406 protein-coding genes, 3 tRNA genes, 1 pseudogene and 2 riboswitches (2 of these 412 running past the window's edge) are annotated in these 452,433 nt (G+C 66.6%); of the genes and pseudogenes, 225 read left to right on the top strand and 185 right to left on the bottom strand.

Annotation, left to right across the window (positions count from 1 at the left end; all coding sequences use genetic code 11):
• From Q368_RS0102535 to Q368_RS0102500, 8 genes are all read right to left on the bottom strand, one after another.
• A protein-coding gene (locus tag Q368_RS0102535) for a TolC family protein (RefSeq protein WP_029457162.1) crosses the window boundary here: on the bottom strand, positions 1-1,427 show its 5' portion. The gene continues 247 nt to the left of window position 1, outside the view; only the first 1,427 of its 1,674 coding nucleotides appear in the window; its start codon is at positions 1,425-1,427; the stop codon falls past the left edge of the window.
• A 20-nt stretch (positions 1,428-1,447) separates the two neighbouring features.
• The gene (locus tag Q368_RS0102530; protein WP_029457161.1) at positions 1,448-2,152 is read right to left on the bottom strand and encodes an ABC transporter ATP-binding protein; all 705 of its coding nucleotides are present in this window, start codon (positions 2,150-2,152) and stop codon (positions 1,448-1,450) included.
• Positions 2,145-3,398 carry an ABC transporter permease gene (locus Q368_RS0102525; RefSeq protein WP_029457160.1) on the bottom strand — a complete coding sequence of 418 codons (1,254 nt, stop codon included), beginning with the start codon at positions 3,396-3,398 and terminating at the stop codon, positions 2,145-2,147. Before Q368_RS0102525 ends, Q368_RS0102530 begins: the two co-directional genes overlap by 8 nt.
• A gap of 61 nt (positions 3,399-3,459) precedes the next feature.
• Positions 3,460-4,737, bottom strand: a complete 1,278-nt coding sequence (locus Q368_RS0102520) for an aminotransferase class I/II-fold pyridoxal phosphate-dependent enzyme (protein ID WP_029457159.1) — start codon at positions 4,735-4,737, stop codon at positions 3,460-3,462.
• 127 nt (positions 4,738-4,864) lie between these two features.
• A complete protein-coding gene (locus Q368_RS0102515; protein ID WP_029457158.1) occupies positions 4,865-5,392 on the bottom strand; it encodes a hypothetical protein in 528 nt (175 codons plus the stop codon).
• Positions 5,389-5,829 (bottom strand): hypothetical protein, encoded by a 441-nt coding sequence (locus Q368_RS0102510; protein ID WP_029457157.1) that lies wholly within the window; start codon positions 5,827-5,829, stop codon positions 5,389-5,391. The genes Q368_RS0102515 and Q368_RS0102510 overlap by 4 nt, the downstream gene beginning before the upstream one ends.
• Positions 5,826-7,484: a glycosyltransferase family 39 protein gene (locus tag Q368_RS0102505; protein ID WP_029457156.1), complete on the bottom strand. Its 1,659-nt coding sequence runs from the start codon at positions 7,482-7,484 to the stop codon at positions 5,826-5,828. Before Q368_RS0102505 ends, Q368_RS0102510 begins: the two co-directional genes overlap by 4 nt.
• Positions 7,485-7,525: 41 nt before the next feature.
• Positions 7,526-9,208 carry a sensor domain-containing diguanylate cyclase gene (locus Q368_RS0102500; RefSeq protein ID WP_029457155.1) on the bottom strand — a complete coding sequence of 561 codons (1,683 nt, stop codon included), beginning with the start codon at positions 9,206-9,208 and terminating at the stop codon, positions 7,526-7,528.
• A 485-nt stretch (positions 9,209-9,693) separates the two neighbouring features.
• Between Q368_RS0102500 and Q368_RS22870 the strand changes: the two are divergent.
• A pseudogene (locus tag Q368_RS22870) lies at positions 9,694-10,968 on the top strand (glycosyltransferase family 2 protein); the annotation flags it as partial.
• 129 nt (positions 10,969-11,097) lie between these two features.
• Here Q368_RS22870 and Q368_RS0102490 read toward each other — a convergent pair.
• Positions 11,098-12,060 carry a lysophospholipid acyltransferase family protein gene (locus Q368_RS0102490; protein WP_084158660.1) on the bottom strand — a complete coding sequence of 321 codons (963 nt, stop codon included), beginning with the start codon at positions 12,058-12,060 and terminating at the stop codon, positions 11,098-11,100.
• Between the two features lie 117 nt (positions 12,061-12,177).
• Here Q368_RS0102490 and Q368_RS0102485 point away from each other — a divergent pair, with 117 nt between their 5' ends.
• The 4 genes from Q368_RS0102485 to Q368_RS0102465 all read left to right on the top strand — a co-directional run bounded on the left by Q368_RS0102485 (position 12,178) and on the right by Q368_RS0102465 (position 17,480).
• Complete coding sequence (locus tag Q368_RS0102485; protein WP_029457152.1) at positions 12,178-13,119, top strand: NAD-dependent epimerase/dehydratase family protein; 942 nt, start codon at positions 12,178-12,180, stop codon at positions 13,117-13,119.
• Between the two features lie 58 nt (positions 13,120-13,177).
• Entirely contained in the window at positions 13,178-13,627 is a 450-nt protein-coding gene (locus Q368_RS0102480) for a hypothetical protein (protein ID WP_029457151.1), read from the top strand.
• 163 nt (positions 13,628-13,790) lie between these two features.
• Positions 13,791-15,407, top strand: coding sequence for an O-antigen ligase family protein (locus Q368_RS24330; RefSeq protein ID WP_084158645.1), 1,617 nt, complete (start codon positions 13,791-13,793; stop codon positions 15,405-15,407).
• Positions 15,408-17,192: 1,785 nt separating this feature from the next.
• A complete protein-coding gene (locus Q368_RS0102465) occupies positions 17,193-17,480 on the top strand; it encodes a hypothetical protein (protein ID WP_029457148.1) in 288 nt (95 codons plus the stop codon).
• Positions 17,481-17,495: 15 nt separating this feature from the next.
• On the opposite strand, the gene Q368_RS0102460 is transcribed toward Q368_RS0102465, so the two are convergent.
• Both Q368_RS0102460 and Q368_RS0102455 read right to left on the bottom strand, forming a co-directional pair.
• Entirely contained in the window at positions 17,496-19,730 is a 2,235-nt protein-coding gene (locus Q368_RS0102460; protein ID WP_029457147.1) for a GumC family protein, read from the bottom strand.
• Positions 19,730-20,605 (bottom strand): polysaccharide biosynthesis/export family protein, encoded by an 876-nt coding sequence (locus tag Q368_RS0102455; RefSeq protein WP_029457146.1) that lies wholly within the window; start codon positions 20,603-20,605, stop codon positions 19,730-19,732. The genes Q368_RS0102460 and Q368_RS0102455 overlap by 1 nt, the downstream gene beginning before the upstream one ends.
• A gap of 175 nt (positions 20,606-20,780) precedes the next feature.
• Between Q368_RS0102455 and Q368_RS0102450 the strand changes: the two genes are divergently transcribed.
• From Q368_RS0102450 to Q368_RS0102420, 7 genes are all read left to right on the top strand, one after another.
• Positions 20,781-21,824, top strand: coding sequence for an efflux RND transporter periplasmic adaptor subunit (locus Q368_RS0102450; protein ID WP_029457145.1), 1,044 nt, complete (start codon positions 20,781-20,783; stop codon positions 21,822-21,824).
• Positions 21,825-21,861: 37 nt separating this feature from the next.
• Complete coding sequence (locus Q368_RS0102445) at positions 21,862-23,319, top strand: oligosaccharide flippase family protein (RefSeq protein ID WP_029457144.1); 1,458 nt, start codon at positions 21,862-21,864, stop codon at positions 23,317-23,319.
• A complete protein-coding gene (locus tag Q368_RS0102440; RefSeq protein ID WP_029457143.1) occupies positions 23,316-24,944 on the top strand; it encodes an alkaline phosphatase family protein in 1,629 nt (542 codons plus the stop codon). The genes Q368_RS0102445 and Q368_RS0102440 overlap by 4 nt, the downstream gene beginning before the upstream one ends.
• Before the next feature lie 78 nt (positions 24,945-25,022).
• Positions 25,023-26,645 carry a chemotaxis protein CheA gene (locus tag Q368_RS0102435; protein WP_029457142.1) on the top strand — a complete coding sequence of 541 codons (1,623 nt, stop codon included), beginning with the start codon at positions 25,023-25,025 and terminating at the stop codon, positions 26,643-26,645.
• 28 nt (positions 26,646-26,673) lie between these two features.
• Positions 26,674-27,123 (top strand): response regulator, encoded by a 450-nt coding sequence (locus Q368_RS0102430; RefSeq protein ID WP_029457141.1) that lies wholly within the window; start codon positions 26,674-26,676, stop codon positions 27,121-27,123.
• Positions 27,108-27,632, top strand: a complete 525-nt coding sequence (locus Q368_RS0102425) for a chemotaxis protein CheD (RefSeq protein WP_029457140.1) — start codon at positions 27,108-27,110, stop codon at positions 27,630-27,632. Before Q368_RS0102430 ends, Q368_RS0102425 begins: the two co-directional genes overlap by 16 nt.
• Before the next feature lie 169 nt (positions 27,633-27,801).
• Positions 27,802-28,614: a glycosyltransferase family 2 protein gene (locus Q368_RS0102420; RefSeq protein ID WP_029457139.1), complete on the top strand. Its 813-nt coding sequence runs from the start codon at positions 27,802-27,804 to the stop codon at positions 28,612-28,614.
• On the opposite strand, the gene Q368_RS0102415 is transcribed toward Q368_RS0102420, so the two are convergent.
• A complete protein-coding gene (locus Q368_RS0102415; RefSeq protein ID WP_029457138.1) occupies positions 28,556-29,563 on the bottom strand; it encodes a polysaccharide deacetylase family protein in 1,008 nt (335 codons plus the stop codon). The genes Q368_RS0102420 and Q368_RS0102415 overlap by 59 nt on opposite strands.
• Positions 29,564-29,785: 222 nt before the next feature.
• Here Q368_RS0102415 and Q368_RS0102410 point away from each other — a divergent pair, with 222 nt between their 5' ends.
• Positions 29,786-31,057, top strand: a complete 1,272-nt coding sequence (locus Q368_RS0102410) for an HDOD domain-containing protein (RefSeq protein ID WP_029457137.1) — start codon at positions 29,786-29,788, stop codon at positions 31,055-31,057.
• A gap of 2 nt (positions 31,058-31,059) precedes the next feature.
• Here Q368_RS0102410 and Q368_RS0102405 read toward each other — a convergent pair whose 3' ends face one another.
• Positions 31,060-32,532: a glycosyltransferase family protein gene (locus Q368_RS0102405; RefSeq protein WP_043784882.1), complete on the bottom strand. Its 1,473-nt coding sequence runs from the start codon at positions 32,530-32,532 to the stop codon at positions 31,060-31,062.
• A 32-nt stretch (positions 32,533-32,564) separates the two neighbouring features.
• Positions 32,565-33,029 (bottom strand): methyltransferase family protein, encoded by a 465-nt coding sequence (locus Q368_RS0102400; protein ID WP_029457135.1) that lies wholly within the window; start codon positions 33,027-33,029, stop codon positions 32,565-32,567.
• Between the two features lie 63 nt (positions 33,030-33,092).
• Here Q368_RS0102400 and Q368_RS0102395 point away from each other — a divergent pair, with 63 nt between their 5' ends.
• Entirely contained in the window at positions 33,093-33,605 is a 513-nt protein-coding gene (locus Q368_RS0102395) for a hypothetical protein (protein ID WP_211249757.1), read from the top strand.
• A gap of 335 nt (positions 33,606-33,940) precedes the next feature.
• Positions 33,941-35,815, top strand: a complete 1,875-nt coding sequence (locus Q368_RS0102390) for a methyl-accepting chemotaxis protein (protein ID WP_052359981.1) — start codon at positions 33,941-33,943, stop codon at positions 35,813-35,815.
• Positions 35,816-35,883: 68 nt separating this feature from the next.
• On the opposite strand, the gene Q368_RS26890 is transcribed toward Q368_RS0102390, so the two are convergent.
• Positions 35,884-36,102, bottom strand: coding sequence for an aldehyde dehydrogenase family protein (locus Q368_RS26890; RefSeq protein WP_245611262.1), 219 nt, complete (start codon positions 36,100-36,102; stop codon positions 35,884-35,886).
• Positions 36,103-36,509: 407 nt separating this feature from the next.
• Between Q368_RS26890 and Q368_RS22865 the strand changes: the two genes are divergently transcribed.
• Positions 36,510-36,995 carry an MBL fold metallo-hydrolase gene (locus Q368_RS22865; protein ID WP_084158643.1) on the top strand — a complete coding sequence of 162 codons (486 nt, stop codon included), beginning with the start codon at positions 36,510-36,512 and terminating at the stop codon, positions 36,993-36,995.
• 93 nt (positions 36,996-37,088) lie between these two features.
• Positions 37,089-38,222, top strand: coding sequence for a DUF362 domain-containing protein (locus Q368_RS0102375; protein WP_029457131.1), 1,134 nt, complete (start codon positions 37,089-37,091; stop codon positions 38,220-38,222).
• 453 nt (positions 38,223-38,675) lie between these two features.
• On the opposite strand, the gene Q368_RS0102370 is transcribed toward Q368_RS0102375, so the two are convergent.
• Complete coding sequence (locus Q368_RS0102370) at positions 38,676-39,887, bottom strand: alpha/beta hydrolase family protein (RefSeq protein WP_029457130.1); 1,212 nt, start codon at positions 39,885-39,887, stop codon at positions 38,676-38,678.
• A 453-nt stretch (positions 39,888-40,340) separates the two neighbouring features.
• Here Q368_RS0102370 and Q368_RS0102365 point away from each other — a divergent pair, with 453 nt between their 5' ends.
• Together Q368_RS0102365 and Q368_RS0102360 are read left to right on the top strand one after the other, a co-directional pair.
• Positions 40,341-41,078: an SDR family oxidoreductase gene (locus tag Q368_RS0102365; RefSeq protein WP_029457129.1), complete on the top strand. Its 738-nt coding sequence runs from the start codon at positions 40,341-40,343 to the stop codon at positions 41,076-41,078.
• A gap of 31 nt (positions 41,079-41,109) precedes the next feature.
• Positions 41,110-41,883 carry an SDR family NAD(P)-dependent oxidoreductase gene (locus Q368_RS0102360; protein ID WP_029457128.1) on the top strand — a complete coding sequence of 258 codons (774 nt, stop codon included), beginning with the start codon at positions 41,110-41,112 and terminating at the stop codon, positions 41,881-41,883.
• 254 nt (positions 41,884-42,137) lie between these two features.
• On the opposite strand, the gene Q368_RS0102350 is transcribed toward Q368_RS0102360, so the two are convergent.
• Positions 42,138-43,049, bottom strand: a complete 912-nt coding sequence (locus tag Q368_RS0102350) for a LysR family transcriptional regulator (RefSeq protein WP_029457127.1) — start codon at positions 43,047-43,049, stop codon at positions 42,138-42,140.
• Positions 43,050-43,187: 138 nt separating this feature from the next.
• Here Q368_RS0102350 and Q368_RS0102345 point away from each other — a divergent pair, with 138 nt between their 5' ends.
• A complete protein-coding gene (locus Q368_RS0102345) occupies positions 43,188-44,414 on the top strand; it encodes an MFS transporter (RefSeq protein WP_052359979.1) in 1,227 nt (408 codons plus the stop codon).
• A 523-nt stretch (positions 44,415-44,937) separates the two neighbouring features.
• Here the strand turns inward: Q368_RS0102345 and Q368_RS0102330 are convergent.
• A complete protein-coding gene (locus tag Q368_RS0102330; RefSeq protein WP_052359978.1) occupies positions 44,938-46,887 on the bottom strand; it encodes a sigma-54-dependent Fis family transcriptional regulator in 1,950 nt (649 codons plus the stop codon).
• Positions 46,888-48,100: 1,213 nt separating this feature from the next.
• Between Q368_RS0102330 and Q368_RS0102325 the strand changes: the two genes are divergently transcribed.
• From Q368_RS0102325 to Q368_RS24320, 5 genes are all read left to right on the top strand, one after another.
• A complete protein-coding gene (locus tag Q368_RS0102325; RefSeq protein ID WP_029457124.1) occupies positions 48,101-49,195 on the top strand; it encodes an NAD(P)-dependent alcohol dehydrogenase in 1,095 nt (364 codons plus the stop codon).
• A gap of 142 nt (positions 49,196-49,337) precedes the next feature.
• The gene (locus tag Q368_RS0102320; protein ID WP_029457123.1) at positions 49,338-50,183 is read left to right on the top strand and encodes a transporter; all 846 of its coding nucleotides are present in this window, start codon (positions 49,338-49,340) and stop codon (positions 50,181-50,183) included.
• 128 nt (positions 50,184-50,311) lie between these two features.
• Positions 50,312-53,158, top strand: coding sequence for a molybdopterin-dependent aldehyde oxidoreductase (locus tag Q368_RS0102315; protein ID WP_029457122.1), 2,847 nt, complete (start codon positions 50,312-50,314; stop codon positions 53,156-53,158).
• Positions 53,159-53,244: 86 nt separating this feature from the next.
• Positions 53,245-55,503 carry a pyridine nucleotide-disulfide oxidoreductase/dicluster-binding protein gene (locus Q368_RS0102310; protein ID WP_029457121.1) on the top strand — a complete coding sequence of 753 codons (2,259 nt, stop codon included), beginning with the start codon at positions 53,245-53,247 and terminating at the stop codon, positions 55,501-55,503.
• Positions 55,500-55,715: a DVU_1557 family redox protein gene (locus Q368_RS24320; RefSeq protein ID WP_084158641.1), complete on the top strand. Its 216-nt coding sequence runs from the start codon at positions 55,500-55,502 to the stop codon at positions 55,713-55,715. Before Q368_RS0102310 ends, Q368_RS24320 begins: the two co-directional genes overlap by 4 nt.
• Positions 55,716-56,283: 568 nt before the next feature.
• Here the strand turns inward: Q368_RS24320 and Q368_RS25475 are convergent.
• Positions 56,284-56,478, bottom strand: coding sequence for a hypothetical protein (locus tag Q368_RS25475; RefSeq protein ID WP_052359977.1), 195 nt, complete (start codon positions 56,476-56,478; stop codon positions 56,284-56,286).
• A gap of 391 nt (positions 56,479-56,869) precedes the next feature.
• Between Q368_RS25475 and Q368_RS23670 the strand changes: the two genes are divergently transcribed.
• The 5 genes from Q368_RS23670 (at position 56,870) to Q368_RS0102275 (ending at position 59,821) form a co-directional block, all read left to right on the top strand.
• Positions 56,870-57,775: a helix-turn-helix transcriptional regulator gene (locus Q368_RS23670; protein ID WP_052359976.1), complete on the top strand. Its 906-nt coding sequence runs from the start codon at positions 56,870-56,872 to the stop codon at positions 57,773-57,775.
• A gap of 163 nt (positions 57,776-57,938) precedes the next feature.
• Positions 57,939-58,529 (top strand): ABC transporter transmembrane domain-containing protein, encoded by a 591-nt coding sequence (locus Q368_RS0102290; protein ID WP_029457118.1) that lies wholly within the window; start codon positions 57,939-57,941, stop codon positions 58,527-58,529.
• Between the two features lie 130 nt (positions 58,530-58,659).
• Positions 58,660-58,836: a hypothetical protein gene (locus Q368_RS26420; RefSeq protein WP_162179623.1), complete on the top strand. Its 177-nt coding sequence runs from the start codon at positions 58,660-58,662 to the stop codon at positions 58,834-58,836.
• 5 nt (positions 58,837-58,841) lie between these two features.
• A complete protein-coding gene (locus Q368_RS0102280) occupies positions 58,842-59,246 on the top strand; it encodes an ABC transporter transmembrane domain-containing protein (RefSeq protein ID WP_043784708.1) in 405 nt (134 codons plus the stop codon).
• On the top strand, positions 59,243-59,821 hold the full coding sequence (locus Q368_RS0102275; protein ID WP_029457116.1) for an ABC transporter transmembrane domain-containing protein: 579 nt from the start codon (positions 59,243-59,245) through the stop codon (positions 59,819-59,821). Before Q368_RS0102280 ends, Q368_RS0102275 begins: the two co-directional genes overlap by 4 nt.
• A gap of 363 nt (positions 59,822-60,184) precedes the next feature.
• Here the strand turns inward: Q368_RS0102275 and Q368_RS26885 are convergent, their stop codons facing one another.
• The gene (locus Q368_RS26885; protein ID WP_029457115.1) at positions 60,185-60,721 is read right to left on the bottom strand and encodes a hypothetical protein; all 537 of its coding nucleotides are present in this window, start codon (positions 60,719-60,721) and stop codon (positions 60,185-60,187) included.
• A gap of 83 nt (positions 60,722-60,804) precedes the next feature.
• Here Q368_RS26885 and Q368_RS0102265 point away from each other — a divergent pair, with 83 nt between their 5' ends.
• The 4 genes from Q368_RS0102265 to Q368_RS27250 all read left to right on the top strand — a co-directional run bounded on the left by Q368_RS0102265 (position 60,805) and on the right by Q368_RS27250 (position 64,899).
• Positions 60,805-61,758, top strand: coding sequence for an FAD binding domain-containing protein (locus Q368_RS0102265; protein WP_052359975.1), 954 nt, complete (start codon positions 60,805-60,807; stop codon positions 61,756-61,758).
• Positions 61,755-62,297 (top strand): (2Fe-2S)-binding protein, encoded by a 543-nt coding sequence (locus Q368_RS0102260; RefSeq protein WP_084158638.1) that lies wholly within the window; start codon positions 61,755-61,757, stop codon positions 62,295-62,297. The genes Q368_RS0102265 and Q368_RS0102260 overlap by 4 nt, the downstream gene beginning before the upstream one ends.
• A 25-nt stretch (positions 62,298-62,322) precedes the next feature.
• Entirely contained in the window at positions 62,323-64,695 is a 2,373-nt protein-coding gene (locus tag Q368_RS0102255) for a xanthine dehydrogenase family protein molybdopterin-binding subunit (RefSeq protein WP_029457112.1), read from the top strand.
• A 69-nt stretch (positions 64,696-64,764) separates the two neighbouring features.
• Entirely contained in the window at positions 64,765-64,899 is a 135-nt protein-coding gene (locus Q368_RS27250) for a hypothetical protein (RefSeq protein ID WP_281174581.1), read from the top strand.
• 417 nt (positions 64,900-65,316) lie between these two features.
• Here the strand turns inward: Q368_RS27250 and Q368_RS25465 are convergent, their stop codons facing one another.
• Together Q368_RS25465 and Q368_RS0102250 are read right to left on the bottom strand one after the other, a co-directional pair.
• Positions 65,317-65,706 carry a hypothetical protein gene (locus Q368_RS25465; protein ID WP_156955619.1) on the bottom strand — a complete coding sequence of 130 codons (390 nt, stop codon included), beginning with the start codon at positions 65,704-65,706 and terminating at the stop codon, positions 65,317-65,319.
• Between the two features lie 282 nt (positions 65,707-65,988).
• A tRNA-Ala gene (locus Q368_RS0102250) sits at positions 65,989-66,064 on the bottom strand.
• A gap of 152 nt (positions 66,065-66,216) precedes the next feature.
• On the opposite strand from Q368_RS0102250, the gene Q368_RS0102245 reads away from it, so the two are divergent.
• The 16 genes from Q368_RS0102245 to hisG all read left to right on the top strand — a co-directional run bounded on the left by Q368_RS0102245 (position 66,217) and on the right by hisG (position 84,802).
• Positions 66,217-67,215 (top strand): ABC transporter permease, encoded by a 999-nt coding sequence (locus Q368_RS0102245; protein ID WP_029457111.1) that lies wholly within the window; start codon positions 66,217-66,219, stop codon positions 67,213-67,215.
• Positions 67,216-67,258: 43 nt separating this feature from the next.
• Positions 67,259-68,053: an ABC transporter permease gene (locus tag Q368_RS0102240; protein ID WP_052360003.1), complete on the top strand. Its 795-nt coding sequence runs from the start codon at positions 67,259-67,261 to the stop codon at positions 68,051-68,053.
• A 9-nt stretch (positions 68,054-68,062) separates the two neighbouring features.
• On the top strand, positions 68,063-69,685 hold the full coding sequence (locus tag Q368_RS0102235; protein WP_029457109.1) for a DNA repair protein RecN: 1,623 nt from the start codon (positions 68,063-68,065) through the stop codon (positions 69,683-69,685).
• 173 nt (positions 69,686-69,858) lie between these two features.
• Complete coding sequence (locus tag Q368_RS22850; RefSeq protein ID WP_043784707.1) at positions 69,859-72,084, top strand: toxin-antitoxin system YwqK family antitoxin; 2,226 nt, start codon at positions 69,859-69,861, stop codon at positions 72,082-72,084.
• Between the two features lie 97 nt (positions 72,085-72,181).
• On the top strand, positions 72,182-72,835 hold the full coding sequence (locus tag Q368_RS0102225; protein ID WP_043784704.1) for a cell division ATP-binding protein FtsE: 654 nt from the start codon (positions 72,182-72,184) through the stop codon (positions 72,833-72,835).
• Entirely contained in the window at positions 72,832-73,704 is an 873-nt protein-coding gene (locus tag Q368_RS0102220; RefSeq protein WP_029457107.1) for a cell division protein FtsX, read from the top strand. Before Q368_RS0102225 ends, Q368_RS0102220 begins: the two co-directional genes overlap by 4 nt.
• Complete coding sequence (locus Q368_RS0102215) at positions 73,704-74,510, top strand: sirohydrochlorin cobaltochelatase (protein ID WP_029457106.1); 807 nt, start codon at positions 73,704-73,706, stop codon at positions 74,508-74,510. The genes Q368_RS0102220 and Q368_RS0102215 overlap by 1 nt, the downstream gene beginning before the upstream one ends.
• A 172-nt stretch (positions 74,511-74,682) precedes the next feature.
• Entirely contained in the window at positions 74,683-75,621 is a 939-nt protein-coding gene (locus tag Q368_RS0102210) for an aspartate carbamoyltransferase catalytic subunit (RefSeq protein WP_029457105.1), read from the top strand.
• The gene (locus tag Q368_RS0102205) at positions 75,618-76,913 is read left to right on the top strand and encodes a dihydroorotase (protein ID WP_029457104.1); all 1,296 of its coding nucleotides are present in this window, start codon (positions 75,618-75,620) and stop codon (positions 76,911-76,913) included. The genes Q368_RS0102210 and Q368_RS0102205 overlap by 4 nt, the downstream gene beginning before the upstream one ends.
• A gap of 43 nt (positions 76,914-76,956) precedes the next feature.
• Positions 76,957-78,279, top strand: a complete 1,323-nt coding sequence (locus Q368_RS0102200; RefSeq protein ID WP_029457103.1) for an HD domain-containing protein — start codon at positions 76,957-76,959, stop codon at positions 78,277-78,279.
• Between the two features lie 270 nt (positions 78,280-78,549).
• Positions 78,550-79,557 (top strand): glycosyltransferase family 2 protein, encoded by a 1,008-nt coding sequence (locus Q368_RS24310; protein ID WP_084158659.1) that lies wholly within the window; start codon positions 78,550-78,552, stop codon positions 79,555-79,557.
• The gene (locus Q368_RS24305) at positions 79,538-80,272 is read left to right on the top strand and encodes a class I SAM-dependent methyltransferase (RefSeq protein WP_084158637.1); all 735 of its coding nucleotides are present in this window, start codon (positions 79,538-79,540) and stop codon (positions 80,270-80,272) included. The genes Q368_RS24310 and Q368_RS24305 overlap by 20 nt, the downstream gene beginning before the upstream one ends.
• Positions 80,273-80,317: 45 nt before the next feature.
• Entirely contained in the window at positions 80,318-82,342 is a 2,025-nt protein-coding gene (locus Q368_RS25460) for a hypothetical protein (protein ID WP_156955618.1), read from the top strand.
• A gap of 43 nt (positions 82,343-82,385) precedes the next feature.
• The gene (gene rlmN, locus Q368_RS0102190) at positions 82,386-83,438 is read left to right on the top strand and encodes a dual-specificity RNA methyltransferase RlmN (RefSeq protein WP_029457101.1); all 1,053 of its coding nucleotides are present in this window, start codon (positions 82,386-82,388) and stop codon (positions 83,436-83,438) included.
• 95 nt (positions 83,439-83,533) lie between these two features.
• Positions 83,534-83,911 carry a phosphoribosyl-AMP cyclohydrolase gene (hisI, locus tag Q368_RS0102185; RefSeq protein WP_029457100.1) on the top strand — a complete coding sequence of 126 codons (378 nt, stop codon included), beginning with the start codon at positions 83,534-83,536 and terminating at the stop codon, positions 83,909-83,911.
• 24 nt (positions 83,912-83,935) lie between these two features.
• The gene (hisG, locus tag Q368_RS0102180) at positions 83,936-84,802 is read left to right on the top strand and encodes an ATP phosphoribosyltransferase (protein WP_425423668.1); all 867 of its coding nucleotides are present in this window, start codon (positions 83,936-83,938) and stop codon (positions 84,800-84,802) included.
• Between the two features lie 135 nt (positions 84,803-84,937).
• On the opposite strand, the gene Q368_RS0102175 is transcribed toward hisG, so the two are convergent.
• From Q368_RS0102175 to Q368_RS0102160, 4 genes are all read right to left on the bottom strand, one after another.
• Positions 84,938-85,963, bottom strand: a complete 1,026-nt coding sequence (locus tag Q368_RS0102175; RefSeq protein WP_029457098.1) for an electron transfer flavoprotein subunit alpha/FixB family protein — start codon at positions 85,961-85,963, stop codon at positions 84,938-84,940.
• 18 nt (positions 85,964-85,981) lie between these two features.
• Complete coding sequence (locus tag Q368_RS0102170) at positions 85,982-86,782, bottom strand: electron transfer flavoprotein subunit beta/FixA family protein (RefSeq protein ID WP_029457097.1); 801 nt, start codon at positions 86,780-86,782, stop codon at positions 85,982-85,984.
• A gap of 290 nt (positions 86,783-87,072) precedes the next feature.
• Positions 87,073-88,920 (bottom strand): 4Fe-4S ferredoxin, encoded by a 1,848-nt coding sequence (locus tag Q368_RS0102165; RefSeq protein ID WP_029457096.1) that lies wholly within the window; start codon positions 88,918-88,920, stop codon positions 87,073-87,075.
• A gap of 276 nt (positions 88,921-89,196) precedes the next feature.
• A complete protein-coding gene (locus Q368_RS0102160; RefSeq protein ID WP_029457095.1) occupies positions 89,197-91,245 on the bottom strand; it encodes an acyl-CoA dehydrogenase family protein in 2,049 nt (682 codons plus the stop codon).
• A gap of 252 nt (positions 91,246-91,497) precedes the next feature.
• Between Q368_RS0102160 and Q368_RS0102155 the strand changes: the two genes are divergently transcribed.
• Positions 91,498-92,610 (top strand): FapA family protein, encoded by a 1,113-nt coding sequence (locus Q368_RS0102155; protein WP_029457094.1) that lies wholly within the window; start codon positions 91,498-91,500, stop codon positions 92,608-92,610.
• A gap of 5 nt (positions 92,611-92,615) precedes the next feature.
• Here Q368_RS0102155 and Q368_RS0102150 read toward each other — a convergent pair whose 3' ends face one another.
• A complete protein-coding gene (locus Q368_RS0102150; RefSeq protein ID WP_029457093.1) occupies positions 92,616-93,143 on the bottom strand; it encodes a cyclic nucleotide-binding domain-containing protein in 528 nt (175 codons plus the stop codon).
• Positions 93,144-94,340, bottom strand: coding sequence for a potassium channel family protein (locus tag Q368_RS0102145; RefSeq protein ID WP_052359974.1), 1,197 nt, complete (start codon positions 94,338-94,340; stop codon positions 93,144-93,146).
• Between the two features lie 149 nt (positions 94,341-94,489).
• On the opposite strand from Q368_RS0102145, the gene Q368_RS0102140 reads away from it, so the two are divergent.
• Positions 94,490-96,706, top strand: coding sequence for a C13 family peptidase (locus Q368_RS0102140; protein WP_029457091.1), 2,217 nt, complete (start codon positions 94,490-94,492; stop codon positions 96,704-96,706).
• A gap of 86 nt (positions 96,707-96,792) precedes the next feature.
• Here the strand turns inward: Q368_RS0102140 and Q368_RS0102135 are convergent, their stop codons facing one another.
• Positions 96,793-97,563, bottom strand: a complete 771-nt coding sequence (locus Q368_RS0102135; RefSeq protein ID WP_029457090.1) for a hypothetical protein — start codon at positions 97,561-97,563, stop codon at positions 96,793-96,795.
• Between the two features lie 4 nt (positions 97,564-97,567).
• On the bottom strand, positions 97,568-99,985 hold the full coding sequence (locus tag Q368_RS0102130) for a Lon protease family protein (RefSeq protein ID WP_029457089.1): 2,418 nt from the start codon (positions 99,983-99,985) through the stop codon (positions 97,568-97,570).
• Positions 99,986-100,130: 145 nt separating this feature from the next.
• On the opposite strand from Q368_RS0102130, the gene Q368_RS0102125 reads away from it, so the two are divergent.
• Positions 100,131-101,282, top strand: a complete 1,152-nt coding sequence (locus tag Q368_RS0102125; RefSeq protein WP_029457088.1) for an acyltransferase family protein — start codon at positions 100,131-100,133, stop codon at positions 101,280-101,282.
• Positions 101,283-101,515: 233 nt separating this feature from the next.
• Positions 101,516-103,576: a glycogen debranching protein gene (locus Q368_RS0102120; protein ID WP_029457087.1), complete on the top strand. Its 2,061-nt coding sequence runs from the start codon at positions 101,516-101,518 to the stop codon at positions 103,574-103,576.
• Positions 103,577-103,613: 37 nt separating this feature from the next.
• Here the strand turns inward: Q368_RS0102120 and sfsA are convergent, their stop codons facing one another.
• Complete coding sequence (sfsA, locus tag Q368_RS0102115; RefSeq protein ID WP_029457086.1) at positions 103,614-104,357, bottom strand: DNA/RNA nuclease SfsA; 744 nt, start codon at positions 104,355-104,357, stop codon at positions 103,614-103,616.
• A 90-nt stretch (positions 104,358-104,447) separates the two neighbouring features.
• Between sfsA and Q368_RS0102110 the strand changes: the two genes are divergently transcribed.
• From Q368_RS0102110 to Q368_RS26720, 4 genes are all read left to right on the top strand, one after another.
• A complete protein-coding gene (locus Q368_RS0102110; protein ID WP_029457085.1) occupies positions 104,448-105,623 on the top strand; it encodes a pyridoxal phosphate-dependent aminotransferase in 1,176 nt (391 codons plus the stop codon).
• Between the two features lie 34 nt (positions 105,624-105,657).
• Positions 105,658-107,100 (top strand): sensor histidine kinase, encoded by a 1,443-nt coding sequence (locus Q368_RS0102105; protein ID WP_029457084.1) that lies wholly within the window; start codon positions 105,658-105,660, stop codon positions 107,098-107,100.
• Positions 107,101-107,182: 82 nt separating this feature from the next.
• Entirely contained in the window at positions 107,183-108,556 is a 1,374-nt protein-coding gene (locus tag Q368_RS0102100) for a sigma-54-dependent transcriptional regulator (protein ID WP_029457083.1), read from the top strand.
• A 331-nt stretch (positions 108,557-108,887) separates the two neighbouring features.
• A complete protein-coding gene (locus Q368_RS26720; RefSeq protein ID WP_052359973.1) occupies positions 108,888-110,114 on the top strand; it encodes an NHL repeat-containing protein in 1,227 nt (408 codons plus the stop codon).
• 60 nt (positions 110,115-110,174) lie between these two features.
• Here the strand turns inward: Q368_RS26720 and Q368_RS0102090 are convergent, their stop codons facing one another.
• Complete coding sequence (locus Q368_RS0102090) at positions 110,175-111,257, bottom strand: GGDEF domain-containing protein (protein WP_245611261.1); 1,083 nt, start codon at positions 111,255-111,257, stop codon at positions 110,175-110,177.
• 702 nt (positions 111,258-111,959) lie between these two features.
• Between Q368_RS0102090 and Q368_RS0102085 the strand changes: the two genes are divergently transcribed.
• The 4 genes from Q368_RS0102085 (at position 111,960) to Q368_RS0102070 (ending at position 117,650) form a co-directional block, all read left to right on the top strand.
• Positions 111,960-114,914, top strand: a complete 2,955-nt coding sequence (locus Q368_RS0102085; protein ID WP_043784869.1) for a DEAD/DEAH box helicase — start codon at positions 111,960-111,962, stop codon at positions 114,912-114,914.
• A 179-nt stretch (positions 114,915-115,093) separates the two neighbouring features.
• Positions 115,094-115,852, top strand: coding sequence for an ABC transporter ATP-binding protein (locus Q368_RS0102080; RefSeq protein WP_029457079.1), 759 nt, complete (start codon positions 115,094-115,096; stop codon positions 115,850-115,852).
• Between the two features lie 64 nt (positions 115,853-115,916).
• Complete coding sequence (locus Q368_RS22845) at positions 115,917-116,771, top strand: ABC transporter permease (RefSeq protein ID WP_156955617.1); 855 nt, start codon at positions 115,917-115,919, stop codon at positions 116,769-116,771.
• A gap of 117 nt (positions 116,772-116,888) precedes the next feature.
• The gene (locus Q368_RS0102070) at positions 116,889-117,650 is read left to right on the top strand and encodes an ABC transporter permease (RefSeq protein ID WP_029457077.1); all 762 of its coding nucleotides are present in this window, start codon (positions 116,889-116,891) and stop codon (positions 117,648-117,650) included.
• A 21-nt stretch (positions 117,651-117,671) separates the two neighbouring features.
• Here Q368_RS0102070 and Q368_RS0102065 read toward each other — a convergent pair whose 3' ends face one another.
• Positions 117,672-119,039, bottom strand: coding sequence for a hypothetical protein (locus Q368_RS0102065; protein ID WP_029457076.1), 1,368 nt, complete (start codon positions 119,037-119,039; stop codon positions 117,672-117,674).
• Between the two features lie 341 nt (positions 119,040-119,380).
• On the opposite strand from Q368_RS0102065, the gene Q368_RS0102060 reads away from it, so the two are divergent.
• The 4 genes from Q368_RS0102060 to Q368_RS0102045 all read left to right on the top strand — a co-directional run bounded on the left by Q368_RS0102060 (position 119,381) and on the right by Q368_RS0102045 (position 125,824).
• Positions 119,381-120,322, top strand: coding sequence for an ABC transporter substrate-binding protein (locus Q368_RS0102060; RefSeq protein WP_029457075.1), 942 nt, complete (start codon positions 119,381-119,383; stop codon positions 120,320-120,322).
• Positions 120,323-120,715: 393 nt separating this feature from the next.
• A complete protein-coding gene (locus tag Q368_RS0102055) occupies positions 120,716-121,846 on the top strand; it encodes a class II glutamine amidotransferase domain-containing protein (protein WP_029457074.1) in 1,131 nt (376 codons plus the stop codon).
• Entirely contained in the window at positions 121,810-123,444 is a 1,635-nt protein-coding gene (locus Q368_RS0102050; RefSeq protein ID WP_029457073.1) for a glutamate synthase-related protein, read from the top strand. Before Q368_RS0102055 ends, Q368_RS0102050 begins: the two co-directional genes overlap by 37 nt.
• A 49-nt stretch (positions 123,445-123,493) precedes the next feature.
• Complete coding sequence (locus tag Q368_RS0102045; protein WP_029457072.1) at positions 123,494-125,824, top strand: FAD-dependent oxidoreductase; 2,331 nt, start codon at positions 123,494-123,496, stop codon at positions 125,822-125,824.
• A 924-nt stretch (positions 125,825-126,748) separates the two neighbouring features.
• Here the strand turns inward: Q368_RS0102045 and bla are convergent.
• Positions 126,749-127,642 carry a class A beta-lactamase gene (gene bla / locus Q368_RS0102040; RefSeq protein WP_029457071.1) on the bottom strand — a complete coding sequence of 298 codons (894 nt, stop codon included), beginning with the start codon at positions 127,640-127,642 and terminating at the stop codon, positions 126,749-126,751.
• A 209-nt stretch (positions 127,643-127,851) separates the two neighbouring features.
• Positions 127,852-130,422, bottom strand: coding sequence for an alpha-glucan family phosphorylase (glgP, locus tag Q368_RS0102035; RefSeq protein WP_029457070.1), 2,571 nt, complete (start codon positions 130,420-130,422; stop codon positions 127,852-127,854).
• Between the two features lie 227 nt (positions 130,423-130,649).
• Here glgP and dut point away from each other — a divergent pair, with 227 nt between their 5' ends.
• Together dut and Q368_RS0102025 are read left to right on the top strand one after the other, a co-directional pair.
• A complete protein-coding gene (gene dut, locus Q368_RS0102030; protein WP_029457069.1) occupies positions 130,650-131,114 on the top strand; it encodes a dUTP diphosphatase in 465 nt (154 codons plus the stop codon).
• A gap of 195 nt (positions 131,115-131,309) precedes the next feature.
• Positions 131,310-132,509, top strand: coding sequence for an aspartate aminotransferase family protein (locus tag Q368_RS0102025; RefSeq protein WP_029457068.1), 1,200 nt, complete (start codon positions 131,310-131,312; stop codon positions 132,507-132,509).
• A 72-nt stretch (positions 132,510-132,581) separates the two neighbouring features.
• On the opposite strand, the gene Q368_RS0102020 is transcribed toward Q368_RS0102025, so the two are convergent.
• The 3 genes from Q368_RS0102020 to Q368_RS0102010 all read right to left on the bottom strand — a co-directional run bounded on the left by Q368_RS0102020 (position 132,582) and on the right by Q368_RS0102010 (position 137,524).
• A complete protein-coding gene (locus Q368_RS0102020; RefSeq protein WP_029457067.1) occupies positions 132,582-134,069 on the bottom strand; it encodes a B12-binding domain-containing radical SAM protein in 1,488 nt (495 codons plus the stop codon).
• Between the two features lie 78 nt (positions 134,070-134,147).
• Complete coding sequence (locus Q368_RS0102015; protein ID WP_029457066.1) at positions 134,148-134,891, bottom strand: MBL fold metallo-hydrolase; 744 nt, start codon at positions 134,889-134,891, stop codon at positions 134,148-134,150.
• 161 nt (positions 134,892-135,052) lie between these two features.
• Positions 135,053-137,524 (bottom strand): sigma 54-interacting transcriptional regulator, encoded by a 2,472-nt coding sequence (locus Q368_RS0102010; protein ID WP_029457065.1) that lies wholly within the window; start codon positions 137,522-137,524, stop codon positions 135,053-135,055.
• Positions 137,525-137,747: 223 nt separating this feature from the next.
• Here Q368_RS0102010 and Q368_RS0102005 point away from each other — a divergent pair, with 223 nt between their 5' ends.
• From Q368_RS0102005 to Q368_RS0101980, 6 genes are all read left to right on the top strand, one after another.
• Positions 137,748-138,164, top strand: coding sequence for a universal stress protein (locus tag Q368_RS0102005; protein ID WP_029457064.1), 417 nt, complete (start codon positions 137,748-137,750; stop codon positions 138,162-138,164).
• A gap of 18 nt (positions 138,165-138,182) precedes the next feature.
• Positions 138,183-138,479, top strand: a complete 297-nt coding sequence (locus tag Q368_RS0102000; protein WP_029457063.1) for a DVU0150 family protein — start codon at positions 138,183-138,185, stop codon at positions 138,477-138,479.
• Positions 138,480-138,508: 29 nt separating this feature from the next.
• Positions 138,509-139,564 carry a sulfite exporter TauE/SafE family protein gene (locus tag Q368_RS0101995; RefSeq protein WP_029457062.1) on the top strand — a complete coding sequence of 352 codons (1,056 nt, stop codon included), beginning with the start codon at positions 138,509-138,511 and terminating at the stop codon, positions 139,562-139,564.
• A 29-nt stretch (positions 139,565-139,593) separates the two neighbouring features.
• Positions 139,594-140,199 (top strand): DUF4881 domain-containing protein, encoded by a 606-nt coding sequence (locus Q368_RS0101990; protein WP_029457061.1) that lies wholly within the window; start codon positions 139,594-139,596, stop codon positions 140,197-140,199.
• 74 nt (positions 140,200-140,273) lie between these two features.
• Positions 140,274-140,534 (top strand): hypothetical protein, encoded by a 261-nt coding sequence (locus Q368_RS22835; RefSeq protein ID WP_029457060.1) that lies wholly within the window; start codon positions 140,274-140,276, stop codon positions 140,532-140,534.
• On the top strand, positions 140,531-141,328 hold the full coding sequence (locus Q368_RS0101980; protein ID WP_029457059.1) for a hypothetical protein: 798 nt from the start codon (positions 140,531-140,533) through the stop codon (positions 141,326-141,328). Before Q368_RS22835 ends, Q368_RS0101980 begins: the two co-directional genes overlap by 4 nt.
• 513 nt (positions 141,329-141,841) lie before the next feature.
• Here Q368_RS0101980 and Q368_RS0101975 read toward each other — a convergent pair.
• From Q368_RS0101975 to Q368_RS0101940, 8 genes are all read right to left on the bottom strand, one after another.
• Entirely contained in the window at positions 141,842-142,549 is a 708-nt protein-coding gene (locus Q368_RS0101975) for a superoxide dismutase (protein ID WP_029457058.1), read from the bottom strand.
• Between the two features lie 129 nt (positions 142,550-142,678).
• Positions 142,679-143,332 carry a hypothetical protein gene (locus tag Q368_RS23660; RefSeq protein WP_052359972.1) on the bottom strand — a complete coding sequence of 218 codons (654 nt, stop codon included), beginning with the start codon at positions 143,330-143,332 and terminating at the stop codon, positions 142,679-142,681.
• Between the two features lie 9 nt (positions 143,333-143,341).
• Complete coding sequence (locus Q368_RS0101965) at positions 143,342-143,650, bottom strand: hypothetical protein (RefSeq protein ID WP_029457056.1); 309 nt, start codon at positions 143,648-143,650, stop codon at positions 143,342-143,344.
• Positions 143,651-143,660: 10 nt separating this feature from the next.
• Positions 143,661-144,251 carry an RNA polymerase sigma factor gene (locus tag Q368_RS0101960; protein WP_029457055.1) on the bottom strand — a complete coding sequence of 197 codons (591 nt, stop codon included), beginning with the start codon at positions 144,249-144,251 and terminating at the stop codon, positions 143,661-143,663.
• Between the two features lie 13 nt (positions 144,252-144,264).
• Positions 144,265-144,765, bottom strand: coding sequence for a Spy/CpxP family protein refolding chaperone (locus Q368_RS0101955; protein ID WP_029457054.1), 501 nt, complete (start codon positions 144,763-144,765; stop codon positions 144,265-144,267).
• 134 nt (positions 144,766-144,899) lie between these two features.
• Positions 144,900-145,952, bottom strand: a complete 1,053-nt coding sequence (locus Q368_RS0101950) for a class I fructose-bisphosphate aldolase (protein WP_029457053.1) — start codon at positions 145,950-145,952, stop codon at positions 144,900-144,902.
• 118 nt (positions 145,953-146,070) lie between these two features.
• On the bottom strand, positions 146,071-147,036 hold the full coding sequence (locus Q368_RS0101945; RefSeq protein ID WP_052359971.1) for a bile acid:sodium symporter family protein: 966 nt from the start codon (positions 147,034-147,036) through the stop codon (positions 146,071-146,073).
• A gap of 78 nt (positions 147,037-147,114) precedes the next feature.
• Complete coding sequence (locus Q368_RS0101940) at positions 147,115-148,329, bottom strand: zinc-dependent alcohol dehydrogenase (protein ID WP_029457051.1); 1,215 nt, start codon at positions 148,327-148,329, stop codon at positions 147,115-147,117.
• 149 nt (positions 148,330-148,478) lie between these two features.
• On the opposite strand from Q368_RS0101940, the gene Q368_RS0101935 reads away from it, so the two are divergent.
• The 6 genes from Q368_RS0101935 (at position 148,479) to Q368_RS0101910 (ending at position 153,561) form a co-directional block, all read left to right on the top strand.
• The gene (locus Q368_RS0101935; RefSeq protein WP_029457050.1) at positions 148,479-149,141 is read left to right on the top strand and encodes a CBS and ACT domain-containing protein; all 663 of its coding nucleotides are present in this window, start codon (positions 148,479-148,481) and stop codon (positions 149,139-149,141) included.
• A 141-nt stretch (positions 149,142-149,282) separates the two neighbouring features.
• Positions 149,283-149,516 carry a hypothetical protein gene (locus Q368_RS0101930; RefSeq protein ID WP_029457049.1) on the top strand — a complete coding sequence of 78 codons (234 nt, stop codon included), beginning with the start codon at positions 149,283-149,285 and terminating at the stop codon, positions 149,514-149,516.
• 180 nt (positions 149,517-149,696) lie between these two features.
• Positions 149,697-150,059 carry an STAS domain-containing protein gene (locus Q368_RS0101925; protein WP_029457048.1) on the top strand — a complete coding sequence of 121 codons (363 nt, stop codon included), beginning with the start codon at positions 149,697-149,699 and terminating at the stop codon, positions 150,057-150,059.
• A 105-nt stretch (positions 150,060-150,164) separates the two neighbouring features.
• Positions 150,165-150,431: a hypothetical protein gene (locus Q368_RS0101920; protein ID WP_029457047.1), complete on the top strand. Its 267-nt coding sequence runs from the start codon at positions 150,165-150,167 to the stop codon at positions 150,429-150,431.
• Positions 150,432-150,622: 191 nt separating this feature from the next.
• Complete coding sequence (locus Q368_RS0101915; RefSeq protein ID WP_052359970.1) at positions 150,623-152,770, top strand: putative bifunctional diguanylate cyclase/phosphodiesterase; 2,148 nt, start codon at positions 150,623-150,625, stop codon at positions 152,768-152,770.
• Between the two features lie 47 nt (positions 152,771-152,817).
• Positions 152,818-153,561: a septal ring lytic transglycosylase RlpA family protein gene (locus Q368_RS0101910; protein WP_029457045.1), complete on the top strand. Its 744-nt coding sequence runs from the start codon at positions 152,818-152,820 to the stop codon at positions 153,559-153,561.
• Between the two features lie 136 nt (positions 153,562-153,697).
• On the opposite strand, the gene Q368_RS0101905 is transcribed toward Q368_RS0101910, so the two are convergent.
• A complete protein-coding gene (locus tag Q368_RS0101905; protein ID WP_005997200.1) occupies positions 153,698-154,000 on the bottom strand; it encodes an integration host factor subunit alpha in 303 nt (100 codons plus the stop codon).
• A gap of 70 nt (positions 154,001-154,070) precedes the next feature.
• Positions 154,071-154,499: an HIT family protein gene (locus Q368_RS0101900; protein WP_029457044.1), complete on the bottom strand. Its 429-nt coding sequence runs from the start codon at positions 154,497-154,499 to the stop codon at positions 154,071-154,073.
• A gap of 135 nt (positions 154,500-154,634) precedes the next feature.
• Here Q368_RS0101900 and Q368_RS0101895 point away from each other — a divergent pair, with 135 nt between their 5' ends.
• From Q368_RS0101895 to Q368_RS0101880, 4 genes are all read left to right on the top strand, one after another.
• Positions 154,635-155,735, top strand: coding sequence for a radical SAM protein (locus tag Q368_RS0101895; protein ID WP_425423663.1), 1,101 nt, complete (start codon positions 154,635-154,637; stop codon positions 155,733-155,735).
• A 64-nt stretch (positions 155,736-155,799) separates the two neighbouring features.
• Positions 155,800-156,309, top strand: coding sequence for a hypothetical protein (locus Q368_RS0101890; RefSeq protein ID WP_029457042.1), 510 nt, complete (start codon positions 155,800-155,802; stop codon positions 156,307-156,309).
• A 42-nt stretch (positions 156,310-156,351) separates the two neighbouring features.
• On the top strand, positions 156,352-157,476 hold the full coding sequence (locus Q368_RS0101885; protein ID WP_052360001.1) for an amidohydrolase family protein: 1,125 nt from the start codon (positions 156,352-156,354) through the stop codon (positions 157,474-157,476).
• Between the two features lie 151 nt (positions 157,477-157,627).
• Positions 157,628-158,881, top strand: a complete 1,254-nt coding sequence (locus Q368_RS0101880) for an EAL and HDOD domain-containing protein (protein WP_029457040.1) — start codon at positions 157,628-157,630, stop codon at positions 158,879-158,881.
• A gap of 3 nt (positions 158,882-158,884) precedes the next feature.
• On the opposite strand, the gene Q368_RS0101875 is transcribed toward Q368_RS0101880, so the two are convergent.
• A complete protein-coding gene (locus tag Q368_RS0101875; protein ID WP_029457039.1) occupies positions 158,885-159,337 on the bottom strand; it encodes an RrF2 family transcriptional regulator in 453 nt (150 codons plus the stop codon).
• Positions 159,338-159,532: 195 nt separating this feature from the next.
• On the opposite strand from Q368_RS0101875, the gene Q368_RS0101870 reads away from it, so the two are divergent.
• Positions 159,533-160,093 (top strand): cysteine hydrolase family protein, encoded by a 561-nt coding sequence (locus tag Q368_RS0101870; RefSeq protein ID WP_029457038.1) that lies wholly within the window; start codon positions 159,533-159,535, stop codon positions 160,091-160,093.
• A gap of 12 nt (positions 160,094-160,105) precedes the next feature.
• Here the strand turns inward: Q368_RS0101870 and Q368_RS0101865 are convergent, their stop codons facing one another.
• Positions 160,106-160,873, bottom strand: a complete 768-nt coding sequence (locus Q368_RS0101865; RefSeq protein ID WP_029457037.1) for a CBS domain-containing protein — start codon at positions 160,871-160,873, stop codon at positions 160,106-160,108.
• A 153-nt stretch (positions 160,874-161,026) separates the two neighbouring features.
• Between Q368_RS0101865 and Q368_RS0101860 the strand changes: the two genes are divergently transcribed.
• From Q368_RS0101860 to Q368_RS0101845, 4 genes are all read left to right on the top strand, one after another.
• Positions 161,027-162,019 carry an HDOD domain-containing protein gene (locus Q368_RS0101860; RefSeq protein ID WP_029457036.1) on the top strand — a complete coding sequence of 331 codons (993 nt, stop codon included), beginning with the start codon at positions 161,027-161,029 and terminating at the stop codon, positions 162,017-162,019.
• A 71-nt stretch (positions 162,020-162,090) separates the two neighbouring features.
• Positions 162,091-162,288, top strand: coding sequence for a hypothetical protein (locus tag Q368_RS0101855; RefSeq protein ID WP_029457035.1), 198 nt, complete (start codon positions 162,091-162,093; stop codon positions 162,286-162,288).
• A gap of 78 nt (positions 162,289-162,366) precedes the next feature.
• Positions 162,367-162,942: a hypothetical protein gene (locus Q368_RS0101850; RefSeq protein WP_029457034.1), complete on the top strand. Its 576-nt coding sequence runs from the start codon at positions 162,367-162,369 to the stop codon at positions 162,940-162,942.
• Complete coding sequence (locus tag Q368_RS0101845) at positions 162,939-163,349, top strand: hypothetical protein (protein WP_029457033.1); 411 nt, start codon at positions 162,939-162,941, stop codon at positions 163,347-163,349. Before Q368_RS0101850 ends, Q368_RS0101845 begins: the two co-directional genes overlap by 4 nt.
• 157 nt (positions 163,350-163,506) lie before the next feature.
• Here Q368_RS0101845 and topA read toward each other — a convergent pair whose 3' ends face one another.
• Positions 163,507-165,771: a type I DNA topoisomerase gene (gene topA, locus Q368_RS0101840; protein WP_029457032.1), complete on the bottom strand. Its 2,265-nt coding sequence runs from the start codon at positions 165,769-165,771 to the stop codon at positions 163,507-163,509.
• Positions 165,772-165,919: 148 nt separating this feature from the next.
• Here topA and era point away from each other — a divergent pair, with 148 nt between their 5' ends.
• The 7 genes from era (at position 165,920) to fliQ (ending at position 170,181) form a co-directional block, all read left to right on the top strand.
• Positions 165,920-166,837 carry a GTPase Era gene (gene era, locus Q368_RS0101835; RefSeq protein ID WP_029457031.1) on the top strand — a complete coding sequence of 306 codons (918 nt, stop codon included), beginning with the start codon at positions 165,920-165,922 and terminating at the stop codon, positions 166,835-166,837.
• A gap of 23 nt (positions 166,838-166,860) precedes the next feature.
• A complete protein-coding gene (locus Q368_RS0101830; protein ID WP_425423661.1) occupies positions 166,861-167,565 on the top strand; it encodes a YggS family pyridoxal phosphate-dependent enzyme in 705 nt (234 codons plus the stop codon).
• Between the two features lie 24 nt (positions 167,566-167,589).
• Positions 167,590-168,177, top strand: coding sequence for a flagellar basal body-associated FliL family protein (locus Q368_RS0101825; protein WP_029457029.1), 588 nt, complete (start codon positions 167,590-167,592; stop codon positions 168,175-168,177).
• Positions 168,178-168,201: 24 nt separating this feature from the next.
• On the top strand, positions 168,202-168,642 hold the full coding sequence (gene fliN, locus Q368_RS0101820) for a flagellar motor switch protein FliN (protein WP_084158633.1): 441 nt from the start codon (positions 168,202-168,204) through the stop codon (positions 168,640-168,642).
• Positions 168,635-169,039: a flagellar biosynthetic protein FliO gene (fliO, locus tag Q368_RS0101815; RefSeq protein WP_029457027.1), complete on the top strand. Its 405-nt coding sequence runs from the start codon at positions 168,635-168,637 to the stop codon at positions 169,037-169,039. Before fliN ends, fliO begins: the two co-directional genes overlap by 8 nt.
• Positions 169,040-169,091: 52 nt before the next feature.
• The gene (fliP, locus tag Q368_RS0101810; RefSeq protein WP_425423666.1) at positions 169,092-169,781 is read left to right on the top strand and encodes a flagellar type III secretion system pore protein FliP; all 690 of its coding nucleotides are present in this window, start codon (positions 169,092-169,094) and stop codon (positions 169,779-169,781) included.
• A gap of 130 nt (positions 169,782-169,911) precedes the next feature.
• The gene (fliQ, locus tag Q368_RS0101805; RefSeq protein WP_029457025.1) at positions 169,912-170,181 is read left to right on the top strand and encodes a flagellar biosynthesis protein FliQ; all 270 of its coding nucleotides are present in this window, start codon (positions 169,912-169,914) and stop codon (positions 170,179-170,181) included.
• A gap of 171 nt (positions 170,182-170,352) precedes the next feature.
• On the opposite strand, the gene Q368_RS0101800 is transcribed toward fliQ, so the two are convergent.
• From Q368_RS0101800 to Q368_RS0101765, 7 genes are all read right to left on the bottom strand, one after another.
• On the bottom strand, positions 170,353-171,171 hold the full coding sequence (locus tag Q368_RS0101800; RefSeq protein WP_029457024.1) for a sugar phosphate isomerase/epimerase family protein: 819 nt from the start codon (positions 171,169-171,171) through the stop codon (positions 170,353-170,355).
• A gap of 8 nt (positions 171,172-171,179) precedes the next feature.
• Positions 171,180-171,923, bottom strand: a complete 744-nt coding sequence (locus Q368_RS0101795; RefSeq protein ID WP_029457023.1) for a hypothetical protein — start codon at positions 171,921-171,923, stop codon at positions 171,180-171,182.
• On the bottom strand, positions 171,924-174,086 hold the full coding sequence (locus tag Q368_RS0101790; RefSeq protein WP_029457022.1) for a L,D-transpeptidase Cds6 family protein: 2,163 nt from the start codon (positions 174,084-174,086) through the stop codon (positions 171,924-171,926).
• A gap of 11 nt (positions 174,087-174,097) precedes the next feature.
• Positions 174,098-174,694, bottom strand: coding sequence for an orotate phosphoribosyltransferase (gene pyrE, locus Q368_RS0101785; RefSeq protein ID WP_043784694.1), 597 nt, complete (start codon positions 174,692-174,694; stop codon positions 174,098-174,100).
• Between the two features lie 146 nt (positions 174,695-174,840).
• Positions 174,841-176,142 carry an adenylosuccinate lyase gene (gene purB / locus Q368_RS0101780; protein WP_029457020.1) on the bottom strand — a complete coding sequence of 434 codons (1,302 nt, stop codon included), beginning with the start codon at positions 176,140-176,142 and terminating at the stop codon, positions 174,841-174,843.
• Positions 176,139-176,459, bottom strand: a complete 321-nt coding sequence (locus tag Q368_RS0101775) for an FmdB family zinc ribbon protein (protein ID WP_029457019.1) — start codon at positions 176,457-176,459, stop codon at positions 176,139-176,141. Before Q368_RS0101775 ends, purB begins: the two co-directional genes overlap by 4 nt.
• 473 nt (positions 176,460-176,932) lie before the next feature.
• Entirely contained in the window at positions 176,933-178,099 is a 1,167-nt protein-coding gene (locus Q368_RS0101765; protein ID WP_029457018.1) for a homocysteine biosynthesis protein, read from the bottom strand.
• A gap of 209 nt (positions 178,100-178,308) precedes the next feature.
• On the opposite strand from Q368_RS0101765, the gene Q368_RS0101760 reads away from it, so the two are divergent.
• From Q368_RS0101760 to Q368_RS0101700, 13 genes are all read left to right on the top strand, one after another.
• Positions 178,309-179,643: a DnaA/Hda family protein gene (locus Q368_RS0101760; RefSeq protein ID WP_029457017.1), complete on the top strand. Its 1,335-nt coding sequence runs from the start codon at positions 178,309-178,311 to the stop codon at positions 179,641-179,643.
• A gap of 279 nt (positions 179,644-179,922) precedes the next feature.
• Positions 179,923-181,113, top strand: coding sequence for a DNA polymerase III subunit beta (dnaN, locus tag Q368_RS0101755; RefSeq protein WP_029457016.1), 1,191 nt, complete (start codon positions 179,923-179,925; stop codon positions 181,111-181,113).
• Complete coding sequence (gene gyrB, locus Q368_RS0101750; protein WP_029457015.1) at positions 181,110-183,515, top strand: DNA topoisomerase (ATP-hydrolyzing) subunit B; 2,406 nt, start codon at positions 181,110-181,112, stop codon at positions 183,513-183,515. Before dnaN ends, gyrB begins: the two co-directional genes overlap by 4 nt.
• A gap of 179 nt (positions 183,516-183,694) precedes the next feature.
• Entirely contained in the window at positions 183,695-186,151 is a 2,457-nt protein-coding gene (gene gyrA, locus Q368_RS0101745) for a DNA gyrase subunit A (RefSeq protein ID WP_029457014.1), read from the top strand.
• Complete coding sequence (locus Q368_RS0101740; protein WP_052359969.1) at positions 186,127-186,939, top strand: tetratricopeptide repeat protein; 813 nt, start codon at positions 186,127-186,129, stop codon at positions 186,937-186,939. Before gyrA ends, Q368_RS0101740 begins: the two co-directional genes overlap by 25 nt.
• A gap of 406 nt (positions 186,940-187,345) precedes the next feature.
• Positions 187,346-188,227, top strand: a complete 882-nt coding sequence (locus Q368_RS0101735) for a PilZ domain-containing protein (RefSeq protein WP_029457012.1) — start codon at positions 187,346-187,348, stop codon at positions 188,225-188,227.
• A 26-nt stretch (positions 188,228-188,253) separates the two neighbouring features.
• Positions 188,254-189,474, top strand: coding sequence for a bifunctional phosphopantothenoylcysteine decarboxylase/phosphopantothenate--cysteine ligase CoaBC (coaBC, locus tag Q368_RS0101730; protein WP_029457011.1), 1,221 nt, complete (start codon positions 188,254-188,256; stop codon positions 189,472-189,474).
• Positions 189,450-190,088, top strand: a complete 639-nt coding sequence (locus Q368_RS0101725) for a hypothetical protein (protein WP_029457010.1) — start codon at positions 189,450-189,452, stop codon at positions 190,086-190,088. Before coaBC ends, Q368_RS0101725 begins: the two co-directional genes overlap by 25 nt.
• Complete coding sequence (locus Q368_RS0101720; protein ID WP_052359968.1) at positions 190,060-191,400, top strand: NfeD family protein; 1,341 nt, start codon at positions 190,060-190,062, stop codon at positions 191,398-191,400. The genes Q368_RS0101725 and Q368_RS0101720 overlap by 29 nt, the downstream gene beginning before the upstream one ends.
• Positions 191,401-191,427: 27 nt before the next feature.
• On the top strand, positions 191,428-192,282 hold the full coding sequence (locus Q368_RS0101715; protein WP_169740585.1) for a slipin family protein: 855 nt from the start codon (positions 191,428-191,430) through the stop codon (positions 192,280-192,282).
• 62 nt (positions 192,283-192,344) lie between these two features.
• Positions 192,345-193,352: an NAD-dependent epimerase gene (locus Q368_RS0101710; RefSeq protein WP_029457007.1), complete on the top strand. Its 1,008-nt coding sequence runs from the start codon at positions 192,345-192,347 to the stop codon at positions 193,350-193,352.
• A 75-nt stretch (positions 193,353-193,427) separates the two neighbouring features.
• Positions 193,428-193,718, top strand: coding sequence for a GAK system XXXCH domain-containing protein (locus tag Q368_RS0101705; RefSeq protein ID WP_029457006.1), 291 nt, complete (start codon positions 193,428-193,430; stop codon positions 193,716-193,718).
• Positions 193,719-193,794: 76 nt separating this feature from the next.
• Positions 193,795-194,568 carry a ParA family protein gene (locus tag Q368_RS0101700; protein ID WP_029457005.1) on the top strand — a complete coding sequence of 258 codons (774 nt, stop codon included), beginning with the start codon at positions 193,795-193,797 and terminating at the stop codon, positions 194,566-194,568.
• Positions 194,569-194,636: 68 nt separating this feature from the next.
• On the opposite strand, the gene Q368_RS0101695 is transcribed toward Q368_RS0101700, so the two are convergent.
• A complete protein-coding gene (locus Q368_RS0101695) occupies positions 194,637-195,068 on the bottom strand; it encodes a hypothetical protein (RefSeq protein ID WP_029457004.1) in 432 nt (143 codons plus the stop codon).
• Positions 195,069-195,378: 310 nt separating this feature from the next.
• Between Q368_RS0101695 and Q368_RS0101690 the strand changes: the two genes are divergently transcribed.
• The 7 genes from Q368_RS0101690 (at position 195,379) to Q368_RS0101660 (ending at position 200,377) form a co-directional block, all read left to right on the top strand.
• Entirely contained in the window at positions 195,379-196,314 is a 936-nt protein-coding gene (locus tag Q368_RS0101690; RefSeq protein WP_029457003.1) for a ParB/RepB/Spo0J family partition protein, read from the top strand.
• A gap of 103 nt (positions 196,315-196,417) precedes the next feature.
• On the top strand, positions 196,418-196,756 hold the full coding sequence (locus Q368_RS0101685; RefSeq protein ID WP_029457002.1) for an STAS domain-containing protein: 339 nt from the start codon (positions 196,418-196,420) through the stop codon (positions 196,754-196,756).
• A gap of 11 nt (positions 196,757-196,767) precedes the next feature.
• The gene (locus Q368_RS0101680) at positions 196,768-197,538 is read left to right on the top strand and encodes an ABC transporter permease (RefSeq protein WP_029457001.1); all 771 of its coding nucleotides are present in this window, start codon (positions 196,768-196,770) and stop codon (positions 197,536-197,538) included.
• Positions 197,539-197,553: 15 nt separating this feature from the next.
• The gene (locus tag Q368_RS0101675) at positions 197,554-198,402 is read left to right on the top strand and encodes an ABC transporter ATP-binding protein (protein WP_029457000.1); all 849 of its coding nucleotides are present in this window, start codon (positions 197,554-197,556) and stop codon (positions 198,400-198,402) included.
• Positions 198,396-199,301: an MlaD family protein gene (locus tag Q368_RS0101670; protein WP_029456999.1), complete on the top strand. Its 906-nt coding sequence runs from the start codon at positions 198,396-198,398 to the stop codon at positions 199,299-199,301. Before Q368_RS0101675 ends, Q368_RS0101670 begins: the two co-directional genes overlap by 7 nt.
• A gap of 2 nt (positions 199,302-199,303) precedes the next feature.
• Complete coding sequence (locus tag Q368_RS0101665; protein WP_029456998.1) at positions 199,304-199,936, top strand: hypothetical protein; 633 nt, start codon at positions 199,304-199,306, stop codon at positions 199,934-199,936.
• A 12-nt stretch (positions 199,937-199,948) separates the two neighbouring features.
• Positions 199,949-200,377, top strand: coding sequence for a DnaJ family domain-containing protein (locus Q368_RS0101660; RefSeq protein WP_052359967.1), 429 nt, complete (start codon positions 199,949-199,951; stop codon positions 200,375-200,377).
• Here Q368_RS0101660 and Q368_RS0101655 read toward each other — a convergent pair.
• Positions 200,316-200,951 carry a TetR/AcrR family transcriptional regulator gene (locus Q368_RS0101655; RefSeq protein WP_043784688.1) on the bottom strand — a complete coding sequence of 212 codons (636 nt, stop codon included), beginning with the start codon at positions 200,949-200,951 and terminating at the stop codon, positions 200,316-200,318. The genes Q368_RS0101660 and Q368_RS0101655 overlap by 62 nt on opposite strands.
• A 91-nt stretch (positions 200,952-201,042) precedes the next feature.
• Here Q368_RS0101655 and Q368_RS0101650 point away from each other — a divergent pair, with 91 nt between their 5' ends.
• Positions 201,043-202,311, top strand: a complete 1,269-nt coding sequence (locus tag Q368_RS0101650; RefSeq protein WP_029456995.1) for an NAD(P)H-dependent oxidoreductase — start codon at positions 201,043-201,045, stop codon at positions 202,309-202,311.
• Positions 202,312-202,315: 4 nt separating this feature from the next.
• Here the strand turns inward: Q368_RS0101650 and Q368_RS0101645 are convergent, their stop codons facing one another.
• On the bottom strand, positions 202,316-203,314 hold the full coding sequence (locus Q368_RS0101645; RefSeq protein ID WP_245611273.1) for a glycosyltransferase family protein: 999 nt from the start codon (positions 203,312-203,314) through the stop codon (positions 202,316-202,318).
• Positions 203,315-203,451: 137 nt separating this feature from the next.
• Between Q368_RS0101645 and ilvD the strand changes: the two genes are divergently transcribed.
• Positions 203,452-205,128: a dihydroxy-acid dehydratase gene (gene ilvD / locus Q368_RS0101640; RefSeq protein WP_029456993.1), complete on the top strand. Its 1,677-nt coding sequence runs from the start codon at positions 203,452-203,454 to the stop codon at positions 205,126-205,128.
• Positions 205,129-205,267: 139 nt separating this feature from the next.
• On the opposite strand, the gene Q368_RS0101635 is transcribed toward ilvD, so the two are convergent.
• The 6 genes from Q368_RS0101635 to Q368_RS0101610 form a co-directional block, all read right to left on the bottom strand.
• Positions 205,268-205,888, bottom strand: coding sequence for a tetratricopeptide repeat protein (locus Q368_RS0101635; protein WP_029456992.1), 621 nt, complete (start codon positions 205,886-205,888; stop codon positions 205,268-205,270).
• Between the two features lie 158 nt (positions 205,889-206,046).
• On the bottom strand, positions 206,047-208,098 hold the full coding sequence (locus Q368_RS0101630) for a S8 family serine peptidase (RefSeq protein WP_029456991.1): 2,052 nt from the start codon (positions 208,096-208,098) through the stop codon (positions 206,047-206,049).
• 261 nt (positions 208,099-208,359) lie between these two features.
• Positions 208,360-208,659, bottom strand: a complete 300-nt coding sequence (locus tag Q368_RS0101625) for an SHOCT domain-containing protein (protein ID WP_052359966.1) — start codon at positions 208,657-208,659, stop codon at positions 208,360-208,362.
• A gap of 79 nt (positions 208,660-208,738) precedes the next feature.
• Entirely contained in the window at positions 208,739-209,200 is a 462-nt protein-coding gene (locus Q368_RS0101620; protein ID WP_029456989.1) for a periplasmic heavy metal sensor, read from the bottom strand.
• A 281-nt stretch (positions 209,201-209,481) separates the two neighbouring features.
• On the bottom strand, positions 209,482-209,700 hold the full coding sequence (locus Q368_RS22825) for a hypothetical protein (protein WP_043784684.1): 219 nt from the start codon (positions 209,698-209,700) through the stop codon (positions 209,482-209,484).
• Positions 209,697-211,160, bottom strand: a complete 1,464-nt coding sequence (locus Q368_RS0101610) for a terminase large subunit domain-containing protein (protein ID WP_029456988.1) — start codon at positions 211,158-211,160, stop codon at positions 209,697-209,699. Before Q368_RS0101610 ends, Q368_RS22825 begins: the two co-directional genes overlap by 4 nt.
• A gap of 117 nt (positions 211,161-211,277) precedes the next feature.
• Here Q368_RS0101610 and Q368_RS0101605 point away from each other — a divergent pair, with 117 nt between their 5' ends.
• On the top strand, positions 211,278-211,604 hold the full coding sequence (locus Q368_RS0101605; RefSeq protein WP_029456987.1) for a hypothetical protein: 327 nt from the start codon (positions 211,278-211,280) through the stop codon (positions 211,602-211,604).
• On the opposite strand, the gene Q368_RS0101600 is transcribed toward Q368_RS0101605, so the two are convergent.
• Genes Q368_RS0101600 through Q368_RS0101580 form a run of 5 tightly spaced genes read right to left on the bottom strand, consistent with a single transcriptional unit; the run spans position 211,601 to position 213,128 of the window.
• Positions 211,601-212,185, bottom strand: a complete 585-nt coding sequence (locus Q368_RS0101600) for a terminase small subunit (RefSeq protein ID WP_052359965.1) — start codon at positions 212,183-212,185, stop codon at positions 211,601-211,603. The genes Q368_RS0101605 and Q368_RS0101600 overlap by 4 nt on opposite strands.
• A 35-nt stretch (positions 212,186-212,220) precedes the next feature.
• Positions 212,221-212,343 (bottom strand): hypothetical protein, encoded by a 123-nt coding sequence (locus tag Q368_RS27245; RefSeq protein WP_281174577.1) that lies wholly within the window; start codon positions 212,341-212,343, stop codon positions 212,221-212,223.
• A gap of 41 nt (positions 212,344-212,384) precedes the next feature.
• A complete protein-coding gene (locus tag Q368_RS0101590) occupies positions 212,385-212,654 on the bottom strand; it encodes a hypothetical protein (protein ID WP_029456985.1) in 270 nt (89 codons plus the stop codon).
• On the bottom strand, positions 212,644-212,886 hold the full coding sequence (locus Q368_RS0101585; protein ID WP_029456984.1) for a hypothetical protein: 243 nt from the start codon (positions 212,884-212,886) through the stop codon (positions 212,644-212,646). Before Q368_RS0101585 ends, Q368_RS0101590 begins: the two co-directional genes overlap by 11 nt.
• On the bottom strand, positions 212,883-213,128 hold the full coding sequence (locus Q368_RS0101580) for a hypothetical protein (protein WP_043784677.1): 246 nt from the start codon (positions 213,126-213,128) through the stop codon (positions 212,883-212,885). Before Q368_RS0101580 ends, Q368_RS0101585 begins: the two co-directional genes overlap by 4 nt.
• 167 nt (positions 213,129-213,295) lie before the next feature.
• On the opposite strand from Q368_RS0101580, the gene Q368_RS0101575 reads away from it, so the two are divergent.
• Both Q368_RS0101575 and Q368_RS26875 read left to right on the top strand, forming a co-directional pair.
• Entirely contained in the window at positions 213,296-213,649 is a 354-nt protein-coding gene (locus Q368_RS0101575; protein ID WP_029456982.1) for a hypothetical protein, read from the top strand.
• Between the two features lie 49 nt (positions 213,650-213,698).
• On the top strand, positions 213,699-214,484 hold the full coding sequence (locus tag Q368_RS26875; protein ID WP_029456981.1) for a response regulator: 786 nt from the start codon (positions 213,699-213,701) through the stop codon (positions 214,482-214,484).
• A 14-nt stretch (positions 214,485-214,498) separates the two neighbouring features.
• Here the strand turns inward: Q368_RS26875 and Q368_RS0101565 are convergent, their stop codons facing one another.
• Entirely contained in the window at positions 214,499-214,753 is a 255-nt protein-coding gene (locus Q368_RS0101565) for a Mor transcription activator family protein (protein WP_029456980.1), read from the bottom strand.
• 138 nt (positions 214,754-214,891) lie between these two features.
• Here Q368_RS0101565 and Q368_RS0101560 point away from each other — a divergent pair, with 138 nt between their 5' ends.
• Complete coding sequence (locus tag Q368_RS0101560) at positions 214,892-215,716, top strand: XRE family transcriptional regulator (RefSeq protein ID WP_029456979.1); 825 nt, start codon at positions 214,892-214,894, stop codon at positions 215,714-215,716.
• 168 nt (positions 215,717-215,884) lie between these two features.
• Here the strand turns inward: Q368_RS0101560 and Q368_RS0101555 are convergent, their stop codons facing one another.
• Complete coding sequence (locus tag Q368_RS0101555) at positions 215,885-217,924, bottom strand: methyl-accepting chemotaxis protein (protein ID WP_029456978.1); 2,040 nt, start codon at positions 217,922-217,924, stop codon at positions 215,885-215,887.
• Between the two features lie 315 nt (positions 217,925-218,239).
• Between Q368_RS0101555 and Q368_RS0101550 the strand changes: the two genes are divergently transcribed.
• From Q368_RS0101550 to Q368_RS0101535, 4 genes are all read left to right on the top strand, one after another.
• A complete protein-coding gene (locus tag Q368_RS0101550) occupies positions 218,240-219,553 on the top strand; it encodes a diguanylate cyclase (protein ID WP_245611259.1) in 1,314 nt (437 codons plus the stop codon).
• Between the two features lie 63 nt (positions 219,554-219,616).
• Complete coding sequence (locus Q368_RS0101545; RefSeq protein WP_029456976.1) at positions 219,617-220,444, top strand: hypothetical protein; 828 nt, start codon at positions 219,617-219,619, stop codon at positions 220,442-220,444.
• A gap of 40 nt (positions 220,445-220,484) precedes the next feature.
• Positions 220,485-220,808 (top strand): DMT family transporter, encoded by a 324-nt coding sequence (locus Q368_RS0101540; protein ID WP_425423660.1) that lies wholly within the window; start codon positions 220,485-220,487, stop codon positions 220,806-220,808.
• Between the two features lie 206 nt (positions 220,809-221,014).
• Positions 221,015-223,102 carry a methyl-accepting chemotaxis protein gene (locus Q368_RS0101535; RefSeq protein ID WP_052359964.1) on the top strand — a complete coding sequence of 696 codons (2,088 nt, stop codon included), beginning with the start codon at positions 221,015-221,017 and terminating at the stop codon, positions 223,100-223,102.
• A 137-nt stretch (positions 223,103-223,239) separates the two neighbouring features.
• Here Q368_RS0101535 and Q368_RS0101530 read toward each other — a convergent pair whose 3' ends face one another.
• The 9 genes from Q368_RS0101530 to Q368_RS22820 all read right to left on the bottom strand — a co-directional run bounded on the left by Q368_RS0101530 (position 223,240) and on the right by Q368_RS22820 (position 232,414).
• Positions 223,240-224,607, bottom strand: a complete 1,368-nt coding sequence (locus Q368_RS0101530) for a transcription antitermination factor NusB (protein ID WP_029456973.1) — start codon at positions 224,605-224,607, stop codon at positions 223,240-223,242.
• Positions 224,604-225,449, bottom strand: a complete 846-nt coding sequence (locus tag Q368_RS0101525) for a DUF116 domain-containing protein (RefSeq protein WP_029456972.1) — start codon at positions 225,447-225,449, stop codon at positions 224,604-224,606. Before Q368_RS0101525 ends, Q368_RS0101530 begins: the two co-directional genes overlap by 4 nt.
• Positions 225,450-225,475: 26 nt before the next feature.
• Positions 225,476-226,450, bottom strand: a complete 975-nt coding sequence (gene fmt / locus Q368_RS0101520; RefSeq protein WP_029456971.1) for a methionyl-tRNA formyltransferase — start codon at positions 226,448-226,450, stop codon at positions 225,476-225,478.
• Positions 226,451-226,458: 8 nt separating this feature from the next.
• Positions 226,459-226,989: a peptide deformylase gene (gene def / locus Q368_RS0101515; protein ID WP_029456970.1), complete on the bottom strand. Its 531-nt coding sequence runs from the start codon at positions 226,987-226,989 to the stop codon at positions 226,459-226,461.
• Between the two features lie 3 nt (positions 226,990-226,992).
• Positions 226,993-228,798 (bottom strand): aspartate--tRNA ligase, encoded by a 1,806-nt coding sequence (gene aspS / locus Q368_RS0101510; RefSeq protein WP_029456969.1) that lies wholly within the window; start codon positions 228,796-228,798, stop codon positions 226,993-226,995.
• A gap of 174 nt (positions 228,799-228,972) precedes the next feature.
• Positions 228,973-230,238, bottom strand: a complete 1,266-nt coding sequence (gene hisS, locus Q368_RS0101505) for a histidine--tRNA ligase (RefSeq protein WP_029456968.1) — start codon at positions 230,236-230,238, stop codon at positions 228,973-228,975.
• Positions 230,239-230,339: 101 nt separating this feature from the next.
• A complete protein-coding gene (locus Q368_RS0101500) occupies positions 230,340-231,071 on the bottom strand; it encodes a class I SAM-dependent methyltransferase (protein WP_029456967.1) in 732 nt (243 codons plus the stop codon).
• Between the two features lie 121 nt (positions 231,072-231,192).
• Positions 231,193-231,597 carry a hypothetical protein gene (locus tag Q368_RS0101495; protein ID WP_029456966.1) on the bottom strand — a complete coding sequence of 135 codons (405 nt, stop codon included), beginning with the start codon at positions 231,595-231,597 and terminating at the stop codon, positions 231,193-231,195.
• A gap of 106 nt (positions 231,598-231,703) precedes the next feature.
• Positions 231,704-232,414, bottom strand: a complete 711-nt coding sequence (locus Q368_RS22820; RefSeq protein WP_029456965.1) for a hypothetical protein — start codon at positions 232,412-232,414, stop codon at positions 231,704-231,706.
• Positions 232,415-232,563: 149 nt separating this feature from the next.
• Between Q368_RS22820 and Q368_RS0101485 the strand changes: the two genes are divergently transcribed.
• From Q368_RS0101485 to Q368_RS0101470, 4 genes are all read left to right on the top strand, one after another.
• The gene (locus Q368_RS0101485) at positions 232,564-233,847 is read left to right on the top strand and encodes a GGDEF domain-containing protein (protein ID WP_029456964.1); all 1,284 of its coding nucleotides are present in this window, start codon (positions 232,564-232,566) and stop codon (positions 233,845-233,847) included.
• A 12-nt stretch (positions 233,848-233,859) separates the two neighbouring features.
• Positions 233,860-234,312, top strand: a complete 453-nt coding sequence (gene ahbA, locus Q368_RS0101480) for a siroheme decarboxylase subunit alpha (RefSeq protein WP_029456963.1) — start codon at positions 233,860-233,862, stop codon at positions 234,310-234,312.
• Between the two features lie 112 nt (positions 234,313-234,424).
• Positions 234,425-234,859 carry a thioredoxin family protein gene (locus tag Q368_RS0101475; protein ID WP_029456962.1) on the top strand — a complete coding sequence of 145 codons (435 nt, stop codon included), beginning with the start codon at positions 234,425-234,427 and terminating at the stop codon, positions 234,857-234,859.
• A 176-nt stretch (positions 234,860-235,035) separates the two neighbouring features.
• Positions 235,036-235,854: a nitroreductase family protein gene (locus tag Q368_RS0101470; protein ID WP_029456961.1), complete on the top strand. Its 819-nt coding sequence runs from the start codon at positions 235,036-235,038 to the stop codon at positions 235,852-235,854.
• Here Q368_RS0101470 and Q368_RS0101465 read toward each other — a convergent pair.
• Positions 235,817-236,707: a C45 family autoproteolytic acyltransferase/hydrolase gene (locus Q368_RS0101465; RefSeq protein ID WP_029456960.1), complete on the bottom strand. Its 891-nt coding sequence runs from the start codon at positions 236,705-236,707 to the stop codon at positions 235,817-235,819. The genes Q368_RS0101470 and Q368_RS0101465 overlap by 38 nt on opposite strands.
• Positions 236,677-236,841 carry a FeoB-associated Cys-rich membrane protein gene (locus tag Q368_RS24290; RefSeq protein ID WP_084158631.1) on the bottom strand — a complete coding sequence of 55 codons (165 nt, stop codon included), beginning with the start codon at positions 236,839-236,841 and terminating at the stop codon, positions 236,677-236,679. Before Q368_RS24290 ends, Q368_RS0101465 begins: the two co-directional genes overlap by 31 nt.
• Positions 236,842-236,983: 142 nt before the next feature.
• On the opposite strand from Q368_RS24290, the gene Q368_RS0101455 reads away from it, so the two are divergent.
• From Q368_RS0101455 to Q368_RS0101415, 9 genes are all read left to right on the top strand, one after another.
• Positions 236,984-237,853 carry a universal stress protein gene (locus Q368_RS0101455; RefSeq protein WP_029456959.1) on the top strand — a complete coding sequence of 290 codons (870 nt, stop codon included), beginning with the start codon at positions 236,984-236,986 and terminating at the stop codon, positions 237,851-237,853.
• An 18-nt stretch (positions 237,854-237,871) separates the two neighbouring features.
• Complete coding sequence (locus tag Q368_RS0101450) at positions 237,872-238,135, top strand: hypothetical protein (protein WP_029456958.1); 264 nt, start codon at positions 237,872-237,874, stop codon at positions 238,133-238,135.
• 285 nt (positions 238,136-238,420) lie between these two features.
• A complete protein-coding gene (locus Q368_RS0101445) occupies positions 238,421-238,696 on the top strand; it encodes a CD3324 family protein (protein WP_043784665.1) in 276 nt (91 codons plus the stop codon).
• Positions 238,697-238,957: 261 nt separating this feature from the next.
• Positions 238,958-239,665: an SAM-dependent methyltransferase gene (locus tag Q368_RS0101440; protein ID WP_029456956.1), complete on the top strand. Its 708-nt coding sequence runs from the start codon at positions 238,958-238,960 to the stop codon at positions 239,663-239,665.
• Between the two features lie 299 nt (positions 239,666-239,964).
• The gene (locus Q368_RS0101435; RefSeq protein ID WP_029456955.1) at positions 239,965-241,188 is read left to right on the top strand and encodes a sodium:proton exchanger; all 1,224 of its coding nucleotides are present in this window, start codon (positions 239,965-239,967) and stop codon (positions 241,186-241,188) included.
• A gap of 81 nt (positions 241,189-241,269) precedes the next feature.
• Positions 241,270-241,935, top strand: coding sequence for a trimeric intracellular cation channel family protein (locus Q368_RS0101430; protein ID WP_029456954.1), 666 nt, complete (start codon positions 241,270-241,272; stop codon positions 241,933-241,935).
• 64 nt (positions 241,936-241,999) lie between these two features.
• A complete protein-coding gene (locus tag Q368_RS0101425) occupies positions 242,000-242,641 on the top strand; it encodes an HAD family hydrolase (RefSeq protein ID WP_029456953.1) in 642 nt (213 codons plus the stop codon).
• A gap of 66 nt (positions 242,642-242,707) precedes the next feature.
• Positions 242,708-243,079, top strand: coding sequence for a NifB/NifX family molybdenum-iron cluster-binding protein (locus tag Q368_RS0101420; RefSeq protein ID WP_029456952.1), 372 nt, complete (start codon positions 242,708-242,710; stop codon positions 243,077-243,079).
• Between the two features lie 193 nt (positions 243,080-243,272).
• Positions 243,273-243,869 (top strand): hypothetical protein, encoded by a 597-nt coding sequence (locus Q368_RS0101415; RefSeq protein ID WP_029456951.1) that lies wholly within the window; start codon positions 243,273-243,275, stop codon positions 243,867-243,869.
• Positions 243,870-243,883: 14 nt separating this feature from the next.
• On the opposite strand, the gene Q368_RS0101410 is transcribed toward Q368_RS0101415, so the two are convergent.
• The 5 genes from Q368_RS0101410 to Q368_RS0101390 form a co-directional block, all read right to left on the bottom strand.
• Positions 243,884-245,017: a sulfotransferase family protein gene (locus Q368_RS0101410; protein ID WP_029456950.1), complete on the bottom strand. Its 1,134-nt coding sequence runs from the start codon at positions 245,015-245,017 to the stop codon at positions 243,884-243,886.
• Positions 245,014-246,198 carry a C40 family peptidase gene (locus tag Q368_RS0101405; protein ID WP_029456949.1) on the bottom strand — a complete coding sequence of 395 codons (1,185 nt, stop codon included), beginning with the start codon at positions 246,196-246,198 and terminating at the stop codon, positions 245,014-245,016. Before Q368_RS0101405 ends, Q368_RS0101410 begins: the two co-directional genes overlap by 4 nt.
• Positions 246,195-248,360, bottom strand: coding sequence for a sensor histidine kinase (locus tag Q368_RS0101400; RefSeq protein WP_156955615.1), 2,166 nt, complete (start codon positions 248,358-248,360; stop codon positions 246,195-246,197). Before Q368_RS0101400 ends, Q368_RS0101405 begins: the two co-directional genes overlap by 4 nt.
• A gap of 142 nt (positions 248,361-248,502) precedes the next feature.
• Positions 248,503-248,820 (bottom strand): flagellar protein FlaG, encoded by a 318-nt coding sequence (locus Q368_RS23655; RefSeq protein ID WP_052359962.1) that lies wholly within the window; start codon positions 248,818-248,820, stop codon positions 248,503-248,505.
• Between the two features lie 70 nt (positions 248,821-248,890).
• Positions 248,891-249,790: a DMT family transporter gene (locus Q368_RS0101390; protein WP_029456946.1), complete on the bottom strand. Its 900-nt coding sequence runs from the start codon at positions 249,788-249,790 to the stop codon at positions 248,891-248,893.
• 176 nt (positions 249,791-249,966) lie between these two features.
• On the opposite strand from Q368_RS0101390, the gene Q368_RS0101385 reads away from it, so the two are divergent.
• The 7 genes from Q368_RS0101385 to Q368_RS0101355 all read left to right on the top strand — a co-directional run bounded on the left by Q368_RS0101385 (position 249,967) and on the right by Q368_RS0101355 (position 258,404).
• On the top strand, positions 249,967-250,413 hold the full coding sequence (locus Q368_RS0101385) for a hypothetical protein (protein ID WP_029456945.1): 447 nt from the start codon (positions 249,967-249,969) through the stop codon (positions 250,411-250,413).
• Positions 250,414-250,510: 97 nt separating this feature from the next.
• Positions 250,511-251,785, top strand: coding sequence for a class II fructose-bisphosphate aldolase (locus Q368_RS0101380; RefSeq protein ID WP_029456944.1), 1,275 nt, complete (start codon positions 250,511-250,513; stop codon positions 251,783-251,785).
• A 67-nt stretch (positions 251,786-251,852) separates the two neighbouring features.
• Complete coding sequence (locus Q368_RS0101375; RefSeq protein WP_029456943.1) at positions 251,853-252,314, top strand: YbhB/YbcL family Raf kinase inhibitor-like protein; 462 nt, start codon at positions 251,853-251,855, stop codon at positions 252,312-252,314.
• Positions 252,315-252,392: 78 nt separating this feature from the next.
• Complete coding sequence (locus tag Q368_RS0101370; protein ID WP_029456942.1) at positions 252,393-253,172, top strand: sulfite exporter TauE/SafE family protein; 780 nt, start codon at positions 252,393-252,395, stop codon at positions 253,170-253,172.
• A gap of 37 nt (positions 253,173-253,209) precedes the next feature.
• The gene (locus tag Q368_RS0101365) at positions 253,210-255,348 is read left to right on the top strand and encodes an FUSC family protein (RefSeq protein ID WP_029456941.1); all 2,139 of its coding nucleotides are present in this window, start codon (positions 253,210-253,212) and stop codon (positions 255,346-255,348) included.
• Positions 255,349-255,411: 63 nt separating this feature from the next.
• Positions 255,412-257,094 (top strand): hydantoinase/oxoprolinase family protein, encoded by a 1,683-nt coding sequence (locus tag Q368_RS0101360; RefSeq protein ID WP_029456940.1) that lies wholly within the window; start codon positions 255,412-255,414, stop codon positions 257,092-257,094.
• On the top strand, positions 257,088-258,404 hold the full coding sequence (locus Q368_RS0101355; protein ID WP_029456939.1) for a histone deacetylase family protein: 1,317 nt from the start codon (positions 257,088-257,090) through the stop codon (positions 258,402-258,404). Before Q368_RS0101360 ends, Q368_RS0101355 begins: the two co-directional genes overlap by 7 nt.
• A gap of 66 nt (positions 258,405-258,470) precedes the next feature.
• Here the strand turns inward: Q368_RS0101355 and Q368_RS0101350 are convergent, their stop codons facing one another.
• The 5 genes from Q368_RS0101350 to Q368_RS0101330 form a co-directional block, all read right to left on the bottom strand.
• Positions 258,471-259,067, bottom strand: a complete 597-nt coding sequence (locus tag Q368_RS0101350) for a hypothetical protein (RefSeq protein WP_029456938.1) — start codon at positions 259,065-259,067, stop codon at positions 258,471-258,473.
• Between the two features lie 53 nt (positions 259,068-259,120).
• Positions 259,121-259,420 (bottom strand): hypothetical protein, encoded by a 300-nt coding sequence (locus Q368_RS0101345; RefSeq protein WP_029456937.1) that lies wholly within the window; start codon positions 259,418-259,420, stop codon positions 259,121-259,123.
• A gap of 20 nt (positions 259,421-259,440) precedes the next feature.
• Entirely contained in the window at positions 259,441-260,814 is a 1,374-nt protein-coding gene (locus Q368_RS0101340; protein ID WP_029456936.1) for an HlyD family type I secretion periplasmic adaptor subunit, read from the bottom strand.
• Positions 260,815-260,893: 79 nt separating this feature from the next.
• The gene (gene hemL / locus Q368_RS0101335; protein WP_029456935.1) at positions 260,894-262,159 is read right to left on the bottom strand and encodes a glutamate-1-semialdehyde 2,1-aminomutase; all 1,266 of its coding nucleotides are present in this window, start codon (positions 262,157-262,159) and stop codon (positions 260,894-260,896) included.
• 24 nt (positions 262,160-262,183) lie between these two features.
• Entirely contained in the window at positions 262,184-262,603 is a 420-nt protein-coding gene (locus Q368_RS0101330) for a VOC family protein (protein ID WP_029456934.1), read from the bottom strand.
• A 540-nt stretch (positions 262,604-263,143) separates the two neighbouring features.
• Between Q368_RS0101330 and Q368_RS0101325 the strand changes: the two genes are divergently transcribed.
• On the top strand, positions 263,144-263,494 hold the full coding sequence (locus Q368_RS0101325) for a 3D domain-containing protein (protein WP_245611258.1): 351 nt from the start codon (positions 263,144-263,146) through the stop codon (positions 263,492-263,494).
• Positions 263,495-263,552: 58 nt separating this feature from the next.
• Here the strand turns inward: Q368_RS0101325 and Q368_RS0101320 are convergent, their stop codons facing one another.
• Positions 263,553-265,706 (bottom strand): SpoIIE family protein phosphatase, encoded by a 2,154-nt coding sequence (locus Q368_RS0101320; RefSeq protein WP_029456932.1) that lies wholly within the window; start codon positions 265,704-265,706, stop codon positions 263,553-263,555.
• 209 nt (positions 265,707-265,915) lie between these two features.
• Here Q368_RS0101320 and Q368_RS0101315 point away from each other — a divergent pair, with 209 nt between their 5' ends.
• The 4 genes from Q368_RS0101315 to Q368_RS0101300 all read left to right on the top strand — a co-directional run bounded on the left by Q368_RS0101315 (position 265,916) and on the right by Q368_RS0101300 (position 269,069).
• A complete protein-coding gene (locus Q368_RS0101315) occupies positions 265,916-266,644 on the top strand; it encodes an amino acid ABC transporter ATP-binding protein (protein ID WP_029456931.1) in 729 nt (242 codons plus the stop codon).
• A 56-nt stretch (positions 266,645-266,700) separates the two neighbouring features.
• On the top strand, positions 266,701-267,519 hold the full coding sequence (locus Q368_RS0101310) for an ABC transporter substrate-binding protein (RefSeq protein ID WP_029456930.1): 819 nt from the start codon (positions 266,701-266,703) through the stop codon (positions 267,517-267,519).
• Positions 267,520-267,659: 140 nt separating this feature from the next.
• A complete protein-coding gene (locus tag Q368_RS0101305) occupies positions 267,660-268,361 on the top strand; it encodes an amino acid ABC transporter permease (RefSeq protein WP_029456929.1) in 702 nt (233 codons plus the stop codon).
• A 12-nt stretch (positions 268,362-268,373) separates the two neighbouring features.
• Positions 268,374-269,069, top strand: a complete 696-nt coding sequence (locus tag Q368_RS0101300) for an amino acid ABC transporter permease (RefSeq protein WP_029456928.1) — start codon at positions 268,374-268,376, stop codon at positions 269,067-269,069.
• A 426-nt stretch (positions 269,070-269,495) separates the two neighbouring features.
• Here Q368_RS0101300 and Q368_RS0101295 read toward each other — a convergent pair whose 3' ends face one another.
• From Q368_RS0101295 to Q368_RS0101270, 6 genes are read right to left on the bottom strand one after another with little or no spacing between them, the layout of a single operon-like run.
• Positions 269,496-270,257, bottom strand: a complete 762-nt coding sequence (locus tag Q368_RS0101295; protein ID WP_029456927.1) for an NADH-quinone oxidoreductase subunit B family protein — start codon at positions 270,255-270,257, stop codon at positions 269,496-269,498.
• A gap of 10 nt (positions 270,258-270,267) precedes the next feature.
• Positions 270,268-271,752 carry a hydrogenase large subunit gene (locus Q368_RS0101290; RefSeq protein ID WP_029456926.1) on the bottom strand — a complete coding sequence of 495 codons (1,485 nt, stop codon included), beginning with the start codon at positions 271,750-271,752 and terminating at the stop codon, positions 270,268-270,270.
• Between the two features lie 4 nt (positions 271,753-271,756).
• Positions 271,757-273,226 (bottom strand): proton-conducting transporter transmembrane domain-containing protein, encoded by a 1,470-nt coding sequence (locus Q368_RS0101285; protein WP_029456925.1) that lies wholly within the window; start codon positions 273,224-273,226, stop codon positions 271,757-271,759.
• A 6-nt stretch (positions 273,227-273,232) separates the two neighbouring features.
• Entirely contained in the window at positions 273,233-273,874 is a 642-nt protein-coding gene (locus Q368_RS0101280) for a hydrogenase-4 component E (protein WP_052359961.1), read from the bottom strand.
• 4 nt (positions 273,875-273,878) lie between these two features.
• Positions 273,879-274,775 (bottom strand): respiratory chain complex I subunit 1 family protein, encoded by an 897-nt coding sequence (locus Q368_RS0101275; protein ID WP_029456923.1) that lies wholly within the window; start codon positions 274,773-274,775, stop codon positions 273,879-273,881.
• A 1-nt stretch (position 274,776) separates the two neighbouring features.
• A complete protein-coding gene (locus Q368_RS0101270) occupies positions 274,777-276,762 on the bottom strand; it encodes a proton-conducting transporter transmembrane domain-containing protein (RefSeq protein WP_029456922.1) in 1,986 nt (661 codons plus the stop codon).
• 238 nt (positions 276,763-277,000) lie between these two features.
• Here Q368_RS0101270 and Q368_RS0101265 point away from each other — a divergent pair, with 238 nt between their 5' ends.
• Entirely contained in the window at positions 277,001-277,357 is a 357-nt protein-coding gene (locus Q368_RS0101265; RefSeq protein ID WP_029456921.1) for a DsrE family protein, read from the top strand.
• Positions 277,358-277,423: 66 nt separating this feature from the next.
• On the top strand, positions 277,424-278,515 hold the full coding sequence (locus tag Q368_RS0101260) for a glycosyltransferase family 2 protein (protein ID WP_029456920.1): 1,092 nt from the start codon (positions 277,424-277,426) through the stop codon (positions 278,513-278,515).
• Between the two features lie 12 nt (positions 278,516-278,527).
• Here Q368_RS0101260 and Q368_RS0101255 read toward each other — a convergent pair whose 3' ends face one another.
• Positions 278,528-279,754 (bottom strand): DUF362 domain-containing protein, encoded by a 1,227-nt coding sequence (locus tag Q368_RS0101255; protein ID WP_029456919.1) that lies wholly within the window; start codon positions 279,752-279,754, stop codon positions 278,528-278,530.
• Complete coding sequence (locus Q368_RS0101250) at positions 279,736-281,280, bottom strand: class I adenylate-forming enzyme family protein (RefSeq protein ID WP_029456918.1); 1,545 nt, start codon at positions 281,278-281,280, stop codon at positions 279,736-279,738. Before Q368_RS0101250 ends, Q368_RS0101255 begins: the two co-directional genes overlap by 19 nt.
• A gap of 158 nt (positions 281,281-281,438) precedes the next feature.
• Between Q368_RS0101250 and Q368_RS0101245 the strand changes: the two genes are divergently transcribed.
• Together Q368_RS0101245 and Q368_RS0101240 are read left to right on the top strand one after the other, a co-directional pair.
• Positions 281,439-281,780, top strand: a complete 342-nt coding sequence (locus tag Q368_RS0101245; RefSeq protein ID WP_029456917.1) for a hypothetical protein — start codon at positions 281,439-281,441, stop codon at positions 281,778-281,780.
• A gap of 74 nt (positions 281,781-281,854) precedes the next feature.
• Complete coding sequence (locus Q368_RS0101240) at positions 281,855-282,253, top strand: peptidase associated/transthyretin-like domain-containing protein (RefSeq protein WP_052359960.1); 399 nt, start codon at positions 281,855-281,857, stop codon at positions 282,251-282,253.
• Positions 282,254-282,278: 25 nt separating this feature from the next.
• Here Q368_RS0101240 and Q368_RS0101235 read toward each other — a convergent pair whose 3' ends face one another.
• Both Q368_RS0101235 and Q368_RS0101230 read right to left on the bottom strand, forming a co-directional pair.
• Entirely contained in the window at positions 282,279-283,103 is an 825-nt protein-coding gene (locus Q368_RS0101235) for a phosphoadenosine phosphosulfate reductase family protein (protein ID WP_029456915.1), read from the bottom strand.
• A gap of 89 nt (positions 283,104-283,192) precedes the next feature.
• Complete coding sequence (locus tag Q368_RS0101230; RefSeq protein WP_029456914.1) at positions 283,193-283,594, bottom strand: Ros/MucR family transcriptional regulator; 402 nt, start codon at positions 283,592-283,594, stop codon at positions 283,193-283,195.
• Positions 283,595-284,001: 407 nt separating this feature from the next.
• On the opposite strand from Q368_RS0101230, the gene Q368_RS0101225 reads away from it, so the two are divergent.
• Positions 284,002-285,651 carry a PAS domain-containing hybrid sensor histidine kinase/response regulator gene (locus Q368_RS0101225; RefSeq protein WP_029456913.1) on the top strand — a complete coding sequence of 550 codons (1,650 nt, stop codon included), beginning with the start codon at positions 284,002-284,004 and terminating at the stop codon, positions 285,649-285,651.
• Here Q368_RS0101225 and Q368_RS0101220 read toward each other — a convergent pair.
• The 10 genes from Q368_RS0101220 to Q368_RS0101175 form a co-directional block, all read right to left on the bottom strand.
• Entirely contained in the window at positions 285,579-286,748 is a 1,170-nt protein-coding gene (locus tag Q368_RS0101220; RefSeq protein WP_052359959.1) for a glycosyltransferase family 4 protein, read from the bottom strand. The genes Q368_RS0101225 and Q368_RS0101220 overlap by 73 nt on opposite strands.
• Positions 286,748-287,758 carry a glycosyltransferase family 2 protein gene (locus Q368_RS0101215; RefSeq protein WP_052359958.1) on the bottom strand — a complete coding sequence of 337 codons (1,011 nt, stop codon included), beginning with the start codon at positions 287,756-287,758 and terminating at the stop codon, positions 286,748-286,750. The genes Q368_RS0101220 and Q368_RS0101215 overlap by 1 nt, the downstream gene beginning before the upstream one ends.
• A gap of 3 nt (positions 287,759-287,761) precedes the next feature.
• Positions 287,762-289,252, bottom strand: coding sequence for a B12-binding domain-containing radical SAM protein (locus Q368_RS0101210; protein ID WP_245611257.1), 1,491 nt, complete (start codon positions 289,250-289,252; stop codon positions 287,762-287,764).
• 118 nt (positions 289,253-289,370) lie between these two features.
• Entirely contained in the window at positions 289,371-290,969 is a 1,599-nt protein-coding gene (locus Q368_RS0101205) for a B12-binding domain-containing radical SAM protein (protein WP_029456909.1), read from the bottom strand.
• A gap of 91 nt (positions 290,970-291,060) precedes the next feature.
• Positions 291,061-291,759 (bottom strand): hypothetical protein, encoded by a 699-nt coding sequence (locus tag Q368_RS0101200; protein ID WP_052359957.1) that lies wholly within the window; start codon positions 291,757-291,759, stop codon positions 291,061-291,063.
• A gap of 10 nt (positions 291,760-291,769) precedes the next feature.
• Positions 291,770-292,633 (bottom strand): glycosyltransferase family 2 protein, encoded by an 864-nt coding sequence (locus tag Q368_RS0101195; RefSeq protein WP_029456907.1) that lies wholly within the window; start codon positions 292,631-292,633, stop codon positions 291,770-291,772.
• Positions 292,634-292,692: 59 nt separating this feature from the next.
• The gene (locus Q368_RS0101190; protein WP_052359956.1) at positions 292,693-293,640 is read right to left on the bottom strand and encodes a lysophospholipid acyltransferase family protein; all 948 of its coding nucleotides are present in this window, start codon (positions 293,638-293,640) and stop codon (positions 292,693-292,695) included.
• Between the two features lie 2 nt (positions 293,641-293,642).
• Positions 293,643-294,926: a B12-binding domain-containing radical SAM protein gene (locus Q368_RS0101185; RefSeq protein ID WP_029456905.1), complete on the bottom strand. Its 1,284-nt coding sequence runs from the start codon at positions 294,924-294,926 to the stop codon at positions 293,643-293,645.
• Positions 294,923-296,461 carry a B12-binding domain-containing radical SAM protein gene (locus tag Q368_RS0101180; RefSeq protein WP_052359955.1) on the bottom strand — a complete coding sequence of 513 codons (1,539 nt, stop codon included), beginning with the start codon at positions 296,459-296,461 and terminating at the stop codon, positions 294,923-294,925. The genes Q368_RS0101185 and Q368_RS0101180 overlap by 4 nt, the downstream gene beginning before the upstream one ends.
• Positions 296,462-296,530: 69 nt before the next feature.
• On the bottom strand, positions 296,531-297,142 hold the full coding sequence (locus Q368_RS0101175; RefSeq protein ID WP_029456903.1) for a hypothetical protein: 612 nt from the start codon (positions 297,140-297,142) through the stop codon (positions 296,531-296,533).
• Positions 297,143-297,705: 563 nt separating this feature from the next.
• Here Q368_RS0101175 and Q368_RS0101170 point away from each other — a divergent pair.
• A complete protein-coding gene (locus Q368_RS0101170; RefSeq protein ID WP_029456902.1) occupies positions 297,706-298,881 on the top strand; it encodes a DegT/DnrJ/EryC1/StrS family aminotransferase in 1,176 nt (391 codons plus the stop codon).
• A 183-nt stretch (positions 298,882-299,064) separates the two neighbouring features.
• Here the strand turns inward: Q368_RS0101170 and Q368_RS0101165 are convergent, their stop codons facing one another.
• Positions 299,065-299,385, bottom strand: coding sequence for an RNA recognition motif domain-containing protein (locus Q368_RS0101165; RefSeq protein WP_029456901.1), 321 nt, complete (start codon positions 299,383-299,385; stop codon positions 299,065-299,067).
• Between the two features lie 326 nt (positions 299,386-299,711).
• A complete protein-coding gene (locus tag Q368_RS0101160; RefSeq protein WP_029456900.1) occupies positions 299,712-300,665 on the bottom strand; it encodes a membrane protein in 954 nt (317 codons plus the stop codon).
• A gap of 121 nt (positions 300,666-300,786) precedes the next feature.
• Between Q368_RS0101160 and Q368_RS0101155 the strand changes: the two genes are divergently transcribed.
• Positions 300,787-300,862 (top strand) — tRNA-Lys (locus Q368_RS0101155).
• Positions 300,863-300,871: 9 nt separating this feature from the next.
• Positions 300,872-300,947, top strand: a tRNA-Glu gene (locus tag Q368_RS0101150).
• Between the two features lie 170 nt (positions 300,948-301,117).
• On the opposite strand, the gene Q368_RS0101145 is transcribed toward Q368_RS0101150, so the two are convergent.
• The 4 genes from Q368_RS0101145 to Q368_RS0101125 all read right to left on the bottom strand — a co-directional run bounded on the left by Q368_RS0101145 (position 301,118) and on the right by Q368_RS0101125 (position 307,571).
• Positions 301,118-303,109, bottom strand: a complete 1,992-nt coding sequence (locus tag Q368_RS0101145; protein ID WP_245611270.1) for a ribonucleoside triphosphate reductase — start codon at positions 303,107-303,109, stop codon at positions 301,118-301,120.
• Positions 303,009-303,800, bottom strand: a complete 792-nt coding sequence (locus Q368_RS24285) for a radical SAM protein (protein ID WP_245611256.1) — start codon at positions 303,798-303,800, stop codon at positions 303,009-303,011. The genes Q368_RS0101145 and Q368_RS24285 overlap by 101 nt, the downstream gene beginning before the upstream one ends.
• A 226-nt stretch (positions 303,801-304,026) precedes the next feature.
• Positions 304,027-306,045, bottom strand: coding sequence for an APC family permease (locus Q368_RS0101135; protein ID WP_029456897.1), 2,019 nt, complete (start codon positions 306,043-306,045; stop codon positions 304,027-304,029).
• A 241-nt stretch (positions 306,046-306,286) separates the two neighbouring features.
• A riboswitch (cyclic di-AMP (ydaO/yuaA leader) is annotated at positions 306,287-306,421 on the bottom strand.
• A 103-nt stretch (positions 306,422-306,524) separates the two neighbouring features.
• Entirely contained in the window at positions 306,525-307,571 is a 1,047-nt protein-coding gene (locus Q368_RS0101125) for a glycosyltransferase (protein WP_052359954.1), read from the bottom strand.
• A gap of 210 nt (positions 307,572-307,781) precedes the next feature.
• Here Q368_RS0101125 and Q368_RS0101120 point away from each other — a divergent pair, with 210 nt between their 5' ends.
• From Q368_RS0101120 to Q368_RS0101100, 5 genes are all read left to right on the top strand, one after another.
• Positions 307,782-308,774 carry a DNA polymerase III subunit delta gene (locus tag Q368_RS0101120; RefSeq protein WP_029456895.1) on the top strand — a complete coding sequence of 331 codons (993 nt, stop codon included), beginning with the start codon at positions 307,782-307,784 and terminating at the stop codon, positions 308,772-308,774.
• 87 nt (positions 308,775-308,861) lie between these two features.
• Positions 308,862-309,548 carry a RadC family protein gene (gene radC / locus Q368_RS0101115; protein WP_029456894.1) on the top strand — a complete coding sequence of 229 codons (687 nt, stop codon included), beginning with the start codon at positions 308,862-308,864 and terminating at the stop codon, positions 309,546-309,548.
• A 15-nt stretch (positions 309,549-309,563) separates the two neighbouring features.
• Positions 309,564-309,836, top strand: a complete 273-nt coding sequence (locus Q368_RS0101110; protein ID WP_029456893.1) for an acylphosphatase — start codon at positions 309,564-309,566, stop codon at positions 309,834-309,836.
• A gap of 156 nt (positions 309,837-309,992) precedes the next feature.
• Entirely contained in the window at positions 309,993-312,449 is a 2,457-nt protein-coding gene (lon, locus tag Q368_RS0101105; RefSeq protein WP_029456892.1) for an endopeptidase La, read from the top strand.
• A 155-nt stretch (positions 312,450-312,604) separates the two neighbouring features.
• Entirely contained in the window at positions 312,605-313,660 is a 1,056-nt protein-coding gene (locus tag Q368_RS0101100; RefSeq protein ID WP_052359953.1) for a sensor domain-containing diguanylate cyclase, read from the top strand.
• On the opposite strand, the gene Q368_RS0101095 is transcribed toward Q368_RS0101100, so the two are convergent.
• Both Q368_RS0101095 and Q368_RS0101090 read right to left on the bottom strand, forming a co-directional pair.
• Positions 313,624-315,045, bottom strand: coding sequence for an SLC13 family permease (locus Q368_RS0101095; protein WP_029456890.1), 1,422 nt, complete (start codon positions 315,043-315,045; stop codon positions 313,624-313,626). The genes Q368_RS0101100 and Q368_RS0101095 overlap by 37 nt on opposite strands.
• Complete coding sequence (locus Q368_RS0101090; protein ID WP_052359952.1) at positions 315,030-315,404, bottom strand: helix-turn-helix transcriptional regulator; 375 nt, start codon at positions 315,402-315,404, stop codon at positions 315,030-315,032. Before Q368_RS0101090 ends, Q368_RS0101095 begins: the two co-directional genes overlap by 16 nt.
• Before the next feature lie 478 nt (positions 315,405-315,882).
• Between Q368_RS0101090 and Q368_RS0101085 the strand changes: the two genes are divergently transcribed.
• Positions 315,883-316,662 carry a S1C family serine protease gene (locus tag Q368_RS0101085; protein WP_029456888.1) on the top strand — a complete coding sequence of 260 codons (780 nt, stop codon included), beginning with the start codon at positions 315,883-315,885 and terminating at the stop codon, positions 316,660-316,662.
• 112 nt (positions 316,663-316,774) lie between these two features.
• Positions 316,775-319,444 (top strand): PEP/pyruvate-binding domain-containing protein, encoded by a 2,670-nt coding sequence (locus Q368_RS0101080; protein WP_029456887.1) that lies wholly within the window; start codon positions 316,775-316,777, stop codon positions 319,442-319,444.
• Here the strand turns inward: Q368_RS0101080 and Q368_RS0101075 are convergent.
• The 7 genes from Q368_RS0101075 to tmcD all read right to left on the bottom strand — a co-directional run bounded on the left by Q368_RS0101075 (position 319,407) and on the right by tmcD (position 325,928).
• Entirely contained in the window at positions 319,407-320,621 is a 1,215-nt protein-coding gene (locus Q368_RS0101075; protein WP_029456886.1) for an NAD(P)/FAD-dependent oxidoreductase, read from the bottom strand. The genes Q368_RS0101080 and Q368_RS0101075 overlap by 38 nt on opposite strands.
• A 74-nt stretch (positions 320,622-320,695) precedes the next feature.
• Entirely contained in the window at positions 320,696-321,103 is a 408-nt protein-coding gene (locus Q368_RS0101070; RefSeq protein WP_029456885.1) for a response regulator, read from the bottom strand.
• 100 nt (positions 321,104-321,203) lie between these two features.
• Complete coding sequence (locus tag Q368_RS0101065) at positions 321,204-322,130, bottom strand: hypothetical protein (protein ID WP_245611255.1); 927 nt, start codon at positions 322,128-322,130, stop codon at positions 321,204-321,206.
• A gap of 106 nt (positions 322,131-322,236) precedes the next feature.
• Positions 322,237-322,629: an acidic tetraheme cytochrome c3 TmcA gene (gene tmcA / locus Q368_RS0101060; protein WP_029456883.1), complete on the bottom strand. Its 393-nt coding sequence runs from the start codon at positions 322,627-322,629 to the stop codon at positions 322,237-322,239.
• Between the two features lie 22 nt (positions 322,630-322,651).
• Complete coding sequence (tmcB, locus tag Q368_RS0101055; RefSeq protein WP_029456882.1) at positions 322,652-323,971, bottom strand: electron transfer complex ferredoxin TmcB; 1,320 nt, start codon at positions 323,969-323,971, stop codon at positions 322,652-322,654.
• Between the two features lie 15 nt (positions 323,972-323,986).
• Positions 323,987-324,646: a TmcC family electron transfer complex membrane anchor subunit gene (gene tmcC / locus Q368_RS0101050; protein ID WP_029456881.1), complete on the bottom strand. Its 660-nt coding sequence runs from the start codon at positions 324,644-324,646 to the stop codon at positions 323,987-323,989.
• Between the two features lie 13 nt (positions 324,647-324,659).
• Positions 324,660-325,928: an electron transfer complex subunit TmcD gene (tmcD, locus tag Q368_RS0101045; protein WP_029456880.1), complete on the bottom strand. Its 1,269-nt coding sequence runs from the start codon at positions 325,926-325,928 to the stop codon at positions 324,660-324,662.
• Positions 325,929-326,255: 327 nt separating this feature from the next.
• On the opposite strand from tmcD, the gene Q368_RS0101040 reads away from it, so the two are divergent.
• On the top strand, positions 326,256-328,430 hold the full coding sequence (locus tag Q368_RS0101040; protein ID WP_245611254.1) for a lytic transglycosylase domain-containing protein: 2,175 nt from the start codon (positions 326,256-326,258) through the stop codon (positions 328,428-328,430).
• Here the strand turns inward: Q368_RS0101040 and Q368_RS0101035 are convergent.
• Both Q368_RS0101035 and Q368_RS0101030 read right to left on the bottom strand, forming a co-directional pair.
• A complete protein-coding gene (locus Q368_RS0101035; protein ID WP_029456878.1) occupies positions 328,418-328,882 on the bottom strand; it encodes a chemotaxis protein CheW in 465 nt (154 codons plus the stop codon). The genes Q368_RS0101040 and Q368_RS0101035 overlap by 13 nt on opposite strands.
• Before the next feature lie 112 nt (positions 328,883-328,994).
• Positions 328,995-329,438 carry a universal stress protein gene (locus tag Q368_RS0101030; RefSeq protein ID WP_029456877.1) on the bottom strand — a complete coding sequence of 148 codons (444 nt, stop codon included), beginning with the start codon at positions 329,436-329,438 and terminating at the stop codon, positions 328,995-328,997.
• A 164-nt stretch (positions 329,439-329,602) separates the two neighbouring features.
• Between Q368_RS0101030 and Q368_RS0101025 the strand changes: the two genes are divergently transcribed.
• Genes Q368_RS0101025 through Q368_RS0101010 form a run of 4 tightly spaced genes read left to right on the top strand, consistent with a single transcriptional unit; the run spans position 329,603 to position 333,565 of the window.
• Positions 329,603-330,820: a radical SAM protein gene (locus Q368_RS0101025; RefSeq protein ID WP_029456876.1), complete on the top strand. Its 1,218-nt coding sequence runs from the start codon at positions 329,603-329,605 to the stop codon at positions 330,818-330,820.
• Entirely contained in the window at positions 330,820-331,917 is a 1,098-nt protein-coding gene (locus Q368_RS0101020; protein ID WP_029456875.1) for a glycosyltransferase, read from the top strand. Before Q368_RS0101025 ends, Q368_RS0101020 begins: the two co-directional genes overlap by 1 nt.
• A gap of 46 nt (positions 331,918-331,963) precedes the next feature.
• Positions 331,964-332,386, top strand: a complete 423-nt coding sequence (locus tag Q368_RS0101015; protein WP_029456874.1) for a hypothetical protein — start codon at positions 331,964-331,966, stop codon at positions 332,384-332,386.
• A gap of 18 nt (positions 332,387-332,404) precedes the next feature.
• A complete protein-coding gene (locus Q368_RS0101010) occupies positions 332,405-333,565 on the top strand; it encodes a glycosyltransferase (protein WP_156955613.1) in 1,161 nt (386 codons plus the stop codon).
• Between the two features lie 201 nt (positions 333,566-333,766).
• Here Q368_RS0101010 and Q368_RS0101005 read toward each other — a convergent pair whose 3' ends face one another.
• Positions 333,767-335,230 carry an oligosaccharide flippase family protein gene (locus Q368_RS0101005; RefSeq protein ID WP_029456872.1) on the bottom strand — a complete coding sequence of 488 codons (1,464 nt, stop codon included), beginning with the start codon at positions 335,228-335,230 and terminating at the stop codon, positions 333,767-333,769.
• Between the two features lie 48 nt (positions 335,231-335,278).
• Positions 335,279-337,018, bottom strand: a complete 1,740-nt coding sequence (locus Q368_RS0101000) for a radical SAM protein (protein ID WP_029456871.1) — start codon at positions 337,016-337,018, stop codon at positions 335,279-335,281.
• 287 nt (positions 337,019-337,305) lie between these two features.
• Between Q368_RS0101000 and Q368_RS0100995 the strand changes: the two genes are divergently transcribed.
• Complete coding sequence (locus tag Q368_RS0100995; protein WP_029456870.1) at positions 337,306-339,537, top strand: vitamin B12-dependent ribonucleotide reductase; 2,232 nt, start codon at positions 337,306-337,308, stop codon at positions 339,535-339,537.
• A 47-nt stretch (positions 339,538-339,584) separates the two neighbouring features.
• Here Q368_RS0100995 and Q368_RS0100990 read toward each other — a convergent pair whose 3' ends face one another.
• Entirely contained in the window at positions 339,585-339,782 is a 198-nt protein-coding gene (locus Q368_RS0100990) for a ferredoxin (RefSeq protein WP_029456869.1), read from the bottom strand.
• Positions 339,783-339,868: 86 nt separating this feature from the next.
• Between Q368_RS0100990 and Q368_RS0100985 the strand changes: the two genes are divergently transcribed.
• Together Q368_RS0100985 and Q368_RS0100980 are read left to right on the top strand one after the other, a co-directional pair.
• Positions 339,869-340,189 (top strand): zinc-ribbon domain-containing protein, encoded by a 321-nt coding sequence (locus Q368_RS0100985; protein ID WP_029456868.1) that lies wholly within the window; start codon positions 339,869-339,871, stop codon positions 340,187-340,189.
• A gap of 50 nt (positions 340,190-340,239) precedes the next feature.
• Positions 340,240-342,081: a bifunctional homocysteine S-methyltransferase/methylenetetrahydrofolate reductase gene (locus tag Q368_RS0100980; protein ID WP_029456867.1), complete on the top strand. Its 1,842-nt coding sequence runs from the start codon at positions 340,240-340,242 to the stop codon at positions 342,079-342,081.
• A gap of 12 nt (positions 342,082-342,093) precedes the next feature.
• Here Q368_RS0100980 and Q368_RS0100975 read toward each other — a convergent pair whose 3' ends face one another.
• The 4 genes from Q368_RS0100975 to Q368_RS0100960 form a co-directional block, all read right to left on the bottom strand.
• The gene (locus Q368_RS0100975) at positions 342,094-342,483 is read right to left on the bottom strand and encodes a hypothetical protein (RefSeq protein ID WP_029456866.1); all 390 of its coding nucleotides are present in this window, start codon (positions 342,481-342,483) and stop codon (positions 342,094-342,096) included.
• A 251-nt stretch (positions 342,484-342,734) separates the two neighbouring features.
• Positions 342,735-344,600 carry a carbamoyltransferase family protein gene (locus Q368_RS0100970; RefSeq protein ID WP_029456865.1) on the bottom strand — a complete coding sequence of 622 codons (1,866 nt, stop codon included), beginning with the start codon at positions 344,598-344,600 and terminating at the stop codon, positions 342,735-342,737.
• Positions 344,601-344,612: 12 nt separating this feature from the next.
• Complete coding sequence (locus Q368_RS26560) at positions 344,613-344,762, bottom strand: DUF5989 family protein (RefSeq protein WP_005995311.1); 150 nt, start codon at positions 344,760-344,762, stop codon at positions 344,613-344,615.
• A 185-nt stretch (positions 344,763-344,947) separates the two neighbouring features.
• Complete coding sequence (locus Q368_RS0100960) at positions 344,948-345,364, bottom strand: SxtJ family membrane protein (RefSeq protein WP_029456864.1); 417 nt, start codon at positions 345,362-345,364, stop codon at positions 344,948-344,950.
• 267 nt (positions 345,365-345,631) lie between these two features.
• On the opposite strand from Q368_RS0100960, the gene Q368_RS22815 reads away from it, so the two are divergent.
• Positions 345,632-347,446, top strand: coding sequence for a methyl-accepting chemotaxis protein (locus Q368_RS22815; protein ID WP_043784661.1), 1,815 nt, complete (start codon positions 345,632-345,634; stop codon positions 347,444-347,446).
• Positions 347,447-347,493: 47 nt separating this feature from the next.
• Here Q368_RS22815 and arfB read toward each other — a convergent pair whose 3' ends face one another.
• The 10 genes from arfB to Q368_RS0100905 all read right to left on the bottom strand — a co-directional run bounded on the left by arfB (position 347,494) and on the right by Q368_RS0100905 (position 357,153).
• A complete protein-coding gene (gene arfB / locus Q368_RS0100950) occupies positions 347,494-347,931 on the bottom strand; it encodes an alternative ribosome rescue aminoacyl-tRNA hydrolase ArfB (protein ID WP_029456862.1) in 438 nt (145 codons plus the stop codon).
• Between the two features lie 12 nt (positions 347,932-347,943).
• Positions 347,944-348,642, bottom strand: a complete 699-nt coding sequence (locus Q368_RS0100945) for an anaerobic ribonucleoside-triphosphate reductase activating protein (RefSeq protein ID WP_029456861.1) — start codon at positions 348,640-348,642, stop codon at positions 347,944-347,946.
• 105 nt (positions 348,643-348,747) lie between these two features.
• A complete protein-coding gene (locus Q368_RS0100940; RefSeq protein WP_029456860.1) occupies positions 348,748-349,056 on the bottom strand; it encodes a DUF6506 family protein in 309 nt (102 codons plus the stop codon).
• An 11-nt stretch (positions 349,057-349,067) separates the two neighbouring features.
• Positions 349,068-351,284 (bottom strand): ribonucleoside triphosphate reductase, encoded by a 2,217-nt coding sequence (locus tag Q368_RS0100935; RefSeq protein WP_029456859.1) that lies wholly within the window; start codon positions 351,282-351,284, stop codon positions 349,068-349,070.
• Positions 351,285-351,411: 127 nt separating this feature from the next.
• A riboswitch (cobalamin riboswitch) is annotated at positions 351,412-351,633 on the bottom strand.
• A gap of 372 nt (positions 351,634-352,005) precedes the next feature.
• The gene (locus Q368_RS0100930; protein ID WP_029456858.1) at positions 352,006-352,284 is read right to left on the bottom strand and encodes a hypothetical protein; all 279 of its coding nucleotides are present in this window, start codon (positions 352,282-352,284) and stop codon (positions 352,006-352,008) included.
• The gene (locus tag Q368_RS0100925) at positions 352,274-352,990 is read right to left on the bottom strand and encodes an ABC transporter ATP-binding protein (protein WP_029456857.1); all 717 of its coding nucleotides are present in this window, start codon (positions 352,988-352,990) and stop codon (positions 352,274-352,276) included. Before Q368_RS0100925 ends, Q368_RS0100930 begins: the two co-directional genes overlap by 11 nt.
• Before the next feature lie 2 nt (positions 352,991-352,992).
• Positions 352,993-354,216 (bottom strand): high-affinity branched-chain amino acid ABC transporter permease LivM, encoded by a 1,224-nt coding sequence (gene livM / locus Q368_RS0100920; protein WP_029456856.1) that lies wholly within the window; start codon positions 354,214-354,216, stop codon positions 352,993-352,995.
• Entirely contained in the window at positions 354,200-355,117 is a 918-nt protein-coding gene (locus tag Q368_RS0100915; RefSeq protein WP_029456855.1) for a branched-chain amino acid ABC transporter permease, read from the bottom strand. The genes livM and Q368_RS0100915 overlap by 17 nt, the downstream gene beginning before the upstream one ends.
• A gap of 58 nt (positions 355,118-355,175) precedes the next feature.
• A complete protein-coding gene (locus tag Q368_RS0100910; protein WP_029456854.1) occupies positions 355,176-356,303 on the bottom strand; it encodes a branched-chain amino acid ABC transporter substrate-binding protein in 1,128 nt (375 codons plus the stop codon).
• Positions 356,304-356,385: 82 nt separating this feature from the next.
• Complete coding sequence (locus tag Q368_RS0100905) at positions 356,386-357,153, bottom strand: ABC transporter ATP-binding protein (RefSeq protein WP_029456853.1); 768 nt, start codon at positions 357,151-357,153, stop codon at positions 356,386-356,388.
• Positions 357,154-357,510: 357 nt separating this feature from the next.
• Between Q368_RS0100905 and Q368_RS0100900 the strand changes: the two genes are divergently transcribed.
• Together Q368_RS0100900 and Q368_RS0100895 are read left to right on the top strand one after the other, a co-directional pair.
• Complete coding sequence (locus Q368_RS0100900) at positions 357,511-357,990, top strand: C40 family peptidase (RefSeq protein ID WP_029456852.1); 480 nt, start codon at positions 357,511-357,513, stop codon at positions 357,988-357,990.
• 135 nt (positions 357,991-358,125) lie between these two features.
• Positions 358,126-360,975, top strand: a complete 2,850-nt coding sequence (locus tag Q368_RS0100895; protein ID WP_029456851.1) for an ATP-binding protein — start codon at positions 358,126-358,128, stop codon at positions 360,973-360,975.
• A gap of 13 nt (positions 360,976-360,988) precedes the next feature.
• On the opposite strand, the gene Q368_RS0100890 is transcribed toward Q368_RS0100895, so the two are convergent.
• Positions 360,989-361,318, bottom strand: a complete 330-nt coding sequence (locus Q368_RS0100890; protein ID WP_029456850.1) for an AzlD domain-containing protein — start codon at positions 361,316-361,318, stop codon at positions 360,989-360,991.
• Positions 361,291-362,013 (bottom strand): AzlC family ABC transporter permease, encoded by a 723-nt coding sequence (locus Q368_RS0100885; RefSeq protein WP_029456849.1) that lies wholly within the window; start codon positions 362,011-362,013, stop codon positions 361,291-361,293. Before Q368_RS0100885 ends, Q368_RS0100890 begins: the two co-directional genes overlap by 28 nt.
• A gap of 15 nt (positions 362,014-362,028) precedes the next feature.
• Between Q368_RS0100885 and Q368_RS0100880 the strand changes: the two genes are divergently transcribed.
• Positions 362,029-362,883: an alpha/beta hydrolase gene (locus tag Q368_RS0100880; protein WP_245611253.1), complete on the top strand. Its 855-nt coding sequence runs from the start codon at positions 362,029-362,031 to the stop codon at positions 362,881-362,883.
• On the opposite strand, the gene hflX is transcribed toward Q368_RS0100880, so the two are convergent.
• Positions 362,852-364,438 carry a GTPase HflX gene (gene hflX, locus Q368_RS0100875; protein ID WP_342665680.1) on the bottom strand — a complete coding sequence of 529 codons (1,587 nt, stop codon included), beginning with the start codon at positions 364,436-364,438 and terminating at the stop codon, positions 362,852-362,854. The two genes, Q368_RS0100880 and hflX, sit on opposite strands and share 32 nt — an antisense overlap.
• 362 nt (positions 364,439-364,800) lie before the next feature.
• Positions 364,801-365,253 carry a hypothetical protein gene (locus Q368_RS0100870; protein WP_029456846.1) on the bottom strand — a complete coding sequence of 151 codons (453 nt, stop codon included), beginning with the start codon at positions 365,251-365,253 and terminating at the stop codon, positions 364,801-364,803.
• A 194-nt stretch (positions 365,254-365,447) separates the two neighbouring features.
• Between Q368_RS0100870 and Q368_RS0100865 the strand changes: the two genes are divergently transcribed.
• The 6 genes from Q368_RS0100865 (at position 365,448) to Q368_RS0100840 (ending at position 372,181) form a co-directional block, all read left to right on the top strand.
• Positions 365,448-366,584 (top strand): PP2C family protein-serine/threonine phosphatase, encoded by a 1,137-nt coding sequence (locus Q368_RS0100865; RefSeq protein ID WP_245611252.1) that lies wholly within the window; start codon positions 365,448-365,450, stop codon positions 366,582-366,584.
• The gene (locus Q368_RS0100860) at positions 366,581-367,366 is read left to right on the top strand and encodes an ATP-binding protein (RefSeq protein WP_245611251.1); all 786 of its coding nucleotides are present in this window, start codon (positions 366,581-366,583) and stop codon (positions 367,364-367,366) included. Before Q368_RS0100865 ends, Q368_RS0100860 begins: the two co-directional genes overlap by 4 nt.
• Before the next feature lie 109 nt (positions 367,367-367,475).
• Positions 367,476-368,642 (top strand): Hpt domain-containing protein, encoded by a 1,167-nt coding sequence (locus Q368_RS0100855; protein ID WP_029456843.1) that lies wholly within the window; start codon positions 367,476-367,478, stop codon positions 368,640-368,642.
• A gap of 109 nt (positions 368,643-368,751) precedes the next feature.
• The gene (locus Q368_RS0100850) at positions 368,752-370,878 is read left to right on the top strand and encodes a chemotaxis protein CheA (protein WP_029456842.1); all 2,127 of its coding nucleotides are present in this window, start codon (positions 368,752-368,754) and stop codon (positions 370,876-370,878) included.
• A gap of 100 nt (positions 370,879-370,978) precedes the next feature.
• Positions 370,979-371,428 (top strand): Fur family transcriptional regulator, encoded by a 450-nt coding sequence (locus Q368_RS0100845; RefSeq protein WP_029456841.1) that lies wholly within the window; start codon positions 370,979-370,981, stop codon positions 371,426-371,428.
• A gap of 12 nt (positions 371,429-371,440) precedes the next feature.
• Positions 371,441-372,181: a potassium channel family protein gene (locus tag Q368_RS0100840; protein ID WP_029456840.1), complete on the top strand. Its 741-nt coding sequence runs from the start codon at positions 371,441-371,443 to the stop codon at positions 372,179-372,181.
• Between the two features lie 118 nt (positions 372,182-372,299).
• Here the strand turns inward: Q368_RS0100840 and Q368_RS0100835 are convergent, their stop codons facing one another.
• Positions 372,300-374,105, bottom strand: a complete 1,806-nt coding sequence (locus Q368_RS0100835) for a SulP family inorganic anion transporter (protein WP_084158654.1) — start codon at positions 374,103-374,105, stop codon at positions 372,300-372,302.
• A 195-nt stretch (positions 374,106-374,300) separates the two neighbouring features.
• Between Q368_RS0100835 and Q368_RS0100830 the strand changes: the two genes are divergently transcribed.
• From Q368_RS0100830 to Q368_RS0100820, 3 genes are all read left to right on the top strand, one after another.
• Entirely contained in the window at positions 374,301-374,960 is a 660-nt protein-coding gene (locus tag Q368_RS0100830) for an HAD-IB family phosphatase (RefSeq protein WP_029456838.1), read from the top strand.
• On the top strand, positions 374,957-376,003 hold the full coding sequence (locus tag Q368_RS0100825) for an iron-containing alcohol dehydrogenase family protein (protein WP_029456837.1): 1,047 nt from the start codon (positions 374,957-374,959) through the stop codon (positions 376,001-376,003). The genes Q368_RS0100830 and Q368_RS0100825 overlap by 4 nt, the downstream gene beginning before the upstream one ends.
• 153 nt (positions 376,004-376,156) lie before the next feature.
• Entirely contained in the window at positions 376,157-376,534 is a 378-nt protein-coding gene (locus Q368_RS0100820; protein WP_029456836.1) for a hypothetical protein, read from the top strand.
• Here the strand turns inward: Q368_RS0100820 and Q368_RS23650 are convergent.
• The 3 genes from Q368_RS23650 to Q368_RS0100805 all read right to left on the bottom strand — a co-directional run bounded on the left by Q368_RS23650 (position 376,433) and on the right by Q368_RS0100805 (position 378,933).
• Complete coding sequence (locus Q368_RS23650; protein ID WP_052359951.1) at positions 376,433-377,530, bottom strand: NAD(P)-dependent oxidoreductase; 1,098 nt, start codon at positions 377,528-377,530, stop codon at positions 376,433-376,435. The two genes, Q368_RS0100820 and Q368_RS23650, sit on opposite strands and share 102 nt — an antisense overlap.
• Before the next feature lie 99 nt (positions 377,531-377,629).
• A complete protein-coding gene (locus tag Q368_RS0100810) occupies positions 377,630-378,223 on the bottom strand; it encodes an IMP cyclohydrolase (protein WP_029456835.1) in 594 nt (197 codons plus the stop codon).
• A 137-nt stretch (positions 378,224-378,360) separates the two neighbouring features.
• Positions 378,361-378,933, bottom strand: coding sequence for a tetratricopeptide repeat protein (locus Q368_RS0100805; RefSeq protein WP_029456834.1), 573 nt, complete (start codon positions 378,931-378,933; stop codon positions 378,361-378,363).
• Positions 378,934-379,312: 379 nt separating this feature from the next.
• Between Q368_RS0100805 and flgB the strand changes: the two genes are divergently transcribed.
• Genes flgB through Q368_RS0100770 form a run of 7 tightly spaced genes read left to right on the top strand, consistent with a single transcriptional unit; the run spans position 379,313 to position 385,245 of the window.
• Positions 379,313-379,723, top strand: a complete 411-nt coding sequence (gene flgB, locus Q368_RS0100800; protein WP_029456833.1) for a flagellar basal body rod protein FlgB — start codon at positions 379,313-379,315, stop codon at positions 379,721-379,723.
• A 1-nt stretch (position 379,724) separates the two neighbouring features.
• Positions 379,725-380,165, top strand: coding sequence for a flagellar basal body rod protein FlgC (gene flgC, locus Q368_RS0100795; protein WP_029456832.1), 441 nt, complete (start codon positions 379,725-379,727; stop codon positions 380,163-380,165).
• A gap of 12 nt (positions 380,166-380,177) precedes the next feature.
• Complete coding sequence (fliE, locus tag Q368_RS0100790) at positions 380,178-380,507, top strand: flagellar hook-basal body complex protein FliE (RefSeq protein ID WP_029456831.1); 330 nt, start codon at positions 380,178-380,180, stop codon at positions 380,505-380,507.
• A gap of 41 nt (positions 380,508-380,548) precedes the next feature.
• Complete coding sequence (fliF, locus tag Q368_RS0100785; RefSeq protein WP_029456830.1) at positions 380,549-382,192, top strand: flagellar basal-body MS-ring/collar protein FliF; 1,644 nt, start codon at positions 380,549-380,551, stop codon at positions 382,190-382,192.
• A 12-nt stretch (positions 382,193-382,204) separates the two neighbouring features.
• Complete coding sequence (gene fliG, locus Q368_RS0100780) at positions 382,205-383,194, top strand: flagellar motor switch protein FliG (RefSeq protein WP_029456829.1); 990 nt, start codon at positions 382,205-382,207, stop codon at positions 383,192-383,194.
• Positions 383,181-383,933, top strand: coding sequence for a FliH/SctL family protein (locus Q368_RS0100775; protein ID WP_029456828.1), 753 nt, complete (start codon positions 383,181-383,183; stop codon positions 383,931-383,933). The genes fliG and Q368_RS0100775 overlap by 14 nt, the downstream gene beginning before the upstream one ends.
• Positions 383,920-385,245, top strand: coding sequence for a FliI/YscN family ATPase (locus Q368_RS0100770; RefSeq protein WP_029456827.1), 1,326 nt, complete (start codon positions 383,920-383,922; stop codon positions 385,243-385,245). Before Q368_RS0100775 ends, Q368_RS0100770 begins: the two co-directional genes overlap by 14 nt.
• 4 nt (positions 385,246-385,249) lie before the next feature.
• Here the strand turns inward: Q368_RS0100770 and Q368_RS0100765 are convergent, their stop codons facing one another.
• From Q368_RS0100765 to Q368_RS0100745, 5 genes are all read right to left on the bottom strand, one after another.
• Positions 385,250-385,480 carry a hypothetical protein gene (locus tag Q368_RS0100765; protein ID WP_029456826.1) on the bottom strand — a complete coding sequence of 77 codons (231 nt, stop codon included), beginning with the start codon at positions 385,478-385,480 and terminating at the stop codon, positions 385,250-385,252.
• A 22-nt stretch (positions 385,481-385,502) separates the two neighbouring features.
• Entirely contained in the window at positions 385,503-386,687 is a 1,185-nt protein-coding gene (locus tag Q368_RS0100760) for an MFS transporter (protein WP_029456825.1), read from the bottom strand.
• 135 nt (positions 386,688-386,822) lie between these two features.
• The gene (locus Q368_RS0100755) at positions 386,823-387,815 is read right to left on the bottom strand and encodes a SphA family protein (RefSeq protein WP_029456824.1); all 993 of its coding nucleotides are present in this window, start codon (positions 387,813-387,815) and stop codon (positions 386,823-386,825) included.
• A gap of 75 nt (positions 387,816-387,890) precedes the next feature.
• A complete protein-coding gene (locus tag Q368_RS0100750; protein WP_029456823.1) occupies positions 387,891-389,009 on the bottom strand; it encodes a linear amide C-N hydrolase in 1,119 nt (372 codons plus the stop codon).
• 19 nt (positions 389,010-389,028) lie between these two features.
• Complete coding sequence (locus tag Q368_RS0100745) at positions 389,029-389,901, bottom strand: hypothetical protein (RefSeq protein ID WP_029456822.1); 873 nt, start codon at positions 389,899-389,901, stop codon at positions 389,029-389,031.
• A 243-nt stretch (positions 389,902-390,144) separates the two neighbouring features.
• On the opposite strand from Q368_RS0100745, the gene Q368_RS0100740 reads away from it, so the two are divergent.
• The 6 genes from Q368_RS0100740 (at position 390,145) to Q368_RS0100715 (ending at position 393,677) form a co-directional block, all read left to right on the top strand.
• Positions 390,145-390,384 carry a hypothetical protein gene (locus Q368_RS0100740; protein ID WP_029456821.1) on the top strand — a complete coding sequence of 80 codons (240 nt, stop codon included), beginning with the start codon at positions 390,145-390,147 and terminating at the stop codon, positions 390,382-390,384.
• Complete coding sequence (locus Q368_RS0100735) at positions 390,381-390,905, top strand: acyl-CoA thioesterase (protein ID WP_029456820.1); 525 nt, start codon at positions 390,381-390,383, stop codon at positions 390,903-390,905. Before Q368_RS0100740 ends, Q368_RS0100735 begins: the two co-directional genes overlap by 4 nt.
• A gap of 26 nt (positions 390,906-390,931) precedes the next feature.
• Entirely contained in the window at positions 390,932-391,231 is a 300-nt protein-coding gene (locus tag Q368_RS0100730; RefSeq protein ID WP_029456819.1) for a hypothetical protein, read from the top strand.
• Positions 391,228-391,458, top strand: a complete 231-nt coding sequence (locus Q368_RS0100725; protein WP_029456818.1) for a MoaD/ThiS family protein — start codon at positions 391,228-391,230, stop codon at positions 391,456-391,458. Before Q368_RS0100730 ends, Q368_RS0100725 begins: the two co-directional genes overlap by 4 nt.
• A gap of 4 nt (positions 391,459-391,462) precedes the next feature.
• Positions 391,463-392,317 carry a HesA/MoeB/ThiF family protein gene (locus Q368_RS0100720; protein ID WP_029456817.1) on the top strand — a complete coding sequence of 285 codons (855 nt, stop codon included), beginning with the start codon at positions 391,463-391,465 and terminating at the stop codon, positions 392,315-392,317.
• A gap of 79 nt (positions 392,318-392,396) precedes the next feature.
• Positions 392,397-393,677 (top strand): histidine kinase, encoded by a 1,281-nt coding sequence (locus Q368_RS0100715; RefSeq protein WP_029456816.1) that lies wholly within the window; start codon positions 392,397-392,399, stop codon positions 393,675-393,677.
• 239 nt (positions 393,678-393,916) lie between these two features.
• Here Q368_RS0100715 and Q368_RS0100710 read toward each other — a convergent pair whose 3' ends face one another.
• Positions 393,917-394,522: a hypothetical protein gene (locus Q368_RS0100710; RefSeq protein WP_029456815.1), complete on the bottom strand. Its 606-nt coding sequence runs from the start codon at positions 394,520-394,522 to the stop codon at positions 393,917-393,919.
• A gap of 149 nt (positions 394,523-394,671) precedes the next feature.
• On the opposite strand from Q368_RS0100710, the gene cls reads away from it, so the two are divergent.
• Together cls and Q368_RS0100700 are read left to right on the top strand one after the other, a co-directional pair.
• Positions 394,672-396,084, top strand: coding sequence for a cardiolipin synthase (cls, locus tag Q368_RS0100705; RefSeq protein ID WP_029456814.1), 1,413 nt, complete (start codon positions 394,672-394,674; stop codon positions 396,082-396,084).
• Positions 396,085-396,442: 358 nt separating this feature from the next.
• Positions 396,443-396,976, top strand: coding sequence for a hypothetical protein (locus tag Q368_RS0100700; RefSeq protein WP_029456813.1), 534 nt, complete (start codon positions 396,443-396,445; stop codon positions 396,974-396,976).
• Between the two features lie 238 nt (positions 396,977-397,214).
• Here the strand turns inward: Q368_RS0100700 and Q368_RS0100695 are convergent, their stop codons facing one another.
• A complete protein-coding gene (locus Q368_RS0100695) occupies positions 397,215-398,708 on the bottom strand; it encodes an outer membrane homotrimeric porin (RefSeq protein WP_029456812.1) in 1,494 nt (497 codons plus the stop codon).
• A 103-nt stretch (positions 398,709-398,811) separates the two neighbouring features.
• The gene (locus Q368_RS0100690) at positions 398,812-399,306 is read right to left on the bottom strand and encodes an AmiS/UreI family transporter (RefSeq protein ID WP_029456811.1); all 495 of its coding nucleotides are present in this window, start codon (positions 399,304-399,306) and stop codon (positions 398,812-398,814) included.
• A 641-nt stretch (positions 399,307-399,947) separates the two neighbouring features.
• On the opposite strand from Q368_RS0100690, the gene glmS reads away from it, so the two are divergent.
• The 3 genes from glmS to pyrF all read left to right on the top strand — a co-directional run bounded on the left by glmS (position 399,948) and on the right by pyrF (position 404,471).
• On the top strand, positions 399,948-401,771 hold the full coding sequence (gene glmS, locus Q368_RS0100685; protein WP_029456810.1) for a glutamine--fructose-6-phosphate transaminase (isomerizing): 1,824 nt from the start codon (positions 399,948-399,950) through the stop codon (positions 401,769-401,771).
• A 33-nt stretch (positions 401,772-401,804) separates the two neighbouring features.
• Positions 401,805-403,664, top strand: a complete 1,860-nt coding sequence (locus Q368_RS0100680) for an N-acetylmuramoyl-L-alanine amidase (RefSeq protein ID WP_029456809.1) — start codon at positions 401,805-401,807, stop codon at positions 403,662-403,664.
• Positions 403,665-403,781: 117 nt separating this feature from the next.
• Entirely contained in the window at positions 403,782-404,471 is a 690-nt protein-coding gene (pyrF, locus tag Q368_RS0100675; RefSeq protein WP_029456808.1) for an orotidine-5'-phosphate decarboxylase, read from the top strand.
• A 105-nt stretch (positions 404,472-404,576) separates the two neighbouring features.
• Here the strand turns inward: pyrF and Q368_RS0100670 are convergent, their stop codons facing one another.
• From Q368_RS0100670 to Q368_RS0100660, 3 genes are all read right to left on the bottom strand, one after another.
• A complete protein-coding gene (locus Q368_RS0100670; RefSeq protein WP_029456807.1) occupies positions 404,577-404,831 on the bottom strand; it encodes a hypothetical protein in 255 nt (84 codons plus the stop codon).
• A 180-nt stretch (positions 404,832-405,011) separates the two neighbouring features.
• Entirely contained in the window at positions 405,012-405,653 is a 642-nt protein-coding gene (locus tag Q368_RS0100665) for an XTP/dITP diphosphatase (protein ID WP_029456806.1), read from the bottom strand.
• Positions 405,653-407,134, bottom strand: a complete 1,482-nt coding sequence (locus Q368_RS0100660; RefSeq protein WP_029456805.1) for a two-component system sensor histidine kinase NtrB — start codon at positions 407,132-407,134, stop codon at positions 405,653-405,655. The genes Q368_RS0100665 and Q368_RS0100660 overlap by 1 nt, the downstream gene beginning before the upstream one ends.
• A 96-nt stretch (positions 407,135-407,230) precedes the next feature.
• On the opposite strand from Q368_RS0100660, the gene rimO reads away from it, so the two are divergent.
• From rimO to Q368_RS0100635, 5 genes are all read left to right on the top strand, one after another.
• Complete coding sequence (rimO, locus tag Q368_RS0100655; RefSeq protein ID WP_029456804.1) at positions 407,231-408,529, top strand: 30S ribosomal protein S12 methylthiotransferase RimO; 1,299 nt, start codon at positions 407,231-407,233, stop codon at positions 408,527-408,529.
• Positions 408,530-408,562: 33 nt separating this feature from the next.
• Complete coding sequence (locus tag Q368_RS0100650) at positions 408,563-410,137, top strand: glycosyltransferase family protein (protein WP_029456803.1); 1,575 nt, start codon at positions 408,563-408,565, stop codon at positions 410,135-410,137.
• A 149-nt stretch (positions 410,138-410,286) separates the two neighbouring features.
• Complete coding sequence (locus tag Q368_RS0100645) at positions 410,287-412,017, top strand: 30S ribosomal protein S1 (RefSeq protein WP_029456802.1); 1,731 nt, start codon at positions 410,287-410,289, stop codon at positions 412,015-412,017.
• The gene (gene sppA, locus Q368_RS0100640) at positions 412,004-412,942 is read left to right on the top strand and encodes a signal peptide peptidase SppA (protein WP_029456801.1); all 939 of its coding nucleotides are present in this window, start codon (positions 412,004-412,006) and stop codon (positions 412,940-412,942) included. The genes Q368_RS0100645 and sppA overlap by 14 nt, the downstream gene beginning before the upstream one ends.
• A gap of 223 nt (positions 412,943-413,165) precedes the next feature.
• Positions 413,166-414,044: a fumarylacetoacetate hydrolase family protein gene (locus tag Q368_RS0100635; protein WP_029456800.1), complete on the top strand. Its 879-nt coding sequence runs from the start codon at positions 413,166-413,168 to the stop codon at positions 414,042-414,044.
• 164 nt (positions 414,045-414,208) lie between these two features.
• Here the strand turns inward: Q368_RS0100635 and Q368_RS0100630 are convergent, their stop codons facing one another.
• Positions 414,209-415,138, bottom strand: a complete 930-nt coding sequence (locus Q368_RS0100630) for a LysM peptidoglycan-binding domain-containing protein (protein ID WP_029456799.1) — start codon at positions 415,136-415,138, stop codon at positions 414,209-414,211.
• Between the two features lie 76 nt (positions 415,139-415,214).
• Positions 415,215-416,252 carry an OmpA family protein gene (locus Q368_RS0100625; RefSeq protein WP_029456798.1) on the bottom strand — a complete coding sequence of 346 codons (1,038 nt, stop codon included), beginning with the start codon at positions 416,250-416,252 and terminating at the stop codon, positions 415,215-415,217.
• Positions 416,253-416,600: 348 nt separating this feature from the next.
• Between Q368_RS0100625 and Q368_RS0100620 the strand changes: the two genes are divergently transcribed.
• Positions 416,601-419,507 carry an insulinase family protein gene (locus Q368_RS0100620; protein WP_029456797.1) on the top strand — a complete coding sequence of 969 codons (2,907 nt, stop codon included), beginning with the start codon at positions 416,601-416,603 and terminating at the stop codon, positions 419,505-419,507.
• Between the two features lie 517 nt (positions 419,508-420,024).
• Here the strand turns inward: Q368_RS0100620 and Q368_RS0100615 are convergent.
• A complete protein-coding gene (locus Q368_RS0100615) occupies positions 420,025-420,588 on the bottom strand; it encodes a type I restriction enzyme HsdR N-terminal domain-containing protein (RefSeq protein WP_029456796.1) in 564 nt (187 codons plus the stop codon).
• A gap of 210 nt (positions 420,589-420,798) precedes the next feature.
• Here Q368_RS0100615 and Q368_RS0100610 point away from each other — a divergent pair, with 210 nt between their 5' ends.
• Both Q368_RS0100610 and Q368_RS0100605 read left to right on the top strand, forming a co-directional pair.
• The gene (locus Q368_RS0100610) at positions 420,799-422,286 is read left to right on the top strand and encodes a dynamin family protein (RefSeq protein WP_052359950.1); all 1,488 of its coding nucleotides are present in this window, start codon (positions 420,799-420,801) and stop codon (positions 422,284-422,286) included.
• A 79-nt stretch (positions 422,287-422,365) separates the two neighbouring features.
• On the top strand, positions 422,366-423,511 hold the full coding sequence (locus Q368_RS0100605; protein WP_029456794.1) for a pyridoxal phosphate-dependent aminotransferase: 1,146 nt from the start codon (positions 422,366-422,368) through the stop codon (positions 423,509-423,511).
• Positions 423,512-423,532: 21 nt separating this feature from the next.
• Here Q368_RS0100605 and Q368_RS0100600 read toward each other — a convergent pair whose 3' ends face one another.
• The 3 genes from Q368_RS0100600 to Q368_RS0100590 all read right to left on the bottom strand — a co-directional run bounded on the left by Q368_RS0100600 (position 423,533) and on the right by Q368_RS0100590 (position 425,527).
• A complete protein-coding gene (locus Q368_RS0100600) occupies positions 423,533-423,742 on the bottom strand; it encodes a dual CXXC motif small (seleno)protein (RefSeq protein ID WP_029456793.1) in 210 nt (69 codons plus the stop codon).
• A gap of 9 nt (positions 423,743-423,751) precedes the next feature.
• Positions 423,752-424,735: an HD-GYP domain-containing protein gene (locus Q368_RS0100595; protein WP_029456792.1), complete on the bottom strand. Its 984-nt coding sequence runs from the start codon at positions 424,733-424,735 to the stop codon at positions 423,752-423,754.
• 72 nt (positions 424,736-424,807) lie between these two features.
• Positions 424,808-425,527 carry a 2-phosphosulfolactate phosphatase gene (locus Q368_RS0100590; RefSeq protein ID WP_029456791.1) on the bottom strand — a complete coding sequence of 240 codons (720 nt, stop codon included), beginning with the start codon at positions 425,525-425,527 and terminating at the stop codon, positions 424,808-424,810.
• Between the two features lie 146 nt (positions 425,528-425,673).
• On the opposite strand from Q368_RS0100590, the gene Q368_RS0100585 reads away from it, so the two are divergent.
• The 3 genes from Q368_RS0100585 to Q368_RS0100575 all read left to right on the top strand — a co-directional run bounded on the left by Q368_RS0100585 (position 425,674) and on the right by Q368_RS0100575 (position 428,029).
• Entirely contained in the window at positions 425,674-425,889 is a 216-nt protein-coding gene (locus Q368_RS0100585; RefSeq protein ID WP_029456790.1) for a hypothetical protein, read from the top strand.
• A 38-nt stretch (positions 425,890-425,927) separates the two neighbouring features.
• Entirely contained in the window at positions 425,928-427,079 is a 1,152-nt protein-coding gene (gene proB / locus Q368_RS0100580; protein ID WP_029456789.1) for a glutamate 5-kinase, read from the top strand.
• Positions 427,080-427,171: 92 nt separating this feature from the next.
• A complete protein-coding gene (locus Q368_RS0100575; RefSeq protein WP_029456788.1) occupies positions 427,172-428,029 on the top strand; it encodes a class I SAM-dependent methyltransferase in 858 nt (285 codons plus the stop codon).
• On the opposite strand, the gene Q368_RS0100570 is transcribed toward Q368_RS0100575, so the two are convergent.
• The 3 genes from Q368_RS0100570 to Q368_RS0100560 are packed head-to-tail and all read right to left on the bottom strand — an operon-like array spanning position 428,026 to position 432,033.
• A complete protein-coding gene (locus Q368_RS0100570) occupies positions 428,026-428,553 on the bottom strand; it encodes a cyclic nucleotide-binding domain-containing protein (protein WP_029456787.1) in 528 nt (175 codons plus the stop codon). The genes Q368_RS0100575 and Q368_RS0100570 overlap by 4 nt on opposite strands.
• Positions 428,516-431,059 (bottom strand): ABC transporter ATP-binding protein/permease, encoded by a 2,544-nt coding sequence (locus Q368_RS0100565; RefSeq protein ID WP_029456786.1) that lies wholly within the window; start codon positions 431,057-431,059, stop codon positions 428,516-428,518. Before Q368_RS0100565 ends, Q368_RS0100570 begins: the two co-directional genes overlap by 38 nt.
• A 38-nt stretch (positions 431,060-431,097) precedes the next feature.
• Positions 431,098-432,033, bottom strand: a complete 936-nt coding sequence (locus Q368_RS0100560; RefSeq protein ID WP_029456785.1) for a chemotaxis protein CheV — start codon at positions 432,031-432,033, stop codon at positions 431,098-431,100.
• 243 nt (positions 432,034-432,276) lie between these two features.
• Here Q368_RS0100560 and Q368_RS0100555 point away from each other — a divergent pair, with 243 nt between their 5' ends.
• On the top strand, positions 432,277-432,567 hold the full coding sequence (locus Q368_RS0100555; protein WP_029456784.1) for a hypothetical protein: 291 nt from the start codon (positions 432,277-432,279) through the stop codon (positions 432,565-432,567).
• Between the two features lie 77 nt (positions 432,568-432,644).
• A complete protein-coding gene (locus Q368_RS0100550) occupies positions 432,645-433,526 on the top strand; it encodes a M23 family metallopeptidase (protein ID WP_029456783.1) in 882 nt (293 codons plus the stop codon).
• Positions 433,527-433,562: 36 nt separating this feature from the next.
• Here the strand turns inward: Q368_RS0100550 and Q368_RS0100545 are convergent, their stop codons facing one another.
• Together Q368_RS0100545 and Q368_RS0100540 are read right to left on the bottom strand one after the other, a co-directional pair.
• Positions 433,563-435,149: a hypothetical protein gene (locus tag Q368_RS0100545; protein ID WP_029456782.1), complete on the bottom strand. Its 1,587-nt coding sequence runs from the start codon at positions 435,147-435,149 to the stop codon at positions 433,563-433,565.
• Between the two features lie 191 nt (positions 435,150-435,340).
• Positions 435,341-436,984 carry a glycosyltransferase family A protein gene (locus tag Q368_RS0100540; protein WP_052359949.1) on the bottom strand — a complete coding sequence of 548 codons (1,644 nt, stop codon included), beginning with the start codon at positions 436,982-436,984 and terminating at the stop codon, positions 435,341-435,343.
• 243 nt (positions 436,985-437,227) lie between these two features.
• On the opposite strand from Q368_RS0100540, the gene Q368_RS0100535 reads away from it, so the two are divergent.
• Entirely contained in the window at positions 437,228-437,998 is a 771-nt protein-coding gene (locus Q368_RS0100535) for a LysM peptidoglycan-binding domain-containing protein (RefSeq protein ID WP_029456780.1), read from the top strand.
• Positions 437,999-438,039: 41 nt separating this feature from the next.
• Here Q368_RS0100535 and Q368_RS0100530 read toward each other — a convergent pair whose 3' ends face one another.
• From Q368_RS0100530 to Q368_RS0100520, 3 genes are read right to left on the bottom strand one after another with little or no spacing between them, the layout of a single operon-like run.
• Positions 438,040-439,740, bottom strand: a complete 1,701-nt coding sequence (locus Q368_RS0100530) for a glycosyltransferase family protein (RefSeq protein ID WP_029456779.1) — start codon at positions 439,738-439,740, stop codon at positions 438,040-438,042.
• A gap of 9 nt (positions 439,741-439,749) precedes the next feature.
• Positions 439,750-443,544: an AsmA family protein gene (locus Q368_RS0100525; RefSeq protein WP_029456778.1), complete on the bottom strand. Its 3,795-nt coding sequence runs from the start codon at positions 443,542-443,544 to the stop codon at positions 439,750-439,752.
• Positions 443,545-443,565: 21 nt separating this feature from the next.
• Complete coding sequence (locus Q368_RS0100520) at positions 443,566-443,934, bottom strand: hypothetical protein (RefSeq protein ID WP_029456777.1); 369 nt, start codon at positions 443,932-443,934, stop codon at positions 443,566-443,568.
• Positions 443,935-444,063: 129 nt separating this feature from the next.
• On the opposite strand from Q368_RS0100520, the gene Q368_RS0100515 reads away from it, so the two are divergent.
• From Q368_RS0100515 to purN, 3 genes are all read left to right on the top strand, one after another.
• A complete protein-coding gene (locus Q368_RS0100515) occupies positions 444,064-444,423 on the top strand; it encodes a hypothetical protein (RefSeq protein WP_029456776.1) in 360 nt (119 codons plus the stop codon).
• 214 nt (positions 444,424-444,637) lie between these two features.
• Positions 444,638-446,161, top strand: a complete 1,524-nt coding sequence (gene cobA / locus Q368_RS0100510; protein ID WP_029456775.1) for a uroporphyrinogen-III C-methyltransferase — start codon at positions 444,638-444,640, stop codon at positions 446,159-446,161.
• Positions 446,158-446,868 carry a phosphoribosylglycinamide formyltransferase gene (purN, locus tag Q368_RS0100505; protein ID WP_029456774.1) on the top strand — a complete coding sequence of 237 codons (711 nt, stop codon included), beginning with the start codon at positions 446,158-446,160 and terminating at the stop codon, positions 446,866-446,868. The genes cobA and purN overlap by 4 nt, the downstream gene beginning before the upstream one ends.
• A gap of 282 nt (positions 446,869-447,150) precedes the next feature.
• Here purN and Q368_RS0100500 read toward each other — a convergent pair whose 3' ends face one another.
• Entirely contained in the window at positions 447,151-447,447 is a 297-nt protein-coding gene (locus Q368_RS0100500) for an SH3 domain-containing protein (RefSeq protein ID WP_029456773.1), read from the bottom strand.
• A gap of 107 nt (positions 447,448-447,554) precedes the next feature.
• On the opposite strand from Q368_RS0100500, the gene Q368_RS0100495 reads away from it, so the two are divergent.
• Together Q368_RS0100495 and glgB are read left to right on the top strand one after the other, a co-directional pair.
• Positions 447,555-448,391 (top strand): MBL fold metallo-hydrolase, encoded by an 837-nt coding sequence (locus Q368_RS0100495; protein ID WP_029456772.1) that lies wholly within the window; start codon positions 447,555-447,557, stop codon positions 448,389-448,391.
• A 93-nt stretch (positions 448,392-448,484) separates the two neighbouring features.
• Positions 448,485-450,410 carry a 1,4-alpha-glucan branching protein GlgB gene (gene glgB, locus Q368_RS0100490; protein WP_029456771.1) on the top strand — a complete coding sequence of 642 codons (1,926 nt, stop codon included), beginning with the start codon at positions 448,485-448,487 and terminating at the stop codon, positions 450,408-450,410.
• A gap of 124 nt (positions 450,411-450,534) precedes the next feature.
• Here glgB and Q368_RS0100485 read toward each other — a convergent pair whose 3' ends face one another.
• Entirely contained in the window at positions 450,535-451,203 is a 669-nt protein-coding gene (locus Q368_RS0100485; RefSeq protein WP_029456770.1) for an HAD family hydrolase, read from the bottom strand.
• Between the two features lie 117 nt (positions 451,204-451,320).
• Between Q368_RS0100485 and Q368_RS0100480 the strand changes: the two genes are divergently transcribed.
• On the top strand, positions 451,321-452,433 hold the 5' portion of the coding sequence (locus Q368_RS0100480) for a geranylgeranyl reductase family protein (protein ID WP_029456769.1). Its footprint extends 84 nt past the window's final position; only the first 1,113 of its 1,197 coding nucleotides appear in the window; the start codon lies at positions 451,321-451,323; its stop codon lies beyond the right edge, outside the window.

Here is a 452,433-nt window from a genome sequence, read left to right as displayed (position 1 = left end):
GAATTGGCCGACCGCAGCTTGGCCAGGGCCTGCTGGAACTCGCTCATGACGGAGAACTCGATATTACGCCCCTCGACGTTGAGCTGGGCCATCTTCTTGTATTGCCGGCTCACGTCGCGGCCCTTCGTCCACCAGTCAAACGGGAAATTAAACGTCACGTTCGGATACATGAAGGGCAACGAGGTCGTATCGTCCTTGTAGGACGAGTCGTTGAGCGTGGACACCGAGGTGAAGCCGAAGGAGAACGTCGGGAGGAAGTGGATGTAGGACAGGGCGATGTTCTTGCGCTGCAGCGACTTTTCGTATTCGTGGATGCGCAGCTTGAAGGAGTGCTTGCGCAGGGATTCATCGCTCACGTTGGCCGGGTTGAAATCCTCGAGCACCTGCTGCGAGGCGTGGTTCAGGTCCACGGTGACCTTTTGGACAAAGGGAACGCCCATGATGAACTTGAGCTCGTCGAGCAGCACGGACTTGGTAGTGCGCATCTTTTCGGCCTCGGCCTTGGCCAGGGTCACCCGCGTTTCAGCGATGCGTACGTCGAGCTGGGCGCCCTGGCCGAGCCCGGTCTTGGTCTTGGCGTATTCCAGGTTCTTGGCGGCGAGGTCTTCTTTCTCCTTGGCGAGGTTCATCATGGATTCGGTCATGCCGAGCTGGAGAAAGGTGGTGCCCAGGCGCAGCAGGCCCTGGTCGATGACTTTGAGGTGGGAAAGCACGGCGATGTTGACGAGTTCTTTTTTCGCCTGCACCTCGAAGGCGGTCAGCAGCGGGTTCCAGGCCCCGGTGGTGAAATTCAGGTCATAGGTCTTGCGGTTGCGGTTGTTGGAGTTGCCCGCGTAAACGGCATTGGCCGCACTGATGGAATTGGACAGGTTCTGGGTCGCGTCCGAGGAGGCGTTGTTGAACACGGACTGGTAGGCGCTGGAGGCCACGGTGTTCTTGTACTCGGGCAGACGCAGATAAAATGTGGTGCTGAGGACGACGGTGGGGATGTACTGGGAATAGGCATCCCCCACATCCAGGCGCTTGGATTCGATTTCGATGGAACTTTTGGTCAGAAGCGGCGACTGGGCCAGGGCCACGCGCACGCACTCCTGGAAGTCGGCGGGCGAACGCACCGTGGTCGCGCCCAGGGCCAACTTGGACGAGGCCTTGGCAAAGCTCGGGGCCGGGTCGTCATCGGCGGCCTTGGCCGCAGGTACGGGCGCAGGCGCCGACGCGGCGGGCGCCGACGCGGTCCCGGCCGGTGCTTTCACCTTGTCCTTGGTGTAACGGTCCGCCGGACCCGCCGTGGCAAGGCCGGCCGACAGCGCCAGTACCAGAAAAAACACCGCCGCCTGCGACAGGCGGGCCGCCTTCCCGGTCGCAGTTCGGGCGGCGACGCCTCCCCCGGCCGTCTCCCCCAATCCGCTGGTCAAATGCCTGGCCATGCGCTCCTCCCCGTCGAGCGTTAACCGTTCAGATAGCCATCCGTCAGGACGCATTTTCTCGTGCAATGCTCGGCCGTCATGCCGTCGTGGGTGACCACGACCATGGCCGTGCGCGCTTCTTCCGTTATCTTCGTGAAGTACTCCAATACACGCAGGCTGTTTTCCCGGTCAAGCTGCCCGGTGGGCTCATCCGCCAAAATAAATTCCGGCTCGTTGACCAGCGCCCTGGCGATGGACACCCGTTGCCGCTCGCCGCCCGACAGGCGGTTGGAGGGCTGGTGGATGCGGTGGTCCAGGTTGACCATGCTGAGCGCCTCCTTGATGCGTTCGGGCCGATCCCGGCGGCGCACCCCGGCGTAGATCAGCGGCAGCTCCAGGTTTTCGTACACCGTGGAGTTTTCGAGCAGGTCGCACGTCTGGAACACGAAGCCGAGCATCTCCCGGCGAAAGATTGCCTGCTGGTCGCGGCTTAAGGATAGCACGTCCACGCCCGCCACCTTGTAGCCGCCGGTGGAGGGCGGCTGAAACAGCCCCAGGATGAAAAGGAGCGTGGACTTGCCCGATCCAGACGGGCCCATGACCGCCACCATCTCGCCCCGGCGCACGTGCAGGTTGACGTCCTTGAGCACGCGGATCGGTTCGAGCCCGGAGTTGTAGGTCTTGGTCAACCCGTTGATGTCGATGACAAGCTCGTTGTCGTCGAACGCGGCAGTCTGGTTACTCATAGCGCATCGCATCCACCACCTGCATCCGGCTGGCCCGGATGGAGGGATACAGGCCCGCGCCGATGCCGAGCACCGCCGCGAACACAATGCCCATAAGCAGGCAGAAAAAGAACAGCCCCTCGGGCGGCCGGGAGCCGAGCATGCGGCTCATGTATTCGATGCCGATGCGCCCGAGGATCACGCCGAAGACCGACGAGGACATGGTGACGCACAGCGCCTCGAACAGGAACTGGTAGAGGATGTCGGTGTCGAGCGCGCCCATGGCCTTCTTGAGGCCGATTTCCCGCGTGCGGCTCGTAACCGTGGCCATCATGATGTTCCAGATGCCGAAACCGCCGAGAATCATGGTGGCGACGATGGAGCAGTAGATGAAAAGCTCCACCCACCAGAAGATGCGCTGCACCTGCTTGAGCGGTTCCCAGGCCACGTTGACGCGCAGCCCCCGGTCGATCTGGTTGGCCTTGACCACGCCCGGAATGGCCCTGGCCACCGGGCCCACGTCGTCCCAGGTGGCGCAGCGCACGTAGGCGCTGTAGGGCATGGAAATGTTGACCACGCGGGCCCGGGCCGTGGTGATGGGCAGGAAGACAAACTGGGCGCGGTCACCGGCGCGCACGCCGCCGAGGACGCCGACAACGGTATAGAGGTTGTCGTCGATGGAGAGCACCTTGCCGAGCGCCTGCTGGTCGCCGCCGAACATCTGGCGGGCGAGGTCCGTACCGACCACGCACACCCGCGCGCCCTCCTCCACGTCGCGTTCGTCGAAAAGCCTGCCGGCCGCGGCGTTGAACGAGAACACGTGCCAATAGTTGGCTTCGCAGCCCACGAGGTTGAAGCCGAAGAGCCGGTCCTGCCAGGTGGTGAGCGCGCTGGTCTTGAGCGCGACCTTGGTGATGTCCGTCACGCCCGGAATGCGCGTCAGGGCCTCGAGGGTGCTGTCGCGAAACCACTCCTGGCGTTCCAGCGGCTGCTGCTCGAACATCACGTTGATGATGGTCGCGCCGCCGAGCAAATCGAGGTCGTTGTTGAAATTTTTCTTGAGGTCGTTGCCCATGGTGATGATGACGATGAATCCCGCCATGCCCAGGGCAATGGAGGCCAGGACGCCGATGTAGCGCCGACGCTTGCGCACGACCTCGCGCACGCTGACGCGCACGAGGTCGTAATACCGCATCGGCCCGGAACCGCGACGCCTGATGCGATCGAGTTCCGCGACGGTGATCTGTTTCCGTTTTCCTATGGCCATAATAGAGCTTCGGGGAGCGCCTTCCCGGCGTTCCCGCGCCTATACCGGAGGCGTGGGCGCTTTACAAGTACGAGAGCCTGGAGCGCCCCTCGGCGTCTTCAGCGGCGCAGACCGCGTCCGGATCCTCGGCCAGATCGCATTCGCGCACGTGGAATTCCCTGGCCAGACGGTCGAGAACGGACAGGACGACGTCGAGCTGGCGATCCTCATGGGTGCTCATGTAGGCCGTGCGGATCAGGGCCTGCCCGCGCGGCACGGCCGGGTACACCGCCGGCAGGGCGAAGATGCCCGCCTCGAACAGGGCCCGGGAGAACTGGAAAGCCTTCTCGTCGGAGCCGATGATGATGGGGATGATGGGCGAGGCCGAGCCGCCAATGCGCAGGCCGATGTCCTTGTAGGCCTGGCGCATGCGCACGGTGACTTCATGGAGGCGGTCCACCCGCTCGGGCTCGCGCTCGAGGATATCCAGGCAGGTGAGCACGGCCACGGTGTTGGCGGCCGGCAGGGCGGCGGAGAAAATCTGCGTGCGCGACTGGTAGCGCAGGTAGCGCAGCATGTCCTCGTCGTCGGAGGCGATGAAGCCGCCGATGGAGGCCATGGATTTGCTGAACGTGCCCATGATGAAGTCGACCTTGTCCGTGATGCGGAAATGGTCCGCCGCGCCGCGCCCGCCCCGGCCGAACACGCCCAGGCCATGGGCGTCGTCGAGGTAGAAGACGACTTCGGGATGGCTGTCCTTGATGGCGGCCAGCTCGTCGAGCACGGCCAGTTCGCCGGACATGCTGAACACGCCCTCGGTGACGAGGAACACGTCGCCGTCCGGGCGGGCGGCCTTGGCGTCCTCCACGCGTTTGCGCGCCTGGGCGGCGTCGTTGTGAGCGAAGGTGACGAGTCGGGCCCGGGTGTTCTTGATGCCTTCAAAGATGCTGGCGTGGTTCTCGCGGTCGCAGATCACGGTGTCGGTCGGGGTGACCAGCACGCCGAGCGCGCCCATGTTGGTGCTGAACCCCGTGACGTGGACCACGGCCTGCTTCTTGCCGACGAAGGCCGCCAGCCGCTCTTCCAACAGATGGTGCAGCACCATGTTGCCGCTTAAAAAACGCGAACCGCCGGGGCCGGTGCCCCAGTCGTAGACGGCCCGGGCCGAGGCGTCCATGACCCGGGGGTCGTGGGACAGGCCCAGGTAGTCGTTGGAGCCGATCATGATGAGCCGGCGGCCTTCCACCTCGACCTCGGTGCCCCAGGTCTTGGCGATGGGCCGGAAATAGGGGTTGATGCCCTGGGCGGAAATGCTCGAATGCAGGCTATTGAAGTGCTCGCAGCGCTGGCGCAGTCTCATGGCGTTCGTTATTTCCTCGCGTGGTTTGGAAAGGCGGCGGCTCGGATGGGGTCAGGCGACACGCCGCGCCGGCGGCGTTCGGTCCCCCGCCGGCTGCCGGCACATGGCCGGAAAAATGGCCAATACGTCAAAGGCCCGGGGTTTGCAAGCCTGGGGGTTTTTCGGACCAGGCCCGGGCCTCGCGGATGCGCGAGGCGAGCTGGCCGAGGATCTTGCCAAGCGCCAGCCGGGCGCGGGCGAACTGGCCGGGGAAGGTGCGGGTGAAATAGATCTCGTCGTCCGGGGTGGCCAGTTCCAGGCTGTAGTTGCGCAGCCACTGGCCGCGCTTTTTGCTCCACTCCAGGTAGACCCAGTAGAAGGCGGTTGCCCCGTCGGCCGCCCGGCAGCGCGCCGCGCCCCAGGCATAGGCTTCGCCGCCCCGCTCCACCTGGCGGAACTTCATGAAATCCCAGTCTTCAAACGTCAGGCCGTCACTTCCGGTCATGCCGCGCACGGCGATGTCCATGGCCTGGCGGTAGCCCTCCTTGGGGATGCCGGCCAGGCCGAGGGCCGGATAATGCCAAGCCCCGAACCAGACGAGCAGCCCGACGGCCACAACCAGCGCGCCAAGGCCCGCGAACAGGGCGCGGCGCAGCCATTTTCCCGCACGGTTCACGGCTTCGCCTCCCCGGCGGGCGCGCAGCCGAGGCCCATGCGCCAGCCGGCCGCTTCCAGACGCCTGGCCCGCTCGAGTTTTTCCAAGGCCCTGACCTCGTCGTCCACGGCGCGTTCGCGCGTGGCCTGGTCCTTGCGCACGGCGCGCGTAAGCGACTGCTCGGACACGATGGAGCCGGGCGCGGGCTTGTACACGCCCGAGCGCAGCTCCTCCAGGCGCACGCGCACGGCCTTGTCCGTGGCTTCCAGCACGTCGCGGTGGCGTTCCTTCATGATGGCCGTGTTCTCGCCGTCGTTGACGAGGCCGTTGTAGAAGGACTGCGGCCGCAGCCATGTCGCCCCTTCGGGCGTCTTCAGGAAGCCTTTCCAGAGGGTGCCGCCAAGGGCCACGAGAAGCAGGGCGCGGACGACGTTTTCCCGGGAGAGCAGCCGCTTCATGGCCGGACCTCCTTGCGCCGCCAGACTTCCAGCTCCTTTTGCGGCTCCTCCACGGGCATGAAATAGTGGTGGTTGGGGTCGTCGGTGCGGTTGCCGAAGGTTTCGTCGGCAAAGGGCAGGGGCACACGCTCGTAGTCGCGGGAAAGGTCCATGGCGTCGGTGAACTCCCGTGCGCCGAAGAGGAACCGGTCGCGGTTGACGCGCACAACCCGACGCCGCAGCACCCAGTCCGGGACCGTGCCCTCGGGCACCGGTCCTTGCAGGCCGCCGAGAATGCGCAGACCGTCAACGTAGAACAGCAGCGGCAGTTCGCCGTATTCGGCGAGCACGGTCTGGCCGGGCTTGGCGTGGTTCTTGAAGAATTCCACGATGGCCGCGTTGACGTCGGGATAGCCGCAGACAAGCTCGGTGACGAAGAGCTTGATGGGGAAATTGAGCGAGGTGAGCATGCGGAAGTCGTTCTGCCACGGCCTGTTGACGATCTTCAAGCGCTCCATGGGGTAGACGGCCAGCCAGTTGGTGAAGGCCAGAAGGAAAAAGAGCATGGCCGACGCCGGTCGGGAAAAGCCCCACAGCCGGCGCACGCACCAGGCGAGCAGGATGGCGCACAGGGGCAGCAGGTGCGCGATGTAGCGGAAAAAACGCTGGGGCACGATGCCGAGAAAGAGCAGGCTCAGGACGATCAGCACCGCGGCAAAGAGCACGAAGCGCTCACCCGGGTCGTCGGGACGCCTGAGCTTCGTGAAAAAACCCCGCCAGCGCCACACGAGCGCCGCGGACACGGGCAGGGGAATGCAGAACATGCACAGGTCCGCGAAATAGAGCATCAGGTTTTCCGGCACGAGCAGGATGTCGAACATGCCGCTTTGCCGGCCGATGCGGTAGAGCAGGACGCCCGGGATCACGGCCACGACCACGGTGGCGAGCGTCAGCAGAGACAGGCGCTTGACCGCCATGCGCTCCGGGAAAACCAAGGCGGCGGCGACCAGGGCCGTCGGCGCGAAACTCAAAAAGAGCAGGTAGTTGGTGTGAAAAAGCAGCACCATGGAGCCGAACATGGCCCACCAGGCCGGCCAGCGGCGCTGCCAGTCGCTTAAAAACGCGTCCAGGGTCCACAGCACGAACAGCGTGCCCGGGGCATAGTAGCGGGCCTGCCGGCCGATGAGCAGGTAGGGCACGCACAGCGTGAGCAGGGTCGCGGCCAGAAGGGCCCAGTTGCGGTCGCCGAAATGGCGGCGCACCAACCGGTAGGTCCAGAATACGGCGAGGAGCGCGGCCAGGGCGAAGGGGACGCGCCCGGCGGCGGTGTCCAGCCCCCCCACGGCGAAACCGGCGGCCTGCATGTAAATTTGAATCCAGGGCGACCAGCGCCAGAGGTAGCCGCCGGTCTTGTCGAACTCGCGTTCCTCTTCCTGGGAGACGACGTTGACCCCGTCGAAGGCGTAGGGCAGCCCGGTTTTGAGCACGTTCTTGGCCAGGCAGGCGGTCTCGGCCTCGTCCTGCCAGAAAGGCCGCTGGCCCAGGTTGTAGAACAGCAGAAACGCCGCCATGGCGAGGATGGCGACAAGGGCCCAGTCCAGGCGGGCGGAATAGCCCGGCGCAGCGGGCGGCGTCGCGGCCGGCGCGGGGGTGGGAGGCGTCAGGGCATCGGACATGGCCCGCACTGGGTAATGGAGGCGGCCGGCATTGTCCAGCCTCAGCTGGTGTGGACCACGGCGCAGGCGGTCCTGTTCTTGCCGCCGCGCTTGGCGGCATAGAGGGCGTCGTCGGCCGTGGCGTAGAGATCCTTGATCTCCCTTGCGCCGGGGCAGGCCTGGGCCACGCCGAGGCTGATGGTGAAGCGCACTTCCCCGCCGTCCGGCAGCGCAACGGCCAGGGCCGCCACGTGCTCCCGCAACCGCTCGGCCAGGGCCATGGCCTGCTCGGTGTCGGTGTGGGGCAGGACCACGGCGAACTCCTCCCCGCCCACCCGGTACGCCTCGTCCAGGGACCGCACCATGGCCAGGGTCAGCCCCCCGAGCCGGCGCAGCACCTCATCGCCGACCTGGTGGCCGCAGGAGTCGTTGATCTTCTTGAAATCGTCGATGTCGAACAGCACCAGGGATAACGGGGTGCCGTAGCGGTCGAACCGGCTCAGCTCGGCGAGCATTTTCTCGTTGAAGCGCCTGCGGTTGCCAAGGCCGGTAAGGAAATCCTGGCTGGCCTGGCGCTCCAGGGCGTCGTGGGCTTCGCGCAGTTCGCCGACCACCGTGGAGAGGTGGTCGCGTTCCCGGGCGAGACTGTCCATGGCCGCGGCCAAGTGTTCGTTCTTGTCGTGCAGCGTGCGCGACATGTCCGCGAGCCGCTGGCCCAGAAGGCCGATTTCGTCATTGCCGAACCGGGGCGGAAGGCGGCAGACCCTGTCCTCGGACAACGACCCGGCGAACCCGGCCAGGACTTCGAGCCGCCGCCCGATCCTCCCCCGTCCGAGAAACACCACGAGCAGCACGGCCAGGCACAGGGACCCGACCGACACCCCGGCCGAGACGAACAGGAGGTCCCGGGCCTGGGCCAAGGCCGCGGCAGCGGACGTGCCGACCAGGACGATGCCGTAGGGGCCGGCGGATTCGCCCTCCTGGCGCAGCAGCTTGTAGACGTAGAGCATCCCCTGCCGGGTCACGACGGAGCCGGTCATGCTGTCCTGGGCCAGGGCTTCCCGTGCGATTTCCTGCAGGGACTTGTCCCGGAGAAAGGCCTTGCCGTCCGGATACCCGGCCAACACGTGGCCGTAGGCGTCCAGCGTCGCGGCCTGGATGCCCTCGGGCAAGTCGAGCCTGCGGTACGTGGCGGCGAGCCTGCGCAGGTTGAGAGAAACGACGGCCACCCCGCGCGGGCCTCCGCCCGGACCGGGAATGGCCAGGGCGAAATGCAGCACGGGATTGCCCGTCACCCGTCCGATCACAAAATCGCCGGCCACAAGGCCCCGCTCCCGCATCGCGTCCTGGTAATACCGTCTTTTTGCGCTGTTGAGGCCGGCAAAGGGCTTTTTCGCCGAAGCGATCACGACGCCCTTGGCGTCGCAGACGAAGGCGTTGCTGACGGCGGCGTGCGCCTCGGCGAGCCGCCCGAGTATCCCGTCCAGAGCGGCCGCGTCCAGACGTTGCGTTTCAGGCCTGGCCACGAGGTTTCGCAGTTCGCGCATCAGGTCGTAGGCCACGGACTCCTGCGCGCCGGCTGCCTCGTACAGGATGCGGAAAAGGCGGTCGCGCCCATGCTCCACGGCATTCTGGCGCATGAAAATGTTCAGGGCGGCGATGACGCCGACGAGCGGCAGCATGCCGAGCAGGAAGATGCCGATGATCTTCGTCCCGATACGGTGAATGAACGGGATACTATTCATCTAAGAAACTATTTCCAATCCCTGAAATACACCACCGCATCGCTACCCGCCTAATTTTCGGATCGTATTTTTCCGGTTGGCAGCACGAAATTTGCGCGCGGCGATGCTGCGCCACGCGCACGCCGACCATCATATGCTTTCTCGCCATGAGCAACGACGTTGCACAGGATCGTGCAACAATTCACAGGCACAATAATGTTCTTACGGATGGATTTTTGGCTAATACACAGGATAGCGTCGAATTTCAAGTGGGCTGCAGAATATTTTCCCGAATCGGCGTTCGCGGCGTCGTCAATCTCACGAATCCAAAAACGAGACAGGCGGGAAACATCCCGCCTGTCTCGTTTTTCACGGACACCTTTCGTTGCGTTAACGTTCCCTCAAAACTGTAAGTATGTTTTTGCTGGCTCTTCTTCTATGGAGTATCCGTCGCAACTCCGGCGGCGATCCTGCCGCGCCAATTTTTTTACAGTTTAGAAAGCATTATGAAAAGAACCTATACCAGTATCGACTTCATGTACGCCTTGGTTGTTCTCCTCACGGCACTAGCCGGCGGCTCCGCCGTCGTTGCCCTGCTCGGCGAGGAAGAATCCCTGGTCTATCTGGTCGCCTCCGGCGATCTGCTGCCCTATGCCGGCCTCGGCATGGGCCTTTCCCCCCTGGCCGTCGCGCTGCTCGGCTGGCGGATCTGGCTGGTCTCGCGCTACACGCCCTGCCCGCCCGCGCCCGATGCGGACCTGCCCATGATCACGGTGGTCATCCCTGCCTACAACGAGGGGCGGCAAGTGCTCGAGACCATCCGTTCGGTCATGGCCAGCGACTACCCCGCCGCCAAGCTTCGCATCCTGTGCGTGGACGACGGTTCGGCCGACGACACCTGGCAGTGGATGCGCGTCGGGGCCGCGGAATTTCCCGGCCGCCTGCGGCTGTTGCGCCAGCCCCGCAACATGGGCAAGCGCCACGCCCTGCTCGAGGGTTTTCGCCACGCGCGCGGCGAGGCCTTCGTGACCATCGATTCGGACAGTCTGGTGTTCCCGGACACCCTGCGCCACCTGGTCAGCCCCATCGCGGCGTCGCCGCGCGTGGGGGCCGTGGCCGGCAACGTGCGCGTGCTCAACCGCGCCGCCGGGGCCATCCCCAAGATGCTCGACGTGTCCTTCACCATGTCCTTCGATTTCCTGCGCCGCGGCCAGGGCACCTACGGCGGCGTGCTCTGTACGCCGGGAGCCCTTTCCGCCTACCGCACGAGCGCCCTGGCCCCGGCCATGGAAGCCTGGGCCGCCCAGACCTTCATGGGCCGGCCGGCCAACATCGGCGAGGACCGGGCCCTTTCCAACATCATCCTCGGCCAGGGCCTGCGCGTGGTCTACCAGAAGGACGCCGTGGTGCTGACCAACGTGCCCACGACCTACCGGGGCCTCTACCGGATGCTCCTGCGCTGGGCGCGCAGCAACGTGCGGGAATGCCTGGTCATGCTGCGCTTTCTGCCGAAACGTTTCCGCCGCGGCGACTCCGGCGCGGGCTGGGTGCGGCTGTCGGGGCTCCTGGAAATGGCCATGCTGCCCACGGCCGAGGTGCTCAAGGTCGCGAGCTTCGCCGCCCTGGTCCTGGCACCCCTTGCCGGTCTGCACGTCCTGGCCATGGGCTGCCTGCTCGCGGCCGCCATCCCGGCCACGATCTACCAGTTCCGGCAGCGGGGCTTCTTCGGCGTGGTCTGGGGCGTGGCCTACTGCTTCTTCTGGGTGTTCGCGCTGTCGTGGATCACGCTCTGGGGGCTTCTGACGGCCACGCGCTCGGGCTGGCTCACGCGCGACCTCGCCGGGACTCCCGTGAACGCGCAAGCGCCCGCGCAAGAAGGCACAGTCCCGGCCGAAGGCGTCGCAAGCGGCCTAGGCGACCGCGCCGTCGTCGACGAAAAACGGCTCGTGGCCGCCCTTTTCCATGAGCAGGCGGAAGGACAGGAAATAGAGGTAATGGCTGGGGTTGGCCTCGACCGCGCGGGAGAGGCGCTCGGCCATGCGCGCGGTGGCGCGCGCCGCCGCCTCGGGACCGGGCGCGACGTCGGGGAGCGCCTCCTCGATACACAGCGTCAGCCGGCCGCCTGACGCGCGCTCCATGAAGCAGGGCAGCACGACGCAGCCCGTCCTGCCGGCAAGCTCCATGGGCCCGAGCGAAAACGCGGCCGTGCGCCCGAGAAAGGGCACGGCCGCGCGCTTGCCGCCGCCGCCGCCGTCCACGGCGACGCCGAGCACGTGCCCGCCGCGCAGGCAGGAGAAAGCCTCCTTGAGCCCGCCGAAGACGTTGACGTGGGTCACGGGCAGCGTCTGCTCGTGCTCCCAGCGCAGTTCCCGCGTGCGCCGCACGAGCGCGCTCCGCGCCTCGGGGAGTTTTTCGTTGAGCGCCGTGGCCGGGGCCGAAAGCTGCCACATGCGGTAGCCGGCGTAGCCGATGGCGGGCATGATCATCTGGTTGGCCCCGTAGTGGCCGAAGGCGAGCATGACCCCGCGCCCCGTGCAAAGGGCGGCGTCCAGGCGCTCGCGCCCCGCGATGGTCACAAGCGCCGCCGTGCGCGCGGGCGTGAGCTTCGGGAAAAGCAACACCTCGACGTCCGTCCGACAAAATTCCACCAGCGCCTTGCGCGCCAGCGCCAGCCGCGCGGCCGGGTCGTCCGGCACGCCCGGAATGCAGCGCGCGGCCTCGGCCATGCCGGCGAGTCTGGCGTTGGGCACGCGTCCGAGCAGCCGGCCAAGGGCGCCGGCCAGGGCATGGGCCGCGCCGTCCGGCAACGCCCAGACGAGGTGTTTGAACGGGTGCCAGTAGCCCCAGACGAGCGCGTCGCGAAGCAAGCGCATGGTGGAAACCCCCTGGAAGATGCCGGGCGGTAGCATGTCTGGCGGCCGTTTCGCAAATGGTGTATGGCGTCGAGGACGCGACCTCGTCGCCAACACAACGCTTCAAAGGAAAAACGCATGCGCATACTCGTCACCGGCGGTTTCGGCTACATCGGCAGCGTGCTCGTGCCCGAGCTGCTCGCCCTCGGCCACGCAGTCACGGCCTTCGACATCGGCTGGTTCGGCCGCCACATCCCCGAGCACCCGAAACTGACGGCCATCACCGGCGACACCCGGAACATCGACGCCGTGCCCATGGAGGGCATGGATGCGGTCATCAACCTCGCCAACGTGGCCAACGACCCCTGCGGCGATCTGGATTCCAAGCTGACCTGGGAGGTCAACTGCCTGGCCACCATGAAGCTGGCCGAAAAAGCCGCCGCCTGCGGCGTAAAGCAGTTCCTGCACGCCTCCTCGGGCTCGGTCTACGGCGTGAAGGACGAGCCGGAAGTGACCGAGGACCTGCCCTGCGTGCCCATCTCCGACTACAACAAGACCAAGATGGTCAGCGAGCGCGTCCTGTTGAGCTACGCCGACAAGTTCGCCCTGCAGATCATCCGCCCGGCCACGGTCTGCGGCTACTCGCCGCGCATGCGCCTGGACGTGGCCGTCAACCTGCTCACCATGCAGGCCCTGGCGAAAAAGCACATCACCGTGCTCGGCGGCGACCAGACCCGGCCCAACATCCACATGAAGGACATCGTGCGGGTGTTCCTGCATTTCCTCGCGACCGGCGACAAGTACACCGGCATCTTCAACGCGGGGTTCGAGAACATTTCCATCCTCGATCTGGCGAAGATGATCGTCGCGGTCGCGCCGGCGGAAATCGAGATCAAGCCGTCCAACGACCCGCGCTCCTATCGCCAAAATTCCGACAAGCTGCTCGCCACGGGATTTGCGCCCAAATACGGCGTGGCCGACGGCATCCGCGACGTGGCCGAGGCCTTCGCCTCGGGCAAGCTCGCGGACGAAGACCGCTGGTACAATATCCGCACCATGAAAACCCTGCCCAAGCTGTAGGTCCGACCGCGCCCCGGGCCACGCCCACGGCCCGGGGCGCGCGCGAGGAGGACGGCCCATGGACAGACAGGAATTCCCCTGGGGACGCGTGGCCGCGGCCGGCGTCATCGCGCTGCTGCTCAACCTCGCCGGCGTGATCTGGCTCGGCATGTCCCAGGAGCGGCTGCGCGTGTCCATGGCCGCCCTGGACCAGGAAGTGCGCGCCCTAACGGCCACCGCCCCCTGCGGCGACCCCGCCGCCGTGGAAAAGGAACTCTCCGCCCTGCGCCAGGCCGTATCCGGGCTCTCCGGCAAGCTCGACGCCCTCAAAGCCCCCAAGGACGACACCAAGGCCCTGGACCGGCTGGCCGGCGAAGTGAAAGCCCTCTCCGCCAAGGTCGAAGCCCTGGGCGCGGCCAAGGCCGCCAAGCCCGCCAAAAGCGGCAAACAGGCCGCCCCGTCCCCGGAACGCCCGGCCCCGGGCAGCCCCTACTACGGCCCCGGCTACCCCGGCTGGCCGGGGTATTAGGTTAGGTGAGGTGGGGAATTGCGGAGAGAAGATGCCTCCGGCGGCCAGGAGGGGCACTGCCCCTCCTGGACCTCCCGAAAGGGGGGGAAGGGCCGAGCGGGAACGGTTTGATGCAGCGATTGCGAAAAGATAACGCCGAGATTGGCGGAAACGGTCGCCTGACATGGCACGCGTAGCTGCTTTTCGATCCCAGCTGATTGCCGCCTGCGGCCTGGCGGCCCTCGCGGCGATCGGCGCGGCGGTGTGCGCGGACTGGCGGGGCGCGGCCGTGGCAGGGGCACTTGCCGGCGCGGGGCTTGTCGCGCTGTTTCCCTTCGCGGGACTGCTCGTCGCCACCGCCATCGTGTTCGTCGGCACGCCGTCGCTCAAGCTCACCTACGCGCCGGGCGTGGTCAGCCAGTTCTTCCCGGCCATGCTTCTTATCCCGCCCTTGTGCCTGGGCTTTCTGGCCCGGGCGGCCCTTGACGGCGCGCGGCGGCCGCCCCTGCGCCGCGAAAACCTGTCCGTGCTCGCCCCGTTCGTGGCCGTCGTGGCCACGCTGCATTTGCTGGCCTTGAGCTGGGCGCCGCATACGGACTTCGCCCTGGGGCAGCTGGCGACGCTGGCGTTCGACGTCCTTTATTTCTGCATGCTGGTCGCGGCCGTCTCCGACGTCCGGCGGCTGCGCGCGCTTTGCCTGACACTCGCCGCCTCGGCCGTGCTCGTGTGCGCGACCATGGTCTGCGGGGCGCTCTACGACTGGGCCGGCACGGTGCATCTGGGCACGGGCGCGGAACTCAACTTCGAACTCTTTTCCGAGGCCCGCTGGGGCCGCATCGGCGGCCTGTGCTCGGCCAACCAGTCCGGCGGCTTCCTGGTTTTCGCCTCCTTCATCGCCATGGGCCTGGCCGTTGGGTCCCGCCGTCTGGCCCGGGCGGCCTGGGGCCTGCTCGCGCTCGTCTTTCTCACCTTCGCGGTGGTTTCGGGTTCGCGCGGGGCCATCCTGGGCTTTCTCGGCGCATCCGGCACGTTCCTGTTCCTGCACGCGCCAAGCCGCAAGCGGCTTCTAAGCCGCTCCACCCTGCTCGTGCTCGCCCTGGCCGTGGCCATCCTGGCCGGCAAGCCGTCGTTTATCGACCGCATGCTCGTCGGCTTCGGCTATTCCGGACCGCTCATCTTCTCGGCAAAAAAGAAAACCGAATCCACTTCCAACGTCAGTGGTTCGGGCGCGCGCTTCCGCATGTGGAAGCAGGCCCTGTCGGTCATGGCCAACCGTCCCGAACTGCTGCTGCTCGGCCTTGGCCCGGGAGGGTTCATCTGGCACACGCACGAGCCCGAGGTGCACAGCCTCTGGCTGGCCTTCTTCTTCGACCTGGGGCTTGCCGGCGGCCTGACCGGCATCCTCGGGCTCGCGGTCCTGGCCGCGACCACGGCCAACGTCCTGCGCCGAGGACCGCCCGGGTCCGTACACGTCCTTTTCACGGCCGTGGCCGTGGCTGCCCTGGCGGAACTCGGGCTGCACAGCGCCATCGACCACGACCTGACCTCGCCGGTGTCGCGCTTCGCCTGGCTCTACGTCGCCGTCCTGGCCGCTTCCCTGCGCGTGGCCCGCAGGGAAGCGGCCGCGGCGAAGCCGCGCCCCGCGCCGGAGACCACCCATGAAGAACTCCTCGCGCCCGCTTGCCTGCCTGGCGGCCCTGCTCTGCCTGTCGGGCCTCCTGGCCTGCCTGCCCACGCCCTGCCCGGCCCAGCCCGCGCCGGAGATGCTGCTGCGGCAGGCGCAGCAGATTGCCGCGCGTGAGCGCAGCGAGCCCACGGACGCGGCCAACGCGCCAGCGCGCCTGCGCGAATTGCAGGACCTGTTCGGGGCCATGCGCTTTTCCGGCGCGTTCACCGGCCTCGAACAGGTCTGCCCGCCGGCGACGCTTTCGGCCATGATGCGCGCGTCCCAGGCTGGCACACCCGAGGCCCTGCCGCCGCTTTTGCACCCCTGCCTGCTGGCGCTCGGGACCCTCGGCCGCCTGGACGGGCAAGGCGCGCAGCCCGCCCCGGCGCAAGGCGCGCCCCTGCCCGGTCCCGGCCCCCTGGCCCAGGCCCCTGGCGCGCCAGGGCAACCCCTCGGGGGCGCACCCGCCCGGCCGCCTCTTCCCGGCACAGCCGGCCGACCGGCCCTTCCCGCAGCCCCCGGCGCGGCGCAGGCCCCGACCGCGCCGCGGCCGCCCGTGGCCCTGACCGTTTCCCTGCCGACCACGGCGGCGCGCCTGACCGTCTCCCCGGCCGTGCCGACAATGGTGGACGGCGCGCCGCAGTTTCCGGCGACGACCGTTACGGCAAGCGGCGGCCATGCGACGCTGACCCTTTCCGACACGCCGGTTTTCATCGAGGAGACGCCCCGCGAAACGCCGCCGACGCCGGCCGAACGCCTCGCCTCGCCCTTTGGCGCGCATCCGGCCACGTTTCGCGGTGAAAACCCGCCCTTTGCCCTGGCCCATGACCTGGGCCTCGGCTGGCACCGGGGCGTGGCCTGGTGGGTGGACATCCAGTCCGACGCGGACCTTGCCGCCGGCCGCTTCGACTTCTCGCGCCTGGACGCCCAACTGGCGGCCATGGGCTCGAATATGCGGGCCATGCTCACGATCATGCTGCCCGCGCGCCTGCGCCAGGACGGGCAGGCCCCGCCTGTCGCGCCCGGGGCGCCCGGTCCCTTGGCGGTCAAGGCCGACGGCTCCTGGGCGCTCGGCCCGTCGCCGGCCGCCTACGACGCCTTTGTCACGGCGCTGGTCACGCGCTACGGCGCGCACCCGCCCAGAGGCGTGGCGCGGGTCGCCGCCTGGCAGTTCGAAAACGAACTGGATTTGTCGCGGGCACGCAACGACGCCGCCGGGTTCGCGGCGCTTGCGCTACGCACCGAACGGCTGATCAAAAAAGCCGACCCCAAGGCCAAGGTGCTCCTGGCCGGGGTATCGGGCGAGGATTTCTCCCGCAATTTCGAGGCCTACTACGTACCGGTGCTGGAGAAGCTCCACGGACGCGGCTTCGATGTCTTCGACCTGCACCTGTTCGGCCGGGCCGGGGACTACCGGGAGCTTGCGCCCATGACCGCCACGGCGCGCAAGGCCCTCGACGCGACGGGATTTTCCCGCGTTCCGCTCTGGATGACCGAAACCGCGACCTACAGCGGCGCGCCGGCCGCCCCGCCGGGGCTCAATCCCCAAAGCGAAGGCGAGCAGGCCGCGGAATTGGTGCGGCGCGGCGTCTATGCGCTTTCGCTCGGCGTGCAAAAGGTTTTCTGGGCCATGCTGCGCGAGGGCTTCCGCTTCCGGGGCGACCTGTTCGACCACGCCGGCCTGACCACGGACCCGCGCGTGAGCCCGGACAGGCCGGACGGCTCGCCCAAGCTCGCCTTCTTTACCTATCGCCGCCTTTGCGCCAAATTGGCAGGCTGCGCGCCAAAGCCCGAAGCACTGTCGCTCGGGCCCGGCGCATACGCCTACCGCTTCCACGCCCCGGACGGCCGGACGGTGGTCGTGGCCTGGGCCGACCCCAGGCCCTGACCGGGAACGATGTGAAGGAAATGGAGGACGCCATGACCCAGCCCGATGCCGGCCTTTTCGATTCCGATGCCTACGCCGAAGCCCTGGCCTTTGCCCGCAGCCTGCGCGCCCCGGGGAAACCTCTCGATTTTCCGAGCTATTCCGACTACGTGCGTCTCGTGGCCGAACGCGTGGTCATCGATCTCGACAGCTTCGACCCGGACATGGCCGATTTCCACGAGCTGCCGGAGACCTACGAACTGGCCTACCTGACGGCACGCCTGGAGCGGCTGCGCGCGCGCATCGCCGCCGAACGCGGCGTGGACGTGAGCACACTGTAATCCTGCGGGGAAAAATCAGGCGACGCGGACGGGCCGTTTGCGGCGAAACCGCGCGGTCAGCGCCCGCCACTGCTCGCGGGGGGACAGGTCGTCGGCCGGCACGCCGGAAAGGACGCTTGCGGGCGCGCGGCCAAGGGCCGCGCGGCAGGCCTCGGCCGCCTCGGCCACGGCCCGGGCCGGCGTGCGGAAAAGGCCGGCCACGAGCAGCACGGCCGCGCCGGCGCGGCCGCACGCCAAGGCGTCGCCCGAGCGGGAAAACGGCGCGGCCGCGACCAGCACCCGGTCGAAGCGCCCGCCGAGCACGGCGAGCGTCTCGCCCAGGCGCGGCCCGTCCATGAGCCGGTCCGCGGCCTCGAAAGCCAGTTCCCGGCCGGCCGGCAAGACGAAAAGTTCGGGCTCCGAACCCGGCACCAGCACCGCGTCCAGGGCGACCTCGCCGGAAAGCGCCTCAGCCAGCCCCGGACCGGGCGGCAGCCCGGCAAGCCCGGCCACAAGCCCATGCCGATGCGCCGTGTCTCCCGCGCAACCCGTATCGGGGCAACGCGGCGCGCACAGATCCGCGTCCACGACCAGCGTGCGCGTGCCGCCACGGGCCACGGCCCGGGCCAGGTCGAACGCCAGGCGGGGCGCGTCGCCGTCCGCGTCGTCGGCCCCCGCGATGACGACGACCGGGGCCGTCGCGTCGCCCGCCGGGAAAATCGCCTCGCGCAGCCGACGCAGCGCCTGCCCCCGCGCCGGGAGGTCGCGCCGGGGCACGGCCCCGAGCACCCGCGTGCCGGCCTCGGCCAGTGCCTCGCGCGTACCCACGGTGGCGTCGGTCCATGCCGCGGCCAGGGCCGCGACCACGGCCAGGAACGCCCCGACCGCGATACCCGCCGCGAGCATGAGCGACAGCTTGGGCCGCATGTAATCGTCAATCTTGCCCGGCCGTTCGGCCGGCTCCACGACGTGGGCGATGGACAGGTCCATACCCTCGCCGGCCTTGGCCATGGCTTCCATCTGGTTGAGATTGGAAAGAAACGCCTGGTTGGCGTCCACCCGGGCGGCCACCAGCGCCGAGGCCGCCGCCCGGCCGGGAAAGGCGTCGGCCTTCTTCTCCACGCCGGCGAGCAGCGTGGCGAAGGCCTCGTCCTGGCATTCGTAGCCCGCGACCTGGGACGCGTATTCGGCGGCGCGTTCGCTCAGGTAGCTCCAGGTCGGGTCCGTGGACACGGTTTCCGAGCCGAAGACCTTTTGCGCCTCGCCCTTGATGATCTTTTTCGCTTCCGCGATCTTGTTCTCGATTTCCTTCACCGCCGGATGCTCCGCGGTCAGGCGCACCTTGGCCGCGGCCAGGTCCAGGTAGAGGTCGCGCAGGGTGAGCTTGACCGAATCGATCAGGGACGAGCGCTGCGTGGCCTCGGACGTCTTGCGGAATTCCGGCCGCCTGGCCAGCTGCGCCTTGACGTTGGCCAGCATGCCCTGGGCCCGGATGAGGCTCAGGCGGTTGGCGTCGCGGTCCGCGGACAGGGTGTAGTAGCGCGAGACGAGCTGCTGGCCTTCGGTCGTCAGGTCCACGATCTTCTCGGTCCTGCGCACTTCCTGCTGCGCGGCCAGGGCCTGTTCGTAGCTGGCCTTGGCCTTGGGCAGCTCCCGGGCCGCGCTTTCGGCCACGGCGCGGCATTCGTCCTGGCGCATGGCCGACTCCCGCGCGACGAAGGACCGCGCCGCGGCGTTAGCCAGGTCCATGGACAGGCGCAGGGACGACGCCGAGGAGGAGAATTCCAGGATGTCCGAGTCCTCCATCATGGCCGCCTTGAGATAGGGCCGCGGAAAAAGGACATGGACCAGGGACTTGTTGGTCAGCTCCTCGTAGGTCATGGGCCGCAGGCCCAACCGGGGCCAGAAATGGTCGATGAGCAGGCGCACGAAGGGAACGTATTCGAGCACCTGCAGGGACTTGCGCTTGCGTTTGAGGTCGAGCTCGGCAATCACCGGCCGCAGCACCGGCACGGTGACGGCCAAGTCCTCGTAGGTGGCCCGCTCGGTGTCGGTGAGCGAAGCGCTGCTGACCATGGGCGAATCCAGGGACACACGGTTAAGCAGCGTGGCCTTGGTCGCGGAATGGTAGAGATAGACCTTGGCCGAGGCGACGTACTGCGTCTCGCAAAGCAGCGCGATCGCGAGCAGCCCGCCGAAAATCGCGGCGAACGTCCAGGCCATGAGCGCGCGGCGGCGCCACAGGAGGGCAAGCAGCTGGCGCAGTTCCACTATTGCACCGTGAAGACGCCGCCCTGGCTGTTGCTCAAGACTTCGCCGGCCACGGGCTGGGACTGGTTGTTGATGACCGTCGTCGTGGTCGTCGGCCCCTTGAACAGGTCGTTCACCGCGTCGCGCAGTTGGGGCATGAAGATGACGAAGCGCTCGGCGTTGATGACGGCGTTGAGCGCCGAGGTCATGTGGCCCATGAACTCCTCCACCGTGGCCCAGGTGCTTTTGGGCACGTAGAGGATATCGCCGCCTTCGAGGTAGCGGTTGAACCCGACCACGCCCTGGCCGACGGACGTGCCCAGGCGCATGTCGAGGATATAGGCGCGCGGACGGTCGCCTTCGGGGCGCAACAGCACCACCGTGGAGCGGCCGGCGTTGTCGTTGAAGCCGCCGCTTCTGGCGATGGCCTCGAACAGGTTCATGTCGTGGTCCACGGAAACCACGCCCTGGGATTTGACCTCGCCGAGCACGAGGGCCGTCTGGCTGCGCAGCGTGGCCACCGTCACCGTGACCTGGGGATCGACGACATACTTCGCGTAGGCGTGGGCCACGTCGGCGCGCAGTTCGGCCACGGTGCGGCCGCCGGCCTTGACGTCGCCGACCAGCGGCAGGTTGATGCCGCCCCGCTCATCCACCCGGGCCGTGGTCTTGAGATCGTCGTTGCGCCACACGGCCACGGTGATCTCGTCGCCGTAGCCGAGCGTCGCCCGGCGTGCGGCCATGCCGGCGGCGGCGTTTTTCGAGGTGCCCGCCAGCGGGGGCGGCGAAGGCTTCGCGCAGGCGACCAGCAGCGCCAGCAGCGCGGCCGCGCAAGCCGCAAGCGCGAGGGCGCGGCGCGGGCCGCGCGACGAGGCAAACTGGCGGACTGTCGGCATGAATTTCCCCGAGGGTCGTCAAACTGCCTTCTGGTAAGGGATTTCCGGGGCGATCGCAAGGCGAGGCCGCGCGTTGTGGTCCACCCGGTTATGGTGTAAGAGCCAATGCGCCATGCTCCGGCGAGCGCCAATCCGATAGCGCGCGCCGACAACCTCAATGGCATTCAGGCAACTTATGACATCCACGCGTTTTTTCGCCGGCACGCTTTCCGCCCTGGCCCTGTGCCTGGCCCTGTGCCTGGCCCTGCTGCCGGCCGCCACGGCCCGGGCCGAGGTCCTGACCTTTCTCGGCAAGAGCTACTGCCCCATCAAGTACGAGATCACCTGGCCCTTCGTCACCAAGGCCGACAAGGGCGTGAGCCAGGGCAGCGGCATCACCGCCAACGTCTACGAACTGCCCAAGGAAAAAAGCACCCGGGAGAGATCCGCCGCGGAGCTCGGTTCGGACATGCGCCGGCTGCGCATCCTGTCCGCGCCGCTCAAGGTCGGCGACAAGGTGGACGAGGACCAGATCCTCATCACCTACGAGATGCCGCTTGAAAACCTCATGGCCGAGAAGCAGGCCCTTTCCCGCGCCGACCTCAACAACGAGGACCACGCGCTGGCCTTTGTGGAGCACCAGCTCGACGTCATTCGCCAGCAGCAGGCGGACCTGGAAAACCAGGCCGCGGACCAGTCCGTCGCGCCCAACACCATCCGCTACAACCAGCGGGAAATCGAAGCGCTCATGCTCCAGCGCGACTTCCTCCGGGAAAAGCGCGACCTGGCCCAGCAGCGCTACGACAACGCGGTCATCATCGCCAAGTCCAAGTACGGCAAGGACCAGGACATCCGCCATCTGCCGCGCGTGGGCTACATCCGCGCCCCGGGCAGCGGCTACGTGCTGTGGACCAACTCCAGCCTCGTGCCGGGCATGGCCTTCACCAAGCAGGCCTCGCTGATTTCCATCGGCCGCCTGGACCCCATCATCGTCCGGGCCTCGGTCCACGAGATCGCGGCGCAAAAGCTCAAGGTCGGCGACAAGGCCACCGTGTTCTTCCATGCCATGCCGGGGCAGCCCTTTCACACCACCATCTCCAAGATCGACTTCGTGGCCCAGCCGGCCATGCTGCAGCAGCCTTCCTTCTACGAACTGGAAATGACCCTGCCAAACCCCGACCTGCGCATCAAGGAAGGCATGCGCTGCGACGTCACGGTGGACCTCGACGCCGCCAAGTGACGCCGCCGTGACGCTTGCCCCGGGAGAACCCCGCCACGTGACGCCGCCCCGCTCCCTGGCCCGCAACTTCCTGGCCCTGGCCCTGTCGCGCGCCGTCCAGATCGCCAGCGGCTTTTTCGTGCTCCTGGCCGCGGCCCGGGGCCTGCCGCTCGACGCCTACGGCACCTACGCCTCGGTCACGGCCCTGGCCGGGGCCGTGGCGGCCATGACCTATTTCGGCATCCAGCAGATCATGATCCGCGAGATGGCCGCGATGCCGGGCCAGGGACCGGCCATCATCGGCCAGGCCCTGGTGCTGCGCCTGGGCATGATCGCGCTTTCGGGCGTGGCGCTGGCCGGCGTGGCCGTGTTCGCGGGCTATGGCCCCGGGGTCCGGCTGGGGCTGGGGCTCGCCTTTTGCCTGGAGGCCTGCCGGTCGCTGACCATGCTCGGCTGCGCCGTGTTCCAGGCCCACGAGCGCATGGGCTACGAACCGCCCCTGTCCATCGTGTCGGGGCTTGCTTCCGTGGCGCTGGTCGGCGCGGCGCTGTGGCTTCGGCTCGGCTACCCGGGCGTGCTGGCCGGGCTGGCCCTGGCCGCGCTCCTGCACATGCTGCTGGCCTGGGGCGTGGTCTGGCGCTTCCTGACGCGGCCGTCCCTGCGCTTCGACGGGAAAGGGCTGTGGCGCATGCTCGGCGCGGCCTCGGTGGTGGGGCTCGGCGTCTTTTTCCACCAGAACCTGTTTCGGGCCAACACCCTGGCCCTGTCCTTCCTGGCCGATCCCGCGGCCGTGGCCGATTTCCAGGCCCCCCACGAATTCATCCTCAAGCTCGAGATCCTGCCCCAGGCGCTGATGCTCGCGGTCTTTCCGGCCCTGGCCCGCCTGGCCCCCATCGACCCCCTTGGCGCGCGGCGGCTTTTCCGGCTCATCTTCCGCCACACCCTGCACATCATGGCCCTGCCTTCGATCCTGCTCGCCGTCTACGCCGAACCGGCCTGCACGCTCCTTTTCGGCCAGAAATTCGCGGGCGCGGCCATGGTCCTGCGCCTGCTCGCCCTGGCGCTGGCCCCACTGGCCCTCGACATGCTCGTCAACAACGTCCTGGTGGCCATCGGCCGGCAGCGCTACGCACTCTATTACGCCGCGGCCGCCCTGGCGCTCAACGTCGCGGGCAACGCCTACGCCGTGCCGCGCTACGGAGCCGTGGGCTCGGCCGTGGTGGCGCTTTGCTCCTACGCCTGGCTGTTGGTCTTTTCCACGCGCTTCGCCGCCCGCCACGAGTTCCGGCCCCACGCCCTGGGACCGCTGCTGCGGGTCCTGTGTGCCGGCGGCGCGTGCCTGGGGGCCTGCCTGCTGTTGCGCCACGCGCCCCTCGTCGGAGCGGCGTGCGGCGCGCTGGTCTACGCCGGCGTGCTGGTCGGGCTCAAGGCCTTCGGCCCCCACGACCTGGCGGAACTGCGCTCGGTCGCCAAACCCCGCCCGCACGGCGCGGGCGCATCCGGAGAACGCCCATGAAAGCCTCCCGCGCGGTGGTCGTCGGCTGGGACGGAGCCACGTTCGACATCATAACCCCCCTGCTTGCCGCCGGGCGCATGCCCCACCTCGCAGCGCTCCTCGCCCGGGGCGTCCACGCCCGGCTGCGCTCCACCGTGCCGCCGGTCACGCCCGTGGCCTGGACGAGCTTCGCCACCGGAACCTCGCCCGGCCGCCACGGCATCTTCGACGCCCTGACTCTCGATCCGGCCAGCCACGCGGTGCGTTTCGTCTCCGCGGCCATGCGCCGCGTCGCGCCGGTCTGGTCCGTGCTCTCCGCGCGCGGACGGCCCGCCGGCGCGGTCAACGTGCCCGTGACCTGGCCGCCCGACGCCGTGGACGGCTTCGTCGTCCCGGGCATGTTCACCCCGTCGGACGCGGAAAATTTCGTGCACCCGCCCGAACTCCAAGCCGCGATCGAGGCGCGCTTCGGCCCGGCCATGTGCCGCGATTCGCCGGCCATGGACCCGGACCCGGCGCGCTACCTGGAAAACCTGCTCGCCGGCGTTACCGCGCGCTGCGACCTGACGCTGTGGCTCATGGAGCGCCGGCCCCTGGACTATTTCTGCTCGGTCTTCATGGAATCCGACCGGGTGCAGCATTTCTTCTGGGCCTACCGCGACCCGACCCACCCCCTGCACGCGCGCCTGGGCCAGGCCATCGAGGCCGTGTACGAGCGCCTGGACGCGGCACTTGGCCGCATCGTCGCCGCCTGCCCGCCGGACGCGGCCGTGGCGCTCGTTTCCGACCACGGGGCCGGGCCGTTGCGCCGGGCCATCTTCCTCAACCGCTGGCTCATGGACCAGGGCCTGCTCGTGCTCTCGGGCGAGCTCGCCGCCCTGGCCGGCCGGCCGCCCTCGGCGCTGCGCCGGGCCGCGGCCGCCGTGGCCAAGGCCGTGCTGCCGGCGTCGGTCGTGGCCGCGCGACGCAAGGGCCGCTCCAGGGCCCACGCCCGCATCAACAACCTTTTTTCCGCCATCGTGGACTGGGAGCGCTCGGCCTGCGTCTCCGAGGGCATCGCCGGCGGCATCTTCTTCAACCCGCGCGTGGTCGGCCCGGGCGACCGGGAGGCGCTGACGCGCCGGCTCAAGGAAGGGCTGGCTGCCATCGTCGATCCCGAAACCGGGCAGCATCCCTTCATGGCCGTGCACGCCCGGGAGGAGCTCTACACCGGCGACGCCGTGGCCGACGCGCCCGACGTGGTGACGCTGTGCGGCCCGGGCTACCAGGTGCTCGTGCCCCACGAAATCGCGCTCTACGGCCAGGGCGCGCCCACCGGCCTTTTCGCGCCCCACAAATGGAGCGGCCGCCACGAGCAGCACGGCGTGTTCGCCCTGGCCGGGCCGGGCGTCGTCGCCGGCGCGGAACTTTCGGGCGCGGACATGCCCGACGTCACGCCGACCCTGCTCTACGCCCTGGGCGAGGCCGTGCCGGAGAACATGGACGGGAGGGTGCTCACGGCGGCGTTTACGCCCGAGACCCTGGCCGCGCGGCCCCTGGCCACGGCCGCGGCAGCAGCCGCGGCCGCGGCGACGGCGGGAGCCGGCACGGACAGCGAAGCGACCGCGCGCATCGCCGACGAACTGTCGGACCTCGGCTACATGTAGCCGGCGTCGGGGCCACGCCCGCTTGCCTCGGGGGCGGTTGCGCCGTACTCTGACACCGCGCGTCGGACCGCGTACCCCATGGTCGAAGACGACAAGATATTCGAGCTCTTCGCCGAGAGCTGCCTGGAGCAGTTGCGCGGCATCGAAGCGGCCATCCTCGACCTGGAGTCCGCCGGACCGGGCGTGCTCAATGCCAAGGTGGCCGCCGTCTTCCGCGCCGCCCACACCATCAAGGGCGACGCCGGGGCCGTGGGCGCCGCGCCCCTGGCGGAGCTGTGCCATGCCGCGGAGTCCGTGCTCGACGCCGTGCGCCAGGGCCGTCGCCGCATCGAACCGGGGCTTATTGGCGAGTTGCTTGCGGTTTTCGACGTCATCCGCGCCATGGTCGAGGACGCGGACAAGGCCAGAACCCGCGATATTTCCGTGGAAACGGCCCGCATGGCCGCCCTGCTCGAGGATTCGGGAGAGACCTCGCCCGCCGACAACGCGGCCGATCCTGCCTTTCCCGACGCCGCGCCGGCCGAGGCCGCCGCGGACGAGCGCATCCGCAAGCTGGCCATCCCGGCCCGGGAACTCGACATCCTCGTCGACCGCGTGGGCGAGCTCGGCATCGCCCAGGCGCGGCTGGCCTCCCTGTCGCAGCGCCGCGCCGACGCCGAACTGCGCGACGTGGCCGAGGAGGTCGAACGCCTGGCCGCGCTTCTGCGCGACCAGGTCCTGGGGCTTCGCCTGCTGCCCATCAAGGTCAGCTTTCCCAAGTACCGCCGCCTCGTGCGCGACGCCAGCACGGCGCTCGGCAAGGACGTGGACCTCGTCATGGAAGGCGAGAACACCGAACTCGACAAGGCCGTCATCGAACAGCTCAACACGCCCTGCATCCACCTGTTGCGCAACGCCGTGGACCACGGCATCGAGTCGCCCGACGTGCGCGTGGCCTTGGGCAAGCCCCGGCGGGGCGTCATCGCCCTGTCGGCCCGCCAGGAAGGCAACGACGTTGTCATCGCCCTGCGCGACGACGGCGCGGGCATCGACGGCCACAAGCTCTGGCAAAAGGCCGTGGCCGCGGGCAGACTCGATCCCGCCCGCCCCTACGACGAAGCCGCCGCCCTGGAGCTCATCTTCCTGCCCGGACTTTCCACGGCGGACGCCGTGGGCGCGGTGTCCGGCCGGGGCGTCGGCATGGACGCCGTGCGCGAGGGCATCGCCGCGCTGCGCGGCCGCATCGACGTGGACTCCACCCCGGGCGCGGGCGCGACCTTCACCATCCGCCTGCCCGTGTCCCTGGCCATCATCGACTGCCTGGAAGTGCGCCTGGAGGACGAAACCTATTACCTCCATCTCGATTATGTGGAAGAATGCCTGGAACTGCCGCCGGGCACGGCGCTGCGCCAGGGACGCGGGGTCATGGACCTGCGCGGCCGGCCCACGCCGCTCGTGTGCCTGCGCCATTTCTTCGGCCTTGGCGGCGAGACGCCCGCCACGTCCCATGTGGTCACGGTGCGCCGGGGCGACGGCCGGGCCGGACTCGTGGTCGACGGCGTGCTCGGGCGCAAGCAGGCCGTGCTCAAGCACCTGGGCCGGGCCCTCGGCAAGGTGCCCGGGGTGCTCGGCGGCACGGTGACCGAGGCCGGCGACATGGCCCTTGTCGTGGATGTGCCGGAACTGTTGCGCGAGGCCGGACGGACGGCCCCGCACGCCTGACAACCGCAAGACGAACGGAGAGCCGCCCATGCCACGCGCCCTCATTGTCGACGACAGCCGCTATCAGCGATTTCTCATCATCCAGGCCCTGGAAGGACTTTTCACGCCCGAGGAAGCCGCCGACGGCCGCGAGGCCATGGCCCTGTTCGAGGACGCCCTGCGCCGGGGCGAACCCTTCGAACTGGTCGTCATGGACATCCTCATGCCCGTGCTGTCCGGCCACGACGCCCTGGCCGGCATCCGCCGCCTCGAGAACCAATACGGCGTCGAGGCCGGGAAACGCACTCCGGCGGTGATGCTGTCGAGCCTCGACGACCCGGCCAACATGTTGCGGGCCCAGTTCGAATCCGGCGCGCAGGCGTTCGTGACCAAGCCCTTCACGCCGCGTAACCTGCTGGAGGCCCTGGCGAGCCTCGGCCTCGTCGAAAATCCCCTGGGCGGCGATACGGACGAAGAATTTCCATGCAAGGCCTTCTAGACCGCTTTCCCGGACATGCCCTGGCCTTTCTGAACGTGGCCCAGGGGGGCCTCTACAACCGGCCGACCATGGCTCACACCGTGCTCGGTTCGTGCGTGGCCGTCACGTTTTTCGCGCCGCGCCACGGCCTGGCCGCCATCTTCCACGCGCTTTTGCCCAAGGCCGCCGAATACCGGCTGCACAACCCGGAACAGACGCCCTACAAGTTCGTGGACACGGCCATCACCACCCTCGTCCACCGCCTGGTGCACCGGGGCGTGCGCCTTGGCGATATCGAGTGCAAGGTGTTCGGCGGCGCAAGCGCCCTTTTCGCCGAGGACATGTCCGTGGGCCGGCGCAACGTGGAAACCGCCTTCATCACCCTGGCCGACCTGGGGCTGCGCGTGGCCGCCTCCAACGTGGGCGGCGAGCGCGGGCGCAAGATCGTCTACGCCTCGAGCACTGGGGAAATCTTCGTGCGCATGCTCAACAACTCCGCCGCCAACCAGGCCGCCTGCGCCTCCCGCTGACGCAGCAGCACAGGTTCGCTCCCGCGCCCCGGCGGCGCAAGGGGCCGAGGCAACGGTTGACAGACGCCCCGGTTTCGGGATTAGTGCCTCGTTGGCCGCGAGGAATCCGACTCGCGGCGCACTCCGCCGTCTCCCACGCGACACGGCGACCCCCCTGGAGCAACACCCCATGATGCACGGAAAGAAAGTGGTGGTGGTCATGCCCGCCTACAACGCGGCCGCCACCCTCGAAAGGACCTACGCCGAAGTGCCCAAGGACATCGTGGACGAGGTCATCCTCGTCGACGACTGCAGCCGGGACAACACCATCGAGCAGGCGCGAAAGCTCGGCCTGCGCTGCTTCCGCCATCACCGGAACTGGGGCTACGGCCGCAACCAGAAGACCTGCTACGCCGAGGCCCTCAAGACCGGCGCGGACGTGGTCATCATGGTCCACCCCGACTACCAGTACACGCCCAAGATCATCCCGGCCATGGCCAACTTGGTGACCTGCGGCGAGTACGACGCGGTGATCGCCTCGCGCATTCTCGGCGGCACGGCCCTGCACGGCGGCATGCCGCTGTACAAGTACGTTTCCAACCGTTTCCTGACGCTCTCCCAGAACCTGCTGCTTTCCGCCAAGCTCTCGGAATACCACACCGGCTACCGGGCCTTTTCCCGCGAGGTGCTGGAAGCGCTGCCGCTTTGGGAAAATTCCGACGACTTCGTTTTCGACAACCAGATGCTGGCCCAGACCATCTACTTCGGCTACCGCATCGGCGAGGTGTCGTGCCCGACGAAGTACTTCGAGGAAGCCTCGTCCATCAACTTCCGCCGCAGCTGCACTTACGGCATCGGCGTGCTCCAGACCTCGGTGCAGTTCCGCCTGCAGAAATGGGGCCGCAAGCAGTACCCCATCTTCGACAGGAACGGCCGGGGGCTTTCTAGCCCCAATCCCCCGTACTACGCGGACGAATCGCCGAACTGCGATCCGGCCAGCTGAAGTCCGGACCGGCAAGCGCGCCAAGCGTCGTTCCCCTGACGTCAAAGGTCCGCCGCAGCCATCCGGCAAAGCGGCGGACCTTGGCCAAAAAGCCGTCCACCGCGGCCTTGTCCGGGAAATGCGGACTGGCCCCCGGCAACAGTTCCGAGGAGTGCCAGAACAGGGTCACGGCGCGGCCGCCGCGCCGGACATGGGCGCGTACGGCCAGACGCATGGTCGCCTCGGGCATCCAGACCGGATTGACCCCAAGTGTCGCTGTTTTCATGAAAAACGTGCGCATGGCATCCCTGCCCCGGGAGCCGAGCCGTGCGGACAGGGCGTCGCAAAGCGCCGGACTGCCCGGCACGAGAGGCACCTGCGTGGTCGGGGCTTCGAGCAGCCGCGGCCCGTCCGGGCCGGCCGGGCGCAGCCAGTAGGGGTCGGCCGGGGCCAGGAAGTGGTCCGGCCCGCCGCGCACGTGGCGCAACGGCGCGACGCTCGAATCGACCGTGAACCCGGCCTCGGGCAGCACGGCCATGGCCCGGCGGAAGAGGTTCCAGCGCCCCATGCGAAACGACGTCGCCCGCCGGCCGCAAAAGGCCGCGGCAGCCTCCTGGAGCGACTCCAGCTTGGCCCGGAAGACGTCCCGCGGCATGACCGCGGTGGAAACGGGCTCGGGCCAGGGCATTTCGGGAAATGGCGGCGTGTTCCAGGGATGCAGGTGCGCGCCCAGTTCGCCGCCCAGCCGGGCGAGCAGGCCCTCCAGGATCGCGAGGCTCGGCCCGTGGCAAAGCACGGGATAATCGCAGAGATAGGTCAGGGGCAGCCCGAATTCCCGGGGCAGGAATTCCAGGCGCGCCAGATGCGCGATATTGGTCAGGCCCGCGCCGAAGCGGGGGTAGGAGCCGGAAAAAAGGCCCTCCTCCTCCACATCGAGGCTGACGACGACGGCGAGCGGTTGTGACGGCATGGCGTTCTCCCGCCGGGCATCCTAGCGGCGCGCCGGAAAAAGTACAGCGCTACCGGGAGGCGCGGCGTCGGAAGCAGCGGGCATGGGAATTGCCTGTATTTTGAAACGGCCCGGGGAGAACTCGAAAGGCGGACGGTTTTCCCTCGATTTCCTCGCCCGTCTCCTGTAATGCTGCTCTTCAGGAGAAGCGTCAATCCGGGCGAGTATTCCCAGGAACGTATCATGATGCAGCGAGTGCCCCTTGCGTTATTGCGGGCAGGGATGGTCCTGGCGGAGCCCCTGCGCCGCCGGGATGGTGCTCTCATGCTGCCGGCGGGCCTGGCCCTGACCGAGCGGCACCTGGAACTGTTCCCGGTCTGGAGCATCGAGGCGGCGGTCGTGGAAACCGCCGACGGCCCTCCCTGCGACGCGGCCCCGCCCGTTTCCCCCGACGACCCGCCACCCGACGGCGAAGCCCTCGACGCCGCCCGCGAACTGCTCGCGGCGCGCTTCATTCATGCCGACCTCGCCCTTGCGCCCACGGCCGTCCTGTTCGAACTGGCCCTGCCCCGCGCCGCCGCGCTGTTCGCCGCGCACGGCCCGTCCGCCCTGGCCCTGCCCTGCCCCCTGCCCGAAGCGTCGCGGCCGCCCCAGCCCGAGGCGCCGCCGCCGGGCCCCATGTCCGTCATCGAGTCCGACCCCAAGCTCACCTCGCTGCCGGACGTGTTCGTGCGCATCAACGAGGTCTTAAACGACCCCAACAGCACGGCCAGGGAAGCCGCCGAGGCCATCGGCAAGGACGCGAGCCTTTCCACCAAGCTCCTCAAGCTCGTCAACAGCGCCTTCTACGGCTTCCCGGTCAAGGTGGACACCCTGTCGCGCGCCGTGACCATCGTCGGCAGCCGCCAGCTCACCACCCTGGCGCTCGGCATTTCCGTCATCGCGCTGTTCAAGGATCTGCCCGGCGGGCTCGTGGACATGCGCTCGTTCTGGAAGCACAGCATCGCCTGCGGCGTGGTCGCCTCGACCCTGGCCGGCCCGGAAGCCGGCGGCGAGGTGGAGCGCCTGTTCGTGGCCGGGCTGCTCCACGACATGGGCCGGCTCGTGCTCTACCGCAACCTGCCGCGCCATGCCGCCTACGTGCTCGATACGGCCCGTCGCGAGGGCATGCTCCTGCGCGAGGCGGAACGCGCCTGGCTCGGGTTCGACCACGCCATGCTGGCCGGCATGCTGCTGCGCAAGTGGCGTTTCCCGGAAAGCCTCGAAAAGGCCGTACGCCACCATCACGGCGGTCTGGCCCACATGTCCATGCCCATGCCGGCGACGGTCCACGTGGCCGACGCCGTGGCCGGCGCGCTCGGGCTGGGCTCGAGCGGCGAGATCTATGCGCCGCCGCTGTCTCCCACGGCCTGGGGCGTGGTCGGGCTCGCGCCCGAACGCCTGGCCGACGTGGCGGCGGCCTCCACCGCGCACATCGAGGAAATCACCCGCGCCTTTTTGCCGGACGAGGCCTGAGCTCAACCCCGGCGCTCCCCCACGCATTCCATGATGCGCCGTATCCTGTGCCGGTAGGTGTGGTGCGCGGCGATATGCGCGCGCCAGGCCGCGACCAGGCCGTCGCGGTCCCGCTCGCGTTCCCGGGCCAGGTCCGGGATGTCCTGGGCCCGGGAATAGGTTACCGGCCGCGTCAGCTCCTCCGGAAAAAACGCAAGTCCCGGCGTGGCGTCGCTGAGCAGGCAGCCGCCCGCGGCCCAGACGTCGAAATGGCGCTGCGTGAGCCCGTGGGGCAGCAAGGGGCTCACGGCCCCGACCACGAAGCGCGCCGAAGCGTACAGGGAGGCAAGGGCCGACCCGTAGGGCACGGGCGGCAGGAAGTCGAAGCCCGCGCCGGCAAGCGCCGCCCAGGCCGCATCCCCGCAAACGGCCAGCTTCCCGGTGCGCGCCGCCTCGCGGATGACCAGCTCCCGCCAGGCCAGCCCGCTCTCCTCGGCCCCGCGCCCCACGCGGCGCGCCCCAAGGCCGGGCCAAAGCAGGGCCACGCCCTGGGCGCGCGCCCACCAGCCGTAATCGGGCCGCTCGCCACGCGCGAGCATGGCCGTGGCCTGCCGCCACAGGTCGGGGTCGGGCGAAAGCCCGGCGAAAAACGCCTCCTTGCCGGGAAAGGCGCTGCGTCCGACGAAAAGCAGCCGCCCGGCCAGCTCCGGCCGGTTGGGCACGGCCGCGAAAAAGGCCGGATCGGCGGCGAGCGGCAGATGATGGACGTGTCGCGCGCCGTGGCGCGCTAGGGGGTCGACGAACCAGTCGTCGGTGACGAAAAGGTGCAGGTCGCGCCAGGCCGGGGTCTTCACGCCCGAAAGGACGTGGAAGGGATTGTCCGCGAGCCACGTGGCCACGGGCACGCCGGCGCGATCAAGCAGCGCCTGGACTTCGCCTGCGCGGTCGAGGCCCGCGCAGTTGACGGAAAGGAAAAGCGCCGGCCGCTCCCGCTCCAGGCTCTCGAGCAGCCCGGACCGCGACACGACGCGCACGGCGAAGCCTTCCTCTGCCAGGGCGCGGGCGATGGCCGGGGCGAGCATGCTGCCCGGCATTTCCGGCAGATACACCGTGCCGGCGGCGTCCGCACAAGGCAGAGCGGGCAGGAGCAGCGTGGCGCGCACCGGCGCCCAGAACTGCGGAAAAAGCTGCAAGGATTGCGCGTGCAGGAGGATGTTGTCCGCATCCCCCGCGTCGCAGGCGTCGATGCGCCGCCAGCCCGGGGGAATGGCCGCGCGCCAAGCCTCGCCCGCCGCCTGGAAAAACGCCGGGCACTCCAGGTAGCGCACGTCGGCGTCCGGCGGCAGCTGCGCCGCCAGGGCGGCCGGGTCCGGGCCAATCCCCAGGAGCAGCCAGCGGCGGCCGCCCGGCAAGGCCACGGCCTCGTGGCCCGGGGCCACGGCGCGCGTCACGCCAAGGGCGTCGGCCAGACGCAGCCGGGTGGGACGTTGCCGCATGGAGTGCCTCGAAAACGCGGACCCGGCAACCGTCAGGGCCGGCACAGGCGCGGCACGATGCCGCCCACGCGTTCCCGGTAGCGGTCGTAGGCCGCGCCGAATTCCCGCCGCAGGTGCGCTTCCTCGTGGGGGATGCAAAGCCTGTAGAAGATCGCGGCCACCACGGGCGCGAAAAGTGTGAGCAGCGTGCCCCGCAGGAGCGCGAACCCCGGCACGAGCAGCCAGATCCAGGCGGCGTAGAGCGGATGGCGCACCACGGCGTAGACGCCGCGCGTGGCCAACTGCCTGGCATCCACGGCGGCGTACACGGCAAAGACGCCGAGCGCGTAGACCACGACGCCGAGCACGAGCAGCGTGCCACCCACGGCGAAGGCCAGGCGCTCGGGCACGAGCCGGTCGCAGAAGCCGGCGACGAGGACCGCGTCGTAGAGCATCGCCAACAAGGCGTAGAGAATCGTCCCACGGTAGAGCGTCGTGCCCATGCCCCATCGGTTCATGGCCCACCTCCTCGGGTCATGGCTCCATTGTGGCCGAAGCGCGCTTCCTGTCAAGAGCACGCCTTGACAGGAAACGTGCCGCCGGGCAACCCTGGGCGCAACGTGGCCCCTGTCACCCTCCGCCTCCTTTTCGCGGCGCCGTTGCCGCTTTGCGTCACCGCGGCCTTTCTCGCCCTGGCCCTCGGCCTGGCCGTGCATGCCCATCTCCTGCCGCACCCGCTTTTCGCCGCCGCGCTGACGGCAGGCTCCCTTGGCGGCGCACTCCTGGGCTTCGGCGATGCCCTGTCGCGCCATGCCGAATGCCGGCGCGTGCGGCGCATCCTCTCCCGACGCGGCTTCGACCCGCGCGTGCTCGACGCCATGGCCGCTTCCCGCTGCCAGCGCGACGCGGCCCTGTGCGCGGCGGCCGAAACCGGCTTCCGCGACGCCGCCGCGCGCCATTACCGCCTGCGTGGCTACCGCTGGCACCATCTGCTGCCGGACGGCTGGAAGGACGCCCCCTGGCGGCTGCTCGCCCCGCGCTTTCTCAAAAACAGCTTCCTGGCCTTCTTAAGCGCCCGCAACGGCCGACCCTGAAGCTCCCGGCCCCCGGAGCCGGCCCGTCCTGTACAGCTTTTCCTCTCGCCTGCAGGCGGACCTGTTTCCCGTCGCCGAGGCATGGGAAATGTTGCACAAGGCACTCGTACGCCGCCGCACGGGCAAAAGCAGTAACTGACGCGAGACGGCAGGAAGTGGCGCTTTCCATTCGCTACACATTGCGGGCGCGTGCTTTTTCTTACGCTGCGAATGCCCGACCGGCATTTGCGCCACTCTTTTCCGTCATCGTTTCTATTGAACCGCTTCCGGCTGCATGGTAGCGTGGGCCAAAATACCATTTGCAGTCGGCAATAAACCGGCAACTGGAGGCGATCATGTCCGAGCATGAGCAAAGCCTTTCCGGCTCCGCGACCTGGTTACGCAGCATTTCGCTTCGCTGGCGCTTCATGCTTCTGATCGCGCTCTTTACCGTTTTCGTGTGCGGCGTGACGGCTACCTTCTATAGCGGCATGCGAAACCTTGCCGACAGCGGCACCGTTTCCGCGCAAAAGATCATGCTGCAGGGGCAAAAGGACAAACTCGTCGTCGCGTCAAACGCCCTGGCCTCTTCCATCGGCGCGGCCGTCAAGGGCCTGCCCGACAAGGCGGCCAAGATCGCCATGATCCGCAGCATGGTGGACGAATTTCGTTTCGAGGAAGACAAATCCGGCTACTATTTCGTCTACGAAGGCACGGTCAACGTCGCCCTGCCCATCGCCAAGGACAGACAGGGCAAGGACTTGAGCGCCGCGAAGGACAAAAACGGCGTGGAGTACGTGCGCGAACTGGCGCGCAAGGCCCTCTCCGGCGGCGGATTCGTCGAATACGTCTTTCCCAAGCCCGGCCAGGGCGACCAGCCCAAGCTCGCCTACGCCGTGATGATCCCCGGCACGGACCTGTGGCTCGGCACGGGCGTATACATCGACAACATCGAGCGGGACAAGGCGGCCATTCGCGCGCAATCCCAGGCCGACATCCACAGCCTCGTCCTGCGCATCCTGGCCGGCGTCGGCGTCGGGCTGCTCGTCCTGATCGGCCTGAGCCTGCTCATTATCCGCTCCATCGCCGCGCCCATCCGCCATGCCACGGAAGCGGCGGCGCGCTGCGCCGCCGGCGACCTCGACGTCGCCCTGGACGCCTCGGGCCGGGACGAGGCCGCGCAGATGCAGGCGGCGCTCAACACCATGGTGGCCACGCTTCGCGACAACATGGCGGCCATCGCGGCCAAGACGCGCGAAGCCGAGGACAAGGCCCACACTGCCGAAGGCCTGCGCCGCCGGGCCGAGGAAGCCATGGCGCAGGCCGAAGCGGCCAGGGCCGAGGGCCTGCGCCATGCGGCCGAACGCCTGGGCGGCGTGGTCGCGGTCGTTTCCAGCGCCTCGGCCGAACTTTCGGCCCAGATCGAGGAATCGAGCCGCGGGGCCGAGGACCAGTCCCGGCGCGTGGCCGAGACGGCCACGGCCATGGAAGAGATGAACGCCACGGTGCTCGAGGTGGCGAAAAACGCCGGAAACGCCGCCGCTACCTCCGAAGAAGCCCGCAACAAGGCCAACGCGGGCGCGGACGTGGTCGGGCGCATGGTGGAGCGCATCGGCCGCATCCGCGACCAGGCACAGGCGCTCAAGGGCGACATGGGCCGCCTCGGAACCCAGGCGCAGGACATCGGCCGCATCATGAACGTCATTTCGGACATCGCGGACCAGACCAACCTGCTGGCGCTCAACGCCGCCATCGAGGCGGCGCGGGCCGGCGAGGCCGGGCGCGGCTTCGCCGTGGTCGCCGACGAGGTCAGAAAGCTCGCGGAAAAGACCATGACCGCCACCAAGGAAGTGGGCGAGGCCATCGGCGGCATCCAGCAAGGCACACGGCGCAATGTGGAAAACGTCGAGCAGGCGGCCGGGGAAGTGGAACAGGCCAGCGCCCTGGCCGACGAAGCCGGGCAGGCGCTGGCGTCCATCGTCACGCTCGTGGACAGCGCCTCGGACCAGGTGCGCGCCATCGCCACGGCGGCGGAGGAGCAGTCCGCCACGAGCGAGGAGATCAACCGTACCATCGAGGAGGTCAACGCCCTGGCAGCCGCCGCGTCCCGGGCCATGGACGAAGCCTCCACGGCCGTGGGCGAACTGGCCCGGCAGGCGCAGGAACTGGCCGCGCTCACCCAGGAACTGGAAAGCGAGGGGCATGCGACGGGGATCAAGGCGCTTTCGTAGCGGACGCCAGGCGTCGGCCCGCGCGGAGCGGCCGCATGGCGCGTGGCGTAGATCGACGCGGTGAGCCCCTATTCGCAGTCGTTGGCCATGGTGATGGCCGCGTCCAGATCGGTGAACGTGGCGAGGGGCAGCACCGGCCCGAACCTCTCCTGACGCATGATGTCCATGTCCCGCGCGCAGCCGGCCAAGACCGTGGGCTCGAAAGGACAGCCCTTGCCGCAGTCGGCGCGTTTGCCGCCCGAGCGCGGCAAACGCGCCCGGACGCAAGAATGCCGGAAGCCTGGCACACCAACCCGTTCCTCCAAGAACCATCGGCCACACGGGCTCTTCTCGGGCACGGAAAAGGGGAGGCTCCCTGCGCAACCGCCCTTCTCCCCCTGCTTTCGCGTGCCCTTCCTGCCAGCCACAACCAGCGCCTCGGGGCGCTCCCGGCAGGATCGGGCAAGAAATGGCGAGGATCGTGCCTCCCGTCCACGACCCCGAAGGAGTATGAACGCCCTTCGGGCGGTCGCATCGCGAGGCCCGAAAGCCCACGATACGAGGAGGGACGATGGCCAGCCGGGGCCGCAACATGCTTATTTTCCTTTTCTCCACAAGCGCCTGTCTGGCGTTGGCCGCATGCGTCGTCCTCAAGCAGGCGAACTTCGGGGCATACCCGAAGGGAAAAATCCTCGAAGCCGACTGAAATACGGCCCTGCGCTTCGAAAACGGCCTCGTCGTCCACGTCGTGCCCGCCCGACACTATTCCGGACGCGGTTTCAGCCGAAACAAGACCCTGTGGGCCGGATTCGTGCTCGAAACGCCCCGGCGGCGGTTGTTTCTGAGCGGCGATACGGGCTACGGTCCCCACTTCGCGGACCTCGGGCGCGCCTTCGGCGGCTTCGACCTGGTCGCCCTGGACGGCGGCCAGTACGACGCCCGCTGGCCGCTTATTCACATGACGCCCGAAGAAGCCGTGCGCGCCGCGCAAGACCTGGGAGCCAGGTCCATGCTGCTTGCGCATGTCGGCCGGTTCTGCATCGCGGCGCACGCGTGGGACGAACCGTTCAAGCGCGTCGTCGTGGCGGGCAAGGGCAAGGACTTTCGCCTGCTCACGCCGAAAATCGGCGAACCTGTCCGGCTCGACGGCAGGGAGCAGCATTTCCCGCCGTGGTGGCAGGGTGTTGACGCGGCGACATGACAGGGGCCATCGCCTTGCGGCGATGACGCTTTCATACGCGGCGCGAGGCCGCGCGAAGCGAAACCCGGGCAGACCCAGAAAAGGTGAAGAGGCATGGAAAAGGCAAAAGTGTATTTCACGGACTTCCGCACGAAGGCTTTCGGCGACGGCCTGCCGACCAAGCTCAAAAAGATGATCAAGAAGGCCGGAATCGGCCAGATCGACATGAAGGGCCGGTTCGTGGCCATCAAGCTGCATTTCGGCGAGCTCGGAAACATCAGCTACCTGCGCCCCAACTACGCCAGGGCCGTGGTGGACGTCGTCAAGGCCCAGGGCGGCAAGCCGTTCCTGACCGACTGCAACACCATGTACCCGGGCAGCCGGAAAAACGCCCTGGAGCATCTGGAATGCGCCTGGGAAAACGGCTTCACGCCCCTGACCGTGGGCTGCCCGATCCTGATCGGCGACGGCCTCAGGGGCACCGACGACATCGTCGTCCCCGTCGCGGGCGGCGAATACGTGCGGGAGGCCAAAATCGGACACGCGGTCATGGATGCGGACGTGTTCATCAGCCTGACCCACTTCAAGGGGCACGAACTGACCGGGTTCGGCGGCACGCTCAAGAACATCGGCATGGGTTGCGGCTCCCGCCGGGGCAAGGCGGAACAGCACAGCGACAGCAAGGCGTCCATCAAAGAATCCCTGTGCAAGGGCTGCCGCGCCTGCCTGAAGGAATGCGCCAACAACGCCCTGGAATTCAACAAGGAGACCAAGAAGACGCACGTCAACCAGGACAACTGCGTCGGCTGCGGGCGCTGCCTCGGCGCGTGCAACTTCGACGCGATCTCCTTCGGCTACGACGCCGCGGTCGCTTCCCTGAACTGCCGCATGGCGGAGTACGCCAAGGCCGTCCTGGACGGCCGCCCGCACTTCCACATCTCGCTGATCGTGGACGTCTCCCCCAACTGCGACTGCCATGGCGAAAACGACGCGCCCATCCTGCCCGATATCGGCATGTTCGCGTCCTTCGACCCGCTCGCGCTGGATCAGGCCTGCGCGGACGCCTGCCTCAAGGCCACGCCGCTGCCGGGCAGCCAGCTCAGCGACAACATGGCAAAGCCGGATTTCGTGGACCACCACGACCACTTCGCCAACTCCAGGCCCGAGTCCGAATGGCGCACCTGCCTGGCCCACGCCGCGAAAATCGGCCTGGGCACCCGGGAATATGACGTGATCGTGGTCAAATAGTCCGGCACGCCAGCGGGCCGGCAAAGAGGCTGCAACGCAAAGCGGGCCTTTCCCCCGTTTCCACGGGAGAAAGGGCCCGCTTTTTTTGGTCAACGCGCAAAGGGGCGGAGGTGTCCTTTCCGGCGCGGAAAACACCACTCCGGTTCAAGCCGGCGGCCGCCTGCGGCATCCTGGAGAGGCCTGCTATGGTACTCCAGAGGTCCTGGGTTCGATTCCCTCCAGTTCCACCAAGAAGAATGCCAAGGGGTCACCGAGAATTCGGTGCCCCCTTTTCCTTTTGGAAAAAGCACCAGCGCCAACACTGCCATCCCTGGGGAAATCGGGCCTCAGCCGCTGTCCCCCTTGGAACGGCCCAGGATAGGGGCGTAGTGCGCCCCCAAAGGGGTGGCCGGGCCGGCGGCCGGGAGGAGAAAGACGGGACACTCCCCAGGGGACCCACCCGCCTCCAACTCGCTATTGGACGAGGAGGCTGTCGAACCAGTCCTTCTGGTCGCGAACGCCGAAAAGGAACGTGCCTCGGTGGTCTGCGTTGTCTCCGGCGTAGACGGCCTCGGCCGGCGCTCCTCCGACCGCCTTGGCATAGTCCACCGGAAGCGTCGCCACATAGGGAGGCATGACTTCGTCGATCTTGCCGTAATAATAGCGGCTTGGCGTCCGATACCGCCACCGGTAGGCCTGATTTTCCTGGAGCCGTCTGTAGAAGCGGCTGTTCCCCATGGAGCTTTCGGCGGCAAATTCCGGTCGCAGCAGCTCCCCCACCGTTCCGGGCAGTTTCCTGGATGCCTGCTCCCAGTCGATCTTGTTCTCATAGAGGTCGTTGGCCGTCTGCCAGTACTCCTCCTTGATGGCCGCCCGGCTCAGACCCGGCAGATCGTAGTAGTGTTCATAGGCGAAAATGAACAGGAGCGGCGAGCCCGGAAGCCAGGAGGCGTCCAGGGACGTGGGGTTGTTGATCCAACGGGTCAGCAGCAAATACAGATCACACGGCGTGCTGGCCGTGGCCGCGGCCTTGACCGGGATGTCCAGGATTTCGAGCTTGTGGCGGAATTGCATCGTTGCCCAGGCGCCCTGGGACCAACCGCTGAGGAAAAGGCTTTGCTGCGTGAGTCCGAGGTCCGAGCAGACCACGCGGGACGCGAAAAGCATGTCCAGACAGGCTTGGGCCGTGACGTCCCTGACCATGTAACTGTCCGGCTCCGGGGATTCGCCCTTGCCGACGTAGTCCGCGCCGATGACGATATACCCCTGCCCGGCGAACCGGGCGATCATGAGCCGCGTTTCCATGGACTCCTCGGGGTGCGAAGGCACGGCCGTTTTCGTGAACACGGTGCCGTGCTGGTAGGAGACGACAGGCAGGGTCTTTTGCGCCACCTGCGGCACGGCGATCAGGCCGGAAGCCGTTGTCGGCTCGTTGCCCAGTTCCGGGATCACGGTTTCGTAGAAGACCCTGTAGAGGCTGACGGCGTTTTTCGCCGGGGGATAGGCGACCTTGAACGTGCTGAATTCCGCCAGTTCTTCGTTCAGAATCTTGTTGAGCCGCTCGACGGTGTAATCGCCAATGTGTTCGTAGCGGACCGAGGATTGAACGGCGGGAAGGGACGCGGCCGGGACGGGAAGCGAGGCACCGGTGAGGAGCACAACCAGGGCCAGGACAATACGTTTCATAAGCGATCCTTGGCGGTCTTTGCGGCAACGGCTGGTGACAAAAGATTGGGCCAAAATCCGGGCATGGCTGGATGCCAGCATTGCAAACCGAAGAATGCCTGCTGCGGGCATGAAATCAAAGCGTCTTTTTGACGAGGAAAAATCAAGGCGAACCCAGGGGACACGGCCCAGCCGCGCCCGGTTGCCCGCCACCAGCAAAAACTCCCGAAAAATTGCTTGGTGTTGCGTAAAGCCGAAAAGGATCGGCCGAGGGCATCACCCCGAGCGTTGCGGCAGCCCAGGCGGGGCTACCACTTCCAACCACCCCCGCGAGTATAGCCGTGCCTGCGAAAAGGCGCGGTCGCATACCAGGCTATTCATGATTTCTACTCATTGATATTATTCTTAAATGACGCTTCCAGCATTAATGTGCAAGCCTTATAGCAACTGCGAACGCCAATATGGAGGTGCGTCATGGAAATCAAAAAAAGTATCGCCCTGGTCACCGGGGCCAATCGCGGGCTGGGACAAGCTTATGCGCAAGCGCTGCTCGAGGCCGGCGCGGCGAAGGTCTATGCCGCCAGCAGAGATCCTTCGGCCATCACGGACCCGAGGCTTATCCCCGTACGCCTGGACATCACCAACGCGGCGCAGGTCGCGGCGGCGTCAGTCGCCTGTCGAGACGTGAATCTCCTGATCAACAATGCCGGCATCATGCGCAGCACCCCTCTTCTGGCCGAAGGGGGTGAGGCGGCCCTGCGTGACGAGTTGGAGGTCAACGTCCTGGGATTGCGGGCCATGATCCGGGCCTTCGCTCCCGTGCTCGCCGCCAACGGCGGTGGCGCCATGGCCAATATGCTGTCCGTGGTCAGCTGGTATGTCTATCCCTTCAACGCCACGTACTGTGCCTCCAAGGCGGCTGCCCTGGCTGTTACCGAGGCGGCGCGCACAGAGCTTCACCGCCAGGGAACGCTCGTCGTCGGTGTCTACGCGGGTTTTCTCGACACCGATATGGCGGCAAACGTCAGCGGGACCAAGACGCCGCCACGCCAAGTGGCCGAACGTACCCTTGAAGGCATCCGGCAGGGACAACATCATGTGTATGCCGACGACCATGCCGTGCAACTCCGCCATCTGGTGCTGACAGACCCCGAAGGCTTGGCCGAACGGATGCGGGAGGCCTGGGAGCAAGGCCAGGGCTGGAGGGCGTAACCGGCTGCATGCAAGAGCATAAGGAGCAATCATGCCCAGGGTTTTCATCACCGGATCGTCTACGGGGCTTGGACTCATGGCCGGCCGGTTGCTTGCGGAACAAGGCCATCAGGTCGTCCTGCATGCCCGCAACCGGGCGCGGGCCGAGGACGCCCGCCAAGCCATGCCCCGGGTGGAAGCCGTTGTCACGGGCGATCTCACCGAGATTGCCGGCATGCGGCGCATTGCGGACCAGGCGGCCGGGCTTGGCCGATTTGATGCGATCATCCACAATGCCGGCGTCGGCTACCGCGAACCTCGGCGCATCGTCACTGCCGACGGGCTTTCCCACGTTTTTGCCGTCAATGTCCTGGCCCCGTACGTCCTCACCGCAGTGCTCGAAAAACCGGACAGGCTGGTCTACCTCAGTTCCGGCATGCACAGGGGGGTGCCTGCCTGTCTGGAGGACCCGGTTTGGGAGAAACGGCGCTGGAACGGGGCCGATGCTTACGCGGAAAGCAAGCTTTACGACGCCATGCTCGCCTTCGCCGTGGCCAGACGATGGCCGTCAACGCTTTCCAACGCCTTGGAACCGGGCTGGGTCCCCACACGCATGGGCGGCCCGGGAGCGCCGGACGACCTGGATCAGGGGTATCGCACGCAAGCGTGGCTGGCTGTCAGCGAGGCTGCGGCGGCTCGTGTCTCAGGCCGTTACTTCTATCATATGCGGCAGATCGACCCAAATCCGGACGCTCTGAACGCAGACTTGCAGGAACGGCTTTTGGATATCTGCCGGCAGTACTCGGGAATCGTCCTCCCTGATTGAAAAGGGGCCGGGCATGCCGGCCCCTGAGGCCGCGAACAGCGCGTTCGCCGGTATTGCCGACGATGTTGCCGCTCACCGCAAGCATGATGCTTGCTTCCTGGACGGGACCGATCGCCTCATCGACTGAAACCCCTCGAAAACGTGCTCCGCAAAAGCTCAAATGGTCGGCCAATGCCATCGGTCAGCCGGTTCTTTGTCGGGGGTGGCAGGATGGCAGACAGGGCCACCGCAACGGGCGCCGGTGCATCCTGGCGCTAGAGGGCGGCCTGTTTCCCCAACTCTGTGCAGAAATCCAAAAAGGCGCGGACCTTTGCCGCCGGATGACGCCGGGAAGGATGCACGGCGTAAAGCGGGAAGATCTCGTCCGGCCAGTCGGGAAAGAGATCGACCAGAGCGCCGCTGGCAATCCACTGTTCGACTCCGAGTGACATCACTTGCGCCACACCGGCGCCGCCAAGGCATGCCTGTAGCATGGTGTTGACATCTGTCAGCAGAAGTTGCCCATTCGTTTGAACTGGAATGATCGTTGTCCCGCGTTGAAACTCCCATTCGAAAGGCCGGCCCGTCTGCGGGTTGCGAAACTGTATGCAGGCATGATTGGCCAGGTCTTGGGGCCTTTGCGGTTTGCCATGTGCCTTGAGATAGGATGGCGTCGCCACTGTTAGAATCCGCGTCTTGAGCAAAAGACGGGAAATGAGTGAAGAAGAGGGCTGCGGGCCGAAACGGACAGCGACATCCATGCCGTCTGAAACCAGATCGCCGACATCATCGCGAGTATGGATCTCTATTTGGAGATCCGGGTAACGCGCGGTGAATGTCGACAGATGCGGGGCGAGGACAAGGCCCGAAAAAAACGGGTCAACATTGATCCGCAAGCGCCCGCGAACCATGTTTGCGGCGCCCGAGGCGTCGTTTGCAGCCTCTTCTATGCCTTCCAGGTGCGACACGACAGCCTCGTAGAAGCGCGCGCCTTCATCCGTCAGGTGCAGAGCCCTGGTTGTCCTGTCAAACAAGCGGATTCCCAGCCGATTCTCCAGCCGTGAAACCGACCGGCTGACCCCGGATGGCGTCAGCCCGAGCATGTCGCTGGCTCCTGCGAAGGAGCCCCTTTCAACAACGGCAGCCAGCACGCCCACCCCAGACAGAATGCGTCCGTCAAAACTCATCCTTACACTCCATGTGCAGTGCACAGTCCCGTTCCCGAAGTATCGTGATAATTTGTCATCAATGATGCGACACACAGTCTCTTGAGGCATTAATATCTCTTCTGTATAGCAGGGTCAAACTTGAAACAGGAGCGCAGCATGAGCGAAACAATTTCTACGCAACCACTCGATCAGACAGAACAAACCGGTGTTTTTGTCGGTGAGGTCAAACAGCGTGCTCCGCTGGCGGAGGCACTTGCCGTTGTCGCCTTGTCCCTCGGAACCTTTGCTTTTGTCAGCACGGAGCTGATGCCCATCGGCATCCTGCCCCAACTGGCGGAGGGCATCGGCGTCTCGCTTGGACAGGCTGGCTTCCTCGTAACGGGATTCGCGGTGCTTGTCGCGATTGCGGCGACCCCGCTCACCGCAGCCACGCGGCGCTGGAACCGTAAAGGCTTGATGCTCGCCCTTCTTTTGGCTTGCACACTCGGCAACATCCTTACTTGTCTCGCTCAAAATTACGCGGCGCTTTTGGCTGGCCGCCTCATCGTGGCGGCGGCAATCGGCATCTTCTGGTCGACGGCCGCCAGCATGGCGGTGCGGATCGTGCCCGAAAAGCACGCCGTGCGTGCGACCGCAGCAATCTACGGTGGCCTTGCGTTTGCTTCCGTGCTCGGCATTCCCGCAGGTACTTTTTTAGGCAGTTACGCCGGTTGGCGAATTGTCTTTGTCGCGCTCGCGATTCTTGCCTTCGCGGTGTTCATCAAAATGTGGCTGACCTTGCCCAGCCTGCCCGCGGGGCACGAGGGCAAACATAGCACAGTTGCCGAAGCCTGGCGGGAACGTCCGTTGCGCGCAGCGGTCTATGTGACAGCGCTCATCATGATGGCCAATTTCCTCGCCTTTACCTATATCGCGCCCTTCCTTGAGCACGTCAGCGGCTTTGAAAGCCGGTGGATTGGCGGCCTGTTGCTAGCTTATGGCGTGGCGGGATTGTTCGGCAACTTTGGCATTGCTCCGATTATGGCGCACGGATACCGGCCAACGCTCTTCATAACGATGGCCGTATTGATCGGCAGCCTTGCGGCGCTGACCTTTGCCGGAACAAGCCAGCCACTCGTCATCGCGCTTCTTCTGCTCTGGGGTGCCGCATACACGGCCTTGCCGGTGCTCATGCAGACTTGGGTATTCAAGGCGGCGGCGCATCTGAACGGTCCAGAAGCTCCGTCATCCCTGTACGTCTCTGCCTATAACGGGGCAATCGCCGCCGGAGCCCTGGTAGGAGGGGTGGTTGTCGATCACGCCGGACCGTGGTCGATCATGCCGATCTCGGCCGCCATCGGAATACCCGCCTTGCTGATCGCCTTGAAACATGCCCCGAGGTGAGCTGTCGCTCCGGGGTGCGGGATGGCGGAAATCCGAGCATGAAGGGTTCTCGTTGGTGCGCGTAGCCCGCGAGTTCCTCAGTCGGCATCGGGCTGCTGATGGTCTTGCTGGCCACGAACAACACACGGGGCGTTCTGCATGCGCACAACGCCGAGCGCCCAGGGCGAAAGGGGGAGGTTCTGCCTGCTCCCTTTCGCCCTGCCGGGCCAAGGGGACAAAGGAACGGCCCGGATCGCCGGACGGCGACGGGAAGCGGCCGTCTTATAAATACATGGCCGTCAATCCGGACACGCCGGGACATTTCTTCGTGGCCACCCACCCCGCGTATTGGCCGCGTCGCCTCGTCGAGACGACCGACGCCGGCACGACCTAGCGGCGGAGCACCCGGTTCACGTTGGGAAGCGGCGGCGCCAATTGGGGGACAGAAATCTCTCCGCGCACACCTATGATCAGGGAACGGTCCAAGACATCGTCACGAGAATCCTGAATGAACATCATCGGCTTTCCTGAAGCGGTGGCCATACTACTTGCAGTCAGTGGCGTTATATATTTTCAACTTCCTGTAGATTGTTGCTCGACTCACGCCTAGCAATCTAGCTGTTTTTGTAATATTATTGTTGCATTTTACCAGCGCACTGGAAATAGTCGTGAGCTCTGTGTCTTTCAATAGAAGGATATCTGTCTCTTGGTTACTGTCTGTGTTGAAATATTCAGGCAAGTCGTCCGTCGTTACAGTCTGCTGTGTTATCCTTGTGAGGACGTTGACGATTACATTTTCGAGTTCGCGGACATTGCCAGGCCAGTCATAGGTCTGCAAAAGGGATTTTACTGGAGGTGAGAATGCGATGTCTTTCCGCATCTGTTGGTGCTTGCGAACAAAGTGTTTAACGAGCGGCATCACATCATCTTTGCGTTCCCGCAAGGGCGGAATAGAAAGGTTCATGACGGCCAGGCGGTAGAACAGATCGAGTCGGAAACGGCCCGCCTCAATTTCCCTGGACAGCGTTTTATTGGTCGCGGCGATGACCCGGATGTCGAGATGGATAGGGTGCGCCCCGCCGACGCGGACAATGCTTTTCTCCTGCAAGACACGCAGCAGATTGGCCTGGGCGTTGAGGGGCATGTCGCCAATTTCATCAAGAAAGATGGTGCCCCCGTTGCCCATTTCGAATTTGCCCGTTTTGCCGCCACGTTTGGCGCCGGTGAACGTGCCCTCTTCATAGCCAAAAAGTTCGCTCTGGATGAGTTCCTGGGGCAGGGCCGCGCAATTGACGGCAATGAAGGGGGCATTGCGGCGAATGCTTGCATTGTGGATGGCTTGGGCCAGGATCTCCTTCCCGGTGCCGCTTTCGCCCTGAATAAGGACGCTTCCGTCCATTGCGGCAATCCGTTTGGCGGTGCGGATCAAGGCGTCCATGTGCTCGCTGGCATGCACGAAATCATCGAACGTATACTTGGCGGTATTGTGCAACGGCTTCGGTTTATTGTCTTCCTTCAGGGTGCAGACGATGCCGAGGGGTTCCATGTATTCGCTTGTCAGAGGTTTGAGATAGGCTTCGATGCCGACCAACCCGGATCTGGTTTTAAACCGAAGCTCCTTCCAGTGTCTGCCGGTGGCCAACTCTTGCTTGATGCCATCATAATTTGAAAATACAGCTTTGGCTTGTTTGCCGACAAGCTGTTCGGCCGAGGTCCCAAGTAATTTCGTCGCATTCCGGTTGAGATGGGAAATCTTGTCGTCCCGATCGAAGAAGATCAACGCTTCTGGCATGTTGTCCACTACCATGTTGAAGTAGTAGTAGGACTTCTTGAAGTCGTCTTGCAGAATACGATAATTGTACTCGGCTTGGATGGAGCTTGCGGTCATTTTGACCAGATCGAGCAGGGAGGCGGGATGCACGTCCTTGTCGCGGTTGGACAAATCGAGGGTTCCGATCAGTTCGCCCTGGCTATTGAAGAGGGGCACGGCCGAGCAGCACCACGTATGGTAGAGCCGACAATAATGCTCCTGCCTGAAAACCTGTAACGGCACCTTGCGTGCAAGGCAAATGCCGGGCGATGTGGTGCCCAGAACGGATTCCAGACAACTGGCCCCGGCTACGACATTGAGGGCCTCTCCAGCGCTGTACATCTTCTTGTCGCCAAAAACGCTGAGCAGCGTTCCGTCTGCGGCAGCCAGCATGACGATGAAGTCCTTGCCTTTCACAAACGTATAGAGCTGTTGCATGTGCGGCAGGGCGACTTCCAGCAAATACCGTTTGTTCTCCAGATCGAGATAGTCTTTTTCAACGTTCTCGTTCTTGCTTGTGTGGGGATTGACATTGCTCGAAAGACAACGCTGCCAGGACAGTGCGATCTCCTGGCGCAGCAGCGACTTGTCGATGTATTGAACGGCAACGAGCCTGTCCCAGGCCTGCTCGGTGGTGACAAGCTGCCGCTTCGGATCGAGCAGGTGCCCGGTTGATTCGCGCATCGTCCCATCTCCCCCACGTCACCCGCGCGGCATGACCGCGTGCCGCCGGGCCGGTGCGCTTCCCGGGTCCCCCCGTGTCCGGCAAAAAAACGGGTGGTCACGAGCCTGGCGGGTACGGCTTCTTCCCATGCGGACATGGATTGTCGCCATCTCCCCTGTTCGAGGGCGTAGGACATTTTGCGTGGTCTTGGAAACCGGGTCAAGGGGAATGCCCGTATCCCCTTGACCGACGGGACGTGACCGGAAATGTCCCCACGCCGTAGTCGCGGCACCCGGGCAACGGGTCGACCCGGTCCCGAGAATCAAGGAGGCGGCCAAGGCGCAAAGGAATCCGGATACTCGTTCGGCTTGGAACAATCACGGCTTTGCGTCAAAATGAAACACTCCATTTCCGCCTCACGTGTACGAACGTAATACTTAATATGCTGAATTATATAGTATCTTATCCTAGGCTCCGCAGATTCCAGTTGTTACCGTGTCGCAAATTGCGGCACATATCGCGTCGATTTCGCAGTGGGCCGGCGTGAGTGTCGCATGATGCGACGCGTTGGGGGGCGAAGGGGTCCCTCGTCGGTCCCGCCGGCCATCCAGCCCCTTGAAACATCCGATCCGATTCTTTCCCGCCAAGGCGGTGCTGTTCAGATCCTCTGCCCGCAGCTTCCACCGCTCCCCGCCATGTTGACCATCTGAACGCGACCGCGTTCTCCTGACTATCTGCCAATATCCTAAAAATATTAACTAATTTTGAAAAGTGCGCTGCGGGTCGCCTGCGTCCGGCCAGGCGCCCGGCGCGGCATCTCCTATTATGCTAAATTTTATATAACAAAACTTGGCATATCGTTTGCTTTTTAGCAGCGCAACAACAGGCGAAACGGCATACTACTGCGCAAGGGAAATAGAATTTCATGTTGCATGGTAAAACCACAGAGGGCTTATACGATATTTGTATGAGAGTTGTAGAGAGGATGGCAGATTGTCCTTGGAAAAATGTTCAGTTACGTATTCAATATAGACAATAGCAGCATAATATTTTTTTGTCACAGCTATGCAGATAAACCAACTTAAATACTATATGCTTACAAATTTAGGCAAAAGGAGGAAAATAACAAGCATATAAAAGACCAACACATACTGACAAACAGGTAATTTTGTACATTGTAATCGTTTTTACGTCATGCCGATATGTTCCAATACACTCTAAAAGGAGTCGATTATGGATATCAAGGCTGCCGTGGTCCGGGAAAAAGGCGGTAAATTCCTTATCGAAGACATGCAACTTGAAGACCCCAGGGCCAACGAGGTCCTTGTCCGCGTGGTCGCTTGCGGTGTGTGCCATACGGACCTTGGAGTGCGCGACCAGTATTACCCGACGCCTCTTCCCTGCGTGCTCGGCCATGAAGGCTCCGGCATCGTGGAGAAAGTTGGGACGGACGTCACATCCGTCAAGCCCGGCGACTCTGTCGTCATGAGTTTTCTGTCGTGCTACGCCTGCAATACCTGCAAGAGCGGCCTTCCCGGCTATTGCAACGGCATGTATCTCCACAACTTCAGCGGCGGCCGCCCCGATGGCTCCTCGCCCTTGGGCCAGAACGGCGAGCGGATCAACGGCTGTTTCTTCAGCCAGTCCACCTTCGCCACCCACGCCCTGGCCAACGAAGGCAACATTGTGAAGGTGCCCACCGACATCCCCCTGGAACTGCTCGGCCCCCTGGGTTGCGGCGTGCAGACCGGCGCCGGTACCGTCATTAACGCCCTGCGCCCCAAGGCCGGCTCCTCCCTCGTCGTGTTCGGCGTGGGCACCGTGGGCATAAGCGCCATCATGGCCGCGAGGGTCTGCGGCTGCACGAAGATCATCGCCGTGGACATCAACAACGAGCGCCTGGAACTGGCCAAAACCTTCGGCGCGACCCACGGCATCAACGGCAAGGAAACCGATCCGGTCAAGGTTATCCAGGAGATTACCGGTGGCGGCGCGGACTACTCCGTCGAGGCCATCGGCAATCCCCACGTGCTGCGCCAGGCCGTAGACTGCCTCTCCACCACGGGCTTTGGCGCCCTGGTCGGCATGACGCCCCTGGGCACCGAAGTGAAGCTCGACATGAACGGAATTCTTTTTGGCCGGGGCCTGCGGGGCGTCATTGAGGGCGAGGCCGTGCCGCAGATTTTCATCCCGCAGATGATCGAACTCTACAAGCAGGGCCGTTTCCCCATCGACCGCTTGGTTACCTACTACGATTTCAAGGACATCAACCAGGCCGTGGAAGACCTGGAAAAGGGGAAGGTCCTCAAGGGCGTCTTGAAGATGTAGCGGAGGCCGCGGGCACGACCGGCGGGGATGTTCCCGCATCTCCGCCGGCCGCCCGGGCCTGGTCCGGTTTCAAGGACACCGCATGGGGATGGCCATGGAGCTTAAACAGAAAAGCACGTGGGGAGGGAATATGAGAAGGGGTATGACGATCGCGCTGCTCGGAATTTTTCTTTTTTCTTCCAGCCAGGCATTTGCCAACAATGCGCGCGATTATATTCCGCTTGAGCCGAACACTTTTTTCCTCGCTTTGTACTACAACCACAGTTTTGGTAACGAATATTACGTCAACGGCTCAAAAAAAAGCAATTCCGCGAACTACATAGGCAATGTCAGCGTGCTGCGTCCCGTGTATTTCACCCAGCTCGGGCCGTTCACCATTGACCCGCAAATCCTGCTCCCCTTCGGTGAGGTCACCCTCCCCAACCAGCAGTCCTCAGGCATCGGCGATGCCACCTTCGCTTCCACGATCTGGTTCGTCAACAACAAGGAAAGCAAGGTCATCTTCGCCTGGACACCGTACGTGACCGCTCCCACGGGGCAGTATGATCGGGAAAGCGGCATCAACCTCGGAGCCAACCGCTGGGCCACCAAGCAGGAAATCTGCTTCGCCAAGGGGTTCGGCGACCGGACCTGGCTGGAACTGTCGGGATATGCGCAATTTTTTTCCGACAATGACAACGCCCTCAACACCGAAGGACATCGGGCAACCTCATCGCGCGATCCGCTTTTCGGGGGTGACGCGCACTTGAGCTACAACTTCACCCCGGAGTTCTTCGGCTCCCTGGATTATATCTTCACGGGAGGCGGCCGCACCATTGTGGGCGGCAAAGAGCAAAACGACTGGCAAGCCACCCACAACGTCGGCGTGTCGGGTGCCTACATGGTGACGCCACACATGCAGGTCATGACCGCCTTCAGCACTGACGCCGCCGTGGCCAACGGCGTTCGCACCAGCACCGTCATGGTTCGCCTGGGATTCATCTTCTAGTCAAACGGTGCGGCAGGCCTGCCAGGCTTGCCGCGTTGCGTAACATCGCTGTTTGAAACGCACCGTCCTTGATCCGCGGTGTGACGGGATAGTCTTGTCCGACAAACATGTATTGGAGGTCTTCGTATATGACGCCACGTAAAATGCTCCTGAACATCAACGGCGTGGATAAACTGATCGTGACCGATCCGGAGGAGTCCCTGGCCAACGCCCTGCGCGCCTTGGGCCTCACGGGCACCAAGATTGGCTGTGGCATTGGCCAATGCGGCACTTGCACCGTGCTCCTTGACGGCAAGGTCATCCGGTCCTGTGCCCGCAAGATGAAAAATGTCCCGGAATTCAGCAAGATCGTCACCATCGAGGGTATGGGGTCGCCCAATAACCTGCACCCGTTGCAGCTTTCCTGGATCGTCCATGGCGGGGTGCAGTGCGGCATCTGCACCCCGGGGTTCATCGTTTCGGCCAAGGGGCTGTTGGACACCAATCCGGACCCGACACGCGAGGAGGTGCGCGCGTGGTTCCAGAAAAACCGCAACGCCTGCCGTTGCACAGGCTACAAGCAGCTCGTCGATGCCGTGATGGACGCGGCCAAGGTGGTGCGCGGCGAGAAATCCATGGGCGATCTGGCCTTCAAGATGCCGGCCGACCAGCGCATCTACAACTCCAACGTGCCCAAGCCCACGGCCCTGGCCAAGGTGACCGGGCTTTGTGACTACGGCGACGACATCAACCACAAGCTGCCGTTTCCCGTCTGGCACCTCACCGAGGTCCACGCCCGCGTCTCCCACGCCAAAATCCTTGCCGTCGACACGTCGGAAGCGGAAAAAATGCCCGGCGTGGTCAAAGTCATCACGGCCAAGGACATCAAGGGCACCAACCGCATCAACGGCCTGTGCGCCTACCCGACCAACAAGAGCGACGGCTTCGAACGCTGCATCATCAATGACGAGAAAGTCTACCAGTATGGCGACGTCCTGGCCGTGGTGGCCGCCCACACCGAAAAGCAGGCCCGGGCCGCTGCGGACAAGGTGAAGGTCGAGCTGGAGGAACTGCCGGCCTACATGGACGGCCTGGCCGCCGTGGCCGAGGGCGCCATGGAGATCCATCCGGGCACGCCCAACATGTTCTGCGATATGGCCTGCATCAAGGGCGAAGAGACCAAGCCCATCGTCGAGACGGCGCCGTACGTCGTGGAAGGGAGCTTCCACACCACGCGCCAGCCGCACCTCGTGCTCGAACCCATGGTGGGCCTGGCCTATTTCGATGAGGAAGGCCGGTTGACGGTCCAGAGCAAGAGCCAGTTCCTCCACGCCGTGCCGCTCATGGTGGCCGAAGCAGTGGGCATAGCCCCCGATAAGGTCCGCATCATCGACAACCCCGTGGGCGGCAGCTTCGGTTGCACCATGAGCCCGCATCTGGAAGCCGTACTCATGGCCTGCTGCCTCATCCTGGAACATCCCGTCTGCCTGCATTTCGACTATGCCGAGCAGTCCTTTTTCACCGGCAAGCGCGCCACAAGCTATTTCAACGTGCGCATGGCCGCCGACAAAGAGGGAAAACTCCAAGCCATGGAGTACGACTTCCTCTTCGACCATGGCGCCTACCACGACGGCACGTCCGATCCCCTCATCGAGAAGGGATTCCGTTGGTGCGGCGCGGGCCTTTACTTCCCCAACGTCCGGGGCGTGGGGCGCATCTGCTGTTCCAACCATGCCTTCGGCACCGCGTTCCGGGCTTTCGGCTCCCCCCAGGCCCTGTTCGCCACCGAGCAGCTTGCCGACATGATGGCGGAAAAAATAGGCATCGACCCCCTGGAATTCCGCTACCGCAACACCTACTGGCCGGGCACGACCATGACCTCCGGCTGCACCATGGACGTGCATCCCTTTCCCAAGCTCCTGGAAATGATGCGGCCAAAGTACGATGCCGCTCTGGAGCGGGCCAAAAAGGAATCCACGCCGGAAAAAAAGCGCGGCGTGGGCCTGGCGTTCGGCATGTACGACAGCACGTTTAGCGCCAACGACTTCTGCGAGGTCACCCTCGAACTCAATGCCGACGACACGGTCACCCTCTTTTGCGGTTGGCACGACATGGGCCAGGGGGCCGACGCCGGAGCCCTGGTCCTTCTGCACGAGGCCCTGCGTCCGCTGGGGCTTGGGCCCGATCAGATCCGGCTGGTCCTCAACGACACGGCCCTGCACGGCTACTACGGAGCCGCCGCCGGCAGCCGCTCCCATTACATGGGCGGCAAGGCCATGATCGACGGCGCCAACCAGCTCATGGAGGCCATGCGCAAGCCCGATGGCACCTACCGGACCCACGCGGAAATGACCAAGGACAATATCCCCGTCCGCTACACCGGCAAGGCGACCACCGTGGGCTACTCCTCCCTGTGCGACTTCAACACCATGCAGGGCGACCCCAACCCGACCCATACCTACGGCCTGTTCATGGCCGAGGTGGAAGTCGACACCAAGACCGGCAAGACCCGGGTCGTCAAGATGACGCTGCACGCCGACTTCGGGCCCATCGGCAGCAAGCTCGTGGTGGACGGCCAGATGTACGGCGGCATCGCCCAGGGCATCGGCCTGGCCCTCAGCGAAGACTTTGTCGACCCGGCCAGGGATGTCACCCTCAGGGCACAGGGCTTTCCTTACATCATGGACATCCCGGACGACATCGAGGTCGAATATACCGAAACGCCGCGCCCGACCGGCCCGTTTGGCTCCTCGGGCTGCGCCGAACTGTCGCTGACCTCGGGCCATGTGGCCATCGTCAACGCCATCTACAACGCCACGGGCGTGCGGATCTACGAACTGCCCGCCTCGCCGGAAAAGGTCCTCAAGGGCATCAAGACCCTGGAGAAGGGCGGCAAGCTCCTGCCTCCGTCCAGATACTACCTCGGCAGCGACATGTACGAACGGCTTGAATACCTCCGGCAACACCCGGTGGTGTCGGCAGAGGAAAAGAACTAGCCAGCGCCCACCCGCCATGGCGCGGTACGGTTTGGCCTCCCGTAGCGGTGGCGATCGGCCGCGCCATGGCCCTGGAGAACACAACCATGCAACTCAAGGAATTGACCGAGTGGGAGGCGCGCTGCACCCAGGAGGCCGCGTCGGCGTGTCAGGCGGCCTGTCCCCTCCACATGGACGCGCGCGGATTTTGCGCCCATCTGGCCCGCCGGCATTGGGACAAGGCCTGGAACCTGCTGGTCAGGACCGTGCCGTTGCCTGGCCTGTTCGCCCGGTGTTGCGACGCGCCCTGTCAGGACGCCTGCCTGCGCCGGGACCTCGGCGGCGCCATCGCCGTGGGGGCGCTGGAGCGTTTTTGCGCCGAAGCGGCCAAGCCGGTGGCCCCACCCCGGCCGCTGCCGTCGAAGCATTGGGACGTGGCGGTGCTCGGCTCGGGCCTCAGCGGCCTTTGCACGGCCTGGGAGCTCGCCCGTCGGGGTTTCGAGGTCACCCTGTATCGGACGGCCTTGGTCGGAATTCCGAACGAACTGCCGGCTGCTCTCATCGAAACCGAAATGGAAAACCTGGAACGCTTGGGTGTGGTCCTTGTGCCGGCTCCATCCCCGGACCCGGACCTGCCCAAGATCCTGCTCCGGGAGGCCAAGACCGTCTTCGTGGACGCCGACGCCTTGCCCGGGGCCTTGGCCGCGCTCGGCCAACCGGATGCCGCCACATGCGGCACGAAGATAGCCGGGATTTTCGCCAACCGGCCCGGGGAACCGTCCTTTGCCATGCGAGCGGCCGTCGGGCGCCGGGTGACGGTTTCCGTTGAGCGGTTCATGCAGGGCATTGCCCTGACCACGGCCCGGGAGGGCGAAGGGCCCTACCGGACACGCTTGGTCACGGATCTCTCCGGCGTGAAGCCTGTTCCGGCCATTGCCCCGGAGAGGGGGTTCACCGAGGAAACGGCCGAGGCCGAGGCCGAGGCCGGCCGGTGCATCAACTGCCAGTGCCTGACCTGCGTGAAGCACTGCGTATTTCTGGAACATTACAAGTCCTACCCCAAGGCCTACGCCCGGCAAATATACAACAACAGTTCCAACGTGGTGGGCATCCGCCAGGCCAACACCATGATCAATTCGTGCATGCTGTGCGGCCTGTGCGAGGAGCTGTGCCCGGGAAATTTTTCCATGGCCGCCGTCTGCCTGGATGCCCGTCGGGTCATGGTGTGCCAGGACCGGATGCCGCCTTCGGCCCACGAATTCGCCCTGCGCGACATGGCCTTCGCCAACAGCGGCCACTGCGCCCTGGCCCGTCATGCCCCGGGGAAAGACTCCAGCCAGTACCTGTTTTTCCCAGGCTGCCAACTGACCGCCAGCGATCCCGACGGCGTGGCTGCCGCCTACGGCGACCTGCGCTCGAGGCTTGGGGAGGTGGGGCTGCTGCTTTCGTGCTGCGGCGCGCCCGCCCGGTGGTCAGGGCGGGAGGCACGGTTCCAAGAGGCCATGGCCGTCCTTGACGAGCAGTGGCGCAGCCTGGGCCGGCCAACCCTGGTCGTGGCCTGCCCGAGTTGCCAGGTTCTCCTGGCCGAGAGCCTGCCCAAGGCAACCCTCGTTTCCTATTGGTCCCTGTTGCGGGCCATCGGCCTGCCTCCAGGGGCGACGGCTCGGGATGGGGCAACGCTTGCCATCAATGATCCTTGCGCTGCGCGCCATGATGCGACTTTGCAGCAGGATGTGCGGGCCTTGCTTGGCGCATGCGGTGTCACGGTGGTCGAGCCGGCGCTTTCGGGAAGAACCACCGAGTGTTGCGGCTACGGCGGGCTTCTGGCGCAGGCCAATCCGGATCTCGGGATTCGGGTGGCCAGGCACCGGGCCGAGGCCGCTGCCGAGGATTTCGCCACCTACTGCGCCATGTGCCGGGACATGCTGGCCAAGGCCGGCAAGCGGGCCCGGCACCTGTTCGACCTCCTGTTCCCTCGGGGGGGCGACCCCGCAGCCCGGCCGGCCACCGGTTTTTCCCGGCGTCGGGAAAACCGGGTCCGCCTCAAGGAACGGCTGCTGGCGGATCTTTGGAAGGAGCCCGCGCCCGCGCCCAAGGCGGCTTTCGAGTCCATTGCCGTCGCTTTCACCGAAACGGCCGAACGCCATATGGAAGAGCGGCGCATTCTGGTCTCGGACATCCAAAAGGTACTGCGCCACATGGAGGAGACCGGCAGACGATTCGTGCATGAACAAACCGGACACTCTCTCGCGTCGTACCGACCGTCGGTCGTCACCTACTGGGTGCAATACGAAGCAGGCTCCGCGGGCTACCTCGTTCACAACGTCTGGAGCCACCGCTTGCAGATCATGGAAGGACACGCATGAACGCTCTACGGGTGCCGGAAGCAGATGTTCAAGGCTGGAAATGCGCTGCCTGCGGCTGTGAACTTACTTATCAAAAAGTTTCCATGCAATATCTTGGGGGGTTGTTTCAAGTCGAGCTTCTCGGGTGCCAGAAATGCGGCCAAGTGATCGTCACCGAACAATTGGCTCAAGGCAAGATGCATCAGGTCGAGCAAGTACTTGAAGACAAATAACGCCAAAAGACTTATTGGGATCGGACCGATTCATGGACAAGCTCCAATACGGATTAGGCCTGCCCGGTCAACCTTGCCGCGTTGCGACAGCGGCCATTGCTCAATCCGGTGGAAAGCCACGGGAATGGACTTGGGGCCGACCCGGGCGGATACCAAGGTGCCAAGGGCTTCCTCTCCAGGGGCGTCGCACGCCTGCTTGAGACTATAGACCGCCACGGGGACCTGTCCGGCGATGACGTCCGGTATGCACCGTGTATCTTTACCCGAAAATCACTGGAGAGGCCGCTCCTGTGGGAGCCCATGCCACACGGTCCGCGCCGCCGTCCATCTGCCGCCCCATCTTCACTCTTCGGCCAGATTCGGCACAGAGCGGCCCGAGTCCTGCCAGTCGACCTCAGAAGACGAGGAAAACGCCGGGCTACGCCGACTGGCCGTACGGCTTGCCTGGCGCGAACGGCACGATGAACCGCGCAAGCGGTTTTTAGGTGAATCGGGAAGGAGGCCTGCTGCGCCGGTCGCTTTCGATGATTTCATCGAAGAGAGCTATGCCGACACACCCCCTCGCCAGCTATTGAACACCGCTTATGGCTGCGAAGATGGCGCGCGCCCGTTGCCTGAAAGCGTCGGCGTCTGCAGAGGCGTCGATTGCAGGCAGAAACTTCGTCAGCCAGGCGGCGTGAACGTCGGCGAAAGCCTTCATCTCTTTCTTCACAGTCGCAGGCAGGTCGTCGTATTCGGCTGCCATGAAGCCGACCATGCGCATACGGTTGTCGTTCTCGAGGGCCTCGCGAAAAACTTCGGGATATATCCGCAGGCAGGCAATGGGGTCTTTGACCTCGGCCCATAGGGCCTCCAGACTCGCTCGCGAATCCTCCCAATACCGCTTGGCGACATCCGCTCACAATTCCAAGGGGAGGCGTGTGTTATGTACTTTTCGGATGCAACGGAATTGGCAGCCATGGTTCGCTCGAAGAGCCTTTCGCCCGTTGCGATTGCAAGGGCCTACCTTGAACGAATCGAAGCGGCTACCCCCATGCCGCAAGCCGCATCGAGTAAAGTCCTGTCTGCCCCTGAGGGACAGGGCCGGCAGGAGACGAACGCCACCGGCGGCGTTTCGACCTTTTTTCCAGTCAGCCCGAAACAGGGCGTTGCCCTTGCCGGCGGGCCTTGGCACGGGGTTCCGGGAGCTGGTGGATTTCCACTCTGGCATGCGCCTTTTTGCCGCCGACTATACCTTGCACAAGCCGGAAACAATTCGCTATGGAGCCCAGCATTCCTTTTGTGGCCTTGGATTTTACCTGTCCGGGAAAATACGGGTAGGAGCCTCCTGCTTTCCCGACACGTTCATGCTGGGGGGAGGCCAAAGCGCCCTCTTCATTTCACCGGACATCGAAGAATACACCGAATCCGTGTATGTTCAACGGGTGGTTCGCGTCGCCATCGCCCTGGATGGGGACATGCTGCAATCCCTTGCGCTCGAAAACGAGGGGCTGCTTTCAGAGGCATTGTCGCATGGTCCGCAGGTCCGGCCAGGTTACGTCGCCTTGGCCCCGGTCTCTTCCGTCATGCGGACCACCGTGATCCAGATGCTGGCCTGCCCCTATCACGGGGCGGCCCGACGCATGTTTCTGGAGGCCAAGGCGATGGAGTTGCTCTCGCACAAACTCAACGAGATGCAGGCTGCCGCCGGCAGAAAATCGAACCCTCCGGCGCTGTCCTCACGGGACGTCGATTGCGTGCGCCACGCTGCGACGCTGCTCGCAGCCGACCTGGAGCAGGCGCCAAGTCTCGGGGAACTGGCCCAGACCGTGGGCATGAGCCGCAGCAAATTGCACCTGTGCTTTCAGCAGATGCATGGTTGCACGCCGTTTGCGTATCTGCGGGATCGCCGGCTGGAAACTGCGGCCAGCCTCCTGGCCCAGGGCGATATGAACGTCACGGAGGTGGCCTATGCCGTAGGGTATGCCAGTTTAAGCCACTTCACCAAGGTTTTCGCAACACATTTCGGCGTCCTGCCCCGACGATGCCTCAAACGGCCTGTGTCGCGCCAACCCGGATGATCGGACCAAAATAAAATACTGCCCCGTTAGACGCCGTCGCCCGTCGTCCCGTATTGCCCCACCCACGGCCATGCCTGCGGTGGGGCTTTGTTTTGCCCGGTTGCGGCCGGGCATTGGCATTCAACAAGGGAAAGGGGACAGGAAACACTCGGGACGCTCCGGCTTGGCGAGGCTTTTCGAACTGGCGGGCACGAAAAAGTCGCATTTGGTTGCCGCAGCGCTGTTTTCAATCATTGCGTCAGCTTGCGCCTTAGCGCCCTACGGCGTCATCTACCTCGTCCTGGTCAGACTGTTGGCCCCGGATTTCGGCCCCGGGGGTGTGGAGGAGATCCAATCCCTGGCCCTCGTCGCCGGGGGGCTGGTCGTGCTGCGCTGCCTGACCCTTTTTGCCTCGACCATGTGCTCCCATGTCGCCGCCTTCGATATCCTTTATAACCTCAGGAGCGCGCTCACCGCGCACCTGGGGCGGTTGCCCATGGGCTATTTTAGCGCCCGCCAGACGGGGCAGATCAAAAAGGTTCTCTACGAGGACGTGGAGGAACCGGAAGGCGTTATCGCCCACCATATCCCGGACCTCGTGTCAGGGGCCGTGCTGCCCGTCCTGATCGTCGGCGTGCTGTTCATGGCGGACTGGCGGCTGGCTCTGATCGCCCTGCTGCCGTTGCCGCTCGCTTTTTTCCTGCAACGCCGGGTGTTCGCGCGCGACGGCCTGGGGCAGCGGGCACCCGTTACCACGACGCCCTGGAGGCAATGAACGCCACCATAGTGGAATACATGCGGGGCATGCCGGTCATCAAGATTTTCAATCAGACCGTTTCCTCCTTCGCCAGACTCAAGGAGGCCGCCCTGGTCTACCGGCGTTACATCGAAGAGATCAGCCGGGCATGGCTCCGTCATGGGCGATGTTCGTGGTCGTCACCTCCTCGGGGCTGCTGTTCCTTTTGCCGTTCGGGCTGTGGCTGTATCTGGACGGGGCGATCAGCCTGCCGACGCTGCTGCTGTTCCTCATGCTCGGGTCATCGCCGGCGATTTGCGCCATCTGTACGGACTCGTCCTCCTGAACGTCGTGCACCTCATGCTTCGGGGCGCTCCGGCGGGCATCCTTTTCCTGGTGGTTCTCGAACTGCTGCGGCCCCGTGAAGCGGTGGACGTCGCGCGCCTGGCCGTCTTGTCCGCGCTCATGGCCGTGGTCATGGTCGCCGACCTGTTTGTGGCCGTACGGGCCCACGTGCGGGGCTACATTTCGGCTTATTCCCTGGCCACGGCGGCCCGGCTGCGTCTGGGCGACCATCTGCGCCGTCTTTCCCTCGGCTTTTTCAAAAAACGCGACCCCGGCGACATCTCCGCGCTGCTCCTGCAAGACATGGCCAAGGTGGAATCGATCTTCGGCCATTTCTTTCTGGACGCCATGGCCTGCCTTGTGCTGTCGGCCATGATGTGCGCCTTTTCCTCTCCAAGGACTGGCGCATGACGCTGCTGATAATCGTTTCCGTTTCCGTGGCCGTGCCAGGGCTGCCCCTGGCCGGCCGGATGATCGCCCGTTTCGGCCGGCGGCACGTCGTTTCCCGCAACCGCACGGCCTCGCGGCTCCTGGAATATCTGCAGGGCATCAAGGTGCTCAAGGCCTTCTGCCTGACCGGCCGCGACAGCAGGCGGCTCGACGAGGCCATGCGCCGCCTGCGTGACGACAGCATCCGCCTGGAAGCCGTGGCCGGCGCGCCGGTCATGCTCTATGTGATCATCCTCGAGTTGGGCTTTGTCGGTCTGCTGGTCTTCGGGGCCCGGCTGTTCGCCTCTGGGGGGCTTGCGGTGCCGGTGTTCGTCCTTTTCCTGGTCGTCGGCTACAAGCTCTTCGAACCATTGATCAATTTCGGCGTCTTCATTTCCGAGATGCGCCACATGCATATTGCCGCGAACCACATCGCCGAAGTGCTCGACACGCCACCCTTGCCCGAGCCGGCGGAGCCGTCCCTGCCCCCGTCCACGGACGATTTCGCCAAGCCCACGGGCGATGCCGTGAGAGACGCCCGGGCGGATGTGCTTTAGTGCCGGCGGCAGGCGGGTCATGCCTGCGAGGTGTGAGAATTGCCAAAGACAAGGGAGCGTTCCATGGACAAATTGGGGAGGAAATCGGGCGGCAAACCGCTTCTGGCAGCGTTGCTGGCCGTCGGTGTCGCGTTCTCCGGCCAAAACATTTCGGCAGCCGAGGACGCCGCCAAGAGAGGGCGTCCTGGCCGGCGGCCGGGCGGGGTGGACGGGGGAGGTCCAAGGAAACGGTGAGTTGGCACGGGGACAAAGAAAAAGGGGTCACCGATTTCTCGGCACCCCCTTGGCATTGCTTCGTGATGGGGCTGGAGGGGATCGAACCCGCGACCTCTTGAATGTTTTGCCAGCAATAAATTGGAATTATTAACTTAAAACAAAAAAAGAAACCACAGGACCGTACATAGCGCCCCCGACGAGCAGAGCCTGGGAATTACTGGCCCGGCTGGAACCCGGCCACCAGGTCATGCCACCCGTAGTGCCGAGTAACACCAGTCTTGTATTATGACTGCCCTTGCCAACCCTGGGCTTGTCGCTTGGCTGGGATGCAAGCACATTCTTAGCGCCGAGACCTGTCATGAGCGGTGCCAACGCCAACGCACCCATCCCCTTGAGCACTGTCCGGCGAAGCATTTTCGGCCCAAAACCTTTACGGGAATGCATATGGTTCTCCTTGGTTCTGTTTGGAATGGTCCGCAGGGGCGATGCTGTGCCTGCCAACTGAACATAGAGCCTATCCAGGATGGCCATCTCGAACCGGTCGGAGGGCAGGTACATGCCCATAAAGTGCAGCGTGAAGTCCTGGTCGAACCGGCCGGCGTCCAGGTAGTCTAGGAGGCACCGGTAGGCCATACCGATAAAAGGGCCGGATCTGATCCCGGCGATCCCCCGCAGGGCGACCATGCCGCCCTGGCCGTGCGCTTCGTGACCACCGCACGGCCCCCGTCGGGGTCAACGCAAGGTCGAGCCTCGGGCAAGGAGAGGAAATGGCCATAGGATACGCAAGTCCCACAAACCTGTCACAGCTTTTCGAAGCTATGTCCACCCTGCCCGAATACCGGCTGTTCGCCGGCGGCACGGACCTTATGGTGCGCAAGGGGCGGGGCCTGCTCCCCCTCGGCGCCATCATCAATCTGCTCACGGTGGCCGAAATGCAGGGCATCGTCGAATCGGACGGCAGCCTGGATCTGGGCGCCCTGGCCACCCATGCCGCCATTGCCGCTCATCCGGGCGTCCAGCAGGCCGCCGGCGCCCTGGCCCAGGCCAGCTCCCAGGTCGGTTCCCCGCAGATCCGCAACATGGGCACCCTGGCCGGCAACATGTGCAATGCCTCGCCCGCCGCCGACACCGCCACGCCGCTGCTCGCCCTCGAGGCCATGGTGGTGGCCGCCATGATGGGCCGACCCGCAAGGGAACGCCACATCCCCATCCGGGAATTTTTCCGCGGTCCGGGCAAAACCTGTCTCGAACCCGGCGAAGTGGTCGTGCGCGTACGCATCCCCATTGCCTGCTCGACCCTCGGCACGGGCTCTTCCTTTATCAAACTCGCGCGCCGCCGGTCCCTGGCCATCGCGGTCATCAACGGGGCGGCCTGGATCGCACTCGCCGGCAGCGCGGCGCCGTGCATCGCCGAAGCCCGCATCGCCCTTGGCGCCGTGGCCCCCACGCCCATACGCCTGCCCGCTGTCGAGGATTGGCTCAGGGGCCGACCCGTGACCAAAGCGGTGTTCGCAGAGGCCGGACGGCGCGCCCTCGCCTGCATCAACCCCATAAACGACATCCGCGCCACAGCGGACTACCGCCGCGACGTCGCGGCGGTGCTGGTCGAACGCCTGCTGACCCGGGCCGCTCTGGACGCCAATTTTTGCCTCGAGGATGAAGCGCCGGTTTCCCCCGGGCGCGTGTCGCCTGCGCAAGCCCATGGAGTTGCGACAAAATGACTGTAAACACTGTCTGCCTGCACAAACGGACCGCCCCATGCAAACGACCGGCAACCTGCGGCGAGTCGGTGCACATCGCGCTGACCGTCAACGGACGCACCGTGGAAGCTGACATCCCGGTCGACCTGACGCTCCTTGATTTTCTCCGGGAAAACCTGGGCCTGACCGGCACCAAGCGCGGTTGCGGCGAAGGGGATTGCGGCGCCTGTACCGTGCTCGTCGACGGCCAGGGCGTCACCGCCTGCGTCATGCTCGCCGTGCAGGCCTGCGGCCGGGACGTCTTCACCGTGGAAGGACTGGCCCAGGGCGGCAGGCTGCATCCGATCCAGGAAGCCTTTTTGGAAGTCGGCGCCGTGCAATGCGGGTTCTGCACCCCGGGGATGCTGCTTATGGCCAAACAACTCCTCGACGCCAACCCCAATCCGACCCGGGAGGAAATCGTCGCCCAGCTGGCGGGCAATCTGTGCCGGTGCACGGGCTACACCAAGATCGTCGACGCCGTGGCTCTGGCCGCACGCAAGATGCGCGTCCTTTCCTAGACCGTACAGCCCACAGGAAGCCACCGTGCAACAGCTCCATTCCGTCATAGGACAGTCCGTCAGGCGTGCGGACGGATTCGACAAAGTCACGGGCAAGGCGCTTTTTGCCGCCGACATGTGCATGGACGGGATGCTCTACGGCAAGGCCCTGCGCTCCACCGTGCCCCACGGCGTGCTCGAGGCCCTTGACCTGGAGGCGGCCCGGGCCATGCCCGGCGTCCATGCCGTGCTCACCGCCGCGGATATTCCCGGCGCCAATTCCCATGGGATCATCATGAAGGATGAACCCGTCTGCGTCCCCATCGGCGGCAGGGTCCGCCGCGTAGGCGACCCCCTGGCCCTGGTCGCCGCGGACACCGAGGCCATCGCCGCCGAGGCCGTGCGCAGCATCCGCGTTTCCATCCGGGAACTGCAGCCGGTGTTTGACATGTTCGAGGCCATCAAGCCGGAAACGCCGCGTTTGTACGACCATCCCAATGCGCTTAACCGGCACATCGAAAAAGGGAATGTGGACGCCGCCTTCGCCGTCGCCGACCTGTGCGTCGAAGGCCATTACCGCACCCAGCGGGTCGAGCACGGCTATATCGAACCGGAAGCCGCCCTGGCCTACTGCGACGGCAATATCGTCCACGTCCACGTTGCCACCCAGAACCCGCATTTCGATGCCAAGGAAGTGGCGCGCAACCTGGGCATCGGCATGCACAAGGTGCACGTCGTCCAGATGACCACGGGTGGCGGCTTCGGCGGCAAACTCGACATGTCGCTGTCCGTGCCGACGGCGCTGCTCGCCTGCGCCAGCAACCGCCCGGTGAAAATCGTCTGGTCGCGCACGGAAAGCCTGCTTTTCAGCGTCAAACGCCATCCCTACGTGGTGGACATCAAGCACGCCGTAAAAGCCGACGGGACGATTCTCGCGGTGCAATGCGCCATCTATGGGGACACCGGTGCCTACGCTTCCTTCGGCCCCGGCGTACTCACCCGGGCGGCCGTCCACTGCACCGGTCCCTACAACATTCCAAACGTCTGGACCGACGCCTACACCGTGTTCACCAACAACCCCACGTCCGGGGCCATGCGCGGCTTCGGCGTGCCCCAGATGAGTTTTGTCGTGGAATCGCAAATGGACTGCATTGCCGAAAAACTCGGCCTGTCCCCCTACGCCCTCCGCTACAAAAACGCCTTGCGCCCCGGCGACGCCATTTCCACGGGCAGCGTGCTGCGCCAAAGCGTGGGCATCGTCAAAACCCTGGAGGCGGTCAGGGCCAAGGCCCGGGAGGTGTTCCACCTCGACGTGGCCGCGCCCCACAAGCGGGAACAGACCAACGGCAAACGGCGCGGGTTCGGCTGCGGCTGCATGATGTACGGCTGCGGCAATACCGGTCTGCCCAATCCCTCCGGCGCTTTCGTGGACATCCTGGACGACGGCACGGTGCGGGTGCTGACGGGCTGCGCCGAGATCGGCCAGGGATCTTCCACCGTCCTGGGACAGATCGCCGCCCAGGAAATCGGCGTCCCGTTCGAGGACGTCCTCGTCCTGGCCGGCGATACCAGCCAATCCCCGGACGCCGGCGCCTCCTCCGCCAGCCGCCAAACCTATATTTCGGGCAATGCCGTCCAACGAGCCGCCCGCGAGGCCAAAACCAACATCTACACCATGGCCGCCGAAATGCTCGGCGTGCCCGTGGACGCACTCGTGGGCGAAAACGGCGTCATCCGCGCGCAGCCTCAGGCGTCCGCACAGCTCTCGGACTGCCAGAAAACCTGCCAGGGTTCGCTCGGGCTCACCCCCGTCCCGGCGCCCAATCCCCAAGGGACCTCCGTCACCTTCAAAGAGGCGGTCGCCAAGTGCCGCGCCAAGGGCATCATGTCCATCGGCAGCGGCTGGTTCAATCCCCCCACCACCTCCCTGGATCCTGTTACCGGCCAGGGGGACCCATACGGTTGCTACTCCTTTGCCGCCCAGCTGGCCGAAGTGGAAGTGGACACGGAAACCGGCGAGGTCCGGCTGCTCCAGGTGGTGGCCGCCCACGACGTGGGCAAAAGCGTCAATCCCATGCTCTGTGAAGGGCAAATCCAGGGCGGCACCATCATGGGCATGGGCTATACGCTGCTGGAAGAAGCCCTTTGCGAGAAAGGAACAATTCGGACGGACAGCCTCAACACCTATTTGATGGCAACCTCCATGGACGTCCCCGTCATCCATCCCATCATCGTGGAGGACAATGAAAAAACAGGACCGTTCGGTGCCAAAGGCATTGGCGAGCCAGCGCTCATTCCGACATCGGCGGCCGTTGCCAACGCCATTTTTGACGCCGTCGGCGTGCGCGTGCGTTCCTTGCCGATCACCCCGGAAAAAATGCTCACCCTGCTCAAGGAGGTACAGACCTCAAACAAGTAAGACGACAGGCAGCCGCTTTTAAAGGTTTTTTCCGATCCACTACACGGTCATCGTACTGTGGGGATGCAAATGACTATCGTCGAACGTTTGGGGAAATTACCACTGGGTTGGTTTCATTGGCGCTTGCTGCTCATCATGTGTCTCGGCTGGGCGTTTGACTCGATGAATACCGGCATCGTCGCCTTTGTACCATCTGAAATTTGAAATAGGTGGCTCTCTGCATGGACAATGAAATAGCCAGGAGACAGGGACGGTTTTCGGAGGAGATGGTCAACATCCTGCTCGAGGACAATCCCTTGCCCACGACCGCTTGAATAGTAGCCCACAAAACCTATCCCGGTCCCAACAGCGCACCACAACCAAAAATTCCTAAAAAATCTACACGGAAACAGAAAAACTAACCAAGCTAGACACTTGGGGGACTTTCCAGAAGCGTTGGGATACTTTCTCGTACAAATCGAAGGGAAAATCTAGATGGGGATGCTGGGGCGGAGTCCAACACCGTAGCCAACGGGTAGTGTTGGCGCTGGTGCTTTTCCCAAAAGAAAAAGGGGTCACCGATTTCTCGGTAACCCCTTGGCATTCTTCTTGGTGGAGCTGGAAGGAATCGGACCCACGATCCTATTTACCGAAGTCCATTGACGTTGGCTGTTTTTTTGAGACTTCTTTAAATGATAGATAGGTAAACAAGCACTTAACAGAATAACATATTGTCGATAGAATTAAACACGAAATGCCTGCTATATTTAGCCATAATGCCTCATTGGAAAAATCTTGCAACCTATCTAATGATACAATCTTCCCACCTGTTGCATAGACAAGCAGCGGAGTTACTATGAAAGCTATCCCAAAAAAAAGCAACGTCCCTGTTTGCAAAAGATTATTATAAATCCTTTGAAAACTATCAACTGATTTATCAACGACAACCCTAAACTTATCTAGAATTTCCATCGCACGCCTCTCTTTTTCTGCTCGATTTATCACTTCTTGAACGAGTTTAGACAGCGACATGACATGCCTATTTCGAGATTTGCGTTAGCGTTATGCAGCGTAGATCCCATGATCCCTAAGAAACAGGAACTCTGGATTCCATGCCCCGCCCATCAAGACATGTTATCCTATTATCAATACACTTACTCCGATGACAAGGGAAAAATATCCCATCACTTGAAAATCCCGCCAGAAAACTGAGGAGGGGTCCAACACCTCAGCCAACGGGTAGTGTTGGCGCTGGTGCTTTATCCAAAAGAAAAAGGGGTCACCGATTTCTCGGTAACCCCTTGGCATGCTTCGTGGTGGAGCTGGAGGGAATCGAACCCACGACCTCTTGAATGCCATTCAAGCGCTCTCCCAACTGAGCTACAGCCCCGCAGCGAGAGGTGAAATTACGCGCGACCCGAAAAATGTCAAGCGCTATTTCCAGCCCGCACAATTTTTTCGCGCGCTTTCCTTCCAAACCCGTTTCCCGTACATACCGGCCGTGGCGTCTTCGGCGCAAACGCCCCAAGGAGTCCCATAAACGTGCTCGCCCTGGCCAATCGCTTGCTGCGAAAAACTCTCTGGGTCGCCGGCATATTCCTCGGCATCACCCTCATCTCCTTCGCCGTCATCCACCTCGCCCCGGGCTCGCCCACGGACATGCAGACCACCCTCAACCCCCTGGCCACCGCAGAAACCCGCGCCCGCCTCGAAAAACTCTACGGCCTCGACCGTCCCCTCTACATCCAATACGCCGACTGGCTCGGCAAACTCGTCCGCTTCGACTTCGGCCAGTCCCTCTCCGGCGACCACAGGCCCGTCTGGGAAAAAATCAGGGAACGCCTGCCGCTGACCTTCTCCATGAACATCGTCTCCCTGCTCCTCACCCTGGCCGTGGCCGTGCCCATCGGCGTCGTTTCCGCCCGCCGCCAGGGAGGCGCTTTCGACCGCGGCGCAACCGTCCTCGTCTTCATCGGCTTCGCCATGCCCGGCTTCTGGCTGGCGCTTCTGCTCATGCTCCTTTTCGGCATCTCCTGGCCCGTGCTGCCCATCTCGGGCCTGACTTCCATGGACTTCGCCACGCTGTCCCCCCTGGGCAAAGCCGGCGACCTCGCACGCCACCTCGCCCTGCCCATTTTCATCTACACCTTCGGCAGCCTCGCCGGCATGTCGCGCTTCCTGCGCTCCTCCATGCTCGAAGTGCTGCGCCAGGACTACATCCTCACCGCACGGGCCAAGGGCCTGCCCGAACGCGTGGTCATCTACAAGCACGCCCTGCGCAACGCCCTCCTCCCGGTCATCACCATCCTCGGACTCTCCGTGCCCGGGCTCATCGGCGGCTCGGTCATCATCGAATCCATCTTCGCCCTGCCGGGCCTGGGGCAGCTCTTCTACCAGTCGGTCATGGCCCGGGATTACCCGCTCATCATGGGCAACCTCGTGCTTGGCGCGGTCCTCACCCTCGCCGGCAACCTGCTCGCCGACGCCGGCTACGCCCTGGCCGATCCGCGCATCCGCCTGGGAGGCCGCGAAGGTGCGTAAGGCCGTCTTTTCCCGCCTGCGCCGGCTGCTGCCGCGCCACGGCATGCTCTGGGCCGGACTCGTCCTCGTCGGCGGCATCTCCCTGGCCTCGCTTTGCGCCCCGCTGCTCACCAGCCACAGCCCCACCGCCCTCGACGTCAACTCCATCCTCATGCCGCCCGGCCACGGCCATCTCCTCGGCACCGACGCGCTGGGCCGCGACGTGCTGGCACGGCTCCTTTACGGCGGCCGGGTGTCGCTTTGGGTCGGCTTCGTGGCCGTGGGCCTTTCCGTCTCCATCGGCCTGTTCCTCGGCCTGTGCGCCGGCTATTTCGGCGGACTCGTGGACGAAGGCATCATGCGCGGCGTGGATGTGATGCTGTGCTTCCCCTCGTTTTTCCTCATCCTGGCCGTCATCGCCTTTCTCACGCCCTCCCTGGCCAACATCATGGTCGTCATCGGGCTCACGTCCTGGATGGGCGTGGCCCGCCTCGTGCGCGCGGAGACGCTGACGCTGCGCGGCCGCGAATTCGTGCTGGCCGCCCGGGTGTCGGGCATGGGCGCGCCGGGCATCCTTTTCTACCACATCCTGCCCAACGCCGTCGCGCCGGTCCTGGTTTCGGCCACCCTCGGCGTCGCCGGCGCGATCCTCACGGAATCGTCCTTGAGCTTCCTGGGCCTTGGCGTGCAGCCCCCCATGCCGAGCTGGGGCAACATGCTCATGGAGGGCAAGGAAGTGCTGGAAGTGGCCCCGTGGCTCTCCATCTTCCCGGGGCTGGCCATCCTCTTCACCGTGCTCGGCTACAATCTCATCGGCGAAAGCCTGCGCGACATCCTGGACCCCAGGCTGCGGCAGTAAGGCGCGCATATGATCGAAGTCCTACGCATAAAAAACCTGGCGCTCATCGACGACCTGGAGCTGGAATTCGGTCCGGGCCTCAACGTGCTCAGCGGCGAGACCGGCGCGGGCAAGAGCTTCATCATCTCAGCCGTCAACTTCCTCACCGGCGAGAAGATGCACCCCGACCTCGTGCGCGCCGGCTGCGACAAGGCCGTGGTCGAGGCGCTGTTCGTCATCGACGGCGAGGACCTCGTCCTGCGCCGCGAGCTCGCCGCGGATACCGGCCGCAGCCGCATCTACGTGGGCGACGCCCTGGCCTCGCGCGAGACGCTTGCCGGCCTGCGCCCGAAACTGCTGCTCCACGCCTCCCAGCACGGCCAGCAGCGCCTGCTCCAGCCCGGTTTCCAGGCCGCCCTCCTCGACGGCTTCCTGGCCGATCCCGCGCCCCTTGCGGCCCGCAACCGGCTGGCCAGGGAACTCCACGACCTCGGCGCGCGCATCCGCGACCTGGACGCCAAGGCCGCCGCGCTGGAGGAGAAACGGCAATTCCTGGAATTCCAGCACGCGGAGATCGAAAAGGTGTCGCCGCTTCCCGGCGAGGAAGACGCGCTCGTCGCCCGCCGCGCCGCCCTGGCCGAGTCGCGCAAGGCCGCCGAAGCCCTGTCGCGCGCCCAGGACGCCATCGAGCGCGAACCCAAGGTCCTCGACGTCCTGGCCGACCTGCACCGCGAACTGCTCCATGCCGGCACGATCTTTCCAGAATTCGCCGACGACGCCGAGGCCGTGGCCTCCTTCCGCCATCAGGTCAAGGACATGGCCGCGCGGCTGCGCAAGAAACCCGCCGCCGCAACGTCGGCCGGCGACGCCGAGGCCGTGGAAAAGCGCCTGTTCGAGCTGGCCACCCTGCGCCGCAAGCTCAAAAAGACCCTGGCCGAGATCGTGGACATGGACGCCGCTATCAAGGCCAACCTGGATTTTCTCGACGCCTGCGCCCTGGACCGCAAGCAGCTCGCCCGGCAGGAGGCGGCCCTGGTCGCCGAACTGGCCGACGCCCTGACCGCCCTGGGCACCGCGCGGCGGCAGGCCGCCGACGCCCTGGCCGCCTCCCTGGAGGACATCCTGCGGGGACTGGGGTTTTCCAAGGACGTGCGCGTGCTGTTTGATTTCTCTCCAGCCGAGGTCTACGCGCCCGTAGCCGCCCCGGGCGAGGCGCTTGTCGAGGAGCGCGCGCGCATCCTCTGGCGGCCAAACCCCGGCCAGCCGCCGCAGCCGCTCGACAAGATCGCCTCGGGCGGCGAGCTGTCCCGCTTTCTTTTGGCGCTCATGTCCCTTTCCGCCGAGCCCGGCGGGCCGACGCTCATCTTCGACGAGATCGACGCCGGCATCGGCGGCCTGACGCTCGGCAGCGTCGGGGCCTACGTGAAAAAGCTGTCCGCCACGTCGCAGATCCTGCTCATCACCCACTGGCCGCAGCTGGCGAGCCTGGCCGACCGCCACTTCCAGGTGCAAAAGACCGTGGAGGACGGCCAGACCAGCACGCGCTGCCAACGGCTCGAAGGCTCCGCCGTGGCCGCGGAACTGGCGCGCATGGCCGGCGGCGGCGAAGCCGGCGCGGAGATGGCCCGCCGCCTGCTCGCGGCCGGGGCCTGAAGTCGCGAGAAGACACTCCGTCTCCTTTACACTGCTTTAAAATTCCTGTAACTTTTTCTAAGATCGTCGTCGCCCTTTTGCCCGACGATGCGAGCGATCGAGCCATCCTGCCTTTCTGAGGACGCCGTACAAGACGTTTGCAACGCCTTTAGACGTTTTTCCGGGAGGTTCAAATGGCCGCCACAGGGCTCCCCACACCGTGCTCCAGGTTCGCGACGCTCCTTTGCCGTTTCCTGATCCAGGCGCTCTGCCTCGGTTTCGCTCCCTTCCTGTCGGTGGCCCCGGCCTCCGCCGACGACGACCTCCTGCTCTTCGTACCCGCCCTGATCGGCCTGCCCTCCGGCAATGCCGCCATCGGTGCCGGCGGCGGCACGCTGCGCGCCGGGGCGACGAGCGTGACCGTCGCCGCCGGCACGTTCGACGCCACCGTGCAGATGACCCTGGACACCCGCCGCACCGCGCCGGCTTTCCTCGGCCAGCCGTCGTCGCGGGTATACGACCTCGGCATCGAGAGCGGCCGCATGGACAAGGAACTCGCCGTGGCCCTTTCCGGCTTCGGCGGTCCGGACCGGGACGTGGCCGTGGCTGTGGCCGAACAGGCGGACTACGATACGGATCGGGTAACGGCGCGCCCGGCCATGGTCACGGGACAGGTGCGAAGCGGCATCCTGCGCTTCACCATCCCGGCAACGGAAACGCAAACCGCAAGCAACGCCCAAAATCCGACCCGCGCCGCAGCCGCCCCGGATACGCCCACCCGGACCGGCTTCACCTTCTGGGCCGTGACTGGCTTCAACGCCATGGAAAGCACGCACTTCCGGCTCTACTACCCGGCCTCCATCCAGGCGGACGCGGACATGGCGCAAATCATCCTCAACGACGCCGAGGACGCCTACACCCGCCTGCACGACATGGGCTTTCTCACCACCGGCCTGTCCCTGCCCATGTCCATCACCGTGGAGGCCGGCCTGGGCACGCGGGACGGCGAGGCCGGCATCCCGCTTTCGGGCAAGGCCGGGCAGTATCTCAATCTCAACGTCAACCTGTGCGCGCCGACCCACGCCGACAAACTGCGCGCCACCATCGGCCACGAATTCTTTCACATCGTGCAAAACCTCTACGACCCCCGCTCGGCCTTGCGCATCCGCCACCCGCGGGCGCACCCGTATTTTCTGTGGATCAGCGAGGCGTCTTCGGTCTGGTTCGAATCCGTGGTGCTTGAGTCGAGCACGTACGTGGCCGATGTCTTCGTCTCCAACATCGATTCCTACCGCCAAGGCCCGGAAACCTACGTCGACCATGCCGAGGCCCAATCCATCGGCTACTTGGCCTCGGGCTTTTTGCGCTACCTCACCGACGCCCGGGGCTCCAACACCCTCGTCTACGACATCTGGAAGGAGGTACGCGACGAAGGCAGGGGGACGTCTGACTACTCCGACCTCACGGCCGTTATCCGCGCAGTGGGTTCCGCCGTGACGACAGGCGCCCAATGGACCGACTTCGTCCAGCGCCTGCTGTCCAAGACGAGCGGACACGGAGGCTGGCCGGAGCCGTCGTCCACCGCTTCGCGCTATTCCTATGGCAGCCAGGGATTTGTGACCGCCTGGGATTTCGCAGCCGGCCTCGCTCCGTTTTCCGCCGCGAAATGGAAGGTCGGGTTCAACAAGATCAATGCCGGCGACACGGACTATTTCGCCCGCGTCGACAGCAGCGACGCCGTCGAATACGCCGTGTTCAAAGGGACGGGCAAACCGCCCAGCTACGCCCGTCTGGGGACCGTCTCCCCTGGCGCGCCGCTCAATTTTACCGTGGCCGAAGGGGATTCCGTCATCGTCACGGCCTCCAATTCCGACACCACGCCCCCGTATAAGACCCCGAGCAACGCCGCCGTGCATATCGGCCTCAAGGATACCTGCCGGTATTGTCCGGGCATCCCGGCCACGGCCACCCTGTCCATGGCCACCGCAAGGGAGCGCCTCTGGCGGCACGAGACAAAAGGCCATCAGGTGGCCTACGAAATCTATGGGGACGACGCGCGCACGGTCATCATCCAGGCCGAATGCTACGAATACGAGACAGGACACTGTTCAAGCCAATCCAGCTGGTATGAAAACGGCAAACGGGAATGGGAGCGCCCTTACGATTCCGACTGTTCCCTAAACGGTGTTCTCAAACATTACTACGACACCGGCGTTCCCGACGAATTCAAGACTTACGCGCACGGCTACCAGACCGGCGCTTATACGAAATATTACGAAAACGGGAACTACCAGATCACCGGCTACAAAGACAACGGAGCATATGTCGGCACCTGGACCTGGTACGACGAAAACGGGACGCCGATCCAGGTCTGCACGGACATGGGAACGTCGAACCCGAACTGCTATACCCCGGGCTGAGACCGCCCGGCCTGCCGCCAGTTTGCATCCGGGCGGTCCAGGTGGTAGGGCGTGCCGAGATGCGTGTCTCCAGCCCTGGCGCGGATGCGCCGCCGCCATGCTGCGCGTAGCGGGCCTTTCCCACGTTTTCGGCGACCGCCGGGTGCTGGCCGATTTCTCCCTGCGCCTGCCCGAGGGGGGCTTCGCCTTTCTGACCGGCCCCTCGGGTTCGGGCAAGACCACGCTGTTGCGCCTGCTCCACGGCAGCCTGCCCGTGCAGCAGGGCACGGCCGTCATCGCCGGCCACGACCTCGCCGCCGTCACCCCGCGCACGCTCCACACCCTGCGCCGCGACGTGTCCATGGTGTTCCAGGATTTCCGCATCCTGCCCGACCGCACGGTCTTCGACAACGTGGCCCTGCCCCTTGCCGTGCGCGGCGCGCCGCGCGAGGTGCTCGACCGGCGCGTGGGCGCGGCCCTTGTCGCGCTCGAACTCGACGCCGACGCCAGGCGTACGGCCGGGGAGCTCCCCGGCGGCGGGCAGCAGCGCGTGGCCATCGCCCGGGCCGTGGTCGCGGGGCCGAAAATCATGCTCGCCGACGAACCCACGGGCAACCTCGACGACGCCCTGTCGATGAAGGTCCTCGGCATCCTGCGCCAGTTCGCGGCCCACGGCACGGCCGTGCTCATGGCCACGCACAGCCGCGACATGGTCGCCGCCGCGCCGGACGCCACGGTCTTCACCCTGCCCGCCCCGGGAGGCACGCCGTGATCGGGCGGCTCGTGCTTGCGGGCTGCCGCGACGCGTTGCGCCGGCCCGGCATCCTTTTCGCCGCGTTCCTGGGCGTTGTCGCCACGCTCTACCTCGGCGGCCTGTTCGCCCTGGCCCACGTGAACCTGGAGGCGACGCTTGCCCGGGACCAGGGCCGCGTGCGCTTCCAGGTCTACTGGAAGCCCGGGACCGACCCGAAGCTCGTCGCGCGGCAGATGGACTGGATGCGCGCCCTGCCCGGGCTCGTGGACACCCGCGCCTTCACCCCGGACCAGGCGCTCGCCGTCATGGCCCAATCCCTGGGACCGGACGCCGACCTGTCCGCCTTCGCCGGCAAAAGCCCCCTGCCCCACACCATGCTCCTCACCTTCCGCCCCCCCGTGGCCGAAGAGGGCTTCGCCCGCGACGTCCACGACCGGCTGCGCGCCGTGGAGGGCGTGGCCGAGGTGCGCTACGACCCCCGCGAACTGGACGCGGCCGCGGCGCTCGGCGTGCTTTCCCGGCGCGCGGCGCTGCCCCTGGCCGGGCTGCTCACGCTGCTCGTCGGACTCGTGGTCGCCGGCATGGTGCGCCTCACACTTTCGCGTCGGCGCGACGAACTGGAGATTTTGCGCCTGGTCGGCGCGTCGGAGTGGTACATCCGGCTGCCGCTTGCGGCCGGGGCCGGCGTCACGGGCATGGCCGGCGCGGGGGCGGCGCTCGTCCTGCTCAAGGTGACGCAACTGGCGCTGGTCGCGGCCCTGGACGTGCCGCCCCTTTTCCTGCGCCTGGCCTTTTTCCCGCTGCCCTATGCCGCGGCCGCCGTCCTCGCCGCGGGCGGCATCGCCGCCCTGGCGGGCCTTGCCGCGGCCATGGAGTCGCGCGCCTGATGCCAGCGCCCCTCGCCGTCGTGCTGGCCGCCCACGGCTCCCGCCATCCCGGGGCCATGAATGCGCTTGACGCCTTCAAGGAAACCCTGTTGCGCGAACTGCCGGGCGCGGCCGTGGAGATCGCCCGCACGGTCGGGCGCAAGCACGGCGGGCGGCACGATTTCGGCGGCGCGCGCCGCGTGGCCGACGTGCTCGCCGGTCTTGCCGCATCCGGCGCGGCGCGCATCGTCGTGCAATCCCTGCACGTCGTGCCGGGCGAGGAATACCACGAAATGCTCGCGGGCCTGGGGCGGTTCCTGGAAACGGACGGGGCCGGGCTCACCGTGTCCGTGGGCGCGCCGCTGCTGGCGAGCCTTGCCGACGTGGACCGCGTGGCCGGGGCGCTGCTCGCCGGGCTGCCTGCCGCGCGCCGCGCCGACGAGGCCGTGGTGGTCATGGGGCACGGCGCGCCGCCGCCCGGTGCCGGATTCTACGCTTCCCTGGCCGCCGCGCTCGCCCGGCGCGACGCGCGGATGCATTTCGGCACCATGCCCCGGGAGAAAGGCGCGCCCTGCCCGGACATCGCCCGCATCCGCGACGCGCTGCTCGCGTCCGGGACGCGCTCGGCCTGGCTCTCGCCCTTTTTCACCGTGGCCGGGGCGCACGCCTGCTGCGACCTGGCCGGCGACGCTCCGGGTTCCTGGCGCGGCGTGCTGGAGGCCTCCGGCATCCGCTGTCGCCCGCTCCTGGCCGGGCTCATCGAACAGCCCCCCCTCGCCGCCATCTGGCGCGACCACCTCGACACGGCCCTCTCCCGGCTGAGCTGACCGCCCCCTTTATCCCCTATCGAGGGGGCCCGGGGGGGATCATCCCCCCCCGGCAGGGTCCGGGGCAGCGCCCCGGTCTTATCCGTACATTGACGCCGCCCGGACCTTGTGAAAATATTGACCGGATTACGCGCATGGGCGCGCGGCCCAAATTTTGCCCGAGGATTCCCCCATGAACTGGCCCCACAAGGATCTTCTCGACGTATCCCAGCTCTCCCGGGAAGACGTGGACGTGGTCATGCGCACCGCCGCCTCCTTCCGGGAAATCAACACCCGTCCCGTCAAGAAGGTGCCCACGCTCAAGGGCAAGAGCGTGGTCCTTTTTTTCGCCGAGCCGAGCACGCGCACCAAGACCTCCTTCGACATCGCCGGCAAGCGCCTCTCCGCCGACACCTTCGGCCTGGCCAAGACCGGCAGCTCGTTGCAGAAAGGCGAGACGCTCAAGGACACGGTGCGCACGCTCGAAGCCATGAACCCCGATGCCATCGTCATGCGCCACGCCTCCTCCGGCGCGGCCGAGTTCGTGGCCAATCGCGTGGACTGCGCCGTGATCAACGCCGGAGACGGCTGGCACGCCCACCCGACCCAGGCGCTGCTCGACCTCTTCACCCTGCTCGAAGTCTGGGACACGCTCGCCGGCAAGACCGTCGTCATCCTCGGCGACGTGGCCCACAGCCGCGTGGCCCGGTCCAACTGCCGCCTGCTGCCGACACTCGGGGCCAGGGTGCGCATCTGCGCCCCGCGCACGCTCCTGCCCAAGGACGCCGGAGCCCTCGACGCGGAAATCTTCCACGACCCCGAGGAAGCCCTCGCCGGGGCCGACGCCGTCATGTGCCTGCGCCTGCAGCTCGAACGCCAGGAAGCGGGGCTGCTCCCCGACCTGCGCGAATACGCCCGGCGCTTCTGCCTGACCACGGAGCGCCTCAAACGCGCCAACCCCGGCGTCAAGGTCCTCCACCCCGGCCCCATCAACCGCGGCGTGGAAATCGCCTCGGACCTGGCCGACGCCGGCAACTCGCTCATCCTCGACCAGGTGTCCTCGGGCGTGGCCGTGCGCATGGCCATCCTCTACCTGCACATCACCCGCAAGGACCAAGGGGCCCGTCCATGACCGCCGACACCCTGACCGTCGCCAATGTCCGCATCCCAGGCCGGGACGGCGCGTGGGACCTTTTCGTCGCAGGCGGCAAGGTCCGCGAACTCGCGCTGCACGACCCCAATGCCCCACGCCCCGAAGGGCGCGTCATCGACGGCACGGGCCTGCTGCTCATGCCGGCCCTGACCGACGCGCACACGCACATGCGCGAGCCCGGCCAGGAATGGAAGGAAGACATCGCCTCGGGCCTGGCCGCGGCCGCCGCGGGCGGATTCTCCAACATCCTGTGCATGGCCAATACCGACCCGGTCAACGACAACGGAGCCATCACCCGCTTCATGCTGCGCCGCGCCCGGGACGCCTGGCCGAACGGCCCCAGGCTTTTCCCCATCGGCGCGCTCACGGTGGGGCTGCGCGGCCGCGAACTCGCGCCCATGGCGGAACTCGCCGAAGCCGGCTGCGTCGCCTTCTCCAACGACGGCGAGCCGGTCGCGGACACCGAAATTTTCCGCCGCGCCATGGAATACGCCGCGGACATCGCCCCGGTCATCGACCACTGCGAAGACCCGTTCATGGCCAAGGGCTCCGGAGCCAACGAAGGGGCCATGAGCGCACGGCTCGGGCTTCGCGGCCAGCCCGACGCCGCCGAAGCCATCCAGGTGGCGCGCGACATCCTGCTCGCGGAATATTTGCACGTCCCCATCCACCTGGCCCACGTCTCCTGCCGCCGCTCCGTGGAACTCATCGCCGCCGCCAAAAAACGCGGCGCGCCGGTCACGGCCGAAACCTGCCCGCACTACCTGCTCATGACCGACGCGGCGCTTCTGGGCTACGACACCATGGCCAAGGTCAATCCGCCGCTGCGCAGCGATGACGACCGTCTGGCCCTCATCGAAGCCCTGCGCGAAGGCGTCATCGACATCCTGGCCACGGACCACGCCCCCCACGCCGCCCACGAAAAGGAAACCCCCTTCGAGGACGCGAAAAACGGCATCTCGGGCCTGGACACCGCCCTGGCCGCCTTGTGGGAACTCGTGCGCCAGGGCCGGCTTGCCGCCACGGACATCGTCACGCGCTTCGCCTGGCGGCCGGCCGAAATCTTCAAGCTGCCCGTCAACCGCTTCGCCCCGGGCGATCCGGCCGATTTTCTGCTCTTCGACCCCGAGGACTCCTGGGTCGTCACCCCGGAATCCCTGCGCTCCAAAGGCAAGAACACGCCGCTGCTCGGCCAGCCGCTCACCGGCCGCGTGGTGCTGACCGCCGTGGACGGCGTCGTGGTCCACGACCTCAAAGCGCCCGGAGCCTGATCCCAACCCCGCGACGACCCGCAAACGCTTTCGGAGGATATCCATGGCGCAACCCTTCAAGGACGCCACCGCCATCTGCAAGACCATCATGCGCAACGGCTACGACGCCTACGTCATAAACGCCGTGCTGCAGGAAAAAGCCCTGGACAAGGCCGCGCCGGAACTCGACCTCGCCACCGACGCGCCCCTGACCGAGCTGCAAAAGCTCTTTCCCGACACCGAGGCCGTGGACGCCGGCGGCTCCTATGCGCGCGTGCTGCAAAACGGCACGCTTTTTCACTTCCACCCGGCCGACACCGCCGACGCCTCCCACCCCGAGGAGACCGTGGCCCGGCTCACCAGCCGCCTCGTCGCACGCCTGGATGCCCTGGGCATCCTGCCGCCCCACCAGGCCTGCCCCTATCTCCCCCACCAGGTCGACGCCCACGACGGCTTCGCCGACTTGGCCTCGGGCGAGGTGCGCCTGATCGGCATCGCGGATGAGTCCCTGCGCCAGAACTACCTGCGCGCCGTGCGCGCCCTGCGTTTCTCGGCCAACTACAACATTCCCGTTGAAGCCAACACCTTCATGGCCATCCTGCGTGCCTCGCGCCGCATCCTCGACTATGTGTCCGTCAAGGACGTCATGGATGAATGGCGCAAGGTCGAGGCCGAGAACATGGCCACGTTCGTGGAACTACTCTACGACACCATGATCCTGCACTGGTTCCTGCCGGAAGTGGCCACCCTCGCCCGCATCAAGCAGAAATCCGAGGAAGGCGTCGAATATACGCTTTTCGAGCAGACGCTCGCCGTCATGCGCCACTATCCCGAAGAGCTGCCCTACGACTGGTACGGCACGCTGGCCTGCCTGTTCCACGACGTGGGCAAGCTGCACACCGCCGAATACGCCGACGGCGACCTGCACTTCTTCCAGCACCACCAGGTCGGCGCGAAAGTGACGCGCAAGATCCTCTCGCGCTTGGGCTTCCCGCCCGACGAGACCGATCTCGTCTGCAGCCTCGTGCGCAACCACATGCGCTTCCACTTCATGCTCACCGACCGGGGCATCCGCCGCTTCAAGGCCCTGGACCAGTACCCGCGCCTGATCGAAATGGCCCGCGCCGACATCAAGGCCGTGAGCGGCACCTACAAGGAATTCAACCACAACAAGAAGATGCTCGAGCGGACCGAGACGCCCGAGGAAATGCTCGAACCGCTTTTAAACGGCGCGCAGATCATGCAACTGCTCGGCCTCAAACCCGGCCCCGCCGTCGGCCTCATCCGCGACGCGCTGCTCAAGGCGCAGATCTCCGGCGATGTCACCGGGCTGCCCGAGGCGGAAGCGTTCGTGCGCGCGTATTGGGATAAGCAGGAATTGCACTAGATTACGGAGGCGAGGCGCAGCCGAAGAGACATAGAGCGAGAGGTCCAGTGACGCCTTCAGGTTGAGCTGGACCTTCATGTTCATACTTGTATCTTTATTGCGTGACACACATTTTACTGGTTATCGCCACAAGATTCATTATTCTAGACACAAAATCAGAGTGCCCCCCATCGCCTTGCTATTACTTTAAACCTATCACCGCACCAAGCCAAAGAACAGACAAATCGAGCACTTCCTTAAATCAATTCAGCCAGCCCGTTGGTTAAATTCATGAGTACTTCTACCTTCACAAATCATCACGACACAACAGAATTGTCAATTGTTATTCCGATGCATAATGAGGGAGAAATGCTACATATATTGTTCGAAAAACTAATTGAAATACTTAAAGTGACAAATAAAAATTATGAAATAATTTGCATTGACGATGGCAGTACAGACGACACGCTTCCAAAGCTTAGAGCGTTTGCATCACAGGACGAGCGAATTAAGATTATAGCCTTTTCCAGAAACTTCGGAAAAGAAGCGGCGTTGACTGCCGGCCTTGGGTATGCTTCTGGTGAAGATATCGTCCCAATGGACGCTGATCTCCAAGACCCTCCCGAATTAATAATAGATTTCTTGCGCAAGCGAGAGGAAGGGTTTGACGTAGTTGTGGGGCTACGTGTCGATCGCAACAGCGATACCTTTTTTAAAAAATTTTCAGCTGAACTTTATTATAGAATATTTAATTTTTTATCCCCGCAGAAAATACAAACCAACGTCGGCGATTTCAGGTTGATGTCGAGGCGTGTGGTGCAGGAGATTCTAAAGCTTTCCGAAAGAGATCGGTTTATGAAAGGTCTTTTTTCGTGGGTTGGTTTCCCAACAACTGCAGTAGAATATTGCAGACCAAAACGTGCTGCCGGAAAATCAAAATGGGGAATCGCGGCGTTACTGAACCATGGGGTAAGTGGAATATGTTCATTCACAGCCACCCCGCTACGCCTTTGGACGTACACCGGTTTTCTCTTTTTTGGGTTCGCAATGATATATATATTATTTGTTGTGCTAAAAAAGTTAATAATCGGGGATCCTGTCGCAGGCTATTCCTCTATGATGGTCATTATCCTTTTGATCGGTGGAATTCAATCTTTGGGATTAGGAGTCATGGGTGAATATATCGCTCGACTTGTAGTAGAAACAAAACGCCGAACGCTCTATATTGTAGCAGAAACAATTAACTGCCCGCGAAGAACTTTTGCAGAGACAAACCAATATGGACCTGAAAGAGATTGATATACTGGAGGATTCCGTCTCTACACACTGGTACTATTGCTCAAAATTGTCGTTTATAAACAGCCTCCTCCCCAACAAAGTATTTAACAGCATTCTCGATATCGGCGCTGGTTCTGGTCTTTTTTCAAAAAATCTTTTGGAAACGACTGAAGCAAAAAAAGCTACTTGCTACGACTTATATTATTCTCATGAAGCTGATGAGATACATGCCGGGAAGCACATTTTTTATCGAAAAAACATCACTGAAAAAGATTATAACTGTGACTTAATTTTACTTATAGATATTATTGAGCACATTGAGAACGATAAAGAATTTCTCACAACCATTTCGCTCAATGCAAAAAAAGGGACAATTTTTCTCATCTGTGTACCTGCATTCCAGTGGCTGTGGGGACCACATGATACCTTCTTAGAGCACAAGCGTCGCTATACCTTGACTAGTTTAGAGGGACTCTTGGAAAGTGTTCAATTAAAAACTATTCGTACAACATATTGCTATGGGTTTCTTTTTCCTATAGCAGCTATACATCGCCTTCTGTTGCGAATACGCCAATGGGCGTCACCTACAAGGCAATCAAGATCGGATCTCCGCACGCTCACTCCATTGATAAACAATTGTTTTTTTCAAATAAACAAATTAGAAAGTATTATGTTGCAGTATTTAAATAATAAAGTTGCAGGATTGAGCGTATTTGCAGTAGCACAAAAAGTATAAAAACATCGCCCATTCTTACTGGCAATAGGAATGGAGAGGTTTTTTATGAGAGTTGAATCGAAACACGTTATTTTGAGCTTTTTATTTATCATTTTAACTGCATGTATTCTTGGCTATGGACGCTACGCGTCGATAATTTACCCATTTTCGTTAAACCCAGATGAAGCTCAAGTTGCAGCAAATGCGCTCCTCATCAAACGCTATGGTATTGGCTGGAATGTCCTCGATGGCACCACATGTGGATTTTTGCACTCCCTAAGCGCATGCTGGCCTTATCTTTTCCACAAAGACGTCACCTATTCCACTCTGCGAATTACTGCTTTTTGCTACCTTTTGTTGTCTACAATTTTACTTTTCTTCACCATAAAAAAAGCTTCGGGCATTTCATCTGCCATAATTTTCTCCACTTTTTTTTGTTTATTTTTTGCGGCAACAAACCATCCAGACTTCCTGCATTATAATAGCGAAATTTTACCGCTTACTCTTATTTTGTTGGCAAATTTTTCTTCTGTGTCGCTCTTTCTTTCTCAATTACCAACTAGATCTTCATTCTTTTCGTGTTTTACAGTTGGGTTCTGTTTAGCATCAGTCTTTTTTTCTAAACTTCAGGCCGTTCCCATTGCGCTTACCGTTTTTATATTTTGTCTTATTGTAGTATGCTTTCGTTATCCTTCAAAAAAAATTGCTTTGATTTTATCCCTCTTTGCTGGAACGATTATACCGACAATTCCAATATTTATCTTAACATATGTAACTGATTCAGGCACAGACTTTTTCAATAGCTATATTCTATGGGGTCTAAAATACTCTGAATTCAGCTTATCTTTATTTAATTTTCATCGACTTTTAGCATTCGATAACTTTTTTCTAAATATTATTTACTTTTGCCTAGCCCTCTGCATAGCCGCCATTGTCTATAGGTTTATTCTAATCGATAGAACAAGTACCAATACAAAGGTTTTAATAACGTATTATTTTATTTTGGTTCTTGTCTCTTCTTTTTGCACAATAAAACCTGGCAATTTATTCCCCCACTACCTCACGTTTATACTACCCATGCTACTTCTTTTCACAAGCGCAATTCATATTTCTCTCTTTTACCACAATAGACCAAGCATATATTACTTGATTTGTGCATTCATCTTTTGTTTTTATCTTATTGCAGAGCCTTTAGCACATTCACTAACTGGAAAGATACGTCACTTCGGGCCGCACACCACACCACTCCACACCTCTGCCACGTTCAACAATCAAAATATATTTTCGTGGTTAAATATAAAAAAAACTGACAGCATACTTATCTGGGGATGGATGCCCCAGTGGTATGCCCTCACGCCAGCAACGCCTGCAACCCGAGAGACGCATACTTTTGCACAGATCGTCCCATCACCCTTACGCGAATATTTCCGAAGTCGCTTTTTGAAAGACTTTCAGCGAACACAACCTGATTTTATCATCGATGGAGTTACCAAGCATAGCTTTGGATTTAACAATTCAAGCTTACAAGGAATTCAAATTTTCCAAAAACTATATGGTACCGTAACGTCCGACTACACCTTGCTTACAAACAAAAAATTTTCTCATTCACAATGTCCTGCCATATACATTCGCAATGATCGCTCATCGAAACTTCTAAACAATATAATCGAATTCTCAGAAATTACCGCACAAGACACCAGCAATGTAAACAACACGGACTTCGCTCCCGGCAACGTAGCGGACTACAGCGTCACGGAAGACGTCTGCCACGACTACTGGCTGTTGCCGGAAGGTAAGCTTGGCGCGCTGGACATCGCGTTCTCCAAACCCGAGCCAGTCGCCGAAGTGCGCCTGCTCAACACCAACAACGGCATCCAATTTGACCGCTCCACGGAAACCGTTCGACTTTCGCTTTACAACGAAGGGAAAGTGGTGTTTTCGGACACGCTCACGCTGCACCAACACCCTGAATGGACGCCATACAAGTTAGAAAGACCTATTACCGTCGATGCCATGCGTATCGACATCCTGTCCTTCAAGGGCCGGGGCGCCGGTCTCAACGAGATCGTCGCGCTTCGTGCAACACCGTGATCCGCGTGGGGGGATACCCGGGCATATGTCGCCAGACACCGCTATGACGAACTTGATTGACCTGACCTTCCACGAGCTTGAAACCCTGATCGTCTCGCTTGGCGAGCCGCCGTACCGCGCGCGCCAGGTCTGGCAGTGGCTGTGGCAGAAGGGCTGCCGCGACATCGCGCTCATGACCGACGTGTCCAAGGCGTTGCGGGCGAAGCTGGCCGAGGCGGCGGACATCGTCTGGCCCGAGGTCGTGCGCGTGCGCGAGAGCGAGGACGGCACGGTGAAGTTTCTGCTCGGGCTTGCCGACGGCGAGGCTGTCGAGTGCGTGCTCATTCCCGAGAAGGACCATTACACAGGCTGCCTGTCCACGCAGGTGGGCTGCGCCATGGGCTGCGGCTTTTGCGCCACTGGGATGCTCGGGTTTAAGCGCAACATGACGCCCGGGGAGATGCTCGGGCAGGTGCTGGTGGCGCGGCAGTATCTGCTTAACAAGGGCGAACCCCTTGCGCTGCGCAACCTCGTGTTCATGGGCATGGGCGAGCCGTTGCTCAATTACGAGAACCTCATCAAGACGCTGGAGTCGCTGCACCATCCGCAGGGGCTCGATTTTTCCAGCCGGCGCATCACGGTGTCCACGGCCGGGGTGAAGCGGCATCTGCTCGACCTCGGGAAGACGGGGTTGTGTGCGCTGGCGGTGTCGCTGCACGCGCCCACGCAGGAGCAGCGCGAGCGGATCATGCCCGGCGCGGCCAAGCTGCCGCTTGATGAATTGATCGAGCTCTTGCGGCAGATTCCGCTCAAGCCCCGGGAGTCGCTGACGTTCGAGTATCTGCTGCTGTCCGGGGTCAACGACGCGGACGCCGACGCCCGGGAACTCGTGCGGCTGCTTTCGCGCGTGAAGGCCAAGGTGAACCTGATCGTGTACAATGCGACGCCGGGGCTGCCGTTTCGCCAGCCTTCCCCGGAGCGGGTATTCGCCTTCCAGGAAATCCTGAAGGCAAAGGGGCTTGTGGCGACGGTGCGCAAGAGCAAGGGAGCGGACATCGCGGCGGCCTGCGGCCAGTTGCGGGCGGAAGCGGCATGCCCCGCGGACGACGGCGCATAAAATTCGGCCGCACACGCGGCGCTTGTCACCTATTTGCCGTTTCGTTAAGCTAGCTCTCCTTTTTCGCGCAAAAAATGGGCATAAGGAATCCCTCCATGAAACGACCCGATTTCACGAAGTGCGGCGGCCTCGTCCCCGCCATCGCCCAGGAAGCCTGCACCGGAGAGGTGCTCATGATGGCCTACATGAACGAAGAGGCCTACGACAAAACCCTCGAGACCGGCGAAGTGCATTACTACAGCCGCAGCCGCCAGAAACTCTGGCACAAGGGTGGCACCTCCGGACACGTGCAAAAAGTCAAGTCCGTGCGCCTGGACTGCGACGCCGACACCATCCTGGTGCTCGTGGAGCAGATCGGCGGCGCGGCCTGCCATACGGGGCGCAAATCCTGTTTCTACACCGAGCTGACCAGTGACGGCGAGGAGCGCGTCTGCTCCCCCATGGTCTTCGATCCCAAGGAGGTCTATAAATAAATGTCCGACAACAATAACACCAAGATGCTCAAACTCGGCATCCCCAAAGGCTCCCTCCAGGACGCCACCATCGCGCTGTTCGAGAAATCCGGCTGGAAAATCCGGATGCACCACCGCAACTACTTCCCCGAGATAAACGACCCCGAACTCACCTGCTCCATGTGCCGCGCCCAGGAGATGTCCCGCTACGTCGAATCCGGAACCCTCGACTGCGGCCTGACCGGCAAGGACTGGATTCTCGAAAACGAGTCCGACGTGGTCGTCGTCTCCGACCTGGTCTACTCCAAGGTCAGCAACCGGCCGGCCCGCTGGGTCCTGGCCGTGGCCGCGGATTCGCCCTACAAGCGCCCCGAGGATCTGGCCGGCAAGAAAATCGCCACCGAGCTCGTCAACTTCACCAAGCAGTATTTCGCCGGCGCGGGCGTGCCCGTGGAAGTGGAATTCTCCTGGGGCGCGACCGAGGCCAAGGTGGTCGAAGGCCTGGCCGACGCCATCGTCGAGGTGACCGAGACCGGCACCACGATCAAGGCCCATGGGCTTCGCATCATCTCCGAACTGCTGCTCACCAACACCCAGCTCATCGCCAACAAGAAGTCCTGGGAAGACCCGTTCAAGCGCCGCAAGATCGAGGTCCTCAACATGCTGCTCCAGGGCGCGCTGTGCGCCGAAGGCCTCGTCGGGCTCAAGATGAACGTGCCCGAGGAGAAGATGCCCCAGATCATGGCCCTGCTGCCGAGCCTCACCTCGCCGACGGTGGCCAACCTCTACAACAAGAACTGGCTGTCCATCGAAATCGTCGTGGCCGAAGGCACCGTGCGCGACCTCATCCCCAAGCTGCACGACCTCGGCGCCGAGGGCATCATCGAATACGCCCTCAACAAGGTCATCTAGCCCTTTATCCGCCCAGGCGGAGATACGGCCGGGAACGCGCGCGTTCCCGGCCGTTTTGTTTTCCCCGTGCGGGCACAAAAAAACGGGCGAACCCCGCAGGGTCCGCCCGTATTCTTCGGTTCGGGGAAACGCCGCCTAGCCGAGCAACTCGTTGACCTTCTTCATGACCGCGAAGGCGTCGGCCACGTAAAGCACGTCGGCCTTGCCCTGGGCCCAGCCGCAGGAGGGGTCCAGGTTGACGGCGCGGCGCTCGGCGATGAAACGCCAGCCGACCACGTGCGGTTCCTCGCCGTGGCAGCAGGTGGCCAGGCCCTTGGGATGGCGCGGCGTCGCGCCGGTCTGGCCGACCTGGTGCAGGTGGGTGAGGAAAGGCAGCACCGCCTCGCCCTCGCCACCCATGTCCACGAGGGACTTGCTGCTGCCAAGCGACGCCTTGGACCTGCCCAAAAACCCGAGGATCAGTTCGCCGGCCTCGGCCGTATGCGGCGCGCCGTCGGCCTGTTTCTTGGTCCAGCCCGCGCCGGCGACGAACAGGAGCCTGGCGTCCGGGCGGATGGTCTGCTCGTCGGCCGCGGGCGCAAGCAGCGCCTTGACCGTGGTGCGGGTGAGCGCGTCCGTCATGGGCACGTCTGCGGCCACCACGGCCGCGTCGCCCGGCGCGCCGTCCCAGGCGGCGTAGCAGCCGGCGGAAACGGTCAGGCACCAGGGCCGCGCGGCGCGGGTCAGCTCGGCCTGCATGCGCTGGCGGTAATAGCCGCGCGTGGCCACCACCGCGCCGTCCTTGACCGCGACGGCGGTCACATGGGCGTCGATGCGCCCGCCCAGGCGCGCGGCCACGCCCGGCAGGGCGCGGGAGGCGCGGGAATCGTCGGCGGCGATCACGATGGTCGCGCCGGCGTCCTTGCACAGCGCTTCCATGACCGCGACGTCGGTGGCGTAGCGCGGCACGCTAAAAGCCTCGCCGGACACGCCGTGAAAGCTCGCCGCGCCGCAGGCCGCAAGGGCCTTGGCCGCGACGGCAGCGTCCGCGCCGAAAAGGCCCACGGAAAGCGGCGCGCCCAGGCCCTCGGCCAGGGCCTTGGCCGCGGTCAGGGCCTCGCGGGAGGCCTTGGACACGCCGCCGTCAGCCTCGACAGGAGCGAGAAAGAGTATGGTTTCCATGCGAATCGGCCTCCTGCCCTAGCTGTTGATCCAGGCGATGATGTCCCGGGCGATCTCGTCCACGGGCGTATCCTTGACCACGCGGGTCTCCCGCTTCTGCGCCGGCACGGCCACGGACTTGTAGTCGATGGCCGCCGCGTCGAGGGCGGCGGGCTTGGCCTTTTGCAGGGCCGGCATGATCAGCCGCATGTTGGCCATGCCCACCTGCGGGTTGTTGGCCGGCTCGGGCAACTCGCCCGTGGCCCAGCCGAGCACCGCCGGCGCGCCGGCGCAGGTCGAGACGAGGTACGCCCCGCCCTCCACGCGCTCCATGACCTCGAGGGAGCCGTCCGCACCCACGGTCAGCTTGTCCACGCCCTGGAACTGGTCAGTGACGCCGAGCTTCTCGCCGAGGATCTGCAGCGTGGAGCCCGCGCCGCGCGAGGCCGACTGCCAGCCGCCGAACACCAGCAGCCTGGTCTTGTCCAGGTCCGCGATGCCCTCGATGGCCGTGGCCAGCGCGGCAGCGACCTCGAAGGAATCCGTGAAGCCGCCGGCCGGACCGTCGGCCACCACCAGCTCGAAGGGGGCCTTCTGGCCCACGGTCATCATCACCTGCTGCAACTTGGCCTTGGGGCCAAGCGACACCAGCCAGACCTTGCTGCCGGCAACGGCCTTGGCCAGATGCGCGGCCTCGTACAGGGCGTGCGACGCCCACGGATCGAGGATCGACGGCAGCATCATCTCGTTCTTCAGGCCCCAGCCGGTCGGACCCTTGACCGGCTCCAGCGTCTGCAACGGATCGGGCACAATGCCGCCGCATACGACGATATGAAACATAGGCACTCCTTTTGGATGGCGGGAGAATCGGGGTGAGGGAACCTTTTTTTGCAAAAAAGGGTTCCCTCCCCCCGGCCCCCCACCTTCCCAAAAAACTCCCAAGGTTATCTTTGTGACCGCTATCCCTGTTCGGGGGCGCAACCAGGAATACTCCCTGGCTGCGCCGCCGCCAAGGGGCAGAAGCATTACCATGTGTTCTCTATTACCCCCCTATCAAGGGGGGCCGGGGGGGATTATCCCCCCCGGCGGAGAGGGTCCGGGAGAGGCAGCGCCTCTCCCGGTCTTATTCTTCAGTTCTCAGCCGAATGCAGGCCGCCGGCGGCGGCTTTGAAGACGATGTTGGTGCGTTCGGGGTCGGCCTTGGAGGGCTTGGAGCAGTTCCAGAGGCAGGCGCCGCAATGCACGCATTTTTCCCGGTCGAAAAGCGGCACGCCGTCTTCCGGGTTGGTGGTGATGGCTTGGCCGGAGCAGGCCTCGATGCAGGTCTTTTCGCAGCAGGCGCGGCAGGTGTCCGGGTCGTCGAAGACGACGTGGTCGGCATAGCCCGGCGCGGCCTGCACCTTGCCGCCAATCAACAGCGCGTCCTGGTGGGAAAGCAGCAGCTTGCCGTCGTAGGCGATGGCCGGCCAGCCGGCGCGGTCCATGAGCGCGTCGTGCAGCGCCTGGCCCTTGGCCGTGCACTCCCGGCGGATGGTCGCGATCTCCTCGCAGGGGATGCGGCCGCGGTAGTATTCCTCGATGCCCGGGATGCGCTTGTGCGTGGGCTTGGAATCGGCCGGCCAGCAGAGCGCGCCCTTGGTCAGGCCGCAGATGCCCATGCCAATGAGTCCCGGCAGGAACCCGGAGGCGAAACCCTCGCGGGAGCGGGCGGCGATCTTCGCCTCGGCGTCGAGCCAGGAGGCGCGGCGGCGGGCGACGTACGTCCGCTCGAGGTTCTCGGCGGTAAAGGGCAGGCCCTGCTCGAGCAAGTGCACCACGGCTTCGCCCAAAAGCACTCCCGAGGTCCAGGCCTCGTCCACGCCCGAGCCCGTGAGCACGTTGGTGGTGCCGGAGCCTTCGCCGATGCGGGCGTAGCCGTCGCCGACGAGGTAGGGTTCGCCGTTGCGGCCGGCTTCCTGGAGCGTCTTCGCGCCGAAGGAACGCAGCTCCCCGCCCTTGATGTTCTTCCAGATGTAGGGATGCTGCATCCAGTGCTGGAGGTAGCGGTAGGCGGTGCGCACGGGGTTGTCGAACCAGGAGGGCACGAAAATGCCGAGCGAGGCCGTGCGGTCGGGCAGCACGTAGAGGAAGCCGAAGATTTCCGGTTCGGGGAAGCCGATGGTGTGGATGACCGTGCCTTCCTTCCAGGGGCAGTGCCCGGGCAGGTCGATGACCAGCTTCATGCCCACGGCGTAGTCGCGCTGGTGCTTGCCGGCCGGCAGGCCGCGCATGTCGTCGATGGCGCGGCCGACCGGCCCGACCGGACCGTCGCCGACGACCGTGAGCGCGGCGCGCACGTCCATGCCGGGCATGTAGCCGGCGTCGGGCTTGCCGGCCTTGTCCACGCCCTGGTCGGCCAGACGCACGCCCACGACCTTGCGGTTTTCGACCAGCGGCGCGGCCACGGGCGAGCCGGGCCAGACCTGCGCCGCGCCAGTGGCCATCACCTGGCCGGCGACCCACTGGTTGAACTGGCCGATGGAGAAGGTCATGCCGCCGTGCTTTTGCAGGAAAGGCGGAATATAAGGCAGCTCCACGGCCATGTCCTTGTAGCCCGGGAGCCTTTCGCCAAGCGCCTTGATGGCCTTGTCCTTGAGCTTCATGAGCAGCGGCCGGCGGCTCGCGCCCACGGGGTCGAGGAGATAGACGACCTTCTCGTCGGTGATTGGGGCGCACAGGGGCACGTCGGCGGGCTTCATATCGGGAAAGCTCAGCCGGATGCCGCGCGCCTTGGACACGACGCCCGAAACGCCGACGCCGAGGTCGTCCGCGCGCTCGTAGCAGATGACCTGCGGCGGCATGCCCGGGGCAAGCGGGCTCTCCATGACCGGCGAGCCGTCGTCGTTGACGATGCCCCGGGCCAGGGTCGTCAAAAAGCCGCCCATGGCCGGGCCGAATCCGACGCAGACGATGTCCGTCTCCATGACCTGCCGTTCCATGCGTCCTCCGTAGTGCGGAATGGGGGAAAGGAGAACCGGGGGAGGGGACCTGGGCCATCCGGCCCGCAGCATGAAAAAGGGGGTCCCGCCCCTGATCCCTCACCGTCCCCAAATCCTTTGTCGGTGAAGGTAGTTTCAACCGTCTCCCTTATCGGGGGCGCGGCCGGGAGGACAATCTTCCGTCCTCCCGGCCGCGCCCCCCCGGCAAGGGGGGCCAGAGGGCCACGGTATGGTGGCCCCCCGGCGGGGTTCGGGGCAGCGCCCCGATCTTCTCTTCTACATCGGGTAATCGAGCGCTTCAGGGATCATCACCTGGGTGAGCGCCTGGCCGGCGCGTTCCCGGGCCGCGCCGAGGCCGGCGAGGGAAGCGTCCGCGGCGGCGCGCAGCGCGCCGAACGCGGCAAGGTCCGCGCCCTCGGAGGCGTAGCCGTAAACGAGATTGGCGCACACGCGCGCGGCCTCGCCGGCGGCCTTGGCGGACTGGATCTTGGACAAGTCGCTGAAAAAGGACACGTACCCGGCAAGGCCCTCGGCAACCATCGGGTTTTCCGGGCCCTTGGCCGCCAGTTCCAGGGTGTCGAGGATCAGGTGGCGGCCGGCCAAAAGCGGGCACAGGGCGTCGGCCAGGGGGAAGGTCACGGCTTGCCGGTTGCCGTGGTAGAGCTTCTTGCCGTCGGCGTCCTTGCCGGCCGAGAGGATGTCGAGGGCGGCCTTCCAAAGGCGCAATCCGGCGGCGACGGACGCCGCGCCGGTTTCGGGATTGGTCCCGGCCACGCGCTCCATCTCGGCGACATAGTTTTCGAGGTACACGGCGAAGACGTCGCTGGCCATGGTGACCGAGAGCTGGCGGCGCTGCACGCACTCGGGGCCTTCGTAGGTGGCTTCGAGCTGGCAGTCGTTCCACTTGTGGAACAGGAATCCGGGGCAGTCCTCGGTGATGCCGTAGCCGCCCATGAGCGCCACGGCCTCGCGCATGACGGTCGCGCCGTGGCCGGTGTTCCAGAGCTTGCAGGCCGGGCAAAGCACGCCGGCCTCGGCCTCGAGCGCCTGGTACTTGACCACGGGATCGGCGTCCAGGGCGGCGAAGCGGGCGGCGTCGCGGGTTTCCTCGGGGGTGAAAAGCAGGTTCACGTACTCCGCGGACTGGGGCAGGACCTTTTTGAGCGCCGAGAGCTGCGCGCGCATGCTCGTGACGCCGGCGTCGGCCAGGGCCTTTTCCTTGAGCTTTTCCGTGGGGTCGAGATGGTCGAACAGCCGCGCCGTGGCGAAACCCATGGACGCGCCGGCCTCGCCCGTGGCCCAGAGTTCGGCCAGACGGATGGGGGCGTCCTGCTTCTGTTGCAGGCCCAGTTCGTACTTGGGCGTGCCCTCGGCGCAGGCGTCGCCGCCGCGGAAACGGCCGCGCTGGTAGCGGATGACCGGCTCCACGGCGGAGAGCAGCTTGGCCGTGGTCATGAGCGCTACGGGCACGCGCGTGCGGTGAAACACCGAAGCGATGATCTCGGAGTGGGAGTAGTTGGGCACGATGCAGCCGTCTTTCACCGTGTAGCCGCCGATGATGCGGCTGGCCGGCACCTTCATGCTGAAGACCGGGTCGCGGGTGGAGGAAAGCTGGTGGACCATCTTGAGCGTGGGCGCACCGCGGTCGAACAGGCCGGGGTCGGTCTCTTCCAGGATGACCATGCACGAGGTCTTGATGCGCGGGTCGGCGGTGTCCACGGCCACGGTGGCGAAATTGGCGAAGTCCATGCCCGTGATGAAGCGGCCCCGCTTGTCGACCTGGAGCATGGGCTCCTGCCCTTCCTCCCAGGAGTCGATGCGCACCTTGCCGACGAGCACGCCGGTGTCCACACCGACGTAGGGCAGGGGCTCGGTCAGGCCGAACGCGCCGCGCCAGGGGGTCTTGTCCGGGGCCGGGGCGCACAGGCTCATGTAGTGGTCGCGCTGTTCGGTGGTGCCGCGCTCGTGGATGGGCGACAGGGCCAGGTTGCTCGCCAGGGAGCAGGTGGCCGCGCCGGCGTCCACCCAGGACAATTCGAAGGCGACCAGGGCCAGGGCCATGTTCTTGGGGCCCTCGATGAAGCCGCCCTGGTGCGGGTCGAGGAAGACGGCGGTGATGCCGGACTCGTCGAAGGCGGCGAGCAGCTGGTTTTTCTGCTCGTTCCATTCGTGGGAGTGGCGCGCGCCCTCGGCCACCAGCCGGGCGACCAGTCCCCGCGCCACGGCGCGGGTGGATTGGACGGCCATCTGGAGGTCGAAGCGGTCCGCGAAACGCCACATGATTTGCCGGACGTCGTCGCCCGGAAGGGTGCGGAGAGTTTCCATAGGTTTCGCCTAATTCGTGGTTTGGGCGCGCCTTTGCGCATGATGGATGATACAAAAAAAGTATGGAAGGTTAAAATATTCGTTCCCGTGCGTCAATTGGCGCGGGCTGCGCGCTGCGCACGGCCCCTCCCCCCGGGCGCTTGTTTCATGACCAGGACGCGGCCGGGGCTTGTGCAAACCCATGGGGTTCGATACGAATCCCATCATAAGGCCAATGACCCGCATGCAGCCCGGAAAAACCGGCGGAAGCCCATGCCGTACCTCCTGAGATACCACTTCGATCCGGACTACGAACGTCGCCGGTTGCGTCCGAAAAACCGCGAGGACGGGTCCGTGGACCAGTTCGACCTGGGCTACGCCCAGAACGTGGTCGCCGGCCAGCTCCTGGCCGAATGGGAAGAGGTCGACCCGGATGACGCGCCGGAGCCGGGAACCATCCTCTCCGACGACCTGTCCTTTCCCCACGGCGAGGGCTGCCGCGTCGACCCGTCCAACCCCAGCCGGCTGCTGGCCGCGGTCAACGGCCACGTTTCCTGCGTGGACGGGCTGATTCTGGTGCGCGAGACGCTCTCCATCGGGCGCGACATCGATTTCCACACCGGCAACATCGTGGCCGTGGGCGACGTGCTCGTGGGCGGCGGCGTGCGCTCGGGCTTCCTGGTCATGGGGCGCAACATCACCGTGCGCGGCACGGTGGAGGCGGCCAAGCTGCGCGCCATGGGCGGCGTCTCCTGCCAGGCCGGCATCCAGGGCGGGGGCCGGGGCACGGTGCGCGCCGGCAAGAGCATCCGGGCCAGGTACTGCGAAAACGCGGTGCTGCACGCCGGCCAGAACATCCTCATCGACGGCGCAAGCATGCATTGCCGGCTGTTCGCCGGGGAAAAACTCGCGGTCAAAGGCCGGCTCGTCGGCGGCGAGGCCTATTGCGGCGAGGCGGTCTACGTGGGCGAGCAGCTCGGCGGCGGCAGCCAGAGCCAGACGCGGCTGCTTTTGGGCTACGATCCCGAGCGCATCCACCAGGACCAGCATTTGAAGGCGCGGGTGCGCGAACTGGTCATGGAGCTTGCGACCTGCCAGGAGGAAGTGGCCCGGGGCGGCGAACGCGCCGAGGCCTGCGGCGCGGACGTACTGCGCCTGGAACGGTTGCTCGAGTCCTGCCAGGCGCAGCTGGCGCGGCTGTGGTCGCATCCGGCGGCCATGCGGCGGTTTTCCGCCTGCCGGGTGATCGTGCCCGGCCTTGTCGGGGCCAACGTCGAAATCGGCATCGGCGAGGCGGTGCTGGCCGTGCCCGAGGAGACCCGCGACGTGGTCTTCCGTTACGTGGAAGGCGAAATCGTCATGGAGCATCCGGCGCTGCGGAAATAGCCTCCCTACCCCCTCCCCTGCCCGCGGCGGCTCAAGACCAGCGCCAGGGCCGTGGTCAATTTCACGATCTCGTTGTTGTTCTTGCGCACCACGCGGGCGAGCCGCTTGGCCAGCGCCGTGACCAGCTTCACGCCGATCTCCGGCCGCTCGGCCAGGAAGGCGAAAAAACGGTCGCGGTCGATGCGCAGGAACCGGCAGTCCGTGAGGCACGTGACGCTCGCCGAGCGAATGTCGCGGTCAAGGAGCGCCATTTCGCCGAAAAACGGACTCTGGGCGTCGCTTAGGTCCGCCAGGGTCTTGCCCCCGGCCTCGGCCTCCAGCGCCGGCACGGCAATGCCCTTTTGCACCATGGCCTTGCGCACGCGCACCTTGCCCGAAACCAGGAGGAACATGTCGTCCCCGGGCGTGCCCTCGACAATGACGTCGCGGCCGGCGGGAAGCGCCACCGTGTCGAAAAACGGCCGCACCGCGTCCAGCTCCCCGGGCGACAACCCGGCGAACAGCTCGGCCCTGGCCCAGGACGCCTCGCCCATTTACGCCCCCCCGCCTTCCGCGACAGTCGCGGGTTTGCGCTCGGGACCGCCCGCGCGCAGGAAGATCAGCCCGTCGAAGCCCCCGAGGTCCAGGCCGTCGCCGGGATTGACCACCACGCTCGGCCCTTCGCTGCCGATGCGCCCGTCCTGGCCGTAGGCCGCGAACAGCTCGGAAATGAACTGGTCGAGGGCCGAATCCGCATCGAGCAGCTCGCGGATGTCGATGTCGCGGCGCAGGCGAAAGACCGCGACGGGCATCTCCCCGTCCGCGGCCATGGCCCTGGCCACGAGCTGCGACCAGGCGAGGCCCTTTTCCTCGGCGGCAAACGTCCGGGCCGCCATGGCACGATGCCCCGCGCCGCCAAGGAGGCGTTCCAGGAAATGCCACAGCGCGGGATGCTCGCCCATGGCACCGAGCGCCCGGCCGGCCAGTTCGCCGCGCACCACGGTCACGTCCACGCCGGCGCGGCTCAAGGGCTTGCGGCTGCTCTCCAGCAGGGCCTCGGCGCACAGCCGCACCTTGGGGGCCAGACCGCGAAAGGTCAGGGCCGCAAGCAGGGTCTGCTGGTCGGCCTCCTCCGGGGACAGCCCGTCCTGGGACAGGATGTAGGCGGAGCGGGCCGTAGCCGGCGAGGCGCGTCCCAGGGTGGGTTCGTGGGCCGGATTGCCCCGGCAGAACTCCAGCCGGTCGCCCAGGTCCAGGTCCGCGGCCATCTCGGCGAAATCCTCGGGCGTCAGCGGCGCGACGAGCACCACGGCCGGCCCCCGCTTGTGCGCGGAAGCGGACGCGGCAAGGGCGCGCAGCAGTTCCGGCGCCTGGGCGTTGACGCCGAGCACCAGGCAGTGGTCGGAAGTCTTCACTGGCAACAGCCCCTGACGTTTGCGGTTTTTGCGTTCGATGAGCGCCGAGGCCAAATTGCCGGTCAGCGCGGCCATGACGCCCACGCCCGTGGCCATGATGGCCATGCCCACCAGCCGCCCGGCCACGGTGGTGGGCACGATGTCGCCGTAGCCCACGGTGGAGAGCGTGACCATGGCCCACCACAGGGCGTCAAAATACGTTTTATCGGAACTGCCCGCGAATTCGAGAAGATAGAACGCGGCCGAAGCCGACAGCAGGATGAGCAGCACCAGGGCCAGGGCGGTGGCCAGCGGGGAAGCGAGAAGCCGTCGCCACAGCGCGACCGGGGCGTTCACGGACGCTTCTCCGCAACGCCGCGCGCATCCCCCCGCCCGAAGCGCGGCAGGGGACCCGGAACCGCTTGTCTGCCCATGGGGGCTCTTGTATAGTCAAAATGCCGTTTCGTCGATTGCCCGCATCCCCCGTTTCCCAGGAGGAGCCCTTCATGCACATCGGCCGCCTGTTTTCGACCGCAACGTTCGTCGTGGTCTTTCTATGCTGTTCCCTGCCGGCCCACGCGGCCGACATCGACACCTACGCCAAGGCCTGCGACCGGCTCATCGCCCAGGACGCCCGCGCAGGCGGCGAAGGAGCCGCCCTCTCGGGCGACCCGGACCTGCGCCAGGGGACTGTCGCCGTCAGCGACGGAGCCCGGACCGTGACCCTGGGCGAGGGCCCGGGCTGGCTGTTCGGGGTTTCCCTTCCTTTGGGCGGCGGCAGGACGATGTTCCTGGCGGCCCTCGTGCGCCAGGACGGCAAAACGGTTTTCCGCGCCGTAGAGACCTTGCCGACAGGCCTCACCACCGTGGACGCCTCCGCCCGAAAGGCGGCGGCGACCGCGGCCGTGGCCAGCCGGGAGGCGGCCCTTACCGCGCTTACCGACCGGCTGCTCGGCCACAGCCTGCAAGGCCGGCGCGTCTATGTGGCGAACGAGGAAGTGCAAGACACGGCCACGGTCGCCCTGTGGCGCGGCGAAGCCTCGCTTGCCGGCGGTCCGGGTTGGCTCTTTTTCGTGGACGACAAGCCGCAAGCCAACTGGGAACACCCCTGCCGCTACGTGCTCGTTGCGAAAACCGGGGAAATCACCACGGTGGACGCCACCATGCCGCCCAAGGACCTCGGGGCCTTCACGGAGCTGACCTCCTGGCCCACGGCGTCGGACAAGGCGACGCTCCTTACGCCGCAGGCCGTCACGACGCGCACGGCGACAAAAGCCGCGACCGACGCCAGCCACCGCTACGCGGTCATCATTTCCGGCGGCGCGGACCGCTACAACAACCACACGCGCTACTGGAAGGACTGCTCGTATTTCTTCACGACGCTCAAGGCCAACGGCTTTTTACAGGACAACATCTACGTGCTCATCAGCGACGGCCAGAACCCGGCCGTGGACCAGTCGGACAACACGAGTTCCGTTTGGGACTTGAACGACGACAAGATCAACGACATCCGCTACAGCGCGCTCAAGGAGAACATCACCACCGTCTTCAACGAACTGGCCGGCAAGATGACGAGCGAGGACATCCTCTACATCTTCACCACGGACCACGGCGGCAACAACAGCGCCACCAACCCTGCGCCCTACTCCAACACCGACGTGGTGCTGTGGCTGTGGAACGATACGTCCATCACCAACGCGGAATTCGCGGCCGAGGTGAACAAGGTCACGGCCAAGGCCATCGTAGGCATTTTCGAGCAGTGTTATTCCGGCGGCTTCGCCGAAGCGCTCAAGGGGAAAAATCGCGTGCTCATGTCAGCTTCCCGCTGGTGGGAGTTGTCGTACTCCTCATACACCGGCAACGGCTACGACGAATTTTCCTACTACGTGACCGAGGCCCTGGCCGATTTGACCAAAGGCGACTCCAACGACGACAAGATCGTGACCATGGAAGAGGCGTACCTCTACGCCCTGGGCAAGGACGCCTTCCAGGACGAGACGCTCGACGGAAATGGCGACAACAACAGCGAGCACCCGAGCTATTACAGCGATCCCTGGGACCTCGGCCGCAAACTCGCCCTGACCGGCTACCACACGGAAGCCAAGGCCCCGACCTATGGCGGCTACGCCCAGTACCAGACCCCGGACGCCTTCCCCAGCGGCGGCACGGCCAAGGGCTGGCAGGGCGCGGACCAGTCCTGGCCGCTTGCCCTGCCGTTCGCCTTTCCCTTTGGCGGCGCGACCTACACCACGGTCAACGTCGGCAGCAACGGCATGCTTTCCTTCGGCACGGCGATCACGAGCGGCCTCAACAGCGTAAACGATCTCAAGGCGGCCGTGGCCGTTGCCCCGTACTGGGACAAGCTGACCACGTCCACGACGGGTGACGACATCTCCGTCAGGCAGGATGCGACGAGCGTGACCATCATCTGGAAGGCCCACACCTGGGTCGACAGCAGACCCGTGAACACGGCGGTGCGGCTTTCCAGCAACGGAGCCGTGCGGCTCTATTATGGCACGGGCAACCAGAACACCTCGCGCACGGAGTACCGGGACAAGACCATCGGCCTTTCGCTGGGGGACGCGGCGAACGGGAAATACATCCTGGGGCTGCGCAACGGCGCGGCGGACCTGGGCGGCGCGAGGGCGCTGGCCATCCAGCCCGCGTCCATGGCCCCGCCAGCGACCGGCCTGCCCTGGAGCCAACTGCTCCTGTCAAACTGACCTTCCCCCCATTCGGGAGGTCCAGGAGGGGCAGTGCCCCTCCTGGCCGCCGGAGGCATCTTCCCTCTTTCCCCCCGTCTTCCCCCTCACGCCCGCAAATGGGCGCGCCAGGTATCGACGATTTCCTTTTCGCGGCGGGCGGGTTCGCTTTGGGGGCACAGGCGGCAGGCTTCCTCGGCCGCCTCGGCGGCCTGCTGCATCCAGCCGCCCTCGCGCAGGCTGCGCGAGGCCATGACGTAGAGGAATTCCGGCGTGTTGCCGTAGACGCCGCGCACGAGCTCGCGGTAGCCCTGGCCGAAGACCTCGCGCACGAGCTCGTTGCGCTTGAAGAGAAACCGGGCCAGCCAGTGGTTTTCCTTCTGGTCGGCGAAGAAAAGCGGGAAGAGCTTGCGGCATTCGCCGAACAGGAAGCGGATGCGGCGGATCTCGCGCTGCATGCTCTCGGCGGTCTGCATGAGCAGCTGAAACAGCTCGCGGCTGATGATGAGGTCGGGCTCGGGCAGTTCGCGCTCCTGCATGGAGCGAAACCACGGCGCGTAGTTCTGCTGCTGGTAGGCATCTTCCTTGAGTTTCATGGACTCGTGGAAGATGTAGCCGATGCACCAGTCGAGAAACTGGCCGACGAGGCTCACGCCGCCGCCTTCGCGGAAGAGGTGGTGGGCCGTGTCCTTCAAGCGCCACAACAAACCCTTGTTCATCTCCTCGCCGAGCAGGTCCTTCAAGTCCTCGAAGGCCATGGTGCCGGTGCGGTCGAAATCGCGGAAAAGCCGTTCCAGGACCTGCACGGCCAGACAGTAGTCGCGCAGCAGGTCGCGCATGAACTCGGCGCGTTTCTCGTCGAACCAGTTGCTGGCCATGGCCTCATCCTTGTCCGGGTTGCTGCTGCGAAAAGCCCATGGGCGCGCACCGGGCCATGCGCGAGAGCCGCGCGTCCACCAGGGCGAAGAGGCTCTCGGGCGGGAACTTCCCGTCGGGGCCGGACGCGCCCGCGGGAATGCCGGTCAGAATCTCCATGACCTCCTCGATGGTGGTCACGGGGTAGATGTGGAAAAGCCCCTTGTCCACGGCTTCCAGGATGTCGTCGTCGAGCATGAGGTTGACCACATTGTCCGCCGGCAGGAGCACGCCCTGGTCGCCGGTGAGGCCCCGGCGGCGGCAGACCGTGAAGAAGCCGCGGATCTTCTCGTTGAGCCCGCCCACGGCCAGGATGGCCCCGGACTGGGAGACCGCGCCGGTCATGGCGTAGCGCAGCTTGATCGGCCGCTCGGCCAGGGCCGAGAGCAGCGCGGCCAGTTCCGCGCCCGAGGCCGAATCGCCCTCCACCTCGGCGTAGCTCTGCTCGAAGCACAGCGACCCGGTCATGACCAGCGCCTTGTCCTGGGCGAAGCGGCCGATCAAGTAGCTTTTCAGGATCATCATGCCCTTGGTGTGGATGGGCCCGCCGAGCTCGGCCTCGCGCTCGAGGTCCAGGATGCCGCCGTGGCCGACGCCGACGGTGCAGGCGATCTGGTGCGGCAGCCCGAAGGCGTAGTCGCCGTACATGCGCACGGACAGGCCGTTGGCCCGGCCCACGGCCTCGCCCGCGGTGGACACCTTGATCATCTCGCGGTCGTACTCCTCGAGGTATTCCTCCTCGTAGAGGTTGGCGCGAAAATCCCTGGCGCGCCGGGCCAGGCGCAGGTGGGCCAGGCCGACCTGCGCCGCGCCTTCGCGCCGGGCCAGGGCCGCGGCCTCGATCATGAGCTCGCGCGCCAGGGGGAGCTTGAGCGAAAGCCTGGCCTGGTCCTCGGCCAGAACCGAGGCGTATTCCACGAGCCCGGCCAGGGCGGCGCGGTCGAAAGGCGGCAGTTTCGCCTCGTCGATGGCCCGGGCCGCCAGCGACAGGTAGACGCGCACGTTTTCCTCGGTGCGCGGCATGGTCTCCTGGAGGTGGGCCTTGAGCTTGAAGAGCTTGCCGAAACGTTCGTCGTTGTAAAGGAGCAGCTCGTGGGCTTCGTCGGGCCCGACGAGCACCACCTTGAGGTCGAGCGGCACGGGTTCGGGCTCGATGGTGCGGGTGCGCACGTGTTCGCCGCCCTCGGCCGGGTCCTCCACGCGGCCAAGACCCGAGCGCAGGGCACGCAAGAGTCCTTCCCAGGCCCCGATGTTGGCCGAGATGTCGTCCACGCGGATGATGAGGAAGCCGCCGTTGGCGCGGTGCAGGGAGCCGGCCTTGATCAGCGTGAAATCGGTGTAGAGCGCGCCCATCTCGGATTCGCGCTCGATGCAGCCCATGAGGTTGAAGTAGGTGGGGTGGTCCTCGATGACCACGGGCGCGCCCGTGAGCGAACCGTTGTCCACGAACAGGTTGGCCTCGTAGCGGTAGAAGATGTCGTCGGGATAGGGCGCCTCGCCGTGGACCGGAGGCGGCGTGGCGGCCTGTGCCTGGGGCATGAAGGCGTCGATGTTGTCCAGGATGTCGGCGCGCATGGCGGCAAGAAACCCGTCGATGGCCGGGTTGGCCTCGCGGTAGGAGGCGAGCGCGGCCAGATGGGCGTCCACGACCTCGCCGGCCGTGGCGCGCTCCAGGTCCTTTTCCCGGTCGCGGTAGCCGCGCTCCTCCTTGGACAGACGCCGCAGGGCCGTGCCCATCTCCTCCAGGAGCCGGTCGCCCTTGGCCTTGAGCGATTTCTTGAGCTCCGGGTCCAGGCGCTCGAATTCCTCGTCGGAAACGACCTTGCCCTCGAGCAGCGGATAGAGGGTGAAGCCGCCCTGGTCGTCCACGAACAGGCTGTAGCCCTCGGACTTGGCGCGCTCCTCCATCTCGTCGAGCACGGTCTCGCGGTCGGCGTTGTAGCCGCGCAGCAGCGACTGCTTCTCGGTCTGGTAGGCCTCGCGCTCGAAGCGGGCAGGAATCTCCTCGCGCATGTCGGTCACGGCCTTGGCCAGGGCGACCTTGAAGCCCTTGCCCTGGCCGGGCGGCAGGGACACGGCGCGCGGCCTGTCCGGGTCGTCGAAATTGTGGACGTAGAGCCAGTCCGGCGGCACCTTGCCCTTGGCCGCCTCGGGGTCGAGGAAGCGGCGGGCGAAATGGGTGCGGCCCATGCCGGGCTCGCCGGCGAGGTAGATGTTGTATTCGCGCCCGGCGATGGAGAGCGCCAGGCTCAGGGCGGCATGCGCCCGGGGCTGGGTCTTGGCCAGGGCGTCGGGGTCGTCGGGAATGTCCCGGCTGTCGGCAAAGGGCAGGGATGCGGGGTCGCAGGCCGCGCGCAGGTCTTTGGGGCGAAGGGTGTGCGTCATGGATTCCGTCTGGAAAAAGGCTTTGGGGATGGGGACGCCGGTCGTCCCGGGGTCGCTTTTCCTAGAATACGAACTCATGGCCGCTTTGTCATCTCCGCCGCCGCCCGGCTTTTCAGGCCGGGCGCTTCCTGGTAGGGGCTTGCCGATGGAAAAAGGACGCGGCAAGCCGCCGTTTCTGGCCGGCCTCGGGGGCTTTCGCGCCCTGGCGGCCCTGGCCGTGCTGGCCGGGCACGCCCTGGCCTGGCTCACGCCCCTGCCGCGGCACCCGTTTCTGGCCATCCCTGCGGCGCGGCTGACCCAGGCGGGACTGTCGGGCTTTTTCGTGCTCTCGGGCTTCGTGCTCTTCTACACCCACGCCCCGCGCCCGGACGCGCCGGCGTTTTCCGCGAAGCGCTTCGCCCTGGCCCGGCTGGCCCGCATCTACCCGGTCTACCTTCTGCTGCTGCTTGCGCACCTCGGCCTGGCCGTCCTGCGCGAGCCCGGCTTTTTCACCCGCTTTCCCGGCGAGGTGCTGGCCCATGCCACCCTGGTCCAGACCTGGTTTTTCGCGCCCGAAGCCCCGTCCCTCTTTCCCATCGGCTGGGCCGTCAGCACCGAGGTCTTTTTCTACCTGCTCTTTCCGTTGCTGCTGCGCCCGGTCAGCGCCCTGGCGACAAGACGCGCGGCCCTTGTCACCGCCACCTGCGCCCTGGGCACGGCCGTCTGCGCCGACGCCTGGATCGCGGCGTCCTGGCCCGCGCTTTTCGCCCGGGTCGCCGCCGCCCACCCGGTCTTTGCGGACCATGCCACGGACCTGGCCGGGCTTTTTTTCCAGTGGCTGACCTACACCGCCCCGTACCTGCGCCTGCCCGAATTCCTGTGCGGCATGGCCACGGCCCGGCTGTTCCTGCTGGGCGCGCGCCCGCCGGCCTGGCTCGGGCCCGCGGCCGGGGCGGGACTTTGCCTGCTGGCGTTTACCCCCTTTCCACACGGCTCGTTTTTCCTGTCCGTGCTCGCCAACAATGCCCTGTACGCGCCCTGTCTGGCGGCTGTCTGCCTGGGGCTCGCCGCGCGCGCGCCGGCATGGGCGGGGGCGCGGCCCGTGCGCGCCTTTGCCGGGGCGAGCCTGTCGGTCTACCTGCTCCAGCCGCTGACGCTCGAACCGTGGCAGGCCCTTTTGCGCCTTTTGCCGGACACGTGGCCGGCGGTATGCGGCATCGGCATGGCCGCGACCGTGGTTACGGGCCTGCTCCTTTCGCGCTTCGTGGAAGCACCGGCCGCCCGGCGCATCCTGGGGCGGCACCGGCCGAAGCCGTAACCCCCGCGCAGCGCGTTCTTCTCCGGCGGCCCTTGCGCCGCGCCGAGCCGCATTCCCCGAAAAGAGGCCGGCCACGGCCCTCCTTGCTCCCGTCGCGTCCCGCACCCCACCGATACGCAACAATCGAATTTTCTGTTGCGCATTTTAAATAAACCGCGCTAATCACGTATCAGAAATAAAACTTTTTCCGCGCCCCACGCCAACCGCAACCCTTTTCCAACGAGGACAAGCCAATGACCGATAATCAATGGGAAAGACAGTATGGGTCGTCCGAGCGTCTTGGCGCCACCTGGATCGAGGAGCAACAAGCCTGGAATTTCGCACTGTATTCCAAATTCGCGACAAGCGTGACGCTTTCCTGCTACGACTCCGTCGTCTCCGCGCCCTGCTACAGTTACAATTTCGATCCATACCTCAATAAGACAGGGAGGATATGGCATACGCGCATTCCGGCCTCCGCCATGCGGGGCGCGCTGTATTACGCCTACAAGGTGGACGGCCCGAAATCAGGCCCCGGTTTCGGCTACGACTGGCACAGCTTCGACAAAGACAAGGTCCTGCTCGACCCTTACGCCCGGTCCGTCTTTTTCCCGCCCGACTTCAGCCGGGCGGCGGCCTGCATGCCCGGCTCCAACGAAGGCAAGGCCCCCCTGGGACGGCTGGAGCGCGATGCCGGCGCTTTCGACTGGGGCGACGACAAGCCCCAGCGCCATGGCCAGAGCCTCGTCATATACGAATTGCACGTTGGGCATTTCACGAAGAATTCCAATTCGGGAGTGCCCCCGGACGAACGCGGCACCTATGAGGGCCTGGTCCGGATGATCCCTCACCTCAAGGAACTCGGCGTGACCGCAGTGGAATTGATGCCCGTCTTCCAGTGCGACCCGCAGGAGGGGAGCTGCTGGGGATACATGACGCTGAATTTCTTTTCGCCCCACCACCTCTATGCCGCGAACCCGGCGGCCGGCGGTCAGATCGCGGCGTTCAAGGCGTTGGTGAAGGCCCTTCACGCCGCCGGCATGGAAGTCATCCTGGACGTCGTGTACAATCATACGACCGAGGGGGATCAGCACGGTCCGAACTATTCGTTCAAGGGCATCGACAACAGCAGCTACTACATGATCGCAAAAAACGACGCGGCCAACCCCTATTGCAACTGGACGGACTGCGGCAACACGATCCTCGCTCCGGGCGCGGCCGTGCGCCGTCTCGTGCTGGACAGCATGCGCTACTGGGTCGAGGAAATGCACGTGGACGGTTTCCGCTTCGATCTCGCCTCCGTCCTGGCCCTCAACTACAAGGAGGGCCGCTACGACTACGACGAGGACGCCCCGTTGTTCGACGAAATCGCGACGGACCCGGTGCTCAACTCGGTCAGGCTCATCGCCGAACAGTGGCAAATGGGCATGGCCAAATTCCCCGGCCGCGTCTGGCACCAGTGGAACGGGCGCTTCCGCGATTGCCTGCGCCGGTTCGTCAAGGGCGACGCGGGGCAAGTCGGCACGTTGATGGACTCTCTGTACGGCAGCTGCGACCTGTTGCCCGACAACCTGCCGGTTTCGATGCATCCCTTCCAATCGATAAACTACATCGCCTCCCACGACGGCTTCCGCATCGGCGACCTCGTCTCCTACGACCACGCCAGCGACGACGATTCGTATCCCCAACTCGGCTGGAACTGCGGCTATGAAGGGGTCGGCGGCACGCCCGCGGACGTGGTCGCGTTACGCAAACGCCAGACGAAAAACTTTTTCGCCCTGCTGCTGCTCGCCAACGGCACGCCCATGATCCTCATGGGCGACGAATTCATGCAGGACCAGAAAGGCCGCCGCAATCCCTACAATATCGACAATGCCGACACCTGGATCGACTGGAGCCTCAAAAAAACCCATGCGGACGTCTTCGCCTTCGTCAAGAAAATGATCGCCCTGCGCAAGGCCCATCCCTCCCTGTGCCGCAGCGGCTACTGGCGTCAAAGCGTCCAGTGGTTCGGCGTCAACGGGCCGTGCGACCTTGCCGGCTATTGCCGGACCCTGGCGTTCTCCCTTGAGGGGGAAAACGCCGGCGACGACGATTTCTACGTCATGGTCAACGCCTACTGGAAGCCCCTGGCCTTCACCCTCCAGGTCGGCGACCCTGCACAATGGGCGATGGTCCTCGACACGGGCCGCGCCAGCCCCGGGGATTTTCCCGCCACGCCCGTGGCCGCGACATCGGCGCAATACATGGTGCAGGAGCGGTCGGTCGTCGTGTTCGTGCGCCCCAGGAAAATGCCGGGGACCGGTTCCGCCTGACCCGCCACGCCACGCCTCTCCCGCCGCCGGCGCGCGGCTACAGGCAGCCGCGCGCCAGCGGCAGGCGTCCGCCGAGACGCACCCCCGCCTCGTCCACCGCCGCGCGGTAGGCGAGCACGAGCACGCCGGCGGCCACGGCCTGGCGCAAGAGCGCCGCATAGTCCGGGTCGATGACCGCGGCCGGGGCGAAGCAGTCCCCGTCCGGGCGCTGCACGCAGAAAAAAAGCGCGGCGCGGGCGTTTCCCTCCCGGGCCAGGCGCGTCAGTTCGACCAGGTGCTTGCAGCCGCGCAGCGTGGCCGCGTCCGGGAACATGGCCGCGCCGTCCTCGACCATGGTGACGTTTTTGCATTCCACGAAACACTGTCCGGCCGGGCCGGAAAGCGCGAAATCGAGCCTGCCGTGGGCGAAAGCGGGCTCGGGCCGCACGGCATCGTAGCCGGCGAGGTCGGGAAAGGCCCCGGCCAGGAACGCCTTGCGAAAGAGGCGGTTGGGGGTGAGCGTGTTGACACCGACCCAGAAATCGCCCCGGAAATCGGGAAGCCGCACCATCTCCAGGGTGTGCGCCAGCTTGCGCTTGGGGTTGTCGGACACGGAAAGCCCGACACGCCGGCCCGGGCGCAAAAGGCCGAGCATGGAGCCGGTGTTGTTGGCGTGGGCGGTGAAGGGGCCGGTGTCGCCTTCCACGTCGATGAGGAAGCGCACGCGGCGGCGCACGAACCGGGCCGGGACCAGGGGGCCGGGCAGGGGCAGGGTCACGGAAACTTCCGAGCGGGGAACCATGATTTACCTTTTTCGCGATTGACGCTATATTGACAGACGGCCGCGCGTCCGCGGCCGTAGGCGAAAACCCCTAAGCAAGGATTCCGGGCCATGCGCACCGCGCTTCGTATGCGTCTCGTCGCCCCTTCGGCAACCCTCGGCATGGCCGCCAAAGCCGCCGACCTGCGTCGCCAGGGCAAGGCCATCCTCGACCTTTCGGCCGGCGAACCCGATTTCAACACTCCCGACCACATCAAGGCCGCCGCCAAAAAGGCCATCGACGACAACTTCACCCGCTACACTCCGGTGCCGGGCATCCACACCGCGCGCGAGGCCGTGACCGCCTACTACAAAAACACCTACGGCGTGCCCATGCCCAGGGAATCGGTCATCCTGACCAGCGGCGGCAAGCACGCCCTCTACACCCTGTTCATGGCCCTGCTCAACCCCGGCGAGGAAGTGCTCGTGCCCGCGCCCTACTGGGTGAGCTACCCGGACATGGTCCGCCTGGCCGGGGCCACGCCCGTACCCGTGCCGAGTTCCCCGGAAAACGGCTTCCTCGTCACCGTCGAGGATCTGGACCGGGCCGCCACCCCGACCACCCGGGCGCTGATCCTCAATTCGCCCTCCAACCCCACCGGCGCGCACTACACCGCCGCGGCCCTCGACGCCATCATGGACTGGGCGGTCGCCCGCGACATCATCATCGTCTCCGACGAAATCTACGACCGGCTGGTCTACGAGCCGGCCAAGCCCGCCTCCATGGCCGGCTGCTTCGCGCTGCACCCCGAGCACGTCGTCGTGGTCGGCGGCCTGTCCAAGAGCTTCGCCATGACCGGCTGGCGCGTGGGCTACGCCCTGGGCCACCCGAGCCTGATCCGGGCCATGTCCACCCTGCAAAGCCAGTCCACCTCCAACATCTGCTCCATCGCCCAGAAGGCGGCCATCGCCGCCCTGACCGGCCCCATGGACTGCGTGGAGGAGATGCGCCTGGCCTTCAAACGCCGCCGCGACCTGGCGCTTTCCATCATCAAGACCTGGGAAAAGGCCCTGTGCCCCACGCCCGACGGAGCGTTCTACCTGTTCCCCTGCCTGTCGGCGTACTACACCGCGGCCGTGCCCGATTCCACGGCCCTGTCCGAGGCGCTTCTCGGCGAGGCCGGCGTGGCCACGGTGCCCGGCGTGGCCTTCGGCGAGGACCGCTGCGTGCGCCTTTCCTACGCCACGGACGACGCCACCCTGGAAAAGGCGCTCACGGCCATGGGCGACTTCCTGGGCAAACTGTAACGCCCCGCGATATGCTGCGGCCAGGGAACCCGGCGTGAAGAAAACCGCCCGTTCGGAAGGCGACCAGTACCTCGGGCTGGTCAAGTTCCTGTCGTGGAGTTCCCTGGCCCTGATCCTGCTCGTCAACCTGTTCTTGTCCATCTTCCTGTCCAACTACGCCCGCCAGGACGTGCTCTCCAAGCAGAAGGAATTCGCGCTGCTCCTGGCCGAAAACCTCAACCACCAGATCTACCAGCGCTTCACCCTGCCCACGGTCATCGGTTTCGGCCGCGTGGAGCTGTCCCAGCCCGCCCAGTACGACCGGCTGGAAAAGACCGTGCTCACGACCATCCACAGCTTCCACGTCAGCGAAGTGCGCATCTACGACTTCGACAAGCGGGTGTCGTTCTCCACGGACAAGGAGCTCGTGGGGCAGACGGGCTACGCCGGCACGGCCATCCTCGAGGCCCTCGAACAGGGCAACTCGAGCTTCCAGGTCGTCAGCCGCGCGGGCATGTTCGGCGGCATCTTCGACTTCCACCCCAAGCCCGACGCCGTGACCCTGCGCACCATCTACCCCCTGCGCACGGAACGCTCCCTGGTCCCGGGCAATCCCCAGGGCTTCATCATGGGCGTGCTGGAGTTCACCCAGGACATCACCGACGACTACCAGAAGGTCGTGGATTTCCAGCGCATCATCATCGCCACCACCCTGACCTCGTCGCTTCTGCTCTTTTTCATCCTGCGCGTGATCATCAGCCGCGCCGGACGCATCAACGCCCAGCGCATCGCCGAGCGCGAACTGCTCGAACGCGAGCTCCAGCAGCAGGAAAAGCTCGCGGGCATGGGCCGCATGGTGGCGGGCATCGCCCACGAGATCAGAAACCCCTTGGGGATCATCCGCTCCACGGCGGAACTTCTGCTCAAGCGCAACAAGGACGCCGACGGCGTCAACGCCAAGCTGCTCGGCGCGATCTTCGACGAATCCAAGCGCCTGTCCAAGACCGTGGGCGATTTCCTGGACTACGCCCGGCCCAAGACGCCGCGCCAGGACGAGGTGGACCTCGCCGTGATCTGCGACCAGGCGCTCACGTTTTTAGAGCAGAAGTGCGAGGACCTGGGCGTCGCCGTCACGCGCGACTACGCGCCAGGGCTCGTCGTGCGCGGGGACAAGGACCTGCTCTACCGGGCCGTGTACAACATTGTCTCCAACGCCCTGGACGCCATGGCCGAGGCCGCGTCCAAACCGGCGGCCATCACCGTCGCGGCCGCGCCCGGGCCCGACGACGTGACCCTGACCGTGACCGACACCGGGCCGGGGTTTTGCCCGGAAAACAAGGACCGCCTGCTCGACCCCTTCTTCACCACCAAGGACGCCGGCACGGGCCTGGGGCTCGCCATCGTGCGCAACATCCTGCAAAGTCACGGCGGTTCGCTGACCCTCGCCGACGCCCCCGAAGGCGGGGCGCGCGTGGTCATGCGCTTTCCTCCGGCGTAAGCCTCCTGTATGACCGGGGACAACGGCCGACCGGCGCGCCGGGCGCGGCGGCCCCTTCCCAATCCTTTTCCCGGATAACGCCATGCCAAGCCAGATCCTCATTCTCGACGACGAAAAGAACTACCTGCTCATCCTCGAAGCCATGCTCGGGGACGCGGGCTATGCCGTGACCGCCCTGGACGACCCGGAGACCGGGCTCGCCTTCCTCGACGAATCCGAGGTGGACGTGGTCATCACGGACATGAAGATGCCCAAGGTCACGGGGCAGCAGGTGCTCGAGCACGTCAAGCGCAACTTCCCCTACATCCCGGTCATCATCATGACCGCCTTCGGCAGCATCGAAGGCGCGGTCGAGGCCATGCGCATCGGGGCCTTCGACTACATCGCCAAGCCCTTCGCCAACGACGAACTGCTGCTCACCGTGGAAAAGGCCAGCCGCTTCGCCGCGGCCCAGCGCGAGAACATGCTGCTGCGCCAGTCCCTCGAGGACCGCTTCTCCTCGGAGAACATTATCGGCCGGGGCAAGGCCATGCAGCGCGTGCTGGAAATGGTGCGCAAGGCCGCGCCCACGAAATCCACGGTGCTCATCACCGGCGAATCGGGCACGGGCAAGGAGCTCGTGGCCAAGGCCATCCACTACGCCTCGCCGCGCAAGGACGCGCCGTTTATTTCCGTCAACTGCATGGCCCTGGCGTCCGGCGTGCTCGAATCCGAACTCTTCGGCCACGAAAAAGGCTCGTTCACCGGGGCCGTGGCCCGCAAGCGCGGCCGGTTCGAGATGGCCCACGGCGGCACCATCTTCCTCGACGAGATCGGCGAGCTCTCCCCGGAGTTGCAGGTGAAGCTCCTGCGCGTGATCCAGGAACGCAAGTTCGAGCGCGTGGGCGGCTCCGACCCCATCGAGGTGGACATCCGCATCCTGGCCGCGACCAACCGCAACCTGTCCGAGACCGTGGCCGCCGGCACGTTCCGCGAAGACCTCTATTACCGCCTCAATGTCGTCCACATCCAGACGCCGCCCCTGCGCGAGCGCCGCGAGGACATCCCCATCCTCGCCGCCCACTTCCTGGAGCGTTACGCCAAGGAGAACGGCAAGACCTTCAAGGGGTTCTCACCCGAGGCCATGGAGTACCTCACGGCCTACGAGTGGCCGGGCAACGTGCGCCAGCTGCAAAACGTGGTGGAGCGCTGCGTGGTGCTCGCCGGCAGCGACGTCATCGTGGTCGAGGACCTGCCGAGCGAGATCCGCGACGAGGAAAGCCAGTACAAGTCCGCCGTGGACCTGCTGCCGCTGACCATCAACCTTGGCGAGACCCTGGAGAAAATCGAGGCGGCGCTCATTCGCCGCGCGCTGGCCCGCTCCAACCTCGTCCAGGTCAAGGCGGCGGAGATGCTCGGCATCTCCAAGAGCCTGCTGCAATACAAGCTCAAGAAGTACAAGCTGACCGGCCACTAGGCCGCGCCGGTCACGCCTCTTGGCCGCTGGGCTCCGCGGGGGCGGAGACTGGTTGGCCCAGCCATTTCCCCGCCATTTCCAGGATAAGCAAGCCGCGGGCCGCTGCCAAGCGTGAAGCGGCATCATGACGCCGCCTCGACCGCGCCGCCCTCCTCGTGACGGCCAACCGTTGCGACATTATCCACTCCAACATCCCCTCTCGGAAAAACGTCACAATTTATTCTGCCCAGCGTGACGAAACACGTCAATAACCACAGCACGATCAGCTTGCGCTCTCTTTTCCCGCGTGTCCTCCCTTTATTGGAACCACACTAACATTGCGAGGCGCCTTATGTACGCGTGCCGTTTGCTCAAACTGCGTTTGTTGGTCGTCATGACCGCTCTCAACGCCTTGCTCCTGATTCCGACCGGCCCCGCCCTGGCCGCCCTGGATGCCGCGACGCTGACTTGGGAAGTGGCGGATGTCCCGGAGAGTCTTGGCAACCTCAAAGCGCCGACCAGCATAAGCCGCGACGCCGCCTCTACGGGTGGCTTCCTCGTGGCCGACGCCTACAACCTCCGCGTCTTGCGCCTTGTGAACAAACAATGGTCCTTCTTCTCCGACATGCTGTTAGAAGGGAGACCTCTTTACGCAGCCAACACCAGCGACGGCTTCTTTCTGATCGCGACAAACTTCGACACGATTGGGAGCTTCACCGAGGCAGGCGACGATGTCGGACTGTTCGAGGGCACAGACACTATCCATGGCCTCTATAGCGTCAGCAGCACGGAAATTTACAGCGTCACGACCAATTTGAGTTCCACGCGCTGCAACGTCATCAAGTTCATGACGCCGGACCTCGGCACGCTCACGAACTATACCCTGTCGCTCAGGCCGTCCGCCCTGACCGTATCGCCGCAGGGCCTTCTCTACTTCGCCACCGCCGGCCCCGTATACGCCTACAAGAACAATGATGCCGACCAGTCCCTGGAACTCGTGGGCCAATGGGGAAGCAGCGGCAAGAGCGTCGGCCAGTTCGGCACGCCCGCCGGCATCGCCGTGGACGACTCCGGCAACATCTACGTGGCCGACACCCTCAACAACCGCGTGCAGGTCTACGACGCCGCCGCCGGGACCTGGACCGCTTCGGGCAGCGTGGGGTCGGACCCGGGTCAGTTCAACAACCCCCAAGGCATCGCCGTGGACGCTTCCGGCAACATCTACGTGGCCGACACCGGCAACAACCGTGTCCAGATCGGCCGCTTCGCCAGCGCCGCCCCGACGGCCTCGCTGACCGGGGTGCCCTCCTCCCCCACGCGGACCCGCACCGCGTCCATCACCGTCGGAGGGACCAACGTCACCCAGTACAAGTACAGCTTGGATGGCACGGACTGGTCCGCCGCCGTGGACGTGGCCACGCCGATCACCCTGTCCAGCCTTGCCGTCGGCTCCCACAGCCTGTCCGTCGTCGGCGGCACGAGCGGCGGCGTCTGGCAGGCGGCCAGCGCGGCAACCACCGTCGCCTGGACCGTCCAGGCCCCCGCCGTCGCACCCGTCGGCCTGCTGCTCTCGGAATGAACCCGCGCGTGCGCCCGGCGCTTCCGGCCGCGCGCACGCCTTTTCCCGGCCACGGCCTGCCTACGCCCTCGCCCCGTCCACGGCCACCCGGTCGCGGCCGGCGGCCTTGGCGGCGTAGAGCGCCTTGTCCGCCCGGGCCAGCATGTCCTCCAGGGCGTTCTCGCCGTATTCCACGCGCTCCCGGGCCTCGGCCACGCCGATGCTGACCGTGACCGAAAGGAACGTGCCGTCGATGCGGCAGGGATTGCCGGCCAGGACCGTGCGGAAGCGCGCGGCAAGCGCCGCCGCCTGGGCGGCAGTGGCGCCCGTGAGCAGCACCGCGAACTCCTCGCCGCCATAGCGGGCCGCCAGATCGGACTTGCGCACGCAGCCGACCAGTATCCGGGCCAGATGCGCGAGCACCCTGTCTCCGGCGGCGTGGCCGTAGGTGTCGTTGACGACCTTGAAATGGTCCGCGTCGAGCATGAGGCAGGCGCAGGGCCTTTGCGCCCGCACCGAGGCCTCCAGGAGCTTGCGCCCCCCGGAAAAGAGGAACCGCCGGTTGTACAGCCCGGTCAGGGCGTCCTCCACGCTGATCCGCTCGACCTCCTCGACATGGGAGCGGATCTCGCCGGCCATCTGGCAAAACGCCTCGCGCAGTTCCGCCACCTCGCGGGGCAGGCCGTCGGACCGGGCGACCGGGCAGGCCGCCGCGTAGCGCGTGTCGTGCAATTCCCGGGCATACGCCGCCAACCCCGTCAGCGGGCGCTCGATATTGCGCGAAAGGCGCAACACCAGCGGCAGCACGACCAGCAGGGTGGCCACCGCCCCGAAAAACACCCAGCGCATCTGCCGCCGGTAACCGGCAAGCACGTGCGTCACGGGCAAATCGCTGACCAGCCGCCAGCCGTCGCGGCCCAGGGGCGTCGACGCCCCGAGCATCTCGCGCCCGTCGGCGGCCGCGTACGCCCCGCCCGCCGCGCCGGTGGCAAGCAGCGCCGGCGCGACACGCGCCTTTCCGGGACCGCCCCCGGCCGCGACCGCCGACGAAGGCGCCAGAATGAATCCCTGCGTGTCGCACAGGATCACCGGGCTGTCGGAGTGGGCGACATTTTCCCGCAACCACCGGTCCAGGGTTTGCAAATGCACGGAAATGGCGAGCACGCCGCCGGGACCTCCCCCCTGCGATGCAACGGGAACACTGAAGACGCAGGCGGGATTTCCTGTCAAACGCCCGTCCGGAATCAGTTCCAGGGCGTCTTGTCCTTCCAGGCCCTTGCGGAAATAGGCCCTGTCGCCAAGAGAAACCCCTCTGCTTTCGATATTTGATGCGATTATGACGCCATCTGTTCCTATATAAAAAATATGCTTCACATTGCCATGGGTCCTGACATACTCTTTCAGATATGTTGTCATTGTGGCGACATCGTTGCGTGTTGCTGCGGCAATGCTGGCAAGATATCTCGCATCGTCGAAGCGCTCGTCGATCCATGTGCGTACGACGTTACATTCTTGCCTGAGGACATATGCAAGGGAACCAATCTCCCTGTCTACGATGTTATTTCTTTGAAACAGGGAAAAGCAGAGCGTTGCCAACAAAATAGGCAACACAACGAGCAGCAGTGCATAGAAACGCAATTGCCCGCGAAGACTTTCCAAGCCGACAATTCGCCGCAATCGCAGGAAGAATCGTTTTTCCAAATTACCACCGTTCGGGGCAGCCAGTCCATTACGTCGACATTTCGCCCTGTATCCTCCCCCTAACAGTACAGTAAAGCTGACGTCCCGACAATGCGTTCACTCGCCGTCTTGCGAAAAACCCGGTTTTGCTCCATGACCATTTCGTCCGCTAAACGCCAAATGATCATGCCGCCCCCTGACGCCAATACCCCGGACGACCTCCGGCAAACATCCCCGACCGCCGCCTCCCCTGGCGACGTGGCCGATTACGTCGCCGCGCTCGTCGCTTCGGCGCGCCTGGGGCCGCAGGTCGTGCACCACCGCGTGATCCCGGCCGCGCCGGCCGTCTTCGCCGACCCGGCCAGGCCCTTTCCGCGCCACGTGGCCGAACTGCTCGCCGCGCGCGGCATCGACAGGCTCTACGCCCATCAGGCCGCGGCCACGGACCTGGCCCGGGCCGGCCGCCACGTCGCCGTGGCCACGCCCACGGCCAGCGGCAAAACCATGACCTACCTGCTGCCGGTGCTCGAGGAGATCGCGCGAAACCCCGATTCCCGGGCCATTTTCCTGTATCCCCTCAAGGCCCTGGCCCAGGACCAGCTCAAGGCCATCGAGGAGCTGACCGCCGGCCTGCCAGCCTCGGGCCGGCCGCGCGCCGCCATCTACGACGGCGACACGAGCGCGCATTTCCGGCGCAAGATCCGCGAAAACCCGCCGCACATCCTCATCACCAACCCCGAGATGCTCCACCTTGCCCTGCTGCCGGGCCACGCCTCCTGGAGCACGCTGTTCGCCGGCCTCTCCCACGTCGTGGTGGACGAGATGCACACCTACCGCGGGGTGATGGGCTCGCACATGGCCCATGTCTTCCGGCGGCTTTCGCGCGTGTGCGCCCGCTACGGCGCGCGGCCGTCGTTCATCTTCTGCTCGGCCACCATCGGCAACCCCGGGGAGCTGGCCGAGTGCCTGGCCGGGGTTCCCGTGACCACGGTCACGGCCTCGGGCGCGCCGACCGCGCCGCGCCATTTCCTCTTTCTCAACCCCGAGCAGTCCGCCGCGACCACCGCGGTCATGCTGCTCGCCGCCGCACTGAAAAGGGGGCTGCGCACCATCGTCTACACCCAGTCGCGCAAGATGACGGAGCTTATAAGCCTCTGGATCGCCGAGCGCGCCGGGCCGTACGCCTCCCGCGTCTCCGCCTACCGCTCCGGCTTTTTGCCCGAGGAGCGCCGGGCCATCGAGGCGGCCATGACCTCGGGCAAGCTCCTCGGCGTGGTCTCCACCTCGGCGCTCGAACTCGGCATCGACATCGGCGGCCTCGACCTCTGCATCCTGTGCGGCTACCCCGGCTCGGTCATGTCCGCCTGGCAGCGCGGCGGCCGCGTGGGCCGGGCCATGCGCGAATCGGCCGTGGTGCTCGTGGCCGGCGAGGACGCCCTGGACCAGTATTTCATGCGCCATCCCGCCGACTTCTTCGACCGGCCGCCGGAATCGGCCGTGATCAACCCCGAAAACCCGGTCATCGCCGCCCGCCACCTGGAATGCGCCGCAGCCGAACTGCCCCTTGGCGCGGGAGAACCCGCTTTTGCCGCGCCGGCCCTGCGCCGGGAGATCGAAAAGCTCGAAGCCAGGGGGCTGCTCCTTCGCGACAAGGACGGCCAGCGCCTCTTCGCGGCGCGCAAGCGCCCCCACCGCGACGTCAACCTGCGCGGCTCGGGCGGCCAGTTCTCCATCGAGACCGCAACGGGCGGCATCATCGGCCAGATCGACGAAATGCGCGCCTACCGCGAAACGCATCCCGGCGCGGTCTACATCCACCGCGGCGTCTCCTACCTGGTCGAAAGCCTGGATATTCCCGAGCGGCGCGTGCGCGTGGCCCCGGCCAGGGCCGACTACCACACCCGCGCGCGCGGCCAGAAGACCACCGAGATCCTGGAAGTCCTCGGCGAATCGTCCGTCGCCGGCGTGCCGGTCTTCCTCGGCCGGCTCAAGGTCACGGAAACGGTCACCGGCTACGAGCGCCGGGCCAACCGGGGCGGCCAGCTGCTCTCCATCGTGCCGCTGGAACTGCCGCCCATGGTGTTCGAAACCGAAGGCCTGTGGTGGGTCATCCCCCAGGAGGTCCAAAACGAGCTCGACCGGCGGCTTTTCCACTTCATGGGCGCGATCCACGCCATGGAACACGCCATGATCGGCATCCTGCCCCTGCTCGTGCTGACGGATCGCAACGACCTGGGCGGCATTTCCACGCCGCTCCACCCGCAGGTGGGCCGGGCCTGCGTCTTTATCTACGACGGCGCGCCAGGCGGCGTCGGGCTTTCGCGCATGGCCTTCGCCAAGGCGGAGGAGGCGCTCCAGCGCACCCTCGCCGCCGTGGCCGGCTGCCCCTGCGAAACCGGCTGCCCCTCCTGCGTCCATTCCCCCAAATGCGGCTCCGGCAACCGGCCCATCGACAAGGTCGCCTGCCGCTTCCTCCTGGAGGTCCTCGTGTCCGGCAAATTCCCCGAACAGGCCGATTGCCGCCCGCAGTGCGCCGCGCCCGCGCAGCCGGCCGACGCCCCGGGCGCAGGCGAAACCTCCGCGCCGGCGGCCAGGCCCGCGCCTCCCGCGCGCTTCGGCGTGCTGGACGTGGAGACGCGCCGCGCCGCGGCCGACGTCGGCGGCTGGGGCAACGCCCACAAGATGGGCGTGTCCGTAGCCGTGCTCTACGACTCGGGCCTGGACGATTTCGTCGTCTACCGCCAGGAGGAGCTGCCCGCGCTCTACGAGGCGCTCACCCGCCTGAACCTCGTGGTCGGGTTCAACATCAACCGCTTCGACTACAAGGTGCTCGCCGGCGCGTCACCGTTTGACCACCGCAGCCTGCCCACCCTGGACATCCTCGAAAAGGTCCACGCCCGCCTGGGCTACCGCCTGTCCCTGGACGGACTGGCCAAGGCCACGCTCGGCACGCCAAAGTCCGCCACGGGCCTCGACGCCCTGGCCTGGTGGAAGGAAGGCAAGATGGACGAAATCATCGCCTACTGCCGCCAGGACGTGGCCGTCACCCGCGACCTCTACCTCTTCGGCCGCGACAACGGCTACCTGCTGTTTAGCAACAAGGCCGGCAAAACCGTGCGATTGCCTGTGGAGTGGAGCTAGGAAGAGGGGAAGGAAGGATGAAGAAATGCCTCCGGCGGCCAGGAGGGGCCGAGGGCCCCTCCTGGACCACCCCCAAAGGGGGATTCCGGACGGAGCGGCCATCGTGAGGGCGGTATTTTTCCGGGCAGGAAAGTGTGCTAGAGGATCGCAATGCAACCGCAAGCCCCTAGGAAACGTCCGTGTTGCGCATAGAGCATCTGGCCAAGTCCTACGCCCATAACGGCCACGCCCCGGCCTGCGCCCTGGCCGAGGTGAGCTTTACCGTGCCGCGCGGCGCCTTCGTGTCGCTGCTCGGACCGTCGGGCTGCGGCAAGTCCACGCTGCTGCAATGCGTCTGCGGCCTGCTCGCCCCCACCTCCGGCCGCGTGCTCCTGGCCGAGCGGGAAGTCACGGGCCCGCCGCCGGAAATGGCGCTCATCTTCCAGAACGCGGCCGCATCGCTTTTCCCCTGGATGACCGTGGCCGGCAACATCCGCTTCGTGCTGCGGCGCAAGCCCGGCTCGAGAAAGGACAAGGAGGACGCGGCTCAAAAAGCCCTGGCCGACGTGGGACTTGCCGCATTTGCCGAGCGCTACCCCTGGCAGCTTTCCGGCGGCATGCAGCAGCGCGCCGCCCTGGCCCGGGGGCTGGCCTACGGCGCGGACGTCCTGCTGCTCGACGAACCCTTCGCCTCGGTGGACGCGCAGACCCGTGAGGACCTGGAGGACCTGCTCGCCGGCGTGGCCGCGGCGCAGGGCAAGACCGTGCTCTTCGTCACCCACGACATCGACGAGGCCGTCTACCTTTCCGACGCCGTGGTCGTGCTCACCCCGGCCCCGGCCACGGTCGCCGCCCTGCTCCCCGTGGACCTGCCCCGGCCCCGCGACCAGATCGCCACACGCGAGGACCGTCGTTTCCTCGACGCCCGCAAAGCCATCCACGCCCTGCTGCACCGCTAGCGCCATGCCTATATCGCCCCTCTCCCCCCGCCCCTCCCCACCCCATCCAGGGGGGCCGGGGGGGATGATCCCCCCCGGTGGGGAAGTCCAGAAGGGGCAACGCCCCTTTTGGCCCCCCGGCGGAGAGGTCCAGGAGCGGCAGCACCTCTCCTGGCCGCCGGAGACATCCTCCCTCTCAGGCTATCTTCTTCTCGCCCTCCTGCTCCTCGCCTGGGAGGCGACCGCGCGCTACGGCGTGGTGCGCGCGGATCTGCTGCCGCCGGCCTCGGCCGTGCTGGAGGAATTGTGGCGGCTGGCCGTTTCGGGCGAATTGTGGCGGCAGGGCGGCGCGACCCTGGGCCGGGTGCTCGCCGGGTTCGTCGCGGGCGGCGCGGCGGGCGCGGCCCTGGGGTTCGCCTGCGGCGCGTTTCCCGGGTTCGGCCGGGCCTGCCGGGTCACAGTGGAATTTCTGCGCCCCATGCCGTCGGTGGCGCTCATTCCCATCGGCATCCTGTTTTTGGGCCTGGGGTTCGGCTTGTGCGTGGCCGTGGCCGGCTTCGCCTGCGCCTGGCCGGCATACGTCGCGGCATTGGCCGGGGCCGGGGCAGCCGGACAGGGGCTTTGCGACACGGCCCGGGTGTACGGGCTTACCTCCCGCGAAATTCTCTTCCACGTGCGCCTGCCCGCCGCAACGCCCCAGGTGCTTTCCGGGCTGCGCGTGGCGCTGGCCGTGGCCGTGGCCGTGACCGTGACCACGGAGATGGCCGCCGCGCCAAACGGCCTGGGCTCGTTCATCCTGGAATCGTCACTGGCCCGCCGGCCGGAAGGCATGTACGCCGGCATCGTGGCCGTGGGCCTGCTCGGCTTCGGCCTCAACGCCTCCTTCGCGGCCCTGCGCGACCGGGCGCTGCGCTGGATGCCGCGCGGCGGGAGGCGGTGACAGGGAGGATGGATTGATGGGTAAAAAAACGCCTCCGGCGGCCAAAGGGCTGTCGCCCTCTGGACTCCCGTAACGATTCGAGTCGGTATGCGGATACGAATGACAAGGACACGCGCCATGCGCGGCTGGTTCTCCGGCATAGCGGTCTTTCTGGGATTGGCCGTGGTCTGGGAGGCGGTCTCGCGGCTTGGGGTCGTCTCGGCGCTCTATTTCCCGCCGGTCACGACCATTGCCGCGACCTTCGCCCGGCTTTCGCTTTCGGGGCTGCTGCCGGCCCAGGTCGGGCTGACCCTGGGCCGCGCCCTGACCGGGCTGGCGCTCGCCGCGCTGTGCGCCGTGCCGCTGGGGCTGGCCATGGGCGTTTCCCGGCGCTTCCGAGGCTTGCTGTCCCCGCTTGTGGAGCTTTTGCGCCCGGTGCCGCCGCCGGCCGTCATCCCTGCGGCCATACTCTTTCTCGGCATCGGCGACGGCATGAAGATGTTCGTGGTCTTCTTCGCCTGCCTGTTTCCCATCCTGGTCGGTGCGGCGGACGGAGCCAGGGCGGTCGCGCCCGGGTTTCGCATGACGGCCGCGGCCTACGGCGTCCCGCGCCTGGACGCGCTGTGGGGCGTCATCCTGCCGGCGGCCGGCCCCAGCGTCGCGGCCGGGCTGCGCACGGCCGTGCCCATGGGCCTCATCGTGGCCGTGCTCTCGGAGATGATCGGCGCGACGAACGGCATCGGGCACTACATCCTGCGCATGCAGCGCACCTTCGCCATCCCGGAGATGTACGCCGGCGTGGCCGCCCTGGGCCTGGCGGGCCTTGGCGTCAACGCGGCCGCGCAGGGAGCGCTTGCCCGCCTGACGCGCTGGGCGGGGCCCGGCGACGCCCCGCACTGAGCCCCTCTCCCCCGCCGGCGTCTACTGCCTGTTATCGAGCAGCAGCATGACCGGCGCGCCGCGCCCCAGGAACGAGGGGGAACCGGTCCCGAGCACGGCCGGGTCCTCGATCAGCCCGGAGGCCTGGTTCAGGTCATAGACCGCGTCGTTGTCGGCTATAAACAGGTACAGATAGTATTCCTTGCCGGCGGTGAGCGTCTGGCCCGAAGCGATGAAGTTTCCGGTGGAGGCGTCGGCGATGGCCCAATCGCCGGAAGTGGCCGCGTCGAACGACGTCCGGTAGGTCTTGAATGGCGTCGAAACCCCGTTGCTCTTGAGCTTGACCACGGTCAACCCGGAAGGGGCGACGGCGAGCCCGGAAAACGAGGAACGGATGGCGGTGAGGCTGCCGGGCGTGCAGGAATAGGCGATGCGCTTCTCGCCGGACACGGGTTCGAAATTGACCACCCGATAGTCCCCTTTCAGGTCGTCGGCGCTGGCGCTGACCGAAGACGAGGCGGACACGGAGACGCCCTTGCCCGAGTTGATGCTGATATCGGTCGGCACATCGGGAGGATACGCCAGGTCGCTTGCGGTCAAGGACATGAGCCCCTTGTTCACGGGATAGCCGTAAAAGGCCGTGCCCGTGTTCGCGTAGGAATCGTAGAGAACCCAGTCGCCGCTGGCCTTGTCCATGGCCGTGGCTCCGCCGCCGACGCGGTAGTAGAAATTGACGGTCGCGCCGCCGTCCGTAGCCTCGATGGCCAGGTCCACCACGGCCGTGGTCGGGTCCGTCAGCCCCTCGATGGCATATCCCCCGCCGTTGGCCACGGTGAACTGACGCAACAGGGAATAATTGTTGTAGATCGCGGTTTCGAGCACCAGCTGCCCCGTGAAGAGCCGGCCGCAATAGAACCCCTTGATCCATTTGGCCGTGATGCGGGCCTGGGGGCAGGTTTCAGCGTCGGTAAGGTTGTTGCCCTGGAAACCGTAGGTGAAGGCGTTGTATTTTTCCGAGGAAAAGGCCTTGAATTCGGCCAGGCGCACGGAATGAAAAAATGCCGTTTCCGCCAGCGGCTGGGCCGTGGCCATGTTGAAGATGCCATTGGTGTACTCCATGCCGCCGGCAGCGGAGCAGCCATAGCTGTAGCAGCCGGCAGGGGTGTCGAAGGTGCCGGACAGCACGAGGGACGCGGCGCTGGTGCTGAGTGTAAAATGCGTGTGATTGACGTTGAAGACGAAATTGATCTTGTCCGTCTCCGACGGCGTCTGCCCTTCAGGGTATATAATGGCGCTCTCCGGAACGGCGATCTGGTCTACGTTGTCGACGCCTCCGATAGGATTCTGTGTTCCACTCGAAAAATCGTAGTCTACCGTTCTTTTCGCATCGCCATAATAGAATCTTTTCATGCTATATTGCAATTCACTGGAGCCAGCCCACGCCGTACCGGCCAAAATAGCCATCCAGAGAAGGCAACTTGCCGTCAATACCCTTGCGAACATCGCTTCCTCCAGAAATTACTATTCTTCTATCTGAAAAACATCCCCGAACGCATGCTTTCCTTCCCGAGACTACAACGTATACATCTATGACGCACCAGTAGCCGACCTGCCGTGGCACCGTCAACTGTCCTCTCGCTGCACGGCGTCGCGACAGGCCTCACGCTTCCCGCCACACCATTGGCATAATGCGACAATTGATGCATAAGGAATGCTGTCCCGTCCGCGCGCCGAAAAACCAAGGAGAGCCCATGTCCCGCCTCGCCGCTTACGTCCTGTGCCTCGTCCTTTGCACCGCCACGGCCCATGCGCAAGCGCCGGCGCCGCTCAAGGTCGGCTACATCCCTGTGGGTGACTGCCTGCAATACTTCGTGGCCGAGGCCGAAGGCTATTTCGCGGCAGAAGGGCTGGCCGCCACCGGCATGCCCATGAAGGGCGGCGCGGTCATCGCCCCGGCCGTGGAAGGCGGCGAACTGGCCGTCGGCTGGTCCAACGCCGTGTCCATCATCCTGGCCCATGCGCGCGGCTTCGATTTCGCCTTCCTGGCTCCCGGAGCGGAAGGCGTGGCCGGAACCAACGACGTCCACGCCCTGCTCGTGCCCGCCGCCTCGCCGGTCAAAGCGGTCAAGGACCTCGCCGGCAAGACCGTGGCCATCAACACCCTCGGCAACATCAACGAGGCGGCCATGCGCGCCCTGGCCGCGCAAGCCGGGCTTGCTCCGGACACCATCCGGCTGGTCGAGGTGCCCTTCCCGGACATGGCCGCGGCCCTGGCCAAGGGTGCGGCCGACGCGGCGCTTTCCCTCGAGCCCTTCGTCACGGACGCCGTCTCGCGCGGCGCGGCGCGGGTGCTCGACCCCTCGCCCCACGCCGCCTTCGGCAGCCCGTACCTGATCGGCGGCTGGTTCGCGAAAAAGGGCTGGATCGCGGCCCATCCCAGGGAGGCGGCGGCCTTTGCCCGTGCCGTGGCCAAGGCGGCGGCGTTCATCGCCGCCAACCCGCAAAAAGCCCGGGACGTCCTGGCCGCGCGCACAAAGCTCTCCCCGGAGCTTGCCGCGAAAATCGCCCTGCCGCGCTTTCCCGAAACCCTTGCGCCGCAGGCCCTGCAAGGGGTCATCGACGTCTGCGCCCGCTTCGGCCTGCTGCCGCAGCCGTTTCCCGCCGCGGATATCCTGGCCGCCCCCGCCCCGTAACACCGCGCCCGCGGCCGCCCGGGCATTGACGCCCGACGCGGCGGCCTTATTTTTCCAATTCGGGAAAAATCTTCCCGACGCCGTGGCGGCATACGGTCGCCTGCGGCAACGCGGGGTTCACCGCATGTGACAGGGGCCGTGGCGTGCGCGAGCGCAGAACAATATTCGATAAGGCATGCAAAACACCGGACATAAGACGTTTCCCGGAAGGCGCAACTTGCCAAATCCGGCGAAACATCCTGTGCGAACAGACGTTGCTTCTCCGTCTTCCTTGCGGGAATAATTTACAATTTCCGCAAGGAACCCCCTTTTTTTATTTTTTGCTTTACGCTGCCCCATTTTGTCACTATGAAAAAACCCCCCTCAAATAGATACCGTTATTCGGAGTAGACCATGTGCCGCTTATTCGCCCTCAGCAGCCGGGACCCCGTGTCCCCCATGCGCGCCATCGAGGCGCTCAACGTCATGAAGGAAGGGCACGACGGCTCCGGCGTCGGCCTGTTCCTGCATGACCTGGGCGGCCCCTTCGGCGACATGAAGGACGCGCCCATCCTTTCCGGGATTTTCACCGACGAAGGCCTCAAGCGCCTGGACGCCTTCATGGACGAACGGGGCTTCGTGACCAAGGCCACCCTGGTGCTCGACCCCCAAACGCCGACCCCGGTGGGGACGCCCGTACGCGGCACCTATATGGCCCGTGCCTACGAGGTCCCCGCGGACCTCAAGGCCGCTTCCAAGGCCGAACGCGAACTGACCTACATGAACATCCGCGTCACGCTGCGCCTGCTCGGCGAAGAGCGTGACGACATCCGGGTCTTCTCCTTCTGGCCCGACACCATCATGGTCAAGGAAGTCGGCGATCCCCTGACCGTGGCCGAATACCTCGGCCTCGACCGGTCCGAGCTCTACGCCCGGCGCATCCTGGCCCAGGGCCGCCAGAACACCAACTACGCCATCAATCTCTACGCCTGCCACCCGTTTTTCCTCCAGGGCGTGTGCACCATGACCAACGGCGAGAACACGGCGTTCATTCCCATCAAGGAATACCTGCTCTCGCGCGGCTTCCGCGGCTACATGGGCTACCAGTCCGATTCCGAGGTCTTCGCCCATATCATGCACTTCACGCGCAACCGCCTGGGACTTGGCATCGAATACTACAAGCACGTCATCACGCCGCTGTCCGACGCCGAGATGGAAGGCCATCCCGACCGGGCCCTGCTCGCCCGCATCAAGCAGACCTGCCGCAAGCTGATCATCGACGGCCCCAACTGCGTCATCGGCTGCCTGCCCGACGGGAACATGTTCATGGTCCATGACCGCAAGAAGCTGCGGCCGGGCGTGGTCGGAGGCAAGGACGGCATCTTCGCCTTCTCCTCGGAAATCTGCGGCCTGGACGCGGCCATTCCCGACCGCGACCCCCATAGCGACGTGCAGCCCATGCACCTGGACACCGTCATCGTGCGCCCCGAATGCCAAGAGGTCACCTTATGCAATCAACTGCAGTCATTACCCCGTCCACACTAAGCGTCGTCGATCTCCCCTGGCAGATCGAGTGGAACAAGGACACCTGCACCCTGTGCGGGCGCTGCACGTCCGTGTGCCCGGTCAATGCCATCGAGCTCGGGGTCTTCCGCAAGCGCACGGTCGAGGCGACGGTCGCCCTGCAAAAAAAGCCGACCAACAGCTATTCGATCTATTACGGCATCCGCCAGCGCACCGATCCGGCCTACCGCTGCATCGGCTGCGGCATGTGCAACATGGTCTGCCCCAACAACGCCATCGCCCCCAAGCTGCTCCCCGAAGCCACCACGCTCAAGTTCCACAACAACCGCGGCGGCTCGGCCCGCACTCGCGGCGGCCGGCGCAACGACACGGGCAGCCTGCTCGACCAGATCAAATTCATCCGTATCTCCATGCTCACGGACCCGGCGCTCGACGCCGGCCGCCACGAGTTCGAGCTGCGCACCCTGCTCGGCCGCATCCAGCCGCCCGAGGAAGGCCTCGTCGCCCTGGAGGAGAACGCCTGGGTGCCGGCCGTGCGCGAAATCTACCCGCTCATGATCGGCTCCATGTCCTTCGGCGCGCTCTCCCCCAACATGTGGGAGGGCCTCGTCATGGGCGTGACGTACTTAAACGAGGAGCTCGGCATGCCGGTGCGCATGTGCACGGGCGAGGGCGGCTGCCCGCCGCGCCTGCTGCGCTCGCGCTTCCTCAAGTACATGGTCCTGCAGATCGCCTCGGGCTACTTCGGCTGGGACGAGATCATCAAGGCCCTGCCGGACATGAAGGAAGACCCCTGCGCCATCGAGATCAAGTACGGCCAGGGGGCCAAGCCCGGCGACGGCGGCCTGCTCATGTGGTACAAGGTCAACAAGCTCATCGCCGCCATCCGCGGCGTGCCCCAGGGCGTGTCCCTGCCGAGCCCGCCCACCCACCAGACCCAGTATTCCATCGAGGAATCCGTGGCCAAGATGATCCAGTCCATGTCCATGGCCTGGGGATTCCGCGTCCCGGTCTACCCGAAGATCTCCGGCACCACCTCGTCCACGGCGGTGCTCAACAATCTCGTGCGCAACCCCTACGCGGCCGGGCTCGCCATCGACGGCGAGGACGGCGGCACGGGCGCGGCCTACAACGTGTCCATGAACCACATGGGCCACCCCATCGCCAGCAACCTGCGCGACTGCTACGAGAACCTGTGCATCGCCGGCAAGCAGAACGAGATTCCGCTCATCGCCGGCGGCGGCATCGGCAAGAACGGGAACCTGGCCGCCAACGCCGCCGCGCTGATCATGCTCGGGGCCAGCGCCGTACAGTCCGGCAAATACATGATGCAGGCCGCCGCCGGTTGCCTGGGCTCGGAACACGACCGCTGCAACGTGTGCAACATCGGCGTGTGCCCCAAGGGCATCACCTCCCAGGACCCGCGCCTGTACCGCCGGCTGGATCCGGAAAAGGTGGCCGAGCGCCTGGTGGACGTGTTCCTTTCCTTCGATACCGAGCTGCGCAAGATCGTCGCCCCGCTCGGACGTTCCACGTCGCTGCCTATCGGCATGTCGGACGCCCTGGGCATCAGCGACTACCACGCGGCCCAGCGCCTCAAGATCAAGTACGTGGTCTAAAAAGGCCAGGCGACCTCGAACCCAAGCAGCAGCAAGGCAGCAAACGCACATGGCACAGCAAAGCGTCACCATACACGGCATGGAAAACGGCCAACGGGTCCAGTCCCGCATCCTGGAGGAACGCATCCAGCGGGCTGTGACCCAGGGCGCCCGGGAACTCACCGTCGAGGCCTGCGGCCAGCACGGCATCGGCGGCCGGCTCTTCATCTCTCCCAAAGACCCCGTCACCGTGCGCATCACCGGCGCCCCGGGCCAGCGCACCGGCTCCATGGGCTTTCCCGGCACCAGGATCATCATCGAAGCCCCGACCTCGGACGACATCGGCTGGCTCAACGCCGGGGCCGAGATCGTGGTGCGCGGCAACGCCGGCAACGGCGCGGCCAACGGCATGGCCCAGGGCAAGGTCATGGTCGCCGGCAACCTCGGCGCGCGCGGCATGACCATGACCAAGCGCAACCCGAAGTACGACGCCCCGGAAATGTGGGTGCTCGGCTCCGTGGGCGACTACTTCGCCGAGTTCATGGCTGGCGGCACGGCCGTGGTCTGCGGCTTCGAGGCGCAAAACCCGGACAACGTGCTCGGCTACCGCCCCTGCGTCGGCATGGTCGGCGGGCAGATCTACTTCCGCGGCCCCTACAAGGGCTTCTCCATGGCCGACGCCAAGCTCGTGCCCATCGACGACGCGGCCTTCGCCTGGCTGACCAAGGGCCTGCGCGTCTTTCTCGAGGACATCGGCCGGCCGGAGCTTTACGAAACGCTGACAAAGCGAGACGAATGGCAGTGCATCGCCGCGCGCACGCCCTTTGAGAAGACCGGCAAGAAACGCCGCTCCATGGTGGAGTTCCGCACCAACGTCTGGGACGCGGAACTGGGCCGGGGCGGACTGATCGGCGACCTCGACGACAGTGACCGCTCGCCCATCGGGGTCATCGTCAACGGCGACCTGCGCCGTTTCGTGCCCGTCTGGGAAAACAAGAAATACCTCTCCCCCTGCCAGGCCAGCTGTCCCACGGGCATCCCGGTGCAGCAGCGCTGGCAGCTCGTGCGTGACGGGCTCATGGACGAAGCCATGGATCTGGCGCTGGCCTACACGCCCTTCCCGGCCACGGTCTGCGGCTACCTCTGCCCCAACCTGTGCATGCAGGGCTGCACCCGCGCCGTGTCCAACCTGACGCCCCTCGACACGGCCATGCTCGGCAAGGCCAACGTCAAGGCCGGCCACATGCCCAAGCTGCCGCCCCTTTCGGGCAAGCGCGTCGCCGTCATCGGCGGCGGCCCGGCCGGCATGTCCGTGGCCTGGCAGCTGCGCCTGGCCGGCCACGAAGCCATCATCTACGACCTCGAGGAAAAGCTCGGCGGCAAGATCACCGCGGCCATCCCCTCCTCGCGTATTCCCAAGGACGTGCTGGACGCGGAGATCAAGCGCGCCCAGGAGGTCCTGCCCCATATCCGGCTGCAAAAGGCGCTCGGCAAGGACGAGTTCGCCCAGATCGTCACGGACCACGACTTCACGGTCCTGGCCGTTGGCGCGAACAAGCCGCGCATGCTGCCTGTGCCGGGCAAGGAGCTGGCCACCCCGGCGCTGACCTTCCTCAAGGCGGCCAAGAAAAACGAAGCCAAGGTCGGCAAGCGCGTCGTGATCATCGGCGCGGGCAACGTCGGCTGCGACGTCGCCACCGAGGCGGCGCGCCTGGGAGCCGAATCCGTCACGCTCATCGACATCCAGACCCCGGCCTCGTTCGGCAAGGAGCGCAAGGACGCCGAAGCCGCGGGCGCGGTCTTCAAGTGGCCCTGCTTCACCAAGGAGATCACCGCCGAGGGCGTGACGCTGCAATCCGGCGAAACGCTTCCCGCGGACACGGTCATCCTGTCCGTCGGCGACGTGCCGGACCTGGAGTTCCTGGACGACACCATCGCCACGGAGCGCGGCCACGTGAAGGTGAGCGAGATCTACCAGACCACGAACCCCAAGGTGTTCGCCATCGGCGATATCGTGAAGCCGGGCCTTCTCACCCAGGCCATCGGCATGGGCCGCGACGCGGCCAAGGCCATCGAGGACATCTTCTCGGGCAAGCGCCCCTGCGAAGACACCCGCAAGATGATCGACTACAAGCGGGCCAAGCTCGAATACTTCGACCCGCGCATCATGGAGTTCAACGACCTCGACTCCTGCGCCAGCCAGTGCTCGTCCTGCGGCGCGTGCCGCGACTGCGGACTGTGCGAGACGATCTGCCCCACGGGCGCGATCTCGCGCAAGGCGCTGGACGGCAAGGAGTTCGAGATGGTTTCCGACCCGGCCAAGTGCATCGGCTGCGGCTTCTGCGCCAACGCCTGCCCCTGCGGCGTCTGGGACCTCGTGGAGAACACGCCGCTCGTGTAACGCCTCAAGGGGAGCATGCGGGTAGGCTGCCCGCCTGTCCCGAATCCTGAATACTAACGGACCGCCCTCACAGGGCGGTCCGTTTTTTTGTCCGAACTCTGCACGCGACGGAACTACCGAAGCCCGTATTTTGTTGACAATATGCAATCATATTGGCTATATTTAGTTGTAGTTAATTCTACATCTTTCAACCAGCTTATACTCTTGGAGATTTTGATGAACCTCAAAACAATGCTTTCCTATTTCTGTTTATCCGTCCTTGTTTCTTTATCAATAATCCTCAATGCTTTTTCTGCAGTTGCAGCGGATGCTCTTTTTGTCATTTCTTCGTCTTCGATGGCTTACAAAGGCAACTGGAGTCCCAGTGAAAAATATGCAATCCGAGATGTTGTATTCTATGACGGTTCAAGCTGGTTCAGCCTGAAGGGAGACAACAGGGGAAATACACCAGCCACAACGTCCGTATACTGGGCTATGCTGGCCAGAAAAGGAGATACTGGTCCGACTGGACCTGCCGGACCAACAGGAGCGACCGGCCAGACCGGCGCCACTGGTCCAGCCGGACCTGCTATACATACGAGTTCTGTCTGTGTCACCGGTGGTGACTGTTCATGCACGAATGTCGTGTCAAAGGTATCATCCACAAATGGACCATGCAATGTCACCTCAGACACTGGATCGTGTTATGCAAATAAATACTCCACAGGATATTCCACTCTTCCAGCATCATGTTGTGTCTGTCGACCATAGTTAACCAAGATTGCCTTCTCTTTTGCATCGACACCAGTATCAAACGCATCACTGCGAGCCGTGCCCCCTGCGTGCCGGAGACTCTCTTGCGGCTGAGCGATAAGATAAGTTATATCGTGCCGCCTCCAACGAGCTGGCCCGGTTTTATTGCGGCTTCACTACCCAAAACGGCGCTTACCGCGAAACGTACCCCAGACCGGCAAGCACCAGCCGCGTCGCCGCGGCGAGGACGTCCTTGCGCGCGGGCGCGTCCTTTCGCGGCTGCGTGTAATAGACCGCCAGCACCACCGGGCCGCCCTGCGGCGGCCAGAGCACGGCCACGTCGTTGGTCGTGCCGTACGCGCCGCTGCCGGTCTTGTCCCCGACCGTCCAGCCGGCGGGAACACCGGCGCGGATGCTTTCGCCGCCCGTGGTGTTGCCCTTGAGCCAGTCCGCCAATTGCCGCCGCTGCGGCGCGGCCAGGGCGTCGCCGAGCACGAGCTTTTCCACGGTGCGCGCCATGGCCGCGGGCGTGGTGGTGTCGCGCGGGTCGCCCGGCACGGCGGTGTTGAGCTCCGGCTCGCGGCGATCCAGGCGAAACGCCGTATCGCCGAGGCTGCGCGCGTACGCCGTAAGCGCCCTTGGCCCGCCGATCCTGTCCAGGAGCAGATTGGCGGCGGTGTTGTCGCTCACCGTAATCGCCGCGGCGCACAGTTCGCCGACGGTCATGGCCCGCCCCTGCTCCAGGGCCTTGCGCGTCGCCGGAGCCCAGGCAAGGAGATCGCCCTGTCCGTAGGCCACTTGCTGCGCGAGCAGGCCCGGCTCGTCCTGGCTCTTGCGCAGCACGGCGGCCACGAGCACGAGCTTGAACGTGCTGCAAAAGGGAAAGCGCTCCCCGCCCCGGAAGGCGAAACGCCGGCCCGTGGCGGGGTCGAGAAAGGCCACGCCAAGCCGTCCCCCTGCTTCGCGCGAAAGAGCCGCAAGCTGCGCGTGAAGCGCCTTATTGCCGTCCTGCCCGGCCCGTGCCAGCACGGTCGCTCCGCAAATGAACATCGCCAGCACCATCGGCAGCAAGAGCAGCCACGCCATTTGACGCCGCATCGTCTTCTCCTCTTGGAAAGACAACGGCGGAGCGAGGCCACTTAGCCTGCTCCGCCGCCTGTTATCGCCGAACTACCGCATCATACAGCGCTGTTCACCGTTTTACCTCCCCCCTTTCGGGGTGGTCCAGGAGGGGCCCTCGGCCCCTCCTGGCCGCCGGAGGCATTCTTCCCTCTTCTCCTTCCACCACTCCCAACTTACGCCGACGCCCAGCGGATGAGGCCCAGGGAGTGGGAGTCGAGCAGCAGCGGGTGGTGCGGCAGGATGCGCACGGTGAAGCCGAAGCGGCCGGCCTCGGCAGGTTCGATCTCGCCGACGTAGACCGTCCAGCCGTCGTCCATGCTCTCCACGGGCCGCATGACGATCGTCTCGCGCTGGGCGAACTTGCCTTCGTAGTCCAGCCGGCCGGCGTAGATCTGCACTTCCACATCCTGGGGCCGGATGCCGTTCAAATGCACCTCGGCGCGTACGCGGATGGGGTCGCCCACATGGAGTTGCTCGGGCTCGTCGGCGCGGATGTTGCGGATGTCCAGGTTGCTCCACTTGGTCATCATGTCCATGCGCCAGGAAGCCAGGTCCTTGGCCGCGGCGCAGTCGTCGCGGGTGAGGCGGTTGTAGTTTTCGAGCGCCGGCACGTAGGCGATGCGGGCGTAGTCCTCCACCATGCGGTGGGAGTTGTAGAGCGGCGCAAGCTGGGCGATGGAATCCTTCATCTTGCGGATCCAGTTGCGCGGCAGGCTGCCGTGGTGGCCCCGGTCGTAGAAGGTCGGAATGATCTCGTTTTCCAGGATGTTGTAGAGGGTCTGGCTCTCCACGAAGTCCTGGTAGCCGCCGTCCTCGTACTCCTCGCCCTGGCCGATGGCCCAGCCCACGCTGTTGTCCGGCTTCCAGGCCTCGGCCCACCAGCCATCCAGGGTGCTGTAGTTGAGCACGCCGTTGCACATGGCCTTCATACCGCTGGTGCCGCAGGCCTCGAGCGGCCGGCGCGGGGTGTTGAGCCAGACGTCCACGCCTTGCACGAGATAGCTCGCGATCTCCATGTCGTAGTCTTCCAGGAAGACCATGTTGAACCGGCACTCCAGGCTGTTGCACAGCTGCACCAGTTCCTGGATGATCTTTTTCCCCTCGTTGTCGTGGGGATGGGCCTTGCCGGCGAAAACGAACTGCACGGGATGGGCGTTGTCGCCAAGGATCTTCAGCAGCCGCTCCTTGTCCGAAAGGAGCAGGTTGGCGCGCTTGTAGGTGGCGAAGCGCCGGGCGAAACCGATGGTCAGGGCCTGGGGATCGAGCACCTCCTCGGCGGCCTGCAGCTCCTTGCGCTTGGCCCCGCGGGCAAGCAGCTGCTCGCGCAGCCGCTCGCGCACGTAGCCCACCAGCCGCTCGCGCAGGCGCTCGTGGGTACGCCACAGTTCGGCGTCGGAAATCAGGTGCGTCTGGGCGAACACGCGGCCCGTATCCGGATCCTCGCGCCAGTTGGCACCGAAGTAGCGGTCGTAGAGCGCGGCCATGTCCTGGGCGACCCAGGTCGGCACGTGCACGCCGTTGGTGATGGCCCCGATGGGCACGTCCTCCACCGGATACTGGTTCCAGACACGGTTCCACATCCGGCGCGAAACCACGCCGTGCAACTGGGAGACGCCGTTGTTGAAACGCGAGAGCTTGAGCGCCAGCACCGGCATGCAGAAGTGTTCGGAGTCGTTGCGCGGGTCCTCGCGGCCAAGGGCGAGCAGCACCTTGAAGGCAAGGCCCAGGCGCTTGGCGTAGTCCTCGAAATAGAGCTGGATCAGCTCAGGCGGAAAACGGTCGTTGCCTGCCGGCACGGGCGTGTGCGTGGTGAAGATGGAGCTCGAGGCCACAAGCTCCATGGCCGCCTCGAAGGACAGCTTGTGCTTGTCCATGAAGTTGGCGGTGCGCTCCAGGCCGGCAAACGCCGAATGGCCCTCGTTCATGTGGATGACCTTGGGCTTGAGCTCGAGCGCCTCCAGGGCGCGGACGCCGCCGATGCCGAGCAGGTATTCCTGACGCACGCGCGTTTCCAGGTCGCCGCCGTAGAGGCGGTTGGTGAGCTGGCGCGAGCCGGGCTGATTCTCGGGCACATTGGCGTCCAGGAGATAAAGCGCCACGCGGCCGACCTGCGCCTTCCAGATCTGCGCGTAAACGCGTTCGCCGCGCAGATCCACGTGAATGAGGATGCGCTCGCCACCGTCGTTTTTGCAAAGCGACAGGGGCATCTGCTCGAAGTCGTAGATCGGGTAGCGTTCCTGCTGCCAGCCGTCGGCCGTGAGGTACTGGCGGAAATAGCCCTGCTGGTAGCACAGGCCGATGCCGACCAGGGGCACGCAGAGGTCGCTGGCCGACTTGAGGTGGTCGCCGGCGAGGATGCCAAGCCCCCCGGAATACACGGGCAGGCAGGCGCTGATGCCGTATTCCAGGCTGAAATAGGCCACGACGGGCTGACCGTCGCGGTCGGGAAAGGGAATCGAGGTGGTCTTGCGCGCCAGGTAGGTCGCAAGCGTCTGGCGCAGGTCGCTTACCCGCTCCACGAAGAAGTCGTCCTCGGCCAGGGTCTCCAGGGTCTTCTGGGGCAGGCGGTTGAGGAAGCCCACCGGGTTGCCGGAGCACTCCCGCCACAATTTGCGGTCGACCTGGGCAAAAAGCGACGCGATGTCGTCGTTCCACGCGAAAAGCAGATTGTAGGCCAGCTCCCAAAGCGGTTTGAGCTTGGCCGGCAACTTCGGCACAACGCTGTAAACGCGTAACGGCTGCATATACTCCCCTTTGTCCAGGCAACGCGCCGCGGCGCGTCATGCCGCGCAGTCCGTGCCCTTGTGCGGCATCTACCCACAAGGCATGCCAAAAGGCAAGGCCGGGGACAAAATGTCACAACCCTGGCGCTTGATTGAAAAAATCCTTGAATTTCGGCATATTAAATTTTATTTACAAATGCAGCGAATACGCTACGTTAGCCAGCCTATCGCCTGTCCGGAGGTTCGCCATGTCCATCCCCACCAGCGCCCTGCGCATCAAGTTCCTCCGGGAGTCGAGCCGTGCCAATCCGCCGTCCGTGGCCACGCCCGGTTCGGCCGGCATGGACCTGCGCGCCGACATCGACGACGAAACCCTGACCATCGCGCCGGGCGCACGCGCCGCCATCCCGACAGGCATCGCCATCGAGATCGAAACGCCGGGCCTGGCCGGGTTCGTCTATTCCCGCTCCGGGCTCGGGGCCAAGCACGGCCTGACCGTGGCCCAGGGCGTGGGCGTCATCGATCCGGACTACCGGGGCGAAATCATCGTCTGGCTGCTCAATACCGCCGACGAACCCCGCACCATCTCGCGCCACGAGCGCATCGCCCAGCTCATCCTCGCGCCGGTCGTCCGACCCGTCGTCATCGCCGTGGAGGAACTCGGCGACACCCGCCGCGGCAGCGGCGGCTTCGGGCATAGCGGGAAAGTGTAGCGGGGAGAGGGAAGATGCCTCCGGCGGCCGGGGGCATGATGCCCCCGGACCCTCTCGGCGGGAAATGGATTTCGCGGGGGAATACCCTTTAGCACCCTTTAAGAGTTTCTTTGGAAGGTGGGGGTCCGGGGGAGGGAACCTTTTTTTGCAAAAAAAGGTTCCCTCCCCCGGAATTCCACACCGAAGGAGGTCGTGATGAGCGAAGCGTACGACGCGCTCAAGGCGCGGGAGCAGGCAGCGATCATGAACACGTACGGCCGGTACCCCTTGGCCATTGCCTCGGGCAAGGGCTGCCGCCTCTACGACTGCGACGGTCGCGAATACATCGATCTTCTTGGCGGCATCGCCGTGTGCAACCTGGGCCATTGCCGCGAGGAGATCGCCGAGGTCATCGCCGCCAAGGCGCGCGAGCTGGTGCATGTGAGCAATCTCTTCACCCAGCGCGAGCAGATCGAGCTGGCCGAGGCGCTCAAGACCACCTGCCACGCCGGCAAGGTCTTTTTTTGCAACTCCGGGGCCGAGGCCAACGAAGGGGCGATCAAGCTGGCGCGGCGCTACATGCGCACGGTGAAAAACCGCGACGCCTACGAGATCATCACCCTGACCCATTCCTTTCACGGCCGCACCCTGGCGACCTTGACGGCCACGGGACAGGACAAGATCAAGTTCGGCTTCGACCCGCTGCCGGAGGGTTTCACCACCGTGCCCGCCGCCGACATCGTGGCCCTGCGCGCGGCCGTGTCGCCGAAGACGGCGGCGGTGCTGCTCGAGTGCATCCAGGGCGAAGGCGGCGTGTTGCCGCTGCCGCAGGAATACATCACGGCCGTGGCCGCCCTGTGCAAGGAAAAGGACATCCTTTTCATGTGCGACGAGGTGCAGTGCGGCATGTGCCGCTCGGGCAGGTTCTGGGCGTTCCAGAATTACGGCGTGGAGCCGGACGTCTTCACCTGCTCCAAGGCCCTGGCCAACGGGCTGCCCATGGGCGCTGTGCTGGCGACGGACGCGGCGGCGGCGGGCTTCGTGCCGGGCTCCCATGCGACGACGTTCGGCGGCGGGGCGCTGGTTTCCGCGGCGGCGACCAAGACCCTCGCCATCATGCGGGACGATCGGCTGGCCGAGCGGGCGGCGCGCATGGGCGATTTCGCCAAGGCGCTGTTCGAGGACGTGCGCGCGCAGTATCCGGACAAGATCGCCGTGATCCGCGGCATGGGGCTCATGCTCGGCATCGAGCTGACCTTTCCCGGCGGCGAGGTCTGGAAGAAGCTGCTTGGGCGCGGCTTCATCCTGAACCTGACCCAGGACAAGGTGCTGCGGCTTCTGCCGCCGCTCGTCATCGAGCAGGAAGACCTGAAACGCTTCGCTTCCGCCCTGGCCGACGTGCTGGGCGCAATCTAAACTTTCCGGGGGTTCCGGGGGGAATGATTCCCCCCGGCCGCCGGAGGCATTCTTCCTTCTTCCCGTCCCGTCCTACCGAAACGCCCGCATCACGAACGTCCAGGCGGACTTGAGCACGCTCATAACGCCCTTGCGACGGCCCATTTCCAGCAGGATGGACAGGCTCTGGCCGGGCTCGCTCATGTATTTGAAGAGTTTCTTGCGGGCCACGCGCTTGGAGAAGATGCCGTACCAGCGGTCGATCTCCGCCGCGGGCAAATCGGGATAGCCGACCACGCAGGAGCCCATGCCGTCGAAGCTCGTCAGGTCCTTGGCCACGAGGTAGCCGTGCTCGCTGGCCCAGGCGTACATGGGCGTGCCGGGATAGGGCACGGCCTTGGACACCTGCGCCGTGTCCGCGTCGAGCTCCTCCATGAAGACCAGGGACTTTTTGATGGTGGCTTCGGTCTCGCCGGGCAGGCCCAGACAGAAAGTGGCATGGGTGCGGATGCCCAGTTCGCGGCACCATTTGACCACCTGGCGGCATTTGTCGAGATCCAGCGGCTTGCCGATGGCCTTCAAAATGCCCGGGTCGGCGGATTCCACGCCGAACTTCATGCCGATGCAGCCGGCGTCGGCCATGGCGGCGAGCGTCTCGCGGTCCACGAACATGGCGTCGCCCATGACCGTCCAGGGTACCTTGAGCCCGCGCTTCTTGATGGCGGCGCATACGCCGAGCACGTGGGACTTTTTCACCACGAAGCTCTGGTCGTCGAAATAGAACTGGCGCGCGCCGAAGCGTTTCACGCAGTATTCCATCTCCTCGGCCACCTTTTCCGGGTCGCGCGCGCGGTAGCGCGGCGAGGCGTACATGATGTGGCGCTCCTGGCAGTAGACGCAGCCGCAGGGGCAGCCGCGCGAGGAGACGATGTTGATGCAGGGCGAATAGAGCGTGAAATCGGGGTAGATGGTGGCCGGGAAATCTTCGCGGTCCGGGAAGGGCAGACTGTCGAGGTCGGCCAGCAGTTCGCGCCGGGGCGCGACCAGCACGTCCCCGTCCCTGCGGGAGACGAGACCCGCGATGCCCGTGAAATCGTCCTTGCCGGCGAGCAGCGCCGCGACCACTTCCTTGACCGTGAATTCGTATTCGCCGATGGCCGCGAAATCGAGGCAGTCGTTTTCCTCGAGCAGCGCTGCGGCGGCCACGGTGGCGTGGTTGCCGGCGACGAGAACCCTGCAGCCCGTGGCCTCCTTGACGGCGGCCAGGAACCTGAGGTCGTCGGCCAGGGTCAGGGCGGCCAGTTCGGTGACGAGCAGGTCGGGCTTGCGGTCCGTCACGGCCGCGAGCATCTCGACGTCGGTGAGATCCATGACCACGCCGTCGAGGCCCGAGCAGGAGGCGGCGGTGTCGCGCTTGCAAAGGGCCAGGGCGTAGGCCAGCCAGAAGGGGAAGGGATAGTAGTCGACGGATTTGGCGTAGCCGATGGTCATGGGCCAGCGGGAACCGGCCTTGATGAAATGGCGCACCTTGCCATCGGGATCGACCTTGACCCCGGCCAGGTTGGCGAAAAGGACGTTCATGGGGGCGATGCTCTCCTTTGGCGGCCAAAAGCCGTTTCGTGAGGTAGCATTTGCCCCTTCAAAGATAAACCCCGAAGACTAGCGCAACTCCCGCACCCGCACCTCGATGCCCGAATCCTTGAGCAACGCGACGAGCTGTTGCGGATCGGTTTCGCCGTAGTGGTAGGGATAGAGGATTTTGGGTCCGAACATCCGCGCCGCGTCCGCGGCCATTTCCGGCGTCATCGTATAGGGCAGGTTCATGGGCAGGAAGGCGACGTCGATGTGCTTGAGGTTCGCCATCTCCGGGATGTTTTCCGTGTCGCCGGCCACGTAGACGCGCACGTCGCCGAAGGTGAGCACGTAGCCGTTACCCAGGCCCTTGGGATGGTAGGGCACGCCCGGCGTACGCATGTGCACGATGTTGTAGGCGGGCACGGCCTCGACGGGCACCCCGGCCACGGTCGCGGTCTGGCCGTTTTCGAGCACCATGCCCCGCCCCAGCGCCCGCAGGCAGGCCCCGATCAGCACGAGCGGCGTGTCCGGCCCGGCGATCCTGGCCAGGGCCTCGGCGTCGAGGTGGTCGAAATGCTCGTGGGTGAGCAGCACCAGGTCGGCCGGCGGCATGGAGGCGTAATCGCCCATCTTGCCGAAGGGATCGACGTAGATGTTTTTGCCGTCGTACTCGAAGCGCAACGAGGCGTGTCCGATGAAATGGATGCGAAGCGGCCCGCCGGACGTCTCGATGACGTCGCTCGCCGCAGGGGACGCCGCGGACGCCTTGGCCGGCGCGGCCAACCCCAGTGCCAACAGGCAGGACAGTGCGATCAGTTCCGCCACCATGGGACACCTCCAGAGGTTTACGCGCTCTCTAGCAGCGTTTGCCCCCCGGGAACAAGCCTCGTCCTGGTCGCTTCCTTGAACGAGGCGCGCGCGCCACGAGCGAGAGCCGGCCTGATGCGTCGTATACCTCTGATCTTCCGCGATATTTCAAGGAATGCCGCTTATGCCTCACTGCGATGGCGTATCTGGTAGCGGGTGGACGGGCCGCGTCCTTCCTTGCCCAGGATGCCGCGCCGCACGAGGTCCTGCAGGTCGTGCTGGGCCGTGCGTTGGGGCACGTCCCCGCCGGCGATCTGGTAGTCCTGACGGGTGAAGGGACCGTGCTCGAGCAGGGCGCGCAGGGCTTTGCGCTGGCGACCGGTGAGCGGCGCGTCCAGGGACGGTGATTCCGCCGCAGCCTCGACGCGGGGCGTTTCGCCCGCCGGGTAGGAGGAAGAGGCCTCGTCCTCGAAGTGGATGTCTTCGGCCAGGATGAGGTCGCGCTCGGCCATGGCGGCGGCGCGGATGATGCAGTTTTTCAGTTCCCGCACGTTGCCCGGCCAGGAATGACCCTCCAGCTTGTCGAGCGCGCCGCGCGACAGGCTGAGCTCCCCCTTGCCCATGCGCCGCGCGGCCAGGCGCAGGAAATAGCCCGACAGCACGGGGATGTCCTCGGTGCGCTCGCGCAGGGAAGGCGTGGACACGGCAAGGACCTGCAAGCGGTAATAGAGGTCTTCGCGGAATTCCCCGGCGGCGACGAGTTCCTTGAGGTTGACGTTGGTGGCGGCGATAACCCGGGCGTCGAAGGCCGTTTCCTCATCGCTGCCAAGCGGACTGATACGTCGCACGGACAGGGCGCGCAAAAGAGCCTGTTGTACGCGCGGCGAGGCGTTGCCGATCTCGTCCAGCAGCAGCGTGCCGCCGTCCGCGGCGAGAAACGCGCCCTTGCGGTCGCTTTTGGCTTCGGAAAATGCGCCTTTGACGTGGCCGAACAGGGCGTCCATGAGCAGGTTTTCGTCCAGTGCCCCGCAATTGATGGAAATAAACGGCATGGGCGCGCGTGCGCTCAGGCGGTGGATGGCTTCGGCCGTGAGCTCCTTGCCCGTGCCTGTTTCGCCGATGACGAGCACGTCGGCGTCCGTGGCCGCGACCTTGCGGAGGCGTTCGAGCAGCCGCAGCATGGCCGGGCCCTCGCCCACGAGGTCCTCGAGCTTCCCTCCATCCGAACCCTTGCGCGATCTTGGCGCGATCAGCGGGACTTTTTCCTTGGCGCGAACCGAACGCAAGCGCTCGTCCCGGACTTTCAACTCCATTTCCTTGGAGAGCACCGCCGCGATGAGCCGGTTGATGGAACGCTTGAGCGTAGCGGATTCGAGGTCGCTGTCGGGCAGGTCGAGTTCATGGAGGTGCCCCTCGTGGCGCATCTGCCGCACGGCCTCGGCCAGTCGCGCCAAAGGCCTGGTGATGAAGCCGGCCAGGACCACGATGAGCGCGGCCAGGGAGACGATGGCCCCCAGCGTCGTCAGGAACATGATGTTGATCTGGCCGAATTCCGCCGCGCGGGGCAAGAGGCTGCGGTCCACGTAGATGATGCCGCCGACGACGAGGGACTCGCTCGCGCCGGCTTCCTTGAAACGCACCGGCGCGTAGCCGACGAAATCCTCGCTGGAAGCGAGCTTGGGCGGCCCGAAATCCGGCTCGCTGCGCTCCATGCCGGAACGCCCCTGCTGCAGGGAAGTGAGGATGCGCCAGAAGGCCTCGTGGCGCGGCCCGGGGCGAAACGCGCCATCGTAACCCGGCTTGCCGTGGTCGCCGGACAGGTTGCTCTTGACCTCTTCCACGGACAGCGGCCGCGCGGGCTCGTCCACGTTCTCGGACTGGAAGAGCATCCAGCCCCGCTCGTCCACGAAGATGCTCTGGCGGTTTTCCGTGGTGCGGCTGAAACCCAACAGCGGCGAACGGTTGGAGTTGTAGAGTGACAGCACGTTGCGCACGGCCCGGGCGTCCACGGACAGGATCAGGTAGCCGGAAACACCACCGTCGGGCGCGGCCACGGGCGTGGACAGGCGCAGCACGGACAGGCTGCGCTGGCGCGGCGCCACGCCGAGCCCCGTGGGCTGATAGTAGACCTCGGTCAGGTCGGACAGGGAGACCTGCCCCGGCGCGCTTTCCAGGGCCTTGCGCGACACCACGAACGGGCTGTTGCGGGCCTTGTTGGCCACCTCCGCCGGCACCTCCTCCACGCCTTCGTCGGTGCGGATGAAGGCGAACTGGCGCTCGTTGTCCTCACCGACGAAGGCGGCCTCCGCATACAGCGCCCCCCGGGCCGAGGCCGAGGCCTCCATGAAATCGCGCAAACGCTCCCGCGTGACCGGCCGGTAGGCCAGGGACAGGATGTCTTCGCGACAGCCTTCCAGCAGGCTCTCCACCTCCCGCGCCTGGGCCAGGGTGAGGATGAGCGAACTGCGGCCGATGGCCAATTCAATGTAATAATTCGAGAAAATATTGAGAATCAGGCCCGTGGCCATGAGGATGCAGACCGCGGCGGGCACGAGGAACACGAGCAGCTTCTTGCGGATGCTCCACTGGGAGAGCCCCTCGGCATAGATGTCCGAAATCTCGGCGCGATGGTTTCGCCGAAAGAGGTTGAGCATGCATCCTCCACGGGCCGGAAACCCGGTTGCGGGAATGGCGCGATCACTCCGTTCTGGCGCTTGTAATGCGCAAAACACCGTGCGCGTTGTCAAGCGCTTTTTTTCACGAAAGTTAAAAATCCTTTAAAAACAAAGAGATAATTGCGCCGGCACGCCCCTTGCTCAAGACTGCGCGTTCACATGCGCCAAAACGCGAATAACCGCGACTCAAGGAGGTGGGTACATGAAGATTCTCGTGGCTCTGGATCAATCGAAGTTCGCCGGGACGGTGCTCGAGAAGGCCATCGCCATGGCCAAGAAACTGGAAGGGTCCCTGTCCATCATGACAGTGGCCGAGGACTACTTCGATATCGGGGACTATCTCGACGTCGAGTCCGTCACGCAAAAGGTCTTCGAAGCGACCAAGGCCGCCGCGCAACAATACGCCGACGAAGCCAAGGCTGCAGGCATAGAAGCCGAAGTGATCGTCGAGCAGGGCGTTTCGCCGGCGGACCTCATCGTCGCCCACGCCAAGAACAAGGCGATCGACCTCATCATCGTCGGACACCAGGGGAAAAAGGGGCTGCAACGCTTCCTGATCGGCAGCGTCGCCTCCCGTGTCGCAACCCACGCGCCGTGCTCGGTGCTCGTGATCCGTTAACCATCCAAGGGGGCTGACATGCTTACGAAATGGAAGGCGCTTCTGGCGGGATTGACCACGTTTCTGCTCCTGGCCCCGGCCGCGGCCTTCGCCGCCGGCGGCGGCGGCGCGCCCATCGTGATCGTGGCCGACACGCGCAAACTGACCGGCATCATGGCCTGGTGGGCCAACCTCTACAACGAGTCCCACCTCTACTTCACCATCCTGACCGTCATCCTCATTCCGCTCATCGGCGTGATCTTCGGCGTGCTGGCCGACATCGTCATGCATTTCATCGGCATCGACCTCAAATCCCGCGATCTGGCGGAACACTAGAATAACGCCCACAGGCAAAGGAGCACGACATGGACTGGCTGTATATCCTCATGCCCATCGCGGGCGTCAAAATCTTCTGGCCCGGCCTCATCATCCTCGGCATCGGCGTCGGCGTCATCGGCGGCTTCTTCGGCATGGGCGGCGCCTGGATGGTCACCCCGGGCCTCAACATCCTCGGTTTCCCCATGGCCTTCGCCATCGGCACCGACATCGCGCACATGGCCGGCAAATCGCTCATTTCCACCATGCGCCACGGCAAGTTCGGCAACGTGGACTACAAACTTGGCTTCATCATGCTGTTTGGCACCATTGCCGGCTTCGAGGTCGGCGCGCAGATGATCATGTGGCTCGAGCGCATCGGCAAGGTCGACATGGTCGTGCGCTGGATCTACCTGGCGCTGCTCGCCTTCATCACCTGGATGGTCTTCGCCGACGTGGCCAAGCGCAAGGCCAAGGAACGGGCCGCCATCGCCGCCGGACAGGAAGTGGACAAGCTGGCGACGGGCCTCGAGTGGCACAAGACCCTGCACAAGATCAAGATCCCGCCCATGGTGCACCTGTCCGCGGCCGGCATCTACTGCTCCGCCTGGCTGCCCATCGCCGTCAGCTTCTTCACCGGCTGGCTGGCCGGCATCCTGGGCATCGGCGGCGGTCTTATCCGCATGCCCGCCCTGATCTACCTCGTCGGCTGCCCGACCCACGTCGCCGTCGGCACCGACCTCTTCGAAGTGGCCATCTCCGGCCTCTACGGCGCGGCCTCCTACACCTACAAGGGCCGCACCGAACTCGTGGCCGCCATCATCATGCTCATCGGCGCGGCCATGGGCGCGCAGGTCGGCGCCGTGGCCACCAAGTACATCAAGGGCTACGGCATCCGCATCGCCTTCGGCCTCGCGGTCATCGGCTGCGGCATCTCCATCCTGCTCAAGCTCCTCCCCACCTACATCCCGGGGATCAGCTACATCTGCAACGAAATCGCCACCTACCTCATCCTGGGCCTCGTTTCGGCCATGGCCATCTACATCACCGTGAAGATGGTCCAGGGGGCCAAGCACGAACTGGCCATGAAGAAGGCCAAGGCCTAGGCGACAACAAAAAAGAGAAGGAGAACGCCATGCCCTCGATGTACCGCAAAATCCTGCTGGCCGCCCTGCCCGTGCTCCTCCTGGCCGGCTGCGTGGATTACGGCAAAGTGGACCAGGGCCGCACCGTGGCCATCGACACGGAGAAGAAGACCCTGACCATGATCCCCAACATGTCCACGGACCCGGCCAAGGGCGACTTCAAGCTGCCGGCCCTGACCTTCACCTACCCGACCAACCCCATGGACATGGGCCAGGATCCCAAGCCGGGCCTGCGCATGAAGCTCGATACGGAAAAGTCCCAGATCGTGCTCTACGATCCGCAGAAGAAGAGCTTTGAAACCATCGCCATCCAGATCGTGGACAAGCAGCAAGGCATCGATTCCAAGCATCCCCTGGTCTTCGACGAAGCCAGCGGCAAGGCCAAGCCCTTCCCCGCCGTGGACAAGGACAAGAAGACCGTCACCATCTACTCCGGCGCGCAGAAGATGCTCGTCACCTTCATCCCGCCCGACCAGTACATGAGCCTGCCGGCCTCGGCCTGGAACGCCGGCGATATCGTGCGCGTCTACTTCAAGGAAGACGGCAAGGCCCTGCGCGTGATGAACGTCACCACGACGAACATCTTCAAGAAGTAACCCCACACCCCGCCCTGCCGCTCCGGCCCGCCGCCCGCGGGCCGGGGCGGCATATAACCCCACAGGAGGACGCCATGCTCTTCGACCGCTCCGCCTCGCCGGCCCCGGAACTCAACAGCCGCCAACGCCTGGCCGTCATCCTCATGGACGTGGCCGTGCTTGCCGAAGTCACTCTTTCCGTCTACATGGCATCGAAATATCCCGACGATTTCACCCCCGTATTCATGAAGGCATTTTTCTCCATGTGCATCCCGACCCTGATCGCCGGCATCTACGCCATCCGCCGCCTGCGGAACCGCCACGACGACACCTCCGCCAGCGGAGCCGGCGCGTGACCGAAAAACGGCTGTTGCGCCTGCGCGGCGCGTGCGGCTGGCTGGCGGCGCTGTGCTGCCTGTGCGCCGCCCTGGGACTGGCCGACAGCTTCCTCAACAGCTTTCGCACGGGACCCAACGCCTTCTCCATTCTGCCCGGCAATACCGAGCACCTCTCCGGCCCCCTGCCCCCGGACGCCACCGACACCTCCGCCCTGGACGTGCGCATCGACCACCCCGGCGTCACCCTGACCATGACCACGCAGACGCAAGGCTTCTGGTTCGGCAACCGCATGTGGCAGGCCGAAGTCAAGGCCGCGCCCGACGCCAAACCCGGCGCCGCGACCATCGTCCTGCGCGACCCCAAGGCCGACGCCGCCGCCCCGGTCCAGGCCTTCGTCATCCGCGTCTTCCCGGACCAGGCCTCCCTGGACGCCGCCTCCAATTCCTACATCCGCCGCGTGTTCGGCATCACCCCCCTGGCCGCCGCCGCCTACTGCCTCGCCGTCGCCATCCTGGCCGGCATCTGCGTCTACCTGGCCTCGCGCGCCCTGGAAGCCGTGTGGCGCAAACAAGGCAAGGCCGTGGTCTACATGACCAAGAAAACCCCCGAAGGCCTGCTCATCTCCTTCGGCCTCGGCACCGAACACGGCCTCTCCCCCGGCGCGACCGTCGCCGTGGCCGACGAATCCGGCCTGCCCCTGGCCACCGCCGCAGTGGTGCGCTGCGCCGCGGACGACGCTTCCGCCCTCATCGTGGGCGATGGCACCGCCTCCCTCGGCAACATCGTCAGCCGCCTGATCCCCCAAGCCTAGAGAATGGTAGAGAAATAGAGATAGAGATTGAGAGGAAGATGCCTCCGGCGGCCGGGGGGGATCATCCCCCCCGGACCCCCTGAGCGGGGGAGGCTGGGAGCGTGTGGAGGCGTGGTCGTTCGCGGGAGTGCGTCGGCGAGGCCGGAATTTGGCCGGCGATGCCGTCGCTGCGCGAAAGGCTCGCCGGCCAAATTCCGGCCTCGCAGGCCCGTCGCCCCTGCGGGGCGAATTTGAAGGAATTTTACTGACCTAATCTCTTAAAATGCGGCGCTTCGCCGCTGGCGCCCGTGGTCGCGGAAATGGGGCGGCCGTGCTGGCCGGCTTTGCGGCCTGCGGGGCCGGCCCATTTCCGCGACCACAGACCCCGACGCACCGCCCGCCGACCACGCCTCCACCCGCTTACCCATCCCCCGTCGGGGAGGTCCAGGAGGGGATCATCCCCTCCTGGCCGCCGGAGGCATCTTCCTCTTCATCTCCTTCATCCTCATCCTCTCTCCCCGGCCTTTCTCTCACCTATCCCAGGTTCTTGGCCGCGAAGTCCCAGTTGACGAGTTTGTCCAGGACGCCGGCCACGTAATCGGCGCGGCGGTTCTGGTAGTCCAGGTAGTAGGCGTGTTCCCAGACGTCGATGACCCACAGGGGCTTGAGGCCTTCCTGGAGCGGGTTGCCGGCGTTGCCGGTCTTGACCACTTGCAGCTTGCCGTCGTTGTCTGCGACGAGCCAGGCCCAACCGCTGCCGAACTGGCTGACCGCGGCTTCGGAGAGGGCCTTTTTGCAGCCGTCGAGGCTGCCGAAGGACGCGTCGATGGCCTTGGCGAGCTTGCCTGCGGGCGCGCCGCCTTTGGGATTCAGGCCGTTCCAGTAGAAGACGTGGTTCCAGGCCTGGGCCGTGTTGTTGAAGATGCCCGTCAGTTTGGGGTCTTTGCCGGCGGCCAGGAAGACCTCTTCCAGGGACTTGCCGGCGAGGGGGCTTGCGGCCACGAGTTTGTTGGCGTTGGCGAAGTAGCCCATGGTGTGCTTGCCGTAATGGAAGCTCACGGTGCGGGCGGAGATGACGGGCTCCAGGGCGTTTTCGGGGTACGGCAGGGGCGGGGCCGTATAGGCCTCGGCCCAGGCGGCGTCCGGCCGGATCAGGCCTCCGGCCAGGACCATGAGCCCGGCGGCGGCGGAAAGACGAAGGATATCGCGACGAGAAAAGGATGCGGCGCGAGAGACTGGCATGACGTTCCTCCTCGGCACGGCCCCGTGACGTGGCGCGTACCCTTGGGTTGCGACGGGCCGCCCCTTGCGTAGGGCGGCCCGCTGGATTTGCCGTCAGTATTGCCAGATTTCGCGGCAGAGGGGAATGGCTTACGGATTGGCCAGGCTCTTTTCCTGAGCTTGGGGCGCAACGTTGCCCTTGTCCGGCGCCGGAGCCGCATCAGGGGTCGCCTTGCCTTGGGGCTGCGGCTGTCGCGGCGGCGGTGGCGGCGAGAAACCCTCGAAGTCCGGGAGTGGCCTCCTGCCGGGCGGGGGAGGCGGCGGGCCGTCGCCGAAACCATGGGGCGGCGGGAATCCGTCCTCGCCGGGCGGCGGCCCCGGAGGAGGCCCCATGCCCGGCTCTCCGGGGGGCGGGCCGAAGCGTTCCATGGCCTTGCGACGTTTTTCCAGACGCTCCATGAACGCGGTGAACTTCTCGCGCTGCCCCGGGGTCAGGATGGCCTTGGTGGCCTCGATGCTCTTGTCGATGGTCTCACGGACCTTGGGTTCCTGTTCGCGCCGGATCTTGGCCAGTTCGTCGCCGGTATTGAGCACGATCGGCCGCAGTTTCTCCTGCTGCTCCGCGGTGAGATCCAGATCATCGGACATGCGGCGCACGACCATTTCGGAAAAGTGTTGCGGGTCACCGTGAAACAGCGCGAACCTGCTCCGCTCGGCCAGCAGGCGGGAGCCGAAATAGCCCGTCACCGCGCCCGAGGCGAACAGCAGGAAGCCGGCCAGAACCTTTGTCGTCGTGGAACGCATGCCGTCGCCCTACACGCCGAGCATGGAGACCAGGACCTGGCCGTTGGGGTCGTAAAAGAGCATCCGCCCGATTTCCTCTTCCAGGCCGGAGCCCCAGAACAGCGCCAAGAGCACCGTGGCCACGGCCACGAAGCCGGCTCCGGCGGCCATGCGCCACAGGATGCCCGTGGCGGCCGGTTCTTCGGCCGGTTCGGCCTTGATGGCGGCCAGCACCGAGGCGGCCATGGCGGGATCGACAGGCGGGGTCTCGCGCCCGGCATGGGCCGCACGCAGCACGGCCTCGAGCCGATCCATGCGTTGCGATTCGTTTCCGTCCATGGAGTCCTCCTTACGTGCCAATGACGTTCGCGAGCAGTTCGCGCAGCTTTTTGCGCGCCCGGAACGCCCGGACCTTGACGTTGGGGACGCTTAGCCCCAGCAGTTCCGCAGCCTCGGCCACGGGGCGCTCCTCGAGGTGCGTGAGCGTGACCACCATGCGGTCCGTGGGCGAGAGCCGATCCATGGCCCAGGCCAGCAATTCCCTGGCCTCCCGCCGCGACACCGTTTCCTCGGCAGCCTCGCTCGTCTCCAGGGCCGCCGCCTCTTCGACGAAGGCCCGGCATTCGTCGGACAACTCGCTCTCCGGCCGCTCCCTGCGGCGGTATTCCGCCCGCCAGAAATCGTGGCAGGCGCGCACCGCCACCTTGGCCAGCCAGTGGCCGAAGGGGCTGTCCCCGCGGTAGCCGGCAAGGGACCGGTAGGCCCGTACGAACACCTCGTGCGTGAGCTCCGTCACCCGTTCCCGGGGCGCGTGCCCGGAAACGATCCCGGCCACGCGCCCCTGGTACTTCGTCATGAGCCTGGCGTAGGCGTCCACGTCGCCCGCCCGGATCTGTCCGAGGACCCGGGCGTCCTCCATGTCCACCACCGTTTCGGCCATAACGCTCCGGAGCTTACTTGCCCGCGCCGGCGTGAGCGTCGATCCACTCATTGACCAGCTCGTGGCCGGCATGAAATCGCTCCTTGTTCTTCGGCGGGGGCGGCGGCATGCAGCCCTCGGCCCACTCTTTACGTTGCTCGGGCGTGAGCACGGCGAGCACCTTGCCCTCGACCTTGGCCCGCAACACGGCCAATTCCTCGCCGGCGGCCCCGATCTTGCGGCTTGCCTGACGCACGAGCTGCTCGTTGCCCGGCTCCTTGCACATCGCGTCGCGCATGCCGTCGAACGCTTCGTGCATGGCCCTGCCCGCGGCCTCGAAGGCCGGCCGGTTCTCCTTGAGGATCACGGCCACGTCATGCTTTTGCGCGTCGCTCAGCTTGAGCGCAAGCAACCTGTCGAGCATGCCTTCGGGCCCCGGGCCGCCGGGACCGCCGGGGCCGGGGCCCGCGGCCACGGCATAGGCGGAACCGACCAGGCTGACCAGGGTCAGCAAGCCGTAACACAATTTCTTCATGAAAACGACCTCCCGAATACGTGGGCGGCCTGCGCCGTCCGTTTGTACGCGGTTGGTCGCCGGGGGGATGGAGGGGGTTACAATATCGAAGCGGGGCGGACGAAACCGTCCGCCCCGTGGAAAGCGCCGGCCGCCTAGGCCACGGTCACGTCCTTGCACAGGTAGACGTCCTGGATGGCGTTTAAGAGCTCGACGCCCTCGGCCATGGGACGCTGGAAGGCCTTGCGCCCGGAAATCATGCCCATGCCGCCGGCGCGCTTGTTGATGACCGCGGTCCTGACCGCGTCGGGGAAGTCCGACGCGCCCGACGCGCCGCCGGAATTGATCAGCCCGATGCGGCCCATGTAGCAGTTGGCCACCTGGTAGCGGGCCAGGTCGATGGGGTGGTCGGTGGTCAGTTCGCTGTAGACGCGCTTGTCGGTCTTGCCGAAGCCGACGGCCGTGTAGCCGCCGTTGTTGGTGGCCTGCTTCTGCTTGACCACATCGGCCCCGATGGTGGCGGCCAGGTGGTTGGCCTGGCCGGTGAGGTCGGCCGACGTGTGGTAGTCCACCCCGCCCTTCACGAAGGCGGGATTGCGCAGGTAGGCCCACAACACGCAAGCCATGCCGAGCTCGTGGGCCCGGGCGAAGGCCTCGGAGACTTCCTGGATCTGGCGGCGGCTTTCCGGCGAGCCGAAATAGACCGTGGCGCCCACGGCCAGCGCGCCCATGTCGAAGGCCTGGTCCACCGAGGCGAACAGCGTCTGGTCGTGGATGGCCGGCAGGGAAAGCAGCTCGTTGTGGTTGATCTTGAGCAGGAAGGGAATTTTGTGGGCGTACTTGCGGGCCACGGACCCGAGCACGCCGAGCGTCGAGCACACGGCGTTGCAGCCGGCCTCGATGGCCAGCTTCACGATGTTCTCCGGGTCGAAATAGAGGGGATTGGGCGCGAACGAGGCCGCGCCCGAGTGCTCCACGCCCTGGTCCACGGGCAGGATGGACATGTAGCCGGTGCCGCCCAGGCGGCCGTGGCCGAGCATGGCGGCCAGGGCGCGCACCACGGGCACGGGCCGGTCGGACTGGACGAAGATGTCGTCGATGTAGCCCGGGCCGGGCAGGTGCAATTGCTCCTTGGCTATGGTCTTGCATTCGTGGGAAAGCAGGAATTCGGCTTCCTCGCCGAGATACCCGGCAATCTTGTCGATCATGATGCGGGCCTCCTTTGGCTGCAACAGTAGGACGACGATAGCGCCAAATCGCTTGCGGCGACAACCGAAATCCGCCGGCGACGGATGCATCCTGCGCGCACACCGGCGCGATCGGGCGTCAAAGAGGCGACGAACGGGCCGCGTTTGTCCGCGCGCCGTTGCAGCCGTCGCGCCGCCGTGCCAGCCAGCGCGCCCAGAGCACGCCGGCCAGGTTCTGCTCGAGGCTGAACAGCGCGCCCGGCAGGGCCGCGGCCGGGGTGAAGTGGAGCTTGGCCAGGGCCACGGCCAGGCCGGAATTCTGCATGCCCACCTCCACGGCGATGGCGATGCGGTCGGCGCGGTCGGCGGAAAAAAGGGCCGCGCCCAGGTAGCCCAGGGCGAAGCCGCCGCAGTTGTGCAAGACGACCGCCGCGATGACCAGGCCGGGAAAGGCGAGCACCGTGTCGCGGTTGAGCCCGACCACGCAGGCGATGACCAGGGCGATGGTCACCATGGACACCGCCGGAAAGACCGCGAGCACCGGTTCCAGGCGGCGGCGCAGCAGGCGGCGCAAAATGAGCCCGTCCAGCACCGGGAAGACCACGATCCAGAAGACCGAAACGATCATGGCGGGGCCGTCCACATCGACGACGGACCCGCCGAGCAGCGCGGTCAGGCCCGGCGTCACCAGGGGCGCGGCCATGGTCGTTGCGAGCGTGAGGGTCACGGATAGGGCGAGGTTGCCGCCGGCCAGATAGGTGATGACGTTGGAGGCCGTGCCGCCCGGGCAGGCCCCGACCAGGATCACGCCGAGCGCGGCCTCGGGCGGCAGGCCGAGGACATTCGCCAGCAGCCAGGCCAGGCCGGGCATGACGGTGAATTGCAGCAGCGCGCCGACGAGCACCAGCCGCCACTTGGGGGCCAGGGCGGCGAAATCGGCGAAGGTGAGCGAAAGCCCCATGCCGAACATGATGACGCCAAGGGCCGGGGCGATATAGGGCGCGAGCCAAGTGAAAAACCCCGGGGAAAACAAGGCCAGGGCGCAGCAGCCCGCGACCAGGGCGAGGTAGCGTTTTTCCAGGGCCAATGCGGCACGAACGAGCATGGCCGCTCGTACCGCCCCCGCCGCACAGGGTCAAGGCGGCATGGCCCCTGCGGAAAACGTCCGGCAGGGCGTCGCGGGCTATCCGCGCAGGTCGAAAGCCACCTTGACGCTGCCCGTCGTGCGCTTGTCGCATGCGCAGACAAAGGCCTCGCGCCATTTCTCCAGGGGGAACAGGTGGGTGAGCAATCCGTCGGTGGGATAGTCGCCCGAGGCGAGCAGCTCCAGGGCCAGCGCATAGGTACGCACCATGGTTCCGGGCCGGCGCGGGTCCGGAGCCATGGCGCAGCCCGAGGAGCCGGCCACGGTCAGCTCGCGGAACCACAGGCTCGAGATGTCGACGCCCTTCAGCCGCGCCCCGGCCCCGACCATGACGTATTTCCCGCCGGCGGCAAGGCTCAAAAGCCCGTCCTCGAAGGTGCGCGAGGACCCGACGCAGTCGAAGACCACGTCCGCCCCGCCTTCGATGTTGCCGCCGCCGAGGGTCGTCGGCACGTAGCGCGCCCCCAGGGCCTCGGCCAGTTCGCGGCGGTTTTTCGCCGCGACGACGGCGTCGGCCCCGCCGGCCCTGGCCAGGGCGGCCTGCGCCTTGTGCCGGGCCCCGACGAGGATGCGCGCGGGGCTGCCCAGCGCCCGCAGGCAGCGCACCACGTGCTGGCCGAGGATGCCCGCGCCCGTGACCAGCACCAACGCGTCCGGGGCGGGGAAATGTTCGAGCACGGGTTGCAGCGCCGAGGCCAGGGAATCGGTGAGCGCCGCGTCCTCGTCGCTGACGGACCCGGGCACGGCCAGGATGCGTGAGGGATGGGCGGCCGTGCGCCCGGCCATGGCCCCGCCGGCGCGTTCGGTGAACCCCAGAAACGAGCCCGGCGGCAACGCGCCGTCGAGAAAGCGCTCACAGCGGTTGTAGCGCCCTTCGCGGCAGGACCGGCAGGGTGGCAGGCCCCGCACCGCACAGGGCAACCCCGGCTCCGCCACGACGCGCGTCCCGGCGGCAAGGCCCAGTCCCGGCGCGTCGGCGTCGAGCGTCGCCACCATCTCGTGGCCGAGGATGAACGGCAGGCTGGCGTAGGGTTCGAGCAGCACGGATTCCGCGCCGCGCAAAAGGCCCAGGTCCGAGCCGCAGATGCCGCACAGAAGCGGCGTGAGGGGCAGCCAGCCCCGGGGCGGGTCGAAGGGAACCTCGGCCAGCCCGAGCGGGGCCAGGGCCGGGAAAAACCTGCGTGGGGCCACGCGCGCCGCCAGGGCGCAGGCCAGGTAGCGCGGCACGCTTTTGCGATAGACAAGGGCCTTCATGGATCCATCCTCGGGCCGGCCATGGAATGGGTTGAAATGACGCCCATATCGCGTATAAGAAACCGACCGTATACGGCGCAATCGCCGCGCGACGTCTGGGCCTTATACCACAAGCGGGCCATCCTCAAGGGCGCTGCAAGGAGACGCACATGCTGATCAAGGACTGGATGAGCAAAACCCCGGTCACCGTCAAGCCGGCCACCTCCATCATGAAGGCCGCCAAGCTCATGAAGGAAAACGGCTACCACCGGCTGCCCGTGGTGGACGACGACGACACGCTCGTCGGCATCGTGTCCGACCGCGACATCAAGGAAGCCTCCCCGTCCAAGGCCACGACCCTGGACATGCACGAGCTGTATTATCTGCTCTCCGAGATCAAGATCGGCGACATCATGACCAAAAACGTGGTCGCGGTGACGCCCGAGGACACCGTGGAAAAGGCCGCGGTGCTGCTTTTGCGCCACAACGTCGGCGGGCTGCCCGTGGTGGACGGCGAGAACAAGGTCGTCGGCGTCATCACCGACAGCGACATTTTCAAGGTGCTCGTGAGCATCACGGGCGTTTTAAGCGGCGGCATCCAGTTCGCCCTGGACCTGCCCAACGTCTCGGGCAGCCTCAAGACCGTGCTCGACGACCTCAAGGGCCACGACGTGCGCATCATCAGCATCCTGACCTCCTACGACGACGCCACGCCCGACCGGCGCACGGTCTACATACGCGTCCATCCCATGGACGACGCCAAGGCCAAGGCGCTCATCGAACGCCTCGGCGCCAACCACCACCTGCTCTACTGGGCCAAGGACAATTTCTAGGCCGCCCCTCTCCCGCGCCGCCCCGGGGGCGGCGCGGGATTCCCGGCACCGCCCGTTGACGCCGCGCCGATCATGTCTACAGTCTTGCCATGACGTATGGACGCGACCGGCCGTACGCCCATTTTCAAGGAGACGCGCATCATGCTCGAAGAACGCTACTGCCCCCACTGCGGGGAGAAACTCTCGTCCTGGATCGGCCCGCCGGAATCGGGATGGGGGGAAATCCTCGTGTGCAACAACAACGCCTGCGTCTTTTACCGGAATTCCCAAAAGGACATCCGCAACAAGGACGAAGACAACAGTCTGGGCTGCCGCTACGCCGAGGACCCGGACAACGGCTACTCCTCCTTCAACCTCCTGGCCTGGTACAAGTAGGCGCGCCCGGACGGGCCTGGCAGAAATAAAGCCCGTGATACCGGCAGTCTTCTTTTGTCCCTTGCCCATGCCCCTTGCCTGCCGCGCCCGCTTTTCGGTATTGGGGGTGAACCCGACGGACTCCGGGCGCGGGCATCCCTCCGCGCCCGGTCCCGTTTCATGACCACGGATACGCCACCCATGAGCCGCATCGCCATCAGCAACCACCAGGGCGTCCTTTGGGCTTCCGCCGCGACCCCCCTGGGCGGGACGGCCGCCCTGGAACTGGAAACCGCCGTCATCGAGGCCGCCAACGTGGGCCGTTACCCGCTCACGGTCCTGGACATGGCCGCCATTCCGGCCGTGGACAGCGCCGGGGTCGGTGCCCTGGTGCGCCTGCAAACGGCGCTCGCCACCAAGGGCCGCCGCCTGATCCTGGCCAATCCCCAGCCCGCCGTGGCCGACGAGTTGCGCCTGCGCGACCTGTACGGCTTCTTCCAGGTTTCCCGCGACATCCGCCCCGACATGGAGCCCGAGGAACTGCTGCTGGCCCGGGACGCCTGACCGCCACGCCTTGACTCCGCCCGAATCGGTCGCATGCTTGATGCAGGCGTCCCGGACCGTCGCCCGCGGCGACAGGCCCCGGGACCCGCAACAAAGGAGGGCATCATGACCGATCCCAGGCGGATCGCCGCCTCCATCGCCTCCCTGTACCCCGAGATCGCACGCCACGGCATCGCGGTGTCCGTGGCCGACGACCCGGTCAGCGGAGACTGGCTTGTCACCATGCGTCACAAGGACCATGCGCTGTCCACCCATCTGGGCAAGGACGACGCAGACGCCTGCATCCGCGGCGTCCAATGCGCCTCGCTTGGCGTCCAGATCGGACGGTTCGTGGAAAACTACTGCCTGAGCCTGGGCGAATGCCCGACCTAGGCATTTCCCGACATGCCACGTCGCGGCCACGCCATGCCGGCCGCGACGTCCCGTCCGCGGCGTCCTCTTCGGGACGCGCTTCGTGAAAAAAATAACGAAAGGGCTTCGAAAAAACGCGCAACGCTTTACAGGTGCCCGCAAAAGCGTAAACATGGGTACATGGCCGTGCTGCTTTGCAATGCGAGGATGCCATGAACGCCTCCGGCACCGACCCGACCTGCGCCGGGCTCATCACCGAAAACAACGGGCTGCGCGGCCGTGCCCCCCGGGTCCTCGTGGTCGAGGACGAGCGCATCGTGGCCCTGGACCTCAAGGCCATCCTGCGCCGCCTGGGCTATTGCCTGGCCGGCGTCACGACCTCCGGGGCCGAAGCCGTGGAACTGTGCGAAAGCCTGAGCCCGGATCTCGTGCTCATGGACATCTTCCTCAAGGGCGCCATGGACGGCGTGGAAGCCGCCTGCGTCATCCAGCGGGAATGCGACATCCCGGTCATCTTCCTCACCTCCCACACCGACAGGGTCACGCTGCAGCGGGCCAAACGCACCGCGCCTTACGGCTACGTGCTCAAGCCCGTGGACGGGGACTGGCTACGCACGGCCGTGGAGGTGGCGCTTTTCAAGCACCGCACCGAACAGGAACTGCGCCGCAGCGAACGGCGCTACCGGGCGCTTTTTTCCGGCATGCTCAACGCCTTCCTGCTGCTCGGCCACATCCCCGCGCCCGCGGGTCCGGGCGACCTGCAGATCCTCGACGCCAACCCGGCCTTCGAGAAGGTCACGGGACTTATGCGCGACGAGGTGGTCGGCCGGCTGCTCGGCGAGGTGTTTCCGGACATCGAGCCCTTCTGGCTGGAGACCCTCGGCGAGGCGGCGCGCACGGCACGCTCGGTGCGCTTTGAAAACTTCTTCACCCCCCTCAACCTCTATTTCCTGGCCCAGGCCTACAGCCCGGCCCCGGGACAGGTGGCCGTGGCCCTGGAGGACACGACCGAGCGCAAGCACGGCGAGGAGCGGCTGCGCTACCGCACCTTTCACGACGCCCTCACCGGCCTGCCCAACAGAGCCCTGTGCCTGGACCGCATCGCCCGCGCCATCGAGCGGGCCAGACGCCGCTCCAATTATCTCTACGCCTTGATCTTCATGGATATCGACCGGTTCAAGCGCATCAACGACAGCCTGGGGCACGTGGCCGGCGACGGCCTGCTCAAGCGCGTGGCCGAACGGTTGCGCCGCGAGGTGCGCCAGCTCGACACCGTGGCGCGGGTGGGCGGCGACGAATTCGCGGTGCTGCTCGAGGAAATCGCCACGCCCGGGGACGCGCTGCGCATCGTCAAGGCCATCCGCGAGCACCTGCGCCTGCCCTTCGCCGTGGAGGGGCGGCAGTGCTACGTCACGGCCAGCATGGGCGTGGTGCTCGGGCCCGCCGATTACGACCGGCCCGAGGAGCTGCTGCAAAACGCGGCCATCGCCATGGGCAACGCCCGACAGGCCGGCATCGGCCGGGTGCGGGTCTTCGATTGGGCCATGCGCGCGCGCGCCGAGCGGGTCATGGACCTGGAGACCAACTTGCGCCTGGGCATCGACCGCGGCGAATTCGTGCTCCACTACCAGCCGATCTTCTGCCTGCGCACCCTGGTGCCGCGCGGGGTCGAGGCCCTCGTGCGCTGGCGGCGGCCGGGCGGCGAGCTCGTTTCCCCCGGGGAATTCATCCCGGCCGCGGAACAAAGCGGGCTGATCATCCCCCTGGGCGCGCTGGTGCTGGCCGAGGCCTGCCGGGCCATGGCCCGCTGGCGGCGGGGAATTCTCGGCGAAGCGCCGTTTTTCATGTCCGTCAACCTGTCCGCGCGCCAGTTCAGCCAGCCCGACCTCGTCAAGCAGATCGTCGCGGCGCTGCGCGACGAGGACATGCCACCGGCCGACCTCAAGCTCGAAATCACGGAAAGCGTGCTCATGGAGCATCCGGAATCGGCCATGCACAAGCTGCGCGGCCTGCGGGAGCTCGGCGCGCGCATCGGCATCGACGACTTCGGCACGGGCTATTCGTCCCTGTCCTATCTCCAGAGCTTTCCCATCGATACCCTCAAGGTGGACCGCGCCTTCGTGTCCGGCATGGAGGAGCACGGCAACCGGGCCATCGTGCGCTCGGTCATCGGCCTGGCCCACAGCCTGGGCTACGACGTGGTGGCCGAGGGCATCGAGACCGCCGGGCAGCTCGACGACTTGGCCGGCCTGGAATGCGACCTGGGGCAAGGCTTCCATTACGCACGGCCCCTGCCCGAGGACGCGCTGCTGGACTTTCTCGCCAGGCGCGTCCCGGACGGCTGCTCCTGCGAACGCTGACACGCCCCGGCGGTTGCGCCTGGGCGGCGCAGCGGCTACCACAGGCTATGCCGCACCCTGTCGTCTCCCGTTTTTCCCGGCCCCTGCGCCTTGTCCTCGCCGTCCTGCTGGCCACCCTGCTCTGGGGCTGCGCCGCCAAGGCCCCCATACCCCGGGCCACGGGCCGCGAACCGGCAACGCTTCGGCCCTACACGGTCAAGGGCGTCACCTACGTGCCCCTGCACTCGGCCAAGGGCTACCGCGAGGAAGGCGTCGCCTCCTGGTACGGCCCGGGCTTTCACGGCCGGCTCACTTCCTGCGGCGAGATCTACGACCAGTACCAGCTGACCTGCGCCCACAAGCTGTTGCCCATGCACACCATGGTGCGGGTGACCAACCTGGAAAACGGCCGCTCCCAGGTGCTCCGGGTCAACGACCGGGGGCCGTTCGTGGCCGGGCGCATCGTGGATTTGTCCCTGGCCGGGGCCAAGGCGCTGGGCGTGCACGGCAAGGGCACGGCAAGGGTGCGCGTGGAGGTCGAGGGAGACGTGCCGGGCGTGACGCCGAACGGCGAACTGCCCGGACCGTTCTACGTGCAGGTGGGGGCGTTCACCCGGCGCGAGAATGCGGAAAAGCTCTTTGCGAGGATGCTGGCGGCGGGATACGCGGGCTCGCGCATCCACTACAAGGAAATCGACGGCACGCGGTTCTTCCGGGTCCACGCCGGGACCTTCCCCACCGTGAACGCGGCCGAGGTCGCGCGGCTGCGCCTGTCCACCGTGTTCGAAGGCGCGTTCGTCCTGGCCCAATAGCCGGCCGCAGCCGTCCCGGCCGCGACCGAAGTCCTGCGGCGGGGACGGCATGCGCAGCGTGGGCGGCTTTCAAGGCCGACCGGACGGCCCCGTAGGTCCCGCGCCGAGCGTCCCCACAGACGGGGCAGCGCCGGCGCTAAAGCACTTCGTCGGGGTTGAGCTCGGCCCGGAACTTGCGCGAAAGGCGGAACACCACCACCTTGCGCGGCGGCAGCATGATGGATTCGTTGGTCTGGGGATTGCGGCCCTTGCGCGCCTTCTTGTCGTAGGACTCGAACTTGCCGAAGCCGCTGACCAGCAGGGAATGATCCTTCTTGATGGACTGCTTCATGAGTTCGAGCAGGTGATCCACCAGCACCTTGACCTCGGCGCGGTTGCGTTCGGTCTTCTCGTAGATGTAATCGACGATGTCGGCCTTGGTGAGCGTTTTTCCATTCATGGCGTTCTCCGGCGCATTGGCGTTGTTGCATCACGTCGCGCGCGGCCGCGGCCGCGACACGGCGGGCTCGTCAGCGTCCAGAAGCGATGGCCTGGCGCACTGCCTGGGCCATGGCCTCCATGGCGGCGGCATCGGCATAGGGGTGGCCGGGCCACAAGCGCAGCCCATCCCCCTCACGACGGGGAATGAGGTGCAGGTGGGCGTGGAAGACCACCTGTCCGGCGGCGGCGTTGTTGTTCATCTGCACATTGATGCCCGTCGCTCCCGTGGCCGCCTGGATCGCGGCGGCGACGGGGGCCAGGGCCGCGAACAGCCGGCCGCCGAGCGCCTCGGGCAGATCGAACAGGTTGACATGGTGCGCCTTTGGGATGACCAGGGCGTGGCCCGGGGCCACGGGGGCGATGTCGAGAAAGGCCAGCACCTCGTCCGTTTCATACACCTTGGCGCAAGGGATCTCGCCCCGTACGATTTTACAAAAAATGCAATCGGCATGATCCATGGGCACAGCCTTCTTTGCAACGGCGACTGCCGGTCCGGCGCGGGGCTTTCCAGGGGGGAAACGAGGCCGACCCGACGTATTGCCTTCCTGATAGTCAAGGAAAAGCATTTTTTCAAGTGGTTTAGGAGAAAAATATTGCAGCCTGCGCCGCAAAGCCCCCGTTGCGCCCCCGCGCGGCCCCGCGCAGGGCGCATTTTCCGCCATCCGGAGCCCTTCCGGCGGCCCGGGCGCATCTGGCCCGTTTATGTGACATTTCGGGGATGCCCGGGCCGCTGCGTGTTCTGCGCCCAGCCGCTGCAAAGCGGCCAGGGGCCGCAGCCCCTGGACGTGACACTCGTCGCCATGACCGCGGGCCTCGAGGAAGCGGCCCGGGCCGGGCGCGGCCCGTACGAGCTGGCCTTCTACGGCGGCGTGTTCACGGCCCTGCCCGAGCCGTGGCCCGGGCGCTTTCTTGAGGAGGCTTCGCGTCTGCGTCGCGCCGGGATCGTTTCCCGCGTGCGCTGCTCCACGCGACCGGACGCCTGCGACCCGGGGCTCCTCGCGCGCCTCAGGGACGCGGGCCTCGACTGCGTGGAACTGGGCGCGCAGACCTTCGACGACGCCGTGCTGGCGCGCGCCGGCCGCGGCCATGACGCCGCGGCCACGCGCCGGGCCGCCCGGGACGTGCGGGCTGTCGGGCTGGAACTGGGGATACAGCTTTTGCCCGGGCTTCCCGGCCATACCCCGGAAGGGCTGGCGCGCGACGCGGCCGAGGCGGCCGACCTGGCGCCGTCGCTCGTGCGGCTGCACCCCTGCCTGGTCGTGGCCGGCACGCCGCTCGCCGCGCTCTACGCTGCCGGGGGCTATGCGCCCTGGGATCTGGAAACGACCCTCGACGCCCTGGCCCGGGTCCTGCCCGTGCTGTGGCGGGCCGGGGCACGCGTGGCCCGCATCGGCCTTGCGCCCGAACCGGGCCTGGAGGCGGCTATCCTGGCCGGGCCGCGCCATCCCGCCCTGGGTGCGCGGGCGCGGGCCAGGGCGCTTTTCGCCCTGGTGGCGGCGCACGTCGCGGCGCTGGGCGGCCCGCCGGCCGGACTTTCCTGCCCGCGCCGCTTCGCCGGGGAGCTTTTCGGCCACGCCCGGGAGCTGGCTCCGGCCTATGCCGCCCTGGGCCTGCCCGGACAGCGCATCCGGTTCGAAGCGCGGGAGGATTTCTTCCTGGCGGCCGCGCCGTTTGACTCCGGCGCGCAGTCGTGACAAATCCATGGCAAGGGGCCGGTTCGGCCCGAAATGCAACCCTCAAACCGTCCGGCGGAAGATCATGAAACGTTTTCTTACGGCCGCAGTCTGCGCCCTCGTGCTGGCGATCGCTGCCCCGTGCGCGGCGGAAACGCCGAACATGCGTCAAAGCCTCAATTATTTCATGAATTACTTCAACGAGGCCGTTGTCCAGGCCATCCGCATCAAGGAATACGAGGACAAGGAAAAACTGATCCAGAAACGGCCCTACAGCCAGGAATACATCGCCCTGACCGACCTGACCGCGCGCATCGAAAAAACGCTCGGTCTGGCGCTCAACCTCTGCGATATCTATTATATCTACAACAAGACGACCTACTGCTTCACCAAGGACGAAAAGACCTACCTGTTCGACAGGATAGACAACATCCTCGACACGTTGGAGAAGATCAAGGACACGCCCTACAACGTGGACGACACGCTGCTCAACGACAAGAAATCCGAGGTGGCGAAAAACATCGCCGAATTCGGGCAGCGCATAGACAAACTGCGCGCCTTCATCAAGGATTCCCTCATCGTCTTTCAAGGCTAGCCGTTGCAGCCTCCCAGTCCGCGGGCCGTCACGGCCCGGCGCATGCTGTCCCTGCGGCCCGGCGCATCCCCCGTGGACGACGCCGCCATCGTCTACTCCGGACGGCGGATCCTCGACGCCGGGCCGCGCCGGACGGTCCTGCGGGGCTTTGCCGGGCCGGTCGCGGATTGCGGCGACGCGGTCCTCGTGCCCGGCCTCGTAAACGCCCACAGCCATCTTGAACTGGCGCATCTGCGCGGCCGCGCGCCCGCGCCGGCAGGCTTCGCCGCCTGGGCCGCCTGGCTTATCGGCCAGGACCTCACCCCCCCCCCGGACGCCGTGCTGGACGCGGCCGTCGCGGAAATGGCGGCCACGGGCACGGCGGCCGTCATCGACGTGGGCAGCCGCGCCGGGCCTGCCGTGGCCGCAGCCCTCGACCGGGCGGGGCTTGCCGCGCTCGTCTGCCACGAAGCCTTCGGCTGGAAACCAGGCCGCAAGAATCCCGTTCCCGAGGCGCTCGCAGTCGCCGCGCCAGCGGACGGCCCGGTGCGCGCCGCCGCGAGCGGCCACGCCCTCTACTCCACGAGCCCCGAAAACCTGCGCCGCGCCCGGGACGCCTGCCGCGACCGCCGCGCCCCCTTCTGCCTGCATCTGGCCGAACACGACGCCGAAGCGGAACTGCTCGCCACGGGCGGGGGACCGCTCGCCGCGCTGCTGGCCGGACGGGTGCTGCCGCGAAACTATGCGCCGCCCGGTCGCTCGCCCGTGGCCGAGGCCGATGCGCTGGGGCTTCTCGGGCCGGACACGCTTGCCGTGCACGTGGTCTGCGCCGACGCGGCCGACAGGCGGCTGCTTGCGGCCTCGGGCGCGAGCGTGTGCCTGTGCCCGCGCAGCAACGCCCGCATCGGCGTGGGCGTCGCCGACGCCCCGGCGCTTCTCGCGGCCGGCGTGCCGCTGTGCCTGGGCACGGACAGCCTGGCCTCAAACAACGACCTCGACCTCTGGAACGAGGTCCGGGCGCTCCTGGCCGCCTTTCCCGATTTCCCCGCCCCGGCCGTTCTCGCCGCGCTGACCACGACCCCGGCCCGGCTGCTCGGCCGCACGCGCCTGGGCTGCCTGGCCCCGGGCAGCGAGGTCGGTTTCGCCGTGCTCCCGCCGGACCTGCGGGAGCGCCTGACCGGCTCCTGATTCTCAGCGGCCCATTGTCTTTGCCCGTCCAATGGCCTAGTTTCGCGCTACGGTACCCCCGCGAAGTCGTTCCTAGCAACGGGACCTGAAGGCACGCGGCCTCCGTGGCCGCATCGCCGCGCATCCTCTTGCCGCGACAGGATACTACGCCATGGAATCCGCCGCTTCCTGCACCGTCGATTGCAACTACGCCGTCGCCCGCCACCCCATCTACCGCGTGGACGGCGACGTGTTCGGCTACGAACTGCTCTACCGCACCGTGGGCGGCCCCAATGCCGCGATCCTGCCGAGCGACGAGGAGGCCACCCTGGCCGTGCTGGCCAACGGCATCGAGGCCATCTCCCGGGACATCGGCCCGAAGAAGAAAATCTTCATCAATTTTTCCAGGGAAATTCTCGAGAAAGGCTACCATGCCTTTCTCGATCCCGAGCGCTTCGTCATCGAGGTGCTCGAGCACGTCGCCTGCGATGCCGCGTTCACGACCCTCGTCCGCAAGATCCGTGAAGCCGGCTTCGTCCTGGCGCTCGACGACTACGTGGGCGACCCGACCTTCGACCCGATCCTGCCCTACGTGACCTACGTCAAGGTGGATTTCCTGGCTTTGCGCAACGATCCCGCCCGGCTGGAGGCGGTGCTTGACACCTGCCGCAGCGTGGACAAGACCGTGTTGGCCGAGAAAGTGGAAACCGAGGCCGACATCGCGCTGTGCCGCGCGCGCGGCATCCCCCTGGCCCAGGGCTATTTCTACAGCCGGCCGCTGGTGGTCCAGGCCAGGGCGCTGCCGGCCAACCAGGCCACCAAGCTCGCGCTTCTGGCCGAAGTCTCGCGCCCGGACATCGACGAGAAAAAAGTACGGGACATCCTCGGCGCGGACGTGTCCCTGGCCTACAAGCTCCTGCGCCACGTCAACGCCGCGAGCTTCTACCGGGGCCAGGCCGTGGAGTCCCTGGACTTCGCCATCCGCCTGCTCGGCCGCGACGCCCTGGCGAGCTGGGTCGCGGTCAATCTCCTGGCCTCCCTCGGCGCCACGCCCCGTGACCGGGAACTGGCCTTCACCTCGGCCGTGCGCGGCCGCTTCCTGGCCCTCATCGACCGGGCCAGGGGCGAAAAATGCCACCAGGGGGAAGGCATCTGCCTGCTCGGCTTGCTGTCGCTGCTCGACGCCATGCTCGGGGTGCCCATGGCCAAGGCCCTGTCCGACCTGACCCTCGATACGGGCATCCGCCAGGCACTCCTGGGTTTTCCCAGCCAGCCCCAGGCCTGTCTGGAATTGTGCCGGGGCTTCGAGGGCAGCCCGGACGCCAGGGCCGCCAAGGTGCTCGAACGCTTCGGCGTTTCCCAGGAGGCGGCGTCACGGATCTATTTCGAGGCCCTGGCCTGGGCGGCGCGGATGTTTCACGGCTGAAATTCAAATGACGTAGGGCGGTCCCGCCGTCTCCTGCTCCAGGCGACGCTTCTCCGCGATCAGGTCCTTGAGCGTGCGCGTGTCGTAGACCCGCTCCAGGGCTTTTCGCGCTTCGTCCCAGACGCCTTTGAACACGCAGTCGCCGCGCAGGGGGCATTCCTGGCCCGGGCGTTCCCGGTGGCAGTCCACCGGGTTTATGGGGCCGTCCATGAAGCGGATGACCTCGCCCACGGTCACGTCCTCGGCCGGCCGGGCCAGGTAGAAGCCGCCTTCCTTGCCCCGCTGGGAATCCACGAAGCCGCCCTGGCGCAACTGGTGCAGGATGACTTCCAGGAACCGCTTGGGGATGGCCTGGTTCTCGGCGATGTCGCCGGCCGACACGGGTCCGTCGCCCTTGCGCAGGGCCAGTTCGAACAGGGCCCGCAGGGCGTATTGGCATTTCTGGGTCACAGCCATGGGCGTCCCCCTTACAGCGCCGGCGCGGTCAGGCCGGACAGGGCCGCGCCGCCATGCGGGCGCGGCGGGTTGCCGGCCTGGCGGCGACGCGGTAGCGGTAGTGGAATAAAATCGATCGATTCAGTCCTGATTATTGCCAAATGTACAGGCTTGGCGTCAAGGATCGGTTTATCGTTACGGAATGAAGGAGGAGTCATGGACGCGCGACATGCCGCTCTGGCCGAAACGGCCCTGGTGCTGGTGGACATCCAAAACGACTATTTCCCGGGCGGGGCCATGGAACTGCGCGGCGCGGACGCGGCCGGGACGCGCGCCGCAGTGGTCCTCGGGCGTTTCCGGACGGCCGGGGCCGGAATTGTGCACGTGCGCCACGAATCCGCGCGCCCGGGCGCGACCTTTTTCCTGCCCGGCACCCCGGGCGCGGACATCCGCGCCTGCGTCGCGCCGCGCGCCGGCGAGGCCGTGCTGACCAAGGCCTACCCCAACAGCTTCCGCGAAACGGCGCTGGCCGCGCACCTGGAGGCCCTTGGCGCAAAACGGCTGGTCGTGTGCGGCATGATGACCCACATGTGCGTGGATGCCACGGTCCGGGCGGCCTTTGACATGGGCTACGCGGTCACGGTGGCGGGCGACGCCTGCGCCACCTGCGACCTCTTTTTCGAGGGGCGCAGCGTGGCGGCCGCCGACGTCCACACCGCCTTCCTGGCGGCGCTGGGCGCGGCCTATGCCACGGTGGTCGCGGCGGACGCCGTCTAAAAGGGGAGGCCGTCAGCCCATGCGGCGGGCGTAGGCGAGGATCTCGCGCTGGGAGAGCAAGCCGGCCAGGGTGCCGTCCGCGGCCACCACGGCCACGCGGCGCACACCCTTCTGGCGCATGAACTGGATCACCTTGTAGACCATGGCCTCGAGCGGCACGCTGATGACCGGCCCGGTCATGTGGTCGGCTATGGGCTCGGGCAGCCGTTCCGGGCGGCCCATGATCTTGGAGGTGGCGTCGCGCTCGCTGAAAATGCCCTTGGGCCGGCCCTCGGCCACGACCAGCACGCAGTCCGCGCTCTTGGAACGCATCAGAGCCAGGGCGTCGCGCACGGGCCGTTCGGGAGCAAGGACAAGGGCGTCGGTGCGCATCAGATCGCTGCACACGGCGTTTTCCACCATGAAATCCACGGCCAGGGCGTCCACCAGCTCCTTTTCCGTGACGAGCCCGAGCAGGGAACCGCCGAGATCCATCACGGGCAGGTGGCGCTCCCGGCGGTCGAGCATGACCCGGACCGCTTCCTGCACGGCCATGTCCCGGGGAATGCCCCCCGTGGGACGCGACAGGTACTCCTGGATGGACGTGTCGGGGTCGAGGTCCACGTCGAGATGGCGGATCAGGGCGGTTTCCGTGAGAAAGCCCACCACCCTGGCCCCGCGCACGGCCGCGAGGCAGCTGACGCCCTCACGGGTCATCACATCGGCGGCCTGGGTCACGGTGGCGTCCGCGGCGACAATATGGGGCCGTGTGGCCAGTTCGCCGACACTTTGCTTGAACATGGGCGTTCCCGGTTAGTCGCTTGTAATTTCCCATTATCCTGTGCGTCCGTAATGTCAAGAAATCAAGGGAAATTCGCCAACATCTCGCGCCTTGCCGGACTTCACGAAATGGGCTAATCGCCTGTGAGACGCATGTCAGGGAGAATGCCCGCCATGTCCGCCAGTCCAGCCCAGCCCAGGGACACAGGGTCCTCCGGGGCCGCTTCGGCCGGCGAAGCGTTCGCCGGGCGTTTTCTCGCCTGGGGCGCGCCCCGTCAGCCCCAGCCCCCCGCACGCGCGCCGGAAACGACCTCCCCCCACGACCTGCTGCCCAATACCGCCGTTTCCCTGGCCGACATCAACCCGCCGCCCCTGCCCGAGGCCTACATGGCCCTGCGCCGCGTCGCGCAAAACCCCATGAGCACCGACGCGGACGTGGCCGGGGCCATCTCCCGGGACCCGGCGCTCGCCGCCTATGTCCTGCGCCTGGCCAACAGCCCGCTTTTCAGCCCGATCGCCAAGGTGGAGACCGTCACCCGCGCCGTGACGGTGATCGGTCTCGGCGAAATCGAAACCATGGCCGCCGGCTCCATGCTGACCCGGGCCTTCGACAAGCCCCCGCGCCGGGACCTCCTGTCCCTGGACGATTTCTGGCGGCACGCCGTGGCCGTGGGGCTGCTGGCCCGGGCCCTGGCCGAACGCGTGGGCGAACGGGGCGGGGAACGCTATTTCGTGGCCGGACTGCTCCACGACATGGGCCGGCTCATGCTGGCCGTGGCCGAACCGGGCCTGGCCGGCGCGGCCCTCGGCCGCACCATCGGCAAAAAGCTGTCCCTGGACGCGGCCGAACGCCTGGAGCTCGGTTTCGACCACGCGGCACTCGGCGGGCGCATCACCGTCAAATGGCGGCTGCCCGAAACCCTGTGTCAGGCCGTGGCCGCCCACCACGACCCGTGCCATTGCCCGGACAACCTCATCGCCGCCGCGGTCCATGCCGGGGATTTCATGGCCAACGCCCTTGGCGTGCGCATCGTGCCGACCGCGGGTTTCCCGCGCCTCGACGCGCGGGTCCTGCCCCTTTTCAACCTCGCCGACGCGGAGCCGGAGGCCTTCTGGGAAATCCTCGAGGGAGGCCTCGCCGCCATGACCGCCCTGGTTGCGCCATGACTATCGCCGGCTGCATCTCTTGCCAATCCCGGGGCGGGGATATACTACTGGGAAAAAGGGAGCGACGCGCCATGTCCTCGTCCGCAAACGCCATGACCATCACCCCGCTGACGGGGACCGCGATCAACAACATGATCCTCGAATACATGTCCCTTTCCAGCGACCGGCGGCGGGACGAAATGGCCCGGTTCCTGTCCAGCGGCCGCAGCGTGCAAAGCGACATCATGGTCGCGAGCCTGCGGGGCATGATCCTCTCCGCTTCCGCGTAACGCCCCCGCCTTGAACAACAACGCATACACACCGTTGCGGGAAAGCCGTTTCTTTTTCCCGCAACCCGGCACACGTCCATGAACATCCGCATCCTTCTCCTGGCCGTCCTGTGCGGCCTGCTCGCCTGCGCGCCCGCCGCCGCGGCGAAAAGCCATGCCCCGGCCAAGCACGCGCCCGCCAAAAAGGCCGAACCCGCCGCCGAACACGAAACCGTCAACACCCCGGGCAAGGTCATCAAGGAACCCAACGCCTTTCACGGCGTCAAATGGGGCACGCCCATGGCCGCCGTGGCGGATCTCAAGGTGGTGGAAAAGGACGGCCAGGCGGCCTACGCCACGGTGGAAGGCGCGGTCTACCGCATCGCCGACGCGTTCTTGAGCAACGTGGTCTACGGCTTTTGCCAGGACAAGTTCGCGGCCGTGATGGTCGAATACAAGGGCCGCAAGGCCCATGACGCCATCCGCAAGTTCCTGGAGGCCAAATACACGCCCGCCCTGGAAGTGGAGGGACGCGCGGAGGACCTGGGCTGGCCCATCGGCAACGTGCTCATCCGCATGGAGTTTTCCAAGGAAAAGGATACCGGCACGCTGAGCTACTTCTACCAGCCGCTCTTTGCGCCCTGCGCCGGTCCGGGCGGGACGGCCGCGCAATGACCCGCCGCAGCCTGCTCGCCCTGGTCCTGGCGGCGCTGCTGCTGCCTGCCGCCGGCGTCTTCGCCGCGGACGCGCCGCGCAGCCTGCCGTTTAACAAGCAGAATGTGTACAGTTATTTCAAGCAGGTGGAGGAAGGCAAGCGCGCCCTGCCCGAGGAAATCAACGGCAAGGAGTACGAGGAACGCACCTGCATGCTCTATGCGACCACGCTCAAGAAGGCGGGCTACGACTTCGAGGCTACGGTAAAAAACGCGTTGCAGGGGAGCATCAAGGGCACGGACCGCATGAACGACCCGCGCTTCCTGTTCCTGGCCGGCGTGTTCCAGACCCACCCCGACGTCTTCGTGCGCCTCAAGGTCCTGTCCAAGCCCACCCGCGACGCCGTGGTCGCCTACTTCAACAACTGAGCCGGCTCCTCCCGGACATTTCCTCCCCGCCTACGACGAAGGGGGGATACGAAGGCGACATTCCCTTCGTATCCCCCCTTTCTGGTTGGTCCAGGAGGGGCCCCCGGCCCCTCCTGGCAGCCGGAGGCATTCTCCACTCTCTCTTTACCCTCTTCCCCTACCCCTCGTCTTTTTCGTCCTTGGCGCCGCCCACGGGGCGCGTGTAACGGCAGGAGCGGTTGGGGCAGGCGATGATTTCGCCGGCGCGGGTCTTCTTGCGCACGAGCACCTTGGAGTCGCACTCGGGGCAGTGTTCGGGCACGGGCCAGTCCCAGAGGGCGAAATCGCACTGGGGATAGGCGTCGCAGGCGTAGAACACCTTGCCGCGCTTGGAGCTCTTCTCGACCAGCGTGCCCGTGCAGCCCTCGCGGGGACAGGGAACGCCCGTGGAAAAGGGCTTGGTGTACTTGCAGTCGGGCCAGCCGGTGCAGGCGATGAAACGGCTGCCGGTGCGGGATTTCTTGACGGCCAGGTCCTTGCCGCACTGCGGGCACTTGCCCACGGAAATCGTCTCCTCGGGCTTGCGCTCCCGGGGCACCACCGCGCCGTCCGGGGCGCGGTCGAACTCCTTGGTGTTCTTGCAGTCCGGATAGCCCGAACAGCCCAGGAATTCACCGGCCTTGCCGAAGCGGATGACCATGGGCTTGCCGCACAGCTCGCACTTGACGTCGGTTTCCTTGCCGGCCTTGACCTTGGCCATGTCCTTGGCCGCCTTGGCCAGGGTCGGGTAGAAATCGCCGGTGAAATCCTTGAGCAACCCGACCCAGTCGCCCCGTCCCTCGGCCACGGCGTCGAGGGCCTCTTCCATGCCCGCGGTGAACCCCACGTCCATGATCTTGACGAAGTGCTCGGCGAGCAGGTCGGACACGGTCTCGCCGAGCTCGGACGGCACGAAGTGCTTTTCCTCGAGCCGGGCGTAGTCGCGGTCGATGAGGGTGGAGATGATGGCCGCGTAGGTCGAGGGCCGGCCGATGCCCTTCTCTTCCAGCTCGCGCACGAGGGAGGCTTCGGTGTAGCGCGGCGGCGGCTGGGTGAACTTCTGTTCCTTTTTCAGCTCCAGGAGCTTGAGCACCTGGTCCTTGGCAAGCGGCGGCAGGGACTTGGCCTCGTCCCCGGCCTCCTGGCCGTAGACCTTCAAATAGCCCGGAAAGATGAGGCGCTGGCCCTTGGCCTTGAAGAGCCCGGGACCTGCCGCGATGTCGGCGGCCGTGTCCCAGAAGCGGGCCTCGCTCATCTGCGAGGCCACGAAGCGTTCCCAGATGAGCTTGTAAAGCGTGAACAGGTCCTTGGGCAAAAGCGCCTTGACGTCGGCCGGGGCGAGGGTCACGTCGACCGGCCGGATGGCTTCGTGGGCGTCCTGGGCGCCGGCCTTGGAGCGGAAATGGCGGGCCTTTTCCGGGTAATAGTCCGGGCCAAGCGTGCCCACGATGTATTCCCGGGCCGCGTCGCGCGCCTCGTCGGCGATGCGCGTGGAGTCGGTACGCATGTAGGTGATGAGCGCCACCGTGCCCTTGTCGCCGAGCTCCAGGCCCTCGTAGAGCTTTTGCGCCGCGCCCATGGTGCGCTTGGCCGAATAGCCCAGGCGCTGGTTGGCGGCCTGTTGCAGGGTCGAGGTGATAAACGGCGGCGGCGGGGACTTCTTGCGTTCCTTTTCCGCGACCTCGGCGACCACGAACGGATTGCCCAAAATCGCGGCCTCGGCGGCGGCGGCGGTCTCGGCGCTGCCGATCTCGAGCTTCTTGCCCTTGTACTTGACGAGCTCGGCCTCGAACTCCGGGGGCGCGTCCCCGGCCAGGCGGGCCTTGAAATTCCAGTATTCCACCGGCACGAAGGCGCGGCGTTCCTTTTCGCGGTCAACGACCAGACGCAGGGCCACGGACTGGACGCGGCCGGCAGAGATGCCGCTTTTGACCTTTTGCCAGAGGATGGGCGACACCTTGTAGCCCACGAGGCGGTCGAGGATGCGGCGGGCCTGCTGGGAGAGGAAAAGCTTCTCGTTGATGTCGCGGGGATGGGCGAGGGCCTCGCGCACGGCCTTGGCCGTAATTTCGTTGAACTGGATGCGGTGGATGGGCTTGTCCGTATCCTTCAGTATCTCGGCCACGTGCCAGGCGATGGCTTCCCCTTCGCGGTCGGGGTCGGGCGCGAGATAGATCGTGGACGCGGATGCGGCGGCATCCTTGAGCTTGGCCACCACCTTCTGCTTGCCCGGTATGATCTGGTATTGCGGCGCGAAATCTTCTTTTTCATCCACCCCGAGTTTTTTCTGGGGCAGATCGCGCACGTGGCCCACCGAGGCCTCCACGGCATAGGCATTGCCGAGGAACTTCTTGATGGTCTTCACCTTGGCCGGCGACTCGACGATAATAAGGTCCTTTCCCATGGCAGGCGTGCTATAGCCACGACAACGGGCCAAGGCAAGGGTTGCCGTTTGCCCGATGCCGGGCTACTGCTCGATTTTCGTTTCGTTCGTATGCGTTTATAAGAATTATAAACAATGCGGCCCGGCACGGGCCGCACGGGAGACGCCCTTGGAGAACGCGCAACGTTTCGGCCACGTGGTCATGCTCGGCCCGACCAACGCCGGCAAGTCCACTCTGCTCAACCACCTGATCGGCCAGAAGGTCTCGATCGTCTCTCCCAAGCCGCAGACCACGCGCAACAGCGTGAGCGGCATCCTGACCGAAGGCGGCGCACAGCTCGTGTTCCTGGACACCCCGGGCCTGCACCACCAGAAGCGCGGCATCGCCCCGCTCCTGTTGCGAAGTGCCTACGCCGCCCTGGCCCAGGCCGACGTGGTGCTCGTGCTCCTCGACGCGGCCCGTTTCGCCGGACGTCCGGACGCGCTCGCCGCCGAGCTGCGTCCCATCGCCAAGGCCGTGGGCGCGGGCCACGTCCCGGTGGTCGTGGCCTGCAACAAGTGCGACCTCATCAAGGAAAAAGCCAAAATCCTGCCGCTCCTCGCCGCCGTGGGCGAGGCTTTGCCCGGGGCCGAACTTTTTCCCGTCAGCGCATTGACGGGCATGGGCGTCGCGGCCATGCTCGCCGCGATCACGGCGCGCCTGCCCGAAGGACCGCATCGGTACGACCCGGACGAGGTCTCCACCGCGCCGGTGCGCTTTCTGGCCGGGGAGATCGTGCGGGAAAAGCTCTTTTTGGCGCTCGGCGAGGAACTGCCCTACTCCACGGCCGTGACCGTGGAACTCTGGGATGAGAACTCCCAGCCGGGACTGACGAAAATCGCCTGCTCCATCCTCGTTGCGCGCGAGAGCCACAAGCCCATGGTCATCGGCAAGGGCGGGGCGCGCATCAAGGATATCGGCCAGAAGGCGCGCCTGGACATCGAGGAGATGCTCGGAAGCAAGGTCTTTTTGGAACTTTGGGTCAAGGTGCGCCCGGGCTGGGCCGACGACCCCGCGCTCTTGCGCGAACTCGGGCTCGGGGAATAGCCCCGGCCCAGGGAGAGGAGAACGTGTCCGTGGACGTTTCCGCCAGGGAGCGGCTCGACCGCGTGCGCTCGCGCATCGCTTCGGCCTGCGCGGCCTGCGGCCGCGATCCGTCTTCCGTGACGCTGGTTGCCGTCTCGAAGCTCCATGATGCGGCCGAGGTGGCGGCCCTCGCCGCCTGCGGCCAGACAATCTTCGGCGAATCCTACATCCAGGAGGCCCTGCCCAAGATGGAGGCCGCGCCGGCCGGACTCGTCTGGCATTTCATCGGCCATTTGCAGCGCAACAAGGCGCGCTTCGCCATAGGACGCTTCGCCTGCATCCACACCCTGGACAACATGGAGTTGGCCCAGGTATTGCAAAAAAGAACGAGCGACGCCGGCCTGACGCAGACCGTGTGCCTGCAGGTCAACGTGGCCGGCGAAACGCAGAAATCCGGGGTTGCGCCGGACGGCCTGCCGGAACTGGCCGAGGCCGTCGCGGCCATGCCGGCGTTGCGCCTGAGCGGGCTCATGGTCATTCCGCCGGTCTTCGACGACCCCGAGGGCGCGCGCCCGGCCTTTTGCCGGCTGCGGGAACTGCGCGACGCCCTGGAAACGCGCCTCGGCATGCCGCTGCCCATGCTCTCCATGGGCATGAGCGGCGACCTCGAGGCCGCCGTCATGGAAGGGGCCACCCACGTACGCGTGGGCACCGACCTTTTCGGCCCGAGACAGCGACCGGCGTCATAGCCTGGCGACGCCCGGAGGAAACACATGGCTGACGCCCCCGAAGCCGAAGAAGGCAAGAAAAAGAAAAAAGGCGGCTTTCTCAAATACGTCATCCTGGTCGTTTTGCTGCTGGTCCTCGGCGGCGGCGGCTATTTCGCCTACCTGAAATTCTTCGCGGCCAAGCCGCCCGCGCCGGCGGCCGAAGCCACGGCCGAAGGGCAGCCCGCGGCCGAAGAGAAGAAGGCCGAAGAGGCCCACGCGCCCAAGGCCGAGGAGAAAAAGGCCGAAAGCGGACACGGCGAAGCCAAGGGCGGACACGGCGGCAAGGACAAGGCCCCGTCCAACAACGTCCCCCTGCCCGCGTTCGTGGTCAACCTCGCCGATCCCAACGCCCGGCGTTACCTCAAGATCGTGCTTGACGTGGAGATGACCGGCAACCCGGAACTGCTCGAGGCCAACATGCCGAAGATCCGCGACGCCCTGCTTATGCTCCTTTCCTCCAAGACATCGCAGGACCTCGCTACGCTTGAAGGCAAGATCCTGCTGCGCAAGGAGATCGTGGACCGCCTCAACCAGGCCATCGGCCAGGCCAAGGTGGCCAGGGTCTATTTCACGGATTTCGTCATCCAATAACCCGCCTCGGCGCAAGGATATTCCATGGCTCCGGACGATATCGATCAGGACAAGCTGGCCGCGGAATGGGCCGCCGCGCTCGCCGACGAGGAAGAGCAGTCCATCAAGCGCGAACGCGAGCAGGAATCGCTCTCGCGGCAGAGCGCCTCGGCCCAGTTCAAGAACCTGACGCAGGAAGCCAAGGCGCCGCGACCGGAAAACGTGCGCCGCGACCTGGACTTCATCCTGGACATTCCCCTCGACGTGTCCGCGGAACTCGGCCGCACCAAGCTCCTCATCAACGAACTGCTGCAACTGGGCCAGGGCTCGGTCATCGAGCTCAACAAGCTGGCCGGCGAACCCCTGGAAATCTACGTCAACGGCAAACTCGTGGCCCGGGGCGAAGCCGTGGTCATCAACGAGAAGTTCGGCGTGCGCTTAACCGACATCATCAGCCCCATCGAACGGGTGAAACAGCTTGCCTGATCCTTCCGCCCCCCCCGTCGCGACGCCGCCGGCCATGGATTACGGCCTGGCCGGCACGGCCGTGCACATGGCCCTGGCCCTGCTCCTCGTCCTGGCCGTCATTTTCGCCGCCTACTGGCTGCTCAAACGCTACGGCGGCAAATGGGGCATCGGCCCGGCCGGACGCGGCGGCATGCTGCGCCTGCTGGCCCAACTGAATCTCGGGCCACGCAAGAACATCGTTGTGGTCCGGTTCATGCATAAAAACCTCGTGCTCGGCGTCACCGAACACAACATCACGCTGCTCACCGAGGAAACGGCCGACGATGACGACACCACTGCCCGAAACAGCTTCGCCGCGACCCTTGCCGCCCGGACGCGAACGCCAGGCGGCGACGACACGCCTCCTTCGCCTTAGCAGCATCGCCCTGCCCCTGGCGCTTCTGGTCGTTCTCCTGGCCGCCACGGCCATGGCCCAGGACGCGCCCACGCTTTCCCTAAACCTCGCCGCCGGGCAGAACCAGCCCGAGCGCGTGGCCACGCTGCTCGAAATCCTCTTCGCCCTGACGGTGCTGTCGCTGGCCCCCTCGTTCGTTTTGACGGTGACCTCGTTTACCCGCATCATCATCGTCTTTTCCTTCCTGCGCCAGGCCATGGGCGTGCAGCAGGTGCCGCCGTCGCAGATCCTGGCCAGCCTGGCCATTTTTTTGACCTGCGTCATCATGTACCCCACGGGCAAGGCCATCTACGACGACGCGCTTTCGCCCTACATGGACGAGCAGATCGGCTTCACCGAGGCGCTCAAGAAGGCCGAGGCGCCGTTGCGGGAATTTCTTTTCAAGCACACGCGGGAAAAGGACCTGTCGGTCTTCTACACCGTGACCAAGATGGAACGGCCCAAGGACAAGGCCGAGGTGCCCACGGTCATGCTGGCGGCGGGATTCATGATCAGCGAGCTGAAAACAGCGTTCACCATCGGCTTTCTGATCTACATCCCCTTCCTCATCCTGGACATGGTCATTTCGAGCATCCTGCTCGCCATGGGCATGATGATGCTGCCGCCGGCGACCATCGCCATGCCGTTCAAGCTGCTGCTCTTCGTGCTCGTGGACGGCTGGGGCCTCATGGTGGGGTCGCTCGTCAACTCGTTCGCGACGTGATGCCGGCAGGGGGGCGGGGGCGGAAGCCTCCGGCGGCCAACGGGCTCGCGTCCTTTGGAATCCCACCTAAGGGGAACCTTATGGCAAGGCTTCGCGTCGCAAGGGCAATACAACGGAAAGGAGGCGCGCAATGACGCCGGATATGGTCGTCGCCATCTCCAGACAAGCCATCGAGACGGCGCTTTTCCTGGCTTTGCCGATGCTCGGAGTCTCGCTCGTGGTCGGCGTCTTCATCTCCGTGCTCCAGGCGGCCACGCAGATCCAGGAAATGACGCTGACTTTCGTGCCGAAGATCCTCGCCATGTTCATCGCCCTGCTGCTGGCCTTCCCCTGGATGATGGACAAAATGATCAATTTCACGCGGGACCTGTTCATGAACATCCCGAACTACCTGCGCTAGGGCTCGGTTCGGCGTTACGCCCCTCCCCCAAGGGCACGGCCTGAAAAAGGGACGTGCCCCATGCGTCACCAGAGCCGGATCTGCCTCCGCGACATCCAAATCGCAAGATTTTGACAGGGTGCTTCAGCGCTCGAAATGGCGCGCGGGCAAATAACGAAGGACAGGCGCCGGTCAGCCGGCGAAGAAATCCGGCCGCCCGGCGACGAAGGCCAGGGCCGCTTCGAACGCGGCCGGGGTGTGGGGCTCGAAGGTGGCCGTGGGGCGAAGCCCGCGGGCCGCAAGGCCGGCAAAAATCGCGTCGAAGGGAATCTCCCCCTGCCCGGGACCCAGGTGCTGGTCGAAGGAACCGTCGTTGTCGTGCAGGTGCAGATGCAGCAGATACGGGGCCAGGGCGTCGAGCCAGGCGTCCAGGTTTCCTGCCTCCTTGCCGCCGGCGAAACTGAACCAGTGCCCCACGTCGAAGCAGATGCCGACCCGCCCGCGTTCGGACTCGGGCAGGCGCTCGCGAAGCGCGGCTGCGGCCCCGGCCACCGTGGCCGGATCGGTCTCGTGCGTATTTTCCAGACAAAGCGGCGGATGCCCGGGCCAGGACGCCAGGACCTCGGCCCAGGTGTCGGCCGCGCGCGCCGCCCAGTCGCCGAAGGAGCGGATGTAGAGGAAGCGGTTGTAGGCGGCGTGGCCCACCATGCGTTCCGGCGCGTAGATGGCGGCCGCGTCCATGGCCTCAAGCAGGCGGTCGCGGCTCGCCGCGCGCACGCGGGCGTCGGCGCTGCCGGGCTGGAGATCGAAAAAAGGCAGATGAAGCGTGCAGGGAAGCCCCGCGTCACTGATCCGGCGCGCCGTTTCCCGGTGCCAGTCCGTGCCCGTCGCGTCCATGAGCACCGGATCGAGGCCAAGCTCCGGCGGCACGCGGCGCGCCAGCTGCCGCTCCCAGAGCGAGGGGTCGCGCTCTGCCGCGCGCAGGTTCAAATTGACGTAGAAGCGGGGCATGGCGCGCGTTACTCCCGGGAAAGCGGATAGACCTGCGAAAAGACCGTCTTGCCGGAAGGATCGGCCACGGTAAGCCTCACGCCGTAGATGTCCCTGGCGTCGATCTTGCCCGGCAGGGGGAGGCCCACGGCAATCTGCTTGAAGCGCTGGATCTGGAAGGACAGTTCGTCCTTCTCGGGCTTCAGCGGCAGCAATGTGGCGTCGTTGCCAACGAGCGCCGCTTCCACGCGGCCGACGAGGTTGGTCTGGGGCGTGACGTTGCTCAGGTCGAAATTGAGCTGCAACTTCTTGTTGTCGATGCGGGCGCGCAGGTTGTCGATGCCGGCCTGGTTGGCGTCCACGCGGGCGAGCAGGCGCGACAGGTCCGGCCGCGCCGCCTCGCGGGGCTCGACCTTGCCCTTGTCATCCACGGACTTGGGCTTCCACCAGCCGGGATCGTCGGCATTGTAGGAGCCGATGAGCGTTTCCAGGCCCGTGACGTCGCGCGAACGCAGGATCATCTCGATATTCTGGAGCTTGATGAGCCCTTCGCCTGCCGCGTCCAGTTCCGCATGCATGCCCCGGACCTTGCCGGCCATTTCCAGGTTGTCCTTGCGCAAGAGGTAGGCCGCGTACACGGCCCCGGCGAGCAGAACCGCCAGGACCAGCGGACACAGCCAGAGGAAGCGCAGAAAAAGGACCGGGACGCGAAAACGGCGCACCCCGGCCGCGTCACGCAGGATAAGGATATCGACTTTTTCGCCGGCGGCCATCTAGAGCCGGCTCCATTTTTCCTCGACGATGGCGAAGCCGCCTCCCGAAGGCGCGAGGTACAAGGTCTTGAGGCCGTGGTCCCTGCCGCCGTCGCGGCTGCGGTAGTCCTGGACGCAGGTGACCACGAACCCGTCCTTGCGGGGCCGTATTTTCACATCGGAAAGCGAGATCCGGCTCGGAGCCTTGTCTTTCCACAAATCGACCTTGTCGTCGCGGATGGAGGCGCGGCCGCGGCGGTCGCCCTGAACGGCGTCCGGGGCGTAGAACCCGGCGTAGGCGTCCACGTTGCCCTTTTCCCAGGCCGTACGCCAGGATTCGACCAGGGACGCGACCTGGGCCGTGCGCTCGGCCTTGGCCGGAGCCGGGGTCGGGGCGATCTGCGGCGCTTCGGCCTGCGCCGTGGCGGGCGCAGAGGCCTGGACGGGCGCGGTGGGCTTTTCCGCCACGGGCGCGGCAGCGGGCGTCACCTTGGCCGCGACCGCGGGAATGTCCGCGGGACGGTCCCGCGTCCAGCGCTCCTGGGCGATGAGCAGCCGGTTGCCGGACGGGACGAGGAGGAGATTCTTGTAGCCCTTGCTCTCGCGGCGGCCCTTGGCCTGGTAGCTTTCGGCGCAGACCACGGCGTAGCCGTCGCCGGACGGGGCCGCGGCGACGACCTCGATGCCCACGCGGCCGGGCGACGTACCGCGCCAGACGCCTTCCTTCTGCCGCTTGATGGCGTCCTTGCCGCGCAGGTTGCCCTGGCGCGCGCCGTCGGCGTAAAATCCCATGTAGGCCGTGATGTCGCCGCGCTCCCAGGCCGCGCGCCAGCCTTCCATGGCGGCCGCGATCTCGGCCGCCTTGGCCGGGGAAATGCTCGGCGCGGGCGCGGCTTCAGGGGCCTTTTGCTCCGGCGCGGGGGCGGGAGCGTTGACGGGCGGAGTCTTGGCCGGGATGGGAGCCGGAGCGGCAGGCGGCACGGCCGGGATATCCTGCGGCACGGGCGGCGCCTGGCGCAGGGCGTCCGTGGCGAAGGGGGACACGCCGGGCTTGGTCGCGCCCGTGCCCGCCACTTCGAGGATCGCCTGGTCCTCGGGCGAGGGCTGGCTCTTGAGGCTCAAGGAGGCGAAAGCCTTTTGCGCCACGCGCTCCATGGCGTCGTGCTGGGCGCCCACGAGCTGGCGGACCTGCACTTCCTCCTCGCTCGGGCTGTCGGGCTTGCGCGTGTCGGTCTCGACCTCGTCGGGCGAAGGCCGCTTGCCGCGTTTGCCGTTGGCCGCCAGGGTCACCGGCATCTCTTCGTATTCCATGCCGATGATGCGAAAACGCCCGTCCGCGCCGCGCTGCCAGTAGAGGCGCTTGAGGCCCTGGGAAACGAGCGTCGGCGAGCGGTAGAGCTGGACGAAATAGGTCACCCAGTAATCCGGGCCGGGGATGGCGCGAATTTCCGAGAGATCCACCTTGATCCAGGGCAGGGACCGAAACAGCCCTTCCTTGTGGCTGCGGAAGGAGGAAAAGGGCTTGCCCTCGGTCAGGGAGAACTTCTCGGGGTCGTGGAAGTCGAAAAAGGCATCCGAACGGTTTTCCCAGGCCTTGCCCCAGGCCTTGGTGGCGTCCACCACCTCCCGGGCCTCGTCGCGCAATTTGGCGGCTTCCGGACCGCCGAGGCGCACCTCGTCGGCAATGACCACGGGCATGCCCTCGGCGAGCTCGGCGTCCATGCGGTGGATGTCCGGGGTGCTCAACGCCACGCAGCCCTGGGTCTCGTAGGGAATGAGGGCGTGGCCGCGGCCGTGGATCCAGATGCCGTGGCCGGACTTGCGCCGGACCACGTCGGCCGGGTTGGGGAAATTGAGCGGAAAGGCGAGGTCGCCGTAGAGTTCGTAATTGAGCCCCGCGCTCTTGCGCCGGGTGATGAAGTAGACGCCCTCGGGGGTCTTGAGGTCGCCTTCCTTGAACTTGTCGCCGAGCTCCTGGCCCGTGGCGCAGGGGATGGCCGACAGCACCCGAAGCGGGCTTTGGCGGGAGAGCAGGGAAAACGACTGGGCCTTCTTGTCCACGGCCACGAACCGTGTGGGCGACCACTCCATGTCCACGATGTCGGCCGACCATTCCGCCGCCGCCCGGCGGCAGGGAACCAGGAGCAGGCAGGCAAGGACTACGGCGGGGCCCAGTCGTTTCATGTCGCCTCGCGTCAGGACGCCTGTTTGGGCTTGCCGGCGGCAAGCAGGGCGTCACGGGTGAAAACGGACAGCAGCGGGTAGCCACGCTCGGCCAGGCGTTCCGTGCCGCCTTCCTTGCGGTCGAGCACCGTGACCACGGCCCCGACCGTGAGCCCGGCGTCGACCACGCGGTCGATGACCGTCAACAGCGTGCCGGCCGTGGTGACCACGTCCTCGAGCAGCGCCACTCTGGCTCCCGGGGCGAAATTGGACAGTCCCTCCAGGAACTGGTTGGTGCCGTGGCCCTTGGCGGCCTTGCGCACGATGAACGCCGGCAGGGGCCGGCCGCGCAGATGGGAAACGAGGCTCACGGCCGTGACCAGGGGATCGGCCCCGAGCGTCATGCCGCCGACGCCGACGATGTCCGGCGGCAGCAGGTCGAAAAGCAGGTTGCCGATCAGCCACGCCCCTTCTGGATGCAGCGCGGTCTGTTTGCAATCGAAATAGTAATCGCTCTTGCGCCCCGAGGTCAGGGTGACCTCGCCGGCCCGGTAGGATTTCTCCAGCAGCAGGCTGGCCAGACGAGCGCGCATGGCGCCGGCGTCCTGGCCCTCGATGGAAAAGGACATGAAACTCCCCGCGTGACCCCTTTGTCTCCCCATACAAAAGGCGGCCCGGTTTGAAAAGTGCTTCCGCGCCCCGGCGGGGGGACGGCGTGAAAAAACACGCCGCCGGCCGGAACATTTCCCCAAGCGGTGTCCGCGGCGAGCCGCCGTCAGGACGCCGCGCCGAAGACCCGGGAATAGATCAGGTCCTCATGGGCGAGATAGTACTGCGGATCGAAAAGCGTATCCAGCGTCGCCGGCGCGAGCTTCGCCGCGATCACGGCATCGGCGCGCACGGCGTCGGGAAAGGAAGTGCGTCCCTCCCAGCAGGCCATGGCCACGCGCTGCACGGCCTCGTAGGCCTTCTGGCGATCCAAGCCCGTCTCGATGAGCGCGAGCAGCACGCGCTGCGAATAAAACAGCCCGAACGAAGCCATCATGTTGCGGGCCATATTGTCCGGATTGACCTTCAAATTCTTCAGGATGCCGGTCAGGCGGGCGACGGTGTAGTCGGCAAGAATCGTGGAATCGGGCATGATGACGCGTTCCACGGAGGAATGCGAGATGTCGCGCTCGTGCCACAGCGCCATGTTTTCCATGGACGCCAGGGCGTTGGTCCGCACCAGGCGAGACAGGCCGCAGATGTTTTCCGCGGAAATGGGGTTTTTCTTGTGCGGCATGGCCGAGGAGCCTTTCTGCCCCTTGGCGAAGCCTTCCTCGGCCTCGAGCACTTCCGTGCGCTGGAGGTGGCGCAGCTCCGTGGCCATGCGCTCCACGCCGCCGGCAAGCAGCGCCAGGGAGGTGAAAAAGGCGGCATGGCGGTCGCGCTGCACGATCTGCGTGGAAACCGGGTCCACGGCCAGTCCCAGCCGCGCCAGGGCGATCTTTTCCACGCGTGGGTCGAGGTGGGCGTAGCCGCCCACGGCCCCGGAAATCTTGCCCACCTGCACGCCTGCGGTGGCCGTGGCCACGCGCTCGCGGTGGCGGGTGAACTCGGCGTAAAACGAGGCCATCTTCATGCCGAAGCTCAAGGGCTCGGCATGGATGCCATGGGTGCGGCCGATCATGAGCTGGCCCTTGAAGCGCATGGCCAGATCCTTGATGACCGCAAGCAGCCCGTCGATGGTTTCGAGCACCATGGCCCCGGCCCGGCCGAGCAGCAGGCCACCCGCCGTATCCACGATATCCGAGGAGGTGCAGCCCAGGTGGATGAAGCGGGCAGGCGGGCCCACGCGTTCTTCCACGGCGGTGAGGAAGGCGATGACGTCGTGGCGGGTGGTCGCCTCGATTTCGAGGATGCGCGCCACGTCGAAGCCGGCCTTGTCGCGGATGGCGGCCATGTCCGCGGCCGGGATGCGGCCGAGCTCGGCCCAGGCCTCGCACACGGCGATTTCCACTTCGAGCCAGGCGGCGAAGCGGTTTTCCAGGGACCACAGCGCGCCCATGGCCTTGCGGGTATAGCGCTCGATCATGCGCCCTCCTCGGGATGGCCGCCGTCCTCGCTTTCCTCCTCCTCGGCCAGGGGCACCGAGGGATCGCGGGCAAGCTGGGGCACGGGCACTTCCGTGCCCTTGATCGTGCCCTTGCCGTCCTTCTGAAAGGAGCCGGGGCGGCGTTTGACGTAATCGGTGGCGTAAAAGCCGTTGCCCTTGAGGGCGAAGGCGGAAAGGGAAACGATGCGCGCCGCCGTCGCGCCGCAGGCGCACGTGGCCGGAGCCTTGTCGCCGGCCCGGCGCAGTTCCTCGAACACGCGGCCGCAGACGGGGCATTCGTATTCATACAAGGGCATGGGAGGCCCCCCAGGGGATCACGGGCCGGGCAAGGGCGTTCCCCCGCCCGGTGGCGTGTGCGTCAAAAAAACGAAACGGAAAGGAGCACCGGCGCATGATGCGCGGCAGTCCTTTCGGGCGCGCCCGTCTTTGGGGGCGAGATCCGATACGCCGCCGGACGGCGCACGCTGCCCCGATAACGGAACGCTGCTGCAGGCAGGCTCGACCGCGCGGCAGGGGGGAGCGGCACTCCCCCGGACGAACGGCGGCTAGGCTTTCTTGGCGGCGATGGCCTCGCGGACGCGCTCCTTGAGGCGCTCCTTGCGGCGCTTGCGGCGACGGTCCAGTTCCTTGTGGCGCTCGATCTTCTTGTGCTTGGACATGCTGTTTCCTCCTGTCGGGTGAGAGAACCCGATCCGGTATCGCAATCCGCGCCCTTTGTCCAGTCCGCTTTCCGGCGCGCCGGACGCGGACGCGGGGCCGCGGATGCGCGTCAGTACGATTCGATGGGCGCCACGGGCTCGGTCAGCAGGAATTTTCCCTGCTCGATCCAGCTCTTGAGCGTCTGCGCCACTTCCAGGGACATGGAAAGGCTCGTCACGGGCACGGCCTGGGTCGGCTTGCCGTTGATCAGCACCTCGCCCGAGCGGCAGGCGGCGTAGGTGACGTAGCCGAGCGTGCGCCCGATGCCGATGGGGTAGTCGTGGCCGTAGTCCTTGATCGGCATCTCGATGTCCGCGTCGGACACGCCCGTGAAAAAGGCCATGTCCTCGTTGAGGATCGGGATGGGGATGCCCACGCCCACGGCCATGGACACGCCGTAGCCAAGGATGGACACCGCGCGGATGTAGCGGGGGTTCATCCCCTTCATGTCGCCCTTGAGCATGAGCGTGCCCGCGGCGGAAAGCGGAATGCCGCGCTCGTTGCGCTTGGGCCGGGGATCGTGCTGGGTGCCCGCGCCGATGACGTAGCCGATGCCGCCGCCGAAAAAGATGCGCGTGCCAAGGCCGATGGTCTTCAAGTAGGGATCGTTGAAAAGCGGGGACAGCTCGCCGGCCGTGGCGAAGTTGGCGTTGCGGGCACCCGGTTTGAGCGGCCCCATGTAGGTATAGACGATGCGGCTGGTGAGGTTCACCGCCACGTTGTAATTCTGGTAGCAGTTGCGCGGGTTTAAAAGCGCGGCGTACTTGAGCCCGGCCAGCGTCACATCCTTTTCGAGCTCCCGCCTGGGATAGCAGTCCGTGCCATAAGCCTCGCACCAAAGGCGCACGGCCTTGCCGCGCAGGAGGTCCTCGATGACGTGTGCGCCGCCGTACTTGAAACGGCCGGGATGGATCTTGTTGAGCGGATCCTCCTTGGGCAGCTCCGTCGCGCCGAGGTAGGCGTCCACGGCGGCGAGCCCGGCGTGGGCCGGGATGTTGTTGAGCCGGACCTTCTGCGCCTTGATCACCGGCGGTTCCTGGCCGAAGTTGAACAGCATGCCCGAAGAGCACATGGGCGAAAACGTGCCCGTGGCCACCACGTCCACTTCCTTGGCGGCCTTGACCTTGCCGAGCCGCCGCACGGTCTCGACCATTTCCGCGGCCGTGAGCACCACGGCCTTGCCCTGCTCGATGCGCCGGTTGATCTCGGCGACGGTTTTTTTCACCTCGTGGCTCATGCCGTTCTCCCTCTCGCCGCGCTCGCGCGCGCGGCAGGCGCTCTACTTGGCCCATTTCCGGGCTGAAGGCAACACGAACGGCCCCCCACTTGGCTTCAAGGACGAAATGCGCTAGACTGGCTTTTCCTCGCGGCCTTGGGGAGGGGTCCGGGGTATTTCTTACAACATACCGATATGACAAATTTTTTTGTACTGGCCGGTTGCCGCCCATGCCGCTGACCGCTTCCGGTGGCGGCGTGCTCAAGGACGATTTCCGCCAGCACCTTGCGCGCACCTGCCCCGAGCAGGAATTGCGCCGCTGGTTCGATCCCCTTGACCTTTCGGTCAGCGAATCGGACCACTCCTGTTGCGTCCGCTTTCCCCACGCCTACTTCGCGGCCTGGTTCGAAAGCTCGGCCAAGGAACTGTTCGAAAAGGAAGTACGCCGTTTCCTCGGGCCGGGCTACGCCGTCTCCTACCACAACCGCGCCGGCGGCGACGGCCATGCCGCGCCGCAGCTCGGCCTTCCCGGCGCGGCCGCGGACTTCCCCTTCGGCCACCGGTTCACGTTCGACTCCTTCCTCGTCAACGAAAAGAACCACTTCCCCCTGGCGCTCGCGCGCGAAGTGGCCCAGGGCGGCGAGGTCCGCTACAATCCGTTTCTGGTCTGCGGCCCCTCGGGCGCGGGCAAATCCCATCTGCTGCGGGCCATGGCCAACGCCGCCTCGCGCCTGCGCCCCGTGCGCACCGTGTACTTCGGCTCCGTGGCCGACATCCAGAGCCTTTTTGCCGACGCCGGAACCAGCCGCCACGAGGTGCGCGCCGCCATCGCCGCCAGCCAGTGGCTGTTCCTCGACGAGCTGACCGACCTCAAGCGTTCCCCGGAAATGGAACAGGAGCTCGTGGTCCTTTTCAACGCCTTTCACGACGCCGGCAAGCAGATGGTCTTTTCCAGCCGCGAACGGGTGGGCGCGTGCGACTTCCTCTCCGCCACGCTCAAATCCCGCCTGGAATGGGGCCTCATGGTCCATTTGAAGGCCCCGGACCTCGACGTGCGCATCGCCTTCGTGGAAGCGGCCAACCGCGACAAGCGCCTGGGCCTGGCCCGGGACCGCATCGTCACCCTGGCCAGCCGCTTCGAGGGCTTCCGCCAGCTCGAAGGCGTGCTGCTGCGCATCGAGGCCTTCCGGCGCTTAAGCGGCAAGGAACTCACCGACGCCGAATTCGCCCGGCACATCCGCCTCTCCGAGGACCAGGCCCTGCCGGAAGTCACGCCCGAGCGCATCCTTGCGGTGTGCGCCGAGCATTTCGGCCTGCCCGTGGCCGAGATCACCGGCCAGTCGCGGCGCAAGGAACTCGTGTTCGCCCGCCAGGCCGCCATGGCCCTGTGCCGCACCCTGCTCGGCATGTCCTACCCGGCGCTCGGCAAGGCCTTCGGCGGCAAGGACCATAGCACGGTGCTTTATTCCATCAGAAAGTTTCAAAAAATTCAGGATGATGACAGGGAAACGAAACTTCTTTTCCGGCAATTGGCGAAAAAATGCCGCCAGGGCGGTCCGGCTTGAGCCCAAAACGCGGTGCGCCGTTCCTTCGCGCCTTGGCCGTTCCCAGGAAGTTTCCTTTTTTTATGTGCAATAACAAAGTGTTATCTTCACAAGTGACATACGAGGCCTCCTCTATTGATCCCACTAAAAAATTTCCCTTTTCAATAAGAGAAGATTCCTCAAGAGCCCCATTTCCCGAAACGGGCGTCCAGAGGGCGCCAGCCCTTTGGACGCCGGAGGCTTCAAGCCCGGCTTTCTACGCAACAACGCCGCGCGGCAGCGCCGGTTAAGGAGACGCCCATGCAACTGAAGGTCTTTCGAAACGACATCATCGACGGCCTGCAAAAATCGTCGGCCATCATCCCGGCCAAGACCGGGGCGGCCTTCCTGCGCACCATCTGGCTCGAGGCCGCCTCGGGCGTACTGCGCATCCTGTCCACGGATTCGAGCCTGGAATTCACCGGCCAGTACGCGGCCAAGGTCACCGAGGAGGGCCTTTGCGGCGTGCAGGGCAAGAACTTCTTCGAACTGGTGCGCAAGCTCCCCCCGGGCGAGATCGGCCTGACCCTCGACGCCGCCTCGGGCAACCTGCTCATCAAACAGGGCACGCGGCGCTACAAGCTGCCCGTGTCCGACCGCAACTGGTTCCAGAGCTTCTCGCCCTTCCCCGACGCCGAAGCCGTCACCTGGTCCGGCGACTTCCTCCAGGAGCTGATCGACCGCGTGGCCTATTGCATCTCCGACGAGGACACCATGGAGGCCATGGCCTGCATGTTCTTAAAGCCCGCGCCCGAGGCCAAGGTGGAAGTCTGCGGCCTCAACGGCCACCAGTTCTCGCTGGTCGGGTTTTTCAACGACGACGTCCACGCCCTGCTCCCCGAAGACGGCATCCTCATCCAGAAGAAATACGTGGCCGAACTCAAGCGCTGGCTCACGGCCGACGAAATCGAACTGGCCATCAGCCAGAAGCGGCTTTTCTTTCGCACTCAGCAGAAGGACCCGGCCGACGAGGCCGCCGCGCCCAAAATCGAGACCTTCAGCCTGCCCTTGAGCTATTACCAGTATCCGGATTACAATACCTTCGTTTCCAAGCTCAAGACCGAGGGCGTTTCCACGCTGTCCATCGACCGTCTGGAACTGGTGGACGCCCTGGAGCGCGTGGCCATCTTCAACACCGACAACAACCGCTGCGCCTATTTCCTGTTCGACAGCCCCACCGAACTCTCCCTGCGCAGCCAGGGCCAGGAGGCGGGCGAGGCCGCGGAAACCCTGGAATGCGTCTTTTCGGGCGAACTCGAGAAGGTGGCTTTCCCCACCAAGGACATCATCGACATCCTCGGGCATTTCAACGCCGCCCGCGTGACCCTGACCCTGACCGGGTCGGAAGGCCCCTGCGGCATCACCGGCGAAGAGGATCCCGAATGCCTGGTCATCATCATGCCCATGAAAATTGTGGAAGAGACGTACTATAGCGAGGAAGATATCGCATGAGTCAGGACAAGACGTCGTACGACGCCAGCTCCATCACCGTCCTGGAAGGGCTTTCGGCCGTGCGCAAGCGCCCGGCCATGTACATCGGCTCGACCGATGCCCGGGGCCTGCACCACCTGGTCTACGAGGTCGTGGACAACTCCATCGACGAGTCCATGGCCGGCTACTGTGACCGCATCACCGTGGCCATCCACCTGGACAACTCCGTGACCGTCTCGGACAACGGCCGCGGCATCCCCGTGGACATGCATCCCAAGGAGCACCGTCCCGCGGTCGAAGTCGTCATGACCGTGCTCCATGCCGGCGGCAAGTTCGACAACGAGACCTACAAGGTCTCGGGCGGCCTGCACGGCGTCGGCGTCTCCGTGGTCAACGCCCTCTCGGAGTACCTCGAGGTCACGGTGCGCCGCAACGGCAAGAAGTACCATCAGCGCTACGAGCGTGGCGTGCCGGTCACGCAGCTCACGATTATCGGCGAAGCCGAATCGACAGGCACCACCGTGCGCTTCAAGCCCGACGAGGAGATCTTCGAGACCAACCAGTTCTCCCACGAGACCCTGGCCAAGCGTTTCGAGGAGCTCGCCTACTTGAACCGGGGCCTGGAACTCGATTTCCGCGACGAACGCAGCAACGAACGCGTGACCTACCGTTTCGACGGCGGGCTCAAGCGCTTCGTGGCCGACCTCAACGCCGGCGAACAGCCCATTCACGACATCATCGAGGGCCTGGGGGAAATCGACGGCGTGGTCACGGACTTCGCCCTGCAATACAACGCGAACTACAAGGAAGAAGTCCTCACCTTCGCCAACAACATTCGCACGCGCGAAGGCGGCACGCATCTGGCCGGCTTCAAGACGGCGCTGACGCGGGCGATCAACGCCTATATCGAAAAGGCGGACATCCCCAAGAAATTCAAGCAGAAGCTCACCGGCGACGACGTGCGCGAAGGCCTTACCGCCGTTGTCTCGGTCAAGCTCCCCGGACCGCAGTTCGAGGGCCAGACCAAGACCAAGCTCGGCAACTCCGAAGTGGCCGGCATCGTGGCCAAGGTCGTGTTCGAAGCGATCAACGTGCACTTCGAGGAGAATCCCAAGGACGCCAAGGCCATCGTGGAAAAGGCCGTGGACGCGGCCCGGGCCCGCGAGGCCGCGCGCAAGGCCAAGGAGCTCGTGCGCCGCAAGGGCGCGCTGTCCGACCATTCCCTGCCCGGCAAGCTCGCCGACTGCCAGAGCAAGAACCCCGAGGAATCGGAACTCTTCATCGTCGAGGGCGACTCGGCCGGCGGCTCGGCCAAGCAGGGGCGCGATCCGCGCTTCCAGGCCATCCTGCCGCTTCGGGGCAAGATCCTGAACGTCGAGCGCACGCGCACGGACAAGATGCTCGGCAACAAGGAAATCCGGAACCTCATCACCGCCATGGGCCCGACTCCGGCCATGGGTGAGGAGGACGAGGAAAAGGAAGCCGAGAACTACGCCCGCCTGCGCTACCACAAGATCGTCATCATGACCGACGCCGACGTGGACGGCGCGCACATCCGCACACTGCTTCTCACCTTCTTCTACCGCCGCTACGAGAAGCTCATCCAAAACGGCTACGTCTACATCGCCCAGCCGCCCCTGTACCGCGTGTTTAAGGGCGATTTCGAGCGTTTCATCAAGGACGACGAGGAACTGTCCCAGTTCCTCATGGGCCGCATCGGCCAGGACGTGACCGTGGCTTCCGGCGAAAAGACCTTTGCCGGCGAGGAACTGACCAATCTGCTCGACCGCATCCATGCCCTGGAAGCGCGCATTTACGAGGCGGCCAGCTACGGCCTGCCTGACGACCTGCTCACAGGCCTGCTCGGCTATGATCGCCTCACGCCCTCGGAATTCGCCGGAGACGGCATCCCGCCGGCTCTTGCGGCCTATCTGGCCGGGAAAGGCTACCACCTCGAAATCGAAACCGAGGAACTCGAAGATGAAAAACGGCTCTTCGCCGTGTTCATCAACCAGAAACAGGCCCGGCACCGCATCGCCGTGGAGTTTTTCAGCTCCAAGCTCTACCGCCACGCCCACGAGAACTACGGGCTGCTGCTGGCCGACTGCCCCGAGCTGCCGCTGCGTATCGTGCGCAAGGAGGAATCGCGCGAGGTCCCCGGTTTCTTCGACCTCTACAAGGCGCTCATGGACGATGCGCTCAAGGGGGTCAACATCCAGCGCTACAAGGGTCTTGGCGAGATGAACCCGGAGCAGCTCTGGGAAACCACCATGAACCCGGAAAAGCGCAGCTTCCTGCAGGTCAATATCGAAGACGCGGGCGAGGCCAACGATATTTTCGACCAGCTCATGGGCGAAAAGGTCGAAGGCCGTCGCAATTTCATCGAACGCAACGCGCTGTCGGTGCGAGAGTTGGATATTTAAGGGGGAGAGAAGAGTTGGGGGAAACCTTTCCGGAGAAAGGTTTCCCCCAAGCCCCTTTCCAAAGACTTTTAAAGGGGGGGTGGCTGGTGTGAGCCCGGGTCGGGTTCCAGCAGCGGCGATCCCTTATCCAGAGGCCGGAGGAAATCTCACCGGTCGACGGCAGTATCGGCATACCCATCATGGAGCATACCGTGAGCAATGTGATCAACATCGAGGAAGAGCTCAAGAAGTCCTATCTGGAATACTCCTTGAGCGTCATCATCGGCCGGGCGATCCCGGACGTGCGCGACGGCCTCAAACCCGTGCACCGGCGCATCCTTTACGCCATGCACGAGCTGTCCAACACGTTCAACCGGCCCTACAAGAAATCCGCCCGCGTCGTCGGTGACGTCATCGGTAAATACCATCCCCACGGCGACCAGTCCGTGTACGATGCCCTGGTGCGCATGGCCCAGGATTTCTCCATGCGCGACCCCATCGTGGACGGCCAGGGCAACTTCGGCTCCATCGACGGCGACGCCGCGGCGGCCATGCGGTACACCGAAGTGCGCATGTCCCGCCTGGCCGGCGAATTCCTCGCCGACATCGAGAAGGAGACCGTCGGGTTCCGGCCCAACTACGACAACTCCTTAAACGAACCCGAGGTCCTGCCGACCAAGGTGCCGAACCTGCTCCTAAACGGTTCCTCGGGCATCGCCGTGGGCATGGCCACGAACATTCCTCCCCACAACCTGGGCGAACTCTGCGACGGCCTGCTGCACCAGCTCGACAACCCCCACTGCGACATCAAGGAAATCATCGGTCTGGTCAAAGGCCCGGATTTCCCCACGGGCGCATCCATCTACGGTGGCAAGGGCCTGATTGAGGCCTATACCACCGGTCGCGGCAGCATCAAAATCCGGGGCAAGGTGGAGATCGAGGACCGCAAGAAGGACTTGCAGGCCATCGTCATCCGCGAGATTCCCTACGCGCTCAACAAGTCGTCGCTGGTGGAAAAGATCGCGGCACTCATCAACGACCACCGCATCGAGGGCGTTTCCGATCTGCGCGACGAATCAGACCGTCGCGGCATCCGCATCGTGCTCGACCTGAAAAAGGGCACCATCCCGGACATCGTCATCAATGCCCTGTACAAGTACACGCCGCTTGAGACGTCTTTCGGCATCAACATGCTGGTCGTCGCCGACAACCGGCCGGCATTGCTCAATCTGCAACAGGTACTCGAGCACTTCCTGTCCCACCGCCGGGAAGTGGTCCTGCGCCGCACGGCCTTCGACCTGCGCAAATCCGAGGAACGCGCCCACATCCTCGAAGGCCTGCGCATCGCGCTGGATAACATCGACGAGGTCGTGTCCATCATCCGGGCGTCCAAGAACGCCGTGGAAGCGCGGGAACGCCTGATGGAACGCTTCGGCCTGTCCGAACGGCAGGCCCAGGCCATCCTGGACATGCGCTTGCAACGCCTGACCAACCTCGAGCGCCAGAAGCTCATCGACGAGTACAACGAACTCATCAAACTCATCGAGTACCTGCGCTCGATCCTCGAAAACGAGGAAGTGCTGCGCGGCGTCATCCGCGACGAGATCACGGAGATCAAGGAACGCTACGCCACGCCGCGCAAGACCGAAGTTCTCGAGGACCTCGAAGGAATCAACATCCTCGACCTCATCCCCGACGAGGACGTGGTCATCACGCTGTCGCGTCGCGGCTACATAAAGCGCACCAAGATCGACAACTATCAGCAGCAAAAACGCGGCGGCAAGGGCGTGGCCGGCGTCTCCACCTCGGGAGACGATTTCGTCCAGTCCTTCTGCGCCACCACCAACCATCAACAACTGCTGCTTTTTACCAACCTCGGCCGCATGTTCATGCTGCCCGTGCACCAGATTCCCGAGGGACAGCGCACGGCCAAGGGCGCGCACATCGCCAACCTGCTGCCCATGGACAAGGAGGAATTCGTGGCTACGGCGCTGGCCATCCGAGAATTCTCCTTCGAGCGCTATTTCCTGTTCGTGACGCGCCGTGGCATGGTCAAGCGCTCCTGCACGGACCTCTACAAGAACTGCCGCAGCACGGGCATCATCGCCGTGACCCTCAAGGAAGGCGACGAGTTGCTCACGGTCAAGGAAATCGACGACAAGGCCGAGGTGCTGCTTGCCACGAACCAGGGCCTTTCCAACCGCTTCCACATCTCCGGCATTCGGCCCACCGGCCGCGCTGCCGCAGGAGTCAAGGGCATTGCGCTTAAAGGAACCGACCGTGTGGCCGCAGGGGTCATCATGACCGGCAACGGCCGCGACGAAGTGCTGACCATCTCGGCCAACGGCTACGGCAAGCGGACCTCCGTCGAACATTATCCGGTGCGCAACCGCGGCGGCATGGGCGTCATCAACATGCGTGTGACGCCGAAAACCGGGCAGGTCATCGGCGCGGTCATGGTCAGCCCCGAAGACGAGATGTTGCTGCTCACCTCGGCCAACAAGATCATCCGGCTTTCCGTTTCAGGCATCAGCTCCGTGGGCCGCGCGACGCAGGGTGTCATGCTCGTGCGCATGGAGGACGACGTCACGGTGACCGGCTTTGATCTGGTCGATCCCAACGACCCCGAACAGTGTCCTTCCAGCGACGCTTCCTGATCGCCATCGCGTTTGCCGGCCTGTCCTTGCTGCTTTTGGGGCAGGCCGGCTGTCGCGAAAGTGGCGAAGACGAGACCGCTTCGATCGTCGCCGCCCGGTCTGCCTTCATCGACGGCGAATACCTGCGCGCCGAAGAGCGTTACGAAAAGTACCTTCAGGCCAATCCCCAAGGGAACTACCGCCTGGAAGCCTGGGAACGCCTTGCCGACATCAGCCAGTATGTGCGCAATGCCCCGGCGAAGACGGCAAAACTTCTCGAATCCTCGCTCCTCGAATACGGCGGCGACCCGGAAACGGCCTCTCTGCTCCTTTTGCGCGCGGCCCGGATGCGCACCGCGCTCAAGGAATACGACAAGGCCGGCAGCCTCTACGCCAAGCTGCTGGAGAACGACGCGCTGTCCCAGGCCCTGCGCGTCGATATTGTCCTCGAGTACGCGCATTCCCGCCTGGAGGCACACGACGACGCAGGAGCCCTGGCGCTCTTGCGACAAACCTTCGCCACACCCCTTGCGCCGGAACTCAAGGCGAAATTGACTCTGGAGCTTGGCCTGTTGCAGCTGCGACTGGGGCAGAAACCTCAGGCGCAAACCCTGCTGCGCGAAGTCTACGAAACGGACGCATATCCCCAGGCCCTGCGCGCCAGTGCCGGATTTGCCCTGGCATCCCTGCTCCAGGAAAAACGCGAAACGGCAGCGGCGGCGCAAATTCTGGAATCGCTGCGTCCGCTCTATCCCAATCCCCAAGTCATCGAGCAGCAATTGAAGGCGCTGCATTCCAATTCAAAATGAAGTATATTTTGAGTTACTATTTGAACTTATTAGAATTTTCTGTGATGTCGCCAGAAACCCTGTCTATGGTTCCTACTAGGTGATTTTTCTAGGAACGTTTTTTGCTCTGAAAATAGGCGTGGTTTTTGCGCCTGGCAAAACAAGGTGTTTCCGGCAAAACGCCTCGTTTGCCTGGATCGTTTTTTTCAGTATGTTAAACAAGCATCAGAACCGGTCGCGGGTTTTGAAAATGCCAACTGACGGGCGGCAAAGGGCACGACAAGCGTCGCTATTTCCAGTATTGGTGCCACCATCCTTTACGTGCGATGAAATTTCTAGCCGCTTTCAGGGCGGCCCCCCCGGACAGACGCGAATCACCCGCTTGCGGTGATGGCGCGCACGGTTTGCGCAGGCGGGCGAAATTGCCATGGGACTGGATATTTTTCGCAAACTGACTTCTTCCAAGGAAGAAGACCAGATACGGCAAAAAAATGCCGCCATCCTCGATCTTGCCCTTCTGCAGCGGTCGAAGATCCACATCCAGTTTGACGAACGCACGTCCAATCTCAAAGGCGTGTCCGGTACGATCATCGCTCTCAATAACAGTGGCCTTGTTCTGGAATTGAGCGGCTTGTCCAATATCAAGGAACGCTTTGTCGATCAGACCATCACCTGTTTTTTCCGTATTGTGGAACGCGAAGACCGGCACCGGGAAATCTTTTACAATTTTACGACCACGATTCTACGCGTCCGCCAACTCCCTGACAAACTGCCACAGATCGCCGTCGCCTTTCCGACCTCCCTGCAAGGAGCGCAGCGCCGCAAAAGCCTGCGCATGAAACCGAATCTTGAGCAGTTTTCCCATATCGCACTCTGGAAATACGACGCCAGCGGCGGCTTTGACATCGCCAAACCGACCATCGGGCATTCGCATTTCAAGGCCAACCATGCCATACTGGACAATCTTTCCGCAGGCGGGTTGCGCCTTTCCCTGCACAGGTCGCTGCTCAAGGAACAGCAGCTCGATCCCCAAAAGGGGCATCGGTTCATCTTCTTTTCCACGTTTGCCGAAGAAATCCCCAGATTGCGCAAGGAATACTGGCTCGTGTGCAAGATAAACAACGTGCAGCGCGATCCCGTTTCCGGCGAAGTCGTCATGGGCCTGGAATTCATCGCCAACGGCGTACGCCAGGAGGAAAGCGGCAAGGTGGAATGGAGCAAGATCACGGACAACGTCATCGACGACCTCGCCCAGCGTATTTATGAGTGGCATATTGCCCTCTACCGCAGTAAAGGGCTCGCGGGCTAGCGCTTGCCAGCATCTACGGAACTTCCATGAACGACACCCATTGCCTTTTCACCGGCTATCAGGGACGTCACGTGCACCTTGGCGTGACCGGCTCCATCGCGGCCTTCAAGGCGCTTTCGCTTATGCGCCGCCTGCTTGCCGCCGGCGTCTCGGTCGGCGTCACCCTGACCGAGGCGGCCACGCATTTCGTTACCCCCCTTTCCTTCGAGGCCCTGGGGGCCGATCCCGTGCTGGCAGGCATGTTCGCCTCCGAGGCCGCTTCCTTCGCCCATCTCGGCCCGGCCCAGGCCGCCGACACTTTTGCCGTGGTACCGGCCACGGCCAATACCATCGCCCGCATGGCCCACGGCATGGCCGACACGCTTCTTTCCTGCCAATTGCTGGCCTTCGAGGGACCTGTCGTGGTCGCGCCGGCTATGAACCCGCGTCTGTGGAACGCCACGGCCACCCAAGCCAATTGGGAGACGCTTCTTGCGCGCGGCGTCATCGGCGTGACGCCCGACTGCGGCGAAATGGCCTGCGGCGAAACGGGTCAGGGCCGACTCGCCGAAGAACACGCCATTGGCATGGCCATCCTGCGCACGCTCACGCCGCAGGACATGGCCGGGAAAAAGGTGCTGGTCAGCCTAGGGCCCACACGCGAATATTTCGACGCCGCCCGCTTCTGGTCCAATCCCTCGACCGGGCTCATGGGCGCATGCGTGGCCATGGCCGCCTGGCTGCGCGGCGCGGACGTGACCGTGGTCCACGGCCCTGTCTCCTGGTGGTTTCCGGAATCGGTGCATACGGTCGCCGTCACTTCCGCCGCCCAGATGTACGATGCCTGCCTCGAAGTCTGGGGGCAAAGCGATTACGGCGTCATGACCGCCGCCGTGGCTGACTTCGCGCCCACTCCCCTGCCCGGAGGCGGCAAATTCAAGAAGGAATCGGCTGACGAAGGTCCCCCCCTGGTCTTTTCGCCCACACGTGATATTCTTTCTGCAATGGGGCAATCCAAAATGCCTGGGCAGACACTGGTCGGATTTTGCGCGGAGACCGAGAAACTCCGTGAAAACGCCCAGGGAAAACTCACACGCAAACGCTGCGACATCATCATCGCCAACCCCATCGGCAGCGTTGAAGCAGGGTTCGCTTCTTCCAGCAACACCGCCCTGGCCCTTGCTGCCGACGGGCGCGAGGAAACCTGGGAGAAACTGCCCAAAACGGATATGGCCTGGAAAATATGGGACTTCACGATTCCCTCCTAGACGTTCCCGAACGCCTGCGCATCTGGCAACTGGCCGGAGTGCGCTATTTTTACCTCGATCCCGAAGCACAGACCGTTTCTTCGCCGCAACCGACACAGGTTTTCTCGGCGGCCGGCGAGTCTTGCGCACCGGAAGACCCTTCCGTCTCCCCTGCCGCAGCGGCTGCGCCGGACGCCGTCTCCGACGACCCGGCCTCCTGGCCCGCGCCCTGGCCCGCGCTTTTCGCCAAGGCACCGACCCATCCGGCCTTTGTCATCACCTATGCCGCCCTGGGCGAGGACATGACCGGCCACGCCGACCCCAGGCGCGGACCGCTCTGGCGTAAACTGCTCGTATCCTGCGGCCTTGCCGGGAAAAACGCCGTGGCCTTCTGGCCCATGCACCTGCCGGATTCTGACGATCCGCAACGCGATCAGACGATTTTTCTTGCTGGGTTGCGCCTGCTTGGCCCACGCGTGCTGGCCGTGTTCGACCCGGCCATGGGGGATATGCTCAAGGCGCAACGCCTGACCGATGTTTCCCTGCAACTCTTGTCCTTGCCCGATCCCGATACCCTGCTCCAAGGCGACAAGGAGGTCTGGGACCATGTCGTGGCGTCTTTGGCTTCACCTTGAACTGCTCTTTTGCTTGCTTTTCACCGCGACGGTGGCGCAGGCTGCCTCTGACAAGGCCGCGTCCCGTGACACATCCCTTACGGCCATCACCCTCTCCCTCGACGGCGCCATCACTCCGGTAGCGGCTGACTTTCTCGACGAAGGCCTGCTTGTTGCCGACAAACAAGGCGCAGCCCTCGTTCTTGTACAACTCGACACTCCGGGGGGCAGCGTGGAAATCATGCGTCGCATGGTTAAATCCATTCGCCAGTCGCCTGTGCCGGTTGTCCTCTATGTCGCGCCGTCCGGCGCGCGCGCGGCCTCGGCCGGGGTCTTTCTCATGGCTGCGGCGCAAATTAACGCCATGGCCCCGCAGACGACCATCGGTTCGGCTTCGCCCGTAGGCCTTGGCGGCGAGGACATGGGGAAAACGATCAACGCCAAGGTGCAAAACGACCTGACGAGCCTGGTGCGCTCCCTGGCCGAGGCCACGGGCCGCGATGCCACGTGGTACCAGCGCGCCGTGACCGAAGCGGCCAACATGACCGCCGCGGAAGCCGTCAGCCGGCGCGTCGTGGACTACCTTGCCGTGGACCGTACCGACCTGCTCGAACAGATCGGCAAACGCGGCCTTGCCACAGACGGTGCCGTCCTGCGCTTCACACCGTCCCAGGTGCGCATTGTCACGCAGGAACCGTCCTGGCGGCATGCGTTCCTCTCCTGGCTGCTCAATCCCCAGGTCGCCTACATCCTGCTCCTTATCGGCGTGGCCGGCGTCTTTTTCGAGCTTTCGACCCCAGGAGTCATTTTGCCGGGTGTGGCCGGAGGATTGAGCCTGCTGCTCGCGCTCTACGCCTTGTCCGTGCTGCCGACCAACGCCGCCGGCCTGCTTTTGCTTCTCTTCGGCGGCGGGCTCTTTCTGCTGGAAATCCATGTGACGAGTTACGGATTGCTCAGCCTCTCGGGGCTGGCGGCGCTTTTTTTCGGCTCGCTGCTGCTCTTTCGTGGCCAGGGCGTGGACGGACTGCCCCTTTCGCTCATTGCGCCGACGGTCATCGGTGTCTGCGTCCTGCTTTCCCTTGCGGTCTGGCTGCTGGCCAAGGCACAGCGTCTGCGCCCCCGCACGGGCGTCAGCGAGCTTGTCGGCAAGGCCGCGCAGGTGCGGCACTGGAGCGCCAACAGTGGCAAGGTCTTTTTGCACGGGGAAATCTGGGACGCCGTCCTCGAACCCGGTACAAGCGCTGTGACACCGCAATCCGGCGGCACGGTCCGCGTTGTCGCGATCAAGGACATGCTTCTTGTCGTTACCGTCGATACCGACGGACGAGCCTGAACGCCCACTAACGCTTTGGAGGAAGCCATGTTTACATTTCTACCTCTGGCGGCCATTGTCCTTTTTCTGGTTTTCGCCTCGCTCCGCGTCCTCAATGAGTACGAGCGCGGCGTCATTTTCCGTCTCGGCCGCGTAATCGGGGCCAAGGGGCCGGGGCTTATCCTTCTTTTTCCTGTCATCGACCGCATGACGAAAGTCTCGCTGCGCACCTTCGCCATGGATGTGCCCAACCAGGACGTCATCACCCGCGACAACGTGAGCATCAAGGTCAATGCCGTGGTCTATTTCCGCGTCATCGACCCGATCAAGGCCATTCTCGAAGTCGAGGACTACATGTACGCCACATCGCAGATCTCCCAGACGACCCTTCGCAGCGTGTGCGGCGGCGTGGAGCTCGACGAGATCCTTGCCCACCGCGACAAGGTCAACGAGCAGGTCCAGTCCATCCTGGACCAGCACGCCGGCCCCTGGGGCATCAAGGTCGCCAACGTGGAACTCAAGTACATCGACCTGCCCCAGGAAATGCAGCGCGCCATGGCCAAGCAGGCCGAGGCGGAACGCGAACGCCGGGCCAAGGTTATCAACGCCGAAGGTGAGTTCCAGGCCGCCACCCGTCTGGCCCAGGCCGCGGAAATCATCGCCGTGCGCCCGGAAGCCCTGCAATTGCGCTATCTCCAGACCATGCGCGAGATGGCCTCCGAGAGCCATGCGGCTACAATTTTGCCTATCCCTCTTGATTTTATCCGGGCTTTTTTTCATGTTCCAGCCCACGGCGGACAGGACGGAAAGGTACCTGTCCCGAACGCCGCACCCCTGAGCCCGGCTTTCGCCGCAGAAACCGAAACCAGCGTGCAGGACACGACTCAAGACGGCGACGCGTGATCCCGCCGATGGGCCACGACCGCCTCGCAGATGCGAGCGTGCAACCGCCACCCAAAGGAACCATGAACATCCTTGTAACCGGCGCGGCCGGATTTATCGGCTTCCACCTGTGTCGCCGTTTCCTGTCCATGGGCTTTACCGTCACCGGCCTCGACAACTTGAGCCCGTACTATTCCGTGGCGCTCAAGCAGGACAGGCTGAAGATTCTCGGGGAGAACCCGGCGTTTACGTTCGTCAAAGCCGAAATGGCCGACCGTGCCGCAATGAACGCCCTGTTTGACGCCAGCGGTTTCACGCATGTTGTCAACCTGGCCGCGCAAGCCGGCGTACGGCACAGCCTGACGCACCCCGACGATTACATCAACGCCAACATCATCGGCTATTACAACATCCTGGAAAACTGCCGCCACCACAAGGTCCAGCATTTTGTTTTCGCTTCTTCCAGTTCCGTCTACGGTCTCAATACGACGATGCCGTTTTCCGTGCACGACAACGTGGACCATCCTATCAGCCTCTATGCGGCGTCCAAGAAATCAAACGAACTGATGGCCCACTCCTACAGTTATCTTTTCGGTCTTCCCTGCACGGGTCTGCGCTTTTTCACGGTGTACGGTCCCTGGGGTCGCCCGGATATGGCCCTTTTTCTCTTTACCAAGGCCATCCTTGAGGACAAGCCGATCCAGGTCTTCAATGAAGGCCGTATGGAGCGTGATTTCACCTACATTGATGACATCGTCGAAGGCGTCGTCCGCGTGACGCTCAATACGGCGACACCGAATCCGAGCTGGAATCCTGCCACGCCCGATCCGAGCACCAGTGTCGCCCCCTATCGTCTCTATAACATCGGCAATAACAACAGCGTCTCCTTGATGCGTTTCATTGAATGCATCGAACAGGCTTTGGGAAAGAAAGCCATTATGGAGATGCTGCCTTTGCAACCAGGCGACGTTCCGGCCACCTGCGCCAATGTGGACGATCTCGTCCGCGACGTCGGATTTCAGCCCGGCACGCCTCTTGAAACAGGCATAGCGCGTTTCATCGAATGGTATCGTGAATATTATTGCTCTTGATATTGACAGGATGCGTACAGTCACCTAATCCTTTCCAAGCAACCAATGAAACCGCCTGAAGGACGGACTCGGGAGATGGAATTCCAGACCACGAAACGTGATCTTGAAAAAGTTTTCACGCTCATCCAGAGCCAGGTCGCCGAAGCGAATCTGCCTGAAGAAGAATCTGTCAATCGCCTTGTTCGGTTGGCTCGCAAGATGCACCAACTGGCAGATGAGGATTGGATGGACGAAGCTGAGGACTTTTCGCATCTCGCCGGCCAACTGCTCAATGCCGTGAAGAAGCATGACGTGGAAGGCTGCGTCATGCTCGTCGAATCCCTGGACGACGCCCAGGCGTTCTGCCACCGCACGTTCCGCGACTAGACCGTCTGTTTCACGTGAAACAGCACCCGGCGTCGGGATATTCGGAGAGGGCCGCTTGCGGCCCGGGAGGAACGGCATGGCGCGCGTGATTGTCATCGCCAACCAGAAAGGCGGGGTGGGTAAAACCACCACGGCCGTGAACTTGGCCGCTTCCCTGGCGGTCATGGAAAAAAAAACCCTGCTGATTGACTGCGACCCGCAGGCCAACGCCGGCAGCGGGTTGTCCATCTACCCCGAAAAAGTCAGCGAAAATCTCTACTCCGTGCTCTACGAACCCGAGCGCGCCGCCCAGGCCGTGGTGGGCACGGAACTGCCCTGCCTCAAGGTGCTGCCGTCGGGTCCAGACCTTGTGGCCGCGGATATCGAGCTGGTGGACAAGCCCCGGCGGGAATACTACCTGCGCGCCGTGGTCGAACGGCTTGCCGACGCCTACGACTACGTGCTCCTCGACTGCCCGCCGTCGCTTGGCATCGTGACGCTCAACGCCCTGTGCGCGGCCACGGAAATGCTCGTGCCGCTCCAGTGCGAGTACTACGCACTGGAAGGTGTGGCCCAGCTCCTGCGCACCTACGACCAGGTGCGCAAGCGTCTCAACAACCGTTTGACCCTGCTCGGCGTCGTGCTCACCATGTACGACGGCCGCAACAAGCTCAACCGCCACGTCAAGCGCGAAGTCTGGAAGTGCTTTCCGAAGCTCTATTTCCAGACGCTTATCCCCCGCAATATCCGTCTGTCCGAAGCACCGAGCTACGGCAAGCCCGTGCTTACCCACGACATCAAGTCCCGGGGCGCGGAAGCCTACCTCTCTTTGGCCCAGGAAGTGGTCCGCCGCCAGCCCGTGGGCGCGTAGAAAATTCTTCCGCGCGCAAAAAAGGCCGCCCCTCGGGACGGCCTTTTTTGCGTGGGAAACAGCAGTGTTCAGCAGCGTTCGACATACGGCAGGCATTCCACAGTGAGATGCTTCTTGAAATGCTTTTTGAGCACCAGGGACTTGCAGGTCTGGCACTGGAAGGTTACGAGTCCTCCGAGATTGGCGTTTCGCAACCGGAACTTGCGCGGTTCGTCCGCGCGCCAGTCCGGGGTGGACGCGCCGCAATGGGCGCAGGAAACGTCGTAGGCCGGCGGATAGGTGAAATCCCAATACTGGAGCAGTGTTTCCCATTCCGCCATGGGCTCCGGGCGTTCTTCGGGTTCCGGACGGCAGGCGGGGTCCAGGACGTAGAGCGCCTTCGTCAGCCGCGGCAGCACGTCGTCGCGGACCTTGGCCCAGAGTTCGGGGCTAAGAAGCAGGCCGCGCGGCGCGCCGGCGGCATCGAACAGTTCCAGCAGATGGGGCGAAATCGGGGGCACGGATGTCTCCTTGGGCGGATGGCGGAGTGTCGCCTGCCGCGCGAAATAGATGCATTTCATGGTAGCGCATGGGCCGGCCGCGTCAAGGGCGATGCCGGGGCATGGAAGTCGGCGGATCGCGAAACGAACTACTGTTGCCTGAAAAGCGGCACAGTGTTTCAAAACACGAATGACCTTTGCAAGACGGATGAGCCTTCCAGGACGTGGCGCGTGCGCATGTCTCCTGGAGGGGAGTCCAGAGGGCAAGAACCCTTTGGCCGTCGGAGGCATCCTCCCCGACCGGCTTGCATATGCAAAAAGGAAAACGCGCATGGCGCAGGCGCAGAAGGGATTGGGACGGGGACTCGAGGCCCTGCTTGGCGGGTACCGGGAAGAGGAAGCCAAAGAACAGGCGAGCACTTTGCCCCTTGCGGCCGTGCGGCCCAATCCACAGCAGCCCAGGCGTGATTTTGCGCCCGAGGCGCTGGAGGAACTGGCGCAGTCCATCCGCGAACAGGGGCTGCTCCAGCCCGTGCTCGTGCGCCCGGTTGCAGGTTCTGGGACCGTCAGCCACGAAATCATCGCGGGCGAGCGCCGCTGGCGCGCGGCGAAACTCGCCGGCTTGACCGAGATCGCGGTCATCGTGCGCGAGGTGGATGACGAACAGATGTTCGCACTGGCGCTCGTGGAAAACCTCCAGCGCGAAGATTTGAACCCCATGGAAGAGGCGTCCGGCTACCAGCTCCTCGTCGAGCGCTTCGGCCTGAGCCAGGAGTCCCTGGCGAAAAAGGTGGGCAAAAGCCGCCCGGCCGTGGCCAACAGCCTGCGCCTGCTCCAGTTGCCCGAGCCCATGCGTGCGGATCTTGCCGCCGGTGCGCTGACGGCCGGTCACGCGCGCGCCCTGCTCGCGCTGACGGACCCCGAATTGCGCGAATCGCTCTGGCAGCGGATGCGCGAAACCGGGTGCAGTGTGCGCGAGGCCGAGGAGGCCGTGGCCTACGCCAAGGTCAACGGTGCGTTGCCGCAACAGCGCGCGGAGGCGAAAAAAGCCGAGACGCGCCGGGAAAGGACGCGTACGGTCAAGGACAAGGCGTTTCAGGAACTGGAAGGGCCGCTGACGCAAAGCGCGGGCGTGCTGGCCAAGGCTTCGGGCACGCCGGACCATGGCAAGATCACGTTCCATTTCAGTTCGCGTCGCGAGCTCGAAGGCCTGCTCGACCATTTCGGGTTGGCCGGATTGATCGCTACGGGCGCATCGGGCGAATGACCCGGGTGTTCGCGCCGCAACGATGGATGCGACTGGTCCGCCACGGATGCGGGCCGGTGGAAAAGTCATGCGCCCCGGCGGCGCGGCAAAGGCGGGAACTGTTTTGAGCGACAAGGAAAAAGGACAGGCCGCCGGCTGGCGGATCGACAAAGGCGACGCACCGGGTGTGCTCGTCCTGGCCGGGGAAATCGATTTTTCCGTGACGCCTGCCGTGCGGGAGCGCCTGCTGCAACTGACGGAAAAGGAGACGGGTGACCTCGTCCTGGACATGGCCGATCTGACCTACATCGACAGTTCGGGACTGGCCCTGTTGCTCGAGGCGCGCAGGCATCTGCAGGAAAACGGCCGGAGCGTGCGCATCCGTTCCATTGCGCCGCAGGTGCGCAAACTGCTGCAACTCACCCAGCTCGGGGAAATGTTCGGTCTGCCCGAAGAGGCGTAGGCGAAGGCGGCATGGCGGGCGGCGGCGGCGAATCCGGAATGCTGGTCTGGCTGGTGATGCGGCTTGGGGGCTGCATCCGCGACGCCTTTCTTCCCTGGCGGCGCGCCAAGGCCTACCAGCGTTCGCGGCTGTGGACGCACATGGCCTGGATCGGCGCGGATTCCATGCCGATCATCAGTATCATCTCGGCCTGCGTCGGCATCATCCTGGCGCTGCAATCCGCGACCCAACTCGAAAAGGTCGGCGCGCTCAGCTACGTGGCCAACCTTGTCGGCTTTTCCATCGTCACCGAGCTCGGTCCCCTGCTCGTCTGCCTGATCCTGGCCGGACGGGCCGGCGCGGCGTTCACGGCCGAGATCGCCACCATGCGCATTTCCGAGGAGATCGATGCCCTGGAAGTCATGGGCATCGACCCTGTGCGCTTCCTGATCTGGCCCAAGTTCGCGGCCATGTGTGTCATGGCCCCCCTGCTCACGCTGTGGGGCGACGCCGTGGGCATCACGGCCGGCGGCGTGTTTTCCGCCCTGGCTCTGGGGCTGCCGGGCAAGGCCTATTTCCTCCAGACGGCCAATTTCCTGGGCATGCGCGATGTGGCCGCGGGGCTCATCAAGAGCGCGGGTTTCGGCATCACCATCACCATCGTCTCCTGCTGGCAGGGCCTGCTCGCCCGGGAAGGCGCGGCCGACGTCGGCCGGCGCACGACAAGGGCCGTGGTGCAATCCATTTTCCTCATGATCCTTTTGGATTTGTTTTTTACCGCACTCAATTATATCTTCCGCTAGAAAAGGAGGAACGCCGTGTCCGGCCGGCAGGGATCGCCAGATATCGCGCTTGACGCCGTGAGCGTCGGCTACGGGGAGCGGATCGTGCTTTCGGGCGTGACCACCACCCTGCCCGCCGGCAAGGTCAGCGTCATCCTCGGCGGCTCGGGCTGCGGCAAGTCCACCCTGCTGCGCAACATCATCGGCCTGGTGCCGATCAAGACCGGGCGGATCGTGCTCGGCGGCAGGGACATGGCCGCCATGGACGCTGCCGAACGTTTGGCCATGCGCCGGCGCATGGGCGTGCTCTTCCAGGACGGCGCGCTGCTCGGGTCGATGCGCCTGGGCGAGAACATCGCCCTGCCCCTGCGCGAACACACCGACCTCACGGATTCGCTCATCGAGGAGGTCGTGCGCCTCAAATTGCGCCTTGTCGGCCTGGCCGATTTCATGGACTATTTTCCGAACGAACTCTCCGGCGGCATGCGCAAGCGCGCGGGGCTGGCCCGGGCCATGGCCCTCGACCCGGCCGTGCTCCTGTGCGACGAACCCACGTCCGGGCTCGACCCGATCACGGCCGCCGAGATGGATCAGCTCGTGCTGGAACTCAAGACCACGTTCGACATGACCATCGTCGTGGTCACCCACGACCTGGAAAGCCTGAGCGCCATTGCCGACCATGTCGTGGTGCTCAACCAGGGCAAGATGCTTTTCGAGGGCACGTTGCCCGCCCTGGCGGGATGCGGCGATCCGTTCATCCGGCAGTTTCTGGACAGGCAGCCGTCGCGGGAAAGCCGCGTGCTGTCGGAAAGCTGGTCCTCGCTGGTGGCGCGGCGGCGCGAGGCTGTCGCCGCGGGCCGGGGAAGAGGGAGAAGCGCATGCTGACGGCGAAAGCGAGCCGGTCCGATTACGCCAAGGCCGTGGGCACGCTCCTGCTCGGTTTGTGCATCCTCGGCGCGTTCATGGTCGTGCTCGGGGGCAACTGGTTCTGGGTCAAGTACGACAAGTACGATATATTCTTCACCTCGGTGAAGGATTTGAGCCCCGGGCGCACGGTGAAATACGCCGGTCTCGACATCGGCCGGGTGGAAGCCATCGACCTCGACCCGACCAATCCCAAACGCATCGCCGTGCGCATCGCCGTGCGCGCGGGTTTTCCCCTTTACGCCGGAACCGTGGCGCGCATCGCGCAGAAAGGGCTCGTCGGCGACTACTATGTGCTGCTTGAACTGCGCGGCGACCCGGGCGCGCGCCTAGCGCCGGGTGCGGACATCCCTTCCGTGGCCACCCTGGACATGCAGGAGCTCGCGGCCAAGGCCGGCGACCTGCTCGACGACGTCAGCCCCAAGATCAACGGGATCGCGGACAACATCGCCAAACTGTTTACCGAGGAAAACACCGAATCCCTCAAACGCGCCCTGGAAGGCACGCCTGCGCTGGTCGCGGACCTGCGCCGCGCGGCCAATGATTTTCGCAAGAACTGGGACACGCTTTCGACCAAGGGCGGCAAGGCGGCGGAAAGCCTTGACGCAACTTTGCAACGCACGGAGAAAGCCGTAACCGTCATCGAGGGCGAGCTGACCAAGACCTTGCGCGATTTTCGCAAACAGGCCGACGGTGTGGGCGGGCTCGTGGGCGACGTGCGCCAGGGTTTCAACTACGACCAGGAACAGCTCGAGGACATCCTCAAAAACCTCAACCGGACGAGCCGGGAGATCCGGGAGCTTGCGGGCCGCTTGCGCGAGCGCCCCTGGGAACTGCTCCGGCCGCCCTCGGGAAAATGAGCATGCGTTTTTTCGCCAGATCGTTGACGCTCGTTGCCGGGCTTGCGTTGGCCGCGTCGCTTGCGGCCTGCTTCGGCAAGCCCCCTCCTCCCCAGCGCTACCTGCGCGTGGAACTGGCCCAGGCGCCCTGCCCCGGCGACACCGGCCAGCAGCATCGCCTGCCGCTCGGGTTCAAGGGCCTGACCACCATGGAGAACCTGGACCGCACCGCCGTGCTCACCGCCCGCGACAGGGTGCTCACGGCAAGCCTCGAATACTATTGGGAAGGCCCGCCCCAGGACGTCGTGGGCCGGGCGCTGCGCCAGGGCATCGAATGCGCGTCCACGGGACTTACGCCCGTGGATTACCAGCCGCGCGTGGCGCATGACGCGGTGCTTACGGGACAGGTGACGGCGTTCAACGTCGAAGAGACCGAAGGCGGCCGTTTCGTGGTCTCCATGCACCTCGACCTGTGGACGAAGAACATGGGCGCGCGCATTTCGTCGGGGGACTTCAACGCCTATGCGCCGCTCGAGAACTTTGGCGGCGATACCATCGCCCGTGCCGCCGGCGACGCCCTGGGCCGTATCGTGCCCAAGGTCGTGGACTGGCTGGACGGCGGCATGCCCAAGCTGCAAAAAGCGTTGGAAAAGTAGCGGAGCAAGGCCATGTTCCAGGTCATCGGCTGGATCGCCGAGCAGCGCATCGAGGAATCCATGCGCCGCGGCGAATTCGACAATCTCGCGGGCAAGGGCAGGAAGATCGTTTTCGAGGACGATTCCATGGTTCCCGAGGATCTGCGCATGGCCTACAAGATGCTTAAAAACGCCGGCTACGTGCCGGAGGAGTTCCTGGAGGAAAAAGAGATCGTCACGGCCACGGAACTCCTCGCCGCGGCCACGGACGAACAGGAACGCTACCGGCAGATGCAAAAGCTCAATCTGCTCGTCCTGAAGGTCAATGCAAGGCGCAGGCGGCCCGTGAACCTGGAAAAGGAACAGGTCTACTACCAGAAGGTCGTGGAGCGCATTTCCGTCAAGCCTCGGAACGAAACGGCGCAATGCCCGAAAGAAGCAACGCGCACGCGGACTCGCTGATCCGCGTTTCCTCCCCCTCCGCTTCCCCGCATGCCAGCAGATGGCCCGTGATGGCCAGTTCCGTCAGGCCGTGCACCATGGCCCAGACGGCCATGGCCAGGGCCTGTACGGGCATGTTCCGGAAAAAACCGTTGGCAATGCCGCGCTGCATGGCCGCAGCCAGGGCGTCGTAGGCGGCCTGACCTGCGGCGGCCAGTTCAGGCTGGCCGCCGACGCCCGGTTGCGGCTGGCCGAACATGAGCCGGTACATGGCCGGATGCTCCCGCCCGAGGGTGATGTAGCCGCGGCAGGAGGCCAGGAATTCCTGGCAGGAGTCCAGGGGATGCGCGGCGGCGGCGGCCGTCAGCGCGGCGGCGAGCCGTTCGAATCCCCGCGCGGCCAGGGCGGCGAGCAGGTCGGCCTTGTCCGTGAAATGCCGGTACGGCGCGGCATGGCTCACCCCGGTTTCCCGGGCCAGTCCGCGCAACGACAGACCGTCGATGCCGACGGACTCGAGCAGCTTTTCCCCGGCATCCAGCAGCGCCAGGCGCAGATTCCCGTGGTGATAAGCGGGATTCGGTACGTGGGTCGTCATGAGGGTGCATTGCACCAAAAAATGTTGACAATGTCCACATAGAGCCCTAGCGAATGTTTCCATCGCCAACATTGACGCGGGGGCAAGGGACATGGCGGAGACATGGCTGGTCCTGGATGCGTTCGGGGACACACGCGGCGGGGATGCGGTGCGCAGGGCGTTTTACGCCCGGGCGGAAGGCTTGGGTAAGGGCCTGGAAGTCATGCGTCTGGATGCGACGGCCATTGCGCCGTGTCGGGGATGCTTCGGCTGCTGGACCAAAACCCCGGGGGTGTGCGTCCATGACGACGCGGCGCGGGAAATCACGTCCAAACTGGCGCGGGCGGATGTGCTGGTCTTTTTGACGCCAATCGTTTTGGGCGGCTACGCGCCGCTGCTCAAGACCGCGGTGGACCGGGGCGTGCTGCCGACGCTGCTTCCCCACTTCGAGCAAGTACACGGCCGTACGCGACATTTCGCCCGCTATAAGAAAACGCCCATTCTCGTGGCCATAGGTCTGTTGCCCGGCGTCGATGCGGATATGGAGCAGGTCTTTTCCGGCGTGGTGGCGCGAAATGCCGCCAACATGCGTAGCCCCGCGCATACCAGTGCGGTGGCGTATGCGGACATGGCGCAGGACGTTGTCGCGGCAATGGTCGCCAGGGCCTTGGATTTCGGGAAGGAAACCACCTCGGCGTCGCGGCGCATCGTGCTCTTGTGCGGTTCGCCAAAGAAAAAGCACAGCGTCTCGCAAGGGTTCGCTACGTATGCGGAAAAAACGTTGCGCGTTGCCGGTGCAGAGGTCGCATCCTTCGATCTGCTTGCCGCGGGCCGGAACGAAGAGGCGTTTACGGAACTGGCCGTGGCCGTGGATGAAGCCGATGGCGTGTGGCTCTTTTCACCGCTCTATGCGGACCAGTTGCCGGGCCATGCCCAGGCGGCGCTGGCGCGGCTTATCGCCTGGAGAAGGGAAGTCCCGCCGCGAAAGAACCAACGGTTTTCAGCGGTGCTCAACTGTGGTTTCCCGGAAAGCGTAAACAACGACGCCGCATTGGCCATGTGCCGTCTGTTCGCCCGGGAGGCGGTGTTCACTTGGCTGGGCGGTTGCGGTGTTGGCGGGGGCGGATTCTACGAAGGCCGGCCACTCGAAGCGTTGGGCTGGTTTGGCCGCAAGACGCGCGCGGCGATAGAGCGCAAGGCGCGATTGTTTATGAACGCGCGGATACCGGACATCGCGATGACCGGGGATATGATGGTGCCCTGCCCCGTGCCGGCATGGCTCTACCTGCTGCTCGCCGAACGGGGATGGAAAAAGGCTCTTGGCGGAAAAAAAGGCGTGCGCGACAGCCATGCCCGGCCCTTCGCGCGGCAGGCCCCGTGACGCTTCAAAAACGGGCCTGGGAAAGGAAAAATTCGCGGTCGGATGCGCGAAGGGGCAGATGCTCGTCCAGGGCCAGCATGGCGTAGGCCTTGCGCAACTGCCGTCGCACGCCGGAAAGCGCGTGCAGGCGTTTGGCCGGCGCGCCTTGGGCGGCCAGGCGTGTGGCCAGGGCGAGAAGGGTCCGCGCCCGGGCCGAAACCGTATGCCGGGAAAGGGTTTTCTCACGCCCTGCCCGCGCGACCGTTTCCAGGTCAGGGTCGGCAAGCGCGGCCAGGGCCACCCGGGCCGCATCTTCGGGATCCCCGCGCCGATAGGTCAGCAAGTCGGTGCCAGGCGTGAAAAGCGTCGCCAGGCCGTTGCCCACATCCTCCGTCACGAGCGCCGCGCCGCAGGCCATGGCCTGGAATACGCGGAAATTGAGTTCCCCTGCCGCGCTCTGGTTGAGCACGAGGCGGCTGCGTCCGAAAATGGGCGCATACTCGCCCGTGGTCATGAAAAGCGGAGCCTTGGTCCGGAAAGCCTGCAAGAAGGGCCTTCTGGCGCTGTTGACCCGGCCGTCGAGGGTGCCGACGAAGGATACGGGCACGTCACGGGGCACGCCCGGGTCACGGTCGCGCCTCGGATCGCAAAAGAGCGGCAGCCACGTGACCGGCCGGTCGTGGGGCGATTCCTCGAAAAGCGGCAGGTAGTCGCGCTGCGCCACGCACACGGCGTCGAACCCCATGCTGTAGGGCACGTGCCAGGGATGCATGTACTGGTCTACGGAATAGCCGATGACCACGGCGGGCAGGGTTTCCAGCCCGAACACCCAGGGAATCTGGCAGCCGTCGCACCAGAAGACCAGATCCGGCGCCATGCCGTGTGCGGCGAGAAGTTCCGTGAACCGTCTGGCGGAAAGGGGCTCGGACAAGGGCACGTCGCAACCGGTGTCGATGCCAACGGAAAGAACTTCGTGGCCAAGGGCCCGAAACGTCAGCACAAATGCCGTGTTGTGCAGGTTCACGATTCGCAAGGCGCGACTCCGATCAGTTCCAGGACCAAGTGCAGGCAGACGGCGTCGAACTTGCCAGAAGCGGTATGGGTGTGAAAAACTCACGCCCTCGGCGAAACGCCGCACCCTTTCGATACGAGGAAACCGCCATGCGCAGCTCGCAATTCAAATCCGGACTGGAAAAAGCACCTCACCGCTCCCTGCTCTACGCCCTGGGCCTGACCCGGGAAGAGATGGAGCGCCCCCTTATCGGCGTGGTCAACTCCGCCAACGAAGTCGTACCCGGCCACATCCACTTGAACACCATCGCCGAAGCCGTCAAGGCCGGCATCCGCATGGCCGGCGGCACGCCCATGACCTTTCCCGTCATCGGCGTGTGCGACGGTCTGGCCATGAACCACGCCGGCATGCACTACTCTCTGGTCAGCCGCGAGATCATCGCCGACTCCATCGAGATCATGGCCATGGCCCATCCCTTCGACGCGCTGGTGTGCATCCCCAACTGCGACAAGGTCGTGCCGGGCATGCTCATGGCCATGCTGCGCCTCAATATCCCGGCCGTCATCGTCAGCGGCGGCCCCATGCTCGCCGGCAACACGCCGGAGGGCTCCTGCGACCTCATCGACGTGTTCGAGGCCGTGGGCAAGTTCAAGCGCGGCGACATCGGCCAGGAACGCCTCGACGAGCTCGAGGAAAACGCCTGTCCCGGCTGCGGTTCGTGCTCGGGCATGTTCACGGCCAATTCCATGAACTGCCTGTCCGAATCCGTGGGCCTGGGCCTGCCCGGCAACGGCACCATCCCGGCGATCTCGGCCAAGCGCGTGCGCCTGGCGAAAAAAGCCGGCATGCGCGTCATGGATCTGCTCGCAAAAAACATCCGGCCGCGCGACATCGTCACGGAAAAAAGCCTGGAAAACGCCGTGACCATGGACATGGCGCTCGGGTGTTCCACCAACACCGTGTTGCACCTGCCCGCGGTCTTCGCCGAGGCCGGCCTGCCGCTGACGCTGGACATCTTCGACGCCGTCTCGCGCAAGACCCCCAACCTCTGCAAGCTCTCCCCGGCCGGCCACCACTATCTCGACGACCTCGAGCGCGCGGGCGGCATCCCGGCCGTCATGAGCGCCCTGGCCGAACGGGGCCTGCTCCACCTCGGCGTCATGACCGCCACGGGCAAGACGCTCGGCGAAAACCTGAGCGACCTCAAGGCGCGCGTCAAAAACGACGACGTCATCCGCGCCAAGACACCCTATGCCAACGAAGGCGGCATCGCCATCCTGCGCGGCAACCTCGCGCCCGACGGCGCGGTGGTCAAGCAGTCTGCCGTGGCCCCGTCCATGATGCGCCATGCTGGCCCCGCCCGCGTCTTCGACGGCGAGGAAGCGGCCAACGCGGCCATCCTCGGCGGCGAGATCAAGCCCGGCGACGTGGTGGTCATCCGCTACGAAGGCCCGCAGGGCGGCCCGGGCATGCGCGAGATGCTCTCCCCCACTTCCAACATCATGGGCATGGGCCTCGGCGAAACCGTGGCGCTCGTGACCGACGGCCGGTTCAGCGGCGGCACGCGCGGCGCGGCCATCGGCCACGTTTCGCCCGAAGCGGCCGACGGCGGCCCCATCGGGCTCGTCCGCGACGGCGACATCATCGAGGTGGACATCCCGGCCCGCAAGCTCGAGATGCGCGTGGACGCCAAGGAGCTGGAAACGCGCCGCGCCGCGTTCGTGCCGCAGAAAAAGGAAATCGCCTCGCCGCTGCTGCGCCGCTACGCCTCCCTGGTCAAGTCCGCCGCCCAGGGCGCGGTCTACAAGGATCCCGCCGCGCGGTAATTGGGAAAGAAAGAAGGAAGATGCCTCCGGCGGCCAGGAGGGGGTCACCCCCTCCTGGACCTCCCGCATGGGGATGAAAAGGAAAGTGCCCCTCTCGGTCGATACCGGGAGGGGCACTTTTTGATGCGGGAAGAGGAGGCTATTTGGCGGTGGAGAGTTCCTGGATGGCCTCGGTCACGGTGTGGCCGTCGGGGAGCTTGGCGTTGGGGTTTTTGAGCGCCAGGGCCTTGAGCGCGGCCACCGCGCCGGCATTGTCGTGCTTGTCGTGGGACAACACGATGCTCTTGTTGTAGCTGGCGATGACGTGCCCGGCATTGAGCGCCAGGGCCTTGTCGAAGCTGGCCAGGGCTTTGTCGAACTGGCCGACCTCGCGGTACATGACGCCCTGGTCGGTGAGCACGTCGGGCTGGCGCGGATCGAGGGTGAGCGCCTTTTCGTAGGCCGTGATGGCCTTGTCCGGCTGGTGCGTGTCGAAATAGAGGTTGCCCAGTTCCGTCCAGGCGGCGGCGTTGGCCGGCTCGAGCTGGGTCTGTTTCTCGATGGCCTTGATGCGGTCGGCCAGGGCCGGGTTGGGCGCTTCCTGCTGCGCCGCCGGCGGCATCTGCTGCTGGGCCGTCTGCTGCGCGCCCTGGGGCGCGGATTTGCCGCCGGTCAGGCCGTGGACCGTGAACCCGAGGTAAAAGCCGACAAGCAGGGCCAGGACGATGCCAAGGATCGCTGCGTTGCGGCTGACGACGGGAGTGTTTTTCTCTTCGCTCATGGATGCTCCTCAAATGGGCAGAAAACGTTGGGGGTGCAACCTAGGAGATATCGCGGGCGTTATCAATCCGTTTGACCGCACATCCTGCTTGGAGGAGACGTGGCCGAAGCCGAACCTTGCGCCACGGCCACGGGACTTCGAATAAAGGACGGCGCTGGCTAGGCGCTGAGAGCCGCCTGCGTCGCCACCATGCGGTCGGGGAAAAGCAGCAGGTCGATGTTGGAGAGCGTACTCGTGCCGTCGTAGCTGGCAACGGACAGGTCGCTTTGCGTGTTCGTGACCGTGTACATGGCGTAGGGTTTCTCGAACCCCGCGACGTTGAATCCCGGGCCGCCGTCGATGTGGTCGTTGCCGCCCCCGCCGTAGAGCATGTCGTTGCCCCGGCCGCCGAAGAGGAAATTGTCCGCGTCGTTGCCGACAAGCAGATCGCCGCCGTCGCCGCCGTAGACATTCTCCACGGTGCTTTGCGGGAAGATGTAGAGCGGCGTCGCGTCGACGAGGCTGACGGTTCCGGCATGGAGGTCGATGGCGGAGGCGGATGTGACCGCGGCGGCATTGAGGGAATCCTTGCCCAAAAAGTCGACGAGCAGCTGCCTGGACGGGTCGCCGGCGGCGACGGAGGCGTATTCGTTCGTATAGACCCAGCGGGTGTCGTTCGTGGCCTCGGCGCCGTACAGGCGCAACGTCCAGCCGTCAAAGGAGACGCTGTCGCCGTCGGCGTTCCTGTCCGCCACGGTGACGGTCCAGTTCCCCAGGGAGGGTTCCCCCAGGAAGTGGGTCGACGTCAGGGAGAAGTTCGCCGGATAGGGTTCGCTGGTTCCCGGAGCGTCCAACAGCAGGCTTTGGGTCCCCGAGGGCGAGGTGAGCGTGATCACGAGGTCCGAGGCGTCCTGGGCGCCCAGGTCCAGCACGACCTCGGCCCGTTCCACCGAAACGCCGACGGGCATGGCGATGGTCGCGGAGACGGAACCCGCGCCGTCGGGCAGCACGGCGTCTACGGCTTGTTGCCCGGAAACAGTCGCCAGGTTGTCTGTCGTGCTTTGCGCATCCCATGTCTCGGCCAGGCGGATCGCCGCGGTGGCGTCCACCAGGCCGTAGCCCACGTCGCGGCTGACATGCATGCCCCCGCCGTTCCAGTTGGAAGCGCCGTTGGTCGTCCAGTCGCCGGAAGGGTCCGTGTTGCGGGCGGTCAGGGCCAGGATGTCCTGGACGTCGCGGTAGCCGAGGTCGGGGTTGGCCTCCAGCATCAGGGCCACGACCCCGGAAACCTGGGGCGCGGCGGCCGAGGTGCCGCCGAAGTCGTAGGCGTAATCCCCCTGGGGAGATGGGGCCGTGTTGTAGCCGTTCTCGCCCATCCGGTCCGTGGTGACGATCTGGCCGTAATCGTGACGGACGATCTGCGTGACGACCTGATCCTCGTCGTCTTCGTTTTCGGCCGGGATGACGACCGTTTCCGTGGTGTAATACCAGGAAAGCGATGGTGCGCCCACGAGGATGGAGGCCCCGGGCGTGCTGTAGGAACTCACCTTGCCCGTGTTGTCGATGGCGGCCACGGTGATGGTATAGGGGGAATTGGTCAGGTTGTCGGTGTTGGCGTCGAAATCCTCCTCGCGGTCGTTTCCCGCCGCGAAGACGATGATGGAGCCCTTGCCGTCTCGGCCTTTGCTCACGGCGTCGGCCAGGGCCGTGGCGGCGCTTTCGTTTTCAGGGTCGTTTAAGTTGTAAAATGATCCGGAATGGCCCCAACTGTTGTTGACGACGTCGTAGGAGGACGCGGCCATGCGAAAAGCGCCGACGAAATCGTCCATGTCCTCGGGCGTGTCCGGATCGATGTCGGAACCCAGAGGAATATAGACCGAAGCCAGGGTCGCGCCCGGGGCCACGCCGACGCCGCCGATGCCGTTACCGGCCACGGCCGCGATGACCCCGGCCACGGCAACGCCGTGGTTGTCCGTGGACGCGACGGGCTGGCCGTCCCTCGCGGAGGAGATGCCCGAGAAACTCAGCGCCGTGTCGATGTTGGAGGCCAAGTCAGGATGGGCGTATTCGATGCCCTGGTCCACGACGGCTACGGTCACGCCCTTGCCCGTGTAGTCCTGCCAGACGGGGACGACGTTCAGGTCGACGCCGGGAGTGCCGCCGTCTTGTCCCGTATTCTGCAAGTGCCATTGTTGCTCGAAAAGGGGATCGTTCACGATGCTGCTGCTCATGGCGTCTCCTTTGGGTGTCAAAAGGGAATTCTCGCGAGCTTAGCAGTGTCGTGGCCCTTTGTCATCGGTTCATAAAAAGCCCGAAGCGGTAAAACCGCTTCGGGCGTGTGCGCGAGCAGAAGGCGTGAGGGATGTTGCCGCGCTTTATGCTGACAACGAAGGCAGGGGTCGCTTCGTCGATTGCCAACACTTTGGAAATCTGACTGCTACTCCAGCAAGTCATTGCGGAAGAGTGATGCCCTTCGGGGATTCCAGATGTCGCTAGCCCTTTGGCCGCAGGAGGCATTCCTCTTGTTCATTTGCCACGGCATGGCGCAGACGTTCGAATTCATCCTGGCTGATGCTGCCTGAGGCAAACCTCACACGCAGTAGTCGCAGAGCGTCTTCACGGTCGGCCTTGGCGCTATTGGAATGTTTTGTGCGCTGTTGCACATCGCGCCTGTGCAAGACGATCACAATGCAGACGATAATGAGCGCTACGGCGAGTATAACCAAGAGCAGCGGACCATACAACATGCTGCCGCCACCGAGGGATACGGCATTTGCAAGGGTGGTCCGCATGGGTTGCTCCTCGGGTTTGCCCCGGTTTTGTGAAAAAAGCGGGGCCGGCCGCATGACCGACCCCGCTGTAAATTCTCGCCTACCAGTTGCCGCCGCAGCCGGTGCCGCCGCCCATCATGCCGCGATGGTGGTAGCCGCCCATGACGTTCGGGCCGACTTCCTTGCTCACCTGGATGCGGAACTGGGTCCGCTCGGCGAGCAGCTTGCCTTCGATGTCGCCGATCTGCTTGGTGAGGTCGGTGATCTTGGCCTGATCGGGGTTCTGGGTGATGGCCAGGGCGTTGAGTTCGGCCCGCTTGACGCCGAGGTCAGCGCGCAGCTGTGCGGTCTTGGCGGCATAGGCGTCATGCAGCTTCTGGAAGGTGGCCTGCTGTTCCGGGGTCAGGCGTGCCATGGCTCCGGCGCCGTAGCCGGGGCAGTCGCCGGGGCCGTATCCCCTGCCTGCGCCGGGGCCGCTGCCGGGCCGCGCCAGGGCCAGGGAAGAAGTGAGCGCCAGGGTAGCCAGAGCCGCGAGGGCGATGCCGAAAGTCTTGCGTTGCATGGAAGTTCCTCCAGGGTTTGTCGGCCGTGGCCGAATTGTTTCGCAGTGCCGCGGGTGGTGTGGCCTTGCCGGCCTCCGTGTCCGCGGTTGTTCCTGGGAAAGCATGGTTCATGCCAACTATAATTTCTGCATGATATTGATGTGTTGCTGCAAAATGCCGGGCCGAAACCTCTCTCCCGAGATGGATAGAAACCATACAGAACCCGGGTTCGGGGTGGATACGCTGTATGCTCCGGATACACTCGGGTTCCGGGTGAATGAAAATGAAACGCGCAACGCCGCTAAAATCGACGCGGGGGAAAGAGGTTTTCCTCTTCTTCGGCCGCCTCCCAGGCGTCATCCGGGGTGTCTGTGTCCTGCCGCGCGGCGGAAAAGAGCGGAAAGTCGAACATGGGCCGGTCTGCGCTTTCGCGACCGAGCCGCCAGCCGAGCAGCAGAAAGAAAAGCGCGACCAAAAGGACGAGTAAGGCAAATGCCGGATCGAAGGATACGGGATTCATGGAGCCTCCTGGGGGTAAGGGTTTCCGGCTGTCACGGCGTCGATGATGCGCGCCGCGGACCGGCGCGCCGCGGGCAAGGCCTCGAGCGGCAGGGGGCGAGCCATGCAGACGTGGCAGGCCTCGTCGTAGATGTGGTCCTCGCCCGTGGTGTCGATATCCTCCACGTTGCGCCTGTCCGTGACGAGCTGGGGGATGGTGCGAATGAACTGCGTGCAGGCGTCGGAGACCACGAGCATGGGCGCGCCGTCCTCGCGAGGGCGCAGCCGCTCGTGGAACTGGCGGATCTTGGCGGTACGCGAGGGGTCTCCGGGAGCGAGATGGACGCCTTCCAGGGCGAAGGTTTCCGCCGTGCTCGGCCCCTGGCCGCCGCCCCGGTAGTCTGGTTTGCGCGCGAAACAGTCCGGTCCGGCCAGGCGGGTGATGGCCCGGCCGGCGATGCCGAGTCCCGACTCGCGTTCCCTGATGCCTGCGGCGATGCGCGAATCGGTCAGGCGCAGGCCCTGGTTGGGCGAGCCGTTCCAGCCGTACCACTCGGCGAAGCGCAGCAGCCTGCCGTCAGCATCCACCCACCACCAGCCCACGGAAAACGGCGCGCCGTAGCCCCAGTCGAAGGTCATGAAAAGCGGCGCGTAGGCGGGAACAGGCATGGCCGGAACCACGTGGAGACGACGGTTGAAGGCGAAGGCCTGGCCCAAAAACACGTCCCAGTCGCCGTCGCGGTAGGCGCTGCGGTAGGGCTCGGGCAGGGCCTCCAGGCGTTTGGCGTAGCCCGGGTCCCGAGCCAAAAGGATGGGGTTGTCGGCCAGGCGGCCGGGGATGAAGCAGCGCAGCATGCCTCCTTCCGCGTCCGGGGCGCGGCGCGGGGTCAGGGGCGGGGCGAAGTCCACGAAGCGCGCCTTGACGAAGCCGTGCCCCGGGCCGCCGGGGTTGGAGGCGCAGACGATGCCGGGAATCTTGTGGCGGTAGGCCGGCGGCACGTCGAGGGCGCAGCGCAGCCGTCCGCGCAGGAAGTCGTACTGGAATTCGGTGAAGTGCGTCAGTTCGTCGATGAGCAGCAAATGGATTTCCACGCCCTGGTAGGCGAAGACGTCGGCCTCGCGCGGGCAGCCGCAAAAAGAGAGGCTTGCGCCGTTATGGAATTCGAAGCGGCGTTTCGAGGCGACGTAGCGGAAAAGGGCCTTGGGGAACTGGCCCAGGGCCGGGCGGATGTGGTTGCGCTCGAGTTCCGGGGTCGTGCGCCGGAAGAGATAGGCCTGGAGGCCCGGTACGCGCAGGCAGGAAAGCAGGGCCTCGAAGCGCAGGGCATGGCTTTTGCCCGGTCCGGCCGCGCCGCCGAAAAGGATTTCGTTGGCCGCGCAGGCGTGCAAGGCGGCCTGCCTGGGCTGAGGCGCATAGTCGAGGGCCACGGTGCGGTTTGGAGCGACCGACCGTTCCGAAATATCGACATTATTACGCTGCATGGAGTACCTGTTTACAAGAGGTAAAGACAACCCATTGAAATTGCAGGATGCGCAGGCTGGCACGATTTGGGCATCGGCATTGCGACAAAGCGTTCTCGCTTGTGAAGGAGAGCTGTCATGGCAATGCGCCAGCGGGCTTGCAAAGTGGCGTTGGTCGCGGTCCTTGCGGTCGCGGCCCTTGTCGGCGGCAGCACGGTCGCCTCGCGCCAGGAACCGGCGCGGGGCTACGGCCGCGTGCTCGCGGCCGCGAAGAACGCGCCGCAGCCGGTTCCGGACGCCGCATCGGACAGACTCATGGCTGTGGTTTTGTTGCGCCAGAGCGAACGTCAGGCGCTAGCGACGGATGCCGGGCCGGGTCGAAAAGCCTGTTGCGACGCAGGCGCATCCGCAGAAGCCGGAGCCGGCGCAGACACGTCTTCCGGCCCGGCGCAATCCGGAATTTAGGGATTCCCGGCCGCACCGCCCTCCCCTGCCTGGGAAGGCGGCCCCTGGCACAGGCGTTCGTCCGGCGGCAGGTCCGGGGGCGGCACGCAGGTGACCACCGTGATCGCGGGCGCGACCTCCCTGCCCTCCTCCGTCCTCTCCTTGGATCCCAGGTGCCTGGCCAGGGCGGCCAGGGCCTGCGTCTTGCCGTGGAGCTTGATACGCAGGCCCTTGCCCGGGGTCTGCACGATCTCCGCCACGCAGGCCGTTTGATCGGGCGTCAGGTCGCGTGCGGGCTTAAGCGTCACGTCGTGGTTGTCCCAGTCCGCGAAATCATGGATGTCGGCAAAGGCGAGACGGGCCAGTTCCGTCACCACCCGATCCTGAGTGATGCCGACGCGCCTGCGCCGTTCGGCCATGGCCGCCTCGATGGCGGCGTGCACATGGGGCAGGTTGCGCAGCCTTGTGCCCAGGGTCTCGGCGCTTTTGGCGCTGTAGCCAGCGCGTGCGGCTGCCGCGCCTGCCTTGAGGTCGATCAGGTATTCCTCCACGAATCGCCGTTGGCGGTCCGTGAGGCGTTTTTCGCCGGGTGCTTGCGTCATGCGTGCGGCTCCGCGTGAAAAGCTGGGGGAAACGCTCAATGCAGGCGGTTCGAAGGCCCGGTCCAGTGCAGCAGGGCGAGGATGTCGGCCAGGGTCAGGTGGGGGTTGAGGGAAAGCAGGCCGTCGAGGCTGACGGTCAGGGGCGCGGGTTTTGGCATGGGATTCTCCGGTCGCCTGGGGCAGGCGGGCATGGACCGGCCTAGGCGGCCAAATCGCGTTCTTCCAGCACGGCGAGCCGCGTGGCGTGGTTTTCCAGCCGCTCGGACACGCGTTCCATCTCCACCCGGGTCGCGTAGCCGCGGGCCAGTTCCACACGGCAGTCGGTCTGCGTTTTCTCCAGGGCGCGCAGGCGCGCGTCCAGGCCGTCGATGGCCCGGGCCACGTCGCTGACCCACTTGCGTGTGAAGAACATGACCAGCCCGACCAGGAACGCGATCCAGGCCGGCAGGAACATCTGGTCAGGAGGCATGGGCGTCTCCGGCGGCGGCGGTGTCTGCCGGGGCGCGGTTGCGGCTTGGAAGCAGGCGTTCGGCCAGGTCGATGCCGGCCTGGGAGCCGATAGCCGTGAGCGCGATCTCGGAAATGGCCCGGATGTCTTCGTCGCCAAGGCCAAGGCCCCACTTGCGGTTGACGGCGATGACGGCCACGGAGCACAGCGCGGCCAGGAGCTTGCGCGAAAGGAACTTGTCCGCTGCGGTCATGACGGCAGCCCCCTGAAGATTGGGGTGCAGTCCGGGCCGCCGCAGAAGGGGCAGGCCGGCGGCCCGGAAAACGGCGTCCGGTAGGCCGAGCCGGCGAACACCGTGCCGCAGGCGTCGCAGGTCCGGTAGATCTTGTCGGAAACGAAACAGATGGTCCCATCCTCGGCCACGTTGGCGTAGCTGGAAAGGACCGCGCCGCGCAGGTCGCCGGAAAAGGCCGGCAAAGTCGAGTTCGTGTTCATGGTGCACCTTCCTTGGGTCCGAGGTGACCATGGAAGGCGGACAGTGACCAGCCAGTCTATGTCAAAAATAAATACGCCTATTGCAGGCGGGAATTCGAAAGCGCCCGTCTTTACAAGGGGTGCCCCATAGGGCATTTTCTTGCGACAATGGCCGAAAGGAGACGCCCATGTCCCTGCGTATGCTGCTTATTGTCGGCGCGATGTTTCTCGTTTGCGGCTGTGCCGGCCGCCAGGCGGCGCAGTCGGACGGCGCAACCCTTGCGCCGCCCATGTCCGTGAAGGAATATTACGAATTCTGCTCGGCCCTGCCGACGCCGGGGGCATGCATTTCCGATCCTATCTGCCTGCTTTACCGCAAGGAACTGGCGGCCGCGCCAGCGGACCTGCGAAGCTGTCTGGCCATGTGCCGGCAGACGTACAATGCGCTCTACGTGGACAACCTGACCAACGGTTGCGGTGCGATCCTGGAGCGGGCCGTGGATTTGTGCGATCAGTTCTGCCGCCGGCGCGACGGCGCGTAAGCGCGCCACAATCGCGGTGCGCCGGGCGCATCGCCGGGTGAGGCCGAGCATGACCGGATTTTCCAAGGACACGGACACGCCGGAAAGCGGCTCGCCGCGCAAGCGCGATGCTGCCGGGGAATCGTGCGTGCCTGCCGCAGGTGACGCCGGGACACAATGCGCGGCGACGGGACGGCTGGCGGCTGACCGTGGCTATGGGCTGCGCACGCCCCTTGGCGCCATCATCGACATGACCCGGCTGCTGCTCGACAAGGCCGCGGACGGCGAGATGCGGGAAGGGCTGGCCACGATCCTGCAATCCGCCGCGCTGCTGCAGGAACGCATCGACAAGCTGCTCGACTTGTCCGGCTGTCCGGTGGCCCGTTCGACCGTGGCCCCACGCCCGAGCGGCGTGCCGGCCCGGGGCAAGCCCGCCCCGCCGCCCGCGCCCGATACCCCGGCTTGCGCCGGGGCAAGGGCCGGGTTGCGCATCCTTCTGGCCGAGGACGAGCCGGTCAACCGCATCTTCACCGTGCGCGCCCTGCAAAAGCTCGGACACTCCGTGCAGACTGCCGCCGACGGCCGCGAAGCCCTGGCCCTGCTCGGCCGCGAACGCTTTGATCTGGTGCTCATGGATATCCAGATGCCACGCCTGAACGGCCTGGACGCCACGCGGATGATCCGCGCGGGCCACGTGCCCGACCTCGACGCCGCCATTCCGGTGGTGGCGTTGACGGCCTATGCCATGGACGCGGACCGGGAACTGGGTTTCGAAGCCGGCATGGACGAATACGTCACCAAGCCCTTTGAACCGCAGGAGCTGGCGGCGGCCCTGGAGCGGGCCCTGGGGAAGTAGGCACGCGCGTTTCCTCAGTGCACGCGCGAGACGATGCGGCGCAGGTGCCTGTCGGACAGGCCGAACTGGTCGCGCAGGGCAAAGAGGTCGGCCCCGTTGCGGTACATGCGGCGGATTTCGCGGTCGCGCTGGCGCAACCGCGCGGCGGAGCCGTTGGGAATATCGAGACGGCATCCGCCCCAGGCGGCAATGAGCGCGTCGACGGCGGCCCGCGCCGCCGTCGGCCCCAGGCTTTCCGCCAGTCTCGCCTCCAGTTCTGCTTCACGCATCGACAGGTCTCCAGGGGTTGTGCTTGCTGTTGCGGTGCCGATGCGATCCACGAATATTCCAATTAGGAATATTTGTCAAGAATAATATTCCAAAAAAGGAATGGACATTCCCCCCCACTCTCGGGCATGACTGGCTTTATGGCGAAATCCTCTCCACCGCCCTCCCCGCTGCTCGGCGCGGCGCTGCGCACTGATGAGGACAGGTGCTTCTGGAAAGCCCTGTCGGAGCTTGCGGCCATGGATAACCCCAACCAGGCGGAACTGGCCGCTTTCGTGGGCGTGAGCCAGGGCTACGTCAGCAAGATCCTGGCGGGAAAGCAGGCGCCCAAGGCGGGGCTGCGCCGCAGGTTCGCCGCGTTTTTCAAGATGGCGTACGAGGAGATGGTCGCGCTCGGGCGGGAGCGCCTGGAGAGCCAGGACTACGACCCCGAAGGCGGCGCGCCGCGGCGCTACCATGTCCGGGAGCCGCTCTACGGCGGCGAAGGAGGGGGGACGGGCGGCGGCTTCACCGCCCTGCGCTCCATGCTGCGCGACATCCGGGCCCGGGAGGCGCACCAACTGCAATACACCGAGGTGCCGCTGCGCGAGGCCACGGGCTCCATGGGCGGCGGCTCCACCGAAACCGGCGACCGCGCCCTGACCTACCTGAGTTTTCGCACGGAATGGATCCGCTCCAAGGGCAACCCGGAGAACATGACCGTCATCCGCGCCTTCGGCGACAGCATGGAACCGACCATCCCCGACGGCAGCGTGGTGCTCATCGACGAGGGCCGGCGGCAGTTCGTGAAAAACAAGGTCTACTACCTGCGCTACAACGGCCAGATGTACATCAAGCGGCTCGTGGAGCGCGAGGGCAGCCTGGGCATCGCCTCGGACAACGACGGCAACATGCTCCTCGTCTCCGATGCCGACGATTTCGAGATCATCGGCCGTTGCATCTGGACGGCGCGCGAGCTGGATTGAAGGAAATCATTTTAGGAATAATTGTTGTGGCAATATTCCAAAAATAAGGAATATCGATGGGGCAGACATTCCGGACGCGGCAGGGCGCGCCGGAAAAATGTCACGCGCCCCGGCCCGGGACAAATCGTTCCCGGACCGGGGCGACGGCAGCCGTCTCTCCGGTTCGACCTAGCAATTGTCCCGGAACGCGGCCACCATCTCTTCCAGGGCGTCCACCTGGCGCGCCATGTTGGAAACCACGCCCGACGATTCCCGCATGCCCTGGGCGATGTCGCCGGAAAGCCGGCTGACGGCCTCCTCGGCCTTGTTGATCTCTTCGCTGGTCGCGGACTGCTGCTCGGCGGCGGCGGCGATGCCCTGCACCTGGGACGACGTCTCGTCAACCAGGGTCACGATGGCGCGCAGGGCTTCCTCGGACGCCCCGGCCAACTCCGTGGCCCGGGCAACGGCCTCGGCCGCCTCGCCCACCTTGGCGATGCTGTCCTTGGCCCCCTTCTGGATCGCGCCGATGGAATCCCCGACCTCCTTGGTGGCGGTCATGGTCTTTTCCGCGAGCTTTCGGACCTCGTCGGCGACCACGGCGAAGCCGCGCCCCGCCTCCCCGGCCCGGGCCGCCTCGATGGCGGCATTCAAGGCCAGCAGGTTGGTCTGGTCCGCGATGTCGGAAATGACGTTCATGATGGCCCCGATGGACTGCGCCTTTTCGCCCAGGGCGTCCATGCCCGCCTTGACCTCGCGGGACACGGCATCCACCTGGCTGATGGCGGCCAGGGACTTCCCGACCACCTTCCGCCCCTCGTTGGCCTGATCCCGGGCGGCGGCGGCCTTGCCCGCGGCCTCGGCCGCATTGCGCGCCACTTCGAGCACGGTGGCGTTCATCTCTTCCATGGCCGTGGCCGTTTCCGCGGTGCGCCGTTCCTGCTCGCCCACCGAGGCGACCACGGACGCGACTTCATCGCCGAGTTGCGAGGAACCTTCCGCCAGGGCCTGCATCACGCCCTGGAGCTTGTCGGCCGCGAGCAGCAGACCCTGGGTTTTGGCCTCTTCGGCCTGTTCCTGCGCCCGCTTGGCTTCGGCCAGGGCCTCGTGGGCCAGGGCCGCCTGGGCCGCGGCCTCGTCGCCCTTAGCCTTGGCTTCGGCCAGGTTGCGCGTGATGCTCTCGCGCATGGCGGTCAGGGCGTCGCCGAGGACTTGCAGTTCGTCCCCGGAACGGATGTCGAGGGTGCGCGCGAAGTCCCCCTCGGCCACGGCGGCGGAAAACGCCACGCAGCGCCGCAGCCCGTTGAGCACGAACACGCGCAACAGGACGATGATGGCGGCCACGAGCGCCACGGTGATGCTGCCGGCGATCCAGACGCCGTGCCAGGCCGCGGCGTTGGCAAAGGCCTGGAACTCGGCCAGGGGCGCTTCGACTACGAAAAACCAGCCGGTCATGGGATCGCGGACGACCGCCGCCAGGTGGTTCCCCGAGGCGTCCGTGTAGGCGATCGGGGCAGAGCCGGTCACGGCCAGGATGCGCCGGCCGAGGTCCGTGCCGGCCAGATCCGTCTTCATGAGCAGCGACTTGTCCGGGTGGGCCAGCACCATGCCCTGGGCGTCCAGGATGAAGGCGTAGCCGGTCTGGCCGATCTTGGTGCGGGACAGGTCGTTGGTCAGGGATTCAAGGTCCATGCCGGTATTGAGCACGCCGATGAGCTGCCCGGAGGCGTCGCGGATGGGCTGGGCGAGCACCACTGCCGACTTGCCCGTGGTGCGGCTGACGATGGCCTTGGACACGACGTTGGTCTTGCCGTCCTTGGTGACCAGGGCGAAATAGTCCCGGTCGGCCACCTTGATCTTGCCGACGCTTGCGGCGTTGCTCGACGCCTTGGACACGCCCTGGAGGTCGAAGATGTTGGCGTAATCCGCGCCGCTGAGCCCGGCGGCGAGCGTGGCGAGCAGGGCGTTGCCCGCGGCGGGGTCTTCGCCCTTGGCCGCGGCCAGGGCGGTGCCGTATTTGGCGAAGCTGGCGAGGACCCCGAGATTGGCTTTCACGGTTCCGGTGACGTCGTTGGCCATGGACTGGCACAGCAGGGTCATGGACTGGCCCTCGACCTGTTCCAGGGCGCTTTTCGTGGCATGGTTGTTCAAGAAGACCAGCAGGGCCATGCCGATGACGACAAGGGCGAGAATGGGGGTAAAAAACTTGGTGCGCAGCGACAGATGCATACCGTTCCCTCCTGGCAAGGTTGCTCTGACGCCGTGGAAACACAACGGCGGGAAAACAAGACTGGCACAAAACAGGACTGAAGTCCATGCGTTGCATTATTTTGCTTCTTTTCCCTGAAACAGGATTGCCCGTATGTGCGCAGGGCGTGTATTCTTCTCGAGACGCGGCGGCGCCGCGCGTTCGCCCGAGGGAAAGTACGCATGGCAATTACCGGAACACAACGTTTCCAAGGAGTGCAGCAAGGTTGCATCGCGCTTCTTATGGGCTGCCTCCTTGTCGCTGTCTTGCTTCTCGCGTCGGCCGCGGCCTGGGCCATGGCGGAGTTGACGCCGGAGCAACGCGCCTATGTCGCGGCGCACAAAACGGCCACGCTCTGCGTGGACCCGGACTGGGTACCCTTTGAAAGCCTGAATTCCCGGGGCGAGCACGAAGGCATCGCCGCGGATCTGCTGCAGTTGGTGGCCGAACGCACGGGCCTGGCTTTCGCGCTGGTCCCCACCAAGGACTGGGACGAGAGCCTCGCCGCCTCCAAGGAGGGGCGCTGCCAGGTCCTGAGCTTTCTCAACGAAACCCCGCTGCGCAAGGAATGGCTGCTGTTCACAGATCCGATTTTCAACGATTCCAATGTATTCATCACGCGCGTCGAGCACGGGTTCATCGATGACCCGGCAAGCCTTACGGGCGAGAGCATCGTCTTTCCGCGCGGCACTTCCATGGAAGAGCGCGTCCGCTCCGAGTATCCGAACCTCACGATCCTGACCACGGGCTCGGAGGGAGAAGCCCTGGACATGGTCGAGGATCGCAAGGCCGACATGACCATGCGCTCGCTGATCGTCGCCGCCTACGCCATCAGGAAGGAGGGGCTTTTCAATCTCAAGATCGCGGGCCGGCTGCCCAATTTCGCCAACAACCTGCGCGTGGGTGTGGTGAAAAGCGAGCCCGTGCTGCGCGATGTCCTCAATGCCGGCATCCAGACCATCACGCCCCAGGAACGCGGCCAGATCGTCAACCGCCGTGTCGCCATCAACGTGCAGACCGGCACGGACAAGGCGCTGGCGCTCAAGGTCAGCATCGTCTTCGCCGTCGTGCTCGGCCTGGGATTCATATGGAATTACAAGCTCAAGAAATACAACGCGGAACTCACGCGCCTGTCCCAGACCGACCTGCTCACCGACCTGCCCAACCGCCGCCGGCTCATGACCGCCTTCGAGGCCGAACTGGAGCGGGCCAGGCGCTATGGCCGGCCCTTTTCCGTCATCATGCTCGACATCGACCATTTCAAAGCCGTAAACGACGCCCTGGGGCACCTCGCCGGGGACAGGTTCCTGATCGGCTTCGCCAGACTCGTACGAGACAGTATTCGCCACACCGACATGGCCGGCCGCTGGGGCGGCGAGGAGTTCCTGGTACTGTGCCCGGAAACCGGGCGCGATCAGGCCGCGCATCTGGCCGGGCGCGTCCTTGCGGCCGTTGCGGCCCACGATTTCGGCACCGGCCGGGCGCACACCGTCAGCGCCGGCGTGTCCGCCTTTGAGTCCGAAGATACAGGCGATGCCCTGCTCTCCCGGGCGGACGACGCCCTGTACAAAAGCAAGCAGACCGGCCGCAACCGCGTCAGCGTGCTGTAGGCGCGGCAAGGCCGCCTTTCCGTACCGCTGGCCGTCGCCGGCCGTTGCGGGTATAGGCGGCGCATGAAACGCGCCCTGGTCACCCTCGTTTGCGGCGACGCCTACAAAACGCGCTTCGTTTCCCGCGTCGCGCCGTATTTGCGCGCCTACGCCAAGGCGCACGGCCTGTCGCTGGTCGTCCTCGACCGGCTCCTCGACACGTCGCCTCTTGGGAGCGCCCGCTCGCCGGCCTGGCAGAAATGCCTGGTGCTGCGCCATCCGAAACTGCGCGCCTGCGCCCAGGTCGCCTGGATCGACGCGGACATGCTGCCGCGCCCGGACGCCCCGAACGTCTTCGACGGGGTGTCGGCTGAGACCTTCGGCGCGGTGGACCAGCTGCAAAGCCCCACGCCCGAAACCTACGCCCTGGCCCTGGCCAACATCCGCGCCTACCACGCACGCCTGGGCGTCACGGGCTGCGCCGACGACACGCCGCAGGCCTTTTACGGCCGCTACAGCTTCGACGCGTTCCCGGACCGCATCGTACAGACGGGCCTGCTCGTGCTCACGCCCGAACTGCATGGGCCCATCCTCGAACGCGCCTATCAGGAGCAGCGCCGGCCGGACAGCCGGGAGATGCTTTTCGAGATGCGGCCCCTCAGCTGGCACCTGCTCACCGGCTCGCCCGTCACCTGGCTCGACCCACGCTTCAACGCGCTGTGGGCCACGGCCCTTTTCGCGCACTACCCCTTCCTGGCCGATCCGGCTTTCCAGGCGGCCTGGGGCGATAGTCCCGGCCTTTTCGCGGCGCTCAAGGCCCGCTGTCTGGACGCCGCCTACGCCGCCGCGTATTTCCTGCATTTCGCCGGAACGGCCGGGGACATGGACGCCTTTTCCCCCGCCCTTCCCTGACCCCCCTGCCCGCAACACTGGAACACGATGGAGCATGCGCATGCAACTCGCCTGGATCTCGCTTCTTGTCGCCGGCATGTGTGAAATCGGCTGGCCCATCGGGCTCAAGCTGGCCCAGACCCCGGGCCGTATGGTCCTCGGCATCGTTGTCGCCGTGGTCTGCATGGGCGCAAGCGGCTTATTCCTGTTCCTGGCCCAGCGTGTGATCCCCATGGGCACGGCCTATGCGGTCTGGACGGGCATCGGCGCGGCCGGGGCGTTCGCCGTGGGCGCGCTGGTCTACGGCGACCCGGTGAGTCTGGCCCGACTGGCCGGTGTCGGCTTGATCATCGGAGGTGTCGCCGTCCTCAAGCTGGCGTCCTGAAGCCGCATCCTGCCGCCGTCCTGCGGCGGGCATTCCGCTTTTCCCGGCGAACGGCCGTATTGCGCCCCTGCTGTTGACGCCGCACGTCACGAGTGTACATTCAATTGCGGTCTTTCTCCCGTCCGTTGCATGGTCAGGCATTACCCCTGTGGGAAGCAGCAAACGGCAGCGCTGCGCGTACGTTCCTTTTTCGCCGGAGGAGTCCCATGCGCATCGGCATCACGTTCAAGATCGTTTTTCTCGTGGTTTCCTCCGTCATCGCCTCCGCCCTGGCCGTGCTCATTGCCGGCCGCATGGCCTTTGAGGACGGCTTTTCCAAGGAATACGACGCAAACATCATCGCCTTCGCCAAGGTCGGCGCGGACCGGATACGCGCCGTGGACGCCGCGCTGGCGGGAGCGGCCAAGGCGCAGGCCGTGCGGCCCAACGTCGTTGCGGGCCTCGCTTCCGGCGACGCCGCCCTGCTCTCCCGGCTCGGCGAGGACCTCGTGGCCGTCGGAGGCCAGATCGGAGGCGTGGTCTTTGCCGACGCCAAGGGCGTGGTCGTTGCCAGGGCGGGCAAGACGGACGGGTTGGGCGAAGTCCTGGCCAAGGATGCGGCCGGGGCCGCCTTCGGGGGGAATGCGGCGGGCTTCGTCGCCGCGACCGGCGACCATCTGCCCTATCTGGCCAGCGCCGCGGTGCGCAGGGACGGTGCGGTCGTCGGCACGGTGAGCCTCGTGGCCGATCTGGCCACGGACAACGCGTTGGTCGACGGCATCAAGGCCATGCTCGGCGCGGAAGCCACGCTCTTTTCCGGGAACCGGCGCGTTTCCACCACCATCATGGAAAACGGCCGGCGGGCCGTGGGCACATCCATCGACGACCCCGAAATACGGGACAAGGTGCTCGGCCGGGGCGAGACGGTCTACAAGCGCCTGATGCTTTTCGGCAGGCCCTACATCACGGCCTACTGGGCGCTGGCCGACGCGTCGGGCAAACCCGTGGGCATAGGGTTTGTGGGCAAGCACATGGACGAAATGGCCGCAGCCCTGTCCGCGGTCAATCGCGGCGCGGGACTTTCGGCCCTGGTTGCGGTGGTCATGCTCGGCGGGCTCGGGTTTTTCGTCGCTCGCGCCTTCACCCGGCCCATCCTGGCGCTGGCCGGGTATTCCAAGGCGGTGGCTTCGGGGCGGCTGGACACGACGCTTGGCGTTTCCCAGCGCGACGAAGTGGGCGATCTGGCCGAGGATTTGCGGCGCATGGTGAATACGCTTCGCGACAAGATCGCCGAAGCCCAGGCCGCCATGGAAACCGCGCACCAGGAATCGGAAAACGCCCGCCAGGCGCAGCAGGCGGCCGAAGAGGCCCGGCGCAAGGGCGAATCGGCCCGGCGCGAAGGCGTGCTCCATGCCGCCGGACGCCTGGGCGAGGTGGTCTCGGTGGTCACCTCCGCCTCGGACGCCCTGCGCTCGCGCATCGAGCAGTCCCGCCAGGGCTCGAACGTCCAGTCCGGGCGCGTCTCCGAAACTGCGACGGCCATGGAGGAGATGAACGCCACGGTCGTCGAGGTGGCGCAAAACGCCTCCCAGGCGGCGTCCACGGCCGACACGGCCCGGGACAAGGCCGAGCGTGGCGCGGACATCGTGGCCGAGGCCGTCGCCTGCATCGGCGCGGTGCGCGAGCAGGCGCTCGCGCTCAAGGCCGACATGGGGAGCCTCGGCGGGCAGGCGCAGGGCATCGGCGCGATCATCGGCGTGATCGACGACATCGCGGACCAGACCAACCTGCTGGCCTTGAATGCCGCCATCGAGGCGGCCCGGGCCGGCGATGCCGGGCGCGGCTTCGCCGTGGTCGCAGACGAGGTGAGAAAGCTCGCGGAAAAGACCATGACGGCCACGCGTGAGGTCGGGGAAGCCATCCACGGCATCCAGCAGGGCACTACGCGCAATGTGGGCAACGTGGAGCGGGCCGTTTCACTTATCGCCGAGGCCACGGACAAGGCCCAGGAATCCGGGCAGGCGCTTGGCGAGATTGTCGCTCTCGTGGAATCGGCTTCGGACCAGGTGCGGGCGATTGCCACGGCGACCGAGGAGCAGTCTGCGGCCACGGAGGAGATCAGCCGTTCCATCACGGAAATCAATGCTATTTCCGCGGAAACGAGCGCGTCCATGACCGAGGCGGCGGCGGCCGTGGCCGAGGTGGCGGACCAGACCGTCGCCCTGGAGGAACTCATCGATTCCATGCGGCGCGAGGCCTCGCGGACAGGCGACGGCGGCCCGGCGGTCCTGCCGCGCTCGTGCGGCGTTTTGTAAAAATATGGGAATATTTTTTACAGAAAAATAATTATTTTAAACCATTGTTCTCGAAATCGTATGTACGTATTTCGAGAACGCGACGCTCGTCCGGCACGACGAATGGGGCAAAGGCGCGTCCGGAGAGCGTTCCGTATCTAGGGCTTTTTGAGCACCGCGCCGTAGAACGCCTCGCCGAGGGCCGCGTCCGGCGCGGCCGGGACCTCGGCCTCGAGCACGAGCTCGCGGTGGCGGCTGCCGAGCCGGTCCACGGCCTGCTCGTTTTCGGCGGGATTGACGGTGCAGGTCACGTAGACGAGCCGTCCGCCAGGGGCGAGCGCGGCGTAGGCCGCTTCGAGCATGGCGCGCTGCAGGCGGATGAGCCCGGCCAGATCCTCCGAACCCCTGCGCCATTTGGCGTCGGGGCGTCGGGAAAGCACGCCGAGGCCCGAGCACGGCGCGTCGAGAAGGATGGTCCCGGGCGCGCGCGAGAGCGCCATGCGCGTGGCCGAGGCGCGAAAGGCCGCAATGGCGGGCAGCCCGAGCCGCGCCGTCTCCCGCCGCAGTCCCGAAAGCCTGCCGGCGTGCATGTCCGCCGCGAAGACGTTCTTGCCGGCCTCGGCCAGGGCCAGGGTCTTGCCGCCGCGCCCGGCGCAGGCGTCGAAGACCGGTTCCGGCCAGTCGCGCATGCCGAGTCGGGCGAGCACCAGCTGCGCGGCGGCGGACTGGCGCGAGAGAAGCCCCCCGGCCAGGGCGTCGTGGAGTTCGACGCCGGCGGGCGAAAGGTCGGTCCCGGCCGGCAGGGCCAGGGTGGGAAACTCCGCCAGCCGGACTTGCGGCAGGCCGGCCAGGGCGTCGAAGAGCGCGCGTGCGCCTGGGCGCGCGGCATTCACGCGAAGCCCCAGGGGCGGCGTCTCGGTCTGGGCGGCCAGATGGGCCACGGCCTCGTCGCGGCCGCAGTCGCGCAGCCACATGGCCGCGATCCATCGCGGGCAGGAATAGAAGCGGCTCAAGAATTCCAGGTCGTCGCAGCGGTCCCGGCGGTAGAACTCGGGGTCGGCGTAGGCGTCCGGATCGGCGGCGATGCGGCGCAGCACGGCGTTGGCCATGCCGGCCATGCCCTTGCCCGAGCGCTTGCGCACGGCGGTCACGGCCCAGTCCACCGAGGCGTAGGCCGGCACCTTGGCGCAGTACAGGATCTCGTAGGCGGCCAGGGTCAGCACGCGGCCCACGGGCACGGGCACGGCGTCGGGATTTTTGAGCAGCCGCGAAACGATGTGTTCGAGCCGGCCGCGCAGGCGCAGCCAGCCGTAGACGAGCTCCGTGGCCAGCCCCCGGTCGCGGGGATCGATGCCCGGCGCGGCCAGGGCGGCGTCCAGAGCGGCCTGGGCGTCCTGCCCCGCTCCTGCTCCTGCGGGGGGCGCGGATTTGCCCGGGGCCGGCAGCACGCGGCCGAGCACGGCCAGGGCGATCCTGCGTGCCGGCGGGACGCCCTGCCCCGCCTGGCGCGGCGCTTCCGCGCTCAATGCGGGCCGCCTGCGACGGTCACGGGCGCGCCGTACGGCGCAAGTCCCGGAAAACGTTCGAAAACGCGCGCACGGGCCTTGCCGTCCACCAGGAAGTGGCGCAGGGCCGTTTCCAGGTGCGGCAGGGCCACCTGCGTGTCCAGGCAGGGGCCGTTGGGGCGCTCGTTGAGCACGCCGTAGACCGGGATGGGATAGGTGTCCTGGATGCCGCTGGTCAGGTCGCGCTCGCAGGCCACGGCCAGGATGAGCCGGGGGCGTTTCTGCACCACGATGCGCCGGGCGATGGTGCCGCCCGTGGCGATGGCGATGTGCACGCCGTAGGCCTCGGAGAGCGTGATGAGCCCGTCCACCGGGCATTTGCCGCAGCGTTTGCAGTTGTTGATGTCGTAGGTGAGCCGGTGCAGGCAGCGGCTGGACTGGAGGCAGTGCGGCAGCAGCACGAGCACCTGGGACGGTTGAAAACGCCCGACCGAGGCGGCGACCATCTCGTTGTTGACCTTGATGAACGATCCGCGCACCCGGCTTTTGGACAGGCGGAACAACCGGGCGAAAATGGTCATGAGCGGCAGGAAAACCTTGGCCATGACCCCGCGCAAATGGTCCGAGCCAAGAAACGAGCGCCCGAGCGCCACGCTGATGGTCAGGCCGATCGTGGCCCAGAGCACGAGCAGAATGGCCGCGGCGAAAAACGCCCCGAGCACCCAGGGGGCCAGGGGATGGATGTTGGCAAGGCCGATGTAGGGGATGATCCAGACCAGGGCCAAAAGCGCGCACACGGCCAGTCCCGTGCCGCACAACAGCCCGATGAAAAGCCGTTTTCTCGAGGGTTCGCTGCGTTCCACCAAAGCTCCCGATACTCCCGCCGCGTTTATGCGGCTCCCCCGCTCTTCGGCGGTCCGCACACGGCCATGGCGTCGTCGTCGCACTTGCCGAGGTAGCCGCAGGAAAAGGCCTTGGCGTCCATGGGCCGCTTGCCGGCCGGGACCACCGTGGGGATGAAATAGACGGCGTCGGCGCAGGCCACGCCGAGATGGCACTCGAGAAGCCCCAGGATGTCCCCGGGCCTGGCACCGGGAGGCAGCGGGCAGCCCACCCGGCCCGGATGGGCGATGATGCGCAGCGCCTCCTTGTCCGGGGCGGGCTTCCAGAAGAAAAACGCGCCCGGATGGGGCGTCATGGCCCGGATCAGGTTGTGAACTTCGGCCGCGGGCCGGGTCCAGTCGATGAGCGCTTCGGCCTTGTCGATCTTTTTCGCGTAGGTGACCTTTTCCGGGTCCTGCTCAACCATGGGCACGCCGCCCGTGCGCAGGCGCCGCAGCGTATGCAGCAACAGCCGGCCGCCGAGGTCGGCCAACTCGGCGCGAAGCGATCCCGCGGTGTCGGCGGGACCGATGGCCAGCACGCGCTGCATGATCATGGGGCCGGCGTCGAGCGCCGCCACCATGCGCATGATGGTCACGCCCGTGAGTGTGTCCCCGGCGGCGATGGCCCGCTCGATGGGCGCGGCCCCGCGCCAGGCGGGCAGCAGCGAGGCGTGGACGTTTATGGGCATGAGCCGCGGGATGTCGAGCACGGCCTGGGGCAGGATCATGCCGTAGGCGGCCACGATGAGCACGTCGGGCTTGTACGCGGCCAAGCGCTCCACCTCGGCCGGGTCCTTGAAGGACTCGGGCTGGTGGATGGGCAGGCCGGTCGTCAGCGCCAGGGTCTTCACCGCGCCGGGCTGGCACTTCTTGCCCCGGCCGCAGGGACGGTCGGGCTGCGTGTAGACCGCGGCCACGGTCACGTCGTCGCATGCGAGCACGTGTTCAAGGACGGTCGCCGCGAACTGCGGCGTGCCCATGAAGACGGCTACGAGCCGGTCCGGTCCGTTTGTTCCTGCTCCTGCCTGGTCCATCGCTTCACCCGCTTGTCGTACATGGCGCGTTTGAGCCGGCTGATCCGGTCGATGAAAAGCACGCCGTCGAGATGGTCGATCTCGTGCTGGAGGCAGACGGCGAACAGCGCGTCGGCCTCGATCTCCAAGGCCTTGCCGTCCAGGTCCAGGGCCGTGACGGTCACGTTGGCCGCCCGGCGCACGTTGGTGCGGTAGTCGCGCACCGAGAGGCAGCCTTCCTCGTCGTCCTGCTGGCCGCTGGCGGCGGTGATGACGGGGTTGACCAGGGTAATGAGCCCTTCGCGCTTTTCCGGCCCGGACAGGTCGATGACCACGAGGCGCAGGGACCGTCCGACCTGCGGCGCGGCCAGGCCGACGCCCTGGTTGCCGTACATGGCTTCGGCCATATCCGCGGCAAGCTGTCGGATCTCCGGCGTGATCTCCGTTATCGGCGCGGCTTTTTTCGCCAGCACCGGATGCGGATATTTGAGTATTTCAAGGGGCATGGTTCAGGCTTTGTCCTTGTCCTTGTCCCGCGTGCGCAGTTTGATCCCAAGCTCCCGCAACTGGGCGAGAGAGACTTCCCCCGGCGCTTCGGTAAGGAGGCACATGGCCTTCTGGGTCTTGGGAAACGCGATGACGTCGCGGATGGATTTCGCGCCGGCAAGGATCATGATAAGGCGGTCCAGGCCAAAGGCAATGCCGCCGTGGGGCGGCGCGCCGAACTCCAGGGCGCGCAGCAGGAAGCCGAATTTGTCCTCGGCCTCCTGGTCCCCGATGCCGAGCGCAGCGAACATGGCCTTTTGCGTTTCGCGGTCGTGGATGCGGATGGAGCCGCCGCCGATCTCGTTGCCGTTCAGGACAAGATCGTAGGCGCGGGAGAGCGCGCCGGCCGGGTCGTCGGCCAGCCGCTCCAGGTGCCCGGCCTGGGGCGCGGTGAAGGGGTGGTGCTTGGCGGCGTAGCGCTTGCCTTCGGGGTCGTACTCGAGCAGCGGGAAGTCCGTGACCCACAGCGGCGCGAAGGAGCCTTCGGGAATGAGGCCGAAGCGCTCGCCGAGCTGGAGGCGCAGGTTCCCGAGCGCGGCGTTGACCATATCCGCCGCGCCGGCCTGGAAGAAGACGATGTCGCCCACTTCGATGCCAAAGGCCTCGACGAGTCCGGCGCGTTCGGCGTCGGAAAGGAACTTGGCGAAGGGCGACTGCCACTCGTCTTCCTTGATCTTGATCCAGGCCAGGCCCTTGGCCCCGTAGATCTTCACGAATTCCGTCAGGTCGTCGATTTCCTTGCGCGAGAGCGCCGCGCCTCCGGGCACGCGGAGGCCCTTGACGAGCTCGGCCTTGGCAAAGACCTGGAACTGGCTTTCGCGCACGACCGGCGTGACGTCCACGAGTTTGAGGCCGAAGCGGATGTCCGGCTTGTCCACGCCGTAGTCGCGCATGGCCTCGGCGAAGGTCATGCGCGGGAAGGCGTCGGGCAGGGCGACGTCAGCGGCCTCCTTGAACATGGTGCGCACCATGTTCTCGGCCATGTGCATGATCTGCTCTTCGTCCACGAAGCTCATCTCGATATCGACCTGGGTGAATTCCGGCTGGCGGTCGGCGCGCAGGTCCTCGTCGCGGAAGCATTTGACCACCTGATAGTAGCGGTCGAAGCCGGACATCATGAGCAGTTGCTTGAAAAGCTGCGGCGACTGGGGCAGGGCGTAGAACGAGCCATTGCTCAGGCGGCTGGGCACCAGGAAGTCGCGCGCGCCTTCGGGCGTGGACTTGGTCAGCACCGGGGTTTCCACTTCCAGGAAGCCCAGGCCGTCGAGGTAACGGCGGATGCTCTGCACGGCGCGGTTGCGCAGGATGAAGTTGGCGGCGAGCTTGGGCCGGCGCAGGTCGAGGTAGCGGTATTTGAGCCGCAGCATCTCCGAGGCGTCGATGCGGTCCTCGATGGGGAAGGGCGGGGTGGCGGCGGTATTTAAGAGCTTGAACTCCGTGACCTCCACCTCGATGTCGCCGGTCGGCATGCCCGGGTTGGCCATGCCCTCGGGCCGGGGCCGCACGCGGCCCTTGACCGCGAGCACGTATTCCACGCGCAGCACGTGGGCGCGCTCGAGCGCGGCCTCGCTGCCCTCGGGGCAGAAAACGGCCTGGGTGAGGCCACCCCGGTCGCGCAGGTCGATGAAGATCAGGCCGCCGTGGTCGCGGCGGAACTGGGCCCAGCCCATCAGGCACACGTCGCTGCCGACGTCCGAGGCGCGCAGCGCCCCGCAATCGTGGCTGCGCCGCCAGTCGTCCAGCCTGTCGAGGACAAGCGTCTCGCTCATGGAGTCATCCTTTTTTCACGAAGGCGGGGAAAAACCGTCCAACCGGCTTTCCCCCCGCTTTTTTCTCAATGCGTATCGAACCCGAAAATTCTGCAACCCGCCCCCCGTCCGGGGGGCCCGGGGGGGATGATCCCCCCCGGCGGGGCCTGGGGCAGCGCCCCAGTTTTCTCCCCTCTATTCGCCCTTGGCCTCTTCCCGCCGGGCGCGCAGGAAGGCGGCGAGCATGTCCTGGCTGACGGTTTCCTGGCCGCCGGCGCGCATGTCCTTGACGACCACCGTGCCGGCGGCGAGCTCTTCCGTGCCGAGCACGAGGCAGAAGCGCGCGCCGGACTTGTCCGCGGCGCGCATCTGGCTTTTGACGCTCTTGGCGGCGAAGGGGGCTTCGCCGGAAAAGCCGGCCCGGCGCAGTTCCTGGGCGAGCTGCAAGCCGTGCGACAGCCCGGCGGCGTCGAGCACGGTCAGAAAGAAGTCCGGCGCGGCCGTCATGTCGCGGTCGATCAGAAGCGCCAGCCGCTCCATGCCGCAGGCGAATCCCACGCCCGGCACGTCCGGGCCGCCGAGGGAGGCGACCAGACCGTCGTAGCGCCCGCCGCCGGCCACGGAAGACTGCGCGCCGATGTCGCCGGAGACGATCTCGAAGGTGGTGCGCACGTAGTAGTCGAGCCCGCGCACCAGGCGCGGGTTGAGCACGTAGCGCAGCCCGGCCGTGTCGAGCGCGCTTTTGACCACGTCGAAGTGCGCGGCGCACTCCGGGCAGAGGTGGTCGGTGATTTTCGGCGCGTCGGCGGTGAACTCCTTGCACTGGGGCACCTTGCAGTCGAGCACGCGCAGCGGGTTGGTGAGCTTTCTGCGCATGCAGTCTTCGCAGAGCTGCTCCTTGTGCATGCCTTTTAAAAATTCGCGCAGCGCCTCGAGAAAGACCGGCCGGCACTGGCGGCAGCCCAGGGAGTTGAGGTCGACCGAAAGGTTATTCAGCCCCAGCGCCCGCAGGTAGTGGTCGAGCATGAGCAGGATCTCGGCGTCGAGCAGGGCGTCCGGGGAACCCACGGCCTCGACGTCGATCTGGTGGAACTGGCGCATGCGGCCTTTTTGCGGTCGTTCGTAGCGGAACATGGGGCCGTAGGCGAAGTATTTCTGCAACCCTTCGCCGGTGCGCTTGTCTTCAATCAGCGCGCGCATGACGCCGGCCGTGGCTTCGGGGCGCAACGTCAGGGAGCGCCCCTTGCGGTCCGGGAAGGTGTACATCTCCTTTTGCACCACGTCGGTTTCCTCGCCGATGGAGCGGGCGAAGAGTTCGGTGCGTTCGAGCACGGGCACGCGCAGTTCCCTGTAGGCGTAGCGGGAGAAGACGTCGCGGGCGGTTTGCTCGATAAAGGAGAAGACGCCGGAATCCGGCGGAAAGAGGTCGGCGAAGCCTTTGATCTTCTGTATTTTTTCCATGGAGCGTGGTCCGGGGGCGGTCAAACGCCGAGTCGTTAGAAAAGACGCACGAGAGTAGACGACACGGGCCTTGTTGTCAAAAGCCGTGCCGCGAGCCCGTTTCAGCCCACGCAGGCCTTGGCCTTGAACGCGGGCAGGGGCGTCATGACGGGCGCGTCGGCAAGGCTCACGGTCGTGGCGCAAAACGCGCCCACGGGCAGGGACAGGATGGGGCTGTTGACCTGCCGCCAGGGCGTGGCCTCGCGCCAGGTGGACTTGGGGCCGAGAAGCACGGAGCGGGTGCGACTGGGGCGGCGGCCCAGGGACGCGCGCAGCAGCCGGCCCATGCAGCACGGCGTGAACCACTTGGCCTCGCGCAAGGGGCCGCGCGTATGCCCCGGGAAAAGGCGCATGGCGAGGCCGTAGCAGGAAAAGCGGTTGAGATAGCCAACGAGCAGCGTCTTCCTGGCCACGCGCGCGGCCTCGCACAGCACGAGCCCCGGGTCGGGACAGAATTCCAGCACGGTCAGCAGCACGCAGAAATCGAAGGTGTTGTCGTCGAAGGGCAGGTGGCCGGCGTCGCCCAGGTGCAGGTCGGCCTTGTCGCCCATGCGCTGGCGCGCCGCCTCGAGCATGGCCGGGGAGGCGTCGAGGCCGTCCACGTCGAAGCCCGCGCCGTGCAGGACGTCGAGGAAGATGCCCGTGCCGCAGCCGATTTCCAGAAGTCGCTGGCCCCGGCGCGGCCAGCCGGCGGTCATGCGTTCGAGCAGCCGGATCTCGCGCGACAGGGCGAACGCCCCGGGCGGGGTCCGGAACCAGGCGTCGTAGCGTCTAGCGGTTTCGCTGTCCCACATGGCTGTTGTGCGCCGCAGGGCGCTTGCTCCCTCGATACGTCACGGGCGGCGGCCCTGTTTCGGGCAGCGATAGCAGAAACCCGGGGGCGTTGGCAAAAGCGCCCGCCCCCGGTCCCCGCGCCTACTTGGGCAGCATGGGGTGCAGCGTGGCGCGGCCGCCGTAATTGTGCCAGACGCGGCCGTCCTTGACGAGATAGGTGCTCGGCTCGGTGTCGCTGGTCATGCGGTCGCCGTAAATGGTGAACGGCATCCAGCCCTTGTGTTCCTCCAGGGTCTTGCCGTCGCGCCAGTCGTAATACACGGCGTATTTGTCGCCCTTTTTGACCAGGCAATAGGTGTAGGTGTTGGGCCGGTTGTACTCCGAGGGCCGCGAACGCATGCGACAGCCCAGAAGCAGCGGATCGGGCTCCTTGACGACCTTGGCGTAGACCGTGGGTTCGCCGGCCAGTTCCGGGCTTTTGGCCATGGAGCCGGCGCAGCCGGCAAGGACGAGAAAGAGAGCCGCGGCCAGGAAGGCGCGTCGCATAAGGACTCCTTGGGCTTGAGGCGTTGCGTGGAGGAAGCCGCCACCCTTTCTTGGTAGCGGCGGGGCCGCAGCGCGTCAATGCCGGGGGCGACGGGCGCGCCCGCCGTCAGCGGCCCGGCCGGGCCGGCCCGAAGTTTGGGCCGGGCTGGCGCGGCACGCCCGCTCCGGGTTGGGCCACGCCGAAGTTCGGCCCCGGCTGGCGCACGGCCGACAGTCCGGGTTGCTGCGGCCCGAAATTGGGGCCGGGTTGGCGCACGGTCGCGACGCCGGGCTGGGCCACGCCGAAATTGGGTCCCGGCTGGCGCACCACGCCGGGGACCGCTCCCACGGGGCCGACCGGCCCTATGGGGCCGGGGCCGACGGCACGCGGCCCGACCACGGGGCCCGGCCCGACGACCGGACCGCGCCGGGGGCCGGGATACGGACCGGGGCCGACCCAGGGGCCGACGCCGACCGCGACGCCCACGCCCGGTCCCGGATAAGAGCCGGGATACGGATAGCCCGGGTAATACGGATATCCCGCGTACGGATACGCCGGATACGGGTAGGCCGGGTAGGGGTAGGCCGGATACGGCGGATAATAGAGCGGGCCCGGTGCGACGACCACGGGCCAGGGCCACGGGCCGACTCCGGGGCGCGGGCCGCGCCAGGGACCGGGCACGGGGCCGATGGGCCTTGGCCCGACGACCGGTCCGACGGGTCGCGGCCCGAAGGCCGGCCCCACGGGCCGCGGCTGGGTCATGCCCTGCCGCACGCCCGCGGCAAGGACGAACAGGCACAGCAAAAACAGGCACAGGCCGAGAGGGAATCGTTTCATGGCAGCCTCCTCGCACGCCCCGCATAAACGTCGCTCCGTTCAGGGAAGACGCGTGTCCAGCTTACCGCAACCATACCCATTGCGACGGCGATGACAAGGGGGCCGGGAGGCTTTATCGTCGAGGCGGCGTCAATGCGCCGGAGGTGACGATGGACGCATACGGCAAGGGGGCGTTCGCCCTGGTGGCCGAGGCCGATCCCTGGGCCAGGGAGTTGTTGGAAGGGGTGCTCAAACCGCGCTGTTCCCGCGTGGTTGCGGTGGAGAGTCTGGAGGCCGCCTTGCGGACGCTGGCGCTGCAACCGCCCGATCTCGCGCTGGTCGCCGCCGACCTGCCGGGCGGGGCCGCGTCCCTGGCCGCCGCCCTGCGCGAATCCGGCCGGCGCGTGCCGCTTATCGTCACGGGCGCGGCCGGGGACATCCGCCGTCTGCTCGAAACCGTGTCCCTGCCCGGGGTGCGCGTGGCGCAGCGCCCCATCGACCCGGCCGCCCTGGGCGAGGCCGTGGACGAGGTCCTGGAAGCGGCCGGGCTCAAGCGCCGCCTGGAGGACGCCTGGGAACTGGCCCACCGGCTCCTCGACGACATGCCCCAGCCGGCGGCCATCATGCAGGGCGCGCGGGTGCTCGGCATCAACCGGGCCTGGCTGCGCTTTCTGGGCCTGGCCTCGCGCCAGGAATTCGCCGCGCGCGGGCTTTCCCTGGAGCAGTTCCTGGCCGATCCGCCGCCCGCCGAGGGTCTTGCCGCCTGGGCCTGCCGCCTGGCCGACGATCCCCTCGACCGCGAGCATACGTTGCGCCTCACCCACCCCGACCGGCCCGGCCAGCCGCCCCACGTCTTCCAGGTGGCGGTCACGCGCCTGCCGGGGCCGTCGCGCTGCCTGCTGACCCTGGCCGACGTGACCGAACTCGAACTCGAGCGCCGCGAACTGCTCGACCTCGCCAACCTCGATCCCCTGACACGGGCGCTCAACCGCCGCAAGCTGGCCGAGGTCCTGGCCGACGAGGCGGGCAGGGCGGACCGCTACGGTTCCCCCCTGTCGGCGGTGCTGCTGGACATCGACCACTTCAAGGCCATAAACGACACGCACGGCCACGACGCGGGCGACGCGGTCCTCGTGGAGCTTGCGGCCCGCATCCGGGCGCAGTTGCGCAAGGTGGACCGGCTCGCGCGTTTCGGCGGCGAGGAGTTCGTGGTCGTGGCCCCGGGCATCGACCTGGCCCGGGCGGCGGGGCTGGCCGAACGGCTGCGCCTGGCCGTGGCCGGCGAGGATTTCGCCGTGGCCGGCCGCGTGACGGCGAGTTTCGGCGCGAGCCAGCATATGCAGGGCGAGGCTCCGGAAGCGATGCTCTCCCGCGCCGACAAGGCGCTGTACCGGGCCAAGGACGGCGGCAGAAACAGGGTGGAGCGCGAAGCGCCGCCCCAAACCGGAGCATGAGGCGCACAGCACATGGACGCTCTCGACAAACGCATTCTCGACATCATCCAGACGGGATTTCCCATCGCGCCGCGCCCCTACGCCGTGGTCGGCGAACAACTGGGCCTGACCGAGGCCGAAACCCTGGCCCGCGTGCGCGCGCTCAAGGGAAAAGGCATCATCCGCCGCATCGGGGCCAACTTCCAGTCGGCCAAAATCGGCTTCTTCTCGACGCTGTGCGCCGCCTCCGCCCCCGAGGACAAGCGCGAGGCCTTCATCGCGGCGGTCAACGCCCACCCCGGCGTCACCCACAACTACCTGCGCGACCACCCGCTCAACATCTGGTTCACCATGATCGGCCCCTCGCGCGAGGCCATCGCGACGGCCCTGGCGGAGATCACCGCGGCCACGGGCATTTCCATCCTCAACCTGCCCGCCGACCGGCTGTTCAAGATCCGGGTCGATTTCGCCATGAGCGAGGCCTAGCCGCGCCGCCAGGGTGGGCGGGCATTGCCTTTCGCCAAGGCATGGCTATGTCTTTGGAGAAAAAACGCCGGGTTGGCAGCCTGCCGCGTCGGCGAAACGGAGGGGTTCCGACATGCCCGATGCCATACACGCCGTCTGTCCCAAGTGCCTGGCCGTCAACCGCGTCCTTACGGGCCGCCTGGACAGCGGCCCGGTGTGCGGCAAATGCCGCGCCCCCATCCTCGATCCGCATCCCGTGCACCTGACCGCAGCCAATTTCGACACGTTTATCGCCAAAAGCGACCTGCCCGTGCTGGTCGATTTCTGGGCTCCCTGGTGCGCCCCCTGCCGCGCCATGGCCCCGGCCTTCGATCAGGCCGCGGCCATGCTCCATCCCCGCGTCATCCTGGCGAAATGCGACACCCAGGAAGAACTCGCCATCGCCGACCGCATGCACATCCAGGGCGTGCCCACCATGGTCCTCTTCGAGGGCGGCCGGGAAAAGGCCCGCATCTCCGGCGCGCGCAGCGCCGCCGACCTGGTCGCGTGGACGCGGCAGAATTTGTAGAACCGGAATGAGAAGAGAAAGCCTCCGGCGGCCGGGGGGCATGATGCCCCCCGGACCCCCTCGACGGGGGGCTTCATGGTGAGGCCGATGCGCGGAATCTTTTTAAGGCTTCCAGAGAGCGAAGCCCTTTGCCCGCCGGAGGCCTCCTCCCCGCACAGTAACCAGCGAGGGTTGTGATGTCGCGTGTGGAGATCGATCGGGAGCGTTGCGCCCGGGACGGGCTGTGCGTGCTCGAGTGTCCGCTGTCGCTGCTCGAAACCGATATTGAAGGCTACCCTGTGCCTGGGCCGCGTCTGGAGGCGGCATGCATCGGCTGCGGCCACTGTCTGGCCGTATGTCCCCGGGGCTGCCTGTGCCTGGGCGGCGTCGCCCAGGAAAGCCTGGCCGTCGCCACGCCCGTCCCGGACGTCTCACCCGGGGCCCTCGTCGGCTTCATGCAGTCCCGGCGCTCGGTACGCCATTTCGCCGCGCGCCCGGTGCCGCGCGAAACGCTTATCGCGTGCTTCGAAGCGGCGCGCTACGCGCCGTCGGCCTTAAACGGCCAGCCTGCGGAATTTCTTGTGATCGAGGACAAGGCGTGCATCGCGGCCCTGGCCGCCGGCTGCGCCGACCTGCTGCGGGCCACGGGGCGCAGCCCGGATTTCCTGCGCGCCTACGACGCCGGCGAGGATTCCATCCTGCGCCACGCGCCCTGCCTGGTCCTTGTCCACGCCCCCGCCGAGGCCCCCATCCCGCCGGCCACGGACTGCGTCATCGCCCTGGCCCACCTGGAGTTGGCCGCGCATTTTCACGGACTTGGCGCATGCTGGGCCGGCATTTTGCGCTATGTGGCCTCGGTCCATCCGCCGGTTCGGGACTTGCTCGCCCTGCCGGACGGTCATGTCATGTACGGCGGGCTCATGCTCGGCTATCCGCGCTTTTCCCTGCGCCATCTGCCGCCGCGAAAACCGCTGCGAGTCACTTGGCGCTGCGCGCAAGGGCGCTTTTCCCCGTAAAGACGGCCGCGTCGAGACGGAGGGTAAACGTGCGCTCGGGCGCGTCGGGGTCTGCGGTGCGCAGATACAGCGTGCCCGGCCCTTGCGGCGGCATGGCCACGGCGAAGGTGGCCATGGTGCGCGTGGACGCGGGCGTCCCGCCCGTGCGCCAGAGGCTGTTGTCCGGGCCGTCCGCCCGATCGCGCGAAAGGGCGAGCAGGGCGTCGAGGTTCGCGGGCTTTTTGAGGGAGTCGAGCAGGCTTTCGATGCGCGCCGCGCGGATGCGGCTCGATACGCCGATGGTGCGGTTGAACCCCGCGAGCGACGGCTCCAGGTAGTGGTTGGTCTGCCACAGCGGGCCGCGGGAAACGCGCGTGACCGCGAAGCGTCCGCCCGGCGCGGTTTCCACCCGGGCGATCTCGCGGCGGTCGGCGAGCATGTAGAAGCAGGGCTTGGCGTGGGCGAAAAGATCCCGGCGCGCCAGGGCCTGCTCCACGCTGCCGCACTCGGTGAGCAGGCGGCGCAGGATGCCGCCGACGCCTTTTTCGGCCTTGCGCTCCTCGCGGGGAATGCTCGAGGCCGTGGCCGAAATCACGGACAGCCCGGCCGCATTGACGCCGGCCTTGAGCCCCGAGGCCCCGCCACCCGTGGCGATAAGCCCGAGGTACGGGGTGCCTCCGGCAGGCGAAACCAGCTCCAGGCGTTGCGTCTGGTCCGGTCGCCAGTCGCGGTTTTTGACGAGCAGCGTCCCCCCGCCGGCGGCATCGGGCCCGGCCAGGCCGAACAACGTGCAGGCGACGGCCGGCCCGGCGGCGGCAAGGCCGACGAGCAGAAGCAGTCCGGCTACAAGGGCTTGGGGCCGTCGCCGCAGCATGAGCCCTTCTTGTCCGGCGCGTCGCAGCCACCGCTGCAACCGCAGCCGCACCCGCCTTGTTTCTTGAAGAAGAACCGCCGGATGACGTAGCCGGCCGCCAGGGCGATGATCAGGAAAACGATGAATTTGTCCACGGGCGCACTCCTTGAAAATGAAAATCATCATCGAAGAGGAGAATAAACCCTTTCCAAGATCGCGCAAGATGTTTTATCCGCATAAAAAACAAACCCCTCGACCCCGGGCCTGTCCGTCTGCCCGCCGAAAAGGACGCGCCTCATGGATAAGCATTTGCTTGTGGCCGTGAGCGACGATTTCCACACGTCGCAGAGCCTGCGTTTCGTACACCATTTTTTTACGAACCGGGAATCGCTCAAATTGACGCTTTTTTACGTCGTGCCGCGCAAGCCGGACTGGCGGCTCGACCCCATCAACCTGGAAGCCAATCCCGAAGCCCTCGTGCACATCGAGGAGGACAAGGCCGCCCACGGCGTGCCGGCCATGGAGAACGCCAAGCAGTGGCTTGCATCCATGGGGTTTTCCAAGGAGCAGGTGTCCGTCAAATTTTCCCACGGCAAACTCGGCACGGTCAAGGAGATCATCAAGGAGTCCGAGGAAGGGCTCTACGACGCGGCCGTGCTGGGGCGGCGGGGGCTTTCCTGGTTCGAGGAGATGGTCACGGACAGCGTTTCCCATCGCATCCTCTGGGAGCAGCTCTCGTTTCCCATCTGGATCTGCCGCAACCCGGAAAAGGATCGTAAAAACGTGCTGGTGTGCGTGGACGGCTCCGAGGAGTGCATGCGCGTGGCCGACCACGTGGGCTACATGCTGCAACGCGAGCCCGGGCACGACATCACCTTGCTGCATGTCTGCGGCGACGACCGCTGCATCGACGCCGAGGAAATCTTCGGCCGCGCCCTGGCCGAGATCAAGGCCAACGGCATCCCGGACGAACGCATCTCCATCAAGGTGATGACCTCGTCCAACCCGGCCCGGACCATCTTGCACGAAGCGCAGGCGAACCGCTACGCCGCCGTGGCCATCGGCCGCACCAGCCATAAGCCCTCGACCCTCAACCACATTTTCGCCACGACCAGCCTCAAGATCCTGCGCGGCATCGAAGGCGCGGCGCTGTGGCTTTGCAAGTGACCCCACAAGGAGACTGCGATGGCGTCTGGCGTTTGGGACGGACTGGACAAGGAACGCGTGTCCCGCGGCATGGTCACGGCGTTTTTGAGCGACGAGTACCTCGAGGCCCTGGCCGCGATCAACAACGCCGAGACGCCCTCCGAGATCGCGGCGGCCAGGGCGCAGGTCAAGTATCTCATGGCCCTGTGGCGCGAGGAAGTGCCGGAATTCGCCTTCGCCGTGGATATCCTCTACCAGTTTTCGGAAAAGATGCTGCAACAGCTGCCCGGCCCGGACGCGTGATGTCCGGGGGCGGATGAGGGGAAGAACGTCTCCGACGTCCAGGAGGGGCCGGGGGCCCCTCCTGGACCACTCCGAAAGGGAAGAGCCTTGTGGTGGATGGACAGGGCGGACTCGATTGACAGCCTGCCCTGGGCAAGGGTAGGGAGCGCGGAAAAAGAGAGGCTTTTGTGCATAGCAACAGACCGTTGGATCTTGTGCCGCATGCATAGCAAAGGCTATCGCATGCTCGACTAAAGAAAATGGGGTGGCCTTTGCTCGATCCTAAAATATATTTTAGGGGGGAGCATGATGGCATATACCAACGCAAGCGAGGTGCTGCCCGCGCAGCTGCTTGAAGCGATACAAAACCATGTCGATGGCGCATACCTGTACATCCCCCGCAAGGAGGAAAACAGGCGGCGCTGGGGCGAAGGCAACGACGCCCGGACGCTTTTGCGCGCCCGCAATGCCGCGATCCGCGAAAAATACCTGCGCGGAACGCCTGTCGAGGTCATCGCTACGTCCTACTGCTTGTCGCCCAAAACCGTTTATAAGATTCTTGCCGTGAAAGACACGGGTTAGAGCGAGTCCACGCCCGCCTTGGTCCCAAGGCGGGCTTTTTTTACGCCTGCCCTTGGCCGCACAGGCACCCCGGAAGCCCCAGCGCCCGGCGGCCGTCACCGCGCTTGGGCTCCGGCCGCATTGCCGCAAGCCCGTTTGCCCGCCGTTTGACCCGAGGCGGAAGCGTCGCCTTGTCGCGTCTTCGTTTCGCAAGAGGAAAGGAGGTTTCCCCGGACGGGGCATCTGCTATGCTGTCCCCGAATCCAACATTGCGAGGACGGTATGGAACGCATTGAAACCGCTATTTTCGAAACTTCCTTTGTGCTGCAAAACATGATGGGCCCCAACTGCCTGCGCTGGGCCGGGGAATTGCTGGAAAGGGTCGATATCAAGGATGCCCGGCGCGTGCTGGACCTGGGCTGCGGCACGGGCCTATCCTCCATGTACCTGGCTTCGCGGTCGTCGGCGCGGATCTTCGCCTACGATCTGTGGATCGACGCCACGGACAACCATGAGCGGTTTTGCCGGCAGCATTTCGAGGACAGGGTCGTTCCCGTGCATGGGCAAGCCGACGCCCTGCCTTTTGCCCGGGGCTATTTCGACGCCGTTTTCTGCCTGGACGCCTACCTCTATTTCGGAGCCAGGGACGGCTTCCTGGAGACGCACCTGACGCCGTTTCTGCGTCCCGGCGGCCTGATCGCCATCGCGGTCCCGGGCCTGAAGGAGGACTTCACGGGCGGCGTGCCCGAGGAACTGTGTCCGTACTGGCAGGAGGACATCAACTTCTACACCGTCGCCTGGTGGGCGGACCTCTTCGGGCGCTCGTCCGCCGTCAGGCTGGAGGACTGTTTTTCCATGGCCTGCCATGACGTGGCCTGGCGCGACTGGCTCAAGTCCGACAACCCCTACGCGGTGCGCGACCGCGACATGATGCGCGCCGAGGCCGGCAAGTACTTCGACACGATCGGCATCCTCGCGCGGGTCGTGTAGCGCCGGCCGGGAGGTCGTTTCCCTGTCGCCGGGACCGCCCGGGGTCCCGGCGGCGGGGACGGTCCCCTGCCGCCTCGATCGGCTTGACGCCATGGGCGATGCGGCTTATCTTGAAGACCTCCAAAGGGGAGTAGCTGTCTCGGACAGGGTCAACATCCCTGCGGCATAACCGCCGCCTGGCCCTGTCGTCGGTTCCCGGAATCGATCGGCAAGACCTTTGGCATGCATGCGCGTGCCGAGGTCTTTTTTTTCCGGCCGCGCAAAACCGAGGCCCCTCGGGGCCCGCTTGCGGAGCAACGATGCGCAAACTGCTTCCCCTGTGGCTGGCTGCGGCCGCCTGTCTGCCCGGCTTGACCTGTTCCCTGCTGTCCGTGCCCATGACGCCGCCCGCGGCCGCCGCCGTGTCCGGCGTGGCCATCCTCGGCGCGTCCTTCCTGCTCCTGTGGGCCTGCGACGTGGCCCAGCACGACATCCCGCAGGCCCTGGCCCTGGCCGTGGTGGCGCTCATCGCGGTTTTGCCGGAATACGCCGTGGACATGTATTTCACCTGGATGGCCGGCCAGCATCCCGATTCCGACTACGCCCACTTCGCCATTGCCAACATGACCGGCGCCAACCGCCTGCTCATCGGCGTGGCCTGGACCGCCGTGGCCCTGGTCGTGTGGTGGCGCACGCGCCGGCCCGTCATCCTGGAGCCGGCCCGGCGCACGGAGGTGCTCTTCCTGGGGCTGGCCACGGCTTACGCCATGAGCATTCCCCTTTCGGGCACGCTCACCTGGGTGGATGGCGCGGTGCTCATCGGCCTTTACGTCGTCTACATCGCCATCGCCGCCCGGCGCGAGTGCGAGGAACCGGAACTCGAGGGCGTGGCCGCCTGTCTGGCCCGGCTTACGGTCGGACGCCGCCGCTTGGCCACGGCCGCCTTGTTCCTCTTCGCCGCCGGGGTCATCGTGGCCAACGCCGAGCATTTCAGCGAAGGTCTCGTGGCCACGGGCCGGATGTTCGGCGTGAGCGAATTCCTGCTCGTGCAGTGGCTCGCGCCCATCGCCTCCGAGGCCCCGGAATTCATCGTCGCCATCATGTTCGCCCTGCGCGGCATGGCCGGCATGGCGCTTGGGAGCCTCATCTCTTCCAAGCTCAACCAGTGGACGCTGCTCGTGGGTATGATCCCGGGCGTCTACGGCGTCTCCTCCGGCTCCTTCGCCACGCCCATGCCCCTGGACGGCATGCAGATGCATGAGGTCCTGCTCACCGCCGCCCAGTCGCTGCTGGCCGTGGGCCTTCTTGCCGGACTGCGCCTGGACATCCGCGGGGCCATGCTGCTGTTCGGGCTTTTTTGCGGCCAGTTCCTGGCCCCGGCCGTCCCCGGAGCCTTCTGGCGGCTTTTGCCGGGCCATGTGGACGGCGCGCAGGTCCACTTCTTCTTCACGTTCCTGTATATGGGGGCCTTCGTGCTGCTTTTGCCGCGCATCGCCCCGCAGCTTGCGGCCCTGGTGCGGCGAAACAGCCGCGACGCCTCTTGACGCGGGACAGCGCCGGCCCTATGTGAGCCGCCCGCCCCGGACGCCCCGTCCGGGGCGGGCGCGCGCAAGGGAGGCTACGCCATGACCCAGGGGTTCGAACTGCCGCTTTACCTCGACCTGTTCGCCGTGTTTCTCATGGCCGCCACAGGGGCCATCGAGGCCATCCGCCGCGAGTTCGACCTCGTCGGCCTGCTTGGGCTGTCGCTGGCCACGGGCGTGGGCGGGGCACTGATACGCGACGGCATCTTCCTCCAGGCCGGCGTGCCTGCCGTGGTGCGCAACCAGGACTACCTTTTGGCCGTGGCGGCGGCGGCGGCGGCCTGCCTGGTCTTCGGCCGGCGGGCCGTGCTGTCCCAGCGTCTGGTGGCCGTGGTGGACGCGGCGGCCCTGGGGGCCTACGCCGTGGTCGGCATGGAGAAGTCCCTGGCGTTTGGCCTGGCGTTCGCCCCGGCGGTGCTGGTCGGCACGGTCAACGCCTGCGGCGGCGGCATCCTGCGCGACGTGCTGACCGGCGAGGAGCCACTCGTGTTCCGGCCCGGGCAATTCTACGCCTTTGCCGCGCTGATCGGCTGCCTGACCTATCCCTTGCTGCGTCAAAGCGACGCCCTGCCGCCCCTGGCCGCGGCCCTGGGGGCCATCGGCGTCACGTTCATGCTGCGCATGCTGGCCATCACCCGCAACTGGCGCACCACGCCCGTGCGTGCCACGGGCCTTTTCCGCGCGCGCCGCCGGCCGCCCATCGCTTGACGCGCGGCCCGCAAGGGATGCTATCGTGCCTTCCTGCCGCCCCGCGCGGCAAAGGAGGGCGAAGATGCCACAGCCTGTCAGCACCCTTTTTTGCGACGTCGGCGGCGTGATGCTCACCAACGGCTGGGACCGGGCCGCCCGGCGTCTGGCCTGCGACACCTACGGCCTGGACCACGGCGAGGTGGACGAACGCCACCACCTGACCTTCGACGCCTACGAGGAAGGCCGCCTCAGCCTGGACGAGTACCTCGACCGCACGGTGTTCTACGCGCCGCGTTCCTTCGGTCGGGACGAGTTCAAGGCCTTCATGTACGCCCGCTCGCAGCCCCTGCCGGAGATGCTCGACTACCTGCGCGACGTGAAGGCGCGCCACGGCATCCGCATCGTGGCCGTCAACAACGAGGGCCGCGAACTCAACCTGCACCGCATCCGCGCCTTTGGCCTGGACTGCTTCATCGACGCCTTCGTGTCCTCGTGCTTCGTGCACCGGCGCAAGCCCGATGCGGAAATTTTCCGCCTGGCCCTGGACATCGCCCAGGCCGCGCCCGAAACCGCGGCCTACATCGACGACCGGCCCATGTTCGTGGAAGTGGCGTCGGGGCTCGGCATCCGGAGCGTGGTCCACACGGACGCCGCGTCCACGGCCCGGGCGCTTACCGCCATGGGCGGCTTCGCCGGAGCCTGCGTGGCCCCGACATCGGACTGACGCCCGGGGCTTTCGCCTCCGGCCGTATTCCGCTATGTGGCGCCTGGAAATCGAAAGGAGTCAACCATGACCAAGATCGCCATTCCTTCCCGTGACGGCCTGGTGGACGAACATTTCGGCCACTGCGGCTATTTCACGGTGCTGACCGTGAGTGAGAACAAGGCCGTGGTGAGCGAAGAGACCTTCGCGCCGCCGGCCGAGTGCGGCTGCCGCTCGAACCTGGTGGAGACGCTGGTCGGCATGGGCGTTTCGGCGCTCATTGCCGGCAACATGGGCCAGGGCGCGGCGGACAAGCTGCGACGGGCCGGGCTCACCGTGGTGCGCGGCGCATCGGGCCCCGTGCGCGAAGCGGCCGCGGCTTTCCTCGCCGGCACGCTCAAGGACAAGGACGAGCTGTGCCAGTCCCACGGCCACGAGTGCCTGCACCCGTTGCAGTAGTGTCGCGTCCTCAATAAAAAAGTATGTTTTTTTGAGGACAACATCCTCCTCGTATGATGCTTTTCCCCTAAAAATACTGACGTATTTTTTTTAGGAACGCAAAAGCAGGGGCCTCGCGCGCGGTCTCGGGAAGTCCGGGGCCGCGCCCCGCGCCGGGCGCGCCGGAAACTGGTACAGACAAAGGGGAGCCGACGTGACCAAAATCGACGACATCACCGAGCGCCTGGAAGCCCTGGAAAAGGAATTGGCCGAGGAATTCGACCGGGTCGGGGAGGAAGTGCGCTACACCATCGAGCGCAAAAAGGTCCGCTTCACCCGCGAGATCAAAAAGCAGCATCGCCTGCTGGCCACGAAATGGGCCGCGTATGTCTACGAGTCCGGCTTTCTCATGATCCTGACCATTCCCGTCATCTGGGGTGCGGTCCTCCCGGCCCTGCTCATGGACCTGACCGTGACCGTCTACCAGTGGGTCTGCTTCCCCATCTACGGCATCCCCAAGGTCCGGCGCGGCGACTATATCGTCATCGACCGCCAAGCCCTGGCCTATCTCAACTGGATCGAGAAGCTCAACTGCGTCTATTGCGGCTATTTCAACGGGTTGCTCGGGTTCGTGCGCGAGGTCGCCGGCCGCACCGAGCAGTACTGGTGCCCGGTGCGCCATGCCCGCACGCCGCGTTCCCCCCATTCCCGCTACCGCTTCTTCCTGGAGTACGGCGACGCCGCCGCCTACCGCGAGCGCGTGGAAACCGTGCGCCGCCGCTTCGACGACCTGCGCGGCCGGGGTCGCTGAGGCGCGCGTTTCCCTTACACCATCTCCCTAAACGCCGGCGCGCCCGCCGGCAGCACCGTCCCGACAGGCCGGTCCGGGTCGTAGCCGAGAAGGGGCATGCCCTCGCGACAGATGTCCGCGATCAGGTCGTACTCCCCGTAGGCATTGACGTGGGCCACCTTGCCCGTTTGCTTGAAAAGCGCCGCCATGGCCGGGGAATCGGCCGGCAACGGTGGCAGCCGGCAGAAATCGAGGATGCGCGCCATGGACCCGGCCGGGTCGGCGAGCACGGATTCGAAGCGCACGGTGAGCATGTGGGGCACCTCCGGGGCCAGGGCTTCCATGAAGTGCGTCGCGTCGCGCCACAGCCGCGCCGTGGCGCGCACGTCGTCGGCCCCGAAGCGTGCCACGTACTGCGCCAGGCGCGGCAGGCGCGGGTAGGGCACGAAGTCGGTCAGGCGCATGGCGAGCGGTTTGCCCGAGGCGTTGATGCGGCCAAGCTGCGCGCGGCAGGCCAGCAGCAATTTGACCATGGAGTTGGCCGTGGGCCGGGGGTCGCGCACGAGGTGGATGCATCGCGCGTCCGGAAACATCCCGGCCAGGGCCGGGGTGTAGGGGATAAACGCCGGGTTTTTGGCAAAAAACCGCTTGCCCGGCCCGAAAAGCGCCGTCACGCGCGCCAGAGTCTCCTTGATCTCCGCCACGGTCTGTGGACCGAGGTCGGCGGCTGTGAAGGGGTCGTACGTCAGGCAGGCCGGGTCCATGCCGAACCATTCGCCCCACAGCAGCGTCCCCTCGGAGGGGCTATGCAGGGAGTGGACCACGGAATCGCCGATGAAGCGTTCGCCGCTGGCATCGAGATGCAGCAGCCGGGCGAGCAGGGTGGCCGCGCGGAAGTACGGCGCGGTGTGGTGGGCGAAGTGCGTGACGTAGGCCACGTCCGGGTGGGCGCAAAGGAGCGTCTGCAGCCAGGTCGAGCCGGTGCGCGGCAACCCGATCACGAAGATAGGCTCGCGCACGGGCTCAAGGCGGGGTCGCGGCACGAAGCGTTCGAGAATGGCGAGGCGGCGCAGGAGGCGGCTGTTGTCGAGGATCGGGAAGGCGAACTGGTAGCTGAAGCCGTTTCGCATCGCCAGGCGCGAGAGCAGGTTGGCGTAGCGGGTGGTCATGGCTTTTTCCCCTCCGGTTCGGGCATGGCGTCAAAGAGGCGAAACGGCCCGAGCCGGGCGCGCCGGGCCAGGGCGGCGGCCCGGGGCGCAAAACGCAACAGGGCGCGCTGCAAGAGCTCCCCCAGCGGCCCGGGTCGGGTGAAGGCGAAATGCACGGCCAGGGGAATGGCCACGTAGGGCGCGGGCGTGGCGGCCAGTGCCAGGAGCGCGCCGACGGCGAGGTCCGCGCCGTGCACGGGAAGGGCGCGGGGCAGGGCGCGGACGAGGGGCGAAAGCCCCCGGGCGTCGGCGCGGCCGAGCCAGGCCAGGGCGGCTTCTGGCGAAAGTCCGTGACAGGCCAGGGCCGCGCGCAGGGTCGGTGCTGTGCGCGCGTAGGCGTCGAGCGCGAAACGGCGCGTGGCGGCCGGTACATCCGCGCCCTGGACATAGGCTGCGGGCACAAGCTCGGGCAGCAGTTCGGCGAACCCCGGCGGCAACGTGGCATGGGGACAGGCGGCGAAGGCCGTAAGGCCATGGGCCTGCGCCAGGGCGTAGAAATCGCCGCCGGCATTGCCCGGTGCGGCGTCGTAGAAGCCGTTTCGCGCGAGGAAGAAAAAGCGCGTCAGCACCGTGGTGGTCACGGTCGCGGCCCGCACGCCCGGCGCGCAGTCCACGCCCATGGCCTCGAGAAAGGCCCGGACAAAGGCCGAGCAGTTGGCGGTTGCGCCGCCTTCGCTCAGGGCGTCGTGGCTTTCAAGGATCAGGGAAAAGCGCAGTTCCCGGCCGGCCAGGGCGTCGAGGACGCTGCCTGCCATGGCCTCGTCCATGTCCGGGCGGCGCAATGCAAGCCAGTGCAGCACGGGCGCGCCGGCTTCGCTCGCGGTCCAGGCGGAAAATGGCGTGCGCCGCATGACGCCCTGGCGGTCTCCCCTGAGCGGGTAGCAGTCGTCCACGAAAGGCGCGCCGTCGCGGACGTGCAGAACGCCGCAGTGCGAATAGCCCGACAGGTTGGCCGAGGCCAGGCCCAGGGATTCGGGCAGGGCCAGAAGCCGCAGCACCACGTCGCCGGTGCGCGGCCGGTAGGGTGTCGGCGATGGGCGGGCAGGGGCCTTGCCTGCGCAGGAGAGCCCCCCCTGGCGCAGCACGGCCATGTCGTGTGCAAAACGTGCCGCCGGGGACAGGCCCGGCGCGGACGCGCTCATTGCCCGGGGCCGTCGCCCGCGGCAGGCGACGGCCGTTCGAGGAGGACGGTCAAGGTGAAGACGCTGCCCTGGCCGGGACGGCTCTCTACGGTGATGTCGCCGCAAAGCAACCGGGCCAGGCGGCGGGCGATGGCGAGCCCGAGCCCGGAGCCGCCGAAACGGCGGGTGGCCGAGCCGTCGGCCTGGGTGAAGCTGTCGAAAATGCGGGTTTGCTCCTCGGGGGGGATGCCGATGCCGGTATCGGCAACGACGCAGGCGAGGGTCACGGTCGGGACCGTGCTTTCCTCGGCCGGGCAGGCGTCGCAGCAGCGCAGTACCATGGTCACGCCGCCCTGCTGCGTGAATTTGACGGCGTTGTCGCCCAGGATGTGCAGGATGCGGCGCAGCTTGCCGCCGTCACCCCGCACCAGCGGCGGCACGTCGGGCGCAAGCGTGGTCGCGAAGGACAGGTGCTTTTCTGCGGCCTGGGGGGCGAGGGTTGCGGCCACGGCTTCGAGGATGTCGGCCAGGGCGAAGAGGTCCGGTTCGCAGGTCGTCTGCCCGGTTTCGAGCAGGGACAGTTCGATGAGGTTGTCAATCAGGGCGAGCAGGGTGGCGGAGGCGCTGGCGATGTCGTCCAGGCACTGGCGCTGGGCGTCGTCGGGGTTGAGTCCGGCCATGACCTGGGCCATGCCGAAGATGCCGTTTAAGGGCGTGCGGAGTTCGTGGCTGAGGTTGGCCAGGAAGCGGCTTTTGGCCTGGTTGGCCGCTTCGGCCTCCTCCCTGGCCCGTACGAGCGCCGTGGCGTCGCGGGCGAAAAGCGCGCCTCTGCCCGGCGCGCCTTCGCGGCCGGGCAAAGGCGCGACGATGTTGTCGAGCACCACGCCGTCGCGTTCGTCGGTGAAGCGCAGGATGCGCCCCGCGGTGATGGCCCGGCGCAGTCGCATGAGGCGCGAAGCGGCCAGGGCGTCGCCGAACAGTTCCGTGAAGTTGCGGCCGACCATGTCGCTTGCGGCGCGGCCGAGGCTTTCCGCCGAGGCCTTGTTCACGGCCAGGACCGTGCCCGTGGCATCCGCCAGGATGACGCGGTCCGTGGTGGCGTCGAGAAGCGCGGCAAGGGTCGCGGCGCTTTCGTGAGCCGCCGCTTCGGCCGCTTTGCGGGCGCTGATGTCCTCGATGACGGGAATGAAGTGGAGTTTCCGGCCGTCTGCATCGCGGGCCAGGGACACGGTGATGGTCACCCAGACGGTGTTCCCGTCCTTGCGCAGGTAGCGTTTTTCCCTGGAGAAGGTGTCGATCTCGCCGGCGAGGAGGCGGTGCACGAGTTCCATGTCCGACTCGATGTCCTCGGGGTGCGTGATGGCCGCGAACCCGGTTTGCGTCAGTTCGTCGGCGCTGTAGCCCGTAATGGCGCAGAAACGCTCGTTGACGCGCAGAAAACGTCCGTCGAGGCTCACATGGGCGATGCCCACGGCGGCCAGCTCGAAGGTGTCGCGGAAGCGCCGTTCCGAATCGGCAAGCGCCGCCTGGGCGGCGACGCTCGCGGCGGCGTCGCGGCGGGCGCGGCGCACGAACAGCGCGCCGGCGCAGGCGAAAAGCGGGGTGAAAAGCGCCAGGCACCACAGGGCGATCCGGGTATAGCGGCCCTGTCGGGCCAGGGCTTCGTCGGCGCGCCGGCTGACCGCCGCATCGCAGTCGTCGAGGCAATGGCGCAGGGCGGCCTGGGCGTTTTCGTAGCCGAGGCTGCGCAACTGCGCCCAGGCGTCCGGCAGATCGCCTTGCACGGCGGCGTCCAGGGCCTTGCGCTGCGTGGCGGCCACGGCCTGGAGGCGCCGGTCCAGGGCGGTCGCCTGCACCGGCACGCGGGAATGCCGCTCCAGCCGGGCCAGCTCTTCGATCCAACGCGGGAGTGCCTGGACGCTCTCGGCATGGCGGGCCGCGAAGATCTGCTCCCCGGTCGCGGCGGCGAGCAGGGCCTGGGCGTGCATTTTTTCCGAAACCAGCCGGATGTCGTCGATGCGCGCGCCGGCTTCCATGAGGTCGTCACGGAAGCGCTTGGCATTGCCCTTGGCGGCCAGGAGCAGCATGCCGAGGATGACGTAGAGGAGCGTGGCCACGGCGATGAGCAGCGCGGCCTGGCGCAGGGGAAAAGGGCGCGGGGCAGGGGAGGCGGTTGTGGACATGGCGGCGTCGCGAACAAAACGGGGTTGAGGTGACAGGATGACGTTGACGCCGCACAAGCCGTCTTCGTGGGTGATCCGATATTAATTTAAGGGAAAATGGGTGAGCCGGCAAGGAAGGCGCGTTGGGAACGGGTGGGCCGGCCTAGGTCTTTTTGTCCACGATGGCCTCGCCGGCCATGGCTTGCAGCGCGCGCACCACCTTGAGCCAGTCGTCGTCCGGAAAGGCGCGCAGCACCCTGCGGGTCGCCGGGTCGAGGATCTCGACTTGCACCACGCGCGTGGCCTCGTCGGTGACCAGGCGCGAGGCCGTGGCCTTGGCAAGCGCCTCCACGCGCACGGTGTCGCGGTCGGGCTCGCGGGACATCGCGGCGACGTGCGCTTCCTGGCGCGCGGCGGACGCTTCGGTCTTTGCGGCCGACTCGGCTCCGCCCAGCGTGGCGTTGAGATCGATTTCGTTCATGCGGCGGCACGCTCCGGGACCTGTGCGAAAATCCCCCTGTACGCCTCATCGACCCTGGCGCGGCCCTTCTTTAGCCTGCGCGGGAGTCCGCCTGGCCGGGCAGCGGCGCGCGCAAGCGCTCCCTGGCCCCGTCCCAGATGGTGAGCAGCACCGAACCGATGATGAGCCCCGCGCCCAGGTAGCCCACGAAGCTGAAGCGCTCGCCGAACATGGCGTAGGCGAGCACGGCGGCGATGACCGGCTCCAGGGTGGCGACCACGGCCGCCCGCGTGGCTTCCAGGCGCTTGAGGCCCGCGTAATAAATCGAATACGCGCCGTAGGTGGAGAAAATGGCCAGCAGCAGGCAGGGTACGGCCCCGGCCAGGGTCGGCCGCGTGAAATGCACGAACGGCAGCAGGGTCAGGGAGCCCACGGGCAGGGCGTAGAGGAAAAGCGTGGGTGTGCGGTAGCGGGAAAGGTAGTACTTCCCGAAGATGTAATACAAAGCGTATGTCACACCGGAGAGCAGGCCAAAGAAGATGGCCTTGCCGCCGCAGGCGGCTTCTCCGGAAAACCCCGGTCCCAGGCTCACCCCGGCCACGCCGAGGACCGTGGCCGCCACGGCCGCGAGCTTGAAGCCGCCCATGGGCTCCTTGAGGAACAGCCAGGAGAGGAGCGCCACCCAGGCCGGGGCGGTATAGAGCAGCACCGAAGCCAACGCCGCGCCTCCGGCCTCGACGGCCACGACGTACGCGCCGAACAGGCCGGCGATGCCGGCCACGCCGAATCCGGCCACGGCCGGCAGGTCGCGCGGGGCGATGCGGACTTCCCGGGCGCACATGGCCTGGCCGGCGAAAAAGAACCAGGCCAAGGTGGTGCGCCAAAACGCCACTTCCACCGTGTCCATGCCGGCGGCGAAGCTCAGTTTGGACAACGGGCCGATGAGCCCCCAAAGCGAGGCGGCGACAAGGACGTAGACGTATCCGGACATGCGGGCTCCCTCCGGACGGGTTCGGCCGGGCGAGGCATGCGGTAGCAGAATCAGGCCGTAAACAAAAGGGAAAAACCTTGTGACGTGAGGGAAACCGGGCCGCGTTTATTGATTGTTTCGCCGGCTCGTACTATGCGGGAAAGAGTGCGCCCGGCATCCGGGCAAAAGGAGCGAGTATGCTGTCGCGCAAGCTTTTTTGCATCAACGACCCCAGTCATGCCGATTTCGGCTGGGCTGCGGAAAGCGTTTTCTTCCACATGCGGAAATTCGACGCCTGCGGCAATACCACTTCCCAGTGGACCCTGCCCGTCGCCGCGACCGCGCCGGGCGAAGTGACCTGCGCCGTGTGCGGCGGCGCGGTCTACGTGGCCGAACTGCCGGCGGCAAGCGTCGAGGACGTGGTGTCCTGCGACATCCTGGGCCGCTGCCGGTCCGCGCCCGCCGACGCCAACCTGGCGCGCCTGACGGCCCTGGCCGAACGCCTGGCCGGCATCAGCTACCCCGCCGTGCGGTCGCTGCTGGCCCCGTCCGTGGCCGCCCTGCTCGCCGCCACGGCGAACGATCCCGCCGCCGCGGCCATCCTCGAGCGCCACGGCATCAAGGACCTTTTCGCGCCGTTTTGAAACGCGCGGCGCATGGAATCACCAAACGGCGCAGCGACACCGGATACGCCCGTCCGCGCCCCGGGCCACGGCCCGGCATGAAGCCCAGGAGGAATGCATGACCAAGCCCGATACCGCTTTCGAACAGGCCCTGGCCGTCGGCCGTCCGCCCAACATCAAGAAGCTCTTCCCCAATTCGCGGGCGCTGCTCGTCAGCGGCAAGGCCATCGACCGGGCCATGCGCAAGAAAGGCCACGCCATGACCATCGCGGGCAACGCCCGCAGCAATTTCGTGCTGCGCGGGGCGCTGCTCGCCGCCCAGCGCGCGGACGCGGCCATCATCCTCGAAATCGCCCGCTCCGAATCTAACTACTGCGACGTCAACATGTGGAACATCGCCCGCCAGGCCGACCAGGCCGCCAACGAGCTGGGCGTCACCGTGCCCGTGGCCATCCACGCCGACCACTACGGCATCAAGAAGCCCGGCGACGTGGCCGAGGCCCAGGTGGAGATCCCCACCCTGTTCGAGGCCGGCATCACTTCCATCGCCATCGACGCCTCCCACCTGCCCGACGCGGAAAACCTGCTGGCCAACATCGCGCTGGCCCCCTACGTGCCGACCTGGGCCGGCTACGAGACGGAAGTCGGCGAGATCAAGGGCAAATCCGGCCTGTCCACGCCCGAGGAGGCGCTTTTCCTCATCAAGGGCCTCAATGCCCACGACATCCATCCGGACTGGATCGCGCTCAACAACGGCACCACCCATGGCATCGAGGCCTCGGCCACGGGCATCCAGGTGGGCCTGACCGCGCGCATCCACGAGGCCCTCACCCCCTACGGCATCTCCGGTGCCCAGCACGGCACCTCGGGCAACTCCTCGGAAAAGCTCAGGGAAATCGCCGCCAAGACCGCGACGACCAAGGCCAACGTGGCCACGGCCCTGCAGATGGTCTCCTGGGGCGTGGCCGTCAACGACTACGGCAACGCCATCATGGACGCGGCCGGGGCCTTCATCAAGGAACCGGAAAAGGGCCTGGACGATGCGCTGTGGGCCGAGATGACCGCCTACGCCGACGGCAAGGCCATCAAGGCCGGCGACTACAAGAAGCTCAACTGCGTGTTTGAGAAAAAACTCCTTGCCCAGCCCACCGCCGTGCGGGCGCGCATGGTCGATGCCGTGGCCGAATTCGTCTACGGACTGCTGACCGACGTGTTCAACGCCGCCGGCACCGGCTCCCTGGCCATCGGGGAACTGCTCGCCGCCGGCACCTACGACCTCGGCCCCAAGGCCGGGCGCATCGAGGACCCGGCCGCCTGGACGCGCGAGAAAATTCTCGAACGCGCGGCGTCCATCAGCGGCGACAAGGGACCGGAAGGCGATTTCGACGATTAAAGGGCGTTTTCGACCGCGCACTGTCGCCGCCGGGAGGCCCGCCCCCGGCGGCGACGAGGAGTCAGCCATGGCGATGACCCTTGCCTCCCCGGCTTTTGTCCATGAAGGCCCCATTCCGTCGCGCTACGCCTGCGACGGCGCGGACCTGTCGCCGCCGCTGGCTTTTGCCGGCGTCCCGGCCGAGGCGGCGAGCCTCGTCCTCATCTGCGACGATCCCGACGCGTCGGCCGGGGTCTGGGACCATTTCGTGCTCTACAACCTTTCCCCGGCCACGCCCGGCCTGCCCGAGGGCCTGCACCAGGCCCCGGCCTATCCCGACGGCAGTCTGTCGGGAAGCAACAGCTGGGGGTGCTACGGCTACGGCGGCCCTTGCCCGCCAAGCGGCGTCCACCGCTACTTCTTCACGCTCTACGCCCTCGACGCCATGCTCGACCTGCCGCCCGGCGCGACCAAGGCCGAGCTCCTGCGCGCCGCCAAGGGACACATCCTGGCCTCGGCCACGCTCATGGGGCGCTACGGGCGGGGCTGACGCGTGCCTGCGGCGTCACAGGACCGTCGCCATTCCGGTGTAGCGTCCCACTCCGATACGACAGATTCCGGAGTCCCGATGTCCGCCGCCTTCATCGCCGTGTGCGCCACGGCCCTTGCCGCCTCGGCTCTGACGCTTTTCTCCGGCTTCGGCCTCGGCACCATCCTCACCCCGGTCATGGCCGTCTTTTTTCCCATCGAAGCCGCCGTGGCCATGACCGCGCTCGTGCATTTCGCCAACAACCTCTTCAAGCTGGCCCTGTTCGCGGGCAAGGCCGATCGCCGTGCCTGTCTGCGGTTCGGTCTGCCGGCCGTGTTCGCGAGCTTCGCCGGCGCGGCGTTGCTCCTGTGGCTTGCCGATCTGCCGCCCCTTTATGCCTATTCCCTGTTCGGGCGCTTCCTTGCCGTCACCCCGGTCAAGCTCGTGGTCGGGCTGCTCGTCGGCGTCTTCTCCTGGCTCGAGATCGCGCATACGCTCAAGGGCCGGGGCCTGCCGCCGGGCCTTTTGCCCGTGGGCGGGCTGGTTTCGGGGTTTTTCGGCGGCCTTTCCGGGCACCAGGGCGCGTTTCGCAGCGCCTTTTTGTTGCGCCTGGGCCTGTCCAAGGAGACGTTCATCGCCACGGGCGTGGTCGTGGCCTGCATGGTGGACGCCACGCGCCTGTCCGTCTACGTCTCCCACCTGTCCGTGCCGGATGTGGCCGGCAACCTGGGCCTGCTTGCGGCCGCCACGGCCTGCGCCTTTGCCGGGGCGTTTGTCGGCGCGCGGCTTTTGCGCAAGATGACCATCGAAACCCTGCACCGCCTGGTCGGGGCCATGCTGCTCGTGCTTTCCGCCCTGCTCGTCGCCGGCGTCATCTGACCTTTACAGCCGCAGGGGGCGGGAGTAGGAGCCCGGCATGTCCTTTGCCGCCGTTTCCCGCCGTCTGATGCCCTATCTTCCAGATATTCCCTTTGTTTCCCAATGGATTGCGCAGCCGGCGCAACGCGCCGAGGCCCTGCGCGGCCTGCTGCTCGCCTTGCGCGGGGCCGTCGTCTTCATGGTCCCGTTTCTCGCCGGGCTGGCCCTGGGCTCGCCCCAGGACGCCGTGTTCGCCGCCTTTTCCGCCCACAGCATCGCCCTGGTCGATGTGGAAGGCCCGTACGTGCTGCGGCTCAACCTGCTGTGCCTGCTCGCCGTGGCCTTCGCCGCAAGCGCCGCCTGCGGCACCCTGGCCGCGGGCTCCCTGGCCGGAGCCGTGGCCGTCACGGGACTGCTCGGGCTCTCCGTCGGCCTGTGGCGGCAGGTCTGCCGCGACTACGGCCCCGGTGCCGCCGTGCCCTGCGCGCTGATCCTTTTCACCGCGCTTGGCATGGCTCCCCTGGGAACGCCCATGGCCGCGCTCGCCCCTGCGGCCCTGACGCACGCCCTGGCCACCTTCGCCGGCGGCCTTTTCGGCGTGGCCTGCCTGCTCGCCTACTGGCCGCTGCGGCCGCAATATCCGCTGCGCCGCCTGGTCGGGCGCAACTGGGTGGGCGTGGCCGGCCTTGCCCGCGCCGTGGCCCGCAGCCTGCGAAGCGGCGACGCGGCAGGCGAAGGGACCGCCGCAGGGCTCGAACGCGCGCTTCGCGCCACGCTCGATGCCGCCTACTCCCAGATCGCGCCCTTGGCCGGTCCCGGGGCGCATCCCTTCTGGAACAACCTCGCCGCGGCCAATCTGGCCGCCGCCCGTTTCGCGGCACGCCTGACCGCCCTGCGCGCCCTGGAGGCCTGCCCCGGCGCAGGCGACGCGTTGCCCGAGGCCCTGGACCTGTTGGCCAAGGCCGCCAATACCGTGGCCCACGTGGTGGTCCGGCCCCGGCCGGGGTCCATGCGCATCGCGGTGGGGGCCATGCACGCCGCGCGCGAAGCCCTGGAGCGCGCGGCCGCGTACGGCGATGCCGCGGACGGCCGGCTGGCGGCGCTCGTGGCCGAAACCGCCGGCCGCTTCGCGGAAACCGAAAGTGCCCTGCGCCAGATCAGCCGGCCGCGCGCCGGCCGCGCCGCCTTCCGCGAGCAGCGCCGGCGCATCGCCCGCTGGATCGGCCGCCCCCTCGGCGGCACCTTCAGCTTTCGCCGCCGCCTGGACCCGGCCCTCGTGCGCTACAGCCTGGGGCTTTCCCTGCTGCTCATGGCCGCGGCGGCTGCGTTCAAAGCCTTGGGGCTTCCTCACGGCTCCTGGCTGCCCTTTTCCATGCTGGTGGTGCTCCAGCCGAGCGCCGGTCTGACCCGCGCGCGCATGGCCCACCGCGTGGCCGGCACCGTGGCCGGCGCGCTTGTCGCCGGGCTGCCGTTGTGGCGCACGTTGCCCCTGCCCTGGCTGCTCGCGGTCATCGCCGCGTGCTGTGCGATATTTACCTACCTGATGCGCCGCCATTACGGCACGGCGGTCTTTTTCATCACGGTCACGGTGGTGCTCATGACGAGCCTCGACACCACGCTGCCCTGGCATCTCGCCGTGGAGCGCCTGGGCTGCGTCGTGGCCGGAAGCCTCGCCGCCTGGGGCGTGGCCAGCCTGCTGTGGAGCGTGCCGTCCGAGGCGCGGATTCGCGGGCTCTTGGCCGCGTCGTTTACGGCAAGCGGCGACTACCTGCGCACGGTGCGAAACGCCCTGGCCGCCGGGGGGGAGCATTTCCACCACGAAAGCGTCGCGACCAAGCGCCGGGCCGAACGCGCCAATGCGGCCCTGGCCGCGGCCGTGGCCCAGTGGCGGGGCGGCAATGCGCAGGCGTCCGCCCGTGCGGCCTGCGACGCCCTGGCCGGGGCCGCCACGCGCCTGACGCGGCTTGTCACCGTGCTTTTCCTGCTTCAGGAGACTGCGCCCGCGCCCGTGGACGATGCGCATGCCGATCTCCTGGGGCGACAGGCCCAGGACGCCTGCGACGCCCTGGGCCTTCGCGACGCGGCCGCGCCCGAGGCGTTTACGCCCGCCGCCGGCATCGGACGCTCGTCCCGGCCGGACATCGTCCGGCAACTGGCCGAGATTTACGACGCCGCAAAGGCCGCGGCAGTCCTTTAGCCCGCGGCGAATCCCGCATCCGGCCATCTCGACGCCGGGCGGCCATGATGCTACGGTCGCTTCATGCTGTGCGGCATCGACGTCGGCGGAACCCATACGGATGCGGTCCTGATCGGGCCGGAAGGCGTCGTTGCCTGCGCCAAGCTGCGCACCAACCACGACGACCTGCTCGCCTCCATTCGCGAGGCCCTGGCCAGCATCGCCGCCGTGGCGGGCCCCGGGGCCGTCTCGCGGCTCAACCTCTCGACCACGCTTTCCACCAACGCCATCGTCGAGGGAACGGCTGACCCCGTGGGCGCGATCGTGTCCGGCGGCCCGGGCATCGACCCCGAGGCCTACCGTCTGGGCGAGCACTATTACGTCCTGCCCGGGGCCATCGACCACCGGGGCCGCGAAACCGCCGCCCTGGACATGGCCGCCGCGCGGGAGGCCCTGCGCGCCTGCGACGCCGCCGGCGTCACGGTCCATGCCGCCGTCACCAAATTCTCCACCCGCCATCCCGAGCAGGAACTGGCCCTGCGCGAACTGCTCGCCCCGCATTCGGACTGCGTGTCCCTGGGGCACGAATTTTCCGGTCGCCTGGGCTTTGGCCGGCGCATCGCCACGGCGTACTTCAACAGCGCCGTCTGGCGCGTCTACAACCGCTTCTGCGACGCCGTGGAGCAATCCGTGCGCGAACTCGGCATCGCGCCGGACATCATAAGCGTCCTCAAGGCCGACGGCGGCACCATGCCGCTTGCCGTGTCGCGCGCCCTGCCCGTGCAGTCCATCCTTTCCGGCCCGGCCGCCTCGGTCATGGGCATCATCGCCGTGTGCGACATCGCCGAGGACTCCGTCATCCTCGACATCGGCGGCACCACCACGGACATCGCCGTCTTCGCCGCGGGCGCGCCGCTGGTCGAAAACGAGGGCATCGCCATCGCCGGCCGGCCCACGCTCGTGCGGGCGCTGCGCACCCGCTCCATCGGCGTCGGCGGCGACTCGGCCATAAGCGTCTCCCGCGAGGCCATCCGCGTGGGCCCCAGACGCCTGGGACCGCCCATGGCCCTCGGCGGTCCGGTTCCGACGCTCGTCGATGCGCTCAACCTGCAAAACGTCATCGCCGTGGGCGATCCGCGCGCCTCCTATGCCGGCATGGCCGCCCTGGGCGCGCCCCACGGCTTCGAGCCCGACGAGGTGGCCGAGGCCGCCATTTTAAACGCCGTCAACCAGATCCGCTCGGAAGTGGCGGCCTTTGTGCGCGAAATCAACGACCGGCCCGTCTACACCATCTTCGACCTGCTCGAAGGCCGGCAGGTCCGCCCCACGCGCGTCTACGTCATGGGCGGCCCGGCCCTGGCGCTGTCTGCCCTGCTCCAGGACGCCTTTTCCGAAGAAGTGGTGGTGCCCGAGAGCTTCGCCGTGGCCAACGCCATCGGCGCGGCCCTGGCGCGGCCCACGTTCTCCGTGGAGCTCTTCGCCGACACCGCCGCCGGCCGCCTGACCATTCCGGCGCTCGGCGTGGCGCGCGCCGTGGCCGACAACTTCAGCCCGGCCGCGGCCGAGGGCGAGGCCGCCACGCGGCTTCGCGACTACCTCGCGGGCATCGGCGCGGACCCCGGCGAAGCGCCCGTCGAAACCGTCGAACTGTCCTCGTTCCCGATGGTCGAAGGCCAGACCCAGGTCGGCCACAACATCCGCGTGGCCTGCCAGGTGCGCCCGGGCGTGCTGGCCGCGTACAAGCAGGCGGTTTCGCAGTCATGCTGAAGGCGCGCCATCCCCTCGGTATCGTCTTTTTCCCGGCCTTCGACTGGGCCATCTCGCCCACGCACCCCGAACGCCAGGAACGCCTGCTCTACACCCAGGACCAGTTGCGCGAGGAAGGCGTCTTCGACATCGCCGGCATCACCGAGCTCAAGCCCGACCTCGCCACGGCCGCGGACGTCTCCCGCGTGCATTTCTGCTTCCCGGACGTGGCCGCCGTGACCACCGCCTCCCACCTCGTCTCCGCCGGCGGGGCCATGCGCGCCGCGCGCACGGTCATGGACAAGGAGGCGCAAAAAGCCTTCGCCCTGGTGCGTCCGCCCGGACACCACGCCATGAAGGTGGTCCACGGCGCGCGCGGCTTCTGCAACATCAACATCGAGGCCGTCATGCTCGAATGGCTGCGCGAGCACTACGGCCCCCTGCGCGTGGCCATCGTGGACACCGACTGCCACCACGGCGACGGCACGCAGGACGTCTACTGGCACGACCCGGACACGCTCTTTATCTCCCTGCACCAGGACGGGCGCACGCTCTACCCCGGCACGGGCTACCCCTACGAATTGGGCGGCCCGCGCGCGCTCGGGGCCACCGTCAACGTGCCCCTGCCGCCCGGCACCTCCGACGAAGGCTTCCTCTTCGCCATGCGCGAAGTGGTGCTGCCGCTCATCGAAGACTTCAAGCCCGACCTCGTCATCAATTCCGCCGGCCAGGACAACCACTTTTCCGACCCCATCACGGAAATGGCCTTTTCGGCGCAGGGGTACGCCCGCCTCACCGAACTGCTCGGCGCGGACATCGCCGTGCTCGAAGGCGGCTACGCCATCCAGGGGGCGCTGCCCTACGTCAACCTCGGGCTCGTGCTTTCCATGGCGGGCCTGGACTACTCCCACGTGCGCGAACCCAACTTCGACCCCGCCGCCGTGCGCCAGTCGGCCAAGGTCACGGGATACATCGAGGAAATCTGCCGCGAAATCACGGCCCTGGCCCGCAATCCCAAGGGGCCGGGCAAAGGCGATGTCGTCAACGGCTGGTTCACGCGGCGCAAGACTTTGTATTACGATACGGACGCCATAACGGAATACCAAACCGAATCCGTGCGGCTGTGCGACCACTGCCGGGGCGTTCTCAAATACGAAACCGAATCCACGCGCAACCCGCTGTGCCTGGGCGTCGAAGCGCCCATCGGCGCCTGCGAGAAATGCGTGGAGGAAGCCTACCGTATCTACGAAGCCGGCCAGATCAAAGGCGAATACCGCCATCTGCAACTCATCGACCGCGTCGGGAAGAACTACGCCAGCTTTACGGGATAGTTTCGGGGGATGGGAAACGGGAGACGGGGAAGAAGGGAAGAGGCCTTCGCATCTCCCCTCCGCTCCTTATTCCGGCTTCCAGTCGGTCAGCACACCCGTCTCGTTGCGTTCCAGCCAGTCGTGCAGGCCGTCCACATCGCGCACGCCTCCGGAAACCACGGCCCGGTAGAGGTCCACGGACAGGAGGGACGTGTCCGGCGTGCGGGCGCGCCAGGCTTTGAGTTCGAGGATGGCGCGACGCGTTTCGGGCGTGAGCGCCTTGGCCAGGGGGGCGACGAGGTCTTCGCCGCGAGGCAGGGCGTAGTCGTCCGGCGCGCTCCACATGTCGATCTTCCAGGTACTGCCGTCGGTGTCCTCGAAGCGCAGCATCCAGTAGAGCGCCTTGTCCGGGCCGTGCATGTGGTTTTGGAAGAGCGCCTCGCGCACCCCGGGATGGCGTGAGGCCTGGGCGAGCACGGTGAAACCGTCCTCGGGGCGCAGCACGGGGCAGTAGACTTCCATGTCGATGTCCGGGTCGAGGGCTAGGCCGTGGGCCACGGCCCCGACCAGCACCGGCCGCCCGAAGCGGCTCCACGCGCGCACGAGCTCCAGCGCGTCCAAAATTTGTTTGGCGCGCCGGCACATCGTGCGGCTTTTTTCCATCACGTCGGGTGTTGCGCCCATGGGTCACCTCCGTACGACCGGTCAGAGGTTGGGACGCCCGAGGGGGCGGGCGGTCAGAAGTTGGGGCTGGGGCTTGCCGCGCCGCTTCCTGCGGGCGGGGTCCCGGTCCCGGTTGCGCCTGGAGCCGGGCGGGGGGCGACGAGGCCCGCGGCCTTGAGCTTTTCCATGACCCCGGCGAGCAGGGTGAAGGATTCGACAAAGCCTTCGGTGGTCATGACGAGGCGCTGCCTGCGCTCCTTGGTCGGCTGTCCCTTGGCGTCGAGGCCCTCGCCCATGGCGAAGAAATCGATGCGCACGGCTCCCTTGCCGAAGCCGATGCCGAGGATGCCGTCCACGAAAAGTTCGTCGCTCATATCGGAAGCTCCTGGGAAGTTCAAGGTTCGCGAAGGCTTTCGTCGAAAGCCCGCACCAGGGGGTAGGCGAGGTAGGTGATGACGCGGCGGGCGCCGACCTTGATCTCGGCCGTGGCGGAAAGCCCGGGGAACAGGTGGAAGTCCGGCGGCACGTCGGTGAGATGCGCGTCAGTCACGGCCGCGCGCACGCGGTAGAAGAGGCGCTGGCCTTCGGGGGTCTGTTTTTCCAGGGCGTCGGGGCTGATGGTCGCGACCGTGCCCGAGGCCGTGCCGTGGCGCTGGAAGGGAAAGGCGTCGAACTTGATGCGCACGGCGTCGCCCGGGCGCACGCGGCCGATGTCCTGGGCGGCGACTTCCGCTTCGAGCACGAGGCTGTCGCCCTGGGGCACGAGGGTGAGCAGCGTTTCCCCGGCCCCGGCCACGGCGCCGGCGGCCTTGGCCGCGACGTCGAGGACCGTGCCGGATTCGGGGGCGCGCAGCACCACCTGTTCCCGCAGGTGGGCGGCCTTGCGGCGCTGTTCCTCGGCGGCGGCGAGGTCGCGGCTGGCCTGCGCCAGGTCGCCTGCGTCCTCTGCGGCGCGGTTGGTCTGGAAATCGCGTTTTTCGGCTTCGGCGCGGGCCAGGGACTGGTGCAGTTCGCCGGCCTCGTTGCCGAGTTTGGTCAACTGGCCTTCGGCTTCGATGCGCTGGCTTTGGGCCTTCATGTATTCGACCTTGGAGCTGGCTCCCTGCTTGTAGATGTCGCCGTACATGCGCTCCAGGTCGCGGGCAAGGGTGATCTGCTTCTTGTTCTTGGCCGCTTCCGCGGCGTTGGTGGCGAGCTTGGCGGAAAGTTCGCCCACGCGCCGGTCGAGCGCCTCGAGCTTGGCGTCGTATTCCTTGCGACGCGCGGCGAGCAGTTCGCGTTCCAGGCGCAGGTCGTCCGCGGACAGGCCTTTGGGCGCGGCGCAGGAACCACCGGTTTCGCAGGTGAGCCGCCAGACCTTGGCCGCGAGCACGCGTTCTTCCTTGTCGCGCTCGGCCAGCCCCGCCTCGGCCAGGGTCGGGTCCAGGGTGACGAGGGGGTCGCCTTTGCCCACGGTCTGGCCGGCGGTGACGCGGATGTCGCGGATGACGCCGCCGTCTGGCGAAGCCACGGCCACGTTGCGTCTGGCGGAGACGAGCTTTCCCGGCGCGGCCACGATGCGGTCCACCTTGGCCAGGCAGGCGAACAGCAGGGCGCACAGGAAAAACGCCAGCAACAGGTAGAGGGTGGCGCGGTAGCGCACGGGCACGGGCGCGGCCAGGATTTCCAGGGCCGGCGGCTGGAAGGCGGCAAACCGCGGCGCGGGCATCGCCGAGCCGGGCGGTGTCGCCACGGCCGGCGGCCGCTTCCGCTTCCACGGCGCGATCACCGACGCCTCCCTGCCATGTCTCCCCCTTCCTGGAGGCCCGGGAGGGGGAGACCCTCCCGGCCGCCGGAGGCATTTTCCCCTAGAATTTCACGCCGCGCACGGCGTCGAGGGTACGGGCGTAGTCGTCCTCGCTGTGGGCGAAGGACGTAAAGGCGCATTCGTAGGCCGAGGGGGCGAGGATGATGCCGGCCTCGCGCATCTGGTTGTAGAAGCTGGCGTAACGCGCGGCGTCGCCGGCCTTGGCCGATTCGAAGTCCCTGACCGGGCCCTGGCAGAAGAAGAGGGTGAAGAGCGAGGCGACCTGGGTGAGGTACACGGGCGCGCCCTTTTCGCGCAGGATGGCGGCCATTTCCTCGGCCAGGGCCTTGGTGCGCGCGGCCAGCCCGTCGTAGTCGGCCTTCTTGAGCGCGCCAAGGGTCGCCAGGCCCGCGGCCATGGCCAACGGATTCCCGGAAAGCGTGCCGGCCTGGTAGACGTCGCCGCAGGGCGCGATGCGTTCCATGATGCGGCGCTTGCCGCCGTAGGCCCCGACCGGCAGGCCGCCGCCGATGATCTTGCCCAGGCACGTCAGGTCCGGGTCGATGCCGAACACCGATTGCGCGCCCCCGTAGGCCAGGCGGAAACCGGTGATGACCTCGTCGAAGATGAGCAGGGCGTCGTGGTTGGCCGTCAGTTCACGCAGGCCTTCCAGGAAGCCGGGGAGCGGGGGAACGAGCCCCATGTTGCCGGCCACGGGCTCGACGATGACGCAGGCGATGTCCGGCCGGGTGCGGAAGAGTTCCTTGACCGCAGCGAGGTCGTTGTAGGGGGCGAGCAGGGTGTGGCGCACGGTGTCTTCGGGCACGCCCGGCGTGCCGGGGATGCAGAAGGTGGCGAGCCCCGAGCCGGCGGCGGCGAGGAAGCTGTCGGCGTGGCCGTGGTAGCCGCCGATGCATTTGATGATCATGGATTTGCCGGTGAATCCCCGGGCCAGGCGCACGGCGCTCATGGTGGCCTCGGTGCCGGAGTTGACCATGCGCACCATGTCGATGCCGGGCACGGCGTCCACCACGGCCTGGGCGAGCGCGACCTCGTCGGGGCAGGGCGCGCCGAAGCTTGCGCCCTTGTCCGCGGCGGCGTGGATGGCGGCGTTGACCTCGGGATGGTTGTGTCCGAGCAGCATGGGGCCCCAGGACATGACGTAGTCGATCATCTCCCGACCTTCGACGGTGGTCATTTTCGAGCCGTTGGCCGAGGCGATGAACAGGGGATCGCAGCCCACGCTGCGGCAGGCCCGCACGGGGCTGTTGACGCCGCCGGGAATGAGTTGCTGGGCCTTGGCGAAAAGCGTTGCGGAATCGGTCATGCGTCGGCTCCGAAGGTGTTGGCGTTATGGGGTGTCGTAAAGGGTCAGGACGTAGCCGTTGATATCTTCGATGCTGAGTTCCCGCCCGCCGCGCAGGGCCTGGTGCGGGGCCTTGATGAAAGGCACGGCGTCGGCGAGGCGCGCGGCCACGGCGTCGAAGTCGTCGCAGCGCAGGCCGATGACGGCCGGGCCGCCGATGCGGGCTTCGGACAAACGCGGCAGTTCGGCGGCCAGGGAGGAGCGGGACTGGAACGCGAGGACGGCGTCCCCGCTTGCCACCTCGGCGTAGGCCAGCCGGACGGGAGCGGGCCAGGCCGCCACGGGCCGGCGCGTGGCTTCGTCCACGCCCTTGGTAAAGGCGAACCCGAGGATTTCATTGTAAAAGGCCACGGTCCGGTTGACATCTTCGACCATGAGCCTGGGCGCGACCTGGATGACGGACATGCGCATGCTCCTTCCGGCGGCGGCCGGCCTTTGCGAGGCTGCATGGTAGCCGGGAGGGGCGGGCGGCGCAAGCCTGCGGCGGAAGCGGGGATTTTCTCCTGTAAAGCGAGGGTATTCCCGAGGCGCTGGCGCGGCGGCATTCCGTCCTGCCATGGCGGATTTTTTTCAGCAAAAAATGATAATATACCGAAATTATATAATAAGTATTTTCAGACCACCGGGCCGGGAGGGGTCGTTTCGGCTTGACAAGGCCCAGTGCCTCCACTAGGTAGCGACGCTTCAAAACGGACCGAGAATCACTCCGTATCACCCTCGCGGCTCGCTTCATCTCCGAGAGTATTCCTCGCATCACCGAAGTCATCCGATCCATGCCCGCCGCAGCCGGGATCGTCTTGCCAGCAGCCGGGGCAACCCGTCGCCAGATCGACGGATATTGCAACGGCACTGCATGGAGCATTGTGCAGCATGAGAGTCTTCATATTATTTATTATGGCGTTAACCTTAGCAGTTACTGTCGAGGCATCCCAGGCTAAAAAAGTTGTGCTTGGAAAGTATTCCCCCAAAAAACGCATTGCCGCCACGGTCACCGCCTACACCCCCTCCCCCCGGGAAAACGGCGGACCGGGCACCAAATCCGGCACAGCCCTCGGCACGCCCATCCGGCCGGGCATCGTGGCCGTCTCCCGGGACCTGCTGCGCGCGGGCTGGGATTTCGGCGACAAGATCCACATCGAGGGCCTCGGCGTCTTCATCATAGAAGATACCATGCACCAACGCTTCCGGCGCACGATCGACGTGGCCGTGCCCAACATGGCTGCGGCACGCAAGATCGGGAAGATGACGGGCATCGAGGTGACGCTCCTCGAGACACCGGCAGGATCGGAGAGCTGAGCGAGGCTCCTGCCGCGCCCGGATAAACGGCCGGGGAAGCGTACGCGCCCGGCTGTTTTCAGGTCTTCTTGACCACCACCAGGGTGACGTCGTCCTCCTGGCGGACCGCGCCGCGAAAGGCGGCCAGGTCCGTGATGACGGCCGCGACGATTTCCGCCGCGGACCCCCGCGCCGCGCGGCGCACCGTTTCCATGAGCCGCTCCTTGCCGTACATCGCGCCCGAGGCGTTGCGGGCCTCCCAGATGCCGTCCGTGCCGATGACGAGGACGAGCCCCGGCCGGTCGAAGGGCATGGCGCTCTCCACGTAGAGGTATTCCGGCTCGATGCCGAGAGGCAGCCCCTTGCCCGGCCATTGTTCGAAACGGTCGGCGTCGGGGTCGTAGAGGATGACCGGGTCGTGCCCGGCCCGCACGTAGCGCGCCACACCCGAGCGGGGCCGCACCTCCATGCCGAGCAGGGTCATGAACCGGCCCGAATCGCCGACGTCGCGGCACAGCAGCCGGTTGGCGCGGGTCACGCGCTGGCCCGGGGTCTCGCTGTCCTCGGTGGCCAGCAGCAGCGCCCGCGCCGTGGCCATGAGCAGGGCCGAGGGCACACCGTGCCCGGTCACGTCGCCCACGGCCGTATCCAGGCAGGCCTCGCCGTCGCGGTCCACGGCCCGGTAGTCGAGGTAGTCGCCGCCGGTCTCGTCGCAGGCGATGGCCGCGCCGGCGATGTCGAGCCCGGGCACGACGGGCGGCGCGGCGGGCAGCAGGTTCTGCTGCACCTCCTGGGCCAGTTCCAGGGAGCGTTGCAGCCGCAGGTGGTCGGCCAGCACCGGCACGGTTTCGTTGAAGGCGTTCACAAGCTCCTGGCGCTCGTCCTTCAGGTGAAACGACAGGCGCACGGAAAAATCCCCCCGCCCCAGGCGCTTCCAGGCGTCGATCATGGCCATCATCGGCCGCACGAAGGCCTTGGCGATCCACAGCGCGGCGACCGTCGCCGCTGCCAGCACGGCCAGCATCGCGCCGCCGGACAGGCGCAGCAGGTTGCCCACGGCCGCGCCGATTTCCTGCGTGGCCTGTTCGGCCAGGGGCGCGAGCATGGACTTGGGCACGATGATGAGGAAATAGGCGTCGTCCATGAACCGCGAGTAGGCCCAGAAGGCGTCCTCGCCGTGGTAGGGAAGCTCCGCCGCGCCCGCGCCGCCGCGTTTCATGGCGGCCAGCAACGCGCCGAAGCGGGTCGTGTCCGGCGAGGACAGGCGCTCGAAGTTGATGGCGCTCTTCCAGTCCGGCACGTGGTTCTCGTAGGAGCGCTGGGCCCAGACGTAGAGGCTGTCGCGGCCCGTGGCCGGATCGAGGGCCGGGGCGACGAGGAAGGTGCGCATGGCCTCGGACCACTGGGAGGCGATCTCCTGTTCCTGGAGCACCCGGGCCAGGGGCACGTCCAGGCTGGCCACGCCGAGGAAGCGGCCGCCGGGGCCGGCAAGGGCCTTCGAAAGCGTGAGCGTCACCTGTCCCGTGGCGGCATCCACGGCCGGGGCGTTCCAGATGACGGGGCCGCCGGCCGGGGCGAAGGGGGCGAAGGCCGCCTTGGCCGCCGTGTACCAGGGCCGTTCCCGGGGATCGTAGTCCGCGGGATAGCCGGCGTGACCGGGGAAGGAGACGTGGCTGCCGTCTTCCAGGGTCACGGAGGCGAACAGCAGCAGGTCGCCGAGTTCGGCGCGCAGCAGGGAAAAGGTCGGCCCCAGGGAGGCGAGGCGGATGTCTTCGCCGTTTTTCCCCCTGGCCCCGGGCGGGCGGTAGATCACGGGCGCGTCGTGGCTGATGGGCAGACGCTCGCTGCCGCCGTCGGCCAGCCGCTTGGCGTAGCCCGCGTCGTCGGCCATGTCCGGGGGCGCGTTGCGCGCGGTGGCCACGTCCGGCGCGCGGTAGACCGGCGTGGGCTCGGCGGCCCGGGCTCCCGCGCCGGCCACGGTCCGCTCGGCTTCGGAGGCCAATACGGTGACGCTGAAGTCCATGGCGCTTTTGGAGCGCCTAAGCACCAGCGCATAGTCCTCGGCGGTCTGCCGCAGCTCGTTTTTGATGATGCCCGTCAGGATTTCCCGGCCTTCGTCGGCAATGGCCCGGCCGAGCCGGACGACATTGCCGCGGGTAAACCCCGTGAGCGCCACAAGCGGCACGAGGCTGAAGGCCAAAAGAACCAGGAAAAATTTCCAGCGCAGCCGCATCGTCGCTCCCTCACCGATATGATTACGGAAGGGCCGCTTCCTGCGCAACGGAAAATCGCTGCTGCGGCGAAGCGCTCCAGGCTTCCGCCGTATTTGACAAAATGGCCGTATTGCCGCATCTTGGCTCATTACGGATTGCCCTGACGTCTGCCACCCGATCGCCGCCGGGCCCTTGGTCGCGGTTTGGCGGAAAAGGAATTGTCGCGCCCATGCCCATGATCGAATTCCACAACGTCCAAAAATGGTACGGCGAATTTCACGTCCTCAAAGGCATTTCCGACGCCGTCGAGCCGGGTGAGGTGCTCGTCATCTGCGGCCCGTCCGGATCGGGCAAATCCACGCTGATCCGCTGCGTCAACCGGCTGGAGGAATACCAGAAAGGCCACATCCTCTTCGACGGCCACGACATCCACGGCGACGACATCGACGTCAACCGCCTGCGCTGCGACATCGGCATCGTGTTCCAGCAGTTCAACCTCTACCCCCACCTCTCGGTGCTCAAGAACATCACCCTGGCCCCGATCAAGGTCAAAAAGATGGCGCGCAAGGAAGCCGAGGACTTGGCGCTTTCCCTGCTCGACCGCGTGGGCATCCATGCGCAGGCCAAAAAGTATCCGGCCGAACTCTCGGGCGGGCAGCAGCAGCGCGTGGCCATCGCAAGGGCCCTGGCCATGCACCCCAAGGTCATGCTCTTCGACGAGCCCACCTCGGCGCTCGACCCGGAGATGATCAACGAAGTACTCAATGTCATGAAGGATCTGGCCCGCGACGGCATGACCATGCTGTGCGTGACCCACGAAATGGGCTTCGCCCGCGAGGTCGCCGACCGGGTGGTGTTCATGGACCACGGCGAAGTCATCGAAGGCGCGCCGCCCGGGGAGTTCTTCAGCAATCCCCGTCATGAGCGCACCAAGCTGTTTCTCAAGGAAATCTTGTGACCACCTTTTCCGCGGCCCGGAGAAAAAACACCCCAACCGCCCCTGAGGAGGCTTCCATGCGCAAAACTGCCTGGATTTCGACCCTGGTCTGCCTCGCCGTCCTGTGCGCGGCCCCGTTCGCCACCGCCGGCAAGCTCGACGACATCAAAGCGCGCGGAGCCCTCGTCGCCGGCGTCAAGGACTCCCAGCCGCCCTTCGGCTACGTGGACGAGAAGAGCAACCAGATCGTGGGCTTCGAAATCGACCTCATGGAAGCGCTGGCCAAACGCCTGGGCGTGAAGCTGGAACTCAAGCCCGTCACCTCCTCCACGCGCATCCCCATGCTCGGCCAAGGCGCGGTGGACATCGTCGCCGCCACCATGACCCACAAAAAGGAGCGCGAGGACCAGGTCGACTTCTCCATCACCTATTTCATGACCGGCCAGAAGTTGCTGGTCAAAAAGGGCGGCGGCGTCAATTCCGCGGCCGACCTCGCCGGCAAGAAGGTCGCCTCGGTCAAGGGCTCCACTTCCGAACAGAACGTGAAGAAGGCCCAGCCCGGCTGCACCGTCATTTCCTTCGAAACCTACCCCGAGGCGTTCCTCGCCCTCAAGCAGGGCAAAGTGCAGGCCATGACCACGGACGAGTCCATCCTCGTCGGCATCAAAAACAGCGATGACAACCCGGACGCCTGGGAAATCGTCGGCGACTACATCTCCCCCGAGCCCTACGGCCTGGGCCTGCCGGAAAACGACTCCGACTTCCGCGACTTCGTCAACCTGGCGCTCATGAACATGTGGGAGACCGGCGAATACCAGAAGATCTACGAGAAGTGGTTCGGCAAGGGCAAGAAGGACTATCTGCCGCTGACTTGGAAGATGGAGCTGTGGCCGTAGGCCGCGCACGCGCCTGACCTGCCGTCCGGGTCGGGCGGCCGCTCCGCTTTCGATGCGCCAGGTCCGCGCCGGCCGGAGTCATCCGGCCGGCGCGGACGGCGTGCGGCGGGCAACGACAATCGAGGGTTTGGGGAACTTCCTTGGCGTACCAATTCGACTTCGGCCAGGTGGTCAGCGGCGAATACGGGCAGTGGCTCGTGTCCGGCCTCGTCACCACGCTGCACATCTCCGCCATCTCCATCGTCCTGTCCCTGGCGCTCGGTACGTGTATCGCCGTGCTGCGCCTGTCCAAGGTCAGGCCGCTGGTCTGGTTCAGCGCTTCCTATACCGAATTTTTCCGCAACACGCCGCTGCTGGTCCAGATTTTCTTCTGGTATTTCGGCTCCTACAACGTGCTGCCGAACGTGGTCAACGAGTGGCTCTACCAGCGCGACTTCGAATTCGCCTGCGGGGTCATCGCGCTCACCGTCTACACCAGCGCATTCATCGCCGAGGAAATCCGCTCCGGCATCTTCTCCATCCCGAAAAACCAGCTCGAGGCCTCGCGCGCCTGCGGTCTGTCCTTCACCCAGGCCATGGCCTACGTGATCCTGCCGCAAGCCTTTCGCGTCATCATTCCGCCGCTGATTTCCCAGTTCCTGAACCTCATCAAGAACTCGTCGCTGGTGATGACCATCGGCGTCATGGACCTGACCTACATGGCCCGCCAGATCGAGGCGCACACCTTCCACGGCTTCGAGGCCTTCACCGTGTCCACAGCCATGTACCTGTGCATCTCCCTGCTCGTTTCCCTTGGCGTCAACCTCTACAACCGGCGCGTGCTTCGCGTGCGGTCGCACTAGGGGGAACGCGCCATGCACTGGAACGTCGTCGCCAACAACTTCGACTACCTGCTCATCGGGGCCTTTCCCAAGGGGCCGCTCGGTGGCCTCGCCATGACCGCCATCCTCGCCGTGGGCGGCATTTTCGGCGCATTCTGGCTGGGGCTCGGCATCGGCCTCATGCGCATCGCCAAGAACCGCAGGCTGCGCTGGCCGGCCATGGCCTACATCGAGATCATCCGCGGCACGCCGCTGCTCATGGTCGTGTTCTGGTTCTACTTCCTGGCTCCGGTGCTGTTGGGCAAAACCCTGCCCGAGGCCGAAAGCGCCCTCGTCGCGCTCATCGTCTTCACCAGCGCCTACATCGCGGAAATCGTCCGCGCCGGGGTCGAATCCCTGCCCAAAGGCCAAATGGAAGCCGCCCGGGGCACAGGCCTCTCCCACGTCCAGGCCATGATCCACGTGATCCTGCCCCAGGCGCTCTTCAACATGATCCCGTCCTTCGTCAACCAGTTCGTTTCCTTGACGAAAGACACCTCGCTCGCGTTTATCATCGGCGTCAACGAACTGACCAAGGCCGCCACGCAAATCAACAACCGCACCCTGACCGCACCCACCGAAATCTTCATCACCATCGCCCTGCTCTATTTCGTGATCTGCTTCTGCCTGACCGAACTTTCACGCTGGCTGGAACGGCACATCAACCGCTACCAGGCGCGCGGACGTTAGTGAGGAAGAGGGGAAGAAGAGAAAGAGAAGATGCCTCCGGCGGCCAGGAGGGGATGATCCCCTCCTGGACCTCCCCGACGGGGGAGGAGTGGGACGGTCGTTGGACGGGGCGTCGGGGGCTGTGGTCGCGGAAATGGGGCTGCCCCGCAGGCCGCAAAGCCGGCCAGCACGGCAGCCTCATTTCCGCGACCACGGGCGCCAGCGGCGAAGCGCCGCATTTTAAGAAATCAGGTCAGTAAAATTCCGTCAAACTCGCCCCGAAGGGGCGACGGGCCTCGCCGACGCACTCCCGCCCTCGACCACGTTTCCACCCGCTGACCCAATCCCCCGCCCAGGGGGTCCGGGGGGGATGATCCCCCCCGGCCGCCGGAGGCATCTTCCCATCCCATCCCATCCCTTCGCGCCCCTTCCCTTTCTCACTTCGTCCTAGGGCGTTTTCACCCCAAGCAACCGCAACAGTCCGTCAAGGATCGTGAGGGGATGGGGCGGGCAACCGGGGATGAAGAGATCGACGGGCAGCACGGCGGGCGCGCCGCCGTGGGTTTCGGGGCTTGTGGCGAAGAGGCCGCCGGAGATGGCGCAGGCGCCCACGGCCACGGCGATGCGGGGATCGGGCACGGCGTCGAAGGTGTCGCGCGTGGCCTGGCGCATGTTTTCGGTCACGGGGCCGGTCACGGCCACGCCGTCGGCGTGGCGGGGCGAGGCTACGAAATCGATGCCGAAGCGGCCGAGGTCGAAGACGACGGTGCCGAGCACGTTGATGTCGGCTTCACAGGCGTTGCAGCCGCCGGCGCTGATCTGGCGCAATTTGAGCGAGCGGGCGAAGAGGCTGCGCCGCTCGGGGGCGAGGGGCGCGACGTCCGGTTTCGTGCCGGGGCGCAGGACGAGGCCCTGGCGGTTGGAGCTGGCCATGCGGTGGTCGCCCGTGAAGCGCACGCGGCCGCCCGGACAGGCGGCGCAGACCCCGCAGAGGATGCAGCGGCCGAGGTCGAGAAAGAGGCCCTTATCGTCCGTGCCGAGCGCGCCCGTGGGGCACAGCCCGGCGCAGACGGCGGCGCAGTCCCCGGCGCAGGGGCCGTCGGTCAGCTCGGGCCGTCCCCGGTAGCGCGGCGGCAGGGGCGGCACGCTTTTGGGGAAGGCGACGGTGCGCCGTCCCTGGCGCAGGCGTTCGAGCAGAATGCGAAACATGCTGGCGTCCCTACAGGTCGTTGCCGCAGTACGACAGGTTGAAGCTCTTGTTGCACAAGGGGAAATCCGAAACCTGCTGCCCGCGCAGGGCCACGGCCAGACCGAACCAGTTGTGGAAGGAGGGGTCGATGATCTTGTAGGCGGCGAAGCGGCCGTCCGGGCCGGTCACGGCCACGTGGCGGATTTCGCCGCGCCAGCCCTCGACGAGGCCAACGGCCAGCCGGTCGGGCGGCAGCGTTGCCGGCAGGGCGTGGCGGATCGGTCCGTCCGGCGGATCGGCCAGGGCCGCGTCCAGGAAATCCAGGGAGGTTTCCATTTCCAGCCGGCGCACCAGGGCCCGGGCGTAGACGTCGCCGAAATCGTGCAGGGACAGCGGGATGTCGCGGGGGCCTGTGCCGGGCAGGGGAAAGGTGCGCCGCGCATCGCGGGGCAGGCCGCAGGCGCGGGCCGGCGGGCCGACGAGGCCCAGTTCCAGGGCCTGGGTCGCGTCCAGGGTTCCCGTGCCCTCGAAGCGGGCCAGGGCCGTGGAGGAGACGAAAAGCAGTTCGCAGGCTCCGAACGCGGCGCGGCGTCCGGCCTCGACGCGGGCGGCCAGCGCGTCGCGCGTGGCGTCGTCGAGGTCGAAAAGCGCCCCGCCCGGGCGCACGAGGCCCCGGCCGAAGCGGTTGCCGCACAGCAGCGCCGTCATGTTGAGGAAATCGCCCCGGATGCGGCCGCAGTAGGACATGGTGGGCAGGTAGCCCACATCCCCGGCGAACGCGCCCAGGTCGCCCGTGTGGTTGGCCAGCCGCTCCAGTTCCAGGGCCAGGCGGGCCATCCAGCGCCCGCGCGGCGTGGCCGGTTCCCCGGCCAGGCTCTCCATGACCGCGGCGTGGGCCAGGCTGTGCCCGATGCTGGTGTCTCCGGCCACGGTCTCCATCAGGTGCGGCGTGCGCAGGTCCGGGCCGCCCATGAGCAGGCGCTCGACGCCCCGGTGCTGGTAGCCGAGGCTTATTTCCAGGTGCATGACGTTTTCGCCGTAGCACTGGAAGCGGAAGTGCCCGGGTTCGATGATGCCGGCATGGACCGGGCCCACGGCCACTTCGTGGACGTCCTCGCCGCGCACCCGGAACTGCTCGGTCACGCCCGGGGCCGGGCGCGGCCCGTCCGGGTAAACGAAGGAAGGCGTAAAGCGCACGGGCTTGAGCCAGGGATGGCCTTCGGGCCGGATCTCCCACTGCTCGAAGAGTTCGCGCTCGAACATGTGGCATTGCGGGCATTCGGGTGTGAGGCTCGGATAGACCGAGAGAGGTCCGGTGCGCCACACGGCGAGGCGGCCGTCGTGGTCGCGGCCGGTGAGGGCGACAAGTCCCACGCCGCCTTGTCCGGGCAGCCCGAACAGGGCCATGACGCGCCAGCCGGCGGCCACGCGGTCGAGGACGCGCTGGCGGAACGCTTCCAGGGGCAGGACGGGAATCTCGGCCAGGGCGAGGCTTTGGGTATGGGAAAATTCCATGGCGTCAGCCTCCGATGGCCCCGGCCACGCGGGTGAGGAAGGCCCCGAGGGGGGCGGGCAGGTAAAGGCCGAGGACGAGCGCCAGGGCGAGCAAGGCCAAAGGTGGCCCCCAGGCAATGGCCGGTTCCGTCTGCGGCGGATGCACGGCCGGCGGCACCGGCCCCTGGACCATGCGCACCACGGGCACGGACATGCCGACGAAGATGATCGCCAGGAAGGCCAGGCAGCACACGGCCGCGACGCTATGGCCGCCGGCGAACATGGCGCGCAGCAGCAGCAGTTCGCTGACGAAAATGCCGAACGGCGGTGAGCCGCAGATGGCCAGGAATCCGGCGGCCCACAAGGCCCCGGTCACGGGCAGGGCGCGGAAAAGCCCCCTGGCGTCGTGGCAGGAGCGCGTGTGGTAGAGCGCCAGGATGTTGCCGGAAATGAGAAACAGCGCGCCCTTGGTCAGGGAATGGCAGGCGGCGTGGAGCATGGCCGCGAAGGTGGCCGCGCCGCCGATGCCGACGCCAAGGGCGAGGATGCCCATGTGTTCGACGCTCGAATAGGCGAGCAGGCGCTTGTAGTCGCCCTGGCCGACGATGAAGACCGCGGCCAGTCCCATGGAGAAGAGCCCGAACAGGACGAGCAGGCCGCCGCTGAAGTCGGCCATGCCCGCCGCGCCGAGGATCTGGTGCGCGCGCAGGATGCCGAGGAAGGCGCAGTTGAGCAGCGCCCCGGACAAAAGCGCCGAAACCAGGGACGGCGACTGGCTGTGCGCGTCGGGCAGCCAGTTGTGCATGGGCGCGAGCCCCATCTTGGTGCCGTAGCCGACGAGCAGGAAAATGAACGCCGCCTTGAGCCAGGGTTTTCCGGCCACAGCCGCGCGGGGCAGCATGGACGCGAGGTCCATGGAGGCCAGCGGGCTCGCCTGGTCGAAGAAGGCCACGGAGAAAAGGATGTTGCCGAGCAGCGCCAGGGCGATGCCCACCGAGCAGATGAGCAGGTATTTCCAGGTCGCTTCCAGGGAGCGGCGGTGGCGGTGGAAATAGATCAGCGGGGCGCTCGAGAGCGTGGTTGCCTCGATGCCGACCCAGAGCACGGACAGGTTGCGCGTGGACGCGACCAGGGTCATGGCGGCCAGGAACAGGCACAGACAGGCGGTGAAGATGCGCTCCGGGGCGTTGGTGAACATGGAGCCGTCCTGGAAGTCGCGCTTGGCCCCGGCGCCTTCGGCGCGCAGGTAGCCCGTGGCGTAGATGGCGGCGGCGAGAAACAGCAGGCTCGCCAGGGACAGGAACAGCTGTCCCGGGGCGTCGAGTTCCAGCAGCCCGCCCCAGGCCGGATGCGGCGGCACGGCGAACGTGGCGGCGACAAGCGCCGTGTGCAGGCAGGCGGCGAAAATGAGCACGGCGCGGCGGGGCCGGTCGGCGGCAAGGGCCAGGCACAGGGCCGCGGCCAAAATCGGGACGAGAAGCAGGGCGCTTAGCATGGGGCATCAGTCCCGCAGGCTGCAAAACCGTCCGACGTCGATGGACTCGAAGGTCTTGTTGATGTGGTGGATGGCGATGCCCATGACGAAGACGGCCACGAACACGTCGAGGAGCACGGACAGTTCCAGCCAGACCGATCCCTGGCCGGAGAGCGGCGTGCCGAGCAGGAAGATGCCGTTTTCCGCGCCGAGGTAGCCGATGACCTGGGTCAGGGCCTTTTTGCGGGCCACGACCAGGGTCAGGCCGGCGAAGATGGTGGTCAGCGCGGCCGGAAAAAGCAGCGGCGGAAACAGCCCGGGCGGAAACGGCAGGCGCGTTTCCAGCCAGAGCGAAAAGAGCAGTCCGGACACTCCGGCGATCAGGGAGAGGTGGAAGCCGAGCGTCGGTTCCACCACGGGGTTCACTTCGAGCCGCGAAAGCGTGCGCGCAAGCAGCCAGGGGAAACCCACGCCTTTGATGGCGAAGACGGCAAACGACAAGGCCAGGGCGTGGCCGTGTGCGGCAGCGCCGGAGAAAAGAAGCGGCACGGCGGCAAGCAGCGCCCCCTGCACCGCGGTCAGGCGGATGAGCACGCGCAGCCGCGAGATGGCGAGATACGCCAAATTGCAGCACAGCAGGGCGACCATGACGGACTGGAACAGTTCCACGCGCCTACCTCCACAAGGTCAGGACCAGGGCCAGGGCGGCGAGCCCGCCGGCCCCGCCCAGAAGGCGCGGCACGCGCGTGAGGCGAAGCCTTGCCATCACCGATTCCACCACGCCGACCAGCGCCGCAGTCGCGCCCATGGCGCCAAGCCAGACGCCCCAGGCGGCAAGGGGCGGCAGCCCCCTAAGCGGCAGCAGGCAGCCGACCGTCAGGGCGCAGAAAAGCCAGAGTTTGAGCGCCGCGCCGTAGACGATGGCGGCCATGTCCGGGCCGCTGTGGTCGAGGACCATGACCTCGTGGATCATGGTGAGCTCGAGGTGGGTGTTGGGATCGTCCACGGGCAGGCGGGAGTTTTCCGCCAGGAGCAGCACGAAAAGGATGGCCGGCACGAAAAATCCTTCCGGGGCGAAGGCAGGGCCGGGGCCGACGAGCATGGCCGAGAGGGAAAGCCCTTCGCTGCGGCTGGCCAGGCACAGGAAGCAGAGGAAGAGCACCGGCTCGGCCAGGGCGGAAAAGACCGCCTCGCGGCTTGCGCCCATGCCCTCGAAGCTCGAGCCCGTGTCCAGGGCGGCCAGCACCAGGGCCAGCCGGGAAAGCCCGAGCAGGTAGGCCATGAGCATGAAATCCCCGGTGAAGCGCATGGTCGCGGCCTGTCCCCCGGCCGGGACCAGGAGCAGGGCGCAACAGACGGCGGCCAGGGACACGGTTGGCCCTGCGGCGAACATCCAGGAAGCGGTGCGGCTTATGACCACTCCTTTGCGCAGGAGCTTGGCCAGGTCAAAATAGGTCTGAAGCAGCGGCCTGCCCTGGCGTCCGGCAAAACGGGCCTTGACCCGGTTGATGATGCCGAGGAGCAGGGGGGCGAGCAGCAGGGCCAGGAGGGGATGGAGCAAAGGCTGCATGTCAAAGCTTCCAGGCCAGCAGCAGGACCAGTGTGGCCAGCACGTAAAGGATGTACAGATGGACCCGGCCGTGCTGCACTACCTTGAGGGCGTCGCAGGCCTTGGCCACCAGTTCGAAGGCCGGGGTGAACACCGCGTTCTTGATCCGGTCCGGGGCCGCGACGACGAGGCGCGCGCCGGCGGGGAAATAGCCAGGGGCCATGTCCAGTCGGCTGGTCTGGCCCATGGGGCCGGACAGCAGCCGCGCCGCCGGTTCGACAAAGGAGGCCGGCCCGTACTGCATGCGCGCGGTCGGGGCGGCGTAGCCGCAGCCCCAGGTCGGCTCGCGGCGCACGCCGGTGGCGGCGAGCAGGCGGCGGCGCAAGAAAAGGATGACGGCCACGAGCACGAGCAGGACGCCGAGCACGGTCGCGACGCCTCCCTGCATGCCTTGCGCGTTGGCCGCCGCGGCGCGGGCCGGGGCGGCGTCTAAGCCGGGGAAGGTCAGGGCGGCCTTCATGGCCAGGGAAAAAAGCGCCGGCGCGGCCACGGCCGCAGCCACGCAGCAGCCGGCCAGGAGGAGAATAGGGGCGATGGCGTCGTTGCCCGGCGCATGGGCGGCGGCTGCGGCCGGCGTGCGGGGCTCGCCGAGAAAGGCCATGCCTTCGGCCTTGGCCAGGGCGGCCAGGGCGAAGCCGCCCACGGCGGCCAGGGCGGCCATGGCCGCGGAAAATCCGGCCTTGGGCAAGAGCCCGGGCAGGTCGAGGCCGTGGAACATGGCCACGGCCAGGGTCAGCTCGCCGGCGAACCCGGCCAGGGGCGGCAGGGCGGCGATGCCGGCCGCGGCCAGGGCGAAGGCCGCGCCCACGAGCGGCATGCGCTTGCCGAGCCCGCCCAGGTGGGCCAGGCGCACGCTGCCCACGCCATGGAGCACCTCGCCGGCGCACAGGAAGAGCGTGCCCTTGAAGGCCGCGTGGTTGAGCATGTGGAAAAGCGCGGCGCAAAACCCCAGCGCGGCCACGGCGGGCGCGTCCGCCTGGCGGCCCACGCAGCCGACGCCGATGCCCAAAAGGATGATGCCCATGTTTTCGACGCTGGAATAGGCGAGCAGGCGCTTGAGGTTGCCCTGGGCCAGGGCCTGGAGGATGCCGGAGAGGGCGGTGACGCAGCCCAGGGCGACGAGCGTCCAGCCCTGCCAGGGAGCCGTGGGGCCGAGCAGCTCCAGGGCGCGCCACAGGCCGTAGAGCCCGGCGTTGATCATGGCCCCGGAGAGTACGGCCGAGACATGGCTCGGCGCGGCCGGGTGGGCTTCGGGCAGCCAGACATGGAAGGGCACGAAGCCGGCCTTGGCCCCGAAACCGATAAGGGCGAGCGTAAACGGCACGGCCGGGGCCGCGAGCCGGCCGTCGGCGGTGGCCAGGCGCAGGGCGTCGAAGCCGGTCTGGCCCGCGCCCGCCCACAGCAGGACGAAAAAGGCGATGACGCACACCGCGCCGAGATGCGCGGCCACGAGGTAGATCCAGGATGCCTCCCGGACCTCGGCTTCCTCATCGTGGTGGGCGATGAGGAAAAACGGGGCCAGGGACATCAGTTCCCAGGCGATGAGGAAAAGGACCGCGTCCCGGGCGGTCATGACCAGGACGAGGCCCGCCAGGAGCAGGTTGTAGAAGAACCAGTGGGGGCCGGTGCGTTCCGTGCTGCCGTGCTCCCCGCCCAGGGCGGCCGCGCCGGAAACGGCGCACGCCGCGCCAAGGACGCACACCGGCAGCAGGAACAGGCGGCTGACCGGGTCGAGGCCCAGGGCGAACGCGCCGACGGGAAGCCCCCAGGGCAGGGTCAGGCCGACGGCGGCGTCGAAAGGCCCGCCCAGCACGGCGGCGAGCGCCGCCAGGCAGCCGAGGACCGCGCCCGCCGCACCTGCCAGATTGGCGGCCGAACCGCGGCCCGCGGCCAGGGAGGCCAGTGCGCCCGCAAGGCAAAGCGCGACCGAGACGAGAAGCCATTCCACGGGAAAAACCTCGTCATGGGGCCTTGCGACAACAAAAAGCGTCTTTGGTCCCAGGATATTGGAAAATGCTGTTGGCTATGCCCATTGGCAAGACATGTCAATGCGCCGGGCCGGCAAACCCGATGCGGGCGACGCGCGCCTGCTTGATCATCTAAAGCGGGCGGCGTATCGTCGAAATACTTGAATTTTTGATTCACGTGGTAGGCATTCCCTGAAACAGATCCAATACGGAGGCGCTATGGCCAAGTTTCTCGTCACCCTGTCCTGCGGTCCCGAAGCCCCGGTGCGGGCGGTGCGCGCCATGTTCCTGGCCAAGGTCGCGGCCGGCAAGGGGCACGACGTCACGGTGTTCCTGCTCGACGACGCCGTGTACTGGGCCAACCTTGGCATGGCCGAAAACGTGCGCATCCCCACGGGCGACGCCATGATCGACCAGATCCGGGAGTTGCAGGCCAAGGGCGTGAAGATCCTCGTGTGCAAACCATGCGCCGCATCCCGCATGATCGGCGCGGACGACCTGCCCCAGGGCTACGCGATCAGCACCGCCGCCGACCTGATCGACCTCGCCGCCGAATCCAAGGTGATTTCGCTGTAGGCTGCGGTTGGCAGGAGACGGTTGCGGATCGCGCCGTCCGGGCCAGCGCGGCAAGGGGCGGGCGTGATGCTTTCGGTCGTCACCTACACGTACAACGACAACGGCTTCGTATTGTCCCTGTTGCGCCGCCTCGAGCGGTTTTCTTCCGTCGTCGGCCAGGTCGTGGTCGTGGACGACGGCTCGGACGCGCCGTTTGTCGCACCGCCCGGTCCCTTCGCCGACCGGCAGCTCGTCGTGCGCCACGCGGCCAACCAGGGCCCGGCCTTTGCCAAGCGCAGCGGGCTGGCCCGGGCCGCCGGGCCCTACATTCTGTCCGCGGACAGCGACATCGCCTGGGACGCGCTGTGGTTTTACGGCGCGCTGGAGCTCGCCCGGGACCCGGGCGTCGGCTTGGTCGGCGCGCGCATCCTCGAGAAAAACCACGGCGACAGCCTGTCCGCGGCGCGCCACTTCGCCTCCCTGGCCAAGGCCGGGGAGGAGGAGCGGGGGTTCGCCCGGGGCGGCCTCTGGCTTATGCGCAAGGACGTCTTCGACGCCGTGGGCGGGCTTGGGGACTACGACCGGGCCACCCACGAGGACTGGCATTTCTGCCGCAAGGTGCGGCAGCGCGGCTGGCGTGTGGCCCTGCCCGAAAGGGGAACCGTGCTCCAGACGCGGCGGATCGGCCGGGCGCAGTGCGTGCGCCGCGACGCGCTCTATCTCGCCGACGCCTACGCCGCGCTCATCGCCCAGGGCGAACCCGCGGCCATCCTGAAGGTCATGGCCCTGGAACTCAACGAGGCCAAGGCCATTGCGGCCGAATGCGGCTGCCCGCTGCTCGTCTACCTGGCGCTGGCCAAATTCGCGGCCGTGTTCGCGCGCCTGGAGGGCGCATTTGCGGGAAGCGGCGCGGGGGGCGTGGCCATGGCGGCCGTTGCGGCGGCTTTTGCCGCGTATCCGCTGCTCGTGCGGACCGTGGCCGGGGATTGCGGCCTGGCGTCCCCGGCGCAGGACATCCCTCAGGGCGATCCCGGGGCGCTCGGGGCGATTTTCGCCTACCTCGCCGAAATCGTCGGCGCGGACGTCCTGCGCGACCTCGAGGAAACGGCCCTGCCCCGCGCCCTGGCCGAGGAAGCGTCCCTCGGGCACGATTTCCACTTCATGGACGGGCGGCCGTAAGGGCTTGGACGCTTACGCCCCGTTGCCGTAGCGCGCCTTGTAGGCCTTGTAGAAGTCGAGGATGTGCGGCGGGCAGCCGGGCACGCAGTGCGCCGCCGGGGCCTGGCCGTGGGTTTCGTAGGCGAGCGGCGCGGCGCAGGCCCCGAAGCACCACAGTTCCCCGTCGCGGCGCAACAGGCTGCGCCGCTCGGGCATGGGCACGCCGACATAGAGCGTGACCGGCTTGCGGCCGGCGAACGCCCCTTCGCCCGCGAGCTTGTCCAGCGCATGGCGCAGCGCCGACAGGCAGCCCATGCACGCCCCGCCCTCGTGCACGCGCACGGCGTCGTAGGCCCCGGCGCAGCCGATGACCGGCCGGGCGAACGCGCGGCGAAGCCCCGCCGGGTCCGCGCCCACGACCTCGATGGCGGAGAGGTCCGTCTCGCCGAGCCCCTCCTGCCGGGCCAGACGCAGCATGGCCACCTCGTGCGCGCCGATGCCCATGAGGTCGGCCGCCACCGTGTCCACGGCGCACACGTCCGTGCCGGCCGCGATCACGTTCATGTCCGGCACGGCCGAGCCCGAAAGCGGGGCCTGCCCCTGCACCGCCCACAGGCCGTCGAGGACCGTGAGCCGGGGTCGGGCCAGGCGCAGCACGTCCACCACCTTGGCGTTGATGTCGTTGCGGTGGCTGAACATGCGCTCGTCGTCGCAGACGAGGCCATAGAGGTTCTTGATGCCAAGGGTCACGAGCGTGTGCACGTGGGTCTTCATCTTGGGCAGGTCGACCAGCACGTCGGCGTCGAGCAGGGCGCGCGGCAGGCGCACCGGGTCGAAGACGAAGGCTCCGGGATTGGGCACGGCCTCGCTGCCGCAGTGGTCGAAGGAGACGATTTCGCCGCCCGCGGCCGCGACGCGGCGGGTGAAATCCGCCATACAGGCAAGGGCTTCGAACAGCGACAATCCGTAGCCCGGGTTGTCGCCGACCAGCACCTTGGCCGCGCCCGCGTCGCGAAGGAGCCCCACGACGGCCAGGAGCACGCGCTCGTCCGTGACCACGGCACAGGGGTTGCGGGGATCGGGCCGCACGAGGTTGGGTTTGACCAGCACGACCTGACCGCGCGCAAGGGCCGCAAGGTCGCAGCAGGCGGCCACGGCCTCCGCGACGAGGTCGCGCACGAGCTTCAAGCTCTTTTCCGTAAATTCCGTGGGCGATTCCGGCACTGGCCGCGAGGCCAGGGCTACGCGAGGGCGCGCCATGCGATCTTGCCTCCTGGGGTTCTGGGCAGGGCGTCGCGGATCTCGATCACCCGCGGCATTTTCATGCGGTGCAGCCGCGTCGCCAGGTAGCGCCGCAGTTCGCCGGGGGAAAGCGTCGCGCCGGTTCGCGGCACGGCCACGGCCTTGGCCGCCTCGCCGCGCAGCGCATCGGCCACGGGCACCACGATGCACTCGGCCACGTCCGGGTGCGCCCGCAGCGCTTCCTCGATTTCCACCGGAAAGACCTTCATGCCGCCGACCTTGAGCAGCATGCTCTGGCGGCCGGCGAAGAAGTACGCGCCGTCTGCCTCGCGGCGCACGATGTCGCCCGTGCGGAACCGTCCGCCGAAAAGGCGGAATTCCGGCCGGGGCTCCTCTCCGAAATAGCCCGGGCAGACTCCGGGCCCGGAGATCACCAGCTCGCCCGGCTCGCCGTCCCGGGCGTCGTTGCCGTCCTCGTCCAGCACCCGCACGACGTAGCCCGGTACGGGCCGGCCCAGGCGGCAGGGCGCGTGGGCCTCGCCCGGTCGGTTGGCCAGGGCCACGCCCGTGGTTTCGGTCGAGCCCCACACGGGCAGGATGGCCGTGCCGAAGCGCCGCGCAAGCCCCGCGGCCAGGGCCGCGGGCACGTGCATGCCACCGGATTCGGCCACGCGCACCGTGGCGAGGGGGTTGTCCGCCCCGGCCGGCAGGCGCAGCAGGGTTTCGTAGATGGCGGCCACGGCCATCAGGGCCGTGACCTTGTGGCGGCGGCACGCCGTGGCCACGGCCTTGGCCGAAACCCGGTCGCACAGGACCATGGGCCCGCCGAGGGCGAGCGGCCGCAGGAGCGTCTCGTGGGGATGGACGAACACCGGCATCATGCACAGGTGCACGTCGTCGGGAGTCAGCCCGAAGGCGGAAACGCTGGCTTCGGTATTGGCCAGCAGGTTGCCGAGCGTGGTCACCGCGCCCTTGGGCGCGCCCGTGGTGCCGGAGGTGAAGTTCAAATAGACCGGGTCGTCCGGCCCGACCTCGGGCAGGGCTTCGGGATAGGGCCCGGCCGCCAGGTCGCGCAGACAGGGCAGGCCGCCCGTGGCCGGCCCGTCCATGACCGCCACGGCGAAGGGGCGCGGTCCGGGGAAAAGCGCTTCGAGGGCGGGGAGAAATTCCGCGGCCACGCACAGCACGGCCGGCCGCAGGCGCTCGAGAACGGCGCGCACGACGTCCGGGGGCTGGTTGGGGTCCACGGGGAAGAAAACGGCCCCGGCCGCGGCGGCTGCCAGGAACGCAGTCACGGCTTGCGTCGTCTTGCGGCCCCAGACGCCAAGGCGCGCGCCCTTGTCGAGGCCGAGCGCGGTCAGCGCGCGGGAGAGCCGGGCCACGTCCTCGGCGAGCTGGGCATGGCGCACGACGGCCTCGCCGCACAGGATGGCCGCGCCGTCGGGATCGGCCTCGGCCGAGGCCCGCAGCAACGCGAACAGGCCCCCGGTCAGGGGCGTGCGCGGGGCGCAGGAAAGGGTGTGGGGTTTTGCTTTGCCGGTCATGGCCCAACATACGCCGGAGAAATGTTTTTTGGCAAGGCATCCGAGCAGTTGGCGGGTTATTGCCGACCGGCCCGATCCGGTATAAAGGCAAATCGTCCCGGCGGCGCGCGCCCGCCGGGGCAGGATTTTCTCCATCCGAAACGTCGCGCGGAGGCGGCATGAAGACGTTGCGAACGACCGTTGCGGCGACGGCCATCCTGATGGTCTGGCTTTTCGCGGCGGGCCTGGCCCTGGCGGCCACGCCCGACGAGGACATGCGGCCGATAAAATCCGGCGTGAGCATCACCGGCGTGATCGAAGAGGACTATAGCGACGGCCTGCTGCTCACCACGGACGAGGGCACGACCTACCTCGTGCTGACCCCGGAAGAAATCACGCTGGAGACCGAAGAGGCCTTTCACAAGCGCTTCAAGGGGAAACAGGTCACTTTGACCGGCAATGTCTACCGGGACGAAGACGGATCGCTGAGCCTTTTCGTCGCCACGCTGCCGGCGCAGTAGACAGCGGCGACGTCCTGGCCCGTGCCGTGCGGCGCAGGGCGCAACCCGGCGAAGCCGCCCCGGGGGAGGCTTTTATGCTTGGGGAAACAAAGGTTTTTCTGTCCCGAATCTGTCTGGCGGCGTGCCTGCTCCTGTCCGCGCCCCTGGCGGCGCAAACGGCCCGGACGACGGCAGAGGGCATTCCCTACGTCACCGGCGGCATCGGCACCGACGAGCGGGCGGCCATGGACGCCATGGCCGGCGCGTATTCCCTGAAGCTCGAATTCGCCCGGGCGGACCGGGCCTATCTCGGCGACGTGCCTGTGGCCATACGCGGTCCCGTGGCGACGCAGCTGACGGCCGAGGGCCCGATCCTGCTGCTGCGCCTGCCGCCCGGCCGCTACGCCGTCACGGCCACGGCGCGCGGCGCTTCGCGCACGCAAAACGTCGTCGTCGGGAAAACCGGGCTGTCCCGTCTCGCTTTTCTCTGGTAGTCTCCGGCGGCGCGGCGGGGAAACGCTACATGTAGCCCAGGGAGCGCAACTGCTCCATGGCTTCTTCCTTGTCCTGGTCCCGGCCGGCGCGTTCGCCGGAGCGGTCGGTCAGGTCCTGCTCCCAGGCGGGCAGGTCGCTCTTGCGTTCGGTGCCGGTCTTGGTGCCGAGGCTCCGGTAGCCCTGGCGGTAGAGTTCGCAGAAGGGAATGCCCTGCGAGAGGGTGATGTCCCACACGTCGGCTTCGCGCATGTGCAGGATGGGATGCACGCGCAGGTGGGGCGGGTCCTGGCGCGGGCTTTCGTAGTCCTCGCCGGCCCGGGCCGGGTGTTCGTCCCAGCGGATGGCCGTGGCCAGGGCGGCCACCTTGGCCTGGCGCAGGAACGCGTTCATGGGCGCGACTTTCATGAGCTGGTTGCCCACGGGGGATTCCGGGTCGAAGGGAAAGCCCGGACCGGTGAAGCCTGCCCGCTCCACCTCGGCCCGGCTCTCCGGCGACAGGTCGGCCACGGCGATGTAGTCGCCGATGCGCGGCTTTTTCGCCAGGACCTCCGTGTTGGATGCCGTCGTCAGCGCAAGCTCCCATTCCCTGACCATGCGCTGCTGGAAGGCCGTGACCTCCTCGAAGGGGTCGCCTTCGTCGATGGTCAGCACCCGGGGCATGGGCAGGCCTTTTTCGGCGCAGGCCTCCCGGGCGAGCCACAGGACCAGCGTGCTGTCCTTGGCCCCGGTCCAGGCCAGCCAGAAGTCCCGGCCGAAGCGCGCCATGGCCGAGGCGAGCACCGCCTTGGAGGCGGCGATCTTCTCGTCCAGCGTCATGCCCCAAAGGGCCAGCATCCCGGCGTCATCCATAACGGCTCCCAGGCGATAACGGCGCATGCCGCCGTCGCGTCTGCGCGTGCCGCCCCGGCAGGACCGGGCGCGGCGCGGTCTTTCGTTGGCTATTCGGCCTTTTTGCGGCGCTCCCAGAGCTTCATGTCCTTCATCTTGGCGCGGCGTTCCCGGGCCAGGGACTTGCAGGCCAGGGCCTGGGTCTTCTTGTAGCCGTACTTGGCGCGGTATTCCTCGGCGGTCAGGCCGTGGGACGCAAGATGCTTCTTGGTGATGACCTTGAAGGACTTGCCGCACTCCAGACAGACGATGGAGGCTTCCTTAATGGCCTTTTTCGGGTCCATGGCCGGCGTGGCGGCTTCTTCGCCGGCAGGCGGAAGCTGTCCGCCCACAAGGCCGGCGATGCCTCCTGCCACGGATTTGACCATGCTCAGGATCTCTTCTTCGGTCATCGGCCGCGAGCCGGCTTGAGCCTTGACGATTTCCAGCGCGCTTTGCAGATACTCTTCCATGTGTTTCCTCTTGTGACCAGTCGTTTTGGAAAGAGGCCGTATACCTACTCTACAGGTAGGAATCAAGGATTTTTAGCACGACTTTTCCGGTTGCGTCCAGTCGTTTCTATACGCCGCGTGAAAATGCGCAAATGAAATACAGGTTGTAAACAGGCACAAACCGCGAGGAGGTTGCGCCAGGACGTATTCCAGAGGGGTTGCGCGCGCTGGTGTTGATTCATACGGCAACAACGCACGCAGTACTGCGCGGCCGTGGCCAGTATCACGCAAGTGCTTTTCCGCAGTCCGTTTTTTCGAGGCGCTTCTTGCCAGGGCGCGGAAGCGGTGTCATAAGGAAACCGTATCTCACACGTCGCGGCGAGCGCTGTGCAGACTTCCAGTTCCACCCTTCACGCTGGCGGCACGCAATGACCGACGACTGCGCATTTCTCCTCCCCGCGGCGGATGCCTCTCCCGAAGGCCGGATCGCGGCGCTCGAGGCGCGTCTGGCCGCTGTGCAGCGGGAAAAAGCGCGTTGCGCGCTTTTTTTCGAGCGTTCGGTCATGGGCATCCTGCTCGGCGACCCCTGCGGCAACATCCACGATGCCAATCCGCGCGCGGCGGAGATGCTCGGCTACGCCATCGATGCGCTGCGCAGGATGAATATAAGAGAGCTGATCCATCCCGAGGACCTGGACGTGGTGTCCGTCAACGCCGGCATCGAAGCCGCCAAAGCCGGCAAGGCCTTCACCGTGGAGCGGCGTTACCGGCGCAAGGACGGAACGTGGCTTGCGTTGCAGGTGGATTTCAGCGCCCTGGACGAGCAGGGGGAGCTTTTTCAGATCATGCTCCAGGACATCGGCCGCCGCAAGGCCGCCGAGGAGGCGATAAACGCGGCCCTGGCCCAGGCCCGGGCCGCGAGCGAGGCCAAAAGCGCTTTTCTCGCCAATATGAGCCACGAGTTCCGCACGCCTCTTAACGGTGTCATGGGCATGCTGCAACTCCTCAAGGCCACGCCGCTTTCGCGCGAGCAGGAGGACTATCTGGCCATGGCCTTGGAAGCTTCCGGGTCGCTTTTGCGTATTCTCTCGGATATCCTGGATTTCTCCCAAATGGATGGCGGTACTCTGGGCCTTAGCGAGAAGTGTTTTTCCCTTCCGGAAATCCTCGACCCGATCCTGGCCGCCTTTGCCCACGAAGCAACGGCCAAGGGTCTGGAGTTGCGCCTGGAGACGGACCCGGCCACGCCGCAGCAACTCCTTGGCGACGCGGGTCGGGTGCGCCAGATTTTGTGCTGCCTCGTGGGCAACGCCGTCAAATACACCGATGCCGGGCGCATCGTCCTGGCCGTGCGGCCTGTGGACGGCGAGGCGTGCGGCTGCCGCGTCCGGCTGGAATTCCGCATTACGGATACCGGCCGGGGGATTCCGGCGGCGCTGCGCGAGAAGGTGTTCGAACCTTTTTTCCAGGCCGACGCCACGTTGACGCGCAAGCATGGCGGTGCGGGCATGGGACTGGCCCTGGCCAAGGGGCTGGTCGGGCTCATGGGCGGGGAGCTCAAGCTGGAAGAGGCCGCCGGCGGCGGGCTCGCGGCGGTGATGCGTCTGCCTTTCATCAGGTTTTCGGCCTGCGCCGTTCCGTTGCTCCAGGACGCCGCGGAAGCCGCGCCTGCGGCGCAGGAAGCGTCCGCGTTGTCCGGTCGCCGCATCCTCGTGGTGGACGACGAGGCCATCAACCGCCTGACGTTGCGGGCCATGCTGGAGCGGCTCGGCTGTGTCGTGGTCCTGGCGGAAGACGGCCGTCAGGCCCTGGCCCGGCTGGCAACGGAGGATTTCGACGCCGTGCTGCTCGACGTGCGCATGCCCGATCACGACGGGTACAGCATGGCCAGGGCCATCCGCAGTGGCGAGGCCGTGGTGCGCGACCCGCGCGTGCCACTTGTGGCCGCCACGGCCCACGTCGGCTCCGACGACCGGCAGGCCGCCCTGGATGCCGGCATGGACGCCTATTTGCCTAAACCCGTGGATTTCGGCACCCTGAGCCGCGTGCTCGGCGAGGCGCTCGCGGCCAGGCGGTAGGCGTCTGCGGCCAGGGCCACGGCCGCGTCCCAGGTCAATTCCCGGGCCCGCGCGAGGCCCTTGGCCCGTAATTCCCCGGCCAGCGCCTCGTCCGTGACCACGCGCGCAAGCGCCGCGGCAAGGCCCAGCGTGTCCGTCGGGGCGACGAGCAGCGCCGCCCCGGCCGTCACCTCGGGCACGGCCGGGGCGCTCGATGCCACCACCGGCGCACCGCAGGCCATGGCCTCGGCCACGGGCAGGCCGAAGCCCTCGCCGAAGCTCGGGTAGGCGAACGCCGTTGCACCGCCGTACAGTGCCGGCAGTTCCTCCTGGGGCACGGTTCCAGGCAGGAAGACGCCTCGCGCCGCCCCCTCCCGCCGCATCCGGTCGTAGAATTCCGCAAAAAGCCCGTCGCGCCCGCCCGCCAGCACGAGCGCCGGCGCGGCCGCGCCCAGGCGCTCCCGCACGAGGCCGTAGGCCGCGACCAGGGTCGGCAGGTTCTTGCGCGGCTCGATGCGCCCGACCGACAGGATGTACGGCCCCGGCGGCAGGCCCAACCGGGCGCGCATGGCGGCAAGGCGCGCCGGCTCGGCGACCGGCTTAAATTCCGGCCCCACGCCCAGGTGGGCGAAGGCGATGCGTTCCTCGGGCACGCGGTAGCGGGCGATGATCTCGCGGCGGCTGAAATCCGAAATGGTCAGCACCCGCCGCGCGCGCCGGGCGCTCCCAGGGTAGAGCCGGCGCATGAGCGAGCCCAGGCCCCGGGGGAAATGCTCGGGCATGGATTCGTGCAAAATGTCGTGGATGGAAAGCACGGTGGGCGGCCCGCCGCGAAGCGGTCCCACGTACTGGCAGTGGAGCACGTCCACCTCGCGCGCGGCCCTGTCCGGGAACGGCCAGAGGAGCCGGGCGAAGCGGCCGTGGGGAATGGGGCGCCGCGCGACGTTTCGGGCGTCGCCGGCCAGTGCGCGGATATGGGGCGCGTCCGGGTCCGTGGCGTAGAAGACGAAGTCGATGTCCGGCGCGGCGGCCGGAAGTCGTTGCGCCAGATTGGCCATGTACGTGCGCGAGCCCTGCATGAGCCCGGACAGGCTGTGCAGGTCGAGCCCGACCCGCATTACGGCCGCGCCCCCGGCTTGGGCGCGCGGCACTCCCTGCCGGGCCAGAAACGCCGGGCCGCGCCCACAAGCGCCCCGGCGGCGAAGGCCAGGGACCGGGCCAGAATAAATCCCGGCGCGAGCAGGCCCACGACCCTGTCGCGGCGCGCGGCGAAGCGCGCAAAGGGCAGGCTCGTGGCGAGGATGGCCGCCGCCGCAAGGAGCGCAAGGCCGCCGCCGCACGCGGGCCAGAGGACGATTCCCCCCAGGCACAACGCGCCGAACGCCGTCTGCACGCGGATGACGGGCGGGGTGTAGCCGTCGCGCACGAGCTTTTCCGGGTGCTCGCGGCAGGCGCGCAGCCGCCAGAAGGCGCGTCTGGCCTTGATGCGCAGGTAGCGGCCAAGGGTCGCGGGATGGCGGTGGGCCACGCGCGCGTCGGGGGCGAAGACCAGCCGGCGGCCCTGGTGGCAGAGGCGGTAGGACAGTTCCGTGTCCTCGTTGTCGGCCCTGGTGAAGGCCGTGTCGAAGCCGCCGGCTTCCGTGAACACCGCGCGGCGAAAGGCCGCGGCGTAGGTGGCCACGAGGTCGAGGCAGGGGAACCGGGCGGCGTAGGCGTAGCGGTCCTCGAATTCGAGCTGGGCGAAGCGCGCCGTGAGCGACCGTTGCGTGGTGACGTAGGCCCCTTGCGCGCCGGCCACGTCCGGGTCGGCGCGCAGCGGCGCGGTCAGCGCGGTCAGGAAATCCGGCTCGGGCACGCAGTCGGCGTCGGTGAAAACGATCACGTCCCCGCTGCTTGCGGCAACTCCCGCGTTGCGGGCCGCGGCCGGTCCCTGGTTGTCCTGGCGCACGACCGTCGCCCCGAAACGCGCGGCCACGGCGGCGGTGCCGTCCGTGGAGCCGTCATCGACCACCACGACCGTGACCCGGCCCGCGTCGTAGGCCTGGCGCGCCAGGGCGGCCAGGGTGTCCGGCAGGGTGGCGGCGGCGTTGTAGGCCGGCACGACCACGGCGACGTCGAGGCTGTCCACGGCCTAGACCCTTGAACCGCGCAGCAGGTGGCGGACGAAGGTCTTCGCGGCCCGGGCCGTGCGCGCCATCTCGCCGGGCGAAGCCGCGGCGGCCAGGGCGCGGCGGACAAGAAACGACGGCCGCAAATAGAAGCGCCGCCGCGCCCGGTCGCACAGGCGCACGAGTGCGGCTGGAGCGAGGGTCTCGTTGCGCACCACGCAGTTGTGCAGCCCCGCCGGGGTGAGCCAGTCGCGCCAGGATTCGGCCTCGATGAAGCCGCGCGCGCGGTAGTCCTCGTAGGCCTCGGTGCCGGGATAGACCATGACCGGATAGAACTGCGCCGTATCCGGGTTCAAGCGCAGCGCGAAATCGATGGTCTTTTCGATCGACTCCCGGGTGTCGCCGGGAAAGCCGAAGATGAAGCAGCCGTGGACCTTGATGCCGGCGGCCCTGGCTTCGGCCCGAAAGCGCAGCATGCGCTCGGTGCCGAGGCCCTTTTTCATGGAGGAGAGGGCGGCGGGATCGGCGGACTCGAAGCCGACGCAAACCTGCCGGCAGCCGGCGCGGGCCATGGCGGCGAGGACGTCGGCGGGCAGGTCGGCCCGGCTGTTGGCCGACCATTCGAACGCAAGCCCCCGGCGCACGATGGCGGCGCAGAATTCCCGGCAGCGCGCCCGGTCGGCCGTGAGCGTGTCGTCCTCGAAAAAGATCGTGCGCAGGCCCGGAAAGTTGTCCAGGCACCAGGCGACCTCGCCCAGCACCGCGTCGATGGAGCGGCAGCGCGCGGCGCGGCCGGTCAGCGTCTGGGGATGCAGGCAGAACGAACAGCGGAACGGGCAGCCGCGCGAGGTGGCGAGCGTCACCATGGGCGGCTTGGCGTTGGGGTTGAAATACTGGCGGATGTCGAGAAAGCGCTTGTAGACCGGGGCCACGGGCGGCAGGCGGTCGAGGTCCTCGATATAGGGCCGGTCCGGGTTGTGGACCACCGCGCCGGCCGCATCGACGAAGCTCAGGCCAGTGATCTTCGCCAGCCGTTCGGGCGTGGGGGGGCCGCTTTCAAGCACACGGGCGAGCTCGAGCACGGTGTCGTCGTATTCGCGCCGGGCCACGGCGCAGACCGCGCCGGGGCGGCGTGTGAGCGCTTCCTCGGGCAGGGCCGTGGCATGGGGGCCGACGAGCACCGTGAACACGTCCGGGACGGCCTCGCGCAGGGCGGCGGCGGCGTCGATGTCGGCGGCAATGCTCGGCGTGGAGGTGTCGATGACGGCGAGCCCGGGGCCAAGCTTTCTCGCGCGCGCGAGCACGGCCGGCAGGTCGAGGCCGTCGGCCGGGGCGTCGCAGAGGTCCACGGCGAAGCCGTCGGCGAGCAGTACGGCCGCGGCCTGGGCCAGGAAGAGCGGAAAATAGAGCGTGGCGGACTTGGTCACGGCGGGCGAGCGCTGGGGCCGCGAAAACCGGGGCAGAAACGGCGCGTTGAGCACCAGAACGGACATCGGCGAATGCTGCGCAATCATGCCGTCTCCCATAATAGAACTTTCCCCCTCTCCCCCATCAAGGGGGTCCGGGGGGGATTATCCCCCCCGGCCGCCGGAGGCCTCTTCATCTTCATCTTCTCATCTCTCCTCCCCCCCCTCACCCCTTGCGCCCGGCGGCGACGGGGTCGCGGCGCAGGAGGCGGCGGAAGTAGCCGGTGATGCGGCCGATGTCGCCGCCGGCCAGGGCGGCGACGCCCTTGGCGACGAGGCGGCAGGCCTCGCCGGCCGGGTAGGCGAGCTTGTAGAGCCAGGTCGGGTTGGTGCGGGTGAAGAAAGTTATGGCGCGCGGGGAGAGCAGCGCCCGGTAGAGCGCGCCGGGGATGTGCTGGAAGGTGAGCAGGTAGAGCAGAAACGACGGATAGTCGCGCCGGGGCGGGATGTAGAAGGGCCGGCGGTAGATTTCCGTTTCCTCGTCGTGGATGCGGCCTTCGGCCTTGGCCTGGCGGTAGAGTTCGGTTTCCGGGAAGTAGAGCAGGCTCGCGATGGCGAGGCCGTAGGGCTTGGGCAGTCTGGCCAGCAGGCGCACGGTGTCGAGCTTGTCCTCGGCTCTTTCCCAGGGCGAGTCGATGATGACGTGGTAGTCCGGGGGCAGCAGGCGGCCGCGCCGTTCGTGCAGGAGCCGCGCGCCGGCCAGCACGCGTTCGTCGGATTCGGGCCGGCGGAAGCGCTTGCGCATGGCCGGGCTGCCGGTCTGGATGCCCATTTCCACGTAGCACAGGCCGGCGTCGATGAGCAGGTCGAGCTTGGCGGCGTCCAGGGTCGTGGGCGAGGCCTGGCAGAAAAGCGGCAGGCCGACGTCCTTTTTGTAGGCCGCGGCAAAGGCTTCCAGCCAGTCCATTTTCCGGGAAAAGAAGGTGTCGTCGAAGAGCTGCACGCCTTCGATGAAGGGGTAGCGGGCAATGATTTCGCGCAGTTCGGCCATGACGTGGGGCACGCCGCGGTTGCGGAAGTAGGGCACGGGGCCGCCGCGAAAGAGTTCCTTGACCGTTGGGACGTTGCAGTAGGCGCAGCCGTGCGGGCAGCCGCGGTCGGTCATGGTGCGGTAGACGCGCAGGAGCCGGCCGTTGCGAAAGGGCACGCGCGGCAGGGCGCGGGCGAGGACCTCGGCGGAAAGGGGCACGATGGCCCCGGCCTCCGGCGCGTGCACGAACTGGTCAACACCGGTGAAATCGAAAAACGGCAACGCGTCGAGGTCCGCGACGAGGGGAGCGAGGCCGTTGTCCACGATCGCGTCGCCCCGGCGCGTCCATATGCCCGGAATGGCGTCGGCGGGCCGGCCGGCGGCCAGGTTCGCAAGCAGCGCGGCGAGCGCCGTCTCGCCCTCGCCCCGGCAGACGTAATCGGCGTGGGAGAGCCCCTCGGCCGGGCGCACCGTGGCGTGGATGCCGCCCCAGACGACGGGCAGGCCGAGGCGCTCCTTCACGGCCCGGGTGAGCTGCACGGCGCGGTCGAAGTAGCTGGTGAAAAAGGAAACGCCGACAAGGTCCGAGTCGGCGGCGAGCGTAAGCGCCTGCGCCACGATGCGCTCGGGATAGCGGTAGACGTAGGAGCCGTCTTCCTGGAGCAGGCCGATGCTTCCCGGAAAAAGGACGAGTCGCACGTCGTGGCCGGCGGCCTTGAGACTGGCTTGCAGGCTGCGCACGCCAAATGCCGACAGGTCGGGGGGCGTGGGCGAGAGCAGGGTCAGACGGGCCATGGCGCGACGGGCTCCTTTGCGGGTTTTCGGGCCGGCAACTTCGGACCGCCGGCGGGGACGGCGCGCCCCGCGCGTGCAACAGGCCGGCATTTCAGGGGAGAGTGTCCGTTTCCTCGCTTACATAAGCCATTTCCTTCTGGCCGTCATGGCTGATGCAACCGGATTTCCGCAAGCCGAACCGTTCGATGACGCGCTCTCCATCCGGGGAAACGGCGATGGCGGCCAGGCCGCGTCTTGCGACCGAGGCCATGTCTTGCACGAAGGTCTTTATCAGCGCTTTGCTGACGTGCGATTTCTGGAAAGGCGTTATGATCCCAATGTTATATAGATACAAATAGTTTGCGTGGTCGAACGACTCCGGCTCCGGCGCGATCGACTCGCGGCTCGTAATGTTTTCCGGGGAGCGCTTGAGCAGGGAAAAGGTGCGCCGCGCTATCGGATGAAAACCCGCATACCCCACAGGCACGCATCGCCCTTCCAGCCGGGCCAGCCACAGCCGGAAACCCTTCGGAAACACGGATACCGCAAGCTTCAGATGCGCGTAGTCCTCGCGGTGGGCCTGTTGCGCATAGCAGGCCCAGTCCGCCGCAAGCAACGCCAGGACGAACTTGTCGGCATCCTCTTCCCCGCCGCGATGGTGCGAAGACTCCGCCCCCGGTACAAGGGAAAAGGTTTCGCAGCCCTCAAGAGCCGCTGCGTCGAGCGCCCGTATGCGCGCCGCCTCTTGCGTGAGCCAGGAGACGATCTGTTCGCGGGAGCGCAGGGCGGGAAAGGGCTCCAAGGCGTCCATGGGCACCTTCCTATTGCGCCTTGTCGTTCTTGGCCGATTCCAGGGCGGCGAGGCGGCGCTCCACGTCGGCGACGCGCGTTTCCAGGGACGTGCGCATGGCGGCCGTGCGGACCCGGCAGGCGGCGGATTCCTCCAGCAGGTCATCGAGGATCAGGTTTTTTTCGAACCAGGCGCGCAGCATGGTGCTCAGGTAGCGCCGGCCCATTTCGCTCAGGTGCAGGTTGGAGCTGCCCCAGGTGCGGCCCTGCCAGGAGATGGGGATCTGGGCGATGTGGTAGCCGCGGATCAGCGCGTTGAGCGACAGTTCGATGGTGATGTTGAAGTGGCAGGCCATAAGCGGCCAGATGTCGCGGATGACCTCGGCACGGTAGGCCTTGAAGGAATTGGTGAGGTCGTTGAAGCGCGTCCAGAAGAGCAGCTGGAGCATGTGGTTGACGAGGCGGTTGGCGAAGCGCTTGACGCGGGGATAATTGAGGCAGCGCGAACCCCTGATGAAGCGCGAGCCGTAGACGCAGTCGTAGCCCTGGCCGATTTTGCGATAGTAGGCGACCACGTCCTCGGGATCGTCGGAGCGGTCGGCCATGCAGATGACGATGACGTCGCCGCGTGCCTGCTCGAGTCCCGCCCGGATGGCCCGGCCGAAGCCGCGCGGCGGCATGCGGCGCACGACCGTGATGCCGGAGTCCTTTGCGGCCAGGGCGTCGAGGACCGCGCCCGTGCCGTCGCCGCTGTTGTCGTCCACGAGCACCAGCTCGTAGGGGATGGCTTCGCGCCGTAACACGCATACGAGCGCCTCGACTGTGGCGGCGATGTTGCCTTCCTCGTTGTGGGCCGGGATGACGACGGACAGGACGGGCTGGCCGGGGGTGTCCATGGGGAGCTCCTTGTGCGGTCGCGTGCGAGGCGGGTTATGCCTCATGACGGCGGCAGGCATCAAGGGACGTTGGAGACGTTGGGGGCGTTGGGAGCGCCGTGGGCCTCGAGCAGATGCCACCAGCCCGGATCGTCGCGCACCACGGCGGCGTAGCGGGTCAGGAGCTCCGTGGAAAGGGCCATGGCGGCGGCGTCCTTGTCCGCGCCGGGCGGCGGGAAAAGGGGCGCTTCCAGGCGCAGGCGGTAGGGCGCTGTCTTGCCCGGGACCAGGAACGCCGGACACAGGGCGGCGCCGCTGGAAAGGGCCAGCCGGGCCGGCCCCAGGGGCGCACAGAGCGCCCCGCCGGGAAAGGCGAAGATCGCATGGCGGCCGAACGGCGGCTGCCCCGGGGCGTCGTCCAGGGTGGTCATGACCACGCCCCCGGCGCGCAAATGGGCAAGCGCCTGACGCGTGCCCGGCCCGGGCGGCACGATACGGGCCGGGATGCGTCCCTCGTAGCGCCGGCGCAGGCGCACGGCCACGTGGCGGCCGATAAACGACAGCCCCGCCGCGTTTAGAAAGCCGATTTGCAGCATGGGATAGCCCAGAAGCCCGAGGACGGTCAGCGGCAGTTGCGTCGGGCCGAAATGCCCGATGGGCAGCACCGCGCCCCGCCCGGCGGCAAGGGCCGCGTCCAGGTGCTCGCGGCCCTTTATTTCGAGAACCTGCGCGAAATTGTCCGGCGTGATCCGGGGAAAGACGAAGATCGAAAGCTGGTTGGCGTAATGGGTCTCGAAGGCGGCCAGGGCCTGCTTGCGGCGCGTCGGTCCGGGCAGGTCCGGGCGCAGGCGGGAAACGGCGGCCAGCGCCCGGCCGCGCCGGCCCCGGGACGCGGCGGCGTGCAGCCGGCCGAGCAGGCGCAATACGGCAAACCCCAGGCGCGGCGGCAGCCGTTCCACGAGAAAGCGCAACGGGTACCAGACCACGAGACGCAGCGCATCGCGCGCCGGGCTTTCGGAAACGCGCACGCCTAGCGGCCCCTGGCTTTGAGCAGCATGTCGAAGAATGTCTCGATGTACGTCGTCCTGCCCTGGGTGTAGCGCACCGGTTCCAGCAGGTCGGCCCCGGGCGCGACGATCCCTTCGGCCGCGGCGCGCGCGGCCAGGGCGGTGTGGGGCTCCACACGCAGGCTGCTCAGTTCGAAATGCGCCCGCCTGCCCAGCTGCCGCCTGGCCCGGACGATGAAGCCGAGCAGGGCCAGGGCGTCGCGCAGGGTCTGGCCGGGCGGATTCTTGAAGAAATTGTAGCTCACGTCGAAACAGCCCATGTCGCGCACGAGCGCGTATGCGGCGTCGATCTCGGCCCGGGTCACGGCCTTGTCCAATGCGCGCAGGGCCGCGTCGCCGTAGGCGTCCGGGGAGAAAATCACGGTGTCGCAGCCGGCGCGGCGGGCAAGTTCCAGGAAATCGCGCGTAAGCCCCCGTTCTGTGAACCAGGCCGACCAGGAAAGTCGCAAATCGCGTCGGACCATGGCCTCCATGACCGCGGCGGCGTGGTCGGCCGGGGCGTTGAAGACCGAATCGAGAAAGGTGAAGCGGCTAAGTCCCTGTGTTTTGAGCGCCGCCAGCTCCCCGGCCACGCGCTCGGGGTCCTTGCGGCGATAGGTGCGGCCGTTGAGGAAGCCGTAGGGGCAGTAGAGGCAGGAAAAGGCGCAGCCCCGCTTGGTCTCGACGCCGATGCCCCAGGGCACTGCCGTGTACGGGGCAAGGGGCAGCACAGTGAAGTCCGGGGCGGGCAGGTCCTTAAAATCCGCCTTGGCCGACGGCCCGGAAAAGACCGCCTGGCCGTTTTCGCGGCGGTAGACCGAGGGCACGGCCGCGACGTCGCCTTCGCCCGCCAGGGCGTCGGCCAGGGCGGCGAACGTTCCTTCCCCTTCCAGGTACACGCCGTAGTCGATGGCGGGGTAGCGCGCCATGAGCGCCTGCGCGAACATGGAAAAGCCCGAGCCGCCGACGACGAGGGGGCCGGCAAAGCCCGCGCGCACCGTGTTCAGCACCTGCGCAAACGGCGGCAGGTAGGATGTGCTCACGCGCGTGTTGGTGGAGTCGATGTTGCGCAGCGACACGCCGACCAGGTCCGGGGCGAATTCCCGGAGTTTTTGCGCAAGCGCCCCGAGGGGATCGGGGGCGACGTTGGGGTCGCAGCAGGCGACCTCGTGGCCGGGGGCCAATGCGGCGGCCAGGCAGGCCAGGCCCACGGGATAGACCGGCGGGCCGTCGCCGCCGAGCCAGGACTGCACGAGCAGGATTTTCATGCGCCGCGCCCCAAAAGCCTTTTGAGCAGCCGCTTGGCCGGACCGGCTACGGCGAAGGCCAGCCGCCACAGCGGCGCGAGCATGGGGGCGCTCAGGGCCCTGGCCACGGGCGTTGCCGCGCAAAGGGCCAGCAGCCGCGACGGGAAGCGGCCGCCCTTGGCCAGCAGGATGAGGAAATTGACGTAGTCCGGCCGGCGCATGGTGTAGCTTTTGGTGTAGACGTCGCGGCGTTCGTCGGTCAGCAGTCCGTCCGCGGCGGCCATGGCCGCGAGCCTGGTACCCGGGTAGAGCACCAGGGAAAAGGGCTGGAGCCGGAAGGGCTTGGGGATTCTCGCGACAAAGCGCACGGACTCGAGCCGGTCTTCCAGGGTCTCGTAGGGCGTGTCCAGGATGAAGTCGTAGCTTGGCGGCAGCATCCGGTCCTTGGAGGCGTTGATGACGGCCATGGCCGCGAGCATCTTGTCGTTGCCCATGGCCTGGCGGTTGAAAAGCGCCTGGATGCGCGGCGAGCCCGTCTGCACGCCCATCTGCATGTAGACCATGCCGGCGTCGACCAGGGCGTCCATCTTCTCGCGGCTGATGGTGGCCGGGCTGCCGAGGCACGTGAACGGCAGCCCGATGCGCGCCTTGTACTCGCGGCAGAACTCCCGGATGTTCTCGAGGGGCCTGGCGAAAAAGGCGTCGTCGGAAATCCAGACGTAGCCGATGAACGGCATGACCGCCCGGGCGGTCTCCAGCTCGGTCATGACGTGGGCCACGCTTCTCCAGCGCAGGTAGCCCTTGGCGCCGTAGAGCGACTTGATCGCGTCGTTGACGCAGTAGGCGCAGCGGTGCGGGCAGCCGCGCCCGGTCATGGTCTGGTAGCCCACCCGGCCGAGCAGGCGCGAGACCGTGCCCTGGGCCAGGTGCCTTTCGGTCACGTCCGGGGTGAGGGGGATAAGGGCGTCGCCCCCCTCCCAGATATAGTGTTCCTCGTGGGACCAGTCCGGCGGCGGCAGGGCGTCGAGGTCCGCGCTTAGGGGGCGCACGGCGTTTTGCGCGAGGCTTCCGTCCGGCCGGCGTGCCCAGATGTTGGGGATGTCCGTGACCGGCAGTCCCGCGGCAAGGGCGCGGACCACGTCCAGGATGGCTTCCTCGCCGTCGCCCACGCAGGCCATGTCCGCGACCTCCAGGCACTCCTCGGGCCGGATGGTCGGGTGCACGCCGCCCCAGAGCACGGGCGCGGCGATCCTGCCCCGAAGCGCCCGCGTGATCTGGGCGGCGTTGTCGGCGTAGTTGGTCATGAGCGACACGCCGACGACGGCGGCGTCGGCGCACAGGGGAACGAGCGCCTCGAGCACGCCCGGCGGGTAGCGCTCGGGCTGGTCGGTCAGGGCGTCGCCCAGGGGATCGGGCAGGAAGACCAGGCGCGTGGGCACGCCCGCGGCGCGCAGGTACGCGGAGATGGCCCGCACGCCGAAGCAAGTGATGTCGGGATAGGGCGAGATGAGGACGACGCGCGGGGCCGTCCGGGACGGGGTGGCCTGTGGCTCCATTTTCGGAAGGATGCCGGGGGCGCGCCCGCCTTGTCAAGGCGGCGTCCCACGACAAGGGGCGTATGCCGCCTAGGCGAGGTTCTCCAGTATCTTGGCGTCCAGGGCCTTGGTCAGGGCGTCGAAGCCATTCTGGGCCAGCACGACCAGGATGTCGCCCGTGGCCATGTAGCGGGCCAGGGTGAAATTGGCGCGCACGTAAAGCGTGACCGAGCACAGGGCGTCGGCCACGGCCAAAAGCGGCCCCAGGTTCTTGGCCGTGGACAGGGGCTGGTAGTCCACGTGCAGGCCGAGCATGGTGCCCATGGCCCCGAGCACGCCGACCAGGACCACGTTGCCGACTTCGCGCAGGGTGTCCTCGCGCATCTGGTCCGAGGCCTCGGGCATGCCCATGGCCTCGGTGAGGCCGGAGACGAGGCTGTTCGCGTCGCCGTGGGCGAAGGCCAGGGCGGTCATGCCGCTCATGACCCCGGTAAACGGCAGGAACACGCCTTCGCAGATGGAAGGGCAGCGCCCCATGGTGGCCTCGGTGAGGCTCGGGCGGCTCAGGATACGGATTTCCGGGGCGGAAAGGGCCACATGGGTGGCGCACATGCGGTTGAGCGCCTCGGCGGCGCGGCCAAGGCCGATGTTGACGCATTCGCTCAAGAGATCCATGCGGGATTCCAGCGTGATTTCTGGCACGGTCTTCCTCCTCTCCTCGCGGCGCGGGCCGGCCGCTGTCGTTCTTTATAGCACTCCGGGGCCGGCCAGGCGAAACATTTGTCCGTTTACCGCCGCAGGCCGATATCTTGCAGGAAACGCCCAGGGCAAGAGGTCGTGTCCGTCTTCTGGCAAGGTGCCCCAGGGACGCGCCCGAAACAACCCGGAAATCCTTGCGCGCCGCCCGCAGGCCAAGCGCTGCGCGCCAGGGGCCACGGGCCTTCGCGCCGCCGCTCGGTCGCAGGCAGCCCTTGACACGAGGCAGGGATCGCAGGAAAAAAACGCCATCGCTTCGCGCGAAACGTGATCGTTTTGGATACGCATGGACAGTGCTTCGCGCATTTCCGCGCCTCCGGCTCCGGCCTCAGGCGCGCTGCCGGCCACCCCGGCATCCTTGCCTGCCGGCGTTTTTCCCCTCGCCGGAACCCTCCCGTTGCCGCCCCGACAGGGCCTGATTCCGAACCCCAGGAACCGCCGCACCCCCGCGGCCCGACCACGCCAACACACTGCCGCGCCGTAACAAAGCGCGCCCAGGGACAACACCCATGCCCATTCCGTTTATTGACCTCAAGGCCCAGCTCGCCGTTCTCGAACCCGAGATCCGCCGCCGCATGGACGCCGTGCTTGCCCACGGCAAATTCATCATGGGCCCGGAAGTGGCCGAACTGGAAACGGACCTGGCCGCCTTTGCCGGCGCGCGCCATGCCGTGACCTGCGCCTCGGGCACCGACGCCCTGCTCATGCCCCTGCTTGCCTGGGGCATCGGCCCCGGCGACGCGGTCTTCACCACGCCCTTTACCTTCATCGCCACGGCCGAAGTCATCGCCCTGCTCGGCGCGACCCCGGTCTTCGTGGACATCGACCCGCGCACCTACAACATCGACCCCGCCCGGCTGGAACTGGCCGTGGCCGCGGTTGCGGCGCAGGACCCCACGCTCCATCCCCTGCCCATGACGGCCATGACCCACAAGCTCAAGCCCAAGGCCGTCATTCCGGTGGACCTGTTCGGCCTGCCCGCGGACTACGACGCGCTCGGGGCTGTGGCCCGGGAACACGGGCTGCTCGTGCTTGAGGACGCGGCGCAGGGCTTCGGCGGGGTCTACAAGGGCAAGAAGGCGGGCGCGCTGGGCGCGGCCGGGGCCACGAGCTTTTTTCCGGCCAAGCCGCTCGGGTGCTTCGGCGACGGGGGCGCGGTGTTCACCGACGACGACGCCCTGGCCGACGTGCTGCGTTCCATCCGCGTACACGGCAAGGGCGGGCACAAGTACGACAACGTCCGCGTGGGCCTCAACTGCCGCCTGGACACGTTGCAGGCGGCAGTGCTGCTGGCCAAGCTGCCGGCCTTCCCCGGCGAGCTCGACGCCCGGGACGCCGTGGCCGCGCGTTACGGCGCGGGCCTTGCCGGTCTGCCGGGCGTGACCCTGCCCGTTGTGCCGGAAGGCTGTCGCTGCGCCTGGGCGCAGTACACGCTGTCCCTGGCCGGCCATGACCGCGACGCCGTGGCCGCGGCCTTGCGCGAGGCCGGCGTGCCGAGCATGGTCTACTACCCCAAGCCCCTGCACACCCAGACTGCGTTCGCCGGCCTCGGGCATGCGCCCGAGGACTTCCCGGAAAGCCTCGCCGCCAGCGCCAGGGTGCTGAGCCTGCCCATGCATCCCTACCTGGCGGCCGATGTCCAGGACGTGGTCATCGGCGCCGTCGGCAAGGCCCTGCAAGGCTAGGCCCGACCGGGATCCTCCAAAAAAAACACAAGCCCCCTCCCGAAGGAGGGGGCTTGTCCGTGATCGGCCGGGACGGATGTTCCGGCCTTAACAGTCCGTTAACGGCGTGGGGCCTCTAGCGGCATCCCGAAGACGCGCATGCCCGGGGCTCGCCAGAACCGGCCCGGGGGCGTCGGCAGGGGCCTACCAGCGGCCGCCGCCTCCGCCGTAACCGCCGCCGCCACCGCGACGACCGCCACCACCGCCGCCGCCGGAGCGGGGCTTTTCCTGGGCCTCGTTGACTTTCAGGGTGCGGCCGCCCAGTTCCTTGCCGTCCAGAGCCTGGATGGCGGCGTTGGCGCCTTCGTCATCCATCTCCACGAAGCCGAAGCCGCGCAGACGGCCGGTTTCCCGGTCGGTGATGAGGTTGACGCTGAGCACTTCGCCGTAGGGGGCGAAGTGGTCGCGGACGTCGTCTTCCGTGGAGGAGAAGGACAGGTTACCAACGTAAAGTTTCTTCGACATGTACTCTAGCTCCGGTCTTTGGCATGATCTGTTTCGGCGGTTGGGGGATCGACTTCCATCAGGTCCAAGCAGCGAAAGAAGGCATGCGCGTTGCAGATAATACCTCATTGTACACGGACCGGATACAAACACAACAAATATGTGCCCGGCGGCAGAGGATTTTTTTGCGCGTGCCGCAAGTGCCCGACCGCAGAAACCGTCTTCGCGCGCCGCAGGTCCGGGAAGGCTTCCGCAATGTCTTCCGGACGGCGATCCGCTGCGGGGGCGTGCGGGGGAAGACATGTCCTGTCCGCAAGATGTCGATGTATTGTTAAAGGATGCGGGCGCTAGGTCAGCAGGCCGTAGGCCAGCGCGACCAGGGCGACGCTCGCCGCGCGCAGGGCCTGGTTGTGCACGATCAGGCGCACGGCGTTTTTAGGCGAGAAGATGCCGGCGTAATAGGGGAACTGGTGGCGGAAGGCCCGCATGGGCGTGGACAGGATGTTGCCGATAAGGAGCGCCAGCACCACCTGCCTGGCGCTCAGGTCGCCCGCGCCGAGCATGGCCCCGGCCGCGGCCAGACCGGCGGTGAATTCCGCCACCACCTGGAACATGACGATGCTCACGGCCTGCGGGGTCATGAACGAGAGGAAGGAGAGGTGCTGCGAAAGCCACTTCTCCATGGCGTTAAACGCGCCGTACACGGTGAGATAATGGATGCCGACGTAGATGGGCACGGTGAAAAGGACCATGGTGCGGATGCGCCGCGTGAAGCGTTTCCAGGCCTTGGCCAGGGCTTTCTTCCAGGAAAACTCGCCGTCCTTGAGGTGGCAGACGACGCAGCCCTCGTCCAGGGGCGGCAGGAGCAGGCGGCCGTAGACCAGGATGGCGGCGGTGCGCAGCAGGGCGGCGAGCAGGGTGAGGCCGACGTAGATAAGCGAAGGCCGCGTGCCGAGGAAGGGCACGGTGATGAAGAACATCTGGGGCAGGTGCAGGAAATAGGTGGGCAGGCTGTTGAAGAGGTTGGCCAGGACGAGTTCCCTGTCGTCGAGCTTGCCGGCGGCGTAGGCCTCGGCGAGCAGGGAGTTGGCGGCAAGCCCGGAGAAAAAGGCCATGGAGAAGCTCGCACCGACCACGTCCTTGAGGTGGCCGATGCGGATGATGGGCGCGGCGAGGCGCGCGAGGAACCGGGTCCAGTTGAGGGCTTCGATGCAGTTGGCCACGAGCAGGCCGACGGCGAGGGAGCCGAGGAGCCGCAGCAGGGGCCAGAGCAGGGAGTGCCACGTGTGCGCGATGTCCATGGTGGCGCAGCTATAGTCAGGCGACCCGGGTTTGGGAAGCCTGCCGGAGCTGGATTTTTGCAATTTTTTGGAAACAAGTTGACAGGCGGCCCGCAAACGCATAATGACTTCTTTCCCGTGTGGGCCGTTAACTCAGACGGTAGAGTATCTGCCTTTTAAGCAGAGAGTCGCTGGTTCGAGCCCAGCACGGCCCACCAGCAGCGTCCGTCCCCATCGTCTAGTGGCCTAGGACGGCGGCCTCTCACGCCGCTAACAGGGGTTCAAATCCCCTTGGGGACGCCAAGATTTCAAGAGCGGCAAGAACCTGCGACAGCAGGAACTTGCCGCTCACCTTTTTCGTCTTCTTTTGCCGCTTTCCAGCCCTCCCGGTGCCTGCGGCGCGCTCCTGCGGATGCGGGAGGTGCCTGGAGTCGCCCCGGGGGAAAGACGCCTTTCCCCCGGGGCGCGCGGCGTCAGCAGATCTCGCCGTAGGTCAGGCGCTCGGCGTATTCCGCCTGCTTGCCCTTGTTCCACAAAGAGACCGGCCGGTAGTAGCCGACGATGCGCGTGAACACCTCCGAGGGCGCGCCGCACTCGGGGCATTCGTGGTGTTCGCCCTTGATGTAGCCGTGGGTCTTGCACACGGAAAACGTGGGCGTGATCGAGAGATAGGGAATCTTCGTCATGGTGAAGGCCTTGACGATGAACGACTTGAGCGCCTCGGTGTCGGCCACGGCTTCGCCTAAGTAGGTGTGGAAGACCGTGCCGCCGGTGTAGAGCGGCTGGAGCTTGTTCTGGTGCTCCAGGGCGTAGAAGACGTCGCGCGAGAGCCCCACGGGCAGCGTGGTCGAATTGGTGTAGTAGGGCGTGCCGTTGCCCGAAGCCCGGATGTCGGCGTAGAGCGCCTTGTCGATTTTCGCCAGGCGGTAGCTCGTGCCCTCGGCCGGCGTGGCCTCCAGGTTGTAGAGGTTGCCGGTTTCCTCCTGGAAGCGGGACGTGAGCGCGCGCAGGTGGTTGAGCGCCCGGGTCATGAGCCGCAAGCCCGCCTCGGTCTCGATGCCCTTGCCGAGAAGGTTCATGCAGGCCTCGTGGCCGCCGACCAGGCCGATGGTCGAAAAATGGCCTTTGAAACCGTTTTTGAGGTAGCGCCTGGTCCAGGGGAAAAGCCCGCGCTCCAGGTTGTCGCTGATCATCTTGCGCTTGAATTCCAGGGCGTCCCGGGCCAGCTCGGCGTATTCCGCCACGAGGTCCAGGAAATCCTCCTCGCCCTGGGCGAGGTAGGCGAGCTTGGGCAGGTTGAGCGTCACCACGCCGACGGAGCCCGTGAGGTCGCCCGCGCCGAAAAGTCCGCCCACCTTGTTGCGCAGTTCGCGCAGGTCCATCTGCAGCCGGCAGCACATGGAGCGCACGTCCTCGGGCGAGAGGTCGGAATTGATGAAGTTCTGGAAGTAGGGCGCGCCGTACTTGGCCGTCAGTTCCAAAAGCAGCGTGCCGATGTCGGAATCCCAGGGGAAGTCGGCCGTGATGTTGTAGGTGGGGATGGGGAAGGAAAAGATGCGGCCGTGGTAGTCGCCCTCGCCCATGACTTCGAGGAAGGCCTTGTTGATCATGGCCATTTCCTCGCCGAACTCGCCGTACGCGGCGTCGCGCATGACGCCGCCCACGATCACGCCTTCCCTGGCCAGGTGCTTGGGCGGGGCGAGGTCGAAGGTGAGGTTGGTAAAAGGGCTCTGCCCGCCCCAGCGCGAGGTCGTGTTGAGGTTGAAGACGAACTTCTGCATGGCCTGCTTGACTTCGCGGTAGGATAGCCCGTCCTCGCGCACGAAGGGGGCGAGGTAGGTGTCCACGTTGTTGAAGGCCTGGGCCCCGGCCCATTCGTTTTGCAGCGTGCCGAGGAAGTTGACCATCTGGCCGAGCACGGCGTCGAAGTGCTTGGCCGGGCCGGCGCAGGAGCGCCCGGGCAGGTTGAAGCCTTCGAGCAGCAGGTCGCGCAGGCTCCAGCCGGCGCAGTAGCCGGCGAGGCCGAAGGAAAGGTCGTGGATGTGGAAGTAGCCGTGGTCGTGGGCCTCGCGCGCTTCCTGGGGATATTTGCCGAGCGCGTAGCGGGCTTGCACCGTGCCGGAGAGGTGCAGCATGAGCCCCTGGAACGAGTGGGTCATGTTGGCGTTTTCCGCCACGCGCCAGTCGGTCTTGGCGATGTAGTTGTCGATGACGTCGGCGATGTCGAGGTAGGCGGCTTTCTGCTCGCGCAGTTCGCGGCGCTTTTCGCGGTAGACGATGTAGCGCCTGGCCACGGCGAAAAGCCGCGACTCCATGAGCACCTGCTCCACGGCGTCCTGGACGGCCTCCTGTTCGGGGACGTCGTTATCGACAAGCTTGGCTTCGACCTTGTGCGCCAGGCGCGTGGAGAGCAGCGGGTCCTGGATGCCGCTGGCCTTGAGGGCCTTGAGGATCGCCTGGGCGATGCGTTGGGTGGACCAGGTTTCCAGGCACCCGTCGCGTTTCCGGATCTGTATCGGCATGGCTCCCTTCCTCCCCCTTGCTCGGTGTTGGCTTGCGAAACGGCTGCTCGGCAAGCGTATGTCCCGGCGGCAGGGCCTCCCTGATCTCCCTGACGTCGGTTGGCGACAGTTCCGGCACGAGTGTCGTGCGAAAGGCGAAGCGGCCGGGATGGCGCGCGGCCAGGGCGAAGACCTCGCCGAGGCGCGCGGCGGCCTCGGCCGGGGTCACGGCCCCGCCCGTGACCAGGCCGTATTTGGCAAACGGCGCTTTGACGTCCACGGAAAAGCAGGCCCCGGGATGGCGATCGAGCACCATTTCCAGGACATCCGGGCGCATGCCGTTGGAATCGATCTTGACGTCGGGGCCAAGCGACGCGAGCTCGGCGACGAAGGCCGCGAGCCCCGGTGTCAGGGTCGGCTCGCCGCCGGTGACGACGAAGCCGTCCAGCCATTTGGCGTGGGACGCGGCAAAGGCGCGCACCGAGGCCGCGGGCAGGGGCGTGCCCTTGGCAAAGGCCAGGGACGCGTTGTGGCAAGACGGGCAGCGCAGGTTGCAGCCGCCGAAAAAAAGCACGGCGCAAAGTCTGCCGGGCCAATCGCAAAAGGACATGGGCTCGATGCCGCGCACGAGCTCCCAGGCTGGAGAAAGCGTCATTTTTTCCAGTAATGCGGAATGGATACAGTGTGAAAACCGGCCCGGCCGCTCCCTGTGCGGCGCGGGAGGAAAGCCCCCTCGAGTCCCCCCCGAAAGACGCTACCTTCATACGCCCGCCCGCGTCGATTGCAAGGGCCGGATTGTCGCCGGCAGGGCGCGGTCGCGGCAACGCCGCGCCATGCCGGGCTTTTCTTTTTGACGCTTTTGGCAATCGCCGCGCGGGCGCTCAGTCCCAGCCCGGCTTGTCCAGGCGTACGGGCATGATCACGAAAGGCAGGCCCATGCGGTAGAGCTGGCGCTGGAGGGTGAAGACCACGTAGTTGTGCAAAAGCCGCGTGACGAACGTCTCTTTTTCGAACACGAGCTGGCCGCCGAAGAAGATGGCCTTGGGAAAGCGCTCGCGCAGGGGCGGGGCCAGTTCGGTCAGTTCGTGCACGATGTCCGTGCCCACGGCCCAGTGCGCCTCGGCGTGGTAGCCGTGGTCGCGCATGAGCTCCACATAGGTGGCGAGGTCGCGCTCCATGCCGGCCTTGAGCCGCGCCAGTTCGGCCGCGCCGCGAAAGACCGCCGCGTCCACCACGCCGATCTGCACGAACACGTAGTTTTTGATGTCCTTGCCGAAAAGCCGCACCACGGAGAGCAGGGTGTGGATGCCGAGCCCGTTGAAGCCGTTGACGAAGATGATCGCCGTGGGGGCCGTATGGTCCGGTTCGGCGTCAGGCGCGGCGTTTCCCGGGATGCGCGGGGTGTAGGGGTTTTGCGGATCGACCACGGCGCGCAGCACGTCGAGCTTCTTGATCCGCGCGCCCACGGCGTCGTAGTGGCGCTTTATCGCCAGGGCGGCCGCGGCCAGGGCCCCGGTCACGGCCAGGGTGGCCCAGCCGCCCTCGAAGAACTTCACGCAGGTGACCATGACCAGGATGAAGGCGGTGAGCACGAGCCCCAGGCCGTTTAAGCACAGGCCCTTTTTCCAGGGGACCCGCTGGCCGCGTACCTGCCACCAGTGGCGCACCATGCCGAGTTGGGACAGCACGAAGGTGATGAAGACGTTGATGCTGTAGAGCACGATGAGCAGGTCCACCGAGCCGTGGGAGGCGAGCATGAGCACGAGCGCGGCCGCGCCCATGAGCAGGATGCCGTTTTGCGTGACGAGGCGGTCGGAGAGCAGGGCGAAGCGGGCCGGCAGCCAGCGGTCGATGGCCATGTTGGACAGCACGCGCGGCCCGTCCACGAAGCCGGCTTGCGCCGCGACGAAAAGGAGCAGCGCCTCGGAAACGAGGGTGACCAGCACGAAGCCGCCGCCGAGGCCCTGGCCCCAGCCGTCGGTGACGGCGGAAAACAGCACGGCGTTGAGCGTCTTGCCGTCCTGGGGTCGGACGGAAAAGAGCAGGTAGCACACGATGAGCCCGACCACGGTCACGGACAGGGACAGGGCCATGTAGAGCATGGTGCGCTTGCCGGTTTTCTCGCGCGGCTCGCGCAGGATGGGCAGGCCGTTGGACACGGCCTCGATGCCGGTATAGGTGCCCGCGCCCATGCTGTAGGCATGCAGCACGAGCAGGAACATGCCGAGCATGCCCAGTTCGCCGTGGGCGGCGGACACGTCCTGGCCCATGCGTGCGACGAGCGCCGGCATGTCCGAAACGTGGGCGAACACGCCGTAGCCGATGACCACGGCGTGGGTGACGACGAAGGTCATGAAGACCGGCACGAGGGCCATGACCGATTCCTTGACCCCGCGCAGGTTGAGCACGATGAGCGCGAGTACCCCGGCGATGGCTGCGGGGAGCCGGTAGGGCAGCCAGGCCTCGGGCAGGAAGCTGAACACGGCGTCCGCGCCGCTGGCCACGGAAAGCGTGATGGTCAGGGCGTAGTCGATCAAAAGCGCGCAGCCCGAAACCATGCCGACCTTGGGCGAAAGGAGCTTCGAGGCCACCACGTAGCCGCCGCCGCCGGTGGGGAAGAGTTCGATGATCTGGGAATAGGCGGCGCTGATGATGAAAATGGTCGCGGCCGTGCCGAACGCCACGAACACGGCCAGGAAGGTGTGCTTGCCGAGCGCCAGATAGGCTTCGGCCGGGCCGTAGCACGACGAGGACAGGCCGTCCGCGCCGAGGCCGACCCAGGCGAAGAAGGCGATGAGCGAGAGTTTGTGGAAAATGGACTGGTCGGCGAGGTTCAATCCCTCGCCGATGACGGCGCGGCGCAGGCGGTGCGCAACGGAATGGTGCTGTTCCTGGGACATGGCGTATTCCTTCGATATCCGGCGACGGGGCAAGCCCCCTCGCTGGCGCGGGGCAGGGGACGGGCGCAGTGAAAACTGTGCTGGGCCTTACGGCGCGACGCGGCGCGGCCGTTGCCCCGGCGGGACGGCGGAATGCGGGAATGGCGCGAAAAAAAGGAACGCGGGCGCAAGCGCGCACGACAACGGACCGGACATGGCATCCCTCCGGGCGACCGGTTGCGGGAAACCTGCGGCAAAGCGGCGGTTTCCACTTCGACGTCTACGAGGTTAGCTGACGGGCTCGGGCCGAAGAGGTTGCCCTACGCCATGTTGGCGATGCGCCCCGGGAGGTGGGTCCCCCGTTCCCGCCACGGGCGGGACTCGACGTTTTTCGCGGCGTAACGCCGGATGCTCCGGCCGTCAATGGGATTTTGCGGGGTTGGGAGGGACTTTCCGGGGGATTTCCCGAACCGGCGCATGCGCGGGGAACGCCGGCTGGGTCAGGCGCTTTTGCGCTTCCGGCCGGGCAACAGGCCGTGTCGGGACAGAAAGTCTTCCGGCGAGCCGTACGCGGTGAACATCTTGTGGGTAAATACCGTGTCGAAACGGTCGGCGAAGGTGTCGGCGCAGCCTTCCTGTTCGTGGATGCTCGCGACGAGGCGGATGAAATCCTGGCGCATTTCCCGGATGCGCACGAGCGCGCGCAGGCGGATCTCGCGGGGCGGGATTTTCCGGGCGATGAGGGCTGCCGCGGCCTCGGCCACGGCAGCGGCGCTCGGCGGCACGATGCGGCTGATGTCCGGATCGAGGAACACGTCGCGTCCGCCCTCGCTCGGGGTGGAGACCACGGGCAGGCCGGCGAGCAGGTATTCCGTGGTCGCGTAGTTGCCGCCTTCGGCTTCCGACAGGCAAAGGCCGACACGCGCCGCGTTGTAGACCCGGTTGATTTCCTTGGCCGGCAGGAAGCGGTAGAGCCTGGTGCGCCGGTCCTGGTTGCACGGGACCATGCCCGGCATGGCGCGTGTCAGCGAGCGCAGGTAGGCTTCCTGCGGCTCCCTGGGGCCGGGCAAGAAGTAGTAGACGAGGCCCCAGGAGGGGATGCGCCGGGCCAGGATGTGGCGTTTGAAGCGGCTGAGGCGCGCCGTGTACACGGCGTCCATGGTTTTGGCCACGCCCGGGACGGGATGGAAGAGGCGCTCGTCGAGAAAGGCGTTGTGGTGGCAGAAATAGTGCGGCAGGCCGTACCGGTGGAGCGCCGCATTCTCCTCGGGGGCGTTGGTCAGGAAGATGTAGCGGTGCAGCGGATAGGTGGCCGTCATCATGGCGTAGAACGCTTTCGTCTGCGCCAAAAGGCGCTCGTCGAGCAGGGACCACCAGTTGCCCATGAGAAAATAGGCCTTGCGGTCGGCCAGGAAGGGGCCGAGCTGCATGGGCGCGCCGAGCGGCGCGCCGTAGGAAATGACGATCAGCGGGTCGCGGCTGATCAGGTGGCAGCGCAGGGTCTCCTTGATGGACAGGCGGTAGGTGGCGGCGGGGGCGGTGGTCATGGCGCGCGGCCTCCTTGCGTCGCGGTCGCGGCAGCTTTTGCCGCCAGCAGCATCCAAGCAAGAACGGGGCCAGTCGGCTGTGGCGCATGGCGAAAGGTCCTCGGATTTGTCGTGTGCGCAAGGCGGGTTAGACACCGCGTCCGGGCCCTGCGGCCGGACCCGGGCCGCAGGGCCGTTGCCCCCGGTGCGGGCCTCGGCTACTCTCGCCCCATGGACCGTCCCGGATTCACCTTTTTGGCCTGCCCGGACCCCGAAATCATCCGGGAGCGCATCGACCGCCTGCTTGGCGAGAACGGCGCGCCCTTTGAAAAAATCGTGTTCTGGGGTGACGAGGAGCTCGGACCGCCGTTTTGGAACGCCCTGACCGTGGGCAGCCTTTTTGCCGCCGGCAAGGCCGTGGTGCTGCGCCGCGCCGAGTCCTGCCCCGCGGAGCTCTGGCCCAAGCTGGCCCCGGCGCTGCGGGGCTTCAACCCGGCGGTGTGGCCGTTTTTCTGCCTGGAGGGGGCGTTCGACCGCAAGGGGCCGAAGATTCCCAAGGCCTTGTCCGAGCAACCCTATTTCAAGGTGGCCGGGAAGCGGAACTGGCTCTTTGTCTCGCCCGGGCTTTCCCCGCGCGACATGGGGCCGCTTCTTTCCGACTGGGCCGCCGCCCGGGGCCTGGCGTTCGAGCCCGGCGCGGCCGAACGCCTGGCCGCGGCCTTGCCGCTCGACCTCGCCCGGGCCGACAACGAATTGGCCCGGCTGGAACTTTCGCTCGGCGACCGGGCCACGGTCACGGCCGCGGACGCGGCGCAGTTCGGCCGCCACGAGGAGCTCGACGGCTTCGCCTTCCTGGACGCGGTGGCCAGCGGCCGGGACCCGGCCGCGGTTTGGCGCGGCATCTTCGACAAGCAACTGGCCGGTGAGGAGATGGTCTTTCCCCTGATCGGGCTTTTGCTCTACGAGGCCCGCACCATGTGGCGCATCGCCGCCGGGGACGACGGCGACATCCGCCTGCCGCCGTCGATCCTGCAAAAAAAGCGCGCCATGGCCCGCCGCCTGGGCGCAACAGGTCTGGCCCGGCTGTTCGAGGCGGCGTTTGCCGCCGAAGCCGGGATCAAATCCGGCAGCCGCCGGACGGATCAGGCTCTGGAATACCTGACGGCCGAGCTTTTTCGCATTTTCGGCGGCCAAACCCGGGCCGCGGGCCGCGCTTCGCCATGAGTCCGCGACATTTCGCGACCGCGAGGACCGTTTTTTCCCGCAAAACATCATCCTTTTCCGTCAAACGCCTTGCCCGGGCCGGACATCATGCTTAGTAAGAAAGAACCGCCGCACTATCTGGGCCATCGCCGCCGCCTCAAGGACCGCCTGATGGAAAACCCGCGGGCCTTGGCGGACTACGAGATCCTGGAACTGCTCCTTGGCTACGTCAACGTGCGGCGGGACAACAAGCCCCTGGCCAAGGAGCTGCTCCACCGCTTCGGCAGCGTGCGCGGCGTGCTGCTGGCCCGGGAGGAGGAATTGCGGGGCGTGCCGGGAATCGGCCCGGGGGCGCTGGAATTCGTCACCCTGTGGCGCGAGGTCTGGGCGCGGTTCCACGAGCAGCCCCTGCGCGAACGGGCGCTGCTCAATTCCCCGGACATCGTGGCCGAGATGGCCCGGGCGCGGATCGGGGCCAGCGAGCGCGAGGAGTTCTGGATGGCGCTTGTGGACACCAAGAACCGGCTGATCGGCTGGGAGCAGGTGAGCCAGGGCACCATCGACCAGGCGGTGATCTACCCCAGGGAGATCCTGAGCGTGGCCATCCGCCACAAGGCCAGCGGCGTGATCCTCGTGCACAACCACCCGGCCGGCGATCCCCGGCCCTCGTCCGACGACGTGGCCTTCACCCGCCGCATCGTCAGCGCCGCCCGGGGACTCGACGTGCGCGTGCTCGACCACCTTGTGGTCACCGCGGGCGGGTATTTCAGCTTTCAGGCAGAAGGCATGTTGTAACAAGGAGGAACTCCCATGACGCCGAGTCTGCATGCCACCGTCTCCGGCAAGGTCCAGGGCGTGTATTTCAGGGCCTGGGTGTTCGACCAGGCCAAGAGCCTGGGGCTTAACGGCTGGGTGCGCAATCTGGAGGACGGCAAGGTGGAGGTGCTCGCCCAGGGCGATCCCCGTGGCCTGGACGCCCTCAAGGAACGGCTGGCCGAAGGGTCGCCGCTGTCCCGCGTGGAACGGGTCGAGGCGAAGGTTATCGAGTACGAGAAGGCTTTTTCGAGCTTTGACATCCGCTGAGGACGCGCCCGGGCGCGTTTTCGGCCAAGCGGCAAAAAGCGCCCGCGCCGCCGGCCCGTCCGGCGCCGCGGGCGATCCAGTATAAACGCGACGGCGCTTTGGCCGCGCGCCCCGCGCAAGGGGCAGGCGGCAAAAGCCCGCGAGGAGCAGGCGGTTATGGATAACGAATTCGACCCCAAGGACACGGCGGATAAGGTCGCGCCGCCAGCCGACGCGACGCACGACAACGAGGCCCCGACGGCCAGCGAAGGCGAGGAGAAGAACCAGCCCGACATCCCGTCCGAGCTGCCCGTCCTGCCCGTGCGCGACATCGTGGTCTTCAACTACATGATCCTGCCGCTGTTCGTCGGCCGCGACAAGTCCGTCCAGGCCGTGGACGCGGCCATAAACGGCTCCCGCTACATCCTCGTTTTGACCCAGAAGGACGAGAAGGTGGACGAGCCGGGCACGGACGACCTCTACCGCGTGGGCACGGTGGGCATGATCATGCGCATGCTCAAGATGCCCGACGGCAGGCTCAAGGTCCTGGTCCAGGGCCTGACCCGGGCGCGGGTGAAGGACTTCACGTCCACCGACCCCTTCCTTGCGGCCGCCATCGAGGTCCTGCCCGAGCGCGACACCAAGGAAGTGACCCTGGAGCAGGAAGCCATGATGCGCGCCGCCAGGGAGCAGAGCGAAAAGATCCTGTCGCTGCGCGGCATGGCTTCGGCCGACATCATGGCCGTGCTCAACAGCGTCAACGAGCCGGGCCGGCTCGCCGACCTCGTGGCCTCCAACCTGCGCATGCGCGTGGAAGAGGCCCAGCGCCTGCTCGAGTGCGAGGACCCCATCGAGCGCCTGCGCCTGGTCAACGAGCAGCTCGTCAAGGAGGCCGAGGTCGCGGCCATGCAGGCCAAGATCCAGAACATGGCCAAAGAGGGCATGGACAAGGCGCAAAAGGACTTCTTCCTGCGCGAGCAGATGAAGGCCATCCGCCGCGAGCTCGGCGAGGGCGGCGAGGAGTCCGACGAGCTCGACGAGCTCAAGGAAGCCCTGGACAAGGCCGGCATGCCCAAGGAAGTCAAGAAGGAGTCCGACAAGCAGCTCAAGCGGCTCGTCTCCATGCACCCCGACTCCTCCGAGGCCGGCGTCATCCGCACCTACCTCGACTGGCTCGTGGACCTGCCCTGGAAGAAGCTGTCCAAGGACCGGCTCGACATCAAGGAGGCCAAGCGCATCCTGGACGAAGACCACTTCGACCTGGAAAAGGTCAAGGAGCGCATCCTCGAGTACCTGTCGGTGCGCAAGCTCAATCCCGGCATGAAGGGCCCGATCCTCTGCTTCGTCGGCCCCCCCGGCGTCGGCAAGACCTCCCTTGGCCGCTCCATCGCCAGGGCGCTCGGGCGCAAGTTCGTGCGCATGTCCCTTGGCGGCATGCGCGACGAGGCGGAAATCCGCGGCCACCGGCGGACCTACATCGGGGCCATGCCCGGCCGCGTGGTGCAGAGCATCAAGCAGGCCGGCACGCGAAATCCTGTCATCATGCTCGACGAGATCGACAAGGTGGGCTCGGACTTCCGCGGCGACCCGTCCTCGGCGCTGCTCGAGGTGCTCGATCCGGAACAGAACTTCTCGTTCTCGGACCACTACCTCAACGTGCCCTTCGACCTGTCCAAGGTGATGTTCATCTGCACGGCCAACATCCTGGACACGATCCCCGCGCCGCTGCTCGACCGCATGGAGGTCATCACGCTGCCGGGCTACACCGAGCAGGAGAAGATCAAGATCGCGCGGCGCTACATCCTGCCGCGCCAGATTACGGAGAACGGCCTGGAAAAGGGCGACATGATCCTGTCCGACCACGTGCTGTCGCGCGTCATCCGCGACTACACGCGCGAGGCCGGGCTGCGCAACCTCGAGCGCGAGGTGGGGTCGGTCGCGCGCAAGCTCGCGCGCAAGAAGGCCGAGGGCGAGGCCCCGCCGTTTCGGGTGACCACGGCCTCGCTGCAAAAGCTCCTGGGACCGGCGCGGTTCATGGACGACGAGCGCGAGACGGAGCTGCCCCCGGGCGTGGCCGTGGGCCTGGCCTGGACGCCGGTCGGCGGCGCGATCTTGCATATCGAGGCCGCGACGTTGCCCGGCAAGGGCGGGTTGCAGCTGACGGGCAAGCTCGGCGACGTCATGAAGGAGTCGGCGCAGGCGGCGCTGACCTACGCCAAGTCCAAGGCCAAGGAGCTCGGTATCGAGCCCGAGATATTCGAGAAAAACGACATCCACATCCACGTGCCGGCCGGGGCCACGCCCAAGGACGGCCCGTCGGCGGGCGTCACGCTCGTGACGGCGCTGATCTCGGTGCTCACCAACACCGCCGTGGCCAACGACCTGGCCATGACGGGCGAGATCACCCTGCGCGGCCGGGTGCTGCCCGTGGGCGGCATCAAGGAGAAGGTGCTGGCGGCTGTCGCGGCCGGCATGAAGCGGGTGATCATCCCGGCGCAGAACATGAAGGACCTGCACGACATCCCGCGCGATCTGCGCGGCCGGGTGAAGGTCTATCCCGTGGAGCGCATCGACGAGGTCTGGCCCATCGCCCGTTGCGACGCGGCGCCGGAGAAGGAAGCCGCGAAGAAATAGATTGCCGGCGTGCCTTGCCGGGCATGCAAACTGTAAGGGCCGGGGCGTGTGCACCCCGGCCCTTGTCGTTTGGGGCGGCTTTTTTCCGCATCTGGAAGGCGGCGGACCATGACAAGCGTACGGCTTTCGGGTAGCGTGGAGGCGAGGTGTGTCCCATGTCCAACGACGGTCGTGGCAGGAAGGAACTTCTGGCCGAGATCGCGGCCCTCACTCGCCGGGTGGCCGAGCTCGAGGCGCAGCACGCCCAGAGCCTGGAACTGGAGCGCTCCCTGCGCAGCAACGAACATCGCCTGCGCCGCCTGCTGGAAAGCGTCACGGACTACGTCTACACCGTAAGCGTCCGGGACGGGCAGGCCGTCGCCACGATCCACGGCCCCAACTGCGTGGCCGTCACCGGGTATACGGCCGAGGAATACCAGCAAAATCCCCTGCTTTGGCTGGCCATGGTGCCGGAGGAGGACAGGCCGGCGGTGCTCGAGCACGCCGCGCGCGTGCTGGCCGGCGATCCCGCCCCGCTCGAACATCGCATCCTGCACAAGGACGGCACCGTCCGCTACGTGCGTAACACCCCGGTCCTGCACCACGATGCGGCCGGGCGCATCCTCTCCTACGACGGCATCATCAACGACATCACCGAGCGGCGTCGGGCCGAGGAGCTCGTCACGCGCATGTCCCTGCACGACGGCCTGACGGGGCTGCCCAACCGGGCCCTGTACACGGACCGCTTGCGCCAGACCCTGGCCCTGGCCGAGCGTTCCGGGGAAAAGGCGGCGGTGTATTTCATCGACCTCGACCGGTTCAAGGAAGTCAACGACGCGTGCGGCCACGAAACGGGCGACCGGGTGCTTGTCGAGGCGGCGAAGCGGCTTGCGGCCTGCGTGCGCCGCAGCGACACCGTGGCCCGGCTCGGCGGCGACGAGTTCGTGGCGCTGACCCCGGGGATCGGCGACGTCGCCAACGCGGGGCTCATTGCCGGGAAGATGGTCGCGGCCATGCGCTCGCCCTTTCACGCCCTGGGACATACGTGCAGGCTCGGGGCCAGCGTCGGTGTGGCGCTTTTCCCCGACGACGGCAAGCGCGCCGGAGAGCTCCTGCGCCTTGCCGACGCGGCCATGTACGCGGCCAAAAACGCCGGCCGCAACGGCTGGCGTCTGGTCCGCGACGTACCCGATCTTCAGCCGATCCAGCCCAGCAGCGACCACCAGCCGTAATCGAGGGGCCACAGGACGCAGACGCTGATTGCGGCCGTGATCAGGCACAGCCGCGTCACGTCCCCGGCTTTGAGGCCCCCGGTCTGGATGGCCACGACCAGCGGCGGGGCCTGGTAGGGCAGGATGACCGTGGAAAACCCGAGCACCTGCGTCATGGCCACGGTCAGGGGCGGCCAGCCGGTGGCCGCGGCCAGGGGATGCAGCAGGGGCGTGAGCACCGGGGGCACGCCCGGCAACGTCACCACCACCCCGACCAGGGCCGCCAGGCCGGCGAGCACGGCGAAGCTGGTCGCCGGGGCGTGCGGCGCGAGGGACAGCCAGGAAAGCGCCCAGGTTGCGACCCGGTTGCCCAGTCCCGAGGCGTCCGCCACCGCGCCGAGGCTCACGATGCCCGCGACGTAGTAGACGGGCTCGAATTGCAGCGCCGCAAAGGGCTTTTTGCCCATCAGCCCGCTTCCCGGAAACAGGCACCACACCGCGACCAGCATGCCGACCCAGGCGGCCGGAATGCCGTGCCAGGCGTCCGTGCTCCAAAGCGCCACGGCGAGCGCGAGCACCACGCTCAAGTGGATTTCCGGTCCCGTCATTTTGGTCGCAGCCTGGGGTTCCGCCTCCAGCTGTTCCCGTGGCGTGTCGCGGAACATGCGGATGAGCAGCGGGAGGAGGATGACCGCCTTGGCAAGGCCGAGGAGCGGAAAGTGCAGCAGCAGGTACTGGCCGTAATGGGGCGGCGTGCCGAGTGCGTGCTCCACCGCGCCGATGAAGACGGTGTTGGGGATGTTGGCCGGCAGGATGGCGAACGCGGGCAGGTAGGTGCCGAAGATGCCGGCCAGAATCACGCCGCTGCGGCCCCGGCTGCCCAGGGGATAGCCGAGCCGGTCGGCCAGGGCGGCGAGAATGGGCAACAGCAGCATGACGCGGCCCATGGCCGAGGGCATGGCGAAGGTCAGGCCCAGGCCGAAAAGCGATACCGCGACAACGGCGCGGGGAAAGGAGCGGCCGATGGCGGGGGCCAGGCGCGAGGCCAACCGGCCGCCGAGGCCGGTGTGCCGGATGGCCAGGCCGATGACCGCGCCGGCCAGTACCAACCAGGTCGCCGAGGAGGCGAAGCCCGCGAAGACCACGGCCGGCGGGGCCACCTTGCCGAGCATGCACAGGGAGAAGAAAACCAGCGCGGTCAGCCATTCCGGCAGCCAGCCCGTGGTCCAAAGTCCGATGCCGAGCAGGACGACGATGGCGGCCTTGCCCAGTGTGCCAAGGCCCAGGGACGGCAGGAGCAGGGCCGCGCCGGCGCAGATGACGGCGGCCAGGGCCATGCCCTGGCGCGGGCGGATGGCCATGCCCCCGGCCGCGGGCGTCTGGCGAGTGGTTACGGCTTGGGGCATGGCGCAGCCTCCTTTCGTGCTTCCAGAATCGTCCGGCTGTCGTCCAGGAACGCGGTGAGCAGGCGTACGCGGTAGGCGATGTCCTGCCGCCAGAAAGCCAGGCGTTCCCGGCCGGCGTCGGTCAGGTGGTAGATTTTCCTGGCCGGCCCCGGAACGCTCGTATCCCAGGAGCCGGAAATTTCACCTTGCGCTTCCAGGGCGTTCAAGGTGCGGTAGACCGCGCCCGTGTCCACACCGGACAGGGGCAGCAGTTCGTGCATGCGGGCGAAGAGCGCCGCGCCGTGCCCGGGCCCGTGCCCCAGGGCGAGCAGGAGAAAGGCGGGAAGATGGCGGTAGCCTTTGGTTTTTTCCGGCGGCATGGGAGTCCTCCTGAGTTGTTGGAAACATCTTACTGTAATTTACATCTAGATGTAAATTACATTTTTGAATGCCCTCGAGGGGGTGCGGCACGGGCAGGCCGACATGGAGGACGCTCTGGCGATACGGAAGCGGGCCGATGCGGGTGCAGGCCGCCCGGAACCGGCCTTGCCGGGGCGGTCTCGGGGCGCGGCGCGGCGGCAGGCGGCAAGGTGCGGATTGCGTAGCGCGGCGGGATATGCGACAGGTGCAGGAAGCGGTATTTTTCGGGGCAGGATGCGCCTTTTGCGCGGCGATGCGGGCGTGTGGCAGGCCGGGTTCCCCGCAACGGAAGCGGAGGCTGTTGTGGTTCGTTGGGCATGGTCAATTTGGCGGGGCGCGACGTCTCGTGCCGGCGGGTGAGCCATGAGATTCACGCAGGTCTGCATCGCAGCCTTGTTGTGCCTCGTTTACGGACGCGGCGTTGCAGGGGCTGCTGATTTGAGTGCGCTTTTTAAGGAAAACGAAGGCTCCGTCGTCACGGTCCGGGCCGGGAAGAACATTGGCACGGGTTTTTACGTCACGCCGGATTTCATCGTGACCAACCTGCATGTGCTGCGCGGCAGCGCGTCCGTCGGCTATTTCAAGAACTACGCGGACGGCGAGACGCCGGTCAAATACGTGGTCGGCGTGGACGCCCAGAACGATCTTGCGCTCCTGCTCGCGCCGACACCGGGAAAACCGGTGAAGATCGGGGTTCCGTCCGACGTCTCGCCGGGTGCGGAGCTTTTCGCCATCGGCTCGCCCCGGGGTTACGAAAAGACCATCACGAGCGGCATGCTGAGCCAGCGGCGCCAGGACGGGATCATGCAGGTTTCCATCGCCGTTTCGCCGGGGTCCAGCGGTTCTCCGGTATTCACCATGCAGGGCGAGGTGGTCGGCGTGGTGGTGGCGCAGCGACGGGACGCGCAAAACCTCAATTTCGCCATTCCTGCGGACCGGGTGTCGCAGTTGCTGCAAAAGTCGGGCGCTACGCCCAAGGCGCAGTACACGGAGATCGCGCAAAGCGATTTCGCGCGAGACCCCGGCCCGCTCGAGGGCGGCGCGGGCGGTTCCCTCGAAGTCGATTTCGTGGGTATCGACACCTCGTTGCCGGGCTGCAAGAATTTCTCTTCCACAATCTACGAGAATACCACAACCAGCCTGATCAAACGGTGCGTGTGCAACGACGCCGTCATGCTCACCAACAGGCTGTGCCAGTGCCACTCCTGTCGGCGCTGAGCGCCCCCGCGTCCGGCATGCCCGGCACGTTGCCAAGCTTGTATCGAACCGGTACAAACGGCTTGAGGCTTCGGACCACAACCCGGCCGGCCTGCCGGCCATCGGGGGGCACGTGTTCGGCACCATCAAGCGCGCGTTGGCGGGGCTTTTCTCGGGCAAGGATACCGAACTGCCCCAGGGCCTGACCGAGGAGCAGATCCAGGCGGAATTCAAGAAGCGCTACCACCAGTTCAAGCTACTGCTCACGGCCAACAAGAAAGCCCTGGAACTCATGTCCGAGATGGAGGAGGCCCTGCACGGCCGTCGCACCTTCGGCATGGCCTTCATCCGCGCCCATTCCACGGCCGTTTCGGTCAACGTCTACAAGATCGTCGAGCATATAAATGCCATCGCGCCGGGCAAGTACGCCGCGCTCTACGACCGCATCAAGGACATCCAACGCCGCATCGGCGAATGCTGGCAGCACGCGGACCAGGACGCGAATTCCGCTCTGGTCGTGCCCCTGGCCCAGGCCGGGCGGGACATGGCCGACCAGGTGGGCGGCAAGATGGCGGGGCTCGGCGAGATCGTGCGCCGCACGGGCCTGCCCGTACCCCAGGGGTTCGCGGTCACGGCCCGTGCCTACCGCCGGCTGGTGGAGGAAAACGATCTCAAGGACGAGATCAACCGCCTGCTCCAGACGGCCGGGCCCGACGACCAGCGCAACCTGCTCATCCTGAGCTCCCAGATCCGCAACAAGATCACCGATGCCACGGTGCCGGCCGACGTGGAAAAGGCCATTCTCGACGCCTACGCGGCCCTGTGGCGGCCGTTCGGGCAGCCCGTACCCGTGTCACTGCGCAGCTCGGCGCTCGGCGAGGACGAGGCCGGACAAACCTTCGCCGGCCAGTTCTCCTCCAAGCTCAACGTAGGCCCGGACGACATCCTCCAGTCCTACAAGGAGGTCCTGGCCAGCAAGTACAGCCCGCAGGCCATGACCTACCGCCTCAACCGGGGCATCCCGGACGAGGACGTGGCCATGTGCGTGGGCGTCATGGCCATGGTGGACGCCGCGGCCGGCGGCGTCATCTATTCGCGAAACCCGCTCGACATCCGCGACGACGCCATCCGCATCCACAGTGCCCTGGGCCTGCCCAAGTCCGTGGTGGACGGGTCCGTGGCCACGGACGAGTTCGTGGTGCGCCGGGGCGAGCCGCTCCTTTTGGCCGAGCGGCACATCCGGCACAAGGATCAGGTGTTCGTCTGCCTGCCGGGCGAGGGCGTGTGCCTGATGGAGGCCGCGGACGGACGGGCCGACACGCCGAGCATCGGGGACGACACGGCCCTGGCCCTGGCGGATGCCGCGGTGCGGCTGGAGACGATGTACGGCGCTCCCGTGGACGTGGAATGGGCCGTGGACGCGTCGGGCGCGATCACGTTTCTGCAGTGCCGGGAGCTGGTGCAGCTTCCGGGCGGCGCCTCGCCCGGGCGGCCATGCCGGGTGCACGGCCAGCCGCTTGCGGCGGACGGGGTCACGGCGAGCCCGGGCGTGGGCTGCGGGCCGGTGTTCGTGGTGCGCCGCGAGGCCGACCTGCTGCGCTTCCCCAGGGGCGGCGTGCTCGTGGCCATCGAGGCCCTGCCGCGCTACGCCTCGGTCATCGACATGGCTGCGGCCATCGTTACGGAAAAAGGCGGCGCGGCCGGCCATCTGGCCAACGTGGCCCGGGAATTCCGCGTGCCGGCGCTCATGGGCGTGGCCGGCGCGGCGCAGCTTCTCGCCGCGGGCGCGGAAGTGACCGTGGACGCCGACGGCCGCGCCGTCTACCAGGGCCGCGTGCAGGAGCTGCTCGACGCGGCGGCGAAGGAGCGCCAGCCCGCGCCCGAGCGGCAGACGCCCATGCACGCCATCCTGCGCCGGGTCATGGACCAGATCACGCCGCTCAACCTCATCGACCCCAACGTGCCGGAATTCGCCCCGGAGAACTGCCGCACGCTCCACGACATCACGCGCTTTAGCCACGAGAAGTCCGTGACCGAGATGTTCACATTCGGCCAGGAGTTCCATTTCTCCAAGCGGGCGGCCAAGCAGCTCAAGTACAAGGGCACGGCCATGAAGTGGTGGTTCATCAACCTCGACGACGGCTTCACCCACGATGTGCCGGGCAAGTACGTGAAGCTCGAGGAAATCTGCTCCATCCCGGTCGGGGCGCTGTGGGACGGCATCATCGCCATCCCCTGGCAGGGGCCGCCGCCCGTGGACGGTCGGGGGCTCATGTCCATCATCGCCCAGGCCTCGACCAACCCGCACCTGGAAGCGGCGACGCACTCCTCCTTCGCCGAGCGCAACTACTTCATGGTTTCGCACAACTACATGTGCCTAAGCTCCCGTTTCGGCTTCCATTTCTGCACGGTGGAGGCGCTTGTGGGCGACAGGCCCCAGGAGAACTACGTGAGCTTCCAGTTCAAAGGTGGGGCGGCGGAATTCTCGCGCCGCCGTCGCAGGGCCGAATTCGTGGCCGAGATCCTGGAGATCCGCGGCTTCACGGTGGAGGTGAGCGAGGACGCCTCGTTCGCCCGCATCAGCGGCGGGCCGCAGGAGGAGATGCTCACGGCGTTGAGGGGCATCGGCTACATGCTCATGCACACCCGCCAGCTCGACATGATCATGCACAACGAGGCCATGGTGCAAAGCTACAAGGAGAAGATCCTGACCGATCTGGTGACGGTGGCCGGCGCGCCGTCGCGCGAGATGCCGGCCTGCCCGGTCAGCGAGATGGCGCTGGAAGCGGAAACGACCGCATGAAGCGCCGGTCGATAACGTCCTTGAGCGCCATGCACCAGCGCCCGGAAAGGACCAGCGGCCCCTTGCGCAAAATGGCCCGGCCGTCGCCGCAATTGAGCAGCGCCAGGTAGCGCGTGCCGGTCTTGCGAAAGGGCGTCAGTTCCCGGCCGGTGAGGTACGCGAGCAGATTGGCGCAGAGCATCGGTCCCTGGCGCACGGCGTAGACTCCGGCCCGGGGTAGGGGACGTGGCGCGAAATGGATGCAGTCGCCGCCGCCGAAGAGATCGGGGTATAGCGGGCTTTGCAGGAAGGCGTTGACCGTAAGCCCGCCGCCGGCGTCGAGCGCCAGGCCGCTTTGCGCGAAAAGCGGCGGCGGCTGCGTGCCCGTGGCCAGGAAGCAGACGTCGAAGCGCGCGCCGCCGCCGCCGGCTAGCTCGGCCCGGCCGCCGGCTAGCTCGGCCCGGCCGCCGGCGATGCGCGCCACGCGGCCCGAAACGAGCCGCGCCCCGCGCCGCGTGAGCGAGGCGATGGCCAGTCGTCTGGCGCGCGCCGGCCAGCCGCAGAGAAGCCCCCGGCCGGTGGCGACCGTGACCAGGGGCGTTTTCACGCCAAGGCCCGCGAGCAGCCCGAGGGCGTTGCCCGCCACCTCGAACGCCGAGGCCCCGCCGCCGATGACGAGCACCTGCACCGGTTCCCCGGCCTCGGCCCGCGATTCGATGTCGCGCCGGGCGGCAAGCAGGTTCTCGATGGGTTTGACCGGATAGACGCCCGCCCCGGGCGCGGCCTCCACGGGAAAGGGCGGCGCGGCCACGCTGCCGACGCCGAAACTCGCGGCGTCGTAGCCGATCTCCCGCCCGTCCGACAGGACGAGCGTCTTCGCCTCCCCATCTATCCGCGCCACGCTCCCCGACACGAACGCCGCCTGCCCCCGTTCCCTGCCCCCTTCCCGGGAGGTCCGGGAGGGGGCCCGCCCCTCCCGGCCGCCGGAGGCGTTCTTCACCATGCTCTCCACATCGAACCGCAGCTCCTGCGGCGCGTAGCGGCCGGAGAGCATGCCCGGCCCCATGCCGGAGTAGGAGAGGAAGGGGCTCGGCGCGACGCAGACGACATCGATGCCCGCGCCGAGGAAGGCCCCGAGGCGGGAGAGCGTGAACAGATGGGCATGGCCGCCGCCGGCCAGGACGAGGCGTTTGCGCATGGTTCCCTATACGGAAACCGCGGCGGGCAGGGAAGGCGCGAAGCGTTACAAATGCAAAACGGAACCTGGCGGCGTCAGGCGTCTGCGGCGATGACGCCCAGGCGCTCCAGTTCCGCCAGGATGGATTTTTCGTCCACGGGCTTTTGCAGAAACGAGGTGGCTCCGCCGAGGTACATGGCGTTGTGGGTGTCTTCGCCGTCTTCGAGGACCGAGGTGATGATGATCTTGCAGCAGGCGTCGTCGGCCACGCCGAAATCCTTCTCGATTTCGCGGATCTCGTTGAGCGCCCTGGGGCCGTCGATCACGGGCATGAGCAGGTCCATGAAGACCAGCCCGTAGGGGCTGCCGCCTTCCAGGGCCTTTTTGAAGGCCATGATGGCGTCCTCGCCGTTGACCGCCGCGTCGCAGGCGGCATACGGGTGCAGGATGTACTCGAGAAAGCTGCGGCTGTAGAAATCGTCATCGACAATAAGCGCCCGCATGGTGCCTCCGGCAGCTTGAGGGTGGGACACTCCGCCTGCGTGACGGGGAACAGGGTTGTCGTACCGGCCGGTCGGCATTCCTGTCAAGAATGGTTATCCGCTAGTCGTTTTTAAGGATTGTCGCGTAGTTGCCCGCGCAGTGGCAGTCCGTGCCATAGCGCTGCACGTAGTCCAGGCGCGTGCGCAGGCAGGAGACCACGCCGTCGCGGAAAACGACCCAGACCTTGCCGTAGCCGGCGCAGACATAGGTCTCCGGGCCGATGATCGCCTGCTTGAGGGCCGGTGGGTTGCCCAGGAGCTCCTTGACGTTGGCCATGGACATGCCGGGCACGACGCGCCGGGCGGCGAAGGCGGCGTCCTCGCGCATTTCGTTTTGCATCTCCTTGGCCCGGAATTCCCTGTCCGCGCCGAAGGGGATGGCGGCCATGCGGGCCTCGGCGGCCTGACGGTCGCGCGTGGCGGTCTCGGCCAGGGCGGCGGCGCGTACCTGCGGGTTGGCGGCGAAGGCGGCCAGGCGCTCGATCAGCCCCGATTGTGGCGTTTTGGCGTGAAGCGTCAGGCGCACGGCCAAGCCGTCCGGAACCTTCCGGATTTCCTCGTCGGCCACGGCCACGGTAAGCAGGCTGTCGACGAAGGCGCGCAGGTCCTGCGTCGAGAGGCTTGTGTTGGCCAGGGCCGCATCGTGGGCCAAGGCCGCGGCGGCGTCGTCGAGGAGGCGGCCCCGGGCTTGCTGGGAGCACAGGCGGCGGGCCTGCCCCTGGTCCAGGTGGGGGCCGTAGAAGCAGGTAACGGTCTTGGAGAAGACGCGTTCGTCGGAAACCTGACGCCGGACGGCGTCCCCGCCGTCGGGCCGGGCCGGGTCTTGGTGCGGCGGCGTGGGCGGGGAAGCGGCCGGATCCGGGATGGCCTCGGCGGCGTAGGCGGGCCGTGGCGCGGCGGCGAATCCCGGAACGGGCGGCTGCTGGGCGGCGGCGGGACGCGGAAAAAGCGCGAGGCACAGGGCCAGGACCGGGAACAGGCGGCGCATGGCAGGCTCCTTGTTTGGCCTTTCCTAGCAAGACCCGTTCCCGAAAAAAAGGGCGCGGCCGATTTCCCGGCCGCGCCCCGCAAGGCATTGATGCAGATCCCGTGGGTTATTTCGGCAGCGGCTTGTGGCAGTCGCCGCAGGTCACGGGGCCCTTTTTCTGGTCCATGTGGCAGCCCATGCACTGCTTGTGGAAGGCGCGCATGAGCGAGGTGCGGCCGGGCTTGGCCACGGCGCTGTGGCAGTCGGAGCAGGGGATGCCGGAGGTGTCGGCCTCGGGATCGCGCTTGCCGTCCTTTTCGCCGTGGTGGCAGGCCGTGCATTCGGCGATGCCGGCTTTCTCGTTATGCTCGTCGTGGTTGAAGACCGCCGGGAGCCGGGTTTTGGTCTTGAAGCCCTCGTCGGGAATCGTCTTCATGTCCTGCTGGCCCAGGGCGGGCATCGCCAGGAAGCAGGCGACGACGAGAGCCGCAAGCGCAAACGGTATCGTGCGTTGTTTCATAGCGGGTTCTCCTGCGCCGGGCTTACTCGGCCTCGGGCTTCTCCATCAGTTCGTAGATGAGGTCGCCCAGGAACTTGGTGTGCATGCCGAGTTCGTACTTGCTGATGATGTCTTCCAGGCCGCCGTGACAGTTGTGGCAGGGCGCGACGAGCGTATGCACGCCCGTGGCCTTGAGCTGTTCGGCCTTGATGGAGTTGCCGGCGACGCGGACGTTCTTGAAGGGAGGCCCGCAGTTTATGACGCCGCCGCCTGCGCAGCAGCAGTAGTTGTGCTCCCGGTTGGGGTGCATCTCCACGACTTCCTCGCACAGGAAGTGGGTCACCTCGCGCAGCTTGTCCATGAGGCCGCGGCCCCGGATGACGTTGCAGGGGTCGTGGATGGTGACCGGCTCCGCGTACTTGTGGGTAATCTTGATGCGGCCCTGCTGGATGAGCTCCCAGAAGAACTCGATCGAATGGACCATGGGGACGGGAGTCCATTTCCAGCCGAGCCAGCGGTTGCCCACGTCGTAGACGGCGCGAAAGGCGTGCCCGCACTCGCCCATGACGATGCGTTTGACGCGGAGCTTCTGGGCCATCTCGTAGTGGGCGCGCTCGACCCGGCCCATGATCTCGGAGTCGCCGGAGAACATGGCCATGTTGGAGTTGTCCCAACCGGGCATGGACGGCATGGTCCAGTTGAGGCCGGCGGCGTTGAAAATGGCCGCGGCCTGGTAGATGAGCTGGGTGCGGAACTTGGGTTCCGGCGCGATGACCGAGTACATGAAGTCCGCGCCCTCGCGGTCGAGGGGAATGCGCAGCCCGGGGAATTCGTCGCGGGCCTCTTCCTCCTGCCATTGCAGGGTGTCGGGCCACTCGTCGTCCTTGACCCACATCTGGTTCATGGTCGCGGAGTGGCTGTGGGCGGTGTCCTGGATGTACTGCGGCGTGCAGCCGAGCTTGTGGCACAGCCGGCGCACCACGCTCATGATGTAGCCGGTGTCGATGCCCAGCGGACAGTAGTGGATGCAGCGCCGGCAGAGGTTGCATTCGGTGTAGGAGACCTGGGCGCATTCGTAGATGAGCTTCGGGTCGACCTTGCCCCCGGCCGCCATGAGCTTGGCCATGGTCTGGGTGACCTTGGCCGCGGGCATGTAGCTCGGGTCCTTGTGCGACATGTAGTAGTGGCAGGCCTTGGCGCACATGCCGCAGTGCACGCAGGTCTCCAGATAGGTTTTAAGGCGCGCGCCGCATTCGCCGGCGATCAGCTCCTTGAAGACTTTTTCTATTTTTTCCGGGGTCAGGCGGGAAACGCCGGCCCGCAACCCCGCGTCTTCGATAAGACGGTCGGCAATGGTGCTCATGCAATCCTCCGGTGGCTACCAGTCCTTGGCGAATCTTACGGACCCGAATTCCGAGGCGATGTAGCCGCGCGAAAAGACCGCGAACAGCATGTGGGAGAGCCTCGTAAACGGGATGGCGACCAGCATGGCCTCGCCGCACAGGATGTGCAGCGTGGTGAGAACGAGGTTGTCGCCGATGCGATGATAGGCCAAAACCCCGGTCAGGAAGGTCAGCCCCACAAGCGACACCACGAACACGTCCTGGGGGGTGGTGAGGAAGCGCACTTCGGGCACGCTCAGGCGGCGCCACAGGAAGTAGGCGCAGATGAGCACCACCACGATGGCCAGGCCGTCGGCGACGCCGTCGGGCAGCGCCGGCCAGGACCAGCCCCGGAAGGTGTCGAAGAGCACGATGTGCCCCATGAGGAAGATCGGGACCAGGAACAGGCAGATGTGGAAGACGAACGTGGCGATGGTGACGCCGGGGTTTTCCTTCCAGCCCAGGGCCCCGAAGGGGGTGAACCAGTGGACAAGGGATTTGATGGCGTGGGGCCAGCTGATGTAGGTCATGAACGCGCCGTCCTTCTTGAGGGCAAGGGCGCGCATGGCCAGCAGGCGGTAGATGGAACCGATGATAAAAACGCCGAAGGCGAGCCAGGCCAGGGGGCCTACGGCGAGATCGTACAGGGCGTGCATGACTGTCTCCCTCCTATCCCGTGAAGGCTTCGACCGGAGCCACGATGCGGTGGAGCTTGCCGTCGGCGATGGCCCGGATGAGGACCTTGGTCCCGTCCGGGGAGAACGCGGGCTGGAAGCACTTGTCGAAGCTCTGGGCGTAGGCCTTGCCGTCGCAGACCACGGTGAATTTGCCGCCGCGTTCCACGGTCACGGCCAGATGCGCGCCGTCGGGGCTCCACACCGGGGGCCAGGCCATGTCGTAGCGGCCGGGCCAGACCTTGCCGTCGCAAAGGACCGCGAAGTTGGTGTTGTTGTCGTTGCCGAGCGCGGCCACGCGTCCGCCCGCGGGGCTGATCGTGAGGTCCGTGACCACGGGGAAGGTCGCGCCCCAGGGCGTGCCGTCCACGACCACGGTGAATTCGCCGAATTTCACGGCCGCGATGGCCGCGAGCTTGGAGCCGTCCGGGGCGTAGGCGGGATGCCACAGCTGGGCGAATCCCGGTCCCCAGACCATCTTGTCGTCGATGGCCATGCCCCAGGCCCCGGCCTTGCGCACGGGCGCGGCGACCTGCCCCGTGGCCGGGTTGAAGATCGGCCCCCAGGCGCAGGCGTAGGCACCTTCCCAGGCCTGGCCGTCCACGGCGATGGTGTAGTCGTAGAGCGTGCGGCGCACGGTACAGGCGGCATGCGCGCCCGTGGCGTCGAGGGCGGGGTTCCAACAGTTGACGAAGATGGAATCCCAGGCTTCGCCGTTTACCGCCACGCTGAAGATGCCTTTCTGGAACGTCTCGATGTCGGCCTGCCCCAGGGATTTGACCTGGACCACGGCGGCCGTGGCCTTGCCGTCCCGGGACAGCGTCACCATGTTGGCGTTCTCGTAGAGCGTCTCCCAGGGCTGGCCGTCCACGGCCAGGCCGTATTCGCCGTCGATCTGGACCGGCGCGGCGATGACGTCGCCCGCTTCGGAGAAAAGCGTGTTCCAGATATAGCCGAACTGGGTTTCCCAGGCCTGACCGTCCACGGCCATGGTCCATTCCCCGGCCGACTGGACCAGGGCGGTCAGCCTGCCGTCGGGGGAATAGCGGGGATACCAGATCTTGTCGAAGGTTTCTTCCCAGACCTCACCGTTGACTGCCATGGAAAATTCGGCGTCCGGCAAAGCGGCGACCATGGCCACGGTCTCGCCGTCGGGCGAGACGTAAGGTTCCTCCAGCCACTCGTACTCACGCGAGCACTTGCGCAAATCGTCGACGACGATGCGTGCGCCCGGCGTGAAGTCCCAGGACTGCGCGAAGGACATACCGACCTCCTTGACAGGTGAAAGACGCAGGAGCCGCGCAGTCCCGCGCACGGCCCCGAGCAAACGGACAAACAGACCCCAAAAAAACTCGCACTTGTTAGTCACGAATTTCACGTTTAGTCAAGGGGCCTGTCGTCTTAAGACATTAAGTAATATCGCCATATACGACGTAAAACGGTAGGGTATTCCACCATGACGCAGCCTGAAATCCCCGGCATCTCCGATCGACTTGGTTTGGTATTTACAAGCCTTGTCGTGCTGTTCCTTTGCCTCGCCCCGCCTTTGCACGCCGCGACGGCGCAGCCCTGGAACCCGCCGGCGGACCCGATGGATATCCCTTTGCCGCGTTCGGCGCGCCTCGGCGCTTCCGGAGAGGGGACGGCCCGGTCCCTGGCCCGCGGCGGCGGGGAGCCGGGCGGGGAGGCGACACCCGCCGGCTATGAAACCGCGCGCGGCGTCACCGAGGTTCTGGCCGGAGACTGCCGCGCCGGCGCGGCCCGGCTCGCCGCCGTGGCCGGACGCGCCGGCGCGCTCGCCGACGTGGCCGCCTATTACCTGGGCCTTGGCCGCTACCGCTGCGGCGACGCGGCCGGGGCCGCGAACGCCCTGGCGGGTCTGGCCGACGCGCCGGAGTCGTCGTTTCTCGGGCGCGACGCCCAGTACCTGGCGATCCAGGCCGCCTCCCGGGCCGGGGAGTACGCCCGCGCCCTGGGCTGGGCCCGGTCCTGGCTGACCGACGCCGAGCCTGCGCTTGCTCCGGAGGTCTGGCTGCGTGCGGCCGTGGCCGCGAACGCCCAGGGGCTGCGCCGCGATGCCACCGATTTCCTGCGCCACCTGTCCCTGGCCTGGCCCGACGCCAAGGCCGCCCGCGCCGGCAACGCGCTGGCGCGGGAGATTTGCAGGGAAGGCGCCTCCGGCGGCCAGGGCGCCGCCCTGGACCCGCCGGGGGGGATCATCCCCCCCGGCCCCCCTGGAAAGGGGGAAAAGGTGCTTTGCTACGATCCGGATGCGCCGTCGAACGTGCTGTTGCGGGCCGAGGCCATGGTGGAGAAGGGCGCGCCGCAGGCGGCGCTGGAACTGCTGGACGGCAGGCACGGCTTCGACGCCGGCCAGGCCGCCCGGGCGCAGTACGTGCGCGGCAAGGCGCTCTACCGGCTGCGGCGGTTCAAGGCCGCGGCCGAGACTTTCGCCCGCGCCGCCGCCGCGGACCCGGCCGCGCCCCTGGCCGGCTGGGCGCGCTACCATGAAGCGCGCTGCCTGTGGCGTTCTTTCGACGGGGAGGACCTCACGCGCATGGAGGCGCTTTTGCGCGAGGTGCTGGCCGCGCCCGTGCGCGACGATCCCTTGCGCGAGGTGGCCGCGCGCCATCTCGCCCTGCTGCTCGTCGAGCGGGGCCGTTTCGCCGACGCCCTCGCGGCCGCCGGGCAGTTGCACGGCCTGGCCGTGTCGCCGGACCTCGCCGCCCAGGGCGCGTCCCTGGCGGCGCTTCTACGCTACGTCACCGGCGACATGGAAGGCGCGGTCCGCGAGCTGGCCGCGTTTCCCGAGCGTTACCCGGACGACGACTGGGCCGACGGGGCGCGCTACTGGCGGGGGCGGGCGCTGGCGGCCCTGGGCCGGCCCGAGGAGGCGGCCAAGGCCTATCTGGACGCGCTTTCGCGCCGGCCCAATTCCTATTACGCCGGGCGGGCGCAGGCGGCGCTCGCCGCCATGGGCGCCGCCGCCGGGGACGGGGTCGTGGCCTCGGCCGTGCGCCAGGGGCCGCGCTGCCCGGGGCGCGGCGAACCGGCCTCGCCCGAAGCCGCCGCGGCCCTGGCCAAGGCGAGGCTCCTTGCCGACTCCGGCCTGCCGGCCCTGGGCGAGATCGAGCTCGATTTCGCCGCGCGGTCCATGCCCGAGCGCGCCGACCTCGCCATGGCCCACATCGAGGCCGCCGAGGCCATGGGCCGGCGCGGCGCGGTCATGCGCACGGCCTGGCGCACCTTCGGCGGCTGCCTCATGCGCGGCACGGCCGCCGACCTGCTCCCCTTGCGCGCGGCCCTGTACCCGCGCGCCCACGCCGGGCTGGTCGTCAACGCCCTTTCCGGTTCGGGCATCGACCCGGACATCGTGTATTCGCTGATCCGCCAGGAGAGCTTTTTCGATCCCCGGGCTGTCTCCGGGGCCGGGGCCGTGGGGCTCATGCAGCTGATGCCGGATACGGCCAAGGCCATGGGCAAAAAGCTCGGCATCAAGGTCGAGCGCAAGGACCTTTTCGATCCGGCGGTCAATATCCGCCTGGGGACGGCGTTTTTCCGGGAGCGGGTGGCGGGCGCGGGAAGCCTGGCCGCGGCGCTCGCCGGCTACAACGCCGGCCAGACGCGGGCGGCCTCCTGGATGCGGGGCTTCGGCGGCCTTGGCGAGGAACTCTTTACGGAACTGATTCCGTATACCGAAACGCGGGACTACGTGCGGCGCATCGACGCGGGCGCCATGATGTACGGCAGGCTCTACGGGCGCTGACGTGCGGCCAGTTCCTCCAGGGAGAACAGCCGGTTGGCGTCGAGGAGCATGACGAAATCGCCGTCGATGCGCGCCAGTCCCTTGACGAACTGGGGCGGCACGGCAAGCCCCATGTCCGGCGGCGGCAGAATGTCCGTCGGGGCGATTTCCACCACCTCGTGCACCGCGTCGGCCAGGGCGGCCATGGTGACGGGCTCGCCGTCGGCGTCGCGTTCGATGATGATGAGGCAGGAAGGCTTGGCCGTGTCGGGCAGCTCGAGCTTGGCGCGCGCGTCCACCACCGTGGCCGCGTTGCCGCGCAGGTTGACCACGCCGCGCAGGTGCGCGGGCGCAAGGGGCACCCAGGTCACGGGCAGCATGTCGAGCACCTCGGAAACGGCCGAGGACTCCAGGGCGAAGCGTTCGCCGCCGAGCGTCAGGGTGAGGTATTGTCGCGATGCGTCGTCTGCCATGCGCAACCGGTCCTTTGAAAAAAGAGGGAACGGTACGCTTCTACGCGAGTTGCGGCTTTTGGGCAATCGTCGTGACGCGCCGGGCGAGTGGAAAACGTCCCGCGCCCCGCGCTCAGGACGGCCGCACCGTCAGGACGGGAATCCTGGCGGTCTTGACCACCTTTTCGGCCACCGAGCCGAAGGGGATGCGGTCCACGCCGCGCCGGCCGTGGGTGCCCATGATGATCATGTCCGCGGCCGCCTCGCGGGCGGCTTCCAGAATTTTTTCCGGCGCGTAGCCGTACGCCACCCGGCCCTCGGCCCGCACGCCCGTAAAGCGCTCGGCCATGAATTCGCCCATGGTCCGGTTGGCGCCTTCGAGAATCTGCGCGACCAGGGTCTGGATGCTCTCCGCCGGCACGTACAGGGTCGTGTAGCGGTTCATGCTCGGCGAGACGTAGAGCACGAGCAGGCGCGCGTCGAGTCCCTTGGCGAAAAGCGTCGCGTACTCGGCCAGGTACTGCGCCGCCTCGGAAAAATCCACGGCCAGGAGAATGGTTTTGACATCGGGAGACATGGGGACGGCCCTCCAGGGGTTTCCCGCCGCAAGTCCTTTTTATCCCTGGCCCGCACGGTCGGCAAGGGCCGAAAAGGGCACGCCGCGCCGCCCGCCCGGCAAGGCTTGAACCAGGGGGCTTTTCGGCGTATGGCGGGGTTCGCCGTCACGGCATCGGAGGCTTCATGAGCAAACGCAGCAGCGTCGCGCTTGATACGATCTTGAAACAAGCCGTCAAAGTGGGCCGCTATCCCTGGATGGCCGGCCGGTTGGCGGCCATTGAAAAAGAGAAGATCTTTTTTTCGGCCCTGAACCCCCGGGCCGAAACCGGGCATGCCCGCAGCATCCGCCAGCTCTCCATCCGCATCACGGACATGTGCAACCTGCGCTGTCACACCTGCGGCCAGTGGGGCGACCACGGGTTCCTGCACGGCAAGAGCCTCAAGGATTTGAAGCGGCAGGAAATATCCCCGGAACGCTACCTCGAGTTGCTCGAGGACCTCGCCCGCAACGGCCACCACCCCTCGGTCTACCTCTGGGGCGGCGAGCCGACCATGTACGACGGCTGGCTGGAGATCGTCGAACGCGCGACGGAACTCAAGATGCCGACGTCCATCGTCACCAACGCCACCAAGCTCGTGCCCGCCGCGGACCGGCTGGCCGCCGCGCCCCTGTTTCTGCTCCAGATTTCCATCGACGGCCATTCGGCCGAGGTGCAAAACGCCGCCCGGCCCTCGGCCAGCGGCGCGGGCGACAATTACAAGGTCATCCAGGAAGCCCTGGCCGCCATCAAGGAAGCCAAGCGGGCCCACAAGACGAAGCTTCCCCTGGTCGCGTCGCTCACCACCATTTCGAGCGCCAATGTCAACCACCTCGTGGATATCTACGAAGCCTACAAGGACCGGGTGGACATCTTCGTCTACTACCTTTCCTGGTGGATCGACGAAAAAAGCGCCAAGGCCCACGACGAGGACTTTGCGCGCCGTTTCGGCTTCAAGCCCAAACTGCATTGGGGCTGGGTCGGCGACTGGACCATCAAGGACCACGAGACCCTCGACAAGCAACTGCGCGAAGTGCAGCGCCGCGCCAAGGGCTTCGGCAAGCCGGCCGTCAACATCATCCCCAACATCACAGGCCTGCCCAATTTGCAGGAATATTACAACAACCACGACGCCACGTTCGGCTACAACCAGTGCATCTCCATCTACCAGGCCGTGGAGCTCGATTCCAACGGCGACATGTCGCCCTGCCGCGACTACCATGACTACATCGTCGGCAACGTGCGCGACAAGACCATCACCGAGCTGTGGAACAGCGAGTCCTACCGCCGTTTCCGCGCGAGCCTGCACACCGAGGGCCTCATGCCCTCGTGTACCCGTTGCTGCGGGCTGATGGGGTATTGATGGCCGAGGCTTCCCGACCGGCCCGCGTGGTCATGCTGCTCCAGGATCTGGCGTTCGGGGGCACCCAGCGTCAGGCCCTGGAACTCGGCGCGCGCCTGGACCGCGCCCGTTTCGCCCCGGAATTCTGGATGCTCGCCGACGTGCGGGACTTCGCGCCCCACGCCGAAGCGGCCGGCATTCCCCTGACCTGGCTTTCGCCGTACCCCAAGGTCGGCGCGCTTTCCCTCGCGGCGCTGTGGAAAAAGTTCGCCAGCGACCGGCCCGACCTGCTCGTGCCGCTGACCGCCGTGCCCAACATCTGGGGCCGGGTGTTCGGCCGCCTGCGGGGCGTTTCGGCCATCGTCGGCACCTGCCGCGGCGGCGGGGCGATCAAACGCCAGCACGAACGGCTCTTGAAGGGCTTGGCCGCGCACCACATCGTCAACGCCGCGCCGCTTGGGGAAGCGCTCGTGCGCATGGGCCGGCCCGAATCCGCCGTGACCTGCATCGCCAACGGTGTGGACACGGCTCATTTCGTGCCGCCGCCCGAGGAACTGCGCCCGGTGCGCGAGGTGGTCCTTTGCCCGGCGCGGTTTTGCGAGGACAAGGACCACGAGACGCTCATCCAGGCCTTTGCCTACACCGTGGCCAAGCGGCCGCGCGCCGAGTTGTGGCTGGTCGGCGACGGGCCGCTGCGCACGCGCGTGCGCACCCTTGCGGCCAGGAGCCCCGTGCGGGGGCTCATCCGCACCTATCCGGCCACGCCCGACCCCAGGCCTTTTTTCCAGCAGGCGTCGGTGGTGGCGCTGTCCTCGGTGCGCGAGGGCCTGCCCAACGTGCTGCTCGAGGCCATGAGCATGGGCATTCCCGTGGCGGCCACGGCCGTGGGCGGCATTCCGGACCTGGTCGAGCCCGGCCGCACGGGCCTGCTCTGCCCGCCGGGCAACGCCCAGGCCCTGGGCGAGAATATTGCAAAGCTTCTGGCCGACGCAGCCTTGCGCCGCGCCTGCGGCGAAGCCGCCCGGGAGCGCGTGCTGGCGCATTTTTCCATGGAACGGATGGTGCGCCGTCACGAAGATGTGTTTGAAAAGGTGTTGTCCGATGCGGCCGGGCGATGAAGCGGGCGGGAAAACCCCGGGACGCCGCCCGCGCAGGGAGCATGCCATGACGCTTTTCGTTCAACCGGTGCTTTGGGCCCTGTTGCTGCTGGCCGTTCCGGCCATGGCCGCCGTGGCCGGCGAGCCCGACCTGTCAGGCCTTTGGCGCGGGTCGCTCTACGGCTCCGACGTCCAGGCGCGGGTGGAGCAGGAAGGCCACCACGTCAAGGCCGAGGTCGTGGTCGTGGCCATGACCGGCGAAACAAACGTCTATCATCTGGTCGGCGCGGTCTTTAACGGCCATGTCTACATGGTGCACGGCAGCGGCCACGTCTTCGAGGGCGACGCCACAAGCGGGGCGATAAGCGGCGTGCTGACCACCAAGGGCGGCAGCCGTCTCGACGTGCAGGCGACCAAGGTGCCGCTTCAGGGCGGCAGGAAGACGCCGTCAGACGGCACCGCCGCGGCCGCGTCGCGCCGTCCGGGCTGATTTTCCCCAGGAGGATTCGTGCTTTTGTTCGCGTTTGCGGTCATGGCCGCGCAACTTGCGGTCCTGACGGCGCTCTATCTGCTTGGCCGACGCCATGTGCGCGGCGGCGCGGGCCCCGAGCCCATGCCCGAAACCTGCCCCCGTCTCGGGGTCATCGTGCCCGTCACGGGCGACCATCCGGGCATGCGCGAGGCCGTGGCCTCGCTGCTCGACCAGGATTATCCCGATTTCGTGGCGGTCTTCGTCACGGCCACGGCAGACGACCCGGCCGTGGCGCTCGTGCGGGGCGTGGCCGGCGACGATCCCCGCGTGCTTCTGGTCACGGCCGGCCCGGCCGCGCGCTGCGGCCAGAAAAACCACAACATCCTGGCCGGCATGCGCGCCGCGGCAACGGCCGAGGTGTTCGTCTACTGCGACTCGAGCCACGTGGCGGACCGGCATTTCCTGACCAACCTGGCCGCGCCGGTGATCCGGGGCGACGCGCCCATGACCAGCGGCTTCCACAAGATCGTGCCGGGCGACGCGGCCACGGGCACCATCGGCATGGCCGTCACCTGCATGGCCCTGCACCTGCTCCAGCCCATCCGCGCCATCACCCAGCCCTGGGGCGGGGCCATGGCCATTTCCCGGCAGGCCTTCGACCGTTTTGGCCTCAGGGAGCTTTGGGGCAGCAACATCGTGGACGATTTCTCCATGGGCCCGCACCTGCACCGCTTCGGCGTGGCCGCTTGGCCCGTGGCCGCGGCATGCCTGGAAACGCCCATGGCCGGCATGACGCTGGCCCGCTGGGACGACTGGCTCACGCGCCAGCTGCTGTACCTCAAGTTCTGCATCCCGCCGGGCTGGCTGGTGTCCATCGTCGCGGTCTTTCTGCTCTCCGCGCCGCCGCTTTTAGCCCTCTGCGTGCTTGCCGCCTGGGCCTTCGGCGCGGCCGGCGGCGCGGCCGCCGTGGCGGCGCTGGCCTACCTCGCCGCGTTTTCCGGCCTGGGGCTCTGCTACCGCGGCCTTTGCCCGCGCAAGGTCGGCGTTTTCGCCTGGCTGCGCGGCTACGCCGCCACCTTCGCCATGCTGGCCTGGTGCTTCGGCCGCACGTTTGCGACCAACACCATGTCCTGGCGCGGCATCGCCTACAAGGTGGGCTGGGGCGGCGTGGTGCGCGAGGTGCTGCGCAAGGGCTGAGCGGCCGCATGCTGCAAATGAAACGGCCGCCGTTCCCGGGCAGGGAGCGGCGGCCGTTTTGCGTAATACGCACGGCGCAGGGATTTCTCCTCGCGGATTCGTCAAATGATGGAGGCGGCCGTTTCACCCCTTTGGGGGTGGTCCAGGAGGGGCCTTCGGCCCCTCCTGGACGCCGGAGGCGTTTTTCCTGTCTCCAAGCCGTTACACCACGCCGGCCTGGACCTTTTGCGCGGCCAGCTCCTTTTTCCACTGCAAGACGAGGAAGACGAAGGGCACCAGGGCCAGGATCTCCGGAATCTCCCGGATGCCGATGCGCATGGTGGCGAAATAGAGCCCCGCGCCGCAGGCGCAGGCCAGCGCGATGCGCCACATGGATTTCACGTCGATGATGCGCATGGTGGCCTGGCAGTAGCTTGTGGTGGTCACGGCCACGGCCGCCTTGGTGACGAGCATGGCCAGGCACGTGCCGAGCAGCGGATCGGCCGGGATGAGCGTGTAGCACAGCGCCAGGTTGAGCGCGAGGCCCCCGATGTAGATGAAAAGGAGCAGCCGCTGCTTGCCCTGGCTCATCATCAGGTAGGCGGAGAGGTTGTGCACGAAGCCGCAGATGATGGTGCCGACGAGCCATTTCTGCATCCACATGGCGTCGTGGTAGGCCCCGCCGTAGATGAGCCCGATCAGGCGGTCGGACTCGATGAAAAGCACGAACATGATGGGGATCGAGGCCCCGATGAGCCAGCGCACGGAGTTGTTGGCCAGCCGCTTGAATTCGCGCCGGTCGTTTTTCCACAGGCGCACGAACAGCGGATAGAGGATGCTGCGCAAAAGCAGGTTGGAGACGAGGATGGAGATGCCGTCCACGAGCTCCCAGGTGACGCTGTACTGGGCGACCTTGGTCGGGCCGGCCTGACCCTGGAGGAAGTAGAGGTTGGCCTTGTTGTAGAGGATGGCGGCCAGGGCCATGAGCACGAAGGTGGTGCCGTGCTTGGCCGTGGCCCAGGTGCGGGCCAGGGACTTGCGCTTGAGCGTCAGGCCGGTGAAATCCGTCTTCCTAAGCGCCATCCAGACGCCGCCGGCCAGGTTGGAGACGTTCTCGATGACCTTGAACAGCGCGATCCAGTGCGGCGCGGCCCCCAGCGCCAGAAGCGAGATGGCGTACCCGTAGCCGAGCACGCCCGAGACCACGCGGATGCGCCCCTCGAGATCCTGCCGGCCCTCCACGCGGATGGCCACGAAAAAGGAGCTGGCGACGGCCTCCAGGCCCACGCCCGCGGAGATGACCATGACGAGGTTTTTTAGCCCCGATGTGTAGCCCTGCCAGTAGATGAAGATCACGACCCCGATCCAGCCGGCGACGAGCAGGATGCCCTTGAGCAGCGTGTACTGGGCGAGAATGTCGCCCTTGTGGCTGTACTTCTTGCTCAGCGACGCCACGAGCGGCTGGTTGAGGCCGAATTCGCCGAGGAAGAGGATAATGGAGGCCAAGCCGAAGGCCACCATGAATTCGCCGTAGTCGCTGGTGGAAAGTCGGGCCAGATAGATCAGGAAAAAGGTGTGCAGGGCGTCGTGAATCCACTGTGCCCCGGCCAGGTGTGCGAATTTGGAAACGATGCCGTAGGACGGGCGGGATGCCTTTTTAGGCGGGTTCTGTGCGGCTTGGGGCATGGGGATTCCCCCTCCCGGCCGCGCGGGCGGCCGGGAGGGAAGGGGAGACTATTTCGCCTTGGCTTTCTTTTTGGCGGCCTTGCCGCCCTTTTTGGCGGGCGCGGCCTTGGCGTCGGCCTTGCCCGCCTTGCCATCCCTGGCGGCCGGGGCCGGCTTGGGCGTCGGGACAGGTTCGGGGGCTTTCGCCGGCTCGGGTTCGGGCTGCGGCGCGGGGGCGGCCGGTTCCGGCCCGGGTTGCGGGGCCGGTTCGGGCTTCCTGGCGGGCTCGGGCATGGCCACGGCCGGCGGGATGTCGATCTTCACGGCCGGCTGGTGCATTTCCTTGGCCACCGGCGCGGTTTCCTGGCGCGGCGCGGGAACGGGCTCCGGCTCTTTGGCCGGCGCGGGTTCGGGCGTCGGTTCGGGCTGCGGCGCGGCGGCGACAGGCTCGGGTTCGGGCTGCGGGGCCTGCTCGGCCGCTTGCACGGGCTCGGGGGCTTTCGCCGGCTCCGGTTCGGGCTGCGGCGCGGGGGCCGGTTTCGGATCGGGGGCCGGTTCCGGCTCGGGCGTGGCGGGAGCGGCCTTGCCGCCGCAGCAGCCGCGCGGGGCGCACTGGATGAACGCGCCGAATTTTTCCAACTCGTCCACGCGGCAGCTCCAGACCATCTTGCCGTCGTGGAGGATGGCGTCGGGGCAGCCGTCGCACATGTTCTGGCGGCCGTCGTCGAAGAGGTCGCAGGGCTGGATCACCATGATGGACTGGATGGACAGCGGCTTGAACCACATCTTCGGCTTGGTCAGCAGGCGGCCGAAGATCTTGCGCAGGCTGGCGTTGAAAAGCGCCAGCGGCAGGAGCTTTTGCACCCCCTGCATCCAGCACGGCCGCGAGTAGGCGAGGTAGGTGCCGAAGAAGAGGTGGTGGAAGATCTGCGTCCACTCGGCGAATTTCGCGTCGAGGTAGCCGAGGATTTCGTCTTTCGTGCCCACGCGCAGGGTGAGCAGCCATTTCATGGACTGCGGGTCCTCGGTGCCGTTGAGGTAGGCGCAGGGCTCGTGCTCCGGATAGGCCAGGCGGATGGCGTCGGCGATCTCCTGGGAGACGAGGTCCTGGTGGGTCTCCTGGTTGTCGAGCTGGTAGACGAGGTTGCCGACGTCGACGGGGCGGCCGTTGGCGAACACGTCGAAATTGTTCTTTTTGCGCGCCGAGCGGAACAGGATGAACACCATCGTCTGGATGATGTCGATGTGCTCGTGGGCAAAGCGCGTGAGCATGGGGATATCGGAGAGGGTGTCGCGGTAGATCGTGGCGTTAAAGGAACAAGCGATCTTGCCCTCGCCGTGCTCGTGGATCATCTCCGCGAGTTTGAGGCGCAGTTCGCACAGGTCCTTTTCGGAAGCGCCCTTCCAGCCGGGGCGTCTCTGGTGGGAGTCCACGTGCATGGTGAATCCCACGACCCCGGCGGCGGCCAGTTCGCGCACGAGTTCCGGGGTGAGCGCCTGGCCGTTGGAGTTGATGACGGGCTTCCAGCCCTTGGAAGCCACGTAGCGCACCAGCGGCACGATGTCGGGGTAAATCAGCGGCTCGCCGCCGGCGATGGAGATGTTGTCCGTGCGCCGAAGCGTCTTGACCGTTTCCAGTTCCCGGATGACGTCGGCCAGGGGACGGTGTCCGTCGGGATCGTTTTCGCGGTAGCAGCCCTCGCAGTACAGGTTGCACTTGGTGGTGGGCTCGAGCCAGGTGATGGCGTTGTCGGCCAGGTTCCAGGGCAGGCGGTAATATGATCCCGGGGTCAGCGGTCGTTTTCTCATGGCGCTCCGGTCCGTTCGGCGAAGATTTGGCCGCATCGAAACACGGCTTGGGCGTTGCGTTATCGCAAATAGGCGGCAGTGGCAACCAACGGACCGGGACACGCAGGCCCGGCGCGTCGCCGGAGGTTCCCTTTCCCGGCGAGCTGGTGTAGGTTCCCGTGTTGTTGGGGACCTTCTGCTTTTACGACACGTGTTTTCGTAACAGTCTGAAATAGAACGATCAATTCCGCAGCCGCAACCGCGGCCGCCCTTTTTTTGCGACACCGCAACCGTAGGAACACCCGCCCATGACAAGCCTGCCCATGCCCGCCGACCTGCCCGAAGTCCCTGTCAACGCCAACGCCCAGGTGGTCCTGACCAAGCGCTACCTGCAAAAGGACCCGGAAGGCGCGCCCGTCGAGGACGCGCGCGTGCTGTTCTGGCGCGTGGCCGCCGCCATCGCCGCCGAGGAGGCCAAGTACGACAAGTCGCCGTATGCGCCGCAAGACCTGGCCCGCAAGTTCTACGACCTCATGACCGGCATGCGCTTCCTGCCCAACTCGCCCACGCTCATGAACGCCGGCGCGCCGCTCGGGCAGCTGGCCGCCTGCTTCGTGCTCCCGGTCGGCGATTCCATGGAGGAGATCTTCGACGCCGTGAAGTTCGCGGCGCTGATTCACAAGTCCGGCGGTGGCACGGGCTTTTCCTTTTCCCGGCTGCGTCCGAAGAAAAGCCGCGTGGGCTCGACCGGCGGCGTGGCCTCGGGGCCGGTGTCGTTCATGCGCATCTTCAACACCGCCACCGAGCAGGTCAAACAGGGCGGCACGCGGCGCGGCGCCAACATGGGCATCCTGCGCGTGGACCATCCCGACATCCTGGAATTCATCACCTGCAAGGAACGCGAAAACGAGCTGCAGAATTTCAACATCTCCGTGGCGCTGACCGAACGCTTCATGCAGGCCGTGGAAAAGGGCGAGGACTACGACCTGATCGATCCCCGCGACGGCAAGGTCGTCGGCAGGCAGAGCGCGGCCGAGGTGTTTGCGCTGCTCGTGCGCAAGGCCTGGGAATCCGGCGATCCCGGAATCGTGTTCATCGACCGCATCAACCGCGACAACCCCACCCCGGCGCTGGGGGCCATCGAGTCCACCAATCCCTGCGGCGAGCAGCCGCTTCTGCCCTACGAGGCCTGCAACCTGGGCTCGGTCAACCTGTCGGCGTTTCATGCCCCCGACGCCCCGGATGGCATCGACTGGAAGGGGCTGGCCGAAACCGTGCATCTGGCCGTGCGCTTCCTCGACAACGTCATCGACGCCTCGCGCTATCCGCTCGACCAGATCACCAAGATGGTCCACGCCAACCGTAAGATCGGGCTGGGCCTCATGGGGTTCGCCGACCTGCTGTTCCTGCTCGGCATCCCCTACGACAGTACCGAGGCCCTGGGTCTGGCCGAGAAGATCATGGAAACCATCCAGGCCGAGGCCCGTTCCGCCTCCAAGACCCTGGCCGCCGAACGCGGCCCCTTCCCGGCCTACGCGGAATCGGTCTTCGGCAAGCGCAACCTCGGGCCCTACCGCAACGCCACCACCACCACCATCGCCCCCACGGGCACGCTCTCCATCATCGCTGGCTGCTCGTCGGGCATCGAGCCGCTTTTCGCCCTGGCGTTCTCGCGCCACGTCATGGACGGCGAAAAGCTCGTGGAGGCCAATCCCCATTTCGTCGCGGCCATGAAGACGGCCGGGGCCTACTCCGAAAGCCTCATGGAGGAGGTCACGCGCAAGGGCTCCATCGCGCACATCGGCATGCTGCCCGAGGAACTGCGCGAGGTCTTCGTCACGGCCATGGACATCGAGCCGGTCTGGCACCTCAAGATGCAGGCCGCCTTCCAGAAATACACCGACAACGCCGTGTCGAAGACCGTCAACCTGCCAGGCGCCGCGACCAAGGAAGACATCCGGGAGATCTACTGGCTGGCTTACGAGCTCGGCTGCAAGGGCGTGACGGTCTACCGCGACGGCTGCAAGTCGAATCAGGTGCTGTGCACGGGCGACGGCGCGCCGGCCGATCCGGCCAAGCCGCAAAGCAAGGTGCGCGTGCGGCCGGACATCGTGTTCGGCTTCACCCAGAAGGTCAAAACAGGGCTGGGGGAACTCTACCTCACGGTCAACGAGGTGGACGGCAAGCCGTTCGAGGTCTTCGCCACCATCGGCAAGTCCGGCCGCTCGGTCACGGCCAAGGCCGAAGCCATCGGCCGACTGGTGTCGCTGGCCCTGCGCTCGGGCGTGAACGTGGCCGACATCGTGGGCCAGCTCAAGGGCATCGGCGGCGAAAACCCGGTATTTCAGAAAAAGGGCCTGCTGCTCTCCATCCCGGACGCCGTGTCCTGGGTACTGGAAAACCGCTATTTGCAAGGCCGCAAGGTCCTCGACGACACCGGCAACCTGGGCCATGCCCAATGCCCGGACTGCGGCGGGGAGCTGACCTTCGAGGAAGGCTGCCACGTGTGCAAGGCCTGCGGCTACACCAAGTGCGGCTGATGCCGCACGGCGGGCGGGCGCGTCCCGGGACGGCCGCTTTCGGCGGCCTAGTCCATTTCGATGCAGTCGTGGGGGCAGAAGGCCATGGCCCGCTCGATGTCCGCGGCCGGGGCCTCGGCGAGCAGGACCACGGGCTTTTCCGCGACCTCGTCCATGGCGAACAGTTCCGGGAGCATGCTGGCGCAAGCGCCGCAGCCGTTGCAGCAGACGGGATTGACACTGTAGGCGTGCAGGGGCGTCTCCATAGGTGGTCCTCGGTTTCGGTGGCGGTCGAGCCTCTTTCCATCTATGGTTCGCCCCTGGCTTGTCAACGCCGGAGCGAAACGTAAGCATGCGCTGCAACAAATGCGGGGCCCAGAGCCCCGACGCCACACGCTTTTGCCCTGTCTGCGGGCACAAGCTGCAATCCGACCGCCAGGCCGGCGAAAACGACGCCGGGGACGGCCCGGACGGACGTACGGAAAGGCCGCGGCTGCTCGATTTCCAGGGCTGGGCCCGGCCCGGCCGGGGGCTCGGACCCTATGTCGAGGCCAGCGTCCTGGCCCTGCTCCTGGCCGGGGCCGCCGTGGTCTGCCAGCTCGCGGACGTGCTCTGGCCGCTGTATCCGGCCGTGGCCCTGTGCGGCCTCGTTCTCTGGCTGCGCCGCCTGTAACGGCCGGCAGGCGGCGGGAAATCCTCGCGCAATCCCTGAAGGAATCCCCCATGCGACACAATATTCTCGACGTGCTTGCCGCAAGGCCGGTGCTGGCCGACGGCGCGATGGGGTCGCAGCTTGCGGCCCGGGGTCTTGCCACGCCCTGCCTCGACATCTGCAACATCGAAGCGCCCGATGCCGTGCGCGCCATCCACCAGGCGTACCTGGCCGCCGGCGCGGAAGTCATCGAGACCAACACGTTCGGGGCCAACCGCAGGAAGCTCGCGCGCTGCAACCAGGCGGACAGGACGCGGGAGATCAACCGCCAGGGCGCGCTGCTCGCCCGCGCCTGCGCCGGGTCGCGGGCCTTTGTTGCGGGCGCGATGGGGCCGGTCGGCCGGCTCGAGGACGAGGCGGAGTGGGACCGGGACGCCGTGGCCGCGCTCTACGCGGAACAGGCGCAGGCCCTGGCCGAGGGGGGCGCGGACCTGCTCATCCTCGAAACCTTCGCCGATCTCGAGCTCCTGCGCATCGCCCTCGGTGCGGTCAAGGCCGCGACGCCCCTGCCGGTCGCCGCGCAGATGGTGTTCGGCGCGGCAGGCTCGGACCTCGGCGGGCGCGACATCGCCGCCTGTTTTCGCCTGCTGCGCGAGGAGGGCGCGGACATCGTCGGCCTCAACTGCGGCATGGGGCCGCAAGGCGCCCGCGACATGCTGCGCGCGGCCGGCCCCCTGGAAGGGCCGGTTTCGGTTTTTCCCAACGCCGGATTCCCGGAACGCCGGGGCGACAGGCTCGTCTATCCGTCCTCGCCGGAATATTTCGCGGACATGCTCGTAGAGTGCGCGCAAAGCGGCGCTCGCCTGCTCGGCGGCTGCTGCGGCACCGGGCCGGAGCACATCCGCGCCCTGCACCGGCTGCTCGCCGCCGGCAAGGGCGCGGGACCCGGCGCGACGTCCCCTGCCGCGGCGCAGGCCGTCTCCGTGGCGCAGCCGCGCGAGGAAGAGGAAACGGCCACGGGCTTTGCCGCCAGGCTCGGCAGCGGGCGGCCGCTGTTCCTGGTGGAGCTCGATCCGCCCAAGCACCTGGACGTCGCCGCCGTGCTCGAGGGCGCGGACGCCCTGGCCCGGGCCGGCGTGGACGCCATTACGCTCGCGGAAAATCCCCTGGCCGCGCCGCGCCTGTCCAACATCGCCCTGGCCCAGCGCATCCGCGCGCGCTCGAATGTCGAGGTCATCGTCCACCTGACCGGCCGCGACCGCAACCTCATCGGCATGCAGTCCACGATCATGGGCCTATCCTGCCTCGGGCTGGACAACGTCCTGGCCGTCACGGGCGATCCGCCGTCCACGGGCGGCGAGGAGCGCCTGTCCGGGGTGTTCGACGTGCGCTCCTTCGAGCTGATCGCCCTGCTCGAGAGCTTCCGCCAGGGCCGCAACGCCCATGGCCAGGATATGCGCGCGGCGGCGAATTTCTGCATCGGCGCGGCGTTTAATCCCAACACCCGCAACCTCGCCATGCAGGTCAAGCGCCTTTCCCGCAAGGCGGCGCTCGGCGCGCGCTACTTCCTGACGCAGCCGGTCTATTCGAAGGAAAAGGTCGACGAGGTGATCGCGGCCGTCAAGGACGTGGCGCAGCCGATTTTCCTCGGCATCATGCCGCTGGTGAGCCTGCGCAACGCGGAGTTTCTGCACAACGAGTTCCCGGGCATCACCATCCCGGAACCCGTGTTCGCGCGGCTGCGCGAGGCCGGGGACGGGCAGGCGCAGGAGGGCCTCGAGATCGCCTGGGAGCTCATGGAATACGCGCTGCCGCATTTCGCCGGCATGTACGTCATCCCGCCGTTTAATCGCTACGCCCTGGCGCTGGAACTCCTCTCTCGGGCCAGGGCGGCGTCGCCGCGGTCGCGGTGACGCGCCGGCGCGCTACTGGCTGCCGCAGCAGCGCGCCGAGGTGAAGCGCGAGCAGGGGATGACGTCCACGAGCACGTTGACGCAGCCGCCGTTGTAGTCCTTGACGATGCGGCCCGAGGGCATGCGGCCGTGCCAGACGCGGCTGGTGAAGACGGCGAGGTCGCCATTGATCTGGACGTAGAATTCCGCGAATTCCTTGCCGAAAAAGCTGTTGAAGATATAGACGCCCTCGCGCACGCCGACGAAGCTGTACTTGTCCGGCGTCTTGCAGGTCAGTATCGCCAGGGCGCGTCGAAACGAGCAGACCAGCACGGCCTGTTCGTCGAATGCGGCCGCCGGCCGCGTAAGCGGTGGCACGCCGAGCAACACGCACGCCAGCACGAGCATCGCCAGCCGTTTCATGCAACCCTCCCCGGCGGCCTGAACCGCCCATACGCGCCTTTTCGTCGCGCTCCCGCATTCCTTTAGGGGACCAGTCCCCCTGTTGCCGTCCCGTACGATGCCGTCCGTATGTTCGGCGTCCATGGCGCACCTCGTAAACCGGAGGATTTCTTTTTGCATGTCCCGGCGCAGTGGGCAAGGCCGGTTCGCGACACCAAAAAGAAACGCCGCCCTTGCGGACGGCGTTTCCCGGATGTCTTGCCGCAAGCGGCCTAATCCAGCTCGTATTCGTTGCGCCAGTCGCCGGCGTCGGCGTATTCGGGCTGGTTTTCCTTGTTGAACAGGCAATCGCCGATGACCAGGTAGTCCATCTCCGTGCGCATGAAGCAGCGGTAGGCGTCGGCCGGGGTGCAGACGATGGGTTCGCCGCGCACGTTGAAGCTCGTGTTGACCACCACCGGGCAGCCGTGGCGGGCGTGAAACGTCTTGATGAGCTTGTGGTAGCGCGGGTTGGTCCGCTCGTGCACGGTCTGGATGCGCGCGGAGAAGTCCACGTGGGTGATGGCCGGCAGCTCGGAACGCGGCACGTAGAGGCGCTCGAACATGGGCATCTGCCAGTAGCCCTCGGGCAGGGCGCGGCGCAGTTTCTCGGCAACCGGGGCCACGAGCAGCATGTAGGGCGAGGGCCGGTCCTGCTCGAAGCACTCCGAGACGGCCTCGGCCAGCACCGACGGGGCGAAGGGCCGGAAGCCCTCGCGGTATTTGATCTTGAGGTTGAGCTTTTTCTGCATCTCCGGGTTTCGCGGGTCGCCCAGGATGCTGCGGTCGCCAAGCGCCCGGGGGCCGTATTCCATGCGGCCCTGGAACCAGCCCACGACCTTGCCGTCGGCCAGCAGGTCGGCGACCGTGGCGCACAGGGCGTCGAAGTCGTCGTACGGCGTGCAGGGCGCTTCGTTGCGCGAAGCCACGCGCAAGGCATCGCGGCGGGTGAATTCCGGGCCGAGGTAGGAGCCGGCCATGCGGTCGGCCGCGCCTGCGGGCAGGGGCGTGCGTTCGTTGCCGCCGCGCACGTGCCAGGCGGCGAGCGCCGCGCCGAGCGCGCCGCCGGCGTCGCCCGCGGCCGGCTGGATCCAGATGTCGTCAAAGACACCCGAGCGCAGCAGCTTGCCGTTGGCCACGCAGTTGAGCGCCACGCCGCCGGCCATGACGAGGTATTTCTCGCCGCTTAATTCCCGCGCCGTGCGCGCCAGGCGCATGACCACATCTTCGGTCACCTGCTGGATGGCCAGCGCCATGTCCATGTGCTCCTGGGCGAGCTCGGACTCGGCGGCACGTTTGGGCAGGCCGAAAAGCGCCTCGAACTTCGCGTCGCGGCACATGGTCAGGCCCGTGGCGTAGTCGAAGTAGGCCATGTTGAGGAGCAGGGAGCCGTCCGGGCGCAGGTCGACCAGTTCGTCGAGGATCTTGGCCTTGTAGGTCTCCACGCGCTCGGAGCCGTCGATGCCGTAGGGGGCCAGGCCCATGAGCTTGTATTCGCCGGAATTGACCTTGAAGCCGCAGTAGTAGGTGAAGGCGGAGTAGAGCAGGCCCAGCGAGTGCGGGAAGTCCAGCTCGCGCAGGAAGGTGATGTCCTTGCCGCGCCCCACGCCGATGGTCGTGGTGGACCATTCGCCCACGCCGTCGATGGTCAGGATGGCGGCGGCGTCGAAGGGCGAGGGGTAGAAGGCCGAGGCGGCGTGGGAGAGGTGGTGCTCGGGAAAAAGGATGCGCGGCTTGCCCTGGCCGAGCTTGGCCAGTTCCTCGCGCAGCATCTTTTTCATGAAGAGCTTTTCCTTGATCCACACCGGCATGGCGGACAGGAAACTGACCACGCCGCGCGGGGCGAAGCCGTGGTAGGTTTCCATGAGCCGCTCGAACTTGAGGTAGGGCTTGTCGTAAAAGGCGACGGACGCCAGTTCGGGCAAGCCGATGCCGGCTTCCTCCAGCACGTAGCGTGCGGCGTGCTCGGGAAACGACGCATCATGCTTCTTGCGGGTGAAGCGTTCCTCGTGGGCGGCGGCCACGATCTCGCCGTCGCGCAAAAGCGCGGCCGCGCTGTCGTGGTAGTAGGCGGATATCCCCAGGATGTATTCGGCCATGGGCGCGTCCGGCTAAAAGAGCGTATAGATGAAGGGCGCAACGGCCGTGCCGCTGGTCAGGACCACCAGGACGCCGAAAAGCAACAGCACGAGGATGATGGGCAGCAGCCAGAATTTTTTCCTGACCCGCAGAAAGCCCCAGAGTTCGCGTAAAAATTCCATGGTTCCTCCGTAAGGGAAATCGGCCGGCCGCATGCGCGGCGGCGGATCGGCGATGTTGGGGCGGCGTCGGCGCCGCCTTCCAGGGCGTGATGCGCCCTGCGCCCGTGAAGCGGGCGCACGATACTGCAATACGCCCGCAAGGCCAATGGCGGGCGCTTCGCCTGTCCCGTTTCGCGCGGGTCAGGTCAGAACGGCTGTTCGATGTCCGCGGCCACGAACCGGTGGTCCCGGACGCGGAACACGGAGTCCCCGCCTTTCTTGAATTGGCGCACGCGCATGGGGTCCTTGCCGAAAAGCGAGCGCAACACGCCCATGGGCGAAAGCACCAGATAGAAGATGAGCGAAAGCATGACCTTGGACATGACCGTGCCGAGGACTTGGGACAGGCCGAACCACAGCTTGGCCGCCGGCTTGAACAGCGCCGGCGCGATCATGTCCAGGAGCAGCAGCGCGGTGGCGATGGTCGCGTAGCGGATCTCCCGGGTGGCGAAAAAAACGATGAGCGCGATCAGGACGAGCGCCATGCCCGTGTCCTTGGCCTGCTCCTTGGTCGCGGAGAGCCAGAAGGATTTCTTGGCGCGCTTGTGTTCCAGTGAGGACATGCGGTGCGAACTCCGGATCGGGATTTGGGGATGGGTCGCATGGGATTTTGCGACAGGCTTCCCTAGCCCGCCCCGACGCCAGGCGTCAAGGCCGCCGGCCGATGGGCGGGCGCAGCGGATCGGAAACATGTGAATATTATAAAATCGATGCTGCTTTGTTATTTTCAGAAATTTTACGGCGATTATTTCAATGAAAAATAAGGCATGCTATGCTGGAAACACTGCGTCTTCCATGTTTGCGATATTTAGATATCCCGGGGGGTTGACATGACTATCAGACAGCGGGCGCTGCTCGTGGTGACGCTGGGGCCGCTTCTCACGGCGCTGGTTTGCTATTTCGTGGACATGCGCTTCATTACGGAATCCTACGACGCCGCCGTGTTGCAAGCCTCGCGCAGCGTGGTGTCCATGGCCGCAGCGGCCCGCTCCGAGATGGCCAAGAAGATGCATCAGGGAATCATTCGCCCCTTCGACCAGATCCCTCCGGACAAGCTCGTCGAGGCCGTGCCGGTCATCACGGCCATCAACATGGTCCGGGAGAAGGCCGCTGACCTCGGCTTTTCCTTTCGCGTGCCCAAGGAGCAGCCGCGCAATCCCCACAACGCCCCGACCCCCGAGGAGACGCGCGTGCTGCGCGAGATGGCGGCAAGGAATCTGACGGAAATGGTGGTCAAGGACGCCGACCACATCCGCTATTACCAGGCCATCCGCCTGAGCAAGGAATGCCTGTACTGCCACGGCGACGCCAAGGGCGAGCGCGACCCCGTGGGCGGCATCAAGGAAGGCTGGAAGGAAGGGGAACTGCACGGTGCGTTCGAGATCATCTCCTCCCTGGACGGGGCCAAGGCGGAAGCGCGGCAGGCCGCCATCATCACCGGCGGCGTCACCTTCGGCGTGATCGTCCTGGTCGTGGGCCTGGCTTGGTGGCGGCTCCAGTCGGATGTGCTGACGCCGCTCGGGAACCTGCGCGTTTACGCCAAGGCCGTGGCCGGCGGCGATCTCGCCGCAACGCCGCGCGGGACGTTCGTCCAGGAACTGGCGTCGGTCAGGAACGCCATCGCGGCCATGGTCACGTCGCTCAAGGACAAGATCCTGCTGGCCGACCGCAAGAGCGAGGAGGCGGACAAGGAGGCCGAGGCTGCCCGCCGCAGCGCCAGGATCGCCGAAGAGGCCATGCTGGCGGCCAAGCGGGCCAAGGCCGAGGGCATGCTCGAGGCCGCGGGAGAATTGCAGGACATCGTCGCGGTGGTCAATTCCGCTTCCGGGGAACTCTCGGCCCAGGTGGAGAGCTCGAGCAACGGCGCGGCCGAACAGGCCAAACGCCTGGAGAGCGCGGCCACGGCCATGGAAGAGATGAACGCCACGGTGCTCGAGGTGTCGAGGAACGCGGCCCAGGCCGCAAGCACCACGGACGCCGCCATGGAACGCGCCGCGGAAGGCTCCCGCGTCGTGGGCGAGGCCGTGGCCGGCATCAACAGGGTCAAGGAACTGGCCCTGGCGCTCAAGACCGACATGGACGCCCTGGGGCGGCAGGCGCAGGCCACGGGCTATATCCTGTCGGTCATTTCCGACATCGCCGACCAGACCAACCTGCTCGCGCTCAACGCCGCCATCGAGGCCGCCCGGGCCGGGGAAGCCGGGCGCGGCTTCGCCGTGGTCGCCGACGAGGTGCGCAAGCTCGCGGAAAAGACCATGGTCGCCACCAAGGAGGTGGACGCTGCCATCACCGGCATCCAGGACGGGGCGAAAAAGAACATGGGCAACGTGGACCAGGCCGCCTCCGCCATCGAGGACGCCACGGTCCTGTCGCGACAGTCCGGCGAGGCCCTGGCCGCCATCGTGGAGCTGATCCGGGCCGCGGCCGGCCAGGTGCGCGTCATCGCCACCGCGTCCGAGGAACAGTCCGCGACCAGCGAAGAGATCAACCACACCGTGGAGGACATCACCCGCATCGCCGCGGCCACTTCCGACGCCATGCGCCAGTCGGCCATCGCCATCGACGAACTGGCCGGCCAGATCGACGGCATAAGGCACCTGATCGACACGATGCGGCGCAACAACCAGGGGGCGGCGCTGGAGTGACGCGCGAGGCGTAAGGACGGCCGCGCCCCTGTTGTGGCGCGGCGGGCTCACTCTCCGTCGTCGTGACGGACGGTGCGCTGGCGCTTGACCGCGCCGCGCTGGCGTTTGCCTTCCAGGCGGCGCAGTTTCGAGGCCAGGGTGGCCCGGGTCTTGCGGCGGGGCGTGCGCGGGGTCAGGGCTTCGCGCAAAAGCGCCGCAAAGCGGTCCACGGCGAGTTCCTTGTTGGCGGACTGGCTGCGCGTGGACTGGGACACCACGCGCAGCACGCCGTCCTTGCCGATGCGCCCGGCGAGCGCCGCGCGCAGGCGCGTCTTTTGCGCCTCGGTCAGGCTCGGCGAGCCGTCGAGGTCAAAAAGCAGCGTCACCTTGGTGCTCACCTTGTTGACGTGCTGCCCGCCCGGACCGCCGGCCGTGGTGGCGGTGAAGCGCAACTCGTCCAGGAGCACGGCGACGCCGGGGAGGATGCAAAGCGTGGGTGCGTCCATGGCAACCTGCCGTCAGGAGCGGGTGGTGATGGTCAGGCGCGGCGCGGCGGCCTGGAGCCGTGAGACGAGGTCCGGCGGAAAGGCGGTGACGCCTGCGGCGGCAAGGGTCTCGTCGGCGCAGCCGTCGGGCCGGAAGGCCTGGATGACCCAGCGGTCGGCTCCGGCCGCGGCCAGTTCCCGGGCCAGGGACACGAGTTCGTCGGTATCGAGCAGGCCGGGATGCCAGGTGGTGCGCGCCTCGAAGGGGATGGCGCTGTCAAGCAGCAGGGCGAGGCTCGAAAAAGCCGCCTCGCCACCGCCCGTGCGCCCGGTGATGCGGTCGTAGGCCGCGCGCGGGGCCTTCACGTCGAGCCCCACCCAGTCGCAAAGCGGCAGCACGCGCGCCAGGGCGTCCGGGAACATGCCCGTGGTGTGCAGGCCCGTCTTGAAGCCGCGCTCCCGCACGGCGGCGAGCATCGCGGCAAGGCCTTCCTGGAGCGTGGGTTCGCCGCCGGAGAAAACCACGGCGTCGAGCAGTCCCCGGCGGCTTTCCAGCCAGGACAGTACCGAGGCCGCGTCGCGCTCGCCTTCCCCGCCGATCTTGCGCAGCGGTTCGTTGTGGCAGTAGGGGCAGCCCCAGGGGCAGCCCTGGCAGTAGATGACCGCTGCCAGGGCGTCCGGGAAGTCGAGGCTCGAAAGCGGCGTCACGCCGCCGATGGTCAGTCCGTCCATGCGTGGGAACCTTTGCGGCCCTTGGGGCGCGTGGGGGAAGTCATGCCCCTGGCCTGCCCGCCCTTGCCGCCGGCGTCAAGGGGCATGGCCGGCCGCGCGGCCGCGCTACGCGAACAGCGTGTCGCCGCTTGCGCCGCCAAGGCCCGGGTGGGTGTCGAAGCGCACCACGCCCACGGGAACCGGAACCGCCGCCGCGACCATGGCCGCGCCGGCATGGCCGAAGCCGCCGCACAGTTCGATGGCGGCAATGCCCTCGTTGGCCACCACGTCCTTGGCCACGGCCACCGCCTGTTCGTAGTCGCCGACGCCGACGGCCAACAGATGGACCTTGGGCGTCTTCACCCAGGCCCGGTCCACACCGGGGCCGGCTCCCGGGGCGACGAAGATGAACGCAGCCTTGAGCACCTGTTCCATGGTTTCTCTCCTTACACGGCGGCTGGGCGCGCGCCGGGGGCAAGGTCGCAGGGTTCGTTGAAGCAGACCCGCTCCTCGTATTCGCCCTGCTTGCCGGTGTTGAACGCCGATTTGGGCCGGTAGTAGCCCATGACGCGCGTCCAGATCTCGCAAGGCTGCTTACGGCCTTCGGCGGCGCAGTGCGGACAGGTCTGCTGTTCGCCGACGAGGTATCCGTGGATGTCGCAGATGGAAAACGTCGGCGTCACCGTCACATAGGGCAGGGCGAAGCGGGAAAGCGAACGGCGTACGAGGTTCTTGCAGGCTTCGGCGCTGGTGATGCGCTCGCCCATGTAGAGGTGGAGCACCGTGCCGCCGGTGTACTTGCGCTGGAGCTCCTCCTGGCGGGTGAGCGCCTCGAAGGGGTCGTCGGTGAAGCCGACGGGCAGCTGGGACGAGTTGGTGTAATACGGTTTGTCATCCGTTCCGGCCTGCAAAATGTCGGGGAACCGTTTACGGTCCTCGCGGGCGAAGCGGTAGGTCGTGCCCTCGGCCGGGGTGGCTTCCAGGTTGTAGAGGTGGCCGGTCTGCTCCTGGAACTCGGTCATGCGCTCGCGCACGTGGTCGAGCAGTTGCACGGCCAGGGCGTGGCCTTCCGGCGTGGTGATGTCGTGCGTGCCGGAGGTGAAGTTGCGCACCATTTCGTTGATGCCGTTGACGCCGATCGTCGAGAAGTGGTTGCGCAGGGTGCCGAGGTAGCGCTTGGTGTAGGGGAAGAGCCCGGCGTCCATGCGGCGGGTGATCTCCTTGCGCTTGATCTCGAGGCTCGTGCGCGCGATGCCGAGCAGGGCGTCGAGGCGGGAGACCAGGCCGTCCCAGTCGCCGCGGTGGAGGTAGCCCAGGCGCGCGCAGTTGATGGTGACCACGCCCACGGACCCGGTCTGTTCGGCGCTGCCGAAAAGCCCGTTGCCGCGCTTGAGCAGCTCGCGCAGGTCGAGCTGGAGCCGGCAGCACATGGAGCGCACCATGCCGGGCTCGAGGTCGGAATTGACGAAATTCTGGAAGTACGGAAGCCCGTACTTGGCCGTCATCTCGAACAGGATCTCCACGTTGGGCGATTCCCAGGGGAAATCCTTGGTGATGTTGTAGGTGGGGATGGGGAAGGTAAAAACGCGCCCCTTGGCGTCGCCGGCGGTCATGACCTCGATGTAGGCACGGTTGATCATGTCCATCTCGGCCTGCAGGTCGCCGTAGGTGAACGGCATTTCCTCGCCGCCGATGAGGGGATGCTGGGAAGCGAGGTCCTCGGGGCAGTTCCAGTCGAAGGTCAGGTTGGTAAAGGGCGTCTGCGTGCCCCAGCGCGAGGGGACGTTCAGGTTGTAGATCAGTTCCTGGATGGATTGGCGCACCTCTTCGTAGGACAGGTTGTCCTTGCGCAGAAACGGTGCCATGTAGGTGTCGAAGCTCGAAAACGCCTGCGCGCCGGCCCATTCGTTTTGCAGCGTGCCCAGGAAATTGACGATCTGCCCCACGGCGCTCGAGAGGTGTCTGGGCGGCTTGGCCTCGACCTTGCCGGGCACGCCGTTGAGGCCCTCTTGCAAGAGCGTTTTGAGGGACCAGCCGGCGCAGTAGCCGGAGAGCATGTCAAGGTCGTGGATGTGCAGGTCGCCTTCGCGGTGGGCCGCGCCGACTTCCGGCGGATAGACGTGGGAGAGCCAGTAGTTGGCCGTGACCTTGCCCGAGACGTTGAGGATGAGCCCGCCCAGCGAATAGCCCTGGTTGGCGTTGGCCGCGACGCGCCAGTCCTGGCGGTCGAGGTATTCGTTGACGGAGGCGGCCACGTCCACCACGGTCTTCTTGTCCTGGCGCAGGCGGGCGCGCTGTTCGCGGTAGACGGAGTAGGCGCGCATGGTGCGGAAGTGGTTGGCGGAAATGAGCGCCTGCTCGACCACGTCCTGGATGCGTTCGATGTCGGGGATCTGGCCGACGAAACGGTGGGCCAGGACCTTGACCACCTGCGCGGTAAGGAGCCTCGCCTCGTCGTCGCCGAAGTCGCCCGTGGCCGCGCCGGCGCGGCGGATGGCGGAGTGGATCTTGTCCGCGTCGAAGGTGACGACCTGCCCGTCGCGCTTGCGGATGCGCGCCGGAACGGCGGCGACGGCCGGACGTTTGTCCTGGGAATTGTCGGAATCGGTCTCGGGACGCACGACAGCAACGGCAAGATTGCCGTTTTCGGACGGCGAAAGCATGGACTGTCTCTCCCTGTTCGGAAATGGCGCGAGCGCGCCGTTGACGGATGCGATGGCCGCACGGCGCGCCTCTTGCGTCGTTGCGGCCGGGTCGCCCTCCCGCGAGGCACCCTTGACGCCGCCGGCTTGCGGCCGGCGGGCACTGGCAGGTCTTCGGGCTCGCGAACGGGCCGGCGAACATCGCCGGCGGCCTACTGCCCGCCGCTTCCCGGGCATGCGCCCAGTGCTTCATGGCGGGGGTCGTTTTCGCTTACCGCTGCGGGGCAGCTCCGGAGTCGCACCGGATTCCCTCTTGCCGTTCCCCCGCTCCTCCCCGATGCGGGCGAACACCAGCGCAGAACCACTGTATGGGAAAAGGGCAAGTCGGTGTCAACGACGGGCCGGCCGGGAGGGCGTCGCTTCACTCCTTCGGGGAATGCAGCGGGATATCCAGTCGCGGAAAGGTGTTGAAGGCATTTGGAACACGCTGCCGTTTTCTTGCGTGCTCTGAGAACATCCTGATAAAATTAAAAAACTAATTTTATCCTATTTATCCGATAAAATTTTACGCCAACCCTTCGGATTTTTTCCGTCAAGCCCCCGGACCCAAAAACTCGTCCGCTCCCGTCCCAACCTTCGCGGACCCCTCACCCCCCATTCGGGAGGTCCAGGAGGGGCCGTCGCCCCTCCTGGCCGCCGGAGGCATCTTCTCTTCCTCTCGCTTCTACTCTTCCTCTCGCTTCTACTTGTAATCCTTGTCCGCCGCCTTCACGGCCTGCACAAGGCGCATGAAGTCGACGCCTGCCTGGTGCATGTGGGTGTAGTGCTCGGCGTAGTCGATATCGATGCCGGACATGGACTGGGCGACGCGGATGTCGTCGAGGAAGCGGGAAAGGGTGGTCGGATCGGGGGTGTCGCCGTACTGGCGGGCGATGGCGTCGAGGATGAGGGCGCGGATTTCTGCAACCTTTTCCGGGCGCAGCCGGGCCAGGATGGCGTCGAGGGTGGGGTTATTGTCCAAGGTAGGCCTTCTTTATGTCGGTGTTTTCGCGCATGCGCTCGGCCGAGTCCTCCATGACCACGGTCCCGGTTTCGAGGACGTAGGCCCGGTCGGCGAGCCTCAGCGCGATGTTGGCGTTTTGTTCCACGAGGAGGATGGTCATGCCGCGCTCCTCGTTGACGTTCTTGATGATGCGGAAGATGTGCTGCGAGATCATGGGGGAAAGCCCGAGCGACGGCTCGTCGAGGAGCAGCATCTTCGGGCGGCTCATGAGCGCCCGGGCGATGGCGAGCATCTGCTGCTCGCCGCCGGAGAGCGTGCCGCCGTGCTGCTTGCGCCGTTCGAAGAGCACCGGGAAAAGCCGGAAGACCATGCCGAGGTCGGCTTCGATCTCGTCGACGTCGCGGCGGAAAAACGCGCCCATGTCCAGGTTCTCGCGCACGGTCAGGCGGGGGAAGATGCGCCGGCCTTCGGGCACCTGGCACAGGCCGCGCTCGGGCAGCAGGTCCGCGCGCGTGTCGCGGATCGACTCTCCCATGTAGCGCACGTCGCCGGCACTTGCCATGACGATGCCGCAGATGGTCATGAGCGTGGTGGACTTGCCCGCGCCGTTGGCGCCGATGATGGTGACGATCTCGCCCTCGTCCACATGCAGGGACACGTCGCGCAGGGCCTGGATGCGGCCGTAGTGGGCGCACACGCCCGTAAGTTCGAGGATGGCGGCCACGGCTACTCCGAATCGTCCGAACGTTTGCCCAGGCGCGCCGCCGGCCACAGTCCGGCCGGACGCACCAGCATCATCAGGGCCATGGCCCCGCCGAAAGCCAGCATGCGGTAGAGCTCGAATTCCCGAAACACCTCCGGCAGCGCGACCAGGGCCAGCGCGCCGAGGATGACGCCCGGGATGGAGCCCATGCCGCCCAAAACGACCATGGCGAGCACCATGGCCGACTCGATGAAGGTGAAGCTCTCGGGGCTGACGAAGCGCATGCGCGCCGCGAAAAAGGCTCCGGCCAGCCCGCCGAAGACCGCGCCCAGGGCGTAGGCCAGGAGCTTGAAGCGGAAGGTGTCCACGCCCATGAGCTCGGCCGCGGTCTCGTCCTCGCGGATGGCCTCGAAGGCGCGGCCGATGCGGGAGAAATTGATGCGATAGACGGCGATGACCGTGAACACGGCCAGGGCGAGGATGACGTAGTAGAGGTATTCGAGTTTTCTGAGCAGCAGGTATTCGAAGGAAAAGGAGCCGTCGGCAAAGGTCGGCACGTAGAGGCCCGGGGCCTTGATGCCGAGGATGCCGTTGGGGCCGCCGGTCAGGGCCATCCAGTTGTTGAGCACGATGCGCACGATCTCGCCGAACCCGAGCGTGACGATGGCCAGGTAGTCGCCGCGCATGCGCAGGGTCGGGTAGCCGATGACGCAGCCGGCCGCGGCGGCGAACAGCGCGCAGATGGGCAGGCAGACCCAGAACGGCATGGCGTAATGCACGGAGAGCAGCGCGTAGGTGTACGCGCCGACGCCGTAGAAGGCGATGTAGCCGAGGTCGAGCAGGCCGCACAGCCCGACGACCACATTGAGCCCCAGGCCCAGGCAGATATAGACCAGGACGTTTATGGCCACATCCTGGGCGTAGCGGTTGGTGAGCATGGGGTAGGCCAGGGCGAAGGCGGCCAGGGGCACGTAGAACATCCAGCGCGGCGCGCGCGAAAGCGTGTGCAGAGCGGCGTCGCGGGACTTGGCCAGGGGCGTGAGCACCGGGTCGAGGACGCCCCGCTTGCCCAGGCGGTAGAGCACGAAGCAGACGGTGGCGGCCACGGCCACGCGCAGCCAGACCAGGAAGGATTTCTCGAAGTGCAGGCCGCCGTCGCGGATGCCCATCAGCGGCCACAGCAGCAGGTAGAACCAGGCCAGGCCCAGCCCGAAGTACAGCCAGGACTTCCTAGACCCGCGTGTCATCGACGTTTTCTCCCATGATGCCGGTGGGCATGAAATAGAGCACGAGAATGAGGATGACGAAAGCGAACACGTCCTTGTACTCGCCGCCGTGGGGGATGTAGGCCGCGGCCAGGATCTCCACCATGCCGATGATGAAGCCGCCGATCATGGCGCCGGTGATGTTGCCGATGCCGCCGAGCACGGCCGCGGCAAAGGCCTTGATGCCGGGCACGAAGCCCATGTCGTAGCGCACCGAGCCGTAGTACATGCCGACCATGATGCCGGCGGCCGCGGCCAGGGCCGCGCCGATGGCGAAGGTGGTGCTGATCACCTTGTCGGAGTGGATGCCGACCAGGGCGGACATGACCTTGTCCTGGGCCGTGGCGCGCATGGCCTTGCCGATGCGCGTCTTGAAGACCAGGGCATTGAGCAGAAACAGCAGCAGGGCGGTGACGGCGATGATGCCGATCTGCATGTAGCTGACGCGCACGCCCCAGGCCTCGAAGCCGCCGTGGGTGAACTCCGTAGGGTAGGCCTTGTCGTAGACGCCCTGGGTGAGCATGAGGCCGTTTTGGAGAAAGATGGACATGCCGAGCGCCGAGAGGAGCACGGACAGGCGCGAGGACTGGCGCAGGGGCTTGTAGGCCACCTTTTCCACGGCCATGGCCAGCATGGCGCAGTAGCCCATGGCCAGGATCAGGGCGAAGGCCAGGCCGAACCAGGGATGGGCGTCCATGAGCCCCTGGGAGGCCATGTAGCTTAAAAGGATCACGCCCATGTAGCCGCCGGCCGCGAAAATTTCGCCGTGGGCGAAGTTGATCAGCGAAATGATGCCGTAGACCATGGTGTAGCCGAGCGCCACTAGGGCGTAGACGCCGCCGAGGGTCAGGCCGTTTATGAGCTGCTGAATGAGGTATTCCATGCCGTCCGCGCTTTTGCGGGGGGAAGGCCGGGCCTTCCCCCCGGGGTGGGGTAGCCGATTAGTACTTTTTGCCGGTCTGCGGGTCCCAGTAGTTGACGAACTTGCCGTCCTTGACCACGCGGATGACGTAGTTGGAGCCGGACTCGCCATTGGGCTGGAACTTGATCTTCTTGGACGCGCCGTCCATGTTCATCTTGAGCAGCTCGGCCTTGATCTTGGCCGGGTCCGTGGATTTGGCGGCCTTGATGGCGGACAGCAGCGAGTAGGCGGCATCGTAGGAGTAGGCCGAATACGCGCCGGGCTTGCCGTACTTCTCGTAGGCGGCCTGGAACTTCTTGTAGGCCGGGGTGGCGTCGTCGATGTAGCCGAAGGTCAGGTACATGCCCTCGGCGGCGTCCTTGGCGATTTCCATCAGCTGCGGGTGGTACACGGCGTCCTGGCCGATGATGGCGGCCTTGACGCCGGCGCGCTTGGCCTGGATGAGCATGAGCGCCCCGGAGGCGGAGTTCTGCAGGCTCATGTAGAAGACGTCGGGGTTGGCTTCCTTGATCTTGGTCAGCACCGCGGAGAAGTCCTTGTCGCCCTGGTTGACGTGGTCATGCTCGATGACCTTGACGCCTTCCTTGGCCGCCAGCTTTTCGACGTTGTCGGCCAGGCCCTGGGAGTAGGTGGTCTTGTCGTCCACGATGAAGATGGTCTTGCCCCCCAGCACGTCCTTGATGAACTTCATGGCGGCGATGGACTGGTCGTCGTCGCGGCCGCAGACGCGGAACATGTAGGGCAGGCCGCGCTCGGTGACCTTCTCCGAGGTGGAGGCCGGGGTCAGCATGGGGATGTCGGCCTCGGACAGGGCTTCGGAGGCCGGAATGGTGGCCGAGGAGCAGTAGGCGCCGACGACGCCGACGACCTTCTCGTTGACCAGCTTGTTGGCGGCGGCCACGGCCTGGCGGGGATCGCAGGCGGTGTCCTCGGCGAACAGTTCGATCTTGTCGTAGCCCGGGATGCCGCCTTCCTTCTCGATGACCGCGATGGCCGCGCGCGCGCCGTTGGCGATGTCGTTGCCGTCCGCGGCGTAGGAGCCGGTCAAGGGGCTCATGCTGCCGATTTTGAGGGTCTTGGCCGTGGCCGTGCCGGCCATGGCGAGACAAATGGCCAGGGCCGTGAGGATGATGCTTCTCGTCTTCATGTTCCGCAAACCTCCTGTGTCCTTGGTCTCGCCCCCCTTGCCGCGACGGTGCGGCCATGCGGGCGTATTCGCGGCTGCGCCGTCACCCGTCGGCTTCGGAGCCCAGGTAGGCTTCGATGACCTGCGGGTTGGCCCGGACCTCGTCCGGGCTGCCCTGGCAGATGCACACCCCGTGGTCGAGGACCACCAGGCGGTGGCTGACATTCATCACCACGCTCATGTCGTGCTCGACCAGGAGCACGTTTTTGCCCGTGGCGGCGATGCGGGCGATGGTCTCCATGAGCTCCCGGCTCTCCGAGGGGTTGAGCCCGGCGGCGGGTTCGTCGAGGAGCAGGGTTTTCGGGTCCGAGCCCAGCGCCCGGGCGATCTCCAGCCGGCGTTGCAGGCCGTAGGGCATGTTCTTCGCCACGGTGTCGGCATGGCTGTCGAGGCCCACGAAGGCCAGGGCCTCCAGGGCCCGCTCGCGCACGGCCCGTTCCTCGCGCCGCTGGGTAGGGGTGCGCAGCACCGCGCCGAGCACCGAGGCGCGCGTGCGGCAGTGCCGGGCGACCATGACGTTTTCGAGCGCGGTCATGGCCGTGAACAGGCGGATGTTCTGGAAGGTGCGGGCGATGCCCCGGGCCAGGATGTGGTGGGGCCGCAGCCCGGACAGCGGCGCGCCGTCGTAGGTCACCTGGCCGCCGGAGATTTTGTAGACGCCTGTGATGACGTTGAAAACCGTGGTCTTGCCCGCGCCGTTGGGGCCAATGAGGCTGAGGATCTCGCCCGGGCGCAGATCGAAGGACACTTCCGTGAGGGCTTGCAGGCCCCCGAAGTGGACGCTGACGTCGGAGAGACACAAGTGAGCCATGGAACAGGGTTCTTACGAAAAAATCCGACAAAAAACAAAGGGAAACTTGCCGCGGCTGGCAACGGCGGCACACGTCTGCGCGGGGGCGTCGAGGCGGAGGTGATTAAGACGAACTTGCCGATTTTGTTAAAAAATAATGACGCAACTCCGGCCGTGGGACCGATTGTCGGAGGTGTCGGGTCGGGAAAACGGGCCAAACGATCGTCGCCTTTTTTTCAGTGACAAAAAAAACTGTTCGGTTGCGGGGGGAAATGGCGACACATCGACGGTGGTGCGCGACGCCCTCGCCTTTTTCGCACCGGCTGAGGCCGGGCCCCGGGCACGCCGGTTGCATGGCTCATGTCGGAGGATCGGCGCATGCAGGCAGTCATCCGCATCGCACTGCTGGCGAGTCTCGGGCTCATCCTCGGCGGCTGCGCCTTTTCCGGGGGCGGCCGCGAGCCGTCGCCCCTGGTCCCGGGACGGGGTACGGTGGTGGACACGGCCCGCTCCCAGATCGGCGTCCCCTACCGCAGCGCCGGGCAGTCGCCGGACACGGGCTTCGACTGTTCCGGCTTCGTCCAGTGGGTCTATGCGCGCCACGGCGTGCGCCTGCCCCGGCGCACGGACGACCAGCTCCGCGTCGGCCGGCCGGTGTCCAAGGCCGACCTGCGGCCGGGCGATCTGGTCTTTTTCATGCCCTCGGCAAAATCCTCGAGCCTGCACGTGGGCATCTTCGACGGTCACGGCGGATTCATCCACAGCCCCTCCCCGGGCGGCCGGGTGCGCGAGGATACCCTCATGGCCCCGTACTGGCGCACGAGCTATTATGCCGCCAACCGTGTCCTCTCGCCCTGACCCCGGCCGGCGCGGCCTTTGACAGGCGGGACGATTTCTTTTTAACAAATCGAGAAAGTGAAACAGCCTGTCGCCGCCGCGCCGTGCGCCGTCAGGCCCGACCCGCGCCGCGCGCGGTCAATCCCGGATGTCCCCATGCGCGGAGCCTCCCTTCGGGTCAAGATCAACCTCGCCATCTTTCTCGCCTTCCTGGCCGCGGCCGCGGCCTTCGGCGGCGTGCTCTCCTATTACATGGGCACCCGCCAGGAGGCCGCCCAGAGCAGGACCCGGCTCCTGCTCGGCACCCTGGCCGCCCACCGCCTGGAAGCCCTGGGTCCCATGCTGGGCAGCCGCGACGCCCGCGGCAAGGCCCTGGAAATCATGAACCGCCTCGTGCGGGTGGACGGCGTGGTCGAGGCCTCGTTGTTCGGCGCGCACGGCGAGCTGCTGGCCACGGCCGGCGAGGTCCGGCCCGGCCCCCTGACCGGCGACGACGGTGGGCCGGGACTGCCCGGCCGGCGCATCTTTTCGGTCTCCACCGACGAGGAAGGCAAGATCTTCGCCTCCCTGGTCGAGCCCGTGTCGGACGGGGAGCAAACGCTCGGCTACCTGCGCCTGCGCTACTCCCTGCGGGAAATCACCGAACTCAACCAGCACACGTGGTTCGTGTTCGCCCTGGCCGTGGTCGGAGCCTACGTGCTTCTGGCCGCGCTGCTCAATCTCATGCTCCACCTGTTCGTGCTGCATCCCGTGGACGAGATGCGCCAGGGGCTCGAGGCCGTGCACGCGGGCCGGCTCGACGTCGCGTTGCCCGTGGGCTCCCGGGACGCCCTGGGGCGCATGGCCATGGCGTTTAACGCCATGGCGGCGCGACTTAAGGAAACGAGCGAATCCCTTGCCCGCAGCCAGGCCGAAGTCGAGGAGAACCGCCTTCTTTTGGCCAGGCGTGTGGACGAGCGCACGGCGGAGCTGGCCCTGGCCAACGAGCGCCTCACGGACGAAATCGTGGCGCGCAAGGACGCCGAGTCCCGGCAGGAGCGCGCCCTGGCGCTGCACAAGGCCATCCTGGAGTCCAAGACGGAAGGGGTGTTGTGCGTCGGCCTCGGCGGCGACCGGGAGGTCCTGGCCGTCAACGCCCGCTTCCTGGAACTGTGGCGGCTGCCCGGGGACTGGCTTACGCAGGAGCGGCCCCGGCGCGTGGCCCTGGTGCTCGGCAAGCTCGCCGCGCCGCAGGCGAGCGAGGAGGCCTACGAAAAGCTCATGGCCGAGCCCCGTCGCCAGGACGTGGCCGTGCTTGCGCTGCGCGACGGGCGTTTTTTCGAGCGCCGCAGCGGCCCCATCCTCCAGGGCGAGTCCTGCATCGGCCGGGTGTTTTCCTACGTGGACGTGACCGAGGAGAAGAAACGCCAGGACGCCGTGGAGCGCGAAAAAAACCGCGCCGAGGACGCAAGCAAGGCCAAGGGCGCGTTTCTGGCCGTCATGAGCCACGAGATCCGCACGCCGCTCAACGTCGTCATCGGCCTGACCGAGGAACTGCTGTCCGGGCCGGCTTCCGAGTCCCAGCGCGGCCATCTGCGCTCCGTGCGGGAGGCCGCCGCCCATCTGCTCGGTGTGGTCAACGACGTGTTGGATTTTTCCAAGATCGAGGCGGGCAAGCTCGTGCTCGAACGCGGCGAGGTGGACCTGCGCCGCCTGCTCGACGGCGTGGTCGCCGTCTTCGCCCACGAAGCCGCCCAGAAGGGGCTGGCCTTCACGGCCGCCGTGGACGACGACGTGCCCGCCGTGCTGCTCGGCGATGCGGGCCGGCTGCGCCAGATCCTCGTCAACCTGACGGCCAACGCCCTCAAGTTCACCGCGGCCGGCGCGGTGTCCGTGCGCGTGTCCCTGGCCGCGAAGATGCCGGGTGCGCCGGAAGACGGGCGCACGGCGCTCGCGCTGCGCGTGACCGACACCGGGCCCGGCATGGACGCGGCGGAGTGCGCGCGGCTGTTTCAGGACTTCGAGCAGGGCGCGGCCTCCACCTCCCGGCGCTTCGGCGGCACGGGGCTGGGGCTTGCCATCGCCAAGGGTCTTGCCGTGCGCATGGGCGGGGATCTCACGGTCGAAAGCCGCCTCGGCGAGGGCAGCGCGTTCACCTGCACGGTGCGGCTTGCGCCCGCCGGCGGAAACGCCGTGGCCGCGCCGGCCCCGGCTCCCCCCCCGGCTGCGGCCGTGCACGAGCCGCTGCGCATCCTTCTCGTCGAGGACAATGCGCTCAACGCCGCCGTGGCAAGGCTGCACATGGGCCGCATGGGCCATGAACTGACCGTGGCGGCCTCGGCGCGCGAGGCCTGGGAAATCCTTGCCCGGGAGCGCTTCGATGTGGTGCTCATGGACATCGAGATGCCCGAAGTGGACGGCATCACGGCCGCGCGGACCATCCGGGCCGGCGGGCCGGAAGACGCCCCGGTTTTCGACCCGGACGTGCCCATCATCGCGGTTACGGCCCACGCCCTGGAGGACATGCGCCAGGAATGCCTGGAGGCGGGCATGAACGGCTTCGTGTCCAAGCCGATCAATTTCCAGGTGCTGCGCGACGCCCTCGACGCCGCGGCGCGCCACGACGGCGGGGCTGCGGCCGCGCCGGCCGCGCGTCCCGTGTCGGTCGACGCGCTGTTCGACCCCGATACGGCCCGGCAGGGCATGGACATCGACCGGGAGCAGTTCCTGGATCTGTGCCGGGTGAGTTTCGAGGAGGGTACGCGCCGCCTGGCCGCGTGCCGGGAGGCCATGGCCGCCGGGGATATGGCGCGGGCGATCATCGACGCGCACACCCTCAAGGGCACGGCCGCGACGCTTGGCGCGTATTCCTGTCGCGAGCGGGCCAGGGCCCTGGAAAAGGCCCTGCGCACCGGCGATGCGGACGCGGCCGGCAAGGCCCACGTGGCCCTTTCCGACCTGTGGCGCGAGCTCGGCCCGGCGTTTGCCGTCTGGCTCGCCGGTCAGGAAGGCAGGGGCGACGCCTGAGGCCCGTATTCCGTCAGCCGGCGAAAAAGCGGGCCGCGGCCACGATGGCCATGCCGAGTGCCACCGGCCCGAAAAAGCCCCGCGTGCGCACGGCCAGGGCGAACGCGGCCAGCCCCGCCCAGAGGATGAAATTGCCGGGCCCGGGCGCCAGCCGTCCCTCGGGCATGAGGAGCGCCGGCACGGCCAGGGCGGCCAGCACCGCCGCCGGCACGTGGGCCAGGAAGCGTTGGGCCGCGGGCGGCAGCGTCCGGCCGGCCAGGAAGAGCAGCGGCCCCGAACGCGTGGCGTAGGTGACCGCGCCCATGGCGCAGATGGTCAGGAAGATCGTTTCCTGCGAGTCCATGTCTCCACTCCCATGCCGCAGGCCGCGCCGAGCAGGCCTGCCGTCAACGTGCCGAGGCCCGATGCGCCGGCCGCCGCCGCCGCCAGGGACAACCCCCCGCCGGCCACGGCCGCAGCGGCCTGGGACGGCGTGCGCAGCTGCCCGGCGAGAAGCGCCAGGAACATGCCCGGCAGGGCGAAATCGAGCGCCAGGGCCTTGCCGTCGCCGAGCGCGTCGCCCGCGGCGACGCCGAGCGCCGTGCCGGCGACCCAGGACGCCTGCGCCAGGACGTTTGCGGCGAAGGTGAGGGCCTTGTCGCGGTCGCCCCGGCCGAACCGGGCGGCGTGCAGGGCGAAGGTCTCGTCCGTGAGCTCGAAGGCGAAGGCCGCGAGCTCACGCTTGCGCCAGCCCGACACCGACGGGGCCACGGCCGCGGAAAAAAGCAGGTGGCGCAGGTTGACCACGAACGTCGTGGCCACGATGGACAGCGCCGACGCGCCGGCCGCGAAAAAGCCCACGGCCACGAGCTGGGCCGAGCCGGCGTAGACGAGCAGCGACATGGCCAGGACGTTGAGCGCGCTAAGCCCGGCCTTGCCGGCGAGCACGCCATAGGCCATACCCACCGGGACGTAGCCCATGGCGATGGGCGCGACGCGGGCCAGGGCCTCGCGCCAGAGCGCCCGCGCGCCGGGCGCGGCTAGGGGCGAGCCGGACACGGGGGCCTTTTTCCCATGAAAAAACGACAGGTCATGAAAATCTTCGTCATCGTCATCACAGCCCTCGGGCTTGCGTACTGCGGCTATCTGGCCATGCTCTACATGGGCCAGGATTCCATGGTTTTTCCCGGGCGTCCCGTCGATCCCGCCCGCGAGGCGGAGATCCGGCGCTACTTCCCCCGGCTGGAGGATTTCACCGTCACGGCCGCCGACGGCGCGACCCTGCGGGGCTACTCCCTGCCCCGGACCATAAACGGGCAACCCGCGCCGGCGGTGCTGTATTTTTGCGGCAACGCCGAGGAACAGACCGGCTTTTTCCTCTGGTCGCCCAACGAACTGCGGCCCTACGCCGTGGCCGGCGTGGACTACCGCGGCTACGGCCGTTCGGACGGCGTGCCGACCGAGGCGACGCTCAAGTCCGACGCCCTGGCCGTGTACGACGCCCTGGCCGTCAAGCTCGGCGAAAATCCCCGCATCGTGGTCATGGGGCGCAGCCTGGGCACGGCCATGGCCGCGTACGTGGCCGCCCGCCGGCCCGTGGCCGGCATCATCCTCGTGACGCCGTTTTCCTCCCTGGCCGCCGTGGGCCAGGAGAGCCACCCCTTCGTGCCCGTGCGCCTGCTGCTCAAAAATCCCTTCGACGTGGTCCCCGACGCCGCCAAGGTCACCGCGCCGGCCCTGTTCCTCGTGGCCGGGGCGGACCGGTACGTGCCGCCGCACCATGCCGACCGCCTGGCCGCGTCCTGGCCCGGACCCAAGGAGGTGCGGGTCATCGAGGGCACGGGGCACGGCAACATCGTGGATGCGCCGGAATATTGGAAGTACGTGCGGGAATTCGTCAAGGCCCGGTTCGCGTCGCCGCAGCCGTAGCCGGGTCGCCGTCCGCTGCGTCGCCCGCGCCGTCCGTCTCCGCGTCCGCGTTTCCATCCGCGTCCGCGCCCCTTTCGAGGGCGGGGCCGTGGTCGCGCACGCCCGGGCCGGAGCGTACCCGCTGCAGGATGGCGTCGGTGAGGGCGCTTAGGCCTTCCCGGTTTTTCGCCGAGAGCGTGATGGCCTCGGGGAAGGCGTTTCGGAGCGGCTCGCGCCCGTCCTCGGGCACGGCGTCCCATTTGTTGAGCACAAAAAGCCGCGGGATGTCGCCAAGGCCCATCTCCCGCAGGATCTCGGCCACGGCCGCCGCCTGCGCCTCCACCTCGGGATGGGAGGCGTCGGCCACGGCCACGAGCAGGTCCGCGGCCTCCAGCTCCTCGAGCGTGGCCCGGAAGGCCTCCTTGAGCTCCTTGGGCAGCTCGCGGATGAACCCCACCGTGTCCGTGAGGATGATTTCCTTGTCGCTCGGGAAACGCAGCCGGCGGCTGGTCGGGTCGAGGGTCGCGAACAGGCGGTTTTCGGCGAGCACCGCGCTGCCCGTCAGCGTGTTGAGCAGGGTGGACTTGCCGGCGTTGGTGTAGCCGACGAGCGAAACCACGGGCAGCCCGGCCCTGGCGCGGCCGGCCCGGGCCGCGGCCCGGCGCTTGCGCAGCTCCTTGAGTTCGTCCTTGATGCGGCCGATGCGGTCGCGGATGCGCCGCCGGTCCACCTCGAGCTTGGTTTCGCCCGGGCCACGGCCGCCGATGCCGCCCATGAGCCGCGACATGGCCCTGTCCTGGCGCACCAGGCGCGGCTGGAGATATTTGAGCTGGGCCATCTCCACCTGCAGCTTGCCGCCGCGCGAGGCCGCGTGCTGGGCGAAGATGTCGAGGATCAGCTGCGTGCGGTCGATGACCCGCAACTGCGTGACCTCGGCCAGGTTGCGGATCTGGGACGGGGACAGTTCGCCGTCGAAGACGAGCAGCGACGCCCCGGCCCTCAGCGCCGCCACCTCGATCTCGGCGAGCTTGCCCTTGCCCAGGATGTACTTGGGGTTGACCGTCGCCACCCGCTGCACCACGGATTCGGCCACGGCGAGCCCGGCCGTGTCCGCCAGGGCGGCGAGCTCGGCCAGCGACGCCTCCTGGACGGCGCGCGGGGCGTTCGACACGCTGACGAGCACCGCCTTTTCGCGGCCGGCCTCGCGGGCCTGCGGCGCGGCCAGGCGTTCGCCCTCCCGGGCGAGCTCCTCTTCCAGGGCCACGGCCAGGGCGTTGAAATCCTCCTCCACCTTGTCGAAGGGGTGCGGCGGCAGCACGTCGTAGGGCGCGTCCCCGGCCCCGGGCGGCAGCAGCACCGCGGCGTGGAGCGTCACGGGCTGGGCCTGGTCGTCCACGGTCAGCGCCGCCACGCTGTCCAGGCGCAGAAACAGCATGTCCGTGAGGTCTTCCTCGGTGAGACCCTCGCCCGCAAGGTGCGTGTGCAGCAGGCGCACGCCGCGAAGCCTGCCCGCGCCCAACCGCGAGCGGTCGAGCTCCGGGATGAGGATGCCCTTGGGCGTGCCGACCAGGATCATGGTCGGCCGGCCCTTGCGGTCAATAAGCAGGCCGACCTGGCGGCCGATGCCGTAGGCGATGGCGGCCAGCTCGCGCGCCTGGTCGGGCGTGGCCGCGCCCCTGGACGGGTAGCGCCGGGCGCCCAGGCGCTCCAGGGCCTTTAACTGGCTGGGCTTGAGCCCGACGGTGTTGCCTTGAACCTTGGCGGAAATGGCGTCTCTCCAAAAAGTTCGGAAGGTCGGGGTGGACGCCTCCGGCGGCCAAAGGGCTTGCGCCCTCTGGACTCCCGTGACGGATTGCCGCGCAGCGTCATTTCGGGAAGGAGGTCCAGGAGGGGCGCGCCCCTCCTGGCCGCCGGAGGCATCTCCCCGTCTGATTATCCTCAGACGATGGTGGCGTTGTTGTCGCGCAGTTTGCCGACGAGGAAGCCGATGGCGATGCCGAGGATGCAGCTGCCGATGCAACTGATGCCGAAGATGGACACCAGGTCGTTGACGTTGCCGATGATCTTGCGGCCGAAAAGGATGTGGAAGAACCCGTAGCAGATCCAGATGACCATGCCGGCGTGGAAGCCGAAGAACAGGCCGTCCATCATGCGGTCGTGGATTTCGACGGATTCGATGTACTTGTAGCAGATGATCTGGGTGATCACGCCGAAGAGTGTGATGGACCCGAAGGAGGCCAGCAGCTGGATGAAGATGACCACCACGGTGGCGTGCCAGGGGTCGCCCTTGCGCAACGACACGATGACACCCGGCAAAAGGCTCGTGAACCAGATAGCCACGACACCGAGTTCCCGGTGATATTTTTTCAGGGATTCCAAAATGTTGCTCATAAATAATCGTACCTTGCGCCAAACTGGCCGTCGGAAGGGGCGCGCCATGAAAAATCATGCCCGGCCGCGTTGTCAATCGCCCCGGAAAACGTCATACTGGCTGGCAGGCTTGAATGCAACGCGTTTCCAAGAACCTGGCCGGCCGCCCCCTTCCGGCCGCGCAGCGATCCGGTACGAATGCAATGGAACACTCCGTGACCAGGAGCCCGCACGCCCCGGCCAGCCCCCCGCGCATCCTCATCGTCGACGACGAACTGATCAACGTCGAGACCCTGGCCTGGATGCTCAAGGACGCCGGCTTCGTGCCGCTTCGCGCCGATTCCGGGGCGAAGGGGCGCGAACTCGCCGCGCGCGAACAGCCCGACCTCATCATCCTCGACATCATGATGCCCGGCGAGTCGGGGTTCGACACCTGCCAAAGCCTCACGGCCGATCCGGCCACGGCGGACATCCCCATCATCTTCATTTCCGGGCTCGACGACGTGGACAACAAGGTCAAGGGCCTGCGCCTGGGGGCCGTGGACTACGTCACCAAGCCGTTTGCCCGGGAGGAAGTCCTGGCCCGGGTCAAGATCCACATCCGCCTGCGCCGCGGCCTGCGGGCGCTTTTGGCCGAACAGGCGGCCAAGCTCGAACAGATCCGCGACGCCCAGCAGTCCATCCTGGTTTCCCCGGCCGACCTGCCCGAGGCGAAATTCGCCGTGCGCTACGTGCCGGTGCTCGAGGCCGGCGGCGACTTCTACGACGTGTTTCCCTGGACGGACACGGTGACGGGCTATTTCGTGGCCGACATCTCGGGCCACGACCTGGGGGCCTCCTTCGTCACCTCCTCGCTCAAGGCCCTGCTGCGCCAGAACACCGGCCCGCTCTTCACGCCGCTTGAAACCTTCAAGAACATCAACAGCGTGCTGGCGACGCTCCTGCGCGACGGCAAGCACCTGACCGCGGCCATGGTCTGTTTGAACCGCAAGCGGGGGCGCCTGACCCTGGTCAACGGCGGGCATCCGCCTCCGGTCCTGGTCTCGCCGGACGGCGCGGCCACGGTGCTCGCCGCCGCGGGCGACGTGCTCGGCGTTTTCGAGACCGTGCAGTGCGGCTTCCTGGAACAGCCGGTTACGCCCGGCGACCGCCTCTATCTGTATACCGACGGCCTCATCGAACGCTTTGGCCCGCGGGCGATGGCCCGGGGAGCCGGGCTTACGGCCCTGGTCGCGCATTGTCGCAAGGTCGCGGCCCAGCCCCTTGACGCCGCCGTGGCCGCCGTGGCCGAAGCCATGACCGGGGGCGGCAAGCCCCAGGACGATCTGGTGCTCATGGGCATCGAGGTATGACGGCCATGTACGAAATCCAGACGTTCCCCGGCGGCCTGGCCTTCCGCTTTTCCGCCGACCTGACGCTTCTGGATCGGGCGGTGGCCGAAACCGTGGGCTTTCTCAAGGCCCAGCATGCCGGCGGCACCCTGTTCGACGTCAAGCTGCTGCTGCGCGAGGCGCTTCTAAACGCCGTGCTCCACGGCAGCCGCGGCGATCCGCTGCGCGCCGTGACCCTGGAGGTCCGCGCCGCCGAGGGCCGGCTGACCCTGACCGTGGCCGACCAGGGGACGGGCTTCGACTGGCGCTCGGGCCTGTCCAACCTCGCCCCGCCCGAGGCCACCAGCGGCCGGGGCCTGACCATCCTGACGCTGTACGCCGACGACGTGCGTTTCAACGCGTCCGGCAACGAGGTCACCCTGACCAAGGCCGTGGCCGGCCTGCGCGGCCCGGCCGCTCCCCCCGGCGACGGGGAAAACGACACCCGGAGCACACCCATGCACGACATTCGCATCGAGGACGGACAAACCATCGTGAGCCCGGCCGGGGACATCGTGGCCTCGGCCGCGGATGAACTCCGCGCCCGGTTCAAGGAGATCCTCCAGTCCGGCGACGGCCCGGTGGTCATCGACCTGTCACGCGTGGAGCTTATCGATTCCGTGGGTATCGGTCTGCTCATCGCCGTGCACAACAGCCTCGGCAAAAAGGGCGGCCGGCTCGTCCTGCGCCACGTCAACGCCGACCTCGCGGCGCTTTTGCGCACCATGCGCCTGGACAAGCATTTCCAGGTCGAAACCGCCTGACGCCGCGCCCGCAGCAGCACATACGCACCAGTGAATTTCCTCTAACCCGCGCCGCCCGCGCTCTGCGCAACGGGGCGTGCGGCGACGCGATGCAAGGCCGGGGAGCGCCATGGACCAGATGGACGACGAAATCATGGCCATGTTCGTGGAGGACACCCGCGAACATCTCGCCGACATCGAGTCGGCGCTCATGGACATGGAGCGCGGCGGCGAGGACATCGACGAGGAGCTCGTCAACAAGGTTTTCCGCGCCGCGCATTCCATCAAGGGCGGCGCCGGATTCCTTAATCTCAACAACATCCGGGACCTGTCCCACAAGCTCGAAAACCTCCTGCATATGGTGCGCAGCCGCGAGGTCGCCCCGGACACCCGCGTCGTCAACCAGCTCCTGGCCGGCTTCGACAGGCTGCTGGCGCTCGTGGAGATGGGCCCGGCCAGTGACGGCGAGGACATCACCGAGTTGCTCTCCGACCTGTCCGGGCTCACGGCCGAGCACCTTGCCCCGGAGCAGCGCGCCAAGGCCGCCGACGTCATCCCCATCGCCCTGCCCGGCGGCGAAGTCGTCTTTTCCATCGACGCCCTGAGCCTGCGCCAGGGCGTTTCCGGCGGCAAGAACCTCTATCTCGTGGAATACGACCTCATCCACGACGTCCAGGCCCGGGGCAAGACGCCCCTTGACGTGATCAACACCATGGAGTCGAGCGGCATGATCGTCGACTGCCGCATGGAACTCGCCGCCGTGGGCGACCTGGACGCGCCGCCCGTCAACCGCATTCCGTTCTACGTGCTGTTCGCCTCCATCGTGGAGCCCGACATCGTCAGCTACCTGTTCGCCCTCGATCCGTCCCGCATCCATCCCGTGGACCTGTCCGCGCTCGACGCCGCGCCCGGGGCGCAGGCCGCGACGGAGCCGGGCGAGGTCGCCGCGGGCGAAGAGGCCTACGGGCCGTTCGTGCTGCGCGTCGCCGGCGCCGGGGCGACGCTGCGCCTTGCCGCGAACGCCCCGGCCGACGCGGCGGCCGCGCGCGAGGCGCTGCTTGCCGGGCTTGCCCACGGCGCGGGCGTGGCCCTGGATTTCGCCCCGGGTATGGCGGCCGATCTGGCCCTGCTCCAGGTGCTGGTCTCCGCCGGCCGGACTTTCGCCGCCAGGGGGCTGCCCCTGTCCCATGCCGGCACGCCGCCGGCGTCGCTTGCGGTGACGGCCCGGCGCGCCGGGATCACGCCGGAGTCCCTGGCCGCGATCGGGTTGCCGGCGGGGCTGCTCTTCGCATCCTGAGCGCAGGGACAGGTACGTCCGCGAGAAAGAAAAATGACCGTTGCGCCGGCTGCGCCGACGCGGGAGAAACGGAAGAAGGCGCGACCCGCGCCGGACCGGGAGGTCCTTGATGGCCGTCAATGACGAGATGCGTACGCTGTTCCAGGAAGAGGTCATGGAAAACCTTGCCGAACTGGACGGCGCTCTGCTTGAGCTGGAGCACAGTCCCGGGGACATGGACACGGTCAACCGCATCTTCCGGGCCGTGCATACCATTAAGGGCGCTTGCGACATGTTCGGCCTCTCGACCGTGGTGCGCCTCGCCCACGATCTGGAATCGCTCTTCGACCAGGTGCGCACCGGCTGGCGGTGCGTGGGCAAGGCCCTGCTCGACGTCTCGTTCGCGGCCAAGGACCGTTTCTCGGCCATGCTGGCCAACGGCGGGGAAGACGCCGTCGAGGACCACGAGCTCTCCGCCCGGCTCAAGGATCTGCTGAAAAACCCCGATCTGCCGGGAGACGAGATCTCCGCTCCCGAGTCCGCCCCGGAAGCGGCCGCCCCGTCCCCGCCGCCTGCGGCCGCCTTCGCGCCCGCGCCGGCCTCCGCGCCAGCTCCGGCCACGGGAAGCGGTCAGACCCGGACCTGGCGCATCCGTCTGGCCCCGTCCGATCCCGGACACCTGGGCAAGTCCGATCCCCTGGCGCTGCTCGACGAGCTGCGGGCCATGGGCGAGCTCGCGGTGCGCTGCGACCTGGCCGACGTGCCGGACCTGGCGCTGCTTTCCCCGCAGGACTGCCTGCTGCGCTTCGAGGCCCTGCTCGCCGTGGGTGAAACCGCCGTCGTGGACGCCAACGCCCTGCGCGACGTCTTCTGTTTTCTGGAAAATCCCGACGACGTGAGCATCGAGGCCTGCGACGGCTGCGCCGTGGAGACGTCGGCCAACGTGCTCGGCGCCTGCCCCGCGGCCCCGCCGCCTGTCGCGGCCGCGGTCCCGTCCGTTCCTGCCGGGGTGCCTGCCGCGCCCCCTGCCGCGGCCAAACCCGCGCCCGCTTCTGCCGCGCCGGCCGAGGCGAAAAAGCCGCAAGCCGCCAAAAAGGAGGCCATGCAGAGCCTGCGCGTGGACGCGGCCAAGCTCGACGATCTCGTCAACCTCGTCGGCGAGCTGGTCATCGCCCAGGCGCGGCTCACGCAGCTGGCTTCGGGGCTGGCCCATCCGGCGCTCACCAGCGTGGCCGAGGAGATCGAACGGCTTTCCAACGAACTGCGCGACAACACGCTCGGCATCCGCATGCTGCCCATCGGCACGACCTTCAGCCGCTTCCGCCGCCTGGTGCGCGACCTGTCCTCGGAGATGAGCAAGTCCATCGAGCTCGTGACCGAGGGCGGCGAGACCGAACTCGACAAGACCGTCATTGAGCAGCTCAACGATCCGCTGGTGCATCTTTTGCGCAACAGCATCGACCACGGCATCGAGCCGCCGGCCGAGCGCCTGGCCGCGGGCAAGCCCGAGACGGGCACCATCGTGCTCTCGGCCGAGCACGCCGGCGGCGAGGTGGTGCTGTCCATCCTCGACGACGGCCGGGGCATGAACCCGGACCGCATCCGGGCCAAGGCCGAGGAAAAGGGGCTCATTGCGTCCGACGTGCGCCTGACCGAAAGCGAAATCTACAACCTCGTCTTCCTGCCCGGCTTTTCCACGGCCGAGAAGATCACCAACGTCTCCGGGCGCGGCGTGGGCATGGACGTGGTCAAGCGCAGCATGGACGCGTTGCGCGGCAAGATCGACATCCAGAGCACATTCGGCAAGGGCTCGCGCATCACCATCAAGCTGCCGCTGACGCTGGCCATCATCGACGGCCTGCAGATCAAGGCCGGCGAGGACCAGTACATCATTCCCCTGTCCCTGGTGGAAGAATGCGTGGAGTTGCCCCGGGACGAGGGAACGCAAGCCGGCCGGGGACGCACCATCCACCTGCGCGGCGAGATCGTGCCCTACATCCGGCTGCGCGAGGCCTTTGAACTTGCCGGCGAGCCGCCGGCCATCGAACAGGTGGTGGTCACGCGTTTCGAGGGCGAACGGGCCGGTATCGCCGTGGACGAGGTCATGGGCCAGCAGCAGACGGTCATCAAGAGCCTCGGCAGCTACATCGGTTCGATCGCCGGCATCTCCGGGGCCACGATCAACGGCGACGGCACCATGTCCCTGATCCTGGACGTGCCGACGCTGGTCGCGGCCGTGCGCCGGGCCGCGGCCTGAACGGGACCGGACGGCGACGCGGTGGGCCCTGGCCGGGCCGCATTGACCGGGGCCGACCAGATGGGGTATTGTGGGTAATTATGTTCCACGGGACGCGCGCATGAGCAAGGATCCGAACGCCATATTCGCCGATTTCGTCGCCCGAAAGAAGCTCAAGATGACCCCCCAGCGCCGCAGGATACTGGAGGTTTTTCTGAGCGAGGAAGGGCACGTCACCTCCGAGGAGCTCTACCAGAAGGTCAAGCGCGAATACGATTCCATCGGCCAGGCCACCGTCTACCGCACCCTGAAGCTCCTGGCCGACTCGGGACTGGCCAAGGCCGTGGAATTCGGCGACGGGGCCATGCGCTACGAGATCCTCTACGGCCAGAGCCACCACGACCACCTCATCTGCGAATCCTGCGGCGTCAACGTCGAAGTGGTGGACCCCGCCATCGAACGCCTCCAGGAAGAGGTGGCCCGGCGACACGGCTTCCGCCTGACCGCCCACAAGCTCTACTTGTACGGCATCTGTCCGGACTGCCAGAAGAAGGCCTCCGGCAAAGGCTGACGCCCTCCCGGCATGGACCACCTGCTCCTGCCCCCCACGTTCGATGTCCGCGAGCGGCCCGTCCTGGCCGCGATTCTCGCCAACCGGCACAGCCTCACCCTCGGCATCATTTTCACCGCGCATCTGCTCACGGTACCCCTGGACGAAGGTCGGGGCGTGCTTTTTGGCCCGATGTTCCTGCTCGTGCTGTACATGGCCGGCTTCCTGTTGCTTGGCCAGCGCAACGCGCTCTCCGTTTGCATCCTGACCGCAGGGAGCCTCGCCCTGGTCGGGGCCGTGGCCAATTTCCTGGGCGAAAGCCCGACGCTGCTTTGCACGACGCTCGTGTGCAGCAGCGTTTTCGACCTGCTGCTCATCGTCTTCATGCTGACTTGGCTGTTCAGGCAGCGCAAGATGCCCTTCGACAACATCATGGCGGGCATCATCGTCTTCATGTTCATGGCCGCCCTGTGGACCCAGCTTTATGCCTTGGCCTGCCTGGCCACGCCGGGCGCGGTGCGCGGCCCGGAAGGCGGCCTTGGCCCGCATCCCTCCGTCACGTTGTATTATTTCAGCGTCGCCACCCTGACCACGGCCGGTTTCGGCGACGTGGTCCCGGTGTCGGACATGGCCCGGATGCTGGCTGCCTACGAGGCGCTGATCGGGCAGGTCTATCTCGTGGTCTTCATCGCCCTGCTCATGGGCCGCCATTTCGCGCCCCGCGCCGCCGCGCCCCCGGTCGCCGAGGCGCCTCCGAAAGCCCCAGGAGGGTGAGCCGCCCCTTGCGGGGTGGTCCAGGCGGGGCCCCCGGCCCCTCCTGGCCGCCGGAGGCATTCTTCCCCTGTCATCCCCTCTCTCCCCCTCCTTCCTCGTCTCCCTCGTCTTCTCCCGCTTATTCCGCGGCCTCGCCGCCGGGGCGGAACGCGCATTCGGCGAAGACGCGTTCGCGGCAGCAGGCGCAGCGTTCGGGGTCCAGGCGCGCGATGATGCCGGCGATGGCCGAGGCCTTGTCGCGAAAGACGTTTTGCGCGCCGATGCGCGCCAGGCAGCCGCCGCGCGTCAGCAGCGCCATCACTTCCGATTTGAGCGAGCAGAAGAAGATTTCCCGGCCGGACAGGCGCAGGGAGCCGGCTTCGTGGAAGAGCATGTGGCAGCCGCCGGCGTCGATGAAGTTGATGCCCGAACCGATGATGAGGATGTGGCACTGTTCGGGACTGTCCTGGACGATGCGGTGGAGCTCCTCGGCGATGTGGTTGACCGCGCCGAAGAAGATCGAGCCGTCCAGGCGCAGGATCTTGAGTTGCGGACACTCGGGAAGCGGCCGGCGGCGCACGTTGACCAGCGAACGGTGGGGTGAGGCCGGGTCCGGGGCCAGGGTGATGAAGTGCGGGTGGCTGGTGCGGCGCAGGTAGAGCAGCAGCGACAGCATGACGCCGGCGTAGAGCGCGAATTCCAGGCCGACGAAGAGCGTGGCCAGAAACGTGGTCGCCAGGATGCCGGCCTCGGCCTTGTCCGTGGTGGCGATGTGGCGGATGGCGCGCGGGTTGACCAGATTGGCCGCGACCAGCACGATCACCCCGGCCATGGCCGCGATGGGCAGGTACGCCGTGACCGGCGCGATGCACAGCAGCACCGCGGCCAGGAAAACGGCCGAAAAGACCGCCGCCAGGGGCGTCTTGGCCCCGGCCTCGAAATTGACGCCCGTGCGCGTGAACGACCCCGACGAGGCGTAGCCGGAAAAAAATCCCCCCAGGATGTTGGCCAACCCCTGGCCGATGAACTCCTGGCTGTTGTCGATGCGCTGCTCCGAACGCACGGCCACGGCTCGGGCGATGGACACCGCCTCGGCCAGCCCCAGCATGGCCACGGCCAGGGCTCCGGGAAAGAGCACCCGGAAGGTTTCCAGATCGACTTCGGGCAGGGAGAAGGGCGGCAGGCTGGCCGGCAGCGCCCCCACCAGCTTGGCGCCGTGCGCCGCGCCGTCGAGGAACTGGCACACGATGCTGCCGCCGATAAGCGCAAGGAGCAGCGCCGGGGCCCTGGGCCACAGCCGGCGGATGCCGAGGGCAAGGCCGAGGGTCGCGGCGGCGATGCCCGCCACGCGCCAGTTGATCGCCGGAGTCTGCTGCAAAAACGCCCACCACGTCTCCAGGAACTCCCCGCCGCGCGGCAGGGTCACGCCGAAGAAATGCCCGAGCTGGCTCGTGACGATGAGCACCGCCGCCCCGGCGGTGAATCCCGTGACCACGGAGTGGGAGACGAAATTGACGAGCCCTCCGAGCCGCGCCAGGCCGAGCCCCAGTTGCGCCAGCCCCGCGAGCACCGTCAGCGCCAGCACGAGGCGGATGTATTCCGGCGAACCCGCGACGGCGAGCTGGCTGACCGTGGCGAAGACCACAAGCGAAATGGCCGTGGTCGGGCCGGAGATCAAGTGGTGGGAGGAGCCGAACAATGCGGCCGCGACCACCGGGAGCATGGCCGCGTACAGGCCGTAGACCGGCGGCAGGCCGGCGATGGCGGCAAAGGCCACGCCCTGCGGCAGCACGATCACCGCGCCGGTCAGGCCCGCCCAGAGGTCGGCCCGCAGCGTGCGGCGGTTGACCATGGGCCACCAGGTCAAAAACGGCAGCACGCGCGGCAGGACTTTGCGGATGCGGTCCAGGCGGCTCGGCGGGCGGGGCAGGTCGCATTGCTCCATGGCGTCCTCCAAAAGGGCAGGGGCGATGCTCCACAATACCTCCCTGTCCGGGCCGGTCAAGCCGCGCAAGGGCGTCGCCGCGCCTTGGCGCAATCGTCGCTGGCCTCGTGGGCGGTTTCGGCTTATGTCAGGCAAAGCCGAGGAGCTTTGCCGCGCCTCAAGCCTGCGCAACATCCAACGCACGGAGACGGATGCATGCCCGACGCCGTACTGGTCAGCGATTTCGACGGCACCATGACCGCCGAGGACTTCTATTCCCTGGCGGCCGCGCGCCTGCTGCCGCCGGACGCCCTGGCCCCGTGGCAGGAGTACCTCGCCGGGCGGATGACCCATTTCGAGGCTCTGCGCACCATTTTTTCCCGCATCCGCGCCCCGGAAGCGGCGGCGCTGGCCGTGGTCGCGGACATGGGACTCGATCCCGGGCTGCCCGCGGCCCTTGCTCGGCTGCATGCCGCCGGCTGGGAGGTGGTCGTGGCCTCGGCCGGCTGCGACTGGTACATCCGCCGCCTGCTCGACGGGGCGGGGGTGCGCCTTCGCGTCTACGCCAACCCCGGGGAATACCTGCCGGGCGGGCCGCTGGTCATGGATGCGCCGCCGCCGTCGCCCTTCACCTGCCCCGGGACGGGCGTGGACAAGGCGGCCGTGGTGCGTGACGCCATGAGTCGGGTGCGAACGGTGGCCTTTGCCGGCGACGGGTTCGCCGACTTGCCGGCCGCGCTGCTTGTGCCGGCAGGGCGGCGTTTCGCGCGGGGCGACCTCGCCGGGGCGCTACGCGAGCGCGGCGAGGGGTATTGCGGGTTCACGGCCTGGTCGGACATCGCGGCCATGCTCCTCGGGCGGGGAGGCGCGTCATGAAGACGATTTCCGTGCCCGGGCTCGTGCGCATCAAACCCGGGGCCATGGCGCGCCTGGGCATCTACCTGCGCCGGGCCGGGCTCGGCCGCGTCGTGGTTCTGGTCAGCCAGGGCCTGCCGCCGGCCGTGCTCGCGACGGCGCGGGCCGGGCTGGCCGGCGAGGGCATCGAGGCCGTTTCCTGGAGCGAGGCGGCGGACAACCGCTTCGAGGACGCGGCCGCCGCGTTCGCCGCCCTGCCGAAGAAGGTCGCCGCCGTGGTCGGCATCGGCGGCGGCAAGGCGCTCGACATGGCCAAGTACCTGGCCTTCCTGGCGCGGCTTCCCTATTTCGCCGCGCCGACGTCCCTTTCCAACGACGGCTTTTGCAGCCCGCAGTCGAGCCTGACCATGGCCGGGACGCGGCGCTCCCTGGCCGCCGCCCTGCCTCAGGGCGTGGTCATCGATACGGACATATGCCTTTCGGCCCCGCGCATCCTGTGGCTTTCGGGCGTGGGCGACCTGGCCTCCAAGCTGACCGCGGTCTTCGACTGGAAACTGGCCTTCCACCACCGGGGCGAGGCCGTGGACGACCTCGCCGCCCTGCTCTCCGACGCCACCGTGCATCAGTTCATGGACAACCCGAGCTTCGACGCCAAGGGCATGGAACTGCTCGGCACGGCGCTGATGTTAAACGGCATCGCCATGGAGATCTGCGGCTCCTCGCGCCCGGCCAGCGGCTCGGAACACCTCATTTCCCACGCCCTGGACGCTGCTGCGGCCCGCCCCCGGCTCCACGGCCTGCAAGTCGGCGTGGCGGGCTACGTCGTGAGCCGGTTGCAAGGCGGCCAGCAGACCGAGGCGCTCGCCCGGCTTTTTACGGCCACGGGCTTTTTCGACGCCGTCCGCGCCGATCCCTTTTCCCGCGAGGAATGGCTCGCGGCCGTCAAGCGCGCGCCGAGCGTCAAGGACGATTTCTTCACGGTGCTGTCGCTTCGCGACTGCCTGGGCGAGGTGCGTGCCATCCTGGACAACGACGGCAGGCTCGCCGGCTGCTTCACGGCGTAACCGCCGCCGCCGCGCCCCTTGCCATGGTGACGCGGGCTGGTTACATAAAAAGTCCTTACCTCCATGGACGGAGCCGGTCCCCGCCGTGCGGGGCCGCGAGGGCAGGCATGCTCGCGCTTCCCTTTGCGGCGCGTTTGCGCCCGGAGTGCGCCCATGGCCCCCATTGCCGCCGTCACCGCCGCCTCGGCCTACCAGCGCGAATCCTCGCGTCTGGCCCCGTGCGCGCCGCAGGTCGGCGGCAAACGCATCACCCGCGACGCCACGCTCTCCTTCGGCCCCTTTTCCGTCAGCTACTCGGCCACGGACTACGAATTCGACCTCTCCGGGGCTTCGGCGCAAAGTTCCTTCGCCGACGCCCTGGACGCCGCCGCGGCAACGGCCCTGTTGCAGGATTCCGGCAACGCGGCGCAACGCACGGACGATGCCGCGTCAAGCCCCCTGCGCCGCCGCCAGGCCCTGGCCGGCTACCAGGCAGCCGCCGCCACAGCGACGCAGCGCATGGGCGCAAGCATGTTTTGCGCCGTGGCGTGAAGGGGGCCTTTGCGCCTCAGATGCGGTGCAGCTGCGGGCGCATGACGCCCGTGAGCGCCTCGCCGCGCAGGAAGCGGCCCGCGTTGGCGAAAGCGCCTTCCAGGCACAGGCGTTGCCATTCGGGCACGTTGAACGAATTGTGGGGGCTGGCCAGGAGGTTCGGCAGGTCGAGGAAGGGGAAGGCCAGTTCGAAGCGGCCGTGGCGCATGGGCTCCACCCACCAGGATTCCAGGCCGGCCCGGAATGCGGGGTGCGCGCGCAGATGCGCGTAGAGGCGCCCTGGGAAAGGATTTCGCCGCGGGCCACGTTGACCAGGATGGCGTCCGGGCGCAGCAGGGCCAGTTCCCGCGCGCCGATCAGTTCGTGGGTGAGCCGGGTGTAGGGCAGGGTGAGGACCGCGACCTGCGCGTCAGTCAGGATCGCGTCCAGGGCGTCGCGCGTGCCGACGAAGGCAACGGGTTCGTCGGTCTTGCCCGAGGTGTTGAGCGCGAAGACCTCCATGCCAAGCGCGGCCAGGAGCCTGGCCACGGCCTTGCCCGCGCCGCCGAGTCCGAGCACCGCGGCCTTCTTGCCGGCAAGGAGCAGGTTCGGGGCCATCTGGTTGAACTCGCCCCGGCGCATGGCCGCGTCTTCCTCGCGCAGCCGCTTGGCCAGGCACAGGATCATGGCCAGGGCGTGCTCGGCCATGGGGCGGGCGAACGCGCCGGAATTGCCGGCGACGACGAGCCCGGGCGGCAGATCGTCGAAGGGCAGGTCGTCGAGGCCCGCCGAGACGATCTGCAACAGTTGTCCCGGGCCGAGGCGGCCCAGGGCGTCGCCCAATTCCCGCAGGGGCTTGAACGCCATGACCACCCGGGCCCGGGCCAGCGCCGCGTCCCGGTCGGCCGGTGCGATGTCGTCGAGGTGGAGAAATCCCCCCAGCGGCGCGGCCAATTCTTCGGCCAAACGCCGGCTTGCCGCATTGAGCGGCTGCGCAAGCACAATCGCGATTGCCATGGCTTCCTCCCTATTCCCGCCAAGGGGGGCCGGGGGGGGATTATCCCCCCGGCCGCCGGAGGCCTCTTCTCTCCTGCCTCTCTCTTCCCCTTCTCCCCCCTACGCGTTCGCCAAGTACGTCGCGATGGCGTCGTCGTAGGTGCTCGTGGCGCGGAAGGTGGCGGCGGCGGTTTTCTGGCGCAGGGGCAGGGGGGCCTTCATGGCGTTTTGCGCCAAGGCGTCCATGACCTCGGGGTAGAAGGCGGGGTCGGGCACGACGAGGATGCTGCCAAAATTTTTCGCCGAGGCCCGCAGCAGGGTGGGGCCGCCGATGTCGATCTGCTCGATCATTTCGGCCAGCGGCAGGCCTTTTTCGAGCGCCTTGCCGAAGGCGTAGAGGTTGACGACCACCATGTCGAAGGCGGCGATGCCGTGCTTGGCGATGGTGGCGAGGTGTCCGGGGTTGTCCTTGTCCGCGAGAATGCCGCCGTGGATGGCCGGGTGCAGGGTTTTGACGCGGCCGTCCATGATCTCGGGGAAGCCCGTCACGTCGCTGACGGAGGTGACGGGGAGGCCCGCGTCGAGGAGTTGCTTGCGGGTGCCGCCCGTGGACACGAGTTCGACGCCGGCAGCGGAGAGAAACCGGGCCAGTTCGGGCAGGCCGGACTTGTCGGTGACGCTTAGAAGCGCGCGTTTGACGGGCAGGTATTCCATGGGTGGGACCTCGCTTGTTTTTCGGGCGAGGTGCCACACGCGCCGGCCGATGGCAAGGGCGCGGGATGCTGCCGGGGCCGCCGGCCGCTTCCTTCGGGAAGCGGCCGGACGGCGCGGAGGGGGAAAAATCGGTTCGGCTAGGCGGCGATGCGCTTGAGTTCCTCGGCCAGTTCGCGGGCGGCGTCGTTGCCGGGGTCCTGGGCGAGGATGGCGTCGAGCTGCGTGCCGGCCTCGGCGTGGCGGCCGAGGCTGACCAGGCAGCCGGCCAGGGTGAAGCGCACTTCGTGCTTGGCGGGGTCCATGGTGAGGTAGTCCTGCAGGTAGGGCAGGACCTCCTTGATGCGGGCGTCGGCGTGGGCCAGGCGCACGAGTCCGAAAAGGGCCACGAGGTTTTCCGGGTTGCGGGTGAGCGCGCCCTTGAAATGGGTGAAGGCCTCGGCGCGTTCGCCGCGTTCCATTTCGATAAGTGCCATGCCGGAGAGCGCCCGGTCGTCGGCTTCGATGCTCGACGCTTTGCGGTACAGGTGCATGGCGTCCTCGAGCTGTCCGCGCTGCACGGCGATGGTGGCCAGGCCCAGATACGGATCCGAATGGATGCCGTTATTGCTCATGGCCTTGGTGTAGTACTCCTCGGCCTTGTCCAGGTCGCCCATGAAAAGGTAGCACTCGCCGAGTTCCTTGTTGATTTCGTAATCCAGCTGCCCACTCATGATTCCCCTCCGTTCCCGACGCCGCGTTGTGCCGTGGCGGCGGCATCGCCGGTTGGCGCGCAATCCCTGCGCCGTTTTTTTTCGCGTCTTGGCGGCCTGTGGGGCCGGCGCCGGCGGCGCGTCCTGCCGGGCACGAAGACCGAAGCAAGCCCCGTGCCAGCGGCTGACGGCCGGGACAATCGCGGGTCTGCGCGGCGTTTCGGCACGGAACGACCGGTTTTGCCGCATGGTTTTATGAGAAAGTGAAACTGGGTGTTGGGCAAAAAATGCCTGGTCGCCGCGGGGAAGGGTTTCGCGCTGGAACGCTTTTTGCCCAGTACAGTGGCGACAACGGCCGGTCCGCCGGGGCCGGCACCTGGAATCAGGAGGGAAAAACGGCATGAAATCAATGTATCCAGATAACATAGCGCTTCTTGGCAAGGTCATGGACCTGCGCCTGGACCGTCAGAATGTCGTCATGACCAACCTGGCCAACCAGGACGTCCCCTCGTTCAAGGCGCGCCGGCTGGAGTTCGAGAAGGAGCTGCAATCCGCCCTCGACCTCGACGAACACGGCAAGATGACGCGCACCTCGGGCAGTCACCTGCCGTCGGCGTTTTCCGCCGCCGGTTTCCAGGGCAACCTGGAGATGGGTTGGAAGCCCAGGGTGGTCGCGGGCCTGGACAGCGTGAATATGGATAAAGAAATGTCGATCATGGCGAAGAACACCCTCATGTACAACGCTCTGACGGACATCACCAAGAAGAGTTTCGAAGGCCTGCAACGGGTCATCACGGACGGAGGCAAGTAGCATGGATCTCTTCAGCGCAATGGATATCGGGGCGTCGGGCATGTCCGCCCAGCGCACCCTGATGAACACGGTCTCCATGAACCTGGCCAACATCAGGACCACGCGCACGGTCAACGGCGGCGGCCCCTACGTGCGCAAATCCGTGATGCTCGAATCCACCCCCCTGGACGCGCCGTTTTCCAAGGCCATGCAGACGGCCCAGGACCGGGAGCTGGCGGGCGTCAAGGTGACGGGCATCGTCAACGACAACCGTCCCTTCCGCATGCAGTACGAGCCCGGCCACCCCGACGCCAACGCCGACGGCTACGTGGCCTACCCCGACATCAACGTGGTCGAGGAAATGGCCAATATGATCACGGCCATGCGCAGCTACGAAGCGTCGAGCTCGTCCATCGGCACCGTCAAGAACATGTTCAACAAAGCCCTGGAAATCGGCAAGTAACGGAGGTTTCCCATGGCCATTTCCCCCATCGCCCTTTCCGCCTACCGCAACGCCATGGCGAACACCGCCGCCATCGACGGCGAGGTGTCGCGCACCCTGGCCAAGCCGGGCGCGGCCCCGACCGAAGGGTTCGGCACCAAGCTCATGGATTCGCTCAAGACCGTCAACGACATGCAAAACCAGAAGAGCGACATGGTCGAGTCCTTCGCCTCGGGCCAGACGCAGAACGTCCACGAGCTGATGATCAATCTGCAAAAGGCGGGACTCGCCATGCAGATGACCACGACCGTGCGCGGCAAGGTGCTCGAAGCGTATAAAGAACTGGTGAAGATGCAGTTCTAACGGCCCAGCATTCCTAACGGACGTCCGCCCGGAGAAACGCCATGCCCCCTTTTCTCAAGCAGAATTTCGAAAAGCTCATCCAGTACTGGTCCAACCGCAGCAATGCCCAGCGCGTGATGCTGGCCGGCTTGGCCCTGTCCACGGCGGCAGCCTTCCTGGTGATGATCTATTTCCTCAACCAGCCGGAAATGCGCGTCCTTTACACCAACCTCGCCCCCGAGGACGCGGCCCGGGTGGTGGAGCTGCTCAAGGCTTCCAAGACGCCCTACGAACTGCGCGACGGCGGCAGGACGGTGCTCGTGCCGGCCGAGGCGGTCTACGAGCAGCGCCTGAAGGTAGCGGGCGAAGGCGTGATGCACGGCCAGGGCGTGGGCTTCGAGCTTTTCGACCAGCTCAAGGTCGGGCAGACGGATTTCGTGCAGCGCATCAACTACACCCGGGCGCTCCAGGGCGAGCTTTCGCGCACCATCACCGAATTTCCGCAGGTGGAAAAGGCGCGGGTGCATCTGGTACTGCCGCAGAAGAGCCTTTTTATCGAGGAGCAGAAGCAGGCCTCGGCCTCGGTGGTACTGACGCTCAAGCGCGGCCAAAAACTTGACGCCAAGCAGCTCCAGGGCATCGTCAATCTGGTGTCCATGTCCGTGGAAGGGCTCACCCCCGAACACATCACCGTCACCGACACCACCGGCCAGGCCCTGTACCAGCCGCGCAGCGACGGCGGCCTCGGCGGCATGTCCACCACCCAGTTCGAATTCAAGAACACCTACGAATCCAACCTGGAAAACCGCATCGAGCAGCTCCTGACCCCCATCGTCGGCCCCGGCCGCGCCCTCGTCAAAGCCAACGTCGACCTGGATTTCAGCCAGCGCACCATCCGCAAGGAGCTCTACGACCCCAACGCCACCGTGGTGCGCAGCGAGCAGAAGAGCGAGGAATCGACCTCCGGCACGGCGGCCGTGGACCCCTCTGGCGTGACCACCACCCCGCGCGGCGGCGGCGCGGCCGTGCCCAACACCAACTTTCGCGGCGAAGGCTATTCCGGCACCGAATCCACCCAGAAGTCCAACCGCACGGCCAGCACCACCAACTTCGAGATCAACAAGGAAGAGCAAAACGTCGTCACGCCGGTGGGCGACTTGAAGCGCCAGTCCTTAGCGGTTATCGTGGACGGGACCTACGAGAAGGTCGAGGGCAAGAATACCTACACGTTCGTGCCGCGCAAGGCCGAGGAGCTCGAGCGCATCAAGGCGGTGGTGGCCCGGGCGGCGGGCCTCGACCCGTCCCGCGGCGACGAGGTGCAGGTGTCGAGCTTCGAGTTCGGCGCTCCCGACGGATCGGGCGAGCCGAGCCTGGTGCAGACCATGCTGGAATACGCCCAGCGTCTGGGCAAGCCGTTCCTCAACGGGCTGCTGCTGTTCCTCTTCCTCATCCTGGTCGTGCGGCCCGTGGTCCTGGCGCTTATCCGGCCGCGGGTCACGGAAGAGGAGATCGAGACCCTGGAACGCCTGCCCGAAGGCGAGGCCCGGCTGGCCCTGGCCGAGCCCGGCGAAGAAGGCGAGGAAACCCCCATGCTCGAAAGCGCCAAGCAGTTCGAGCTGGCCAAGAACCTGGCGCTCCAGTTGTTCGAGGAAAACATGGAACAGTCCATGACCCTGCTCAAGACCTGGCTCAAGCAGGAGGCCTAAGCCCCCATGTCCATGACCGGCCCGCAGAAGACCGCCGTCCTGTGCCTGGCGCTCGGCGAGAAATTCACCGGCGAGGTGTTCAAGCGCCTGGACCGGAAGGAAATCGCCCGCATCTCCAAGGCCATGATGGAGATGGAGACCGTGCCCAAGGAGCAGGTCGAGGACGTGGTCCACGAGTTCAACGAGTCCATGCAGGTGGGCAAGGACATGGTCACGGGCGGCCCGGAGCAGGTGCGCAAGATGCTGTCCAAGACGCTCGACTCCGACACGGCCAAGTACATCATGGAGACGCTCGAGCTCGACACCGGGCCCACGCCCTTCCAGGAGCTCGGCAACGTCTCGCCGCGCATCCTGGCCCAGATCCTGCGCAACGAGCACCCGCAGACCCTGGCGCTGATCCTCGGGCACCTGCACCCCGACCAGGCCGCGGAACTGCTCCAGAACCTGCCGTCGGGCGTGCGCGCCGAAGTGCTCATGCGCCTGTCGCGCCTGGAGGCCGTGGCCGAGGACATGCTGCTCGAAGTGGACAAGGTGCTGCAAAACCAGCTCATCGCCATGGGCGGCAAGGAAGGCAAGAAGGTCGGCGGCATCACCTCCGTGGCCGAAATCTTAAATGCCGTGGACAGGGCCACGGAAGAGGAAGTGCTCTCGGAGATCGAAGAGGAATCGGCGCAGATGGCCGAGGACATCCGCAACCTCATGTTCGTTTTCGAGGACATCAAGGCCCTGGACGACCGCGCCATCCGCGAACTGCTAAAGGAAGTCTCCAACGAGGAGCTGACCCAGGCATTGAAGGGCGCGTCCGAGGATCTGCGCGACAAGTTCTTCAAGAACCTCTCCGAGCGCGCCGCCACCATGATCCAGGAAGACCTGGAGATCATGGGCCCCATCCGTCTTGCCGAGGTGGAGGCCGCCCAGCAGAACGTGGTCAAGACCGTGCGCCGGCTGGAAGCCGAGGGCAAGATCGCCATCGGGCGCGGAGGCGGGGATGTCTTTATCTGACGGCAACGCGGCCGGCGTGCTCACGGGCCGGGTCATCCTCGGCCCGGGCGGGGGCGGCGAGGCCGAGACCACGGTTTCGGAACTGGAATCGCGCCGTTCGCCCCTGCATTTCGAAGAGGTCGAGGCGCAGTTCTGGGAGCGTGTGCGCGCCAAGGCCAAGGCCAAGGCGTCGGCCATCATCGCCGAGGCCATGGCCGAGGGCGAGCGCATCAAGGCCAAGGCGCAGGAAGCCGGCTACGCCGCCGGCGTGGCCGCGGCCGGCGAGCAGATCCAGACCGAACTGGCCCAGATGTCCACCTCCCTGGGCTCCATGCTCGAATCCCTGACCGGGGAGCGCAAAAAGCTCTGGGACGCCCACCGTCAGGAATTCGTCGCCCTGTTGCGCCTGGCCCTGGAACGCACCACGCTCGCCGCCATCGACGCCCGGCGCGAGGAAATCCTGCGCAACCTCCTGCACGAATCCCTGGACCTCATGGACGCCAAGGCCGACCTGACCCTGGCCGTCAATCCCGAGGACGAACCGCTGCTGCGCGAGCTTATCAACCGCGCCTCCCAGGACCGCGGCGGCCTCGACAAGGTGCTCGTGCGCCCCAACCCGGAACTGCTGCCCGGCAGCGTGATCCTCGAATGCGGCGACGGTCTCGTGGACAACTCCATCGGCAGCCGCTTCGGCGAGGTGGAAACCATTTTGGCCCAGATGGCCGCGGCCGGGGAAGGCGACGGCGATGGCGCGGCTTGAGACCGCGGGGGCCATGGCCCAGCTTACGGCGCTACGCCCGGCGCGCACCTTCGGCAAAGTGTCCAAGGTGGTGGGGCTTATTGCCGAGGGCCGGGGCATCCGCGCACCCGTGGGCTCGGTGTGCCAGTTGCTGGCCGACGACGGCCGCAGCGTGCGCGAAGTGCCGGCCGAAGTGGTGGGGTTTCGCGACGGGGCGTGCCTGTTCATGCCCTACGACGACCTGCGCGGCATCGCGCCCGGGACGCTGATTCGCAACACCAGCACGCCGCCGCTTTTCCCGGTGGGCCGGCGCTACCTCGGCCGGGTCATCGACGCCTTCGGCACCCCCCTCGACGGCGGCGAGCCGCTTTTCCCCACGCGCTTCAATCCCGTCTTCGCCCCGGCCCCGGACCCCATGGACCGGCCGCGCATCTGCGACCCCATGGACGTGGGCGTGCGGGCGATAAACGGCCTTCTCACCCTGGGCAAGGGCCAGCGCGTGGGCATCATGGCCGGATCGGGCGTCGGGAAATCGACGCTCATGGGCATGATCGCGCGCAATACCAAGGCCGACGTCAACGTCATCGGGCTCGTGGGCGAACGCGGCAGGGAATTGCGGGAATTTATCGAAAAGGACCTGGGGCCCGAGGGCATGGCGCGCTCGGTGGTCGTGGTCGCGACCTCGGACAAGAGCCCGCTGATACGCATGCGCGCGGCCTACGCGGCCACGGCCATGGCGGAATTTTTCCGCGACGAAGGGAGCGACGTCATCCTCATGATGGACTCCGTCACCCGTTTCGCCATGGCCGGGCGCGAGGTGGGCCTGGCCGCGGGCGAGCCCCCGACCACGCGCGGCTACACGCCCTCGGTCTTCGCCCAGCTCCCGAAGCTCCTGGAGCGCGCCGGCAAGAACGGCAAGGGCAGCATCACCGGCATCTACACCGTGCTCGTGGACGGCGACGACTTCAACGAGCCCATCGCCGACGCCGTGCGCTCCATCCTCGACGGGCACATCGTGCTCACGCGCGACCTGGCCGACCAGGGGCATTTCCCGGCCATCGACGTGCTGCGCTCGATAAGCCGCCTGCGCTCGGACGTGACGCCCAAGGACGCGCTTGGCGCGGGCCGCGAGCTCATCCGCATCCTCGCGACCTACCGCCGCGTGGAGGACATGGTGAACATCGGGGCCTACGCGCGCGGGGCCAATCCCGATATCGACCGGGCCATCGACATGATCGGCCCCATCAACGACTTCCTGCGCCAGGACATCGCCGCCAGCGCCACGCTCGACGAGAGTTTCGCCGCCATCAGTGCCCTGGTCGGGGCCAAATAGTCCGTTACGACGCCTGACGGTCCGCCGGCGGGACGTGGCCGGTGGCCGAGAGCCGCGCCTCGATGCGTTCGAGCAGCACGTTTTGCCGCTCGAGCAGCTCCACCGCCCGGTTGATCTTCCAGTACCAGCACACGAGCTCGCGGCAGATCAGGAAGATCACGAGCAAAATGAGCAGCGTGATCAGAAACGACCACAGGCCGCCGCCGAACGTGCCGTATTCGTACCATCCGTGCATGTCGCCCTCCTTGGGGAAACGATCACTTCACTGTTGACGTTTTGGCGTCGAGCCCCAGGCTCAGGGCCGTGCCGCACAGGCAGGCCGCCGCGCCCACGAGCAGAAAACCGCCGTACCCGAACGCCGCCACGGCCGCGCCGCCGAGGATCGGCCCGAGAAAGCTGCCGCTTTGCAGCGAGAGCATCATCAGGTTGGCGTTGAGGCCTCTATAGGCCGGTTCGGACAGTTCGTACATGAAGGCGTTAAGCGACGGCGAGCCCACGCCCATGCCGACGCCGAGGAGCAGCGCCGCCGCAAACGCGAACGTCAGGCCGCGGGCGAAGTAGAGCAGCAGGAACGCGCCCGCCGTGACCAGGTAGCAGAAGCGGATCAGCCGGATTTTCGGCACGGCGTCGAAGACGCGGTTGGCGAAAATCCGCAGCAGGATCATGCACGACATCTGGAGGGAGAAAAACACCCCGGCATGGTCGAGGCCGCGCGAGAGGAACAGGCTCTTGGCCAGGAAAAAGAGCGAGGCGAAATTGAGGTAATAGACGGCGTTGACGGCGAGGAGTTGGGCGACCGGGCGCTTGCGTGCGTTTCGCGCCATCTGCGCAAGCGCCGGCCGGCGGGCCGGCGCGTGGCCTTCGCGCCCGGCCACGCGCCGCCCGAGCACGGCGACCACGGCAAGCGCCGGGGCGAGCGCCAGGGCCATGCCGGCGTAGCCCTGGGGATAGGACAGGACCGCCGGGGAAAGCGCGTCGAAGACCGGCGGCACGAGGGAATAGGGCAGGAGCATGGCCACGGAATACATGCCGAAGGCTTGCCCCGTGCGCGTGGGCGGGATGACGGCCACGAGCAGGGTCATGGCCCCGGCGGAAACGAGGGCCACGGCCAGGCCGTTGGCCAGGCGCACGGCGAGCAGCGCCGGCGCGGACGTGGCGAAGAGGTAGGAGACGCCGCAGCCGGTGAGGATCAGGATGCCGCAGCCGGCGGCCCGCGCGGCGTTATGGACGGTGAGGAAGGGGCTGGCGAAGAGGTAGCCGGCCATGGTCGCAAGCGACGAGGCCCCGATGAGAAGCCCCCGCCAGGAGGCCGGGATGCCAAGCGCCTGGAGGTAGACGTAGAGGCTGTAGAAGACCGCGATGTTGCAGTAGGCCAGAAAGAGCAGCAGGCACAGCCCGCTGAACTCGAAGGTGAAGATGCGGGCCTTGGGCTGCGTGTGCATAGGGTCTCGTCGCGAGGCCGCCGGATAGCCCGGCGCGCGCGGCGGTGTCAAGGGCCGATGCGGCGGCGGCTCGAAAGGAAACGCGGGCGGCCCGGGGTATCCGGACCGCCCGCGTCGCATGGGTAGGGGCGTGAACTAAAACTTGACGGCGAAGGAGGCGTAGACCGTGTCGCCGAGGAAGCTGTGGGTCGCGCCCAGGCCGTGGAGCCATTTGGCGATGAGCATGACGTCCTTGCCGCCCACGGGAATGGCATAGGTGGCGGCCGGGCCGATGCCCGTGCCCGAGGAGTAAAACGACCCCATGGTCGCGCCCGCGCCCGAGTCCGGGGTGGTCTGGGCCACGAGGTAGCCCACCGCGCCCAAGGCCAGGCGTTCGTTCACGTGGTAGGCGGCGGTCCAGTCCACATGGAGCTGGTTGCCGCTCAAATACTTGGTGGTCGCGTTCTCGGCGTTGATCATGTAGCCGGCGTTGACCGACAGCTCGAACCGCTTTTTGCTCAGCCAGGTGAAGGCCATGTTGCCGTCGAAGCTGGCGTAGTTCATGCCCAGGTTGGTGAGCTTGCTCTTGTCGTAGTAGCCCGTGGGCAAAAAGACGATGGGCGTGACGGCCAGGTGGCATTCGCCGAAGTTCCAGCCGGCGATGACCGGCATGAGGAAGATGTCGGAAAGCCCGCCCCGGTCTCCGCCGCCGCCAAAATCCAGTTGATGCGGCATGTCGAGGCCGGTCGTGCGCGAGCGGCGGCTGTAGTCAGCGGCCACGTCGCCGGTGATGTGTTCGTTGAGGATCAGCGGCACCCCGACGCCGAGGCCCAGGAAGCCGCCCATGGCCGGCACGTCGAACAGGTAGGAGAACTTGGTGATGTTGATCACCGAGGTGTCGTCGAGGCCGGCGAAGACGCGGCCGGCCTTGTACGTGGCGTCCATGTGGGTGGACTGGTAGAGGGTGTCGTTTCGTACGTAGAAGCCCGAGGCCGGGATAAGCCCCATGAGGAAGTCGCCGTAGGCCCCCTGGATGTAGTGGCTGGCCCCGCCTTCCACGGCCTGGGCCGGGCGTGGGGCGGCGGCGAGGGCCAGGGCAAGGCACAGGGCGGCGAGGAAAAGCGGGGCGGCGTGAGGACGGTGAGACATGGGAATCCTTCCTGGGGTTATGGCTTTGCCCGTCACGGGGGGAGAGCCCCGCGACGGGCGTTGGCCGGGTCAGCGTCAGGGCATGGCCGCGGGCTTGGCTGTGGCGGTCACGTCAAGGTAATCGGGGGCGAGCTTCGTGGGGATGTTTTGCATGGTTGTTCCGGCCTTGGCCAGAGCTTCCTTGAGGTCCACGTAGCGCCAATTCTTGTTGTCGTAGGTGCGGAAGTAGTAGCGGCCGCGCGCCGTGTCCACCGCCCCGACCCACTGAGTGACGTCGCGCACGATCCCGGCCGGCGAGACGTCGCGCACGGTCCCCATGGGAATGTCCACGTTGTCGATGATGGTCATGGCCAGAGCCAGCCCGGCGTCGGGACCGGCCACGGGGGAAGCTGTCTGGGTCAGGGCCACCATGCGCAGGAAGCGGCTCGGCGGGGTGAAGTCCCCGGGCAGCCCGAGCATGCCCGAGCCCTGGCCCGTGGGATCGATCTTGAAGCCGGCGAGGTCCTTGGGCGCGGCGTTGACCGCCGAGAGGTTGACGAAGTTGCTCAGGTAGATGCGCATCCAGTCGAAGTCCGGGGCGTTGGTGAGTACGCCCAGGGGGTTGTCATGAACCTTCGTCTGGCCGCCGACATGCTCGATGACGATGCTGTCGCCGGTGGCATCGTGGACGGTGAAGTGCAGGGGCAGCGGGCCCACGGTGATGCCCTTGGAGGCGGACGGTCCCTGGCACACGCGCACCTGGGCAAGGCCCGCCCGCACCTCGGCCACGGTGGCGAACTGGGACAGGAGCCAGTTGACCACTTCGTACTGGGCGATGGTCCGACCGGCCTCGGCCGGCTCAAAGGAGGCGTAGCCGGCGAAGCCGGGGAACAGCAGGCCGCCGGCCACAAGCCCCTTTTCGTTGACGCCGTCGATGAGGATGGGAACGCCATGGGAATTCATGCCGATAAAGCCGTATTTGGCCGTGAAGGGCAGGCCCTTGGACGAGCCGTCGGGCAGGGTGCCGACAAAGGTCGTGCCCTTGGGCACCACGGACACGCCGGCTTCTTGCTGTTCGGCGTATTCCATGGTGCGGGCGTAGATGACGTCGCCGTCCGTGGTTTTGAGCCGGATGCTGGTGCAGGCGTCGGCGCGGCCGAGCGCGGCCAGGGTGATGACGGCGACGGCCAGGGCGGCCAGGGAGCGCGAGCGCATGTTCGGGGCCTCCTTCGAGTTAGAACAGTTTCGGGATGATCGGCGTGATGCTCAGCTTGAACGTCCACTCCGTGCCCGCGTCCCGGGGCCGGATGACGGAGTAGTCGGCTTCGGCGGCGATTTTGACCGGCAGCGTGCCCAGCTTGACGAGCTTGGCCACGCCCAGGCCCACGGGCAGGGTCAGGGCCTTGTCCGCGTCCTTTTGCGTCCAGTCGATGAGCACGTTGGGCGACATGCCGACCTGCCAGGTGGGGGCCGGCGAGTACCAGATGAAATACTGCGCCTTGGTCAGGCTCACTTCCTTGCGCGAAGGGTCTCCTCCCACGGACCACCATTGTTGCGGGAAAACGCCCACCACCCAGGTTTCGTCCATGTACACGGCGGCGAGTGCGCCGCCGAGCTGCCACTTGCCGTCGCCGAGGTGCTTGTCCGTGGCCGTGGGGAAAACGGCCGTGGGCCCGAGGCCGAACAGGAACTTCGAAGTGCTGGAGCTCGGCGCGACCATAGCCATGAACTCGGCATCGCCCAGGCCGAATTTATAATCGACGTTTTTAAGGCTGACGGGATAGGGCGTGTTGTAGACCGGCAGCACCGGCCGGGCGATGAGGCGGTAGTCGCTGGACAGGTCGAAGGTGAGCACGGGCTGGAAATTATAGTTGAACTGCGTCCGTTCCTCCCTGAACGGTCCGCCCTTGGGGGATTGGAGCAGGTTCAGGTTGAACTGGTTGGTGATCATCCAGAGGCTGCCTATGGGATTGCTCGATTCCTGGGTCAGCTTCTGCATGTCCTGCTGGTCGGGCGAGGGCGCTGCGGCCTGGGCGGCGGACCTGCCTGGAACAATGGAAAAGACCGTCACGCAACACAGCGCGAACAAGAGGATTTTGCGGGGCATTTTTCGGTAATCCTTTTGGTTGCAGAGGGATGGATAGAGAGTGGAGTCGCCTGAAAACCGCGTTCGAACTGTGCGCGCCGCGTTGCCGTGCAGCACGGCAAAAGTCCTTTTCCTATTATCCTATTGAACCATGAAGCACGCCCGATGTCCAGCCTGCGCATTGACCCCGCGCCCCCCGGGACGCTAAAGGTTTGACGCGGCCATCCCGGCCGCCTTTCCGTCGCACCGCCCAAGGAGGCCTCCATGCTTCGCCGACTCGTTGCCGCGTCCTGCCTCGCCCTGGCCGCCTTGAGCCTGGGCTGCGCCGGTTCCGGCCCCAAATCCGACAATGTCGCCGCCGACGTGGTCACCACCGACTACAACGATTGCGAAAGCCGCGCCTACGTGTCCACGGCGCTGATCCGCTCGGCCGGCGAGGCCGCGGACAAGCAGCAGGAAATCATCGACGCCTGCATGCAGGAAAAGGGGTACGCGATCAAATGACGCCGCCGGAAAAACGCAACCTGGAGCCCAAGACCGTATCCGCCAGCCGCGTGGTCATGCCCCAGCGCATGCTGCCCCCGGACGCCAACCCGGCCGGCAATGTCCACGGCGGGGTCATCCTCAAGTACATCGACACCGCCGGCGGCATCGCCGCCATTCGCCATGCCCGCTCGGCCGTGGTCACCGCCTCCATCGACCGCATGGATTTTTTGAAGCCCGCCTACATCGGCGAGGTGGTGACCTTCATGGCCTCGGTCAACCTCGTGGGCTCCACATCCATGGAGGTGGGGGTGCGCGTGGAATGTGAAAACCCCATCACCGGCGAGACGCGCCATGCCGGTTCGGCCTACCTGACCTACGTCGCCCTGGACGCCGACCGCCGCCCCCATGCCGTGCCGCCGCTGATCCTTGAAACCGAGGACGACCGCCGCCGCAACCGCGAGGCTGCCGCCCGCCGTGAGGCCCGGCTTCACGAGCGCCGCCGCGAGCGCGATTCCCAGCGGCAGGGACAGTCCGACTAACGCCGCTACCCGATAAGGAACGCATCGTGGCCGAAACCATCGACGACCTGACCGTCAACTACGAAGAAGACGGCGTGCTTTTGACCAAGGAACTGGACAAGGTGATTCTCTCGCGCGGGGCCTGGACCACGATCCTGTTCCGCTTCGTGCAGTGGGACCCGAAAAAGGACGCCTACGGCCCGGACCGCTATGCCATCCGGCGCTACAAGAAATCCGGCGACACGTACCGGGTGCAGTCGAAATTCGCCATTTCCAGCCGGGATCAGGCGAAAAAGATCATCGACGGCCTGGCCGCCTGGATCGAGGCGCCCGAAGGCGAGGCGTGACCGACGCCGTGACCGTGCGCCTGCTCGGGGGGCTGGCCGGCGCGCCGCCTCCGGACGGCCGGCTGCCCCTTGCCCCGGGCGACACCGTGGCCACGGTGACGGCCCGGTGCGGCGTCGATCCGGCGGCGCTCGGCACGGTGCTGGTCAACGGCCATGCGGTGCAGCCGGACACGCGGCTGGCCCCGGGGGATGCCGTTCTTTACATCGCGCCCATAAGCGGTGGGTGATCCCATGTTCGAAACAGGCGAAGCCGCGAGCCGCGCCATCGCGGCGGCGGCCCACGACGCGCCCTTTCCCGACGGCCGGCCCGGACGGTTCCTGACCGGCGAGGCCGTGGCCGCCCTTGGCCGGGAGCTGGCCCTGCCCCTGCGGCAGGTGGAAATCGCGGCCCTGGAGCTTGGCGTGTGCCCCCTGCGTTACGCCCGCAACCTCCACGCCTTTTCCCTGGCCGAGCAGGCCCGGCTGCTCGCCTCGCGCGCGGCCATGGTCGGCCTGGGGGGCCTTGGCGGGGGGCTGCTTGAAAACCTCGTGCGCGCGGGCGTGGGCGTGGTGCGCGCGGCCGACGGCGACGTGTTCGAGGAAACCAACTGCAACCGCCAGTTGTTGTCCGACGGCGCGGCCCTTGGCAGGCAAAAGGCCATCGTTGCCGCGGCGCGGGCGGCGGCCGTCAATCCGTCCGTGGAATTTACCGCCTGGCCGCGCTTTCTCGACGCGGCCGGCATGGCCGCACTGCTCGACGGCGCGGACGTGGCCGTGGACGCCCTGGGCGGGCTGGTCGACCGGCCGGCCCTGGCCGCGGCGGCGCGCGCGCGGGGCATCCCCCTCGTCACCGGGGCCGTGGCCGGCTACACCGTCATCGTGGCCACGGTGCCGCCCGGCGCGGCCTCGCCCGTGGAGCTTCTCGCCGGCGGCGGGGGCACGGCGGCCGAGGACGTGCTCGGCTGTCCCTCCCCGGCGGTCATGGCCGCGGCCGCGCTCATGGGGGCCGAGGTCGTGCGCCTGCTCGCCGGCCGCGCCCCGGCCCTTTCCGGCAAGGCGCTCGTGGCCGATCTCGAGACCATGCGCTTCGACACCGTGACGTTCTGAGCCCATCGACAGAAATCGTCGGAAGCGTTACAGAGCGGACAGGGGGCGACGACCGCCCTTTCACGCGCAAGGACCAGACATGCCGCTCAAAGCCGATTCCTGTCCCCTGGCCACCCCGCTTTTGCTTACGGGTTTCGATTCCCGCGAACGCCTGCTCAACATCATCGGCTCCGCGCCGGCGGCCGTGCGTGCGGCCATCGTCGACCTCATGCGCTCCATCAAGACCTCCCTCGACGTGCTGGAGGAGGTGCCGGTGCTGGAACGTCCGGAGAGCCCGGTGCGGGACTGGGAAAGCCTGTTGACGACCCTGACCGGGGTGCGCCGCGAGATCGACGCGGTCAAGACCCTCAAGCTCGAGGAGCTGATGCGGGCCAACCCGGGCTTCGCCAACCTCGAATACCGTTACGGCAAGCTCAAAAAGGCTCACGACAAGGCCGCGCTCATGCTCGAGATCCTCTACGAGCTCATCAATGCCGGACAGGACTTCCAGACCGCCGACGAAATCCTCGAACAAAGCGCCGAGATCCTGCTCAAGGAGCTCAAGGCCGACCTTTACGTCTGCCGTTTGCGCGACGAATCCGGCAACTGGGTCAATATCGCGGCCAACACCCACACCGGCCGGGCCACGCCCATTTTCGTGCGCTTCATGGAAGAGACCTTGCCGCACCACCCGGTCATGCGGTCCGTCAACGACCCCCGGGCGCTGTTCGTGGTCTCCAACAATCTGCAAGGCCCCGAGCGCGGCGGCGAGTCCATCGACTGCGTGCCCTACCTGGAAGGCTTTCGTTGCCGGTTGTCGTTTTTCCTGCGCGCCCCCGCGGGCAAGGCGTTCGGGCTCATCATGCTCTACTCGAAAAAGCCCCGGTTCTTCGACCGCTACGAAACGGATTTTTCCGCGGACTGCGCCCGCATCGTCTCCCTCACCGTGGGCCGGAGGCTGGAGCTCGGGCGCGACGCGTTGGCCAAGGCCGCGGGCGGCATGGCCCACGTCGGCAACAACGTGCTGGCGATCATGAAAAACGGCGCGGAACTCATCCTGGAGGACTGCGAGGACTTTCTCGACAACGAGGACGACATCGCCACGGCGTTCATCGGCGAGGCCATGCAGCTCGTTCCCGGCCCCTGGCCGCCCCTGGCCCCGGCGGCCATGCGGCATCTCTTCGGCCTGACCGTGGAGCGCATGGAGGTCGAGAAGAAGATGCAGTACGTCAACCTGATCGTGGAGAACATCAACCGCCTGCGCGGGGCCATCGTCAACCTGCTCAAGGCCGTGGAAAACCCCATCCTCATGCCCTACGTCGGCGGCGAGGAAGTGCTCGATCTCGAGCCCGAGGCCGAAAACGGCCACACCGGCCACTAGCCCCCGTACCCCGTAAAAAACGGACACCAGGAATTCCTCCGGGTGTCCGTTTTTATCTTTTTTCCGCGCAACCGTTCCCATGCAACGCCGTGGCGTCGGCTTGGAGAAGGGGATTTCTCTTCGAAGAGGCGTCGCAAGGACACGCTCGGCTGCGGGGTCGCAAGCCTGCAAGCGCCCCGTCGAGGAGGTCCAGGAGGGGGGCATCCCCTCCTGGCCGCCGGAGGCGTCTTCTACGCCGACTACCCGGCGTGGACGTCGGGCAGCGCGCCGATCTCGGCCTTGGTCGCGGACAGCAGCACGTCGCCGTCCTCGTAGCCGGACACGAGCCCGGCCGGCACCTGCACCTCGCGCGTGCCCCACAGATGGCCCGTGCGCAACAACAGGTGCGTCACGCGTCCTGTGTGGCGCTCGGTGAGCACGCCGTCCACGCGGCCGACCTTGCCGTCCGTGGCGCGCACGGGTTCGTGCCCGGCCAGGGCCACCGAGCCCGCGGGCGTGGTCGGATGTTCCACGGTCCAAGACGACGGGGCCATGGGGAGCTTCACGTCCTCGGCCTTGGCCAGGGACAGGAAAAATGTCGGGGAATAATAGTCTTCCTGGATGTACGGCTTGCAGGCCGCGGCGCGCTTTTGCGTGATATTGAGGCGCACGCCGTCGGGGCCGGCGGAGGCGATGTATTTTTCCGGTACCAGGCGCAGGGTGTTGGGCAGGGCGTCCTCGCGCACGACCAGATGCGTGGCCTTGCCCTGGTGCGGGTCGATGATGACGTTCTCCACGCGGCCGATGGCGGCGTCCGTGGCATGGACCGGGGCGGAAAGAGTCAGGTCGAGGGCGGCGTCTGGCATGTCGGGGCTCTCCGGGCAAACGTTGTGTTGCGGTTTTGTGCAAGGATTCTTGCCGTATTGCCTGCATCGGTATAAGCAAAAGACGCATATGGTCAAGTCGGTATGCAGCCGGTTGCGCAAGCGCCGCCGCTTGTCCACAGGGAGGGGCCATGCTCGTCATCATACTCGCCTGCTGTCACGCCATCGGTGTCGCGTCCGCGACCCGAGCCCTTTTCACCGCACGCTCCCCCCAGGGTGCCATGGCCTGGGTCATGGCCATGATCACCTTTCCCTACGTGGCGGTGCCGCTCTATTGGGTGCTCGGCCGCAACCGCTTCCAGGGCTACGTGGCCTCCAGGCGCGCCGGCGACAAAGTCGTTGACGCCCTGGCCCCGGAACTCGACCATTTGCGCGCCTTTCCCGATCCGCAGGCCCCGGGCGTGCCCGGGCTGTTCCCGGTCCTCGAACGCCTGGGCGAACTGCCGTTTACCACCGGCAACGCGGTGGCGCTGCTCATCGACGGCAAGGCCACTTTCGACGCCATCTTCGCGGCCGTGGACGCGGCGCGATCCTCCGTCCTGGTCCAGTTCTACATCATCCGCGACGACGACATCGGCCGCGCCCTCAAGGCCCGCCTGACGGCCAAGGCCAGGGCGGGCGTGGCCGTCTATCTCCTCTACGACGAGATCGGCTGCCACGAGCTGTCCGAAGCCTACCTCGACGCATTGCGCCAGGCCGGGGTGCACGTCTCGGCGTTCAACACCACCCTCGGCTGGCGCAACCGCCTGCAGCTCAATTTCCGCAACCACCGCAAAATCGTGGTGGTTGACGGCCACACGGCCTTCGTCGGCGGCCATAACGTCGGCGACGAGTACATGGGCAAAAGCCCGAAACTCGGACACTGGCGCGACACCCACGTGCGCTGCCAGGGGCCGGCCGCGACGCTGGTGCAGCTGACCTTCGCCGAGGACTGGTACTGGGCCACGCGCCGCATGCTGTCCCTGGACTGGGAACTGCGGCCCGCGCCATCCGGAAACATGCCCGTGCTGGTGCTGCCCACAGGCCCGGCCGACGACATCGAATCCTGCGACCTCTACTTCTTCCAGGCGATCAGCGCGGCCACGAAACGGGTGTGGATCGTCAGCCCCTATTTCGTGCCCGACCGCGAGATCGTCTCGGCCCTGCAACTGGCCGTGCTGCGCGGCGTGGACGTGCGCGTCATGCTGCCCAAAAAGCCGGACCACAAGCTCGTCTATCTCGCCTCGTTCTCCTACCTGCCGGACCTCGAAACCCTCGGCGTCAAATTCTACCGCTACGGCGATGGCTTCCTGCACCAGAAAATCATCCTCGTCGACGACGTCATGGCCTCGGTCGGCACGGCCAACTGCGACAACCGCTCGTTTCGGCTCAACTTCGAGATCAGCATGGCCGTGGCCGACCCCGGCTTCGTCAAGGCCGTCGAGGCCATGCTGCTCGAGGACTTCTCCCGCTGCCAGCGCGCCAGCGCCGACGACTACGAGGACCGCTCGTTCGCGTTCAAGACCGGCGTCATGCTCAGCCGGCTGCTCTCGCCGATCCTCTGAAGCGTGGGGCAGGCAGGGAAAGCCTTCCGGTCGGGCAGGGTACAGCCTTGCTCGCGGCAAGCATTTTATGCGGAGAACGTGTTCCGGAAAGGCACGGAATTCACCCCCCTGTAGGGTTCGCCAGAAAAACAGCATCAAGTCGCTGCATGTCGGGAGCGTGTGCCTCGATTTTTGGGGTGGCGGGGTGCCCGGCATTGTTATTTGTTGACGTATATAATATTATATATAAATATCTGCCAATAGGTGTGCCGTCCCCGCTACGGCAGGTCCATGCGGCGGGCGGCTCTCTCGCGGCAGAGGCTCGGTTCATGAACAGTTCTTCCTTCCTTAAGCGAATGAAACTTTGAGGAGGTGAGCCATGGGTGATTTGATTAAGAGGGTGACAACAAGCAACGATGTCATGTATATCGAATTGGTCGCTTGTTTTTCCTCTGCATATAGGTATTACGAGGTCGTCCTTGATAACGTGACACCTTGTGTTTATGACGCACATCTTCGCGCGCAATATGGTCAGGAAAAAGGGTGGCTGACAGAAAGTCTCTATAATACGGAGACATGGTCCAATGATAGGGGAGGGAGCAACGCCACAAGCGATATGGATACGTCCTTTCTCGTCTACCCCAATAGCCGCCAGGGACCTACGGATGGCGGAGTGTACGGTACAATGACCATATTCAACCCGCAGAATGCTTCCAATGTCCCGTTCACTGCTCTGCTGTATGCGCCGATCGCGCATCGGTCCTGGGGCTGCCAGGTGTTCAGTGGCGGGTCGTATTTGCTGCAAGGCAGCGCCGCGCAACTGACGAGCATCCGTTTTTTTTACGACCAGAAAGATGCGCACAACAACTCCATCTATGCCGGAAGTACCGTCAGCATCTATGGTACGGCCTGATTCTTCCGGCAATAAGGAGCTTGACGGGAGTCGCTGGTTTTTGCCGTAGTCCGCCGTACCGCGGCCGTGGCGGGCGGCACGCCCCCCGTGGGCAAGCCCGTCCGCGGACGGGCTTGCCCACGGGATAGTCGGTGACCGTCCGAAATCGCCACCGGGTCGCACCCTCGCCTCACGCAAACAAAAAAGGCCGGCCCCGTGCGGGGGGCCGGCCTTGGCGTCGGTTGCGGCAGACTTGCTGTTAGAAGGTGTACTTGAGGCCGAAGGAGACCTTCCAGGCGTCCTCGGCCTTGTTGGCGAGGCGGCGGCCCCAGACGCTTCTCTGGAACTCGCTCGGGTGGGCCCAGCCGGTTTCGAGGATCAGGGCCAGGTTTTCGTAGAGCATGTACTTGGAGTCGAAGTTGAGGCCGATGACCCATTCCTTGTCCGTGAGGTCGCGTCCCATCTGGAAGATCGGGTTGCTGCCCAGGACGAAGTTGGCGTAGCGGATGGCCTTGGCCGAGTTGGTGCCGTGGACGTAGGCGAAGGTCAGGCGGCTGGTCAGTTGTTCGATGAAGCTCACGTTGTTGAGCGACGCGCCGAAGCCGTAGGCGCCAAGCGGCGAGATGCCCATGTTGGAGCCCTTGACCAGTTCCTGGCCGCCGTCGAACAGGAAGCTGTTGCCCGCGTTCCAGTTCTGGGTGCCGCCGTCGTGTTCGCCGCCGCGGCCGGAGCCGGGGAAGAAGTTAGGCATGCGTTCGGAACCGTTGCGGGTGGAGTTGTCTTCACCGGTGGACCAGAAGCCGAAGGCTTGCGGCGTCATCATGGTCATGCCGGTGTATTCGGCGGCCGCGTCGATGAACCAGCCGTTGCGCACGTTCTTCCTGTACTCGTTCATGCCGTGCTGGCCCCAGATGACGTCGGCGTAGAACTTGAAGGGGTCGAGCGCGGTGACTTCCAGGGTGGAGCCGGCCCACAGGGCGGTGATGAAGTTGTTCTTCCAGCCCACGGGCGCCATGGAGAACAGGCCCGAGGAAATGAGGCCTTCGGCCCATCCGGCCTCGGTCAGGTAGTGGCCACCCTTGCCGCCCACGCCGAACAGTGCCCACGGGGTGGCCTTGAAGCCTTCCACCGTGATGGGCAGCGCCAGCATGTAGCCTTCCTCGTTGGCGTAGACCGACTCGGTGGTCGGCGCGAAGGTGCGGTCGCTCGAAATGGTGCGCACGTAGGCCAGGACCATGCTCAGGTGGTCCTGGATCAGCGGCGCGGTGATGATCAGGGACGAGACGTTTTCGTCGAAGACGATGCTGCCGGCGAAGAACGAGGACTGCGGGATGGATGCGGGCTGGAGGCCGGCGGAGATCTGGATGTCGCAGCCCGGCCACTTGAACATCAGGTAGGCCTGGTAGACTTCCACGGCCGTGGTCGGGTTGGCCGCGGTGAAGGTGCCGTGGCCCCAGACGTCCTCGACCAGGATGCCCAGGCGGAACTTCACGGCCTCGTTGGCCACGAAGTCGCTGCGCAGGCGGAACCGTTCCCAGATTTCGAAGCGGTCTTCGGTCCGGCTGCCGGCGGGCAGGATTGTGCCGGCCTCGTTGATCCACTTGGCGCTGTTCCAGCCGGTGAAATTGCGGTTGGCGAAAAAGTTGCCGTAGACGAGCGCATCGCCCGTCATCCGCACCTCGGTGGCTGCCTGGGCGCGGACGGCGGCTGCCAGCATGAGCACTGCCGCGAGAATGCACAATACACGTTTCATGATTCCCTCCTCCAAAGGCGATTGTTCCCCAAAACGCAACCGACGACGCGAAAATTGGACAGGCCCGGACCGCAAACCGGTCCGGGCCACGGGCAGGGCGCGCCTAGAACGGCAGCGGCTTGCCCGACAGAAGCAGAAAGGCCGGGATGTAAAGCCCGACCGGGACCCATATGATCAGCGACCAGGCAAGGAGCTTGGCCGACAGTTTGCCGTAGGCGTTGAGCCATACCTCGAGCGTCAGTGCCGTGTAGCCGGCGCAGGCCAGGGTGAAGTAGCCGCTTCCTTTCACGTGGTAGTAGAGTAGCATATAGATGAATGAGATAATAGCCACCGTCAAGCTCACATTGCCAACGGAGCGCATGTCGGAGAGCCCGGCCAGCAGGGCGTAGGCCACCACGCAATAGAGCAGGCCGTGGGCAAAGAGCAGGCCAGCCGTGAAAGCGTCGTTTTGCATGACGTTCACGAATGCGCCCAACACCACGCAGACACCGACGAAGGCGCAGATGGCCCCCGTACCTTTGGCTTCGCCGTAGCCGAGGAAGAGCAGGGCCACGGGCAGCCACATCAAGGAAATGGCGATCAAGATAGCCAGCGTCATCACATCCCCCCACCGTTTCTGGTTTATGTCGTCCCGAATCCTCCCGCCTAAAGCACGCGTTAACCCAAAATGCCGTCCCGGCGCGGGGCGTCCCGCCGGGGCGGTCGCCGCCCCAGCCCCAAAGTCCGTCAGAAACGCTGCGGGAAGCCGCCCAAAGCCGTGGGCGGTTTCCGGATGCGTTGCTTTTGCGCGTGACGCACCTTGGGGGTTTGCGTGCGTATGGCAAATACCGGTCCTGAATTAATCTTTTGTTATTTTAAGGGGATGGATTCGAATGTGACGAAAGGGGGACGCCGCATGGGACTTTGACGCACTGTCTTGGCGGTTGCGCGCGCGGCGGCACAGGGGCGATGTCACGATTTCATTTGGAATAATAGCCTGTTGGCAGGCGAGGAACTTTTGTCCTTTCCGTTTGCAAGGTTGGGTCAAAATTTCTCGCATGGCGTCGGCGTGTCGTTATTACCCAGACAAAAAAATCAATTTACCCGGCGCGGGGCGGCGCCGCCGCCGCGTGTTGCAACGCCTGCCCAGGCGGGCTAAGAAGGCCCGGAATGCGGTTTGCAGCCGCGTGCGGACGAGACGGTCGTCCGCGGCGGCGCAGAGCCAACGGCTTGCGCCAACGGCGCGGCGGGAGAGTGCTTATGTGCGGCATCATTGGGTATTGCGGGCACCGGCCGGCGGTTCCGGTCATCATCGAAGGCTTGCGGCGCCTGGAATACCGGGGCTACGACTCGGCCGGCGTGGCCTTTTTGCAGGGCAAGGACCTGATCACGGTCCGGGCCGAGGGCAAGCTCGCCAACCTGGAAGCGAAGCTCGCCGCCCAGAACGTCTACCTGGCCACCTCGGGTGTCGGCCACACCCGCTGGGCCACGCATGGCCTGCCCACGGAAAAAAACGCCCACCCCCACACCGACGCCTCCCGTTCCATCGCCCTGGTTCACAACGGCATCATCGAGAACTACCAGGAACTGAAAAAGGAACTGGCCGCCACGGGCGTGCGCTGCGTGTCGGACACCGACACCGAGGTCCTGGCCCAGCTCGTCGGCTGCTACTACAAGGAAAAAGGTTCGCTCGCCGAGGCCATCTCCAAGGCCCTGTCCCGGGTCGAGGGCGCGTACGCCATCGTGGTCGTCAGCCGCGACAACCCGGGCATGCTCTACGCCGCGCGCAAGCAGTCGCCCCTGGTCATGGGCGTGGGCGTGGGCGAGAATTTCCTGGCCTCGGACATCCCGGCCTTTCTGCCTTACACCCGCGAAGTGGTCTTCCTCGACGACGGCGAGATGGCGCGCATCGACGCCGGCTCCTGGCAGGTCCTTGACGCCGCCACCCTGGCCCCGGTGGAAAAAGCGGTGCGCCACATCAGCTGGGATGTGTCCGCGGCCCAGAAGGGCGGCTTCAAGCACTTCATGCTCAAGGAAATCTTCGAGCAGCCGCGCGTGATCGCCGACTGCCTCGCCGGCCGCGTGGACCGCGCCACGGGGCGGGCCGTGCTGCCCGAACTCGACGCCGTGCCCGTGCCCGAGCGCCTGTTCATCGTGGCCTGCGGCACCTCCTACCACGCCGGGCTGTGGGGCATGTACCTCCTCGAACAGTGGGCCGGCATTCCGACACGGGTCGAGATCGCCTCGGAGCTGCGCTACCGCGAGCCCATCCTCGGTCCCGGAGACACCGTGCTCGCCATCAGCCAGTCCGGCGAGACCGCCGACACCCTGGCCGGCATCCATCTGGCCAAGGCGCGCGGCGCGCGCGTCATCGGCCTTTGCAACGTGGTCGGTTCGAGCGTGGCCCGCGAGGCCGACGTGGTGGTGCACACCCAGGCCGGGCCGGAAATCTCCGTGGCCTCCACCAAGGCCATGTGCTCGCAGCTCGTGCTGCTTACGCTCATGGCCCTGGCCTTCGGCCAGCGCAAGGGCGTGCTGCCGCAAGAGGCGGCTGAAAAATGCGTGCCCGCCCTGGAGGGGCTGCCCGCGCTGCTCGATGGCATCCTGCCGGCACTGCGGCAGCGCGGCCGGGAGCTGTGCCGCGTCTACGCCGAGGCGCGCAGCTTCCTCTACCTCGGCCGCGGCCTGTGCTATCCCCTGGCGCTCGAAGGGGCGCTCAAGCTCAAGGAAATCTCCTACATCCACGCCGAGGGCTATGCCGCGGGCGAAATGAAGCACGGCCCCATCGCGCTGATCGACCCGAAATTCCCCACCTTTGCCCTGGCCCCCCTGGACGGGCTTTTCCCCAAGGTCAAGTCCAACCTCCTGGAGGTCCAGGCGCGCGGCGGCAAGATCGTGGCCCTGACCCAGCCCGGGGCGGACCTCGACGTGGACCATCCCTGGGAGATCCCGGCCGCCTGGGGGCCGCTGTCCACCTTTCTCATGCTGCCGGCGCTTCAGCTTTTCGCTTATGAAATGGCCGACTACCTGGGCAAGGACGTGGACCAGCCGCGCAACCTCGCCAAATCCGTGACCGTGGAGTAGGCCTGCGGCGTGTCGGGAAGCGCTTTTCTCCGGATGCTCTTGCGGGCGGCGGCGCTGGTCGCCGCCCTGTGCTGTGCCGCCGGCCCGGCCCTGGCCGCGGACGTGGCCACGGATTACCAGGCCGCGGTCAAGGAGTTCGACCGGCTGCGCAAGGACCCCGGTTCCTCGGGCCGGCGGGACCTGTGGAAGGCCCTGGACGCGCGCTTGGCCGCCCTGGCCAAGGCCGCGGGCAAGGATCCCCTGGCCCCGAAGATCCTCTACTACCAGGCCTGGACCAACGCCGAACTTGCGGCGCGCTCCTACCTCGACGCGGACTACGCCACCGCGGCGGAACTTTACAAGCGCATGGCCGACGCCTTCCGCAAACACGCCTGGGCCGACGACGCCCTGTTGCGCCGTGCGGACATCCTCAAGGGGCCGCTCAAAAAGCCCGACGAAGCCAGGGCCGACCTGGAACTGCTGCTTGCGCGCCATGCCAAGGGCGACATGGCCGCCCGGGCCAGGGAAATGCTGGCCACCCTCGACGCGCCGGCCGCCCCGGAGAAATCCCCGGCCACGGCGGCCGCGCCCGCGCCGGAGAAAAAAGCCGGCCCGCCGCCGGCAAGCCCGGCCAAACCCGCCGTGCTCACCCGGGCGACCGTGTCCCAGAGCTCAAGCGGCGGCCGGCTCACCCTGAACCTCGACCGGGAAACCACGTTCCGCTACCAGCTCCTCGAGCAGAAGCGCTCCGGTGGCGACACCGCGAAACTGCTCTACATCGACCTGGACAACACCCGCACCGGCGGGGGCGTGCCGTCGGAAAAGCGCTTCGCCAAGGGCGCGGTCAGTCGCCTGCGCGCGGGTTATTTCACCCCCGAAACTGTGCGCGTGGTGCTGGAACTGGCCGACGTGCGCCAGTACGAAATCCACAGCGAGGCCGATCCGTTCCGCATCGTCCTCGACCTCAACGCGTCGCCGGGGCCGGGCGAGTCCAAGGCCTCGGAATATCGTGCCGAGGCCGCGAAAAGCGGTAAACCCGAAACGCCCAAGCCTGCGACCTGGCTCGGCAACGTCTTTGCCGACGCCAGCGGTCCGGACCAGGGACCGCCGCCCGGACAGCTCAAGAAAGGCTCCATTTCCGCCTCGCCCCGGGACGACAAGCCGGGCAAACCCCTCAAGCCTTCGGCCGAGGCGAAAAAACGCATGGGCAGCCTGCTCGAACAGCTCGGGCTTTCCGTGCGCACGGTCATGATCGACCCCGGCCACGGCGGCAAGGACCCCGGCGCGCAAGGACTTTACGGCGTGACGGAAAAGGACGTGAACCTGCGCTTCGCCAAGATCCTCGGCGAGGCGCTGCGCAAGAAAGGTTTCAATGTCCTCTACACCCGCACGACGGACGTGTTCATCCCCCTGGAGACGCGCACGGAAATGGCCAACTCCAAGGGCGCGGACCTGTTCGTCTCCATCCACTGCAACTCCCACAGCGACGCCGACTCCGAGGGACTGGAAACCTATTCCCTCAACCTCGCCAATTCCCGGGATTCCGTGCGCGTGGCCGCGCGGGAAAACGCCGTGTCCCAGAAAAAGGTCAGCGACCTGCAGGCGATCCTGACCGACCTCATGCTCTCGTCCAAGACGGTCGAGTCCAAGGATCTGGCCAGGCTCGTGCAGAAGCGTTCCCTGGCCGAACTTCGCGGCTCCTGGCGCACACGGGACCGCGGCCCCCACGAAGCCCCGTTCTTCGTTCTCATCGGCGCGAACATGCCGGCCGTGCTCGTGGAACTCGGCTACATCACCAATCCCGAGGAGGCCAGGCGCCTGACCTCCGACGCCTACCTGAATGCCCTGGCCAAGGGCATGGTCGAGGGCATCGCCGCCTACAAGAAGCGCATCGAACGCTACGCCAACCTCTAGCGTTGCGGTCCGTTGCAAAACACGGCAATGTTATGCGAATACGCACAACACGTGTGTCGGGTTGCGCCTTGTCCATGCGGTCTGCAAGGCGCGCCGCGAACCGGAGGTCCTCCGCCTATGCCGCAATCCGCAATCCGCGACGAACGCCTCATCGTCGCCCTGGACGTACCGACGGCCGCCGCCGCCCTGGAACTGGCCGACAGGCTCGCGCCGCACGTGGATTTTTTCAAGGTCGGGCTGCAACTGTTCCTGGAGGCGGGCTTCGCCGTGTGCGACGCGCTTTGCGCCCGGGGCCACAAGGTCATGCTGGACCTCAAGTTCCACGATATCCCGCAGACGGTCTCCCTGGCCGTCAGCCAGCTCGCCGGGCACGACATCGCCCTGGCCACGGTCCACGGCTATCCGCAGGTGGTGGAAGCGGCGGCGAAAGCCAAGGGCAACACCAAGATCCTGGCCGTCACGGTGTTGACGAGCCTCGGGTCCGACGAACTCCAGCAAACCGGCTTCGCCGGGAGCCTCGCCGACCTCGTGCGGCTGCGCGCCGTGACCTCCCTTGCCGCCGGGGCCGACGGCGTCGTCTGCTCGCCGCTCGAAACCGCGCTTTTGCGCAAGAACCTGGGCGCGAAACCGGTCATCGCCACCCCGGGCATCCGGCCTCTGGACAGCGTCCGCGATGACCAGACCCGCACCGCCACGCCCAAGGCCGCCGTCGCCGCCGGCGCGGACCACATCATCGTCGGCCGACCCATCACCAAAGCTCCCGACCCCGCCGCCGCCGCCCGCGATATTTTATTGGAGATAGGATAGGGGAGGAGAAAGCGAGAGGCTCGGGGGGCGGTAACCCCTTTTTTAAAAGGGTTTTTCGCCCCACGAGCCCCCCACCTTCCCCAAAAACTATTAAAGGGGGAGGGGTTATTTGCTGTTGGTTGTGGGGGCGGGGTTGCCGAGGGCGGCGAGGGCGGCGTCCCATTCCTGGGGGGCGCAAAGATCCTGTTCGATGATTTCGTAGAATTCCCCGGAGCCCAGGCGCAGCCCCTGGTTGTCGGGGTGTTTGCGTTTGAGCCAGGTGGGCGCCTCCCGGGCTTCGTTTTCGCCGTCGGCCGTGAAGAATACCAGGGGAACCCGTCCTTCGCCGCCGCACTTGTATAGCAGATACGACTTGGTCATGGCGTTTCTCCCTTTTATGCGGCCTTCGCCGCTGGCGCCCGTGATCGCGGAATGTGCCCCGACGCGCCGTGCACCGACCGTCTCTCTCCTCCGCTTGCAGCCCCCCCTCGGGGAGGTCCAGGAGGGGGTCACCCCCTCCTGGCCGCCGGAGGCTTCTTCCTTCCCATCTCCCTTCTTCCCTCAACCTTCTCCCGCCGCAACCTCCGTCCACCCCGTCCGCCACTTCTCCACGAGGGCGGCCAGGGCCTTGCCGCGGTGGCTGCGGCCGTTTTTCTCGGCCGGCGTCAGTTCGGCGGCGGTTTTCCCGGCTTGCGGGTCGAAAAAGAGCGGATCGTAGCCGAAGCCGCCGCCGCCCGCGGGTTCGGCGGCGACGCGGCCTTCCCAGGTCCCTTCGGCCACGAGTTCCCGGTCGTCGGGGCTTGCGGCGACGACGACGGAGACGAAACGGCAGGTGCGGTCGCGTTCGGGCACCAGGGCCATGGCGGCCAGGAGCTTGGCGTTGTTGGCGTCGTCGGTGGCGTTCTCGCCGGAGAAGCGGGCGGAGTAGACGCCGGGCGCGCCGGAGAGGGCATCCACGCACAGGCCGGAGTCGTCGGCGAGGCTGATGCGGCCCGTGGCGCGGCAGACGGCCCGGGCCTTGATGCGGGCGTTTTCCAAAAAAGTCGCCCCGGTTTCGGGGATTTCGCCGATTTCAGGGTAGGCGTCGAGGCCTTGGACGGAAAGTCCAAGCGGCGCAAGCAGCGCGTGCAGTTCCTTGATTTTCCCGGCGTTTCTGGTGGCGAGCACGACGACATGCGGCTCGGATGCGGACGATGGGCCCATCATACCTCCTCGGGCGCGAGATCGAGAGAGGGCGGCAGGGACAGGGTGACGACGACGCCGTTTCCCGGCGTGCTGACGAGTTCCACCGTGCCGCCCAGATCCTCCACGATTTTCTTGGTCATGGCCAGCCCCAGGCCGGCGCGTTTGTCGCGGGTGGTGAAAAAGGGGTTGAAGACGTTTTCCAGGATGTCCGGGGCGATGCCCGGCCCGTCGTCGGTCACGGAAAGGCGCACGCGGCCGTCCTCCAAGGTGGTGGACACGGTGACGTTGCCGCCGTGGGGCATGGCTTCCATGGCATTCTTGAGGCAGTTGAGCAGGCATTGGGACAGGGTGTCGGGATCGCCGCGGGCCATGGGCGCATCGGGCGACAGGTCGAGGGTCAGGCGTATGCCTTGCGCTTCCATGGCGAGACGCATGAGCGCGGTGGTCCGTTTGGCCACGTCGCCGAGGTCCGCCTCGCCGGGCTTGGCGCTGACGGGGCGGGAGAAATTGATGATGTCCTTGAGGATGTCGTCGAGGCGTTTGGATTCCTGGAGGATGATCGAGGCCTTTTCGCGGCTGGCCTCGCCCAGGTCCTTGGCGCGCAAGAGCGCGTTGGCGAAGCCGGCGATGGCGAAGAGCGGATTTCGTATCTCGTGGGAGATGAACATGGACAGTTCGCCGATGGCGGCCAGGCGTTCGGATTTTTGCAGGCGGCGTTCCAGGAAGACGTCCTGGGTTACGTCGCGGCGTACCACGGCCATGTGGTCGGACCGTCCGTCCGGTCCAGGGGCGGGGTAGAAGGTGGTGCGGAAGTAGCGCAGCCGGCCACGCCGGTCGATGCGCGAGTTTTCCCGGTCGGCCCGGCGGCCGGCGGCCAGGGCCTCGCGTACGGGCGAGCGGCCTTCGGGCCCGGGCTTGTCCAGGTCCGGGAAATCGGGAAAGGCTTCCGCTGCCGCGAGCCCGGCCAGGGCCTCGCGGGGGCGGCCCAGCCGCGCCGACAGCCGGGCGTTGGCGTCGCAGAGCCGGGCGTCGGGGCCGAGCAGGGCGATTTCGTCGTCCATGCGGTCGAGCACGGTGGCGAGCAGCCGCCGGGCCCGGGCCATGTCCGGCCGGCAGGCATGAGGGCAGGCGGCGTGTACGAGGAGTTCCAGGAGCAGGGTGGCGTCCTCGAAGGGGTAACAGCGCCACCCCTGGGGCAGGGGGCCGGGCGGGGCGGCATCCGCGGCGATGCAGAAAAGCAGTCCCGGCGCGTCGGAAGCGAGCATGGACGCCGGGTCGTCGTGCCAGTCGATGCCCATTTCCCGGGCTGCGCGGGCAGCCGTGGCCACGGCGGAACCGCTGTCCCCGTTGCGCGCGGGCGCGGCGGCCAGTCTCGCGCCGGCCAGGGTGTCGCCGGGGCCGTCGATGCCGGCCTGGCGCAACAGTTCGAAGCAGTCGAGCAGGGCTCGGCCGTCGCCGAAAAGACACAGGCGGGGCGGCAGGTCGCGGTCTTGATGCATGGCCCCTCCGGGCCGGCCGCTGCCGGCGGTTTTGCCATTGGCAGACGCCCATGGTAGCTCGGGGCGAGACAGCCCGCAAGGATGGAAGACCGCATTATGCCAAAGACCTGCCGGGTGCACGCCATAAGCCTTGGCTGCCCGAAGAACCGTGTGGATACCGAAACCGCCCTGGGCGGCCTGCCGTTTTCCCATGTGCTGGTGGACGCGCCGGAAAAGGCCGACCTCGTGGTCATCAACACCTGCGCCTTCATCGCTCCGGCGGTGGAGGAGTCCGTGAACGTGATCCTGGAGACCGCCGAAGCGCTGCGCGCGCTTTCGCCCCGGCCTAAGCTCGCGGTCATGGGCTGCCTGCCGGCGCGCTTCGGCGAGGAGCTGCGCAAGGGCATGCCCGAGGTGGACATCTGGGGCACGCCCTCGGAGCTCGACGCCCTTCCCGGGCGGCTGGCCGAGGCGCTTGGCGAGACGCCTGCCGCGCCCATGGGCCGCATCGCCAGCACGCCGCCGTCGTACGCCTACCTCAAGATCGCCGAAGGCTGCGACCACGCCTGCCGCTACTGCACCATCCCGTCCCTGCGCGGCGGGCTCGTCAGCCGCCCTGCGGAGAGCCTCGTCGCCGAGGCCCGGGGCCTGCTCGAGCGGGGCGCGTCGGAACTCGTGCTGGTGGCCCAGGACGTCACGGCCTACGGCCGCGACCTTGGCATGCGGGAAGGGCTCAAGCAGTTGCTGGAAAAGCTCCTGCCGCTTACCGGGCTCAAGTGGCTGCGCCTGCTCTACCTCTACCCTTCCGGCGTCACCGAATCGCTCCTTTCCTTCCTGGCCGGGGCCGGACGGCCGTTTTTGCCCTATTTCGACATTCCCTTCCAGCACGTGCATCCCGAAGTGCTCGCGGCCATGGCCCGGCCCAAATCCGCGGCGGCGGAGGCCGTCGTCGAGCGGGTGCGGCGGCACTTCCCGGAGGCGGCCCTGCGCTCGACCTTCATCGTGGGCCTGCCCGGCGAGAAAAAGGAGCATTTCCAGGCCTTGCTCGATTTCGTCGCCCGCGCGCGGCTCCACCACCTGGGCGTTTTCCCCTACCACCGCGAGGAGGGCACGGCGGCCGCGTCCATGGCCGGGCAGGTGCGCCGCGACGTGAAGGAACGCCGCGTGGAGACGGTCATGGCCGTCCAGCGCGAAATCAGCGCGGACATCCTGGAAACGTACGTGGGCACGGACCAGGAGGTGTTGGTGGATGCGGCCCACGGCGAATGGCCGGGGCTGCACCTGGGCCGCTGCTGGTTCCAGGCTCCGGAGATCGACGGCGTGACCTACGTGAGCGGCCCGGGCGTCGCGCCCGGCGCCATGGTCGCGGCGACCGTGGAAGAGGCCAAGGACTACGACCTGGTGGCGCTGGCCTGAAGACGTCCGTCGGGTCCCGGCAAGGTGCAAGCGATGCGCATCGCCTATTCCGGCATGTTTCTGGGCGAAGGCCTGCGCGGCCTCGGGCACGAGGTCGTCCCGCTGCCCCTGCGCCAGGACAGCGCCTTCGACGAGCTGGTTGCCGCGACCTGCCCCGCGCCGGACCTCGTGCTGCTGGAACTGTGGGGCAAGGCCGCGCTGCCGCCGCGCATGCACGAAAGCCGCTGCCGCATCGCCGCCTACTGCATTGACACGCCGCTCAACGAATTCTGGATGCGCCACCTGCTCGCCCTGTGCGACGACGTGTTCGTGGACCAGCGGGCGAGCGTCGCGTCGCTTGCCCCGTACGGCATCGCGGCATCATGGCTGCCGCTTTGCGCCCTCGAGGACGATTTCGTGCCGCAGCGTCCAAAGGAGCATTTCCTGACGTTCGTCGGCCGCACGACCGTCCATCGCGGCAAGCGGCAAAACCTGCTGCGGCTCTTGCAAAAGCATTTTCCCCTCGTCGTAAAGGAGCGCGTGACGCGCCGGGAAATGCAGGAACTCTTCGCACGCTCCCAGGTCGTGCTCAACGAAAATCTCTTCAGCGGCCTCACGCTGCGCGTGTTCCAGGCCCTGGCCTCGGGCTCGGTCCTATTGACCGAGGCCGGCGGGGACGGCGTGGACGCGCATTTCACCAACGGCGAACACCTTGTCACTTTCGACGCCGAAAACGTCCTGGACATCCTGGCCGACATGCAACGCGACAGGGACCACTACGAGGCAATCGCCAGGCGCGGCCGGGAGCGCTGCCGGGAAGTCCACACGAGCCGGGCGCGGGCCGGGGAATTTCTCGCACGCATCGCCAAAGGCCCGGGCAATCCGCGGCGCAGCGACGCGCGCCGGCGCATCGCCGCGGCCAATGCCGGCTATTTCCACGCCCTGCGCCACGGCGGACTCTACAACGACGCGGTGCGCACCCTGGCCGAGGCCGTGGAGGCAGGCGACGCGGGCGCGCCCGAGGCCGCCCATACCCTGGGCAGCATCCGGGCCCGGCGCGGCGATGCCGATGCGGCGCGTCCGCTTCTGGCCCTGGCCGCGGGCCTGCCCGGGACCGAAGGCTTCGTTGCCGCCGCCAAGCTGGCGCTGACGTTTCTTTATGCGGGCGACGCGGCCGAGGCCGCGCGCATCGTGCGCGCGGCGCTGCCGCTCTTGCCCGAGGCCGCGTGCGCCGGGGCCGTGCCCGACCCCGCCCGCGAGACCCGGCCGGGGCAGGCGCTTTTTCTTTTCCTGGCCGGCGCGCTCCTTGGCGCGGGACGCGTGTTCGACCTGGGCTTTCTCAAGCCCGGCCTCGAACGCTACCCGGACGGCGCCTTCGAATACGCCCGGCTCGCCTGGGAGGAGGCGCGCACGGACAGGGCGCTCGACATGGTCATCGCCTGCGCCGTGGCCAGCGGCACCGAGGCCGAGATCATGGACACGCTCAAGGCCGCCATCGCCGCGGGCATCGCCACGGACCGGCAGATCCTCTACGCCGCCGAACTGGCCCGACGCCTCTACGACGTGGACACGGCCCGGGCCATCACCGTGGCCTTTCGCCGGTCCATGGCGTTGCGCGCCCGGCGCTGACGAAAAGCGGCCTTCCTTTTTTATCCGCTTCGCCGTACGCCGCAAGAAGCGGCCGGGAACGGCCGGGATATAATGGTTGTGCCCTTCCGGGCTTTCTGCTACGACCAAAAATCCTTTTTACAGGGATAGATCGCGTTGGAGGTCAACTCATGGACAAAACCACGGAAATGAAAAACAACCCTAACATGGAGATGGAAGTCAACTTCGAAGCCGCGCTCGAAAATTACCTCAATGAGGATTTCGGCGACATGGAAGAGGGCTCCATCACCCAGGGTATCGTGGTCCGCATCGGCAAGGAACACGTCCTGGTGGACGTCAACTTCAAATCCGAGGGCCAGATCCCGGTCAACGAATTCCTTGACGCCGCCGGCGAACTCGAAGTCGGCGTCGGCGACCAGATCGACGTCTACGTCGTCTCCAAGAACGAATCCGAAGGCACCATCCACTTGTCCCGCGAACGGGCCAAGCGCATGCAGCTTTTTGATAAGCTCGAGGAAATCCAGGAAAAAAATGACGTCATTTCGGGTCGGATCGTGCGCCGCATCAAGGGCGGCTACACGGTCGACCTGGGCGGCGTCGAGGCGTTCCTGCCCGGCTCCCACGTCGACCTGCGCCCCGTGCCCGACATGGACGCCCTGGTCGGCCAGGAGTTCGAATTCCGCGTGCTCAAGATCAACCGCCGCCGCAGCAACGTCATCGTTTCCCGGCGGGTGCTCCTCGAAGAACGGCGCGATTCCATGCGCAAGGACCTGCTCAAGACCCTCGAGGAGGGCCAGGTCGTCACCGGGCGCGTGAAGAACATCACCGAGTACGGCGTCTTCGTCGATCTCGGCGGCCTCGACGGGCTCATGCACATCACCGACATGTCCTGGAAGCGCATCAAGCATCCCAAAGAGCTGGTGCACCTCGGCGACGAACTGGAATTGAAGGTGCTGTCCTTCGACCAGGAGAAGCAGAAGGTTTCCCTGGGCATGAAACAGCTTGTCTCCGACCCCTGGGAGAACATCGCCGGCAAGTACCCCGAGGGCACGCGCCTGGCCGGCAAGGTGACCAACCTGGTCGACTACGGCGCATTCGTCGAGCTCGAGGCCGGTGTCGAGGGCCTGGTGCACATCTCCGAGATGTCCTGGACCCGCAAGCTGCGCCACCCGAGCCAGATGGTCCATGTGGGCGACGAGGTCGAGGTCGTGGTCCTGTCCGTCGATCCGGACAAGAAGCGCATCTCGCTCGGCATGAAGCAGGTGCGCCCCAACCCCTGGGACATCGTGGCCGAGAAGTACCCCGAGGGCACCATCCTTGAGGGTTCGGTGAAGAACATCACCGAATTCGGCATCTTCATCGGCATCGAGGACGGCATCGACGGACTGATCCACGTCTCCGACATCTCCTGGACCAAGAAGGTCCGCCACCCCGGCGAGATGTTCAAGAGCGGCGACACCGTCATGGCCAAGGTCCTGACCGTGGACAAGGAGAACGAGAAGTTCACCCTCGGCATCAAGCAGCTCTCCGAGGATCCCTGGACCCGCGTGCCCGACACCTACCCGGTCGGCGCCATGGTCAAGGGCACCGTGACCAACATCACGGACTTCGGCCTCTTCGTCGAGGTCGAGGAGGGCATCGAGGGACTGGTCCACGTTTCTGAGATCAGCCGGAAGAAGGTCAAGACCCCGGCCGAGCTGTACAAGGAAGGGGACGAGATCGAAGCCAAGGTCATCCACGTCAGCGCCGACGAACGCCGCCTGGGCCTGTCCATCAAGTCCATCAAGGACGAAGAGGACAAGCGCAAGTCCAAGGAGTTCCGCACCGCCGGGCCTTCGGACACCGGCAGCAACCTCGGCGAACTGCTGCGCCAGAAGTTGGAAGAGGATGCCCAGCGCTAACGATTCCTTTGCTCAAAGGCGGCCCGGCCTGTTCGGGTTGCTTGTCGCCGTGGCGGCCGTGATCCTCGTCGTGGGGGTTGCGGCCGCCCTCGGCGTTTGGGGAGACGACGACGGCGCGCGGTTGCTCGGCCCGTCGTCCGCGCGCATCGGCGTGGTGCGCATCGAAGGCACGATCACCGACGCCGAAAAGACCGTGGATTTCATCCGTGAACTGCGCGAAGACGATTCCGTCAAGGGCGTGGTACTGCGCATCAATTCCCCGGGCGGCGCGTTCGGCCCCTCCCAGGAAATCTACATGGCGGTCAAAAAGCTCGGGCGCAAAAAAACCGTGGTGGCTTCCTTTTCCGCCGTGGCCGCCTCCGGCGGCTACTACGCCGCCTGTCCGGCGAGCCGAATTTTCGCCAATCCCGGCACCATCACCGGGAGCATCGGCGTCATGTCGCAGATGGCCAACGTGACGGAACTCATGCAGAAGCTCGGCGTCAGTTTCGAGTCCCTGACCACAGGCAAACTCAAGGACGCCGGCAGTCCGTTCAAGCCGCTTTCGCCCGAGCAGCGCGCCTACCTCGAAGGGCTCATCAACGACCTCAACAAGCAATTTTCCGGTGACGTCGCCAAGGAGCGCAAGCTCTCGCCCCAGTCCATCGCCGCCATTGCCGACGCCCGCGCCATGACCGGGGCCAGGGCCAAGGAACTGGGACTTGTGGACGAACTGGGTGGCCTGGAAGACGCCATCGACTCCGTCAAGGCGCAAACGGGGCTCAAAGGCGACGTGCCGCAGCTTTCCGGTCCCAAGAAGAAAAGCGGGGTGCTGGGGCTTTTTTCCTCAGCCGCGCAAACGCCCGACCTGCGCGCCGCGGTGTTGTCCTGGCTTCTGTCCGGACTTGGCGGCGCTTCCGAAGCGCAGACCCTGCCGCTGCCCTAGGCACCACGTCCTTTGGCGCTCTCCGCCCGTTTCCCGGACGTTTCGCCTTTCGAGTCCTTATCTCCCGGCTTGTACGAAAATGCCCTGTGCGTTGCCTCTGCGGCGTTTGCGACCCATTCTGACGCAACAGGCTTGCAGCACTGCAATGCCAGTGTCCTTGCCGCTTCTTGACGCCCCCCGCCTCTCCCTTTTAGTGTGGATTGCAAGTGGATAGGGAGGTCGCATGCGCCTTGTCACGTTTGCACATACCTCGGGACCACGCATTGGCGTGCGCCTGGGCGATGTCCTCGTCGATCTGGCCCTGGCCGCGCCCGGGCTTCCCACGAGCATGAAAGCGCTCCTTGCCCTGGGCGATGCCGGGCTGCAGGCCGCTGCCGAGGCTGCGGCCGCGGCCGGGACCGGCTGCCAGGCGCGTTTTTCCGCCGTCCGGCTGCTGCCACCCGTGCCTGACCCGGACAAGATCCTGTGTGTGGGCCTCAATTACGTGGACCACGCCATCGAGGTCGATCAGAAGAACCTGCCCGAACATCCGGTTTTTTTCGCGCGCATGGCGTCGACGCTCGTGGGGCACGACGCGCCGCTCGTGCGTCCTCTCGTCTCGCGCATGCTCGATTACGAAGGCGAGGTCGCCGCCGTGATCGGCATCGGCGGACGCAACATCCCCCGCGATGCTGCGCTTGCGCATATCGCCGGCTATGCGCTTTTCAACGAAGCTTCGGTGCGCGACTACCAGTTCCGCACCAGCCAGTGGTTTCTCGGCAAGAATTTCGACGCTACCGGTGCGTTCGGCCCCGAGCTCTGCACCACCGACGAGCTGCCACCCGGCGCGTGCGGCCTGCGCCTGAGCACCACCGTCAACGGCGAGGTCATGCAGGAGGCGTCCACTTCCGACATGCTCTTTCCCATCGAGATGCTCGTGGCGACGCTGTCCGAAGCCATGACCCTGTCCCCAGGCGACGTGATCGTCACCGGCACGCCGTCAGGCGTGGGCTTCGCCCTGACGCCGCCGCGCTACCTCAAACCCGGCGATATGGTGGAGGTGGCGCTCGAGGGCTACGGCGTGTTGCGCAATCCGGTCATGGACGCCGGCAGTCACTCTTGAACACAGCCCGCTGAATCCTTCGCATTGTTGTCGGAGAGACGCGGCGCCGCTTCCTGCCCAGTCGTCCGGCGAATGCTGCTCCCCCCCTTGCTCTTTCCGCGATTCCCCAAAAAAAACGCCTCCCAGGCAAGCCTGGGAGGCGTTCGTATGTTGCGGATGCTCTGCTAGCGCCAGGCTTTTTTCTGGCCTGAATAGCTGAAGATTTCGCGGATGGCCTCATCCTTGGAGGTGTACGGACCGGCCAGCGCGGCCTGCTTGGTCGGCGCTTCGCAAGTGTAGACGCGCTGCATGTAGGTGATATGGCCCACATACGGCGTATGCTCGTACTCGACTTTCTTGACCTCCGCGCCCAGGGACTCGCGGACGATCACGCGGTAGGTGGCTTCCCAGTGGTCGCCGACCTTTTTGATCTTCTTGTTGGTCACGGTGCCGACGCCGAGGCGGTCGAGTTCGTCCACCCATTTCCTGGCGTAGGTCAGGAATTCGTCACGGATGTTTTGCGGCACATTGGTGCTGTTGGTGATGACGCCCGTCTTGCCGAACGAGGCGCGCATCTTGTCGTCCACCTCGATAGTGGGCGCAGGTGCGGGCGCGGGCTCGAACTTGCCCTTCTTTCCCTTTTTCCCCTTGACCGGCGTGGAGTCGTCCACGCCCGGGTCCAGCACTTCCCCACGCTTGGCGGCCTTGCGGGCCGAAGCATCGGCTTTGGCCTCCACGGGCATGGGCTCGGGCTTGGCTTGCGCGGCCTTTGCGGTTGTGGGGGCTGCGGCTGCTGCGGGAGCTGCGGCGAGAGCCTTGGCGGGGGGGGTAGGGGCGGTTTTGCCGGGAATCTTGAGCGTCTGGCCGGCCTTGAGCCTCTTGGCGTCGGCCAGGCCGTTGGCGGCCATCAGATCCTTGGATGTGATGGAAAATTTCTTGGCGATCGCAGCCACGGAGTCGCCCTTCTGGACCTTGTATTCCAGGGGCTTGGGCTCTTCGATCTGAAGCGAGGGAGCCGGTCCGTCCGCGCGGTAGACATTGAGCCCGGCCCAGGCGGAGCCGGGTGCGGCCAACAGGAGGAAGACGAGAGCGGCGAGGGTTTTAGCGCTTGGCATCAGGCACTCCGTGCAAAATACAAGGCCAGACGCCCCCGAAGGGGCGTCTGGCCAGGGAGACGGCGGACCGTCCCGCTTACATGCTCTTGAACTTGATCACGCACCGGCGGTTCAGGGCGCGACCCTGAGCGGTCTTGTTGGTGGCGACCGGATCGGACTCGCCGAAGCTGATGGTCTCGATGCGGCTGGCGTCGATGCCCTTCTTCACGAAGAAGGACTTGACGGAGTCGGCGCGGCGCTGACCGAGCTTCATGTTGTACTGTTCGGTACCGATGCTGTCGGTGTGGCCTTCGAGGATGACCTTCATGCCGGGCTTGGACTTGATGATGGCGGTGCCTTCCTCAAGAACGGGCACGAATTCGGGCTTGATGTTGTACTTGTCGAAGTCGAAGTAGATGCTGCGGAAGACGACGATTTCGTCCTCGATCCACTCGTACAGGGCGCACTCGAGGAACTTCTCGCGGGCGGCCTCGTTGCGGAGCAGCTCTTCGCCGAGCTCGATGCAGTTGCACTTGCCCATGGCGGCGATGGCCTTCAGCACCTGCTGGCCATGCTTGCTGTCGGACAGGTCGACGATGTAGAAGCACAGGTTGTCGCCGTACTTGGCCTTCAGGGACTGGGCAACGGCGACGGGGTCGACGCCGCAGTTGGAGTCGCCGTCAGAGAAAATGAACACGCCGGTCTTGCCGGACAGGGTGGAGATGGGCAGCTTGTCCAGGTCTTCCAGGCCCTTGCCCATGGGGGTCATGCGGCCGTAGACGCTGTAGTCTGTCTGGATCTTTTCGATGGCGGCAGCCATGGTGGCCTGGCTGTACGGAGCCATCGCGGCGTACTCTTTGTACGGGGCGAAGGTGTACAGGCCGGCCTTGTAGCCGAGCTCGGGGGTCATCTTGTTGAGCTCACGGGCCAGGGACTTGGCCATCATGATCTTGGAGACGCCGCCGAACTGGACATAGCGCTGCCCCTTGTAGGAGAACGCCATGGAGCTCGAATGGTCGATGAAATAAATAAAGTTGTCGACCTTCGGCACCTGCTTCTTCGCCATGGCCGGGCCGCTGAAGCCCAGCAGCAGGGCGACCACGGCCACCAGCAACACTTGCAGTTTCTTGTTCATAACTCCCTCCTCGGAGCAGTGAATGAGATTCACCTTTGCCAAAAAAAACACCCTCTTCAATCGTCAACGGGCCGGCCGCCCCACAAGGGGAAGACGACCCACCTCGCAAAAATCACCTGAAATCATTAACGAATTCAAGCATTCCTGCAAGGTCCCTCTGTTCTCCGGTTAAAGATATAGTGCTTTTTGCAAGCCAGCGCAAGAGGATGCGCTTCTTCTCCCCTGCCAATCCGGTCGGGACCTTTGACCGGACACGGGGCCACTCTAGCAAATTTCTCCCAAATGTGTAGAAAAAAAATGACCGCGCCAAAACGCGCCGCAGCATTGAAAAAAACAGCAGGAGCAACAATGTCCGGAAAATACGGATTCACGGTCCTTTGCGACGAGGACCTCGCCGAATACGCCGCCAGGGCCGTCCTGTGCCGCCACGACCGCACCGGGGCGCAAGTCCTCTCCCTTTCCCTCGACGACGCCAACAAGGTCTTCGGCGTCAGCTTCCGCACGCCGCCGGCCAACTCCACCGGCGTGCCCCACATCCTCGAACACTCGGTCCTGTGCGGCTCGCGCAAGTACCCCGTCAAGGAGCCTTTCGTCGAACTGCTCAAGGGATCGCTGCAAACCTTTCTCAACGCCTTCACTTACCCGGACAAGACCTGCTACCCCGTGGCCTCGACCAACCTCCGGGATTTCTACAACCTCGTCGACGTCTATCTCGACGCGGTGTTCTACCCGCGCATCCCGCCGCACATCTTCCAGCAGGAAGGCTGGCACTACGAATTCACCGACGCCGGCGAACTCATCCGCAGCGGCGTGGTCTTCAACGAAATGAAGGGCGTCTATTCCTCGCCCGACGCCGTGCTCGGCGAATTCTCCCAGCGCCTGCTCTTCCCCGACACCGCCTACGGCCTGGATTCCGGCGGCGATCCCACCGTCATCCCGGCCCTGACCTACGAGGAATTCAAGGCCTTCCACGAAACCTACTACCATCCGTCCAACGCCCGGGCCTTCTTCTCCGGCGACGACGACCCCGACGAGCGCCTGCGCATCCTCGCCGACTACTTCGACCGCTTCGCCGCCCGGCCCGTGGATTCCCACGTCGCCCTGCAAAAGACCTTCAGCGCCCCGGCCTCCAGGGAGATGCCCTACGCCGCGGCCCCGGGACAGGCCGAGCGCGCTTTCGTCACCGTCAACTGGCTGCTGCCCGACACCGCCGACCAGGATACGGTGCTGCTCTTCGACGTCCTCGAACACGTGCTCATCGGCCTGCCCACCTCGCCGCTGCGCAAGGCGCTCCTGGACAGCGGCCTGGGCGAAGACCTCGCCGGCACGGGCCTGGAAACCGAACTGCGCCAGATGTTTTTCTCCGTGGGCCTCAAGGGCATCAAGCCCGGCACCTCCGTCGACGTCGAGGGCGTGATCAACGGCACGCTCACCTGGCTGGCCGATTCCGGCCTGCCCGCCGACGCCGTGGAGGCCGGGGTCAACGCGTTGGAGTTTTCGCTTCGCGAAAACAACACAGGCTCGTTTCCGCGCGGGCTGTCCATGATGCTGCGCGCGCTCACCACCTGGCTCCACGACGGCGATCCCCTCGCCCCGCTGCGCTTTTCCGGGCCGCTACAGCGCCTCAAGAAACGCCTCGCCGCCGGCGAACGCGTGCTCGAGAACGCCATCCAGACGTGGCTTATCGACAATCCCCACCGGGTTACGCTGATTCTCACGCCCGACACGGAACTCGACACCAAGCGCCTGGAAGAAGAAAAAAAGGAACTGGCGGGCGTGGCCGCCGGCCTCGACGAGGCCGGCAAGCAGGCCATCGTCGCCGGCCAGGAGGAACTGCGCCGCCTGCAGGAAACCCCGGACGCGCCCGAAGACCTGGCCAAGATCCCGAGCTTGGCCGTCAAGGACCTGCCCACACAGGAAACGCCCATTCCCCAGCGCGCCTATGACCGCGCGCAGACGTCCCTCTACTGCCATCCCCTGGAAACCGCCGGCATCGCCTACCTCGACCTCGCCTTTCCCCTGGCCGGCGTGCCGGACGCGCTCGTGCCGCTCGTGCCGCTCTTCGGCCGGGCGCTGCTCGAACTCGGCACGGACAAAAGCGACGCCATCACCCTGACCCGGCGCATCGCCGCCAAGACCGGCGGCATCGCGCGGGAGGCCCTGGTCGCCTCCCGCTACGGCGAAGGCCCGGACGACGCGGCTGCGCGGCTCGTGCTGCGCGGCAAGGCCACGGTGGAAAAAACCACGGAATTCCTGGATATCCTGCGGGAAATCATCGCGGGTACGGATTTCGGCAACAAGGAACGCTTCGCCCAGATGGCCCTTGAGGCCAAATCCCGCCTGGAACGCCGCATGGCCCCGGCCGGCCACGCCACGGCGGGCGCGCGGCTGCGCGCCCGCTACTCCCTGGCCGGCAACCTGGGCGAACGCCTGCGCGGCATCAGCCAGCTGCTCTTCCTGCGCGAACTCGTCGCGCGCATCGAAGCGGACTACGACGGCGTGCGTGCCGACCTCGAAACCCTGCGCGACGTCGTGCTCACGCGAAACGGTGCCGTCGTCGGCCTGACCGCCTCGCCGTCCGACCTCGACGGCCTGGAAGCCGCCGTGGCCGGACTCCTCGACGACCTGCCCGAAGCCGCGCCCCCGGCGCAAACCTGGAACCGCATCGCCGTGCCCGCCGCCGAAGGCGTGGCCATCCCGGCACAGGTGCACTACGTGGGCGTGGGCCTCGACCTCACCGGCACGGGCTGGACCTTTGACGGGGCCGACCTCGTGGCCGCGCGCTACCTGCGCATGGCCTACCTCTGGGACCGCGTGCGCGTGCGCGGCGGGGCCTACGGCGCGTTCTGCTCCCTGGACCGCATCGCCGGCCAGGCCGTGTTCGTCTCCTACCGCGACCCCAATACCGACGCCACCATCGAAGCCTTCCGCGCCGCCGGCCGCTACCTCATGGAGACCGAACTGCACGAAGCCGAAATGGAACGGGCCATCATCGGCGCCATCGGCGACATCGACAGCCATATGCTGCCCGACGCCAAAGGCCATGTGGCCATGGTGCGCCGCCTCGTCAACGACACCTCCGAAATCCGCGCCACGACCCGCGCCCAGGTGCTCGGCGCGAAACAGGCCCGCTTCCGGGAATTCGGCGAAGCCCTGAACAAGGCCGCCGAAAACCCCGCCATCGTCGTCCTCGGGCCGTCCACCTCCCTGGATGCCCTCGGGGTCGAAGGACTCACCCGAACCGACGTGCTGTAGAGGGCTGGGGCTTTGCCCCAGGCCCCACCAGGGCGTTGCCCTGGACCCATTGGGGCTCTGCCCCAAACCCCGCCGGGGGGAGTCACTCCCCCCGGTCCCCCTGTCAGGCGTCGTGGCGCGGGACGGGCCGCGGGCACCGGAGAGGCGGGGGCAGGCGGAACGAAGACGGGGCCGGAATTTTCCCTGCCGCTGCCGCCGCTGTCGCGGCAGGCTCGGCAGGGAAATTCCGGCCCCAGGCCGTCGCCCCTTCGGGGCGAGGTATAATGAAATTTTACAGACCCAATTTCTGAAAATGCGGCGCTTCGCCGCTGGCGCCCGTGGTCTCGGGATTTCGGGCAACGTGCTGGCCGGCTTTGCGGCCTGCGGGTTGCCCGAAATCCCGAGACCACATGGTCCGACGCACCGCGCACCGACCGCCTTTCCATCCGCCTACCACTCCCCCGTCGGGGAGGTCCGGGAGGCGCCGGAGGCATCTTTCTCTTCCTCCTCCCTCCTTCGCCTTTCTCCTTTCTCCCCTTCACCCCCTGGCCTTGGGCCGGCATGCGCCTTGGCAGCAGCCGTCGGCGAGGAATTCGCTGTAGGCGAACAGGATACGGCGTTCGCGGTTGAGCGCTTCCTCGGAGAGGACGGGGATGGGGGCGTGCAGGGCTTGCGCTTGTTCCCAGGAGGGGATGCCGCGCATGCCACGTCCGAGTTCGCGTCCCGTGGCGGCTTCGAGGAGCACGGCGTCGTGGGTGTCGGTGACGAGGACGAGGGGGACGCCGCCCTGGCCGTTTTGGAAGACACGGGCGGCGGCGAGGGCTTCACGCATGTAGGAGCCGGGTTCGCCGGAGCAGAAGATGACGAAGAGCAGCGGGTTGCCGGCGGCGTCCGTGGCGTAGAGGTCGATCATGCGCGTGTATTCCGACCCGTCCACGGGGAAGCAGACTCCGCTCCTGGAGGCCAGGCGATCCTTGGGGTAGCCTTTTTCCTCCACGAGCATGCGGGCGAGGGCTTGGCGGAATTCCTCGTAGGAGGTTTCGGCGATTTCCTCGCCGGTCAGGTAGTCGCGAATGACGTTGCCGAGCGATTCCTCATGCATGGCGGGTTCCTTGTCGCGGCGTTTAGCTGCCTGTCGTAGCCGGGGCGGCCGGCGCGGGCGTTTCTTCCGGGGATAGCGGCAAGGCGCGCGCGACGGCAAGGGGTATGGGGGGAAGAAACGGATGTTTCCTGCCGGTTACGGCCAAGGCCCTTCTCGACGAAGCTCGAAGTATTGGATAGATAGGGCCATTCTTCATTGGCGGGGGGGCGCATGGAAGACGGTAGACTGAGCGACAGACTGGCCAGCCTCAAGGAACACCTGCAACTGGAAAATCCGCTTCTGGTGGAAGCGGTGGGCAGTTTCGGCAAGCTCGACAAGGTGTGCCGGGGCATCGGGCTTCTCGGCAACGACCAATCCACGATTTCCCAGATCGCCTGGTGGCCGCTCATTTCCGTGCTGGGGCCGTTTTCCGCCGGCAAATCCACCTTCATCAATTATTATCTCGGCACGCCCGTGCAGCAGACCGGTTCCCACGCCGTGGACGACAAGTTCACGGTCATCTGCTACAATGCGGCCGGCGAATCGCGCGTGCTGCCCGGCACGGCGCTCAATGCCGATCTGCGGTTTCCGTTTTACAAGATGAGCGAGGAGCTGGAGAAGGTAGAGCCCGGCGAGGGCGGCCGCATCGACTCCTATATTCGCCTCAAGACCAGCCCCAGCGACAAGCTGCGGGGGCTCATCCTCATCGACTCCCCGGGCTTCGACGCCGACGCCCAGCGCACCTCGACGCTGCGCATCACGAATTACATCATGGACCTGTCCGACCTCGTGCTGGTCCTGTTCGACGCCCGCCGTCCCGAACCCGGGGCCATGCGCGACACGCTCACCCACCTCGTGGCCGCGACGATCAACCGCCGCGACTCCAACAAGTTCATCTACATCCTCAACCAGATGGACATCGCCGCCCGGGAGGACAACCCCGAGGAGGTGGTGGGGGCGTGGCAGCGGGCTCTGGCCCAGCAGGGGCTCACGGCCGGGAAGTTCTACCGCATCTACGCGCCCACGGCCGCGGTGCCCATTCCCGACGAGGCGCTCCGCCAGCGGTTCGAGGCCAAGCGCGACGCGGACATGGCCGCCATCCACAACCGCATGAACCAGGTGCGCGTGGAGCGGGCGTATCGCATCGTGGGCGAGCTCGAGAAGCTGGCCCGCGAGGTGGAGGACGTGCGCGTGCCCGAGGTGCGGGGCATGCTCATCCGCTGGCGCAAGGGCGTGGTGCGCCGCGACATGGCGCTGTTCGGGGCCTTGGCCTTCATCCTGGCGGCGGCCTACGTGCTGACCGGGCATCCCTTCACCTACGGCTTCGCGCCGGTCTGGATGGAGTGGGTGTTCGCAGAGTCCTGGCGGGCGATTCCCTTCCTGCTCCTGTGCCTGGGCGGCGGCTTCTGGCTGCATTCCCTGGCGCGCAAGTGGTCGGCCGCATCCGTGGCCCGGATGGTGGAGAAGGCCTATTCCCACGGTCCCGTGCGCGAGGGGCTGCTGCGCGCCCTGGCAAAAAACACCGCTCCCTGGCGTTCGATCTTCTGTTCCGAGCCGGCCGGCTGGGGCCAGAAGTACCGCAGGATCCTCTCCTCGGTCATCGCCGACAGCGAGAAGTTCATTCAGTCCTTAAACGACCGCTACGCCCATCCCTCGGGCGTCTGGCAGCAGCAGCCGGAGCCCAAGCCGCAGGCGCAGCCCGGGGCGGCCGGCGAATAGCCGGCTTGCACGTTTCCCCGCGCGGGCCCGCCGGCCGGGTCCGCGCCCCTTTCCCCACTCCCAACAGGAACCACGCCTCATGAATCCCGCTTGCAAGGACATCACGTCGTTTCTCGTCATGGACATCCTGGAACGCGCCCAGGCCATCGAGGCCGCAGGGAACCGCGTCATCCACCTGGAAATCGGCGAGCCGGACTTCGATATTCCCGACTGCGTCAAGGAAGCCGCGAAAAAGGCCGTGGCCGAGGGCCGTACGCACTACACGCACAGCCTCGGCGTGGTCGAGCTGCGCGAGTCCATTTGCCGGTTGTTCGCCGACGAATACGGTGTGGACGTGCATCCGGAGCGCATCCTGGTCACGGGCGGCACCTCGCCGGCCATGCTGCTCGCCTTCGGCGTGCTGGCCCGGCCCGGGGCGCACGTGCTGCTCACGGATCCGGCCTATGCCTGCTACCCCAACTTCCTGCGCTTTACCGGGATTACGCCGCGCTACGTGCCCGTGGCCGAAGAGGACGGTTTCCAGTTCACGCCGCAGGCCATCATGGACAACGTGGATGGGCTGACCGCCGGCATTCTGCTCAATTCCCCGGCCAACCCCACGGGAACGCTCACCCCGGACGCCACTTACGAGGCGGCCTGCGCCATGGGCGTGCCGGTGATTTCCGACGAGATCTACCACGGCCTGACGTACGGGGGGCGGGCGCGCTGCGCTCTGGAATTTTCCGACGACGCGTTGGTCTTAAACGGCTTTTCCAAGCGCTTCGCCATGACCGGCCTGCGCCTGGGCTATCTGATCGCGCCGCGCTCCATGATGGGGATTTTGCAGAAGCTCCAGCAGAACCTGTTCATCTGCGCGTCGTCGGTGGCGCAGTGGGCGGGCGTGGCCGCGCTTTCCGAGGAGGGCCTGGAAGCGGCCGAGGCCATGCGCCGGACCTACGACACGCGGCGCAAGGCGCTGCTCGCCGGGCTGACGAAGATGGGGCTCGCCCCGCGCACCGAGCCCACGGGCGCGTTCTACGTGTTCGTGCGCGCCGACCACCTGAACCCCGATTCGCTGGCCCTGGCCTACGACATCCTGGAGAAGGCGCATGTGGGCGTGACCCCGGGCATCGACTTCGGCCCGGGCGGCGAGGGGCACCTGCGCTTTTCCTACGCCAACTCCCTGGAGAACATCGAGGAAGGCCTGGACCGTCTCGGGCGCTACATCGCCACGCACTGCGGCTAGAGCCGCACGAGGACGCGCGCCCTACATGCGGTCGAGCGGCACGTTGGCGTAGACTTCGTCGAAGTCGTCGTCGAGCTGGTCCACGTAGTCGGCCGGGTCGAAGTCCCGGCCGCAGCCATGGCAGGTGAGCATGATGCGAAGGCAGGTGCGCTCGTAGGTGAGCTGCTTGCCGCAGCCCGGGCAGGCGACCTTGGTCTCCGTCGGCCGGAACTGGATGCGGGAAAAGGCCATTGTTGCTCCTTAAACCATGTTCGCGCCGCTTAGAATCATGACCAGACGCTTGTACACGTCCGGGTCGAAGGCGTCGATCATCTCGTCACGCATGAGCCGCAGCGCCTGGAAGGGCGGCATGGCGTCGGCATAGGGCCGTTTCGTGGTCAGGGCGTCGTAGACGTCGGCCACGCTCAGGGCCCGGACGCAGGGCGGGATGAGCTCACCGGCCAGGCCGCCCGGGTAGCCGCCGCCGTCCATGCGCTCGTGGTGCATGAGGATGCAGTGGCAGGCGGTCTGCGACAGCGGCACCTCCTGGCACAGGGCCATGCCCTTGGCCGGATGGGTGTTGATGACCTGCCGCTCCTCCGGGGTCAGGGGGCCGGGCTTGGACAGGATTTCGTTCGGAATGCGCGTCTTGCCGATGTCGTGCAGCAGCGCCCCGATGCCGGCCTGCACCTGCGTGTAGTCGTCGGCCTTCATGCTTTGCAGCAGGGCCGTGGTGTAGACGAAGACCTGCACGTTGTGGGTGTGCACGGAATAGTCGTGGGCGGCCAGGGCGGCGATGCGCTTGAGCGATTCGTCCATGGCCAGGAACTTGATGCTTTTCTCGACCAGCGCGACGATGCGGGCGTATTCCTTCTTGCCGATGCCCTTGGGCAGGCGCGTCTCGAACACCTCGCGCACCACGGCTTCGGAGGCGTTGTAGAGGACCTTGCAGCGCTCCTCCACTGGAATGAAATTGTCGGCAAGAATGTTGGGCAGGTGCTTTTCGATGTAGCGGTTGAAGTCGGGCCGTTGCTCCCCGCGAATGTAGACCTCGGTCACGCCCGCGTCATGCAGCTTTTGCCTGTGGCGCGGGGTGAACTGTTCGTTTTCCGCGGCGTAGAGGACGAAGTTGCCCGCCTGGCGGATGTAGACCCGAAATCTTCCCAGCGTTTGCGGGAAGATCATCAGGGGGGAAACCGCGAAATACATTTCTTCCCGCATGCTTGCCGTCGATTTATGCAGCATCGCCACGCCCCTGCGCTTGTCGCCTGATCCGCAGTCGTACGTCGAGTTGGTCGGTCGGTGTGTGGGAAAACATCAGGCGGTCGCCGGCGCGGCGTCCGGGGGAAGCGTTTTCCTGACCAGCGCCGGCCGGCCGTCGGACAGGCGTTCGGCTTCGAGGTAGAAGTCGAAGGCGTCGAGGTTCAGGCACAGGTCGAAGTCTTCTTCGGGCACGATGGCCGTTTCGCCGAAGAAGATTTCCGCCGTGGGGGCGTTTCGCAGGAAGTTCGGGATGGCCTCGAAGGCGTTGGGCACGCCCTGGAGCAGGTTGGCCAGGTACATGGCGCACAGCTTGTCTTCCGGCGCGTGGGAAACCCCGGCCTTGCCCATGGCCACGATGGACACCGTCTCCGGGGCGGCTGCGAACAGGGCCCTGGCCGTGGCCGTGACATTGGTGAAGGCGCAGGTCAGCACGCGTTCGGCAGAGGCCATGGCGGCGTAGAGTCCCCGCGTGCCGGCCGAGGTGGCGTGCACCAGGGTCTTGCCGGCAAGGTCCGCCGCCTGGATTTCGCTCGGCGAGTTGCCGAAATCGAAGCCCGGCAGTTTCAGGCAGTGCCGCTCGCCGGCGAGCAGCCAGTCGGGATGCGCGGCTTTGAGCGCATGGGCCTCTTCCACCGTGTCCACGGGTAAAATGCGGGTAACGCCTCCGGCAAAGGCGTAGCAGGCCACGGAACAGGCGCGGAACACGTCGATGACCACGGCCGTACCCGAGGCCTGCTCCGCGCCGCTTAAGAGCTCCAACATCTTGATGCGCACGACAATCCCTCCCGCCCGTTGCCATAACAGCGCGCGCGGACTTTGAAAAGCGGCGGCCTCGAGCCCGGCCGCCGCCGCCGCGCCTTGCCAGGAGCCGCCCGAGATCGTATGAAAAGGGCAGGCGTGATCGCGCCTGGAGATGCGGTATGAACACTGCCGACAACGCCTCGCCGCCCCTGTTGCCGGTCATCCCGGAATACAAATCCTGGACGGACAACGTCCAACAGGGGGTGGCCGCGGACAACGCCCGGGCCGATGCGTCCTTTGCAGGGACGCACGGGGCGCTGTCCGCGACGGAGGCTTCCCCCCGCCCGGCGATGCCCGAATCGCCCCGGGGCGTCCTCGCCGACGAGACGGCCTGAATCGGGCATCCCCGCGACAACAGGTTCAAGGAGGCTTCATGGCCGAGTGCGACTGGCGCGAAAGGCGCCGGCATGTCCTTTCCCAGGCCCGGCGGGTCGTGATCAAGGTCGGCAGTGCGGTGCTCGCCGGCGGTGCAGGCGTGGACGCGGCCGTGGTGGCCGGGCTGTCCGAACAGATCGCCGGGCTCGCCGCCGCCGGGCGCAAGGTGCTGCTGGTTTCGAGCGGCGCGGTGGCCGCCGGCCGCGAGGTGCTCGGCGACCGCTACGACCGCACGCTTTTGCCCCACAGGCAGGCCGCCTCGGCCATCGGCCAAAGCCGGCTCATGCACGCCTACGACCAGGAGTTCGCCCGCCACGGCCGCATCGCCGCCCAGGTGCTGCTCACCCGCGACGACCTGGACAACCGCGAACGCTACCTCAACCTGCGCAACACCCTGGCCACGCTTTTCGATCTCGGGGCCGTGCCCGTGATCAACGAAAACGACTCCGTGGCCGTCTCCGAATTGGTCTACGGCGACAACGACTGCCTGGGCGGGCTGCTTGTCGGGGCCATCGGCGCGGAAATTTTCGTCAATCTGACCTCGGCCCGGGGCGTGTTCGCCGAAAACCCGGACGAACACCCGGACGCCGTGCCCATGGAGGTCATCGAGGACATCGCCGGCCTCGACCTCGACGCCATGTGCGGGGCCAAGACGACGCTCGGCACGGGCGGCATGTATTCCAAGCTCCTGGCCGCCCGGCGCGTGGCCCAGCTCGGCGTGCCCACGCTGATCCTCGCCGGGCGCGACCCCGGGGCGCTGACGCGGGCCTTTGCCGGCGAAGCCGTGGGCACTTTCGTGCCGGCCGGGTGCAAGCCCATCCCCCGGCGCAAGTTCTGGCTGGCCTACCACCACGAGCCGCAGGGCACGCTGGTCGTGGACGACGGCGCGGTCAAGGCGCTTCGCGACAAGGGCAAGAGCCTGCTGCCCGCGGGCATCGTGGACGTGGCCGGCGATTTTGCCGTGGGCTCCATGGTGCGGGTGGCGTCCGTCGCCGGCGAGCACATCGGCGTGGGGCTTTCCAATTACGACGCCGCGGACATGCGCAAGATCATGGGGCTCAAAAGCTCGCGCATCGCCCAGGTGCTCGGCGAGGCGACCTACGCCGAGGCCGTGCATCGCGACAACCTGCTCCTCGACGCGGCCATTTGAGGGTTGAAGACCAGGGCGCTGCCCTGGACCCGCCGGGGGGAATGATTCCCCCGGACCCCCTCGAGGGGGGAAGGGCTTGAAAGGAGGCTGGGATGGAAGCGGAAGCGAAGTGCCGGGGCTGGGACGTGTTCGAGGCGGACGGCGTCTGCAGGGTTTGCGGCAAGCAGGCCGTGTTCGCGCCGATCCGGCCGGGGCACAGCCTGCGCGAGACGCGTTGCTCGGCGTGCAAGGCCAGCCGCCGCACCCGCGACCTCGCCCGGGTGATCGCCCATCTGGCCGCCGGCCGCGACTGCGCCACGCTGCCCCAGGCCCTGTCCGCCATGCAGGACTGGCGGGTGTTCGAGGCCCAGGCCGCCGGCCCGCTCCATGACGTGCTGCGTTGCCTGCCGCATTATGCCTGCTCGGAATACGTGCCGGAGCTTGCGAAGCCTGGCTCGTGCACACAGGCAGGGCTGCGCTGCGAGGATCTGGAACGCCTGAGCTTCGCCGACGCGTCCTTCGACCTCGTCGTCACCCAGGACATTTTCGAGCACATCGCCGACCCCTGGCGGGCCTTCGACGAGGTCTGGCGGGTGCTGGCCCCGGGCGGGCGCCACGTGTTCACGGTGCCCGTACACGAGGGGCACCTGACCACGCCGCGCGTGTGCTTCACGGACGGCGCGCGGGTGGATCTGCTGCCGCCGGTGCACCACGGCGACCCGGTGCGCCAGGGCGGTTCCCTCGTGGTCACGGATTTCGGTGACGACCTGTCCCAGCGCCTCACCTCGCGCGGCCAACCGACCCATGTCGCGACCCACGTGGCCTTTTACAAGCCCTCGGAGATGCCGGGCATCATCGACGGCGACATGCATGCCCTGTACGATGCCGCCTGGAAGGCCGGCGAGAAAGCGGGCTTTTTGCGGTATAATTCCGTGGTGTTCGTGACGGAGAAGGCCGCGCGCGAAGGCTAGAACAGGCTCAGGCCCATTTCCCCGGTCGTGGCGCATTCCTCGGCGTGGGCGGCGAGGAACGCCTCTTCCCAGCGGAAGACGTGCCCGACCACGTTGCCGAGGATTTTCGGCCAGATGTCCGGGAAGCGCTCGGCCGTTTTCTGGAACTTCTCCTTGGTCAGCACCAGACACTCCGTGTCCGTGACCGCGCGCACGGCGAAAAGCGCCTTGGCCGGGGCAAGCAGCCCCAGCCCGCCGAAAAAATAGCCCTTGCCCCGGCGCGGCAGGCCCACGGCGCAGGCGTCCACCTGGCGCGCCATCTCCACCTCGCCCGAAAGCACGTAGAAACAGCGGTCCAGCGCCTCGCCCTGCTCGCACAGCGCCTCGCCCGCGTCGAAGCTCTCCCGGCCCGACAGGTAGGCGAGCACCTTGACCACGTCGAGCGGGACGCCGCTTAGGATCGGCAGTTCGCGCAAAATGTCCAGACAGTCGTTGAAGCCGCAGCTTTTAAGCCCTGGCTGGGGCTGATCCGTGGACAAGCTCATAGAGCATCCCCTTTTTTTCCATAAGCTCGGCATAGCCGCCGGCCTCGACGATGCGGCCGGCTTTCATCACGGCCACCTTGTCGTAGTTCGTGATGGTGTCCAGGCGGTGGACCACGGCGATGACCGTGGAACTGCCCCGCCACTTGTTTTCGAGCAGGTTCTGGATGCGCGTCTGGGAGGCGTTGTCGAGCGCCGCCGTGGCCTCGTCCAGGATGAGGATGGGCGGCTCCTTGAGAAACGCCCGGGCCAGCGCCACCTTCTGCCGCTGCCCGCCCGAGAGCCGGTCGCCGCTCGATCCTACCTGGAAGTCCAGGCCGATCTCCAGGATGCGCTCCAGCATGTCCTCTTCGATCAGCAGGCTGACGATGGTCTTCTGGATCTGGTCGAGCACCTTGGGGCTCGTGGTCCGCACGCGCCCGAACAGGATGTTGTCCATGACGGTCATGGGGTAGAGGTAGTCCTCGCGCCGGAAAAACGTCACCGCGCCCGGCATGTCCGTGGCCACGCGGTCCGCGAACATGGCCCGGCCCGAAAGCAGCAGCCCCTCCAGGATGGGCGAGAGGGTCACGATGGAGTGGATGCCGGGCGTGAAGCGCAGCGCCAGCGTCAAAAGCAGCCGCTCGTCGTCCGGCGAGAGCTTGTGCAGCCGCACCCGGCCGAGCCGGAAGGCCAGATCACGGTAGGTTTCGAACTCGTCGGCCAGGATCGGCGTCTGCTCGAAGAAGGTCGCGTCCGGGGAGGGCACGTCCTTCAAGATGTCCACCGTGCGGGTGGTCAGTTCCGCGCCGGTCTGCTTGAGCAGCATCTTGAGCCCGGCCTCGTGGAGGAAATTGATGAAGAACGCGTTGCCCGTGAGCTTGTCCGGTTCGAATTCGGGCCGGCGCGGCGTGCCGAAAATCAGGTTCTCGGCCACGGAACTGTAGTAGAGGTAGCGGGTGGGGTCGAAAAACTCCACCGTGCCGGCCAGGGATTCGCCGTGCCCGGCATGGTAGGCCTCGCGCACCCGCACCACCTTCTTGACCAGGTGCTCCTTCTTGCCCTCCTTGAAGACCGAATTGAGGGCGAAACGCAGGATGTCGGCGAAAAGCCCCACCTGCTGCACCACGGCGATGATCTCGTCGAGCGACGGCAGCCCCTGCTCGCCGCTGACGCCGTGCGCCTCGCGCCGGGCGTTGATCGAATAGAGCAGGTTGTCCTTGATGGAGCCCTCGAAGATGAAGGGGTGCTGGGAGACCACGCCGATGTTGTCCGCGATGTCGGACTTGGGCATGGCGTCGATGTCCTGGCCCGACAGCTTGGCCGTGCCCGCGGTGTGCTTGAGGATCTGGCACAGGCACAGGGCCAGCGTGGACTTGCCCGAGCCGGAAAAGCCGACCAGGGCCACCAGTTCGCCGGGCGCGATGTCCAGGGACACGCCCTTGAGCAGCTGGATGCCGCCCGGCACCTCGAGGACGAGGTCCTTGGCCGAGACCGCCCCGTCCAGGGCCACGGGCGGACGGGGCTCTTCGGGTTCGGCCAGGAATTCCGCGTCGCCCTGGAAATACTCCATGATGCGGCCGTAGCTCACCGAGGCGTCCTGGTAGGTCTGGTAGAAGTCCATGAGCTCCTTCCAGGGGTCGTAGAGCTTTTCGTTGGCCGAAAGGAAGGCGACCAGCGCGCCGAGATCGAAGCGGCCGTTTATCGCCAGGTAGCCGCCGACCAGGAAGAGCACGAACGGCCCGAGGTTCTGGAAGAAGTTGTTGGAGACCTTGATGGTGAATTTGTAGAGGTTCCAGACCACGCGCACCCGGAACAGCTTCTCGGCCCAGGCGCCGAAGCGCTTGTTTTCCAGGCGGAAGCTGGCGTTGGCGTGGATTTCGTGGATGCCGGAGATGGTTTCGCCAATGAGCGTCGAGAGCTTGCGCCCGGTGTCCACGCGCTCCTTGTTGGCGGCGTTGGCCCGGCGTTGCAGGGCCGGGATCACCAGGATGGCGATGGGATAGAGCGCCATGCTGATGATGGCCATCAGCGGGTTGAGGTAGAAGAGGTAGCCGGCGAAGGCCAGCAGCGTGAGCAGGTTGGTCACGGGCACGGCGACGGCCTGGCCCACGAATTCGCCGGTGTTGGCCACCTCGGAGATCAGCGAGGAGACGACCATGCCGGGCGAGGCCTTGCGGAAAAAGGACATGGGGAGCGTGAGGATGTGGGCGTAGAGCTTTTTGCGCAGGTCGGTCAGGGACTGCTGGCCGATGTAGTTCTGCAGCGCGTTTATCGCGAGCTTGAGCCCCGAGGCGGCGACCACGCAAGCCAGGTAGTAGCCGCAGTACATGAGCAGCAGATCCAGGCGCTTGAGGCCGATGGCCTGGTTGATGATCTTTTTTTGCATCTCGAGCGGCAGCACGCGCACGGCCACCGTGACGACGATGATGGCCAGAAGAATGCCCTGGAGCTTCAAATTGCTGGTCCACACCCAGGAAAAAAGGGAGCGTTTGTAAAGAACATCCGGGATGTCGGGTCGCAGCTTCATGGGCAAAATCCGCCTTCTCGGTGGAAGATTTCGGGCGCCTAGGCGTCCTTGGGCGCGCTTGCGTCCTCGCCGCGCCGCCCCCGGGAGGCGATCAGCGACAGGGCGAGGCTGGCCAGGTTGGCGAACTGGGGCTTCGAGATCTGTCCGTCCGCGCCGACGGAAAGTCCCCTGTGGCGCAGTTCGTCGGTGACCAGGGAGGAGAACAGCACCACGGGCGTGGCGGCCAGCCGTGGGTCTTCCTTGATTTTTTTCGTCAGGGTGTAGCCGTCCATGAGCGGCATTTCGATGTCTGAGACCACGATGTCCGGCGGCTTCCGCCCGGGATCGCGCAGGATGTCGCACGCCTGCTGGCCGTTGCCGGCGAGCGTCACCTCGAAATTGGCTTCCTCCAGGCGGTCGCGCACCATCTGGCGCATGATGCCGGAGTCCTCGACGACCAGCGCCCGCAGCCGCCGCGCGGACGGCGCGGGCATGGGCTCTTCCTCGGCCAGCGCGCCGTCGAGCTCCATGATGATTTTTTCCAGGTCCAGCAGCTGGATGAAGCGGTCCTCCAGGTGCAAAAGCCCGGTGATGCAGTTGCCCGCGAGCCTGGCCAGGGCCGGGTGCGGCGGCTCCACGTCGCGCCATTGGATCCGGTGGATGAGGGTCACGCCCGTGGCGAGAAAGCCGGTGGTGCGCTCGTTGAAGCGCGTGACGAGGATGACCTCGTTTTTCTGGGGCACGCGGGGCACGTTCAGCCACACGGCCAGATCGAGCACGGGCAGGACCAGACCGCGCAGGGGAATGGTGCCCATGAAGCAGGGGTGCGGCGCGCCGGGCAGGGGCGCAAGCCCCGGGCTCTCGATGACTTCGAGGACCTTGGCCACGTTGACCCCGAAGGTGGAGCGGCCGCGCACGGGGCCTTCGTCGATGTAGAATTCGATGACATCCAGTTCGTTGGTCCCGGCTTCGAGAAGGATGTCGGACTGGGGCATGGGGGCTCCCGGCGAATGCGCGGTTGATGTGAAAAGGCAGGTTGCCCGCAGACGATAAACAAGACCGCGTGTCGTGTAAATCCGATCGGCGCAAACCGCATGGCGTCGCACGCGGGCGCGGCGCGGTGGTTGACAGGCGCGACAGCCGTCCTATAGCCAAAAAAAGGACCCGTTTGGCGCAGGCCGCCAGGCGGCGGTTGCGGCGGCGGTTTGGCGTGCGGCCGTGACCGAAGGGAGGCCGACATGAAACGATTGGCTCTGTTGCTTGTCATTGCGGCGCTGTGCGCGGGGCCGCTTTCCGCACAGGCGGCGTCGTTTTCCTGGAGCACACCGTGGACCAGCGGCTCGGTGTCGGGCGACGGCTCCTCCTCGGGCTCGACCAGCGGTTCGGTGACGAGCGGGACGACCACGGTCGACTGGTCGGCGAACCTGGACGCCGGATCGAAGACGGTTTCCGCTTCGGCCACGGTCGACGGGCAGGAGTATTCCGGCAGCTTCGACTGGTCCGACCTTTTCAGCTGGCTTTTCGGGTAGTGCCCGCCCGTGCCGCATCCTTCCCGCCCTTTGCGGCGGGCCGGCGTCCGGGAGCCGCCCGGGCCGGGTCTTAACGCATGCTCGAACGCGAACTCGAAATCTACATACGCAACGGCAACGGCGTACGGCGGGTGTTCACCTACCGGCGCTGGATGTTTTTCACCATGGCCGCGGGCCTGCTCGTCCTGGCGGCCGGGGGGCTTGCGCTGTGGCCGTACGTCTCCGGCCGCCAGGCCCTGGAGTCGCGGCGCTTCGAGGCCTTGGCGCGGCTTTCCGGGCAGAAGGCGGCGGCCCTCGCCCTGCGCGACCGGGTGCGCCGGCTGGCCGAGGAGGCCGGACGCATCCGGGATTTCGACGGCAAGCTGGCCGTGATGGTGGACGCGGCGCGCGACATGGGGGGCGTGGGCGCTTTTCCCGATGCGACGCGCCTTCCGGGTGTGCCTGCGGACGGTGAGGCCGGCCGCCGGCTCGTGGATTTTCTCCAGGCCCTGGGCGGCCGCATGGCCGTGGAGGAAGTGGCGCAACTCGAACTCATGCGCCTTCTTGCCGAACGCAAGCTGGAGTTTTTGGCCAAGCCGTCCCTGTGGCCGGCGCACGGGTACATCACTTCGGGCTTCGGTCCGCGCCGGTCGCCGTTCGGCCGCGGCGGCGATTTCCACAACGGCGTGGACATCAAGGTGCCCACGGGCAGCCCGGTCTGCGCCGCCGGCGCGGGGCGTGTGACCGAGGCCGGCACGATGACGGGCTACGGGCTGCGCATCGTGGTCAGCCACGACTACGGCCTGGAAACGGTCTACGCCCACCTCCAGAAAATCGAGGTCAAACCCGGCGAGGAGGTCAAGCGCGGGCAGCGCATCGGACTTTCCGGCAATTCCGGCCGCACCACCGGCTCGCACCTCCACTACGAGGTCCGGGCGGCGGGCACGCCGGTCAACCCGCGCCAGTACATGCTCGATTAGCGCCCGCCCGCATTGCCCGGGGCGGCGGCGTCCCGCCTATTCCTCCTTGAAGTTCTTCTCGCAGGCTTCCCGACAGGCATACTGTTCTTCGTCGTGCTGGCAGATGGCCTTGCAGTAGGTAGCCTTGTAAGACGGATTTTCGTGGATGCAGCCGTACATTATGTCGTCGCAAAGCTGTTCGCAGCCTTCCTTGTCCGTCTTATAGGTGAATTGGAAGTTTTTTCGTTCCGGCATCGTGCTGCAATGGCTGCGGCAACGTTTTTGGATTTTTTCGCAAAGGGGACGTCGGGGGGATTTGGAATCCTCGAGTCCCTGCTTGAGGGCGGAGCCGATAAACGCCTTGACGTTCTTCCCCTTCTGGTTGAGTTCCTGGTTGACGATCTCCCGGTTGAGCGTCGCCTCGAACGTGATCGGGCCTGTCGGCTTGGCGTAGGTCTCCATGCCGTATTTTTCTTTGATGTAGTCCTGGAAATACTGGAACCCGGGGTCCGGTTTGCAGGTGTATTTGCTGTTGAGTTCCTTGGTGTTGGTGTCGTGAAAAAACTGTCCCTGGTATTTGACGTTTTCCTGTTGCGGCTTCGTCGCGTTGCACTGCAGGTTTGCGTACAGGACGACGACGGGGGCATGGCTGAAGCTGCCGCCGCTCAGGCCGTCGGCGATGGTGATGGACAGTGCTTCGACGGGTTTGACCGTTTTCGTGCGGATGAAGTGGGCGTATTCGTGTTCCGGCAATTCGTGGATATTCTTGTCCAGATAGGAAGGGAAGGGCAGGACGTCGAAATCAAGGGTGTCGTGCTTGGCCGTCCAGTCCGGAATGCGCTGGATGTGCCCGTTGACGTTGAAATCGTACGGGACGGTGTACAGGGCCATGAATTTATACCGTTCGCCGTTGAATATCGGTGAATTCAGGCCCTTTTTGTACCAGTCCATTCTTCCCTGGCAATAATTCGAACCGGGCGCATCGGTTTTGTTGATGCAGCCAAGAGCCTCTTTGACCGTCTGCATGGACGGGGACGTCATAACGCTGTCTATGGCGTCCGTGATTTCCTTTTTGCTCGCAGCATGGATGTCGATGGCCTTGACGTTGCCTGTCTTGTACAGCTGCGTGAAGAAGAGTTCCTGAAGCCGTCTGTCGCAATCGTATTTCGATTTCGGGAGCTTCCAGCGCTGCGTATATTGCGCGCAGACGCCCCCGCTGCCGGCTGCGGCGGATGGCGCATCGCCGGAGGATGCCTTGCCTTGCTTGGCCGTGTAGTCGAGGTTAAGGTCCTTGTTGTCGGTATAGCTGTACAGTTTGGCGATCTTGCCCTGCTCGTCAAGGACGCAGTCCCGTTGGGCGATGTATCTGGAACCGTCGCCCGTGGTGTATTCAAAGATGGCGATTCCTCGTCCCGTGGCAAATCCGGTCGCGTTGCAGGCGCCGGACCAGGATGCTTCAGACGGTCCCTTCGCATAGGGATTCCATATTTTGCATTTCTTTTCCTTGGTCAGTTGGTAGGTCCCCGCACCCTGGATCATCGTGGCCGCCATGTGGCCACAGGAGGTACACAGGAACAGGGAGAGGAGGGACACGAGAACCTGTTTTGAAAAAGTTGCCACAACGACAGCCCGCAATTTTTTCATGCCGTTTCCCGCCTCGCGTGAGAAGAGTAATGTATAAAGGGAAGAAATCGATAACAGTCGTCTTTTACCCGGTCAAGGTGCGCCGGAGTTCGCCAAAGTAGAGGTTTTGTGTAGGAAATAGGCGCATCCTGTACGGAAAACGCATCGCGAATCCGGAGCGAAACATCGGTCACGTATGGCGTCGGGCGTGGTCACCTGGTCAGGGCGGCGACCTCCCGCTGTTTTATCTCCAACTCTTCCCAGGCCGTATCCGCGTCGCGTTTGGCGGCGACCGCCATGACGTCCGCTGGGAAAAGGCCGTCGAGCTTGCACCGGGCGCCGCGCAACTGCCCCCGGGCGGCGGCGGTTTTCGCCTGGGCCGCACCGGCATGCTGGTGGTGCGCCACGGTCAGATCGCCGGCGTAGACGGCGCGGCGTCCGGCGAGATAGCCCCGAAGATCCCGGGCCAGGTCGTCGAACTGGCTGGGCGAAAAGCGCACGTCGAAAGGCGCGCCGCCGGCAAGGGCGCTGCCGCGCAGCACATGGCAGCAGCCGCATACCGACGGGCAGGGCCGCATGGTGGCAAGCAGCCCCAGGTCCGGCCCGGGGCCGTAATTGACGAGCGGCCGCACGCTGTGCGCCCCATCCGGGGGTAAAAGCCGCACGTCGGCGGCTTGCGGCACGGCCGCGGCCCCGGGCGCGGCGGCGACGATGCGCGTCCCGGCCACGTCCGCGTCCGGGGTGGCGAGCAGCGCGCCCGCAAGCCGGGTGAGCCACTGCGGCGGCAGGGACACGTCGTCGTCGACGTAGGCGGCGAGGTCGCTCGCGCCGATCCCGGACACGGCGGCCAGCCAGTTGCGCGCGGCCGGCGCGCCCACGTTGACGGGCAGGCGCACGACGTCGAAGTGCCCGGGCGCAAAGCGTTCCGCCGCCTTGCGGCACACGGCCGCGGTGTCGTCCGTGCCGCCGTTGTCGAGGACCACCACACGGGCCGGGCCGAGGCGGCTCGCCGCAAGGCTCTCGAGCGTCGCCTCGAGCAGGGGGGCGCGGTTCCACGTGTAGAGGAAGACGAACAGCCGGCCGGGCAGGATGTCGAGGTCGGCCTGCGGCAGGGGGCGCAGCAAGGCGTGCAGGCGAAGGGACAGCCCCGGGTGCCAGCGCTCGGTCCGCCACAAGGACCGCAGCACGGCCAGGGCGTCGGTAGCCCGGCCGGTTTCGGCCAGGCAATGAGCCGTGGCCAGGGCGTGAAAGCGCGGGAAAAGGGTTGTGTCCACGGCGGCCAGGGCGTCCAGGCAGGCGGCCGGGCCCTCCCAGGCCAGGGCGATTTCGGCGTGGACGCGCGGCGCGGCCGGAACCAGGGCAGGGGCATGGCCCAGGGAGTCCGCGACGGCGCGGGCAAGCGCCGGCAGGCCCCGGGCCAGGGCGAAGTCGAAGGCCTTGGCGCGCCACGCGGCGGCGGTCGCCGGGGCGGCCAGCCGTGTCGCCAGGAAACCGGCCGCCACGGCCGTGTCCGCGCCGTCGCGAAGCGCCGGCCACGAACCGGCGTCCCGGCCGGGATCGACTGTCCTGGCCAGGGCGGCGCACAACGCCCGGCGTTTGGGTGCCCCGCCCCCACGGCGGGCGGCTATAAGGGCCGAGGCGGCAAAGGCGGCGTCGAGCGGCGCGCGTTCGAAGTTCCAGGCCGCCAGGGCCGCATCCAGGCCGGCCAGCCGGGAATCGTCCGCCGCGGCCCTGGCCAGGGCCGCGGCCTGATGCCGGGCGAGCCAGCCGCCCTCGAGGCCGAAGGCCCATAGCGGCAGGACGCGGCGCAGGGCGTCATGCGGCGCGTCCCGTCTGTCGGCGTTTTCATGTTTCAAGGGCTTGTCCTCAAAAGATTAACTGTATGTTAACAAATGATAACATCATTTTAAGGATGCGCCCCAAGGCCGCTTGCGGCGTGCGGCGAGGCAGGCTGATGCGTCATTTTCCGGCCATTGCCGTGTTTCGAGGCGCGTCCTCCCGGTTTGACGAAAAGCGTGTTCCAGGGCATGTAACGCCAACCAACCTCGACCGACAATCGTTCAACCGTCTGTTCCTGCGGTTTTTTCGGAGGGATTCCGATGCCTTGGAAAATATGCCGGCTTGCGCTGGCCTTTGTATTCCTGTTTGCGGCAGCCTCGCTCGTTGCGGGCTGCGGCAAGTACGACCATCTCGAAAGGAACATGCAGTACGTCTCCGACGACCTGCTGCGCCAGGACGCCCAGGTGTCCTGGGACAGCGTCGTCAAGGCGCATGAAGCCTGGCGCGCCGCAGGCGGCGGCCGCGAACCGGACAATGCCGTCTATAATGCGTATAACGATGCGTATATGCAGTATGTTATTGTCTACAACGAACTGTCGGACCGCAGCAACGGCGGCTATTCCGCCCGGCTGCACACCCCCACCGACGAACTGCCGCCGCCGCCGCCGGGCGTTTCCCTGCCAGCCGCGAAAAAGGCCGCCCCGACGGGTGACGCCGCTCCGGCCACCGCCCCCAAGGCTCGGGAATTAAACGACGCTTCCCCGGCCGCGCCTGTCGCGCCTGCCGCGTCCAACGGTGTTCCCATGGCCGCGCCCGCCCGCAGCGCCGCCGTGGCCCCCGCCAAGGACAACCCTTTCGCCCTGCCGAAGGGCGACGCGCCCGCCGCGTCGGCGAAAAAAACCGCCCTTGCCGCTTCCGCGTCGTCAACCGCCGCGTCCGGCGACCGCTACGTGATCGCCCCGGGCGACACCCTGCGTTCCATCGCCAAGCGCCACGGCGTGAGCGAAAAAAGCCTCATGGACGCCAACGGCATCACCGATCCGGACAAGATCGCCTCGGGCAAGACGCTCACCATTCCCGCTCGCCAGTAGGCGCGTCCCGCGCATCCCCTGCTCTTCGCCAAGGCCTTCGGTTAATCGCCGAAGGCCTTTTTCATGGCGTCGGCGAGGGCCGCGAGGCGCTTGTCGTAGGTGTGCGCGGCAAGGATGCGCCGCCTGGCGGCCGCGGCGATGCGCGCGCGCGCGGCGGGGTTGGCCAGGAAATGGCGGACCATGCCCGGGATTTCGCCGGGATCGGCGTAGACCGCGGCCTCGTTCGGGACGTCGAAAAGCGCGTTGAGCTGCTCCCGCGCGTCGGTGAGGACGAAGGCTCCGGCGGCCGGAGCGTCGAAGACCCGCTGGTTGACCGCGCCCTTCATCTGCAGGCTCGTGCAATTGAGGTTCACATCGCTGCGCGGATAGAATTCGGGCAGCGCGTCGTAATAGTCGATTGCCGGCAGGTGGTTCCAGGTGCGCCCGCTCCCGGGCAGGGCATGGTCCCAGCCGGTGTCGCCGACGAGCAGCGGGGAAAATTCCAGGATGCCCGCCACGCAGGTATGACGGTAGCGCCGTGTCGCTTCCCAGGTGAGCGCCAGTTCCGCGTCGAGGCGCGCCTCGGGCGTGGACAGGGCGGCAAAGGCCGGGCCGCAGGCGGGATGGGCGGCCAGGAACGCCCGGGCGCTTTTTTCCGGGCTCGCCACGAACTGCCGCGCCGCCTCGGGCATAGCCCGGGCCAGGGCGGGGAAGGGGGTAAGCCGCGCCAGCGCTTCCCCGGCCTGGGAGACCATGGATGCGCCGACGAAGGAAGCCCGCGCCCGCCAGGGATGCGCCGCTCCCGCGTCGGCGATCGGCCGGAAATGGCCGGGGTCCGTGGCCAGGGGCAGCCAGGCGGCGTGGGCGAAGCCGGCGCGCGCAAGCTCCGGCAGGCTGTCGGCGTCGTAGGAAAAGACCATGACCCCGGGCGAAACCACGTTCGGGTAGTCGTGGAGGATGAGCCTCGGGCTGTCCACGAACCAGGAAGCCAGGGGCAGGCGCAGGTCGGCAAGAAGCGCGGTGAGGCGGCCTTCGCGGTCGAGGCCCAGGTGGTTGACCGTGAGCGCGAAATCCGGCCGAAACGCGGCCGTGGCCGCGACAATGGCCGCAACGGCGTCCTCCCGGCCCGTTTCGCCGCGGCCCGTGTCCACGACGTGGCAGGGAAAGCCCAGGCGCGTAAGCGCCGCCTCGATTTCGCGGTAAAGGAAGTAGGGCCGGCGCAGGAGCAGCACCCGGGGCGCGCGGTCGGCGAAGCGGCGGTAGGCGAGGCGTTCGCGCAGGGCCTCGTAGCCGGCGAGCCCGGCGCGTACGGCGCGGATCCAGTCCGGATCCAGGCGGGCGGCGGCCGGGTCGAGGACCACGGCGAGCCGCGTCCTGCCGAGGGCGCGGGCGGCCGCGGTGACGGCCGCGACCACGGCCTCGGGGTCCGGGGCGTCGCAAAAGCGCACGTCCGGGTTGTCCCGGTAGCGGGCGCGCACGCCAGTGACGCGGTCCACGGCGGCGAGGCGGTCGCACACGAAGAGGGGGCCGGGCCGAAGCGCCCTGGCGGCGGCGATGCCCGCGCCAAGGCCCGCGCCGAGAAAGACGGGCATGCCGCCTGCGGCAAGGGCGGACGTCGCACGCGCGGCTTCGGCCGCGGCCCCGCCCCGGCCGGCCAGGTGGCGTACGCGGCCGGCCGTTTCCAGGCGCACGTCGGCCAGGCTCCCGTCAGGGCCGTGGACGGCGGCGGCGGTGACGGGCGGCGGCGGCGGCAGGACGGGCATGGCGGGCCTTCAGCGCAGCTGCAGGATGCGGGTGACGGCCTTGCCGGGGATGCTCACGATGCCCTGGAGCACGCGATAGACCGTGTCGCCGATCAGCTTGCTGCGGTCGATGGTCAGTTTGGGGCCGTCCAGGGGGCCGATGATGGTGGCCGGCACGTCACCGCCACCGGTCAGTGCGGCATTGAGGGAGAGGTTGATGGATTCGTCGCGCAGGTCCACGAAGCCCTTGCCGGCCACGCGCATGCGCGGGCTTTCGATGAGGAAGTCGTCGCTGTGAGCCACGCCGCCCTTGGCGAACCAGGACGAGGAGAAGATGCTGAAGGGCAGGCGCTCGTAGGTGGGCTCGCCGCCGGTCTTGGAGGCGGGTTCGCGCACCTTGAGGTTGCCGCGCGTGATTTGCAGGCTGGCGTTGCCGGCGAGGTTGCCGCGCAACTCCTCCTCGTTTTCGCCGCTGGTGCGCGCGGCCACGATGAAGGTGCCCGCGCCGGAATCGAGGGTGTTGCCCTCGGCCCAGTCCCAGAGGAAGCGTGCTATTTCGATGCCTTCGAGCTTGAGCTCGATCAGCATCTTGAGCGCCGTGTCCCGGGCGTCGCCGCGAATGTCGGTGGAGAAGCGGCCGCCGTAGAAGCGCGACGATTCCTGGCGGTAGGTGAACTGGCCGCCCCTGGCGCTGGCCGTGACGGTGCTGGCGTCGAAGGTCACGTTGCCTTTCTTGAGCCAGCCGATCGAGGCCTTGGCGTCCAGGGACAGCTCGCGCAGGAAGCGCAGGTCGAGGGGCTTGCGTCGTTCGGCCAGGGGCGGCGGCCCGGAGGATGCCGGCGGCCTCGGGAAATAGGCGTCCCAGTCCAGCCGGTCCACGCGCAGTTCCCATTTGCCCCGTTTCGGGTCGAAGCCGGCCAGTTGCGCGGTGCCCGTGACCGTGACGTCGTCCACGCCGAGCTGCAACCGCTTGATGTCGCAGGCGTCGGCCGTGGCCGTGCCGGAAAGCGAAACCGAAGCCTTGGCAAGCTTGTCCGCGGCGAGCCCGGAAGGCAGGGCCACGCCCCAGTCTGCGAGCACCTTGCGCGGGGACACGGTTCCGGTTTCCAGGGAAAAGTTCGTGGGCGCGCCCGCGCCCCCCTTGCGCGAGAGCTTGAGCGTGGCCGGCAGCCCGCCGGCGTCCAGGCGCAGCTCCGAGGTCGCAAGGCCGCCCGCGCCGTCCGGCGTCGCCTGCCCCGTCAGGGTGACCTTCACGGGTCGGCCTGATTCCCCGGGCCGCAGCAGGCCCGAGCCTTCGAGCTTGACCGGGCCCGGGTCGCGCAGCTTGCCCGCCGCGTCCAGGGCCACGGGGCAGGCGGCGGTCAGGTGCGCCTCGCGCAGGCCGAAGCCCGAGCCCAGGCCGGCCACGAGGCTGGCCTCGCCCTCGAAGCCTTCCCCGGCGGCGCGGCGGCCCTTGAGCGTCAGCGTCGCCTTGGCCACGGACAGGGGATGCGCTTTGGCCCCCGCGCCCAGGGAGAGCTGGGGGGCCTCGGCTTCGATGGTGGCGGAGACGGCCCCGGGACGGCCCTTGCCCGGCGCGGCCGCGTCGAAGGCGGCCTTGGCCGCGACCGCGCCCGACGCGCCCGGGACGCCGGGCAGGCGTCTGGCGTCGGCCCCGGTCAGCTGCAGGCTGCCCGCGACGCGGCCCGACGGTTCGACGTCGAACTTGCCGGAAAGCCTGCCGCCGAAGAGTTCCCCCCCGGCGACCGCGCCTTCCAGGCCACCGCCCTGAAGGGTCAGGTCCAGGGCGAGATTGCGGGCGTCCACGCCCCGGCCGGTCAGGCGCTCGATGCGTAGCTTTCCCGCGGCGTTGGGGGCGGCCGCGCCCGGACCGGCCGCGTGCGGCGCGCCGCCAGCAAGGGCGGGCGGATGCTCCAGGTCCAGGTTGTCGAGGACGAGGTCGAAACCGAGTCCCACGGGCGCTGTGGCGTCGTAGCCGGCCTGGCCGCGCAAGGTCGCGCCGGCGAACCGCCCTTCGAGGCCCGAAAGCGTGGCCTTGGCCACCAGCCGGTTGATGCCCGGGGAGACGGCGAAGCCGCTTTTGACGTCGAGGGGGCCGGGTGGGGGGGAGAAACCGTCAAGGCCGAGTACCGCCAGCGCCCGGGCCGCGTCCGGGCTCTGGGCCATGAGGTTGCCCTTGGCTCCTTCGGCGTGCAGCCGGCCAAGGAGCCGCGCCACCGTGGGCTGGGCGATGGGACCGGCTTCCTTGGAAAAGGGTTGCACCGAGGCGCGGATGTCGATGCCGAGGCTTTCCGGCGTCGCTTCGCCGCCGGCGTCCGGCGGCAGGCCTGCGTCGAAGCGGGCGTCCACGGAAACGATGCCGCCCGGCAATGCGAAGGAGGCCGGGGCCAGGCGCAGGATGCCGTGCCGGCTCTGTGCCGTGACGTGTCCGTCGGCCACGGCGAGTCCGGCCAGGGAGCAGTTTCGTAGCGTAAGCCTGGCATCGGCGAGGCCTGCCGTGGGCCAGGGCAGGGGCCAGGGCCAGGTCGCGCGGCCGGCCGGCATGGGCAATGCGCCAAAATCCACGTCCTCGGCCCGCAGGCTGGCGTCGAGCGACGGGGGCGACGCGGCCGCGCCCGGCGTGAATTTCCCTGCGCCTTCGACGCGGCCTTTGGGCAGCGTCAGGGCGAAGTTTTCCACGGCCACCTGCCCGGCGTCGGCCGTGGCGGTCAGCGTCAGCGCGGCCCGGCCCGGGGCCGGCGCGGGGTGGGCGGCGGTAAACGCCGCGCCCTCGGGCGCGACCGGGTCCGGCTCGCGCGCCGGGTTCTGCGGCGCGGCAATGAGATTGTCCGCGGGTTCGGCCGGGGTCAGGGCCAGCAGTTCCCGCCAGGAACCGGCCATGTCCAGGTCGAGGTCCAGGGCGACGCGGGCCTTGGGGGCGGTCACGGGGGTGTCCACAAGGCCCGAGCCCGTCAGGCGCGCCCCGGGGAGCCGGGCGTCGAGGCCCGTGAGGGACAGCCGGGCCGTGGCGGGGTCGTAGGCGGCGTACACCCTGGTGACGATGCGCGTGGGCGAAGCGCCGCCGGCGACAAGGGGACGCGTGAAGACGAGGCCGGTCTCGACCAGGGTCTTTTCCAGGGTGAATGCGCCGCTTGCCGCATCCAGGGAGGCCTTGCCCCCGGCGTGGCATTCGAGAAGCCCGCCCGGCAGAAAGCCTTCGGCGCGAAAGGACAGGGAAAAGGAAAAAGGCTGGCCGTGGCCGGTCTTGAGGTTCACCTCGCGCACGGACATGGTGCGGCCGGTGGTGGCGTCGGCGTAGTCCACGGAGGCGTTTTCCAGCTGGATGTCGCGGGGTTCCGGGGCGATTTCCCAGCCCGGGGCTTCCGGGGCCTGCGTGGTTTGCGGCGCGGCGAGGTCCTGCCAGTTGCCGCGTCCCGAGGCGTCGCGGCGCAGGTGCACGGCGAGGTCGCGCACGCGCACCGAACCCGGCGAAACCACGCGCGCGGCCAGCGGCAGCATGCGGATGGTCATTTCCAGGCGGCGGGCGGAGAGCATGGGGCCGTCGCCGAAGCCCGGCCCCTCGGCGATGGACACCGGCCCCATGGCCAGGCCCAGCCAGGGCGTGAACACGACGGCCACCTCGCCCTCGATGCTCACGCGGCGGCCCAGGGCGTCGGTCAGGGCCTGCTCGGCCACCGCCTTGAGGCGCTGCGCGCCGATGACCTGCCGGGCGACGAGAGGCAGCGCGAACGCCAACAGCGCGCCGCAGATGGCGACGAGGGCGATCAGGCGCGGCAGGCGGCGGAATTTTCCCGCTCCGTGTTGCGGCGGCACTGTACTCGGCATGGCTGGCCCCGGGGGGCGACCCTAGAGGCTGACGCTAAAACCCGTGCGGCCGGGCAGGCCCCGTTGGGCTTCCACGATGCAGCGCCGGCCGTTCTTGGTCAAAAGCAGGTACGAGGCCGCCTCGCTCACGTCGTCCACTTCCACTTTCCAGCCCCGGGCGGTCATGTCCGTTTTATAGAAGGCGCTGATGGCCGCCGGCGGCTCGCCGGTCTCGAAAATCACCACCGTGGCCTTGGGAAAGCGAAAAACCTTCTTGAACTCCGCACCCGGAAAAATGCCCGCGCGATCGGCCAGCACGGCGCGGAAGTCCTCCTGGGCCAGGGCGGGAGCGCCCAGGACGCAGCAGGCAAGCAACAGGGGAAACAAACGCGCGCAAAAACGCGAGGTCACGGCGGCCCTCCTGGCAAACCGCCCCGTTGTGCTACGTTCCCGTGCCGAAGTCAAAGCCGCGGAGCGTGCCGGACGGGGTTGCCGTTTTGGGGATTCCATGTAATTTCCCGAAAAAATGTTGGAGCCTCCATGCGAAAGTCCACGCTTGCTTCCCTGCTCCTCGGCGCCGCGCTCCTTGCCGCGGGTTTCGGCTGCACCAGGGCCACCGGCGGATCCGAAGCCCGCTACCTGACGCTTTTCTCCAGAGTCTGGCAGCGCTGCCACGACCTCGCCCTCTACGAAGCGAAAGTCGAATCCGTGACCCCCCTGCCGGACGGCAACAAGCGCGTGGTCGTCTCCTACCTCTTCGACAACGGCATGGTGCCGGACCAGGGCCGCGCCGCCATGCTGGTGTCCTCCACCGGGCATCTGGCCAGCGACTGCGTCATCGACCTCATCGCCAACCTGTGCCTGTGCGGCGCGCAAAAGGACTGGCACGACGGCCCCTAGCCCGCGCGCGCCGTCCCCCGCGTTCGGGGCGTAGCGCCCTCCCCGGGCCGCGTCGGCCCACCGGCCGCCGGGAGGCCCGCCCATCGCTGGGCCGGCACGGCCTGTCGTCGCGCCGGCCCCTTGCGTCCGCCGCGACGGCCCCCTTGAAAGACGGGCCGTTCCCCGCTATGTCGCGGCTTTCACGGCTTCGTCACTTCAGCCAAAGGCGACCTGCATGTCCAAAGTCTATCTCCTCGGGGCCGGTCCCGGCGACCCGGGTTTGCTCACCCTGCGCGCGAAAGACATCCTCTCCCGCGCCGACGTCGTGGTCTATGACTACCTGGCCAACAAGGCCTTTCTCGATTTCGCCCGCCCCGACGCGGAAATCTACTACGTCGGCAAGAAGGGCGGCGACCACACCCTGCCCCAGGACAAGATCAACGACCTGCTCGTGGCCATGGCCGCCTCGGGCAAGACCGTGGCCCGGCTCAAGGGCGGCGACCCCTTCGTGTTCGGGCGCGGCGGCGAGGAAGCCGAAGAGCTCGTGGCCGCCGGCTGCCCCTTCGAGGTCGTGCCTGGCGTCACCTCGGCCGTGGCCGCCCCGGCCTACGCCGGCATCCCCATCACCCACCGCTCGTTTTGTTCCTCCGTGTCCTTCATCACCGGCCACGAGGACCCGACCAAGTCCGAAAGCTCGCTCAACTGGAAGGCCTTCGCCACCTCCGGCTCCACGCTGGTCTTCTTCATGGGCGTCAAAAACCTCCCGCACATCACGGAAAACCTCATGGCCGCCGGCATGCCCGGCGACACCCCGGCGGCGCTCGTGCGCTGGGGCACGACCTGCCGCCACAAAAGCCTCGTCGCGACCGTCGCCACCATGCCCGAAGAAGCGGCCAAACACGGCTTCACTCCGCCGTCGCTGTTCGTGGTCGGCGGCGTGGTCTCGCTCCACGACACGCTCTCCTGGTACGAAAAGCGCCCGCTGCTCGGCAAAGGCGTGGTCGTGACGCGCAGCCGCGAACAGGCCAGCGACCTCGTGCGGCTGCTCGCCGAACAGGGCGCCTGCTGCTACGAATTCCCGGCCATCGAAATCGAACCGCTGCTCGATCCCGCTCCGGTGCACGAGGCCATCGGCAAGCTCTACGACTACGACTGGGTGATCTTCACCTCGGTCAACGGCGTCAAATGCTTCTTCGCCGAGCTCGACGCCCTGCGCCTGGACGCCCGGGCCTTCGCCGGCATCCAGGTGGCGGCCATCGGCCCGGCCACGGCCGAGGCGCTGGCCGCGCGCGGCATCCGGCCCGATTTCCTGCCCGAACGCTTCGTGGCCGAATCCGTGGTCGAAGGGCTGCTCGCACGCGGCGTAAGCGGGGCCAAGGTGCTCATCCCTCGCGCCCGCGAGGCCCGGGAAGTGCTCCCGGAAAAGCTCGCCGCCGCCGGGGCCGACGTCGCCGTGCTGCCGGTCTACGACACCCGGCCCGCCGACCAGGACCCGGCCGAAATCGTCGAAGCCGTCAAATCCGGTGAGATCCGCTACGTCACCTTCACCAGCTCCTCCACCGTGACCAACTTCTTCGCGCGCATCTCCCCGGACCTGCTCAGGGAATACAAGGTCAAAACCGCCTGCATCGGCCCCATCACGGCCAAGACCCTCGGCGAATACGGCCTCGTGCCCGATGTCGTGGCCGACTCCTACACCGTGCCGGCCCTGGCCGAAGCCGTCATCGCCGACGCCGTGGCGGGCGGGGACGCAACGTGACCCTGCCCGTCGCCGTCCTCGTCTCGGGGACGGGCTCGAACCTGCAAGCCATCATCGCGCAGATCGATGCGGGCCGTATCGACGCCCGCATCGCCACCGTCATCTCCAACAAGGCCGATGCCCCGGCGCTCGAGCGGGCGAAACGCCACGGCATCCCCACGCGCGCGTTGCCCCACGGCGACTTCCCCGACCGCGCCGCCTTCGACGCGGCCCTGCTCGCCGCCATCCGCGACAGCGGCGCGCAGGCCGTGGTCCTCGCCGGCTTCATGCGCCTGCTCGCCCCGGAATGCATCGCCGCCTTCCGCAACCGCATCCTCAACATCCACCCCGCGCTCCTGCCGAGCTTCCCCGGCATCCGCGGCCAGGCCGACGCGGCCGCCTACGGCGTGACCATCGCCGGCGCGACCGTCCACTTCGTGGATGAAAAGATGGACAACGGCCCCATCATCATCCAGGCCGCCGTGCCGGCCACGCCCGACGACGACGCCCAAAGCCTCGCCGCGCGCATCCTCGCCATGGAACACCGCATCTACCCGCAAGCCCTGGCCTGGCTCGCCGCCGGCCGGCTGCGCGTGGAAGGGCGCAAGGTCCGCCTGCTGCCGGCAGAGGGGAACGTGATGGAAACGAGTATGGGAGCGGGAACGGGAGAACGCGTGGAGGGCGCTGGGCCGTGGCTGGTCAATCCGCCGCTCGAAGCCGGGTTTTGACAAAAGCGGGAGAGGGAGAGAAAAGGAGAAGAGGGAAGATGCCTCCGGCGGCCCGGAGGGGGTGCCCCCCTCTGGACCTCCTCGATAGGGGGTGCGGGGAGAGGGGAGCCGGGGGGAGATGCGGCCGTTCGCGGGAATGCGTCGGCGAGGCCGGAATTTTCCCGGCGCACCGCTCGCCGACCGTCTCGCCACCCGCCCCCGCTCCCCCGTCCAGGGGGTCCGGGGGGGATGATCCCCCCCGGCCGCCGGAGGCATCTTCTCTTCTCTCTTTTCTTTTCCCGACTAAGGCATGCGCAGATAGCGGGCGTCCATCCAGCCGGGCACGCCGGAGTCGGACACGACGATGCGGGCCCAGCCGTTCTGGTATTCGTAGACCCGCAGCGCCTGGCCGCGGTAGACGACGGTGCGCACTTCGCAGTTGGGCGAGGGGCAGGCGCGCACGTTGACCGAATCCGCACCCACGACGCGGACGTATCCGGCCGGCGGCGGCGGTGTGAGGTCGATGGACACGCTGCAACCGACGACCAGCGTCGCGAGCAGCAACAACAGACCGAGTGCGTGGGCAATGGACTTTTTCATGGCTTCCCCCTGGCGCGACAGGAAATAGTACATTTTTCCTGCCTGAATCGTCACGCTTTGTCCAGGATTTCCTTGACTTTTTTCCTTTGTATGACCACAGGGTGACAATGCGCCTGACCGTATTGGTGGACAACAACACCCTGACCGACCGCTACCTGCTGGGCGAGGCGGGACTCTCCTTTTTGCTGCGCGACGGCGGCAGCCGGGTGCTGTTCGACTGCGGTTTTTCCGATGTGGTCTGCGCCAACGCGGCCCGGATGGGCATCGATCTCGGCGCGGTGGATGTCGTGGCGCTTTCGCACGGCCATCTGGACCATACCTGGGGCCTGGCGCATCTGGTCACGCATTTCACGGTGCACGCCCTGGAGGGCCGCACGCCCGGCCGGCCGCTTCTGGTGGCGCATCCCGAGGCGTTCGCGCCCCGCCGCCTGAACGGCATGAACATCGGCTCCATGGTGTCCGAGGCGACGCTTGGCGACCATTTCACGTTCCGGCTGACGCGCGAGCCGCTGCGGCTCACGGACTGGCTGTTTTTTCTGGGGGAGATTCCGCGGCAGTTCCCCTTCGAGGCCACGCCCCCCATGGGTGTGCGCCTGACGCCGGCCGGGGCCGTGCCGGACACGCTGCCCGACGACACCGCGCTGGCCTATCTGGGCGAGGACGGGCTGGTCATCGTCACGGGCTGTTCCCATGCCGGCATCTGCAACATCGTGGCCCATGCCCGCGAGGTCACGGGCGAGTCCCGGGTGGCGGCCATCGTGGGCGGCCTGCATCTTCTCGACGCTTCCGAGGACCGGATCCTGGCCGTGACCGACTGGCTGGCCGACGCCGGGGTTTCGGCCCTGTACCCCTGCCACTGCACGGGGTTTGCCGCCACGATGGCCCTTGCGGCGCGGCTTCCGGTGCACGAGGTCGGCGTGGGGCTTTCGCTTTCCTTCGACTGATCCGCTGTTTGCCCGCACAGCCTCTTTTGATTACAAGAGATTCCCAAAAGCCGCCCGCCGGCGGCATCCGTTTTCATGGAGGAGCGCGCAATCATGTGGGACGCCAAGTCTCCCCGCCACGACGTGTCGCGGCTCACCGAGCACGATGTCTATCTTTTCAAGCAGGGCAACCATTTCGACCTGCCCGACAAGCTCGGCTCCCGGGCCATGACCGTGGAGGACGAACCCGGCGTGCATTTCGCGGTCTGGGCGCCCAACGCCAAGGCCGTCTCCGTGGTCGGCGACTTCAACGGCTGGGATCCCGGCCGCCATCCCCTGGCCGTGCGCCAGGACGCCTCGGGCATCTACGAATGCTTCGTGCCGGGGCTCGGCAACGGCGCGCACTACAAGTACCACATCCAATCGGCCGTGGGCGATTACCGGGCGGACAAGGGCGATCCCTACGCGTTCTACTGGGAGACCTCGCCGAGCACGGCCTCCATTGTCTGGGATCTCGGCTACGACTGGAACGACGCCGCTTGGATGGCCTCGCGCCACGAGAAAAACGGCTTTTCCGCGCCGGTTTCCATCTACGAGGTGCATTTCGGCTCGTTCAAGCGCGTGCACGAGGACCGCTACCGCTCCCTGTCCTATGTGGAGATGGCCGACCACCTGACCGAGCACGTGCTGCGTTCCGGGTTTTCCCATGTGGAATTCCTGCCCATCATGGAGCATCCCTTTTTCGGCTCCTGGGGCTACCAGACGCTCGGGTATTTCGCGCCGACGAGCCGCTTCGGCACGCCGCAGCAGTTCATGGCGCTCATCGACCGCCTGCACCAGAACGGCATCGGCGTGGTCCTCGACTGGGTGCCGTCCCATTTTCCCACGGACGGGCATGGCCTGTCCTTTTTCGACGGCACGCACCTCTACGAGCACGCCGATCCCAAGCGCGGCTACCATCCGGACTGGAACTGCTACATTTTCAACACCGGCCGCTACGAAGTGCGCGCGTTCCTCATCTCGAGCGCGCTTTTTTGGCTCTCGCGCTACCACGTGGACGCCTTGCGCGTGGACGCCGTGGCCTCCATGCTCTACCTCGACTATTCCCGGCGCGAGGGGGAGTGGATTCCCAACGCCCACGGCGGCCGCGAGAACATTGACAGCATCGAGTTCCTGCGCCGCCTCAACGAAATGGTCTACACCCGGTTTCCCGGAGCCGAGACCATGGCCGAGGAATCGACGTCCTGGCCCATGGTGTCGCGGCCGCCCTATCTCGGGGGCCTGGGGTTCGGCATGAAGTGGAACATGGGCTGGATGCACGACACGCTGCGCTACTTCGCCCGCGACCCCATTTTCCGCAAATACCATCACGGCGAGCTGACGTTCAGCATCTGGTACGCGTTTTCGGAAAACTTCGTGCTGGCGCTGTCCCACGACGAGGTGGTCTACGGCAAGGGCAGCCTGCTCGGGAAAATGCCGGGCGACGACTGGCGGCGGTTCGCCAATCTGCGCCTGCTCTACGGCTACATGTTCGGCCATCCCGGCAAGAAGCTCTTGTTCATGGGCGGCGAGTTCGGCCAGTGGCAGGAGTGGAACCACGACGCCGAGCCGCAGTGGGAACTGCTCGAATCCCCGCCGCACCAGGGCGTGTTGCAGTGGGTGGCGGACCTCAACCACCTCTACCGCGCGCAGACGGCCCTGCACGAGCGCGATTTCAAGGCCGAGGGTTTCGAATGGATCGACTACCGCGACGCCGAGGCAAGCGTGCTGGCTTTCCTGCGCCGCGGCAAGCGGCATGACGACGTGGTGCTCGTGGCGCTCAATTTCACGCCCGTACCCCGCGAGGGCTACCGCATCGGCGTGCCCATCCCCGGCCTGTGGACGGAACTTTTAAACAGCGACGCCAAGGCCTATGGCGGCTCCGGGCTCGGCAACGCCGGCGCGGTCATGGCCGAGGAGATCGAGAGCTTCGACCATCCCTTCTCCCTCAGTCTGACCCTGCCGCCGCTGGCGGCCGTATTCATGCGGCCGGCGCGGTAAGTGAGGGCGAGGAGAAGAGAAGAATGCCTCCGGCGGCCAGGAGGGGGTCACTTCCTCCTGGACCTCCCGAAAGGGGGGCGGGGCACGGTACGAGGTTTGGTGTGGCGGGGCGGGGTTCCGGAGGTCAGTGGGCGAGCATTTCCACGAGCGCGCCGACGTCCGGAGCCAGGTAGTCCGGGCTGTGGCGGGCGAGTTCGGCGAGCGGCGTGCGGCCGCTGGCCACGCCGGCCGTGCGCGTGCCGGCGGCGCGGCCCGTGGCGATGTCCATGGGATGGTCGCCGACCATGAGCGCGCGCGCGGGGTCCGCGCCAAGCGCCGCCAGGGCGTCCAGGAGATGTCCCGGGTCCGGCTTGACGCGCCGGGCGTCGTCGCGGGCGAGCAGCACCCCGGCATAGGCGGCAAGGTCGGGAAAGACCGTGAGCACCGCCGCGCGGCAGTTGCGGGTGATGACGCCGACCTTGGTCCCGGCGTCGGTCAGACGGGTGAGCGCGGCCTTCGTGGCGGGAAAAAGTCTGGCCCCGGCGGCCGAGGCGACTTCCTGGTCCCGGATGCCCCGGGCCACGGCTGCCTCGAACGCTTCCGCCTGCGCGGGCGAAACCTCGCGAATCCGCGCGGCGAGCCTTGCGGCGTATTCCAGGGCGGGAAGGCCGTCGGCCGGCGGCGGATCAGGCAGGCGGACGGCGGCTTCGCGGGCCACCATTTCCTTCATGACCTTGAAATCGATGACGAGTTCGGCAAGAGTGCCGTCGAAGTCGAACACGACGGCGTTGAAAGGCAGGCGGAAATGCGTCACGCCAAAACCCCCGGTCGCGCATTGCCCCTCGGGCGCGCTGCGGTTATGCTCGGGCACCGTTAGCCGGTGGAGCCGTCCTTGGCAACCCGGCACAAACCTTTTGCCGCACCGATTCCCATGACCGCAACCCACGACGTCGTCATCGTCGGCGCGGGCCCGTCCGGGTCCACCGCCGCCCAGGTCCTGGCCCAGAAGGGCTTTTCCGTCTGCGTGCTGGACAAGGCCGCTTTCCCCCGCGACAAGCTGTGCGCGGGGCTGCTCACCTGGAAGGCCGTGGACGTGCTCGAGCGCGTCTTCGCCGAAACGGCCGAAGGGCTTCTCGCCACGGGTGTGTTCAATACGGCCGCGCGCGGCTACTGCATCCGCTTCCGCGAGCGCGTCATCGCCGCCGGCGAGATGTTCTACCCCTTCCACTTGACCGCGCGCCGGGTCTTCGACAAGCACCTGCTCGACCGCGCCGTCCGCGCCGGGGCGGACGTGCGCCTGGAGTCGCGCGTCGTGTCCGTGGACCCGGCAAACGCCGCCGTGCGCCTGGACGACGGCCGGGAACTGCGCGGCCGCTACTTGATCGGAGCCGACGGCGTGGGGAGCGTGGTGCGCGCGGCCTGCCCCATCGACCGCGCCGCCTGGAAGGCGGGGCTCGGCGGGGCCATGGAATTCTACCTGCCGCGCACGGACCCGCTCCTTTCCGGGCGCGTCCACGAGGACCTGCACGCGCCGCATCCCACGGTCTACGCCGGGTTCCTGCGCGCGGGCTACGGCTGGGTGTTTCCGCACAAGGACTGTCTCGCCATCGGCATCGGCGGCCACAGCTCCCGCCACGCCAAGGAGTTTCGCCCGAAATTCCGCGAATTCGTCGAGTTCCTGGGCCTTCCCGGCGAACTTGCCGAGAAGTCGAAGGGGCACGGCCTGCCCTACGGCAACTACCTGGACGCGCCCTGGCACGGCCGGACCATGCTCGTTGGCGACGCGGCCGGGCTCGTGGAAACGCTTTTCGGCGAAGGCATCTACTACGCCTTGCGCAGCGGCGAGATGGCCGGCGAGGCGGCCGTCGCGGCCCTGTCGCGCGGCGCGGACCCGTTCGCCGTCTACGGCAAGGGGCTCAGGCGCGACATCCTGCCGGAGCTCGTCTGGTCGCGCAAACTGCGGCGCGTGCTCTACGCCAGCCAGTCCTGGGGCTTTTTGCCGCTTCTGTGCTTCGTGCGCGGCGGCGGCAGGCTGCTTGGCGAG

This window comes from Solidesulfovibrio alcoholivorans DSM 5433, assembly GCF_000702665.1.
Classification (GTDB): Bacteria; Desulfobacterota; Desulfovibrionia; order Desulfovibrionales; family Desulfovibrionaceae; genus Solidesulfovibrio; species Solidesulfovibrio alcoholivorans.
Note: the sequence above shows the minus strand (reverse complement) of the source record. Positions and strands in the feature narration are given on the sequence as shown.

Excerpts from the sequence above, each read along its gene's own strand:
- Q368_RS0100805 (WP_029456834.1), bottom strand. The coding sequence starts at position 378,933 with ATGAGTGGGCAGCTGGATTACGAAATCAACAAGGAACTCGGCGAGTGC.
- topA (WP_029457032.1), bottom strand. The coding sequence starts at position 165,771 with ATGGGAAAGGACCTTATTATCGTCGAGTCGCCGGCCAAGGTGAAGACC.
- Q368_RS0101160 (WP_029456900.1), bottom strand. The coding sequence starts at position 300,665 with ATGGACATCGCGCACACGTGGCACTCCCTGCTCTGGCCCCTGCTGCGG.
- Q368_RS0101600 (WP_052359965.1), bottom strand. The coding sequence starts at position 212,185 with ATGACGCAAGCACCCGGCGAAAAACGCCTCACGGACCGCCAACGGCGA.
- Q368_RS0101425 (WP_029456953.1), top strand. The coding sequence starts at position 242,000 with ATGCCACAGCCTGTCAGCACCCTTTTTTGCGACGTCGGCGGCGTGATG.
- Q368_RS0101070 (WP_029456885.1), bottom strand. The coding sequence starts at position 321,103 with ATGCGGGCGCTTATTGTCGATGACGATTTCTACAGCCGCAGCTTTCTC.
- Q368_RS0101400 (WP_156955615.1), bottom strand. The coding sequence starts at position 248,360 with ATGTCCACAACCGCCTCCCCTGCCCCGCGCCCTTTTCCCCTGCGCCAG.
- Q368_RS0100495 (WP_029456772.1), top strand. The coding sequence starts at position 447,555 with ATGCGCCTGACCGTATTGGTGGACAACAACACCCTGACCGACCGCTAC.
- Q368_RS0102130 (WP_029457089.1), bottom strand. The coding sequence starts at position 99,985 with ATGACGCACACCCTTCGCCCCAAAGACCTGCGCGCGGCCTGCGACCCC.
- Q368_RS0101660 (WP_052359967.1), top strand. The coding sequence starts at position 199,949 with ATGTTCCAGGTCATCGGCTGGATCGCCGAGCAGCGCATCGAGGAATCC.
- Q368_RS0102275 (WP_029457116.1), top strand. The coding sequence starts at position 59,243 with ATGACGCTGCTGATAATCGTTTCCGTTTCCGTGGCCGTGCCAGGGCTG.
- Q368_RS0101345 (WP_029456937.1), bottom strand. The coding sequence starts at position 259,420 with ATGAGCGACGAACTTTTCGTGGACGGCATCCTCGGCATCGGCTTCGGC.
- Q368_RS0100980 (WP_029456867.1), top strand. The coding sequence starts at position 340,240 with ATGCGACACAATATTCTCGACGTGCTTGCCGCAAGGCCGGTGCTGGCC.
- Q368_RS0101950 (WP_029457053.1), bottom strand. The coding sequence starts at position 145,952 with ATGATCGACAAGATTGCCGGGTATCTCGGCGAGGAAGCCGAATTCCTG.
- Q368_RS0100825 (WP_029456837.1), top strand. The coding sequence starts at position 374,957 with ATGAAGACGATTTCCGTGCCCGGGCTCGTGCGCATCAAACCCGGGGCC.
- Q368_RS0101035 (WP_029456878.1), bottom strand. The coding sequence starts at position 328,882 with ATGGCAGACGACGCATCGCGACAATACCTCACCCTGACGCTCGGCGGC.
- Q368_RS0100915 (WP_029456855.1), bottom strand. The coding sequence starts at position 355,117 with ATGGAATACCTCATTCAGCAGCTCATAAACGGCCTGACCCTCGGCGGC.
- Q368_RS0102060 (WP_029457075.1), top strand. The coding sequence starts at position 119,381 with ATGTCCCGCCTCGCCGCTTACGTCCTGTGCCTCGTCCTTTGCACCGCC.
- Q368_RS0101575 (WP_029456982.1), top strand. The coding sequence starts at position 213,296 with ATGTCCCTGCGTATGCTGCTTATTGTCGGCGCGATGTTTCTCGTTTGC.
- Q368_RS0102175 (WP_029457098.1), bottom strand. The coding sequence starts at position 85,963 with ATGGAAACCATACTCTTTCTCGCTCCTGTCGAGGCTGACGGCGGCGTG.
- hflX (WP_342665680.1), bottom strand. The coding sequence starts at position 364,438 with ATGATCCTGGTCGGCACGCCCAAGGGCATCCTCATCCCGGAGCTCGAC.
- Q368_RS0101430 (WP_029456954.1), top strand. The coding sequence starts at position 241,270 with ATGACCCAGGGGTTCGAACTGCCGCTTTACCTCGACCTGTTCGCCGTG.
- Q368_RS23655 (WP_052359962.1), bottom strand. The coding sequence starts at position 248,820 with ATGAACGAAATCGATCTCAACGCCACGCTGGGCGGAGCCGAGTCGGCC.
- Q368_RS27250 (WP_281174581.1), top strand. The coding sequence starts at position 64,765 with ATGACTATCGTCGAACGTTTGGGGAAATTACCACTGGGTTGGTTTCAT.
- Q368_RS0102020 (WP_029457067.1), bottom strand. The coding sequence starts at position 134,069 with ATGAACGTCCTTTTCGCCAACCTGGCCGGGGTCAAGGTCGATCCCGAT.
- Q368_RS23660 (WP_052359972.1), bottom strand. The coding sequence starts at position 143,332 with ATGCGTTCCACGACGACAAAGGTTCTGGCCGGCTTCCTGCTGTTCGCC.
- Q368_RS0100625 (WP_029456798.1), bottom strand. The coding sequence starts at position 416,252 with ATGAACAAGAAACTGCAAGTGTTGCTGGTGGCCGTGGTCGCCCTGCTG.
- fliQ (WP_029457025.1), top strand. The coding sequence starts at position 169,912 with ATGACGCCGGATATGGTCGTCGCCATCTCCAGACAAGCCATCGAGACG.
- Q368_RS0100715 (WP_029456816.1), top strand. The coding sequence starts at position 392,397 with ATGCCGCTCAAAGCCGATTCCTGTCCCCTGGCCACCCCGCTTTTGCTT.
- Q368_RS0100515 (WP_029456776.1), top strand. The coding sequence starts at position 444,064 with ATGCGAAAGTCCACGCTTGCTTCCCTGCTCCTCGGCGCCGCGCTCCTT.
- Q368_RS0101775 (WP_029457019.1), bottom strand. The coding sequence starts at position 176,459 with ATGCCCTTGTATGAATACGAATGCCCCGTCTGCGGCCGCGTGTTCGAG.
- Q368_RS0101800 (WP_029457024.1), bottom strand. The coding sequence starts at position 171,171 with ATGCCCCGCTTCTACGTCAATTTGAACCTGCGCGCGGCAGAGCGCGAC.
- Q368_RS0100750 (WP_029456823.1), bottom strand. The coding sequence starts at position 389,009 with ATGCGCTCGCGCTCCCTGGCCGCCCTGGCCGTCGCCGTCATCACCCTG.
- Q368_RS26885 (WP_029457115.1), bottom strand. The coding sequence starts at position 60,721 with ATGGTCGCCCTGCGGGGGATCGCCGGGATCAGATCCGGCCCTTTTATC.
- Q368_RS0101450 (WP_029456958.1), top strand. The coding sequence starts at position 237,872 with ATGGCGTCTGGCGTTTGGGACGGACTGGACAAGGAACGCGTGTCCCGC.
- lon (WP_029456892.1), top strand. The coding sequence starts at position 309,993 with ATGGATAACGAATTCGACCCCAAGGACACGGCGGATAAGGTCGCGCCG.
- sfsA (WP_029457086.1), bottom strand. The coding sequence starts at position 104,357 with ATGGTTCCCCGCTCGGAAGTTTCCGTGACCCTGCCCCTGCCCGGCCCC.
- Q368_RS0100700 (WP_029456813.1), top strand. The coding sequence starts at position 396,443 with ATGGGTGATTTGATTAAGAGGGTGACAACAAGCAACGATGTCATGTAT.
- Q368_RS0102225 (WP_043784704.1), top strand. The coding sequence starts at position 72,182 with ATGCTGCGCGTAGCGGGCCTTTCCCACGTTTTCGGCGACCGCCGGGTG.
- Q368_RS0102135 (WP_029457090.1), bottom strand. The coding sequence starts at position 97,563 with ATGGCCAGCAACTGGTTCGACGAGAAACGCGCCGAGTTCATGCGCGAC.
- tmcA (WP_029456883.1), bottom strand. The coding sequence starts at position 322,629 with ATGAAACAACGCACGATACCGTTTGCGCTTGCGGCTCTCGTCGTCGCC.
- Q368_RS0101715 (WP_169740585.1), top strand. The coding sequence starts at position 191,428 with ATGTTTACATTTCTACCTCTGGCGGCCATTGTCCTTTTTCTGGTTTTC.
- Q368_RS0100975 (WP_029456866.1), bottom strand. The coding sequence starts at position 342,483 with ATGAAACGGCTGGCGATGCTCGTGCTGGCGTGCGTGTTGCTCGGCGTG.
- Q368_RS0101825 (WP_029457029.1), top strand. The coding sequence starts at position 167,590 with ATGGCTGACGCCCCCGAAGCCGAAGAAGGCAAGAAAAAGAAAAAAGGC.
- Q368_RS0101260 (WP_029456920.1), top strand. The coding sequence starts at position 277,424 with ATGCTTTCGGTCGTCACCTACACGTACAACGACAACGGCTTCGTATTG.
- Q368_RS0101410 (WP_029456950.1), bottom strand. The coding sequence starts at position 245,017 with ATGACCACCCGCTACGCCAACCTGCTCTCGCGCCTGGCGATGCGAAAC.
- Q368_RS0101790 (WP_029457022.1), bottom strand. The coding sequence starts at position 174,086 with ATGAAACGACTGGGCCCCGCCGTAGTCCTTGCCTGCCTGCTCCTGGTT.
- Q368_RS22850 (WP_043784707.1), top strand. The coding sequence starts at position 69,859 with ATGGCCGCCACAGGGCTCCCCACACCGTGCTCCAGGTTCGCGACGCTC.
- Q368_RS0101725 (WP_029457010.1), top strand. The coding sequence starts at position 189,450 with ATGGGACTTCACGATTCCCTCCTAGACGTTCCCGAACGCCTGCGCATC.
- Q368_RS0101275 (WP_029456923.1), bottom strand. The coding sequence starts at position 274,775 with ATGCAGCCTTTGCTCCATCCCCTCCTGGCCCTGCTGCTCGCCCCCCTG.
- Q368_RS0101955 (WP_029457054.1), bottom strand. The coding sequence starts at position 144,765 with ATGAAGAAATTGTGTTACGGCTTGCTGACCCTGGTCAGCCTGGTCGGT.
- Q368_RS0100985 (WP_029456868.1), top strand. The coding sequence starts at position 339,869 with ATGCGCTGCAACAAATGCGGGGCCCAGAGCCCCGACGCCACACGCTTT.
- Q368_RS0100680 (WP_029456809.1), top strand. The coding sequence starts at position 401,805 with ATGCTCTTGCGGGCGGCGGCGCTGGTCGCCGCCCTGTGCTGTGCCGCC.
- Q368_RS0102390 (WP_052359981.1), top strand. The coding sequence starts at position 33,941 with ATGTCCGAGCATGAGCAAAGCCTTTCCGGCTCCGCGACCTGGTTACGC.
- Q368_RS0101930 (WP_029457049.1), top strand. The coding sequence starts at position 149,283 with ATGCTCGAAGAACGCTACTGCCCCCACTGCGGGGAGAAACTCTCGTCC.
- Q368_RS0100645 (WP_029456802.1), top strand. The coding sequence starts at position 410,287 with ATGGACAAAACCACGGAAATGAAAAACAACCCTAACATGGAGATGGAA.
- Q368_RS0101435 (WP_029456955.1), top strand. The coding sequence starts at position 239,965 with ATGCGCAAACTGCTTCCCCTGTGGCTGGCTGCGGCCGCCTGTCTGCCC.
- Q368_RS0101195 (WP_029456907.1), bottom strand. The coding sequence starts at position 292,633 with ATGGACACCCCCGGCCAGCCCGTCCTGTCCGTCGTCATCCCGGCCCAC.
- Q368_RS0101120 (WP_029456895.1), top strand. The coding sequence starts at position 307,782 with ATGGACCGTCCCGGATTCACCTTTTTGGCCTGCCCGGACCCCGAAATC.
- Q368_RS0101170 (WP_029456902.1), top strand. The coding sequence starts at position 297,706 with ATGCCCATTCCGTTTATTGACCTCAAGGCCCAGCTCGCCGTTCTCGAA.
- Q368_RS0101040 (WP_245611254.1), top strand. The coding sequence starts at position 326,256 with ATGGATATCCCTTTGCCGCGTTCGGCGCGCCTCGGCGCTTCCGGAGAG.
- Q368_RS0100535 (WP_029456780.1), top strand. The coding sequence starts at position 437,228 with ATGCCTTGGAAAATATGCCGGCTTGCGCTGGCCTTTGTATTCCTGTTT.
- Q368_RS0102365 (WP_029457129.1), top strand. The coding sequence starts at position 40,341 with ATGGAAATCAAAAAAAGTATCGCCCTGGTCACCGGGGCCAATCGCGGG.
- Q368_RS0101100 (WP_052359953.1), top strand. The coding sequence starts at position 312,605 with ATGTCCAACGACGGTCGTGGCAGGAAGGAACTTCTGGCCGAGATCGCG.
- Q368_RS0101125 (WP_052359954.1), bottom strand. The coding sequence starts at position 307,571 with ATGACCACCGCCCCCGCCGCCACCTACCGCCTGTCCATCAAGGAGACC.
- Q368_RS0101290 (WP_029456926.1), bottom strand. The coding sequence starts at position 271,752 with ATGGAATTTTCCCATACCCAAAGCCTCGCCCTGGCCGAGATTCCCGTC.
- fliF (WP_029456830.1), top strand. The coding sequence starts at position 380,549 with ATGCCCCCTTTTCTCAAGCAGAATTTCGAAAAGCTCATCCAGTACTGG.
- Q368_RS0100850 (WP_029456842.1), top strand. The coding sequence starts at position 368,752 with ATGGCCGTCAATGACGAGATGCGTACGCTGTTCCAGGAAGAGGTCATG.
- Q368_RS0102200 (WP_029457103.1), top strand. The coding sequence starts at position 76,957 with ATGGCGCAACCCTTCAAGGACGCCACCGCCATCTGCAAGACCATCATG.
- Q368_RS0101960 (WP_029457055.1), bottom strand. The coding sequence starts at position 144,251 with ATGGCCGAAACGGTGGTGGACATGGAGGACGCCCGGGTCCTCGGACAG.
- Q368_RS0100530 (WP_029456779.1), bottom strand. The coding sequence starts at position 439,740 with ATGCCCGTCCTGCCGCCGCCGCCGCCCGTCACCGCCGCCGCCGTCCAC.
- radC (WP_029456894.1), top strand. The coding sequence starts at position 308,862 with ATGCTTAGTAAGAAAGAACCGCCGCACTATCTGGGCCATCGCCGCCGC.
- Q368_RS0100895 (WP_029456851.1), top strand. The coding sequence starts at position 358,126 with ATGCGCGGAGCCTCCCTTCGGGTCAAGATCAACCTCGCCATCTTTCTC.
- glgP (WP_029457070.1), bottom strand. The coding sequence starts at position 130,422 with ATGCAGCCGTTACGCGTTTACAGCGTTGTGCCGAAGTTGCCGGCCAAG.
- Q368_RS0102085 (WP_043784869.1), top strand. The coding sequence starts at position 111,960 with ATGCCGCCCCCTGACGCCAATACCCCGGACGACCTCCGGCAAACATCC.
- Q368_RS0102440 (WP_029457143.1), top strand. The coding sequence starts at position 23,316 with ATGAAAGCCTCCCGCGCGGTGGTCGTCGGCTGGGACGGAGCCACGTTC.
- Q368_RS0100880 (WP_245611253.1), top strand. The coding sequence starts at position 362,029 with ATGAAAAAACGACAGGTCATGAAAATCTTCGTCATCGTCATCACAGCC.
- Q368_RS0100555 (WP_029456784.1), top strand. The coding sequence starts at position 432,277 with ATGAAACGATTGGCTCTGTTGCTTGTCATTGCGGCGCTGTGCGCGGGG.
- Q368_RS0102015 (WP_029457066.1), bottom strand. The coding sequence starts at position 134,891 with ATGGTGGCGGAACTGATCGCACTGTCCTGCCTGTTGGCACTGGGGTTG.
- Q368_RS0102325 (WP_029457124.1), top strand. The coding sequence starts at position 48,101 with ATGGATATCAAGGCTGCCGTGGTCCGGGAAAAAGGCGGTAAATTCCTT.
- Q368_RS0101735 (WP_029457012.1), top strand. The coding sequence starts at position 187,346 with ATGGGACTGGATATTTTTCGCAAACTGACTTCTTCCAAGGAAGAAGAC.
- Q368_RS0102025 (WP_029457068.1), top strand. The coding sequence starts at position 131,310 with ATGAGCGAAGCGTACGACGCGCTCAAGGCGCGGGAGCAGGCAGCGATC.
- Q368_RS0101225 (WP_029456913.1), top strand. The coding sequence starts at position 284,002 with ATGACCGACGACTGCGCATTTCTCCTCCCCGCGGCGGATGCCTCTCCC.
- Q368_RS0100810 (WP_029456835.1), bottom strand. The coding sequence starts at position 378,223 with ATGGAATACCTGCCCGTCAAACGCGCGCTTCTAAGCGTCACCGACAAG.
- Q368_RS0101235 (WP_029456915.1), bottom strand. The coding sequence starts at position 283,103 with ATGGATGACGCCGGGATGCTGGCCCTTTGGGGCATGACGCTGGACGAG.
- dnaN (WP_029457016.1), top strand. The coding sequence starts at position 179,923 with ATGCAACTGAAGGTCTTTCGAAACGACATCATCGACGGCCTGCAAAAA.
- Q368_RS0102525 (WP_029457160.1), bottom strand. The coding sequence starts at position 3,398 with ATGGCCATAGGAAAACGGAAACAGATCACCGTCGCGGAACTCGATCGC.
- Q368_RS0102045 (WP_029457072.1), top strand. The coding sequence starts at position 123,494 with ATGGCACAGCAAAGCGTCACCATACACGGCATGGAAAACGGCCAACGG.
- Q368_RS0101200 (WP_052359957.1), bottom strand. The coding sequence starts at position 291,759 with ATGGACGCCTTGGAGCCCTTTCCCGCCCTGCGCTCCCGCGAACAGATC.
- Q368_RS0101720 (WP_052359968.1), top strand. The coding sequence starts at position 190,060 with ATGTCGTGGCGTCTTTGGCTTCACCTTGAACTGCTCTTTTGCTTGCTT.
- glgB (WP_029456771.1), top strand. The coding sequence starts at position 448,485 with ATGTGGGACGCCAAGTCTCCCCGCCACGACGTGTCGCGGCTCACCGAG.
- Q368_RS26560 (WP_005995311.1), bottom strand. The coding sequence starts at position 344,762 with ATGGAATTTTTACGCGAACTCTGGGGCTTTCTGCGGGTCAGGAAAAAA.
- Q368_RS0101795 (WP_029457023.1), bottom strand. The coding sequence starts at position 171,923 with ATGGCCGCCGGCGAAAAAGTCGATATCCTTATCCTGCGTGACGCGGCC.
- Q368_RS27245 (WP_281174577.1), bottom strand. The coding sequence starts at position 212,343 with ATGCCAAAACCCGCGCCCCTGACCGTCAGCCTCGACGGCCTGCTTTCC.
- Q368_RS0100660 (WP_029456805.1), bottom strand. The coding sequence starts at position 407,134 with ATGCATCAAGACCGCGACCTGCCGCCCCGCCTGTGTCTTTTCGGCGAC.
- Q368_RS0101420 (WP_029456952.1), top strand. The coding sequence starts at position 242,708 with ATGACCAAGATCGCCATTCCTTCCCGTGACGGCCTGGTGGACGAACAT.
- pyrE (WP_043784694.1), bottom strand. The coding sequence starts at position 174,694 with ATGTCCTTTTCCATCGAGGGCCAGGACGCCGGCGCCATGCGCGCTCGT.
- purB (WP_029457020.1), bottom strand. The coding sequence starts at position 176,142 with ATGATCGAGCGCTATACCCGCAAGGCCATGGGCGCGCTGTGGTCCCTG.
- Q368_RS0101005 (WP_029456872.1), bottom strand. The coding sequence starts at position 335,230 with ATGCCCCAAGCCGCACAGAACCCGCCTAAAAAGGCATCCCGCCCGTCC.
- Q368_RS0100635 (WP_029456800.1), top strand. The coding sequence starts at position 413,166 with ATGCGCCTTGTCACGTTTGCACATACCTCGGGACCACGCATTGGCGTG.
- Q368_RS0102465 (WP_029457148.1), top strand. The coding sequence starts at position 17,193 with ATGACCCAGCCCGATGCCGGCCTTTTCGATTCCGATGCCTACGCCGAA.
- flgC (WP_029456832.1), top strand. The coding sequence starts at position 379,725 with ATGGATCTCTTCAGCGCAATGGATATCGGGGCGTCGGGCATGTCCGCC.
- Q368_RS0102065 (WP_029457076.1), bottom strand. The coding sequence starts at position 119,039 with ATGAAAAGATTCTATTATGGCGATGCGAAAAGAACGGTAGACTACGAT.
- Q368_RS0101655 (WP_043784688.1), bottom strand. The coding sequence starts at position 200,951 with ATGACGACCCACGTACCGAATCCCGCTTATCACCACGGGAATCTGCGC.
- Q368_RS0101110 (WP_029456893.1), top strand. The coding sequence starts at position 309,564 with ATGACGCCGAGTCTGCATGCCACCGTCTCCGGCAAGGTCCAGGGCGTG.
- Q368_RS0102375 (WP_029457131.1), top strand. The coding sequence starts at position 37,089 with ATGGAAAAGGCAAAAGTGTATTTCACGGACTTCCGCACGAAGGCTTTC.
- Q368_RS0102435 (WP_029457142.1), top strand. The coding sequence starts at position 25,023 with ATGGTCGAAGACGACAAGATATTCGAGCTCTTCGCCGAGAGCTGCCTG.
- Q368_RS0102505 (WP_029457156.1), bottom strand. The coding sequence starts at position 7,484 with ATGTCCGATGCCCTGACGCCTCCCACCCCCGCGCCGGCCGCGACGCCG.
- Q368_RS0100695 (WP_029456812.1), bottom strand. The coding sequence starts at position 398,708 with ATGAAACGTGTATTGTGCATTCTCGCGGCAGTGCTCATGCTGGCAGCC.
- Q368_RS0101880 (WP_029457040.1), top strand. The coding sequence starts at position 157,628 with ATGGAATCCGCCGCTTCCTGCACCGTCGATTGCAACTACGCCGTCGCC.
- Q368_RS0101245 (WP_029456917.1), top strand. The coding sequence starts at position 281,439 with ATGAAGACGTTGCGAACGACCGTTGCGGCGACGGCCATCCTGATGGTC.
- Q368_RS0102055 (WP_029457074.1), top strand. The coding sequence starts at position 120,716 with ATGTGCCGCTTATTCGCCCTCAGCAGCCGGGACCCCGTGTCCCCCATG.
- Q368_RS25475 (WP_052359977.1), bottom strand. The coding sequence starts at position 56,478 with ATGCGCATGGTCGGCTTCATGGCAGCCGAATACGACGACCTGCCTGCG.
- Q368_RS0100595 (WP_029456792.1), bottom strand. The coding sequence starts at position 424,735 with ATGCTGCATAAATCGACGGCAAGCATGCGGGAAGAAATGTATTTCGCG.
- Q368_RS26720 (WP_052359973.1), top strand. The coding sequence starts at position 108,888 with ATGTACGCGTGCCGTTTGCTCAAACTGCGTTTGTTGGTCGTCATGACC.
- Q368_RS0102210 (WP_029457105.1), top strand. The coding sequence starts at position 74,683 with ATGAACTGGCCCCACAAGGATCTTCTCGACGTATCCCAGCTCTCCCGG.
- Q368_RS0101975 (WP_029457058.1), bottom strand. The coding sequence starts at position 142,549 with ATGCCAGTCTCTCGCGCCGCATCCTTTTCTCGTCGCGATATCCTTCGT.
- Q368_RS0100900 (WP_029456852.1), top strand. The coding sequence starts at position 357,511 with ATGCAGGCAGTCATCCGCATCGCACTGCTGGCGAGTCTCGGGCTCATC.
- Q368_RS0101550 (WP_245611259.1), top strand. The coding sequence starts at position 218,240 with ATGGCGGAGTTGACGCCGGAGCAACGCGCCTATGTCGCGGCGCACAAA.
- Q368_RS0100890 (WP_029456850.1), bottom strand. The coding sequence starts at position 361,318 with ATGGACTCGCAGGAAACGATCTTCCTGACCATCTGCGCCATGGGCGCG.
- Q368_RS0100740 (WP_029456821.1), top strand. The coding sequence starts at position 390,145 with ATGCTTCGCCGACTCGTTGCCGCGTCCTGCCTCGCCCTGGCCGCCTTG.
- Q368_RS0101310 (WP_029456930.1), top strand. The coding sequence starts at position 266,701 with ATGCGCAAAACTGCCTGGATTTCGACCCTGGTCTGCCTCGCCGTCCTG.
- Q368_RS0101540 (WP_425423660.1), top strand. The coding sequence starts at position 220,485 with ATGCAACTCGCCTGGATCTCGCTTCTTGTCGCCGGCATGTGTGAAATC.
- Q368_RS0101135 (WP_029456897.1), bottom strand. The coding sequence starts at position 306,045 with ATGTCCCAGGAACAGCACCATTCCGTTGCGCACCGCCTGCGCCGCGCC.
- Q368_RS0101670 (WP_029456999.1), top strand. The coding sequence starts at position 198,396 with ATGCTGACGGCGAAAGCGAGCCGGTCCGATTACGCCAAGGCCGTGGGC.
- Q368_RS0100855 (WP_029456843.1), top strand. The coding sequence starts at position 367,476 with ATGGACCAGATGGACGACGAAATCATGGCCATGTTCGTGGAGGACACC.
- Q368_RS0100565 (WP_029456786.1), bottom strand. The coding sequence starts at position 431,059 with ATGAAGCTGCGACCCGACATCCCGGATGTTCTTTACAAACGCTCCCTT.
- Q368_RS0101635 (WP_029456992.1), bottom strand. The coding sequence starts at position 205,888 with ATGAGCGAAGAGAAAAACACTCCCGTCGTCAGCCGCAACGCAGCGATC.
- Q368_RS0102155 (WP_029457094.1), top strand. The coding sequence starts at position 91,498 with ATGCCGTACCTCCTGAGATACCACTTCGATCCGGACTACGAACGTCGC.
- Q368_RS0100550 (WP_029456783.1), top strand. The coding sequence starts at position 432,645 with ATGCTCGAACGCGAACTCGAAATCTACATACGCAACGGCAACGGCGTA.
- fliP (WP_425423666.1), top strand. The coding sequence starts at position 169,092 with ATGGCCCAGGACGCGCCCACGCTTTCCCTAAACCTCGCCGCCGGGCAG.
- Q368_RS0101180 (WP_052359955.1), bottom strand. The coding sequence starts at position 296,461 with ATGGAGCCACAGGCCACCCCGTCCCGGACGGCCCCGCGCGTCGTCCTC.
- hemL (WP_029456935.1), bottom strand. The coding sequence starts at position 262,159 with ATGACCGATTCCGCAACGCTTTTCGCCAAGGCCCAGCAACTCATTCCC.
- Q368_RS0101620 (WP_029456989.1), bottom strand. The coding sequence starts at position 209,200 with ATGCAACGCAAGACTTTCGGCATCGCCCTCGCGGCTCTGGCTACCCTG.
- Q368_RS0101845 (WP_029457033.1), top strand. The coding sequence starts at position 162,939 with ATGACCCGCCGCAGCCTGCTCGCCCTGGTCCTGGCGGCGCTGCTGCTG.
- Q368_RS0102455 (WP_029457146.1), bottom strand. The coding sequence starts at position 20,605 with ATGCCGACAGTCCGCCAGTTTGCCTCGTCGCGCGGCCCGCGCCGCGCC.
- Q368_RS0102010 (WP_029457065.1), bottom strand. The coding sequence starts at position 137,524 with ATGCTCAACCTCTTTCGGCGAAACCATCGCGCCGAGATTTCGGACATC.
- Q368_RS0101015 (WP_029456874.1), top strand. The coding sequence starts at position 331,964 with ATGACGCTTTTCGTTCAACCGGTGCTTTGGGCCCTGTTGCTGCTGGCC.
- Q368_RS0100545 (WP_029456782.1), bottom strand. The coding sequence starts at position 435,149 with ATGAAAAAATTGCGGGCTGTCGTTGTGGCAACTTTTTCAAAACAGGTT.
- Q368_RS0100830 (WP_029456838.1), top strand. The coding sequence starts at position 374,301 with ATGCCCGACGCCGTACTGGTCAGCGATTTCGACGGCACCATGACCGCC.
- Q368_RS0101580 (WP_043784677.1), bottom strand. The coding sequence starts at position 213,128 with ATGAACACGAACTCGACTTTGCCGGCCTTTTCCGGCGACCTGCGCGGC.
- glmS (WP_029456810.1), top strand. The coding sequence starts at position 399,948 with ATGTGCGGCATCATTGGGTATTGCGGGCACCGGCCGGCGGTTCCGGTC.
- Q368_RS0100995 (WP_029456870.1), top strand. The coding sequence starts at position 337,306 with ATGACAAGCCTGCCCATGCCCGCCGACCTGCCCGAAGTCCCTGTCAAC.
- Q368_RS0101885 (WP_052360001.1), top strand. The coding sequence starts at position 156,352 with ATGCTGTCCCTGCGGCCCGGCGCATCCCCCGTGGACGACGCCGCCATC.
- Q368_RS0101355 (WP_029456939.1), top strand. The coding sequence starts at position 257,088 with ATGCTGAAGGCGCGCCATCCCCTCGGTATCGTCTTTTTCCCGGCCTTC.
- Q368_RS0101445 (WP_043784665.1), top strand. The coding sequence starts at position 238,421 with ATGATGGCATATACCAACGCAAGCGAGGTGCTGCCCGCGCAGCTGCTT.
- hisI (WP_029457100.1), top strand. The coding sequence starts at position 83,534 with ATGAAACGACCCGATTTCACGAAGTGCGGCGGCCTCGTCCCCGCCATC.
- Q368_RS0102480 (WP_029457151.1), top strand. The coding sequence starts at position 13,178 with ATGGACAGACAGGAATTCCCCTGGGGACGCGTGGCCGCGGCCGGCGTC.
- Q368_RS0100760 (WP_029456825.1), bottom strand. The coding sequence starts at position 386,687 with ATGCACACGCAGCCCAAGGCCCGCATCTTCACCTTCGAGTTCAGCGGG.
- gyrB (WP_029457015.1), top strand. The coding sequence starts at position 181,110 with ATGAGTCAGGACAAGACGTCGTACGACGCCAGCTCCATCACCGTCCTG.
- fliE (WP_029456831.1), top strand. The coding sequence starts at position 380,178 with ATGGCCATTTCCCCCATCGCCCTTTCCGCCTACCGCAACGCCATGGCG.
- Q368_RS0100665 (WP_029456806.1), bottom strand. The coding sequence starts at position 405,653 with ATGGGCCCATCGTCCGCATCCGAGCCGCATGTCGTCGTGCTCGCCACC.
- Q368_RS0100970 (WP_029456865.1), bottom strand. The coding sequence starts at position 344,600 with ATGGCCGAATACATCCTGGGGATATCCGCCTACTACCACGACAGCGCG.
- Q368_RS0100775 (WP_029456828.1), top strand. The coding sequence starts at position 383,181 with ATGTCTTTATCTGACGGCAACGCGGCCGGCGTGCTCACGGGCCGGGTC.
- Q368_RS0102415 (WP_029457138.1), bottom strand. The coding sequence starts at position 29,563 with ATGCCGTCACAACCGCTCGCCGTCGTCGTCAGCCTCGATGTGGAGGAG.
- Q368_RS0101710 (WP_029457007.1), top strand. The coding sequence starts at position 192,345 with ATGAACATCCTTGTAACCGGCGCGGCCGGATTTATCGGCTTCCACCTG.
- Q368_RS0101020 (WP_029456875.1), top strand. The coding sequence starts at position 330,820 with ATGGCCGAGGCTTCCCGACCGGCCCGCGTGGTCATGCTGCTCCAGGAT.
- Q368_RS0101495 (WP_029456966.1), bottom strand. The coding sequence starts at position 231,597 with ATGCGACGCGCCTTCCTGGCCGCGGCTCTCTTTCTCGTCCTTGCCGGC.
- Q368_RS0101705 (WP_029457006.1), top strand. The coding sequence starts at position 193,428 with ATGGAATTCCAGACCACGAAACGTGATCTTGAAAAAGTTTTCACGCTC.
- Q368_RS0101665 (WP_029456998.1), top strand. The coding sequence starts at position 199,304 with ATGCGTTTTTTCGCCAGATCGTTGACGCTCGTTGCCGGGCTTGCGTTG.
- Q368_RS0100610 (WP_052359950.1), top strand. The coding sequence starts at position 420,799 with ATGGAAGACGGTAGACTGAGCGACAGACTGGCCAGCCTCAAGGAACAC.
- dut (WP_029457069.1), top strand. The coding sequence starts at position 130,650 with ATGTCCATCCCCACCAGCGCCCTGCGCATCAAGTTCCTCCGGGAGTCG.
- Q368_RS0102420 (WP_029457139.1), top strand. The coding sequence starts at position 27,802 with ATGATGCACGGAAAGAAAGTGGTGGTGGTCATGCCCGCCTACAACGCG.
- Q368_RS24285 (WP_245611256.1), bottom strand. The coding sequence starts at position 303,800 with ATGACGCTTTCTCCAGCCTGGGAGCTCGTGCGCGGCATCGAGCCCATG.
- Q368_RS0101945 (WP_052359971.1), bottom strand. The coding sequence starts at position 147,036 with ATGCTCGTTCGTGCCGCATTGGCCCTGGAAAAACGCTACCTCGCCCTG.
- Q368_RS0101405 (WP_029456949.1), bottom strand. The coding sequence starts at position 246,198 with ATGAGCGCGTCCGCGCCGGGCCTGTCCCCGGCGGCACGTTTTGCACAC.
- Q368_RS0100770 (WP_029456827.1), top strand. The coding sequence starts at position 383,920 with ATGGCGCGGCTTGAGACCGCGGGGGCCATGGCCCAGCTTACGGCGCTA.
- Q368_RS0101610 (WP_029456988.1), bottom strand. The coding sequence starts at position 211,160 with ATGCAGCGTAATAATGTCGATATTTCGGAACGGTCGGTCGCTCCAAAC.
- Q368_RS0102490 (WP_084158660.1), bottom strand. The coding sequence starts at position 12,060 with ATGCGCTTGCTTCGCGACGCGCTCGTCTGGGGCTACTGGCACCCGTTC.
- Q368_RS0101965 (WP_029457056.1), bottom strand. The coding sequence starts at position 143,650 with ATGGACGGAAACGAATCGCAACGCATGGATCGGCTCGAGGCCGTGCTG.
- Q368_RS0102450 (WP_029457145.1), top strand. The coding sequence starts at position 20,781 with ATGACATCCACGCGTTTTTTCGCCGGCACGCTTTCCGCCCTGGCCCTG.
- Q368_RS0100585 (WP_029456790.1), top strand. The coding sequence starts at position 425,674 with ATGAACACTGCCGACAACGCCTCGCCGCCCCTGTTGCCGGTCATCCCG.
- Q368_RS0102235 (WP_029457109.1), top strand. The coding sequence starts at position 68,063 with ATGATCGAAGTCCTACGCATAAAAAACCTGGCGCTCATCGACGACCTG.
- Q368_RS0101360 (WP_029456940.1), top strand. The coding sequence starts at position 255,412 with ATGCTGTGCGGCATCGACGTCGGCGGAACCCATACGGATGCGGTCCTG.
- Q368_RS22825 (WP_043784684.1), bottom strand. The coding sequence starts at position 209,700 with ATGAATCCCGTATCCTTCGATCCGGCATTTGCCTTACTCGTCCTTTTG.
- Q368_RS0102410 (WP_029457137.1), top strand. The coding sequence starts at position 29,786 with ATGATGCAGCGAGTGCCCCTTGCGTTATTGCGGGCAGGGATGGTCCTG.
- tmcB (WP_029456882.1), bottom strand. The coding sequence starts at position 323,971 with ATGAGCACCATTGCCGACCGTCTTATCGAAGACGCGGGGTTGCGGGCC.
- rlmN (WP_029457101.1), top strand. The coding sequence starts at position 82,386 with ATGACGAACTTGATTGACCTGACCTTCCACGAGCTTGAAACCCTGATC.
- Q368_RS0101220 (WP_052359959.1), bottom strand. The coding sequence starts at position 286,748 with ATGCGGGTCGGGCTCGACCTGCACAGCCTGTCCGGGCTCATGCAGGGC.
- Q368_RS0101370 (WP_029456942.1), top strand. The coding sequence starts at position 252,393 with ATGTCCGCCGCCTTCATCGCCGTGTGCGCCACGGCCCTTGCCGCCTCG.
- Q368_RS0101605 (WP_029456987.1), top strand. The coding sequence starts at position 211,278 with ATGGCAATGCGCCAGCGGGCTTGCAAAGTGGCGTTGGTCGCGGTCCTT.
- Q368_RS0101630 (WP_029456991.1), bottom strand. The coding sequence starts at position 208,098 with ATGAGCAGCAGCATCGTGAACGATCCCCTTTTCGAGCAACAATGGCAC.
- Q368_RS0101565 (WP_029456980.1), bottom strand. The coding sequence starts at position 214,753 with ATGCGTGAAGCAGAACTGGAGGCGAGACTGGCGGAAAGCCTGGGGCCG.
- Q368_RS0101455 (WP_029456959.1), top strand. The coding sequence starts at position 236,984 with ATGGATAAGCATTTGCTTGTGGCCGTGAGCGACGATTTCCACACGTCG.
- Q368_RS0101300 (WP_029456928.1), top strand. The coding sequence starts at position 268,374 with ATGCACTGGAACGTCGTCGCCAACAACTTCGACTACCTGCTCATCGGG.
- Q368_RS0101875 (WP_029457039.1), bottom strand. The coding sequence starts at position 159,337 with ATGGCTGTGACCCAGAAATGCCAATACGCCCTGCGGGCCCTGTTCGAA.
- Q368_RS0101210 (WP_245611257.1), bottom strand. The coding sequence starts at position 289,252 with ATGATTGCGCAGCATTCGCCGATGTCCGTTCTGGTGCTCAACGCGCCG.
- Q368_RS24320 (WP_084158641.1), top strand. The coding sequence starts at position 55,500 with ATGAACGCTCTACGGGTGCCGGAAGCAGATGTTCAAGGCTGGAAATGC.
- cls (WP_029456814.1), top strand. The coding sequence starts at position 394,672 with ATGCTCGTCATCATACTCGCCTGCTGTCACGCCATCGGTGTCGCGTCC.
- Q368_RS0101915 (WP_052359970.1), top strand. The coding sequence starts at position 150,623 with ATGAACGCCTCCGGCACCGACCCGACCTGCGCCGGGCTCATCACCGAA.
- Q368_RS0101535 (WP_052359964.1), top strand. The coding sequence starts at position 221,015 with ATGCGCATCGGCATCACGTTCAAGATCGTTTTTCTCGTGGTTTCCTCC.
- Q368_RS0102005 (WP_029457064.1), top strand. The coding sequence starts at position 137,748 with ATGAAGATTCTCGTGGCTCTGGATCAATCGAAGTTCGCCGGGACGGTG.
- Q368_RS0100910 (WP_029456854.1), bottom strand. The coding sequence starts at position 356,303 with ATGAAGACGAGAAGCATCATCCTCACGGCCCTGGCCATTTGTCTCGCC.
- Q368_RS26875 (WP_029456981.1), top strand. The coding sequence starts at position 213,699 with ATGACCGGATTTTCCAAGGACACGGACACGCCGGAAAGCGGCTCGCCG.
- ilvD (WP_029456993.1), top strand. The coding sequence starts at position 203,452 with ATGCGCAGCTCGCAATTCAAATCCGGACTGGAAAAAGCACCTCACCGC.
- Q368_RS0102100 (WP_029457083.1), top strand. The coding sequence starts at position 107,183 with ATGCCAAGCCAGATCCTCATTCTCGACGACGAAAAGAACTACCTGCTC.
- Q368_RS0100945 (WP_029456861.1), bottom strand. The coding sequence starts at position 348,642 with ATGGACGGACTGACCATCGGCGGCGTGACGCCGCTTTCGAGCCTCGAC.
- Q368_RS0101295 (WP_029456927.1), bottom strand. The coding sequence starts at position 270,257 with ATGTTTCGCATTCTGCTCGAACGCCTGCGCCAGGGACGGCGCACCGTC.
- Q368_RS0101555 (WP_029456978.1), bottom strand. The coding sequence starts at position 217,924 with ATGCATCTGTCGCTGCGCACCAAGTTTTTTACCCCCATTCTCGCCCTT.
- Q368_RS0100765 (WP_029456826.1), bottom strand. The coding sequence starts at position 385,480 with ATGCACGGATGGTACGAATACGGCACGTTCGGCGGCGGCCTGTGGTCG.
- Q368_RS0102140 (WP_029457091.1), top strand. The coding sequence starts at position 94,490 with ATGCACATCGGCCGCCTGTTTTCGACCGCAACGTTCGTCGTGGTCTTT.
- Q368_RS23650 (WP_052359951.1), bottom strand. The coding sequence starts at position 377,530 with ATGGCAATCGCGATTGTGCTTGCGCAGCCGCTCAATGCGGCAAGCCGG.
- Q368_RS0102430 (WP_029457141.1), top strand. The coding sequence starts at position 26,674 with ATGCCACGCGCCCTCATTGTCGACGACAGCCGCTATCAGCGATTTCTC.
- tmcD (WP_029456880.1), bottom strand. The coding sequence starts at position 325,928 with ATGTCCTTCGCGCAGTCCTGGGACTTCACGCCGGGCGCACGCATCGTC.
- Q368_RS0102345 (WP_052359979.1), top strand. The coding sequence starts at position 43,188 with ATGAGCGAAACAATTTCTACGCAACCACTCGATCAGACAGAACAAACC.
- Q368_RS0101065 (WP_245611255.1), bottom strand. The coding sequence starts at position 322,130 with ATGCGCCGCCTGTTCCCGGTCCTGGCCCTGTGCCTCGCGCTTTTTCCG.
- Q368_RS22845 (WP_156955617.1), top strand. The coding sequence starts at position 115,917 with ATGATCCCCCCCGGTGGGGAAGTCCAGAAGGGGCAACGCCCCTTTTGG.
- Q368_RS22815 (WP_043784661.1), top strand. The coding sequence starts at position 345,632 with ATGACTATCAGACAGCGGGCGCTGCTCGTGGTGACGCTGGGGCCGCTT.
- Q368_RS0101765 (WP_029457018.1), bottom strand. The coding sequence starts at position 178,099 with ATGAGCCACGAGGTGAAAAAAACCGTCGCCGAGATCAACCGGCGCATC.
- Q368_RS0101920 (WP_029457047.1), top strand. The coding sequence starts at position 150,165 with ATGACCGATCCCAGGCGGATCGCCGCCTCCATCGCCTCCCTGTACCCC.
- Q368_RS0101090 (WP_052359952.1), bottom strand. The coding sequence starts at position 315,404 with ATGCCGCCGGAAAAAACCAAAGGCTACCGCCATCTTCCCGCCTTTCTC.
- Q368_RS0100560 (WP_029456785.1), bottom strand. The coding sequence starts at position 432,033 with ATGCCCCAGTCCGACATCCTTCTCGAAGCCGGGACCAACGAACTGGAT.
- Q368_RS0101990 (WP_029457061.1), top strand. The coding sequence starts at position 139,594 with ATGCCCTCGATGTACCGCAAAATCCTGCTGGCCGCCCTGCCCGTGCTC.
- Q368_RS0101230 (WP_029456914.1), bottom strand. The coding sequence starts at position 283,594 with ATGGAAGAGTATCTGCAAAGCGCGCTGGAAATCGTCAAGGCTCAAGCC.
- bla (WP_029457071.1), bottom strand. The coding sequence starts at position 127,642 with ATGGCGTGGCTGCTCTTGCTGCCGATGGTGCTGGCGATGTTCATTTGC.
- fliG (WP_029456829.1), top strand. The coding sequence starts at position 382,205 with ATGACCGGCCCGCAGAAGACCGCCGTCCTGTGCCTGGCGCTCGGCGAG.
- Q368_RS0102510 (WP_029457157.1), bottom strand. The coding sequence starts at position 5,829 with ATGAAGCGGCTGCTCTCCCGGGAAAACGTCGTCCGCGCCCTGCTTCTC.
- coaBC (WP_029457011.1), top strand. The coding sequence starts at position 188,254 with ATGAACGACACCCATTGCCTTTTCACCGGCTATCAGGGACGTCACGTG.
- Q368_RS0102400 (WP_029457135.1), bottom strand. The coding sequence starts at position 33,029 with ATGAACCGATGGGGCATGGGCACGACGCTCTACCGTGGGACGATTCTC.
- Q368_RS0101250 (WP_029456918.1), bottom strand. The coding sequence starts at position 281,280 with ATGACCGGCAAAGCAAAACCCCACACCCTTTCCTGCGCCCCGCGCACG.
- Q368_RS0101470 (WP_029456961.1), top strand. The coding sequence starts at position 235,036 with ATGTCGCGTGTGGAGATCGATCGGGAGCGTTGCGCCCGGGACGGGCTG.
- Q368_RS0102520 (WP_029457159.1), bottom strand. The coding sequence starts at position 4,737 with ATGAGACTGCGCCAGCGCTGCGAGCACTTCAATAGCCTGCATTCGAGC.
- Q368_RS0102205 (WP_029457104.1), top strand. The coding sequence starts at position 75,618 with ATGACCGCCGACACCCTGACCGTCGCCAATGTCCGCATCCCAGGCCGG.
- Q368_RS0102265 (WP_052359975.1), top strand. The coding sequence starts at position 60,805 with ATGGCCATAGGATACGCAAGTCCCACAAACCTGTCACAGCTTTTCGAA.
- Q368_RS0100755 (WP_029456824.1), bottom strand. The coding sequence starts at position 387,815 with ATGTCTCACCGTCCTCACGCCGCCCCGCTTTTCCTCGCCGCCCTGTGC.
- Q368_RS0102240 (WP_052360003.1), top strand. The coding sequence starts at position 67,259 with ATGCTCTGGGCCGGACTCGTCCTCGTCGGCGGCATCTCCCTGGCCTCG.
- Q368_RS0101855 (WP_029457035.1), top strand. The coding sequence starts at position 162,091 with ATGTCCTCGTCCGCAAACGCCATGACCATCACCCCGCTGACGGGGACC.
- Q368_RS0100500 (WP_029456773.1), bottom strand. The coding sequence starts at position 447,447 with ATGAAAAAGTCCATTGCCCACGCACTCGGTCTGTTGTTGCTGCTCGCG.
- Q368_RS0100670 (WP_029456807.1), bottom strand. The coding sequence starts at position 404,831 with ATGACCAAGTCGTATCTGCTATACAAGTGCGGCGGCGAAGGACGGGTT.
- Q368_RS0100745 (WP_029456822.1), bottom strand. The coding sequence starts at position 389,901 with ATGCCCCGCAAAATCCTCTTGTTCGCGCTGTGTTGCGTGACGGTCTTT.
- Q368_RS0100845 (WP_029456841.1), top strand. The coding sequence starts at position 370,979 with ATGAGCAAGGATCCGAACGCCATATTCGCCGATTTCGTCGCCCGAAAG.
- rimO (WP_029456804.1), top strand. The coding sequence starts at position 407,231 with ATGCCAAAGACCTGCCGGGTGCACGCCATAAGCCTTGGCTGCCCGAAG.
- ahbA (WP_029456963.1), top strand. The coding sequence starts at position 233,860 with ATGGACGCTCTCGACAAACGCATTCTCGACATCATCCAGACGGGATTT.
- Q368_RS0100605 (WP_029456794.1), top strand. The coding sequence starts at position 422,366 with ATGAATCCCGCTTGCAAGGACATCACGTCGTTTCTCGTCATGGACATC.
- aspS (WP_029456969.1), bottom strand. The coding sequence starts at position 228,798 with ATGAGCGAGACGCTTGTCCTCGACAGGCTGGACGACTGGCGGCGCAGC.
- Q368_RS0101700 (WP_029457005.1), top strand. The coding sequence starts at position 193,795 with ATGGCGCGCGTGATTGTCATCGCCAACCAGAAAGGCGGGGTGGGTAAA.
- Q368_RS0100650 (WP_029456803.1), top strand. The coding sequence starts at position 408,563 with ATGCGCATCGCCTATTCCGGCATGTTTCTGGGCGAAGGCCTGCGCGGC.
- Q368_RS0102330 (WP_052359978.1), bottom strand. The coding sequence starts at position 46,887 with ATGCGCGAATCAACCGGGCACCTGCTCGATCCGAAGCGGCAGCTTGTC.
- Q368_RS25465 (WP_156955619.1), bottom strand. The coding sequence starts at position 65,706 with ATGTCGCTGTCTAAACTCGTTCAAGAAGTGATAAATCGAGCAGAAAAA.
- proB (WP_029456789.1), top strand. The coding sequence starts at position 425,928 with ATGGCCGAGTGCGACTGGCGCGAAAGGCGCCGGCATGTCCTTTCCCAG.
- Q368_RS0101850 (WP_029457034.1), top strand. The coding sequence starts at position 162,367 with ATGAACATCCGCATCCTTCTCCTGGCCGTCCTGTGCGGCCTGCTCGCC.
- Q368_RS0101650 (WP_029456995.1), top strand. The coding sequence starts at position 201,043 with ATGGCGGAGACATGGCTGGTCCTGGATGCGTTCGGGGACACACGCGGC.
- Q368_RS0101590 (WP_029456985.1), bottom strand. The coding sequence starts at position 212,654 with ATGCCTCCTGACCAGATGTTCCTGCCGGCCTGGATCGCGTTCCTGGTC.
- Q368_RS0100835 (WP_084158654.1), bottom strand. The coding sequence starts at position 374,105 with ATGGAGCAATGCGACCTGCCCCGCCCGCCGAGCCGCCTGGACCGCATC.
- Q368_RS0101095 (WP_029456890.1), bottom strand. The coding sequence starts at position 315,045 with ATGCCCCAAGCCGTAACCACTCGCCAGACGCCCGCGGCCGGGGGCATG.
- Q368_RS0101500 (WP_029456967.1), bottom strand. The coding sequence starts at position 231,071 with ATGTGGGACAGCGAAACCGCTAGACGCTACGACGCCTGGTTCCGGACC.
- fmt (WP_029456971.1), bottom strand. The coding sequence starts at position 226,450 with ATGGGCACGCCGCAGTTCGCGGCGACCGTCCTTGAACACGTGCTCGCA.
- fliN (WP_084158633.1), top strand. The coding sequence starts at position 168,202 with ATGGCTCCGGACGATATCGATCAGGACAAGCTGGCCGCGGAATGGGCC.
- Q368_RS0101380 (WP_029456944.1), top strand. The coding sequence starts at position 250,511 with ATGACCAAGCCCGATACCGCTTTCGAACAGGCCCTGGCCGTCGGCCGT.
- arfB (WP_029456862.1), bottom strand. The coding sequence starts at position 347,931 with ATGGACGCACCCACGCTTTGCATCCTCCCCGGCGTCGCCGTGCTCCTG.
- Q368_RS0101465 (WP_029456960.1), bottom strand. The coding sequence starts at position 236,707 with ATGCTGCGGCGACGGCCCCAAGCCCTTGTAGCCGGACTGCTTCTGCTC.
- Q368_RS0101330 (WP_029456934.1), bottom strand. The coding sequence starts at position 262,603 with ATGTCCGTCATCCAGGTCGCGCCCAGGCTCATGGTCGAAGATGTCAAC.
- Q368_RS0102350 (WP_029457127.1), bottom strand. The coding sequence starts at position 43,049 with ATGAGTTTTGACGGACGCATTCTGTCTGGGGTGGGCGTGCTGGCTGCC.
- sppA (WP_029456801.1), top strand. The coding sequence starts at position 412,004 with ATGCCCAGCGCTAACGATTCCTTTGCTCAAAGGCGGCCCGGCCTGTTC.
- Q368_RS0101680 (WP_029457001.1), top strand. The coding sequence starts at position 196,768 with ATGGCGGGCGGCGGCGGCGAATCCGGAATGCTGGTCTGGCTGGTGATG.
- Q368_RS0102260 (WP_084158638.1), top strand. The coding sequence starts at position 61,755 with ATGACTGTAAACACTGTCTGCCTGCACAAACGGACCGCCCCATGCAAA.
- Q368_RS22820 (WP_029456965.1), bottom strand. The coding sequence starts at position 232,414 with ATGAAACGATTCCCTCTCGGCCTGTGCCTGTTTTTGCTGTGCCTGTTC.
- hisG (WP_425423668.1), top strand. The coding sequence starts at position 83,936 with ATGCTCAAACTCGGCATCCCCAAAGGCTCCCTCCAGGACGCCACCATC.
- Q368_RS0102120 (WP_029457087.1), top strand. The coding sequence starts at position 101,516 with ATGACCGATAATCAATGGGAAAGACAGTATGGGTCGTCCGAGCGTCTT.
- Q368_RS0101375 (WP_029456943.1), top strand. The coding sequence starts at position 251,853 with ATGGCGATGACCCTTGCCTCCCCGGCTTTTGTCCATGAAGGCCCCATT.
- Q368_RS0100600 (WP_029456793.1), bottom strand. The coding sequence starts at position 423,742 with ATGGCCTTTTCCCGCATCCAGTTCCGGCCGACGGAGACCAAGGTCGCC.
- Q368_RS0102215 (WP_029457106.1), top strand. The coding sequence starts at position 73,704 with ATGCCAGCGCCCCTCGCCGTCGTGCTGGCCGCCCACGGCTCCCGCCAT.
- def (WP_029456970.1), bottom strand. The coding sequence starts at position 226,989 with ATGCCCCTTGAAATACTCAAATATCCGCATCCGGTGCTGGCGAAAAAA.
- Q368_RS0101165 (WP_029456901.1), bottom strand. The coding sequence starts at position 299,385 with ATGTCGAAGAAACTTTACGTTGGTAACCTGTCCTTCTCCTCCACGGAA.
- Q368_RS22835 (WP_029457060.1), top strand. The coding sequence starts at position 140,274 with ATGCTCTTCGACCGCTCCGCCTCGCCGGCCCCGGAACTCAACAGCCGC.
- Q368_RS0101545 (WP_029456976.1), top strand. The coding sequence starts at position 219,617 with ATGAAACGCGCCCTGGTCACCCTCGTTTGCGGCGACGCCTACAAAACG.
- Q368_RS0102500 (WP_029457155.1), bottom strand. The coding sequence starts at position 9,208 with ATGAATAGTATCCCGTTCATTCACCGTATCGGGACGAAGATCATCGGC.
- Q368_RS0101365 (WP_029456941.1), top strand. The coding sequence starts at position 253,210 with ATGTCCTTTGCCGCCGTTTCCCGCCGTCTGATGCCCTATCTTCCAGAT.
- Q368_RS0100870 (WP_029456846.1), bottom strand. The coding sequence starts at position 365,253 with ATGAGCAACATTTTGGAATCCCTGAAAAAATATCACCGGGAACTCGGT.
- gyrA (WP_029457014.1), top strand. The coding sequence starts at position 183,695 with ATGGAGCATACCGTGAGCAATGTGATCAACATCGAGGAAGAGCTCAAG.
- Q368_RS24305 (WP_084158637.1), top strand. The coding sequence starts at position 79,538 with ATGGACCTGAAAGAGATTGATATACTGGAGGATTCCGTCTCTACACAC.
- flgB (WP_029456833.1), top strand. The coding sequence starts at position 379,313 with ATGAAATCAATGTATCCAGATAACATAGCGCTTCTTGGCAAGGTCATG.
- Q368_RS0101185 (WP_029456905.1), bottom strand. The coding sequence starts at position 294,926 with ATGAAAATCCTGCTCGTGCAGTCCTGGCTCGGCGGCGACGGCCCGCCG.
- Q368_RS0101240 (WP_052359960.1), top strand. The coding sequence starts at position 281,855 with ATGCTTGGGGAAACAAAGGTTTTTCTGTCCCGAATCTGTCTGGCGGCG.
- Q368_RS0101560 (WP_029456979.1), top strand. The coding sequence starts at position 214,892 with ATGGCGAAATCCTCTCCACCGCCCTCCCCGCTGCTCGGCGCGGCGCTG.
- Q368_RS0100990 (WP_029456869.1), bottom strand. The coding sequence starts at position 339,782 with ATGGAGACGCCCCTGCACGCCTACAGTGTCAATCCCGTCTGCTGCAAC.
- Q368_RS0101390 (WP_029456946.1), bottom strand. The coding sequence starts at position 249,790 with ATGTCCGGATACGTCTACGTCCTTGTCGCCGCCTCGCTTTGGGGGCTC.
- Q368_RS0102485 (WP_029457152.1), top strand. The coding sequence starts at position 12,178 with ATGCGCATACTCGTCACCGGCGGTTTCGGCTACATCGGCAGCGTGCTC.
- Q368_RS0100820 (WP_029456836.1), top strand. The coding sequence starts at position 376,157 with ATGGCCCCCATTGCCGCCGTCACCGCCGCCTCGGCCTACCAGCGCGAA.
- Q368_RS0101940 (WP_029457051.1), bottom strand. The coding sequence starts at position 148,329 with ATGAAGGCCCTTGTCTATCGCAAAAGCGTGCCGCGCTACCTGGCCTGC.
- Q368_RS0101285 (WP_029456925.1), bottom strand. The coding sequence starts at position 273,226 with ATGCTAAGCGCCCTGCTTCTCGTCCCGATTTTGGCCGCGGCCCTGTGC.
- Q368_RS0102405 (WP_043784882.1), bottom strand. The coding sequence starts at position 32,532 with ATGCGGCAACGTCCCACCCGGCTGCGTCTGGCCGACGCCCTTGGCGTG.
- Q368_RS0102170 (WP_029457097.1), bottom strand. The coding sequence starts at position 86,782 with ATGTTTCATATCGTCGTATGCGGCGGCATTGTGCCCGATCCGTTGCAG.
- Q368_RS0102370 (WP_029457130.1), bottom strand. The coding sequence starts at position 39,887 with ATGAAACGTATTGTCCTGGCCCTGGTTGTGCTCCTCACCGGTGCCTCG.
- Q368_RS0101860 (WP_029457036.1), top strand. The coding sequence starts at position 161,027 with ATGTCCGCCAGTCCAGCCCAGCCCAGGGACACAGGGTCCTCCGGGGCC.
- Q368_RS25460 (WP_156955618.1), top strand. The coding sequence starts at position 80,318 with ATGAGAGTTGAATCGAAACACGTTATTTTGAGCTTTTTATTTATCATT.
- Q368_RS0102310 (WP_029457121.1), top strand. The coding sequence starts at position 53,245 with ATGCAACTCAAGGAATTGACCGAGTGGGAGGCGCGCTGCACCCAGGAG.
- Q368_RS0100905 (WP_029456853.1), bottom strand. The coding sequence starts at position 357,153 with ATGGCTCACTTGTGTCTCTCCGACGTCAGCGTCCACTTCGGGGGCCTG.
- Q368_RS0100735 (WP_029456820.1), top strand. The coding sequence starts at position 390,381 with ATGACGCCGCCGGAAAAACGCAACCTGGAGCCCAAGACCGTATCCGCC.
- Q368_RS0102315 (WP_029457122.1), top strand. The coding sequence starts at position 50,312 with ATGACGCCACGTAAAATGCTCCTGAACATCAACGGCGTGGATAAACTG.
- Q368_RS0100940 (WP_029456860.1), bottom strand. The coding sequence starts at position 349,056 with ATGGAACAGGTGCTCAAGGCTGCGTTCATCTTCGTCGCCCCGGGAGCC.
- tmcC (WP_029456881.1), bottom strand. The coding sequence starts at position 324,646 with ATGCACGCCCTGTACGATCTCGCCGTAGGCCCCCTGGCCTGGCTCGCC.
- Q368_RS0102070 (WP_029457077.1), top strand. The coding sequence starts at position 116,889 with ATGCGCGGCTGGTTCTCCGGCATAGCGGTCTTTCTGGGATTGGCCGTG.
- Q368_RS0100620 (WP_029456797.1), top strand. The coding sequence starts at position 416,601 with ATGTCCGGAAAATACGGATTCACGGTCCTTTGCGACGAGGACCTCGCC.
- Q368_RS0102050 (WP_029457073.1), top strand. The coding sequence starts at position 121,810 with ATGCAATCAACTGCAGTCATTACCCCGTCCACACTAAGCGTCGTCGAT.
- Q368_RS0102150 (WP_029457093.1), bottom strand. The coding sequence starts at position 93,143 with ATGGGCGAGGCGTCCTGGGCCAGGGCCGAGCTGTTCGCCGGGTTGTCG.
- Q368_RS0101865 (WP_029457037.1), bottom strand. The coding sequence starts at position 160,873 with ATGTTCAAGCAAAGTGTCGGCGAACTGGCCACACGGCCCCATATTGTC.
- Q368_RS0101025 (WP_029456876.1), top strand. The coding sequence starts at position 329,603 with ATGAGCAAACGCAGCAGCGTCGCGCTTGATACGATCTTGAAACAAGCC.
- Q368_RS0101910 (WP_029457045.1), top strand. The coding sequence starts at position 152,818 with ATGCCGCACCCTGTCGTCTCCCGTTTTTCCCGGCCCCTGCGCCTTGTC.
- Q368_RS0101900 (WP_029457044.1), bottom strand. The coding sequence starts at position 154,499 with ATGGATCATGCCGATTGCATTTTTTGTAAAATCGTACGGGGCGAGATC.
- Q368_RS0101995 (WP_029457062.1), top strand. The coding sequence starts at position 138,509 with ATGGACTGGCTGTATATCCTCATGCCCATCGCGGGCGTCAAAATCTTC.
- livM (WP_029456856.1), bottom strand. The coding sequence starts at position 354,216 with ATGACACGCGGGTCTAGGAAGTCCTGGCTGTACTTCGGGCTGGGCCTG.
- pyrF (WP_029456808.1), top strand. The coding sequence starts at position 403,782 with ATGCCGCAATCCGCAATCCGCGACGAACGCCTCATCGTCGCCCTGGAC.
- Q368_RS0102000 (WP_029457063.1), top strand. The coding sequence starts at position 138,183 with ATGCTTACGAAATGGAAGGCGCTTCTGGCGGGATTGACCACGTTTCTG.
- Q368_RS0100710 (WP_029456815.1), bottom strand. The coding sequence starts at position 394,522 with ATGCCAGACGCCGCCCTCGACCTGACTCTTTCCGCCCCGGTCCATGCC.
- Q368_RS0101890 (WP_029457042.1), top strand. The coding sequence starts at position 155,800 with ATGAAACGTTTTCTTACGGCCGCAGTCTGCGCCCTCGTGCTGGCGATC.
- Q368_RS0101440 (WP_029456956.1), top strand. The coding sequence starts at position 238,958 with ATGGAACGCATTGAAACCGCTATTTTCGAAACTTCCTTTGTGCTGCAA.
- Q368_RS0100860 (WP_245611251.1), top strand. The coding sequence starts at position 366,581 with ATGACGGCCATGTACGAAATCCAGACGTTCCCCGGCGGCCTGGCCTTC.
- Q368_RS0101315 (WP_029456931.1), top strand. The coding sequence starts at position 265,916 with ATGCCCATGATCGAATTCCACAACGTCCAAAAATGGTACGGCGAATTT.
- Q368_RS0101030 (WP_029456877.1), bottom strand. The coding sequence starts at position 329,438 with ATGTCTCCCGATGTCAAAACCATTCTCCTGGCCGTGGATTTTTCCGAG.
- Q368_RS0100575 (WP_029456788.1), top strand. The coding sequence starts at position 427,172 with ATGGAAGCGGAAGCGAAGTGCCGGGGCTGGGACGTGTTCGAGGCGGAC.
- Q368_RS0101905 (WP_005997200.1), bottom strand. The coding sequence starts at position 154,000 with ATGAATGGAAAAACGCTCACCAAGGCCGACATCGTCGATTACATCTAC.
- Q368_RS26420 (WP_162179623.1), top strand. The coding sequence starts at position 58,660 with ATGGCTCCGTCATGGGCGATGTTCGTGGTCGTCACCTCCTCGGGGCTG.
- Q368_RS0101350 (WP_029456938.1), bottom strand. The coding sequence starts at position 259,067 with ATGGGCGCAACACCCGACGTGATGGAAAAAAGCCGCACGATGTGCCGG.
- Q368_RS0100615 (WP_029456796.1), bottom strand. The coding sequence starts at position 420,588 with ATGCATGAGGAATCGCTCGGCAACGTCATTCGCGACTACCTGACCGGC.
- Q368_RS0100840 (WP_029456840.1), top strand. The coding sequence starts at position 371,441 with ATGGACCACCTGCTCCTGCCCCCCACGTTCGATGTCCGCGAGCGGCCC.
- Q368_RS0101935 (WP_029457050.1), top strand. The coding sequence starts at position 148,479 with ATGCTGATCAAGGACTGGATGAGCAAAACCCCGGTCACCGTCAAGCCG.
- Q368_RS0102425 (WP_029457140.1), top strand. The coding sequence starts at position 27,108 with ATGCAAGGCCTTCTAGACCGCTTTCCCGGACATGCCCTGGCCTTTCTG.
- hisS (WP_029456968.1), bottom strand. The coding sequence starts at position 230,238 with ATGGAAAAAATACAGAAGATCAAAGGCTTCGCCGACCTCTTTCCGCCG.
- Q368_RS0102320 (WP_029457123.1), top strand. The coding sequence starts at position 49,338 with ATGACGATCGCGCTGCTCGGAATTTTTCTTTTTTCTTCCAGCCAGGCA.
- Q368_RS0102165 (WP_029457096.1), bottom strand. The coding sequence starts at position 88,920 with ATGGAACGGCAGGTCATGGAGACGGACATCGTCTGCGTCGGATTCGGC.
- Q368_RS0101760 (WP_029457017.1), top strand. The coding sequence starts at position 178,309 with ATGCCGCTGACCGCTTCCGGTGGCGGCGTGCTCAAGGACGATTTCCGC.
- Q368_RS0102110 (WP_029457085.1), top strand. The coding sequence starts at position 104,448 with ATGCGCACCGCGCTTCGTATGCGTCTCGTCGCCCCTTCGGCAACCCTC.
- Q368_RS0101625 (WP_052359966.1), bottom strand. The coding sequence starts at position 208,659 with ATGCGGACCACCCTTGCAAATGCCGTATCCCTCGGTGGCGGCAGCATG.
- Q368_RS0101690 (WP_029457003.1), top strand. The coding sequence starts at position 195,379 with ATGGCGCAGGCGCAGAAGGGATTGGGACGGGGACTCGAGGCCCTGCTT.
- Q368_RS0101075 (WP_029456886.1), bottom strand. The coding sequence starts at position 320,621 with ATGCGCAAACGCCTCGTCCTGGCCGGCGGCGGCCATGCCCATCTGTTC.
- Q368_RS0100935 (WP_029456859.1), bottom strand. The coding sequence starts at position 351,284 with ATGCTTTCGCCGTCCGAAAACGGCAATCTTGCCGTTGCTGTCGTGCGT.
- Q368_RS0101925 (WP_029457048.1), top strand. The coding sequence starts at position 149,697 with ATGAGCCGCATCGCCATCAGCAACCACCAGGGCGTCCTTTGGGCTTCC.
- cobA (WP_029456775.1), top strand. The coding sequence starts at position 444,638 with ATGTCCAAAGTCTATCTCCTCGGGGCCGGTCCCGGCGACCCGGGTTTG.
- Q368_RS0100960 (WP_029456864.1), bottom strand. The coding sequence starts at position 345,364 with ATGTCCTCACTGGAACACAAGCGCGCCAAGAAATCCTTCTGGCTCTCC.
- Q368_RS0100525 (WP_029456778.1), bottom strand. The coding sequence starts at position 443,544 with ATGCCGAGTACAGTGCCGCCGCAACACGGAGCGGGAAAATTCCGCCGC.
- Q368_RS0101585 (WP_029456984.1), bottom strand. The coding sequence starts at position 212,886 with ATGACCGCAGCGGACAAGTTCCTTTCGCGCAAGCTCCTGGCCGCGCTG.
- Q368_RS0100720 (WP_029456817.1), top strand. The coding sequence starts at position 391,463 with ATGTTCGAAACAGGCGAAGCCGCGAGCCGCGCCATCGCGGCGGCGGCC.
- Q368_RS0101320 (WP_029456932.1), bottom strand. The coding sequence starts at position 265,706 with ATGCGGCTGCGCTGGAAATTTTTCCTGGTTCTTTTGGCCTTCAGCCTC.
- Q368_RS0101255 (WP_029456919.1), bottom strand. The coding sequence starts at position 279,754 with ATGGCGCGCCCTCGCGTAGCCCTGGCCTCGCGGCCAGTGCCGGAATCG.
- Q368_RS0101265 (WP_029456921.1), top strand. The coding sequence starts at position 277,001 with ATGGCCAAGTTTCTCGTCACCCTGTCCTGCGGTCCCGAAGCCCCGGTG.
- Q368_RS0101475 (WP_029456962.1), top strand. The coding sequence starts at position 234,425 with ATGCCCGATGCCATACACGCCGTCTGTCCCAAGTGCCTGGCCGTCAAC.
- Q368_RS0102530 (WP_029457161.1), bottom strand. The coding sequence starts at position 2,152 with ATGAGTAACCAGACTGCCGCGTTCGACGACAACGAGCTTGTCATCGAC.
- Q368_RS0100630 (WP_029456799.1), bottom strand. The coding sequence starts at position 415,138 with ATGCCAAGCGCTAAAACCCTCGCCGCTCTCGTCTTCCTCCTGTTGGCC.
- Q368_RS0101000 (WP_029456871.1), bottom strand. The coding sequence starts at position 337,018 with ATGAGAAAACGACCGCTGACCCCGGGATCATATTACCGCCTGCCCTGG.
- Q368_RS0101205 (WP_029456909.1), bottom strand. The coding sequence starts at position 290,969 with ATGGCCCGTCTGACCCTGCTCTCGCCCACGCCCCCCGACCTGTCGGCA.
- Q368_RS24310 (WP_084158659.1), top strand. The coding sequence starts at position 78,550 with ATGAGTACTTCTACCTTCACAAATCATCACGACACAACAGAATTGTCA.
- Q368_RS0102360 (WP_029457128.1), top strand. The coding sequence starts at position 41,110 with ATGCCCAGGGTTTTCATCACCGGATCGTCTACGGGGCTTGGACTCATG.
- Q368_RS0100570 (WP_029456787.1), bottom strand. The coding sequence starts at position 428,553 with ATGAGCTTGTCCACGGATCAGCCCCAGCCAGGGCTTAAAAGCTGCGGC.
- Q368_RS0100690 (WP_029456811.1), bottom strand. The coding sequence starts at position 399,306 with ATGACGCTGGCTATCTTGATCGCCATTTCCTTGATGTGGCTGCCCGTG.
- Q368_RS0102160 (WP_029457095.1), bottom strand. The coding sequence starts at position 91,245 with ATGGAAACTCTCCGCACCCTTCCGGGCGACGACGTCCGGCAAATCATG.
- Q368_RS0101485 (WP_029456964.1), top strand. The coding sequence starts at position 232,564 with ATGGACGCATACGGCAAGGGGGCGTTCGCCCTGGTGGCCGAGGCCGAT.
- Q368_RS0101385 (WP_029456945.1), top strand. The coding sequence starts at position 249,967 with ATGCTGTCGCGCAAGCTTTTTTGCATCAACGACCCCAGTCATGCCGAT.
- Q368_RS0102125 (WP_029457088.1), top strand. The coding sequence starts at position 100,131 with ATGGAAAAAGGACGCGGCAAGCCGCCGTTTCTGGCCGGCCTCGGGGGC.
- Q368_RS0101870 (WP_029457038.1), top strand. The coding sequence starts at position 159,533 with ATGGACGCGCGACATGCCGCTCTGGCCGAAACGGCCCTGGTGCTGGTG.
- Q368_RS24330 (WP_084158645.1), top strand. The coding sequence starts at position 13,791 with ATGGCACGCGTAGCTGCTTTTCGATCCCAGCTGATTGCCGCCTGCGGC.